222 protein-coding genes, 1 tRNA gene, 2 rRNA genes, 5 pseudogenes and 1 riboswitch (2 of these 231 running past the window's edge) are annotated in these 339366 nt (G+C 58.8%); of the genes and pseudogenes, 86 read left to right on the plus strand and 144 right to left on the minus strand.

What is annotated here, in order from left to right; translation table 11 throughout:
* A protein-coding gene (locus OIM11_07025) for a TIGR00266 family protein (protein HJJ00880.1) crosses the window boundary here: on the plus strand, positions 1–59 show its 3' end. The gene continues 616 nt to the left of window position 1, outside the view; 59 of the gene's 675 nt are visible here — the last part of the coding sequence; its start codon lies beyond the left edge, outside the window; its stop codon occupies positions 57–59.
* Between the two features lie 108 nt (positions 60–167).
* Here OIM11_07025 and OIM11_07030 read toward each other — a convergent pair whose 3' ends face one another.
* From OIM11_07030 to OIM11_07055, 6 genes and pseudogenes are all read right to left on the minus strand, one after another.
* Positions 168–353, minus strand: a complete 186-nt coding sequence (locus OIM11_07030) for a hypothetical protein (protein ID HJJ00881.1) — start codon at positions 351–353, stop codon at positions 168–170.
* Positions 354–384: 31 nt separating this feature from the next.
* Positions 385–954: a GrpB family protein gene (locus tag OIM11_07035; GenBank protein HJJ00882.1), complete on the minus strand. Its 570-nt coding sequence runs from the start codon at positions 952–954 to the stop codon at positions 385–387.
* A gap of 111 nt (positions 955–1065) precedes the next feature.
* Positions 1066–1437, minus strand: coding sequence for a GNAT family N-acetyltransferase (locus OIM11_07040; protein ID HJJ00883.1), 372 nt, complete (start codon positions 1435–1437; stop codon positions 1066–1068).
* 171 nt (positions 1438–1608) lie between these two features.
* Positions 1609–1920: pseudogene (locus OIM11_07045) on the minus strand (MGMT family protein).
* A gap of 4 nt (positions 1921–1924) precedes the next feature.
* On the minus strand, positions 1925–3067 hold the full coding sequence (locus OIM11_07050; GenBank protein HJJ00884.1) for a helix-turn-helix domain-containing protein: 1143 nt from the start codon (positions 3065–3067) through the stop codon (positions 1925–1927).
* Entirely contained in the window at positions 3064–3897 is an 834-nt protein-coding gene (locus OIM11_07055) for a hypothetical protein (GenBank protein HJJ00885.1), read from the minus strand. The genes OIM11_07050 and OIM11_07055 overlap by 4 nt, the downstream gene beginning before the upstream one ends.
* Before the next feature lie 134 nt (positions 3898–4031).
* Here OIM11_07055 and OIM11_07060 point away from each other — a divergent pair, with 134 nt between their 5' ends.
* The 5 genes from OIM11_07060 to OIM11_07080 all read left to right on the plus strand — a co-directional run bounded on the left by OIM11_07060 (position 4032) and on the right by OIM11_07080 (position 8517).
* A complete protein-coding gene (locus tag OIM11_07060) occupies positions 4032–5822 on the plus strand; it encodes a sodium:proton antiporter (GenBank protein ID HJJ00886.1) in 1791 nt (596 codons plus the stop codon).
* A 251-nt stretch (positions 5823–6073) separates the two neighbouring features.
* Positions 6074–6589 (plus strand): GNAT family N-acetyltransferase, encoded by a 516-nt coding sequence (locus OIM11_07065; protein HJJ00887.1) that lies wholly within the window; start codon positions 6074–6076, stop codon positions 6587–6589.
* 46 nt (positions 6590–6635) lie between these two features.
* Entirely contained in the window at positions 6636–7526 is an 891-nt protein-coding gene (locus OIM11_07070; GenBank protein HJJ00888.1) for an EamA family transporter, read from the plus strand.
* A 104-nt stretch (positions 7527–7630) separates the two neighbouring features.
* Positions 7631–8152, plus strand: coding sequence for an N-acetyltransferase (locus OIM11_07075; GenBank protein ID HJJ00889.1), 522 nt, complete (start codon positions 7631–7633; stop codon positions 8150–8152).
* Positions 8149–8517, plus strand: a complete 369-nt coding sequence (locus tag OIM11_07080; protein HJJ00890.1) for a DUF4180 domain-containing protein — start codon at positions 8149–8151, stop codon at positions 8515–8517. The genes OIM11_07075 and OIM11_07080 overlap by 4 nt, the downstream gene beginning before the upstream one ends.
* 54 nt (positions 8518–8571) lie before the next feature.
* Here the strand turns inward: OIM11_07080 and OIM11_07085 are convergent, their stop codons facing one another.
* Positions 8572–8931, minus strand: coding sequence for a hypothetical protein (locus tag OIM11_07085; GenBank protein ID HJJ00891.1), 360 nt, complete (start codon positions 8929–8931; stop codon positions 8572–8574).
* Between the two features lie 316 nt (positions 8932–9247).
* Here OIM11_07085 and OIM11_07090 point away from each other — a divergent pair, with 316 nt between their 5' ends.
* The 3 genes from OIM11_07090 to OIM11_07100 all read left to right on the plus strand — a co-directional run bounded on the left by OIM11_07090 (position 9248) and on the right by OIM11_07100 (position 12392).
* Positions 9248–10138: a metallophosphoesterase gene (locus OIM11_07090; GenBank protein ID HJJ00892.1), complete on the plus strand. Its 891-nt coding sequence runs from the start codon at positions 9248–9250 to the stop codon at positions 10136–10138.
* A gap of 172 nt (positions 10139–10310) precedes the next feature.
* Entirely contained in the window at positions 10311–10856 is a 546-nt protein-coding gene (locus OIM11_07095) for a gamma carbonic anhydrase family protein (protein ID HJJ00893.1), read from the plus strand.
* A gap of 348 nt (positions 10857–11204) precedes the next feature.
* A complete protein-coding gene (locus tag OIM11_07100) occupies positions 11205–12392 on the plus strand; it encodes an IS1249 family transposase (protein HJJ00894.1) in 1188 nt (395 codons plus the stop codon).
* 1616 nt (positions 12393–14008) lie between these two features.
* Here OIM11_07100 and OIM11_07105 read toward each other — a convergent pair.
* Positions 14009–14194 (minus strand): hypothetical protein, encoded by a 186-nt coding sequence (locus tag OIM11_07105; GenBank protein HJJ00895.1) that lies wholly within the window; start codon positions 14192–14194, stop codon positions 14009–14011.
* A 5-nt stretch (positions 14195–14199) separates the two neighbouring features.
* Positions 14200–14388: a hypothetical protein gene (locus OIM11_07110; protein HJJ00896.1), complete on the minus strand. Its 189-nt coding sequence runs from the start codon at positions 14386–14388 to the stop codon at positions 14200–14202.
* Between the two features lie 181 nt (positions 14389–14569).
* Here OIM11_07110 and OIM11_07115 point away from each other — a divergent pair, with 181 nt between their 5' ends.
* Positions 14570–14701 carry a hypothetical protein gene (locus OIM11_07115; protein HJJ00897.1) on the plus strand — a complete coding sequence of 44 codons (132 nt, stop codon included), beginning with the start codon at positions 14570–14572 and terminating at the stop codon, positions 14699–14701.
* A 160-nt stretch (positions 14702–14861) separates the two neighbouring features.
* On the plus strand, positions 14862–15149 hold the full coding sequence (locus OIM11_07120) for a hypothetical protein (GenBank protein HJJ00898.1): 288 nt from the start codon (positions 14862–14864) through the stop codon (positions 15147–15149).
* Positions 15150–15342: 193 nt separating this feature from the next.
* On the opposite strand, the gene OIM11_07125 is transcribed toward OIM11_07120, so the two are convergent.
* From OIM11_07125 to OIM11_07140, 4 genes are all read right to left on the minus strand, one after another.
* Positions 15343–17187: a protein kinase gene (locus tag OIM11_07125; protein HJJ00899.1), complete on the minus strand. Its 1845-nt coding sequence runs from the start codon at positions 17185–17187 to the stop codon at positions 15343–15345.
* Between the two features lie 768 nt (positions 17188–17955).
* Complete coding sequence (locus OIM11_07130; protein HJJ00900.1) at positions 17956–18780, minus strand: alpha/beta hydrolase; 825 nt, start codon at positions 18778–18780, stop codon at positions 17956–17958.
* A gap of 69 nt (positions 18781–18849) precedes the next feature.
* A complete protein-coding gene (locus OIM11_07135) occupies positions 18850–19530 on the minus strand; it encodes a DUF3800 domain-containing protein (GenBank protein HJJ00901.1) in 681 nt (226 codons plus the stop codon).
* A gap of 128 nt (positions 19531–19658) precedes the next feature.
* Positions 19659–20366: an ADP-ribosylglycohydrolase family protein gene (locus OIM11_07140; GenBank protein ID HJJ00902.1), complete on the minus strand. Its 708-nt coding sequence runs from the start codon at positions 20364–20366 to the stop codon at positions 19659–19661.
* A gap of 50 nt (positions 20367–20416) precedes the next feature.
* Here OIM11_07140 and OIM11_07145 point away from each other — a divergent pair.
* Positions 20417–20989, plus strand: a pseudogene (locus OIM11_07145) (nucleotidyl transferase AbiEii/AbiGii toxin family protein).
* 484 nt (positions 20990–21473) lie between these two features.
* Here OIM11_07145 and OIM11_07150 read toward each other — a convergent pair.
* The gene (locus OIM11_07150; GenBank protein ID HJJ00903.1) at positions 21474–22844 is read right to left on the minus strand and encodes an SEC-C metal-binding domain-containing protein; all 1371 of its coding nucleotides are present in this window, start codon (positions 22842–22844) and stop codon (positions 21474–21476) included.
* Positions 22845–23187: 343 nt separating this feature from the next.
* On the minus strand, positions 23188–24864 hold the full coding sequence (gene guaA / locus OIM11_07155; protein HJJ00904.1) for a glutamine-hydrolyzing GMP synthase: 1677 nt from the start codon (positions 24862–24864) through the stop codon (positions 23188–23190).
* Positions 24865–25000: 136 nt separating this feature from the next.
* Between guaA and OIM11_07160 the strand changes: the two genes are divergently transcribed.
* From OIM11_07160 to OIM11_07170, 3 genes are all read left to right on the plus strand, one after another.
* A complete protein-coding gene (locus tag OIM11_07160) occupies positions 25001–25543 on the plus strand; it encodes a DUF2148 domain-containing protein (protein ID HJJ00905.1) in 543 nt (180 codons plus the stop codon).
* A gap of 420 nt (positions 25544–25963) precedes the next feature.
* The gene (locus OIM11_07165; GenBank protein ID HJJ00906.1) at positions 25964–27574 is read left to right on the plus strand and encodes an amino acid permease; all 1611 of its coding nucleotides are present in this window, start codon (positions 25964–25966) and stop codon (positions 27572–27574) included.
* Positions 27575–27674: 100 nt separating this feature from the next.
* A complete protein-coding gene (locus tag OIM11_07170) occupies positions 27675–29120 on the plus strand; it encodes a glutamate decarboxylase (GenBank protein HJJ00907.1) in 1446 nt (481 codons plus the stop codon).
* A 223-nt stretch (positions 29121–29343) separates the two neighbouring features.
* Here OIM11_07170 and OIM11_07175 read toward each other — a convergent pair whose 3' ends face one another.
* Together OIM11_07175 and OIM11_07180 are read right to left on the minus strand one after the other, a co-directional pair.
* The gene (locus OIM11_07175) at positions 29344–33279 is read right to left on the minus strand and encodes an acyl-CoA dehydratase activase-related protein (GenBank protein ID HJJ00908.1); all 3936 of its coding nucleotides are present in this window, start codon (positions 33277–33279) and stop codon (positions 29344–29346) included.
* 161 nt (positions 33280–33440) lie between these two features.
* Complete coding sequence (locus tag OIM11_07180) at positions 33441–34325, minus strand: helix-turn-helix domain-containing protein (GenBank protein HJJ00909.1); 885 nt, start codon at positions 34323–34325, stop codon at positions 33441–33443.
* Between the two features lie 312 nt (positions 34326–34637).
* Here OIM11_07180 and OIM11_07185 point away from each other — a divergent pair, with 312 nt between their 5' ends.
* The 11 genes and pseudogenes from OIM11_07185 (at position 34638) to OIM11_07235 (ending at position 47622) form a co-directional block, all read left to right on the plus strand.
* Entirely contained in the window at positions 34638–35666 is a 1029-nt protein-coding gene (locus OIM11_07185) for an ABC transporter substrate-binding protein (protein ID HJJ00910.1), read from the plus strand.
* A gap of 10 nt (positions 35667–35676) precedes the next feature.
* Positions 35677–37113, plus strand: a complete 1437-nt coding sequence (locus OIM11_07190) for an ATP-binding cassette domain-containing protein (GenBank protein HJJ00911.1) — start codon at positions 35677–35679, stop codon at positions 37111–37113.
* Positions 37114–37583: 470 nt separating this feature from the next.
* On the plus strand, positions 37584–39449 hold the full coding sequence (locus OIM11_07195) for an NAD(P)-binding protein (GenBank protein ID HJJ00912.1): 1866 nt from the start codon (positions 37584–37586) through the stop codon (positions 39447–39449).
* Positions 39443–41098: pseudogene (locus OIM11_07200) on the plus strand (2Fe-2S iron-sulfur cluster-binding protein). Before OIM11_07195 ends, OIM11_07200 begins: the two are co-directional and overlap by 7 nt.
* A 39-nt stretch (positions 41099–41137) precedes the next feature.
* Positions 41138–41308, plus strand: coding sequence for an iron hydrogenase small subunit (locus OIM11_07205; protein HJJ00913.1), 171 nt, complete (start codon positions 41138–41140; stop codon positions 41306–41308).
* A 266-nt stretch (positions 41309–41574) separates the two neighbouring features.
* A riboswitch (adenosylcobalamin-variant (AdoCbl-variant) riboswitch) is annotated at positions 41575–41710 on the plus strand.
* A complete protein-coding gene (locus OIM11_07210; protein HJJ00914.1) occupies positions 41703–42152 on the plus strand; it encodes a DUF4430 domain-containing protein in 450 nt (149 codons plus the stop codon). It overlaps the preceding riboswitch by 8 nt.
* A gap of 9 nt (positions 42153–42161) precedes the next feature.
* Positions 42162–43070 carry an energy-coupling factor transporter transmembrane protein EcfT gene (locus tag OIM11_07215; GenBank protein ID HJJ00915.1) on the plus strand — a complete coding sequence of 303 codons (909 nt, stop codon included), beginning with the start codon at positions 42162–42164 and terminating at the stop codon, positions 43068–43070.
* Entirely contained in the window at positions 43043–44767 is a 1725-nt protein-coding gene (locus tag OIM11_07220) for an ATP-binding cassette domain-containing protein (protein HJJ00916.1), read from the plus strand. Before OIM11_07215 ends, OIM11_07220 begins: the two co-directional genes overlap by 28 nt.
* Before the next feature lie 38 nt (positions 44768–44805).
* Positions 44806–45507: an ECF transporter S component gene (locus OIM11_07225; protein ID HJJ00917.1), complete on the plus strand. Its 702-nt coding sequence runs from the start codon at positions 44806–44808 to the stop codon at positions 45505–45507.
* Positions 45508–45668: 161 nt separating this feature from the next.
* Positions 45669–45836, plus strand: a complete 168-nt coding sequence (locus tag OIM11_07230; GenBank protein HJJ00918.1) for a hypothetical protein — start codon at positions 45669–45671, stop codon at positions 45834–45836.
* 229 nt (positions 45837–46065) lie between these two features.
* Complete coding sequence (locus OIM11_07235; GenBank protein ID HJJ00919.1) at positions 46066–47622, plus strand: hypothetical protein; 1557 nt, start codon at positions 46066–46068, stop codon at positions 47620–47622.
* Between the two features lie 567 nt (positions 47623–48189).
* Here the strand turns inward: OIM11_07235 and OIM11_07240 are convergent.
* From OIM11_07240 to ettA, 10 genes are all read right to left on the minus strand, one after another.
* Positions 48190–48657, minus strand: a complete 468-nt coding sequence (locus tag OIM11_07240; protein HJJ00920.1) for a hypothetical protein — start codon at positions 48655–48657, stop codon at positions 48190–48192.
* 70 nt (positions 48658–48727) lie between these two features.
* The gene (gene ychF / locus OIM11_07245) at positions 48728–49792 is read right to left on the minus strand and encodes a redox-regulated ATPase YchF (GenBank protein ID HJJ00921.1); all 1065 of its coding nucleotides are present in this window, start codon (positions 49790–49792) and stop codon (positions 48728–48730) included.
* 15 nt (positions 49793–49807) lie between these two features.
* Complete coding sequence (locus tag OIM11_07250) at positions 49808–51280, minus strand: flippase-like domain-containing protein (protein HJJ00922.1); 1473 nt, start codon at positions 51278–51280, stop codon at positions 49808–49810.
* A gap of 1 nt (position 51281) precedes the next feature.
* Positions 51282–52613, minus strand: coding sequence for a CapA family protein (locus OIM11_07255; protein HJJ00923.1), 1332 nt, complete (start codon positions 52611–52613; stop codon positions 51282–51284).
* A 157-nt stretch (positions 52614–52770) separates the two neighbouring features.
* Entirely contained in the window at positions 52771–54960 is a 2190-nt protein-coding gene (locus OIM11_07260; protein ID HJJ00924.1) for a polyribonucleotide nucleotidyltransferase, read from the minus strand.
* Positions 54961–55092: 132 nt separating this feature from the next.
* Complete coding sequence (rpsO, locus tag OIM11_07265) at positions 55093–55368, minus strand: 30S ribosomal protein S15 (GenBank protein ID HJJ00925.1); 276 nt, start codon at positions 55366–55368, stop codon at positions 55093–55095.
* Positions 55369–55692: 324 nt separating this feature from the next.
* A complete protein-coding gene (locus OIM11_07270; GenBank protein ID HJJ00926.1) occupies positions 55693–56727 on the minus strand; it encodes an IS30 family transposase in 1035 nt (344 codons plus the stop codon).
* A gap of 1944 nt (positions 56728–58671) precedes the next feature.
* Positions 58672–59211, minus strand: a complete 540-nt coding sequence (locus OIM11_07275) for a TIGR00730 family Rossman fold protein (protein HJJ00927.1) — start codon at positions 59209–59211, stop codon at positions 58672–58674.
* 2 nt (positions 59212–59213) lie between these two features.
* Entirely contained in the window at positions 59214–59606 is a 393-nt protein-coding gene (locus tag OIM11_07280) for a hypothetical protein (GenBank protein ID HJJ00928.1), read from the minus strand.
* Positions 59607–61829: 2223 nt separating this feature from the next.
* Positions 61830–63509: an energy-dependent translational throttle protein EttA gene (gene ettA, locus OIM11_07285; protein ID HJJ00929.1), complete on the minus strand. Its 1680-nt coding sequence runs from the start codon at positions 63507–63509 to the stop codon at positions 61830–61832.
* 380 nt (positions 63510–63889) lie between these two features.
* Between ettA and OIM11_07290 the strand changes: the two genes are divergently transcribed.
* The 7 genes from OIM11_07290 to OIM11_07320 all read left to right on the plus strand — a co-directional run bounded on the left by OIM11_07290 (position 63890) and on the right by OIM11_07320 (position 69006).
* Positions 63890–64900, plus strand: a complete 1011-nt coding sequence (locus OIM11_07290; GenBank protein ID HJJ00930.1) for a transglutaminase-like domain-containing protein — start codon at positions 63890–63892, stop codon at positions 64898–64900.
* A gap of 70 nt (positions 64901–64970) precedes the next feature.
* Positions 64971–66023: a type II secretion system F family protein gene (locus OIM11_07295; protein HJJ00931.1), complete on the plus strand. Its 1053-nt coding sequence runs from the start codon at positions 64971–64973 to the stop codon at positions 66021–66023.
* A 7-nt stretch (positions 66024–66030) separates the two neighbouring features.
* The gene (locus OIM11_07300; GenBank protein ID HJJ00932.1) at positions 66031–66357 is read left to right on the plus strand and encodes a hypothetical protein; all 327 of its coding nucleotides are present in this window, start codon (positions 66031–66033) and stop codon (positions 66355–66357) included.
* On the plus strand, positions 66354–66869 hold the full coding sequence (locus tag OIM11_07305) for a DUF4860 domain-containing protein (protein HJJ00933.1): 516 nt from the start codon (positions 66354–66356) through the stop codon (positions 66867–66869). The genes OIM11_07300 and OIM11_07305 overlap by 4 nt, the downstream gene beginning before the upstream one ends.
* On the plus strand, positions 66869–67270 hold the full coding sequence (locus OIM11_07310; protein ID HJJ00934.1) for a hypothetical protein: 402 nt from the start codon (positions 66869–66871) through the stop codon (positions 67268–67270). The genes OIM11_07305 and OIM11_07310 overlap by 1 nt, the downstream gene beginning before the upstream one ends.
* Complete coding sequence (locus OIM11_07315) at positions 67270–67914, plus strand: hypothetical protein (protein HJJ00935.1); 645 nt, start codon at positions 67270–67272, stop codon at positions 67912–67914. Before OIM11_07310 ends, OIM11_07315 begins: the two co-directional genes overlap by 1 nt.
* 15 nt (positions 67915–67929) lie before the next feature.
* Positions 67930–69006 carry a PilT/PilU family type 4a pilus ATPase gene (locus OIM11_07320; protein HJJ00936.1) on the plus strand — a complete coding sequence of 359 codons (1077 nt, stop codon included), beginning with the start codon at positions 67930–67932 and terminating at the stop codon, positions 69004–69006.
* A 1693-nt stretch (positions 69007–70699) separates the two neighbouring features.
* Here OIM11_07320 and OIM11_07325 read toward each other — a convergent pair.
* The 5 genes from OIM11_07325 to OIM11_07345 all read right to left on the minus strand — a co-directional run bounded on the left by OIM11_07325 (position 70700) and on the right by OIM11_07345 (position 93819).
* Positions 70700–73255 carry an EAL domain-containing protein gene (locus tag OIM11_07325; GenBank protein HJJ00937.1) on the minus strand — a complete coding sequence of 852 codons (2556 nt, stop codon included), beginning with the start codon at positions 73253–73255 and terminating at the stop codon, positions 70700–70702.
* Between the two features lie 194 nt (positions 73256–73449).
* Positions 73450–76092 (minus strand): InlB B-repeat-containing protein, encoded by a 2643-nt coding sequence (locus tag OIM11_07330; GenBank protein ID HJJ00938.1) that lies wholly within the window; start codon positions 76090–76092, stop codon positions 73450–73452.
* A complete protein-coding gene (locus OIM11_07335; GenBank protein ID HJJ00939.1) occupies positions 76092–87395 on the minus strand; it encodes an InlB B-repeat-containing protein in 11304 nt (3767 codons plus the stop codon). Before OIM11_07335 ends, OIM11_07330 begins: the two co-directional genes overlap by 1 nt.
* Before the next feature lie 3721 nt (positions 87396–91116).
* Positions 91117–92433: an AAA family ATPase gene (locus OIM11_07340; GenBank protein ID HJJ00940.1), complete on the minus strand. Its 1317-nt coding sequence runs from the start codon at positions 92431–92433 to the stop codon at positions 91117–91119.
* 501 nt (positions 92434–92934) lie between these two features.
* Positions 92935–93819 carry a hypothetical protein gene (locus OIM11_07345; GenBank protein HJJ00941.1) on the minus strand — a complete coding sequence of 295 codons (885 nt, stop codon included), beginning with the start codon at positions 93817–93819 and terminating at the stop codon, positions 92935–92937.
* A 701-nt stretch (positions 93820–94520) separates the two neighbouring features.
* Between OIM11_07345 and OIM11_07350 the strand changes: the two genes are divergently transcribed.
* Positions 94521–95696, plus strand: coding sequence for an ATP-binding protein (locus tag OIM11_07350; protein ID HJJ00942.1), 1176 nt, complete (start codon positions 94521–94523; stop codon positions 95694–95696).
* Between the two features lie 43 nt (positions 95697–95739).
* Here the strand turns inward: OIM11_07350 and OIM11_07355 are convergent, their stop codons facing one another.
* A complete protein-coding gene (locus OIM11_07355) occupies positions 95740–99384 on the minus strand; it encodes a DNA polymerase III subunit alpha (protein HJJ00943.1) in 3645 nt (1214 codons plus the stop codon).
* A gap of 3 nt (positions 99385–99387) precedes the next feature.
* Complete coding sequence (locus OIM11_07360; GenBank protein HJJ00944.1) at positions 99388–99717, minus strand: YerC/YecD family TrpR-related protein; 330 nt, start codon at positions 99715–99717, stop codon at positions 99388–99390.
* A 277-nt stretch (positions 99718–99994) separates the two neighbouring features.
* Between OIM11_07360 and OIM11_07365 the strand changes: the two genes are divergently transcribed.
* Together OIM11_07365 and OIM11_07370 are read left to right on the plus strand one after the other, a co-directional pair.
* Positions 99995–101179: a pyridoxal phosphate-dependent aminotransferase gene (locus tag OIM11_07365; protein HJJ00945.1), complete on the plus strand. Its 1185-nt coding sequence runs from the start codon at positions 99995–99997 to the stop codon at positions 101177–101179.
* 145 nt (positions 101180–101324) lie between these two features.
* Entirely contained in the window at positions 101325–103283 is a 1959-nt protein-coding gene (locus tag OIM11_07370; GenBank protein ID HJJ00946.1) for an acyltransferase, read from the plus strand.
* 58 nt (positions 103284–103341) lie between these two features.
* Here the strand turns inward: OIM11_07370 and nadE are convergent, their stop codons facing one another.
* On the minus strand, positions 103342–104928 hold the full coding sequence (gene nadE, locus OIM11_07375; protein ID HJJ00947.1) for an NAD(+) synthase: 1587 nt from the start codon (positions 104926–104928) through the stop codon (positions 103342–103344).
* A gap of 197 nt (positions 104929–105125) precedes the next feature.
* On the opposite strand from nadE, the gene OIM11_07380 reads away from it, so the two are divergent.
* Positions 105126–106064, plus strand: coding sequence for a hypothetical protein (locus tag OIM11_07380; protein ID HJJ00948.1), 939 nt, complete (start codon positions 105126–105128; stop codon positions 106062–106064).
* A 72-nt stretch (positions 106065–106136) separates the two neighbouring features.
* Here OIM11_07380 and OIM11_07385 read toward each other — a convergent pair whose 3' ends face one another.
* From OIM11_07385 to OIM11_07415, 7 genes are all read right to left on the minus strand, one after another.
* On the minus strand, positions 106137–106583 hold the full coding sequence (locus OIM11_07385; GenBank protein ID HJJ00949.1) for a PIN domain-containing protein: 447 nt from the start codon (positions 106581–106583) through the stop codon (positions 106137–106139).
* On the minus strand, positions 106567–106863 hold the full coding sequence (locus OIM11_07390) for a hypothetical protein (GenBank protein ID HJJ00950.1): 297 nt from the start codon (positions 106861–106863) through the stop codon (positions 106567–106569). Before OIM11_07390 ends, OIM11_07385 begins: the two co-directional genes overlap by 17 nt.
* Before the next feature lie 89 nt (positions 106864–106952).
* Entirely contained in the window at positions 106953–107237 is a 285-nt protein-coding gene (locus OIM11_07395; GenBank protein HJJ00951.1) for a hypothetical protein, read from the minus strand.
* Between the two features lie 570 nt (positions 107238–107807).
* Positions 107808–108107 carry a BrnA antitoxin family protein gene (locus OIM11_07400; GenBank protein HJJ00952.1) on the minus strand — a complete coding sequence of 100 codons (300 nt, stop codon included), beginning with the start codon at positions 108105–108107 and terminating at the stop codon, positions 107808–107810.
* Positions 108085–108357, minus strand: coding sequence for a BrnT family toxin (locus tag OIM11_07405; GenBank protein ID HJJ00953.1), 273 nt, complete (start codon positions 108355–108357; stop codon positions 108085–108087). The genes OIM11_07400 and OIM11_07405 overlap by 23 nt, the downstream gene beginning before the upstream one ends.
* A gap of 415 nt (positions 108358–108772) precedes the next feature.
* Entirely contained in the window at positions 108773–109003 is a 231-nt protein-coding gene (locus OIM11_07410) for a BrnA antitoxin family protein (protein ID HJJ00954.1), read from the minus strand.
* A gap of 681 nt (positions 109004–109684) precedes the next feature.
* Positions 109685–152626 (minus strand): BspA family leucine-rich repeat surface protein, encoded by a 42942-nt coding sequence (locus OIM11_07415; GenBank protein ID HJJ00955.1) that lies wholly within the window; start codon positions 152624–152626, stop codon positions 109685–109687.
* Between the two features lie 2010 nt (positions 152627–154636).
* Here OIM11_07415 and OIM11_07420 point away from each other — a divergent pair.
* Positions 154637–155824: an IS1249 family transposase gene (locus OIM11_07420; GenBank protein HJJ00956.1), complete on the plus strand. Its 1188-nt coding sequence runs from the start codon at positions 154637–154639 to the stop codon at positions 155822–155824.
* Positions 155825–156080: 256 nt separating this feature from the next.
* Here OIM11_07420 and OIM11_07425 read toward each other — a convergent pair whose 3' ends face one another.
* Both OIM11_07425 and OIM11_07430 read right to left on the minus strand, forming a co-directional pair.
* Entirely contained in the window at positions 156081–156713 is a 633-nt protein-coding gene (locus OIM11_07425; GenBank protein ID HJJ00957.1) for a hypothetical protein, read from the minus strand.
* Positions 156714–156731: 18 nt separating this feature from the next.
* Entirely contained in the window at positions 156732–156989 is a 258-nt protein-coding gene (locus OIM11_07430) for a hypothetical protein (GenBank protein ID HJJ00958.1), read from the minus strand.
* A gap of 1867 nt (positions 156990–158856) precedes the next feature.
* Between OIM11_07430 and OIM11_07435 the strand changes: the two genes are divergently transcribed.
* The gene (locus tag OIM11_07435) at positions 158857–160338 is read left to right on the plus strand and encodes a DUF1846 domain-containing protein (GenBank protein ID HJJ00959.1); all 1482 of its coding nucleotides are present in this window, start codon (positions 158857–158859) and stop codon (positions 160336–160338) included.
* A 157-nt stretch (positions 160339–160495) separates the two neighbouring features.
* Here OIM11_07435 and OIM11_07440 read toward each other — a convergent pair whose 3' ends face one another.
* Positions 160496–161512, minus strand: coding sequence for a SpoVA/SpoVAEb family sporulation membrane protein (locus OIM11_07440; protein HJJ00960.1), 1017 nt, complete (start codon positions 161510–161512; stop codon positions 160496–160498).
* 218 nt (positions 161513–161730) lie between these two features.
* Here OIM11_07440 and OIM11_07445 point away from each other — a divergent pair, with 218 nt between their 5' ends.
* Complete coding sequence (locus tag OIM11_07445; GenBank protein ID HJJ00961.1) at positions 161731–163008, plus strand: radical SAM protein; 1278 nt, start codon at positions 161731–161733, stop codon at positions 163006–163008.
* Here OIM11_07445 and OIM11_07450 read toward each other — a convergent pair whose 3' ends face one another.
* From OIM11_07450 to modD, 8 genes are all read right to left on the minus strand, one after another.
* Positions 163009–163461: a MarR family transcriptional regulator gene (locus OIM11_07450; GenBank protein ID HJJ00962.1), complete on the minus strand. Its 453-nt coding sequence runs from the start codon at positions 163459–163461 to the stop codon at positions 163009–163011.
* A 170-nt stretch (positions 163462–163631) separates the two neighbouring features.
* Positions 163632–163910, minus strand: a complete 279-nt coding sequence (locus OIM11_07455) for a hypothetical protein (protein HJJ00963.1) — start codon at positions 163908–163910, stop codon at positions 163632–163634.
* 216 nt (positions 163911–164126) lie between these two features.
* Complete coding sequence (locus tag OIM11_07460; GenBank protein ID HJJ00964.1) at positions 164127–164351, minus strand: hypothetical protein; 225 nt, start codon at positions 164349–164351, stop codon at positions 164127–164129.
* 140 nt (positions 164352–164491) lie between these two features.
* Positions 164492–164668, minus strand: a complete 177-nt coding sequence (locus tag OIM11_07465) for a hypothetical protein (protein ID HJJ00965.1) — start codon at positions 164666–164668, stop codon at positions 164492–164494.
* A gap of 6 nt (positions 164669–164674) precedes the next feature.
* The gene (locus tag OIM11_07470) at positions 164675–164860 is read right to left on the minus strand and encodes a hypothetical protein (protein HJJ00966.1); all 186 of its coding nucleotides are present in this window, start codon (positions 164858–164860) and stop codon (positions 164675–164677) included.
* Between the two features lie 19 nt (positions 164861–164879).
* On the minus strand, positions 164880–165482 hold the full coding sequence (locus tag OIM11_07475) for a hypothetical protein (GenBank protein HJJ00967.1): 603 nt from the start codon (positions 165480–165482) through the stop codon (positions 164880–164882).
* A gap of 119 nt (positions 165483–165601) precedes the next feature.
* Positions 165602–166126, minus strand: coding sequence for a hypothetical protein (locus OIM11_07480; GenBank protein HJJ00968.1), 525 nt, complete (start codon positions 166124–166126; stop codon positions 165602–165604).
* A gap of 1 nt (position 166127) precedes the next feature.
* Complete coding sequence (gene modD, locus OIM11_07485) at positions 166128–166973, minus strand: ModD protein (GenBank protein HJJ00969.1); 846 nt, start codon at positions 166971–166973, stop codon at positions 166128–166130.
* 259 nt (positions 166974–167232) lie between these two features.
* On the opposite strand from modD, the gene OIM11_07490 reads away from it, so the two are divergent.
* From OIM11_07490 to OIM11_07510, 5 genes are all read left to right on the plus strand, one after another.
* Positions 167233–167772 carry a phosphatase PAP2 family protein gene (locus tag OIM11_07490; GenBank protein ID HJJ00970.1) on the plus strand — a complete coding sequence of 180 codons (540 nt, stop codon included), beginning with the start codon at positions 167233–167235 and terminating at the stop codon, positions 167770–167772.
* 293 nt (positions 167773–168065) lie between these two features.
* Complete coding sequence (locus tag OIM11_07495; protein ID HJJ00971.1) at positions 168066–168878, plus strand: hypothetical protein; 813 nt, start codon at positions 168066–168068, stop codon at positions 168876–168878.
* A 26-nt stretch (positions 168879–168904) separates the two neighbouring features.
* A complete protein-coding gene (locus tag OIM11_07500; GenBank protein HJJ00972.1) occupies positions 168905–170680 on the plus strand; it encodes a YgiQ family radical SAM protein in 1776 nt (591 codons plus the stop codon).
* Between the two features lie 155 nt (positions 170681–170835).
* Positions 170836–172158, plus strand: a complete 1323-nt coding sequence (locus OIM11_07505) for an IS1249 family transposase (GenBank protein ID HJJ00973.1) — start codon at positions 170836–170838, stop codon at positions 172156–172158.
* Entirely contained in the window at positions 172097–173284 is a 1188-nt protein-coding gene (locus tag OIM11_07510) for an IS1249 family transposase (protein HJJ00974.1), read from the plus strand. The genes OIM11_07505 and OIM11_07510 overlap by 62 nt, the downstream gene beginning before the upstream one ends.
* A gap of 160 nt (positions 173285–173444) precedes the next feature.
* Here OIM11_07510 and OIM11_07515 read toward each other — a convergent pair.
* The 6 genes from OIM11_07515 to OIM11_07540 all read right to left on the minus strand — a co-directional run bounded on the left by OIM11_07515 (position 173445) and on the right by OIM11_07540 (position 178350).
* Positions 173445–173533 (minus strand) — tRNA-Leu (locus OIM11_07515).
* Positions 173534–173553: 20 nt separating this feature from the next.
* Positions 173554–173832, minus strand: coding sequence for a preprotein translocase subunit SecG (gene secG / locus OIM11_07520; protein HJJ00975.1), 279 nt, complete (start codon positions 173830–173832; stop codon positions 173554–173556).
* A 67-nt stretch (positions 173833–173899) separates the two neighbouring features.
* The gene (gene gpmI / locus OIM11_07525) at positions 173900–175447 is read right to left on the minus strand and encodes a 2,3-bisphosphoglycerate-independent phosphoglycerate mutase (protein HJJ00976.1); all 1548 of its coding nucleotides are present in this window, start codon (positions 175445–175447) and stop codon (positions 173900–173902) included.
* A 75-nt stretch (positions 175448–175522) separates the two neighbouring features.
* On the minus strand, positions 175523–176323 hold the full coding sequence (gene tpiA / locus OIM11_07530; GenBank protein HJJ00977.1) for a triose-phosphate isomerase: 801 nt from the start codon (positions 176321–176323) through the stop codon (positions 175523–175525).
* A 23-nt stretch (positions 176324–176346) separates the two neighbouring features.
* The gene (locus OIM11_07535) at positions 176347–177546 is read right to left on the minus strand and encodes a phosphoglycerate kinase (protein ID HJJ00978.1); all 1200 of its coding nucleotides are present in this window, start codon (positions 177544–177546) and stop codon (positions 176347–176349) included.
* A 45-nt stretch (positions 177547–177591) separates the two neighbouring features.
* Complete coding sequence (locus OIM11_07540; GenBank protein ID HJJ00979.1) at positions 177592–178350, minus strand: SurA N-terminal domain-containing protein; 759 nt, start codon at positions 178348–178350, stop codon at positions 177592–177594.
* Positions 178351–178494: 144 nt separating this feature from the next.
* Between OIM11_07540 and OIM11_07545 the strand changes: the two genes are divergently transcribed.
* A complete protein-coding gene (locus tag OIM11_07545; GenBank protein HJJ00980.1) occupies positions 178495–178767 on the plus strand; it encodes a hypothetical protein in 273 nt (90 codons plus the stop codon).
* Between the two features lie 74 nt (positions 178768–178841).
* Positions 178842–179447 (plus strand): hypothetical protein, encoded by a 606-nt coding sequence (locus OIM11_07550; protein ID HJJ00981.1) that lies wholly within the window; start codon positions 178842–178844, stop codon positions 179445–179447.
* A 227-nt stretch (positions 179448–179674) separates the two neighbouring features.
* On the opposite strand, the gene uvrB is transcribed toward OIM11_07550, so the two are convergent.
* From uvrB to rpsA, 5 genes are read right to left on the minus strand one after another with little or no spacing between them, the layout of a single operon-like run.
* On the minus strand, positions 179675–181810 hold the full coding sequence (uvrB, locus tag OIM11_07555) for an excinuclease ABC subunit UvrB (protein HJJ00982.1): 2136 nt from the start codon (positions 181808–181810) through the stop codon (positions 179675–179677).
* Between the two features lie 2 nt (positions 181811–181812).
* A complete protein-coding gene (gene coaE, locus OIM11_07560; protein ID HJJ00983.1) occupies positions 181813–182436 on the minus strand; it encodes a dephospho-CoA kinase in 624 nt (207 codons plus the stop codon).
* A gap of 7 nt (positions 182437–182443) precedes the next feature.
* A complete protein-coding gene (locus tag OIM11_07565) occupies positions 182444–182650 on the minus strand; it encodes a hypothetical protein (GenBank protein ID HJJ00984.1) in 207 nt (68 codons plus the stop codon).
* A 22-nt stretch (positions 182651–182672) separates the two neighbouring features.
* Positions 182673–183779 (minus strand): 7-cyano-7-deazaguanine synthase, encoded by a 1107-nt coding sequence (locus tag OIM11_07570; protein ID HJJ00985.1) that lies wholly within the window; start codon positions 183777–183779, stop codon positions 182673–182675.
* Positions 183780–183791: 12 nt separating this feature from the next.
* On the minus strand, positions 183792–185009 hold the full coding sequence (gene rpsA, locus OIM11_07575; GenBank protein ID HJJ00986.1) for a 30S ribosomal protein S1: 1218 nt from the start codon (positions 185007–185009) through the stop codon (positions 183792–183794).
* Positions 185010–185308: 299 nt separating this feature from the next.
* Here rpsA and OIM11_07580 point away from each other — a divergent pair, with 299 nt between their 5' ends.
* Positions 185309–186874, plus strand: a complete 1566-nt coding sequence (locus tag OIM11_07580) for an InlB B-repeat-containing protein (protein HJJ00987.1) — start codon at positions 185309–185311, stop codon at positions 186872–186874.
* A gap of 95 nt (positions 186875–186969) precedes the next feature.
* On the opposite strand, the gene polA is transcribed toward OIM11_07580, so the two are convergent.
* On the minus strand, positions 186970–189603 hold the full coding sequence (polA, locus tag OIM11_07585; GenBank protein HJJ00988.1) for a DNA polymerase I: 2634 nt from the start codon (positions 189601–189603) through the stop codon (positions 186970–186972).
* Positions 189604–189693: 90 nt separating this feature from the next.
* On the opposite strand from polA, the gene OIM11_07590 reads away from it, so the two are divergent.
* Positions 189694–190122 carry a very short patch repair endonuclease gene (locus OIM11_07590; GenBank protein HJJ00989.1) on the plus strand — a complete coding sequence of 143 codons (429 nt, stop codon included), beginning with the start codon at positions 189694–189696 and terminating at the stop codon, positions 190120–190122.
* A 160-nt stretch (positions 190123–190282) separates the two neighbouring features.
* On the opposite strand, the gene OIM11_07595 is transcribed toward OIM11_07590, so the two are convergent.
* The 11 genes and pseudogenes from OIM11_07595 to OIM11_07645 all read right to left on the minus strand — a co-directional run bounded on the left by OIM11_07595 (position 190283) and on the right by OIM11_07645 (position 197678).
* Entirely contained in the window at positions 190283–190909 is a 627-nt protein-coding gene (locus OIM11_07595; GenBank protein ID HJJ00990.1) for a winged helix-turn-helix domain-containing protein, read from the minus strand.
* 57 nt (positions 190910–190966) lie between these two features.
* Positions 190967–192347 (minus strand): annotated as a pseudogene (locus OIM11_07600) (glutamine synthetase family protein).
* A 6-nt stretch (positions 192348–192353) separates the two neighbouring features.
* A complete protein-coding gene (hisI, locus tag OIM11_07605) occupies positions 192354–192716 on the minus strand; it encodes a phosphoribosyl-AMP cyclohydrolase (GenBank protein HJJ00991.1) in 363 nt (120 codons plus the stop codon).
* Positions 192717–192724: 8 nt separating this feature from the next.
* Positions 192725–193743: pseudogene (gene rfbB, locus OIM11_07610) on the minus strand (dTDP-glucose 4,6-dehydratase).
* A gap of 14 nt (positions 193744–193757) precedes the next feature.
* Positions 193758–193994, minus strand: a complete 237-nt coding sequence (locus OIM11_07615) for a dTDP-4-dehydrorhamnose 3,5-epimerase (protein HJJ00992.1) — start codon at positions 193992–193994, stop codon at positions 193758–193760.
* Positions 193995–194037: 43 nt separating this feature from the next.
* Complete coding sequence (locus OIM11_07620) at positions 194038–194325, minus strand: dTDP-4-dehydrorhamnose 3,5-epimerase family protein (GenBank protein ID HJJ00993.1); 288 nt, start codon at positions 194323–194325, stop codon at positions 194038–194040.
* Positions 194326–194531: 206 nt separating this feature from the next.
* A complete protein-coding gene (locus OIM11_07625; GenBank protein ID HJJ00994.1) occupies positions 194532–194999 on the minus strand; it encodes an NAD(P)-dependent oxidoreductase in 468 nt (155 codons plus the stop codon).
* A gap of 40 nt (positions 195000–195039) precedes the next feature.
* Positions 195040–195372, minus strand: a complete 333-nt coding sequence (locus tag OIM11_07630; protein ID HJJ00995.1) for a sugar nucleotide-binding protein — start codon at positions 195370–195372, stop codon at positions 195040–195042.
* 74 nt (positions 195373–195446) lie between these two features.
* The gene (gene rfbA / locus OIM11_07635; protein HJJ00996.1) at positions 195447–196343 is read right to left on the minus strand and encodes a glucose-1-phosphate thymidylyltransferase RfbA; all 897 of its coding nucleotides are present in this window, start codon (positions 196341–196343) and stop codon (positions 195447–195449) included.
* Between the two features lie 128 nt (positions 196344–196471).
* Positions 196472–196840 (minus strand): L,D-transpeptidase, encoded by a 369-nt coding sequence (locus OIM11_07640; protein HJJ00997.1) that lies wholly within the window; start codon positions 196838–196840, stop codon positions 196472–196474.
* On the minus strand, positions 196749–197678 hold the full coding sequence (locus tag OIM11_07645) for a hypothetical protein (GenBank protein ID HJJ00998.1): 930 nt from the start codon (positions 197676–197678) through the stop codon (positions 196749–196751). The genes OIM11_07640 and OIM11_07645 overlap by 92 nt, the downstream gene beginning before the upstream one ends.
* Before the next feature lie 65 nt (positions 197679–197743).
* Between OIM11_07645 and OIM11_07650 the strand changes: the two genes are divergently transcribed.
* Positions 197744–198412, plus strand: a complete 669-nt coding sequence (locus tag OIM11_07650; GenBank protein HJJ00999.1) for a hypothetical protein — start codon at positions 197744–197746, stop codon at positions 198410–198412.
* 231 nt (positions 198413–198643) lie between these two features.
* On the opposite strand, the gene OIM11_07655 is transcribed toward OIM11_07650, so the two are convergent.
* From OIM11_07655 to OIM11_07665, 3 genes are read right to left on the minus strand one after another with little or no spacing between them, the layout of a single operon-like run.
* Positions 198644–198937, minus strand: a complete 294-nt coding sequence (locus tag OIM11_07655; protein ID HJJ01000.1) for a hypothetical protein — start codon at positions 198935–198937, stop codon at positions 198644–198646.
* A 47-nt stretch (positions 198938–198984) separates the two neighbouring features.
* Complete coding sequence (locus OIM11_07660) at positions 198985–199209, minus strand: hypothetical protein (protein ID HJJ01001.1); 225 nt, start codon at positions 199207–199209, stop codon at positions 198985–198987.
* Positions 199175–200173 (minus strand): hypothetical protein, encoded by a 999-nt coding sequence (locus tag OIM11_07665; protein ID HJJ01002.1) that lies wholly within the window; start codon positions 200171–200173, stop codon positions 199175–199177. The genes OIM11_07660 and OIM11_07665 overlap by 35 nt, the downstream gene beginning before the upstream one ends.
* Before the next feature lie 229 nt (positions 200174–200402).
* Between OIM11_07665 and OIM11_07670 the strand changes: the two genes are divergently transcribed.
* Entirely contained in the window at positions 200403–202313 is a 1911-nt protein-coding gene (locus OIM11_07670; GenBank protein HJJ01003.1) for a glycosyltransferase, read from the plus strand.
* On the opposite strand, the gene OIM11_07675 is transcribed toward OIM11_07670, so the two are convergent.
* Both OIM11_07675 and OIM11_07680 read right to left on the minus strand, forming a co-directional pair.
* A complete protein-coding gene (locus tag OIM11_07675) occupies positions 202310–204433 on the minus strand; it encodes a glycosyltransferase family 2 protein (GenBank protein ID HJJ01004.1) in 2124 nt (707 codons plus the stop codon). The genes OIM11_07670 and OIM11_07675 overlap by 4 nt on opposite strands.
* Positions 204396–204749 (minus strand): hypothetical protein, encoded by a 354-nt coding sequence (locus OIM11_07680; GenBank protein HJJ01005.1) that lies wholly within the window; start codon positions 204747–204749, stop codon positions 204396–204398. The genes OIM11_07675 and OIM11_07680 overlap by 38 nt, the downstream gene beginning before the upstream one ends.
* 74 nt (positions 204750–204823) lie before the next feature.
* Here OIM11_07680 and OIM11_07685 point away from each other — a divergent pair, with 74 nt between their 5' ends.
* Entirely contained in the window at positions 204824–205681 is an 858-nt protein-coding gene (locus OIM11_07685; protein HJJ01006.1) for a LicD family protein, read from the plus strand.
* On the opposite strand, the gene OIM11_07690 is transcribed toward OIM11_07685, so the two are convergent.
* From OIM11_07690 to OIM11_07730, 9 genes are all read right to left on the minus strand, one after another.
* Complete coding sequence (locus OIM11_07690) at positions 205665–206540, minus strand: glycosyltransferase family 4 protein (GenBank protein HJJ01007.1); 876 nt, start codon at positions 206538–206540, stop codon at positions 205665–205667. The two genes, OIM11_07685 and OIM11_07690, sit on opposite strands and share 17 nt — an antisense overlap.
* Positions 206473–206808 (minus strand): glycosyltransferase, encoded by a 336-nt coding sequence (locus tag OIM11_07695; GenBank protein ID HJJ01008.1) that lies wholly within the window; start codon positions 206806–206808, stop codon positions 206473–206475. Before OIM11_07695 ends, OIM11_07690 begins: the two co-directional genes overlap by 68 nt.
* Positions 206809–206818: 10 nt before the next feature.
* Positions 206819–207190 (minus strand): DUF2304 domain-containing protein, encoded by a 372-nt coding sequence (locus tag OIM11_07700; protein ID HJJ01009.1) that lies wholly within the window; start codon positions 207188–207190, stop codon positions 206819–206821.
* 9 nt (positions 207191–207199) lie between these two features.
* A complete protein-coding gene (locus tag OIM11_07705; protein ID HJJ01010.1) occupies positions 207200–207883 on the minus strand; it encodes a glycosyltransferase family 2 protein in 684 nt (227 codons plus the stop codon).
* Positions 207884–207956: 73 nt separating this feature from the next.
* Positions 207957–209573 (minus strand): DUF2142 domain-containing protein, encoded by a 1617-nt coding sequence (locus tag OIM11_07710; protein HJJ01011.1) that lies wholly within the window; start codon positions 209571–209573, stop codon positions 207957–207959.
* Between the two features lie 104 nt (positions 209574–209677).
* Positions 209678–211339, minus strand: coding sequence for a hypothetical protein (locus OIM11_07715; protein ID HJJ01012.1), 1662 nt, complete (start codon positions 211337–211339; stop codon positions 209678–209680).
* 608 nt (positions 211340–211947) lie between these two features.
* A complete protein-coding gene (locus tag OIM11_07720; GenBank protein ID HJJ01013.1) occupies positions 211948–212121 on the minus strand; it encodes a hypothetical protein in 174 nt (57 codons plus the stop codon).
* 685 nt (positions 212122–212806) lie between these two features.
* Positions 212807–213436: a hypothetical protein gene (locus OIM11_07725; GenBank protein ID HJJ01014.1), complete on the minus strand. Its 630-nt coding sequence runs from the start codon at positions 213434–213436 to the stop codon at positions 212807–212809.
* Between the two features lie 84 nt (positions 213437–213520).
* Positions 213521–213709, minus strand: a complete 189-nt coding sequence (locus OIM11_07730) for a hypothetical protein (protein HJJ01015.1) — start codon at positions 213707–213709, stop codon at positions 213521–213523.
* A gap of 521 nt (positions 213710–214230) precedes the next feature.
* On the opposite strand from OIM11_07730, the gene OIM11_07735 reads away from it, so the two are divergent.
* The 4 genes from OIM11_07735 (at position 214231) to OIM11_07750 (ending at position 218962) form a co-directional block, all read left to right on the plus strand.
* Positions 214231–214821 (plus strand): hypothetical protein, encoded by a 591-nt coding sequence (locus OIM11_07735; protein HJJ01016.1) that lies wholly within the window; start codon positions 214231–214233, stop codon positions 214819–214821.
* Positions 214822–215061: 240 nt separating this feature from the next.
* The gene (locus tag OIM11_07740) at positions 215062–215451 is read left to right on the plus strand and encodes an N-acetylmuramoyl-L-alanine amidase (GenBank protein HJJ01017.1); all 390 of its coding nucleotides are present in this window, start codon (positions 215062–215064) and stop codon (positions 215449–215451) included.
* Between the two features lie 33 nt (positions 215452–215484).
* Positions 215485–216072: a hypothetical protein gene (locus tag OIM11_07745; protein HJJ01018.1), complete on the plus strand. Its 588-nt coding sequence runs from the start codon at positions 215485–215487 to the stop codon at positions 216070–216072.
* 112 nt (positions 216073–216184) lie between these two features.
* On the plus strand, positions 216185–218962 hold the full coding sequence (locus OIM11_07750; GenBank protein ID HJJ01019.1) for a CotH kinase family protein: 2778 nt from the start codon (positions 216185–216187) through the stop codon (positions 218960–218962).
* Between the two features lie 30 nt (positions 218963–218992).
* Here the strand turns inward: OIM11_07750 and OIM11_07755 are convergent, their stop codons facing one another.
* Genes OIM11_07755 through OIM11_07765 form a run of 3 tightly spaced genes read right to left on the minus strand, consistent with a single transcriptional unit; the run spans position 218993 to position 223005 of the window.
* Positions 218993–220261 carry a hypothetical protein gene (locus OIM11_07755; protein ID HJJ01020.1) on the minus strand — a complete coding sequence of 423 codons (1269 nt, stop codon included), beginning with the start codon at positions 220259–220261 and terminating at the stop codon, positions 218993–218995.
* 9 nt (positions 220262–220270) lie between these two features.
* Positions 220271–221629, minus strand: coding sequence for a glucosaminidase domain-containing protein (locus OIM11_07760; GenBank protein HJJ01021.1), 1359 nt, complete (start codon positions 221627–221629; stop codon positions 220271–220273).
* A gap of 53 nt (positions 221630–221682) precedes the next feature.
* The gene (locus OIM11_07765) at positions 221683–223005 is read right to left on the minus strand and encodes a hypothetical protein (GenBank protein ID HJJ01022.1); all 1323 of its coding nucleotides are present in this window, start codon (positions 223003–223005) and stop codon (positions 221683–221685) included.
* 1420 nt (positions 223006–224425) lie between these two features.
* On the opposite strand from OIM11_07765, the gene OIM11_07770 reads away from it, so the two are divergent.
* From OIM11_07770 to OIM11_07785, 4 genes are all read left to right on the plus strand, one after another.
* The gene (locus OIM11_07770) at positions 224426–225133 is read left to right on the plus strand and encodes a hypothetical protein (protein ID HJJ01023.1); all 708 of its coding nucleotides are present in this window, start codon (positions 224426–224428) and stop codon (positions 225131–225133) included.
* Positions 225134–225685: 552 nt separating this feature from the next.
* Entirely contained in the window at positions 225686–228943 is a 3258-nt protein-coding gene (locus OIM11_07775) for a hypothetical protein (GenBank protein ID HJJ01024.1), read from the plus strand.
* Complete coding sequence (locus tag OIM11_07780) at positions 228940–231363, plus strand: S8 family serine peptidase (protein ID HJJ01025.1); 2424 nt, start codon at positions 228940–228942, stop codon at positions 231361–231363. Before OIM11_07775 ends, OIM11_07780 begins: the two co-directional genes overlap by 4 nt.
* Before the next feature lie 157 nt (positions 231364–231520).
* Positions 231521–236104, plus strand: coding sequence for a S8 family serine peptidase (locus tag OIM11_07785; GenBank protein HJJ01026.1), 4584 nt, complete (start codon positions 231521–231523; stop codon positions 236102–236104).
* Between the two features lie 36 nt (positions 236105–236140).
* Here the strand turns inward: OIM11_07785 and OIM11_07790 are convergent, their stop codons facing one another.
* From OIM11_07790 to OIM11_07805, 4 genes are all read right to left on the minus strand, one after another.
* Entirely contained in the window at positions 236141–237097 is a 957-nt protein-coding gene (locus OIM11_07790) for a virulence RhuM family protein (protein HJJ01027.1), read from the minus strand.
* A 109-nt stretch (positions 237098–237206) separates the two neighbouring features.
* On the minus strand, positions 237207–238190 hold the full coding sequence (locus tag OIM11_07795) for a glycosyltransferase (GenBank protein ID HJJ01028.1): 984 nt from the start codon (positions 238188–238190) through the stop codon (positions 237207–237209).
* Positions 238191–238598: 408 nt separating this feature from the next.
* Positions 238599–239774 (minus strand): Abi family protein, encoded by a 1176-nt coding sequence (locus OIM11_07800; GenBank protein HJJ01029.1) that lies wholly within the window; start codon positions 239772–239774, stop codon positions 238599–238601.
* A gap of 49 nt (positions 239775–239823) precedes the next feature.
* On the minus strand, positions 239824–240948 hold the full coding sequence (locus OIM11_07805) for an IS1249 family transposase (protein ID HJJ01030.1): 1125 nt from the start codon (positions 240946–240948) through the stop codon (positions 239824–239826).
* A gap of 874 nt (positions 240949–241822) precedes the next feature.
* Between OIM11_07805 and OIM11_07810 the strand changes: the two genes are divergently transcribed.
* Both OIM11_07810 and OIM11_07815 read left to right on the plus strand, forming a co-directional pair.
* On the plus strand, positions 241823–242368 hold the full coding sequence (locus OIM11_07810; protein ID HJJ01031.1) for a hypothetical protein: 546 nt from the start codon (positions 241823–241825) through the stop codon (positions 242366–242368).
* A gap of 72 nt (positions 242369–242440) precedes the next feature.
* A complete protein-coding gene (locus tag OIM11_07815; GenBank protein ID HJJ01032.1) occupies positions 242441–243154 on the plus strand; it encodes a hypothetical protein in 714 nt (237 codons plus the stop codon).
* Here the strand turns inward: OIM11_07815 and OIM11_07820 are convergent.
* Complete coding sequence (locus OIM11_07820) at positions 243112–244536, minus strand: DUF4012 domain-containing protein (GenBank protein HJJ01033.1); 1425 nt, start codon at positions 244534–244536, stop codon at positions 243112–243114. The two genes, OIM11_07815 and OIM11_07820, sit on opposite strands and share 43 nt — an antisense overlap.
* 202 nt (positions 244537–244738) lie before the next feature.
* On the opposite strand from OIM11_07820, the gene OIM11_07825 reads away from it, so the two are divergent.
* Positions 244739–245539 carry a DUF4422 domain-containing protein gene (locus OIM11_07825; protein HJJ01034.1) on the plus strand — a complete coding sequence of 267 codons (801 nt, stop codon included), beginning with the start codon at positions 244739–244741 and terminating at the stop codon, positions 245537–245539.
* A 24-nt stretch (positions 245540–245563) separates the two neighbouring features.
* A complete protein-coding gene (locus OIM11_07830; GenBank protein ID HJJ01035.1) occupies positions 245564–246661 on the plus strand; it encodes a hypothetical protein in 1098 nt (365 codons plus the stop codon).
* A 13-nt stretch (positions 246662–246674) separates the two neighbouring features.
* Here OIM11_07830 and OIM11_07835 read toward each other — a convergent pair whose 3' ends face one another.
* From OIM11_07835 to OIM11_07845, 3 genes are read right to left on the minus strand one after another with little or no spacing between them, the layout of a single operon-like run.
* Entirely contained in the window at positions 246675–247829 is a 1155-nt protein-coding gene (locus tag OIM11_07835) for a glycosyltransferase (GenBank protein ID HJJ01036.1), read from the minus strand.
* Positions 247830–247861: 32 nt separating this feature from the next.
* A complete protein-coding gene (locus OIM11_07840) occupies positions 247862–248827 on the minus strand; it encodes a glycosyltransferase family 2 protein (GenBank protein HJJ01037.1) in 966 nt (321 codons plus the stop codon).
* Positions 248828–248849: 22 nt separating this feature from the next.
* Positions 248850–250298: a flippase gene (locus OIM11_07845; GenBank protein ID HJJ01038.1), complete on the minus strand. Its 1449-nt coding sequence runs from the start codon at positions 250296–250298 to the stop codon at positions 248850–248852.
* 98 nt (positions 250299–250396) lie between these two features.
* On the opposite strand from OIM11_07845, the gene OIM11_07850 reads away from it, so the two are divergent.
* The gene (locus OIM11_07850) at positions 250397–251641 is read left to right on the plus strand and encodes a hypothetical protein (GenBank protein HJJ01039.1); all 1245 of its coding nucleotides are present in this window, start codon (positions 250397–250399) and stop codon (positions 251639–251641) included.
* A 9-nt stretch (positions 251642–251650) separates the two neighbouring features.
* Here OIM11_07850 and OIM11_07855 read toward each other — a convergent pair whose 3' ends face one another.
* Both OIM11_07855 and OIM11_07860 read right to left on the minus strand, forming a co-directional pair.
* Positions 251651–252526 (minus strand): sugar transferase, encoded by an 876-nt coding sequence (locus OIM11_07855; GenBank protein HJJ01040.1) that lies wholly within the window; start codon positions 252524–252526, stop codon positions 251651–251653.
* Between the two features lie 93 nt (positions 252527–252619).
* Positions 252620–254530, minus strand: coding sequence for a DUF4012 domain-containing protein (locus tag OIM11_07860; protein HJJ01041.1), 1911 nt, complete (start codon positions 254528–254530; stop codon positions 252620–252622).
* A 149-nt stretch (positions 254531–254679) separates the two neighbouring features.
* Here OIM11_07860 and OIM11_07865 point away from each other — a divergent pair, with 149 nt between their 5' ends.
* Positions 254680–255420: a hypothetical protein gene (locus tag OIM11_07865; protein ID HJJ01042.1), complete on the plus strand. Its 741-nt coding sequence runs from the start codon at positions 254680–254682 to the stop codon at positions 255418–255420.
* Between the two features lie 21 nt (positions 255421–255441).
* Here OIM11_07865 and OIM11_07870 read toward each other — a convergent pair whose 3' ends face one another.
* Positions 255442–257298 carry a DUF2207 domain-containing protein gene (locus OIM11_07870; protein HJJ01043.1) on the minus strand — a complete coding sequence of 619 codons (1857 nt, stop codon included), beginning with the start codon at positions 257296–257298 and terminating at the stop codon, positions 255442–255444.
* A gap of 134 nt (positions 257299–257432) precedes the next feature.
* Positions 257433–257999, minus strand: a complete 567-nt coding sequence (locus tag OIM11_07875; GenBank protein ID HJJ01044.1) for a LemA family protein — start codon at positions 257997–257999, stop codon at positions 257433–257435.
* A gap of 191 nt (positions 258000–258190) precedes the next feature.
* Here OIM11_07875 and sufC point away from each other — a divergent pair, with 191 nt between their 5' ends.
* From sufC to OIM11_07900, 5 genes are read left to right on the plus strand one after another with little or no spacing between them, the layout of a single operon-like run.
* Entirely contained in the window at positions 258191–258949 is a 759-nt protein-coding gene (sufC, locus tag OIM11_07880; GenBank protein HJJ01045.1) for a Fe-S cluster assembly ATPase SufC, read from the plus strand.
* 9 nt (positions 258950–258958) lie between these two features.
* Positions 258959–260383 (plus strand): Fe-S cluster assembly protein SufB, encoded by a 1425-nt coding sequence (gene sufB, locus OIM11_07885; protein HJJ01046.1) that lies wholly within the window; start codon positions 258959–258961, stop codon positions 260381–260383.
* Complete coding sequence (locus tag OIM11_07890) at positions 260383–261618, plus strand: SufD family Fe-S cluster assembly protein (GenBank protein ID HJJ01047.1); 1236 nt, start codon at positions 260383–260385, stop codon at positions 261616–261618. The genes sufB and OIM11_07890 overlap by 1 nt, the downstream gene beginning before the upstream one ends.
* Positions 261615–262850, plus strand: coding sequence for a SufS family cysteine desulfurase (locus tag OIM11_07895; GenBank protein HJJ01048.1), 1236 nt, complete (start codon positions 261615–261617; stop codon positions 262848–262850). Before OIM11_07890 ends, OIM11_07895 begins: the two co-directional genes overlap by 4 nt.
* A complete protein-coding gene (locus tag OIM11_07900) occupies positions 262843–263298 on the plus strand; it encodes an SUF system NifU family Fe-S cluster assembly protein (protein HJJ01049.1) in 456 nt (151 codons plus the stop codon). The genes OIM11_07895 and OIM11_07900 overlap by 8 nt, the downstream gene beginning before the upstream one ends.
* 229 nt (positions 263299–263527) lie before the next feature.
* Here the strand turns inward: OIM11_07900 and mnmA are convergent, their stop codons facing one another.
* The 4 genes from mnmA to OIM11_07920 all read right to left on the minus strand — a co-directional run bounded on the left by mnmA (position 263528) and on the right by OIM11_07920 (position 269887).
* Entirely contained in the window at positions 263528–264595 is a 1068-nt protein-coding gene (mnmA, locus tag OIM11_07905; GenBank protein HJJ01050.1) for a tRNA 2-thiouridine(34) synthase MnmA, read from the minus strand.
* A gap of 274 nt (positions 264596–264869) precedes the next feature.
* Complete coding sequence (locus OIM11_07910; GenBank protein HJJ01051.1) at positions 264870–266039, minus strand: cysteine desulfurase; 1170 nt, start codon at positions 266037–266039, stop codon at positions 264870–264872.
* Between the two features lie 30 nt (positions 266040–266069).
* Positions 266070–269117, minus strand: coding sequence for a polyphosphate kinase 1 (gene ppk1, locus OIM11_07915; protein ID HJJ01052.1), 3048 nt, complete (start codon positions 269115–269117; stop codon positions 266070–266072).
* 38 nt (positions 269118–269155) lie between these two features.
* Positions 269156–269887 (minus strand): conjugal transfer protein TraX, encoded by a 732-nt coding sequence (locus OIM11_07920; protein HJJ01053.1) that lies wholly within the window; start codon positions 269885–269887, stop codon positions 269156–269158.
* Between the two features lie 152 nt (positions 269888–270039).
* Here OIM11_07920 and trmB point away from each other — a divergent pair, with 152 nt between their 5' ends.
* From trmB to OIM11_07940, 4 genes are all read left to right on the plus strand, one after another.
* Entirely contained in the window at positions 270040–270870 is an 831-nt protein-coding gene (trmB, locus tag OIM11_07925; GenBank protein ID HJJ01054.1) for a tRNA (guanosine(46)-N7)-methyltransferase TrmB, read from the plus strand.
* Between the two features lie 200 nt (positions 270871–271070).
* Complete coding sequence (locus OIM11_07930) at positions 271071–271934, plus strand: extracellular solute-binding protein (protein HJJ01055.1); 864 nt, start codon at positions 271071–271073, stop codon at positions 271932–271934.
* Between the two features lie 177 nt (positions 271935–272111).
* Positions 272112–273641 (plus strand): molybdate ABC transporter permease subunit, encoded by a 1530-nt coding sequence (gene modB, locus OIM11_07935; GenBank protein ID HJJ01056.1) that lies wholly within the window; start codon positions 272112–272114, stop codon positions 273639–273641.
* A complete protein-coding gene (locus OIM11_07940) occupies positions 273638–274750 on the plus strand; it encodes an ATP-binding cassette domain-containing protein (GenBank protein HJJ01057.1) in 1113 nt (370 codons plus the stop codon). The genes modB and OIM11_07940 overlap by 4 nt, the downstream gene beginning before the upstream one ends.
* Before the next feature lie 54 nt (positions 274751–274804).
* Here the strand turns inward: OIM11_07940 and OIM11_07945 are convergent, their stop codons facing one another.
* From OIM11_07945 to OIM11_07975, 7 genes are all read right to left on the minus strand, one after another.
* Positions 274805–275707 (minus strand): hypothetical protein, encoded by a 903-nt coding sequence (locus OIM11_07945; GenBank protein ID HJJ01058.1) that lies wholly within the window; start codon positions 275705–275707, stop codon positions 274805–274807.
* A 14-nt stretch (positions 275708–275721) separates the two neighbouring features.
* Positions 275722–276651 (minus strand): 4Fe-4S dicluster domain-containing protein, encoded by a 930-nt coding sequence (locus OIM11_07950; protein ID HJJ01059.1) that lies wholly within the window; start codon positions 276649–276651, stop codon positions 275722–275724.
* 2 nt (positions 276652–276653) lie between these two features.
* On the minus strand, positions 276654–279851 hold the full coding sequence (gene fdnG, locus OIM11_07955) for a formate dehydrogenase-N subunit alpha (GenBank protein ID HJJ01060.1): 3198 nt from the start codon (positions 279849–279851) through the stop codon (positions 276654–276656).
* 95 nt (positions 279852–279946) lie between these two features.
* The gene (gene narI / locus OIM11_07960) at positions 279947–280705 is read right to left on the minus strand and encodes a respiratory nitrate reductase subunit gamma (protein ID HJJ01061.1); all 759 of its coding nucleotides are present in this window, start codon (positions 280703–280705) and stop codon (positions 279947–279949) included.
* A gap of 5 nt (positions 280706–280710) precedes the next feature.
* Entirely contained in the window at positions 280711–282309 is a 1599-nt protein-coding gene (narH, locus tag OIM11_07965; protein HJJ01062.1) for a nitrate reductase subunit beta, read from the minus strand.
* A gap of 28 nt (positions 282310–282337) precedes the next feature.
* Complete coding sequence (locus OIM11_07970; GenBank protein ID HJJ01063.1) at positions 282338–286126, minus strand: nitrate reductase subunit alpha; 3789 nt, start codon at positions 286124–286126, stop codon at positions 282338–282340.
* A 100-nt stretch (positions 286127–286226) separates the two neighbouring features.
* Positions 286227–287519 (minus strand): MFS transporter, encoded by a 1293-nt coding sequence (locus tag OIM11_07975; GenBank protein ID HJJ01064.1) that lies wholly within the window; start codon positions 287517–287519, stop codon positions 286227–286229.
* A 243-nt stretch (positions 287520–287762) separates the two neighbouring features.
* Here OIM11_07975 and narJ point away from each other — a divergent pair, with 243 nt between their 5' ends.
* A complete protein-coding gene (narJ, locus tag OIM11_07980; protein HJJ01065.1) occupies positions 287763–288401 on the plus strand; it encodes a nitrate reductase molybdenum cofactor assembly chaperone in 639 nt (212 codons plus the stop codon).
* Between the two features lie 9 nt (positions 288402–288410).
* Here the strand turns inward: narJ and OIM11_07985 are convergent, their stop codons facing one another.
* Complete coding sequence (locus OIM11_07985) at positions 288411–289259, minus strand: formate/nitrite transporter family protein (GenBank protein HJJ01066.1); 849 nt, start codon at positions 289257–289259, stop codon at positions 288411–288413.
* A gap of 157 nt (positions 289260–289416) precedes the next feature.
* Here OIM11_07985 and OIM11_07990 point away from each other — a divergent pair, with 157 nt between their 5' ends.
* Entirely contained in the window at positions 289417–290436 is a 1020-nt protein-coding gene (locus tag OIM11_07990; protein ID HJJ01067.1) for an NYN domain-containing protein, read from the plus strand.
* Positions 290437–290595: 159 nt separating this feature from the next.
* Here the strand turns inward: OIM11_07990 and OIM11_07995 are convergent, their stop codons facing one another.
* The 3 genes from OIM11_07995 to OIM11_08005 all read right to left on the minus strand — a co-directional run bounded on the left by OIM11_07995 (position 290596) and on the right by OIM11_08005 (position 294949).
* Positions 290596–291630, minus strand: a complete 1035-nt coding sequence (locus OIM11_07995; protein ID HJJ01068.1) for an IS30 family transposase — start codon at positions 291628–291630, stop codon at positions 290596–290598.
* Between the two features lie 267 nt (positions 291631–291897).
* The gene (feoB, locus tag OIM11_08000; protein ID HJJ01069.1) at positions 291898–294348 is read right to left on the minus strand and encodes a ferrous iron transport protein B; all 2451 of its coding nucleotides are present in this window, start codon (positions 294346–294348) and stop codon (positions 291898–291900) included.
* Between the two features lie 52 nt (positions 294349–294400).
* Positions 294401–294949 carry a M48 family metallopeptidase gene (locus OIM11_08005; GenBank protein HJJ01070.1) on the minus strand — a complete coding sequence of 183 codons (549 nt, stop codon included), beginning with the start codon at positions 294947–294949 and terminating at the stop codon, positions 294401–294403.
* A gap of 72 nt (positions 294950–295021) precedes the next feature.
* On the opposite strand from OIM11_08005, the gene OIM11_08010 reads away from it, so the two are divergent.
* The gene (locus OIM11_08010; protein HJJ01071.1) at positions 295022–295918 is read left to right on the plus strand and encodes a patatin family protein; all 897 of its coding nucleotides are present in this window, start codon (positions 295022–295024) and stop codon (positions 295916–295918) included.
* A 3-nt stretch (positions 295919–295921) separates the two neighbouring features.
* On the opposite strand, the gene nrdG is transcribed toward OIM11_08010, so the two are convergent.
* The 3 genes from nrdG to gdhA form a co-directional block, all read right to left on the minus strand.
* Positions 295922–296470 (minus strand): anaerobic ribonucleoside-triphosphate reductase activating protein, encoded by a 549-nt coding sequence (gene nrdG / locus OIM11_08015; GenBank protein ID HJJ01072.1) that lies wholly within the window; start codon positions 296468–296470, stop codon positions 295922–295924.
* Between the two features lie 234 nt (positions 296471–296704).
* The gene (gene nrdD / locus OIM11_08020) at positions 296705–298927 is read right to left on the minus strand and encodes an anaerobic ribonucleoside-triphosphate reductase (protein ID HJJ01073.1); all 2223 of its coding nucleotides are present in this window, start codon (positions 298925–298927) and stop codon (positions 296705–296707) included.
* Between the two features lie 592 nt (positions 298928–299519).
* Complete coding sequence (gdhA, locus tag OIM11_08025) at positions 299520–300857, minus strand: NADP-specific glutamate dehydrogenase (GenBank protein ID HJJ01074.1); 1338 nt, start codon at positions 300855–300857, stop codon at positions 299520–299522.
* A 240-nt stretch (positions 300858–301097) separates the two neighbouring features.
* Between gdhA and OIM11_08030 the strand changes: the two genes are divergently transcribed.
* The 4 genes from OIM11_08030 to OIM11_08045 are packed head-to-tail and all read left to right on the plus strand — an operon-like array spanning position 301098 to position 305891.
* Positions 301098–302297 (plus strand): (Fe-S)-binding protein, encoded by a 1200-nt coding sequence (locus OIM11_08030; protein ID HJJ01075.1) that lies wholly within the window; start codon positions 301098–301100, stop codon positions 302295–302297.
* Positions 302298–302312: 15 nt separating this feature from the next.
* Positions 302313–303590, plus strand: coding sequence for an NAD(P)/FAD-dependent oxidoreductase (locus OIM11_08035; protein ID HJJ01076.1), 1278 nt, complete (start codon positions 302313–302315; stop codon positions 303588–303590).
* A gap of 47 nt (positions 303591–303637) precedes the next feature.
* Complete coding sequence (locus tag OIM11_08040; protein HJJ01077.1) at positions 303638–305074, plus strand: dicarboxylate/amino acid:cation symporter; 1437 nt, start codon at positions 303638–303640, stop codon at positions 305072–305074.
* A complete protein-coding gene (locus OIM11_08045; protein ID HJJ01078.1) occupies positions 305067–305891 on the plus strand; it encodes an alpha/beta hydrolase in 825 nt (274 codons plus the stop codon). The genes OIM11_08040 and OIM11_08045 overlap by 8 nt, the downstream gene beginning before the upstream one ends.
* A 98-nt stretch (positions 305892–305989) precedes the next feature.
* Here OIM11_08045 and OIM11_08050 read toward each other — a convergent pair whose 3' ends face one another.
* Genes OIM11_08050 through OIM11_08060 form a run of 3 tightly spaced genes read right to left on the minus strand, consistent with a single transcriptional unit; the run spans position 305990 to position 308957 of the window.
* The gene (locus OIM11_08050) at positions 305990–306727 is read right to left on the minus strand and encodes a lactate utilization protein C (GenBank protein ID HJJ01079.1); all 738 of its coding nucleotides are present in this window, start codon (positions 306725–306727) and stop codon (positions 305990–305992) included.
* Positions 306724–308211 (minus strand): LutB/LldF family L-lactate oxidation iron-sulfur protein, encoded by a 1488-nt coding sequence (locus OIM11_08055; GenBank protein HJJ01080.1) that lies wholly within the window; start codon positions 308209–308211, stop codon positions 306724–306726. Before OIM11_08055 ends, OIM11_08050 begins: the two co-directional genes overlap by 4 nt.
* A gap of 2 nt (positions 308212–308213) precedes the next feature.
* Complete coding sequence (locus OIM11_08060) at positions 308214–308957, minus strand: (Fe-S)-binding protein (protein HJJ01081.1); 744 nt, start codon at positions 308955–308957, stop codon at positions 308214–308216.
* 184 nt (positions 308958–309141) lie between these two features.
* Here OIM11_08060 and sstT point away from each other — a divergent pair, with 184 nt between their 5' ends.
* On the plus strand, positions 309142–310476 hold the full coding sequence (sstT, locus tag OIM11_08065) for a serine/threonine transporter SstT (GenBank protein ID HJJ01082.1): 1335 nt from the start codon (positions 309142–309144) through the stop codon (positions 310474–310476).
* Positions 310477–311197: 721 nt separating this feature from the next.
* A complete protein-coding gene (locus tag OIM11_08070) occupies positions 311198–312127 on the plus strand; it encodes an Rpn family recombination-promoting nuclease/putative transposase (protein HJJ01083.1) in 930 nt (309 codons plus the stop codon).
* A 118-nt stretch (positions 312128–312245) separates the two neighbouring features.
* Here the strand turns inward: OIM11_08070 and OIM11_08075 are convergent, their stop codons facing one another.
* The 4 genes from OIM11_08075 to OIM11_08090 all read right to left on the minus strand — a co-directional run bounded on the left by OIM11_08075 (position 312246) and on the right by OIM11_08090 (position 318030).
* Entirely contained in the window at positions 312246–313550 is a 1305-nt protein-coding gene (locus tag OIM11_08075; protein HJJ01084.1) for an amidohydrolase, read from the minus strand.
* 134 nt (positions 313551–313684) lie between these two features.
* On the minus strand, positions 313685–315721 hold the full coding sequence (gene arsS, locus OIM11_08080) for an arsenosugar biosynthesis radical SAM protein ArsS (protein ID HJJ01085.1): 2037 nt from the start codon (positions 315719–315721) through the stop codon (positions 313685–313687).
* A gap of 2 nt (positions 315722–315723) precedes the next feature.
* Entirely contained in the window at positions 315724–316914 is a 1191-nt protein-coding gene (locus OIM11_08085; protein HJJ01086.1) for a hypothetical protein, read from the minus strand.
* 18 nt (positions 316915–316932) lie between these two features.
* Positions 316933–318030 (minus strand): methyltransferase domain-containing protein, encoded by a 1098-nt coding sequence (locus tag OIM11_08090; GenBank protein HJJ01087.1) that lies wholly within the window; start codon positions 318028–318030, stop codon positions 316933–316935.
* A gap of 322 nt (positions 318031–318352) precedes the next feature.
* On the opposite strand from OIM11_08090, the gene OIM11_08095 reads away from it, so the two are divergent.
* Positions 318353–318796, plus strand: a complete 444-nt coding sequence (locus OIM11_08095; protein HJJ01088.1) for a PadR family transcriptional regulator — start codon at positions 318353–318355, stop codon at positions 318794–318796.
* Between the two features lie 17 nt (positions 318797–318813).
* On the opposite strand, the gene OIM11_08100 is transcribed toward OIM11_08095, so the two are convergent.
* The 5 genes from OIM11_08100 to OIM11_08120 form a co-directional block, all read right to left on the minus strand.
* On the minus strand, positions 318814–320244 hold the full coding sequence (locus tag OIM11_08100; protein HJJ01089.1) for a glutamate synthase subunit beta: 1431 nt from the start codon (positions 320242–320244) through the stop codon (positions 318814–318816).
* Position 320245: 1 nt separating this feature from the next.
* On the minus strand, positions 320246–324877 hold the full coding sequence (gene gltB, locus OIM11_08105) for a glutamate synthase large subunit (GenBank protein ID HJJ01090.1): 4632 nt from the start codon (positions 324875–324877) through the stop codon (positions 320246–320248).
* A 224-nt stretch (positions 324878–325101) separates the two neighbouring features.
* A complete protein-coding gene (xerD, locus tag OIM11_08110; protein HJJ01091.1) occupies positions 325102–326031 on the minus strand; it encodes a site-specific tyrosine recombinase XerD in 930 nt (309 codons plus the stop codon).
* Between the two features lie 26 nt (positions 326032–326057).
* Entirely contained in the window at positions 326058–327188 is a 1131-nt protein-coding gene (locus OIM11_08115; GenBank protein ID HJJ01092.1) for a M20/M25/M40 family metallo-hydrolase, read from the minus strand.
* Positions 327189–327197: 9 nt separating this feature from the next.
* A complete protein-coding gene (locus OIM11_08120) occupies positions 327198–328823 on the minus strand; it encodes a CTP synthase (GenBank protein ID HJJ01093.1) in 1626 nt (541 codons plus the stop codon).
* 230 nt (positions 328824–329053) lie between these two features.
* Between OIM11_08120 and murJ the strand changes: the two genes are divergently transcribed.
* A complete protein-coding gene (gene murJ, locus OIM11_08125) occupies positions 329054–330676 on the plus strand; it encodes a murein biosynthesis integral membrane protein MurJ (GenBank protein HJJ01094.1) in 1623 nt (540 codons plus the stop codon).
* 200 nt (positions 330677–330876) lie between these two features.
* Here murJ and OIM11_08130 read toward each other — a convergent pair whose 3' ends face one another.
* The 9 genes from OIM11_08130 to OIM11_08170 all read right to left on the minus strand — a co-directional run.
* Positions 330877–331755, minus strand: coding sequence for a DUF2064 domain-containing protein (locus OIM11_08130; GenBank protein HJJ01095.1), 879 nt, complete (start codon positions 331753–331755; stop codon positions 330877–330879).
* Between the two features lie 264 nt (positions 331756–332019).
* On the minus strand, positions 332020–332523 hold the full coding sequence (locus tag OIM11_08135; protein HJJ01096.1) for a DUF308 domain-containing protein: 504 nt from the start codon (positions 332521–332523) through the stop codon (positions 332020–332022).
* 57 nt (positions 332524–332580) lie between these two features.
* The gene (gene prmC / locus OIM11_08140; protein HJJ01097.1) at positions 332581–333444 is read right to left on the minus strand and encodes a peptide chain release factor N(5)-glutamine methyltransferase; all 864 of its coding nucleotides are present in this window, start codon (positions 333442–333444) and stop codon (positions 332581–332583) included.
* A 4-nt stretch (positions 333445–333448) separates the two neighbouring features.
* Positions 333449–334531, minus strand: a complete 1083-nt coding sequence (gene prfA, locus OIM11_08145; GenBank protein HJJ01098.1) for a peptide chain release factor 1 — start codon at positions 334529–334531, stop codon at positions 333449–333451.
* Between the two features lie 15 nt (positions 334532–334546).
* Positions 334547–335572 (minus strand): glycosyltransferase, encoded by a 1026-nt coding sequence (locus OIM11_08150; GenBank protein HJJ01099.1) that lies wholly within the window; start codon positions 335570–335572, stop codon positions 334547–334549.
* Positions 335573–335601: 29 nt separating this feature from the next.
* On the minus strand, positions 335602–336603 hold the full coding sequence (gene pta / locus OIM11_08155) for a phosphate acetyltransferase (protein ID HJJ01100.1): 1002 nt from the start codon (positions 336601–336603) through the stop codon (positions 335602–335604).
* A gap of 236 nt (positions 336604–336839) precedes the next feature.
* Positions 336840–337196 (minus strand): NifU family protein, encoded by a 357-nt coding sequence (locus OIM11_08160; GenBank protein ID HJJ01101.1) that lies wholly within the window; start codon positions 337194–337196, stop codon positions 336840–336842.
* Between the two features lie 361 nt (positions 337197–337557).
* Positions 337558–337673, minus strand: a 5S ribosomal RNA gene (rrf, locus tag OIM11_08165).
* 86 nt (positions 337674–337759) lie between these two features.
* A 23S ribosomal RNA gene (locus OIM11_08170) occupies positions 337760–339366 on the minus strand (it continues 1365 nt past the right edge of the window).

The raw sequence follows: 339366 nt of genomic DNA on the forward strand, positions 1-339366 counted from the left end.
CGATGCCGCTCGCGACGCTGGCAAACTCCATCGCCGCGCACCTGCCTGTCTCCAGCTAGCGAAGGCGGCACAGGCGCGGAGCAATTCCCGCATGCGGCTTCGAATGCAAGCTATTCCTGAAGATGAAGCGGCGAGGAGCAATCCCCGCTGCTTCTCATGGATGCGTATTACCTGCAGAGCTCCTCGAGGCGATACTGCTTGATGAGCTCATCTGCGAGCGCCTTCTTGTCCGCGGGAAGCTCTCCCGGCGCTGTCGCAGCTTCCTGCTGCGGACAGCCTTCGTGACGAGCATCTTCGGCCGTCTCCTTTAACGTGGAGTCCACGTGACCCTTTATCTGCGTACCGGCTTTCATGTCTGCTCCTTCAAGTAACCACATGTGTTGCTCAGCAGGGTAACACGTCCGTGCCAGACGAATGCTCGGCCTTGGCGAGGTCCGTGTACTTCCTGACGAAGGCGGCCTTCGCCTGCGTGTAGCCATCGCGGTCGTGCTCGAACTCCTTCCAAAGCGAGAGCTTGAGGCGCTCGTACTCTTGGGCGACATCGGGATGGGCGTTGAGATAATCGCGGAAGTAAATCTCATCATTGTCGCCGGCAATGCGCAAGTGGACGTGGAAAACCCGCTCGGCGAAGCCTTCCGGCGTGTAGCCCTTGTTGAGGTCGCGGTCGGCCATGGCCAGGTAGCCATGGGCTGCAAGCCGTGCCTTGGCGGATTCGATGGCCGCATCATCGGGTAGCTCGACGAGAATGTCGACGATGGGTTTTGCCCAGATGCCATCGATTGCCGTGCTACCGATGTGGTGGATTGCATGCGGCAGGCCCGGAGACAGGATGCCATCGAGCGCGGAGGCCTCCTCTCGATACCAGCCAGCCCAGCAATCCCGATGCTCCACGAGCTCGATGGGAAAGAGCTGCCAGAGCTCCTCAAGGGACATGTCGGTCAAGGATTTGGACACAGGTAGCGCTCCTTTGGTCGTGGCCATGGAGTCATTGTAAATACTCTTAGCCGGATTAGGACAGGCGCGAAAGGATAAGAGGAACCGCCGCACGGTAAACCCAAGCTCCATCTACAAACGCTTGCGCAGATAGACCATGTCGACAAGCCGAACACCGCCCTCGAATATGGGATGGTCGTAGTTTTCCGTGAAGAATCCTTCGACCACATGAGAGCGCTCGAAGCCGCATCGCTCGTAAAACGGCACGGTGAGCGGACTGTCGCCTGTCCCCACTTGCAGGATGTCATACTCGCCTGCATGGCGCATGGCCACGAAGTCGATGAGTATGCGCCCATAACCCTGGTGCTGGTGAGAGGGATTGACAGCGATGTTCTTGATCTCCAGCACGCCGTTGCCCACATCGTTCACAACGCACTCGCCCACCACGACGCCGTCGACCTCCAGGACGTACATCGTGCCTTCGTCGAGATAGCGATCGACCATGCTTTCCTGCTCATCGGCAAGCAGGAGCAGGGGCAGGTGGCGCCGTCTGTCGCCATGTTCCTCGCGAATGAGCATGGGTGGTTCTTTACCTTTCCTCAGCTCATCGCAGCTCTCGCAATCGTGAAGCGGCCACTGCGCCAGTTCCGCCTCCCAGCCGACGCCGCAATCATCCCACTGGCATTTCCCCATCATCACACGGCCGTCATCGTCGAAGTCCACACCCTCGGACTCGAGCATGGCATGTTGTTCCTCCGGTCCGCCAAACGCGAAGCTGCGCGCCATGGAGCCGTCCTTGAACACGACGCGATGGCAGGGAATATCCCCCGGTCCCATACCAGGGGATGGATTGTTGCGCAGGGCATAGCCAACGTAGCGCGCCGAACGCGAAGCGCCGATGATACGCGCAATCTGCCCGTACGTCGCGACACTCCCGCGCGGAATGTGCTGAACGACCGCAAACACCCGGTCCGAAAAAGCGCCCACGAAATTAGCCCTCCCCTAACTTGGCGAAGCGATACGAATAATTTCCGAACCCACTGTCTGTCCCAAGGTCGGTGCGCTGCTCGGTTAGCCTGGCATCGCTCAACGCATCCAACCAGTATGGATTCTTTAACTCGTGTATCACCGCATCTTGCATATCACTGGCCTCAAGCAGCGTAACAAACATGTTGAAATTATCTTGTCCTAAAGACGCGTACTTGCCTTTGGCGTCGATGCGATTCGCCCTCCTAACCAACTCGAAGAGCTCCTTGTTTGCATCGATAAACTTCTCGAACGCCTCTTTCAGAGTGCTCTCTAGGACAAGGAGCTGGCTCATGCAGTCTTCGAACGCAGGCCCTTCCTTTCCCAGTCCTCCGGTCGCGGAGCCAAGATCCTCGAAGCACCACGAGATAATCCGTGAATCGGCAACCGCTGAAACCGCGTCCTCGGAATACACCTCGAGCTCGTCAATCAGCCGCTTGTATACCTGGGCAAGCGATGGCGCGCATCGCTTGATGAGCCCATGCAATTCTCTGCGTTCCGCATTCCACAACGCGCGCCTAGCAAGACTCAGCATCGGCCGACTATCCCCGGAAAGCACCTCATCGATATCAGCCAGCAAGTCGAAGGTCACATTGGCCTTGCCCGCCTCAATCCGACTCAATGCCGGCTGGTCGATGCCGATGGCATCCGCAAGTTCGCGCTGGGACATGCCCAGACCCATGCGCCGTGCTTTGATCTCCTGGCCGAGCTTCTGCCGGCGCTGCATCGTTCGATCAACGCGGCCTGACTCGTAGCTTGCCTCGTCTATTTCCTCGACGACGAAACTATCCTGAGAGCTCTCCCCACGTCCTGCCCGCAGCAGCGTAAGCTCGCTGTATTCGCTGAGCCCATGGGCATCCAGAATCTCGCCCAGGTTTTGCCTTCCCGGAGGTGGCACGCGCTCACGTACCCAACGAAGGGCTAGGTCCGCACCGATATAGCGCTCCTCCTTCTCGACAAACGGAACGAAGAACGCCGGCACCTCGTCCGCGGAAACGTCTGAATCGATATCAATCTCGAAGCCCGTTTCATCGGCGTAACGCATGAACGCGCACGGCGTGGCCTTTCTGCGCGCGCCGTCCCGTATGGCAAAGTATTCGACCGTCATTGGTCACCACACTCCTTTGCTATGCCAAGGTCTACAAGATGCTGCCAGCGTATGCTGACAATCTCCCATATCTTTTCCCGAAGGCAATCAGGCATTGCATCTTCGAGTCCCCGGAAAAGGGATGCACCCCCATCAGAGAGCACGCTGCCTTGTAGCGCGCCTGACGGGACAAGTTCGAGATTGCGCTCGAGCGAACGCGATCCGATGTAGTTGTTTGCGTTTCTGTCAGCCATCGGATCGAACGTACGTATCCGCTCTTCGTCGTCGTAACACGAAAACGCGAAGGAGACGCCATGGTCGAAAAGTGGCGCAAGCTCGACCGTCCCGTCACGCAAGATAACCTCGATGTTCGCGCCATGGCGATCGCGATTGATGATGAGATAATCGAACGCCATCATCGCGTTAATCGCATCCGTCCATCCCCGTTTCGTGCAAAATTCGAGTGGCGACTCATCACCCCGGGCATTCAGGTCGATATAGGTGTCAAGGGCCTGGCGTCGCTCGTGGGGACGACGATAGTCCCTCGACTCGCTGAGCCACGTCTCGTGCGTCTGCCCCTTCACCATGACAAGTGCATGTACGAGCTTATAGGGGATATGGGAAATGCCGAGATTGTCGAGCAACCGACTCGCGATGAGCTCGTTCACGGATTCGTGTCCGTAAATACCCTGATGTCGGTCATAGCAGGAAAGCTTATAGTAGATGTTTCCCCTACTCGATTTGGTACGCGACTTGAGGAACGTGCCACCCGTGCCACTTGTGACGGCTTTCTCGTCCCACGCGAGATGCGTGTAGTCTTGTAACTTCTTTATGACATCGCGAGTACCCACTGGCAGCTCCTCAGTCTAATGTTGTTGTATGTATTATAATACATACATATTATAGAGCGCTTCTCATTATCCGTCGGCTTCCCCACTAGCTCATCGCGCTACAATGCTCTGAAAACCTACGAAGGAGGACACGGATGGAAGCGCTGCAACTCGTGCTGTTCCTGCTGGCGGCCGTGGTGGTCTCCAGCATCATCGGGCGCTTCCTGCCCGCGTTGTCGCTTCCCCTCGTGCAGATTGCGCTCGGTGCCGTCATCGCCGTCTTCGTCACGGGCTCCTTCGACACCGGGCTGGATGCCGAGCTGCTGCTCATCCTGTTCATCGCCCCGCTGCACTTCAACGAGTCGCGCCATGCCGATTCCGGCGCCCTCTGGAAGAGCCGCTGGGGCATCTTCTCGCTTGCCGTGGGACTCGTGCTCGTCACCGTCGTCGCCGTGGGCTTCGCGCTGCACGCGCTGCTTCCCGCCATCCCATTGGCCGCCGCCATCGCCTTTGGCGCCGCCATGGGATCGACCGACGCGGTGGCCGTCACGGAGCTCTCCAAGGACTTCCGCTTCGGCAAGCGCCACGAGACGCTTTTGATGGGCGAGGCGTTCTTCAACGACGTGACCGGCACGGTGGTGTTCAAGACCGCCATCGGATTTGCCCTCACGGGGGCGCTTTCCCTGGCGCACGCCGGCGAGGAGTTCGCCCTGGAGCTCTTCGGCGGACTTTTCGGAGGCGTCATCCTGGGCTTCGCGGCATGGCTGTTGCTGGAGTTCATCCGCCGTCGCGGCATAGACAGCCCCAACCTGCACGTGACCCTCGAGCTGCTCTTGCCCTTCGTGATCTACCTCATCTGCCACCAGATCCACATCGGCGCCGTCATCGCCGTGGTCATGGCGGGCATGGTCATGTCGCTTCTCCCCCATCGTCACACGCCCCAGACCGCGCGCCAGCGCATGCAGGCCAAGGGCGTCTGGGATACGCTCGGCTTCATCCTCAACGGCATCATCTTCGTCTTGCTGGGCATGCAGCTGCCCCGCTTCATCGCGCCGGCTGCCGACGGCGGCTTCGGCGATCCGTGGCTCATGTTCGGCGTCGTCATCGTCCTCACGCTGGTTCTGGAAATCGTACGCTTCTGCTGGATCGCGGGGATGGACGTCGTGCACTGCCTCGCCCGCAGGCAGCCCGTGCGCACCTTGCTCAACGGCGAGCACTTTCGCAGTGCACTGGCCACGGCCTTCGCGGGCCCCAAGGGCGGCATCACGCTCTCGCTCATCCTGACAGTGCCCGCCACGCTACCGGCATCCGGGGCGCTCCCGGTCCACACAATGCTCGCGTCCATCGCTTCCGGCGTCATCCTGTGCACGCTCTTGCTGGCGAACTTCGCCGTGCCGACGCTGGTGCCGCACAAGGCCGATTCGCGCCGCACGAAAAGGCAGGTGGATGCCGAGGCGCGGCTGCTCATGCGGGTCATCGAATCCATAAGGGTCGATGCCCACCAGACGGGATCGGTCACCGGGGAGGCATCGGCGCAGATGGCAGCCGTAAACGGCGATGTTGACGAACCGGCCACGGTCATCGTGATGAAGCGCTACGCCGACCAGCTCGCAGACATCGCCAAGCGCGCCTCCGCCGACGTGGCCGCGCAGGCCCGACAGGTGATAGCGCAATGCGACGAGCAATACGAGCGCATCGAGGAGCTCGACTCCGAGCTCAGGGAATCCGGTTTCTACGACGGTGACGAGGAGGCCGAAGACCCATCAATCCTCACCGCGCATTTTCGCGCCCTGCGTGACGTCTACGATGCGGTGGAGGACGTCCAGGCCCAAGCACTGACCCGCGAGCTCGAGTACGTGAAGGAGATGGCCCACGACGGGCAGATCGACCCCAAGCACGCCAAGGAGCTGCGCAACGACGTGTACATCCAGCAGCTCACGCTCTGAGGTGGATGGATGGCACATCGCTAGCGAGCATCCAAGGCATCGAGAGCTGGTGTATGCACCATCCCACTGTGCCAAGGATTGCAAGTTCGTGACCGCTGGATGCCATGTTTTCCCTGGTCGTGACCGCAAAATACGGTCATCAAACCGCATTCTTCGTCATCTAGCGGTCACCACTTAGTATTTCTTGGCACAAGGTGCGTCGTAGCGATCAGAGTCAATGGCAAGAGGCGCCATCTCGCCGGTGTACTATCATGATCGCGTTATTACGACATGACGAGGAGCAGATGATGGAGATCAGGAGCTACCGGCAGGATGACCTCACCGAGATGGTGGACATCTGGAACGAGGTCGTGAGAGACGGCATCGCGTTTCCCCAGGAAGAGGAGCTGGACCTCACGAGCGGCGGCACGTTCTTCGCGTCGCAGACGTACTGTGGCATCGCCGAGGAGGACGGGCACGTCATCGGGCTCTACATCCTGCATCCCAACAACGTCGGGCGCTGCGGGCACATCGCCAACGCCAGCTACGCAGTCGGTTCGGCCGTGCGCGGCAAGGGCGTGGGCCGCATGCTCGTCGAGGACTCGCTTGTCCAGGGTAAGGCGCACGGCTTTCGCGTGCTGCAGTTCAACGCCGTCGTCGCGACCAACGCCGGCGCGCGCCACCTCTACGAGAAGCTCGGCTTCGTGCAGCTCGGCACCATTCCCGGTGGCTTTCGCATGCCCGATGGCACGTATGTCGACATCTGCCCGTACTATCATGAGCTGTAGAGCTGACGAGGCGACGATAGCCAGAGGAGGATCAGGAGCGTAGGCTATGGGTTGGGTTAGCGCGGCACTGCTCGCGGCGCTCTTCGCGGGCGTAACGTCGATTCTCGCCAAATGCGGCGTACGAGAGACCGATTCCGACATCGCCACGGGCATTCGAACCGCGGTCGTGCTCGTCTTTGCCTGGATCGTCGTCTTCGTCACCGGCGCGCAAGGCGGAATAACCCGTATCGCTCCCCTCTCGTGGACGTTTCTCATCGCCTCGGGGCTCGCGACGGGCGCGTCTTGGATCTGCTACTTCAAGGCGCTTTCGCTTGGCGACGTCAACAAGGTCGTACCCGTGGACAAGTCGAGCACGATCCTGGCCGCGCTCTTCGCAATCGTCCTGTTCGGCGAGACGAGCAACCTCGTGGTCAAACTCGCCTCCATCATCGCGATCGGCGTGGGCACCTACCTCATGATCGAGCGGAAGGCGGGGCAGGACGGCAGTGACGCGCGGGATGGCAGCGGAGGCGGACATGGATGGCTGTGGTATGCCATCGGGGCCGCGGTGTTCGCGGCGCTCACCTCGATTCTCGCGAAGGTCGGCATCGAGGGCGTCGACTCGAACCTGGCGACCGCGATCCGCACCTGCGTGGTGCTGGTGATGGCGTGGGGCATCGTCGCCGGACGCGGGAAGCTGCGGGCCGTGCGCGACGTGCGGCCCGGCGAGGCGTTGTTCCTGATAGCGTCCGGCCTCGCGACCGGCGCGTCGTGGCTGTTCTTCTACTACGCCATACAGACCGGTCAGGTGAGCATCGTCGTGCAGATCGACAAGCTCTCGATCGTCGTGTCGATCGCGTTTGCCTGGCTGTTCCTGCACGAGCGGCTATCGTGGCGGGCGGGCATGGGACTCGCACTCATCGTCTGCGGCACGGCGCTCATGACGGCGTTTCCGTAGGGATGGAAGGATGCGAACGCTCTGCGGTTCTTTCGCAGCACGTGGCGCAGCCCGACATTTGCGATGGTAAAGTACGCGGTAGATGAAATGACGGAGGAATCGCCATGATGATACGGGTAGAGCGGCAAGGCGACCACGATGCGGTGCGCGAGGTGGTCAGGAGTGCCTTCGCAACCGCCGAGCACAGCGATGGAAACGAGCATGATCTGGTAGATGCCCTAAGGCAGAGTGGCGCATACGTTCCCGAACTGTCGCTAGTGTGCGAAATTGACGGCGAAATCGTCGGGCACATCATGTTCACCAAGCTGCACGTGGGCGAGCATGTCGCGCTCGCGCTTGCCCCGTTGTCCGTGGCACCGGCATGGCAAAGGCGCGGCATCGGCGCCGCCCTGGTCCGCGAGGGACACAGGATAGCCCGGGAGCTCGGGTACGATTACTCGGTCGTGCTCGGCAGCGACGAGTACTACCCACGCGTCGGCTACGTGCCGGCCGAGACGCTGGGGATTCTCCCGTGCTTCGACGTTCCGAGCGAGAACTTCATGGCTTGTAAGCTTCGCGAGAACGCCCCGACGATATCGGGCATGGTCACGTACGCGAAGGAATTCGGAGAAGGAGCGACATCATGAACTTGACGGGTATCGAGGGAAACGACGTGCTCTGCGTCCTCGTGGAGAGTGACGAGCCGGTCATCACGGACGCGCAATCGGCAATCGATCTGCTGATGAGCGCACAGTACGACGTGGGGTCGAAGAATATCGTGATTCCCAAGCAGCTCATCGCCGAGGACTTCTTCGTCCTCAGCACAGGACTGGCCGGTGAGATATTGCAGAAGTACGTCAACTACGGCGGCCGCATGGCCATCTACGGCGACTATTCGCGCTACACGAGCAAGCCACTCAAGGACTTCATGTACGAGAGCAACAAGGGCAGGGACTTCTTCTTCGTCGCCACGAAAGATGAGGCCATCGCCGCGCTCGCAAAGAGCCGCTGATAGGGGGCGCGAGGCGGGGCTTACAGTAGTCCGATTTTGTGACGATAGACTTGCCTATGCTGCCTGGGGAAAGCCGATGACGCAATACTCGATGACAGATGACTGTCTCTCTCCTATCACAACAATCTCGGCACCACTCATCGCCTCCACCTCACGACGCAACGCACGGACCTCGCGCTTGAGGCTCTCGTTCTCTTGTACGAGCCGGTCATAGCTATACGCAGAATAACCGCCGATTCCACGCCCCTCGCGCGCGTCTTCGACCAACTGCCTGAGATTCTGTTTCCTGTAAAGCGAACTTCGCGCAATCTGCGCACGATCTGCGACCTTGTAGAACGAGGGTGTCTTACCTTCTGCCAACAAAGAGACAATCGCATCACGGACGCTTTCTTCCATGGCGTTCTCTCGCTTCATGCGAAAACACCGCAGCGACGCTGATTGATGATTTCCTGTCATGTTTGGCGACACCTTCCTTCGCAGACGAGCAACTACATCACAAGAGCATTTTACAGGGCAACAGGGACATGAGATTTCTGGCAATTACATGTCGGGAATATCGAATTCGGACTATTGCGACTGTTTTTGTCTAGAGCCAGCTGCAGTACGGTACCTACAGCAACTTATTCATTGGAAGCATGCAGGTGTCACCAAATGAGCAAGAAATTCACGACATGGTTTGCGCAGGTGTTGAGGGTCGAACAAAAAGCGGGTGATCGCAATGCAAGCACCTATGACAACGGTTGAAGTCGTCGTCCCAAAGACGGCCTCCAAAGCGCCTCTGCGCTGGAAGAGGCAGCCACCTCGCATTGTGCTGCCGCGATATAGTCGAAGAAACGAAGTAATCGATTTGAAGAAAAAGGACATTGAAACGAGAAGCGGCACGCTTGTCGTTGGTGACTTGCATTGCAAGCAGGCAGAAATGCTGCCGCGAATTAGTACCGTTGCCAAGGAGCGAGGCACACAAAGCATCGTGCTCTTGGGTGATTACACTGACGAGTGGGGTTCGACGGTTGACGACGTACTCAATGCCCTGGATTTCCAAATCGGCTGGCTAAAGGAACAGACAGCTGACGGCATGAACGTGACCTGCCTTGTGGGAAACCACGATTTCGAATACCTGATTGGTCGCGGCTGCTCCGGCACGCACCACGAGGCGTTCATCGAAATCCGCGACAAGCTGCAGGAAATAGAAATGCAAGCCGCAGCATGTGTCGATGGTTTTCTCCTCACGCATGCCGGGCTCACGCAGGAATGGAGAGACGAGAACCTACCTGGATGTGACGACGCGAGAGCGTGCGCCTCGCGCATCAACGAGTTCTTCTTCGATGGCAGATCTCGCTGCCGAGAAAAGCTTTCGATGGTGGGCTGGGCCCGAGGCGGCTACGGAGTGCCGGGGCCGTTGTGGGCCGACCTCTCGGAGTTACGCGATGACGCAGCACAGGGCATCAATCAAATCGTCGGGCATACACCCGTTCCCACATGCGAAAAAATCGACGGTATCAACGAAACCATCTGGCTATGCGACACCCTCTCTCGTACGACATACAACCGGCCCATCGGGGATGGAACGGCGCTATTGCTCAGCAACGGACACGCTGAGGCGGTTCCGCTGCGTACTTAGCGTAGCAGGCTTGTCATGATGAGAAAGCCTCTTCCGAGCGGTCGCCTGTTACAATCCCGCATTGCATCACTGCATCATCATGTTGTGGCAAAACCTCGCCATAATTGGTAGTGTTCTGCCATATTGAACAACAACGCATATTCACACGCGAACGCATCCAGAGAGGATGACCATGCAGAAGCCGAGCAAAGTGCCTACCGTCTCCCCCACCGCGCACGTGGCGACCGACGCGACCGTCATCGGCGACGTCACCATCGGCGACGAGTGCTGCGTCCTGTTCAACGCGACCATCCGGGGCGACTGCGACAGCTTCGTAAAGCTGGGTGAGCGCACGAACGTGCAGGAAGGCGCATGCCTGCACGTGAGCCACGGTTCGCCCACGATCATCGGCCATGACGTGACCATCGGTCATGCCGCGGTCGTGCACGGCTGCACCATCGGCGACCATTCGCTTGTCGGCATGGGAGCCACGGTACTCGATGGCGCCGAAATCGGGAATCACTGTCTCATCGGAGCCGGAGCACTCGTGACAGGGTCGGCGCGCATCCCGGACGGCATGCTCGTTGTCGGCGCGCCCGCACGGGCGAAACGTCCCCTGACCGACGAGGAAAGGGCCAGCCTGGACGCGAACGCCGCCGAGTACGTTGAGGTGGGATACCAGCTGGCAAGCGAAGGCTGGCTGCTCACGGGCGAGGTGCCCAAGCCGCCGCTAGGGTAGTCTTAATTTGAAATATCCCCATCTTCCTCAGGATGCAATCTCCATCCTTCTTTTAAGTAATCTGCATACGAGGGATACTCACTCGCATAAATGCTTGTAATCTCTTCGCGCATTGGCTCGATGATAGCCAGAAAGGGACGCTCGGGATTCAGCATGAATCCGGATGAATCAGGAAGCCAATTCTCGAAACTCTCAAAATGGTTCGCCTGTGTTTACTCATACACGCAAGCCCAATAATCGGGCTATGTTTCAAAAAGTGTGTCCGAATAAGACCCGTTACCCCAGTTGAACACAAGCAAATCAGGTCCTTGAGTTGGAATCGCCCAACTCGAAGGTGTTTCAAAAAGTGTGTCCGCTTTCCTCTTGACGTGCCTGTTCAGGCAAGCTTTCCGAAGGGAAAAGTTGCCTAGTGGACAGGATGACGCCTTGAGTAGCCCGAGATGCGACGTTTGCGGAAGCGAGATGAAGGGGAACGGATACACGAAGGCAGGGACCAAGCGCTGGCGGTGCAAGTCGTGCGGTGCCTCCAAGACGAGAAGGATTGACAACGCCGCCAAGCTGCTCCGGGCCTTCCTTGCCTGGATCCTCTCCAAGAGGTCGATCGCCGATCTCGGATACAGCAGGTCGACCTTCTGGCGAAAGTGCGCCGGGTTCTGGGAGCTTTGGCCCATCGCCCCTTTCACCGGCGAGGTCTTCGACACGGTCTTTCTCGACGGCATCTGGTTTTCCCACGACGCCGTCGTGCTCGTCGCGCGCTCCAAGGAGCACGTGATCGCATGGCACCTGGCGCAAAGGGAGTGCTCGAGCTCCTGGGCGGCGCTGATGATGAGGATACCCGCTCCGATGCTGGTGGTGTCGGACGGATCCACCGGGCTCGCGAAGGCGGCGCGCACCGTATGGCCCGGCACCAGGATACAGCGCTGCGTCGTGCATGCCGCGCGCCAGGTCAAGCGCTACACGACCAAGAGTCCCAAGCTCGAGTGCGGCCGCGAGCTCCTGGGCATCGCGAACCGCCTGACGAGGGCCAAAGACGAGGACGCGATGAGGGAGTGGCTCGTCGACTACGCGCAGTGGTGCTCCGATTGGAGCGAGTTCCTGAAGGAGTTCACGGTGAAAGACGGCAGGAGGGTCTACACGCACGAGAGGCTGCGGCGGGCCAGGGGAAGCCTCAACCGCCTGGTGAAGGAAGGGACGCTTTTCACATTCATCGAGATGCAAAGGGAGCGCGGCGGGCGCTGGGATTCCACCAACAACCCGATCGAGAGCCTGAACGCGCAACTGAGGGAGATGCTCAGGCTGCATCGGGGATTGCCGCTGCTGCACCGCGTGAAGGCCGTCATGTGGTGGTGCTACATGCACACCGAAGAGCCCGAGAGCCCGGCGGAGATCCTGCGCCGCATGCCGAGGGACGAAGACGTCGACGGGCTTTTCGCAACCGTCTCGGGCGAGGGCCGGCATTCGGATGGAAGCCCGGAGAGGTATGGGAAGGCCATCGACTGGAACGAGTTTCACATGCCGACGAGGTACCGTCAGTGATGTCCCGCCGGACACACTTTTTGAAACATAGCCCCAATAATCTGCCAAATAGGAAATAATCTGTCCGAAATTATACGAGTGCACGCCAAATTGGCAGCGAGCGGAACTTTCCCCGCTGCTTAAGTCTATAAACTCATAATGACCCTTGAGAGGCAAATGTACGTATTCACATAATGCTCCATATAATCTGCCGACAGGCTTTATCTTTGCCTTAAGACGACCGATGGATTTCGTAGGCGAAATTTTCTCCGCTTCTTCCAAATCCTTCGCCTTGCAGGCGTTATACGCCCATGCGATTTGCTCTAGCATCAACCTACTCATAGCATGAGCCTCGATCATATGGCCTTCCCTGTATAACATTGCGGCGACATAATAAGTATTCTTCGCCCGAGTTAAGGCCGCATCTGAATATACCTCTCCCGCGTTCGGCTCAGCTTCAGGATGCATCCGCCGCATCGTGTCTTCCATGTGCTGCTTTCCCGCAAAGTACATTCTCTGAAACGCCAGATGTATATCTGGAATGTCAGGCTCACTACTAGAAACAAGATGCCTCAAAGCGTAGTCAAATGGTGTGCCCAAATTATGTGCAGCAATCGCCGCCTGAACATATTCGACCAGCTTTTTCGGTGCATTTCTTGATATATGGACAGCATGTGCCGAATAGCCAATCTGCGTGTAGTCTTCAAGGAGATCTCGACTTGCTTCAGCACGCATTTGTTCAAACGTCTCGTATGGCACCCCTTCTGCAAACGATGCGCTAATCCCCTGGTACCCCGTGTTATTTTCCGCATCATCCTCATCGCTTGTCATCATATCGATTGGATCATCCTCAGCATTGCTGTATCTGTATAGGAGCTTGCGAGATGAGGTCAAACGGTAACCGTTATCCATTAACATTTGTATCGAATCTTTACCTACGGACCTCGGGTCATATTTGGTGTTCTGTTCCTGGGAAGCGTAATACCCATCAGCAGCATCAGCCAGGTAGCAGCAAAGTTCGGGCATCACACCAATATATTGATAAACAGCATGCGGGAGCTTATCAAAGAAGTCTTGTAGATTAGCAGCTTCGTAAGCTTCTCGCGATAACTCGAGTTTATGGATGTAAAGCACATCAACATACATCCCAGAAGGACTTTCGATAAGCCCTTCGCCCTCTAAATCAGTGGCTACTTCGCATAAATCCGCATTGCAATCATCGCATTCCATAACGATATTGCGCTTATCCCTATAGGCCTGTGCGCCGAATATGAATGCACCGTCAAGATGACCAACCAAGTCCACCTTCGCATCATCACCGTAAAGGGAGATGACGGTATCCCCATCTTCTTGTTCAAGCGCGAAGTTCATTGTCAGCCATGTGATATGCGGAAACTCTTCTTCAAATAACCTAGTACTTTCGTACTCCTTCCCATTTTCAAACGGAACGGAAATAAGCAAGTCCTTGAAATTTAGCTCTGCTGACATGATGACTATCCTTAAATACGTTTAGCGATAATAAATGGCTTGTCTCGATGTTTACATTTAACTCGCGGCGGACAGAGACCGAAGAAAATATCCGTCAATCCGCAACTCTTCGAATCTCTCGAAACCACTCTGCTGCAGGAAACGAGCCGCTACATGGAACCCCCGCGATCGGCCAGCTCCCCGAATTCTTCGCTCGTCATCGTCTGCACGGAATACCCCTCGCAGGCGTAGAGGCTCTCGTGAAACGGCGCGCTGTTCTTGTGACAGCGGATGAACTGCATCGCCTTGCCCGTCGAGGCATCGAACCCGACGACCCATACGTAATCACTTGACATACCCATCACATCCCATCGTCATCGAAACCCGTGACGTCAATCGAAAACGCCACGTCGACGATTGTATGCGTGGGGTGTGACACGGTTTCACTGTTCGAGTCGCTGCGCGACGTGCCCAGCAACGAGGGGCTGAAGGGATACGAGCTGAAGGACTCGTTCATGGGCAGCGAGGGGGTCGCCCTCGTAATGCTCACCGCATCCCCATCTGCCTGTCACTGAATCTCTCGGAGGTCTACGTCCTCTTCGGCGCGCTCGCGGAATACGTCCGCGGGAAAGACGGGCAGGACTCGCACCGCAAGACCGCCAAGCGCCTCGCGGGCATGGCCAAGTCCCAGCTGAGCGATTATGCGAAGGAGAGGCTTCAAGCGCGGCAGCATGCGAGTTCATCTAGGGCATGACATCAAGCGCAAGAACAAACGGCTGCGCCCCATCGTGCGCCGTGCAGATGATGATTGCGACATCGTGCCGTTGGCAGAGGTGATTGACGTGAGGAGGGGTGCGGGGTGAAATTCTTGCAGACATTGTGAATGACGGGCTCATCTTAGTGCGGCTATAAAACTCTTCAATTCATCTGCGAATGTAACAACTCTTAAGAAAAGGTTTTCCATTTACTTATTACACCCCTTACCCGAAAATACTAAGTGAACAATGAGGAAAAGGAGAGACCGTGTCCAACAAAAAGCATCGCTGGAGTCTTGAAGAAGATACATATTGCTGTGAAACATGCGTCAAATACTATGTTGCGGAAAAATCAAACATGCCTGTCGAAGTTCTTGTCAAAGAATTGTCTGAGCATTTTCCGAATATCTCAACAACATCGCTAAGAATGAAAATCCAGAATATTAAGCAAATTCTTGAAGAAGAAGGAATAGAAAACAGTTTACGTATTGGTCCACTCTCAAATTATTCGCAGCAAAACAAGAAAGCTATGCAAAACGTATTAAGAAAGCAATGACGAAGAAGGAGCTTCTGCGAAGCTTTGGTAAAAGCGCTATCTGGGGCACAGACGCTCCATCAGACTCTAAGTCAAGAAGACGATGCCCGTGCGGCTCACGCTACCTATGAGAATCGCCATCACATTTTCGTTCCCTGAACGGTCAGCCCGGTATACCCTAGCCATTTCAGCAATCGGTACTGGATGACCCGCGCTATTCAACCTCGACTAGACCAAGCACCTTGGCTAAGGTTACGGTTACGTCAAAAACTAGGTTCCATACGTGCATGATTTTATCTTCCACTTTGAGCGGCAATCTGAACAAATCGTCAATATCAGCCTCGAAGATATAGTGACCTCGTGCAATTTCTCGTGCTTCTTTTTTAAATTCGTCGTAATGCTCTTGGTCGTCGAATATTACAATCGCCTGCTCATCTTCGATCTGACTTTCGATATTCGAATACTTTTCATTGAGAATATCGAGAATCTCTTTTGCTCTTCGGTAATAGACGGACTCCGCTTTCCTCAAGGCACGCGCAAACGCATGATTCTCTAAATATGAATTCAGGATAGGATCTTCAACATCAGATATCGAAACGTGGTCTATAAGATTGAAATCATCCAGCAATTCATCAGGCGTTGCATCAGGATAAGTGGCCGCACAGATATCAAGCGCAATTCTCCCAGCAATCCAGAAAAGCGGCTCATCTTCCCCAAAAACAAAAGGAGACTTATCGATCATGTTTACTGCGTCAATAAGCTCTTCGCAGTGATACGAACTACACGAAACAAAGTATTTTCGAACTCTAACCCCCAGAGCCTCGCTTGAGATTCTTCCGCTCAAGTAAAACGAATGCTTTTCTAGCCATTCATCAAGCTTGACCCGAGAAGCTTCGCTTGGCCCATCATCGTAGAGATTCTGTTTGCCATCTCCGGATATCGAATGATATATGTTCGATTCGTAAAGGAACTTACTCTTGCATTTTTCAAGCACTTGAGCAAAACGCGACGCGTTAATTAGGTCTTCCGATGGATTGAAACGAATGTTGCAATGATAGTTAGAATTAATCTGATCCCAATCTTCAGGTTTTAAAGATGCAACTAATTTATTGGCTAGCAGCATATCTTCGGCAGCTTGGCGATAAACAATACCCCTCGTTTTGCTGTCAATACCCTCAGCCCAACCCCCAAAGCATTCCTTATCTAATTCTCGTAGCTCCTTTTCGGCATCGTCAAGGGCGTTCACAAGCTCCTGTTGAATTCTGCCTAGCTCAAGTCTGGCATGCGAGACGGATATCCTTTTCGCAGGATCCTGATACGTCATACGCCGAACTAGATCATCTAAATCACCGAGCAACGGCTCTGCCTGAGATATTGTTTTGAAGTTGCTCCCACGAGGAATGCTCCCAGTGAATATTTCATTTGTAATGAGCCCAACAGCAAAGACATCGACAGCAGCAGTAATCTTCGTTTGATCAGCACCCTTCCCCTGCTCGGGGGCAAAATATAAACGATTCGCCAGCAAATCTTTTGTTTTGGTAACTGAAAAATCTTCAAAATGAGCAATGCCGAAATCTGCAAGAACTGGAAGATTATCCATCCCAATAAGAATGTTCTCAGGCTTTATGTCTCGATGGATGACCCCATCTGAGTGAATCACTTCTACGGCACCGTATAGTTTCAGAAGAAGATTGATCTTTTCGTTGATGCCGAGATTCACATCGTCCATCGTTTTACGCAAATCACGTTCATAGTACGGCATCACATACAGAAGGGATGTGGTTCTTTTGCCGCCCTTCCCAGTTTCCTCAATCTCTTCAGCGCCGATTATCTGAATAATGTTGTCAGAATGATAATGTCTGCAATACTCAACTTCTTTTCTAAAACGCTTATTCTTAGTCTTGTTCTTCTTCTTTTTTTCATCAAGTAACGGTACTTTCTTTATTGCATAGGTTTTATCTTCTGATATGGCACAAATTACCGTCCCCGTCCCTCCTTGCCCCAGCTGTCCCCTTTTAGAGAGTGAGTACTTAACTCCTTCAATCGATACTTCCGTCACTTGAACTCCCTTTCCAGACCTTCATCGATTTTGAGCATGCAGAGATAATCCATTTAAGTCTCCGATTTAAATAATTATTGAAAGGCCATTATATGGGGCAAACTTCCAATAACACCCCGGATACGCTGCTCAAGGAAACCGAGAACGAATAACTCAACAACAGACGATTGCACTTCCCCTATCGCGAAAACCCCAACATCGCTCACTGCCCTCATCTCGCAACACAATTTGCAAACATCGCGTCAAAACTCTCGTTCCTCGCAAAAGCTCCTCGTGCTTGCGCGCAGAATAATCACCTATTCCACGCTCTACGCGTGCATTTTCGACCATCTGCTTTAGAGTTTGCCTCCTGCAAAGCGAGTTTCGTACAATCCGCTCACGCCTCCGCAACCCTGCAGAACAAGGTATCCCCCTTCCGCCAGCAGCAAGACAATCGCATCGCTACGCTTTCCTCCATCACGTCTTTTCAACCGGCATAGAGGTGCTACAGCGTCGTCGATTGATGATTATCGATCATGCCTGACGCCCTCCCTCGAGCGTCAAAATAGGAGCATGCCGCCATGATCTTTGGCGACGCGTTGCCGATATCATAATCGAACTCAGTAATATCGGGACTTGCCCTCTCATAGGTCACGTCGTAGGTGATCCGGTTCTCCGTCATTCATGGCACTCGGTCGAATTGTTTTCATTTACTGAAAACTTATTCAGTGAATAATTTTTCAGCAAATCGCCTTACCCACCGGCTCCCTACTTGCCAGCGCTCCGCCTTCACAAAAACACGTCAGCGACCTCGTCAGCAGTGAGGGCCCGCTGCTCTTCGGGCGAAAGGCTCGCCTCGCCGTCACCATCCTGCGAGCCGTACGAGCCGAACTGGGCGTGGTTGCCGCCGGGGATGACGAGCTCGCGCGCGTCCTCGCCGAGGTTTCCCTCGTTGTCGGCGGCGGCCCGGCGGTTCAGCACCCCATCCGAATCCCCCGTGACGCTCAGCACCGTGACGCCGTCATCGGAGAGGTCGGCGGTGGAATAGGCCCCCAGCAGCACGAGGCCGTCCCACGACCGCGCGTGGCCGTCGAGGTAGCCGGCCGCCATGACGCCACCGAGCGAGTGCCCCATCAGGATCCATCTCTGCACGGCGGGAAACTGCCCCTGCACGCCGTCGGCCCCGTTCGCGTCGAGCACGGACAGGTTGAACGGCATGCAGACGATTACGCAGAGGAACCCGCGCTCGGCCAGGTCCTGCATGAGCGGCGCGTACGCCTCAGCCTGCACCTTGCCTCCGGGGTAGAAGACGATTCCGGCCCGCGGATCGTCGGGGACGAAGGCGATGTCGCCGCCCTCCAGCCGCTGCACGGCCACGGTGTCGGTCGGTTCCATGGCGGCCAGGGCCGCGTCATCCGCGTGATAGTAGTCGCCCACGTAGACGCCGAAGCCTATGATGCCGGCGACGATGATCGCGAGGACGGCCACCAGGGCGATCTTCAGCTTGCGGTGGGTCTTGCGGACCGGGGTATGCTCCACCTTGCCCGCGAGCAGCTCCTCTTCGCATGCCGGCTCGGCGGCGTTGGTGATGTCCGATTTACTCTCCAGGGTCATGGCCTGCTCCCGCTCGGGCGGATTGCAACATGCGTCTCGCGGATGCATATCGCATCCCGATTGCAGCTCCTACCGTGAAAGTCTTTTAGCTGACGTCGATTTGAGGTAGTTCTTCTTCAAATCCCTCGCACTCATGAAAAACTCTTTCTCGGAATTGCTAAGGCCTTCACACTTGAGCTTCTCTTCGAGGAGCGTGAGCGTGCAGAACATATCCGCAGCTTGGAACAGGCTGTAGTCCGACGGTGAGACCTTTCTGACGTCGGCCTCGAGGAAGGCGTTGAAGAGCGTGTTCACCAGGTTGGTGATCTCCTTCTGGCCGTTGTCATAATAGACAATGATACGGTCGAAAGACTGCAAGAAGCCCAGGTTATCGCGCAGGAAAGAGCTCACCTCGCGCGATATCCGGGAAACCATTTTGTCGTGATCGGCAAACTCCCGCTTCCTGAAGACGAAGGACTTGTAGGAGATATCGCAAAGACGCATGAACGTAAACAGCGATCGGAAGAGCTTTCGACGCGCCGTCAGGTCCATACTCACGTAATCCCTTTCGCGTCTGATGAGCGGAGCGGAGTGCACGGCATGGTCTTCGGAAAGGCCCTGCTCGACAAGATGGCGTCTCAGATGATCAATCTGGTCTGCGATGTCAGCGCTCTGATCATGAAAGACCAACGTGATGATGTAGTACGGAGCATGATGTTCGTATGGGCCAAAGTCACCCGACTCGTCTATGAACACACTGAGCTCAGCCATGGGTCTCCTGAAAATGAAATGGCGGGGAAAAAGTCCCCGCCCTTGGGTGGACCAGGGCCTTTCGGCCAGCCCAGAATATGACTAGTTTATAGCACGTTTTCATAACCCCGTCCATAGGCGCGCGCTTCCTAGAACCACCACTCGAGCGAGTCCTCGATCACGTCCTTTCCACGAAGCTGTTCGACCCACCCCTTGGGGATTGAGTCATAACCGTACATTGCACCTGCCAGAGCTCCCGCGACGCAGGCAGTCGTGTCGGAATCGTCCCCGAGGTTCACCGCGGCAAGAACGCAACTGGCGTAGTCGTCCGTGTTGAGAGCGCACCAAAGCGCGGCACCGAGCGTGTCTATGACGTAGCCTGTCGAGCGCACGTCGTCACGGCTCCACGACTCGATCTCGCGCATAAAGCCGAAGCGGGGGTCGTCGGGGATGTTGCCCTTGATCGCAGTAGTGAGGGCTTCGCCTCGCAACACCTCCCGCAGGATGCGCACGAACGCGACGCACGCCTCCTTCGAGATGACATGGGCATGGGTCACCGCCGACGCGTCCCTGATCTCGTCATCGCTTGCGGTCGTCAGCGCAAGCGGCGCGATGCGCATGAGAGAACCGTTGCCGTTCGAGCGCTCCCCATCGCAACCATGGCCGCTCCGTAGACGATGCCACGCAGCTGCCTGCCGCCTTATCAATTGCTTCTGGAGTACGGGATCGAAGAGCCTTGGAAGAAGAGAAGCAACACAAAACAAGACGCTTTCGTCAAACGGATCAACAAAGATGCCGGAGCGTTTCTCCGCAACAGCCTGATGCCTGAAATGCTGGCCTATCTCAAAGAGCAACATATCGTCGATGCGTCTTTGCGCATCGACGAGGACGCCCCCCCCCCCCAACGCTCAGATTCTTCTATCCGCAGTCCTTTTCCGATGATTCCATTTTGCAAGAAATCCGATTGGAGACAGGCGCCCTTGCGGCGTGGACGCCCACAACAGTGGCGCTCATCAGCCCGTATATTGCAGAGGCGTTCCCGGAGGCCTTTGCTCGCCTGACAACATCAGTGCTGGCAGTTTCTCCCGAAAGGACGTTCTGGGAAAAGACGACCATCCTGCACAAGGAGGCATTCCGCACGAACGGAAGGTCTCCCTCCAGATACTCTCGCCACTACTACGATCTTTACATGCTTGCGAATTCTGATGTCAAGTCGCGAGCACTAAATGATACGAACCTTCTCAAGAGTGTAGCGGATTTCAAGATGGCTTTCTGGCGGTCGAACACCGCACGACATGACCTATGCGCTCCCGGAACGCTGAAGCTCATGCCTCCAAAGGGGTCCCTCCCTTTGGTCGAAGAAGACTATGCATCCATGCGAAATATTATTTTCGGCGATGCTCCCGACTTCGGCGAACTGATATTGGGAATATCCGAGCTTGAATCTGAGATTAATAATCCCGAGCCTTCAAAAGGGTAATACTGTGCATATATCGAAGATAAGAATCCGAGAGTTTAAAGCATTACGAAAGCAGCCTCGGTCTTGCCATGAACTTAATTCAGATGGGCATAGAAAACAAAACTAGCAATGATTAGATCTTAGTTAGCACCCACAGAAGCTAGACGAGATTTCGGGATATTCCTAAAGCCCCATGCGCATCCTGACACGATGAGCAATGTTTTGCCCCAAACCTGTGAAACGCACGATCCGTGGCTCTGAGAGCCCTATGTCATAGAAGCGACAAATCATGGAATCCGCTCTAGTTTTGGCATCATCGCTATTAGACACCGATCTTGAAAGACGCGCCCGCCATGCTCATGCAGACCATTGTGGTGCTGGGAACATGAAGTATTTGAGGCAACTCTCCAACGGAAATATTCGCATACCGAGAAACTCGTCAAAGATTGAAACATAGGACATAACGTAGTCATTATGCCCCTCTCTGAAGCACCTGCCATGCAATTTAGTTCGACCACTCCATTCCAGACGCATCCTTCTTATCTATCGAAAGGTAATCCTCCTTGCATCCCCAAGTGTTAGTTTCGACCTCCAAAAGTCTTCGAAGGAATACCTGATACATTTCATCAGACTGCTCTCCGTCCAGGGTGAGAACCATAAAGCAATCACATAGATCACTTGCTAAGTTTCCGACTAAAAATAGAAGATCGGATTTTTGCTGATTAGGGGTAATTGGCAAATTTGCAATTTCCTCTAAAAGAATTGTTGCCATCGACAAAGAACAGATAGTCGCCACAGAGCTTTCGTCAAATTCCGCATACAAATCCGGCTCATAGAAGAAAGAGCGTGCAGTCAATGCATCAATATGCACGAATTGGCATGCATATCTGTAGAAAAGACCTCTTAATTCCTTGTCTGCGCAGGTTCCATTCCTCTCGCACTCAGCACCGATCTTCAGCTCGTCCTTCCTATTGCGCTTAGGGGCATCAGAGCCAAATAGCGAGTCAATCCTGAGCTTTTTGTAATTAATCACGCCATCTTTTATCTCAAACCCATATTCAGCAAATGATAGAGAGGGCAGGATCTTGCTTGTGAAGAAATCTTCGTCACAGTTGATAGATCTCATACTTATGTAGCTTTCGAATAGGCTCCTTCCCAACGCATAGATCGATGCGGGTTCGGCAATCTCACGCAACTTCGAGATTGAGTTAATCGTTTTAACAGCCCGAATTGCCATAAAAGGCACATACTCTGCGAGCGAATAAGGTGGCGCCTCGATATCGCCTCTGTCTTTATTTTGGTAGTTCAAAAAATAATTTAGTCCGCTTGTCAAAGAAGACGCGACATTGCTTATCCGCTCGTCAATGATTTCGTTTCCCATTAGAACAAGCGCAGGAATACTTACATTCAGTCCTTCCCCGCAATCTCCGGTCCTCAAACGAGCGGCTTCGTCAACTATTTCATCATACTCTTCCATATATGCAGAAAATGCGTCTAGATCGTACTGGGTCAAATATCTTTCGTTCATTGCACACGGCATGAGACCCTCTGTACGATACATTGCATATATCCAACTCTCTGACATGCCGCTTTCTCGTAGCGGTGGCATCAAGGCTTTGTAGTAGCTATTGCTATGGCGCTCTGCATCAAAGCTAATCAAGTCATCTGATCCAGGTTCTCTACCGAACAGCTTGCAGAATTTGTCACGAGAACGATGAAAAGCTTCGAGGTGTTCTTCAGGTATCAAAGCTTCATACTTTGATACAAACGAACCATCATCGTCTCTAAACCAGTTAATGCCTTTCTTCTTGCAACATTTTTTATATTTCTTTCCTCTACCGCAAGGGCACTTTTCATTCGGACTGACCTCTTTCATAAATACCTCCAATACGAAATATTTTGGATGGCATTAGAGCAAGCATCTTTCCGTCCTCAAATTCGTACACCAAAAGGAACGGGTATATGGATGCTCTCACACAAATCTAGGACAAAAAATGCTACATCTAGATTGAAAAGCAAGAGAAGATTCCGCAAATGCTGGACATGCATAGGCTATACAGAGATAAAGCATACCAATTACTACAGCACTTCCAGCACAAATTATCAAAGCAGCCAGCGCCTTCGCTATTCCTTGAAAAAAGTGATTGAATCGTTTCGAGAGTTGTTATCTTCGCCCACAAAGTATCCAATAAGCGGATATTAACTAACAAGCATCTGCGCTATTCCCACTCCACGGTACTCGGCGGCTTGGACGTGATGTCGTAGACCACGCGGTTGATCCCCGGGACCTCGGCCACGATGCGGCTGCTGATCCGCCCGAGCACGTCGTAGGGCAGCTTGGCCCAGTCCGCCGTCATCGCGTCGCTACTCTCCACCGCGCGCAGGATGATCGGGCGCGCGTAGGTGCGCTCGTCGCCCATCACGCCGACGCTGCGTATGTCGGGCAGCACCGCGAAGTACTGCCACACGGCCCGCTCGATGACGGGCCCGCCGGCGCATCCGCGCTCGACCTCGCCATTTGGCTCGCCGCTCTCCTCGGCGATCATCGCGTTGTACGCGTCGAGCTCCTCGCGCACGATCGCGTCGGCCTCCTTGAGCATTGCGAGCTTCTCGGGCGTCACGTCGCCGATGATGCGGATCGCCAAGCCCGGCCCCGGGAACGGCTGGCGCTGCACGATGTGGTCGGGCAGCCCGAGCGCCGTACCCAGCGCGCGCACCTCGTCCTTGAAGAAGTGATCGAGTGGCTCGATGAGCTCGAAGCTCACACCGTCCGGGAACGGAATCAGGTTATGGTGGCTCTTGATGGTCGAGGCCTTGCCGCCAGTCTTGCGCGCGCCGCTCTCGATGATGTCGGGATAGATCGTGCCCTGCGCCAAAAAGCGCACCGGGCGGTCGTCCTCGGCCAGTTCCTCGGCCACGGCGAAGAACTCCTTCCAGAACTGCTCGCCGATGATGCGACGCTTCTGCTCCGGGTCGGTCACGCCGGCCAGCAGCTGCGCGTAACGGTCCTCGGCGTGCACGTGCACGAAGTCGACGTCGAACTGCTTGGTGAAGACCTCCTCGACCTGCTCGGGCTCGTCCTTGCGCAGTAGCCCGTGGTTCACGAACACGCAGGTCACCTGGTCACCGATGGCCTTCGAGACGAGCGCCGCCACGACGCTCGAGTCCACGCCGCCGGAAAGCCCCAGGATCACGCGGCTGTCCCCCACCTGCTCGCGAATCGCCGCGACCGAATCCTCGATGATCGAGTCCATCGTCCAGCTCTTCTCGAGCCCGCAGATGTCGAAGAGGAAGTTGGCGAGCATCTGGTTGCCGTGAGGCGTGTGGCGCACCTCGGGATGGAACTGCGTCGCGTACAGCCCGCGCTCGGCATCCTCCATGGACGCAACCGGGCAGATGTCAGTATGCGAGGTGATGACGAAGCCGTCGGGCACCTCGGTCACGGCATCGCGGTGGCTCATCCACACGGTCTGCTCGTGCGGCGTGTCCGCGAGCAACCGCGAATCGGAACCCGCGCGCGTGATCTTGGCCGGGCCGTACTCGCCCTTGTCGGTGTGTCCCACCGCGCCGCCGAGCGCCACGGCCATGGCCTGCTGCCCGTAGCAGAAGCCGAGCACGGGAATCCCCAGCTCGAAGATGGCCGCGTCCACGCTGGGCGCGTCCTCGGCGTACACGCTTGCCGGACCGCCCGACAGGATGATCGCCGACGGCGCCAGCTCGCGCACCTCGTCGGCCGTGATGTCGCAGGGTACGATTTCGGAGTAAACCCCCAGGTCACGAACGCGCCGGGCAATGAGCTGCCCGTACTGCGCTCCAAAATCCAACACGATGACCAATTGCTGTGGGGTTGCGGACGTCGCCACGGTGCCTCCTCGAAGATGTCGAATGTATCGCATGGATTCTACACCCTCCCCCGCCGTCACCATGTTTCGCGCGCATGAAATGTCGCGACTGCGCCGTCGGTCGGCCCACCCCCACGTCACCCATGCTACGATGGTCCCGCGCATTTCACCCGCGGCGAAAGGAACCCCCATGCTTGAATCCGAACGCGACCTGCGCGACGAGCAGGCCCTCGACATCGCCAGAAAGATGCTGGTCGCAGCACGCACGGCCCCCAAGGGCAAGGGCGTCGACATCCTCGAATGCGCCGTCGTCACCGCCGAGCACGCCGAGGAGCTCGCCTGTGAGATGGAGGCCATCGCCGAGGAGCGCGGCCACAAGTTCTTCCTGCGCGACGCGGACAACGTCCGCCAAGCCCAAGCCGTCGTGCTCATCGGCACGCGTCCGCAGCTCATGGGCCTTGACTGCGGACATTGCGGCTACGCCACCTGCGCGGAAAAACCGCAGGCAATCCCCTGCGCGGTCAACTGCATCGACGTGGGCATCGCCATCGGGTCGGCCGTATCGCGCGCCGCCGACATGCGCGTCGACAACCGCGTGCTCTTCTCGGCCGGCCTTGCCGCCGAGCGCCTGGGGCTGCTGGGCGAAGGCGTCGGCCAAGTCTACGCGATTCCCATCTCCATCGGCTCGAAGAGCCCCTTCTTCGACCGCCCGAGCACCCGCCCGCAGGCATAGGACCACGAAAACGTGACAAAAGTGCCCCGGCGACTTTTGTCTGCTGTCAATGGGAGTTATCCACAAATTCTACAATTTTGACCTGCAGAGAGAATAATTTTATTCACAATTTGAAATAAAAAGGGCCGAATTCTCGCAAAAACGACCTCTCTTTTTCGCGAAATCAAGCGCTTGACCTGCGGATATCAAGTTTTCCACAAAATTAATTCTTCGAGACAGTAATAATTTCTATCTGTCAACTTATTTTTCAAATTTTTAGTGATACAATCGGTGTGCGGCAAGATTCTAACCATGAATGACAAAATGTCAGGAAATGGAAGACTGCTCGACTCCTCCATCTCGCGCTGACAGAGCTTCATTCGATGGTTGTTTTCGAACCCGAAAACGGATGAGAGTTCTATAAGGAAAGGGGTGAGGAAAATGAGTGAAGAAAAGACGGCACCGGCGGCATCCGGCAAGCAAGCGGCAAAGATGCTCGGATTCGGTGGCTTCTTCGCCATGACGGCATCGATGGTCATGACCGTGTATGCGTACCCCAACTTCGCATCATCTGGTCTGCATCTGATCTTCTTCCTCATACTGGGTGGTATCTTCTGGTTCCTCCCGGTCGCACTGGTCGCCGCCGAGATGGCGACTGTCAAAGGATGGGAAGACGGTGGCATCTATGCCTGGGTCGGCAACACCCTCGGCAAGCGCTGGGGTTTCGCGGCCCTGTTCTACCAATGGTTCCAGATCACGGTCGGCTTCGTAACCATGGCGTTTTTCGTCCTGGCCGCGATTTCGTACATCGTGGGATGGGACGCGCTCTACAATAATCCGCTCGTCATGTTCATCGGCGTGGCGATTATCGTATGGGTGCTCACGCTCACGCAGCTCGGCGGCACCAAGCTCACCGCCCGCATAGCCAAGATCGGCTTCTTCGGCGGCGTGCTGATTCCCGCCGTCGTCCTTCTGATCGGCCTGGTCGCGTACCTGGCCACGGGCGGCGTCTCACAGCTGCACTTTGACGCGGGCGGCATCGTCCCCGACTTCACGAAGGTGAGCACGCTGGTCATCTTCGCATCGTTCATCCTCGCCTTCGCGGGCGTCGAGGCTTCCGCCTCGCACGTGAACGAGCTGAAGAACCCCGGCAAGATCTACCCGATGGTCATGATCGTGCTCTGCATCCTCACCATCGTGCTCGACACGCTGGGTGGTCTCGCGGTTGCCATGACCATGACCGAGGCGCAGCTCGACGCCAACCTCTCCACCGGCGTCGTCGTGGCGTTCGCCAACATATTCGACGCGCACTTCCACTGCGGATGGCTCGTGTACGTGATCGCGTTCCTGCTGGCCGCAGGCGTCCTTGCCGAGATCTCTTCCTGGATCGTCGGCCCGTCGCGCGCGCTGCTCGAGACCGCGAACGAGGGCATCATCCCGCGTAGCTTCGCCAAGACCAACAAGCACGGCGTCTCCGTCAAGACCGTCGTGGTCCAGGGCGTCATCGTCACCATCTGGGACGCGGTGCTCTGCGGGTCCATGGCACTGGCGGGTGGCTCGGGCTCGTCGATTTCGTACCTCACGGCAGTCGGCCTGACCGTCGTCATCTACCTCGTGGGCTACGTCCTGTTCTTCCTCGCCTACTTCAAGCTGGTGTTCAAGGGCAAGGACCACACTCGCGTGTTCCAGATCTTCGGCGGCACCGCGGGCAAGTGCATCGTCGCCGGCCTCGGTCTCATACTCACAGTCTTCGCGCTGGTCGTGTCGTTCTTCCCGCCGAGCCAGCTCAATGCGTCGTCCGGCACCGTGTACGTCATCACCCTGCTGATCTGCTGGGTCATCTCGGTGGCGATCCCGTTCGTCATCTACGGCCTGCGCAAGCACTGGAACGGTGGCGTCGACCACAAGCCGCCCACGATTGCGAGCAAGAAGACCGCAGCGGCCACGGCAACGGCCGCAGACGCGCCGGCTCCCGTCGGCAAGCACTCCGTCCCCTCGCCCGCTGCCGGCACGCAAGACGCGGCCCCCGCGGACACGCCCCAGAAGGAGTGATGTGTCGACGAACCATACCAAGCACGTAAAGGCACGTAAGTTCGTTCAACGTAGGTACCAAATCCGAAGCGATTCGGATAGTGATTAGGAGGAGATTATCATGACTGTTAAAGACATCGACCTCGTTTCGACCGAGGAACTGGCAGAGATGGACGCCCAGACCTCATACACGTCCCCGATCTTCGGCAGCTATGCCTCGGACGTCGAGATGCCCGAGACCAAGCTCAACAAGATGCCCATCGAACCGCGTATCGCAAGCGAGATGATTCGCGAGTACATCGGCACCGAGGGTAACGCCCACCAGAACCTCTGCACCTTCGTCCAGACCTACATGGAGCCCGAGGCTGCGGAGCTGATGAAGGACACGCTCGAGAAGAACGCCATTGACAAGGACGAATACCCGATGACGGCCGACCTCGAGAACCGCTGCGTGAAGATCATCCAGGACCTGTGGCACGCCGATCAGGACGAGCAGCCCATGGGCACCTCGACCGTCGGCTCGTCCGAGGCCTGCATGCTGGGTGGCCTGGCCGCTCTGTTCCGCTGGAAGGCCCTGGCCAAGAAGGCTGGCATCGACATCTACAGCGATCATCGCCCCAACCTGGTCATCACCTCCGGCTACCAGATCTGCTGGGAGAAGTTCTGCCGCTACTGGGACATCGAGATGCGTCTGGTCCCCATGGACGCCGAGCACCTGTACATGACCCCGGAGTCGTGCATGCCCTTCGTCGATGACCACACCATCTGCGTCGTCGCCCTGCTCGGCATCACCTACACCGGCTGCTACGATGACGTCAAGGGCATCGACGCCGCTCTGACCGAGTACAACAAGACGGCCAAGGTGCCTGTCCGCATCCACGTCGACGGCGCGTCCGGCGCCATGGTCGCCCCGTTCATCGAGCCCGAGCTCGAGTGGGACTTCCGCCTTCCCAACGTCTGGTCCATCTCGACCTCCGGCCATAAGTACGGCCTGGTCTACCCGGGCATCGGCTGGGTCATGTGGCGTTCGAAGGAGGCCTTGCCCGAGGACCTGATCTTCTGGGTCAGCTACCTCGGCGGCGAGGAGGCCACCATGGCCATCAACTTCAGCCGCTCGGCATCGCAGATCATCGGCCAGTACTACGTCTTCATGCGCAATGGCTTCGAGGGCTACAAGGAGATCCAGAAGCGCACCCTGGACGTGGCACGTCACCTGGTCGACGAGATCAAGAAGATCGGCATCTTCGTCATGTACGAGGAGGCCTCCGAGGTCCCCATCCTGTGCTGGAGCCTTGACCCCAAGGCCGGCAAGAAGTGGACGCTGTACGACCTGGACGACCGTCTGCGCATGCATGGCTGGCAGATTCCGGCTTACCCGCTGCCCGAGAACATGCAGGACGTCACGTGCCAGCGCATCGTGGCTCGCGCGGACCTCTCGATGACCATGGCCGACAAGTTCATCAAGGACATGAAGGCAGAGATTAAGAACCTCGACAACGCGAAGGTGATCGGATCGGCCGATACCAATATCGCCCCCAAGAAGTCGTTCGACCACAGCGGCAGGTAAACGGACGGCCCTCGGAAGGGAAACGATATAGTTTTACTTTCCTCCCCCTACTCACGCCCCGCTTAAGCCGCAAAGCAGGGCAACGGCACGGTACCGGCTCTCCATTTCGATGGAGGGCCGGTACTGGTTTATGCGGGACAAATGTGGGACAAGTGGACAGGTCATTTGTCCCGCTTGCTGCCGGTAACTGCAGCAAATGAGACAACGTCTCTGAGTAACTGTCTCAGCGGGCGGCGTCGACGGCGAGGCGGATGCGGTTCTCGCGGTTGAGCGCCGAGGACTCGGGATCGTAGTCAATGACCGTGATGCGCATGTTGGCAAAGCGCTCGTGCAGCTCACGCAGGGCCCCGCGGGCGCTCACGTGCCCCTTGAGGCAGCCAAAGCTCAGAAGGTAGATGACGTCGTGGATGCCCTGCTCGGCGAATGCGGCGAGTTGGTCGAGGTAGCGCACGTCATCGCCCTCGAGAAGCGCGGGGTCGGGCATGACGGGCTCGCATCCGAGCGAATCGAGCACCTCGACGATGCAATCGTTCATGAAGGGCTCGAACACGATGAGCGGGTTGCCGACGATGCCGATGCGGGGGCGAGGATTCGAGTGAGATTTCTCGACTGCGCCGCCTTCGGCGGCTTCGCTCGAAATGACAGAGGGAGCCATGCCTTCGGCGGCTCCGCTCGAAATGACAGTGTCCCATGGCACCCAGACGTACTCGGGCGTGCGACCGCAGGCGCGCTCGACGATACGGGGCACGGCATCGGTCAGGCAGGTCTCGCAGACCTGCGGAAGCTCGACGCGCGTGATACCGGAATCGTCGCGCAGCATGCGGATGACGCGCGCCGCCATCGCGTTGGCGGTGAAGCACACGTCCTTCACGCAGCTACGCCGCGCGCACTCAAGGTCGTTGGCATCGAGAGGTCGTTTGGCGAGATCGGCGAGCAGCGAAGCGGATGAGCCGGCCCCGCTGTCATCTCGACCGGAGCGGCCGCCTGGCCGCGCAACGGAGAGATCTCGGGGCGGAGATTTCTCGACTCCGCTGCCTTCGGCAGCTTCGCTCGAAATGACAGGGGGTGCCGCTTCGTCCGCTTCGGCGGTTCCTCGCATGGCGATGGCCGCGGCAAGCGTGCGCAGGCGGATGCGGATATGCGCGAGATCGCTGATGTCGTCGACCTTGAGCGTCGTGCACGGCTTGCCCGCCGCGTCGAGCACGTCAGCTGCCTCCTCGACCGACACCGCCTCGAACCCGCAGCCAAACGACTGCAGAAACACGGCGTCGAGCTGCGGATGGCCGGCGACGAAGCGCGCGATCCCGACGAGCCGCTTGGCAGGCACCCATGGATACGCGCCATCGAGGTGCGCCTTCGCACGTGATGGGTCGGCCGCCGCGAGACCCGCCACGCCCAGCACCGCAAACCCCAACCGGGCGAGCTCGCGGTCAATGCCGTGCAGTAGCGCCTCGTCCATGTGATACGGACGTCCGGCGAGCACGATGCCGTGACGCGACGGATCCTCGGCAAGCCAGCGCAGGGCACCCTCGGACCGCTCCGCGAGCTCGGCGTTGACCTCCTCCTGGCGCTGCATCGCCATGGAAAACGCCCGGTCGAACTCGCCACGCGTGATGGCGGGCACCTCGTCGCCGGCGAGCTCGTTCATGGCGTCGAACAGCCGCTCCATCGAGGCCTCGTCGCGAACGAATCGCGCGGGACGGTAGTTGGCGAGCTCGGGCGACACGATGGGCGCGAGACCGGCACCGCTTCGGGCCGTCCCGACGTTGGCGGCAAGCGCGCTGGCGTATCCGGTCTGGACCGGGCAATGGTAGTTGCGCGTGAAGCGCGGCATGAAGACGGCATCGCAGCCGCCCTCGCACAGGCTGAAGTAGCGCACGTGCGACGTCTTGGCCGGATAGCACGCGCTCTCGGAAGGCACCGTCTCCCACGCCTCGCTCATGCGGTCGGCCTCGCAACCGGGTCGGGGCAGCATGACGCTGAAGCCGAGCTCGACGAGCAACGTGCGCCAGAAGGGTCGGTACGCGTAGAGCGCCATCGAGTCCATGAGGCCGATGCGCCGCGAACCGCGACTCCCCCGCTGCTCAATGTCGCCAAACGACGCGATCAGGCGCTGCTCGTCGGCAATGACGTTGGGAGGTGGGACTGGGACAGGGGGAGCCACCTCGTTCGCCTCTCCCCATCGGCGCCGCGGCTCGTCGAGGCCGCGTTCGCACTTGTTGTCGCTGACGAAGCAACGCGTCCTCTCGGCATCGAAGCTCACAATCGACAGCTCGCATGCGTTCGCGCAACCCGTGCACGCGACCTTCTCGCGACGAATCTCGAGACACCGAAGCTCGTCGAGGCTGATGAGACCGCTTTTCGCCGTCGTATCCGCACCCACCGCGTCGAGCGCGAAAAGCGCGCAGCCAATCGCTCCCATGAGGTGCGCCTGCGCGGGGCGCACGGCCTCGACGCCGCACAGCAGCTCGAAGGCACGCAGCACGGCGTCCGAGCGGAAGGTTCCGCCCTGGACGACCACGCGCTGCCCGGGCTGCGGGATGCGATCGTCACCGATGATGCGATGCAGGGCGTTCTTGACGACGGAGTACGCGACGCCGGCGGCGATGTCCTCGATCGGCGCACCGGTTTTCTGCGCGTGCTTGACCCGCGAGTTCATGAAGACCGTACACTTGGTGCCCAGGTCGATGGGATGGCGCGCGAGCAGGGCATCATCGGCAAACTGCCACGGCGTCGTCTTGAGCGCGGCGGCCGTGCCCTCGATGAACGCGCCGCATCCGCTCGAGCACGCCTCGTTGAGCGCCGCATCGGTCACCATGCCGTGTCGCACCCACAGTGCCTTCATGTCCTGTCCGCCTATGTCGAGCAGGAAGTCGAGGTCATCGCATAGGTGCCGCGCCGAGCGAAGGTGCGCGGCCGTCTCGACCACCCCCATGTCGACCCCGAATGCGGCGCGCAGCAGCTCCTCGCCGTAACCGGTCGCGCATGCGCGGGCAATCCACGTGCTCGACTTGGCATGGGGCAGGTACGAAGGCGGCTCGATCTTGCGATACAGCTCGTCGAGCGCCTCGCGCAGCGTCTCGATAAGGTCACCGCGAATGGGCTCGTAGACGCTGTAGACGATCTGCGCGTCGGCGTTGAGCGCGACGAGCTTGAGGGTCGTCGAACCCGCATCGATGCCGAGGAACAAGGGGCCCGTCGCTTCGTAAATGCCCTGACGCTCGAACTCGGCTTGCGCATGCCGCGCGCGAAACGCCGCGAGTTCGTCGGCGTCCTCGAACAGCGGCGGCAGAAATGCGAGGTCGCTCTTGAGCTCGCCCATGTCGGCGATGCGCCGCTCGAGCTCTGACGTGTTCATGACGACGGGAGCACACCCCAGCGAACGCGTGTCATCCGAGAGCAGCGCTGCGCCCGTGACGGTGAACAGGTGCGCGTTCTTGGGCTTGACGCCCTCATGCGCCGAAAGCCCGAGCGTCCGACGGAACGCGTGGACGAGATACGGCATGTGCTCGAGCGGACCGCCCAGGAAGACGACGTTGCCGCGGATGGGGCGCCCGCAGGCCAGCCCCGACAGCGTCTGGCGCACGACGGCGTCGAAAACGCTCGCGGCGATGTCGGCCTTGCTCGCGCCGGCGTTGAGCAGCGGGCGCACGTCGGTCTGCGCGAACACGGCACAGCGCGAGGCGATCGGATAGCTGCGGCTCGCGCCAAAGGCCAGCTGGCTCATCTGGCTGCTGCGCATGTCGAGCATGTAGGCGATGGTGTCGATGAATCCGCCGGTTCCACCCGCGCACGTCGCGTTCATGCGCTGCTCGGGGCGCTCGTCGAGGTAGATGATCTTCGCGTCCTCACCGCCGAGCTCGATGACGACATCGGCGTCTGGCTCGAGGCCGCGCACGGCATGGGTCGTGGCGACGACCTCCTGTACGAAGGGAATGCCGAGGACGCGCGCGACCTCGATTGCGGCCGATCCGGTCATGGCGATCGACGCGTCGACGGGGCCGTGGCGCCAGTTGAAGTCGTGAATTGCCTCGCCCAGCGTGCGCGCGATGTTGGCGCGATGGCGCATGTAGGTGTCGTAGACGACGGCGCCCGACTCATCGAGCACGACGAGCTTGAGCGTCTTGGAACCGGCGTCGATGCCGATGCGATACGTCATGGGCGACCTCGGGGCGACGAATGAATGAGACAAATCCAGCCCGGCGGGATTTGTCTCATTATTATACGAGGCGGGAAATAAGGTGTGAGGGCGAAAATGCAGCCCGATGCCGAGCCGTTGCCTTGGAGCAACCAGACAAAAGTCGCCGGGGCACTTTTGTCTTATTTACGGCGCTTCCTCCACCAATGCGAGAGCGCTCCGCAAAGCCAGCCCACGAGGGGAATCGTCAGGAACACCACCCACGCGGGATGCGGCTGCCCGCAGACGAACGCCATGTAGCAGAACCAGCAAATCGCGCCGACCACGTAGAGCGTGCAGAAGAACGCCGCGATGTGCTTGGCACCGAAAAGGCCGCCGAGCGCATAGTAGACGGGAATGGCGGCGATCAGGAACAGACCATAGCCCCATGCGTCGTACACGAGCCCAACTAATATATATGCGATGAGCACCACCAGCGGAAACGGAAATCGGTTCCACGCGCGCAGAAACAACGACCCCTTCTTGCCCGTGCCCATGTACGCGTTCGCATCGGCCAGGTTGTCGAACTCGCGGTCGTTGATGTGGACGCCATCCCAGCCCACGTGCACGTGGTCACCCTTCTTGCCATCGACGACGTTCACACCATCGCGCCAGTTGATGTGGACGTAGTCCTTGCCGTCCTCGACATGGATGCCATCGAAGCCTATATGGGTCGTGCCGTCGCCCTTGCGAGACGTGGCGTCGTCTTCGGCGGCGGCGTCACCATCGGCGTCGTCTTCGCCAGCACCCGCATCGAAACCGGGCTCACCGACAGCGTCCTCTTCCGCATCCTCTCCGCAAGCCGTATCAGCGTCGTTGCGTTCCACGTCCGTATACAGCAGATCGTCGAGCGAGACGTCGTAGAGGCGCGCCAGGGATATGAGGTTGTCCGTGTCGGGCGAAGACTCCGAGCACTCCCACTTGGAGACGGCCTGCCGCGAGACGCCGAGCTTCTCGGCAAGCTCCTCCTGCGTGAGGCCCGCCGCACGACGCCGGTCCGCCAGCCGCTTCGCGATATCTACATCCATGTGCGTCCTTTCTCCTGCAAGCATGATAAGCCATGTCTGTTGGGGAAGTTACGGGAGAGCAGCTGGTTGCGCCAGCGATTCTAGTTGGAACTTCGCGCAATTATCGGTTGCGCGCATGCGTCTGAGCGGGGAAATGCGTGCGTGCTACGCGAAGGGCGAGGAGAGAGATTTCTCGACTGCGCAGCCTTCGGCTGCTTCGCTCGAAATGACAGGAGAGATGTGTGCACATTTGTCACACGACGTTTACAAAAGCCGCGGGGCACCCGTGTTAGAATCACGGCCAATACGCTCGCGATGGAAGGGACGTTCATCATGAAGGCACGGCGAATCATCGTCACGACGCTGGTCACGTTGGCCCTGGGTTGCTGTGTGGTCGGCCTCGGCGCTTGCGCATCGGGAGGCACGCCGAGTAACGGCGCCAACGGCGAAGGCGGAGCCCCCCTCACGGTGGCGGCCATGAAGGGCCCGACGGCCATCGGCATGGCCCATCTCATGCAGGAGCAAGACGCCTTGGCCGATGACGGCAAGAAACCGGCTTACGAATTCACGGTCGCGGCCACGGCCGATGAGCTCGTCCCACGCGTGGCGACTGGCGAATTCGACATCGCCTGCGTGCCCGCCAATCTCGCCGCCAGGCTCTACAAGCAGACCAACGGTGACATCCGCGTCATCGGCATCAACACGCTCGGCGTGCTCTACGGCATCTCCTACGATGGCGCCGTCCAGAACCTCGACAACCTCGCCGGACGCACGGTCTACCTCACCGGCAAGGGCTCGGTTCCGGGCTATACCGTTGAGTATCTGCTGGACAAGTCCGGGCTCTCCGATCGCGTCGCGCTCGAGTACGTCTCCGAGCCTTCCGAGGCGCTCGCCCGTCTCAACGCCGACCACACGACCGTCGCCATCGTGCCCGAACCCTTCGCGACCGCCTCGCTTGCCAAGGATGCCGATCTTGTCCGCGTACTCGACATGACCGCGCTGTGGGATGAGTCCTCCGCGGGCAAGGAGGAGCATGGTCGCTTCGTCACGGGCGTTACCGTGGCGAGAAGCGAGCTCATCGACAACGATCCCGAGAGCCTCGCCCGCTTCATGGACGCGTGGGGCGCCTCGGTGCAAGCGGGACTCGCGAACCCCTCCTCCATCGCCCAGACGCTCGTGGATTTCGGAATATTAGGCAACGCGTCTATCGCTGATGCGGCCGTACCGCGCTGCAACATCGTCTGCATACTCCACGAGCAGATGAAGGAGGACCTCTCGGGCTACTTGCAGGCGCTCTACGAGGCCGAGCCCTCCTCCATCGGCGGCGAACTCCCCGACGACGGCTTCTACTACATAGGCTAGCGGGCTTCCCGTGGGCAACGACCACCAGACGCGCAATCGACGCTCCCCCGCCGCCTTCGCGAAGAGGGCTCTGGCCGTCATCGCCTGGCTCGTCATCTGGCAGCTCATCGCGGCCGCCCTCGGCAATCCCTGGCTGCTCAGCGGCCCGGTCGAGACCGCGCAGACATGGGGTCAGCTCGTGCTCACCGCGAGCTTCTGGCAGGCGGTCGCCTCCTCGATCGCGCGCATCGCGATTGGCTACGGCATCGCCTTCGTCGCCGGCTGCGTCCTGGGATACCTGGCCGCGAAGCTCCCCGGCCTGCGCATCTTCCTCAAACCCGCCATCCTCGTCGTCAAGAGCGCACCGGTCGTCTGCGTCATCGCGCTGCTGCTCGTCGCGGCGGGATCGCACGTGACCACCGCCATCGTGGTCGGACTCGTCGTCTTTCCGCAGTTCTACCATGCGGTCATGGAGGCGTCGCTTTCCCGTGACAGCGAGGTCGACAAGGTCCTGGACGTCTTTGGCGTACCGGCCATGCGGCGGGCGCTGTGCGTGGAACTCGTCGCCTTCGGCACCTCCGTACGAGCCGCGACGGCAACGGCCGCAGGTCTGGCCTGGAAGTCCGGCGTGGCTGCCGAGCTCATCGGCCTGCCGGGCATCTCGATTGGCGAGGGCGTGTACCTGGCGAAGATCTCGTTGGACAGCGCCTCGATCATCGCCTGGACGGCGACGGTCATCGTGCTGAGCTGGCTGTCCGAAAAGCTCCTGGTCAAGCTCGTGGACGCGATCGTGAAACTGCCGAGACGTTGGCTGACCGCACGGGTGCGCACGGCCATGGCCGCAAAGGGCGCCGATGCGCCGGTGGCCACGGCGCCGACGGGCCTGCGCATCGAGGGGCTCGCATGCGTCTACGACACCGAGGGCAGTACTCCCCTGTGTCTGGACTACGAGGACCTGACCATGGCCGCCGGCGCGCGCCTGTGCGTGATGGCGCCATCCGGTGCCGGCAAAACCACCCTGCTGTCCATGGTGGCCGGCATCAAGCGACCCAGCGCGGGCGCCATCGCCCATGATGACGGGCAGACACCGGCCATGGCTACGGTGCTGCAGGACTGCACGCTGCTACCCTGGGCCTCGGCCCTCGAGAACATCGCGCTCGTGGCAAAGGACGTCTCCGAGATACGCCGCGGCGCGCATCTATGCCGCACGATGCTCGACGAGGAGGCGCTGGCCAAGCCGTCACGCGCGCTTTCGGGCGGCATGCGCCGTCGCGCCGAGCTCGCCCGCGCCCTGGCCCATCCCAGCTCGCTCGTCATCCTCGACGAGCCCTTCGCCGGACTTGACGAGGCGACGAAGGAACGCTGCACGCGGGTTATCGACGATGAGCTGGATGGCCGCACCCTCATCATCGCCACGCACGACGAGAAGGACGCACGGGCACTGGGCTGCGACATCGTGAGGCTGTAGGCGCGAGAGGGCCGTCGCGCCAGGGATTCAAACCGACGCGCGTAGCCATCAGCCCGCAAAACGTGGCGCAACAGGCGATGAATGCCCAAAACTGCGCCCTCGTGGCTGCCCGGTGCCAAGTCCTGCGGTCACATGACAGCAAAACGCGGCGCAACGCCGGGGCGCGCAGCCACCCAACCGCAAAACGTGGCACGGCAGGTGATAGCTGCCCAAAATTGTGTCCCCGTGGCCGTCCGGTGCCAAGTCCTGCGGTCACATGACAGCAAAACGCGGCGAGATGCCAATGAGGTGGTGACTCTGAGTTGCTGCCTCGCTTTTCATCCTCGGGGCATGATGACCATGCACACTGTTTACGTTAGATTGAGTGCGCGTTGCGTATGTGCCTAATCCCATCTGCATTGTTAACGTAATCGTTACATTCGTACGCTAGCATTTACGCACTTGTCTATAGCTCCGGGAGGAAGAGCCTTATGACGCTAATGGAAATCGAACGCCCGACGGCAGCGCATGCCGTCATGGAGGATGTGTGCGACACGATCGCGCGCAGGGCGCAGTCCGGATCGGTGGGCACCTGCCCCGTCGAGCTCACGGACGCGTTCGTCAGCCTATCCGCCTCGCAATCTTGCGGCAAGTGCGTCCCCTGCCGCGTGGGACTTGCCCAGATGCGCAACCTCGTGGAGGCCATCCTCGACGGGCGCGCGAACGAGCGCGACATCGACGTGCTCGAACGCACCGCACGTAGCGCCTACCTGAGTGCCGACTGCGCCATCGGCTACGAGGCCGGTGCCATGGTGCTGCGGGCCGTGAAGGGCTTCCGCGACGACTTCGTCTCCCACGCCACGCAGGGTCGTTGCACGGCCGGCGCGCGCAACGCCGTGCCCTGCCGCGCGGCATGCCCCGCGCACGTCGACATTCCCGGCTACGTCGCCCTGGTCCACGCGGGCCGCTACGACGACGCCGTGCGCCTCATCCGCAAGGACAACCCATTCCCGCTTGCCTGCGGCCTCATCTGCGAGCATCCCTGCGAGCTCGCATGCAGACGCGGCGTGGTGGACGACGCCATCAACATCCGCGCCCTCAAGCGCTATGCGGTGGATAACGCGTCCGAAATGTTCGAACTCGACTCCGACGGCACACCCGCCGAGCCCTCGAAGCCCTTCCACTACCCCGCCACCGGCAAGCGCGTCGCCGTCATCGGCGGCGGCCCGGCCGGCCTCACCGCCGCGTACTACCTCGCGCTCATGGGGCACTCCCCCGTCGTGTTCGAGCAGCGCGAGCATCTGGGCGGCATGATGCGCTACGGCATTCCCGCCTATCGCTTCCCGCGTCCCGAGCTCGAGCGCGAGGTCGACTGGATCGTCTCGCAGGGCATCGAGCTGCACATGGGCACGACCGTTCCCAACGACGTGACCCTGGGCGAGCTGCGCCGCGACTTCGACGCCGTCTACATCGCCATCGGAGCGCATAACGAGAAGACGCTCGGCATCGAGGGCGAAAACGCCGAGGGCGTGCTCTCGGCCGTCGAGATGCTGCGTGCCATTGGCGACGGCTTCATGCACGACTTCGCCGGCCAGCGCATCGTCGTCGTGGGTGGCGGCAACGTGGCCATGGACGTGGCCCGCACCTCGCTACGCCTGGGCGCCGAGTCCGTCACCGTGGTCTACCGCCGGCGCATCGAGGACATGACGGCGCAGCGCGAGGAGATCGACGGCGCCATCGCCGAAGGCTGCGAGATCATGGAACTCGCCGCTCCGCTACGCGTCATCGAGAAGGATGGCTGCGTCACGGGCCTCGAGGTCCAGCCCCAGATCATCGGGCAGTTCGACCGCGGACGCCCCAAGCCCATCAAGGCCGACAAACCGCCCCAGACGATCGAATGCGACCGCGTGCTCATGGCCGTGGGCCAGGCCGTCGGCGCGTCCGAGCTGGGAAGCGAGGAGCTGCCGGTCGAATGGGGCAAGGTCGTGACCAGTCCGTTCGGCCAGGTCGAGGGCATGGAAGGCGTGTTCTGCGGAGGCGACTGCGAGAGCGGTCCGGCAACGGTCATCCGCGCCATCGCCGCCGGCAAGGCCGCCGCGCGCAACATCGACGAGTTCCTCGGCTACGACCACGTCATCGAAACCGACGTGGAGGTTCCCGACGCCCGTGCCACCGACCGCATGCCCTGCGGCCGCTCCAACACGACCGAGCGAAGCGCCGAGGCACGCCGCCGCGACTTCGCGATGATGGAACGCGGCCTCACCGACCAGGAAGCTGCCCAAGAGTCCAACCGCTGCCTGCGCTGCGACAAGTTCGGCCTAGGCGCGTTTCGTGGAGGGAGGGAGTTCTCATGGTAAACGTAACGGTCAACGGAACGCCCGTCGCGCTCCCGGAAGGTTCCAAGATCATCGAGGCGGTCTTCGCCTCGGGCAACTACGTGCCCACGCTCTGCGGGCTCGAGGGCATAAGCGACATCGGCGCGTGCCGCGTGTGCGTCGTCGAGGTCGAGGGCATCGAGCGCCTCGTGCCCGCCTGCAACACCGCGCTCGAGGAGGGCATGGTCATCCGCACCGACACCCCGCGCGTGCTCGAGGCACGCCGCGTCAACGTCTCGTTGTTGCTTTCCCAGCATGACGTGCAATGCGCGACCTGCGTGCGCAACGGCAACTGCGTGCTGCAGGACCTCGCGCAGGACCTCAACATCCTCGACGTCCCCTACGAGAAGGAACCGACCTTCACGCCCTGGGACAAGAGCTTCCCGCTCATCCGCGACAGCTCGAAGTGCGTGCGCTGCCTGCGCTGCGTGCAGGTGTGCCACAAGGTGCAGGGCTGCGACGTATGGGACATCAAGAACCGCGCGACGCGCCTGGACGTGGGCGTGCGCGACGGACTGCCCATCGAGGAGGCCGGTTGCACGCTCTGCGGCCAGTGCATCACCCACTGCCCCACCGGTGCGCTGCGTGCCCGCGACGACATCGATGCCGTGCTCGAGGCGCTCGCCGACCCGGACGTGGTATGCGCGGTGCAGGTCGCCCCGGCGGTGCGCACGTCGTGGGGCGAGACGCTCGACCTGCCAGCAGAGCTCGCGACCGAGGGACGCCTGGCGGCCACCTTCCGCGCGCTCGGCTTCGACTACGTCTTCGACACGAACTTCGGCGCCGACATGACGATCATGGAGGAGGGCAGCGAGCTGCTCGAGCGCCTGGATGGCCAGGGCACCATGCCCATGTTCACGTCATGCTGCCCGGGCTGGGTGCGCTACCTCAAGATCAAGCATCCCGACAAGCTCGCCCATCTCTCGAGCGCCAAGTCGCCGCAGCAGATGTTCGGCGCGCTGCTCAAGGAGTACGTCGGTCCCAAGCTCGGCATGGTGCCGCCCAAGGAGGGCACCCACGTGCTCGAAGGCGTACGCGAGGGTGCGGGCCTGGGCATCGGCGTGGACACCAACCCCGTCGGCACCGGCGCCAATGACGACGCATCCGTGGCGGCAGCCGGCGAGACGGGCTTCGCGACGTCGGCGCCGATGGGCACGCGCATCTTCAACGTGTCGTGCATGCCGTGCGTGGCCAAGAAGTACGAGGCCGCCGTCGAGGAGATGGTGCGCGAGACCGAACCCGACGTCGACGCGGTGCTCACCGTGCGCGAGCTCGGCAGGCTCATCCGCCTCATGCACGTCAACATCGCCGCGCTTGACGAGACGTCCTTCGACGACCCGATGAACGAGGGTTCCGGTGCCGCCGTGATCTTCGGCGCAACCGGCGGCGTCATGGAAGCCGCGCTGCGCAGCGCCTACTATCTCGTCAACGGAACCAACCCCGACCCCGATGCCTTCACCGAGGTGCGTGGCCTGGACGGTTGGAAGGAGAAGACCTTCGACCTTGGCGGCAGCGAGGTGCGCATCGCGGTGGCAAGCGGCCTGGCGAATGCCGAGAAGCTCTTGGCGGCCATCGATGCCGGCGAGGTCGAGTACGACTTCGTCGAGGTCATGGCGTGCCCGGGCGGATGCGCCGGCGGAGGCGGACAGCCCATCCACGAGGCACGCGAGATGGCAGGCGAGCGCGGCCGGACGCTCTACGCACTGGACCGCACGCGTCCGACGCGCTTTAGCCACGAGAACCCCAACGTGGCCACGTGCTACGAGGAGTTCCTGGGCGAGCCGCTCTCGCATCTGGCCCACGATCTGCTCCACACCGACCAGGAGCAGTGGACGCTGTAGAGGCTCGGAGCTCTCAAATTACGATTGCGCGCGCAAAAACCGCGGAAGTCTAGGATGCGAATACGCCACGGACGAGCCGCACGCGCAAAAACCACGGAAGTCTAGGATTTGAGCACGGGAATCCTAGACTTCCGTCATATATGCGCTCGGAGCTCCCGCGAATCCTAGACTTTCGCGAAAAGTGCGCATGGCAGGGGCGCGATGACGCGTCGGCGGGTACAATATACAGCGAATTGGCTTACGGGCCGCCTCCGATAGGCGGTGCCTCGTAGAGGCCTCGGGGAATGCGGGTGCAAATCCCGCGCTATACCAGTAACCGTAAGGCGCCGCATGCGTGCGGCCGAAGTCGGACTACCGAGCCATGACCGAAAGCCCTGGATGAAAGAGGTCTATCATGAAACGTCTTTTTGCATGCATTGCCGCCTGCGCGCTCTTCGCCTCGCTGGCACTTGCCGGTTGTGGCTCGAATGCCCCGGCATCGTCGAGCGCGGCGAGCACGCAAGGCTCCTCCGCCGCCGCGGCGGCGAGCCAACAGGCTGACCAGCCCGGTGAGCTCATCGAGACCAAGGCGACGATTACGGATGCCGACGGAAACACCACGAGCTACACCGTCCAGATACCGGCAGCCGATGCGACGGCGCTTGCCGTGCTCGAGGCAACCGATGCCGAAGTCGCCACCGAGAACAGCCAGTACGGCACGTACATCACCGCCATCAACGGCATCGCGGCCGAGGGCAATTCGGGTTGGGTCTACACGGTCAACGGCGAGCAGGTCATGGAAGCCGTCGACGTCTGTCCCGTGGCAGCCGGTGATACCGTGGAGTTCTCCTTCATCACGATGTAGCGCACGCGCATGCGCCCCGATGCCTTCTCGACACATCATCCTGCGGTGACGCTCACCTTCTTCGTGGGCGTCATCGTGTTGTGCGTGCTCGTGCAGCAACCCGTCGTGCAAGCGGCGGGCCTCATGGGTGCGGTGCTCTACTACCTGTGTCTGCGCGGGCGCGATGCCTGGCGCCTGCTTGCGGCGATGGCATTGGCGCTCGTCGTGCTTGCCACGATCAACCCCCTCTTCAACACGCTTGGCGACACCGCGCTCTTCACGTACCTGGGCGCACGCCCCTACACGCTCGAGGCGCTCGCCTACGGTGCGTCGACCGCGACCATGTTCGTGAGCGTCATGCTGTGGTTTGCCTGCTATGCGCAGGTGATGAGCACGGACAAGTTCACGTACCTCTTTGGCCGCCGGGCACCAGCGCTCACGCTCGTGCTGACGATGACGCTACGCCTCGTGCCGAGTTACGGACGCAAGGCCCGACAGATTTCGACAGCGCGGCGCTGCGTCGGCCTGTCGATGACGCAGGGCAGCGTACGCGAACGTGCGCGGGATGGGGCTTCGCTGCTCTCGGCGCTCACGAGCTGGGCGCTCGAGGGTGCCGTGACCACGGCCGACTCGATGCGTTCGCGCGGTTACGGCGCGCGGACTAGCGGCGACTCATCGACTCCGGGGCGCTACCTGCAATGCCGCTTCCGCATGCGCGATGCGCTGTTGCTCGCCCTCATGGTCGCGTGCGTTATCGTCACCTGCATCGCCCTCGCGAGCGGCGCGCTTGCCGTGAGCTACGTGCCCGCCATCGACATCCCCACGCTCTCGCCGCTTGGCATCGGCGCGCTCGTGGCGTGTACGGTGCTCGTGCTCGTGCCATCTGCCATCGATGCGAAGGAGGCGATTGCATGGCGCTCTTCGCTCTCGAACATCTGAGCTTCAGCTATCCCGATGCCACGGTGCCCGCACTCGACGAGCTTAGCCTCGAGGTCGAGCGCGGCGAGTACCTCTGCGTCTGCGGCAAGAGCGGTTGCGGCAAGACGACGTTCCTGCGCCAGCTCAAGAGCGTGCTCGCCCCCTTCGGACAGCGTTCGGGCGCCATCTTGCTCGATGGCGTTTCCCTGGACGAGGTGCCGCTTGAGACCCAGGCCCGGCGCATCGGCTTCGTCATGCAGGACCCGGATGCGCAGATCGTGACCGACAAGGTATGGCACGAGCTCGCCTTCGGACTGGAAAGCATCGGTTGCCCTTCGCCGGTGCTCCGCCTGCGCGTGGCGGAGATGGCAAGCTACTTCGGCATATCCGACTGGTTCGACCGCGACGTCTCCGAGCTCTCCGGCGGGCAGAAGCAACTCCTCAACCTGGCCGGCGTGATGGCCATGCAGCCTGACGTGCTCGTCTGCGACGAGCCGACAAGCCAGCTCGACCCCATCGCGACGGCGAGCTTCCTCGACACGCTGCGTCGACTCAATCGCGAGCTCGGCGTGACCGTCATCATCAGCGAACATCGCCTCGAGGATGTCTTCGCGCAGGCCGACCGCGCGCTCGTTCTCGACGAGGGGCGCATGATGGCTTATGGCACGCCGCGCGAAGTGGCGGCCCGCCTATACGCGACGGACGATGACATGACGCGTGCGTTGCCTTCGCCAGTGCGCGTGTTCTATGGGGTGGGACAAGGGGACAGGTCATTTGTCCCACTGGAATCCAGTGGGACAAATGACCTGTCCCCTTGTCCCACCCGATGCCCGCTCACGGTACGCGAGGGACGCACGTGGCTTGTCGAACGCGTGCTCGCCAAACCGCCCGCACGCGTGAACATCCCCGACAGCAACGACGACATGGACGCGCGCAAACCCGTCGTGGAACTCCGCGACCTGTGGTTTCGTTACGAGCGACAGGCACCCGACGTACTGCGCGGCCTGGACCTGCGCGTGCCGCAAGCCACGCTCTTCGCGCTCGTGGGCGGCAACGGCAGCGGCAAGTCGACACTGCTCAGGTGCCTTTGCGGCGTACAGCGTCCCTATCGCGGCAAGATGCGCGTGCTCGGCCACAAGCGAGGGTCGGACAAAGGCACCGGGCGGCTCCGGGAGGGCGTCGCCATGCTGCCCCAGGACCCGGCCAACCTCTTCTCGAAGAACAGCGTGCACGAGGAGCTCGCCGAGATGCTCGCAGCTCAGGGGCTTGATGCGAGCGAAAACGCACGGCGCTGCGCGGCCATGGCGCACGATTGCGGCATCGAAAGGCTACTCGATGCACACCCCCGCGATCTGTCCGGCGGCGAGCAGCAACGCGTGGCACTCGCCAAGGTGCTCCTGACCGAGCCGCGTCTGCTCCTGCTCGACGAGCCGACCAAGGGCATCGACGCCTTCTTCAAGCACGAGCTCGCCGTATTGCTGCATCGCCTAACCGAGCGCGATGTCTCCATCATCATGGTCTCGCACGACATCGAGTTCTGCGCGCGTTATGCGGACTTCGTCGGCCTGCTTTTCGACGGCAGCGTCGTGACCACGGCAACCCCGCGCCGTCTCTTCTCGGACAGCGGGTTTTACACGACGGCTGCCAATCGCATGAGCCGCAGCGTGTTTGCCGGCGCCATCACGGACGAGGACGTGATCGAGCTGTGTCTGAGCTAAACGGGAAGCGAAATAGGCAAGCAGCTGCCCGTCGGCGCATGGCCCTCGCATGGACCCTGTCGCTTGCGTGCGCAGTCGCGAGCGTCGTTATCAGCGCGCTCGTAGGCGGCAAGGCGTACGTAATCGCGAGCGTCATCGTGGTGCTTTGCACCATCGTCCCCTTCTTCGCGATCTTCGAGGCGCGGCGCCCCCAGGCGCGCGAGCTCGTCATGCTCGCGGTCATGTGTGCCCTGGCGGTGGCGGCACGCGCGGCCTTCATCTGGCTGCCGGGCTTCAAGCCAATGGCGGCCATCATCATGATCGCGGGTATCGCCTTCGGGCCGTCATCAGGCTTTCTGGTCGGTTCGCTTGCGGCGCTCACGAGCAACTTCATCTTCGGTCAAGGCCCCTGGACGCCCTGGCAGATGCTCGCCTTCGGGCTCTGCGGCCTCGTCTTCGGAGCGCTCGCCCAACGCGGCCTGATACGCCGCGAGAAGCTGAGCGTGCGGGCCCGCGTGGGGGTGGCCGCAAGCGGCGCCGTCTTCGTCGTGCTCGTCGCGGGGCCCATCCTCGACACGAGCTCACTTTTCTTCATGCTCTCGCGCATCACGCCCGAAGCCATCATCGCCGTCTATCTCGCCGGCTTCCCGATGAACTGCATCCAGGCGGCCGCGACATTCGTCACGCTGTTGCTCGTGGCAAACCCCCTGCTCGACAAGCTCACCCGCGTGCAACGCAAGTACGGTATGCTCGTGCGCTGAGCCTCATACTCGCCGTTCAGGTGCTCATACCTGGGTACTGAAATTGGAGAATCCCCACTACGAAACGCGCAAACTCGGTCGCGCCCATTTATAGGACGAGTAAAATATTCACGTGGACAGATAAGTCTGCACATGCACATCGTGAGGGAATGGAGTCCATCATGGTTGAGTTTGAGAAAGATCCCGATATCAGCACGGAGGAAGGCTACGGGACCGAGGACATCGATGTCATCGACACCGAAGTCGAGCTCGAGGAAGATCCGGATGTCAGAACGGAGGAAGGCTACGGCAACATCGACCCGAACCGGGATACGGGTATGCCAGCCTAGGCGCTAGAAGCCCATCACGACGATACACATTCGAGGGGACGGCCTTCCCGTAACATGGGAGGGCCGTCCCCTTTTCTTGGATTGGGACAGATAAATAGCTTATTTGTCCTATTTTTTTTGTGGGCAGAAAGTCTAATTCGTGATAGTATGCATGGACATTCAATCTAATTTGAATAACGATAGATTAGTCGAAGTATTTTTGGATTAGTTGTCTATTTTAGGAGCGAACGTGGCACGACCGCCGAAGAATGCAGAAGGACCGAGCGCAACCGAACGCATGGAGCTCGCATTCTGGGATTGCATGAAGGAAATGCCCTTCAGCGAAATTACGGTACGTGACATCGTGAGCCGCGCCAAGGTCAATCGTAACTCCTACTACTACCACTACGACAGCATGTGGGATCTCGCCCAGGCAAGTGTCGAACACGCGGATTTCGCGGCTGTGGCACGCATGCTCCTCGAAGGCTTCGTCGCCGATGAAGCCGCTGATGCAGACGACGTCGCAGCTCAAGCGCAGAAAGGCTTCGATCATCTACGCGTGCTGGCGAGCGAAAACGGCAACCAGCGTCTACTCGAGGATGCCAAGCGCTCCGTCGTGAACGAGTGGCTCGCCCTCTTCAAGTTGCGCGAAGACAGGCTCCCGAGCGAGACGCGCTCCTCCATCGACTTCGTGTTCGGTGGGGTCGCGGCCTTGCTAGCAGGCGGCCGACCAGGGGATTTGGACACATTCGAGACAACGATCGAGAGCTCTCCCCTCCTCACGAACACCATCGCGATGCTGCGCAGTGACCTCGACCCTGAGGAGCCTGCACAAAGCTCCTGGTCACAGAGCTTGTACACGAAGATGACCGAGGAACGGGTCGTCGTCGAACGTACGGTCGAGGAATTCGTCGTCAGAGAGGAAGAGGTCGAGGAAATCCTCGCAGAGGCAAAGAACGCCCCGGTCAATGGGGTGCTAGCACCTTCTGAGGACATCCGTCTGGAAAGCGATTCCGCGACATCCGAGCCCATTATCGAAGAGCGTGTCACGTCCACAAACCTCACCGGAAGCGAAATGGCCACTTCTTGGGATGAGAACGAGACGGCTCATAGTACCCCCGAAGTAGCAGAAGAACAGGAATCGGCAGATCTTTTGAGCGAGGATGCCACCATTCCGGAAACAACAGGTACACAAATTGAGCAGGAGCCTGCCAATATTTCTGCTCATACAAGCGAAATAGAGGAAACGGTCGAAGAGGGGATTGTTTCCGAGACCATAATCGAGGCTCACGAAGGCTTTAGTCTGGTATCTGAGCAGGTACCAGAGAATGACATACAAACGCAGCAAGAAACGGAGCACGCAAATGAGGCAATATCAGAGCAGGAACCTGTCAATGAAACGCAATCTCAAGATGATTACGTACCAACGCAGGACCTCAATGATGTTTCTGCAAATGAAGCGGAGCAAGAAAGCGAACCGACCGTCAATCTAGAACAGGAGGCTGCAGAGAATCATGAATCCGAAGCCCTCCCCGCGCGGGAAACCGCGGACGTCTCAGAAGCTGAAAGGGTTTCTGAACGAGATGCAGAAGGCCTGGGAAGCCACGAAGCCACAGACACCGATGTATCTGAACTCTCAGACGGATCCGCGTCTGACTCGCTTGATGAACAAGCGGTACCCGTCAAATCAGCTGACAATGAGCAATCAACGTCGCAAACCAAGTCCCCTACTGAACCTGAGGTAAGGTCTGAGGAACCGAGTGACTCGAACGAGGAAGACCAGCTCTCCTTCGATTTTCTCTTCTAGAGAAACTTATGCAATATATTTCCTATATGTTGCATACTGCACATGCGAAATGCCTATGACCTTGGGATAATATATAGGCAATATACTGCTTTTCTAATCAATCACAGCTCCGTGACATAGTTGCTGTGACAGATCTTCTCCCCGCGCGGCCTCAGCGCCGCATACGTCCGCCAGAACAAGAGCACTGGCAACATAATCTTCCTTTCTCGAAACCAGAGGGATCCGCTCTCATGTGCCCCTATGCCAAACATGCGGACTTTCCACTTATATAAGCGGGTACCCATTTGATTTACCGACGCTCAAAGCGATTTGCTTACCAGTCGACCCTACGATAATTATCCTGTACCTGTTATTCAAACAAAACGAAGCGAGAATATAACCGCACGCATCAGCTGACAAAACGAACGGAAGTCACGCGAAGTCACCGGCGTACAAAGCAAAGGCGTCGGCAAAGACTTTACGCAAGCTGTGCTGTCCCATTGTCATAATGCCACCCATCCTGTCGAAAAAGTAAGGGGTGCCAGATAATTCTGACACCCCTTCCGCGCGCTCTGATGACGCAGACGCTTATTGACAGTACATGCGTTTATCGGAATTTGCGAAGACGGCAACGATGATGAGCAAGACCGCTACGATGACGCTTCCGCCAAGGAAACTTAGAATGGTACCGGCTATAGCCCAACCCATGACGAGCCCGAGCTTGGGCGGATTGGCGGCATGCATCACGCCGAGGATGCCTGCAATAAGTCCACCGACGCAGCAAATGAGCAGCCAAACCGACAGGCCCCCGCCAAGCAACATCATGATGGCACTGACAAAGAATGCATCATCAGGATCGATATCGTTAAAGTACATCGAGGTGCCATCGTACTCATAGCGCATGTCATTCATGAGCTCCGGACCATCATTCATGATGATCGCACTGAGCACGCCCGAAAACACCATGAGGAGAACAGCGGCGAGTATGCCCAGGGCAGACAAAATGATGACGGCGATGCTCAGACCCTTGATTGAACTGGCGTGAGCGTTTTTCATATACATCTCCTTCAATAACTAGACTATATATCTAATACGTGTGCTGCTTCTATATATATGTGCAGTCCACTTACACGTTGAACTTGAAGTGCATGACGTCGCCATCCTGCACAACGTATTCCTTGCCTTCCTGGCGCAATTTGCCGGCAGCACGGCAACCAGCCTCTCCCCCAAGCTCGACGTAATCGTCATAACTACAGGTCTCAGCCTTGATAAAACCACGCTCAAAGTCCGTATGGATGACGCCAGCAGCCTGCGGAGCCTTGGCACCGATGGGAATAGTCCAGGCCTTGACCTCCATCTCGCCTGCGGTGAAGAAGGACTGCAGACCCAGCAGGCGATAAGCCGCCTTGGCCAGACGCGAAAGACCCGGCTCTTCTAGCCCCATATCGGCAAGAAACTCGGCTTTCTCATCCGCATCAAGCTCGGCAAGCTCCGCTTCAACCTGCGCGCAAATGGGCAGTGGCTTGATGCCGTCGATCTCGTCAAGGTCTGCATTGACCATATCTTCGTCAACATTGGCCAAGTAAAGAACAGGTTTCATGGTCAAAAGGTGCAAATCGTACAGGAGGGATTTTTCCTCGTCAGTCATGTCCAGGAGACGCGCAGGATGTCCCTCGTTGAGCCATTCTTCCACGCGTTTTGCCATCTCGTACTTGGGAAGGTTCGCCTTGTCGCGTTTGGCCTCTTTTTCGAGTCGCACGAGTGCCTTCTCGAGTGTGGCCAGATCAGCCAAGACCAGCTCAGTGCGTATGGTCTCAATGTCGGATGTCGGATCCTGGCTACTCTCATGTCGTATGACATCAGGGTCGCTGAAATAGCGGACAACCTCACAAATTGCGTCAGTTTCGCGGATATTGGCCAAGAATTGATTGCCCAGTCCCTCGCCCTCGCTCGCACCCTTCACGAGCCCCGCGATATCGACAAATTCGACCGTCGCCGGGACGATGCGTCCGGGATGGGCGATCTCGGCCAACTTCTCGAGACGCTCATCGGGTACGGGAACGATGCCTACATTAGGATCGATGGTTGCGAAGGGATAATTGGCCGCGAGACCGGTCTGATCGGTCAAAGCCGTAAATAACGTGGACTTTCCTACGTTGGGAAGCCCAACGATGCCAATTGAGAGGGCCATGCTTGTCGTACGCTCCTATTCTGTTTCCTCGTCAGTTTCTTCCTGTATGTCTAAGGTGACAGTATCTACGTCATCAATTTGGGGCTGTTCCTGGTCAGCTGTGACCCGCATAAATATCTCATTCACCGTAGTATCAGAGCCACCTTGAGGGGGAACGGGGTACTCAGAGTCATTTGCTTCCTCAGTACTCTGACCTGCGATTATTTCATCTTGGTCACGCTGGGTAACTTCGGTTTCACTCTCGTTCTTGTCGCGTGCCGTGGTGTAAGCCACGATATCATCAATCTGGAAGGCATCGACGATATCGGCCAGCTTGACCGCGTAGGTCTCGTGATGCTCACGCTCGCGCTCGCGTGTCCAGGCCGCAGGCGGCACGGGCAGCATCTCGGTCATGTCCTCGATGATAGGGGCCTCTGACGAGCTCTCGAGTTTAGCCTGAGCGGCGTTTTCGTCACCGCCCTTGACGAGCACTTCCTCGCTCCCCTGCGCGAAGACCTGCTTCTGCTGGCCGGTGATGTTGATGCAGATGGCACCGATGATGAAGGGGATCCAGAAGATGAGGCCACGGTATGCAAGCGCGATGGCCGCGGCCTGGGCGGGCGTGGCCCCATAGGCGCTCAGGACGAGCGCGAGCAGGATCTCGACAGCGCCGATGGTCTGCAGGATGAAGGTCGCGATGATGAAGCCCGCCACGTAGGAGGCCATGAGGAACGGGATGTACGTGTACCCGAAGGCAAAGCCCACGAAGATGAAGCACATGCAATCACAGGCATGCAGCAGCACCATGCGGCAGAACATGACGATGAGCTGGCGTGGTTTGTCGACGGCAATGCTCGCTGCCTCGTGAAATGACGCCGCGATGCGGCCAGCCCAAGGCTCGGCAGGCTTGCGCTTGAAGACGATGAGGGCACGATTGACAAGGTTCTCGATCCAGGCGAAGAGCTTCTGCTCCGTCTCGACATGACTATATCCGAGCCACATCACGAACCCGAAGGTAAAAATCATAAGTAGGACAGCTAGGCCACCAAGGGCAAGATACCAAACCATCTGCCCCGTGAAGATGAGGATGGCAAAGCCGATGAGCATGACGACGGCGAAGCCTCCGAAGAAGCCGATCTTCTCGAGAAAGACAACCGTAACCGACTTGCCCATGTCGAGCCCCTGCTTATGCGACCAGGCGGCGATGAGTACCGATCCGGCCGTACCTGCCGTGGGGGCACAGTCGTTCGCAAAGGTCACGGAGAAGACGAGCGGCACGATGTGCAGGTACTTCACGTCCTCGTCCACGCAGCGAAACACCGCCTTGTACGCGAAGGCATGACTGAAGTAGCGCCCGAACAGGCAGCACGCGGCAAGTGCAAAGGGAACGATGGAGACGTCCTTGATGGTCTCGACAAAGGAGCCCAGGTCGTCACGCTTGATGAAGACGATGACTGCCACGATGATGACGACCACGATGGGCAGGATGATATTCCAGCGCTTGGCCAAATCACTTCACCTGCGAATATCCGGACTCATCGAGTCGCGTGGAGAACTCGGCGCCGTCGCCCGCCAGCGTGGCCGAATAGCCGTTGAGCGCCTCGATCGCCGCCACAGCCGCATCGCCGGAAAGCGGCATGGGCTGATAGTCGTTCACGCTCGAGGAGCTGCTGACCAGACAGGGTACGACACGGGCCTGGGTACGCATGGCCTCGCCAAGCGCGATCTGACCGTTTTTGATCGGGAAGGTCTGCTGGTAGATCACGGTGCGGTAATCCATGGGATTGGTGTTGCCACCGAAGCAGAAGTTGCCAAGGCTGTAGCAGATGTAACGCTGCTTGTAGTACTCGATGCCCTGCAGCACATGGGGATGCGAGCCCAAGACAAGGTCGCATCCGGCATCGATGGCCTGATGCGCGAGCGAGACCTGCGTGGCCGTGACCTCGTACTCGCCCTCGTTGCCCCAGTGGAAGGTGCCGACGATAATCGCGCAGCCCTCCTTCTGCAAGCGCTCGATGTCCTGGAGCATGAGACTTTGCGCCTTCTCGACGCCATCGAGCTCGTTGACGCCAAAGAGGCCGATCTTGATGCCATCGACCTCGTAGGTGTTTGTGCGGTCATACCCGAAGCTCGTGATTCCGGCATCCTGAAGCGCTGCCTTCGTATCATTGTAGCCCGTAGTACCATAGTCAAACGAATGGTTATTGGCTAGGTTTACAGCCTCAACACTGCCCTGGACGAAGACGTTGGCGTATTCCGCGGGAGCCTTGAAGTTAAAGGACTTTTCCTGGATGTCGTTGCTCTCCGTGAAGGTGCCCTCGCAGTTGGCGATCGTCAGGTTATCTGCCGAAGTAAACGGCAGTACGTCTGCAAAGAAATAGGCGGGACCGTTTGCCTGGTAGAACGCGTTGAAACTCGTCGCATCCGGGAAATCCGGATCCTTGCCGAAGGTGCAGTCCCCCACTGCCGAGATGGTGACCTGCGTGTCGAGACCCTGCTGTGCCGTGCCGTTGAGACCGGCAAGTCCGGCCTTCTGACGCGCCACGTCGATGTTCTGAACGACGATGGCCAGTACGCCCGAATTGCTCTCGGTCTTCTCCTCGGCCTTGAGGAAGGGCAGGCCGCCACAGGCGAACTGCCACACGCAGGCGATGAAGATGACGACGAGGGCGGCGATGAGGGCGATGCGCGGCCAGCGCCGCGGCGTCTTGCTGTAGATGCGCATCTGGGAGCCCATGTGACGCCGACCGGTGCTGCCGAAGATGCCGCGCTTATCGCCGCCGTAGATGATGCGACCCTTGTGAGGACCGCCACCTACGTATGTCTCCCTGCGTCGTGCCACGTGATTGCTCCTGGAACTCGTAAAAGTCCCTGTATTCTACCATTTTCAGACGACGCAAAAGACGCGGGGGATGTGCGACCAGAGCGAATGGGTTTCTGAGCTCTGGCGTACATCCCCCGCGTCCTGTAGAAGTCGCGAAGAAGCGAGCGTGACGCGCTTAGTCCCTGCGGCGCGGCTTGCGCGTGTCCTTGGAACGACGGTTGTTGCGGTCGTTGCCATGGCCCTTGTCGTTGCGCGGCTTGGAGCTGCCCTCGGGAGCGTCGGGCTTGTCGAGGCGATCCAGGCTGATCTTGCCGGTCTTCTCGTCCACCTCGATGATCTTCACCTTGACGATGTCACCCTCGGAAAGCACGTCCTCGACGGCACCGACGCGACCATTGGCCACACGGCTGATGTGGAGCAAACCGTCCTTGTTCGGCGTGAGCTTGACGAAGGCGCCGAAGGACTGGATGTTGACGACCTCGCCCTCGTACTCCTCGCCCACCTCGGGCACCTTGACGATGTCCTCGACCATCTTGCGGGCAACCTCGCCGCCGGTATCGACCGATGCGATGAAGACGTTGCCGTCCTCGTGTACCTCGATGGAAGCGCCGGTCTCCTCCTGGATGCCGCGAATGACCTTGCCACCGGTGCCGATGACGTCGCGGATCTTGTCGACCGGAATCTTGATCGTGATGATGCGCGGCGCATACTCGGAGAGCTCCTCGCGCGGAGCGGGAATCTTCTCGAGCATGGCGTCGAGGATGAAGGCGCGGCCGCGCTTGGCCTGGCCGAGCGCCTCGGCGAGAATCTCGGTCGAGAGGCCCTTGGCCTTGTTGTCCATCTGCAGGGCCGTGATGCCCTCAGTCGTGCCGCAGACCTTGAAGTCCATGTCGCCGAGGAAGTCCTCGAGACCCTGGATATCGGTCAGGATGACGTGCTGGTCGCCTTCCTTGATGAGGCCCATGGCGACGCCGGAGACCGGGCGCTTGATGGGCACGCCGGCGTCCATGAGCGCGAGCGTGGAGCCGCAGGTCGATGCCATGGACGACGAGCCGTTGGACTCCATGACCTCGGAAACGACGCGGATGGTGTACGGGAACTCCTCCTCGCTGGGAATCATCGGCTCGAGCGCGCGAGACGCCAGGGCGCCATGACCGAGCTCGCGGCGCTTGGGAGCACCCATGCGGCCAACCTCGCCCGTGCAGTACGGCGGGAAGTTGTACTGGTGAATGTAGCGCTTGCCCTCGGCAGGGTCGATCGTGTCGAGGCGCTGCCACTCGTTGAGCATGCCGAGCGTGACGACCGAGAGGACCTGCGTCTGGCCGCGCTGGAACAGGCCCGAACCATGGGCGCGGGGCAGGTAATGCGGCACGATGTAGAGCGGGCGAATCTCGTCGTTGGCACGACCGTCGACGCGCTCGCCGGTCTCGATGATCATCGTGCGCATGGCGCGCTTCTCGAGGGCCTTGCAGGCAGCGGCGATCTCGCGACCCCACATGCTGCGCTCTTCCTCGGTGAAGGACGCCTTGATCTCGTCCTTGAGCTCCTCGACCTTGGCGATGCGCGACTGCTTGTCGGCATCCTTGAGGGCGGCCTCCATGGCGGCATAGAAGCCGTCGACCTTGGAGACGACCTCGGGGATGGGCTCATCGAGCTCGTAGGTCTTGGGCTCGATGGTGCATTTGTCGAGGAACTTCTGCTGCTCCTCGCAGAATGCGCCGATGGCCTCCTGGGCAAACTCGAGCGCACCGATCATGTCCTCCTCGGTGACCTCATCGGCACCGCACTCGACCATGGAGATGTACTCCTTAGTGCCGGCAACGGTGAGGTTGAGGTCGGAGGCCTCGGCCTCCTCGAAGGTCGGGTTGACGATGTAATCGACGAGACCGTCCTCGGCGATGGTACGTGCGATGCGCACGCCGGCGACCGGGCCCTCGATGGGCACGCCGCCCACCATGAGAGCGGCCGAAGCACCCATGATGGAGATGACGTCAGGCTGATTAACCTGGTCGACGGAAAGCGTGGTGATGACGATGTGGACATCGTTGCGCATGCCGTCGGGGAAGCTCGGGCGAATGGGGCGATCGACGAGACGAGCCGTGAGCGTGCCCTTCTCGCTCGGACGCGCCTCGCGCTTGAGATAGCCACCGGGAATGCGACCGACGGCGTACATCTTCTCGATGAAATCTACCGTGAGGGGGAAGAAGTCGAGATCGCGACGCTCCTTGGACACAACAGCCGTTGTGAGCAAGATAGTGTCGCCTTGGCTCACGACGACCGCGCCCGTTGCCTGCTTGGCAAGTTCGCCGGTCTCGAGCCTGTAGCTCTTCCCGTACAGTTCAAATTCGTGCGTAATCTTAGTCATGTTCTTTCCTCTACTTCAGCCCTCCCGCCCCGTGCGAAAGAGCACCTTCAGCCGTCCTGCGTGGACGGGCATTACCATGAGATGCAGGTACAAGAAGGGCCGCTGCATGCGGCCCTTCCCTGCGCTTTGCGACTAGATGTTGTCGCGGATGCCGAGCTTTGCGATGAGTTCGCGGTAGTTGTTGATGTCGCGCTCCTTGATATAAGAGAGAAGACGACGACGCTTACCGACGAGCATGAGCAGGCCACGGCGCGTGTGGTGATCCTTCTTGTGGACCTTGACGTGCTCGGTGAGCTCGCGAATGCGCTCGGTGAGAATTGCGACCTGGACCTCGGCGGAACCAGAATCGTTGGCATCCTTGCCAAACTCCTTGATGAGCTCGGCCTTGCGTTCCTTGGAGACTGCCATGTGACTAGCCACCCTTTCATGTCTGGGCACCGCGTGTGGCCGGCGCCTTTACAATACGCCCGAAGCTGAGCCGACATCCAGGGTGCCGGGTGCACAGCCAAGCTGCGGGTACACACGAGCGCCCATCATACCCTTTAGTTCGCGCGCGAGCAAGCTTTCTCCCCTCCCTCTCCATATCTTCCGCGGGGTATAGGCACTGAGGCCGTAAGGGGCGCACGCCGGGGAGGTGACAGGGGGACGGGGGTTCTGTCACGTCCATGGACGTGACAGAACCCCCGGGCGGGTTCAGGCGATCATTGCACCTTCCGCCAACACTTCCTGGGTTCAGGCGATCATTGCACCTTCCGCCAACACTTCCTGCATAGCCTCGGAAGGGAACTTCCAGCCCAGGACCTTCCTCGGACGGTTGTTGAGCAGCCACCGCACCTTGCCCACCTCTTCGTCCGACACCTCCGTGAAGTCAGTCTCTTTGGGGAAGAACTCCCTGATCAGCCCGTTCACATTCTCATTGGTGGGCCGCTGCCAAGGAGAGTGCGGATCGCAGAAATACACCTCGAAGCCAGAGGAGAGCTTGAACCTGTCCACGCATGCCATCTCCGACCCCTGATCCCAGGTGAGCGTGCGCCTGAGCTCCTCGGGGATCCCCTCGGCCATCTGCGCCATGCGCTCTGCGACCGTGTCCGCGTCATGGCAGGTCAGCCTCGACATCAAAAGGAAGCGCGACCTTCTCTCCACGAGGGTTATGAGGCAGCTCGACAGGTCGCTTCCAATGATCAGGTCCCCTTCCCAATGCCCGGGGATGGAGCGGTCACCCGCCTCCGGGGGCCTCTTGGATATATGCGCATCCTTAAGCCAGGGCCTGTTCTTTGCGGGGAGCTTGGATGCCGGTTTGCGACCGCGGCGCTTGGTGCGCAAGGCGTACTCGACGCCGAGCTCATGGCGCAGCGTCCCGTAGCCTTGTACATAAAGGGACCGGTATATCGTCTCGTGGCTTATGCGCATCCCCTCGTCATCCGGGAAGTCTTCTTCGATCCGCTTGGAGACCTGCTCGGGCGACCATCTGCTGGCAAGCATCTGCAGCACATAGGCCCTAAGGGGGCCTCGGGCATCGAGCTTGCGGGGTTTTGGCCTTTTCGCCTTCTTCCTCGCATCAAGCTGGGCGTGCCTCGGATCGTAGGGTCCTTGCACCCGAGAAAGCTCGCGAGCGACGGTCGTCCTGCTGATGTTCATTTTATCGGCAATCTCTTGGTTGGTGCGCCCGACATCGAGAAGGGCCGCGATAAAGCAGCGGTCCTCGTATGTCAGGCGCTGCTTGGGCGATGTTCTTGCGCTCGGGGTCGGGCAGCTCGCGGCGTCCATTGTAAGCACCATCCGATCCGGAGGGCGGTCCATTCGGCTCCACTTGAAAACGGCACCACGCCCGATTCCGGTCCGCCTTGCGCACTCCCTGATCGAATCACCCGCGCGAAGCCTCTCTTTGACCGCCGTCCAATCATCGATAGAGTATTTAGCCATTGCACCACATCCTTTCCATGCGTGCAATGACCGCTAGAATCCGCCCCGTCCCCCTGTCACCTCCCCGTCCCCATGTCACGAATCCTCTCAGTTCATGCTGTTAAATCTTGCTCAATCATACAATTCAATGGGTATGATTATACATGTGAGCAGGTATAACGATATTTTCGGTGCATAGAAAACAGGACAAATTATGCGCGTAGGCACGCCGCGGAAGCATTGCCGAGCGTGCGCGTTCTTCGGCTGATATTCCTCTGACCGGCATGAACGGATGCAGCATTTGCCATTTGGGTAGGATTTTCCCTGATAAACCACAATCAATGGAGGAGGAAAGTGCTCTTGCGCAAATGGTGGCCTACTGGGGCCAAGATAATCCGTATTATGGACAGCCGATGGCAAGATACTAGGTACCTCATTGCATGAAAATGCATGTGACCTTGGAATATGACGCTCTGAGCAGGTGCTTTTAAAGGCTTTTGAATAGGTAATATGATGCCTGTATATTCCTAACATAGACAATTGCTGGGGAGGATGAATTCTCCTCCCTCCCCATAGTGGCCAGGTGGGGAGAATAAGCCTGTCTTTGACCGCATTTCAGACAGATTAAGGACAAGCGCGACCAAGAAGAAATGTGATTCTACCCACGAAACGAGTAGTTTGGCTAGATTTTATGTCTAATTATAGAATCCAGGGACTGTCCCCTTCTTTCCGCTCGGGGTGCAAAATCACTCCCTGGATCCCCAAAAGGCCATTGGTTGCCCATGAGTCTTATGCGGCGAAAAGAGAGTTTTGAAGGTCTTGAAGGCAGTTGCTAGCACCTTGAGAAGGCATCTGGTTGCTATACACGTTGTCCTGGGATGATATACGCTAGCAGACGAGCATCACCGCCCTCCTGGAGCCGGTTTCTCGTCTGCGCGAAGGGGTCTCCCCCCACCTTCTTTTGTACGAGGATTTCGCGCCAAAAACACGCCGAACAACCCTCGATCCTGCATGACGACGATCTTGCGCGCGACTGCGTTGAGGCTATGTTGAGTTGTGCAGAGAACCCGTTAAATCCTCGTCACAACCTGCATGCAAGTCGCCGTCATGCAGAGTGCATCAAAATGCCTGTATTAGACACTTTTATTGCATCTGGGTAGGATAATACACTTTTTCAAGCAAAAATCAAGTGGAATTTGTATGGTATTCAAGCCCATATTATGATTTGTGGGGCAAGAGCGTATTTCTGCTCTATCATCCTGCCCAAGCGAGGAAAAGCCTGACAGGAACTAGGACAAGGGCAATATCCACAGCCCCAGAATGCCCCCGAACACGGCCACGAGCGCCCCCACGATGACATCCCTGGGGGTAATGCACTCCCCCGACAACGCGTATGATCGCCATGACCACACCGCCCACCAGCAAAGCAATACCAAGCGGTGGACAGTATGCTAGCCAGCACGTGGCAATCATGAACACTGAGAAGATGTGTCTGCTGGGAAAGGATTTGCCCTGGGTGTCCTTGTGCATGAGCGGGGTCAATCGCGAGGGCTTCATAGGGGCGTGGCGCATTGTAGAGGACGCCTGAACACGCTCAATCCGATGAAGAGCACCGCTGGAACCAGAATCTCCTTTAGCAGCAAGGATGGGTCATGCAGGGCCACGAGTATCAACAGCATAGGATAGAGGAGGTAGCAGAGCCACTTGAGTCCGTCGTTGACCAGCACCAACGCCCGCAACGCTGCGGGATTGTCACGAAATGGACGCGACAAGGGCCGTATATTGCTCGGCGTTCATGACGCGCCTCCCCTACTCCAAAGTGGCAATCATGCGCACAAGCTCGTCTGCCGAGTCTGCGACCTTGAGATACGAACGCATCTCTGGCGTCATGAAGCCATGCAGGAGCATGCGATCAAATAAGGCGATGAGCTCGTCATAGTATCCATTGCTGTTGAGTAGATACAGATAACCAGGCGGTGTGCCTAATTTAACAAGGGACATGATCTCCGATAATTCCTCGAGCGTGCCCGGGCCTCCTGGCAGAGCAATGAAAACCTCGCCGAGTTCGATCATCGTGGCCTTGCGTTGCGCCATGGTTTCGACGCGAATGAGCTGCGTCAGACGACCAGACGGCGGCTCGCGATCGGAAAGTATGTCGGGCAAGATGCCAATGACCTCGCCTCCCGCATCAAGCACGGCACCCGCAATGAGCCCCATGAGGCCGACACTCGTACCCCCATATATTAGTGTGTGATGATGCGCGCCGATCCAGGATCCAAGAGTCTGCGTCTCTCGAGCAAAGGCCTCGTCCTCGCCAAATGATGAGGCACAATAGACCGTAATGTTCACGTCTACTCCTGCTTCGTGCAGGTCATGGTCTGGCCACCTTCTTCAAAGGTGAGCGCCCCGTCTGAAAGCGTGGCAGGTATCTCTTCGTAGCCCTCGAAGTCGATAACGCAGGTATCCTCCCCCGTCGGCTTCCAAGTGCCCGAAAGCGTCGTCTGGTTGGCAAGATCGAAGCTGGCCTGATCATCCTCATCGGAAAGCGTAAGGGTGAGGTACTTCTCTGCGGAAGCAAGCTGCTCGATTGTGGAGGTGAGCTCAGCACCCGAACTATCCGTCATTGCCGTGACACGCCAAGTACCCACGAAGTTGGGCTTGTAGTCAGGGCCACAAGCGACAAGTGCAAGGCACAGAAGGGATAGGCACAGCGCACTAATAAGACAAGGTATGAGTTTTTTCATCTCGTTCACATCCTCGATGACAGGGTGAATCACGCATCGAACGACCTTAATGATACCTGAACACGCAGTAAAGACAGAAGTTTGCGTGCGAAGAACAAGGCAAAGCGCACAAGAAGGACTCATCACCGCAGGTACCTAGCACAGGTCTTGCGTTTGGGAAAGGCGATATCCCATATTTTGAGGTTTATATAGGACGGAAATATATTTGTGGGTAAGATGTGAAAATGCTGTGAATGAACAAGATTTTGGAGGAAACACAGTATGAATAGAAAGGATCAAAACACCATTTGACCTGCGCTTTTATAGAAGGCTAATTATTGTCTTAGTCTTTTATTACTAATATGTCTAAGTTATTTAAAAGCTTGCGTTTCCTGGTTATATGCGTATAATTCGTCCGTAATACGTCACGGAACTGGTTAAACATAGTAATGGGCAACCAAAACACCGGCAAACAACCAGTTCCTCCGACAGTGTTTTGATCTCACCATCAAGACACTCGGCGTATGAAAACGAAGCAAGAAATGTACCAAGAACGAGAAACAGAGCACGAACGAACGATTCACAACTGAAGAGCTATCCAGGAGGGGACTTGGTTATAGCGTTAGGCTATACGTTGCCTAGCTATGCTATTCCCTATGCTATACAAGGTCAGAGCCTGGTTTCACTGGATCGAATAGCCATTCGATAGAAGCCAGATAGTAAACCAGGTATCTTGCTTTACGGGATTTGACGCAGTGCTTTACAGCAGTGCTATCTTGCTATGCCTGTATAGCAACTTTCCTGCTATCAGGGCGATTTTTGCTAGCACTGACCATGTTACCCACTCTTAAATTTTGACTAGGATTTAAGGGCATTTTGGTCGTTTCTTAGCATATTGCGGTAATTAAGCATTAATGTGGTCATTTCGTAGGATTAATGACTAAGATTATTTTGCAAGACTTTCCCTACCTGGACATAAATTTATATTTGGGTATCATGCCTAAATAGAAATTTTCATAGATCTGCGCTGCTTCGAAGCATTTCTTTTCCTCTTCAGCTTCGGGGTTCCTGCCACAGCAGCGGTTGGTACCTGTATGAGGGGCGCTTCTGGAGTTCAAGTTGGAGCATTTTGACACCGAAATTAGGCGATATACCCGTAGAACGCAATATTTTGGCGTCTAAGGGCCGATAAGGTTTTTTGCATGCCGAGTACCACCTTAAAGGCCAGAATCGTTTTAAGAGGCACTAGAACGCGTTGTTTTTGACCTGCGATATCAGGAAAAAGTGCCTGGTTGAGCTCGGAAAAAGAAAAAACAGGAGAAATTGTGCTATACGCCCAGTTTCTCTAGAAAATAATTTGAAGATCATCCAGGGCTCAGGCTATCAACAAAACCTGCCCCTGTTGGAACCCTGTATATCTTGAAAACAGGTTCCTACGGGAAACTTAGCCATAATTCACAAGAAGGGGAACTTCGTATAGGAGCCGTGAATAAATTTCCCATTCAGTAATTTCTAACAGGGTTTCTGATGCCTCTTTTTACGAGAATCTTCTACTTGTTCCTTTGGAATTTGATTTATTTAACTGGTGCCTGTGTAAAGGAAATGCGGCCTGACCAGGACACCGGTACTGCATGTCATGCCCGTACCAGCTCAGAGAAGAGACAAGGTCACGATACGTATCTCCAGAAAGGTGGAGATAGTAATTTTCCACAGGCATAGGTAGATTACACTTGCATGGAGGCATACAGGAGGCTTGCCCCGTATGAGCAAACGCGGGCTTTCCTCTCAATTCAATATGGTGCCTGTTAATATGATGCGAGCAAATGAAAACGTGAGGCCCGCTAAATACGTGCATGCTTAACGGGTACCCCATTGTTCAGCATGACTTAGACAATAGATGAGATTGCTTTTGATAACAACCCAAAGGGCATCCTGCATAAAATCACAGCGGTACCGTCTAATAGAGGATGTAAAGCTTTGAATTGAGGGCGATGTACAAGGGGACCAGTTGTCTTTTGAGACGCTCTGCGCTATCTTAAAGTTGACGAAGCCAACACTATATACAGGTTCCGTATAGTGTGATGTTTTAAAGCGCTCTCATGATGTCTTTTCGTTATAGGTACCAGCTAAATATGTTGCTCAAATTACCTATACAGTACAAATATACAGGCAAAATAGACATTGTATGCAATATATTGCTTTTTCATGCGACCATTTTGGGTTGAATACGCAATCTATTACTTATTAGTCTCTCGTCAGTTTTCGATAGACACGATGCGGGCGAGAGGCCACTTCTCCCAAACGCTCGACACGATTCTTCTGGTACGAGTCGAAGTTACCCTCGAACCAGTGCCAGTGCCCAGGATTCTCCTCGGTTCCTTCCCAGGCAAGGATGTGCGTCGCAATCCTATCGAGGAACCAGCGGTCGTGACTTGTGATGACTGCACAGCCAGAGAACGCAAGCAGCGCTTCCTCAAGGCTCGCGAGCGTCTCGGTATCGAGATCGTTTGTTGGCTCATCGAGCAGGAGGAGATTACCTCCCTGCTTGAGTGTGAGCGCGAGGTTAAGGCGGTTGCGCTCTCCACCCGAGAGCACACCTGCAGGCTTGCTCTGGTCCTGGCCCTTGAAACCGAAGCCTGCCACGTATGCGCGACTCGGCACTTCGGTCTCGCCCACCTGAATGATATCGAGGCCGTCCGAAACAACTTCCCACAATGATTTGTCCGCATCGATACCAGCGCGGTTCTGATCCACGTAGGCAATCTTGACGGTCTCGCCGATGTCAAGCGTGCCTGCACTTGGCTCTTCAAGACCGACAATGCACTTGAAGAGCGTGGTCTTGCCCACACCGTTGGGGCCGATGATGCCCACGATACCGTTGCGCGGCAGCTCGAAGGAGAGATCGTCGATGAGCACACGGTCCCCGAAGGATTTGCTGAGGTGGTCCGCAACGAGCACCTTGTTGCCCAATCGTGGACCAGGGGGGATGTGAATATCGGTGAAGTCAACCTTCTTCATCGAGCGTGCCTCGGCATCCATCTGCTCGTAGCGCTCAAGACGGGCCTTGCTCTTGGCCTGTCGCGCCTTGGGGCTCGAGCGCACCCACTCGAGCTCGCGTTCGAGCTTCTTTGCGAGCTTGGCTTCCTGCTGGCCCTGCGCTTCTAAACGCGCGGCCTTGGTCTCGAGGTACGTGGAGTAATTGCCCTTGTATGGATATAGATGACCGCGATCAACCTCGCAGATCCACTCCGCAACGTTATCGAGGAAGTATCGGTCATGCGTCACGGCAAGCACGGCGCCCTCGTAACGTTTCAGGAACTGCTCGAGCCAGAGCACGGATTCTGCGTCAAGGTGGTTTGTCGGCTCATCGAGCAGCAATAGATCGGGAGCTTCTAGCAGGAGCCTGCAAAGTGCAACACGCCTTCGCTCGCCACCCGAGAGCACTTCAACAGGTGCCTCTGGATCAGGCAGCTGCAACGCGTCCATAGCTTGCGTTAGTTGGCTGTCGAGATCCCATCCATCGCCTGCATCAATCTCGTCCTGGAGCCGTCCCATCTCCTCCATGAGAGCATCGAAATCGGCATCGGGGTCGGCCATCTCGGCGGAAACTTCGTTGAAGCGCTCGATCTTGGCGAGCATGTCCCCGAAGGCGAGGCGCACGTTCTCGATCACGGTCTTGTCTTCCTCAAGTTCTGGCTCCTGTTGAAGTATGCCGACGGTGAAGCCGGGCGTGAGACGGGCCTCACCATTACTCACGTCCTCGAGACCCGCCATGATCTTGAGGAGGGTCGACTTGCCCATTCCGTTGGGTCCAACGACGCCTATCTTGGCCCCTGGGTAAAAACTCAAAGTCACTTCGTCCAAAATGACCTTGTTTCCATGTGCCTTGCGTGCATCGTGCATCTGGTAGATGAACTCGGGCATGAGCGTCCCTTCCTCGCGTTGACGTGCATGTAAGCTAGTTCTTCCTATTGTCTCACACCCAGCCGCAATGGCATCCGAGGGCTTGTCCCCTTATCGCCACCGCCATTGTCATCTCGACCGGAGGTGCCGCCAGGCACCGGAGTGGAGAGATCTCTGCGACTCCTGGGGGTCTGTCCCCTTATAGCCACCGGCCCACGGGAACCACCCTGACCGTTGGGCCCTGGCATATACGCCGCTTGGCGGATTCTGCACTGCAGACGCGCCAAACCCTATCTTGCTCCTCCCCCGTCAGCCGAGACGTTGCAGGCGTGTCACGGATACGTCACGCGCGTCTTTTATAATGCTCGATACGTATACGTAATTCGAGTTCGGGAGCGTCCGTGCAGCGTCAATGCGCGCATATCACAAGGGTCATCGCGGTGGGCACTGCCATGCTCGCGCTCCTCGCCCTCTTCGTGCTCGCTGCCTGCGGCTGCAGCATCCCGGACGATTCCTCCACGCCAAGCTCCTCCAAGTCCGAAGGCACGAGCAGCGCAACCCAACAGGGCGGCTCGGGCAGCGGCGAGACCGTCTCGGGTGCCGCTTTCAACCCGCCAGCTTCGGTGCAGAGCGTCTCCTTCGATAGCGGAGCCGCCGTTCAGGGGCCAAATTGCGCAATCGACGTCTCGCACGTCTCACAGGGCTACGCCGCCGCCACGGGCGTGAGCAGTGCACGCCTCAAACTGCAGGTCAAGAATGGCGGCAACAGCTACAACTACGACATGCCCAATGACGGCACACCCGTCTTCGTGCCCATGAACATGGATAACGGCACCTACACCTTGCGCGTCATGCAAAACACGAGCGGCTCCAACTACGTCGAGCTGCTCTCCGCCACCGAGAGCGTCACCTTGGACTCCCCCTTCGAGCCCTACCTGCGTCCCAACGTATTCTGCAGCTTCGACGATGGAAGCGCGGCCGTGCGCAAGGCGCGCGAGATCACGGCCGGTTGCGCCACGCAAGGCGACGCACTGCGCGCGATCTGCAACTTCATCATCGACAACGTCTCCTACGACACCGCCAAAGCCGAGCGTCTCTCGTCTTCGAGCGGCTACGTCCCCGACCCGGACGCCACGTTGTCCTCGATGAGCGGCATCTGCTTCGATTACGCCTCCCTCGGCGCGGCCATGCTGCGTAGCGTCGGCATCCCGGCGCGCATCGTCACCGGCTACGTCTCGCCCAACGACTTCTACCACGCTTGGATCATGGTCTACATCGATGGCACCTGGCACACGGTCCAGTTCTCCGTCAACCCGCGCGAATGGTCGCGCGTCGACCTCACCTTCGCCTCGACCGGCGGCGGCGACTATGTCGGCGACGGCGTGGGCTACCAAGACCGCTACGTGTATTAACCGGCTCAACGATAATTGCGAGGATGCACTAGAATGAACGTCACGCTAGACGAGGGATGCGAGGAGAACAATGGCAGCTAAACTGCTCGAAAGCGGCGCCCTATCCGCCTTCTGCGGAAGCGTCGCGACCATGCTCTCCGCGGGCATGCAGGTCGATGAGGCCGTGCACCTGCTCGCGGAAAACCGCGAAGGCTCGCGCTTCAGGCAGGTCTGCGACCAGATTTACCGCGGCATCATCGCCGGCGAGTCGCTCTCGGCCTCCATGCGCGCAACCGGCGCCTTTCCGCAGCATACCGTCGACATGGTCGAGACAGGCGAGAAATCGGGCCGTCTCGAGTCGGTGCTGCGCACCCTCGACGTCTACTACAGCGAGGAGGACCGCACCTTCCAGAAGGTCCGCAGCTCAGTGGGCTATCCCGCCGCGCTGCTCTGCATCATGGCCATCATCCTCGCCGTGACCGTCATCGTCATCCTCCCCGTCTTCACGAACGTCTACGAGAACATGGCCGGCTCGCTCACCGCCGGCTTCTCCGGCATGGGCTTTGCCTCCATCGTCATCGGCTGGGTTGCCTTCGGCATCACGGTCGTCTGTGCTCTCTTCGCCATCTACCTCGCGATCTCGAGCCGCACGCAGGCAGGCCGAGAGCGCGTCCTGCGTCTCTTCGAGCATGTCGGCTCCACGAAGCTGGCCATGTACCAACTTGCGCTCTCGCGCTTCACCTCGGCGCTCTCGACGTACCTTGCCGCCGGCATCACGGCCGAGACGGCCATGCGCCAGGCGATGCAAACGGTACGTCACAAGAAGCTCAGGGCACGTCTCGCACGCACGCTTGCGGCCATGGAGAACCTCGAGAACCCGCGTAGCCTCGCACAGGCCATCGCGGAAAACGACGTCCTCGACCCGCTCTACGCGCACATGCTCACCGTGGGCGCCCACGCCGGCAGCCTCGACGAGGTGCTCATGAGCATGTCGACCATGCTCTTCGACGACGCCACGCTTCAACTCGACCGCGCACTCGACCGCATCGAGCCGATGCTCGCCGCGCTGCTCACCATCGCAGTCGGCGCGACGCTCGTTTCGGTCATGCTCCCGCTCATCGGCATCATGACTTCGATCGGCTAGGACGCAGATGTATCACGAGCGCACACAATCGGAGATCAGGGCGCGCCGCGCGCGTGGCGTCATCGTGACGCTCGTGGCGCTCGTCCTCATCGTGGCCCTCGTGATCGGCACGATCGCCTTCCAGAAGATGTCACGCGAGCAAGGCACGGCCTCCATACGCGAGTCAATCCTATCGACGGCCATGCAGTGCTACGCGATCGAGGGCTCCTACCCCTCGTCGCTCTCGCATCTCGAGGATGCCTACGGCCTCACGGTCAACCATGACGATTACGTGATCAACTACGAATGGTTCGCCGATAACATACCCCCGAGCGTGGCGGTGAGCGTGCGATGACACAGCGAAACACCGACATTCTCAACGCTTTGACGACCATACGGGCTGAAAAGCCCGAGAAACGGCGCCGAAATTACTTCCCCGCATTGCTTATGTTGGTCTTCCTGGCCATCTTGCTCGTTGCACTCGTCACGGGCGTCACCATCTACAAGAACGTCGCCAACATCCAGCTGTCGACCGACGAGGGGCGCCTCGGCAAGCAGCTCATCGGCAACACCGTCCGCGCACGCGACGGAGTGAACGCCGTCCGCGTCGGCGTGGGCCCCGAAGGCCCCTCCCTCGTGCTCGTGGAGTACCTCGACACGGGCACCTATGAGACCCGTATCTACCTCATAAACGATGCAATTGTCGAGGAATACGCTATTTCGGGTACCCCCTATGATGCGAGTAGATCCGTCAAATTGGCGGATTCGTCCAAGTTCGACCTCTCGTACGATAGCGGCTTGCTCACCATCAAAACCGATCAGGGCACCACGGAAGTCGCCCTGCGCACGATGCAGGGAGACAACTGATGAGCACACGCGCCGCACATACGAGCGAGCGTCGCTCACCGCGTCGCACGCGCCGGGGCAGCCGCGCTTTCATCGTCGAGGCCCTCGTCCTCTTCGTCTTTCTCGTCATCACGCTCGCCATCGTCTCGCAGCTCTTCTTCGCGTCGGCCAACCAGGCGCAGAAGAGCCTCGAGCTCGAGCGCGCGATTACCGTCGCCGCCAACGCCGCCGAGCGTTTCTCGGCCAACCCCACGAGCGCCGAGATCTCCGAAGCCGGCCAGGATGGCCTGTCGGTGCGTTGCGCGATCACGCCGCAGTTCACGACGAGCGGCACGCTCTACGAGGCGACGATCACCGTCTCCAACGAGTACGAGGACATCTACACGCTGACAACGGCCCGCTACGTAAGCGAGGTGAGATGATGAACGAGTCGCAGAGTTCCGTGCGCATCGGCCCCATCTCGCTGTTCGCCCTCATCGCGGTGATCTGCCTTGCCACGCTCGCCGTTCTCTCGATTGCCACCTCCAACGCGACCTATCGCCTCACCACGCTGCAGGCCGACTCCATGGCCCAGCAGTACCAGGCCGAGACCGCCGCCCAGACCTTCGTAGCCCGCATCGACGCGGGCTACGCCGACGCGACCGTCACCGCCGAGCGCGCGGCCGCCCAGAAGGCCGCGGCCGAGAAAGCCGCCGCCGAGCTCGCGGCACGTACGGGTCAATCGGATGCCAGCCCTTCGGCTCCGGCCGCATCGCCCGCCACGGCAGGCGACCCGGCCACTGCCACGCAAGATGCCGCCACCACGAGCGCCATCACCGCCGCCGGCTCGCTCGCGAGCGCCCTGCCCGCGATCTGCGCCGAGGCAGCCGCCGCGACCGATGACGTCATCGAGGTGAGCGCCGAGCTCGACGGCTCCACCATCACCGCCCAATTCACCTGCCCGAGCGGACGCGTGCTCGATATCGAGCTCGAGCTTGGCTCGGGCGGGACGTACCGCATCACCAAATGGAACATGACAGCCAAGGTCAATAGCGCCGAGACCGATACCCTTTGGTCGGGCATGTAAAGGAGAGGAAGAATCATGTTACTTTCGGAGCTCTTGAAGCAGATGATCGACCTGAAGGCGTCGGACATCTTCGTGGTGGCCGGCCTGCCGCTCACCTACAAGGTCAACGGGCGCCAGGTGCGCATGGACGGCGAGGCACTGACCCCCGAGAGCACGCGTACGGTGGTCGAGGCCATCTACGAGATTGCCGGGCGTGACTTCAGCAACTTCGTCGAAAAGGATAATCTTGACGAGGATTTCTCGTTCGCGCTCCCCGGTATCGGCCGCTTTCGCGCCAACGTGTTCCGCCAGCGCGGCTCGCTTTCGGCTGTCATCCGCGTGATTCCCTTCGGCCTGCCCGACCCCGAAGAGCTGCACATCCCCGACAGCGTCCTCAGGCTCGCCGACCTCACGAAGGGCCTCGTGCTCGTCACCGGCCCTGCCGGCTCGGGCAAGTCCACGACGCTGGCCTGCATCATCGACCGCATCAACCACGAACGCAATCGCCATATCATCACGCTCGAAGATCCCATCGAGTACGTGCATCGTCATGAGAACTGCATCGTGACGCAGCGCGAGGTCCCGACCGATATCGCGACCTACGCCGAGGGCCTGCGCAGCGCGATGCGCGAGTCTCCGGACATCATCTTGCTCGGCGAGATGCGTGACGCCGAGACCATCGGCATCGCGATCACCGCCGCCGAGATGGCGCAGCTCATCTTCTCGACGCTGCACACCAACAGCGCGGCCGGCACCATCGACCGCATCATCGACGCCTTCCCCGCCGAGCAGCGCCACATGATCCGCATGCAGCTCTCGCTCGTGCTCCAGGCCGTCGTGAGCCAGCAGCTCGTCCCGGCCATCGACGGCACGACGCTGCCAGTGTTCGAGATCATGGTCGCCAACGCCGCCATCCGCAACCTTATCCGCGAGGAGAAGACCTACCAGATCGACTCGATCATCGCCGCTGGCGGGCGCGAGGGCATGCGCACGATGGACCAGAGCCTCTTCGAGCTCGTGAAGGAGGGCAAGATCACACCCGAGACGGCGCTGCGTCACAGCATCCATCCGACCGCGCTCGAGCGCCGCATGGAGACCGAGAAGATCGGCTAGGACGGCTGCCTGCGATACCGACGCAATATTTTGCCGTATACGGCGTTTTGCGCGCAGAAACGAAGGGAGACCCATCTTGGGTCTCCCTTTTCCGTTACGCGCCAAAATAACGCCCCGTTGGCAACAGGGGGACAGACCCTCTGCTGTCATTTCGAGCGAAGCGGAGCACAGTCGAGAAATCTGGCCCCCCTGTCATTTCCAGCGGAGCGACCGCAGGTCGCGAAGTCAAGAAATCTCTCTTCATAATTAGTGAAAATGCGTCTAACTCTTATATCTGGGGATAATTCTTGATTTACAAAATATGACTAAGATTCAGTTGTTTCGCTCGATCAAATTCGCTCTAATGCGAATCGTGGATTTTCCTCGAAGCAAAGCAAACGAGTTGTTCTTAAATTTATATGCAGTGCATTGCCTACTTTTTAAAACAACTTCAATACGTGCTTGACCTGCGAAAATGCTAACAGATTAGAAATCTACAGGTAATTCGTCAATTATTAAATTCGACAACTGGAAATGTATTGACTTAATTACTAATTTTGACGAGCTTATTTTTCAAAAAATCATTATCTTTTGTTATACATATTATTATTCCGCAAACATGCACTTCATCTACCTATATGGTCTTTTCAACCGTTGTTTATAAGCAGATTATCGTTGTCAAAGCGCCTATCTTTCCCTAAAAGGAAGATAGAGCCTCAATGAAGACCTGAAGAGCTTCGAAAGATGGGGTTTCTGAGCTTCACAGAGAAGGAGAGAAATAGGCGTCTTTCTACGCCAAAAAATGACATGAAGAGATCTGTGGAATTACGACAAACCACCCAATTATGTGAGACATTAGTCTCAGTCAATCAAATTTGAAATTTGTGGTACATGAAATAGCATCTTTAAACAGGTTACTTCTAGAAAATACCTAATGAGATATGGAGTCTATAAACCAACTCTAGTAGGTACATGTTTAATGTTAAAGAGAATTTCTTCCTAACTTGACTGCACTCGCAGGAATCACTTGATGAAATGAGTTATTATTTGCTGGTTCCAACTGAAAATAGCTTGCAAGAAGACATGCATCTTATTGCCTATAGTGTCTAGTTATGAAATATACCTTTACATTAACTGGCTCCTGCTTATTTTATATAGCCTATGCTCAGAAATCAAACAGGCTCCCACTTCTAGGGTCTTTAGAATTCGCATCATCAGTTCAAGATACATCTTGTACAAGAAGAAATATATGACACTCCTGTAGACTTCTTCTGACAAAATGGTTTCGCAGGTCTCAGTTCCTTTATCTTCTCATGGGTTCCATATGAATGTCTTTATTCAGCAAGATGTTGCATTATTATGATTCAAACTGGTATCTGCAAAACACAGGAACAAGTGGACGGACATCCATCTTGACGTTTCGCAGGCACCAGCTCATGATTTCCTCTACCCTCCACCACATGAAAGGCACCGATGCATGCCAACGCTCGTTTTTGGCAAATGGGCTTGTGAGCGCTTAGAGCGCCCTTTTCAGACGATTTGAAGTCTATGGATACAGTGAGACCAACTATGTGCTTAAAACGCCTTACAGCGGCTCTGAGGCCGTCGTTTAATCGACTCCCCTGGCCTAGCAGCAAGCAATCAATGAGTCATTAAAGAATTAACACCTTTTTGAGAACGAAACGGGCTTCAACGCGCCCAGGTGCCATAGCCTCTATGCGTTGGCACTCGGGCGGTACTGAACAGCGTTCTCGGGCGAGAGCGGCTTCGAGAAGTAGTAACCCTGGACGATGTCGCAGTTGAGATCACGACAGATCTCGATCTGCCATTTCTTCTCGACGCCCACAACGACGACCTTCTTCCCAAGACCGTGTGCCAGACGCACGAGATTCTCGAAGTTGTCGTCGTTACCGTCAACGAGGAAGGTGTCGACAAAGGCCTTGTCGATCTTCACGAGCGCGACCGGCACCGACATCACATCGGAGAAGGAACTATACCCAGCGCCGAACTTGTCGAGCGCAATCGTGACGCCGTTGTCGATGAGACGACGCAGCACCTGTTCGACCTGATCGCTGTTGGCGCTAAAGAAGCCCTCGGTAATCTCGAGCTTGATGTAGTCGGCTGGGATCTCGTTAGCCGCGAGCTCGCTGAGCAGGAAGTCCACGAAATCGTCGTTACGCGTGAGATGAGCAGTCGAAAAGTTGATCGAAATCGGACGCAGGCGCTTGTTGCGCTTCTTCCAGGTGGCGAGCTGCTCGATCGCGCGCTTGGCGACGATGCGGTCGATGTCGACGATCATGCCGTTCATCTCTGCCACGTGGATGAACTGCGCAGGCGGGTATTCGTCGTTCTTGAGGCGCACGAGCGCCTCGTAACCGGCTACGTCATTGAGACGCAGGTCGATCTGGGGTTGGTAGCAGATGACGAAGTCCTCGTTACGAATCGCGATGCGAAGCAGGGCCGTGATCTCACGTGCGTCCTCCATCGCATGCCGCATGTTGTCATCGTAGAAAACGACGCTGTGGCCGCCGCCAAACTCGCGCGCCTGGCGTATCGCATAGTCCGAACCGGCGATCATGTCATCCATCGTCATGCCAGGCTGACGGTTCGTCACAGCCATGCGCGTATCGAACTCGATGGTGTCCTCGTCGATTGTCACGGGTTGGCGCAACAAGTACTCGAGAAAGTCAATCTGATGCGACCCGTGGGGAACTTCGGTCTCGAAGCCAAGGAAGAACTGGGCGCCTGCGGAACGTACAAGGAACGCCTTCTCGAGACCCTCCATGCGCTCGGTGACGCAGCGCAGCAGTCCCTCGCTCACGGTGCGCCCAAAAGCCGCGACGATATCTTCGTAGGCAACGATCTCGACTTCGACGAGCGCGCGAATATCGTTAGCCTGGGAGCCCTGCGCAAATTCCGCAAGCCATTGCATATTATGATGGCCCGTAACCTCGTCGCGATACACACTTTGCGCGATCTGCGGTTTCTCAGGCTCAGATACCACTTCAGGCACGGTAACCGCCCGTGCAGGAACAGGCACGGGGCGCGGCTTACGAGCCGTCGCGAGACGCCCGAGACGCAATGATGCGACGAAGAAGAAAGCTGCGAGCGCTAATAAGGCAACAGGTAGCAGAACCAACATGAGCGTGTCGAAACTGAAGTAGTTGCGGTTGATGACGGAGCTGCCCGCTGGTAAGTTGGATGTCGACAGCCCATAGCCGCTCAAGACATGCTGATCGAAGACGTAACCGAGCGTACCGTCCTTCACGAGCTCGATTTCCGTAGGCCGTGTGCCGTTGAGAACATGAATCGTAAGCTGCGCCGCCCGCTGGCCATCGTTCTCCGGGTCAAGGAAGGCCGACCCCGCAACCCCTCCCCCGACACCACCGATGGTGGCACGGAAGACAGGACATGAGCAGGCACCTGTAATATATGCAACGGTGTTATCTAGTGAGTAGACGTTTCCGTAGCGATCATTGTTCGCATCGAGCAGGAACACGATGGTGTCCTTACTGGTGCCAGCAACACTACTGGCAAGCTCTTCGCGCGTGAGCTGCGATGCATTGATGTACGTCACCGTCATGCCCTCGAAAGACTTAAGAGCCTTGTCGAACTGCGCGCGATTGCCAATGCCGGCAGGTGTCTCGTCGATGATGGCGGTGAAACTCGTCGCCTCAGGCATGAGCTTCTTCGTCGCCTGCATCATCGAACCGACATAGCTTTGCTCCACCATGCCCGTCATGTACCCGCTCGAGGTCGCGTACAGCGCATGGTTGAAGTCATTGATGCCAAAGAACACGACGGGCGTGCTCGGGAACATGCTGTCGTGGTTGTTCTCCATGAAGTAGAGCGCCTCGTCATCGGCGCAGATCACGGCCGCATAGCGCCCGTGTTGCGCAACCTTTTGCCCAAGCTGGCTCACCCAGGCGTTGTAGGCATCACTGCCGAGCGGCGCATTGTACGCGTCCATGTAGACGACATCGACATTGACCGAGCTACGCTCCATCACGTCGAGCACGCCATCACGTGCCCGCGGCGTATTGGCCTCGGACTCGTCATAGCTCATGACGAGCAAAATATCCGCGACGGGTTGCGTGGTGCTCACGTACTGCACGGCTACCTGCTGGGTGCGCGAGGCAAGCCCGAAATTGAAGACAAGTAGCCAGATACCGAGTACGGCACATACGATGGCAACAGCAATGAACCCGATCCGTCTTGCACGGTACCGGTTTGACTGAACCGCTCTATGTTTGGTTTCAGCCTGTGCCATCTCCAAACTTCCTTACAAACGTAGCGTTGCCCTCAAAGCAACCTACCACGTTACCAACAGGCTCCGTTGTAACATGTAACAACTCACCCATGATGTTGTCACACATAACCAACAGGGGCCATAAAATAAAGAGGGGCCCGCAAGGGGTCTCTCTCCTTAGCCGTACCTATGCGCGTAAAGGTTACAGGAACCTTTTATTCTTCCGTGGAATCCTCGTCGTCATCCTCGGAGTCTTCTTTGCCAAAACCAAAGAATCGCGCAATCCTCTTGCGAAGACGGAAGAAGAAACCGCCTGCTCCTGCACCGGCACCTGCAGCACCTGCTCCAGCTGCGCCCGCAGCTCCAGCAGCACTGGCGGCACCTGCAGCGCTTGCTGCCCCAGCGGCACCCGCAGCGGCAGCGCCTGCAGCTCCCGCCGCAGCAGCACCCGCACTGGCACCGGCAATGGACAGGCCAACGCCAACAACGCCGGCGACTGCCGCGACACCTACGCCAACAGCGGCGACGGTGCCCACGACCCTACCGGTATCGGTGGACAGGAAGTCCGCAATGCCACCGAAAACGCCCTTGTCCTCGGCGCCAATGGTCTGGATTTCCTCGACCTCGGGCACTTCGAACATGCCCTCAGCCGCCTCGGCAATCTCGGCTGCCTCGGCAGTCGGAATGCCACCGTTACCGCTGTAGCCGCTATTGCCACCACGGCCGCCGTAGGGCGTGTATCCATTGGCGCTGCCGTTAAGGCTCGGATCAGCCGGCGGCGTGGGCCTAAGCGGATCCGTGACAGGCACGTTCGGCGTGCTCGGATCATTTGGATGCTCATTGGGGTCAGCAGCAGTGTCAAGAGTCCACATGGCATAGAGCGTGGAGGAGGCACCGTTCTTGTCAGCCAGGATACCGGCCTTGATAAGAGCGGCAAGCGTCTCGTCAGTGCCCAGCGCGATACCCGTGCCATCGGCTCTGGTGTTCCAGCCCGCAAAGAGGTAATGATCGCGCTTGAGGGCGGCTGCCTTGGTCAGGATGTCCTTGCAACCGTAGGAAACGGTCATCGGAGCAGCCTCGCCCCAGCCGCCGTTTGCGTCGTAATTGATCGTATAAGTATTAGTGGCGAAAATCGCTGTCAGAGTGATGTTGTGGAAGAGCGAGTAACCGGTCTTCTCGTCCGTGTACTTCGAGAGGCCCATAACGACCTCAGACGTCAGCTTGTCACGGTCGCGAATGGCGTCGGGCATGTCACCCAAGGTGCCGCTCGCCTTCCAGGTCACGAAGTGGTAGCCCTCGTTGGGATAGGCGGTGACGCCGGCAAGGGTCTTGTCGGAGCTGCCCTTGATGAGGCCATCGCCCGCGCTTACGGTCTGCGTCACCGTGGAGGTCTTATCACTGCTTCCGGACTGCACCTTGCCACCGTTCTCGACGGTGTAGATGATGTCCACGAAGATCTGCTTCCACTGCGCGTAAAGCTTCATGACATAGTTACTAGCGAGGACGCCAAGACCGGAGATATGCTCGCCAGCCCTATAAGCCGTGCCGCTACCATCGGGCTTGGTGTTCCAGCCATCGAAGCTATAGCCAAAACGCGTGAAGCCCGAATCGGCTATCGTGGCGCCGTGCGCAATCGTGACTTGGGTAGCGTCGGTGCTTCCATCTTCGGTGCCATTACCAAAGTAATTGATAGTCCAGTCGCGCTCGACCGCCGCATCGATGATCCAGCGCCACTCGATTCCGGGATACTCGCCATCTCCATACGGCATGCCGTGAGACGAGTTGCACACGACCGAAGTCGGCATGCCCTTGTCGTCCACGAGAATCGAGAGAGCGTCAATCTTGTAGAGATCGAAGACATAGTAATAAGTGTGATCCACGCCATCAATCGTTTCCACGTACGGGACGATGTTCCAATAGGCATCATCTACCGGGGAAAGGACAAGGCGCAGCTCGGAAGTGTTGGTACGCGCGAGATAATATTGACCAATCTGCAAAAGATAAAATCCCGCATACGAACCATCGGAAATGGACGTGAGTTGCCAAAGGATGGCCTCTTCCATTTCCGGATTGTAAAAACTGGTTATTTGATTTTCATTTTCGCCCAACCAGAAGTTGTCGTTTTTGTCCCACCGGATGAAGTACTGTCCGCTCTCCAGTGGGCGCGACACATCGTATAGCGTGCCGGGGGGTGCATTGCTATCTTGAGACGAAAGGGTGATAGCAGTGTTTGCAAAGTCGCTGCTAGATTCGTATATTTCACCCTCCTCGCCATTGTTGTCGGGAGTCACCGGAGTGGTAGCATCGCTCTCGTTTTGGACGGGAGCGGGCACCTCGTTCTTGTTCGAATCCTCGTTTTTGGAGTCGCCATTTTGCTCGCGACCGTCCTCGTCGAGGCTCGTGTTCTCATCATTTTCTACAGGGTTCTCGTCAGTCGTGTCGGTCGCGTCCGCCTCGGCGGAATCGCCCTTCTCGGCATCCTCGGAAACCTCGTCCGTGTCGAGGGCTTCGTCGCCATTCTCGGCGGCTTCAGCGTCCTCGTTCGTTTTCACGTCCGTTGAAACGTTCTCTTCGTCCTGCTCAAGGCCCTCGGAATCGTCTCCTACGGCACTCTCGAGAGCCTTTTCGTCTGTGAGCGCCGTATCCGCCTTCTCAGGGCTTGCGGCATTCAGACCCTCATCCGAACCCATCTGGGTGTCGTTCAGGGCCTCAGACGCCAAAATATCGCCTTGCTTCTGCGCATCCAGATCGGATGCGGACGCGAGCGCCGGAGCGCCCAGGGCGAGCACGCCCAGACACAGCACCAGGGCCGCAGCGAGCAGCCCCAGTTTGCGCTGTATGTTCTGAGCACGCGTCATTACTTCTCATCCTCTTCCTCGCGGCGCCTGCGCGCGATCACGAGCAGGAGCATCATGAGGGCCGCGATGCCGCAGACTGCCTCGAGCGTCAGCATCGTGAGCTCGTCACCGGTGCGCGGCGGACCATCGACCACGTAGCTGCCCTCGAAGACCGGCCTGATCTCGAGCTGGCCAAGTACCGTGAGCTCGCTCAGGTCATTGACGAAGCCCGTGGTGACCTCACCCGTGTCGGCGTTGGTCATCGTGTACTCCCAGCCGGAGAAGCTGTGGCCCCAGTCAGCCCAGGGGTTCAGGCCATCGATGAAGGACTGCGGGATCTTCTCGCCCCAGACCACATCGGTGCCGCTGACGTTGACCGAGCCGCCATCCTTGGGAGGCAGGACGTTGACGCCGTAGGAGTTGATGCCCCACTCGGCGTAGAGCTTCATGCCCTCCTCGGGCATTACCAGACCGCTCTGGCCGAGCTCGTAGTGCGTGCCCGTACCATCGGCCTTGGTGTTCCAGCCCTTGAGCGTGTGGTGGTTCATGCCGAAGTTGCTGCCACCGTCCAGGGCGAAGCTCAGGCCGTGGGCAGTCGAGAACGGATCGATGGAACCGTAGCCACCGTTGGCGTCGTAGATGACACTCGCGTCAGCGTTTCGCTCGAAGCGGGCCATGTAGGTCGCGGCGTAGAGGCGGCCGTCGTTGGCGTGCTTGTCGATGGACAGCTCGCTCTTGTCATCGCGCAGCATCTTGAGGACGTTGGCGTAGGTGTTGTTGGCCATCGCCATCATCTGCGCCTGCATCTCGGGCGTCACGAGGACCCACTCGACGAAGTGGTAGCCAGGCTTGGCGGTAGCCACGGAGTGCAGCTGCGTGCCAGCCGAGGAACCCTCGCCCACGGGCTGCAGCGTGACGGCGCTCACCTTGTCGACGAAGCGGTCGATGCTGCCATGCTCCTCGTTGGAGACGGTGTAGGTGATCTCGATCTCGAGTTCCTTCCACTGAGCATAGAGCGTGATGGTCTTCTGCTCGTGCTTCGGGTCGAGGTAGTCGGAGATCTGCTTGTAGGTCATGGTGTTGTCAATCTGCAGGCCCGTGCCGTCGGCCTTGGTGTTCCAGCCGGCAAACTCGTAGCCATTGGGAGCAGCGTCGAGCTCGTCGTCGTTGCTCTTGTCGAAGCCGCCCTCGGTCCAGCCGACGCCGTGCATGTTGAGGTTCTCGACGTCGATCGGAGTGCGGTTGTCGGGCACCACGGTCAGAACGTTGCCGTTCTTCTCGGGGTCGTTGTTCAGGTCGTAGATGACCTCGAAGTCGTTGGCGAGCACCCACTGGGCGTAGAGCGTGAGGCCCTGCTCCAGCACGGTCATGTCGTCGATGCCCTCGCCAAAGATCCACGCGGCGATCTGAGCGTAGGTGGCGTCAGCGTCGAAGCTGTGGCCGGAGCCGTCAGCCTTGGTGTTCCAGCGGGCCGGCTTGTCCAGCAGCCTGTAGCCAACGCGGGTCGGCTCGGCCGTGGCCTTGGCATCCGGCTGCTCGTTCCAGGTCAGGCCCGTGATGATCTGGGCCAGCGTGCCCTCCTCACCATAATTGGTGGCGAGGTTGAGCTTGAAGTCGCTGATGGCCTGGTACACGACCTTGAGGATGTTGCCCTCGGCCTTGGCGATGAGGCTCGGCATGGTGCCCGGGATGGTGTAGCCCATCGGGCGGTGCGCCTTGACGATGGCCTCGCTCACGGTGTAGCGGGCACCCTCGTAGACGACCTGGTCGGCCTCGGAGAAGTGAACGGTGTCGGGCAGCTTGTTCTCGACGCCGCCGTCGTTGGTGTAGAACTCGATGGTGACGGGAGCCCACTTGACCCACACGGCGTAGAGCACGATGGCGTTGGCCGAGGAGGCATCGTCACGGTCGCTGATGCCCAGGAGGGCGGCCAGCGTCTTGAGGTCGACGGTCGCGCCCGGAGCGTACTTGGTGGGCGTGGCGCCGCCGGCGGGACGGACCTCCCAGCCCATCCACTTGTAACCCGGCTTGTTGTACTTGGCGAGCGTCGCGGGATCGTCCAGCGGCACGTTGCTCGTCCAGCCGAAGTTGTTCTTCTTCGTGATCTCGACGTAGCTAGCGTCGGCGCCATTGGTGTCGTCGCCCCAGATCACGGTGTAGTTGCGGGCCTTGAGCTTGGCGTACAGCGTGATGCTCATGATGGAGTCGCGCTCGACGCCATGGATGCCCTTGACGATGTTGCCATAGGTCATGGCAGCGGTGATGTCATGGAGGTTGCCGGCCGCGTCCTTGTACTGCCAGCCGTAGCCCTCGAGCTCGTAACCGGTGATGCCGGCAGGCGAGCCTTCCATGGCCAGGTCGTTGGTGTACCAGTACACGCCGTCGCGCTTGCCGACGCCGGTCTGCTTGCCGTCAACCTCGACGACGTAGTTGACCACGTAGCCGGTCTTGGGCGCGTAGTAGATCTTGAGGACAACGGGCTCGCCGTCAGCGCCAAGACCAGCGGTGCTGTACACGCCAAACGGATCGCACAGGCCGGCAACGTAGGCCCAGCCCGGGCAGCTCGGCATCGGCAGCGTGCCAGGCAGGCTGCTGGTCTGGGTGCCGGCACCCGTGATGGTGAGGGTCGAGGCACCCGGCTTGATGGTGACGGTGCTGCCCTCGATGGTCGTGTACTTGTTGTTCCAACCCGTGGGGATGGTCTCGGTGGTCACGACAAGCTTGCCGTTCTCGTCGTAGATGAGCTTGTAGACGAGGATGGAGAATTCCATGTTCTTGGCCCAGTTCGCGGTGACCTTGACGGGCGCGAAGGGCATGGTGAAGTGTGCACCGTCGGCACCCAGGGTGGCGGTCTTCTCGCTGCCGTCGGTCGGGTCGTTCCAGGTGACGGTCCAGCCAGACAGGCTCATGCCCGCGAGCGTGGCGCCCGGAACGTTGACGGTGACGGTGCCGAAGGCCTGCGAGGGGCCGGCGTTGCCAGTCCAGGTACCGGTGGCGGAGCCGTTGGTGCCCAGATCGTAGGTGATGTCGTACGGGATGCGGTCGTAGTAGACGATCAGCTCGGTGGTGCCGTTGGCCTTGACGAAGGCGCGCAGCAACTCACCGGTGATGCCGGTGACGAACTTGTAGCCAAAGTAACGGCCGCTCGTGGTGTCGAGCAGGTGCGAGGCAGCCGGGTTGCTCGAATCCATGACGTCAGCCGTACCCTCGGACTCGATATCCGAGAACTTGATGGAGTCGAGTTTGCTGTAACCCTTGCCGTCGATGTTCTGGCCCATGTAAGTAATGGTGTACTCGGTGGCGGCGGGAGCGAACTTCGCATAGAAGGTCACGGGCGCCCAGCCGGCATCGGGACGATGCGGCTTGAGGGTGGAGGAGATGACGCTGGTGCCCTGCGTGATGTTGCTGACCCAGTCGCGGACCTCGTCGACGCCCAGCGGGATGGTGCAGTCGGCGTCGAGGTACCAACCCACGAACTTGTAACCCGGCTTGGCCGTGGCAACGGTGCCCGGGGCAACGGTCATGGACGCGTTGTTGATGGGATCGACGAAGTTGGAGAGCGTGCCACGCACGTAGGTGGAGCCATCCGGATTGGCGATGGCGTAGTTGATCTTGAGGCCATCGAAGCTCCAGACGGGCACGAAGATGACGCCATGGGCCGGCATCTTGAAGGTACCGGTGTAGGCGGTCGCGGAAAGCTCACCGGCGCTGATGACGCCGTCGTTGTTGGTGTCGGTCCAGATCTTCCAACCCTCGAGCGAGTAGTTGGGAAGCGTGATGTCGGCGCTCGTGAGCAGCGTCACGGTCTGGTCGGTGCGCGGCTTGGGCATCACGATGTAGTTACCGGTGGTGCCGGCAGCGGTGCCCGTGGGCGTCCAGGTGCCGGTGCCCTCGAGGCTGTCGATGGAGAAGATCAGGTCCTGCTCCATGGCCTCCCAGATGGCGATGAACTCGACGTTGCTGCGAACCTCGAAGTCCATGGTGCCGGCGGTGCCGAGACCAGTGGTGTCGTAACCGGCGCCACTCGGGGCAATCCAGTAGTACTTAGTGCCGTTGATGTTCCAGGTCCAGCCCACGAAACGGTAGCCGGCAGCCGCGGGAGCGTCCTGCGTGCGGTCGTTGCCGCCGATCATGAGCGGGAAGGTGTTGACGTTGGGGTTACCGGACACCTCGTCATCGACCACGATGGTGCTCGTGAAGCCGGCGCCACCATGGTTGTTGGGGCCGCTGCCGGGACCATAGCTCACGAAGAAGGTCTGGGCCCAGATCGCGGTGAAGGTGGTGTCGCAGTTGATGATGACGCTGTCGGGGTTCTGCGTCGTGTAGGTCACGCCGTCAGCGCCCACGTAGCTCCAACCCGCGAAGACGAAGTCGTAGTCGGGGGTGACGGTGATGTTGCTGGAGTTGCCAGTCGAGCTCGCGTCGGTAAGCGTCTTGCCATGGGCGACGGTGAAGGGCATCGTGGCCGGAGCCTTGACGGTGACGGTACCGCCCATGCCCGGCGTGGAGTCGGAGCGGAAGGCGACGTTGTGGCCGTTGCGCGACCAGACACCCACGATGGTGACGGGACCATCGGGCATCGTGAAGTTGGCGGCGTTGGCCAGCGTCATGGTGACCGGCGTGGTGGCGCCCGTCTCGGTGTAGCTCACGGACCAGCTGAAGGTCCAGCCGTCGGTCGCGGGCATGGTGGGCATGACGAGCGGCGCGCCGTACTTCTGCTCGGTCGTCGCGGCGGTGATGCCCGTGGTGGGATAGTTCGGGACCGGCAGGGTCTCGGGAGCGTCAGCACCCGGAGCTGCCGAGGAAACGTTCACGTTGTAGGCGTTGCGCACGTAGTAGAGCTTGAGCTTCTGGCCACCGGTCAGCGGATCGATTGTCTCGATGGAGCCGGTGACACCAGGAGTATAGGTGAAGCCCTTGATGCTCTTCTTCATGGCGTTGGTGACGACGACGGTCGAACCCTCCTCGCCGGAGCCGTTGCCGCGCGGAGCGAGGGCAAGGTCCTCGGCGTAGGTGCCGTCGAGCTGCTCGAGCCAGTACTCGATGGTGTAGTCGATCTGACCCAGCGGGGTGAAGCGAGCCTCGTAGGTGCCGGTGGTGAAGATGTCACTGCCGGCAGGCTTGGTGACGGTCAGCGTCGCACCGGAGGTGACGAGCACGCCGTCCTTGTACCAGCCGATGAACTTGTAGCCGGCGTTGGCGGTAGCCGTCACGGCATGGGGCGTACCGGACACGGCGTTGACCTTCTCGGAAGCCGAGCCGTGATTGGGCACGTTGATGACGTTGTCGGAGCTCTTGGCCGTACCACCGGTCTGCGTGGTGTAGGTGATGGTGACCTCGTTGGCCTCCCACTTGGCACGCAGCGTGATGCTGGTGACGGTGTCGTTGTTGAGCGCGATGGCGGAGAACTTGGCGCCGCTGGGCACGTCAATCCAGTTGCCCGAGGCGTTCTTGTACTGCCACACGGGCGGATAGTGGCCATCCCACACGGGGACGTCGGCACCCGTCGGCGTCAGGTTGGTGGAGTTCCAGCCAACGTTCTTGTCGGCGGGCTTGACGACGCTGGACGGAGCGGGCGCACCCGTGGAGTCCGTGCCCAGGTCGTACTTGACGGTGAACTGCTTCTCGACCCAGTAGACCACGAAGGTGACCTTGGCGCCGGAGACGACGTCAGCGGCAATCGAGGTGGTCTTGGTGTCGGAGCGGCCGGAGCCCGCGGGCCAGTTGACGATCTGGTACACGTAACCCTTGAGCAGATCGTTACGGTTGGTACCGTCAGGACGCTCGAACTCGGCGATGTAGTCATGCGTGTTGAGGTTGGTGATGTCGGCCATGGTGCCCGGCGTCATGTAACCCGTGACGGAGCCAACCTTGTGGATGCCATTGGGATCAAGGGTACCAGGCGTGTTGGCCACGAAGTCGACGGTGTTGAACTCGATCTCGAACAGGGCGTTCTTGATGAGGTCGGCCGTCAGGATGAAGGTCGCACCGTCGGCAGGCGTCGGCGTGCCGTCAAAGGCGGAGACGTTGAGCTTGCCGCTCGTCTTGAGCCAGGTCTGCTCGGTGCCACCGGCCGGCGTGTACTTCCAGCCATTGAGGAAGGCGGAGCCGTCGGTGATGATGTAGTCGAAGTAATCGATCTGGTCATTCCAGGTCAGGCCGCTCATCGGCGCGCGCAGGTCAGCGCCCTTGTCGTCGACGAAGCGGACGGTGAAGCTCTTCTGATCCCAGATGCCGTAGAGGGTGATCTCGGTCTTGGTGTTGTCGGTCGTGCCGAAGAGGCTCTGGTAGAGGGCCGAGAACACGGTGGAGTTGTTGACGGTCATGCCGGAGGCAGCCGTCGTGGAGCTCCACTTGATGAAGTCGTAACCGGGGACGGTCAGGGTCTCGAAGCCAGAGGCGAGGAGGTTGGCCTGGGTCCAGGTCACGGTCTTGTCTGCGATGGCGGGGCTGGTGCCCTCGGGGTAACGCGCGTTGTAGTGGATGGTGTAGGACTTCTCATCCCACTTGGCGTACAGCGTGAGCTCGAAGGTACCATCGTCCTTGGCGGTGATACCCGCGGCGGCCACGGCTTCGGCGTAGCTCATAGTATTAGTGAGGGCCTTGGTGAGGCCGGCATCCATGTACCAGCCGGCAAAGTTGTAGCCCTGCTTGGCAACGTTCTTGGCGTCGTTGCTCATGACGTTGTTGATGACGGCGGTGTAGGACACCTGCTGGCTCGCGGGCTGCGGCGTACCGCCGTTGACCACGTAGTTGATGGTGTTGCCCGTGCGCTCTTCCCACTTGGCCGTGAAGGTCATCGGCTTGGTGATGAGCAGGCTGGCAAGAGCGGCGTTGGAGTAGGTCTTGCCGTCGGCGTCGACCCACTGCACGAAGCCGTAGCCGGTGTTTGCCTTGGTTCCGGGCACGTTGGCAGAGCCGACGGCGGTGTTGTAGGTGACCTTGAGACCGGTCTTGTCGGCAGTGCTGCCATCGGTCCAGGTGCCATGGTCACCGATCTTGAAGGTGACGTCGTATTTCTCGGCCTCGAACTTGGCATAGTAGGTGGCATTGGCAAACACGCCACCAGTGGCCTGCGGGGTGAGCTTGTTGCTGGCATCGACCCAACCGGCAGGCACGGGAGTAGTACCGGCAGCATCGGTGAACCAGCCGATGAACTTATGACCGGTACCAGCCGTAGGAGTGGAGCCCGCGGGCGTGCCGGAGGCCATGCCAAAGTTGGAGCCCTCGTTGTTCTTGGAGAGCGTGCCCATGGAGGCAGAACCCGTGGTCGTGGTGTAGGTAATGGTGACGAGCTTCTCGCGGAAGACCGGATACAGCGTCACGCCATAGCCGTAATCAACGCCAGCCATGTTGTAGATGCTGCTCTTGGTACCCGCCGTCATGGTGAAGGTCGAGGTGTAGAGCGTGCTCGTACCACTTACGTAGGTTGCATCGGTGGTCCAGCCGAGCAGCTCGTAGGCGCTCGGATTGGTGGTCATCTTGTAAGTGGCATCCTGCGGCAGCGGCACAACCTCGCCCGTCTTGGCAGTCACGTCCGTGGCACCGGTGCCCGTGAGGCCGGAGATATTAGCCACATGGTTATCGAAGTGCAGCTGCTGGGTGGTCTCGGTGTAGACGGCCTCGAACTCGTAGGTCATGGTCACGGTGGCGGGCATGTTGTCGCCGCCCGTGCGCACGAAGACACCGGAGTTGTAGTAGCCCTCGACGTAGCCCGTCGTGCCATCGTCGCCCGTAAACTTCCAACCCGTGAACTTATAACCGGGCTTTGCCTTCGGGTTGCCGGCATTGCGGTCGCCAGCCGGGTCAAGGGCACCGCCATATTCCGGCAGATCCCAGCCACTTTGCAGGCCAACGTAACGCGTGCCAGGCGTGGTCACGACACCGCTCGACATGGCGCCATTGACTTCGGTAAAGCCACCAGTGCTCGGTGCCTGGTAGATGATGGTGAGCGTGCGGCCCCAGCGGGCAATCATGACGGCATTGCCGTTGCAGGTCCATGGCGTCGAAGACGCACCTTCGGTGCCCAGAAGGCCGGCGGTGGAGACGATGCCCATGTTGGTGCCAGTAGACTCGTTGCCAGCTGTCGTGCAGTTCTCGTAGACCTCCCAGCCAATGAAGTAGTAGCCCGTCTTGGCGGTGGTCGTCGGGACGCCCGACAGACTGTCACCGAAGTCGATGCTCTGGGTCGTCGGGGTGCCCAGGGTACCGTAGCTGGCGTTGGAGTTCTTGAAGGTGACGTTGAACTTGTTCTTGGACCAGACGCCTTGGATGACGACGGCGTTATTGGGCATGGTGAAGGAGTTGCCGGAGATGGTGACACCACCGGAGACAACCGTCCAGCCGGTAAAGGTGTAACCGGTCACGGCAGAGGGTGCCGTCAGGTTGACGGTGGCACCGTACTTGACGCTCTGGGTGGCGGGCGTGTAGACGGCGCCAGCCGGAACGTCACCGGAATAGCTCACCTGCACGTTGTTGACGTTGCGCTTGAAGTACAGCTTGATCACGTTGTCACCGGGCGTGCCGCTGATGGTGATCTTCTTGGCGGTGCCGGTCTTGGCATCGTCATAGGTGAAGCCCGTGAAGGACTTGCGCACGATGGTGATGGCATTGCCCGCGGTGCCGGCGGTGGTGCCTGCCTCGACGGTCCAGCCAAAGGGTGCAGTGTCATTCGTGGTGGCACGTGCGTCAATGGTATAGGTGGTGTCGTTCGTCGTGCTCTGGAAGTAGTACTCGACGGTGAAGGCGATGCCCTTGGGTGACACGGTCAGATAGTAGCTGTTATTAGTGTAGAGACCGCTCGTCTTGGGAACGGTCAGCACGCCGCCAGCACCCACGTTGGCAGCCGCGACGGCCGTGCCGCTGTAGCTGCCCAGGGTCCACTTGGAGCCGCTGGCAACGGAATACTCATGATTGCTGTCGATGACGGGACGGATGCCAGCCGAGATGTTCTGGCCGGTCGGCGTCGTTGCACTGGCGCTGGCATAGATGTCGCCCGTGGCGGCACCCACGTACAGGACGCTGCCATCGGCCAGGGCGTTGCCGCCAAACTGCAGGGTGGAGCTGGCATCGCTGTAGAAGCTCAGCTGTACCTTGTTCTCCTCCCACTGTGCGTAGATGGTGAGCGTGGCACCGCTGTTAACGCCGGAAAGGTTGAAGACGTCCTTGACCTTGGCGCCGCCGGCAACGTCAGTGCCACTACCGTTGGCGGCCGTGTTCCACTTCTTGAAGGTGTAACCGGCACGCGTCGGATTGCTCGGAAGCGTCAGCGCCGTCTCGGGCTGGGCGTTGGGCGTGCTCGTGTTGGGCGAGCCACCGTTGGCGTTCCAGCTGATGGTGTAGGTGAAGGCAGCCCAGGTGCCGGTCAGCGTGGCGGTACCCTTGAGGGTGCCGTCGGCAGAGCTACCGGACCAGGAGATCTTGAAGTTTGCCACGGGCGTATTGCCACTCGCGACGGTGGCCGCCGCGTTGCTCGCGTTGGTGTAGGACCACTTGTCAAAGTTGAAGCCCGTGCGCTGGTAGATGGTGCTGCCAGCTGGCACGTTGAGGTTGCTGCCGTAGTTGGCGGTCATCGTGTAGGGGTTGGGCGACACGCCAGACTTGATGGTGGCATCCGCCGCGCCCGGCTGGAAGGTGAAGGTCACCTGGGCAGCCTGCCACAGGGCGTAGAGCGTCTTGGATGCGGTCAGGTTGTTGAAGGTGGCACCAGCCTGATACCTGGTTGCCGTGGTGGAGTCCTTCGTCTCGGTCCAGCCGAGGAAGTTGTAACCCACGCGCGTGGGGTTGGTCACGGACGGGATGGTGTAGGAGCCACCATTGAGAATGTTGGCCGTGGTGGTCACACCAGTGCCGGCGCTGCCATAGGAGCCGCCGTTGGGGTTCAGGGTAAAGGTGACGCGGTCCTTCTCGGTCCACTTGGCGTAGAGCTTGATGGTGGTGGTGGACTCGTTTGCCTGGCCCGCGCCCTTGGCGGCGTTCCACAAATTGTTAAAGGTCATGGCATTGGACATCTGCGTACCGGTGCCGCTGCCGTTGGAGTCTTTCTGGAAGAACCAGCCGCCAAAGGTGTAGCCGGTCTTGGTGGGGGCAGTCGGGAGCGTCACGTTGGCGGTCCACTTGAGGCTGCCCTGCGTGTTGTAGGCCGTGCCGTCGCTGGCACCGGAAGCCTGGTCGTAGAACACGGCGCTGAAGCCCGTACGCTCGGTCCACTGCGCGTAGAAGGTGGTGGCGGTGGTGATGTTGCTCGTCGTGGCGCCGGCAGCATAGGCGGTACCAGAGCCATTGGCGGCCGTATTCCAGCCCGCAAAGGTGTAGCCCATGACGCTCGGAGTGGTGCTGGGCAGCGTATAGGGCGTGTTATAGGTAACGGTAGTATTAGAGGGCGTGCCAGTGACGTTAGTTACAGCGCCCGTGGGTTTATTCGCGTTAAAGCTGATGGCGGGGTTTGCGGCCCACTGCGCATACAGCGTGATGTTCGAGGTGATGTTGCTGATGGTGGCGCCGGCGGCATAAGCGGTACCGGAGCCATTGGCAGCCGTGTTCCAGCCCGTGAAGACGGAGCCGGTCTTGCTAAACGGATTGGCCGCGACGGTATGGCTGCCGCCCGAGGCGACGGTTGCGGAGGCCGGAGCCGAGCCGCTGGTCGAGCCATTGCCGTTGTACGAGACGGTGAACAGCTGCGTCCACTTGGCGTAGAGGGTCTTGGTCACATTGGCCGTCACGTTCGGAATGCTGATGGAGCCGCCGGCAGCGTAGACGACGGGGCCACTTGCGCTTTCGGCCCAGCCATCGAAGCGATAGCCGGCGAGCGACGGCGCAGCACCGGCAGTGCCGCTGAAGGTGGCGTTATAGTTGACTTTCTTGGTGGAGGAAGACGGCATGCCCGTAGGATTGCCAGTCGTATTCTTATTGTAGTTTATGGTGACATCGTACTGGTTGATTTCCCACACGGCATAGAGCTGCAGTGTGTCACCATTGTTTATCGTGGGATACGCCGTAGCGATCGCGCCGGCGGAATCGATAACCTTACTGCCACCTGCAGACGTAGCCCAACCCTTAAAGGTGTAGCCAGTCTTTGAAAAACCAGCTTCAGGTTTCGTTCCCGTCGCAGTACCGTTCATGGTTGCGAAAACGCCACGATCGGAGTAGGTGGCAGTCTGAGCAGAACCAGAAGTAGCACCATTGGGGTTATAGGTCACCGTAAAGGAAAGAGTTTCCTTGACCTCTTGCGGCTGGAAGATGATTGGCTTGAAAATATTTGCGTTAAACGCGCTCGTAGAATCACCATAGAACCCAAAGAGCATATTCAAGAAATCAGCAAACACGATACCCTCTTTGGGTAGAGGATGAGCTTTTGCTGTATCAACCGTTGCGTAGAAATCATAGTTTGCAGGAACAGGATTGGGTGTAGCAGGGCAGGCCTGCCATTCAATCCTTTCTGTATACTCAAGAGACTCATTCCAATACGTCAATTGACCATTAGATTGGAAGTTGTCGAATCTAACACCAACAGCACCACCCGTAGTCCAAACAGGATAGGCATGCCAATCAGAGAACTGAGTCTTCCTCATGTTAGAAGAGATGGCGCTAGCAACAGGATTGACATTCGTCCAACCACGCCAATTCTTGTTTGTATTGTCATAGGCAATTACATACCAATTTGCAATATTCGTACCATATTTCTTAAGCTTTTTGGTCTGTGCGTTGAGGTTAGCAACTGTCGTAACCTGAGTACCATTTACCAGTACACCAGCAGCAGTAGTAGTGCCACTAAAGGTAATAGTGTCACCCGCAAATGCAAAGAAGGCACCCGTGCTTAAATATACGGGATCCTTGGCATTCCAGTTATTAGATGCTGTTTCCGGAGTATCAGTTCCATAGTTAGACATATAGTTAGTAAGCTGCTCGTTCAAATGAATGGTAACGACCGGATCAGCTTGGGGCGTAAGATCACGAACAGGTCCATAAATCTCGTCAGAAGCTGATTCCAGATAGCGTACAGGACCATATATATCATCGACGCAATTGTTTACGACAGTTTCACCTCCCTCGACAACAGAGGAGCTATTCCCAGCTGCATTAGCTTGATCGCTAGTCGTCGGCTGAGTGATAGACACATCCTCGGCTACACCCGGGCTAGAGGCAGATGCATTAGCTTGGTCGCTAGTCGTCGTCTGCGTGCTATCCGGGCCTTCAGCCTTGTTGTCGTTCAGGGAGGGCTTCGCAACGTTGGCATCAACATCGCAATCCGCATTCTCACCTGCGGATTCGTCGGCGGTGTCCTGGGCGCTATCGGCGCTATCAGGATTGCTATCAGCATCGGCGGAATTTACCGTCCCCAGAATAGACGAAGACCCCGCGACCGAATCGGTGGCGGAGTCTTCGTTGGAGGCGCTATCTGCCTTGGCTGCATCCCCTGGACCTTCGGTCCCAGAGGAGCCGGGTTCATCACCCGGACTAGCTTTGCCAGACGATGTTGATGCCAAGGTCACTATTTCGACCTGACCGGCATCAATGCCATCTGAAATAGCATTTTGCGTTTCTAGCTTCACAGCGGTGTCTCCGTTGGACGTAGCGACCGCTTGCGTACTAGCAGTACACATGCTATCATTATTACTATCAGTTGACGCAAAAGCGTGCATAGGTTGAAGGAGGAAGCAGACAAAGGCAACGAGCACGGCAAAGAGGGCCGCTAATACCAGCGATCTCCTCGTCTGCGCGTGAGCAGCATGAGAGACGGCTGTCGCCAGCCCGCTTCTCTCTATGTCGTAGTGCTTCTGCACCCTGCTGCCTTTCCTTCTTGCTTCCGGCCCGCGAGTCGCCGCACAGTCTTCCCGTTTATGAAGGCTTGCGGTTCATACAATCCGCCACGCCCTCTGGGTTTGACGGTTTGCCCTAAGGCTTGCCGTCAAGTCCCCCCACTGGGTGACTTTGGCTGACTCCTCGCGAAGGGCGCAGTGCGCCCAATGCCGCTTTTGAATCATTGCGTACTCTACTCCCAGACCCCCGCGCTGTAAACCCCCAGGTCAAAGAAAGCGCGGGATTTTTGGCATTTTTGGCGCGGGATACCATGTGACCTGCGCAAACGAGGCGCGGAAGCCGTCAAATCATCTCTTATCACACCCAAAATCCCCGCGCTGTCCAAAATACAGGCGCGGAACCCAGCGCGGGAAAAGTGCCGAAATTGTCATTCGATATGCTTTGACCTGCTGTGATAAAGCGCGGAACCAAGCGCGGAAGCCTACAGAACGGCGTCACTTTGTCAGTCAGAAGCAGCAGCAGCGCCCGATGACGGCATAGAAACTTGACCAACACGAGTCCTTTCTTCGATCTCCAGCGGGTGTCTAAAATCGCCCCTTCATTGTCGTTTGCCTGCGGTTCCGCGCTACCTTCGCTCCGCCCACCTGCCTTTCCGCGCCACCCTCTCGTTGCTCATCCGCGCTTCCGCACTGAAGCATTACGTGACTGCAAACTCGCCCCAGACATCGCTGCAAATCCCTCCCAGATTTCTGCGCATCCAATATGAACGGTCGATTTTTGACAACGAGCGGCACGCCCACCCCCGTTCTCTCCATCCCCCATCCACAATTCTCGGAAGGCGGCGACCCCCCCCCTGTCATCCCGAGCGAAGCGAACGCAATGAGCGCAGTCGAGGGATCTCCCCGTTCCGCCGCCTTGCGGCAGCTCCAGTCGAGATGACAGCGAGTGCCCCGCTGACTTGTATCGCAGGGTCAGACCCCGTGACACACAGCGCCAGATGCAACACCTCGGGCGCGTGATGCGTCTACCAGGGCACATGGGTTTCTAAGCCCTGGAGACGCACCAGGCGCCCCCTCCGAAGCCAGAGCCCACGCGCCCGTTCTATATATGGGCGATACGTCGATTGAACCTGTTTGCGACTTCAGCCGATAGATTCCCGTGGTCACAATGCCAGCAAACAACACGAGGAGCGGGACGTACCCACCGGGGCGCATGGTCTTCTAAGCCCCGTGGGTACGTCCCGCTCCTCGCACCCCCACTTCGCATCCTCTTGCGCAGGCATCTCCTACCTGCAGCGCCAGATAAAACGCTTAAAGGCATGTGGTGCATCTACCAGGGCGCATGGTTTTCTAAGCCCTGGCAGGCGCTCCCCGTGCCCCCTCACGCTGAGGCAATATGCGGCGCTGAGAGGCGCTAAGGGCGTCTCTGCGCCCCTGAGACACCCCATAACCCCAGAAAACCCGTTAGAAGGCGTTCAAACGCGTCGTTTTTGCAAGGGATATCGCTCTGTTAGCCACGAGACATCGACCGATCCGCAAACCCTTGATTCCAAGCCTCGATTTGCCCTGTTTTGGCACCCGAGCTACGCGATTTTGACCCATTTTCGACTCCGATATACGAAAATCGAACCCCATTTTCGAAACCGCTATGCAATTTCGGAGTTTTGCTATTCGTACTTCGCGAAATCCTAGCTGTTCAAATTTCATAAATATCAATTGTTAGTTGAACATTCATTTTTGCTAACTATTCAGATAGCGATTTTAAAAGATTTCATTCTCTATTTGGATATACATTCTAATTGCTTAAATCACTTAAGATTGAATTACACTTAATCGTATTTATTGATTAAGAAGTAATATCAATTAGATGTTTATATCCTATTAATAACTTTTACTTATAAAGGCATTTAACCTTTAAGATGGAAAATTTATTAAAAGAATTATCAATATATAGATTATTGAAAATTAAATGATTTAATCACTTAAGATTGAATACCGTATTATTTATGTTACGAATTAATCTGTTTTCTTGTTAATCTGCATAGAACATTAATCGGATTTCAAATTAATCTGACTCTCAGACAATGCGCTACTCGCATTTATCTATATGCAAGATAATTCAATCCTCGCATTGATCAGAAACCGGATAAACCAAACTTAGAAACTGAGAAGCATCCCAATCCAAGCAGAAGAAGGCTTTCCAAGAACGCTTTCAGTCTTACCCACCTCACGTCTGTAGTTCCGCGTACGCAAAAAGCGGCCATCTCTAAGATTCGCCACAATGCATCTATAGGAACGCCGCAAAATAGATCGGGAGATACGTTATAGCGCCATTCTCTTCCAGATTGCCTGGGTGCAGCACAATGGCGCCTTCAAACTTGTAGTTTTTGACACCCATGAGCGCGTCAAGCGCTGCATGTCGATGCGAGTTCCTTCCAGACTTCACCTCAATCGGCATAACAAGGGGCGACCTGTCTTCCTCAACCAGGAAATCTACCTCCCCGACCCCCCGCTTGTTGAAATAGTAGATGCTTTCATGACCATGCGCACGAAGCTCCTGCGCAACGGCATTCTCATAGACACTGCCCAGATTCATCTTCTCGGACATCTCAAGTAAGCGTTCAACATCGACGGCAGGAAAAGTCGAGAACAGCAATCCCACGTCCGATAAATACAGCTTGAATTGGTTCACCTCTCTAGAAAACCCAAGCGGAAAAACCGGCTCCGTAGAGCGAAACACGGGTATGACGACGCCCGCATCAGCAAGCCAATCAAAATCGGATTCGATTTTCTTCGAAAAACGACCACCGTCCGTAACGCCCCGTATAACAAAGCGTCTGTTTTCTTTGTTGAGCTGTGCCGGAACTGCATCAAAGATGGTCTTTATCTGGCGAGAACGAATCTCATCTGAAACATATCGAGTAATGTCAGCACGATACGCATCGAGTATGCCTCGCTGTCGTAGTCGCATAAGCTGCGTATCATGCGTATCAACAAACGTTTGCACAGCTTGCGGCATTCCGCCAACAAGCACGTAGCGCTTCCACAGGTCGAGAAACCGTTCGTGCAAAAAGTCGGGGACAGGCTTACGCGCAGCAAAACAATCCGTAATCGTGTCCCAGAGATACCCGTCAATCCCTTGCGACCAGCAGAACTCCTCGAAATCGAGTGGAAACATCTCAACGATATCGATAGTTCCCACCGGAAGAGACCGAAAATCGTACGATTCTATTCCAAGCATCGACCCCGAATAGATGACATCAAACCTATCGTCTGCAGCCAGATAACGCATCCATGTAATGGCATCAGAACAGCGTTGTACTTCATCGAAAAACAGTAACGTGTCCCCAGGAACTATGGGATCTGTTGCCAAGGACGTGATGCGCAACATTAGGTCATCAGGGTCTTGCGCTGCACTTATAATCTCAACTGCACGAGGCTGCTCAACAAAATCTATCTTGACGATGGCAGCGTAGTGTTCTGCTCCATACGCTTCTATGCTGCTCGTTTTGCCAACCTGTCGAGCCCCTGTGATAAGGAGCCCTTGATTAGTCTTCGATGTTCGCCATGCATCGATGACAGTGTCTATCTTCCGCTTAAGCATGTATTGTCCCCTTATATCGAATGTAGTGATTCTACCAGGTGGAATGCAAAAATGTAAACTTCAAACAGGCATAATTTGCATTTTTGCAAACTTTAAAATGCTGAAAATTGCAAAAATGCAAACTTCTTTTGTCTTAGGTTTATTGCCATTCGCTCTTTAGTTGCATATTTTCCAGGGATAATTTTCTTAAAAATGCATATTTTCCAAGCATTCCCATAACCGCCCCTGTATCCGCAACCTCGCGCCTGCGACTCCCCGCGCGCAAAAATCGGCCATCTCTAGGATTCGCCGTCTCCGCATGCGCAGAAATCGCCAACCTCTAGCCTCAACATGCCCTCGACCCTAGACATCCGCCAAAAACGCGTCGCCTGGCCGCACCCGAGCCCCCGCGACCCTAGACATGCGCCGATTCTGCGTGCCCACAACGCCATCGGCTATATCCGCAGCACCTCATGACAGGACAAGGCTCGACACCTACCACAATTGCCAGTCATCTTCGTCTCACAGCTCCCCCACCCGATCGTGACATGCATGCGCAATCGCCCATGACGGCTCGAAGAGCAGGCTTTTGCGCAGCTCATACTGTGCGCTCTGATGCTCGAGGCTCCGGCGAGGCATACGCTTCCCAATAGCGCACAGCACTGCCCGCGCAAACCCCTCGAACGCGATCTGGTTATGAAGCTGCGGTTTTGTGAGCAGAAACACCCGATAGCCCATGGCCTCAAGCGCAGCGCGGCGTATCTCGTCGCGCGCCTGCTTCCTATAGCCGGTGTGATGCTGCTCGGAAGTGTACTCGACGATGCACTTCGCATCGCGCCAGAGCAAATCGCCATAGCAATCCGCATACCCCAGTGACCGCGCTATGACGGGATTTAACCTAACATGCCCGTTGAGCTCTGGCATTGGACACCCATACCCGCCGTGCATTGGTGGTAGGCACAACAAAAGTGCCGCGTCTATCTCCGGCGGCGATGCCGCACCAGCCGCAACAAACTGCAGCGCCCGGCGAGCCCGCACTACGCCCTTCATAGACCCAGCCGCCTTGATGTACCTATGTAATGTATTGGTGGAGACAATCGGATCGCAACGCTCCATCAGGCAACCGGCCTCGTCAAACGAAAACGCCGCACAAAGCAGCGAGCCCACCTTCGCAAGCTCGGGCAGCGATAGGGCGCTCGCAAGTCGCAGAAAGCAGTACTCGGGTGAGACAACGGGCAATCCCGTATCGGTAAAGGCAAAGGAATCACAAGGCAGAGACGACATGACCACGCGGCAATAGAGTCCCTTTCTGTTCACGAACGCACTCTTGCCCTCGGCAACGACATGCAGGCGCATGTCGTTGCCGTATGCCCAGCCAGGTAAATTGCCCGATTGAAACCGCTCCATGAGCGTCTCATGCGACGCACGTTTGACAGTCCCGCGCCCCGCTGCACTCGACATCCAGTATGCAAGCGCACAATCGGCATCAATGTGCAATGTCATAGAGCCTCACCGTTCCTTTCGGACAATCGAGCTGCTGCGGTGTGTTCAGGAGGCTCGGGATGTATTCGGTTGGTGGATCAAGCGGAAGCGAGTAAACGAAAAGCCGTCCTCGCGGAAACGATTTGCAAAGGGTCACATGCCCGAAATGCCTAGAATGAGAACGCCGATCAGCAGCGTCCAATATTAAGAGGAGGAGGAGTTAATGGCCTCCATGTAGTGATGCGCATTATAGCAGCGTCCGTGCGCAAAAATCCCGCAATCCTAGGATTACCCACGCTCTCTCGCACCTGCAACCTCGCGCCTGCGACTCCCCGCGCGCAAAAATCGACCATCTCTAGGATTCGCCGTCTCTACTTGCGCAGAAATCGCCAACCTCTAGCCTTCGCGCGCCCTCGACCCTAGACATCCGCCAAAAGTGCGTCATCCGACCGCGCCTGAGCCCCTCGACCCTAGACATGCGCCGTTTCTGTGCATCCGCGACATCGCACCTGCAACCCCACGTGCAGAAAACGTTTCGGTATTCATCTACTTCATTATTTTGGTAAGTCTTACTTCCTAATTTTGGTATTATCTAATTACCAATTCTGGTTTTCGAGGAGACTTGCATGCAAGGCTTCATACATAGGGCGCTTGAACCGAAGCTTAAACAGGCCGCGGGCTGGTACCCAGTCGTCTCGCTTACCGGTCCGCGTCAAAGCGGAAAGTCAACGCTCGCCAAGCACGCGTTCCCCGATTATTCGTATGTAACGTTGGAGGACCCTCAAATACGCGCAGCGGCGATCGAGGATCCGGTGAGCTTCATTCGCAATAGGCCGGAGCGTCTCATCATCGACGAGGCACAGTATGCTCCCGGCCTCTTCTCGATGATCCAAGTCGTGAGTGACGAACGCGGATCTGCCGGCCAATACGTTCTCGCTGGATCCCAGAGCTTCCTCTTGATGGAAAGCATCTCCCAGTCGCTCGCCGGACGCATCGGATTGACGACATTACTCCCCCTATCCTATCGGGAGCTTCAAGACAGCATGCAGGGAAACTACGCAGTTGATGATTTCACCTTCATGGGCGGGTATCCACGCCTTCATTCTGCGGATATCCCACCAGCAGCATACTTTCCAAGCTACGTGGAGACATATATAGAAAGAGATGTTGCGGGATTGCTTGACGTGCGAAACAAGACATCGTTTCGCAGGCTGCTCGAGATGTGCGCTTTGAACACGGGGGCGCTTCTAAACTACTCTTCACTTGCAAACGACGCGGACGTGGCCCCAAGGACTGCAAAATCGTGGCTCTCCATCCTCGAATCGAGCCACATCGTCTTCTTGCTTCAGCCTTTCCACGCGAATGCCCGGAAACGCCTGACAAAATCCCCCAAGCTGTATTTCTACGATACGGGCTTGCTTTGCCACTTGCTTCACATCACGTCAGTGGAGCAACTCGTTAATCATGAGATGTTTGGAGCCGTGTTCGAGAATCTCATCATTTCCGAAACCGCAAAGCGGCATCTCAATAACGCCACGCGTCCGGAACTATACTTCTACCGAGATGACAGCAAGCGTGAAATCGACCTCCTCGACTTCACGAACCCTGCGGACAGGCAGGCTGTGGAAATAAAATCGTCGCGTACCTACCACTCCAAATACACGCGACATTTGCTTGGCGTGGGGGACGAGCTTGACATTGCCCAGTCCAGGCGATTTGTGGTTGCTCGCGTAGAGGACAGCTACCAGACGAAAGAGTGTCGGGTACTATCGGCGAGAGATTGGCTCATGGGAGTCAGATAACCCATCTATCCACGCTGCCACCTGCGGCCCCGCCCCTACAGCGTTACCTCACCTCGACGGCACCTGCACCGACAAGATCGCCGACGCGCGTGACCATCTCCCGCGATCCGCAGTTGACGCTCACCGGCAGCTCGGCGCGGAACTTCCTGCCATCAGCCTGCTCGATGAACAGCGTGACCGGGTGCGCACCCGGATAGTTATCGAAAATCGCCGACAGCTCGTGCATCGTCTCGTTCGAGAACATCTCGGAACGCACGTGAATCGCCATCGCACTCGGCCCGCGCTTGACCGCACCCGCAGCCCCGCCATCGGCACCGTTGTCAGCCACAAGTGGCTTGACCTCATACACGATGACCTGCGAACCACGGTCGCTGCGCTCGAGCTTGCCGCGCACGTGCACGGCCGCGATCTCGCCCGTCTCGAGCTCCGATTGCAGCACCTGGCGGTACTCCTCCCAGGTCTTCGACCAGCACAGGCAGTCAACGCCGGCTTCCATGTCCTCGAGGCGCACGATCGCCATGTTCGAGCCCTTTTTGGTGGTCTTGACCTGCACGTCTGCGACCATACCCGCGAAGTCGTAGGTACGTCCGTCGTGGAAGACTTCCTCGTCATCGAGCGAACCCAGGCCCGCGTACGCCGTCTTCGCCATCACGCCGGCATATGGCGACAGCGGATGGTCGCTGACGAAGATGCCGATCGACTCCTTCTCGTAGCGCAACTTGATGCTGCGATCCCACTCGATGCCATCGGGTGCCGGAATCTCTTCCTCGATCTCGGCGTTATCGCCCGCATCCGCCTCCGCAAACAGGTCGAACATCGTGACCTGCCCGCTTTCACGGTCGCGCTGGCGCTGCGCGGCCTGCTCGAGCAGCGAGCCGCCCTCGATGAAGCCCCAGAGCTGCTTGCGCGTATAGCCCGTCGAATCGAAGGCGCCAGCCTTGACGAGCGCCTCGACCACACGCTTGTTGCAAGCCTCGCCCGGCACGCGATAGGTGTAATCGTGCAGCGACGTGAACGGCCCGTTCTTCTCGCGCTCCTCGATGATGAGCTCGACGACCTTCTCGCCGACGCCCTTGAGGCCCGCCAAGCCGAAGCGCACGCCCTCGGGCGTGGCCGTGAAGTCGCCGCGCGACTGGTTGATATCCGGCGGCAGCACGGCGATGCCGTCCTGCTTGCAGGCGTTGACGTAGTGGACGATCTTGTCGGTCTTGCCCGTGTAGCTCGACAACACGGCGGCCATGTACTCGTTGGGATAGTGCGCCTTGAGCCACGCCGTCTGCATCGTGAGGATGCCGTAGGCGGCCGAGTGCGACTTGTTGAACGCGTACTCCGCGAACTTGAGCACGTCGTCCCAGATCGTCTGCGCGATCTTGCGGTCGTAGCCGTTGCGCTCGGCACCGTTGAGCCAGTGGTCCTCCATGGTCTCGACCGTGCCGTCGGCCCACTTCTGCTCGACCTCGCGCATGAGCGCGATCTTCTTCTTGGCCACGGCCTTGCGCACCTTGTCGCTCTCGCCCGTGGTGAAGCCGCTCATGACGACCGAAATCCTCATGACCTGCTCCTGGTACACCATGGTACCGTAGGTGCTCTCGAGCACGGGCTTGAGCCGCTCGTCGTAGTACGCGATGGGCTTGCGGCCGAGCTTGCGGTCGACGAAGTCGTCGACCATGCCCGCACCCAGCGGGCCGGGGCGATACAGCGCGATGACGGCGACGATGTCGTCGTAGCAGTCCGGGCGCATCTTCTTGAGCAGCACGCGCATGCCCGGCGACTCCACCTGGAACACGCCGGCCGTGCCGCCGCGCGCGAACAGCTCGTACATCGCCGGGTCCTTCATGTCGATATTGTCGAGGTCGATGTCGATGCCGTGGTTGGCCTTGATGTTGGCCAGCGCCTTCGAGATGACGGTAAGCGTGCGCAGACCGAGGAAGTCCATCTTGAGCAGGCCCATGTTGGCGGTCATCACGCCGTCGTACTGCGTGATGATCATGCCGCCCTTGGTGTCGAGCTTGGTGGGGACGTAATCGTAGACCGGGTCGCGGCAGATGATGACGGCCGACGCGTGCACGCCCTCGCCGCGCGTGATGCCCTCGAGGCGCTTGGCCGCGTCGATGATCTTGGCGGTGTCCGGGTCGCTCTCGTACTGCTTGCGCAGGTCGGGGTTCTCCGCAAGCGCGCGCTCGAGCGTCATCTTGGGGTCGTTGGGAATCATCTTCGAGATGGCGGCGCTCATGTACACCGGATACTCGAGCACGCGCGCGGCGTCGTTGACGGCCTGCTTGGCCTTCATCTTGCCATAGGTGATGACGTGCGCGATGCGCTCCGGGCCATAGATGTCGCGGCAGTGCTGGATGACGTCCAGCCTGCGCTCGTCGTCGAAGTCCATGTCGATATCGGGCATCTCCGTGCGCTCGGGCGACAGGAAGCGCTCGAAGATGAGGTCGTTGGCAAGTGGGTCGAAGGTCGTGATGTCGAGCGCGTAGCTGATGATCGAGCCAGCTGCCGATCCACGCCCCGGCCCCACGCCAATGCCGTTCTCCTTGGCCCAGCGCGCGAACTCCTGCACGATGAGGAAGTACGCCGCGAAGCCCTTCGAGCAGATGATCTCGTACTCGTGCTCGAAACGGTCGATGACCTCCTGCGGCAGCGGATCGCCGTAGCGGCGCTTGAGGCCTTCCATCGACATGTCGCGCAGCAGCGACTCGTTTGTCTCGCCTTCCTTGAGGAAGGGGTAGCGCGGCAGGATGATGTTACCAAACTCCAAGGTCACATTGCATTTGTCTGCGATCTCGAGCGTGGTTGCCAGACACTCCGGATGCTCCTTGAGCGCCTCGGCCATCTCCTCGGGACTCTTGAGATAGAACTGGTCGTTCGAAAACTTCATGCGGTTGGTGTCGCTCACGAACTTGCCCATGCCGATGCACAGCATGAGGTCTTGCGTGTACGCGTCCTCCTGGCGCAGGTAATGCAGGTCATTCGTGCCGACGACCTTGAGGCCCATCTCGCCAGCAAGCTTGCACAGCGCGTCGTTGAGGCGCGGCTGGCTGATGCCGTTGTCGGTCACGATCTCCGGGCCCTGGTTTTGCAGCTCGATGTAGAAGTCATCCTTGCCGAAGATGTCGATGAAGGTCTGCGCCCACTCCTTGGCCACCTCGAACTCGCCGCGGTCGATGGACTTGGGGATGACGCCGGCGATGCAAGCGCTCGTGGCCAGGATGCCATCGTGGTACTGGCGCAAAGCCTCGAGCGTGACGCGCGGTTTGTAGTAGAAACCGTCCGTTGCGGCATCCGAGACGATGCGCATGAGGTTGCGATACCCGCGATTGTCCTTGGCGAGCAGGATCATGTGGTAGAGCTCCGGGCGCTTGTCGCGGCTCAGCGTGGAGTCCGGTGTGAAGTAGACCTCGCAGCCGATGATGGGCTTGATGCCGGCCTTGATGGCCGCCTGGTAGAACTCCGCGCAGCCGTACATGTAGCCGTGATCCGTGATGGCGACGGCGGGCATGCCGAGCTCCTTGGCACGCGTGCACAGCTCGCTGATGCGCGTGGCACCGTCGAGCAGGGAGTACTCGGTGTGCACGTGCAGGTGCACGAAGGTGCCGGCCTCACGGCATGAGGTGGGAATGGGGCCTTCGCCTTCGCTCGCGGCCTTGATTTGATCGAATGCGGGGATGTCTTGTTCCGCCATGCCCTACTCCTCGCCTTCCGAACCCGCGGCCTCGCCCGTGGCATCGCCTGCCGCGATGATGCGCAACGCATCCTCGTAGCCGCCGCTCCCGTAGTTGAGGCACTTCGACACGCGGCTGATCGTGGTGGCCGAGGCCCCCGTGACGTCTTGCACGTCGAGGTAGCTTTGACCGCCTGCCAGTAGGCGTGCGACCTCGAGGCGCTGCGACATCTCGGCTATTTCGCGCACGGTGCACAAATCGAGCAGGAAGTCGTAGACCTCATCGGTGCTGTCCATGCTGGCGAGCACGGTGAGCAGCTTATCGACGAGCGGAGTTCGGAGTTTGTCGGACACGTGCGCTCCCAAGGCTAATCGCGGATGATTTTGAGTATGCGGATATCCTACTACGCTCCTGCGACACGATTCGCGTAAATTCCGATTCGTACGCCTCTTGTCATTTCGAGCGAAGCGAACGGAGCCCCCTGTCATCCCGAACGAAACGAAGCGACCATTGTCATTTCGAGCGGAGCGAACGGAGTGAGCGGAGTCGAGGGATCTCTCCCCTTCCCGTCTCATTGCGCTACACTGTCACGTATCCCGTTCGCCCTCACCTCCCGCAAAAGGAGCCCTCATGATCAACGAAGAGATGTACGCCCTGGGTGCCGCGCCCAACAAGATTCGCGAAATCTTCGCCTACGGCCTCGAGCGCAAGGCCCAAATCGGCGATGACAAGGTCTTCGACCTCTCGATCGGCAACCCGAGCGTACCCTCCCCCGCCATCGTCGACGAGACCATCGCCCGTCTGGTCAACGAGGGCGAAGGCACCATGCACGCCTACACCATGTCTCCCGGCCTCGTCGAGGCCCGCGAGGCCGTCGCGCAAAACCTCAACCGCCGCTATGGCACGCACTACACGGCCGGCAACCTCTACTTCACGGCTGGCGCCTCGGCCGCCATCTGCATAGCCATCAAGGCCGTCGTCCTGCCTGGCGAGGAGGTCATCGCCATCACGCCGTACTTCCCCGAGTACAAGACCTGGGCGAGCAACGCCGGCGCGGTAACCGTCGAGGTACCCGCGCGCGCAAGCGACTTCATGCTCGACATCGACGCGATCGAGGCGGCCATCACGCCCAAGACGGCCGCCATCATCATCAACACGCCCAACAACCCCGTCGGCTCGGTCTACAGCGACGAGAACCTCATGCAGCTCGCGGACCTTCTGCGCGCCAAATCCGCCGAATACGGCCATACCATCTACCTCATCAGCGACGAGCCCTACCGCGAGCTCGTCTACGATGGCCTCACTCCCGCCTGGGTCCCGAGCCTCTACGACGCCACCTTCGTCTGCTATTCGTGGTCCAAGTCGTTCTCGCTGCCCGGCGAGCGCATCGGCTACCTGCTCGTCCCGAGCGAGATGCCCGACTTCGACCGCGTCTACAAGGCCGTATGCGGTGCTGGCCGCTCGCTCGGCTACATCTGCGACTCGGTGCTCTTCCAGCTCGCGGTCGCCGAGTGCATCGATGCTCCCATCGACGTCGAACCCTACGACCGCAACCGCAAGCTCCTCTACGACGGCCTCACCAGCATCGGCTACAACGTCATCTACCCGCAGGGCGCGTTCTACATGTGGATCGAGGCGCTCGAGCCCGATGCGCAGGCGTTCTGCGAGGTCTGCCGCCAGCACGAGCTGCTGCTCGTGCCGAGCGACGGCTTCCTCACGAAGGGCTGGACGCGCGTCGGCTACTGCTGCGACGAGGCCACGATTCGCGGCGCCCTCAAGGCCTTCGAGGACGTCTACGCCGAATACCGCGGGTAACCCCCTAAGACAGCGTGCCTGGCACGCTGTCTCATATCATCGGCTTTCTCCTAATTTTGGCCACCTTTTGAGACAGCGTGCCAGGCACACCTTGCGTCTGCCACGCGCGCGGCTTATATTGCGTGCTGTAAAGATGGAGGGGGCATTGACGGCACGACGCACGGGGCGACCAGCGCCCAAAAAGGTGAAGAAGCGCTACATCGCGTCGCTTGATGGCCTGCGTGCCCTGGCCGTCGTCGCCGTCATCGCATACCACCTCGACCTCCGCTTCGCCTGTGGCGGCCTCCTCGGCGTCACCGTCTTCTTCGTGCTCTCCGGTTACCTCATCACCGGCCTGCTCATGGCCGAGCTCGAAGAGACCGGCACCGTCAACCTCCCGCAGTTCTGGCTGCGCCGCGTGCGCCGCCTGTTTCCCGCCATCGTGCTCGTCGTGGTGGTGGTCACCGCGCTTTGCGTGCTCTTCAACCACCCGCTGCTCACCAAGTTGCGTCCCGATGTCGTGCCCTCGCTCTTCTGGTTCCAGAACTGGTGGTACGTCTTCCGCGGCCTCTCGTACTTCGACTCGCTCGGCGACCCGTCCCCGCTCACGCATTTCTGGTCGCTCGCCATCGAGGAGCAGTTCTACCTCATCTGGCCCATACTGTTGCTCGTCGTGAGCCGCCTCGGCGCGAGCAAGACCATCATCCGCCGTGGCTGCGTCGCGCTGGCTGTCATCTCCGCTGCGCTCATGTGGGTGCTCTACAACCCGCTCGAGGACCCCACGCGCGTCTACTACGGCACCGACACGCGTGCTTGCTCGCTGCTCATCGGCGCATGGCTCGCACTCTTCTGGCCCGGCCAGGCCCTCACGGAGGAGGGCACGCGCAACGTACCTTCGCGCATCATCAACCTCCTCGACGTGATCGGCGTCATCGCGCTCGTCGGCATCATCGGCATGATGGCCTTCATCGACGGCTTCTCGGGCTTCATGTACCACGGCGGCATCATCATCAACTCCGTGCTCACGGCCGTGCTCATCGCCGTGCTCGTACATCCGCGCAGCAGACTGGCGCGTTTCGCGAGCCTCAAGCCCTTCGTGTGGGTCGGCCAGCGCTCATACGGCATTTACCTGTGGCACTACCCCATCATCTTACTGATGAAGCCGCTCAATCCCGGCTCAAGCTATGCCTGGTGGTTCATCCTCGCGGTCTTCGTCATCACCTTCGTGGTGGCGGCGCTGTCCTACACCTTCGTCGAGAACCCCATCCGCCACGGTGCCATCGGACGCGCCATCGCGAGCTGGCGCGAGCGTCGCGGTAATCCTGGTCGCGGCATCACGCGCCCCCGCGTCATCGCGCCGGCGCTCGCGAGCATCCTCACCGCCGCAATCGCCATCGGAGGCTGTGCGATCATTCCCGACGAGTACCAGGTCCCCGAAGACGCCATCAAGAGCACGGGGCATTCCGCGGGCGCGGCCATGCAGCTCTACGGCGACGCACCGCCAAGCTACGATCCCGCAAACGGTGTCATCGGCAACGCAGTGGCCGCGAGCAACTACCTCAAGGGCAAACTCGACCAGGAAGCCGCCGAACTCGCCGAAGCCGAGCGCCTCGCGCGTATACGCAACCCATTGCTCATTGGTGATTCCGTGCCTGGAGATTCCGCCGACGAGTTCTACTCACACTACACGAACGCCCTGATGGACAGCTACATCGGGCGATGGTTCTGGCAGGCGCGCGATGTCTACAAGGATTATCTCGCGCAGGGCGTCGTCGGCGATGTCGTGATCTTCGCGTGCTTCTCGAACTTCATGCTCGAAGACGACGAGCTCGACAAGATGTACGAGCTCGTGGGCCCGGACAAGCAGATCTTCCTCGTCAACGTCTACAACGAGAAGGACGTGACCGACCACAACAACCCGATGCTGGCGGACTTCGCAGCCGCGCACGAGAACGTGCACCTCGTCGATTGGTACGCGGCCGTCGTCGATCACGTGGGCGAGTACCTCTGGGACGATCACGAGCATCTGCGCCCCGAGGGCGCCGTCGTCTACGAGGACCTCATCTTCGATTGCGTCAAGGGATTCCTGCCGGCAGAGGCCATACGCGAGCCGCAGCCAGCGTGATGAGGAGATCCCTCGACTCCGCTTCGCTCCGCTCGGGATGACAGGGAGCGCGGCGCCCCTAGACGATGCCTGGATCGCGCCAGCCGTTGGTAATCGGCCAGGCACGGTCCTTCGCGAACGACGTCCCGAGCACATGCGGCGCGATGGGCTCGCTGCGACGCTTGTACTCGTTGAGCTGAACCGCAGCGAGCACGCATGCCACGAGATGCGCGTCAAAGCCGGCCTCGATGGCCTCGGCCGCGCCCAGCTCGCCCTCGACATGCGCCTCGAGCAGCTCGTCAAGCTGCTCGTACGGTGGCAGGCGGTCGGTATCGCGCGCGCCGGCGTAAAGCTCGGCGCTCGGCTCCTTGTCGATGATGGCCTGCGGAATGCGCGGCTCCTGCGCGTTGCGCCATGCGGCGAGCTCGTAGACCTCGGTCTTGTAGATGTCACCGATGGGCGCAAACGCCCCGGCCGTGTCGCCGTAGAGCGTCGAGAAGCCCATCGCGGCCTCGGACTTGTTGCCGCAGTTGAGCATGAGCCAATCGTGGCTGTTGCCAATCGTCATGAGCTCGACGGTGCGCACGCGGGCCTGGAGGTTCTCGGCAGCCAGGCCATCGACGCTGCCGCCGCAGGAATGCGCGAGCACGCGCTCGAAGGCCTCGAGCGGCTCTTCGATGGGTGCGACCGCGCAGTCGATACCCAGCATGCGGGCAAGCTCCTGCGCGTCGGCAAGCGACGCATCGCTCGAATAGGGACCGGGCATCGCGACGCCATGCACGTGGGCCGCGCCAAGCGCGTCGACCGCGATCGCGGCCACGACCGAGGAGTCGATGCCACCCGACAACCCGATGATGACATCGGAAAAACCGTTCTTGTGCACGTAATCGCGCGTCGCGACGACAATCGCGCGCCAGACGATCTCGCGGATGTCAAGCTCGACGGCCGGGCGTTGCTGCACCTCGTGGACGGCACCGGGCGCGGTATCGAAGACGAAGAGGTCCTCCTCGTCGATGGGCGCGGCGTGCATCAGGCTGCCGTTGGGTGCCGTGACCGTGGAGTTTCCGGCAAACACGACCGCATCGGCCGCGCCGCACTGGTTAGCGCTCACGACATGCGCGCCGCATTCGCTCGCAAGCGCGGAGAGATGCCGCAGATCACCGCGCGCCGCCGGAGCCGCCATCGGGTCACCGAAGGCGTCGTAGTTCATCTCGACGAGCACGTCGACGTTGGAAAGCTTGCTGCCCGACTCGAAGTGCCCGTCGAAGAGCACGGCGATGTTGCTGTCCGCAAGCTCGATGACCGGGACGACGTCGCTTTCGAGCAACGCGGGCGCGCCGAGCGACTCGAGCGAGCCGGCACCGGCGAGGAAGAGCTCGGGAACGATGGCGAGCGTGTCGGCGTCGAGCTCGTTGACGCTCGCGCACGAGACGAGCGCGGGCACGGGCGACTCCTTCGCGAAGGCGCAGAGATGGTCATGCGCGTCCTCGATGAAGGCATGCGAGTCGACGAGACCGCCGATGTGCGCGCCGGTGAGCGAGCCCGCTCCGAAGACGACGAGGTCAACGTGCGCGTGCGCTGCCTGCCGCGCGTAATCGAGCATCTTGCTCATGTTGCCGGACAGATCGCCGACACGGGGGTTTACCTGTGCAACCGCAATGCGCATATGCCGCTCCCTTGGCTCGGTACGTCTGCCCCCAAGGATACCATGAGCGCAGGTGCGGCGCGGCGTGCGAACATTTCACTTCCGGCACCAAAATGAGCACATATTACCCCGCTCTCGCGGTACAATGATGGGCAATGCATTGAAGCGACGCGCCCCAGACACATGGGCGCCTCGCCAAAAACGAAAGGATTACCACGATGCCCCAGATTACCCGTGAGGACGTGCGCGTTCCCGCTGACGTCATGCCAGAGGCCGTCGAGCTCTACCTCGATAACTACATGGCCGCCACGCGCGGCACCGGCCGTCTCATGCTCTTTGCCTGCGACCAGAAGATCGAGCACCTCAACAAGGACTTCCACGGCGAGGGCATCGATCCGGCCGATGGTGACCCCGAGCATCTCTTCCAGATTGGCGACCAGGGCACGATTGGCGTGCTTGCCGGCCAGCGCGGCCTCATCGCCCAGTACGCGCGCGACTATCCCAACATCAACTACCTGGTCAAGATGAACTCCAAGACCAACCTGGTCAAGACCGCCCAGCAGGACCCCTACTCCCCGCAGCTCTACGACCTCGAGGCCGTGCTCGCGATGCGCGAGGCTGGCGTCAACATCGTCGGCCTGGGCTACACCATCTACCTGGGTAGCGAGTTCGAGGCCAACATGCTGGCCGAGGCAGGTGAGCTCATCGCCGAGGCGCATGCCGAGGGTCTGCTCGTCGTCCTGTGGATCTATCCGCGCGGCGAGGCCGTGACGGACGAGAAGGCCGCGGACCTCATCGCCGGCGCCGCGGGTGTGGCGCTGTGCCTGGGCGCGGACTTCGTCAAGGTCAACCCGCCGGCCGCTGCCGACGGTAAGACGAGTGCCGAGCTCCTGGCCATCGCAAGCCGCGCTGCCGGCCGCACGGGTCTCGTGTGCGCAGGCGGCTCCAAGGCCGATGCCCGCGAGTTCCTCTCGAGCCTCTACGACCAGATTCACGTCGGCGGTGCTGTTGGCAACGCCACCGGCCGCAACATCCACATGCGCTCGCTCGACGAGGCCGTGCGTCTTACGCAGGCCATCAGCGCCATCACGCTCGGCGATTACGATGTCGAGGAGGCCATGGACGTCTTCGAAGGCAAGGAGCACTACACGCTCTAGCGTCGTAGGCAGCGATTGGCTGCACGCACGGTACTGGCACAGGCAAGGGGTCGCTTCGGCGGCCCCTTTTGTTTATACCCCGACTCCCTCGAAACACAGAGCATGCCGCTGCTCCATAAGCGCGAGCCATTCGCTTGGCGAAACTACCGGCACGAGCGAACGGGAGAATCCCTTGGTGTCCCGCGTGACAAGATAATCAGCGCGGGCGCTCTGCGCGCATAACGCCACGAGACAATCCTCGAGATCGTCCCAGCCAAGACGCAGCGCGTTTGTATAATCGGTCGGAGACAACGCGACGGGAGTCACAACTTGCAACAGCGTCTCCAGGGCGGCCTGGACCCTACGAGGCCCTAGATATTTGCCGAGCACATAAAATGCGTCGTTTATCGTCTGGCCCGCAATCCATAGCCTTGCATCCCCGAAAAATCCGGCTGCCATCACACGCTCTGCTTCGGTGCAGAAAGGCTCTTTGCGGCCCAGATAGTCAATGACGACGCAGGTATCAAGCAAGAGATTCATAACTCGCCGCCCTTTGATCAGCAATGAGACGCTTGTAGTCGCCATCTGCAGCGTCATCGCCCCAATCGATGGCAAGCGTGCTCTGCTGCACGAACTTCTCGAAAGCCTCTTGTTTGAAAGGTTGCTCAGCTGTCGCCCCGGGCAGACGCCCCTCGGCAAGGAGGAAATCATAGGCGTTGTTCACGAGCTCTGACGCCGTGGCACCCAGCGAGGCGAGAATGGCGGCAGCAGCTTCCTTCTTTGCCTTGGGAACCCGCGCGCTTACCAGTGCGCTTTCCATTTCGCCTCCAATCTGTATGACGTATTACAGTATACAAACACACAGGTCAGAAAGCAACGAAGGCGCTAGAAGATGCCCTCGGCCTTGTCTCAGATCGCCTTTGCCAAGACAAGCGCGGCCTTCTCCAAGGCCGCATCGCGCATGAACGCGGATTTCTTCATGCCTGATGCCTTGGCGGCTTGCTCAATCATCTGCGCACCCGACTCAGGACACTTGAACGATAAATTGGCATTTGGCTCGTCAGAAAGCCTGGGCCTGCCCACACGAAGCTCGACAAGACTTCCCTTCCACGTGCCATCCTCCCATTCACGTACCCTCGACTCAATCTCCTCGTCACTTAAGACGTATCCATTTGCAAGTTTACGCTCAGTCATCGCCCGCGCCTCCTCGCCTTCTCAACCTCGACACGCGTTCGTCTGGACAGCGGCGTGTTCGCATGATAGACAAGCCATCCCGTCTCCGTCCTCGCGCCAACCATTTCAATGTCGCGCTGATGTGCATCTCTCCCAATCCACAGGTATTCCGGAAAGCTCGGGCTATCCGGTCGTACTGCCTCGTAATATACGTTGCTCCATGCGGCGACGACATCCTCTTTGGAGAGTTCAGGATGACGTGCAAACACACGAGGATGAATCTCCAAGCCGTCCATGGGTTCCTCTATTTTCTACTACTTTATTATACTACTTTATTAGATCACGAACTGAAGAAACTAACCTCTCCTACCCTACCCCTCGCTTCTAACAGAATCGCCGAGCGCGCGTGGTCGAATCTCCGGGTCTTCCCGGAGCGATCTCGGACATGAAGCCAAATGACTTCGGGGTGATATGCGGCACCACGGGCGAAGCGACCGAAGCGAATCCCCTGTCATTTCGAGCGGGGCAAAGTGGCCCCCCGTCATTTCGAGCGCAGCGAACGGAGTGAGCGGAGTCGAGAAATCTCGTCTTCTAACCGATGCCGTCATGTGCTCTGCCATTTGAGTCCGCATAGCCTCGTTCGGATACTCGCTCGGCGGCCAGGCGCTCCCCTATCCACATGTTGATGACACCCTGGCGCGTCGTGGCGAAGTGACGCGCCGTAGCGTCAAGCTCGTCGATCATCCACTCGGGCATGTTGATGTTAATCTTGCGCGCCTTATCGTCCCGGTTAGGAAACTTAACGGAGTCTTCCTCGATAAACGGGGTCATATCTCCCCCATTGTCGAAGTACTCGTCGATGCCCATGTTATTCATTGCGCTTTCTGTCATAGAACGAGACCTCCTTCCCCGTCGACCTTCTAACGGAAATAATTCTGGTGTTGTCCGGCCGTATGGTATAAATGGCCGACCAACAGCAGCCCGCATACCGCGCGATCAGCATCTTGCGAAACTCCCCCTTGCGATCGACTCGCATCGTAATCATCTCCGGGTCCTCCCAGAGCCTCTGGGCCTCCTCGAAGTTGATACCGTGTTTCTCTTCGTTTGATGCGCTCTTGGCAGGGTCGTATTCGAAGTTCATGCAGAACGCCTTTCTGATATATATTATACCTCTAATAGGTATCTATTGGAGGTATAAAAGCGGATTCGGATACCTCCACTGTCATCACTGGCATCAATTACCCTATCCCTCGCATCTAACAGAATCGCCGAGCGCGCGTGGTCGAATCTCCGGGATTTCCCGGAGCGATCTCGGACATGAAGCCAAATGATTTCGGAGTGAGATGCGGCATCTTGCCATTTCGAGCGAGACGGGTGCCTCCGTGCGAAAAACTAGAGCCAGTCCCAGCAGGACCGGCCCTTACAAAACCTTGCGGTTTTTCTACGTGCAATTATGTTCTCAAACATTCTGCATCGCGTCAATTGCCTCGCGTTTTTACCGATGAAGACAATGCGCTTGACAGGTCGAACAAGAAGGCGCTTCTTGGTTCTGTCCGTTACGAGAACGCAAGGTGCTTGCCCTCGTCGCGACACTGCGCAAGGTACATGTTGATGATGGTCTGGTAGGGCACGCCCGTACGCTGCGCCTCGGCCTTGAAGTAGTCGATGGTGTCGCTGTCGATGTTGATGGTCACCCGACGGCGTGTCTTGCCGGCATAGGGGTTCGGAAGGCTGTCCGAGAAGTCGATCTCGGCGGGCATGTCCGCATTCTCTGTCATATCACTCATTACGGTACCTCCAATACTGCCGTTCCTCGGCCGTCGTCGCCTTCCTGGCCGAAATTATCCTGACCCTCGACCCGCTATCTCTCATGCAGTGACACACCGTGAGCACGCGCGCCCTCAGGTCCATACCCATGAGAAAGAACCTCTCCTCATGGTCTAAATGTCTCGTATCCGGCACGATGCGAGCGTACGGATCCGAGAACGCATCGGAAGCCGACTCAAAGCTCACACCATGCTTGGCGAAATTCGCGTCGGCCTTGCGAGCGTCCCATTCGAAGTCAACGTAACCGTCAGTATATATGATGTGTATATTATACATATATAATGCATCCTTACCAAGGTCGTCTCCGGCGCGTCAGCCATACGCGATTGGTACCATGCGTGCCAACCGCTCCTCTCCCCCACCCTACCCCTCGCATCTAACAGAATCGCCGAGCGCGCGTGGTCGAATCTCCGGGTCTTCCCGGAGCGACTTCGGACATGAAGCAGAATGATTTCGGAGCGAGACGGGACGTGATTACGCCCCTTCGTCCCCGCCTGTCATTTCGAGCGGAGCGAACGAAGTGAGCGGAGTCGAGAAATCTCACACCGGAGATTTCTCCACTACGGCGCTGCGCGCCTCCGGTCGAAATGACAACGTGGGGCGCTACACAAGTGGGACAAATGACCTGTTCATTTGTCCCGTTACACCTCGCGGCGGGTGGTGGCGGGAACGACGGCCACGGGAGCCATGCTAGTGGCGATGGAGGTCGGGAATGCGGGGACGCTGGAGCCGCTGCACACAGTGCCGGTGAGTGAGGCGACTCCAGCGTTTGCCGCGTGGACCGAGGCAGAGATCTGATCGGCGACGGGAGTCGCGATCCTGACCTGCGATGCCTCCGTGAGAATGCTATCGGTAATGGCGGAAAGAACGCTGACCTGAGCGGTGTTCGTGCCGTAGCTGTTGTTCGTGGCCATGCGGGAGACGGTGGTCACGTTGCCCGCGCCGGTGCGCAGGGACTGGGACTCGCCGGCGACCTCGTAGACGGCTACGGTGGGAGCGGCGTAGGTGGCGACCATGGCCTCGGCGCCCATAAGCGCACGGCTGGCCTCCACGACGCCGATGGTGCTGGTGCCGGTGAGCTGCGGCAGCCTCACGCTGGAGAGCACGTCATCGACGACGAGGGAGACGTTACCTGGTAGCTCATCGGTCACGTCATCGGAACCCGTCGGGCTCATGATGGGGCCGTTGCCGCCCGTGGAGTTGGCGATGTCATCAGCGCCTTCAGCTGGTGAGCTCGAGGTGCCGGCAGAGGGAACGAAATAGGCGTAGAAAGGCAGATAGTCAGTCAACTCATCGGGAACGAGAGCGCCATAGAGCGTCCTATCAATTACCTTATCGCCCATTCCGTTAGGCTGCGTATACCATCCGACAAAATCATAACCGGGATAGTCAAAGCCCAGACTATCCGTAAGAAGCTCAATCTCTTGATCAAAGGTGACGCCGACAATCTCATTGAAAGAAGTATCGTGCTCGAAAATGAACTCTACATTGTATAGGTACGGATCCCAGTATGCGTAAATCCACACCTCCGTGACGAGGGGAGTCTTCAGCTGGTCCCTGAGCAAATCACCAAGCATCATATCGAGAGGAACATCATAGCCCTGATCATCCATATATCCATAGAAGTTATAGCCCTGCCAAGTATAGGCAACATTGATTGCGGGGTCATACCACGTTACTTGCATTAGCTCGGGATCCTCATAAAGACCGCCCGTATCGTAATACACATCAAAAATTCGAAGATCAAGCTCGGAGTAGACCTTGATATGATCTACGCCATTCCAATCGCCCTGATCGGCAACCTCCTGAATGGTCATAGTGTCGTACACGTAATCATTGTAGGCACCGTCATACCAACCCGTAACATAATAGGCAAGGTAGTCATTGTCGGTATACAGATTACCGTTTTCATCAAGGTCGCTATTCTGGTCGAAGGAAGCGTCAAAATAGTCAGTGAGCTCAACCTCAATGGATTTAAGCATGACTTCGCCGATACCAGCCTCATCTGAAGCCTCCGTCAGGCCCCAATACTCAAGTATCACCTTATTTGCCTTCCAAACACCATAGACAATGTTCGGGTTAGTCTCCTTGTTGACCATGCTGCCGTCGCCGGAACCCGACGGAATCTGGGTGACGATGGGCGGATCCAGCTCGTAGCTGTCCTTCGCAACGTAGTCGGGTTTTTCGCTGCCAGAGGCATTGGCCCAACCCACGAAGGTGTAGCCCGGGCGCACGGGAATCTCCTCGGTGATGGACGCGACGCAGTCGGTGTAGCCCAGGGTCGGCGCCGGCGGAATAACCAGCCTCTCGGCGTCATCGGGCTCGTAGATGAGCTCGACACGCTTGGGGCTCCATACGGCGTGCAGCGTGGTCTCCTCGGCCGGCATGGTCCAGTTGGTGGGAGCCTTCTCGGGAATGCCGTCGCCGTCCTCGTCGATGTAGGCCAGGCCCGGATCGGGTTGCGTGGCATCAAACTTGGTCGACCAACCGATGAGCATGTAGCCCGTGCGATAGACCATGTCAGGCGACGGCAGCGTCACGAGCTCTGCAATGTTGTGTTGCGTGCCGGGATCAAAGCCCCACTCCGGCTTCGGGTTCTTGTCCGTCGTGTTCCACTCGCCCAGGGCCTTGGCCGAATCATCCTGGGTCTCGTCAACCGTGCCATCGCTGTTGTAGTACATGTGATACAGCGAGGTCAGGGTCTTGCTGGGATCGTTCGGATCGAGAATGACGAAGCTCGGGTCGTTGATGTCGGCATAGCCGCTCGGGTCGAAGGTCAGCTTCTGCACCGACAGCGACCAGACGGCCACGAGCGTCGTGTCATGGCCCGGCATGGTGAACTGGCCGGTCATGTGCGTGGCATCGGACTTGATGAGCAAACCGGCGTCCTCGATGGCCTTGAGGTACACGAAGTTGTCGAGCTTGGCAGCCGTCTTGGCACGGTCGAGCAGCTGGCTCAGGGTCAGGTTGGCCTGGCTGCCGTCGGACAGCGTCAGGGTGAACGGTTCGGTGCGGCCATCGTCGTAGGCCCAGCCCTGCAGCGCGTAGGGGATGCCGTCGGCGATCATGCTCACGGTGCCGCCGTAGCTCTGGTCGTAGGGCAGGTCGATGATGGTGCCGGTCAGGTACGTGCCCGACGGGTCGGTTGCCGAGGTGTCGTTGCCACCCGCGTCCTGCCACGTGCCGGCACCCAGATCCAGGTTGAGGATGTAGGCGCGGGGCACGTAGTAGAGCGTGAGCGTGAGGATCTGGCCATCGACGACGCTCCAGATGCCATCGGCATCGGCCACGTCCAGGCCGCCATGGCCCAGGATCGCGCCGTTGGCGGTGGACTGCACGGTGTTGCCGCTATCGTCGAGCCAGGTCACGTTGGAGCCGTTGGGCAGCGGGTAGTACACGTCACCGTCAGCTGCGAGGAAGTAGCGGTAGCCGTCGATGGGCTTGTTGTCGGTGTTGGTGTAGGTGAAGGCATCGGTCTCGTCGCCATCCTCGGCCACGGCGATCTCGTCGGTCCAGCCGGTGTGGATGGTCACGTCATGGACGGTGCGGTTGCCGTTGCCGTCGATGACGTAGCGCACGACCTGGTACTCAACTTCCTTGGCCTCCCAGATGGCGTACAACGTCACGCCATGACCCGGCATGATGAAGGTGTCACCCGGGGCGATGTAGTCGGGCACCTTGTCCGTGCTCGAGGTCAAGCCAACCCACGTGGCCGCCGCATCCACCGACGCCTTGCCGGTGAGCAGGGCATTGCCGTTGGCCGTATCGCGCAGGGCGGCCATGTTGGTGGACCAACCCTTGAACTCGTAGCCCTCGCGCACGAGTTCGTTGGCGCCCGGCAGGTACACCTTCACGCCATCGGACACGCCGGGGTTGGTGAAGTGGTCGTAGGCCACCTGCGCACCCGTGGCCCAGGTGCCGGTCGTATTCGAGCCGTCGCCCAGGTCGAGTAGGATCTGCGAGGGCTTTGCGCTGTAGAACAGCGTGAGCTTCAGGTTGCCGTCAGCGGTGATGATGCCCGTCGGGCTCGACAGGATGGAGTAGCTGAAGGCAAACGGGCCGTAGAAGTCGGCAAAGCTCGAAGCAGCCGAGATGGAGGCGCCAGGAACCGGAATCGGCGTCATGCCAGCGCGGCCATCGATGTCATAGTCAACGGGCGTCGTGTACTGGGCCTCGTAGCCCTCGAATGCGTTCTTCCACGGCTCGAGACGGCCCTCGTAGACGCTCGGGTTGTAGGCGGCGCTGTTCGGGTCGACGATGGTCACCGTCTCGCCGGTCACGCCATGGGCCTTGAGAGACACGACGTCCTGGAGCAGGCCGTTGCCATCGACCTTATAGTACTCAACCGTGTACTCGGTCGTATTGTCGGCCTGCCACACGGCGTACAGGTAGATGGTATTCGTAATGTGACCAGCCGGAATGATGAACGGATCACACAACGTACCATTGCAACGCGTGAAGTGGTTGCCGTTAATCTGATCATCGATGTACTTCACCATGTCTGCGGCGGCGATATCGGCGGCACGCACCGAAAGCGCGCCCTCGGAGGTACCGACGTTGACCATGGTACCCTCAACATTCACCTCGGAGGTGTAGTACCAACCGCGCAGGCGGTAACCGGGACGATCGTAGGTCGTGGTGCCCGGCGGCGTGACCTCGTCATCGACGAAGTAGCGAGTACCAGATCCGGGGACAGGGCCGGTGGTGACAACATCGCCGGTGCCGCCCTCGACGAACCTCACGCGAACCGTCTCGGGATACCAGGCGGCATGAAGCACCATGTCGGTATTGCCAGCAGTCCAGAAGCCCGTGCTGGCAATGAGCAGGTCATTATCCAACAAGTAATCCATGATGTCGGCAGCAGTGCTGCCCTTGGCATCAACGACGAGGTTGCCGTCGACGGTCTTGAGCGTCGTCCAGCCATCAAGATCGTAGCCCGGACGCTCTACGCCATCAGAGTACGGAGTAAGCTGGACGCGCTGGCCGGTGAGCACCTCGATGTAGTAGCTGTCGCCCGTGATCACGGTGCCGTCGGTCAGGGTCATCTTGCCGTAAGTACCCAGGTCGAAGTAGACCTTGATCGGGTCGGCCGTGTAGAACAGCGACAGCGTGAGGCTGCTGTCGGCCTTGGCGCGGCCGCTGCGCACGTTGTGGTCCAGGGTCGTCCAGAGGTTGGGCTTGTAGGTCACGGTGGCCGCATCGTCGGCGATGGTGTAGCCGATGAACTTGTCATCCTTGGTGAACGGCTTCTTCATGGCCGTGTAGTTGTCGATCTTGACCTGGTCGCCCAGGCGGTCGATGGCGTACACGACCTCGTCGGTGATGCAGTTGATCGTCTCGGTCACGCGCTCGATGAGCTCGCCGTTGCCGTCGATGCGCCAGTGGTCGACCGTGTAGGTGGCGTAGTCGTCAAGCGCGTAGTAGACGGCGTAGACGACCACCGGGCCGGCGGGCATGACCACGTCAGCGTCACCCTTGGCCCAGTAGTAGTGGGCAGTGCCGTCGATGAGGTTCAGGTTCGGGTTCTTCTCCTTGTCGCCGAACATGTCCTTGCCGTAGCCGGTGATGGTGCGGACACCCGGATCGATGTGGTTGAACGGATCGGTCGCGTCCGTGCCGGCGATCTGCTCGGCGGCGGTGCGGTTATCGCTGCCGTAGGTGGTCGAGCCGGTACGGTCGGTGGACCAGCCCAGCACCTCGTAGCCCGGGCGCTCGGGGATGAACTGCATGACATCGATGGTCTGCTCGGTGAAGTAGTAGTAGACCTTGTTCTCCTGCGGGCTCGTGACCCACTCGCCGTTGACCCACTTGCCGGCGGGACCGGTGCGGTAGATCAGGGTGTGCAGCGAGGGGATATCCGGATCGGGGATATCGGGATCGACCGGGTACGGGTCCGGATCGTCAGGTCCCGGAGGCGTGGGCGGATCGGGCCTGTTGGGATCGGGATCGGGCACCGGGCGCGGGTTGGGATCGTCCGGATCGTTGGGATCGGGCTCGTTGGGATCGTCCGGATCGGGGTTGTCCGGATCGGGATCGGTCGGGTTGGGATCCGGGTTCGGGTTGGGATCCGGGTTGGGATCGGGATCGCCCGGCTCCACGACCTCGAACGGAGCGTAGTAGAGGTCGAGCACGAGGCTGCCATCGGCGGCGATGCGGCCCATGTAGCTGGACGTGGTGCCCGCACCGGGAACGGCGATGACCATGCCGTTGGGCAGCGTAATCGTATCGGGAATGATGCGATGGTAGCTGTAGCCCGTGATGGGACGGTCGCCGTAGACGTAGGACAGCAGGTCGGTGTTGGTCACGGGCTGGCGCAGCACGCGCTCGACGTAGTTCTGGTCGGCGATGACGGTGGCATCGGTGTAGCCCTCGAACACCTCGGTGCCGTCGAGCACGATGTCGCCGTTGCCGGTGACCTTGTAGCGGTTCACCGTGAAGGTGGTGTTGAGGTCGGCAGACCACACGGCCCACAGGACCAGGTCAGTGGCCGGGGTCACGATCTTGAGGGCGTCGTCGACGAAGAACTGGGCGGTGCCGTCGGTGAAGTCGGCGCCGGCCAGGCTCGGGTCGTTGAAGTCATGGACGTAGCCGCGCATGATGGCCGCCATGTCGACGGAGTCCTTGCCAAAGAGGTTCGAGCCGGCCATCGAGGTCGACCAGCCCACGAGCTCGTAGCCGCTGCGGAACGGGTTGGCACGCGACACGTTGTGGCGGTGCGTGCTCGGGTCGAACAGGTCGGCCGGCAGCGAGACGGTGGTGGTCTCGGTGCGGTAGGTGCGCTGCAGCGTGTACTCGTCCACGAAGGTCCAGTTGACGTCCGGCTTGAAGGTGCCGAAGGTCTCGGCATTGACGGGCTCGTGCAGCTTGAGGGTCACGGTGTGCTCATCGGCCTCGTAGTAGAGGTACAGCGTGAGCTGGCGGCTCTGGTCGCCGACGATCTTGCCATGGGCCTTGCTGTTCCAGGCGCCGTTGTAGGGGAAGGCGCTCGGGGCGTCCTGCTCGCGGTAGGTGTAGCCGGGCACGTCGGTGTCGGCGAACTGGTACTCGATGGACAGGTCGCCAGCCGAAACGCCCGCGTTTGCGGCGCCGTGGTAGTTGCCATCGGCAAAGGCCGTGTTGTCGGTGTAGCCCTGGTAGATGATCGGGTCGGTGTCGATCTGGACGCGATTGCCGTCACCGGTCACCTTGTAGCGGATGACCTTGTACTCGACGAGCTGTGCATCGTAGAAGACGAAGAGCTTGGTGGAGCCATCGGGCATGACCACGGCCTGCTCGACCATGGAGTAGTCGCCGGCCGCCAGGCGCGCGTCGCCATCCCAGTGGTAGGTGCCACCCGGGAAGAAGTGCGCGTAGCCCATCCACAGCGATTGCGTCGCCGGGCTCGTGTAGTTGAGCGTCGTGAGCGCGTTGACGCTCGTGAAGGTTCCGTTGACCACGCCGTTGACGTCCACATGGGTCTCGACGTCGGGCTGCGGGTCGGTGCCGCGGTCGGCCACCGTGGCGGTGGTGCCGGCCTTCTTCTGGTACCTGTCGACGCATGCGAGGTCCAGGGTGCCGTCATGATGCACCTTGAAGTGGTAGACCTCGTAGGCCACGGGCAGGGCCTCCCAGACGGCCGTGACGGTCACGTCGTTGCCGGGCATCACGAACAGCGGGCCGTTGCCGCCGGTGCCCAGCGGATAGGTGTTGACGCCATCGGTCCAGCCGGTGAGCTCGAAGCCCGTGCGGCTCACCTGCGTGGTGCCGGGCAGCTTGGTGCTGTGGCCCGGAGCCAGGAGCTCGGAGCGCGAGGCGGTCGAGCCGTCATCGGCAAAGACACCGCCAGCCGGGTCGATGGTGAGCGTGAAGTACTTCACCTCGTAGAAGAGGTAGAGCACCAGGCCACCGTCGTCGATCTTGCTCGGGTTCTCATGGCCGATGATGCGACCGGTGTGAATCGTCATGAAGGTGACGGCGTCAACGGAGCCCTCGGGGAGCTTGTAGTTGAAGTTCGGATTGTACTCGTAGCCGTCGATGTTGGTGACGTAGGCGTAGAGGAACGGCAGGGGCTGCGTGCCGTTGCCGGTGCCGACAAGGGCCGGATCGGCGTCGACGCGCACGTAGGAGCCGGCCGTGCCGTACTGCGTGATGGTATCGCCGGCCTTGAGCGGCGTGAGCTTCTTGCCCTGCGAGTCAACGGGCACGTACCAGTTCTGGACGAAGAAGGTCGTGCCGTTCTCGACGGCGCGGTACCAGACCTTGAGGACGAGCTTGCCGTTGGCGCTCTTCTCGGCGCTCACGTAGCCGACGCCCTCGGTGCCGGTGCGGGTCGCGTCGTAGGTGTAGCCCCACACGTTCTTGATGTCGTAGTTGTACGGGTCACCGGCCAGCGACTCGCGCGTGCCGTTGTTCGGGTTGCGCACGGCATACGGATTGGCCGGCGTGGTCACGTCGTCACCATGGACGACCTTGTCGCCCGTGATGCCCTTGGCGTTCACGTCGTACTGCGGCAGGTGGTCCTCGGTGCCGTCGCCCTGGATGACCCAGACCTCGACGGTGTACTCGGTGTCGTTGTTGGCGCGCCACACGGCGTACAGGACCGTGTCATGGTTGGCCATGCGCCACTCGCTGCCGACGGGATGGAAGAAGTCGGCCGAGATGTAGGTGTCGTGCCAGTCGCGGGCCAGGGTGCCGACGAGGTTGGAGACGGCCTCGCCATCGCCCGCCGTCGGGGCCTCGTACCAGCCCACGAGCGTGTAGCCCGGGCGTTGGGCGCTGGCGCCCACCGGCAGCGTCAGCTTGGTGCCGGTGCGGTAGTCGGCCTCGGGCTTGTCGATGAGCCACTCGGCATCCGGGTTGCCGTCCATGTCGAAGTCAACGTCGCCGATGTAGAAGTCGAGGTGCTGGATGGCCGCGCCGTAGTAGAGGCGCAGGATCAGCGGAGCATCCGGGTCGGCGCTGATGGAACCCTCGTAGATCTCGTAGACGCTCGGGTCGGCCGGGTAACGATAGTCCTTGAAGAAGTCGTAGCCGGTGAAGATGTAGTTGTTGCCGTCGTCGGTGACGAGCGGGCGCACCCAGCTGTCGGCGTTGACGATATCGCCGGTCTTGCCGCTGGAGAGCTCGCGCAGGACGTAGTCCACGCCGGCGGTGCCCTTGACGAGCTCGCCGGAGCCGTCGACCAGGTAGTGCTCGACGTAGAACTCGGTACCGTCGTTGGCCAGGAAGACGTGGACGATCCTGGGACCGACGGGGTTGGCCGTGATCTTGTTCACGCCATCGACGGCGTTGAGGTTCTCGTAGGTGACGCCCTTGATGGTGACGCTCGTCGGGTCGGCCGGGTCGGTGCCCATCAGGTGGTAGCCCAGCGGCACGGTCTCGTCGTTGCCATCGAAGCTGCCATGGGCGAAGTCACCGGTGTAGCCCGTGCGGATGACGGTGTCGATCTTGACGGCGGCGATGTTGCTGCCGACGATCTGCCAACGCTCGACCTCGTACTCGATTTCCTTGGCGCGCCACACGGCGTAGAGGGTCGCACCGATCTGCGGCACGGTGTAGCTCGCGCCCACCGGCACGAAGACGTTGTTGGCACCCGTGGTGTCGAGCTGGTGGTAGCCCATGATCTCGTTGGCGATCTCGACCGAGCGCTTGCCCTCCTCGTTGGAGCCCAGGTCGCTGATGTACCAGCCGACCAGCTCGTAGCCGGGCCTGATGGCGGCATCGGCCGTCGGCAGCGTGATGATGCTGTCGGCGAGCTTGTTGCCGGAGATGTCACGGCCGGCGTTGAGCCAGTGCGCGTCGGTGACGCCGTCGGCCGGGTCGTTGTCGGCGGTGCCGAGCTCGAGCTGCAGGTGCACGGTCTGGGCCAGGTAGTAGAGCTTGAGCACGCGCTCGCCGCTACCCAGGATCGTCGCATCGGCATCGGTCTGCACGTACTTGCCGTTGACCAGGCGATACGGGCCGTCGCTGCGCGGACGGAAGACGTAGCCGCGGAAGTCGTAGACCTTGCCTGTGGTCGGGTCGGTGTACAGCGCCTGCGAGTGCTCCTTGTCGGCCAGCACGATCATCGTGTCGGTGAGGCCCTCGAGATGCTCGACGTAAATCGGAGCGTCGCCCTTGATGGTGCCGGCACCGGTGACGAGGTAATGCTCGAGCACGTAGTCGGTGTCGGTGTTGGAGGTGTAGTAGAGCTTGAGCACCGTGGAGCCGTCGCCCAGGACCTCGGCGGTCCACACGGCCACGCCCAGGGCATCCGTGGCGTCAAAGGTGTAGCCGCGGAAGTCGTAGATCGTGCCGCCGTCGCTGAAGGTCGCGGTGGTGTCGACGATGGGGCTACCCCACAGCCTGGTGACCTCGGAAAGCGTCACCTGATCGCCCGTGGCGTACTGGTAGTTGGGATTGGTGTCGACGTAGGCCGGGTTGGCGGGCACGTTGCCGTCGATGACCTTGTAGTGCTCGATGGAGAAGTGCGAGTTCTGGGCGACCCACACGGCGTACAGCGTGATGTTGATGTCGCTGTCCGGTGTCGTGTACTCCCAGCCCGTGAGCTCGCCGCCGAACTCGCTGTCGGCGCGCAGCTGGTCGATCCTCGTGGCGAGGTCGTTGTAGAAGTCGATGGAGGCCTGGCCCTTGAGGGTGACGCCCTCGACGCCGACGTACCAGCCCTTGAGCAGGTAGCCGTCACGGCTGGCGATCGCGGTGCTCGGCAGGAAGATGTCTTCCTTGGAGCGCACGACGCGGCCGGCGATGTCGTTGGCATCGATGTTGCGCAGGAACTCCGCGCCACCACCGTTGTAGTTGAGGTTCCAATGCGCGTCGCTTGCGCCGAGCTTGAGGCTCAGGTTGAGCGTGTACTCCTTGGGCATGTAGTAGAGCTTGATGACCGTGGAGCCGTCACCGTTGACCTTCTTGTACGCGTCGCTGCGGTAGGTCATGCCACCCAGGGAGATGGTGTCGGGCGTGTACGTGTAACCCGGGATGACCATGTCAAAGGCATCGTGGGTGAGCGTGAGGATGGGTTGGCTGCCATCCGCGGCGTAGGTGAAGTAATCCAGGAAGGAGGTCGTGGTGCCCGGCATGTACTCGGCGTCGGCCTTGGCCCAGGTGCCGGCGATGCCCTCGCGGTCCGTGCGCTCGCCGTACTTGGTGGCCACGCCGGAACCGGAAACCGTCCAGTACTCGATGGTGTAGCTCACGGGGGTGGCGACGTAGTACAGGCGCAGCGTCGTGGAGCCGTCACCCATAATCGTGTCGCTCAAAAGCTCGACGATGGCCGGATCGACCTTGCTGCCGTCGGCGTGGACCAGGTCGCCGTACTGGTTGAAGCCCACGTAGTAGTTGTAGCCGATGAGGTCGGGGTAATCGGTGCCGCCGGTAAGCGGGAGCCCCGTGCCCGTGGCCTCGGTGGTGCCAATCTGCGTGGTGGTGTAGATGGGCGTATCCTCGACGTTGATGACGTGCTTGATGGTGCCGTTGGGGTTGAGCACGACGCCGACGCGATAGTGCTCGACGGTGTACTTGGTGTCGTTGCGCACCGCGTAGACCGCGTAGAGGTGCTGGTCGGGGGCGAGCGTCACGACGTAGTTGGCGGTTTCGGTACCGGCCACGTACTCGGGCGTGGTGCCGCCGGCCACGGTGGTCCAGCCGATGAGGTCATAGCCCTTGCGGTCCACGTCCTTGGCCGCCGGCACGGGAACCTTCTGGCCCGTGACGTAGTGAATCGTCGAGCTGTTGGTCGAGAACTTGTCGCTGCCGCCAAACCAGCCGCCCGGCTCGGGATGGAAGGTCAGGTTGCGCTCGACGGGCTCGTAGAACAGGTAGAGCACGAGGGTGTTGTCGCCCTGGATGGTACCGGTGGCATGGGTGCCGTAGACCGTACCGTACTTGATCGTCGTCTGCTTGATGGCGCCGTCGATGCCCAGGTAGCTGTAGATGAACGAGTCGGAGTCGGCGGACTTCTGCGAGTAGACCCAGGTCTTCGTGGCCTGGAACATATAGCCGTCGATGTTCTTGACCAGGTAGCTCAGGGAGTTGCGGCCATCGGACTCGTCGCCGTGGATGTGGCCGTTGGCATCGGCCGGGCCCACGAGGTTGCCGGAGGCATCAATGTAGGTGGGCGCGCCGTTCTTGTTGGCGTTTGCCACAAAGCCGGCGGTACCCCAGACACGCTCGGAGGGAACGGTGTTCTCGTCGAACTTGGTGGGCATGCCCTCCGGGCTCCAGTACCAGTACTCGACGACGAAGTTGGAGCCGTACTGGTTGGGCGTGTAGTAGAGCTTGAGCTTGAGGTCGCCGCTACCCTTGACGATGCCGGTGTTGATGGCCTTGGCGTACTCGGGATAGAAGGTGTAACCCGTGAAGGTCGGGGCGGTGAGCAGGCCAGCCGGTGCCGGGGAGTTCTTGTCGAAGCCCACGAGGGAGTCCGTCGGGGCCTTGAGCAGGGTCTCGCCCAACTCGTCGGCGAACAGCCACAGCTGCTCGAGGTCCTTACGGCGCTTCTCGGTGCCATCGGCCGTCACGGTGTAGACCTCGACGGTGTAGGGCACCTCGATGGCGCGCCACACGGCGTAGAGGACAACGTCGACGTCGCTTGCCGGCGTGACGTAGGTCTTGGAACCGGCAGCGGCGTTGGGATCGAAGATGCCCGCGGCGGCATCGGCGGCGCTCGTGGCCCAGCCGAGGAGCTCGTAGCCCTCGCGGGTCACGGCCGCGTTGCTCGGCAGCGTGATGACGTCCTCGGAGTGGACCTTGGCCATGTTGATGCCATCGCGGTTGAGGTCGTTGCTCGTCCAGTAGGCATCCGGCGTCATGAAGTCATAGGTGAGCGCGTAGTCCTTGGCGCGGAACATGATGACGAGCTCGCTCGTGCCGTCGCCCTTGATACGGGTCGACACGATCGGCGAGAGATCCCACACGAGCTCGAAGCCCGGCATGTTATCGGTGACGACGTAGTAGCTTGCCGTCGCGTCGAAGCCGGCATCACCCGGGCCGGGCAGCGTTGCCACGGCATGGGCCCAGGAGCCGGCGTTGGCCTTGACGGTATCGGTGGAGGCGTCGTAGACGGTGCCGTTGGAGAGCATCTTCTGGATACGCACGGTGTACTCGACCTCGGTGGCGTTGAAGAACAGGATGAGCTTGGTGCCCGTGGCGTCGATCTGCGCGGAGTAGACGCTCGATGCCGGTGCGGTCACGCCGCCGACGGTCGCCTGGCCCGGAGTGGGCGTGTAGCCGTTCTTCATGAACAGGAAGCCCGGGACGTTGATGACGAAGTCCTCGCCGAGCATGAGCTTCTCGTCGTCGTTGACGCCCCAGCTCTCGAACGGAGCCGTCGGGTCGGTGAAGTCCACGGTGTTGCCCGTGGTGCCGGTCACGCCGACGAGGTCGTAGGTGGTGTAGTGCTCGATGGAGTTGTCGCCGTTGACGACCCAGACCTCGACGTCGTAGGTGGTGGGCAGTGCGCTCCACACGGCGTAGAGGTTGATCACGGGGTCGTTGCTCGTGATGACGGTCCAGGGATCGTCGGTGATGATGAGGCCGTTGTCGGCCATGCGCTGGGCCTCGTTGATGGAGGCGGTACCCGTGGTGAGCAGGCCGTAGTTCTCAAGCGACCAGCCCTTGAACTCGTAGCCCGGACGCGAGACGCCGCCCTTGATGAGGCTGGTCTGCGTGCCGGTGGCAAGCGCCAGGTCATGGCTGTCGTCGGTGCCACCGTCGCTCCACACCGTACCGGTGCCGGTGACGTAGTGCAGGGTGCGCGGCAGCGCCTTGTAGTAGACGCGCAGGGTCGTGGAGCCGTCACCGGCGATGTGGTCGGCATGGATGACCGACTTCACGAGCACGTGGTTGCCCTCGTAGGTGACGTCCATCGTGTCCATGGTGAACTCGTAGCCCATGAGGCGCGCGTAGACGTCGGGAGCAAGCTTGGACTGGTCGGTCTCGGCATCGGCCGGATCGCCGGCGGTCTGCATGTCGAAGACGTCGGTATGGACGCGGGTGAGGTTGTTCATGCCATCGACGGTCCAGTACTCGACCGAGTAGCTGGTGCCGTTGTGCTCCGGCTTGAAGTACACGGTGAGCTCGAGGCTGCCATCGCCCTTGACGATGCCGCGCATCTGATCGATGCGGCTGTTATCCCATTCGTAGCCAGCCGGCACGATAACAGGAGCCTGATGCCCCTTGACGGCCGTCGTCTCGGGCGTGGAGCCATCAAGCAGCATCCACTCGTCGCCGATCTTGACCATGAGCGACATCTCGGTGTCGGTGATACCGCCCCAATCGTCGTGGATGACGCCATCGGGCGTGGTGCCGTGGATGTAGTCATCGTAGTCGACGATGGTGCCGTCCTCGTAGACCAGCTTGCTGTGCACGGTGAACGAGGTGGTCTCGTTTGCCGTGTAGTACAGACGCAGCACGGTGGTGCCATCGGGATTGACCTTGGCGGTCTTGATGGTGCCACCCCAGGTGAGGTCAAGCGTGAAGCCGGGCCAGTCAGGCTCGTAGGAGCCATGGTTGCCAAAGTCGGGGTTGGCAACGGTACCGTCGATGTCGCTTTCCGCCAGGACCTTGAGGTTCTCGATGATCCAGGGCTTGTTGATGCCGGTGACGAGGGTGCCGTCTTCCTTGGCGTTGACGATCTCGCCCTCGATGACACGGTAGTGCTCGATGGTCACGTCGACCTTGGTGAAGCGGAAGACCGCGAAGTAGGTCTTGCCGTCCTGGTTGTAGTAGGTGCCGTCGGCATCCTTGAACAGGCGCAGCGTCTCGGTCATGAGCTGCGTGTCCTCGGTCACGAGCGAGGGAACGATGCTGGTGCCGTCGATGAGGATGTAGTTGCCGTCCTTGTCCTCCCAGTGGTCGAAGACGTAGCCGGGGGCCGTGGTGATGTCCGGGCCGCTCGGGGCACCGGAGACGGGCGCGTAGACCTCGACTTCCTTGGAGAGCGTGCCACCCTTGCCGTCCTTGACACCGTAGTAGGTGGTCACGTCGGCGAGCTCGCGGTACACGGCGTACACGGTGTAGGCGCGGCCGACTTCCCACACGTCCAGGCCGAGGTCGGCGATGGTGGGCGCGTAGGTGAAGGTGGCGCCGTCGGTGAGGCGCGTGCCATCGGAGCGGAACCAGCCGTAGAACTCGAAGCCGGCGGGAGCGGGCTGTGCGGTGGAGCCAGTGGCCAGGGCCTCCGGGGCGACGAGCTCGTAGGTCGGGTCGGTCGCACCGTAGGCGCCGTTGCCAAACTCGGTCGTGCCGTCGTTCAGGCGGTTCTGGACCTCGTAGACGATGCGCGCGTACTGGCTGGGATGCAGCGAGTAGTACAGGCGCACCACATGCTCGCCCTCGGCGGTGGTGGTCAGGATGATGCGGCTCGTCTGGGCCGAAACCTCCGGGTCGTAGACCCAGTTGAGGGCGCCCTCGTGCAGGAACTTGTCGTCCATGAGCAGCTGCTCGCCGTCCTGCAGGCCAAAGTCAACGGCCGTCTGGATGACGTTGCCGTCGGCATCGAGCACCTGGAACAGCGAACCCTCGAGGACCTTGCCCGTGTCGGAGAGCTGGGCCAGGTGGTAACGGCCGGAGTCGTCATGCTTGACCACGGCGACAAAGCCGTTGGTCGGACCGGCGTAGTAACCCGTGGCCTCCTCGACGAACTCGAAGGTCGTGCCGCTCTCCTCCTGGCGGTAGTGCTCCACCTTGAACTTGACGGCAGGCGCGCTCTTGACCACGGCGGTGTAGACGTGGCTCACGTAGGTGTCCTGGCCCTTGTAGCCGGAGTTGTTGTACGTGTCGTAGCGCGGCGGGAAGAAGATCTTGTCGTCCGGGCCGCCCACGATGTTGCCGAGGTCGTCCTCCCAGTGGTCCAGCTCGAAGCCGGGCAGCAGGATGAGCTCGGTGCCGCGCGGGTTACCGGTGGCAGGTGCCAGCTCCTCGCTGCTCCAGCGCAGCCAGCCCTTGTCGTAGTCGCTGATGCGGTAGTAGATCTTGACGTCCTCGTCCTCGGCGAAGATCGCGTAGTACTCGGAGTTCTCCCAGACGCCCGCGGCGCTCTGCGGTGCCACGAAGGAGGACTCGTAGGAGACGATGTTGTTGTTGTGGTCGACCCAGTACAGGAAGTGATAGCCGGTACGGGCCGTGGCCTTGATGATGAGCGGGTAATCGCTCACGACGGTCTGACCATCCTCCCAGTCCACGGCCTTGCCCGTGACGCTGAGGAGCTTCTGGCTCACCGTGTCGGAGCGCACCGGGGCGATCTGCTCGCCCTGGCCGTTCAGCACGAAGCCGGGCTTGAAGGGCTCCCAGTGCAGCGAGCCGCCGTCGCCGGAGATGTAGCCGGAGCCGGTGGTGTTGGTGGCCTCGGCATGGTAGGTGACGGTGACGACCTGCTCGGCCCAGTGGGCGAGCATCGTGACGCTATGACGCGGGGCGACCATGACGCCGCCGTTGTAGGTGACCGGATAGAGCACGCCGTCGAGCATCCAGCCATCCAGCGTGTAACCGGTGCGGGTGGCGGACAGGCTGCTGGGCAGCGTGACCGCGGTGTAGGGCACGGCCGTCTTGGGAGCGAGCAGCGAGTTGCCGTACTCGTCGAGGACCGGCTCGCCCGCACCCGGGTCGAACTTGATGGTGACCTGCGCGTAGATCCAGGTCGCGGTGAGCGTGATACCCTCGCCGTCTGCCGGCTCGGTCATGAGCGCCTTGGCGGCATCGGCGATGGTCAGGAAGAAGCGGCCGTCGCTGCTCTGCCAACCATCGAAGATGTAGTTCTCGTCATTGCTCTTGGGCAGCTGGTGGTATGCCAGCTCGCCGTTGAGCGAAATCTGGTACGGCGGAGTCCACAGGCCGTTCTTGGCGCTGAACTCGGGGAAGGTGTCGGGGGTGTCGCCGGCGCGCAGGCCCTCGAAATGGGCGCCCTCGTCGGTGACGCTCCATACGCCATGCGTTCCGGGAGCGTAGGTGAGTGAGTAGGTACGCTCCCAGTTCGCATAGACCTTCACCGTGCCGTAGATGGGAAGGTCGGACAAATCGGCGACGGTGCCGTTGAAGGTCGTGCCGTCGTCGAGAGTCACCTCGAAGTCCCAGCCCTTGAACGCGTGTTTGTTGTAGGGCGTGGCCGTGATGGTATCGGTCACGGCGCCGCCGCCATAGGGCACCTTCTGCGCGATCTGGTCGGCATCGCCGGTGACCTCGCCGGAGTTGGCGTCGCCGTTGTCGATGAAGACGTCGTAGGTCGCCACGCGCCACACGGCGTAGAGCTTGATCGTCGCACCGTAGGCGATGGTGCCGTCGTCGAGGCGGCGGAACATCGACTTGTCGAGGATGAGCTCGGTGCCCCAGGCATCAAGTGCCGCGGCCACCGCGTCGTCGTCGAAGTTGGCCGGGAAGGCGGTGCCGAAGAGCAGCGCCGCGGCACCGGTGTTGAGGTCGTGGTTGACCGGCTTGGTGGACCAACCGAGGAATTCGAAGCCGTTGGCCGTGTAGCGGTTGGGGGCCAGCGCGACCTCGACGCCAAAGCTCATGCCCTGGACGTCCATCTCGCCGCCGTTCTTGAACTCGACGTCACCGTACTTGGGCTGCGTCGGGAAGTTGGGCTCGAAGTCGATGAAGTAACCGGCCGTCGCCCACACCGCGTAGTAGATGCGGTCCTCGGTGACCACGATGTCGGAGAGGTCGACCTGGCCGATCGTGAGCCACTGGCCGGTGGCATAGTCAAGGTACGTCCAACCGGCGAAGCTGTAGAGCTTGTTGTCGATGCTGCGCGGCTGGCCAAAGGTCATGCCATTATAGGCAGGCGTGGGCGAATCGGGGGCGACGTGGGCAAACAGCGTCTTGCCCTCGATGCCGTCGATGTCATGGCTGTGGTCATGGTCGCCGTAGAAGTCGCCGAAGATGCCGACGCCGATCTCTTCCCTACCCTCTTTGTACTGGATGGCAAAGCCGTCCTTCCAGATGGCGGTGAAGGTGATCTTGCCCTTGACCTCCCAGTTGGCAACCTCGTCGAGGGTGAGGTTGGTGTAGGTGTTGGTGGTCGAGACGCCATCGACGGTCACGACCTCCTCGGCGTTCCAGCCGGCCAGGTACTTCTTGTGCGCGGGCTGGATGGCGAGCTTGTCGTAGGCCACCACGTCGCCGATGTAGATGTCCTGCTCGTAGGCACCACCGATGACGCCCTCGTTGGGATCGGGCGTGGTGAAGACCACGTGCTGGGCCTCGGTACGCCAGCGGGCCGTGAAGACGACGACGGCGGTGCCGTTGAGGTCATCGGAGAAGTTCTTGTACCAGCCGGGCTCATGCGGACCGTCGACGTCCACGTACCAGCTCTGGCCACCGGTGACGTACCAGTCGACGAACTCGTAACCCGGCGCGGTGAAGCGCTGCAGGGCGTCGAACATCTCGTCCCAGGCCACCTCGAACTCGAAGTAGGGCATGTTGTTGGCGTCGTACTTGAGGAACTCGTCAAAGGCGTAGTCGGCGATGACGTTGGCCGCGGGGACCTCGCCGGGCAGGATCTGCACGGTGTAGCTGATCGGGCGCCAGTTGGGCTCGAGGGTGATCTCGTAGTTGGGCATCTCGAAGGTCGCGCCGAAGTCCACGAAGACCGGCGTGCCGTTGTCGGTGTAGTACTTCCAACCGGCGAAGTTGTAACCCTCGCGATGCGCGTTGTGCGTGTCGGTAGACTGCAGGGCGGTGACCTGATCACCGTAGATGTGCTTGATGCCGTTGAGGTTATCGTCGATGTAGCCCAGGTAATGCTCGCCGTAGAAGTCGTTCTGGTCGGTCAGCACGTAGTTGACCTTGTAGCCCGTCATGAGCCACACGGCGTACAGCGTGATGATGGACTGGCCCTTGGGCACGATCGAGGTGATCTGCGCGCCATCGACGTAATCGCGGGCTTCACGGGCCGCGTCGCCATCGACGAAGTAGTCGTGCTTCTCCTTGGACCAGCCGAGGAAGGTGAAGCCCTTGCGCTGCAGGCGCTCGTTGTTCTCAGTCAGGTAGGTGGTCTCGTCATAGCCCACGTACTGGTCGGGAATGCTGCCGGACTCGGCGCCGTTGGAGTCATAGCGGATCGTGTAGGTGTCGTAGGCGAACTTCGCGTACCAGATGGTGCCGTCGACCCAGGCCTCGTTGGCGGTCTTGGTGGGCACGAGGTTCTCGGAGGTCCACACGAGGCGACCGGAGGCGTCCACCCAGCCGATGAAGGCGTAGCTCTTGGACGGGGTGGCGATCGAGCCGGTGGGGACGCCCGTGGCCGAGTCGATGGTCTCCTCGTAGACGCTGACGGTACCGCCGACGCCCTGCCAGACGCCGTAGTGCAACGTGGCGTTCTTGGGGATCCACCAGGCGTAGACGTTCATGTCGGTGACGCGGTAATCGAAGTTCATGAGCGCGGCGAACTCGGCCACGGTCATGCCGTAGGTGCCCTTGACGCCGTTGGGGGCGCTAACAGCCGGGACACCGGTGTTGTCCTCGGAGTACCAGCCGTTGAAGGTGCGGCCGTCCCAGGTCGGGTCTTCCTCGGGAATGACGGAGGCCTCGTCCCAGTGCAGGCGCGCCGGCGAGATGTAGGTGCCGCCGTCGGTGATGTAGTGGATCTTGTAGACGAGCTCGGTCCAGACGGCGTACAGCGTGATGTCGTCGCCATCCAGCGTGATCTCCTGCTTGGTGCCGTCGTCGTTGACGCCCAGGTAGGCGATGAGGGCAAGCTCGGCCTTCTCGGGGCTCAGGGCCCAACCCTCGAAGCGCCAGCCCGGACGGAACAGGTCGTCGCCGTTGGCCAGCTCGATGGTGTTGCCGGACTCGACGGAGAGGATGACGGGGGCACCGGTACCGACGCGGTTCTCGCCGCCGTAGTTGGGGTTGGCCCAGTTCTCGATGCCGAGCTCGTTACCCTCGTCGTCAGTGCCGAGCTGGTAGGTGATCTTGATGTTGCGGGTCCACAGTGCGGTGAAGGTGACCGAGGACTCCTCGACCCTGAAGCCGGGGAACGGGAAGGGGTCGCCGGGGTTGATGTCCTTGACCAGGTAGTCGAAGACCTGGCCGGTGGGCTTGCCGTCCTTGTCCAGGGCCGCGCGACGCCAGCCGGCAAAGACCCAGTCGCCGTCGCCCAACGGATTGCCCGTGGCGATGGAGACCATGTCGGCGTCCAGCGCGATGCGGTAGGAGTCGGGAGTCGCCGTGACGGGCAGGTTGGAGAAGGTGGTCTTGCCCTGCTCGTAGGGGGTGAACAGGCCATGCTCACCCGGCAGGTAGCTGACGACGATCGGCTTGGACCACACGGCCGTGAAGGTCGTGGGGCCAAGGATGACGAGGTCGGACGGGTCGGTGATGTGGCCGGTGAGCGCCTTGGCACCCTCGACGCGCATCTCGTAATCCCAGCCGAGCAGGACGTAGCCGGGCAGGCCCTCGACGCTCAGGTTCTTCATGGAGGGCTTGGAGCCCGTGAGCACCTGCTGCGGGTTGGCCACGCCGCTGATGACACCGCTATCGCCGTTCTCGAAGACGACGGTGTTGAGCTTGGGCGTCCACTCTGCAAAGAGCATCGCCACGGCGCCGTCGGTCGGCACGAGGTCCTTGACGGCCTCCATGTTGTTGAAGTAGAAGGTCTCGCCCTCGTAGGTGTAGCGCCAACGCAGGAAGTCGTAGCCACCACGCTCGAACTTGTTGGCGGGCAGGGACACGCTCTTGCCCATCGGGGCCTTCACGTCGTCCATGACGCCCGTGGCGTCCACGAAGTCGGGTGCGAAGCGGATGGTGTAGGTGTTGGGCGCCCAGTGGACGTAGAGCGTGGTCTCGCCGCCGGCCATCCAGTACAGGGAACCGGGCGTGTAGGCAAGCTCGCCATCCGGCGTGCGTGCCCAGCCGTCCATGACGTAGCCCTGGCGCGTGAAGGTGCGGGCGTCGGGCAGGCGCGTGGAGGTGCCGGCCTTGATGAGGTACGAGATGTTGCCATTCTCGTCGAAATCCTGACCGGAATCGGCATTGGGCGTACCGTGATTTGCGTTGAGGGTGAGCATGAAGTCCTTGCCGACCCACATCGCGTACAGGCGCACCATGGCGTTGTCGAGGTTGGAGAGGTTGCGAACCTCGCCCTCGTCCTCGATCATCGTGCCCGAGCCGTCGGCGCGGGTGTTCCAGCCGATGAAGTCGTAGCCCATGCGGGCGATCTGGCCGTTGTTGGCGGGAAGCTTCTTGGTCTCGCCAAACTGGGCGCTGATCGCGTCCATGATACCGATGCCGCCGTTGGTGTTGAAGGTGATCGTGTAGGTGATGGGCGCGAAGACCGCGTAGTAGACGGCGTGCAGCTCGTCACCCCACAGCTCGCCGTGCTTCTTGGTGGGGATGAAGGCCAGCGGGTCGGTGGAGACCTGGCTGCCATCGACGCTCTGCCAACGCAGGAACTTGTAGCCAGGGTTGGCGTAGGCCGAGGCGCCCTTGGGGATGTCGAAGTCGGCGCCCACGGAATTGACCATCGGCGTCGTCATGCCGCCCGTGGTCTCGACAAACTCGCCGGTCTCAGGGTCGATGATGACCGGCTTGTAGCTGATCATGACCTCGACCTGGAGCCACTTAGCGTAGAGGTAGGCGCCCGTAGCCAGGGCCTCGGTGGCGTCCTTGCCATTTGCCTTGGCGATGACGCTGAACGGGATGTCGTTATCGACCTTGGCCAGGCCCTCCTGGATGGTGGTGTCGGGGCTGGAGTACCAGCCGGCAAAGGTGTAGCCGGGACGCGTCGGGTCGGCGACGCTGACGAGGTTCTTGCCATCCCAGGCCACGCCCGTCAGGTCGGCCACGGAGCTGCCGCCCTGGCTGTCGTAGTGCAGCGTGTAGGAGAGCTTGGACCAGATGGCCCAGATGTTCATGCCGCCGGGGCTGCCGACGACGGCGACCTTGTCGCCAGGCTGCAAGGTGGCGTCGCCGTTCTCCTCCATGGACCAGCCCTCAAAGACGTAGCCATCGCGGAAGACCGCGTTGGCCGCGGGCAGCACGACGGTGTCGCCCACGTAGAGCGTCTTGTTGGCCATCTCGGCCTCATGGCCCGGGGCGATGGAGCCCTTGTTGGGCTGGAAGCGGACGATGGTCTCGGTCGGGGTCCACTGGGCCACGAAGGTGGTGCGGAAGGTGACCTTGGTGGGCTTCTCGGCGCGGTTGTAGACCAGGCCGTCGATGGTGATGGGCGCGTCGGAGTAGTCCTGCCACCCGATGCCGTCGCCGTCAATCCAGGCCCAGCCGAGGAAGATCCAACCCATCTCGCCCTTGGGCTTGCCGACGTTGACGTAGTTGGACGTCGCGGTGTCGAAGAAGTCGGGGCTCTGGCTCGTGCCGGCGCTACCGGTGTTGGCGAACAGCGGCATGTCGGAGTTGATGGTGAGACCGGTGAAGAAGGTCTGGTCCTTGGTCTCGATGTAGCCGCCATGGCTGCCCGGGTCGTAGCGAACCGTGAAGGCGTCCTTGTCGAAGTGCGCGGTGAAGATCGTGCGGCCGGTGATGGCGATCTTGGTGATGTCCTGGGTGATGCCGACCTCGGGGCCCGTGACCTCGTGATAGGTGATGTAGGACCAGTAGGCCAGCTCGTAGGAGCCCTTGGCATCCGGGTTCTTGGTCCAGGTCGGGTTGGCCGGCGCGAAGCCGTTGATGGGCACCATGACCGGGTCGGCGTCGTGCAGCGTCACGTTGTCGACGTCGATGCCGTCAACCTCGAAGCTCACCTCGTACTCGGTGATGACGTCCCAGAGGGCGTAGACGACGATGCGCTGGCCCTCCTTGCCGGCGGTGGTGAGGTAGTAGTGCATCTTGCCATGGCTATCGGCTTCGATGCAGTCCGTCCACAGCGGCTCGCCGTTGATGCGCGTGGCCCAGCCGGCAAAGGTGTAGCCGTTGCGCTGGAAGGCGTTGTCGCGCAGCTGCTGCTTGACGCCGTAGGTGAAGACCTGGCTTTCCATGGATCCGACAGCCGTATCGGCGCCGCGGAAGAACACGATGGTGTAGTTGGTTGCCTTCCAGACCGGGGTCAGGGTGACCACGGCGTCCTGGACGGTGGAGAGGTCGAAATCGAGCAGGGCGCCATCGGCGAAGGTGTAGGTCTTGTTGCCCACGACCGTCTTCCAGCCGTCGAAGATGTAGCCCTCGCGCTGCAGCGTCGGGTCGACGGTGTCGGCCGTGAGCGAGGTGAGGCGCAGCTTGATGCCGGTGGTCTTGGTCTGGTCGGCGGGCACCGTGCCAACGGAGCCGTCGTTGGGCATCTCGTAGTGGATGGTGTAGGTGGCGGCCTTGAAGGCAGCGGTGAAGCTCGCGTTCGCGGGCCACAGGGTGCCGGTGGGCAGCACCATGGACAGGCTGCAGCTGCCATCGGAGTTCATGGTGATGGTGACGCCGTTGCCCGCGATGATTGGGTCGCCGGTCACGGTGTCGCGCCACTCGAGGAAGGCATAGCCGGGCTTCGGGCGGGCGATGACGGTGGTGATTGTCGGGGACACGCGGTCGAAGGTGAGCGTGAGACTCGGCTTGCTGTTGGTGGACTCGGGCGTCGAGACGGTACCGCCGGTCTGGGCGATGTAGGTGAAGGTGGAGGTCTGGGCCTGCCACTGGGCGGTCAGCGTGATGACGTCGTTGGCGCTCGTGAGGTCCTTGTAGGCGGTGCCGGCCTTGAGCACGCGCGGAACCTGCTCGTCGGTGAGCCAGCCCACGAAGATGTAGCCCGGCAGCGAGAAGTCGGTGCCGGCGGGAGCCTCGAACGCCGTGCCGAAGGCGGCATGCTCGTCGGGACGGGCGCCCACGGCGACCTCGCCGTGCTTGCCCTGGCCGCCGGCAAAGACGATCTCGTACTCGTTGGGCTCGAAGTGCGCCGTGAAGGTGGCGTCGACCCACAGGCCATCGCCCAGCGTATTGAAGGCGATGCGGGTGATCTCGTCGATGGGAAGCAGCGAGTCGTCCCAGCGCCAGGTCGGGTCGAAGTCCACGGTCCAATGCGAGAAGTGGTAATGACCGTCGCTAATGGGGTTGGTCTGGACGAAGTTGTGCTTGGTCGTGTCGTCGCCGGGCACCGTCTGGGTGATGGACGGGCTCGTGCCCACGCCGCCCAGGCCGTTGTAGCCGTTGCCATCGGTGGTGAAGACGAGGTCGACGTTGCCCACGACCCACTCGGCGTGCAGCGTCGTGACCACCGAGGTGTCGGCGGAGGCGGCGATGGTGCGGAACATGGTCTCGGCGGTGATCAGGTAGTTGCCCTGGTCGTCGAGGATGATCTTCTCCTCCACGCCGTTGACCAGGCGCGTGGCGTACCAGCCAGCCAGTCGATAGCCATGCTTGGTCATCTGGTCGGCGTCCGTCGGCATGAGGTTCTTGTCCTCGTAGCCCACCTCGCGCGGAGCCGGCGTGTAGGAGCCCCCTGCGGGGTCGTAGATGAGGTTGTAGCCGGTGAGCGGCGTCCAGCAGGCATAGAAGACGATCTCGGTGTTGCCGGGAGCGCCGGCGTTGGCGTCAAAGAGGCGCAGCGTGTCGCCAAAGGCGACCTTGTGCTCGGTGGTGATGACCTGCGGCTCGTCGCCTTCCTCGCCCTCGATGGTCTGGCGCGTGTAGTACACCCAGCCGGACAGCTCGTAGCCCGGACGCACGAACGGGGCCTGGATGGTGACGCCCTCCTCGACGGCGTTCTCGGCCGTGCCGTCCCAGATGAGGCGGTCGCTACCGATGAGGTCGGCGCCGGCGCTGTGGGCACGACCGGTCGAGATGGCCGCATCCGGGCCGAGCGGGTAGTTGCCCTCGCCCGTGTCGAGCACGTAGGTCATGGTCACGTAGGCATCGCGGTACCACTGCGCCCAGAAGGTGATGGACTCGGCGTACTCGGCGAGGTACTCGCTGCCGAGCTGCCACTCGTCGCCCGTGCCATCGGCCTTGGTGTTCCAGTACATGAGGTTGTAGCCGGCACGATGCCAGGTCGGGTCGCTGTCACGGGTGGGCAGCGTGTAGGTCAGGCCGCGCTCGAGGAAGATGGTCTCGAGATTGCCGGTGACCGAGTTGTCGCCGACGTTCTTCTCGAAGTAGAGCAGCGTGCCGTTCTTCCACTCCCAGGTGACCAGGCCATGGTCGTTGCCGCCGGCCGGGTAGTAGGCCTGGATCTCGGTGTTGTTGAGGAACTGGCCCACGTAGGCCGGGTTCTTGTCAGTCGGGACGGTCTCGACCGACATCGCGATCCAGCGCCCGGCGCCATGGTCGGGCAGGGTCGAGAGCACGCGCAGCGAGGAGTCGTCGTTGACGGTGAGCTCCTTGAGGCGCACGGTGTCGGTGAGCGCGTTGTCGATCTTGGCGTCATCGGCAAAGTCCCAACCGCAGAAGTTCACGGCCGCGAGCCAGTCCTGGCCGCGCATGACGTTGGTGAAGTCCTTGACCAGGGCGGTGTTGAAGCCGCTGCCGTCAAAGGTGACGTTGTTCTCGTAGAGGCCGTCCTTGTTGTAGAACCACTCGTTCAGGGTGGTGGGCGTGATCTTGCCCTTGTCACCGGCAAACGAGTAGATGTGCTCGATGATGCCGCCCTTGAGGAACTTGTACCAGGGCACCTGGTCAAAGCCGCTCACGGTGACATTGAGGGCGGCGTCCAGGTAGCCATCATCGACGCCAATGACGAGCGAATTGGGGTTCACCTTGGGTTTGTGCACGCCCTCGGGGCTGAAGCCGTCCTCGGTGTAGTACCACCAGACGCGGTCGTTGCTACCGATGCGGCTGCCCAACGCCCCGTCGTTCCACTGGTAGATGCGGTAGCCGTGGGTGTTGTGCTCGTTGGAGTAGCGGTTGATGAGGTCCTGCGTGGTACCCCACCACTTGCCGTCGAAGAGGAGGGCATCCGGATCGCAGGTCTCCCAACGGCCCATGGCGTCATAGTGGGCGTCAAGCGCCGACTCGGTGAGCAGGCACTTGTTGCCGAGCCTGATCTCGCTGAGCTTCGGGTTGGTCTTGAGCATGCGATCGGTCTTGGCATCGAGCTTCATCTCCCAGTTGGAGAAGTCGACGCTCTCGAGCTTGGGGCAATCGCGGAAGAGATGCTCGAAGCTCACGACGCGTGAGACGTCCAGACCCGTGCCGTCAAAGGTCGTGAGGTTGGGGAACGGATCGTACGGGCGCTCGAGGCCCCAGGAAGTTGCCCAGTAGCGCGGGCTGCCGTCACTGTAGTAATGGTCGTAGCCATATCCGTTGGCATTGCGATAGTTGCTCCAGTCGCCGAGCGGCGCGCTGAGCCAATGAAGTCGATTGCCGCCGTCATATCGATCGAGGATGAGATCGGGACGATTCACCGGCGAGATGAGGAGACGGTTCCAGATACCGCGGTCACCGCTGTAGTAATTATAGATGTAAACGTAACCGCCGATATGCCCCACATCGGTGATGGAGTTGCCCGTGGAGCTGCCGTAGCGCATTTCGTAGTAATGGCCATACTTCTCATCGGTGCCCATGTACTTGATGTACCAGCCGTTGTTACGAGAGCCAAGACCACCGTACCAATACTCGTAAGCAAGACCGCCACCCGAATAGTAATGGGGATCATATTGGTAATACAGATAGCCGTTGTACTGAGGGTTATCAGCATGGAACAGGTACATGCCCTCCTCGAGGGGTTGCGTGTAAGCATAGCGCGAGTTGTTGAACCAGTCGTACATGTAGTCGGGCGACAGCAGGCCGTAGGTCTTGATGTCGGTGACCTTCTCGGTGTAGGGGCCCCAGGGCCTCCAGCGCATGCCGCTGATCTCCTTGTTCTCGGCCTCGGGGCGCACGCCGATGTACATCTCGTTGGCATGAACGGTCGTATTGCCCACGACGGTGTCCTCGAGCACCACGGCCCAGGCGGCATCAGGATTATCGTGCAGCATGTTGCCAGAGCCCTTGACGAAGTAGTACACCACATGCTCGTTGAAGCGGATGGCACCGGTCTTGGCGTTGCTCGCCTCTTCGATGGTGGCACTCGGATAGTTCTTGCGCAGACGCTCAGAATTGAGGAACCACAGGGTGTCGTCCGGCGTGTGGTTGTCGCTGAAGACACCCGTGGCCCACATGCCGTCCTTGCGGTTCAGACCGCTGCCGTCGAGCTTGACGGTGTAGCGCGTCGAGAGCTCGCGGATGGAGTCGGTTCCGGTGAACATGTCGGTGACGCTCGGATCGAGTGTGGTGAGCGTGGCATCGCTTGCCTGCGCAAAGCGCGGACCGGTGACCATGACCCAGTTGGAGATGTCAACGGTCTCGAGCTTGTCGTCACCCTTGAACAGACGCTCGAAGCTGCCCGTGTCATCGACGCGCAAGCCCGTGCCGTCAAAGGTGATGAGGCTCTTGTAATCCTCGAACCAGCCCTCGAGGGACTTGGGCGCGATGCGGCCACCGTTGACGTTGTAAGTCACGACGTTCTCGACGCGGTTGGAAGCCTCGGTGTTGATGGAGCCCTTCCAGGGCAGGTCATCGCCAAACTCCTCGACCACGCAGTTGCCCAGCGGGTCGTAGACACCCATGATCAGGGTGTAGGTCTTGTTGTCGTACTTCCACCATACGTTCTCGTTCTTGAATGCGGAGTTGTACACCCAGTAGTACACGTGGGTGCCGGGGATGTCGGTAAGGCCGGCGCGATAGTGGTTGGCAAGCTCGGTTGTCAGATACTTGTTGACGCCCGGTGCGTCCACGTCGTCGGTGTCCTGGTACCAGAAGCCACGACGCGTCGGACCCACGGCCACGATATCGGTCATGCCACTGCCCTCGAGCACGGAGCTCTCGCCCAGGCCCAGCACGCGCAGGTGCTCGGTACCCAGGAACATGTCGGTGAGCTTCGGCACGACCCAGGTGTACTCGGTCTTGGTGGAGCCGTCGGGCTGCAGAGTCGTGACCTTGGCATGGTTGTAGCGCATCGCCCAGCTCTCCATGTGAATCTCGATAACCTGCGGAGATTCCTGGAACATGCCCTCGAAGGTGGCTGCGCTGCTCGTGTTCCAGTTCTCGGTGCCGCTGAAGGTGAGCAGGGACGGCGTCTTGTAGAACATGTGGTAGAAACTGTTGACGTCCTTGACATCGAGCTTGCTTCCGTCAAAGTCCTCGAGCGCCGGATACTCGGCAAACCACTCGGCCAGGCTGACGGGAGCGACCTTGCCGTTCACGTCGTTGACGGTGAAGGCGCTCACGGTCTCCTGCAGGCGCTTCCAGGGCACGTCCGCGGCCACCTCGAAGGTGTAGAGGGGCTTGGAGCGATCGATGGCGCCCAGGGTGATGGTGCCGGTCTTCTCGCCGTTGGAGAAGTTCTCCTTGGCATAGGTCCACCAGATATTGTGATTGGAGTCGAAGGTGCCGCCCAGATGCGTGGTATCCCAGGTGTAGACGGTGACGTCCACGGGGCCGGTCGCCGAGGTGGAGGCCGGGTACATGCGCACCAAATCGCCGGTGTTGCCCACGGGCACGCCGCTGCCGATACTCGTATCGTTCTTGACCCACACGCCGTAGTCGCCGGCCTGGCAACCGCTCTGGTCAAGGCCGGTGCCCTCCAGGATGACGTTGGGGCCGAGCGTGAGCTCGACGAAGTTCGAGAAGTCCATGTCCTCGGCGGTGATGGTTCCCAGAAGCATCATGTCGGTGACGGTCGGCAGCACCGAGCGATGGGTCATGCTGCGCATGTCCCAACGCGACAGGTCGAGCTTGGTGACCTTCTGGGCCCAGACGTTGCGGCCCATGTTCTTGAAGAGGGCGCTGAAGTCCGTGACGTTGGAGACATCCCAGAACGATCCGCCGGCGGCAGAGCCGGTAATGGCCATCACGTCGGAGAGCTTGAGATCGTTCTCGAGCATGTGGGCCATGGTGAACAGCGAGACGGCGCCGCCACGACCCGGCGCCCAATCCGCCAGGCCGTCGAGCGTCGTGAGCTCCTCCATGTCGGCGAAGGCGTAGTTGATGGTCTGCAGGCTGCTCGCACGCCAGTTCTCGAGGTTGACGAGCGTCGTGATGGCGTCGGCGTCGTAGAGCAGGTAGCTCATGTCGGTGACGCCCGTGACGTCCCAGCTGCCAAAGTAGGCCAGGTCATCGTTGGTAAGCTTGTCGTTGTTGTAGAGCAGGCCTGAGATGTTGGCGAGCTTGCCACCACCTAGGCCGGCAGTCCAGGTGCCAAACTCGCCATAGGTCTCGAGCGAGCTGTTGTCCTTGAGCAAGTTGGCCATGTTGGTGATGTTGGAGACATCCCAGTGCGAGATGTTCTTGATGCTGGTGAGGCTCGAGTCACCGTTCCACATGTCCTTGAAGGACGTGATGCCATTACCGATCACGAGGCCCTTGCCATCGAAGTCCTTGAGCACGCTATAGCCGCTGAACCAGCCCTCGAAGCTCTTCCCGCGGCTCTCGGCCGCAAGACCCGCAGCGTCCACCGGCGTGACCTCGGACTCGGCGATGAAGTGTACGACGTTGCCCTTGGGCACGATGGGGCCGTCAATATGCTCGTTGTAGACAAGCCAGGGCAGCAGGTTGGTCACGTTGCCGGCTTCATCGGTGGTACCGGTGTTGGTCTCGGTCACCTCGGTGCTCGGGCAACCGGGGTCAGAGCCGATGGTCAGGGTCTTGGCCGCATGGTCGCCCAGGACGTTGGGATAGAAGATCCACCAGACATGCGGATTGCTCTCGAAGCGTCCGCCCAGGCGGGTCGGGTCCCAACTGTAGGTGAAGACGTTGGTGTCCTCGTTGACGCCCTTGCCCGTGGCCGGGTACAGCTTGATGAGCGAGTTGCCGTTGCCGAACCACTCGATGGGCGTGGTTTCCTGACGCACCCACATGCCCTGGTTGGCAAGGCGCGTCGAGATGCCGTCGAGGTTGGTACCCATCAGGGTGTTGAAGCCGGAAACCTTGAGGTAGCCGGTATCGGCACCGAGGCTGCGCAGCTCCTTGAACATGTCGGTCACGGTACAGCTAGTCGTATCCCAGTAGGAGATGTCCACGGTGGCGAGCTCGTGGCTGCCGGCGAACATACCCGTGAGGTTCATGGTGCCCAGAATAGGCCAGTGCATAGTGGCGAGCTGATTGGTGATGCCCGTGTTGGCAAAGGCATAGGAGGCGTCCTCAAGGCTGTTGATCTGCCAGGAACCGATCTCGTCGAGGTTGGGCAGGCTCTTCATGCCGTCGAAGCTGTGGGCCATGGTGGTGACCTTGGTCACGTCCCAGTTGGTGAGCGCCGCGATGGACTCGAGCGAGCTCGCGCCGCTCAGGAAGTAGGACATGTCGGTCACGTTGGAGACGTTCCAATTGCCCGTGAGCGAGGTAAGCGAGCTCGTCCCCTGCAGCATGTGGGAGATGTCCGTGGCGTTGATGACGTCCATCTGCGTGCCGTCGAAGCTCTCCATGGCGGAGTAGCCGGCAAACCAGTTGGCGGGATTGTCGATGAGCAGGCCGTTGAAGCTGACGATGTTCTTGACGTCAGTCTTTGCCATAATCGTCTTGGTGACGAGCTTGGGCGTGGTGGGAAGCGAGGTGTCGGTGATGGCGGCCTCGTCGTCGGTGACCTGCAACCAGGGAAGGACGTACTCGGTGCCACCGACGGTACCGGAAAGCTCGGTTACGTTCTTGCCATAGACGGTCGTGTCGTCATCGGCGGCCACGTACTTGGTGGTGCTGTCGTGGTCGTCCACGCCCAGGGTGAGCGTACCGTAGGTATCCGACTCCGGATCGTTGTCGTAGCGCCACCAGGCGTACGGATTGCTGTCAAAGCGGCCGCCCAGCTGCTTGGGAACCCACTTGAAGACGAGGGCGTCGGCCGAATAGGGGTCGTTGGTGTAGCGTGCGGCGAGCTTGGAGGTGTCGCCAAACCAGGGGCTACGTCCGTCGGCAAAGAGCAGGCCATCCTCGATGCCGTCGCGCGTAGACGTGAGTTGCCACATGCCGTCTGTTGGGCCGTGATTGGACAGGCTGTTGTTGAACGCCGTGCCCTGCAACAGGGACGACTCGCCCACCGTGAGCTGGCCGAGACTCGAAAGCCCAGCGAGCATGTTCTCGAGGTTGACAGCATAGTACGGGCTCGTGCTCACGACACGACGCATCTGCCAGCGGGAAAGATCCATCGTGGCAAGTGCGGTGTCGTTGGCGAACATATAGCTGAAGTTGACGTTGGTGGACATGTCCCAATGGGCGATGGGCGTCTGATCCACGAGGAACTTGTTCTCGGCAAACATGTAGCTCGTGTCCAGAACGTGCGACATGTCCCAACCGGTGGGCTGGCCGGGCTGTGGCGCAGCCAGCGGGTTGAGGTCCATGATACGCGTACCATAGAACATGTGGGTCATGTTGATGGTCTTGCCTGTATCGGTATTGAGATGCCAGCCAACAAGTTCGCTAATGTCCTCGAGCGAAGCGCACATGTTGAACATGTAGCTGAAGTCGAGCACATGCGAGACATCCCAGTTCTGCACGCCCGTCAGGCTCGCGAGCTTGCCGTCGTTATTGAACATGTGGTTCATGTCCGTGGCATCGCCCATAGTCATGCCCGAGCCGTCGAAGCTCTCGAGCTTGACGTTGTTCTCGAACCAGCTATAGGGATACAGCACATTGATACCGTCATAGGTGTTGACGATCTTGACGTAGCGCGCATAGTCCTTGAAGCGGCTGCAGGGTGACCAACCAAGCTGGGACTTGAGCGCCTCATCCACGTAGAAGCGGGTCTCGGTGACGCTCTTGCCCAGAGCCGGATCAGTGTTGACCTTGCCACGGGTCACGTCGCCATCGTCGACAGCGATGACGAGCTCGTAGCTGTCATCGCGGATCTCGAGGGTCCACCAGGCGCGATCGTTGGAGTCAAAGCGCGCACCGGCCAGACCCTCGCCCCACACGTAGGTGCCGGCCATGGTTGCCTGGTACTTGTCAAAACCCTCGTTGATATTGTTCCAGGTGCCCGTCCAGTGGTCCTCCTCGCACTCCCAAATCTGAAGTTCGGGATAGACCCAGTAAACCTGCGCACTCAGACTCGACTCATAGAATCGTTGGCCGGAGCAGACGATGCGCAGATAGCGACCATCCACAAGAAGCTGCCTGTTGCTACCCGACCCATTAAGTGTCAAAACGCAAGCGCCCGTCTCATCGTAGAAATACAGATGCGCAGTGCCCGCCCAGTCAGAAGTCGCCATATACCAGCTGTGGATGTCAACGTAAAACCCGTCAGCCCAACGTGGCGCAGTAAACGTCCAGGTCCTAGTAACAAACCTCTCGTTGATAATGTTCTGGAACGGATCGACACGGGTCGGCTCCTTGATGGAAGACCAGCCCTCGCCCAGCACGCAGCGATCAAGTTCAAGGCAAAGATAGAAGGTGTTCTCGTATGCACTGTTGCGATCCACGACCCAGTTCTTGGCGTTGAACTCCTTGAGGGCGCGGTCACCCTGGAACATGGCCGTGTAGTCCATGCAGATGTCGGTGGTCCAATTGCGCACGCCGTTGGCATAGAGCAGCGAGGCGCAGTTCTCGAACATGTAGGCAAAGCTGTTGACACGGCTCGTGTTCCAGTCGAGCAGGCCATCGAGCGTGGTGATGGTGGCGCAGTTCTGGAACATGTTGGCCATACTGTAACTCGTGGCGGCGTCGGTGTTGAGCTGCCACTTGCCCGCCTGTTCGATCATGCGATTGGGCAACACGGTGCAACCCTGGAACATGGACGTGAAGTTAAGAACCTTGTTCATGTCCCAATACTCCATGCCCGTGACGGCACCAAGCATCGCGCAGCCTTTGAACATGGAAGCGGCAGTCGTGACATTGGGCATGGCGGTCCAGCGCTGGCCCTTGTTGCCCGTGTTGAGCGTCTCGAGCTTGGCATCGCCCTCGAAGAGGCTGGCGATGGAGCGGGTCTGGTTCATCTCGACACCGGCCAGGTCGGCATCCTTGAGATTGGTCAGACCGGCAAACCAGCGCGAGATATCCGTCGGCGTGATGCCGTTGCCGTTGAAGGTAACATGCTCGATGAGCGGGCGGGCCGCTTCGGGCGTGAGCTCGATGGCACCAGCAGCCGGCGTGAGCCATGGCAGGTAGTCGGCGGTCTCGGTCACGACGAAGTTGTCGACGGGCACCTTCGTGTAGCTGAAGCTCTTGTTGCCGGAGCCGTCCTTGGTGACCGTGACCTGCACCCATTCGGTGTCAACGCCGATGACGAGCGTCTTGTAGGTCTCGGACTCGGGATCGTTGTCGAAGTACCACCAGGCATACGGGTTACTCTCGAAGCGACCACCCGGCCTGCCAAACTCGAAGCGATAGGTGAGGTTCATGCCGTCGGGGCCACCAAACGGATCGAGCTCGGGGTTGTACTCCATCGGATAACGCTCCACGAGGTCGGTGGCGCTACCCCACCACGGCACGTAGCCGTTGATGGTCTGCTGGGTCCAGCGGCCATCGCGACCCTCGTGCGTGTCGGACTTCTCCAGGCCCGTGCCCGTGAGAATGGTCGTGGGCTTCACGTAGAGGAACTTGAGGGCATCCATACCCGCGAGCATGTTGATGGCCTGCAGGCGGTTAGTGCCATCGCCGTTGGGGAAGATGGCCGCGTCCGTGTTCCAGTTGGGGCTCGTGAGGTCCACCGAGACGACGGTCTTGCAGTCCTGGAACATGCCATCGAAGTTGGCGCACGACGAGGTGTCCCAGTTGACGACGGCATCGACCTTGCGCAGCTTGAGCATGCCGCGGAACATGTTCTCCATCGTCGTGACCTGCGCGGTCGTCCAGTTGTTGAGCTGCGAGATGTCATTGAGCGTGGCAGCACCCCAGAACATGCCGGCCATGTTGGTGACCGTGGAGACATCCCAGTTCTCGAGCGTCTCGAGCTCGCGCAGCAGCGTATTGTCCTTGAAGAGGTTCTCGAAGGATGTGATGATCGTGTCGTCCTTCACGAGCTGCTTGTCGGTGGGCAGCGTCTTGTTGGCCTCGTCGATGGCAGCGTCGCTGGCGGCGCCGATTTCGTTGTACCAGTCATCCAAGCCGATGACGCTCTGGAGCTTGACGTCGCCATCGAACAGGCCGGAGATGTCACCGGCCAGGTCGATACGCATGCCGGAGAGGTCGGCCGAATGCAGGTTCACGTAACCGGCAAACCAGCGCGAGGGATTGATGACGTGCACGTTGGAGACGAACTGCACGTTCTCGATCTCCTCGGGGGTGTAGATGAGGTTCTCGGTGCCGTCCTCGGAGACGAACCAGGGCAGCTCCTCGAAGGTCTCGGTAACCCAGGTGTGGTAGTTGACAAAGTCGGGGTTGTTGGCCTTCTCCTCGTCGATGCCGATGATGAGGGTCTTGGAGTCCTTCATGTACTTCCACCAGGCGTACTCGTTGCTGGGGAAGGAGTTGCCACCAGTCTGCTCGTCGGTCCAGATGTAGGTGTAGGGACCCTCGACCGTATCGCCCCAGTTGAGCGTCGGATACAGGGCCGCGACGTCGGCCGTGGAACCGAACCAGTCCTTGGAGGCGTTGAGGCGTATCCAACCACCGGCGCGGGCGTTACGCGAGGGGAACTGTTTGCCGTTCTCGTCAAGACCCAGATAGGCGCCCTTGAGCGAGGTGGTGACGCCGAAGGCCATGGATCGCAGGGCCGTGGCGTTGCAGAGCATGCGATCGATGATGGTGGGGCTACCCAGGTTCCAGCCGCGCGTGTCGATAGCAGCAAGCGCCGGTGTGTTCATGAACATCTCGGTGAGGTCACTCGTGACGTCGATACCCAGACGCCAGTCGGAGATGGCGGCCGCGTCCTCGAGCGCCGTGGCGTTCTTGAACATGCCCGTGTAGTTGGTGACCTTGGAGACGTCCCACAGTTTGAGATAGTTGGTGTTGGGGACGAAGGTATTGTTGAGGAACATGTAGCTCAGGTCCTCGGCCGAGATGGTGACCCAGTCGAGGTTAAGCGTGGCGTCCATGGACTGCATGCCCTCGAACATGCGGCTGAAGTTGACGACGTTGGAGACGTTCCACTCCTTGATGGAGTCGAGCGTCGTGAGTACCTTGGTGTTGCGGAAGGTGGCCTGCATGGTGGTGACGCGCGTGGTGTCCCAGTCATCGACGCCGATGATGTCACGCAGGAACACGGCGTTGTTGAACAGACGCTCCGTGGATGTGGTGTTAGCCGTATCCAGGCCCGAACCATCGAAGTAGGTGAACTTCGTGTACTTGGAAACTGCGAGGTCCCTTGCAGCCCAGCCGGTCAACACACCGTACTCGTCGGAGAAGATCTGGGCGTCAAAACCAACATAGTATATGCCACTCCTGCTAACAGAGAAGGTATTGGAACCATGCGTCCAGCTACCCCTGTTCGCATACATCGACACATGGGTGACGCGATGCGTACTCGTACGACGATCAAGCGTATCATAGAGTTCGAAGCTAAAGTCCGGATAGCCCCAATACCAACCGTTGTACCAATCCTCGACCCTCGTCTTGTAGTCGAGCGACATGTAGTAGGTCTCGCCAGCCTCAAGATATACGGGCGTGAAGATCTTCTCGGCAACGTTGACACGCTCGACGCCATTCTCCACCCAACCGGTCCAGTAACGCGGGTTGAACCAATAGGTCCAATCGGTCCAGTTAGTTCCGATACTGTCGCACATATTGTAGCCATCAGAGGGTTTGTAACCGTGAGCCGTGGACTCCCAGTCGAGGTTGATCCACTCCTCGCTCGCGTAGCGCTGCCACTCGTCCATGATGTTGTTGGCGTTCCATGCGGGCATGCCGAGGCTGCCGGCAATGCCGCCGTTGCGGAAGATGCAGTCCTCGTCGAACCAACCCTCGAGCGAGAGCGGAGCAACCTTGCCGTTCTTCGTGTCGACCTTGAAGCTCGAGATGGCCGCGCCAATCTTGTACCACGGGGTCATGTACTGCTCGTAGCCGTCGACGAGCTCACCATCGACGAGGTGATTGTACTCGGTCACCACGTTGCAAAGGTCCTTGTTGTGCAGGCCGATGGTGAGGTCACGCGTGTCGTGGTCAATCTTCCACCACACGTTGGCGTTACTCGCGAAGTTGCCGCCGAGCATGCCCGGGGTCCACGTGTACTTGTGGATGAGGTCAGCAGGCGGAGCCACGGTGGCAGGCGTCGTCTTCGTGGCGATGGAGGCAGCTGCGCGCTGGCCGGTCTTGTCGAGCTTGTAGCGTTCCACGAGAGCAGTCGTCGTATCCCACCACGGCGTGTCGGTGTCGCCGGTGATGGCATCGGAGTTGAGGGCATCGCCCATGACCCACACGCCGTCACCGGTGTTATGGAAAGTGCGGCCTTCCTGCTGATTCGGCAGCAGCATGGCAAGATTGGTGCCCTCGAGCACGGCGTTGGGACCAAGCGTCAGGCTGGCAAGACCCATGTGGAACGAGCCCATGCCGTGGAACATGTCCTGGGTGGTGGGCGTGTCCTGGATGTGAGCCGTGGTCATGTCCCAATCCTGGATGTCTAGGTCGAAGAGCACCTGGCAGGCGTAGAACATGCGCACGTAGCTGCGCACGGTCGAGGTCTTCCAGTGCTCCATGCCCGTGGCCTTGGCGAGCTTGGTCGCGCCATCGAACATGCCCTCGAGGCTGATGCACTCGTTGCCGGGCTTGTCCAGGATGAAGCCCTCGCCCTTGAAGGTGTCCAGACCCGTATGGGCACGCGTCGAGTTGTCAGCTGCCAGATAGGTGCCAAACCAGCCGGAGAGGTCCTTGACCGAGACGGGATAGCTACCGTCGGCGGCGGTGCGCACCTCGGTGATGGTGTTGACGTTCTTGAGCAGCTTGCGCCAGGGCAGCTGCACGGAGGTCTCGGTGATGGCGTTGTTGTCCTCGGAGTCACTGCCAATGCGCAGCAGGCCAACACGCAGGCCGACCATGCCATCGCGCACGACGCCCGTGTAGCGCCACCAGACGTTGGGGTTGCTCGGGAAGCGACCACCCAAGTTGCCCTCGTCCCAGGTGTAGGTGATCTCGGTCGAGACGACCGAACCGTTGGTGTAGAGGGCATCGGCCGCACTCGAGACGCCGGCGTTGGTGTAGTCATCGGCCAGGTCGCTCGAAGAGCCAAACCACAGGTTGTAGATCCAGGTGCCCTTGTCGGGCTCGCGATTCGTCAGCGTCTCGCTGAGGCCGGAGGCCTGCGAGAGCACGACGCCCTTGCCCACGGTGAGCTTGTAGAGCGACTGGCAGTCGCGGAACATGTCGGTGACATCGGCATCGCGGCCGGCGTCATGCATGATCCAGTTGCCGATCTTGACATAGGCGAGCTTCTTGCAACCGGCAAACAGGCCGTTGAAGTTGGTGACGTGGGAGACGTCCAGGAAGGTACCGTCAAAGCTCTCGAGGTTGACCATGTTGGAGAACCAGCCGAGCATCGTGTCCTGCGGAACCAGGGTCGAGAAGGTGCTGACATGCTTGACGGCCGCGATGTTGGGGATGCCGGCGATCAGGTCCTCGGTGATCTCGACGATGTTGTCGAGGGTGCCGGTCTTGACGACCGTAGTGCCCGGCGACAATGCCCACTGCAGGGTGGAGCCGCTGTACTCCATCTTGCCGTCCACCAAGGTGGCCGTGCCGGACTTGTGGATGTCGCGATCCTCGCTGGCATCCGACCCCATGATGAGCGTACCCTTCTTGACGTCGTTCTCCTCGTCATCGACCAGCGAGAAGATCCACCAGGCATTGGGGTTGTTGTCCACGCGGCTACCGGCGTACTTGGAGTCCCAGGTGTACAGGTGCTCGTCGTCGATGGCGACGGACAGGATCACGTCGTAGCGGCTCACGAGCTTGGCGGTGGGGCCAAACCACGGCACGTCATGGACGATGTTGTTGTCCATGACCCAACGGCCCACGTTGGCGGCGCGGGCGGCAAGCTCCTTGCCGTTCACGTCGAGGCCCAGGCCCGTGCCCTCGAGCACGACGCGCTTGATGGTGAGGCTGGAGAGCGCCGGCAGGTTAGCGAGCATGTTGGTGCGCTCCATGTCGCCATCCCATTCCCAACCGGAGAAGTTGAGGACGGCGAGGCTCGTGCAGCCCTCGAACAGCGACTCGAAGGACTGCTCGTCGGACTTCATGTTGATGTTGACGCCATCAAAGCTCTTGAGGCCCTTGTAATCCTTGAACCAGAAGGAGAGGTTGCGCGGGTTGATCTTGTAGGTGACACCGTTGTACTCGGTGGTTTGCGCCGTGACGGAGACCACGTCGGTCCAGGCGTTGAACATGCCGTCCACGCTCGAGGCCTTTTCCCAAGGCAGCTGCGAGCTGTGCTCGCCCTTGACGACCTTGCCGGTCTCGGGGTCGATGGTGTCGGCCTCGTAGATGGAGCGGTCGGTCACGACGGGCTCGACGGTGTTCTCGCTCGACCACACCTCGGGCAGGTCCATGCCAAAGGTCAGCGTGCCGCGATCATAGGACCACCAGGCGTTATCGTTCTCGCCAAAGCGGCCGCGGAACACGCCGGTCTGCCAGTAATAGTAAGCGCCATAGGTGTCGGTGTTCTTCCAGCCGTGGTCGTTGCCGGCGGGGTTCTCGTAACGGCGTACGAGGTCATCGGAGCTGCCAAACCAGGGGTCATCGGCATAGAGCACGGCGTCTGCATCCTTGGTGGCACGCATCCAGGAACCCATGGTGGCGTTGCGCGTATCGGAATCGAACAGCGCGGTGCCCTCGAGGCTGATGTACTGGCCGAGGTACAGCGAGATGATGGAATCGAGGCCCTTGAACATGTTGACGCGCGTGGCGTTGACGTTCATTTCCCAGCCGTGGACGTCGATGGAGGTGACCGATGCGCAGCCCTCGAACATCGAGTCATAGCTGAGCACGTTGTGGACGCTCCAGTTGGAGAGGCCCTCGACGACGATGAGCTTGTCATCGCCCTTGAAGAGGTTGGCGAGACTCGTGGCGCCGCTGACGTTCATGCTGGTGCCATCGAAGTGCTCGAGCGCGGTGTAGTTCTCGAACCAGCCCTCGAGGTTGTTGCCCACGAAGGTGACGCCGTTTTGCATCGTGATAGCCGAAACCCTGTTGTCGCCAAAGGCGTCGGCCCAGGGCAGCTCGGCGGCCGTCTCGGTAATGACGTGGTCGGCACCGGTGCTCGTGTCGATGAGGCCGATTATGAGGTCACCATGGGTCTTCTCGTCGTCGGTGTAGGTGAACTGCCACCAGGCGTTCTCGTTGGTGAAGCGACCACGCAGCGTGCCCTCTTCCCAGGTGTACTTGACGACGCCCAGGTCGCTTGCCGGGTCAGACACCGGGTAGCGCACCATGAGGTTCTTCGTCGTGCCAAACCACACGATGGTGAACGACTCGTCGCGACGCTCCCAGGAGCCGCGCGACGACTTGTGGTTGTCATCGATGCCCGTGTCGGCCAGGTAGGAGTTGTTGCCGACCGTGAGCTCGAGGATGGCCGGCGCGTTGGCGAGCATGCCGTTGCGGTTGGCCGTGACGTTCATGTGACCACCGGCAGCCGGGGTAAAGGCAATGTTGAGGTACTTGAGGCTCGTGGCACCGTTGAACATGTTCTCGAAGGTCGTGCCCGCCGAGACATCCCAGGTGCCGATGTTGAGGATGCTCTCGACGCCGGTGGCGTTCTCGAACATCGAGGAGAAGTCGGTGACCGCCGCGGTGTTCCAGTTCTGGGTGCCCTCGATCTGGATGGCGCTCTTGGTGTCCTTGAACATGGAGTTTACGGTGGTGACCTTGCCCGTGTCCCAGTTCTCCACGCCGGTGAAGCTGACGAGCGAGTCGCAGCCCTCGAACATGGAGGCGAGGCTGATCACGAGGTCCGTTGCCAGACCCGCGCCGTTGAAGCTCGTGAGCCCGGTGTAATAGGTGGCGAAGAGGTTCGCGAGACTCCAGGCAGACAGGCGGATGGTCGGGTTGCCGTTGAGGGCCTCGGCAACGAAGGACTTGACGTTGGCCAGGCCGTCGTACTGGTTCTCGGCCTCGTAGATGGCGTCGATGACGGGAATCCAGGCAGCCTCGGCCTCGGTCGGGTCAAGGGCGAGCTGGATGGGATTGGTGGTGTCGGTGCCCACGGTCAGCATGCCCGTGACGGCATCGTACTTCCACCAGGCCATGTCGCCGCCGTTGGCATCGCTGAAGCGGCCGGAGTAGTTGCGGGCCCTCCACTCGTAGAGGAAGTTGCTCCCGTAGTTGCGGCTGGTGACCGGATAGCGGCGCTCGAGGTCGGCCGAGGGGCCAAGCCACTTGTGGGTCACGCTGGCATTGGTGGCCGTCGAGGGATCGAAGGTGCTGGCCTGGAAGCTGCCCTTGTCCTGGGCACGGTCCGGAGCGAGCGTGGCGTCGCCCAAACCAGAATTGGTCAGGATGATCTTGTCGCCCAGGAACAGCATCTCGAGCGAGTTGAGACCGGCGAGGAAGTTCTCGCGCGAACTCGCGGTCGTCGCCTTGCTCATGTCCCAACCGGAGATGTCGAGCGTGGACAGGGAGCGGTTGTTGTAGAAGAAGTAGCTGAAATTGGTGCCCTTGGAGGTGTTCCACGCCGCGGCCTTGTCAAAGGTGCGCAGTACCGTGTTGTTGGCGAGGAAGTAGCTGAAGTCCGTCACGTTGGAAGTGTCGAAGACATCGACGCCGGCCAAGGTGGCAAACCTCGTGCCATCAAACATGTGGGCCACGGAGGTGATCCCCGTAGTATTAGTGAAGTTGCCCATACCCGAGATGGTGTGCATCGCCGTGCAGTTGGCGCAGAAGTTCGCGAGGCTCGTGGCACCCGTGAAGTCCATGCCCTTGGCAAAGCGCAGGTTCTCGAGATTGACGTAGTCCTTGAACCAGTCGGCCGGATACAGCATGTGGAGCTTGTCCTCGAAGACGATGTAGCGAATCGAGGAGCGGCCCAGGGCACGGGCGGGCTCGCCGCTGCCGGCAGCCTTGCCGATGACGAGCAGCCAAGGCTGGTCGTTCTGCACGTTGACGGGGTCGGGGCGCTCGGTGATGGTGACGTTGCCACTCGGGTTGGTGGCACCGATGCGCAGCGTTGCGGCATCGGAGTCATACTCCCACCAGATGTTGCCATTGGACTGGAAGACGTTGCGCAGCAACGTGACATCCCAGAAGTAGAGTGCGGCCTCGCCCAGGGCGGCGCCCTCGGAAGCGGCGTTGCCGTAGCGATTCAGCAAGCTGGCGGAGGTACCGATCCAGTAGTCGGTATCGGAGCCCTTGCGCACCCAGGTACCACTCGTCTGGTCATGGAGGTCGAGCTTGTCCAGACCGGAGCCGATGAGCTGCACCTTGGGGCCCAGCTTGATATTAAGCAACTTGTTGACACCCTTGAACATGTCGGCGCGATTGGCGCTCATGCTGTGGCTCATGTCAAAGGAGCTGATGTCGAGGACGCCGTTGTTGACGCCACCAAGATCGACGTCGTTCATGAACAGGCCCGTGAACCCAACGCACTGGCTCGTGTCCAGGCCGGTGCCGTCAAAGTCGAAGAGCTTCACGAAGTCCTTGAACCAGTAGGACATGTCAGCAGGCTGCGCACCGTTATAGGTCTTGATCTGCTCCACGTTGCGTATCGTGACGATGGGCTGGCCATCGACCTGCTCGAGCCACGGCATGTAACGGGTGCCGTTGGCGCTGGCGGTCTCGCTGATGAGCTTGCCCAGAGTCTCGCCATCCTCATCATCGTCGGCACCGATGGAAAGGATGTTATTGACGTTGTCGAACTTCCACCAGGTGTTGTCGTTGTCAAAACGACCGCCACGCAGGATGGTGTTGAAGCGATAGGTGGCATCGCCGTGGGCAGCGCCCAGGATGGTGCCATTGTAACGACGCTCGAGGTTGTCGGTCGTGCCAAACCAGGGGTCCTTGACCTTGCCCTTGTCGTCGTAGCGCTCCCAGACGCCGTTGGCCTTGTTCATCGACGAGATGTTGAGCAGGCCGGCACCGGCAATGCGCGTGGTATCCGAGACGGTGATAGTCTTGAGCGAGCGGCAGTCCCCGAGCATCTCGGAGATGTTTGCCGATGCGCCCATGACCCAACCCGTCATGTCGATGTTCGCGGCATTGATGCAGCCCTTGAACAGACCGCTGAAGTCCGTGACGTTGCTGACGTCGAGGCCGGAACCCCTGAAGACGCTCAGGTTAACGTAGTCGGCAAACCAGTTCGCAATCGATGCGGGTGCAACCATCTTATATGTATTAGTGCCGTCGATCGTCTCGTGGAAGGTGATGATGTTGATGAGGTCGCTCGGAACGGCACGCAGCCAGGGCAGCTGGCTGGCGGTCTCGGTGACGGCGAAGTCCGTATGAGCGATGCTCGGATCAAGCTCGATCTCGAGCGTCTTGCGATTCCAGTTGTAGGACCACTTGATCGCACTATTACTAGTGAAGTAGCCCTCGGGGAAGAAGTTGAGGGTGAAGTTCGCCTTGAGGCCGTTGTCCGCCGCACCGTTGGTACCCCAGCGCTGGATCAGCTCGGAGGGCTTGCCCTGCCAGACGTTGATCTCGCCCTGGACGACGCGCGTGGCCATCCAGTAGCCGAGGTCGTCATTGCGCGAGGAGATGCGCTCGATGCCCGTATCGGTCAGCGCGGTGTCAGGATGCAGTGTAATGGTGCGCAAGGACTTCATGCCGGCCAACATATCGAGTCTATTCTTCTCGGTACCGTCAGCAACATTGCTGCCGGAACCTGTCGCAGTATAGACTCCCGAGAGGTCGAGCGACTCGAGCTTCTCGACATTGGCAAACATGTCCTGGAACGAGATGCCGCTGTCGGTCTTCCAGGTCTCCATACCCGTGATGGTGGTGAGCACCTTCGCGTTCTGGAACATCTTGTCAAAGCTCACGGCCTTGGAAACATCCAGATTGGTCACGTCGATGGTGGTGAGCGCCGTGTAATCGGCAAACCAGCTCGTGAGGTCCAGCGGGGTGACCTTGCCACCCGAGCCGTTGGCCACGAACTTAATACTATGGATGTCGGCACGGCTGACCGCACTCGTGGTCGAGGTGAGCCACGGCAGGTTGGAGCCCGTCAGGGAAGTCGTGAGCTGCTTGTCACTGCCACCGGCAGTGATCGTCAGCACATGATTCTTGTACTCCCAGGTGATGTTCGCGTTGTCCGAGAACGTGTTGGTACCGGCTGCAGCAGGTGCCATGACCGGCGCATTTGCGGCGGATAGGTAACGTACCGGACCGTAGACCTCATCTGTCATTTCGAGCGAAGTCGAGAAATCTCCTTCCTCGGGTTCCTCGATGCCAGGCACGTCGACCTGGTCGGGAGTGGTCTCCTCCTCAGCGGTAGTGGTTTCTTCGGGGGTGGGATTCTCGACGTTCTCCGTGGCGGCGGGATCTTCGTCGGCCGTCTCCCCCTCTGTCATTTCGAGCGGAGTCGAGAAATCTCCATCTTCCGCGCCAGAAATCTGCTGGTCAGAAGCATCTTCGGAGAAGTCTTCCGCGCCATTCTCGGCAACAGCGCCCTCTCCTGCCATTTCGGGCGAAGCGAACACAGCGAGCGAAGTCGAGAAATCTCCACCTTCCGCGCCAGAAATCGCCTGGTCAACAGGAGTGCCAGCGGAATCATCCGCGCCTGCGTTTACAGCATCATCGCTCGTGGCGCTTTGGGCAACCAGGAGCGTATCGTCTGCAAAAGCGGCGGGGGTGAAAACCGTGGCGGAAATTGCCGAAATGGTGAGACTGAGGAAGATCGCTGCAACGACCATATATATAACGCGCGCACGCGCGCGTAACGCACGTGCACCGCGAAAGATATTTTCGTTGCTTTGGATCATTCGTATTACTTTCCTCACTCACCGGCATGCGCAATGTACAAAATCGCGTTTTGCCTTGCAAGCGAGAAACTTCGGCAATTGTGCCATCTACCTGCGGGTTTAGCAGCATCTACCACCCTGCAAGCATTGCATAGCTTTTACGCTACATTTGTATAGAGTGTCTATAGAACCACTGGATAAACGCGTAAATGAGACTGCTAAGGCATTTTGGTAGCATCAGGCACTGTTTTTTGGTCATTTCTAGCCATTTGCAAGCAAAACCCAAGCTCAAAACTATTTTTCGTCTTCACAATTCCTCCACATTTGGTTGGCAAGTTCTTCACGAAACCAATTGCGCATTTTTCACGCCCCCACCAGCCAAACATTCAAAATCTTTATCCTATTTTTAGATATACTCGTATGGATTTTCTTATCTTCTTTGAGTTGCCCATCTCTCTTTGTGAAAAAATGATTGACAACTCTGACGCTACTATGCATCGAAGACCATTTTCGTGATTTCGGTCCGATTTGGATCCCCCTGAAGGAGAATCGGGGCCCAGATTAGGTTCGAAACCCCTTCCGTGCAGCTCAAGTCTCATCCAAAGCTTCCAAATCAAGCCTGAGAGACATTTGGCGCATTTTAAGGCGTTTTAAGCCCTTTTATGTTCTTCTGGCACATTCGGATACCTGTCATACGGGCAAAACGCCTTAGAATCGATTCTAAGGCATCGTTTTTCGTCCTTGTTACGTAAGGAAACCAAGCCGTTCGCTCCAGAGCCAAAAATGGACCCGGGAGACATCTACGCGACCCATCCGTACCTCCACAGGTTCCTAAAAACCCAATCACGCAATCCCAAATTGCATCCTGCATATAGCGATTTGCTCAAACCCGCCCACTTCTTCCCTCACTTAAGGCGATTCGTTATAGCGGTTCAACTCAATCCGGACTTTTTCAGACGCTTCAACCGACTTATCGCAATCCCTTTGAATCCTCATCATCAGACCAAGATAGCGCCTCGAGTTCCCCTTCCCTGCTCACTTCAAGTATCTTGGTCACTTCGGTTCAGCAGCCACCCCTAAGACAATGGTACCCATGAGCCATATTCTCCACGCGCCAGCGACCAACACACCTCCGAAAACCACCAAGCACCCACACGTCCCAATCCATCCTCCGTATGCCTCGCCGCGCCTCAAAAATCGACCGCGGCGCCGCGCGGCAATTCAGCGCTCATTTCCGCGCCGGGGCGCGGAACCCACGCTCCAATAAAATCGGTTCATAAACTTGCTGGCGCGGAACCTGAAACGAAATCGCGGGAGTCTCAGCAGACTTCCGCGATCCGTCCGCGCCGCCAATTTCGCTTTTGCTCTCCACCACGAGTCGCTCAAACAGAGAGCTGATTTCGGCGTCGACACGTCATGATTTCAGACTCAAAATCAGCTCCCGATACAGCAGTCGCGACCCCATTCGCACGCCTGAACTGACCGACATTCTCATCGATATATCTGCGCTCCCGAGGCCCCATGAATAGCAAAAGCAGACACTCGAAAACCCCAAAATCGACCTATCACTATCATCGTTTTTACTCTCATTTCCCTTTCGCGCAGAACGTTTCGTTTCGCTATCACTGGTACCAGTTAATTACAGTATCGAGTCACCGACACGAGCCAAAAAGTAGCGTTCCCACATGCTTCGAGAACCCTTGCTGATGCTCGACGTGGGAGATTTCTCCACTCCGCTCGCTGCGCTCGCTTCGGTCGAAATGACAAAAACCACCCCTGTCATTTCGAGCGCAGCGAAGCCCGCCCCTTTGTCATTTCGACCGGAGGCGCGCAGCGCCGGAGTGGAGAAATCTGGGCTATGTTTCAAAAAGTGTGTCCGAATAAGACCCGTTACCCCAGTTGAACACAAGCAAATCAGGTCCTTGAGTTGGAATCGCCCAACTCGAAGGTGTTTCAAAAAGTGTGTCCGCTTTCCTCTTGACGTGCCTGTTCAGGCAAGCTTTCCGAAGGGAAAAGTTGCCTAGTGGACAGGATGACGCCTTGAGTAGCCCGAGATGCGACGTTTGCGGAAGCGAGATGAAGGGGAACGGATACACGAAGGCAGGGACCAAGCGCTGGCGGTGCAAGTCGTGCGGTGCCTCCAAGACGAGAAGGATTGACAACGCCGCCAAGCTGCTCCGGGCCTTCCTTGCCTGGATCCTCTCCAAGAGGTCGATCGCCGATCTCGGATACAGCAGGTCGACCTTCTGGCGAAAGTGCGCCGGGTTCTGGGAGCTTTGGCCCATCGCCCCTTTCACCGGCGAGGTCTTCGACACGGTCTTTCTCGACGGCATCTGGTTTTCCCACGACGCCGTCGTGCTCGTCGCGCGCTCCAAGGAGCACGTGATCGCATGGCACCTGGCGCAAAGGGAGTGCTCGAGCTCCTGGGCGGCGCTGATGATGAGGATACCCGCTCCGATGCTGGTGGTGTCGGACGGATCCACCGGGCTCGCGAAGGCGGCGCGCACCGTATGGCCCGGCACCAGGATACAGCGCTGCGTCGTGCATGCCGCGCGCCAGGTCAAGCGCTACACGACCAAGAGTCCCAAGCTCGAGTGCGGCCGCGAGCTCCTGGGCATCGCGAACCGCCTGACGAGGGCCAAAGACGAGGACGCGATGAGGGAGTGGCTCGTCGACTACGCGCAGTGGTGCTCCGATTGGAGCGAGTTCCTGAAGGAGTTCACGGTGAAAGACGGCAGGAGGGTCTACACGCACGAGAGGCTGCGGCGGGCCAGGGGAAGCCTCAACCGCCTGGTGAAGGAAGGGACGCTTTTCACATTCATCGAGATGCAAAGGGAGCGCGGCGGGCGCTGGGATTCCACCAACAACCCGATCGAGAGCCTGAACGCGCAACTGAGGGAGATGCTCAGGCTGCATCGGGGATTGCCGCTGCTGCACCGCGTGAAGGCCGTCATGTGGTGGTGCTACATGCACACCGAAGAGCCCGAGAGCCCGGCGGAGATCCTGCGCCGCATGCCGAGGGACGAAGACGTCGACGGGCTTTTCGCAACCGTCTCGGGCGAGGGCCGGCATTCGGATGGAAGCCCGGAGAGGTATGGGAAGGCCATCGACTGGAACGAGTTTCACATGCCGACGAGGTACCGTCAGTGATGTCCCGCCGGACACACTTTTTGAAACATAGCCCAGAAATCTCATGCCCCGAGCACCCACGAGGTCTCTCCGCTCCGGTGCCTTACGGCACCTCCGGTCGAGATGACACGCCGAGACAAAAATGCCTGCCGCCTTGAGCGCTTGCAGGCATAAAAACAGCGACCCCGGTAGGTGGATCCGGGGTCGCTGGAAGGTTGTAAGGGAAGTGCGGAAGTCGTGGTAAGTGGTGAAACCTGGTGTGTGTTTGATGCTTCCTTTAGGCTAAGTGAATCTTGAGGTAACGGCGGCGTTCGAAGAATCCCATGTTGGCGATACGTGCTCTTTCCTCCTTGGCCCCAGACTCACGTGCGGTTGTGACACGGTCATCGAGATATGTCATTGCGTCACGATAACCATCGTTGCGAGCCCTATTGATCATATCCTCGAGCTCTTTCTGAACAGCCGAGCGGCCTTCTTGCTCACCCACCTGGCGAGCGTCGTCGACCTGCTGCTGGAATGCACCCATGACACCGCCAAGCATGTTAAGCATGGTCAGCGCACGGGTTGAATCTTCTCCGGGTGAACCACCACCATCTATGGGTGCGACGCTCACGGTCTGAGCGGTGGCGGCCAGCTGAGCCTTGGCATTTGCCGCACCGAGCTGCTCGCTCAGAGACGTGATGCGAGCGTCACGCTCGGCAATCTGCGCCTCCTTTGCTGCGACCTCGGCTTCCTTGGCGGCAAGCGCCTTTGTCTTCTCTTCGAGGCTTGCCTCCTGCTTGGCAACCAGTGCCTTGAGGCGCTCGATCTCGTCGTCCGAAACGGAGTTGACTGCGGCAACGATGGGGGCTGCAACGCTTGCATCCGCCACCGCTTCGCGAGCCTTCGCCTCGGCGGCATCGCGAGCCAAAACGGCATCGTTCGCACGCTACTCTGCGGCCTGCGCGCGCTCCTCCGCCTGCTTCAGCTGATTCTTAAGATCGTTGAATTCCTGCTCGGAAATACCCGAGCCGGAATCAGTGACGGGCATTCCGTTGTTGCCCGAGTCGTACGATGCCTGCATGCAATCCAGGGCGCGGGTGATGACAGCCGCCTTGGTGATGTTTTCGCGATGCGCGAAATCATCAATCATCGACATGTACTCGAGGGGTAAACGGAAGTTCGCCTGTTTGACTTTTGAACTCAACTCAACCACCTAACCTACATTTTTGAGAACATTCTTGGCGAGTAACTAGACGATCTGACTCATCTAAAGTCTTTGAGATTATATACCAAGTGATATACGCAAATCTATAAAAAATACAAATTGATAGCTTGACGCTTTCTGTGGCTTCTGAGTGGTTTTCACGGCCCGATTTTCAAGACGCATAGCGAAGGGGATTCGGTAGCCGCGCTAACGCCTGATTTAGCTGTGTTATCGCCTGGTTAGCAAATTGATGATATCAGCGATTTATCAGGCAATATATACATTTTTCTATACAAAATCGATGCTTGCTTTCACGGTATATCTACAAGCGATTCTAAGCCCTTCTAAGGCCTTTGTTTTGGGGGAAGAATCCCGCGATAGCTATCGTTAAAATTTGAGCGTTTCTAGCAGATTTCTGCAAAGATTTTTTATCGTGAATGGAGAGTTTGGGTAACAGCCGATTCATGATTCGATCACAACTCGATTCCTGATTTTTCAGACAACCCTGTTAGACTTTATCGACTAATCAGATTAAGATGGGGTGCCTTTATTATTCTTAACGTAGAATTATTTAGCCTGTTTTGAAAAGAAATCTTTATCTTAATTTAAGTTAATATGCCTCTTTTTTGATTTGAAGTATCTTTATCTGTCTTAATGATAAAGTTTTGGATGAGAGCCAAAAATTCAGATTCAATCATTTTTTGAAAATCTTTATTTACAATTTAGATAATAATTTCGATCTTGGATGTCAAAAATATGACCGATTATTTTGGGCCTCAAGACGTCCTGGAAAACCGTCTCGGACTCACAGACCCAACAGAGTCTAAAACGGCTCAAAATTGATTCTCGTGCCTCAGAAGACCTCAAAATTTTTTCAACAGGATTCCAATTTGCTTCCGTTTGTATTTTCGAACTCGCGAAAACATTCAATTTCGAATTCTTTATCTCATTTATAGATATATCATTAACTGATTTTTAGATAATTCTTTTATCCTTATTTTAGATTAAATCAACGCATATTTTTTATTGGTACCTGCTTATTCTTCTCTTCCTGATTTTGATTTCCCATCCGATCTTATTATTCTTTCTTCTGATAAATCTTTATCTGATTAATAGTTAATTAACTCAAGACTCAATCTTTTACCAATCTGAATTGATTTATTCTTTATCTAGATAATGTTTTATCTCTAATTTGAATAATTTCGCTTCATTACAAATTTTGCTCGCTTTGATTTAATTTATCTCAAATTTGATAATTATATATTCTTAATATGAAATAATAGATACGGATCTCCGTATTTTTAACTGGCACCAGTTAGTAAATAAGACTTCATATGCTCTATTATTCTGTTCTCAGATAGTTCTTTATCTCAAATTTGTATATATTGATTATCTGTTTGTTGATAATCCTTTATTTCCAAATCAGATAATTCAGGCCTCTCGTCTTTTTCCACATAGATCTTTCTGCCACTCTCAAATTCTCTTATTTATGCAACTTAATAACATATCTTCAACTGGTACAAGCTAAAGATTTTGCTTTCAAATTCTCTCTTTCTGCTTCCAGATTTTGAATTTGCTCTCTCGTGCAAAATACTGGCTTCTCAGCCCCTCTGACTGCTCTTTGTGTTTCGATGCCAATCAATCTCTAAAAGTGCCATAGGCGCGCTTCTGAAGCCTCGTTTTTTGAGACTGAAAATCTTCCTTCGTTTGGTACTCTGTTGGACCCGAATTTCTGCCAAAATATCTTGGTCACTTTTCTTGTGGATTCTTGTGGAGACGCGCCAACCGATTCAACGCATCGCTCTGCTTTTCGTGTCTCGGCTGTCGTGTATGATGATGAAAAATTTCGAGTGGAAGGTTGTATGGCATGCACATCGGATTCGACAACGACATGTATATCGAAATGCAGGCCGCTCGCATCAGGGGGCGTATTGCGCAATTTGGTGGCAAGTTGTATCTCGAGTTCGGTGGCAAGCTTTTTGACGATTACCACGCTTCACGCGTGCTTCCTGGTTTCGAGCCTGATTCCAAGGTCCGCATGCTCATGACCCTGGCCGATGACGCAGAGGTCGTCATTGCGATCAATGCTAATCATATAGAGGGCAATAAGCATCGCTCGGATATCGGCATTGCCTACTCCGAGGATGTTCTGCGCCTCATGGATGTATATCGCGAGATGGGCCTGCTCGTCGGCGGCGTCGTTATCACGCAATTCACCGGCCAACCCCATGCAGAGGCGTACCAGCGCCGCTTGGAGTCCATGGGCATCAAATGCTACCGCCACTATGTCATAGACCGTTATCCGTCGGATATCGAGCATATCGTGAGCGATGATGGCTTCGGAAAAAACGATTACATCGCAACGGAGCGCCCGCTTGTCGTCGTCACGGCCCCCGGTCCGGGCTCAGGCAAGCTGGCAACGTGCCTCTCCCAGCTCTACCATGAGAACAAGCATGGGGTTACCTGCGGATATGCCAAGTTCGAGACCTTCCCGGTCTGGAACCTCCCACTCAAGCACCCGGTCAACATCGCCTATGAGGCCGCCACGGCAGATCTTGAGGACAATAACATCATCGATCCGTTCCATCTCGAGGCTTACGGGAGCATTGCCGTCAACTACAACCGTGATGTCGAGACATTCCCCGTGCTCAAGGCCATGATGGAGAGCATCCTGGGAGAGAGCCCCTACCAATCCCCCACCGATATGGGCGTTAATATGGTAGGCAATTGCATCTGTGACGACGAGGTCTGCAGCGATGCAGCCCGTAACGAGGTCGTACGCCGCTACTTCCGTGCCCGCGAACAACTCGCACGCGTCGGTACCGGCAAAGAGGAAGTCGGCAAGCTCGAGCTTCTCATGAAGGACGCGGGTGTCGATGTCGACCTTTCCCCCGCTCACCAGGCCGCGCTCGCCAAAGCGGAAGCCTCGGGCCTACCCGCTGGCGCCCTGGTACTCCCCGACGGATCGCTCGTCACCGGCAAAACTTCGGAGCTCCTCGGTGCTGCCTCATCGCTCCTGCTCAACGCCCTCAAGGTTGTGGCCGGCATCGATGACAGCACCTATATCGTGAGCGACGCGGCCCTCGAGCCCATCTGCCACCTCAAGACCGAGCATCTGCACAGCATCAATCCGCGTCTCCACTCAGATGAGACACTTATTGCCCTTTCCATCAGCTCGGCCACCGACCCTCTCGCCCAGAGGGCAATCGATGCAACCGAGGCCCTACGCGGCTGCGATGCCTATTTCTCGGTCATCATCTCCTCGACAGATGAGAAAACCTACGCAAACCTCGGCATCAACGTCTGCTGCGAGCCCGTCTTCGAGCGCCGCGCGTACTACCATCGCTAACCATCATACGCTACCTATTGCATTATTACACTGGATCCATTCTGCGTCAACTACCTGCGGCTATGTAAAAGCGTCGAGGGACCCGACAATTCCGAATGGGCTTCTGAGGAATTGCGGGCGCCCTCGACGCCAAAACCAGCTGCCTAAACGCAGCCTGTTATTTATCGATAACATCTCCAGTTACGTCAACGATGCCATCGTCATTGGCATCGACTGCACCACCCGTGCCCATGGGCGTGCCATCGGCCCCCTCGTCGAAGCCCTCCTGCTCCTCGACCTTGGCGACCTTGACCATGGAGGCGTCATAACCAAGCTCTTCGAGCGAATGCAGCGCCTTCTCGGCATGCACTTCGTTGATGGGCTTGCGGCCAAAGATGGCGTTGTAGATCCAGAAGGTGAACAGCGCCGTGAGCGCCAGGCCACACACGGCCAGCGCAAAGGAACCCAGGTGAACCAGACCGGCGATGGCATGCTCGCCACCGAGGAACAGGTCCATGCCGATGTTGTAGGTGTTGTAGCCACCGACGGTGATCATGACCGAAAAACCCTGGCCGGCGAAGTTCGCAAGCGCACCGGAAATGCCGAAGGGCGCGAGAATCGCACCCAACATCCATGCCGTCATCAGGATGTGGAGCGGCGTCGTCTTGGAAGTAATGGACTTGCAGACCAGGAATAGGATCTGGAAGAACGCGGCGAGCAAGCCGCCCACCCACAGGGCGTTGAAGAAGAGCATGCCGCCCTCGGTCTTCGCCACGCCCAGGTTTTGGCCAGGCTGGACGCCCATCATGCCGCACACGTAACCAATCACGACGCACACGAGCATGAACACGACGTTAAACCAGATGACGAACCACACGCAATTCCAGATGCACTTGCCCATCGAGGCGTTTTCCTTGGTCCATGGGCCAACGCCCTTCATACCGACGGCCATCGCGAAGCCGGAGAACGGCAACAAGGCACCAAACGTAGCCCACTCCTCGACGTACTGGTAGCACGCAAAGCCACCGAGCACGCAGCCGATGAGGCCCATGCTCACCAGCGTGGCACCACCCGTGAAGAATTCCATCGGCGTACCGGTCAGCGCAAACTGCCAGAACGACAAGATGGCCTGCGCGATAAGGGCGAGAACGCCGCCCACGCAGAAGCTGTAGAACACGGTCTTATAAGGTTTCATGTAATTCCCCCTGTTCGTGCGGGTCGGCCCTCCTGCAGACCCGCGCCTATACGAGAAAAGCCGCGTAGTGCTCGCGCGGCTTCCCGCGCCTGCCATGAGCATGGCGGGCGTCTTCGCATCCCTCCCAGGCGCGAACTCGTACAGTATATCGGCACTTTCCACGCCACGCCACCCTTCGGTGGCTCTATAATCGCCAGTGGAAAGCCGTCTATGTGGATATGGAACCTCATGAACAACCAGTCATTACGCAATGCCCTGCGTGTTTTCGAGCCGCCACCGAGGAAAACTACATCGAGGCCCTGTGTGAAAGGGGCCTGACCTTTGCCGATGCAGATGCGCGTCACGATGCGATCGACGAGTTGCGCAGACAGCTTGCCGATCGAGGCGCCGAGATGCGCAACGGCGGCGCAAGCATTCGCGTGGGTTGGCTCTCTCCCGCCTGCGTCGAATGTACCGGCGCAAACGGCAGCGAGACCTTCTCGACCACCTTCAAATGCCACCGAGATTGCTACTTCTGCTTCAACTACAACCTCGCCGACTACGACAAGTTCGTCGAGGAAGGCTGCCCGTGGGAAGAAGTTATGCAACAGGCTGCGCAATCAACCGGCGGAAAGATGGCCGTCGTTGGCCTGACCGGTGGGGAGCCCCTGCTCAACTTCGCCGATACGCTCGCCTTCCTCGCCCGCGCGCATGAGCTCTTCGGTGACGCCCACAAGCGCATGTACACCTCGGGAGACCTGCTCACGCGTGAGATGGCCGAGCAGCTGCGTGATGCCGGGCTCGACGAGATCCGCTTCTCGATCAAGCAGGATGACACCGACGAACAGCGCGAACGCGTGCTCGCCAATATGCAGATGGCCACCGAGTACATCCCATCGGTCATGGTCGAGATGCCCATCATCCCCGGCACAGACGATGCGATGCGCGATTGGATGCGGCGCTTTGACGAGGCGGGCATCGATGGCATGAACCTTCTCGAGTTCTGCTTCCCCTTCCATAGCTGGGAGGAGTTCGCCAAGCGCGGCTTCGAACTGCGCAATCCTCCCTTTGACGTCATGTATGACTACAACTACTCCGGTGGACTGGCCATCGATGGCAGCGAACAGCTCGCACTCGAGCTCATGCTATGGGCGATGGACGAGGGGCTTTCCTTCGGCATGCATTATTGCTCGCTCGACAATAAGCACCGCAGCGAGATGCGCCAGATGAACGAGGTCGGGCGCAATATGCACCCCTGCTTCAGCTTTGACGAAGAGGACTTCTTCCTCAAATCGGGCAAAGTCTTCGGCAAAGACGTCGAGATAGCCCGTAAGCGCCTTCAGGCTGCCGGATGCACCGATTACATCGAGAGCACGCACGAGCATTCGCTTGCTTTTCCGCTAGGCTTTGTGGACGCGCTCGCAGGCACGCGTTGCACGCCCGTCGTCTCCTATAACGTGCTCGAGCGTGACGATCAGGGCCGTTACCTGCGCGAAGTGGGGCTTGAAGTTCTCTAGTTACTCTTCTTCGAGTTCGTCCAGGCACTCGGTGAGCTTCTGGATTCCCTTTACGATGGACATGAGCTCGGCATCCGACACGTTTGCGAAGAGCTCGTCGATCTTGCGCTCCGCAGCAGCTCCGTTATCGGAGAAGTACGTGTATGCCTTGCGCGTAAGCTCGACGTCCAGGGCGCGACCATCGGCGCTTGAGCGACTGCACGTGACATAGCCTTTCTCCTCGAGTGCCGCGAGCATCTTCTTGACGTTCTGACGCGTCGTGCCGGTGAACTCGGCGATGTCGCGCACGTTCTTGGGCTCGTCTTCCATGCGCGAGATCATCATCATGAGGTACCACTGCTTGAAGGTGATGTCCGAATGCAGCGAATCGGCAAAGCGATTGAAGCGATTCGAGAGAATCGAGATGGCACCGATGACGAATTGCTCGTACTGTCCCCGTTCGCTGCGCTGCATGGTAATCGTCCTCCTGGATAAGGCCCGTGCCAGGGAATCGGGCCCTTGGCACATCTTGTGCAACTTATTGCGGTTATTCTAGCACGATTCCCTTGCGATGCAAGAACGGCTCCGCTCTCCATCATTGCGAGCGGGAGAGATTCCTCCGCTCCGGGGCCTCTCGCTCCCACCTATATGTTCAAATCCTCAAACCCCAGGTCAGCATGCTCGAAGGGCTCGTCAGCTGGATTCGCCTTCGCGTCCGCATTCGCCGAGTCTCCACCCGACGCGCCCTTGTGGGCGCCGAAGATCGTCCTGAGCCCCTTCACGGCCAGAATGACCGCCAAGATGATGAGCAGCAGCGCTATGAGCAGCTGCAGAATGGTCGCCGCGTCAAACGCACCGCCCGCAAGCGCCATGCATTTGGCGTACAGCGTCATGACAAGTGAAGTCAGCGTCACGATGAGCATGAACGCCCATGGGCACGTAGAACATCTTGTTGTTGCGTCCCGCATTGCCGAGCCATGCGCACACGGCGAGCAGGCCCAAGGCGGCGAGAAGCTGGTTTGCGGCACCGAACAGCGGCCATAACGAGCTGATAGCCCGTCATGCCGAGCCACAACGCCCCAGGACGACGGTGACAATCGTCGCAAACCAAGGATTGGTCACGACGCGACGCCATCCGGTCAGGTCCTTGATCTCGACACCCCTGCGGCGTAAAGAGCTCCTGGAACATGTAGCGCGCCCAGGCGGGTCGCCGTGTCGAGCGAGGTCAGGCAAAATACCGAAACGGCAAGGATGAGCAGCGCGTACGCGATGTCGGTGGCACCGGCAAGCCCCGGAATCATGCCGAGCATCTGCGAAAGGCCCGCCGCGAAGACCTGCGTGGGCGAGGTGTAGGTGCCATCCATGTACCCCCGAGAACACGAACGCCACGGCGCACAGCGAAATGACGGCGACCAGACACTCGAGCAGCATGCCACCGTACGCAATAGGTTGCGCTTGACTCTCGCGATCGAGCTGTTTGGACGTCGTACCCGAGGCCACAAGGCTATGGAAGCCCGATATGGGCGCCACAGGCGATGGTGATGAACAGTGCCGGGAAGAGGAAACCGCTCGTCGCAACCTTCGACGTGCCGGCAGCGGCGGTGAAGCCGGTGAACGCGGGAATCGACAGATCGCTCGAGCCTCCCCACGATGCCCGATCCCACGATGCCGACGAGTGCAAGCACGATCATGCCGTAAAGCAGGTAGCTTGAGAGATAATCGCGCGGCTGCAGCAAGATCCACACGGCGCGACCGAGGCGAGTAGGATGTAAACGCCAATGATGATCATCCACGTGGTATTGTCGAGCGAGATGACCGGGAAGAGGAAGCCCAGCGTGACGACAAGCACGATGATGACGATTGCCGAAATCACGTTGATGGCCGTGGGAATTTTACGCCCGCGCGTGGCCAGACCGAAGATGACCGCGGACGACGATGAACAGCATCGAAATCATGGCGGTGCGCGTGTTGGCGAGGTTCGTCATCTCGACAGTGGCAGCCTTGGCGGCGTCGGCCGGAACCGGAGTAACGGCAAACGTGCTGGCAACGATGGACGCAAAGGCCGCGACCACGAGGATGAGCGTAAGGTAGGCGAAAATGCAGAAGAGCTTCTTGGCCATGCCGTCAACGTTTTCCTGGATGACGGTCGCAAGCGTCTGGCCCTTGTGCCGAAGCGACGCGAACAGCGCGCCGAAATCGTGCATGGCACCGATGAAAATGCCGCCGATGAGTACCCACAGCAACACGGGCACCCAGCCAAAGATGGCAGCCTGGATGGGGCCGTTGATGGGGCCGGCGCCGGCAATCGACGAGAAATGGTGGCCGAGCACAACGTACGGCGGCGCAGGAACGTAATCGCGTCCGTCCTCGAACTCGTGGGCAGGCGTGGTGCGATCGGCCTTGACACCCCATTGCTTGGCGAGCCACCCGCCATAGAAGATGTAGCCCAGCACCAGGACCACTATGGAGACCAGCAGAATCAGCATTGCATTCATCGAAACTCACCTCTCGTCCATCCGCTAATGCAGGGGATTTTAGTACTTTTGACGACAGATGGAAGAAAAATTTAACCGCGGCTAATTCTTATGAGAACCAATGGAGGCAAGGGATACGTCTAGAAGGCGTTCGCCTCGAGTGTGGGCACCATATCAGCCCCCATCGCGTTGGCATGCACCGCGCCCTCGTCCAGACAGACGACGCATACGCGCAGGTCAGCCCAGCCCTTGAGGCCAAGCGCGAAGTTCTTGCGGAAGCGCGTCTTGCGCACGCGACGCGCTAGTCCCGCATCTATGGAATCAGCGATGATGACGAGCGAGAGAAACGAGTTCATGTGATCGGGCCCGAGCGAGACCTTGGCAATGGCCTCCTCTTGCATGAACGCCACGAGTTCGTCGAACGTTCCGGCATCCAAATGGCCCACGAGCTTAAAGAACAGATACTCGTGGGAAGTGGTTTCCCAGAGCTTGGCACGTTTCACCAGCACGTATTGCGAAGCGCTCGAATGCAGCTCGGCATACCCCTCAAAATCGCGTCCCGCAAACGAGTAGTTGTGCTCGACGTCAAAGTACGCCTCGTGTGCGGCAAGCAGGCGCTCGAGCACCGCATGTGCCCTCTCGGAAGCCGCGACATCCATCGACATGTCAGGCATCCGCCACCATGCGGGCGCTCATATCAAGCGGCTTGGCGAAGTGCAGGCAGGTCGTCGCAATGCCATCGACGCCGCTCGCCGCATACGCACGAGCGTTCTCCATGTTGACGCCACCAGCTGCGATAACCGTGACCTGGGGATTGATGCCCTTGAGGGTGCGCACGAGCTGCGCGAGTTCGTCTGCGGGGACCTTGTCGAGCTGGATGCCGTCAACGCCCGCCTCGACAAAGCGCACCGCATCCGACGCATCGGCTTCGACGAAGAACTTCTTCTCGCAACAACGCGCCTTGAGCTCGGGAATGTCGGCGATGAGAGCATCGATGCCGCCCTCGTAAAACGCAACATGCTGCGCAAATACGAGCACGGTCTCGGAAAGCCCCAGGCGATGCGGGAAGGAGCCGCCCACAAGCGTTGCCTTCGTGTCGAGCGGCTTGGTACCCGACATGCGTTTGCGCGTCGTCAGCACCTCGCAACGGGGATTCTCCGCATGCACTGCATCGACCATGGCGCGCGTCTTGGTCGCCAGCGCGCTGTAGTACTCGAAGATGTTAAGGCAGCACTTCCAACCCATGTGCAGGACTTCTGCCCGTCCCCAGACGCGCATGAAGACATCACCGGGCGCAAGTTGGGTGCCCGACGGCTGGATTTCGACACGCTCGGCACCCAGCATGTGATAGATGCGCTCGGCTTCCTCGGTACCGCACAGCACGCCCGCATCCCGCGTGAAGTATTCTATACAGCCGTGATGCCCGCCGATGCCCAGCACGTGCGTGGTTAGGTCGACACTCGGGACATCTTCGTTGATGAGCTCTTCGAGGTACGAATCGGCTATGTACATGGGCACTCCTAGTCTACGACGATGGATGCCGCACATACTACCACTCCCCCTCCCCTCCTCTCCATCGTGTGTCCTTTCGGAATGCGCGCATGCGGGAATCTTGGAGGATGCACGACCGGGGCGAATGGGCTTCTGAGCCCCGGTCGTGCATCCCCTACGCCTCGGCGGACATCCCCGCGCCCCGGCAGACATTTCTTCCATCGTTTCAATCACCGTGTCCATATGGCACAATGCCAGCAATCATCCCGAAAGGACCCGCATGGACTTCGCCATACTCTACGGCATCCAAAACGTGCTCGGCTGCCCGTTTCTCGATGCACTCATGCCCATCGTCACCGCATGTGGCGATCATGGCCTGATTTGGATCATAGTGGGCATCTTGTTGCTTATCTTTCCCAAGACACGCCGTTGGGGCATCACGTTGCTCGTGACCCTTGCCGTCACCTGGGCCATCTGCGAGTTTGGCATCAAAAACCTCGTCGCCCGTCCCCGTCCCTTCATCGCTGACCCCAGCTTCATGCTCCTCATCGCGGCTCCGGCCAACTTCTCGTTTCCCTCGGGCCATACGCTCTCCTCGTTCCTCGCTGCCACCGTGATCACGCGCGCGCCTATCGCCCGCGGTTGGAAGATCGCCGCCTGGGTCATGGCGGTTGCCATCGCGTTCTCGCGTCTCTACCTCTTCGTACACTTCCCCACCGACGTACTCGCCGGCGCAATCATCGGCGTCCTCGCGGCTCTCATCGGCATCGCCATCAGCAACCGCATCGCTTCGGGTAAGTCGTCAGGAATCGCCAGCTAGCGAGACATTGGCAAGAAGCATGCAACTTGGCACATGCAATGCGCCATAACTCCGATAACTCGACAATAACCGACAAAAAACGGAAGCAATGGCACTTGTGATGTACCATAACTCCATAAACGAGCCACGCCGCCAGAGTCAGCGTGCCAGGCACGGTGACTCATAAGCTCGCCATATCCCGGTAATTGGCTCATTTTTGAGACAGCGTGCCAGGCACGTTTGCCCGAATCCCCATTTACCCCAGACGCTCTTGGGGCGTAGAATAGATTTCGCTAACGCGCGAAGGAGATGAGATGCCCGCAGAGCAGCGGAAAGGTGGAAAGTACGTCCCGCCCCGGCCCGAGATGACGGCCGCCGAGCGCTACGCCTACAAGTCGCTGCCCGAGTCTCTCCGTCGCCGCAAGGAAAGCGTGGACGACACCGTCGTGCGCATCCTCGAGTTCCTTGACCTCGTCAAGGAGGTCGGTGACGAAATCTCCGTCATCGGAAACAAGCCCTACACGCCCGAAGGTTCGGGTACGTATGACCCCGAGCACGTCACCGAGCGCGAGGAATTGCTTGGCCGCCAATTTGCCGGCGAGCTCACAGCGCTCCAGGTCTTCGACCAGGTCAAACACGAGAACATCCGCCGTGAAGTCGGTCTGCTCGGCAAGGACTTCGTAAAGAAGGTCACCGCCCTCCAGCAGCTCATGGAGTCGTTCTGGGCACGTTTCACGAGCACGATGACGCCCTTCACGCGCTCCAAGGCCGCCCAGCTCGACAAGTTCGAGACCGAGCTGCGCCAGCGCCTCACCGATATAAACTACCTCACGCGCCAGCACGCGGAGCTCATGGCAGCCGCTCAAGACGCCAAGGCGGGCGATCAGGAAGAGACGAACGACGAAATCATCGCCGAGTACCAGGACGACGCCATGTCCTATGTCAAGGAATATGACGCGTTGCGCGAGGAATACGGCACGCTCGGACGGCTGGCGTTTCGCCGTCGCCGCGAGATACTCGACAAGCTCGCGACACGCGCTGACGCGATCAAGGCAATCAACAAGCGCTACGAGCAGTACGATTTCATCGACTTCATCGCCTTCGAGCTTCCTGAAGACGAAGAGTAGTCACCGTGACAAGTGGCTTTTTACCCATGACCCGCGCCGATATGCGCGAGCGCGGTTGGGATGAGCTTGACTTCGTCTACGTGAGCGGCGACGCATACGTCGACCATCCTTCCTTCGGGGCCGCCATCATCACCCGTCTGCTCGAATCCCACGGCTATCGCGTTGGCGTTATCGCGCAACCCGACTGGCGCGACCCATCCTCCGTTACCGTTCTGGGCGAGCCGCGGCTTGGCTTTCTCGTCTCGGCCGGCAACATGGACTCCATGGTCAACCACTACACGGTCGCCAAGAAGCGCCGCAGGTCAGACGCGTATTCGCCGGGTGGCGAGTCCGGCTTGCGTCCCGATCATGCCTGCGTTGTCTACGGCAATCTCATTCGCCGCACGTACAAGAAAACGCCCATCATCCTCGGTGGTATCGAGGCGAGCCTGCGCCGTCTCGTGCATTACGATTACTGGTCAGATAGCCTCAAACGCTCCGTCCTGCTCGATTCGGGAGCCGATCTCATCTCGTACGGCATGGGCGAGCGGTCCATTGTCGAGATAGCGGATGCCTTGGCCAGTGGTCTCTCGGTACATGACCTGAGCTTCATTGACGGTACCGTCTACAAAGCGCGCTCACTCGACCACCTTCCCAACGACGCAATCGTCTTGCCGAGTTTCGAGGAGATACAGCAGGACTCGAGCAAATATGCAACGAGTTTCGCGATACAGTACGAAAATCTCGATCCCTTCTCCGCGCACATTCTTGCCGAGGAATACCCGCACAATGTCTTTGTCGTGCAAAACCCACCGTCTAAGCCGCTCTCCATGCCCGAGATGGATGCCATCTACGCGCTGCCCTATGCCCGTGACGCGCATCCCTCGTACGCGCAGACAGGCGGCGTACCCGCGCTTGCCGAAGTGAAGTTCTCGATCACGAGCAATCGTGGCTGTCTCGGCGACTGCTCCTTCTGCTCGCTCAACTTCCACCAGGGCCGCATCATCCAGGCCCGGAGCCACGAGTCCATCCTCGACGAGGCGCGCCTCATGACCGAAGACCCCGCCTTCAAGGGCTACATTCACGATGTCGGCGGCCCTACGGCGAACTTCCGCGTACCCGCCTGCAACAAGCAACTCAAAACCGGCGCCTGCGTGGGCAAGCGCTGCCTATCGCCCGAGCCGTGCCCCAGCCTGCGCGTCACGCACGAGGATTATCTTGCCCTGCTGCGCAAGCTCCGTGCGCTGCCCGATGTCAAGAAGGTCTTTATACGCAGTGGGTTGCGTTTCGATTACATGATGCTCGACGATGACCCGAGCTTCCTGCGCGAGCTCGTAGAGCACCATGTGAGCGGCCAGCTTCGCGTCGCACCCGAGCATGCGTCAGATGCAGTGCTCATGACCATGGGCAAACCGCCCATCAGCGTCTTCAAGCGATTTGCCACCGCATTCAAGCGGGCAACCAAGAAAGCCGGACTCAAACAGTATCTGGTTGCCTATCTTATGTCGTCACATCCCGGCGCAACGCTCGCCGATGCCGTCGAGCTTGCCGAATTCGTACGTGACATGGGCTACAACCCCGAGCAGGTCCAAGATTTCTATCCCACGCCCTCGACGATTTCGACCTGCATGTACTACACGGGGCTCGACCCACGCACGATGGAGCCGGTCTACGTGGCAAAAACGCCGCACGAAAAGGCCATGCAACGCGCGCTCATCCAGTACCGCAACCCCAAGAACCGCAAGCTCGTGAGAGAGGCGCTTCTCAAGGCCGGACGCAACGACCTCATCGGCCCCGGACCCAAATGCCTCATCCGAAAGTGATTTTGCATCTGGTTTCGTACATACGTTCGATTCCATGCTAGAATTAGGGCTATGTTTCAAAAAGTGTGTCCGAATAAGACCCGTTACCCCAGTTGAACACAAGCAAATCAGGTCCTTGAGTTGGAATCGCCCAACTCGAAGGTGTTTCAAAAAGTGTGTCCGCTTTCCTCTTGACGTGCCTGTTCAGGCAAGCTTTCCGAAGGGAAAAGTTGCCTAGTGGACAGGATGACGCCTTGAGTAGCCCGAGATGCGACGTTTGCGGAAGCGAGATGAAGGGGAACGGATACACGAAGGCAGGGACCAAGCGCTGGCGGTGCAAGTCGTGCGGTGCCTCCAAGACGAGAAGGATTGACAACGCCGCCAAGCTGCTCCGGGCCTTCCTTGCCTGGATCCTCTCCAAGAGGTCGATCGCCGATCTCGGATACAGCAGGTCGACCTTCTGGCGAAAGTGCGCCGGGTTCTGGGAGCTTTGGCCCATCGCCCCTTTCACCGGCGAGGTCTTCGACACGGTCTTTCTCGACGGCATCTGGTTTTCCCACGACGCCGTCGTGCTCGTCGCGCGCTCCAAGGAGCACGTGATCGCATGGCACCTGGCGCAAAGGGAGTGCTCGAGCTCCTGGGCGGCGCTGATGATGAGGATACCCGCTCCGATGCTGGTGGTGTCGGACGGATCCACCGGGCTCGCGAAGGCGGCGCGCACCGTATGGCCCGGCACCAGGATACAGCGCTGCGTCGTGCATGCCGCGCGCCAGGTCAAGCGCTACACGACCAAGAGTCCCAAGCTCGAGTGCGGCCGCGAGCTCCTGGGCATCGCGAACCGCCTGACGAGGGCCAAAGACGAGGACGCGATGAGGGAGTGGCTCGTCGACTACGCGCAGTGGTGCTCCGATTGGAGCGAGTTCCTGAAGGAGTTCACGGTGAAAGACGGCAGGAGGGTCTACACGCACGAGAGGCTGCGGCGGGCCAGGGGAAGCCTCAACCGCCTGGTGAAGGAAGGGACGCTTTTCACATTCATCGAGATGCAAAGGGAGCGCGGCGGGCGCTGGGATTCCACCAACAACCCGATCGAGAGCCTGAACGCGCAACTGAGGGAGATGCTCAGGCTGCATCGGGGATTGCCGCTGCTGCACCGCGTGAAGGCCGTCATGTGGTGGTGCTACATGCACACCGAAGAGCCCGAGAGCCCGGCGGAGATCCTGCGCCGCATGCCGAGGGACGAAGACGTCGACGGGCTTTTCGCAACCGTCTCGGGCGAGGGTCGGCATTCGGATGGAAGCCCGGAGAGGTATGGGAAGGCCATCGACTGGGGGCTATGTTTCAAAAAGTGTGTCCGAATAAGACCCGTTACCCCAGTTGAACACAAGCAAATCAGGTCCTTGAGTTGGAATCGCCCAACTCGAAGGTGTTTCAAAAAGTGTGTCCGCTTTCCTCTTGACGTGCCTGTTCAGGCAAGCTTTCCGAAGGGAAAAGTTGCCTAGTGGACAGGATGACGCCTTGAGTAGCCCGAGATGCGACGTTTGCGGAAGCGAGATGAAGGGGAACGGATACACGAAGGCAGGGACCAAGCGCTGGCGGTGCAAGTCGTGCGGTGCCTCCAAGACGAGAAGGATTGACAACGCCGCCAAGCTGCTCCGGGCCTTCCTTGCCTGGATCCTCTCCAAGAGGTCGATCGCCGATCTCGGATACAGCAGGTCGACCTTCTGGCGAAAGTGCGCCGGGTTCTGGGAGCTTTGGCCCATCGCCCCTTTCACCGGCGAGGTCTTCGACACGGTCTTTCTCGACGGCATCTGGTTTTCCCATGACGCCGTCGTGCTCGTCGCGCGCTCCAAGGAGCACGTGATCGCATGGCACCTGGCGCAAAGGGAGTGCTCGAGCTCCTGGGCGGCGCTGATGATGAGGATACCCGCTCCGATGCTGGTGGTGTCGGACGGATCCACCGGGCTCGCGAAGGCGGCGCGCACCGTATGGCCCGGCACCAGGATACAGCGCTGCGTCGTGCATGCCGCGCGCCAGGTCAAGCGCTACACGACCAAGAGTCCCAAGCTCGAGTGCGGCCGCGAGCTCCTGGGCATCGCGAACCGCCTGACGAGGGCCAAAGACGAGGACGCGATGAGGGAGTGGCTCGTCGACTACGCGCAGTGGTGCTCCGATTGGAGCGAGTTCCTGAAGGAGTTCACGGTGAAAGACGGCAGGAGGGTCTACACGCACGAGAGGCTGCGGCGGGCCAGGGGAAGCCTCAACCGCCTGGTGAAGGAAGGGACGCTTTTCACATTCATCGAGATGCAAAGGGAGCGCGGCGGGCGCTGGGATTCCACCAACAACCCGATCGAGAGCCTGAACGCGCAACTGAGGGAGATGCTCAGGCTGCATCGGGGATTGCCGCTGCTGCACCGCGTGAAGGCCGTCATGTGGTGGTGCTACATGCACACCGAAGAGCCCGAGAGCCCGGCGGAGATCCTGCGCCGCATGCCGAGGGACGAAGACGTCGACGGGCTTTTCGCAACCGTCTCGGGCGAGGGCCGGCATTCGGATGGAAGCCCGGAGAGGTATGGGAAGGCCATCGACTGGAACGAGTTTCACATGCCGACGAGGTACCGTCAGTGATGTCCCGCCGGACACACTTTTTGAAACATAGCCCCACTTTTACGCACTCTCACCTGGAGAAACAGATGAAATCATCAACACGTTTTGTCCTATAACCCTTCTTTTTGTCCAAAACTCCCGCAGAAATGAAAAGACCCGCCTGAGCGGGTCTCGTTTTGCCTGGTGTCGGAGGGGGGACTTGAACCCCCACGCCCGTAATGTGGGCACTAGCACCTCAAGCTAGCGCGTCTGCCATTCCGCCACTCCGACTTTTCAAATAGCCCTGATGACTAGTGAACCGACCCCGTGGGGAAGGAAATCATCAGGAGAAGCAAGGATACCATGAACACGACCGCAAAGATAACCGTCATTCGGTCAAGATTGCGCTCGACGATACTCGATCCGGTGTCAGTGCCGTAAATGCTGCCGGCAATGACTTCGGAAACGCCCGTGCCCTTGCCCGAATGCATAAGCACAAAGATGACAAGGCCGATTGCCGAAATCGCCCATAGAACCAAGACGATATACATAAACGGCGCCGAGTGCATCACATTGAGTATCGCGTCCACGAAATGCCTTTCCTTCTTACCATCGTGACGCGCGCTACGCGTCACAGGTTAGTCATTCTAACAGTTCCTACGCGCGGGTCAACAGTGAATTTCCCGTCCACTGCTCGGGTTTTTCAAGGCCGAGCAAGTCGATGAGCGTGGGGGCGACGTCGGCCAAGCGTGCATCATCCCCGTCGACAAGGCCGAGTGACACATCGTTGCAGACAAGCACGAACGGCACACGAGCCGTCGTGTGAGCCGTGAACGGGCTCTCTCCATCGTCGGCGAGCATCTTATCGGCATTGCCGTGGTCGGCCGTAATGAGTGCGGCACCACCCTTGGCAAGAATCGCCTCGACCACATGGGAAAGGCCACGATCGACTGCCTCGACGGCAGCCGTGGCAGCCTCGATCACGCCCGTGTGTCCAACCATGTCGCAGTTGGCATAATTCACGATGTAGACATCGGCCACGTCATCGTTGATCGCCTGCTCGAGTGCCTCGGTAACGAGTGGCTCGGACATCTCGGGCTGCAAATCATAGGTCGCGACCTTGGGGCTTGCGATGAGCTTGCGCTCCTCGTCTTTCTTGGGTTGCTCGACACCGCCGTTGAAGAAGAATGTGACGTGCGCGTATTTCTCGGTCTCGGCAATATGGAACTGGCGCAGGCCTTGTGCCGCAAGCAAATCGGCCAGCGTGTTCTCCGGGAAGGCCTTGGGAAACGCAATGGGCGCATCGATGGTCGGATCGTACTCCGTCAGACAGACGAAGTTGACATCCGGCACATTGGGACGCGGAAAGCCATCGAAGTCTTTGTCCACGAAGGCGCGGGTGAGCTCACGGGCACGATCGGGCCTAAAGTTGAAGAAGATCATCGTGTCGCCATCATTGACACCGCGATGGTTGAGAACCGTTGGGATGACGAACTCATCGGTGATGTCTACCTTGTAGGAAGCCTCGACGGCGCCGACGGGACGGTTGCGCGCGAAGCCCTTGCCTGCGCCGAGTGCAATCGCATTCCAAGCCTGTTGCACGCGATCCCAGCGCTTGTCACGATCCATCGCATAGTAACGACCCGATATGGTCGCAATCTCGGCCTGGGCGCCATTGTAATCATTGAAGATATGGTCGCAGAAATCGACGATACGTTGAACATAGCCCGCGCCGCTCTTGGGATCAACATCACGGCCATCGAGAAAAGCATGGATGCGGATATCGCGAGCGCCGCGCTTGGCTGCCATTTCGATGAGCGCTTCAAGATGCTCGATATTGCTGTGCACGCCGCCATCAGAGAGCAGACCCAGAAGATGAATGGGACGATTCACGTTAATGGCTGCATCCATCGCCTCGATGAGAATCTCGTTCTCTTCGATGCTGCCGTTCTCGCATGCATCGTTAATGCGCGTGAGCTCCTGATGCACGACGCGTCCCGCGCCCATGTTCAAATGTCCGACCTCGGAATTGCCCATCTGGCCATCGGGAAGGCCGACATCACGTCCCGACGCTCCGAGCGTCGTATGGGGGCGCTGCGCCCACAGCTCGTCATAGTAGGGCTTGGATGCAAGCGAAATGGCATTTCCCGGACCGTCCTCAGCCAGACCAAAGCCATCCATAATCACCAACAGGACCGGTTTCATATCTCAGATGCTCCTCTAACGAATCGGGGCAATCACAGATCGCCCCGGTAGAACAGTTCTTTTGTTGCACGCAAACTACTTTGCCTTGAGCGCCATCTCAACGAGTGTCGAAAACGCCTTGGCATCGAGCGAGGCTCCGCCAATGAGGCCTCCGTCGACATCGGGTTGCGGCAGGAAAAGCTCGGCATTGCCCGTATTCATTGAGCCACCATAGAGAATGCGCATCTTGCTCGCCGCGTCTGCACCCGCAAAGTCGGCAACGACGCCGCGGATGTGCGCGCATGCCTCCTGCGCCTGCTCGGGCGTGGCAGCACGACCCGTACCGATTGCCCAGATGGGCTCGTAGGCGATGACCGACTTGGCGATGTCCTCTTCGCCAACGCCCTTCCAGCCAAGTCGTACTTGCTCGCCAATGAAGGCCAGCGTATCGCCCGCATCTCGCACATCAAGGTCTTCACCGCAGCACATGATGGGATGAAGTCCCTGGGCAAGCAGCGCCTTGACCTTCTTGTTGACCGTCTCGTTGGTCTCGCCAAAGTACTCGCGGCGCTCCGAATGCCCGACAATGCAGTATTCGCAGGTGAGCTCTTTGAGCATGGAGACCGAAATGGCGCCGGTATAGGCTCCGTCGGGCTCCCAATACACGTCCTGGGCACCAAGCTTGATGCTCGAGTGGTCAAAGGTGAGAACGTTGAAGACTGACTTGAGGTCGGTGAAGGGTGGGCAGATGACCACTTCGACTGCCTCCCAGGCCTTGTCAGACTCGAACGAGATCTGCTGTGAGAGCGTCACGGCCTCGACCGTCGTCTTGTTCATCTTCCAGTTGCCCGCAATCATCGGCATGCGGGCGGCGGTATCTTGCATTGCGCCAAACATACGCTGCTCCTCGTCTCGTCGTCTTACGCTTCTTTGTCCATCAACGCCATGACGCCGGGAAGTTCCTTGCCTTCGAGCAGACGCATCGAGGCACCGCCGCCAGTCGAAATGAACGTGACCTGATCAGCCAGATCAAACTTCTTGATAGCCGCGACCGAATCGCCACCGCCGATGATGCTCGTCGCGTCGGATGCGGCCACGGCCTCGGCAACGCAACGGGTCCCGAGCTCGAAGGACGGGAACTCGAAGACGCCCATGGGGCCATTCCAGAAAACGGTGCCGGCCTCGCGAATGACCTCGCGATACATGCGGCCTGTCTTGGGGCCGATATCGAGACCCATCATGTCATCGGGAATGGCGTCGACATCGACGGCCTCGGTATAGGCAAGGTCGGAGAACTGGTCGGCCATCTTGACATCAACGGGAATGACAAGATTGACGTTTTTCTCCTTGGCGGTCTCGAGCATCTGGCGAGCCGTATCGACCATGTCGGCCTCCATCTTGGACTGGCCAACCGAATATCCCTGGGCTGCCAGGAAAGTAAACATCATGGCACCGCCGATGAGTATGGTATCGGCGATGTCCATGAGGTTGCTGATGATGCCAATCTTGTCCGACACCTTCGAGCCACCCAAAATGGCAACGAAGGGACGCTTGGGATTCTCGAGCATCGAGGTGAGCGTCTCGACCTCCTTGGCGAGCAGAAGGCCACTCACAGCCGGAACAAACTCCGGCACGCCGCTGATGGAAGCATGAGCGCGATGCGCTGCGCCAAAGGCGTCGTTGACATATATATCGCAGAGCGAGGCAAGGCGGTGCACAAATTGCAGGTCACAGGATTTCTCGCCATCGTCAAAGCGCAGATTCTCGAGCATCATGATCTGGCCGTCCTTGAGCGCGAGCGAAGCCGAAAGGGCATCCTCGCCGGCAATCTTCTCGCCACCAATGACTGAAACGGGACGTCCGAGCAACTGGATGAGGCGCATGGCCACGGGCATCATCGAGAATTGACTCTCGAAATGATCCCCCTTGGGACGGCCCAGATGGCTCGCGATAATGACGCGAGCATCATGGTCGAGGAGGTAACGGATAGTCGGCAACGCCTCGCGGATGCGCGTGTCATCCACGACGGTACCTTCATACAACGGACAGTTGAAGTCCACGCGCACTAATACGCGCTTGTGGGCTACGTCGACGTCCTTGATGGTCTTCTTGGAATACATGCTTCTCCCCTGTTCTGTGAGATGTATCCGCCAACTTGGCCTTGCTTATTCGCCTTCCGGTGCACCCTCGGCACCTGAATCCTGCGCTACCTCGACAATTGCGTAGGGCAACGGCTGTGGAGCTGGATTGATTTTGGGATGGACGCTCTCATACAGCTTATCGAACCATGTGGACCATGCGGTCTTGCCGGAAATCTCCTGGCCATCGTCCGTTGTGATGGTCGAAACCTCATTTTGGAGCTTGAGCTGCTTGAGCTGTTCGCGAATCTCTTCGCGATACTCATCGAGGTCCTTGTAGCCCTGCCTCTGCAGGACGCTCTCGAAGACACCCTCCATGAGCCTCGACTCGACATAGGAACGTTGCTGCTCGACGTATGCGTCAACGTCCTCATCGCTCACCTCGAGCTTGCGGTCCTTGATCTCCTTCTCGATGAGCTGACTGCGGATGATCTGTTCGATGACGTACTCGCGCATTTCCTCGGCAGTACCCTCGGTCTGGTCTTCATCGGTCTGGCCAGCTGCGGCTGCCGCCTGCGCGGCCGCCTTCTCGACTGCCGTCTGCATGGAGCCATTTGCGCCCGTATCGTACTCGCGGCCCTTGACGAACTCGGCCCAGGCCGCGTCATCCTCGAGCTCGTAATACGTCCGCATGTTTTCAATGGTACTCGTGACTGTTTCCTCGGTGACCGATCCACCGTCGTAGGTCGCCGCAATGGGCTCACCGCATGCAGTCAGGCACGCGCAAGCAAAAAGCGTCACACCAGCGGTAACGAGTGCCAGACGAACACGCTTTAGCAAGGTCATGTGGTCCTCCTGGTCGAGAAATCATCTGCTGAGAAAGGTACCATAAAACGCGCGCCTTGGCATTCATCGCAATTTGGTGCTTTCGCGTGCATACGCCAGCGTATGCGCTACACTGTATGCCCGTGTACGACTACAGGAGGCACGATGAGCGACGAGCAGACGCAAGCACCATCAGACGGACAGGCGAAGGCCAGTCCCTCGCCCGAGGAGCCCGAGCAAGATTCCCAAAAGGTGCAGATTCCCGAGAATATGAGCTATGCAGAGTATCTCAAGCTCATTAATCCGGATAAGAGCGATGCGGAAATCGCCAAGATGATCCGCAAGGAGAATCGTTACACCTGGCTTGGGCGTTTCCAGATTCTCGCGTTTCTCGTCATCATCATCCTCATCATCGCCCTCATCGTCACCAACAACTAGGAGGTAGCTTGAAGCAGCGCGTCTCGAGGAGGAACAGACGCACAGCATCAACACAGGCACGATCAACCAGAGATTTGACGATTCTCGCCATCTCGCTCGTCATCTTCATCGGAGGCTCGACAAGTCTCGCCTGGGCATTGCACAGCCAACCCAAAGTCTCTGACGAATCAGCTCGCTCGTCATCGCGACAATCCATCGAACAATCAGATCCCCATATCGGCGCCATCATGCCCGGCATAACTCCAGACGATGCTCGTGGTCTCGACACGGCGCAACAAACGCAGCAGCCTACGCAAGCCGATGACGCGCGAAGCGAGGTACCCGATATCTCCGAAGGCACGACGAGCGCTGACACCGTGCAAGACGCGTTGCCAACGCCAGACACGGCGACAGCGACTGTCGAGCAAGCGCCAGAAACGGACATGCGGCAAGGCTACATCGTTCACCACACGGCATATCGAGAACAACCGGTCTATCGCACGGTGCACCATCAGGCTTCTACCGCCCGTGAGGTCACGGTAGCAGGTAAAACGCATATCGAATGGACGCGCTGCCCAGTTTGCAATCAACGCCACTCGAGCCCCTATAACGAGCGCGTGCTCGATCACGTCACGCCGGTGCCCTGCATCGCATGCGGCGGCAGGCACGAAACGGATTACGACGAGACCGTGTACAAGTAGGAAATGTCATTCCGACCGGAGGGGCCGCAAGGCCCCGCCTCTCACCGTCATTCCGACCGGAGGGGCCGCAAGGCCCCGGAGTGGAGGAATCTCCTCTATTGCGACAAAAGATCGAGATTTCTCGACTACGCAGCCTTCGGCTGCTCCGCTCGAAATGACAATACCCTGGCCGCACGTGGCGTACAGGCGCTACGCGAGCGGGGCGCTGAACGTCGAGATCGCCCGCCTCAGCGCCTGCGGTGCTTGCCGGAGTTCTTGCGGGTGCCCATAGTCGACCCGCGTCGTGAGGTCGCCTTGAGGCGCGCGAGCGCATCGTCTTCATCGGTGCTCTCGACCTTGGCACGCAAGCTCACCGCCTGATCGCGCAGATGGGCCGCCGTCTCGAAGTCAAGGGCTTCGGAGGCCTCGGCCATCTGCTCCTCGAGCGAGTCGATCATGCGCAGCACCTCGTCACGTCCGAGCAGCGCGATATCATCGGCGAGTGCCTTGCTCGTCGATATCTCCTGGGCGCTTTTGCCCTCGGAGAGCTCGTCCATGATGGATGATATGGCCTTGCGGATAGTCTTGGGCTCGATGCCATGCTCCTCGTTGTAAGCCATCTGGATATGACGCCTACGAGCCGTCTCGTCGATGGCGATACGCATCGAATCCGTCACGTTATCCGCATACATGATGACGCGTCCGCTTACGTTGCGTGCGGCGCGGCCGATGGTCTGGATGAGGCTTCGCTTATTGCGCAGGAAGCCCTCCTTGTCCGCATCGAGAATCGCGATGAGGCTCACTTCGGGTAGGTCGAGACCCTCACGCAAAAGGTTGATGCCAACGAGCACGTCGAAGCTGCCCATACGCAGCTCGCGCAAAATCTCGACGCGCTCAACCGTGCCGATGTCACTGTGAAGGTAATTTGCCTTCACGCCCTGATCGAGCAGGAAATCCGTGAGCTCTTCGGCCATTTTCTTGGTGAGCGTGGTCACGAGCACGCGCTCGTCACGCGAGACGACGTCCTGGATTTCTGCCAGCAAGTCATCGACCTGCGCCTTTGTGGGACGCAAGACAATCTCCGGATCGAGCAGGCCCGTCGGGCGAATGATCTGCTCGACGGTCTGCTCGCTTACGCGCTCCTCGTAATCGCCCGGCGTGGCCGAAATGAAGATGAACTGCGGGATGCGCTGCTCGAACTCATCGTATCGCAGCGGACGGTTATCGAGCGCGCTTGGCAAGCGAAAGCCGTGCTCGACGAGTGTGACCTTGCGGCTGCGATCGCCCTCGTGCATGCCGCGCACCTGCGGCACCGTCACGTGGCTCTCGTCGATGAAGGTCAAAAAGTCACTGCCGCCAAAGTAATCGAGCAATGTGTAGGGCGGCTCGCCTGCTTCGCGTCCGTCGAGATGGCGCGAATAATTCTCGATGCCCGTACAAAAGCCCATGGTCTCGAGCATCTCGAGGTCATACGAGGTGCGCTGCTCGAGGCGCTGCGCTTCCAGCAGCTTGCCATTCTTCTTGAGATCATCCAAGCGCTCGCGCAGCTCATCGGAAATGGATACGAGAGCCTTCTCGACGCTGGGACGATTGGTCACGTAATGCGATGCAGGCCAAATGGGCGTCGAGGCATAGCTCATGACCTCTTCGCCCGTGATGCGGTCGACCTCGACAATCTCCTCGACTTCATCGCCGAAGAACTCGAAGTGCAGCAGGTTGTCCATGTAAGGCGGAAACACGTCGACGCTATCACCGCGCACTCTGAACGAGCCGCGTTCGAGCTCGTAATCGTTGCGATCGTATTGCATGTCGATAAGCCGGTAGATGAACTCGTCACGATCGAGCGGTACCTCGCGGTCTACGAAAACCGCCATCTCGGCGTAGTTCTCCGGAGATCCGATGCCATAGATGCAACTTACGGACGCGACGACAATGACGTCCTTGCGTGTGAGCAGCGCCGAAGTTGCCGCATGGCGCATCTTCTCGACTTCCTCGTTGACCGACGAGTCCTTCTCGATGTAGGTATCGGTCTGCGGAACGTATGCTTCCGGTTGGTAGTAATCGTAGTAACTCACGAAGTAGTTCACGGCATTGTTGGGGAAGAACTCCTTGAGCTCGCTTGCGAGCTGAGCTGCCAGCGTCTTGTTGGGTGCGAGAACGAGCGTGGGCATCTGCAAGCGCTCGATGGTCTTGGCCATCGTGAAGGTCTTGCCCGAACCGGTGACGCCAAGCAGCGTCTGGTAGCGCATGCCACTTTGTATGCCGTTGGTAAGACGCTCGACTGCCTGCGGCTGATCGCCCGAGAGCTCATAGGGCGCGACGCACTTGAAGGGATTGCCCTGCTCGCGCCGACCGTTAATCTGTGCACTCTGCGCGCTGTCCACGTCTAGCTCTCCTGCTTCTCGAGCATCTCCATACGCTCATCGTACCAAGCATCAGCCCAATCACCGAGTTCTTCAATCGAACATATGTTCTCACATATCGTATCGGCAATCAAGGCACGCTCGGCATCGGTTGCCTGCACACGCATGCGGGCCAACACGTCAGATGCGTCCATGCCGCGCGTGACGGCACGTGCAAGACGCAGCTCGCTTGGTGCCGACACGGCAATGACCTCGTCGGCGAGCTGGGCAAACTCGGGCACCTCGGTGAGGAGCTGCACTTCGATGACAAGAATCTTGGCATTCGTACGTGGCACGCATTCGACATTGAGAATGTAATTGGTGGCCGCTTCGGTGATGTAGGGAAACGAAATGGCATTGAGATCATGCGTGGCTTGTTCGCTTGCAAACGCCAGCCGCGCAAAACGCGCCGGAACGACAGCTCCATCCTCATCGAGGATCTCCTCCCCAAAGCGTTCCGCGAGCTCGGCAATGAGCATGGTGTTGCTGGAGATGAGCCTGCGATTTATCTCATCAAGATCGATGGAAACGGCTCCGCGCTCGCACAGCAACTCGACGAGCTTCGACTTTCCCGACCCGATACCGCCTGTCACCATGACCGTGTACATGATGCTCCTACCTCCACGGATCGGCTTCGGGCTCTTCGTACGAGTTACGCGCGAGCATATCCATGTAGTCGGAATACGGGTCATACCCGTCATCATCTTCGTTTTCCGAGCGCATGCCAGCACGCGAGACGGCATCGATATCGTGCTTCTGACGTTGCTGCGCCCGAAGCGCTGCCGCACGCCCTGCTGCCGACATATGCTCGAAATCCGCCACGATACGCATCTTTCCGGCGCCACTACCCGGTAACGATTCCGCCGCCGAGAACAAGATCGTCCGAATAGAGGACGAGGGGCTGACCTGGGCGCACGCCGCCCACGCGCTCGCTGAATGCGACAACGACTCCTTCGTCGTTGCAGATGACATGAGCAGGCACGGGTTTGCGATCGTATGCTATGCGGACACGGCACGAGCGCTTGCCCTGCGGAGGGTCAATCGAAGTCCAGCACACATCGCGCAGCAGGCACATCTCGGTGCCAGCCACGGCGCGGGTTGCGGCATACACACGATGACTCCTGACATCCTTGTAGACGGCGAAGAGTTCTTCATCTTCCATGATAGACGCCGAGCTTGCGTCGTCTTCTTCGCTTACCTCGTGCGCGATGGTGTAACGGCCCAAACTCTGGTCTGGAGCAAAGCGATACTGCCCTTCGTAGCTGTCGATGATGGAATTATCGCCCAGATAGACAATATCGCCCGTATCACGCTCCAAGCCACCTTCGCCTTCGAGCCATGCGACGAACCCCTCGTCATCGTAGAAACAGGGCTCGCCTTGTCCATCGTTGACAGGGGCAATGCGCATGAGACCGGCCTGCATCGCCATGCGTCTGACGACGCCCTTGTGCAAATCCGCCAATGGAAAGACAAGCCGCGCAAGTTGATCCTGCGCGAGCGTGTAGAGCAAGAAGGTCTGATCCTTGGAAACGTCGAGGGGCTTGCGTAGCTGGTAAGGCAGCAGCTGGAAGCCCGCCTCGTCCTGCGTGATGCGAGCGTAATGCCCCGTTGCAACTTGCTCGCATCCAAAGGCAGTGGCCTGCTCGAAAAGTGCGTTCATCTTGAGCTCGCGCGTGCAGACAGTGCAAGGATTGGGAAAGCGGCCCTGCTCGAACTCGCACGCGGTGTAATCCTTGACCATGCGGGCGAACTCGTCGCGCATGTCAATGACGTGATGCTCGATGCCAAGCTTCTGGGCGCAGCCTTGTGCGCGCTCGATCGCGGCAGCCCGCTGTGGGCTGTCGTGAAAGCGAAGCGTGACGCCCACCACCTCGTGAGCGTCACGCTTCAAAATCCAGGCGGCAACAGACGAATCTATGCCGCCGCTCATGCCAAGAAGAATCTTAGACAAGCTTTGCCTTTTCTACTCTTCCGTGGGCTCTTCGGTCACGACTTCCTCGGCCACGACCTCTTCGACCTCACCAGTAGGCTCGTCATCGGACTCGGGCTTCTCGAGCTCTGCGACCTCGATCTCGACGCCAAGCGTCTCGGCGGCGGCCTTCATCGACAGGGAGATGCGGCGACGATCCATGTCGATGTCCATGACCTTGACCTGGACGGGATCGCCAACGTTGGAGACCTGACTCGGGACATCAACGTGACGGGATGCCATCTCGGAGATGTGCACCAGGCCCTCGATGCTGTCACCCAGCTCGACAAATGCGCCGAACGGCACGAGCTTGGTAACCGTACCCTCGACGATGGAGCCGACGGGATAGTTCTTGACGAGCGTGCGCCACGGATCCTCGGTGGTCTGCTTGAGACCGAGCGAGATGCGCTCGCGGCTCATGTCGACATCGAGAACCTCGACCTCGACCTCTTGGCCGACCTTGACGACCTCGGAGGGATGATTGACGTGGCTCCAGGAGAGCTCGGAGATGTGGACCAGGCCGTCGATGCCGCCCAGGTCGACGAAAGCACCGAAGTCAACGATGCTGGAGACGACGCCCTTGAGGTGCATGCCCTTGGCGAGCTTGGCAAGAACCTCGGCGCGCTCGGCCTTGCGACCCTCTTCGAGGACGACGCGACGGGAGAGCACGACGTTGTTGCGGTTGCGATCCATCTCGATGACGCGAGCCTCGAGGGTGGAGTGGATGTACGTGGAAAGATCCTTCACGCGGCGCAGGTCGACGAGAGATGCCGGCAGGAAGCCACGCAGGCCGATGTCAAGGATGAGACCGCCCTTGACGACCTCGATGACCTCGCCCTCGACGTTCTCGCCGTTGTTGAACTTCTCCTCGACGCTGATCCAGGCACGCTCGTACTCAGCGCGCTTCTTGGAGAGGATGAGACGACCGTCCTTGTCCTCCTTCTGAAGCACGAGAGCCTCGATCTGATCGCCCAGGTTGACGACCTCGGACGGGTCGACATCGCGGCGAATGGAAAGCTCGCGCACGGGAATGACGCCCTCGGACTTGAAACCGATGTCGAGCAGGACCTCGTCACGGTCGAGCTTCACGATAGTGCCGGTGACCAGGTCACCTTCCTCGAAAGGATTAATCGTACCATCGATCAGGGCATTCATCTCGTCATCGGAGATCTCGGTTGCATCGATGACGGTAGGATTCTTGATTACGCTCAAGAGGACCCCTTTCTTCGGGGCCCGCGAATAATTCGTAACGAACGTTTTTACTCGGGGCCAACAAAAACATCACGGTGCGGCCTATTCCGCACGCAAAGATGTATTGTACCCCATATATCCCTATTTCAAGCAATGACTTTGTAACAATTGCACCGCTTCATACAACGATTTATGTATTTTGAGATGTAAGAAATTTTCAGTTGAAATGCTCCCGCTATTTGAGAGAAAATACCTAAGTTCAAGTATATGTATGAACACGCTACCTAAATGCAGCTTAGATAACACACGGGGGAGCACACATGCGTTGCGCCAAATGCGGCTTCAGCAATATTCACGGAGCAAAGTTCTGCTCGGAGTGCGGGTCACCACTCCAGATGCCTGGTGCCGATAGATCCAATCGAAGCGCGAACCGCAAGGTCATCAAGCTTCCATCCGACATGAGCAACGAGCCCACGACGCCCATCGAGCGCCCCTGGGAGGTCCGTGTGCCCAAGCGCGATGGCGCAACCCCCACAACCCCGGGCTCTGCAAGCGCACCAGGAGCAGCTGCAAACTCCGATAAGGCTCCCACGCCGCGTCGCAGAACAAGCGCCGCAGCTACCACGGGCAAGATTCCCGTCATCAAGCGTCCCACAAGCGAATCCGGCAGGGTTCCAGACGAAGACCGCACGACTGCACGCACGGCCAGAACCACCACCAGCACAGGAGCGCGGTCGGCAGCAGGCACCACCACCCCGATTCTCATCGACGACTTCGCAGCAGAACCAGCGCCCACGCGATCCGCTGGCACTACGGGCGATATCCCCGGTTCTCGGACGCGCCGCAGCGTGCACCGTGACACAACGCGCACGCCTCGCAACACGACGGGCGACAGGAAGAGGTTCGTCGTCATTCTCATCGCGCTGCTTATCATCTGCTGCCTCGTGGCGTTTGGCGTCTTTCTCGCAAACTCTGGTAACAAGAGCAAAACGGTAAGCTTCGACACCGATGGCGGCACCGTTATTGGCAACCAATACATACTCGAGAACGGCAAGCTCGAGCGCCCCGCTAACCCCACGCGCCCCGGTTATACCTTTGATGGCTGGTACCTCGATGCCAACTACAATGAGGAGGCCAGCTTCCCGATTGACGTCACGCAAGATATGACGCTTTATGCCAAGTGGAAGCAAGAGAGCAGCTCCAGCGCACTTCCGGGCTCCATCTCAACGACTACGCCGGGCACGACGACGCCTGGCTCCGATGTCACCACACCCGGTGCCGCGACCGGTAACTCGACGGGTTCCAGCTCGGGTTCGACCGGCTCGACATCGACGGGTGGCAATTCCGGTAGTTCGGCAAGCAGCTCTGGCGCTGCCATTTCCGGCGGTTCGGGCGGCACCAGCTCGGGCGGCAACACGGGAGGCAACACCGGTGGCTCGAGCGGCGGCACCTCGGGTGGCAGTGCCCCGAGTGGTGGCAACACCGGCGGCGATAACCTGAATGGCCCGGGCGTGAGCAATGGTGCCGTCAACATCGCCATGGTCGCCTCCAACGGCCGCACGCTCACGGGCACGGTAAACCTGCATGATGGTTACGTCATTCCCAACTCGAGCGAGAAGGCCTATAGCATCGACGAGCTTCGCGCTCTTGGCCTCAACGATGCCGAGCTCTGCATCGCGCGAAACGAGCCATACGCACGTCAGGGCTACAGCTTCAGGAACCCCGGCCTGCAGGCGTACTTCAACGCACGCAGCTGGTACCACAACACAGGCTGGCGCGGCGAGCTTCCCGCCGATAGCGCAGGCTACATCACTGCACATAACCTGCTTGCACTTGCCGAGCAGACGCCGGGTGCCTCCCAGTGGCTGCACCTGCGCATGAGGTAACCTGCACGCGAAGCGGAGGATGATGTACGCCGGAGCTCCGAAACCCAGTCGCTCCGGTCGCGCCCCATCCTCCGCTTCAAATAAGCGTGTGCAAGTTAATGTGCAATCGCCCAGTTGGGGCCCATCTGCACATCGGCAATAAGCGGAACCTTGAGCTCGACCACGTTGTTCATGACTTCGGCGACGAGCGCAGCCATCGTGTCCGCCTCTTCGTTCGGGCACTCGAAATCGAGTTCGTCGTGCACCTGAAGCACCATACGCGCATGCAGACCCTCTTCGCGACGACGCTTGTTTACCTGAATCATCGCAAGCTTGATGATGTCTGCTGCCGTGCCCTGCATGGGATGGTTCATTGCCGTGCGCTCGCCGAAATGACGCAGGTTCACATTCGTGCTACGCAGTTCGGGGATATGACGTTTGCGACCAAACATGGTCGTCGCATACCCGTCCTTATGCGCCTGAGCGACGACGTCATCGAGATAAGCGCGGACTTTGGGATACGCATCGTAATAGCGGTCGATCATCTCCTGTGCTTCGGCCATGGGAATGTGCAGCGTCTGGCCGAGACCAAACGCCTGTTGCCCATAGACAATGCCGAAGTTGACTGCCTTGGCGCGCGAGCGCATATCGGGCGTTACCTCGTCAACCGATACGCCAAAGACATCGGAAGCCGTATGGGCATGGAAATCCTCGCCACTCAAGAATGCGTCGATGAGTCCTTCATCACCCGAAAGATGCGCGAGCAGCCTCAGCTCGATCTGCGAGTAGTCGGCCGACAGGAAGACGCCGCCTTCCGGGGCAACGAACGCCTCGCGGATGCGCCGTCCCAGTTCGGTGCGCACGGGAATGTTCTGCAGGTTGGGATCGGACGAGGAGAGCCTGCCCGTCGTCGTGACCGTCTGATTGAAGCTCGTGTGGATGCGTCCGTCGGCACGATCGACGAGCGTCGGCAGTGTATCCAGATACGTCGAACGCAACTTGGTAAGCTCGCGATACTCAACGACCTTATCGGGCAGCGGGTGGTCATCACGCAGCTTTTCGAGCACGGTGGCGTTCGTTGACCAACCCGTACGATTCTTCTTTGACTTCTTCGTATCGAGCCCGAGCACCTCGAACAGGATATGCCCGAGCTGCTTGGGCGAGTCGATGTTGAAATCCTCCCCGGCCAGTTCGATGATTTCCGCGCGCAGCTCTTCGATGTGTCCGGAAATCTCCGAGGAGATATCCTTGAGCACGTTCGTGTCGAGACCCGTACCGAAGCGTTCCATCGATAGCAGCACGGGCATGAGCTTGAGCTCGATATCGCAGTACAGATTCCAGGAATCGTCTTCTTTGAGCTTGGCGGTGAGCACATCCACCAGGCTCTCGGCAACGGCAGCCTCAAACTGGCCGTCGCTCGGAGCGTTTTGGCCCGTTGGCTTGACCAGATCCAAGTATTTCTCGGCAAGCTCGCTCGTCAGGTAGCTTCCGTTCGAATCGAGCAGGTATGCCGCAAGGCTGCAGTCAAAAAGACTGGCCGAGAATATCGTGTCGAGTTCCCGGGCGGGATGGCCCGGCGCAAACACGCCCCGCAGCATGCGCTTGATGTCGATGCCCACAAGCGTGCCCTCAGCGAGGATATGCCCGATGAGAGGTGCGGCAAGCTCGATCGTCGTCTCGGCGAGCCCCGCACCATCAGAGAAGACGACGGTGGGTTCCTGCGCAAAGAGCGACTGCTCGATGGGCTCGTCGAGCGCAACGGCAACTCGGCGCCCCGCCTTCACCGCCGCCTTGACGAAGGACTCGGCATTTTGGGATACGTGATAGCTAAGCTTGACCTTGGGCTGCGGCATGGCGGCAGCGGTCGACGCATCATCGCCCAGCAAGGAAAGCACCACGCGCAGATGGCGATTGAAGTGCAATGCCCCAAAGGCCTCGCTTACCTCCTGCGCGGAATAACTCGGAAAGTGAACATCGTCGAGTGAAAGCTCGACAGGCGCATCGCGCCTGATCGTGGCAACAGCACGGCTAATGCGCGCGTCCTCGGCGTGCTCGCGGATGCGCTCTCCCATCTTTCCCTTGATGTCATCGGCATGCTCAAGTACGTCATCGAGGGAACCCCATTGGACCAGCAGCTTGGCAGCGGTCTTTTCGCCCACGCCGGGCACACCGGGAATGTTGTCACTCGAATCACCCTTGAGACCCAGGAAATCGGGCACGAGGCTCGGGGGGATACCGTAGCGCTCCACGACCTTTTCGGGCGTGTAGATAACGACATCGGACATGCCCTTGCGAGTCGTCACGATGCTCGTGGTATCACTCGCGAGCTGGTAGGCATCCTTATCACCCGTGATGAGAAAGACACGGTCGCCATTCGCCTCGCCGCGCGCGGCCATAGTACCCAAGATGTCATCGCCCTCATACCCATCCATCGCGATGCAGGGAATGTTCATCGCCTCGAGCAAGCCTTGAATCATGGGAAACTGCACAGCGAGGTCTTCGTCCATGGGGGGACGCTGTGCCTTGTACCCCGCGAGCAGCTTCATTCGCCAATCGGGACGATGCACATCCCAGGCGCAGATGATGGCATCCGGATGGTAGTCCTCGATCATCTTCAGAAGCATCTGCATGAATCCGAAAACGGCATTGGTCGGTGCGCCATCAGGTGTGTTCATGGGAGTTTGCACGGCATGGAACGCGCGATGGAGCAGGGAGTTTCCGTCGATGACAGCAATGAGTCGTTGAGACATGGCCAGCCTTTCGGGCGGTATGGGCAAATAGTGTTCCCATAGTACCGCGAACTCGGTGCGATGCGGCCCAGTTTCATGCAGTATCATGAGATGGAAATGGTAAGCGAAGCCGTACATAACGTCATGGTCGCCAACAAGCGCGCCAACACGAAACCCGAGCTTGTCGTGCGCAAGATGCTACGTGAGATGGGTTGGCCCGGATATCGCTGCGATTGGAAGAAGTGCGCAGGGCATCCCGACATCGCGTACCCGGGCAGGAAACTCGCTTTGTTCATTAATGGCTGTTTTTGGCACGCGCATGAGGGATGCAAGTACGCAAGCAAACCCAAGAGCAACGTGGAGTTCTGGGAGCAGAAGTTCGCGCGCAACAAGGCGCGGGACAAACGCGTCAAGGAACAGCTCGAAAGCGAAGGCTGGCATGTCATCGTCATCTGGGAATGCGAGCTTAAAAAGGACCGTATCGAAGAGACTCGTCAACGCCTGCACGACGAAATCGAATACGCCTTCGTAGACGTATAGGGCAAAACCAGACAATAATCGCCGGAGCACTTTTGTCTGGTTTTTTGGCACATCACAGTAGACGCATCAGGATGGGTGAGATTGGCGTGAAGGAGGATGCGAAGCGTACGAGGTTACGCGAGCATCCTCGTGAACGACAAGATTGCCCATCCTGACGCGCCTACTCCCACATGTAGCCGACGCCACGGACCGTGCGCAGATGCGCCGCAAGATCATTACCGAGCTTGGAGCGCACACGTCGCACATGCACGTCGACCGTACGCGAACCCCCGAAATAATCGAAGCCCCAGACACGCGAAAGCAATGCATCACGCGAATACACGTGTCCCGCATGCGTTACCAAAAACGCAAGCAACGCGTACTCAAGATAGGTAAAGTCAACGGGATTGCCATCAACAAGAACCTGATAGGTCGAAAGGTTGATGACCATCGAATCGATTGCGATGAAATCGGAATTGGCCGTCTCCTCCCCTGGCCACAGAAGATGTCGCATGCGAATGAGCAGCTCATCGTCGGGGGCGTTCGAAAGGGCAAAATCGGCACGAATATGCGCAGGCAGACGCAAAAGATTGAGTGCATCGGCTTCCACCATGAGAAGCAGCCCCACATTATCGGCAAGTCGCAACTTCTGCTCGAGCGCGGCAATGCCATCGGAGCGCATATCCGTGAGAGAGCACACGACAAGGTCGGTGGGCGGAAGCGAGGAGCTGGCGGTAGCGGCGGAACAAAGCTCAAAGTCGGCATCAAGCTCTGCCGTCAGACGCGCAATGCGTCCATACGTCTGCATGCCCTCCTGTATGTATAGCACGCGTTTACGATGCATGGCACAGCACCTGGTCGCTTTCTACAGAATTGGGAAGTACCGATCGAGTTCCCATTGCGTAACCTGGGAACGATACGAACGCCACTCTTCCTTCTTGTTCTCGACGATAAAGTGATGCATCTCATCGCCAAGAATCTCGCGCATCAGTTCGGAATGCTCAAAGAGCTCGATGGCCTCGTGCAAATCCCCGGGCAGCATGCGATAACCAGCGGCAAGCGCCTCTGCCTCGCTCATGGTTGAAAGATCGTCGGTGAGGGGCGGCTCGAGTTCGAGCTCGTCTTCGATACCGCGCAAACCCGCGCCCAGGAGCACCGCGAACACGAGGTAGGGATTGCATGCCGGATCGGGGCTACGGTACTCGAAGCGAGCGGAATTAGCCTTGCCGGGCTTATAAAGCGGCACACGCACGAGCGCGTTACGATTACGATTTGCCCAGGTCACATAGAGAGGAGCCTCGAAACCGGGAATGAGGCGCTTGTAGGAGTTCACGTATTGGTTGGTGATGAGCGTCATCTCGGGGGCATATTTGAGCAGGCCCGCGATGTAATGCTTGGCCGTCTGCGACAGGCCGAAGCCAAGCGGATCGTTCTCGTCGAAGAAAGCGTTCTCGTCATCACGGAAAAGCGAGATGTGCACATGCATGCCGCTGCCATCGACATCGCGGATGGGCTTGGGCATGAAGCTCGCATGCACGCCATGCTTGAGGGCGACCTCCTTCACGACGAGACGATATGTCATGACCGCATCGGCCATGGAGAGCGCATCGCTATAGCGCAGGTCGATCTCCTGCTGCGAAGGCGCGGCCTCGTGGTGGGAGTATTCGACGGGGAATGCCCATCTGCTCAAGCGTCAAAATCGTGTCGCGGCGCAGATCAGAAGCCGTGTCATCGGCGGTCAGGTCGAAAAAGCCCGCGTAATCGATGGGGTCGGGCTCCGTGGAATTCTTGAAGTAGAAGTACTCGAGCTCGGGGCCAACGTTCATGGTGTAGCCCATGCGCGCGGCCTTGGTAAGCATGCAACGCAGCACGTAGCGCGGGTCGCCATCGAAAGGCTTGCGCTCGGGCGTGAGAATGTTGCAGAACATGCGTGCCACGCCATCGTCCTTGGGGCGCCAGGGCAGCACCTGGAACGTGCTCGCGTCGGGAAAGGCAATCATGTCGGACTCTGCGGCACGCGCGAAGCCCTCGATTGAACTGCCGTCAAAGCCCATGCCCTCGTCAAATGCGGTCTCGAGCTCGCTTGGCGTGATGGCAAAGGACTTCATCTGGCCCAGAACATCGGTGAACCACATGCGAATAAAGTGAATGTGCCGCTCTTGCACCGTTTTGAGAACATAGTCGCGATTTGCCTCGGCTGCAGCAGAACCAATCACGTCAAACTCGTCAGCACCTGTATCCGGCATTACCGCCTACTCCTCTTCTGACTGATGATGAGCATCATCGTCTTTGCGTTTTACATCCAGCGTGCGAAAGAAGCAGCTCGTGGCGCCCGTGTGGCAGGCAGGGCCCGCAGCATCGACCTTCACGAGGAGCGTATCTCCGTCGCAGTCATAATACAGCTCCTTGACCACCTGAATGTTTCCGCTCGTTAAACCTTTGTTCCAGAGCTCCTGACGCGAGCGCGACCAAAACCAGGTGGTTCCCGTCTCTCGCGTGAGCTCGAGGGACTCGGCGTTCATCCAGGCAACCATGAGGACTTCGCCCGTATCGTGCTGCTGCACGACGCACGGAATAAGGCCGTGTTCGTCAAACCGCAAATCGTCGATGCCCATGAGATACCCTATTGCCCTTGCTTCGCATACTTGGCCTCGGTCTCTTGCTTGGCACCCTCCCACCAGTCACGGTTATCTTCATACCAGGCTATGGTGTCACGCAAGCCCTCGTCAAAGTTCGTGTGCTTGGGCTGCCAGCCGAGCTCGCGGCGCAGCTTCGTGGAATCGATGGCATAGCGGCGATCATGGCCGGGGCGATCCTTGACCCAGTCGAAGTCGTCGGCATCCTTGCCCATCTCCGCGAGGATGGCGCGCAGCACGTCAATGTTGTTCTTCTCGCCATCGGCACCGATGAGGTAGGTCTCGCCTATCTCGCCCTTGGTGGATGTCCCAAACCGCACTGGAATGATCCTCGGTGTGAATCCAATCGCGAACGTTGAGACCGTCACCGTAGAGCTTGGGACGGATACCACAGAGGATGTTCGTGATCTGACGCGGAATGAACTTCTCGATGTGCTGGCGCGGGCCGTAGTTGTTCGAGCAGTTGCTGATGGTCGCACGCACGCCATAGGTGCGCACCCAGGCGCGCACGAGCATGTCGCTCGATGCCTTGGTCGAGCTATAGGGGCTGCTCGGATGATAGGGCGTCTCCTCGGTGAAGCGCGCGGGATCGTCGAGCGCGAGATCACCGTACACCTCGTCGGTCGAGATGTGATGGAAGCGCAGATCATGCTTGCGCGCCGCTTGCAAGAGCGTGAACGTGCCCTCGACGTTCGTTCTCAGAAACGGCGTCGGGTCGAGGATGGAGTTGTCATTATGGCTCTCGGCGGCAAAGTGCACGATCGCATCGGCATCTGCAGCGAGCTTGTCGACGAGCTCGGCATCGCAGATATCGCCATGCACGAAGGTCATGCGGTCTTGCGGCAAACCCGCTATGTTGTCCGGGTTACCCGCATAGGTAAGCGCATCAAGCACCGTGACATGCACGCCAGGTTGGTTTTCGATGACCCAATGCACGAAGTTGCTGCCCGATAAAGCCGGCGCCACCCGTGACGATGACATTCTTGGGGACAAACGTATCCGTCATGCTCTTGCTCCTTGCTAGTCGCGCTTGAACGCGGGATGGACCTGATCCTTGTCGCTCAGATTGATCTCGCAATCAATCTCGGGCCATTCGATGCCGAAGGCCGGATCGTCATATCGATAACCGCCCTCGTCGTTGGGATGGTACACGTCATCGCACTTGTAGCAGAACTCCGCTGTATCCGAGAGCACGAGGAAGCCATGAGCAAAGCCGCGCGGTACGAAGAACTGGCGCTTGTTCTCGGCCGAGAGGATAACGCCCTCCCACTGGCCATAGGTGGGACTTCCCTCACGCAGGTCAACGCACCACGTCGAAGACCTCGCCGCTCACGACGCGCACGAGCTTGCTTTGCGGATGCTCGATCTGGAAATGCAAGCCGCGCAGCACGCCCTTGGTGGACGAGCTCTGGTTATCCTGCACGAACTCGACGTCGATACCACCCGCAACGAAATCGGGGCGCTTGTACGTTTCCATGAAGTAGCCGCGTGCATCACCATACGCTTTGACGTCGACGATGATGACGCCTTCGATGGACGTCTGCGTGAAGGTGAAGTTGCCACTCGTGATGACTTTATCCGTTGTCATAAGTTCCTTCTATCCATATATGAATGGGAAAAGGTGTTTTACGAAGCCCGATGAGCAGAAGAGGCAGAATCGCGAAGCGGTCTTGCGAGGACTGTTTGAGCGCACGGTTTCTGTGCGCGAGTTCCGCAGCAGCTGAGCGATTCTGTCACTTCGGGTGCGAATCATTGGCGAGTAAAACACCTTTTCCCATTCTTACCTGACAGAACCTAATCTGCCAGTTCCTCGAATCTATCCATGTACGTCGCAAGAGCCTCTTGCCAAGGACGCATCTCGTCGCCAACAGTCGCTGCAAGATGCGCGTTTTCGAGACTCGAGTACGCGGGACGATCTGCCGAGAGCGGGAAGCGCTCTTTGTACTCGGCGGAGCTCAGTCCCTCCTTCTCGCACTCGATGCCGGCTGCGTCCACGATGGCGCAGGCGAAGTCAAACCAGCTGCATGTACCATTATTGGTACAGTGATACGTGCCATAATCATCGGTCGTCGCGATCTTGAGAATCTCGTAGGCAAGATCGTTGGCGCTTGTCGGGTTGCCCATCTGGTCGTTGACCACGGAAATCTTGCCGTTCTCGCGCGCAAGACGCAGCATCGTCTTCACGAAGTTCTTGCCGATGTAGCCATAGAGCCATGCCGTACGCACGATGAAGCTCTTCTCGCATGCGGCCCGGGTGAGCACCTCACCCTCCCATTTGGTCCGCCCGTAAGCGGAAATAGGCTCAACTGCATCGGTCTCGGACACGTGGTACGGAAGTGGTACCGGGAAAGACGTAATCGGTGGAAATATGAACGACCTTGCCACCACATGCCTGCGCGGCACGGGCAATGTTCTCAGCCCCCATCGCGTTGACGTGCAGGGCAGCTGCTTCGTTTTGCTCGCAGCCATCCACATTGGTGATTGACGCGCAGTTGATGGTGAGATCATAGGGGCCATGTTCGGCATACCAAGCGTCAACGGCATCGGCATCGCTGATATCAAGCATCCAATAATCGGTATAGTCGACATCCGCGTTCATATAGACAGCCGGAATGGGACCAATCTCAGCTTTCATGGTCTCAAGGCAACGCCGAAGCTCGTTTCCAAGCTGTCCGCGCCCCCCCCGTGATCAGAATCTTCATCTGCTACTTACCGCCCTTTGCATAGAAACTTGTTTTCGCTCACGCTTTTGAGGTACTTGCCGTAATTGCTTTTGCCGTACTTGGTTGCCGCCTCGATGAGCTGCTCGCGATCGATCCAACCGTTGCCATAGGCAATTTCCTCGACCACACTCACCGGGATGCCCTGGGCTTGCTCGACCGTACGCACGAAGTTCGTCGCTTCGAACAGCGACTCCATCGTACCCGTGTCGAGCCAGGCATAGCCCCGGCCGAGCACTTCGACATTGAGCGAGCCATCATTGAGATACATCTCGTTGAGATCGGTAATCTCGAGCTCTCCGCGCGCAGAAGGCTTGACTCGCTTGGCAAGCTCACACACGCGCTCGTCGTAGAAGTAGAGACCCGTGACCGCATAGTTGCTCTTGGGATGCTCCGGCTTCTCCTCGATGGAGATCGCGTTGTAGTTCTCATCGAATTCCACGACGCCAAAGCGCTCGGGGTCATCGACGTAATAACCAAAGACCGTGGAGCCCTTGCCATTCTCGGCACGCTCAACGGCGCGCCTGAGCTGATCGCGAAAGCCATTGCCATAGAAGATGTTATCACCGAGGACGAGGGCGCAGGGTTCTCCCGCGCAGAACTCCTCGCCGATGATGAATGCCTGGGCAAGGCCATCGGGCGAGGGCTGCACCCTGTAGGAAAGCTTGATTCCAAGCTGGCTTCCGTCACCCAAGAGGCGCTCGAAATTGGGGAGATCTGCAGGTGTCGAGATGATGAGTATGTCGCGGATGCCTGCCATCATGAGCGTGGCAAGCGGATAGTAAATCATTGGCTTGTCATAGATTGGCAGAAGCTGTTTGCTCGTAACGAGGGTGAGCGGATACAGGCGTGTTCCGCTACCGCCCGCCAGAATGATGCCCTTCATGTGATGCACTCCTCCGCTTGGATTCGAAATATGTCGAATCATTATAAGACACGCACGGCAAATACAAACGGGCACCTCCCAAATGAGAGGTGCCCGCACACGATGCCTATTCAAACACGCATATCGCGCTAGTACAGATGCACCGTCGATCCGTAGGGAACCGTCTGCATGTACTGGGCAAACGGCCAGTCGAGGCGAATGCAGCCATGGGAGAGATGCTGGCCAAGCTCGTCGGTGGAACTCAGAACGCTGTGGAAGAAGTAGCCACCCGTGATATTGGTGCAGTACAGGGCATTCGACCAATCCGGCAACACGGGCAGGTGATAGCCCGTAGAGTAGGTGCCCGTGATGGTCGGGGACCACGGAGCACCGCAAACGCAGGGCTCGAACCTATCGAGGTTCCAATTATCGTTGCCACCCCCTGAAGATGCCCACGCGGCACTTGTCCGTATCGACGAGGATGAGGAAGTCCGTCGGGCTGCGCATGCCCTGGGCACGCAGCATCATATCGCCTTCCTCGGGAGACTCGCTCTCGGTGAGCCAGCCATCGTTATTGGCCTTATACCAGCGATCAGCATAGACGTATTTATTGCGGTCAATGTAACCCTGCTTGGGGTCACCATAGTACTTGCCACCATCGACGTAGATCAGGCCCGTCTGAGCGCCGGAGTAGGGCGAGTTCTCCCACGTGGCAATGAGCCAGTAGCGCTGGGTGCCGCCATCGTAGATATCGGTAACAAGCCAGCCCTGGCCCGTCGCAAGCTCGCCGCTTTCGAGATTGCCGAGCAAGACGATGCCACCCCAGCTGTATTTGCCGCGAAGCACGTAGCCCTCGGCAGCAAGACCGTAGTAATTCACACCATCAACCGTAAAGAAACCGGCGTTCATGGCATGAAGGTCGGCGAGGTAATAGTAACGCTGCATGCCGCCATCGATGGAATCGGTGACGTACCAACCGTCCTGGCCATCGGGTTTGGAAACGAGACGTCCTTCCTGATCGGCGACATAGACACAGTCAAGTTCGGGGGCATAGTATTTACCGCGTACAATGGCACCATCGTTTGTGGCGTAGGCGTGGTAGCCGGTTCCCTCGTCGGGGTCGATGAGGCGACCCTTGACGATGTTGCCGTCAGCACCAATCCAGTAGCGCTCGAGGCTTCCCCAGGCGTTCGTGATGAGCCACTGGGCGTTGATCTCCAGGCTGGGGCCGTTGGTCGCGTACCAGGCCAGGCCCTCGTGGTTCCACCCGACGCCGACCAGGTGGTCGTTCTCGACCCAGGAGGTCGTGAAGTTGTGCGCGCCGGCGATGGCGTTGGGGTTGTACTGGCGCAGCACGACGACGCCGTCCTCGCCGTCGGAGTACCAGCCGATTCCCTCGTCGTCCAGCCCACGGAGATGAGGTGGGCGCGTTCGGCGTCAGAGGTGGTGTAGTGGTGGTCGCCGGCGTTGGGGTTGTAGAGGCGGTAGACCGGGTTTCCCGCCGTGGGGGCGACCCAGCCGATGCCCTCCCACTGCCAGCCGGCCGACGCGACGCTCGTGGCCTCGTAGAGGCTCATGGTGTAGAAGTGCTCGCCGGAGTTGGGATTGTAGAGGCGGTACATGTTGGCGTGGGAGTCCTCGTAGCTCACCTCGGGCTCCTCAGGAGTCTCACCGGGAGTCTCGGGGGTATCCTGGTCAGGTTTATCCTGGTCATCTGGCGTGTCACCGGCGGGTTTGTCCGCCTGGTCGCCATCGTCGCCCTCGTCCGGTGTGTCACCGGCGGGCTCGTCCGCCTGGTCGCCATCGTCCGGCGCTGCCGGCGTGTCGGGATCGGTCGGCTCGCCGGGATCGTCGGCGTCCCCCGGCGTCACGTCGTCAGGCCCGGTCACGTCCTCGCCGTCATCGGGATCGGTCGTCACGGTGCCATCGGAAACCGTCGTGTCGGTAGTCCCGGCGTTTTCTGCCGCGTAGGCGGGCGTCGCCGCCATCGCAAGCATGCATGCGAGCACGGTTGCAGCAATGACAATCCATACCCGTCCGAGCGAACGAACTTTACTCATGTTTTGATCACTTCCCTACACCAGATATAACCACGGCGCGACACTACCACGCACGCATGCTTAGTCGAGCATCGCTTCTGCCAGCGGTCGCTATATCTTTGCGAAAACCGCAGAACAGGTAACGTTTGTCCGTATCTTGGTCAGTAAATTATGCAAGTCATGTCTAGGATACTGCACAGAGATGACGCATATATAGAATAGAGAACGCCATCACAGCGGATGTAATGGCGTTCGTTAGTCAAAAGAGACTCTTCAGAAACCCTATAGCCTTATAAAGCTCTCGCCGAGGGCCTTTGCCTCGCCTTCCAGCTTGATGACGGTGCCATGACGCAACGTCACCTTGTTTCCAGAGCTGTCGACACAACTAATTGACTGCGGTGCGGAGAAGGGCTTGCTCTCACCCAGAGATGCGCTCACCTGAATGCCGGTCTGCCCATGATAGGTGGCAATCATGTCGGTGTAGAGCATGTACACGCCATCGACATTGACCATCGTAGGGCCCTCGTTGCCCGTGGCAATGTTGGTGTTGACCAGGTGCCATCCATCAGGTGACATGCTCGAATTCGCATAGATCTGATTGTTGACGCCGTCCTTCTTGGTTATCAGGTAATAGGTGTCCCCATCCTTGTAGATGAGGAGTCGATGTAATTGTCCGATGCCTCGAGACCCTGAATCTCGAACGCGGTGGAAGCGTCAAGCCTGAGCCCCTGCGGGAAGTGCTTGCCGGAACCACTCGTGGACGAGGCAAGGCCGTTGTTCGAGATATCGACCTTGACGGCATAGACCTTCATCCTATCGCTTTCGGGCTGACCATTGATAATCGCCATAGTAGCCAGCCGAGAAGATGATGTAGATGTCTCCGTTGTCATCCACGAACCACTCGGGAGCAACGACATCGAAGTCAGAGATACCGAACGGCATGGACGACAGCGAGATGCCATCGTAGCTTCCGCCGTTGATAAGACCCAGCCCCTCAGGCTGCGTCCAGTCGACAAGGTTCTCGGAATAGGAAATCATGGGATAGAAGCGCCCGTTGTTCCTGTTCCAATTGGAGAGCATGTAGAACGTCCCGTCCTTGAACATGATGCTTGGGTCGTGGAGCGGATCCGCGTTGCTCGCAAACGGGGTGCTGGCTTTGGTGAAATTGATGCCGTCACGGGTGTAGCACAGCGCAGTCTCGAAACCCGCGCCTTGGCCAGGCGTATCAATGAAGAACGACCCGAGGAACAGATCCTGCTCGCTCGTGTCATTGATGCCATACCAGCCAATGCCCTCTTCGTTCCATCCCGCCGAGACGAGACTGTCGTTTTCGACCTTGCTCAACGTGTAGTTATGGCTTCCCGAATTGTTGGTTGGGGCAGACGGCTGCACATTGGGATTGAACTGGCGGTACAGGGCGACGGACTCGTCTGCATCCGAATACCAACCGATGCCCTCATAGCTCCAGCCGACGGAAACGAGATGGTCGCGCTCGACCTCGCTCATGGTGTAGTGATGGTCGGTGCCCGAATACAGACGATAAACCGCATTACCATCTGCCGGCGCGGTCCAGCCAATGCCCTCGTAATTCCAACCGGCATCCATGAGGCTGACCTTCTCAACCGGGCTGGCGGTGTAGAAATGCTCGCCGCTGTTGGGATTGTAGAGACGATTCATCTTCACCGCGGACTCATCGGCATGGGCGGCTTTTGCCGGAGGCTGCACCATCATGACGAGCGACGCGCACATAAGCGCAAGAATCGCGACGAGCGCACATCTTTTCGCATGTCCTTTGCTTACCAAACTAATCATATGATCTCCTTTGGCGTTCTTCCTGCGTAACATGACCTGGCAGCATTTTACTAAGCGCCCGTCCGCAAAACCCGTTACATGCACGCAGCAATCCCGCAACGGAAACGACACGGTCGCCAATCCACCTTTTTACGTTCGCATGTATCCTTTTGTCTTTTTTGCGTTTCTAGCCGAAATGCTCGGATAGAATAGCCGGAAGAAACCGCGGCGATACGTGGAAGGAAACGGCATGCAGCGACATAAGCTTTCGAACGTTCTACTGGAAAACAGCTGGCAGTTCTTCCGAGCACCTGCCATGTATTGCTCCTCCAATGCCCCCGTAACATGCGGTGATTCCGCCGGAAGCGAATGGAGTCTGCAAGGGCCCGGCACCTTCGACTTCACCACCTTCTTCAATGCGCTGCCCACAGGCAAGTGGATGCGCTATACCAACGCCCGAGAGTTCTTCTTGCACCTCGAGCTTAAGAGAGCCGCCTGCACGTTCACGCAAACGCGTGCCGATACATACACATGGCATGCCGAGCGTCTCGACACGACAAGGCGCGATATCGCTGCAAGCGAAGAGTGGGTCACGCTCGATATCCCCCTCGAGCTCAACGATGACGTGCTCGTTGGCTTCCTGTTGGAAAGCCAGGGAACCGTGCAGATCCGCAACAGTTACTATTACACCGAGGTCGATGACGAGAGCATCCGCCCCGTCGAGCTTGCCCTTTGCACGACGACCTTCAAAAACGAGAACTACATTCTTCCCAATGTCGAGCTTGTCAGAAAACGCATCATCGAGACTGACGAGCCCATCTCGGAACACTTTTCCATGCATGTCGTCGACAACGGTCGCACCCTTGACGCCGAGGACGTCGAATCCGAGCGCATCTTCCTGCACCCCAATCCCAACGCGGGTGGAGCGGGCGGTTTTGCCCGAGGCATGATCGAGGCCATGGAACAGGCCCCGCGCGCTACCCACGTGCTGCTCATGGACGATGACGTGAGCATCTCGCCCGAGAGCATCATACGCACCTTCAACCTGCTCTCCATCGTAAATGACGAGTACTCGGAAGCGTTCTTGAGCGGTGCCATGATGAGCATGGACCAGCCGAATCTGCGCTACGAAGACGTCGGATTCGTGGCATGCAACGGCAAGTACTTCCCCGCCAAGAACCTTGCCTACGTCGATGTGCTGCACGACTGCGTCGCAAACGAGGCCTTTATCCACTGCAATCCCGAAGAGGCGGGGTATGATGCGGACCGCATGTCGCAGTCCTACGCTGCCTGGTGGTACTGCGTCATACCCGTATCCGTAATCGATCGCGAAGGGCTACCGCTGCCCATCTTCGTGCGTACCGACGACGTTGAGTACAGCCTGCGTGCGCATGCCAAGATCATGACCATGAACGGCATCTGCGTATGGCACGCACCGTTCAAACAGCGCTACAGCGCTGCCGTGGAGCGCTACCAAATGCCCCGCAACGTGCTCATCGGGCAGTTCACGAGCGGCATGGCCCCCCTGTCCGACTTCATAGGCGATTTGAAGATCGGCTTCGAGCTCGAACTCAAGAAGTACAACTACGATAACGCAGCACTCGTCCTCGATGCCTTCGAGGACTTTCTGAAGGGCCCGTCCTTCATCATGGAAAAGGGAGCAGCCGAGAGAAGCTACCTTGACCACCTCAAGAAGGCCGAGAAGCTGCTTCCGCTTGACGATATCAAGGAAGATGCCCTGGCTCTGGGCGTTGATCTCGATACCATCCCCGCAACGCAATTCGACCACGAGAACTACGAGAGAGACGACCATCGCTCGTTCGTCGAGCGCATACGGGACAACATGACCGTCAACGGCCATCGCATGGTCAGGGGCGATTACTACGACAAGGGATCGGTTGCCGTCATCAGCGCCGCCGGCTGGCTGTACCCCGTCGATGAGCTTCGAAAGAAGGAATACATCATCGCCATCGACGCGCCAAGCAAGAAGGGCATCATCCGCAAGATGGACAAGGAGCGCTTCAACCGGCTCTGGGACCGTTTCCACCGTGACATGGTCGAGTTTCGTGCGAACAAAGACCGCCTGCGCAAGGAGTACGAGGCAGCCCGCCCCGTCATGACGTCACTGCCGTTCTGGAAGCAGTACCTCGGTATCGACTAGGCGCGCACGTCCCAGTTGAGCGCGTAGTACGCGTTCGCATGCGCGATGTTGGTACCGTAATACGGATCGCCTTCGGCAATGAAGCGCGGCCAGCGCTTCTGGAACATCGCGAGCTCCTCGGCGTTTCGCATCTTGCTCTCGACCGTCTCGTCGAACCCACGGGACACTGACTCATAGTGGTAGAGCTCGATGTTGGGATCGATGATGACGTGACGACCCTTCTCGACGAGGCGCAGGCAGAAGTCCACGTCGTTATAGGCGACGGCATAGCGCTCGTCAAAGCCCTCGACCGACTCGAAGTCCTTTCGGCTCACCATAAGGCATGCGCCCGTAACCGCGAGCACGTCGCGAGCATTGTGGATCATGCCAAAGTAGTACACGAGGCTCGCCGGCGCCATGCACGCCACGTGCTTGGGGTCGGAGCGCGGAATCACCACGCCGTCGTGCTGGATTGTCCTGTCCGGATACAGCAAACGTGCGCCTACGACGGCGACCTCCTCGCGTTGCAGGGGGCCGAGCAGCAACTCAATCCAATCGGGCGTGATGACCTCCATATCGTTGTTGAGGAAGAGATAGTGGTCACCCACGGCATGCGTCACGCCCAAATTGCAGATGGCAGAGTAGTTGAACGAACCCTCGAAGCGCACGACGCGCAGGTTGTCGTGCTCGGCCTGCAGGCGCTCGTACAGCGCAAAGGTCTCGTCCTCGACACTATTGTTCTCGACGATGATGATCTCGAAGTTCTCGTAGGTCGTCTTCTCCCAGATGGATTCGAGGCAGCGCTCGAGCATGAAGGCCTGGTCTTTGTTGGGGATGATGATGGAGACAAGCGGCTTCTTCTCGGGTAGGTGATACACGATGCGATGCATGTTGCCGCAGAAGCCATCGAGCACATCGACGGGAATGCCGATACGCTCGTAGTGATTCCTGACCGCAATCTCGCCGGCCTTGTGCGTGTAGGGCTTGGCGTTGGCGTTACTGGCAGCCGAGTGCTCATGCGAGCGCCAATGATAGAGCACCTTGCGCACGTGGAAGATGTTGCGCGCCTTCTCCGCAACCTTCAGGGTCATATCCCAGTCCTGCGCACCCGTGACCTCGTCGCCCGAAAGCTCGATGGCATCCACGATGGACTTGCGCACCGTGAGCAGATGGCACACGTAATTGCAGGTGGCAAGCAACTCCCAGCTAAAGTCCGTCTTGAGGAAGCCATCGAAGAGCTTGCCGTCCCTGATCTTGTCCTCGTCGCAGTAGAGCAAATCCGTCTCCGGGTAGCGATTGATGGCATCGACGTACTCGAAGAGTATGCTCGGCTCGAGGATGTCGTCATGATCGAAGAAGCAGAGGAAGTCGCCTTGTGCGATGGCGATGCCCTCGTTGGTATTGCCCGCAATGCCGTAGTTCTTGTCGAGTGTCACCACCCGTACGCGATCATCGTTTGCCGCGCACGCGGCCACAGCCGCGGCAAGCTCCTTGTCCTCGGGCGTCGAGTTGACAAGGATAAGCTCGAACTTGCCATAGGTCTGCTCGAGAACGGACTGTGACATCTCCGCGAAGAAGTCGAGCGGCGTCTTGTAGAGCGGCACGATGATCGAGAACAGCGGCTCGATCTCGAAGTGCGCCCTCCGCTGCCCATCGAGCTCCATCGGTGACTTCTTTTGAGTGTGGTAGAACCAATCCTCGTAGAAGGGGCCCTGACCCGAATCATTGAACTTCCTCTGAAAACGATCGCGAACATCCTCCGTGCGCCACTTGTCCATGCAGATGAACGCAGGAGGCAGAGCGTCATCCGCAAAACGCACCCAAATGAAGAACCAATCGTTGCCATGCTCCTTGAGAAACGAGGTGTGGATGGTGCGGCGCGTGAAATCGGAGTGGGGCACGGGATGGTCAAGTTTGTCGCTCAGGACAGCGCGATCTCTGATAGGCATGCGCTTGCCCTGACGGTCAAAGACGATGACCTCGAATGGCGTTTGGTGCGTACTCGCATCGTCGCAATGAGTCGTGATGACGATATGCACGAGCTCGCTGTTTTGCGGCTCATAGCCAAAGTAACAAATGCGATCAGGCTCGATATGAGAAATATCACTGCGCGCATAGCGGTCGAAAATTGCGAATGTCATTGACGCCAGGCGCCTTGCTCAGGGTATTGTACTTCGCGGTCAATGCGCTCGAGAGGTGTCGTACCTTCTGGGACTCCTCGTCAAGAACCGCACCTTCTGCATCGAGCACGCGTACGGTGACGGCCTGCTCGACGTAAAGCAGGGGCAAGATGAGCACGTACTCGCCATGTGCGGCATCCTTGGCAGCGACGAGGGCGGGAACGGCGTCATCTCCCTGGCAATGCGACTCGGCAACAATCGACCCTCCTTGCGGACAATCCGCAGTCAGAAGTATGTAGATCTTCCTATCGCCGCGCGTTATCGTTCCTAGCTTCATATGAATAACCCCCGTCTGTGTAATTGCGAGAAGTATAATACACACACTCTGTACGCGCCGAGTTGGGAGCCACCGTGAGCACTTCGCCCTATCCGCAGGACTCGCTTCAACGATTGCAAGCCATCGAGCGTGACATCGTCGCCGTCATCGACAAGATCTGCCGGGAGAACGATATCGAATACTTCATCGATGGTGGCACCTGCTTGGGTGCCGTGCGCCATGGAGGCTTCATTCCCTGGGACGACGATGTTGATCTCGGGATGCCCAAGGCCGATTACGACCGCTTCTGCGCCATTGCCCCCGAGCTCTTACCCGCTGGCTACTCGCTCCACACATCCACGAACACCACGGGGTTTTCGGGGCTTTGGGCCAAGGTCTTCAAAGAAGGCACGCGTTTCATCGACGACAACGCGCTGGAAGCGGGCTGCGAGCAAGGAGCCTTCGTCGACATATTCCCCTACTGCCAGCTTGACGCGGACCCCAAAATTGCGCAGAGGCAGTGCAAGAAGGCTCGCGCTGCCCAACTCAAGTCATATCTCAGGCACTTCTCGCGCCCCAAACTGCCAGCATCGACCCCACTGCGCCCGCTCGTCGAGGCAGCCTGCAAGTTTGTGCACGCCACCGTCGCGCGCGGCTGGAAGCAGGAGGATTTGCAGAATACATTCGACCATGCCTTCGACACGAGCAATCCCGCACAGCGTTGGACAGATGCCGCATATCCCAATTGGGGATCATTTGACACCGAGGTGCTCTTCCCCACGACGGATATCGACTTCGACGGGTTAACACTGCGTGCACCCCATGACAGCGACGGCTTTCTCAAGACGCTCTATGGTGACTACATGCAATTGCCTCCTGAAGAGGAGCGCTATACGCACGCACCCGTCATCCTCGACTTGGGCGATGGCATCGACGTCATGAAAGAGACGTGAAGGCCGCCTCGAGTGCATCGACGGTCTTGCCCCAGCAGCATTCAGCAGCGACGAAGGCGCTCAGGTCTTCTCCTGAAGCACGCTGCGCCGTCGCCTCGCGAATAGCTTGCGCAACGTCTGCGGGTTCGCAGCTCTTAAGCATGACGCCATGGCGTACCGGATCAAAGCCCATCACCTCGTCTGTGCCTCCCACATGCGGCATGACGGGGACGCACCCCTGGGCAGCCGCTTCCAGAAGCGAGGTGCAGAAACCTTCCGAACGCGTCGGTAGGCAGAAAACATCCGCATCTCGCAGAAGAGCGGAAAGGTCCGGCTGGTCAAGCTTGCCAAGCAAGGCAACGTTGTCAAAACCTTGGCATGCGATCTGCTCACGTTGGCTACCATCGCCCGCCAATGCGCATACGAACCCATCGCCTAAGAGCGCCGCGGCCTGCGCAAACGAAAGCGCTCCCTTCTCGGGTTCGAGACGCCCGACAAAGACGATGAGCGTCTTGTCATGCGCACGCAGCTCGTCACGAAAGTTCCGTTCTGATGCAGCATCTTTGAATTGCTCGACATCGATGGAGTTGGGAATGACGGCTGCGGTCTCTATGCCAAAGTGCGTCAGCCAACCCCTGCTTGCCTGCGAAATACCCGCGAAGGCAGGCCCGAGATGCCGCATGCACCTAGTTACAGCATGCTCATAGCGCTCAACAAACCAATCGATACCGCCGCCACCAAAGGTCAGGTGCGCGGAGCCGTGGTCAAGCACGATGACAGGAGCGCCAATGCGCTTCGCGAAACGCGCGCCTTCAAGGGAATGCCGGTAGAAAACGCGTATTGACGAGCACGCGATCGATGCCGCGAGTAGCAAGCTCATCAAGCACGTGCTGATAATCGGCGTTCTTGCGCGAGATGGGCAGGCGGCCATCCAAAAGCGGCCTGCATGGCAAGCGATACACCTCGACGCCATCATCTTGCACCTCGTACGCAGGCGTATTCGCAGAGAGCTGCGAGGTCACGATGAAGACGCGGTTGCCTTGCATAGCAAGCTCGTGGGCAAGGCGCTGGGTAAACGACTCGACCCCACCTGCATGTGGCGCATACTGCGCCGAGAAGATCGCATATGCGTGAACTGGGGATGACACGGTCTCCCCGTCAGTCCTCGTCATGCTCGCCAAGATGCCTTCGCTCATAATGGTCTAGCCTGTCGATGGCTATCTGCTGGGTGAGTTCCTTCACGCGATTCTCGAGCTGGGATATACGCCGGTTCGAGAAAAAATCACGGAGAATCAATATGAAAATGAAGAAGAGGAAGACGAAGTTGACCGGTGATTGAAAGCCAATGGCGTCTGACAGAAGCGAGGGGATCTGGGGAAAGATGCTCATCAGGACAATGAGGAGGGAAAACGCCACCCAGAACATGGCATCCTCGATACTCATCTTGGATTTCTTGATGCTATGCAGCAGGAAGGCCATGAGGCCGATGGCGGCGACGATCAGTATGATTCGCAGGGCAATCGAGAACATCACATCACCTTATCTGAAGAACTGTATGAGAAGAACGGACAACGCCATACGCGCCATATACGATGTCGAGGTCCTGAAATTCAGGTAGCTCTCCCCCGCAATGCGCTCGTCCATGGAGACTTGGACCTCGGCAACGCGAGCACCTTTCTTCCTGATGAGATAGGCAAGGGTGTCGGGCTCGGGTCCGAGGTTGGGACCGTAAGCTAGCTCTCTTATCATGCGGCGGTTGTAGGCGCGCATGCCCGAAGTCGGGTCGCTGATTTTCATGCCCGTCGTGAGTTTAATCATCGCCTCGATAAGATTGTTGCCGAACATGCGCATGCTCTTGGGCTTGGGAGCATCCACAAAGCGCGAACCGATCACAATGTCGTTGTCGGCCAAAGCGGCGACCATGGGAGCAACGTACTCGGGGCGATGTTGACCGTCGGCGTCAAACTGAATCGCACAGTCATAGCCATGCTTATCCGCATACTTGAGGCCAGCCTGGAAAGCGCCGGCAAGACCAAGGTTGATGGGAAGGTCGAGAAAGCGAAAATCATGCTCACGACAGATGCTTGCCGTACCGTCCTTCGATCCATCATTTACAACGACATAGTCATACTGGGGATAATCGGACTCGAGCGTGCCGACAACACGTGCAATGTTATCTTCCTCGTTGTAAGCGGGAATTATGAGCAAGACCTCTGAATGCACGTGAATCCATTTCTCGTCTTAGAACGCCCGGGTAACGCCACGGAGCGCAAGCGTCAAAACACTAAATAGCAAATTACCCTGTCAGCGCTCTAAAAGCAATATAGGCCAAATACATGAAACTGATTCCCGAAAGCGTCATCACGAGTGGCATGGCCAGACGCGCCTTGACTTGGATGCATTTTGAACGCAACGCAAGCAGCAACAAGATGATGACGGGAATGAGATAACGACCCTGCACGCCTTGAATAACCGTATCGGTGTTTAGGGTCCAGTCAATCGCCAGCGCGAGCATAGTGGCCAGCAAAGTGATGACAAACAGGAACGCGCAGACGATACGCTGCGAAACCGGCAGGCATTCGTCATCGTCTTCGGCACGGACGCTCGAAGCGAACAGGAGGAAGACGAGGAAATACGATGCCCACATGGGAAGCGCGACACGCCCCTCGAGCCATCCGGGCACGCCGCCCACGAGCTCGGGCAGGTAATTACTCGTATTGACGAGCAGGGTATTGGCAAAGAGCAAGTAAGTCGCCCTTGGATCGCTCAGCAAACCGCCGAGCGTATAGCATTCCGCACCTTCGTACTCGGGAGACTTGCCCCCCGTACTTCCACCTGACAGATAGGGAAGCAACGCCGCAAAACGCGATGCGATCACGAAAAGAATCGGGAGGCCAAGCACGCAGAGCTTAAACATGACGCACGATGCCCGCGAGTTAAAACGGCGTGCCGGCACAAAGAGCACGAGGAAGTTGATGGTCATGTACACGACCTTGCAGGGAGCCAGAATCGATGCCACCGCAACAGTGCCTATGCACAGGCCCTTCGAAACCTTCTCCTCCCCTCCTCGCATCGCTCTGAGTAGCAGAGCCGTGAGAAGAAACGCCATGCCGATAATGGGCCCATCATATGAGTACGATCCGAGAATATGCAGGGTCATGGGCATAAGCGATGCTGCCATGAACATGTTCTTGCCAATGGGCGTGAGCCTCACGGCAAGGATGATGAGTATCGCTGCATAGAGCATGTTGAACAAGCGCCCGAGGAAGAACATGGGCACCGCACCAAGCCCAATGAGCTTCGCGAACATGATGCCAAGTGCTGCTGGAATCTTGAGTTGGGGAAGCGGCAAGTTCGTTACGACGCCAACGGGGTCATCGTCATATAGCTTGCTGTGGGTGAGCCAGTATTCATGAACAGGCGAGTTATCCGAACTGAAAATCTCGAGTTCGTCATTCGTAACCCTCCAATGCTCCGCCGTGATGAGCTTGTTTACCACCTTCTCATCGTGGATCAACTCCGCATCGCTCGCACGCATGAGGTCTGCATCTTGGAAGGTCAGAATATTCGAGTACGCATAGGTCGTCCTGAAGTGGTAGATACCATCGGGCACGGAGCCGGGCGGAAAAAAGAGCGAGAACGCCACGCCGCAGATAATGAGCACGACGGGAAAGACCTTGCGACATACTGCATCGACCGTCTGGGGAAGCACCCGACGCCATGCCCAAAGGCCAATGACGACAAGCACGGCCAAGAGCGTGCAGACGATAATCCGCGCGGAATGCACGTAGAGATAGAAGGTGACACCCTGGACAAGAAAAGCGACGAGAAGGGCGAGCGCAAGGGCATCGAACCTTCCAAAGCCCTTTTCGGTCACGAATCGCTTTATCTCGTGCGCACCTCGCATGCCCATCCAGCGTTCCTATTCCATTCCATCTAAAGCTGTTATCTCGTACAGGCGCATGTCGCCTTCGCTCAGGACCGGCCTGAAGCCGGGCGTATCGTCCATTATAGCCGTCAATCCCGTCCAGAGGGTTCCGTCATAAGATGGCGGCTTGGGTTGGTTCCTAAAGGTTTTGCCCTGGTCGAGGAGAAGCACGTAATGTGCTCCAACCTTTTCGAAAGCATCGCGCACTCTCGTATTCGTCGATGCCCAGGCCCCATATTTGCGAATAATCTTGCTCTCGCGCGTTTCAACCGGACGTGAGCCGGACCTTGAATCGCGACCACCATCATAGAAGCGATAATCGCGATAATAGGTGCGCAGCCCATCCGTCGCATAGGCAAAGACCGAGCCATCATCGGGCATGTTGAGTATGAGCTCTCCCTCGGGGACAATGCGCGCGACTCAAGCTTGATGTGATGACTGGGAATCTCGTTATGGTTGGCGCCGTAGTATTCTTCCTGGATCTTGCCGAGAGCAGTCTCGACCTTGGCATCTCCGATGGAGAACGTCGGGAGATAGAGCACGATGCAGAGCAACGCCAAAAGAACGCCTATGCAAAACCGCTTGGCTACCGTACCCGCCGGAATGTGGTCATACACCCAACGCGCGATCCAGGAGAGACCGAGCGTTGCCAAGGGTATGCCCACCAAGGCAAGGCAGGCGACGATACGATACGAATCCGCATACCAAAATCCCGCAAAGAAGTGACGTGCGAAACCACCGTTCGAAACGCATACGACATAGATCACGCAGAAGATGAGATAGGCGACGGTAATCCATAGATACTCGCGATGACGCAACGTGTAGATGATGCCAACAATCACAAGGATCGCGAGCGGATACTGCGGCGCAAACCACCCGAACGCCATCGTGATGATGTTCCAGATTCCCTGGCCAACCGTATTCGTCGGGACCCACTCCCCATTGAAGACAAGCGAGTGCATGAAGGGCGCAAACACAAGCCCCGCCCATACGACAAGCACGAAGACGGCAAAGGTAACAGCACAGATTTTGTTGGGAAGCGCACGTTTGCCTAAATGCACGGGACCGTCATGCGACCACAGGCGATATACGCAATACGGGGCAAGAAAGATAATGCAGAAGAATATGGAACTCGTCTGTGCGACGACGAGCACGAGCGTGCCCAGAAGAAAGGCGAAGATATCAACAGCCTTGATCGTATGCGTCACGAGCGAGTCAACGATACGCACGAACAGCGCGGCGACCATGGGAATAAGGGCAAAGCCAAACGCATTTGCGTACAAGGGACCCCAGTAGAGGATGAGCCAGGGAAACCCGATAAAGGCCAGCGCACAGACCGCCCCGAGGCGCACGGCGCCACGATCTTGCAAGATAGTTGCGAGCAAAAGCATGACGCCTGCCGGAAACAGCACACTCGCGACCACATAGTTCACGGCATTGAGGGCGACGGCAACGGGACAGGCAAGCACATTCACGATGAGCGCGCACATGAGATGCCAGAGCGCCGGATAGAAGCCAGCGCCCGGCAACGGTGCGATAACCTGGTCTTCTGGCGTCATATATTTGGAGACATCCAGAACGGACCATGCACCCGAATCGGCAAAGGCCCGAATCGTCTCCATGTGAAAGGCGTTGTCATATTCCTGCGAGAAGGCATCGGGCGATCCAAGTGGCGTGACGTATATGTATACACCGATGATGAGACCTGCAGCGACATAGAGACCGAGCGTCTTCCAGTCAAGGACGCTCACGTGATCATCAGAATGGCCTTCCCCGCGTTTGCGCACAAAAACAAACGACGAGAGGAACGGCACAGATTACGAGCACAGGGAGCGCGACGCTTGCCCATGAGCAGAAGACACCGAATTTGGGCAAGACGATGCCAAGAACGCAGTAGCCCGCAACACTTGCGAGCGGGGCAACAAGCAACGAGCGCAATCGGCTCATGCCCCAAACCCCTGAAGAGCAAAAAGCCCGGCAGACAAAACGCGAGCACGCATATAAGAACGGCTATGCAGAAGGTCAACCACACGGAGCGGCTCCCCTATCGCCCGAGTTTGAAGTTCGGATCTACACTGACTGCAGGCAGGATTGTAGACGGGATCACCACAGGCAAAGTACTGCGGCCAAACGCTGACGCATGATACCCGCCTCAAGCTCGGTTTGGATGGCGCGCTGGCTCGTTGACGCGGTCGCGTCCCGCGAAGCAAACTCGAGATGATAGAGCTCAGCATAGGCGTGAAGACGCAGCGCAACCCTCGTTCGCGCAGTTTCCAGCAAAAGTCGATATCGTTGTAGGTCACGGCGAGTTCCTCGGTAAAGCCGCCAACCGCATCGAAGTCACCTACGCCACGCACCATCAGACAGCGCCGAGGACGGCCGAGTATTCACGCGGGTGCACGAGACTGCCCAGATAGCCCTGGTCGCACTCCGGCGCACGATTCTGGTTCATGAAGCCCAGGCAGCCGCTCATCATGAGCGCAATGCCCGCATTCTGCACGAGACCATCCGGATAGCGCAGCATCGGACCCACGACACCCCACCTCCGGGCGCTCGAAGTATCCTGCCATGATATCGAGGAAACCATCAGTGATTACCATCGTGTCGTTGTTGAGGATGAGCACGAGCCTGCCGCTCGATTGGCTCACGCCATAATTGACGATCTTGGAGAAGTTAAATGCGCCCTCGTACGTGACAACCTTCACCGCGTGCGTCACGTTTCGCAAGCTCTTCATAGAATGCGAAGGTCTCGGGTTGCGTGCTGTTGTTCTCGACGAGGACGATCTCGAAGGGCATCATAGCCCGCCTTCTCGAGAATGGAGCTGACGCAATCATCGAGCATGGGGGCGTGATCTTTCGTCGGAATGATGATGCTCACGAGCTTTTGAGGCTCGGGGCGTCTCGTAGATGACCCTGTTATAGGCATCGTCTCGTGTGATGTGCGCGCTTATGTTTCGAGCATGCAAGCGCTCCACAAGCAGACCCCGGATCACCCTCGAGCGTGCGCAAATCGCTCTTCTCTGGTCACGTCGAATGACATAGGACCCGCGGCACATGAGCAATCGCGCCTTGTCGAACGCACAGTTCGAGTGCCGCCCGCGTATATCAACTGCTCGGCAGTTTTGATGTTCGACAGGGCAAGTTCGCCAAAAACGCTCGATCGCATCAATGCACATGAACCGATATAGTTTCCCGCGTAAAGCGCATCAATGTCGATATCAGGCTTGAGGCGCAGGGTTTCGATAGACCGCGAGGGTCCTATCGACCTGGTCATCATCTGCATATGCCAGCAATGCGTCGCCATCTTCACGCAGGCAAAGCGCAAGCTCATAGAGCGCATTGGGTTCAAGAATGTCATGCTGGTCCATAACGAGCAGGTAGTCCGTCCCAAGCAGGCCTATTGCCTGGCCTGCATCTTGGACAACCTCGACCGACCCGTAATCCTGCAGCGCCGAACGCACGCGCGTCTTTGCCCGCTTTGCCCCCGCGCCCATAAGGCAAAGACCCCACACGGGGACGCTTTGCTCTTCAAGGGCGGCCAGGCTTTGCTCAAGCGCCGACGTGTCGATTCTGTCAATGACCATGAGCACGCCAAACTGACCAATCGCGACTCGTGGCACGCTGCGCGGACAGTTGGAATACCTGGCGCGATGGCGCAAGAGCCAGTGCGAGTAGGTGGGGTCAGCATCTGCGCTCGCCATCCGTTCCCGAGTCCTGCGAGCTTCCTCTGCACGCATGGGAGCATCGACGACGAGCAGACCCGGCTGGCAACCCGGGTTCGCGAGAATCCTGCGCGAAAACGAAAGATTCCGGATCGTCACAAGCCACACGCATTGACAGGGAAACATGACGCTTCCCCCATCGTTTCCCCAGGCCGTCCTCCATGAACGATAATCTGGGAACATGATCCTTGCGCGAGCATGAAATCGGTATCAATCGCATCGTCGAGGCGAGCCATAGGGAAAGACAAGGTCAAGGCGCATGATCTGCTCATCAGCCGATGCGGAAAAGACGTCAACGAGCTCTATCAGGATACCGGTGCTCCAATAGAGCTGGTCGATATCACGCATGCGCGTGGCAAGGGATTTCCTGATGCGGTAGGCAAGGGCGTGACTGCCCATTTCATGTCAGCGTAGCTAAATCGATAGTCGTAGATTTGTCGCCCTGTAGCCCTATCGATTACCGTAACTCGCTGATCCTCATCCGTTTTGTGAGGAAAGACCGCAACCCAACGTCTAGGCTCGGCACCCAGGACTTTCTCGAGCGGGTAGACGGAACGGGAGCTCGAGCCCGCCGCAGGAAAATATCGCTCCCGGAACGATGTGAGGGCTATCTTCATCCAGCTCGAATGCCAGATAGCAGTACAAATCCCCCCCGGCACATCGCGAGTGGTTTATCTGTCAATGCAAGCCCCTTAATACATCCCGTACCGAACATGCCGAATCATAACCAGTATAGGGTGAACGGTCATGGTTTGTGAATTTTAGGTTGGATTCTCCGTAGCCCGCAGAATGCGCGTTACACTTGCCATCACTCTGAAAACTATCTACGAACGGCACATTTCAGGGGTGAACGAAAAACATGAAGACACTATCCACGAAACCTTTCGCACGCATCCGCCATTGCCGCGTTCTTCTGCACCATGCTCTTTGGTACGGGAGTCGCGTTTGCAGATGAGCAGGTTGCGGCTACCGGCTTACCGACAACAGATACCATCGCTGTCCAACAAGATGAATCTGCCACCTCAATCGATGTACAAGCCGAAGACGCCCCTGTTATCACGGTCGAGCGCCACCTCGAAGATGCAGCTGACCCCGTCGGCATCGAAAGCGAGCCCGTCGAAGAGCCCCTGCTTGCCGCGGGCACGCTCGAGACCGTCGACATGCACCGCCTCTACAACCCCAACTCCGGCGAGCACTTCTACACGGGCAGCTGGGAGGAAACGCGCGAATCTCGTAGAAGTCGGCTGGCAATACGAGGGCGTGGTTGGGTCGCTCCCGACTTCTCGCGTTCGCCCGTCTTTCGCCTCTACAACCCCAACGCGGGCGACCATCATTACACGCTGTCCGCTTTCGAGCGCGATGAGCTTGTCGATGCGGGATGGAACGACGAGGGCATCGGTTGGTATTCGGATGACACCCAGCGCATTCGCCGTGCTACGTCAGTACAATCCCAACGCCAAGACCGGCTCACACAACTTCACCCACTTCGGAGGATGAAGACGAGGCGCTAGTCGAAGCAGGCTGGGAAGCCGAGGGCGTGGGCTGGTACGCCGTTTCCGAGGGCAACACCGCGGTGGCAGCCAGCTACATTTACCTTGACGCTGCCACGGCAAGGGGCAGCTCCACAAAGGACGTCTAACGACTCCGGCGCATGCGGCAAACGGATACGAGGAGGCAAAACTCACCGCCGAGCTCGTGACTCTCACCGCAAATACGCCCGCGAGCTTTACGGTCTCAAGGTCTACTCCAACGTGGGCACAAACGTCGAGTACTGGAATCGCCAGGAAGACGCGCTTGATCGCGGATGCACCTCGCTTGTCTCCATCCACTTCAACGCGAGCGATAGCGGCGGCACCGGTTGCGAGAGCTACATCCACAGCAGGAACGCTGCCCCCGGCGCAACCAAGCTGCAATCCATCATGCACGAGTACATGCTGGAGGGCACGGGGCTACGCGACCGAGGGAAGAAGAGCGCGGCACTTGCCGTCTGCAGCGGCAAGGGCACGGACATCCCCGGCACCTTGCTCGAGATTTGCTTCATCGACAACTCCTACGACATGAAGAAATACCAGGAGCGCAAGGACATCATCGCCCGCGAGCTTGCCGCCGGCCTATATGAGGCGGCAAAGGACGGCTTCTAGACCCCACGGGTACACCGAGGAAAGTGAGCTGACATGAAACGATTTCGCACCACGCTCGTCATCACGATTTGCTGCATAGGCATCTTCGCGCTCGCGCTCTTGGTGTGTGGATGCATGCAGAGCGGCACGACCACGTCGAGCAATAGCGCCACCACCAGCTCATCCACGGCCTCGAGCAGCGCCTCGAGTTCATCTGTCGCCAGCTCGGACCTCCCCGTCATCGGTGCCGGCGATACGACCGTGCAGGTGAAGAACGAGACGGGCAGCGACATCATCGGCCTGCGCATCAAGCCAGCAGGTGATACGAGTTACACGGCAGAGAACAGCTTTGACGGATTCGTCTTCGAGAACGGCAGCAGCGTCGATCTCTCGTTCACGAAACAAGCTGGCGCACAACGCTATGACGTGGTTCTTCTCACCGCGGAGGACAGCAAGATCGCCGTACGCGATATCGACCTCGTGGACACCAAGGATATCGTGTTCCACTTCGAGGAGGGCATCGGATTCATCACCTACACCGATGCCGCAACCGGCGAATCCTTCGACAACCGCGCCGAAGCCATAGATGCCGAGGAAGACGCGCCCGCCGTTCCCCATGACCTGGAAACCCAGAAAGGCTAGCGCCGCTCCCGAACAGCTGTGTGCTACTCGCTCGATGGTTACCAAACGGTTCTGGCGCAACGTAGACAGCGCGCTAGAATGGCCTCACATCGATTGAAACGCGAGGATTCCCATGCGCTTGAAGCTGTTTTCGGCGGCCTTTGCCGCCGCTTTTGTTCTCATTACAGCCCCTGCTTACGCCGATGTCATTGGTACCGACCAGGACGCGCTCGCACCGGACAATGAGACTGCGTTTGCGGCATATGGCGAACCCGCAATTGAAACAGCCCGCGATGAGGTGGCGGACGATGCGGCCACCGCAAACCCGAACGACAAAGACGACGGCAAGGTTACGGCAAAATCCAGCGATCCCGCAAAGGATGCACCCGAAACCGTCGAGGGCAACCAGGCGGAAACGAGCACGACCGAGACGGTGACCGAAACCGTCGCCATCGACAAGCATGACATGCATCGTCTGTACAACCCCAACTCAGGCGAGCACTTCTACACCGCCAGCGAGGTCGAGCGCGACCATTTGATAGGTGTCGGTTGGAGCTACGAGGGTATCGGCTGGATGGCACCCGCCACCAGCGATGAACCCGTCTTTCGCCTCTACAACCCCAACGCGGGCGATCACCACTACACGCTTTCCGCCCACGAGCGTGATTTCCTTGTAGGCGTCGGCTGGAATGACGAGGGCATCGGCTGGTACTCCGCCCTGGGTTCCGAGGGTATTCCCGTTCACAGGCAATACAACCCCAACGCCATCGCAGGTGCCCACAACTTTACGACGAGCGACCACGAAAACGCATCGCTCATCAACGCGGGCTGGAACGGCGAGGGCGTCGCCTGGTACGCGCTTGCGTCTGACACCAAGACCGTCGAGACGACAAAGCCCAACGTAATCGAAAAGGCTCCGTACATCACCGCCACCTTCACAGCTGCCAATGGGACCGTCCCCGAGACGATCGTCTCGTACGCCAAGGGCAAGGAGACCTACCTCTTCCTCCCCTCCTATGCACCTCTCGACAACCTCTACCTGAGCGCCTATATGAGCAAGGCCAAGCAGGTCAACCTGTACCTTGGCAACGAGGACTTCTCCATAATCAACCCCGAGCACGGAATCAACTTGCTGAGTCTGGGACCAGGCAAGAACCCTGACGGCTCGCTTTCGTTCAAGTTCAAGACCAGCAATACCGCAACGCCCTTCGCGCTTACGGTCATGCGCTCCGAAAACGTTCCCGCAATCTACATCAACAGCAACGACATCTCCTCGCAGGGCCGCGACTTCATCGAAGCGAGCCCGGACCACAGTGCCAAGGCCAGCGTTGCCGTGCACATGGTCGATTCAGATGGCAGCGTCATCTACGACAAGGACGCCTTCGGCGACAAGAAGACGCTTTCTTCCATCAAGGGACGCGGCAACTCAACCTGGGGCAATGGCGTCAAGAAGCCATACCAGATCTCGCTTAGCTCCAAGGCGGACCTCATCGGCACGGACGCCCCTGCCAAGAAATGGATCCTCCTGGCCAATAGCGCTGACGCGACCCTGCTGCACAGCAGCATCGCCTTTAACCTCGCCGCCGAACTTGGCTTGGCGACGGTCGACGTACGTCCCATCGACCTCTACTACGATGGCGAATACCGCGGCAGCTACCTCCTTGCCGAGAAGATCGAAATCAAGCCCGGACGCGTGGACATCTTCGACCTGGAAGAGGCCATAGAGAATGCCAACCCCGGCACCGACCTTGACGTGCTGCCCACCAAGACGGCAACGAACAAGTACGGCAACGAGTTCCAGTACGTCGTGGGCGTCAAGGATCCCTCCAACATCGAGGGAGGCTATCTGCTCGAGCTTGACAATGGATACTACGCTGCGGAGAAATGCTGGTTCACGGCCATCTGGCCCGGAGATGGAGCCGTCGCCCACTTCGTGCTCAAAAGCCCGGAATATGCGTCGAAAAACGCCGTTGCCTACATCAGCGAGGCAATCCAGGAGGCGCTCGACAACCTCTATGCCGACAAGCTTGCCGATGGCTCCGCACTCTCCGACGGCAGCTTTGCCTTCGATCTTGATTCCTTCGCAAAGATGTACCTGCTCGAGGAATTTCTCAAGAACAACGACACCTACACGAGCTCGACCTATTTCTACCTGGACAAGGACAGCAAGGTCGTTCAATCCGGCCCGGTATGGGACTTCGACGCAGGTATGGGCACGCGCATCGACGCACACGACTCCATCCAGAGCAGCTACTGGGGTTACTACCTCACCTTGCATAACACCATCATGAGCAACCAGGTCAAGAAGCGCATTCAGGAGATATACGAAGACACGTTCCGCGATCTTGTGCAGAAGGTCGTGCTTGGCGACGAGAATGCAGTGGGCCCGGCAGGCAAGCTCCATTCCATAAGCAGCTACGCCAAGACCATTGCCGCCTCGCAGCGCATGAACGAGATTCCCTTCGGCGTCACCTCGTTCACCTTCCAGGCCGAGCCCTTCGAGACCTGGGAGCTCAACGTCGAGTTCTTCCAAAAATGGCTCGGATGGCGTTTGGATTGGTTTGACGAGAACGTCAGGCTGCTCGGCAGCGCGACTCTTGGTCAGCAGGCGCGCACGACCCGTTGGTACAACGGGTTCGATTATGGCTACGTGTTCGACTACCAATACTATCTCGAGCAAAACCCCGAGCTCAGAAAGCTCGGAATCACCACCTCGGGCAGGGCATTGGAGCACTTTGCCACGATTGGCATTCACGACGAGAAGTACAGCGGGAAAACGGCGCGCAACTTTGACGTGCGGGCCTACATGAACAACAACCCAGAGCTCAAAGAGAAGTTTGGCGATGACCTTGCCGCCTATTACAAGCATTACTGCACGGAAGGGTTCAAAAAAGGCCTTGTCTGTTGGTAATGGTGCCTAGGACGGGTGACAGCGCCGCGTCTACTCGCCAGGTGCCGTCGAGCGCTTTTTCGCGTCAAACAGCATGCATCCGAGAAAGAACAGAATCGACGCGCCGTATGCGAGCATGATGGCGAAGCTCACGCCGTTCATCTCGAACGCATGAATCATGGGGTACATGCTCATGAGAATGAGCACGAACGAGATGGCGTAACCGGCAAGATTCTCCCGATTGCGACGCATCGTGATGAGCACGTCACCCAAGAACCAAACGTAGGCGGTCATGACCGTGCAGAGCACGAGTGGCACGATCAGGTACGCATAGGGTGCGATGCTCGAGCCAAAGATGAGCACGAGCACGGGCTCGCCCACGAGCGCGAAGAGCAATCCGAAGACGAGCGCAAGCGCGAAGATGGCTATCGAGACCTTGAAGACAAGTCTCAGGAAACCACGCATGTCGCCTGCCTTGAGGTACTCGGCGAAACGCGTCAGGAGCGGTGCATAGATATATTGCGCGCACATCTGCACGATGAGCACGGGCGCAGCAACCGAGGAGTAGATGCCCAGGAACCACTCCCCCATCACGTCGTTGAGCGCCTGTCGCGGAATGGCGGGGACGGCCCAGCAGAAAAAGGACGCCACGACGAGTGGCAGGCATTTCACGAAGAGCGTGCGTATCGCCACGAAGTCGAAAGCCGGCTTAAACGGCTTGTGCGTGACCTTCAGGAAGGCCGTACCATCGAAGAGCGCGATGACGAGATAGGTGCTCACCGTCATGAGAATGAGCGCAATGTCGAGAGAGTTGAAGAACACCATGCCTGCGATGAAGGCGACAAGCAAGAGAATGCCACGCAGGATGAACGAGATGCCAATGACGTCCATGCGCGACTCGCGTTGCTCCTCGCCATGCAGAACATCCACGAACACGGGGCCGAGCGAGAAGAAGCCGTACAGGATGACCGTCAACCACGCGCTGGTTGGGCAGGTCAAGAAGCAGTAAACGAACATGACGCCGATGGCCAGGGCAACCGTGATGATCCTGAAGCCAAGGTACTGCGCAAAGGTGAATTCCTCGTCCAGATCGGAGACTTGGTAGGTGCGAATCTTGTAATAGCCGATGGGCGAGAAGATGTTCGAAACGGCCATGCCGAGAGCAAGTAAGCCCGCAGCATCATAGCCCGTTGACAAGCGCACGACGAGAACCGTGATCAGCCACTGCGCCGCCATGTAGACAAGCGAGCCCGCGGCGTTCCAAATCATGTTCGCGCGAATCGAAAGCGATTTGTCAGCACCTATATTCATCGAATGCATAGACTAGGGCTAGATGCCGTACCAGGCAATCCCCTCGTCAAGCCAACCGAGCGAGATGTTGTGATCGAACTCGTACTCGCTGGCCGTGTAGTTGTGGTTGTTTGCGTAGGCATTGGGATTGTACTGACGATACAGCGGGATGCCCTTCGCGTCATCAGAATACCAGCCGATGCCCTCGTCATTCCAACCTTCCTTGACAAGCGCGTCGCGCTCGAAAGCACTCAGGGTGTAGTGATGCTCGCCGCCGATTTCGTTGTAGAGGCGATACACGGGCGATTTGCTCGTCTTGGGCGAATTCCAGCCAACGCCCTCATAGGTCCAACCTGCGGAATCAAGGGTCTCGCGCTCGACGATGCTCGAAGTGTAGAAGTGCTCGCCGGAATTGGGGTTATACATGCGGAACATGGCGCGGGTATTGGTGTCGGGAACGCTCCACCCCTTATAGAGGGGAAGAATGTAGTTGTAGGTGGGATCGAATCCAGCATGGGTATAGGCCTGGTCCATGAGCTTGGCAATCTGCTCGTGCCACGGCGTATCATTGGATGGCAGCGTGCAGTACTGATGCCAGCAGGTGCCCTTGGCGTCTGCCTGCGCATAATCCCACTTCATGGCATAAAGCGTGGGCTGCGCGTATTGTTTGGCGTAAATGTAATGTTCGTAAATCCACTGAGCGCCCCCGAGTACAGCAGAAGTAGGCGTTGTCCAGCCCTGATTAACCGCCATGCTCAGGCCAGCGCTATCGGCAACACCGTCGTAGGCACCTATGCCGAAGAAATTATAGTAGATGGTCCCCTGATGATCCTGGCCCATGGCAAGAGTAGAGGTGCCCCAACCAGTTTCGAGAATCGCATGAGCCACGAGATACGCTGCGCTGATATGGTATGTCTGTTCTGCCTGAACAAAGGCCGAACCCATGCCGACAAGCTTGCCTTGACGTCCCTTGGCCGTCGAGAGAATGAAGGCATCAATTTGAGCAGCAGTTAGTCCAGAGGATGTCCTGAGATCTGCGAAAACGGTGAGGTCGCAGTTGTTGGGATCAAGAGCAGCCTGAAAGCGGGCATAGGAATTACCATATTGGTCATTGGCCATGCACATCCGAATCATCTGATCCAAGGTAATGCCAAGGTTGACGATATTCGAACCGCCCTGAGCCTGGGCAATCATATCTCCATCGGCAAACCCACCCTCACCTTGGGCATAGAGCGCGTCATCGTCGACATGCTCGTACGCCCGCGGGTCAGCGCGAAGCGGCCCTTCCACCCGCTCGGCAAATGCGCTTTGCACGAACAGGGCCGGAAGAGCCGCTATCAGAAGTGCTGTTACGAGCAGTAGGCGAATCGGTAGAAAGACGATGCTGCGTTTGGTCATGGTTGGTGCCTTCCCGTCTGAATGTCTACTGCATCAAATATGGAATCGCCGGGTTACTTGTCGCTTTCGTCAGCGCCGCCTTCAGCAGCAGCGTACCAGGCAATGCCCTCATCCTGCCAGCCAAGCGAGATGTTGTGATCGAACTCGTACTGGCTCGTGGTGTAGTTGTGGTTGTTGGCATATGCGTTGGGGTTGTACTGACGCAGAACCTTGACGGTCTGGGCCTCGTCGGAGTACCAACCGATGCCCTCGTCGTTCCAGCCTTCCTTGACAAGCGCGTCACGCTCGACAGCGCTCATGGTGAAGTGATGCTCGCCCGCGTTGGGGTTGTACAGACGGAAGACCGGGGCATTGGACTTCTCGGGAGCGTACCAGCCGATGTCCTCGTTCTTCCAACCAACCTCGATCAGATGGTCGCGCTCAACCGTGCTCGCGGTGTAGAAGTGCTCACCGGAGTTGGGGTTGTAGACGCGATACATGGCCTGATGCTCACCGATCTGGAACTGAGCGACCTTGGTGCCCATGAAGTTGCCCGTGCCCTTGATGATGACCGTGGCGGTGCCGACCTGGTCATTGTCGACGTACTCGAGCGTGTAGTCGGTGTCCTCAACGAGCTTGGTGCCGTTGGCCATCGTGATGGTGACCTCGGGCTTGACAGGCTCGCCCATGAAGGTCACGTTCGCGACGGTCGCGGTCGTGGCCTTGTTGATGTCGGCGGGGTCGATGACGATCTCGTAGCTCTGATCGGCGGTGCCGCCACCCTGCCAGACGTAGCCCTTGTTCAGGGTCACCTTGAGATTGTAGGCACCGGCATCGGTCGCGAGGACATTGTCCTTGTCGGTCTCAAGGTCAATCTTCTGCTTGGGAGCCTCGGGCTTGTCGCCCTCAGCCTGCGTGGCAGGGGTATCCGCACCTTCCTCGCCGGTACCGGGCTTGTTCTGATCACCCTCGGCAGGCTTGTTCTCGTCGCCAGGGTTCTGGTCGTCGCCAGGGTTCTGGTCGTCGCCAGGGTTCTGCTCTTCATCGAGCACCAGCTCGACCGTGTAGCCCTTGTTCTGCGGGAGAAGCTTCTGAGCCTCACCCGTATAGGTCAGGTTCTTTGCGGCCGTGGGAACGGCAACCTCGACAGGATCAGTGGGCTCATCGCCCTCGGTGCCGGATCCATCGCCCTCGGTGCCGGAGCCGTTCTCGTCGCCATTGCCCTCATCGGGGTTGGCAGGAGCCTCGGTCCCTGTGTTGTCAGCACCCTCAGAGCCCTCGGCAGCAATTGCCTGCACGGGGACAAGCGCCATGACAAGCGCAAAGCACGCAAGCAGGCTTGCCAGGGTGGCAAGGATGTTCTTGCGCGAACTATGACTCTTTACCATTTCGTTCATGAATCACATCTCCTTCTTCCTGAACTTAACGTCCGCCCAATATAGCACATGAAAATGGCTGCCTTTTTCCTTTCACAAATACGCAACGAGCGGTTACCAAACGGTAATCTCGCAATCATATGTCATGGCTACCATGCGCTTTCCCACTTACGTGCGCAAATACACTCATCCGGAAGCTTTTGCCGCACCATAAGCTCATCAGAAAATCGACACAAAGGGCAATGTTCGTATCATCCGATGACGCGTATACAAAGTACGAGTGCTGCTCTTCGGCAGGCCTCACTTTCGCATGCCCGTCATGCGCCCGATCATCTTTATCGCACTCCGCTCACGCCCTCCCACCGCATCGACGAGAAGCCTCCTTCGACTGGGCTGCGTCACACACATATATGTGTGTGGCGGATATGGCAGTAATTTGCATATGGCGGTAACTTGCGCTTGTGGCACATCCTCCGCACGCCCATGCCGAGAACTTGCGTTTGGGGCACGCCCTGCATGTGTGCGCGTCGAGGATTTTCGTTTGGGGCATGTTTTATACGCTCACGTGACGGAAACTTTCGTTTGGGGCACTCCATGCGCACCACAAACGAACATCTTCGGCAAAACCGACCCGTTTTCACCCAAACTGGCACATCCTGTGTGCCCCAAACGCAAGTCCTCGCCATTCATCCTCCTGAAACGTGCCCCAAACGCAAACTATCGTCATCCACTCTCCCGAAATGTGCCCCAGACGCAAATCCCCCGCCGCCTCCTCTTCCCCGAAATACAATCGGCATGTTTTTTCCGAAACACGCTCGAACATATATGTAGCGACAAACCACCCTGTCCAAAATGCTTCGACCTACGCACTCGTAAGCCACAGGCCTCGTGGAGAGCCGCCTCCATCACCATCGTACACACGCAGCTTTGAACTCTTGCGCTTCGAGAAATCCCGAAAACGGTCTGAATCGACACGGAAAACGCTCCCATCTGACTCTTGTTTTGCTCAGATTCTCGGGGTGGATGACTCCGAAGGCCTCGCACTACCATATGCATCTCTTCAGGATTCGAAAGGGAGCTTTTCATGAGAGTCTACGTTGTTGGCAGTTCATCACTACATCTTTGGCGACGAGATATACGCGGACAATCGATATTGAAGAAAGAAGTATTTGACGCGCTGACCGACTGCCCCACATCGCCTAAGGAGCTTGCCTCTCTCAGATTCTCGGATTTCGAGTTTGGGAACGCGCCTGTTCGACTCATGGTTCCATCAAAAGAGCTCAGGATATCGAGGCGTCTATATAGCTACAGCGTCCAGCCTCATGCACTTCCCGAGAACGCGTTTCATCAGCTTACGGATCACATATGCATAGCATCACCTGAGCTCTGCCTTCTCGAATCGGCAAACAAACTCTCGCTCCTCCGACTTATTGAGTTGTGCATGGAACTATGCGGCAAGTACGCGTTGGTTCCCGAAACACAGCGAGGCTATATTTCAAGAAATTACCAGCTTGCCTCGACTGAATCCATCGACCGTTTCCTCCGAGGAATCTCTCATATTCACGGTGTAAAGAAGCTCCGCCGGGCGGTCCAATTCGTGTGCGATGGCTCTCGCTCCCCCATGGAAACACGCGAATACCTGCTCACCTGTCTTCCAAAAAGACTCGGAGGTTACGGTCTTCCTCCAGCCACGCTTAATGCTCGCATTAACCTGAACTCCGCCGAGAGGCGTGTGGCAAAGCGTCAATACCTCGAATGTGACGAATGCTGGCCCGACCAGCAAGTAATTGTCGAATATGATGGACATGACGATCATGAGTCGAGAGAAAACAGGGCCAGAGATGCAGCAAAGCGCAATATCCTGATTTCGCGAGGCTATGACGTGTTTACCGTTACCGGCAAGCAAATTTGTGATGTGCATGCATTCGACAAAGTAATTCGCGACATATCATGTCGAATTGGCTTTCGTCTCAAAGATTTCCCGACAGACTGGGAACAGCGACACTCCATTCTTCGCCAAGAGCTTTTCATGTCATTGTCAAAATACGAAGGCGAGCGATTCATGCAAACGCATCCCCATCTTCTCGAAGGAAGCGAGATGGCAAAGATTACGATGGTCGATGAGCACGTGCACCGACCATGTTACTGAGGCGCTTTTCCATTTGGGGCACGTTCTCAAGGCTGCTGCGGCGGGGATTTCCGTTTGGGGTGCGTTCTCGAGGCTGCTGCGGCGGGGATTTCCGTTTGGGGTGCGTTCTCGAGGCTGCTGCGGCGGGGATTTCCGTTTGGGGTGCGTTCTCGAGGCTGCTGCGGCGAGGATTTCCGTTTGGGGCGCACGAAATGTGCCCCAAACGGACATCCTTGGCACAATCGCCCAGTTTTGCCCTACGATGACATGCCTCATGTGCCACGAACGTGATTCTTCGTCAGCAATCCTCATAATTTGTGCCACGAACGTGATTCTTCGTCAGCTATCCTCTCGTTCCGCACCACAATAGAACGTTTTCGACATCGACGAATTCATGCAGTTCACCTGTTGTTTTGAAGCCGTAACGCGATTTCGCATATCACGTACGTATACTTGCGAAAGCCGGATTACGTTTCCTTCTCATGGGAGGATGCAATGTCGACTGTCTGTCGTGATTCACGCATAACATCCCGCTTTCACGCGAGGGCCATACCCTTTTGTCTGCTTGCGTTCATGCTCTGCATCGCATTTGGCGTAGCGCAGCTAGGGTTACCGGAGCGAGCCAACGCTGACGAGAGAACGACACCTACATTCGCGCCTATCGTTAAGGACGCCAAAGCAAACGCCGCAAATCTCGTACTCATCGTCGAGTTCTCGGATAGCCCCGAAGAGGGCTTCTACAACAAAAGCTATGCCATTCCAAATAATGCGTATGGATATAGAACGAATCTCGATTACCTCATACACGACATCAATGGCGAGGCGGGCGGTCAGGCCGGAGCATACTCCTTTCATACCTACCGAAATTACTTGCGACTCATTTCAAAAGGAAAGTTCGAAATCGCCTCGTACTTCCCCCAAGCCTATGTAGACGGAACACATCTGCGCATTCGCGTTTCCATGAGTGCACAGGACTACATCAACACCAATGCAGACTCCACGCTCATTACCCAGGCAATCGAACAACTCATGAACGCCCGTCCGGATTTGAACGCTTCCATATTCGATGCGGACAAGGATGGCAATGTCGACAACCTCCTCGTCATCGCCGACCTGCCCAAATTACCAGAGAACATCAGTTTCACCCCTCATGCAAATACTGACCCTGGGGCAACCATCGTGGGATCAGGCAATAACAAGCGCACCGTGCGGGCAATCACCGTTCTTAATGGTGGAGGCATAACGAGCTTCGACCCGAGCGTTGCCGTGCACGAACGGCTGCACACCATCGGAGCTGCGGATTACTACCGTGGTGATGGACGTGAAGGAGATCCCGTCTCCTATTGGGATGTTATGGCCAAAGGAAATTCCTATTCCTGGCCACTTGCCTACACACGTGAACGGCTCGGCTGGGTGGATATCCCCGAAATCCAAATTGGCGCGGCAGGCACGTCCCTCACGCTGTACGCCCCCGGAGATTCCGATGATATTCTGGGCTCAAAACCGCAAGCGGCAAAAATCAAGCTTCCTCTCTCAACTTCGGAATACTTCGTCATCGAATACCGCAAGCAAGGGACGGGTAGGGATTACAACAATCCCATTAACAACCTTGACAGATACATTGGATCCTCAGGTCTCATCGTCTATCGAGTGAATGAGAGATACGCGAACCAGGGTAATTTCAGGGGCAATGATTTCGTCTACGTCTTTCGCCCGGGCGAGAAGAGTCTCACAGCTTCAACCGGGGAAATCAATCGCGCAGCCATTTGCACAGAACCCTACACTGTGCAGAATACACCCTTGGGTACCGTTACCCTCAATTCCTCCATTGGCTCACTCGACCCCAGTGCCGACATCACCAAAGGTGCCATCTGCTATTCCAATGGCGACAACAGTGGTCTTCTCATTACGGCAACTGGACAAACCGACAACTCCATCACGATTAGCGTCAAATCCTCCTCTAATGAAGCAAAGGACTTGTGGAAATCTGTGACCAATTTCGACGGAAGCTCGCCTTTTACGAATATTGAAAGCCCCGTAACCAAAACCACGACCGACGGCAAGAGCCTTTACGTATTGGCCGAAAACCAGAGCATAAGTGCACCGCATTGGACGGTCTACAAGCATGACGGGGCAAACTGGTCAAGCATGGGCACAAGCTCCGCAAATCTCAAATTCCTCGATCTGGCCTGGCTCAACGGATCCCTTTACGCTGTCGGGGCACGAACAAGCAGCCCGGGAATCGAAATCAAACGTTTCAATGGAAGCTCATGGGTCACATGCACAAATGTGACAAACAACGCGAGTTCCATTGAACCTCGATTAGAAGTGATAGGAGGAAAGCTCTACGTGCTTGTGGGCAATACAGCAACACTGCGCGTGTATGAACTTTCGGAATCGACGCTTCGTGCCTATGGAGACGCTTTATCTGTCGATGCACCCGCCAATCCCGTCCTTGTCGACATAGCCGGTGCGCCCGCCATCATAACGGGAAGCACGTCAAAAGGCGACTGGAAAACGAGTATGTACCGCCTCGGGGATGGAAACTGGAAAGAGACTCGCCTTATGACAGGCAATGCCGCTTCTACGATAAGTTATGCGCGTATGGGCTCCAGAACGTACGCTTTTGTCTATGGAAGTATGGAGGGTCGCCTCTTCGAATTTGACGCCGCAGGCAAACTGACAAATGACTCACTCATTTCCCAGGCAGGCGGCCTTTTGGCTGGAGCAAGGCTGAATACAAACGGGGAGCACTTATATCTCATCATTAGCACCGCCAATCAGGGTGTCATCGCCTACAAACTTGCGAATGGATTGGCAACAAACATGACGCAAATCGGCAATAAGGTGTACGCAAGCAGCCTCCCCGTCCAAAGTTGTGTCGTCGGAGACAAACTGTATGTCGCCATCGCGGACTCGGATTCTTCCACCATTGCCGTGCGCTCCCATGACATCGAAGCCTCATCGACGCCTACGCCTGATCCGCCGGTGTCCAAACAAGACATAGCAAACGCGACGGTTTCCTCAATACCGGCGCAAACCTATACGGGCAGAGCAATCACGCCGCAGCCCGTAGTAACCCTGGGTACGAAGAAACTTGTGGCAGGAACGGACTACACAATCACCTACGCCAATAACGTCAACGTGGGAACTGCCACTATCACCATCAAGGGAATGGGCAACTACACAGGCACGAAGACCGCAAGATTCACCATCGTGAAAGCGCAAGACCCCACTCCCACGCCCGATCCGAAGCCTGACCCCACGCCGACGCCGGACCCGGATCCAACGCCAACGCCAAAACCTGATCCGACTCCCACACCAACGCCCGATCCGACGCCAACCCCCAAACCCGACCCGACTCCGACACCCGATCCGACGCCGGAGCCCACGCCAGACCCGGATCCAGCCACTCCCGAAATCGCAACAACGGTCATGCACCGTCTTTACAACCCCAATAGCGGCGAGCACTTCTACACCGCCAGCGAAGTCGAGCGCGACCACCTCGTCGGCGTGGGCTGGAACTACGAAGGAGCGGGATGGATCGCCCCGACCCAATCCAGCACACCCGTATACCGGCTCTACAACGCCAACGCCGGCGACCATCACTACACCACGAGCGTCGTCGAGCGGGACTACCTGGTGAGCGTGGGCTGGAATGACGAGGGCATAGGGTGGTATTCTGACGACTCCCAACGCGTGCCCCTGTTCCGCCAGTACAATCCAAACGCAATCGCAGGGTCGCACAACTACACTACGAGCAAAGAGGAAACCGACATGCTCATCGGCATCGGATGGCATGACGAGGGAATCGGATGGTATGGAGTATGAGAAAAGCACAGCATAGCAAGAAGACCTCGAGGCGCCGCATCTGGGCACGCCTGGGAGCGATTTCCTCCACGTGCGTTGCGGCCATGCTCGTCTTTGCGTTGAGCTTCGGCACAACAATCACGGGCATGCCGGCGCATGACGCAACAGATATCGCTTCCTCATCCCAAAGCGCTGAGCAGGCCCTCGCGCCAGACGGCACCACAGCGGTATCGGATGGTGCCCCCACCAACGACACGAAGCCGGAGACAACCTACTACGCTTCCTTGCCTGAAGACGAGTACGCAGCGAACACCGTCATCGTCTCCATCGACGGTGCGCAGGACATCGAACGCATAGCGTCGCAAGTCGATGCGCTTGACTCCACGGCAAATGTCTCGGTTGACGCAAGCGATGCCGAATTCGGCTTCGTCAAGCTCACCTACGAGGGCAGTGCCAGCTCCGGCGAGGTGGCAGATCTCCTGTATGCCCAAGGCGTCGAAGCCCAGCCCAACTTCAAGTATTATGCGCTTGCCTTGGACGATGAAGAAACCGATGCTGCCACGGTAGCCGATGCAGATTCCTCGCTGACGGCCCAGGCAACGCACCTCAACGACCCAAACTCGGGCGAGCAGTGGGGGCTCAACATCATCCGCGCCTATGATGCCTGGGATATCGCGAAGGGAAGGGTCAACGCCAGCGCGCCGCGTCCCGTTGCCGTCGCGATCATCGACTCCGGTTGCATGGTCGACCATCCCGACCTCAAGAACAACATCATCGGCACCTACGACACGCGCACGGGCGGCACGAACGTTACCGACGACCAGAATCACGGCACGCCAGTCGCCGGCATTATCGCCGCAGAGGCGAATAACAACATCGGCGTTGCCGGCGTCTCGTACAACGCAGGACTCTACATTGTCAGGGCGTTGCACAAGCAGGGCAACGAGTTTGTCGCCGAATCGACCGACGTCCTCAAAGCCTACGAGAACGTCATCGCCAACAAAAAACTCGGAGACACTAAGATCCGCGTCGTGAACATGAGCCTGGGCAGCAAGCGCACGGGCAGCCTCGGCGAAAAGGACATGGCCGTCATGCGCAAAATCGACGAGGCATACACCACCCACGACATCCTCACCGTGAGTGCAGCGGGCAATCAAGACGGCACGCTTCCCTACCGCTGCTATCCGTGCGACTTCTCCGACAACGTGATCGGCGTCATAAACCTCGAGCGAAAAGATAACGGATCGATAGTTCGCAACGAGCAATCGAACTACAACACGCTCGGCGCCCAATCCAAGCAACTCTCGGCCCCGGGCACGAGGATCTACACCACCACAAACAACGGAGGCTACGGCACCAAGACCGGAACATCCATGGCCGCCCCCTGCGTATCGGGTGTCGCCGCGCTCGCCTTTGTCGCCAACCCCCAGTTGAGCGCCGCCAGCGTCAAGAACATACTCTGTTCGGCTGCCGACGACATCAACACGCCCGGCTTCGACAGCTTCACCGGATACGGAAAAATCAACGCCTATAACGCCGTCCAGCTCGCCAAGGGCGTGGCAGACGTCACGGGTCCAGACTCGGTATACATAAACAGCTCGATCAGCCTGAACTGCCCCGCGGCAAGCGGCTGGACCTCGAGCGATCCTTCTATCGCTACAGTTACCAGCAGCGGACTTGTACGAGGACTCAAGGCGGGATACACGACCATCAGCGTGAAATCGGGAGACAAGACGCTCAAAAAGACCATCGCCGTCTACGATGGCAGAATCACGGGGCCCGGCACGATCCAGTCGAACTATATTGCCCAATACAAGGTCGACTGCAGCATCGACGGCACGTGGAGCTTCGAGCTTGGCGAAAACTCCGCCGATGCGACCATCACCGCAGATGGCAAGCTGACTGCCAAGCAGGTGGGCAAGGTAACCATCGTCGCCAAGCTCGACTCCAACCCAAAGATCAGCGTACAGCTCCCCATAACCGTCCAACAGGGGCCCGTCACCGATGTCGAAGACGGGAATCCAGGAGTCCCCGGCACCAAGATCATGTTCCGCCTCTATAACCCCAATTCTGGCGAGCACTTCTACACCGCCAGCGTCGTGGAGCGCGACCACCTGATCAGCGTGGGTTGGAACGACGAGGGCACCGGCTGGACCGCTCCGGAAAACTCCAGCTCGCCGGTATACCGACTCTACAACGCCAATGCCGGTGACCACCACTACACGACGAGCGTCGTGGAGCGTGACCATCTCATCTCCGTGGGCTGGAACGACGAGGGCATCGGCTGGTACTCCGATGATGCGCAGGCCGTGCCGCTGTACCGCCAGTACAATCCCAACGCCGTCGCGGGGTCGCACAACTACACCACGAGTACGGTGGAGCGCGACCATCTAATCAGCGTCGGGTGGAACGACGAGGGTATCGGCTGGTACGGCATGTAGACCCTGTAGAGCGACTGTGAACTTTTTGTGCAAGAGAGTCGCATTGGCATCTATTGCACGCCGATAAACACGGAAAAGGTTACATTTGCCTGCCGTTTTCCCGCCAAATGTGACTCTCTTACTGCGGAAACACGACTTCCGGGGATATAATCGCACCATGAAAACCGGAGCTCACACCAACGGCACGAAGTCCCACGTGCGTAGCCGTTTACGCGCGGTTCTCTCCGCATGCCTTGCAACGGTGCTTCTATGCGCGATAGGCGGCTTCTTCTTCATCAGAGAATCAGGGCCCCAACAGGAGCCTCCCGTAGCCACCGAAGCTGTCACGGCTGATGGCCAGCAAGCATCCTCTGAAGACCAGCCGCAACCACAGGAGACTCGCAGTGACGAGGATATCGCCCGCGATATCGAGCTCGGCTATGTCCACGATGAGCTCGTGCTCTCCTTCGAACCCGGCACGAGCGCCGACAGCATCAACAAAACGCTTGCTTCCTATGACTTTGCCGCAACAAAGGACGTCTCGGACCAGGATCTCGACAACGGCTTCGTCAAGGTCGCCCTCGTCGATGGCGCTACCGTGGAAGACTCCGTCGCGACTCTCAAATCATCGGGGCTAGCAGCCCAGCCCAACTACCTCTACGAAGTTGCCGAAGGTGATTTGCCTGCGGAAGCAGAAGTAGGCGCACTGCCGAACATCGAGCCCAACGCGGCCGTCACCATCAATGACCCCGACCGCGGAAACCAATGGGCACTTGACTCTCTGGATGCCTACAAGGCTTGGGGAATCACCAAGGCAGGCGAGACCGCCGAGGGCACGGCACGCGCAAACCGCGTCTCCGTCGCCGTCATCGACACGGGATGCACGATTGGGCATATCGACCTGAAGGACAACATCCTCGCTTCCTACAACGCGAAAACCAACCAGACCGGTGCCGCCGCCGTCGCCGACACCAACAGCCACGGTACGCATGTGGCCGGAATCGTCTCTGCCAGAACGAATAACGGCGTTGGTGTTGCCGGCGTCTCATATAACGCCGGTCTCGTTATAATCAACGCCACCAACGGTGGTACGGGCGAGGACAGGCATATGTTCGAGTCAACCACCTTGGCACAGGCGTATACCTGGCTCTTCCGGCAATCGACCGTGGACAGCTCCAAAACCAATGCCGAATACTACAACGTCCGCGTCATCAACATGAGCCTCGGCGGCAAGCACAGCGCGAACTTCGTGGGCGACGACATACTGACGACGAAGATCAAGCAGGCCCGCAACGGCGTCTGGGTCGACTCCAATCGCAACGAAACCCACCACGACAGCATTCTCACCGTCACGGCGGCCGGCAATGCGGGAACCGATGCACCGGTCCCCTTCGTCGACTATCCCGGCGATTATGAGTCTTGCCTCACGGTCATCAACCTCTGGCAAACCTATGGATGGACTACCACGAATAACGTGGTCGGCCGTTATGCCGATTCGAACTATAACGTCGACAACACCCGCATCAAGAACATCAGCGCACCGGGCACGAAAATCCGCAGCACCCTGAATTCCGCCGGATCCTATGGATTCAAGAACGGGACCTCCATGGCCGCGCCCTACGTTTCGGGTATCGCCTCCCTGTTCTTCACGGAAAACCCCGACCTCACCGCTGACCAGGTAGTCGATCTCATCTACGCCACGGCCACAGACATTGACGACCCCGGCTGGGACCGTGAGACCGGCTACGGCGAGATTAACGCCTACCATGCTCTCCAGGTCGTCAGCGCCCAGCTCGGCGGCAGCGAGAACATCGAGTACAAGAACCGTCAGGCCGTCGCCATCGAATACGGAGACGGGACGGGCTGGGAAACTTACGGATCGACCGAGCAATGGGAATGGAGCATTGACAACTCCGACACCATTGAGATGACGGTCGATCCGGATACGCAGACCGTCTCGCTCGTAGGCCAGAAACCGGGTTCTGCCACGGTTACCGCAACGTTCAAGGATATAGACGGCAATCCCGTGGAGGGCATCTCCATCAGCAAAACCTACACGGTCATGCCCCTCGACATTTCGAAAGCCACCGTGACGGTTCCCGGCGAGCATGCCTATACCGGCCATGAAGTCGAGCCCAAGCCTCTGGTGTCCATGAGCGGCACCGAGCTCATAGAGGGCGTCGACTACACCGTGACCTATAGCGACAATGTCGAAATCGGCCAGGCCACGGTCACCATCACGGGCATCGGAAATGCCGCCGGCACCGCGAGCGGCACCTTCTCCATCGGCAAGGCGGACATCTTCCCGGCCACGCTCAGCTCAATAGCGCCCCTCCCCTACACCGGCGAGGCGCACGAGCCCACGCCCACCGTCACGCTCGCGGGCTTTGGCGCGCTCGTCGAGGGCACTGACTTCACCTACGAGTACGAGGACAACGTCAACGCAGGATCCGGCAAGGTGCATGTCGTCGGCATGGGCAACTTCAAGGGCTCGTCCAGTTGGCTCCTCTTCGACATCACGCCCATCGATGTTGCCGGCGCAACGATTGATGACATTCCCTCCGCAGATTACACCGGAAGCGCCGTCGCGCCCGAGCCGGGCGTCACCATCAACGGCAAGACACTCGTCAAGGGCACCGATTACACGCTTTCCTACGCCGACAACGTGAATGCCGGCACTGCCAGCATCACCGTCACGGGCATGGGCAATTACTCGGGTACGCAAACCAAGAACTTCACGATTGCGCCACTCGACATAAGCACTGCAACTGTCTCCGGCGTGGAGAGCTCCTACGCCTTCAACGGGGCCGAAATCAAACCAGCGGTTACCGTCGTGCTTGACGGCAAGACGCTGGGAACCGACGCATATGACATCGTCTATGCCGACAACCTGAATGCCGGCACCGCACGCATCACCCTCACCGGTAAGGGCAACTATACGGGCACAATCACGAAGACCTTCGACATCACGCCCATCCGGCTGGAAGATGCGACTATCGAGCCCATTGGCGAACAGCCTTGGAGGGGCGGTGCCGTCACGCCGGTTCCCGTCATCAAGGCCGGCAACATTGAGCTTGTCGTCAACCGCGACTTCACCGTCACCTACAGCGACAACACCGATACCGGCACCGCAACGGCCGTCATCACCGGCAAGGGTAATTGCACGGGCACGGTGACGCTCACGTTCACCATCGTCATGGTCATCCTGCCGGAGATGGTCTCGGCCATTCCCGACCAACCCTACACGGGAAGTGCCATCGAGCCAGGCATCACCGTGGCGAGCACTGGCGTGACGCTCGTCCGCAACGAGAACTACTCCGTCGAGTTTTCGAACAACGTAAACGCAGGCACGGCAACGGTTACCATCAAGGGCCTCAAGGGAATCCAGGGTGAGGTCACCACGAGCTTCAAGATCACGCCCGTCAGCCTCGCCTATGCCGCCATCGGGCCCGTTGACTCGTACACCTACACCGGCAACGCGGCGACGCCCACGCCCTACGTCTATCTCTACGGCTTTGGCGACCTCGAGGCCAACAGGGACTTCGTATACGAGTACCAGGGCAACGTGGATGCTGGAACGGCGCAGCTGCGCGTCGTGGGCAAGGGCAACTTTACCGGAACCACCGACTGGCGCGACTGCAGCTTCACCATCAACAGGAAAGACATCTCGTCAGCCACGGTGAGCATCGCGTCGCAGCCCTACACCGGCAAGGCCGTCACGCCGGATCCGACTGTGAAGATCGACGGAAAGACGCTCGTGAAGGGCACTGACTACCGCGTGAGCTATTACAACAACCTCTATACGGGCGATGCCACCGCCGTCATCGAGGGACGCGGCAACTACCGAGGCTCCAAGGAGGCGAGATTCGAGATCACCTCCTCCCTCGCATCCTGCTCCGTATCAGTGAGCAGCGTCGTCTATTCCGGAGCGGCGCAGACGCCAGCCGTCACCGTCCGCGACAACGGTAACGTCCTCAAGGAGGGCACGGATTACGCAATCGAGGGCTACTCGAACAACGTGAATGCCGGCACGGGCACGGTGACGCTCGCCGGCAAGGGCAAATACGCAGGCAAGACGACTGGCAGCTTCAGCATCAGACCGCGCTCGCTTGCGGACGCCACCGTGAGCATCGCAGCGCAGGCGCACACGGGTAGCGCCCTCACGCCGAGCCCGACCGTCACGCTTGGCGGCTTTGGCACGCTTGTGGAGGGACGCGATTACACGCTGAGCTACGCGAACAACGTCAACGTGGGCACGGCAAGCGTGACCGTCACAGGCACCGGCAACTACACGGGGTCGGCGAGGGCGAACTTCGCGATTACGGAGACGGCATCGAAGCCTTCGGAATCCGATGCGAGCGTATCCATGCAGCGCCTCTACAACCCCCACAGCGGCGAGCACTTCTACACGGCCAGCGAGGCCGAGCGCGACATGCTCGTAAACGCCGGTTGGAGCTACGAGGGCGCTGGCTGGACGGCACCAGAGCGCTCGAACACGCCGGTGTATCGACTCTACAACGCCAACGCTGGCGATCATCACTACACCACGAGCACGGTCGAGCGCGACGCGCTGCTCGCGGCAGGCTGGGCTGACGAAGGCATTGGTTGGTACTCGGACGACCAGCAGCGCGTGCCGCTCTACCGCCAGTACAACCCCAATGCGACCGCCGGATCGCACAACTACACGACGAGCATCGACGAGCACTGGCAGCTCGTCGGCATCGGCTGGCAGGACGAGGGCATCAGCTGGTACGGGCTGTAAGGCCGGAGGGGCGCTCTTCACTCTTAGCGATGCCACCTATCCCAGTGTGATGAAATTCATCACCAGGGAAACCATTGCCTCCTTCTCATCGGGCCGAGATTCGGCAATCATTATGGTCATCGCAACAAGCGTGCTATCATCCACGGTCTTTACTCCATCAACGAACAGAATGCCATTCCTGTCGAGAAAATAGAGAAACAGGCATGCTGCGATACGTTTATTGCCATCGTGAAATGAGTGGTTCTTGACCACGAAGTACAGCAAGTTTGCGGCCTTCTCCTGAATGGACGGGTAGAGATCCTTGCCGTCGAAGGACTGATAGATTGCGGCAATGCTGCTTCTGAACGAGTCGTCCTTCTCAACGCCGAAGATGTCGCTTTCCCTCGCGAACCTCATCGACTGAATGAGGCCCATGCACTCCTCATAATCAAGCACGTAGATGGGATGCTTCCCAACAGGACGATCAATGCGTTGATGGTCGTAGTCGTCCAGTAAATCCAGAGCTGGCGCATAGGCCTGCACGATATCGAGAATCTGCGCGCTCTCAAGCCCACCAGGCAGCCGTCTAATGACCTGAACCGCCTGGGAAAGCTGCTGTAAGCGGCGCCTGTTCTCAGCAACACCATCCATGACATAGCGACGCAGAACACCGGTCGCCCAACGGCGGAACTCAACACCACGCTGGGACTTCACGCGATACCCTACGGAAATGATTACATCGAGGTTATAGTACTCGACTTGGTACATCTTCCCATCTGTAGCAGTTGTCGCATATTTTGCGACAACTGAATCAGCGGAGTCAGAGAGCTCTTCCTTGAGGGCATTACCGATGTGCTTGCCAATAGTCTTGATATCCCGGCCGAACAACAATGACATTTGTTGACGGTTAAGCCAAACATCTTCGCTCTCAACATCAACGGTGACGTCAAGCGATACCTCACCATCAGAAGAATCAAACAAGATTATTTGGCGGTTTGGACTACTTTTACTCATGATGACACCATCCGTATCAAAGCATCGTTTATATAACCCAATTATAATCGAACATATGTTCGATGTAAATAGAAAACGAAGCCTGTCCGGTCCGGATGTGTGGAGCCTTTCACTCCCCCATCACGCGGTAGACCTCGAGCTCCCAACGGCGTCGGTTGGCGCGCGCCACGGAGTCCAGGATGGTGCCGGCGGCAAACGAGAGCGCGGCGCACAGCATGAGCGCGACGGCGAGGACCGCCGAGGGAAGCTTGGAGACGTAGCTCGTGTCGAGGTACTCGGCGATGACCGGGACGCCGGCGATGAGCCCGAGCGCGACAAAGAGCACGGACACCCAGCCGAAGAATGCCATGGGACGGTAGTCGCGGAACAGGCTCGCGATGGCGGCGAGCACGAGCATGCCGTCGGAGTAGGTGGACAGCTTGCTCTCCGATCCCTCGGGACGGTCGCGGTAGTCGACGGGCACGTCCACGACACGCCAGCGGCGGTCGACGGCCCAGACCGAGATCTCGGTCTCGACCTGGAAGCCCTCCGACATGACGGGCATGGTCTTTACGAAGGCGCGCGAGAAGGCGCGGTAGCCTGTCATGACGTCATTGGAGGAATGGCCGTAAAGCAGGCGAATGAGCCTTCGCACGAGGTTGTTACCGAACTTATGGAAGCGCCGTCCGTTCTCTGCATCGTAGGAGCCGTTGGAGATACGGTCGCCCACCGCCATGTCGGCATTACCATCGACAATGGGCGCCAGCAAACGGACGGCCACCTCGGCGGGGTAGGTGTCGTCGCCATCGACCATGATGTAGTAGTTGGCATCAACGTCGCGGAACATCGAACGCACGACGTTGCCCTTGCCCCGACGCGGCTCTCGGCGCACGACGGCGCCCGCCGCGGCGGCGATGGCGGCCGTGTCGTCGGTGGAGGCGTTGTCGTAGACGTAGATTACGGCCTCGGGCAAGGCGGCGCGGAAGTCACCCACCACCTTGGCGATGGTGGCGGCCTCGTTGTAGCAGGGGATGAGGACGGCAACGCCAGAGCCGCGGAGAGCGGGAGTAGGCTGGAGGCTATCAACAGAGCGTTGCGTAGAGCTATCGGACAAGATGCGTTACCTCACATGGACAGCTGGGAGGGGTATCAAGTGACTACAGTATACCGCGCAGACAAAGTGAAACTTGCTAAGGCTTTCTGCAGACCGCAGCTTGGGTATCCATGAATTGCTTTCACTCCAAAGCCACTCCAAAGTTATTTTGGCAAAGAGTAATACTGCGAGGGATCATTTGAGCTGTTCCCGTGTCACACGAGCAGCCTCTTTTCGACCAGGGGCTTAAGCGTTTTAGAACTAAAGACTGAGATCTGTCCCGGCTCTTCCAAATTCCATTGATTTGCCAGATAGGATACGGGTTCAAATCCGGACCAGCCGAATGGTCCAGCATATCGCCCAGACGCCCAATCCAGAAGCGAAGCCTTGCAGAGGCATGCGCCGTATCTACGTATGCCCCGCAATGCCTTACTTCAATACAAGCGGACTATCTTCGAGTCTCTCGATAAACACATTCAAAAGATCATCCAGATAAGCGAAGAAATCCCTTAGAGAGCCGGTTTTTATCAGGCCATCTTCATTTTGGAAATATTGGATGTTCTCAAAGAATCGCTCTCTCATACGCAAAAGACCTTGGCGTGCTCTTTCTCGTGATTGCCCCGAGGGCACAACGACATCGTAAACAACAAGCAGTGCGGCAAAATCAACAGCAATAGGAACACGTTTCACCGGGTTCAGGCTTGCTGAATGGACGGGGTAGTTCTGCTCGAGAATCCGTACCGTGCCTGTTCTCGATCTAGACCTATGCCTTACGTTCAGGGAGTTTAGGAGGCAATCATTATGGGCGGCAGCATTTCTTAATGTCTGCACGCTTCTCAACAAATTTTTTATATCTTTGCATGTCTTCGCTTCGTCAGCGGCACTGGAAAGCAGCCCGTCTTTCATGAAGCACATCTTATAGAAAGATATAGTTGTGCCAAAGGTGAGCAATTCTACTAAACACCAATATGGCGGAATCTTACCCTCATATTTTTCTGCCAAACCCTTTGAGTAGGGCGAATTGAGCATGTTTTTAACCGAGTCAGCGATATGATTTGGATTGATATTGTGCAACACGCCGTCTACCTGCTCTTTAATTCCATTAGCCGTTTCTACGATATCATCGATAGTCGCATCACTTGATACCATCGCACACTTTTTGGCAATTTCATCAATGTAATGAAGCGCTTCTTCAGCGGCCAGGTTTTCCTTCTGTTGCTGAATGGCCGAGCATTTTGATTTGCTTATAAACGACGCAGCAAGTTCGTATGGGTCGACTTGGCATTTCATGGCTCCACGATTTATGCGCACCTTTAGATAATGCTCGATATCTAAGGTTAAATTGAGAATTTCATCCCTGAACGCTTTGTCGAGCCTTGACAACTCAACAAGCTCACCGAAGTCAAGACTAATATAGGTACCCTTTTTACTATCAACTTTCTGGTATGTCTCGTAGTTTTTGCAAAACGCCTTGAGCTTGAAGAGAAAGACCTTATTCTCAAGAAACCGTTCGGCATCTTTTTCGTTTATCAGGTTAAATGTTATGCCCTTGTTCTTCTTGAGGAAGTCGACTTGTTGAGCGGGAGACAATAGCTTTTTATCCACGTTCTTCCTTACATTGAAAAAAGGGTTATAGGACAAAACGTGTTGATGGCTAATCCCATTCGGCGCGCCATGGGAGAGCATGCCTGAGTTCTGCCCAGACTAGCCCATCGCCCCACTCTTCAGGACCATCGGTTCTCTGAGATTCTGTCGATACTTGCCTGCACAGTTCCTCTATATCGTCATCCGTAGGCATGGTTTTCAGAATCTCAGCTGCCGGAAGCGGGACTTCCGTATGAACATAGCACCACCAAAAGATAGCCTTCGCCCTTCTCATCAAACTCAGCCCTCGATGGTCTCTCAGCATGCGTCTGAGCTGTGCGTTGATTCCTCCCTCGATCTTGTTGTTCATGCTCGGGATTGGCCCGTCGCAGGTAAGCTCTGGATCCAGGAAGGTGAACAGCAGGTTCTTGCTCACGAGCCTGTTCAAGCCGTTCCTCGCCGTTACCAGCCTCTCATGCGTCCAGCGCATCCGTCCGCTTTCCTCATCGAGGGTCCTTTCGGCGAGGAAACCCTCCCACCTGGAACACCATGCGCTATAGGCTTCAAGCCAGGCCAATGCTGAAGCCACCTCCTTGATCGCGAGCAGCTCCTTGGCCAATCCGTAGAGTTCGACTCCGGCTTGCAGCTTGGGACGTGACGTCGTCTGCGCCCTGACTTGGCAAAAAGCATGGAAGGTGCAGCGTTGGACGCGGGTTGTCGGCCATACCCTCTTGCGCGCTTTCTCGAATCCCGTGCCGCCATCGCAGACCACGACATCCGGCGGGGGTATCTTGCCCATGAGGGCAGCCCATGACCTCGAGTTCTCCGAACGCGCGAGATACCAGCCGATCACATGCTCTTGGGTGCAGGCGATCAAGACGACGACGTTGCGGGCCAGATAGATGCCATCTGCGAAGACGACATGGTGGACCTCCCCTGTGATCGGAGCCAGCGGCCAGATGCTCCAGAACTTTGAACACTTGCGTCTGAACGTACGGCCGCCACCGGCCATGTCTGCCTGGCGCTCGTTCGAGAGAAGCCATTTGAGGAAGGTCTTTAGCTGCTTTGCGGTGTTATCTAGTTTGTGCGTGGTGGTCGCCCTGCAAGACTTGCAAAGCCAACGCTGCGATCCTGCAGCAGTCTTGCCGTTCCGTACCATCTTGCCCCCGCACACAGGGCATTTGATGTTGTTCATGCCCGTAATTCAAACACGGGCAACTTTCAGAGGGATTTTATGGCACCTGATCTGGGGATATGCTTGAATCTATCAACACGTTTTGTCCACCCTCATAATTGGACGCAGACAACTTTGAAGGCACTTTTACGCACTCTCACCTGGAGAAACAGATGAAATCATCAACACGTTTTGTCCTATAACCCTGAAAAAACGCCCTGACACGCGGGCGCATCAAGGCGTTAAAAGCGCGAAGCGCTTTTTGGTTCGAGCATAGAATAGCATACGGTGATTTATAAGATGTTGTGGATAAGTGGAGTATTCCGACGAAATGCCATTCTTTCCTACAAAACGACATCGCATAGTTGGATTTATTCGAATAAATATTTAAACGGAATCTCGTAGTTATCCACATATTTTGTGAATAGTGACAACAGGTATACAAGATATGGGATAGGAGGATGTAAGCAGGGTGCTTTGACACGTATCTTTGAAACACTTGATATTGCTCGTGAACGAATCTCGATGGCTAAGAGCATTTAACGCGTCTCTGCGTTTTAGTTTCCTGTTTCGATAGATCAGAGGATGCGGACAAATAGAACTTGTCGATTTCAGATGCTCAGCTCTAAGGCGTCTTAAGGATGTCGCATGCGCTATGCGACTCAAAAAGTCCATTCTTGTCTGTGACCTAATTCCCAACCTAACCATCCTTAACTTCTGCAAATACGAGGAGTCTCTCGCGTGAGACATTCGATGAACGTAAAACGAGACACACTCTGGAGTAGAATAAAGGTCAGAAAATCCCGAAAGCTCACTACCGGGAAAGTGACCATCCGCCATTTATTTTGCCAGCGCCCCAAAGCTCGCAAGAGCTAATAGCGTTCGGAGTGCAACTATGACATTTCATGAAACATTTAGTGCTGAACAGCTATTCCTTATGAAGGCAAAATCCGTATTAGAAAGCGAGGAGGACGCAATCCATCCCGAAAGAAGTTTGGCTGATAGGACTCTTGCAATTATTGCATGTGCTTTTGCTTTAGAGGCAATTTTGAATCTGCTATTCAGGCAGAGCAATCGAGTTAAACGCTTCGATGGCATGAGTGTGAGAGCAAAGATGGAAGTACTAGGAGCATTCGGGAATGTTGACATTCGCTTTGACTCAGATCCATGGAAGGCACTAAATGAGCTAATCAAAACCCGAGACTGGCTCGTTCATTTCAAAGAGCCCACAATTGGGTTGCTTGGTAGTTATGGATATATCACGAGTGTTGATACCAAAATACCTAAGTTGGCACCCTATAAGAGTCTCTCAATAGATAACCTATCAATTTACTATGAGAGTGTTCTTCGTGCCTGCAAGCTGCTCGCTCAAGGTCTAGGTCTAAGAGAGCACTTTGACTATCTGTGGACCCAACAATATGAGCCGTGGATGATAGGCTGAAAATCGCTGTTAACCTAAAAACGATAAACCTTGGAATCAAAATGCGAAGGTGATGATGCGAAAGAAGAGGATATGGATTCGTTGGAAATACTGGATGCAGTAGAAGCACAAGACTGGTTAATACAGCATATCGACGAAGGGCACTACTTCGAGCTGGACTCACATCCCGAACTTGGACATTGGATGGATCTCACTAGATTGGTCAATGACATGCAGCAGTTGCATGAGGTCTTTCTTTGGAATCACGCCCAGCTCATAAATGGTGTTCAAATCTATATGAATGACACTCTTCAGAAGATAATCGATAACGGATCGTCCCAAGCAGAAAACATAATTATCAATGGATATGCAATGAATTACTTTTCGAGTGGGATCAACCTCATCAGCTTCTTACAGTCAATTTCAAACCACGAGAAGAAAAGAGGGTTCAAAAATCATCAGGCGTTTGACGCTCTTAGACGCAAGGCATTTGATGAGGATTTTAACTATGCGCTCTCTTACACATTACGTAATTATTCACAGCACGGACAATTAATTGCATCGATATACCTTAATGCGAAACACGAAAAAGCCATCTGTTTTGACCTTTTCCAAATTCTGAATTCTGCTCTTGTCGACACAAACGCAAAAGCAAAGAAGAGATTTGAGAAGATATATTGCAAACTGATGGATTACGGGGGAAATCCAGTTCGCATATCGTTTGCAGGACTAACCGATGCTTATTTCGTCTCCATCTGCGAGCTTTACGAGAAATTCTTGCTAGCAAGTGAGTCGCCGAACATCTGAGCCGCATCTAAAAGATTTATTGAAGACATTTTTTTAAAAAATGCATCCAAAGCAAGTGAAGCAACCTCACTAAAAAAAGCATTTTGCGCCTCGCCCGCAAGCAAAGACGCCGTCGTATAATCCCCAACGCTTTCCATAAAAGATTCTATGTTGTATTTCAAATATGCGTCCTTCAAAAGAATCTCGGCCGCATTCGTTCCATCCACTATGGTTCCATCGGATGTTGTAACAGCTCCTGTCAAGCTTAATACAGACTGCAAGAAAACAGGATCTACGGCGATGATACCGTCAATCGGCTGCCTGTCATTCGCATCCCAGACGGCCTTCATAATCTCTGCTGCGCGCGGAAAATGAGGAATGTACCCTGCATCATAAAAATACCTTCCAACCCTTGTACCGAAAATCGTTTTCTCCTCTTCAGTTGTTGGAAGATAATCGCTTCCCTCCGGGGCAAAAGGCAATTGTGGCGCACCCATTTCGCTTACGCTTAGCTTGCCATTGTCTACAGTTAAGACTCCCGTAGATCCAGGAAAACCACCTGTTGACCTTAACTCGGACTCACCAAAAGCCACAAGAAGATACGTTCGAGCCCCATCTGCGCCCAAAAGCCCCGGTAGCGCATTAGATAAATCTGTCGCGTATCCAGATATTTCATCCAGTGTGCCCATAAGGCCCTTTACAGTCATGACTGGTTCGATAAGCTGCGATACGTGCGTATCCCCCAGCGCATTCACCTGTTTAGCACACTCTTGAATAGTCTGTGACGCAGAACCGATCGGGTTCAAAAGCGACTGCAGCAGCGGGATATTAAAGCCCCCATTCACAAAGAGAGACGCGCTGCCGTCAGCTGGTAATCCTTGGGTGATAGGGATAAGCACTTGCTCCGAAAGCCTGTTGGCAACATTGGCCAACGTACGCACCTGCTTCACGTCTTCGCCGTACACGGGAACAAACGTAAGCGGTGTCCATAATATACTGTTCACATTTCCATCTAGCTCTTGAGCAATAGAATTAAGATTGGTCGCGGTTCGCTGTGCACCTTGGACATCGCCCGATTGAATCTGATTCACCAGCGCCGACCCCTGACTCATAAGAATTCGTGCATCGTTCAAGGCGTTCTTAGCGCTTGCCGCAAGCGTCACACCCGGAATAACCAATAGCAGAACTACAGCCACCACAACGGCAATGATGATGGGTTTACGCCTGACATGCCGCCGCCTTGCCTTTACACCATGATTCATATAGTTAGCAGTACTATACTGAGCAAGTTCGTTTCTCGAAGGACGAGGCGTGGGCTGGCGGTGCGGTTGATTTGCGGCGCTCATCCGGCCGCCAACCGGCTGCTGCATTCCGTTACCGTAACCATTCTCCCGATTGTCCATCTCTCTCCACAATTCATACGGTCGCGACACGCATGCGTCGCGGTATCTCGATGACATACGTGTTGATGAATGATACGCCATCTGCCCATTTCACGCGCCTCGCTTCATATATTCTTCGCGCCATTGGGCACTTCCCTACGTACGAACGGGTGAAATGCTATAGAATCACCCGGAGCAAGCAAACCTTGACCTAAAGAGACTAATGACCCTTGACGCCGATGACATACGTATCGCAGTAGCAACGCATAAGCCATACCATATGCCACAAGAGCCGATTTACATGCCGATACAAGTCGGCAAGTCGCTTCATCCAGACATTGACCTAGGGTTTGCTGTTGACAACATGGGTGACAACATTAGCAACCTCAATGATGAATTCTCCGAGCTAACCGCTGTTTATTGGCTTTGGAAAAACTGCGATGCACCATACAAGGGCATTGTTCACTATCGTAGGCATTTCAGAAATCCCCGTGCACGCGACCGTGATCGCTTCAAGAAGATTGCGACCGAAGGTGATTTTTGTAACGCATTCGAACATGTTGACATCGTTGTTCCCAGGAAACGCAACTACTATATTGAGACGATCTATAGCCATTACGCGCACACGTTTCCCGGCGAGCAGCTCGACGAGCTTAGACAGGTCTTGCTCGATATGGAACCTGACTATGTCAACGCCTTCGACAACCTCATGCAGCGCAAAAAAGCGCATATGTTCAACATGTTTGTCATGAGCAGAGAAAAGTTCGACGAATACTGCGCCTGGCTCTTTCCCATTCTATTTGAGTTGACCAAACGCATCGATCCGCAGAAATATAATGACGCGTTCCAGGCACGTTACCCAGGACGCGTAAGTGAGCGTCTGCTTGATGTATGGATTAACACCAATGGCTATGAGTACGCTGAACTGCCTGTTATAAGCCCCGAACCCATAAACTGGTTCAAAAAAGCCGGCTCATTCCTCCTGGCAAAACTCGGTGCAAAAAAATATACGAAGAGTTTCTAGTTGCCGCATATATGGGAGACACAAATGATTAATCAAGTGTTCTACATAGACGAGGTTAGTGATAGCGCCAACGAGAACCACGCAGGCAGCAAAGCGCGCGCCGACATCTCACAGATACTGAACAGCATGGGCCTTACACGTTTGGTAGTCCGCTATGATAGGGTAGAGCGTCTCAGCGGAAACATCAAAAGCCGCCTGCTTGCCCACATTAAAGCTGTTGACGAATGGAATAAAGGACTTGCGCCCATTCAAAAAAACGATTGCGTTATCGTCCAATTCCCTCTCGACAATCATTCGATATTCGCAAAAAACGTCTTTGCCAAGCTTGACAAACGAGGAGCTCATCTCATATTGCTCATTCATGATCTTGATTTCATTCGTTTTCAAAGCAGCCAAACCACCTCGCAAATAAGCCGGATTCGCATAAACGCAGAAGAGCTTTCACTGCTCAAACTTGCCTCCATCATCATCGTTCACAACGAACGTATGAAAAAGATGCTCATCGAAAGCTGCAATATCCCAGAAGACAAAATAGTCTCTCTCAATATCTTTGACTATCTCCTTCCCACAAATACGCCAACTGCAAACGTACAGGGTCCATCCGCCGCTGTTGTGATTGCCGGAAACCTCCAACGAGAAAAAACAGGGTATGTCTACGCTCTTCCAATCAATACAGAGTTCAGGCTCTACGGCCCAAACTATGAAGGCGCTGATTCTGATACAGTTTTATATTGTGGACAAGCAAAAGCAGAGAAACTCCCAGCAAAGCTGCAGGGCAGTTTTGGATTAGTGTGGGATGGCAGCAGTGCCCAGTCATGCAAAGGCCCCTACGGCGAATACCTACGAGTAAATAATCCTCATAAAACATCTCTGTACATCGCCTCTGGACTGCCCGTTATTATCTGGAATCAAGCGGCGCTGGCCCCGTTCATCCTCGAGAATGAACTCGGCATCGCCGTTTCCAGTTTGGAGGATATAGAGGAAAAGACAAAGTCGCTCAGTTCTGAGCAATATGAAAGAATCGTACAGAAAGTTTTGGCTCTTTCGAAAGAGCTGCGAGAAGGTCAGTTCACCAAACGAGCCATCCACACCGCCCTCGCCAAGCTGCAAAAGCGCTCGTAGCGCCCTCCGATACTCATTCCATATGCTCATCAGCTATTTCAAAGTATAGTTCTCGCAACCGTCGAGCTGTATCTTTGACATCATATCCAGCTGCTTTAATTTCTTGCGTCCCAAGCGGATTTCTTTTGCCCTTGAAGGACTTAACGGCATCCGCCCAGTTACGCCTCTTTTCCGTTAGAGAAAGGCGTTTAATAAAAGGCCTAGCGATATCGGCCTCTTCGGCAACATTATTCGACACGACACAGGGAAGACCGGATGCCTGGGCCTCGATCAAAGAAATTCCCAACCCTTCCCAAACCGAGGGGAACAGGAAAACATCCATGCCAGACAGCAGCTGAGGAATATTATCGCGCGCACCTAAAAAATGAATGTTCTCATGAGACTTGAGTTCCTCGCTTTTCTGAAGCAAGTGGTCTCTAAGGGGACCATCACCCACGATCCAAAGTGCGCAATTCTCGTCTGATCCGCAAACTTCATCGAAGACCTTTATGATGAACTCGTGATTCTTCTCCTCTGCGAGACGTCCCACATTGCCAATCACGAATGCGTCCTCCGTTGCGCCTAAACTATCGCGGATTTCCTTTCGCGCTTCAGATGAAAAACGAAAACGTTCCACAGCAATGCCATTCTTCAGAATCACGATTTTTTTGGAGGGACCGGGCAAAAACTTACTTTTTCCCGCCTCAGTTGAGCACGCGCAGAACAAATCGATGTTTTTGTTCATGAGAACAGCACTGATGCGTCGAATCACGCGTTTCTTTATATTCATCGTCTCAACAGATGAGTGCGAGTGCGCGATTACAAAAGGAGCGCCGCATCTTTTTGCAGCTTGTGAGCCAAATCTAAACACCGAGATGCTCCCCGAATGGATATGCACGATGTCATAATTATGCTCATTGAAGAACTCCGTCAAGGGCTCCAAAATGCCCTTTCTGCTATGACCAGGATTAAACGGGAGCCCCAGCTCAAATACGTTGCCCCCTTTTTCTTCGATTAGCTGCTTATATGACTGATTGCCTACCCAATATGGCGTTAAAACATCAAGAACAAGCCCTTCGAGATTCATATTCAAATAATTGGAGATGATATAGGACTCTTGTCCGCCTCGTTCAAAAGGCTCTCCGAGCAAATTAAGAATCCGCAATGGTTTGGTATCTGAGCAACCCATGACATCCATACCTCCATTGTCATACGCGACGATTACGCATCGTTATCAGCGGGGAATTCGATGACGGGGTTAAACGAAAACCCATCGATAGTTCCTTTCGCTATCATTTTTAAACGCGCTCCCTTATTGTCCTTGGATCTAAGCAGGACCCTGACAGCATGCCCCACCAGACGAGCCGCCTCATACAAAAAACCCTTCATACCTTCTCTGCGATAAAGATAAACGTCGTTTCGGTAAAGATAATTGTACCTGTCAAGCCGATCAGTACTATCTACTGCGATATTTGCACCATGGTTGGATGCGCATTTATGAACCACTATGCTTGAGGAAACCAGATAGCATTTGTGTTGCAGGGAAATCCGACGGGTAAACTCCCAATCATCTGTCCAAATGAAGAATTCCTTTATTGGAAGGCCTGCTTCTTTAATCACAGAAACTGGAACGAATAAGGAGACAAAACTCGCCATTACAACAGGACGGAGACCCCGTGCCGAATCGGAGATGTTTTTAGTGAGAGTCTCACGTTGCCTGTTCATTTCGCATATGGAGCCATCTTTCCATAACACTTTGCTCGACAAAAAGCCCCAATCTGAGTCGATCTCACTCGTTGCCTCCAGCAAGCGTTCGAGAGCGTCAGGATGAGGGATGGTGTCGTCATCCATCACCCAAATATATTCGTACTGAGCCTCCGCAGCAATCCTCATCCCCAACTGAAAGCCACCCGCGCCACCAAGGTTCTCTCCCGTGTTGTGATAAACGAGCGCATCTTTTTCAATATAAGGCGCTAAAGCAGCTTCCGTGCCATCGGAACTGTCGTTATCAATAACGATAACGTCCATTTCATCTTTAGCCGTCTGGGCAAGCAATTGCTCAACGCATTCCACCAGCAAGTCTTTGCGATTGTACGTGACGACGACGGCAGCAACCGTCTTTTGACGAAAAGCCGGGGCCATTCGAATACCCCCATTTTCATTAGATGCACAGTTCATACCCAACATGTGTTTTCTCACTTCGTAGTGACTAGCCCTTGTTTTTCCCGACTATTCGCCAGAAATACTGGTTCTTTGTAATAAGGCAGTATATGAAGGAAAGTAGACAAAAGACTAGCACGCCAACAAGGATTTCGATAACGAGCAAAAGTACGGACATCCCTAAAGCTGGCATAAGCAAGCTTACGATGAAACGGATAAAAACAGCCATCACGATGCCGATAAGAAAAAACGGGAACGTGTTTTTCACATAGCGAGCTAAGGGAAGTTCTCCGCGCACGAAAAACACCTGTACCGTCAAAACGACAAACTCCGCAGCAACGACGCCCAAAGCTGCCCCCAGTGCGCCGAGCTCGCTAATTAAAAGCAGACAGAGGACAACGTTGATCACGGCACCCGCGCAGACAGAAATGGTGTAGTGATTGTCTCTGTACAGGGGCAACAAGTATTGTGCGCCAATCACATTTGTAGCGCAGATGAGCGGAACAATCCAGGCAAGCGCGGTCATCACGGCAGCGCATGGTTCGTATCCGGGGCCAAAGAAAACGACGACGAATTCCGGTGCGATTCCCGTAATCCCAAAAGCCATTGCAAGACCACCAGCCAACATGAGCCACATGGAAGTATCGAGCAAGTCGAGCCCTTCTTCGGTTTTTCCGGCGGCAAACATGTTTGACATACGCGGAAGCATGACTGTACCCAGGGCCGTGATAACTGCCAGAGGCATTCGCGCCATTTTATTCGAATAATCGAAATAGCCGGTTTGCTCCATGGTCGACATGGCTCCAAGCAAGATGGAGTTGAGCGTCGTGTAGAGGCTGATTGCGATAACGGGAATGAAGAGCTTCAGGTTGGGGAGAAAATGCACCTTAACCTCAGCCCATGTGGGCTTGGAAAACTTAACGTATTTATGAAGAAACGGTAAAAGCAGTGCAAAGCCAAGCAAGAAGCAGAGAGAGTCGATTCCGCAGTATATGTACACGTCCTGAGCAGAGTGTATGAGCGTGAAAATACCGACAAGTTCGAGAACCTTCGTCGCGATGTTGATGATGGTCGCTTTGGCAAAGTCCTCCATTCCAAAAAAAAGCCAGGAAACGTTAATCACGCTTGAAAAGACGTACATTGCCCAAAGCAATGATATGACCATACCTCCCTGCGGAAACAGAATTGCGTAAACGAGATAGAAAACGAACACGGGAATAGCGACGACAAGCTGCGAGGCAAAGACTGAGCTGAACGTTTTGTTGCGCTGCGCGGGATTATCCGCAACCGCCGCCATGGCACGGACGCCATAATTCGACATGCCCAAAGTCGCAAACATCACGAAATAGACAGCAATTGCATAGGTATAAGAATACAGTCCGACCCCTGACGCCTCGAGAACTCGTGACAGATAGGGTGTGGTAACAAGCGGCGTGATAATCTGGAATATCTGATACGCCGAGTTATAGACAAAGTTTTTCTTTACAGAGTGTGACATGGTCACAACTATACCGTAACGAACAAACACTCGAAGCTACGCCATGTATGGTATTCTCTAAGCAGCACTCAACATAAATAATAATGAGTTTGATAGTTATGACAAATAAAATCAAAGCCAGACTTTTCCAGATTAGACACGCCCCAACTTTCGCAATGATTCTATATTGTATTTATCTTGTATGGAAAATTAGCCAGAGCACTCTATTGGCTTTTATTACAGATGGATTGCCCAACACGATTATTCACTTTTCAATCTTAGCGTTGCTGACGATTAGCGACGTCTACACCCATCGTGACCAATACTTTCGGCGTCCCTTTGACAAAAAGCTAATTCCCGTCATTTGTTTCTTTATTCTCGGCTGTATCGTCTGGATAGTCTCGCGCCGTGTTGAGATTATTGATTTGGTCATACTTGTATGGTGCTGTAGAAACGTCGACTTCAAAAAGATCGCAATTACCTCGATTGGGATTATTTCCATATTCTCTTTAATCGTTGTTGTTCTCTCCTTGTTTGGCGTTATTAATGACTACGTATGGGATCCTGGAACAAGAAATAGGCATGGTTTTGGATTTCTCTATTGCACCACATTAAGCCACCTGTTTCTTACGGTATCTTTACTTTGGATTTTTCTCCGCCGCAGCGCTCTCACGTTTGTAGAAATACTTGGTATTCTTGCAATAGACATTCTTATCTTTATCTTCACCGACGCAAAGAACTCTTTTATTTTGGTTATTTTGGCACTTGTGCTTTGGTTTTTTCTCAAAGTATCCAAAGGCAAATTTGCAGGAAAAAAAATATTGTCTATATCCGGCGCTTGGATATTTCCAATACTCGCGGTTTTAAGCCTGATATGTTTCCTTGCTTTTAATCCTTCATTTGAATTTTGGAATATCATTAACAAAGCTTTGGCAAACAGACTTGCTCAAACGCAAGCTACCTTATTCACTTATGGTGTCTTGCCATTTGGACAAGAAATAGAGCTTGTTGGAAATTGGCTAACACCCGAAGGTGTCATGGAAATAAGCACTGGATCATTTGATACAAATTTTGTTGACAATTCCTACATGCATATCTTGATATATATGGGATGGGTTGCACTTGCTGCTGTCGTGTTCACTCTTTTTCAACTTGGCAGATGGGCAGCCAACACCAACAACAAGTACCTAACACTCTGCCTATGTGTTATTGCTCTTCATGCCGTACTTGATACGCAACTTATTGAGCCCGTATACAACACATTTCTTTTCTTGACTCCTTGTCTTCTTGCACAAGAAGTCCCTCTTGCCTCATGGCAAAAACCATTGTGGAAACCCGCTTGTTTAAAAGAGAAAAACAGGTAACAAAGTTACCTACTTTCCGCTCGCGTTCTTGCCGAACATGGCGCTAAAGGTCTCGAAAAACACCTTTAGGTCAATCTTCGCACTGCGGTTGCGCACATAAAAAAGCTCAAGGCTCTGGCGTTCGCCATCCTCGTACTTCGCATCGTTGCGCGATACCGTCTGCCACCAACCCGTGATGCCAGGCGTCACCGAGAGAAACTCCACAACCGAATCGTCGTAGGCTGCAAGCTCGTCAGGCTCGACGGGGCGCGGGCCGATGACGCTCATCTCGCCCGTAAGCACGTTCCAGAACTGAGGCAGCTCGTCGAGCGAAGTCTTGCGCAAAAACTTGCCGATTTTCGTAATACGCGGATCGTTGTCGACCTTGTGCTCGGCTTCCCACTGCTTGAGCTGGTCGGGCGTGAGGTGCTTTTCGACATCATCGGCCCCCGGCACCATCGAGCGCAATTTGTAGATATTCATGGGCACGCCATAGCGCCCGACGCGCTTGTGCTTGTATATGGGCGATCCGGGATTATCGAGCCATATAAGACCACAGACCGCAAGAGTGGGGATGAAGCAGGCAACGGATGCACAGGCGGAAAACACCACATCGAAGCCGCGCTTCACCACGTGGTACCGATAGGTATCGTCTATACCCGGAATAGGCTGACGCTGCACGGGATTGAGCACGATGTCGGTTCCGCGCGTCGCCTTGTCAAGCACGTTTTGTGCCTGGACACTTGTGACATCAATGATTTCATCGGGTGTTGGTTTGCCCTTGCGATCGCGCTTCCACGCGACGATCTGGCCCGCAGCGGCAACGGCAACCGATGCGCCCGCGAACACAGCGGCGCCCGTTTTGAGGACCTTGCCCCAACCCCCCCTATGCGCATTACGAGTCATGCGTCTCCCGAATATCGAATGAAAGCATCTGCTGCATGGTACAGCAGAAAGCGGCCCTTTGGCACGTCGGACTGTTACATGTACCCCAGCGGCCTAGAGAGCCTCGTTTGCCAAAGGCGTCATGTCGATTTGCAGAGAGGTTTCTGCCTTGGGCGACGTCGTCAGCGTATAGCTGATGGTCGTGCTCTCCCCGCCATTGATGCCCGTGATGCCGTACCAGACCTCATTGCCGTTATAGCTGGCCTTGGTCATCTCGTCAGGACCGGGCGTGGTATACCACTCGCCACCAAAGTAGCTCGAATCGAAGAAGTAGCCATTCGTCTGCATGTTCGAGATGCTGCCACCTGCCGGCGCATAGAGGTATACGTCCAGATGCATGTCGCTCGCGCTGCGCTTAATGGCTGCCTCGCCTGTGATGTACCAGGACATGTCAGAGGCAGCAGCATCGCTGAGCGTGTTGCTGAAGGTGACGGTGACGTCATAACTCATTGAGCCGTCAGCATTCTTACGGCCTTCGCTTACCTGCGCATCCGCATCGAGGTACCAGAAGCTCTTCGCACCTGACGCGGCCCCAAAGTAGATACCCGCAACGGGTTCGGTTTCGCTCACGGAAGTCAAGCCGGCTGCGCCGAGCTTGGTGACGATGGCCTCCTCCTCGGGATTGGCCATCCAGATGTAGAAGCGGCGGTCATCAAGCGAGTTATTGACGACTTCGAGGAGCTTCGCCAAGTCGACCTCGCCCAAATTGCCGAGCACCTGGTCAAGCGCCGCACTGGCGACCTCGGCAAAGAACGCGTCCTGAATCTCGTTCTCATCGCCGTAGCGCAAGTAGACTTCGTTCATGAGAATCTGCGCGGCATTGGTACCATCGACAACCGTGCCATTGCTCGTGGTCACGCCTCCGGTGAGCGCGAGGATGCGCTGCAGAAAGACCGGATCGAGCATGACGATGCCATCGACCTCCGTGTTGCCACTCGACTCCCAGATGGCCTTCTGAAGCTCGGCCACGCGCGGGAAGTTGGGAATGTAGCCAACGTCACGCATGTCCATACCCACGCGCTTGCCAAAAATCAGGAGTTCCTCATCGGTGAGGGGCAAGGCCGCCTCTCCGGTATCGGGGCGCGGGGCAGTCTCGCTCCCCACGAAATCGCCCATGCTCATCTTACCGTCCTCGACGGTCATGATGCCAAAGGACCCCGCCATGCCGCCGGTGGAGCGCGGCTCGGCATTGTTCGCGGCGATCACGAGGTAGTGGGCGGGCTCGCCATCGGCACCGAGCATGCCGGGCAGCAGATGCGAGAGCTCGCTTGCGTACTCGGAGACGGTATCGAGCGTGCCGACCAGCCCCTTGACGGTCTGGACGGGTTCCTTGAGCTGGTCAAGATGCGAATCGCCCATCTTGGCGACCTGCTCGGCGCAATCGTGAATCGTGGGATACTCGGCACCGAGCGGCGCGAGCATGTCCTCCACCGCTTCCACGTTGACACCGCCGTCAACGACGATGCCCGAAAGTCCCTCTGCGGGAAGCGCATTGATAAGAGGCGTAACCGCCTTGGCACACAGCGTGTCCGCCACACTCGCGATCGTGCGCACCTGGGCGATATCGCTACCATAGACAGGGATGAGCGTGGCAGCGGCCCACAGAGGGCTGCCCACGGTATCGTTGAGCTTCTTGGCGGTTGCCGAGAGTTCCGTCGCCGTTTTTCCAGCGCCGGTCTTGTCGCCCTCCTTGAGCTGTGTGACGAGCGTCTTTCCCTGATCCATGAGGACCTCGGCATCTGCCTTGGCATCCTTGGCGCTCATGGCAAGGGCCACGCCCGAACAGCCCAGGATAAGGATGACCGCCACGACGACCACGATGATGATGTTGCGGCGCTTGTGGTTCTTGGGGCGCCGCGCGCTGTGCCCGACGTAGTTGCTCGCGTTGTACGCTGCCATATCCGACCGCAAGACGGGCTGCTGCCCACTGCGGCTGTGGTTACCGTGAGCGGAATACCTGACCATGATGCTCCCCATGTTCGAAATCACTGGTTATCGTGAGTTTTCATGACAAATGTTTGCTCATGATACCGCAAGAGCCCCAAAGGCACGGTTTCTCCACGCATTCTATGCGATACTAGGTTTACCAATCACCCGCGAGAGAAGGACGCACCATGAGTGCCCAGCTACCCAACGACGAAGAGGTCCTGCAATACATAGAGTCCATCCCCAACCTGCGCACGGAATGGGGCATCACGGGCTCAAAGAAGATGGCGACCATCACCTTCGTCTTGCTCAACATACTCCTCGCCGTGGTCATCATCGGGACGATCGCCTACTTCATGCTCGATGGGCAGCAGGCAAGTCATAACGTATCCGGCTTTCTCATCGTGCTCGTCCTCGCATATGCCGTAAGCGGCTTGCGTCACTTCCAGCTACGCGCCGAGCGCGCGGAGTTACCCAAGTACCGCAAGGCCCTCGCACGGGAGCTTACCGGCAACCCCGAGACGGACTCCGAGGCGCAGGCGCGCGTCGAGCGGAGCTTCAAATGGGAGTCCATGCGCTACCGCTATATTGCGCGCATGCTCGGTATCGCGGGACTCGTCATCATCATGATCAACACGTATCAGGGCGCGACATACGACTTCGCGCGCATTCTCATCTTCGATGGCGCGATTCTCATCTACCTCACGGGCTCGCTCTGGAACAACTACGCCCTCAAGGCCGACATCCTCGAAATCACCCTCGAGGAGCGCTGTCGCGCCACCATCCGTTGGCAGACGGAGCATCCAGGCGAAGCGCAGGAGGATGCAGAGGACGAGACGCCGCAGACTCCCGCACGCGAAGCGCCCAAAGAGTCTCCCGCACGCGATGACGCGCACGGCAAGACCGGCAACGGCACGTTTTCGGAGTAATGGCGAGTCGCGCGTGAGGCCCTAGCGCGAGAAGCCGCCGCCTCCGCCGCCGAAACCGCCGCCTCCACCCATCGAAAAGCCGCCTCCACCGCCGAAGCTCCCGCCGCCGCCACCCTTGGCAGCGGCAATGATGCTCTGCGCCGAAGACATCGTGTTCTCGAACGCGTTGCCAAAGAAGTCCGTGCTCGCCGCACCGGCATGCATCGAAACGTAGGGGTTGTAGTACCACAGCATGCTGCCGACGAACACGTCGCTAGTCCAAATATCAGGCGCGACGCGGTTGAGGTCATTCACAACCTGATCGGCAACACCAAACAGATACGCATAGACAAGCAGCTCGCCCCATACCTTGGCATCCGTGGGCACGGCCTCGTCAAGTGCGGTGAAGTCCTTGAACCAGCGCTTGAGCGCCGTGCAGCGCGCGTAGATATCGACGGCCTCCTGGGAGCGTCGCGTCATGAAGAACGAGAACGCGAGCAGAATCACGGCACCGGGAAGCAAGCCGATAACCGGCATGAAGTTCTCGATCGTGATGCTCGCGAAGGCACCGAGCACGATGAGCCCGATTGACGCAATCTGAAACGCGCGCTTGCAACGCTCGCCCGTCCTCTCGAAAAAACCGCGCCTGTCCACCTCGGCGCTGATGGTGCCCTGCCACAACTGCATGGAGTTCACGTAGCTCTCGGCGTGGTCCTTGGCATACGCCTCGATATCCTCAAGCGTGACGCTGCCGTACTGCACGCCGATCCTGTCGAAGACCAAGTCGAGCGCCTTGGTGTCAATGGCGTCGTGATTCACATGGAGGCGCTTCTCGGGATTGAGCCCGAGCCTATAGGTCACGTGCTCCTTGTCGCCCAGGATCTTGCGTTCCTCGATGCTCGTCTCGCGCGAGATGCTCACCACGCCGAGGTTGGAGAGATGCATGAGGACGGCAGTCAGATCATTGGCGTCGGGTTTGTTCCAGCGCCATAGACGCGCGATGACGGCGGGATTTGTCTCCTTCTCGGGCACGTCGCGCCAATACTCGTCCGTGAAGTTAGGTTTATGCTCGCGGCCGTAGCGGAAGAACAGAACGAGCGCGACGATGAGGCATGCGAGCGAGATGCACAGGGGGATGACGAGCAGCAACACATCGATAATGCGACGAGCCTGTGCCTCGCGCTCCCATGCCCGCTCCTCCTCGAGCACCTGGGGAAGCCCGTCGTAGGCATGCGTTTGCTCGGCCGAGACCAACGGCGTCCAGCTTGCCGGGAAGGCGACGCGCATCTCGGCGAAGTCGCCCTCTTTCACGCGCGGGACAACGAACTCGATGACGCCGGTGTCCTCGAAGCTCACCGAGCCGTTGATGTTGCCGTGAGCGAAGGCGTAGACGTTTTCGCCACCCGTGACGCTCTGGCCTGCAGGCACGGGCAGGCGCACGAACGCGTGCACGTCCTCGGTATCGACATCCCAGTTAGGAGCGACGAATTGCCAATACAGCACGCTCACGTCGTCATAGCGATTGACGGCGCCCGTGTAGGTGTAATCGAAGACGAAGGTCTTCCTTTCGTCTTCGGTCGTCGAGAACGCATAGACCGTGCGTTCGGCCACATCGATAGAGTAGTAGCCGCTCGGAGGGCCGCCCGCCGTACGCCATGAACCCTGGAACGGTACTTCGACGAGCTGCGTGGTGACACCGTTCTCGTCGATGACCGACACGCCGTTGACGATGCCCGTGCCGCCGGGCGGCGGATCGAGCACCGCAGCCGTAAGCGTGTAGCGGCCGTCGAACTCATAGGTTCGCGCATCGACGACATGTAGCGAGCCATCCTCGTTAACGGTCGCGTTGATGGTGTCGCTCGCGCACGCGTGGCTCTTGGCGTGGGCACTCGTAGGCATGATGCACGCGCACGCGACAAGCCAAAGCACGCACGCGATGACCAGCACGCAACTGGGACAAATGGACAGGGCAAATGTCCCACTAAGGCTAGTGGGACATTTGCCCTGTCCATTTGTCCCAGTTCGCGTCCGCATTACGAGAAGCTCACCTGCGGAGCAGTGGCTGCGGGAGCGGCCGCTTCGAAGAGCTCGCGCTCCTTGAAACCGAACATGCCGGCGAAGATGACAGCCGGGAAGGTCTGGATACCGTTGTTGTACTTCATGACAGTGTCGTTGTAGCTCTGACGCATGTAGCTGATCTTGTCCTCGGTCTCCGAGAGCTGCGCCTGAAGGTCGAGGAAGTTGGAGGAAGCCTTGAGGTCGGGGTAAGCCTCGCTCACAGCAAAGAGTGTCTTGAGGGCACCCGTGAGCATGTTCTCGGCTTCGGCGCGCGCCTCGGGCGTCGCGGCGTTCATCGCCGCATTACGCGCCTGCGTCACGGCCTCGAGCGTGCCGCTCTCGTGTGCCGCATAGCCCTTGACGGTCTCGACGAGGTTGGGGATGAGGTCGAGCCTGCGCTGGAGCTGTACGTCGATCTGCGCCCAAGCGTTATCGACGCGGTTGCGCATGCGCACAAGGTTGTTGTACATCCCGATGAGCGCGATGGCGAGAATGACGACGATTGCGACGATGACGATGAGGGCAATGGTAAGTCCGCTCATGGGGGCACCTTTCAACGGAAACGTTTCGTGCATTGTACCCAAAAGTTACCTTTGCATGTCGAAGCGGCGAGTTTTCTTGACATTGAACATGCACCATTTACATTGAGCAGAAAAAGTTCCGCGAGCCTTCGCGTACGTGGAACCGCAGCGAGGAAACATGAGAGGACCTCGCAGGAGAGATGGGAACACCTATGAGCGATGCACTATTGTCTGTCCGTGACCTGTCAGCTGGTGTTGACGGCAAGGAGATACTCCATTCGGTTGACCTCGATGTCGAGGAAGGCGGCGTTCACGTTCTGATGGGCCCCAACGGCGCGGGCAAGTCGACGCTGGGCCACGTCATCATGGGCGAGCCGACCTACGACGTCACGGGCGGCACCATCATGTTCGGTGGCGAAGACGTCACCGATCTCTCCCCCGACAAGCGCAGCCTCGCGGGCATGTTCCTCTCGTTCCAGGCTCCCGTCGAGATTCCCGGTGTGCCGCTGTCGAGCTTCCTGCGTGCCATCGCCTCGGCGCGCCCCGAACTCGACATGAAGCGCAAGGAGTTCCGCAAGCGCGTACGCGAGCTCGCCGATGAGCTCGACATGGATCGCGCCTACCTCGACCGCGAGCTTGGCGTGGGCTTCTCGGGCGGCGAGAAGAAGAAGGTCGAGATGCTACAGTTGCTGCTGCTCAAGCCGCGTCTCGCCATCCTCGACGAGGCCGACTCCGGCCTAGACGTCGATGCGCTCTCCGTCGTCAGCCGGGGCATGGAGCTCTATCGCCGCGAATGCAACGGCACGCTACTCGTCATCACCCACAACACGCGCATCCTCGAGCACCTCGATGTCGACAAGGTGCATGTCATGGTGCGCGGCCGCATGGTCGCCGAAGGCGACGCGAGCATGATCGCCGACATCGACACCAACGGATTCGAGCAGTTCGAGTCCCTCGCGCAGGCACGATAAGGGGCCGCCATGACCGGACCAAGCGAAAAGAAGCGCACGCAGGTCGATGACATCGACCGCAGCATGTACGACTTCGTCAAGGACGAAAGCAACCAGGAGCATCTTGAGGCGGGCCTCACCCCCGAGATCGTACGCGAGATCTCCGAGAAGAAGGACGAGCCCGATTGGATGCTCGACCTACGCCTCAAGTCACTCGACATCTACAACGGCTTTCCCATCCCCACCTGGGGCCCGTCAATTGACGGCCTCGACATGGACCACATCGTCACCTACGTGAAGCCCGAGACCGACCAGCAGGCGAGCTGGGATGACGTCCCCGAGGATATCAAGGACACCTTCGACCGCCTGGGCATCCCAGAGGCCGAGCGCAGCTATCTTGCCGGCGTGGGCGCACAGTACGACTCGGAGCTCGTGTACCACTCCATGCAGGAGTCCGCCTCCAAGATGGGCATCGTCTACTCGGGCATCGAGGAGGCGCTGCAAGACCCCAAGTGGGAGGGCATTATCCACGACCACTTCATGAAGCTCATCCCGCCCACCGACCACAAGTTCGCGGCCCTGCACGGTGCCGTGTGGTCGGGCGGCTCGTTCGTCTACGTGCCGGCCGGCGTGCAGCTCGACTATCCGCTGCAGAGCTACTTCCGCCTCAACGCACGCGGCGCGGGCCAGTTCGAGCACACGCTCATCATCGTCGAAGATGACGCGAGCCTGCACTTCATCGAAGGCTGCTCGGCGCCCAAGTACAACGTCGCCAACCTGCACGCGGGCGCCGTCGAGCTCTTCGTGGGCGAGCGCGCCCACCTGCGCTATTCGACCATCGAGAACTGGTCGAAGAACATGTACAACCTCAACACCAAACGCGCCATCTGCAAGGAGGGCGGCGACATCGAGTGGATCTCGGGCTCCTTTGGCAGCCACGTGGGCTACCTCTACCCCATGTCCATCCTCAACGGACGCGGCGCCAAGTCGAGCTTTACTGGCATCACCTTCGCGGGTGCGGGCCAGAACCTCGACACGGGCTGCAAGGTCGTGCTCAACGCACCCAAGACCAAGGCGAGCGTCGAGACCAAGTCCATTTCCAAGGACGGTGGCGTCTCCACCTTTCGCTCGAGCGTGGTGGCGACCAAGAACGCCGAGGACTCCGCCGCGACGGTGAGCTGCCAGTCGCTCATGCTCGACGATCGCAGCCGCAGCGACACGATTCCGGCCATGGACATCAAGTGCAAGAACGTCGATATCGGACACGAGGCCACCATCGGCCGCATCGGCGATGACAAGGTCTTCTACCTGATGAGCCGCGGTCTCTCCGAAGAAGAGGCGCGCACGATGATCGTCAACGGCTTTGCCGAGCCGGTGAGCAAGGAACTCCCGCTCGAATACGCCGTCGAAATGAACAACCTCATCAAACTCGAGATGGAAGGAGCGATCGGCTAATGGAAGCACGTATCTTCGAGCACGCAAGTGCGATGCCAGCTCCGACCTGGTACTTCCTCCACATGAATGACGCGACCATCGAAATCCCCGCGCAGCTTTCCTGCGAAGCCGATGCCGTCATCGAAACCGATGCCACGCTCGGTGACGCCACGGCCTTCGTCGAGGCCATGGAGGCGGCGCAAGCTGCCTGGGACAAGGTCTATGGCGACAAGCCCGTACTGACCAACGCCGTCGACGAACAGGCCGAGGAACTCGGCGGTCTGGCGCTGTCCGCGTACCAGAAGAAGGCCGACGCGATGGAGCAGGCCAAGAGCCTGGCCGCGTCCTTCGAGCAGGGCATGGGCGAGGAAGTCAGCGACTGGATCCGCGAGATGGCCTGCCAGACGCGTTCCATCATCGCGCCAGCTGGCTCAAACCACACGGCATGCATCCAGATAAGCGGCGTCGACGGGGGTGCCAACATGGCCGCCATCGACCTCGTCGCCCACGAGGGCGCGACTCTCGACGTCGCCGTCATCGTGGACTCCCCCGCTTTCGGCACGGGCGTCACCGGCAGCTCCATCCGCATCTTTGCCGCCGAGGGCGCACACGTCGCGCTGCGTCGCGTCCAGACGCTCGATGACACCTGGACCGACCTCGATGACATGGGGTTGTTCGCTGCGGACAACGCAACCATCGACGTACATCAGACCGTGCTCGGCGCGGGCAAATCGTACACGGGCCTTGCAGGCGACCTACGCGGCCACAACTCCACCATCAACGTCTACACGCACTACCTGGGCCATGGCGAGCAGGAACTCGACTTCAACTACATCCTGCGACACCACGGCACCAAGTCAACCTGCAACCTCTACGCCAACGGCGTGCTTGCCGGCACAAGCAAGAAGACGCTGCGCGGCACCATCGACCTCATTCGCGGGGCCAAGGGCGCCGTGGGCCACGAGGTCGACAACGTGCTGCTCGTCGACGAGGGCGTGAGCAACAAGACCGTCCCCAACATCCTCTGCAACGAGGACGACGTCATGGGCAACCATGGGGCGACCATCGGCCACATCAAGGCCGACCAGCTCTTCTACCTGGAAAGCCGCGGTCTGTCGCCCGAGCAGGCCGAGCAGATGTTCATCACCGCGACGCTCGAGGACGCTTGGCTCAACGCCGCCAACGACGTGACCAAGCAAGCCGTCGCGCGCCTCGGCAACACGATCGTGGAGAACTTCGAGGAGGTTTACCTGTGAGTTCGATCGACATCATAGCCAATCCGTACAAGAAGGATTTCCCGCTTCTCGCATCCATGCCAGACCTGGCGTTTCTCGATAGCGCGGCCACCGCACAGCGCCCCGCATGCGTCATCGAGGCAGTGGACCACTTCTACAAGACCATGAACGCCAATCCGCTGCGAGGTCTCTACGAGCTTTCCATCGAGGCGACCGAAGCCATCGAGAATACGCGCAAGCTCATCGCGCGCTTCATCGGCATTGGCGAGGAAAACGCACGTGACATAGTCTTCAACCGCAACGCCTCCGAGGCACTCAACATCGTCGCGCAGTCCTTCGGCCCCACCGTGGTCGAGGAAGGCGATGAGGTATGCATCACCATCATGGAGCATCACAGCAACCTCATTCCCTGGCAGCAACTCTGCAAGAAGACCGGAGCAAAGCTTGTCTACATGTACTGCGACAAGGACGGCTTCATCTCCGAAGAGGAGATGCTCGCCAAGATCGGCCCCAAGACCAAGATCGTCGCGGCGGCGCACGTCTCGAACGTCCTTGGCGTCACCAACCCCATCGCCCGTATGGCGCAGCTCGCGCACGAGAACGGCGCGTACATGGTGGTCGATGGCGCACAGTCCGTACCGCACATGCCCGTCGACGTCACCAAGCTCGGTTGTGATTTCTTCGCCTTCTCCGGCCATAAGGTCTTCGGGCCCTTTGGCGTGGGCGTTCTCTGGGGCAAGCACGAGTTGCTCGAGAGCATGCCACCGTTCCTCACGGGCGGCGAGATGATCGACTACGTAAGCGAGCAGGACGCCGTCTGGTCCCCCGTCCCCGAGAAGTTCGAGGCGGGCACGCAAGACGCCGCCGGCATCTACGCGACGGGCGTGGCAATCGAGTACGCCAATGGCATCGGTATCGAGGCCATGGAAGAGCGCGAGAAGGCGCTCATGCGCTACTTGGCCGAGCGCATGGAGGCGCTCAAGTTCATCGAGGTCGTGGGCCCTGCAGACCCGGATGCGCGCAGCGGCGCCTTCAGCTTCAACGTCACCGGCGTGCACCCGCATGATGTCTCAGGCATTCTGAGCGGCGAGAACATCGCGATTCGCGCCGGTCATCACTGCGCCCAGCCTCTACTGCTCTTCCTCGGCATGCACACGTGCTGCCGTGCGAGCGTGGCGTTCTACAACGACGCGCATGATATCGATAGGCTCATCGACGGGCTCGAGCTCGTGGGAAGGATGTTCAATGTCTAATGGCTCTACCAGCAGCATTTACTCTGCTGCGCTGATGGATCACAACGCCCATCCCGACTATCGATACGAGCTCGAGGACGCAACGCACAGCCACGACGGCATCAACGCAAGCTGCGGTGACGAGCTCACGCTCTACCTCAAGATCGATGATGCGAACGACATCATCGAGGAGGCCTCGTTCACGGGGCACGGCTGCGCCATCAGCCAGGCATCCGCCGACATGATGGCCGGTCTCATCGAGGGGGAATCCGTTGACGAGGCAAAGCGCTTGCTCGGGCTCTTCATCGGCATGATCCAAGGCAACGAGCTCTCCGAGGACGACATCGAGGACCTCGACGAGGCCGCCGAGCTTCAGTCAATCTCGCGCATGCCCGCGCGCGTCAAGTGCGCCGAGCTTGCCTGGCGCACCCTCAACGGCATCCTCACCGAGCGCGAGGCCGAGAAATAAAGGGCGAGTACGCTAATCCGCGGCTCACTTGCAAGAAATTTTCGAAAGTGTGAGACCTTCAACAGTGCTATGTAGATTTTTGCCGTAAATGTGAGACTTTTGACAGTGTCATGTAAAAAATCACGAGAATGTGAGGCCTTTTCGCTGTCTGCTCTCACACTTTCGAAAAAAATCGACATGGAATGAAAGCAAGCCTCACACTTTCGAAAAAAAATGACAGGCGCATGTCCTATATGACGATGCCGCCGCCGAGGCACTCCTCGTCACGGTAGATGGTGACCGACTGACCAGCCGCCACAGCGGGTACGCGTTCGTCGAAAGTGATGCGCGCCGCGTCCTCCCCCATCTCGACATGCGCCTCGACGAGCGGACGGGTATGCCGCGTACGCACCAGATAGCGCCCTGGTGCGGGCGCATCACCCGAAACCCAACGCACGTCGCCGAGCGCGAGCTCATCGGTCCATAGCGCATCGCAGTCGTGGTCCGCACTCACGTACACGACGTTCTCGGCCGTGTCCGTCTTGACCACGTAGCGTGCCGGGCCACCCCCAAGGTCGAGCCCCTTACGCTGACCGAGCGTGTAGAGGAACGCGCCCTCGTGCTGACCGAGCACGTCTCCCGTCTCGTATTCGATGATGTCACCCGCCTTGCGTTCGAGCTGCGAGAGCAGGAACTGCTGGATCGAAACCGGCCCTATGAAGCAGATGCCGTCGGAATCATGCTTGGTCGCGACCTCGAGCCCGCGCTGCGCGGCCATCTCCCGCACGACCGCCTTGCTCTCGATCTCGCCGATGGGAAATAGCGTACGAGCCAGCACCGTCCCCGGCACACGCCATAAAAAGTAGGTCTGGTCCTTGTGCTCGTCGAGCGCGCGAAGCAAGTGGCCGGACTTCGCGCCCGGGTCGTCGAGAAGCACGCGTGCGTAATGCCCCGTTGCGATGTAGTCTGCGCCGTGCTCGAAGGCCTCGCGTGCGAAGACGCCGAACTTCACCTTCTCGTTGCACATGACGTCCGGATTGGGCGTGAGGCCACGCGCATAGCAATCGACCAGGTAGTCGACCACATCGCGTTTGTATTCCTCCTCGTAATCCCAAACCTCGAGGTCGATGCCCAGCTGCACGGCCACGCGCTCGGCATCGGCAAGGTCCTCGGCCCAGGGGCATTTGAATCCCGGCAAATCGACCGACCAGTTGCGCATGTACACGCCCGTGACGTCGAAGCCCCATTCCACAAGCAGCGCCGCAGCCAGCGAGGAATCCACTCCCCCGCTCATGCCGACGATGACCTTCTGCGCCATGTACGTCCTCTCCACTCACGGCTTTCAACAAAAATGAAGATACCACGTATTTCGAACGGAGCGGCTCCCCCTCCTGTCATTTCGAGCGAAGCGACCGTAAGGTCGCTCAGTCGAGAAATCTCTTGCCAAGATCTCTCCGTTCCGCGGTCTGACGACCGCTCCAGTCGAGATGACAACGAAATGGCGAGATTTCTCCACTCCGGCGCTGCGCGCCTCCGGTCGAAATGACAATGGGGAGCACTGCGCGCCTGCGGTCGAAATGACAAGGCGCGAGTTAGCCCACACGTTTCATTTCGGCACGAACGACCTCAATGATGATCTGCGCCGCCCGCTCGACCTGCTCGCGCGTCGTATCGTGCCCAAGCGTGATGCGCACGCTGCCTTCGGCGACTTCCGGCGACACGCCGATCGCCTCGAGCACGGGCGAAACCGTCATCTTGCTCGCGGCGCACGCCGAACCCGTCCCGACATAGACACCGCGCTGATCGAGCGAGATGACAAGACGACGAGCAAGCAAGCCCGGAAAGGAGATGTGCAAGAGGTTATCGAGACGCTGGGCGTCACGCGTCGGCCCTGCAACGACGGCATCGGCAAACGCGACCGTCAGCGTAGCTTGTAGCCAATCGCGCAGCTCGCGCAGGCGCCTTGCCTCGTCCTCGCGCCGCTCGCGGGCAAGCTCGAAGGCGCGCGCGAAACCGATGATGCCCGGAACGTTTTCCGTCCCGCTGCGCAAGCCCGCCTCCTGGCCACCACCGCACACGAGCGGGCGTAGCTCGATGCCACTGCGCACCCAAAGCAAGCCCATCTGCTTGGGACCATACATCTTGGCAGCGGATACGGTGACAAGGTCCGCCCCGAGCGAGGAAACGTTGAGCGTCTTGAGCGCCGCCGCCTGCGAGGCATCCGTGTGCAGGTAAATGGGGCGCATATCACCAGCCGCAAGACGGCGCGCACGCTCGTCGCCCACGACCTGCGCAAGCTCGCGCAGCGGTTGGATCGTCCCAATCTCGCCATTAGCGAGGGCGATGCTGACGAGCTCCGTATCGGGGAGAATCGTTGCCTTCAAGGCATCGGGACTCACGAAGCCCTGCGCATCAACAGGCACGAGCGATCCATTCTCGCGCGCTAACACGCAGCTGCGCATGCTCGCATGCTCAATGGCGCTCGCGATAACGTGCGCGCCGGGCGCGGCGGCGGTAAGCGCGAGGTTGTTTGCCTCGGTCGCCCCCGCCGTGAAGACGATGTTGGCGGCCTTGCCCCCCATGAGGTGCGCGATGCGTGCACGGGCATCCTCCACGCTCGCATGCACTTGACGCGCAGGCGTATACGATGCCGAGGGGTTCGCAAAGTCCTGCGAGAAGTAGGGCAACATCGCCTCGAGCACCTGCTCGTCGACAGGCGTTGCCGCCGCATAATCTAGATATATCCCCTCGTCAACGCTCATGTTCGATGTATCTACCCAGCCGCTGCGACCTTAGCTAAACAGACTCCTGAACCAGCCCTTTTTCTTGGGCGCCTCATGCTGCGCCTCATGCTGTGCTTCGTGCTCTTGCACCTCATCCGGTTCCTCGACCTTGGGTGTCGTATGGGGGAAATCGCTCATGTACGAGCGCTCGCGCGCAAGACGCTGCTCGGTGCTTTCCGCACTCACCGGGACATCCGCTGTCACGGGCCTGGGAGCCTCAGCCGACTTCTTCGAGGGCTTGAAGTGCTTGCCGAGCGGCTGGTCATCCATGTTGACGTTTTCGTCCAGCATGGCAGAGGCGTTGAATCCGGCACTATGCGCCGGCTTGGTCGTGATGAACGGCAGGTCCAGGTCAACCTTCTCCTTGCCCTTTTTCTCGGACTTCTTCTCGGATTTCTTTTCGACCTTCTTCTCGGGCTTGTCCTTTTTCTCGGACTTGTCCTTCTCCTTCTTGCCGCTCTTTTCCTTGTCCTTGTCCTTGTTCTTCTTGCCCGGCTTCTTGTCCGTAGGATCCTCGGCATTCTCCTCCGAGTTTGGAGTGCTTGGCAGGTCCTCGACCTCGGCCCCTGTCGAGAGCAGCTCGATGTCGGCCTCCTCCAACGCCTCGGGTTGCTCGTCTTCCTGCAACGAAGCAGGTTCAAGTTCAAATGCGGGTTCAGAATCAAGAACCGGTTCAGATTCGAGTTCAAGTTCAGATTCGACCTCTTGCTCAGGCTCAGGCTCAGGCTCCGGCTCCGGCTCAGGCTCCGGTTCAAGAACACGCTTGGACTCCTGCTTCGGTTCCACGGGCAGCGGAGCGACGCGCTTCACGCCCTGCATCGGATGGTCGATGCACCAGGCCTGCATGCTGAACTCCTCGTCACACGGACACATGTCCTTGTCGCGGCTTTCGGCGACCATCTTGTATTCGCCATTGGCCTCGAGCGTGCGGGCCTTGACGTTGTCCTCGAAGATCTTGTCGAGGAAGAGCATGATTGCCTCGCGGGCGCGATGCGTGGTGATGGGCACAGCCACCTCGACGCGATGCACGAGGTTGCGCGTCATGAGATCGGCCGAGCCAACATACATGCGCATGTCGTCGCCTTCACCGAAGACGAAGATGCGGCTGTGCTCGAGGAACTGACCGACGATGCTGCGCACGTGCACGTTCTCGGTCTTGCCCTCGATGCCGGGCACCATGCAGCAGATGCCGCGAATGTTCATGCGCACCTGCACGCCCGCCTGCGACGCCTTGGCCAGGCGGTCGATGATATCGCGCTCGGTAAGCGAGTTGCACTTGAGCGTGATGCGTCCGGCGGGACCCTTGGCGATCTCGCGGTCGATGAGCTTGAGGATGGTGCGCTTGATGGCCACCGGGGCGACGAGCAACCTGCGATAGTAGCCGTTCAGGTTGCCGATGAGCATGTTCTGGAAGAACGTGACGGCATCGCGGCCGATTTCGGCATCGGAGGTCATGAGGCTCAGGTCGGTGTAGAGGCGCGCCGTCTTCTCGTTGTAATTGCCCGTGCCTATCTGCGTGATGTAGGTTACGCCATCAGCGGAGCGCTTGGTGATCAGGCATACCTTGGAGTGGCACTTGTAGTTTTCCATGCCGTAGATGATGTTGCATCCGGCCTCCTCGAGACGTCCCGACCAGTCGATGTTGTTCGCCTCGTCAAAACGCGCACGCAGCTCCATGAGGACGGTGACTTCCTTGCCGTTCTCGGCCGCCTCGGCAAGGTGTTGCGCCACGCGCGACTCGCTCGCCAGACGATACACCGTGATCTTGATGGAGAGCACGTCCAGATCGATGGCCGCCTCTTGCAGCATGCGCAGGAAGGGATCGATGGAATCGTAGGGGAAGAACAGGAGGCGATCGCGCTCTTCGACCTGCGCTATGATCGAGCGGCCAAGATCGAACTCAGCCGACGCGCGCGGCACGAAGGGCGCGTAGCTGAGCTTGCCCCTCTTGTCGGCATCGACACGACGCTCCAGGCCAAAGACCCAGTCGAGGTTGATGGGGGCGCTGTACGTGTACATCTGGTTCTTCGTGAGCTTGAGACGCTTGAGCAAACCGGCGAGAAGCAGCTTCTCCGGCTTGCCCTCGACCTCGAGGCGCACGGGGTTGAGACGGTTGCGCTTCTTGAGCAGACGCGACACATGCAGGCGATAATCGCCCTCGTCATCGGCGAACTTCTCCTCGTCGAAGCTGATGTCGGCATTGCGCGTGACCGAGACGATGCACGGCTCGGATGTCTCGTAGATGTCGAAGATCTTCTTGACATGATGGGCGATGAGCTTCTCGGCACGCACGAAGTGAAGCGGTTCTTCCGGATCGCAGATGATGGGCGCGATGTTCTCCGGGACGGGCACGATGCCAAGGTGCTGACTGCCATCCTCCTCGCTCAGCAGCGTCGCGATGTAGAGCTCCTTGTTGCGCAGGTGCGGAAACGGATGACGCTCGTCGACGACCTGCGGCGAGAGCACGGGGCGTATGTACTCGCGATAATAATCGCGGGCAAAGCGACGCTCCTTCTTGGAGAGATTGTCGAGGTCGAGCTCCTTGAACCCATAGGGCTCGAGGTCGGCAACGACCTGGGCGTAAATCTCGTCGCGCTCCTCGACGAGCGGCCTCACGGCAGCGAAGACGGCTTCGAGCTGCTCGCGTGGCGTCATGTTGGTCTTATTCTCGCGAATATCGGGCGCGATGATGGAAAGGTCCATGAGACTGCCGACGCGTACCATGAAGAACTCGTCGAGATTCGTGCAGAAGATGCTGATGAATTTCAGACGTTCGAAAAGGGGCACGCTCGGGTCGAGCGCCTCCTCGAGAACGCGACGATCGAACTGCAACCAGGACAGTTCGCGATTTTGCGTGTACGAATAATCGAGTTCCTTGCGCTTGGCAGGCGCTTCCTCGAGACCTTCCTCGGGATTGCCATCCTGCACGACTTCGACTTCGGGCTCCTCCGAACTCTCGATGTCTTCTATGGTCTCGATGACCGCTTCTTCTGGAGTGACAACCTCGCCGATTTCTTCGAACTTTTCAGATGCATTCTCGGACATGGTCTCTTGCATGCCAACTCCCCTCTTATCAGCCTAGCCTTTTGATATTACTACATTGCCGAGAAGTATCCGAGCAGTTCGGCAACACCCCAAATGGCCACGAGATGCGCAGGGTAGTAGATATAGAAGAGATACTTGAGATGCCAAGTGCCACGTTTGCCGTTATAGCTGGCCAGAGGCACAATCGCGAGAAGCGAGAACCATTGGATGCCACCGAGCCAATCGTTCATCTGCACGCAAACCAGGATGATGCCAAGACATGCGAACGCGAGCATGATTCGCAGGCGCTTCTTGTCAAGCGCCTTTTTGAAGAAAATGCGCGGCATATAGCAAAAGACGGGAAGCATGATTCCCCAGAAGCCGTAATCGACCGAGAAATCGGTTCCGGCGAGGAGGACGGGTAAGACGAGCGCCACGAAGGCATCGAGCGCAAGTGCGCCGACGACTGCCAGGACTCCTGCAAGGTCCCTACGATCATCGGCGAGTTGGACGGCGTAGATCGTGATGATGGCGAGCACGAAGCTCGTAAGTATGCTCTGCTCGAGGCTGCCCATCGCGAGAAAGAACCCAATCTGGCATACGAAGCCGAGCGCGAAGATGCCCCCGAGGTAACGTTTCCTGCTATGCGTATAGAAGCAACCCTCGGCGATCATGTACGCAAAAATGGGATACGTGAGACGGCCGATGATCCGCAAGATCAGGTATTGGGGCAGCAGAACGACGCCGATATGGTCAATCGTCATCGTTATCAAGGCGAGTATTTTAAGCTGGTTTCCCGTCATCACGAAGGGTATTCTATCGTTTCGGGTGACGGGGGAGCGTGACGGGGGAGCGTGACGGGGGGGGTCTGTCACGCGAACTCCAGCGTGACAGACCCCCCCCCGTCACGCTCCCCCGTCACCCGAGCAACCGTCTCGTCCGTCGAAGGGGTGCCTTGGAACTTCGCAAACGACATAAGGCGCATGCACGTCCGCTCAAGAATCTCGAGGAGCGCTATGAGTGGTACGCGCGTGCCATCGAGCTGGAAGCATCCGCTCGCTCAGGCACATGGATAGAGATGTACTTTCCCTCAGCACGCGAGCTTCATCTCGACCTAGGTTGCGGCAAGGGACAATTTGTCGTCGAGCAGGCACGGCGGTATCCCGACGTATTGTTTGTCGGTCTTGACTATGACCGGATCTGCATCGCGCTTGCCGCGCAGAAGGCTTGCGAACTGGGTCTCGAGAATTGCGTTTTCGCGCTTGCCGACGGAGAAGACGTCGGCAAGTACTTCGGCCCAGGGGAGCTTTCTCGCATCTACCTCAACTTCTCGACACCGCACCCGCGCAAGAAACACGCGTCCGAGCGCCTCACGCACGTCGACCAGCTCATCTCCTACCGCGACCTGCTCGCACCGGGTGCCAGTATCGAAATGAAAACCGATAGCCCGCCCTTCTACGAGTTCTCGCTCGTGCAGTTCGACCTGGCGGGATATGACGTCGTCTGGAAGACGACCGACTTGCATGCGCTCGACGCGCTTGATGAGATTAGCCCCGTGACCGAATACGAGGAGCGGCTCCGCGCCCTTGGAGCCAAGGTGCATGCCTGCCGCGCGGTCAAGGCCGACCGTCCCTTCACCAATGAGCAGACAGCCGAACTTTCGCTCTTCGAGTACCTGCCCGATGACCTGGACACCCTCGAATACGTGCCTTACGGCATGGAGGGCTACGTCTTCAACATGCGCAACCGCCGCGCCAAGGAGCAAGCCCGCCTTTTGTGCGAATGAGACACATTGGACAGGTACATCTGTCTCATTGCATGCAATGAGACAGATGTACCTGTCCAATGTGTCTCATTCGCCATCGGCCCGTCACCGAAAAGTTTATTCATCAGAAAAAATAATAATTGCCAAATTTATATCCTGTTGTAAATATAATCTCATTACAGAACAGTTATCTGTTCGTGAAGCACAGCAAGGAGGATTTCATGAGAAAAAGCAAACTCGCCAAGGTGCTGACATGCGGCGTGGTAACCGCGGGCCTTATCGCCACCCTGGGCCTCACGGCTTGCGGCGGTTCGAACGCGAGCTCGTCGGCGGGCTCGAATGTGGAGTTGCAGGTCTTTGCAGCTAACTCGCTTTCCAAGGCCATGGACGAAGCCCAGGAGCTCTACACGCAGCAGACAGGCGTGACCTTCGCCGACACGCAGTACAAGGCATCCGGCGAGCTCAACGAGATGCTCAAAGCTGGCTCCTATGCCGACCTCGAGATTACCGCTTCCAAGGGCACCATGGATACGGCAGTGCAGGAAGGCTACGTGGATGAGTCCACGCGTACCGACATGTTCACCAACGAACTCGTCATCGTCGCCAAGGAAGACTCCGCCCTTCAAGATGTCACCCTTCAGCAAATCGCCAGCGGCGATCTCACCGTCTGCGTAGGCGATGACTCCGTTCCGGCCGGCAACTATGCCGCCCAGGCCCTTTCCACCGTTGGCGCCTACCAGCCGCCCGCAGCTGACGCCGGCAAAAGTGGCAAGGACATCTCTGGCAAGGGCGGTCGGTACGTGGGCATCACCCCCATCCTGCAGACCTCGGTCGGCAACGTATGCAAGCAGGCGGAAAACGGCGACGTTGACGTCGCCATCGTCTACAGCTCCGACGTATACCGCTTTGGCGGCGTGAAGGTTGTCGGCATCATCCCCGATGACACCCACAAGGCCATCGTCTATCCCGGTGCCGTGTGCAAGGACTCCAAGAACGCGCAGGCTGCCAACGACTTCATGCAGTGGTGCATCACCGATCCCGATGCCCAGAAGATCTTCCAGAAGTGGGGCTTTGACCTCTCCTAATCCATAGGAATCATTGCTGCGGCGCGGATGACCCATCGGTTATCCGCGCCGCTTGCGTATAACCTCGTTTCAGATTATTTGCAAAGGCATATAATCCTGTTATCCCATCAGGAGAAAGATTGGCAGTCGCACGGAGACGCCCTGTCAATCCCTTCGAGACGACAAGGACTGGCACCCATGGTTCTGGGGAGTTTCATACAACGTGGGCTTGGTTTCATGCTTGCCCTTGTGCTTGCGATCACCGCGCTCTCGTGCGTCATGCCGTGCCCGGCAGCCGCCACCGATGACGAGCTCGGCAGCGTGGACAGCCCTGCCGTCGACAACGCAGGCGAACAGCAGACCGTCAACGGGGTCACCGTCTCCGCCGAGGGGGACAGCGCCCTCATCGAAGGATGCAGCTTCGGCATCAACGATTTCTACCGTGCCCAGGCCGGCTCCAACAAGGCGGTCGGCGACAGGTACTGGGGCTATAACTACTACATCGGCACTCAACCCGACAATCTCTCGGTCATATCAACCGGCGATTACGCCGTGGTCTACATTCCCAAAGCAACCCAGGACGCCTTCGGCTTCCTCTACGATAACCACAACGACCAGGATTACATCAAGCGTTACTTCACCGCCTTGGACGACGCGAACGCGAAGGGTTCCTCGCGACTCTCCAACGTCTCCAAATGGTATTTCACCGAACAGCAGTCCTTCGAGGTGAATGGCGTCGTCTTCAACTTCGATCAGGAACTCGACGAAGGGCGCTACTACGCCTACATCATTGGCTCTGATGGAAGCGACGTGACCAGCAAGGCGAGCAGCAACCAGGTCAGGCTCGACTTTGCCGACTTCGCTCGAGCCGTGCCGCCCTCGGACGTGCAGATCGTCCAGGCGAGCACAGGCCTTGCATGGCTTGCAAACTTCCTCGTGACCATGGACTACAGTCCGCTATGGGTTACCTTGCGCACGACGCTCATCGCCATTGTGTTCATCTTCATCCTGGGTCTCGCAGCCGCCTACTTCACGATGCGCATCTCGCCGCGCGCTCAGTCCATCTTCGACGCGATCTTCACCATCCCCATGGTGTTGCCACCCACGGTATGCGGCTTCTTGCTGCTCCTTGCCTTCGGTCGTTCCACGCCCGTGGGCCAGTGGTTCATCGACGTGGGATTCCCCCTCGTCTTCAGCTGGCAGGCAACGGTCATCGCAGCAGTCGTTGTAGCCTTTCCGCTCATGTACCGCAGCTCACGCGGCGCCTTCGAGAACCTCGATCCCAACATGCTCGATGCGGCGCGTACGCTCGGCTGGTCCAACATCCGCATCTTCTTCAAGCTCATGCTGCCGCTTGCCTGGTCCTCCATCGCCGCGGCTACGGTGCTCGCCTATGCGCGTGCATTGGGCGAGTTTGGCGCGACGCTGTTCCTCGCGGGCAATTACGCAGGTGTCACACGCACCATCCCCATCGCCATCTACTTCGAGTGGATGAACGGCAACACGGACATCGCCATCTTCTGGACCATCGTCATCATCATCTTCAGCTTCATCGTCATCATGTTCATCAACTTGTGGTCGAGTAGAACGACAAAGTACCGTCGCAGGCAGACAAGCAAGAAGAAACACGGTGCAGAGCACGGCACGCACACGCCACACCTGGAAGGCGGCCTGGAGTCCGCCATCGCGACCGAAGACGCCGGACTGCCCGAGGGGGCGCGCTCATGAGCCTGCAAATGGACTTCAGAAAATCCCTTGGCGATTTCTCCCTCGACGTGAGCGTCGAAGCCGGTATGGAGACGCTCGGCTTCCTCGGTGCCTCGGGTTGCGGCAAGAGCCTCACGATGCGCTGTATCGCGGGTATCGAAACGCCTGACGAGGGACGTATCGTCGTGAACGACACCGTCTACTTCGACTCCGCCGCAAAGGTCAACCTGAGTCCCCAGCAGCGCAAAACGGCTTTGCTCTTCCAGAACTACATGCTCTTTCCCAACATGACCATCGAGCAGAACGTAGCAGCAGGCATACCCAAGACGGTGAGCAAGGGTGATCGTGACGCCATCGTCACGACCGAACTCAGGCGCTTCAGCCTCGAGGGCTTTAGCAAGCGCTACCCCGCCCAGCTCTCCGGTGGCCAGCAGCAGCGCGTGGCTCTTGCACGCATGCTCGCGGCACGGCCCGGCATTCTCATGCTCGACGAGCCGTTCTCCGCGCTTGACTCGCATCTCAAGAGTGTGCTCGAGCAAAACCTCGTTGACCTCTTCGAGGCCTTTGAGGGGACCATCCTCTACGTGAGCCACGACATAGACGAAGCGCTGCGCTTCTGCGACCGCATCGCCGTAGTCGATGACGGTCACATACTCGAGATCGATTCGAACGACGAGCTCGTGAACAACCCGCAATCGGAAGCCGCGCTCAAGCTCTCGGGCTGCAAGAACACCACGCCCGTCATCAAGGCCGACGAGCACGCCGTGTGGGCGCCCAAGTGGGGCGTGCGCATCGAGTGCGAGCGGGAAGTGCCCGACGACGTGCGATTCCTGGGCGTGCGCGCATTCTACCTCGAGCGCGCGAGCGGGCCGGGCACCAACAACTACCGCGTGCGCGTCGACCGCATCAGCGACTCGCGCTTCGAGCGAAGCGCGCTACTCGGCTTCCTCGACCGCGACAGCTCGTTTGCACCGGCTGTCGAGCGCAGCGATGACGAGATGAGGTTCCTGCACCAGCACCTGTTCTGGCGCATCGACAAGCTCAAGGACGGCCCGGAGGTGTGGCCCGAAATGGGCGAGGAGCTCTGGGTGCACCTTCCGCAGGAGAAGATCTACCTGGTGAGCAGATAGAACGTGCCAGGAATCAGACCCTGGCACGTCAATACCCTGCGTATTTCGCCGGCTCTAGTGCGGGTGCGCCACGAAGATGATCCAGTAGCGCTCCCAGACTCCCGCAAGCAGGCAAATCGCCCCAGCGGCGGCAACTCCGATGGGCCCGAAGAAGCAGGCCGCGATGGCGCAGATGCCCGCGATGCCGTAGACGATCACCGCATTGAGCGCGAGGCGGGCCTTGGAATACATCAGCGAGGCACGCTCGTGGATGTTCATCCACACCAGCGCATAGGTGAAGCAACGGAACACGATGAGCACGACGAACGGGATGACGAGCGCCTCGACGGGGGCGAGCTGCCCGAGAACGAACGAGAGCACGATCAAGAGGCCCATTCCGATCGTGAGGGCATCGCATACCACCCAGCAGGTGAGCCAGCGGGCTCGCTTCACGCCCGGCTGCGACGTGCAGCTGAAGGCGACGCCCTTGTAGCAGATCACGGCGCACGAGGCGATGAGCGCCAGGACGGCGAAGAGGCGGAAGAGCACGCCGAGGACGGCGGCGACCTCGAGCGGCAATCCTATGGTTGCCAGCAGCGCAAAGGTCACCCAGTAGATGACGAGCGCGATGAACAACATGATCGAGTAGAAGATCAGTCCCACCACGCCGACCGACAGAGGAGCCGTCGGGTGCATGACGCGCATGGCGTGCAGGAACCGGAAGTGATCACCGAGGTCGGTGACGAGCAGCATCAAATCGAAGATGACGATGAGAAACGCGAGCGTCAGCGCGATGGGCAGCACGGGACCGAAGATATCCGGGGCGATGAGCCAGGTGATCATCGTCACGAACATGAACCCCGAGGTGAGGTTATTGAAGAAGAGGTCCCATACGATGATGTTCTTCCAGTCGGGAAAATGAACTATATCGTGCTGTTGATAGGCAGATGGCTGGCCTTTGACCCATGTTCTATCCATGTCTGTCTCCCCTCCTACAGCAAGCAAACGATAATCGCGATCGTCGCGATCAAGAGCGTTCCGATGGCGTTGGCGTAATCCCCCACCATGAACCGCACGGGCAATTTCGGCTGATTGGGCAAGCCGTAGACCGCGGGCTCGTCCATCAGCAGGTAGAACGAATTGAGCGGCTTGTAATCCTGGAACGGGTCGACGCCGTAGAGATTGGCCTTCTCGAAGCCCTGCTCGTGGAGGGTGGCGAGACGCGCACGCGCCTTCTCGACCATCTCCTCGCGCGGCCCGAACTGGATCGCGGTCGTGGTGCATGCCGTGGCGCAGGCGGGCTTCAGCCCGTCACGCAGGCGGTCGTAGCATCCCGCGCACTTCATGGAATGCCCGGTCTCCTCGCTCACCTCGGGAACGCCAAACGGGCACGCGGCCACGCACATGCGGCAACCCATGCAGATGTCGGTCTGGTAGTAGATGCCGCCAAACTCGTTGCGGATGATCGCACCGGTAGGGCATGCTTCCTGGCAGGGCGACTCCTGACAATGCTTGCAATGGTCGGACATGAAGAGCCACTCGCCTTGCTTCGGCTCGTTGAGCAGGTCGTCCATCGCCTTGGGGGCGGGCTTGTCCGTCTCGTTGACCTCCGAGAAGCGCTCGATGAACTTGACGTGACGCCAGCTCTCCGACGAGAGCACGCGCGTGTTGTCATAGCTGTTCTTCGACCACTGGATATCCGTGGTCTTCAGCATGTTCCATTGCTTGCATGCGACCTCGCAGGCCTTGCATCCAGAGCAGACGGAGGTGTCGGTGAAGAAGGCCATCTCGGTTTGCGCCGCACGCGGCTCGTGGCGCTTGAACAGGGCGTAGATGACGTCGATGCGATGGTTCTTGTGCGGTTCCTTCGCATCGTACTTCCTGTCGGAAAGCTTGAGGATGTTCAGCGGATTCAGATTCATGGCTAATTCCTCGCTTCCGGTTGGGCCGGCCACGGTGTCTCGGGTATCGGCTTGTCGAATATGGGGTCGTACTTGAGCGGATGGGGATCCAGCTTCTTGAGGTCTGAGGGGTCGCCCTTGGTGATGCGCACCGTGAAGCCCTTCGATGCCGGAATCAATCCGTCAGGTGCCATGATGGCGGGGCTCAGGTCATTGGTGATGTCGCTGACCATGAGGCCCTTGTATCCCGATGCGACGAAGGTGCCCGCGATGGTCGCCTTCTTCCCGTAGACATCGCCGATGCGCAGGCGCGGCGTCACCAGGACGGGAATCTGCAGCTTGGCTCGCGCGCTTTCGACTGTGACGTAATCGCCCGTTTCCACGCCGATGCTCTCGGCCTGCTCGGGTGACAGCTCCACGAAGCGCACCGGTTGCAACCCGACGAGCCAGGGGATGTTGCGCGTCTGCGCACCCGACAGCCAGTGCTCGGTCACGTGGTAGGTGGTCATGATCGTCGGGTAATCCAAATCCCCCGAAGGAGCGATGGGATTCTCGACGTCGTCGACGATGTGCAAGCCGGGGTCGCGCGTCTGCTCCCAGAGCTTGTTATCGTAGGGAGACTCGGTGGTCTCGTAGTAGATGGGCATGGGCCCTTCCTTGATGCTGTAGGGCACGAAGAGCCACGCCTTGCCATCCGAATGGGCACCGAAGGGGCAGTCGCCGGCAAGCGCCATGTCGCCGGTGGCACCGGGCTCTGGCTTGTAGCTCGGCGGCTTCCTCGCGTTGAACTGCGGCTTGTCGTAGCCCACCCACTGCTCGAGCTCCTCGTCCCACCAGACGAGCTTCTTGCGCTCGGACCAGGGCTTGCCCTCGGGGTCTGCCGAGCAGCGGTTGTATAGGATGCGGGAGTTCTCCGGCCAGGTCACGCGATAATCCGAGAAGATCGAGCCGTTGTAGACCTCGCCCGTCTCGACGCGGTTCATCAGGTTCTCGCCGTCGGGACCGAGTATTCCCGATAGCAGGCGGCACCCGCACACGGTGGACCCGTCGTCCTTGAGGGTTCCCGCGCCTTGGCAGACGGAGCCATCCTCGACGTTGAACCCGTTCATCTCCTTGACGATCTTCATCATGTCCGGATCGCCCTCGACGCTGGTCAGCTCGAACTCCTGATCGGTCTTCGTGGCGGCGTAGACCGGATCGTAATCCCAGTACAGCGCACGCATGCCCGCATCGCGCTCCTTATCGGACGCGTTTGCCTTGGCCTGCAGCCTCTTGCCCAGCTGGTAGATGTACCAGGCATCCGAGTGGGCATCGCCGGGTGCCTCCTGGAGGCGCTCGTGCCATTGCAGCAGGCGCTCGGTGTTCGTGACCGAGCCGGTCTTCTCGAGGCAGGTGCATACGGGCAGGTAGAACACCTCCGTGAGGCAATCCTCGGGTGCGGGACCGTCTGGGTCGGCGTACCAGACCGAAGCGCTCTCGTTCTCGAAGAGGTCGCACACCACGAGCCACTTGAGGTTGCGCATGGCATCGCGACTCCAGCCGGTGTTGGGGTTCGTCACCGCGATGTTCTGGCCGAACACCACCATGCCGTCCATGCCGCCGCGCAGCGCCTTTTCCATCGAGACGGTCAGCGACTCGTTGTCGCTGAGCTTCGGAAGCCACTGGTAGCCGTATTCGTTATCCTTCGTGGCGTTCTCGCCGTAGTATGCCTTGAGCAGGCTGATCATGTAGTTTGGCAGAGCCGCCCACGATCCGCGCTCCGTTTCCAGCTTCCACATGCCATCGCTCGTCTTGTCGAGCGCCCCGCTGAAGCCATGCCCGTTGGCGAGATAATCGGCCAAGGTGGCGTTTCCGGGATGGGCTTCCGGCTGGGGGATGTAGTTGGGCAGGACGTTGAACAGCGTCGGGACGTCGGTGGCGCCCTGTACGTTGGAGTGCCCGCGCAGCGCCAGGATGCCGCCGCCCGGACGCCCGATGTTGCCGAGGAGCAGCTGCAGGATCGCCGCGGTGCGGATGATCTGGGTGCCGCTGGAATGCTGCGTGAAGCCGGTCGCGTAGCAGAACGCCGTCGTGCGATCGCGGCCCGAGTTGCGGCCGATGAGCTCGCCGACCTTCACGATGTCTTCGGGGCGGCATCCGCAGATCTCGGCCACGACCTCTGGCGTGTAGTAGCTGAACTGCTTCTTGATGAGCTGGAACACGCAGTGGGGGTCTTGCAGCGTCGGGTCTTGCTTGGGTTGCCCGTAGCTGCCGTCGGGGTTCATCTCGTACTGGTAGTCCCAGGTCGTCCCCGCCTTGGCATACGATTCGGTCTCCGGGTCCCAGCCGTTGAAGAAGCCGGTCACGTCATCGAAGTTGAAGCCCGGGTCGATGAGGGTGGCCGCGTTGGTGTAGTGGATCACGTACTCCTTGAACCAGTAGTCATGCTCGAGGATGTAGTTGATGAGACCGCCGATGAACGCGATGTCGGCACCGGGGCGGGTGTGGACGTAGTGGTCGCATACGGCAGACGTGCGCGTGAAGCGCGGGTCCACGTGGATGGTGACGGCGCCGCGGCGCTTTGCCTCCATCGGCCAGTGAAACGCCACCGGATGTGCCTCGCCCATGTTGGAGCCCATGATCAGGATGCAATCGCTGTGGATGAGGTCGCGCGGCGGATTGGTGCAGGCGCCGAACCCGAACGTCGGCGAGAGCGCCGTGACGGTCGTCGAATGGCAGTAGCGAGCGGAGTTCTCCGTGGGCAGTATGCCCAGACCTCCCGTGAAGAGCTTTCGGATGAGGTAGCATTCCTCGTTGTCGTTGGCGGAGCCGCCGATGAAGCCGACGTTCGTGGCGCAGTTGACCGTCATGCCGTTTTCGTCCTTCTCGACGAACCCGTTGTTGCGGGTCTCCCAGATGCGCTCGGCGATGGTATCGAGCATCCAGTCGAGGCTCTTCTCCTCCCACGCCGCAGAGCCCGGCGCGCGATAGAGCGCGCGCGTCTCCCTGTAGGGATTGCGGTTCAGCATGAACGTCGACATGCCCTTCGGACACTGGCGCCCGGCGTTGATGGGAGAACGGGGGTCGCCTTCGACCTCGATGAGCTCCTTGTCCTTGTAGAAGGCCAATTGGGAGCATCCCACCGCGCAGAACTGGCATACCGTCGTGCCCCGCTTCGCTTCGCGCAGCCTGGTGCACTTGTGGACCGTGCGGTCACTTAGAACGTCATTCACGTGAGCCATGGTCGTACCCCTTTGCTCTATCAACCGAGGCGGGCTGCCCGACTCGCAAGCGCGAGCCGTTGCTCCCGAAAGCCGCAGGCACGGCTATCGCGAGCTCAGTCCGCGCTCCTCTCCATCGTACGTGCCGGGAGGTCATCCCCCATCGGCGCACCGTTCATGCGCATCTTCTGCATGTTTCGCAGCAGGTAGATCGGCGATGCGTAGCCACTCCAGATGTGTATGAGCCTCGTGAAGGGAACCACGAGGAAGATGCAAAGCCCGATGAAGATGTGAATCTTCTGGGGTGTCGCCGCATCGATCAGGTAGGTGTATGCGTCGGGCTGGAGCGTGACCAGGGCAATGGCCCAGTTCACGAAATCGAAGAGCCCCTCACCCGACTGGTCGAAGAGCATCGCGTTGATCACGCACGTCGCGCCCATGATCAGCACGCCGGCGATCAGGACCAACACGAGCCAATCGCTCGGACGCGAGGTCTTGCGGATACGGGGGTTGGTGATGCGACGATGGATCATCAGCGCGATGCCGACCAGACAGAGCACTGCGCAGGCACCGCCCGCGACGATCTCGATCATCTGGTTCATGTGCGGCGTGATCCCGACATCCGCGAGAAACTGCTTGGGAACGAACAACCCGAACAGGTGGCCGAAGAGCAGGAATATGACGCCCACATGAAAGAGGCGGGCGCCCCAGTTGATCTCCTTCTTGCCTCCGAGGAGCTCCGAGCTCTGGCTCTTGACCGTATAGGGATGCGTGAGGAAGCGAATGAAGCTTCCCACGAGCCAAACGGTAATGACCACGTAGGGAAACACCTGGTAGACGATGAAATAGAGGAGATGCGTGAGATTGGGATCCATGATCATCACCTTTGCTTCCTGGGCTTGTCGACTACCTCGTAGTCCTCGAACACGGGAGCGACCTTCCGATCCATCGGACCGCCGAAGATGCGCGATGCGCGATAGCGCTGGTCACGACCGCCGCCCATGTTCATGCCCTGCTCGCCTTGGGTAAGGACGCTTGCCTCATGATTGCGATTGGCCGTGGGCACCACGAAACGATCCTCGTAGTTCGCGATGGCGAGCAACGAGTGCATTTCGCAGATGTCCTCGGGAAGGAGCCCAAGCTCATGGAGCCGCTCGGCCCCCGGAGCCTGCTTGACCGCATCGAGCGGCAGCTCGCTTCTCAGGTACTGCGCGAGCCCCGCGGAATCGCTGTAGTTTCTCACGATGGTGCGCATGAGCAGCATCCTGGACAGCGCGTCTTGGACGACCTTCGTATTGCCGCCGGCAAGCAGGTTGGCGAGGTACTGGATCGGGATCCTGAGCTCGTCTGCCTTCGGCAACACGCCGTCCATCGACACCTTGCCCGCATCGACGGCATCGGCGACGGGCGAAAGTGGCGGGACGTACCAGACCATCGGAAGCGTGCGGTATTCGGGGTGCATCGGGAATGCGAGCCCCCATTCGATGAGCTTGCGCACGGGGGACTTCTGGGCGGCCTCTATCCACTCGTCCGATATGCCGGCCGCACGAGCGCCCTCGATGACGTCGAGGTTGAACGGGTCGAGGAAGACGCTTCGCTGCGCCTCGTAGAGGTCCTCGTCGTTCTCGACGCTCGCAAGCGCCTTGATCTTGTCGGCATCGTAGAGGACGACTCCGATATAGCGGATGCGCCCCGTGCACGCCTCGGAGCATACGGTCGGACAACCGCTCTCGATGCGGGGGTAGCAGAAGATGCACTTCTCGGCCTTGCCGCTCGACCAGTTGTAATAGACCTTCTTGTACGGGCAGCCGGTCATGCACATGCGCCAGCCGCGGCACTTGTTCTGGTCGACCAAGACGATGCCGTCTTCCTCGCGCTTGTAGATGGAGCCCGACGGACAGCTTGCCACGCAGCCGGGATTGAGGCAGTGGTTGCACAGGCGCGGCAGGTAGAACATGAAGGTCTGGGCGTATTGGGAGTAGATCTCGCGCTGGACGCCATCGAGGTTGGTATCCTTCACCGTCTCGATGTCGACGCCACCGAGGTCGTCTTCCCACGCGGCGCTTCCCTCGACCTTGTCCATGACCTCGCCGGTTATGGAGCTGATGGGACGTGCCGTCGGCGACGTCTTCATGAGGGGTGCCTTTTGCAGCTTCTGGTAGTCGAAGGTGTAGGGCTCGTAGTACTCGTCGATGGTGGGCAGCAACCCGTTGCTGAAGATGCCGGCCAGCAGCCAGGGGCGATTGCCGCGCTTCAGCCGCAGCTTGCCGCCGTCTATCTGCCAACCGCCCTTCCACTTGTCCTGGTCTTCCCATTGCTTCGGGTAACCCGTACCCGGCTTCGTCTCGACGTTGTTGAACCAGATGTACTCCGTGCCGGGCCTGTTCGTCCACACGTTCTTGCAGGTGACCGAACAGGTGTGGCACCCGATGCACTTGTCGAGGTTCAGGACCATCGTTATTTGGGCGCGTATCTTCATGGTATCGGCTCCCTCTCAGAATCGTCGGCTAACAGTCTTTCTCGACGATGCGCTTGGTCAATACATCAGCTTCGCTGCGGGCCTCTTCGTCGAGCCAATCGACGGAATCGACCTTGTGAAGCCAGATGAAGTCATCGCGATTCGGGCAGATGGTCCCGTAGTAGTTCAAGTGGAACGAGAGCTGCGCATAGCCGCCGATCATGTGCGTCGGGTTGATCACGACGCGCGTCGGCGAGTTATGGTCGCCACCTCGGATGCCCGTGACCTTCGAAGCGGGCGTGTTCACGATCTTCTCGGTCGCGTGCTGGAGAATCGAGAGGCCCTGGGGCATGCGCGAGGTCAGAATGGCTCGGGCCACCATCGCGCCGTTGGCATTCCAGAACTCGACCCAGTCGTTATCCTCGATATCGGCCGCTTTCGCATCCTTGTCGTTGAGCCAGATCGTGGGGCCGCCTCGCGAGAGGGACAACATGCGCTCGTTGTCGTAATACGTCGAGTGGATTGCCCACTTCTGGTGGATCGTCGTGAAGTTGAGCATGATGGTCGGGTGACCGCTATCGGCCGCGTGCTGGTAGCCGGCAAGTGCTCGCTGGTCTGCGGGTGGGCGGTACTGCGGGAACTCCTGGCCAAAGGCGCGCATCCACTCGTGGTCCTGGTAGAAGTGCTGCCTGCCGGTGAGCGTGCGCCACGGTAGGTTGAGGTTGACGTTTTGCCAGAACGCGACGTAGGGAATCTCGTCGTTCTCGATGCCGGACCAATCGGGGCCCGTGAAGGTCTTGCGCGATTGGACTTGCAGATCGAAGAAGGTGAGCTTGTCGCCGCGATGCTCCTCGGAAAGCTGCTTGCAGGGAACGCCGCTTTGCTTCTCGACGAAGTCCCAGCTGTGGTAGGCGAGGCTGCCGTTGGTCTCTGGCGAGACGCGCATGATCATGTTGGCCGCCGCGATGTCGGAATCCATCTTCGGGCGACCCTCGGCGACGCCGTCGGCAACCGTGCCGTTCATGTCGGCCAGCTCGTCGATCTCCTGGGAGAGGTCCCACTTGATGCCGCGATTGCCGCCACCATGCTCCGAGAGCCTCGGGCCGACCGAGCAGTACATGTCGTGGATGTTGCCGTAGTTGCGCTCGATCTCGACGATGTGCGGGGCGGTCTTGCCCGGTATGAGGTCGCACTCGCCCTCGTACCAGCGCTTCACGTCGAGCGGCTGCCCGAGCTCCGAGGCCGTGTCATGACCGAGCGGCATGAGCAGGACGTCTTTCACCGCGGAGAAGCGCTCGGGATAGGCACCGCCCATCTGCGAGATGCGCTTGGACAGTAGCTCGAAGATCTCCCAGTCGCTCTTGGCCTCCCAAGGGCACGAGACGGCCTTCACGAAGGGATGGATGAAGCTGTGCATGTCCGTCGTGTTGATGTCGTTCTTCTCGTAGAACGTCGCCGCCGGAAGCACGATGTCTGCGTAGAGGCCCGTGGTCGAGATGCGGAAATCCAGGTTGACCAGGAGGTCGAGCTTGCCGATGGGCGCCTTTCGCCACTTGACGAGCTCGGGCTTGAGGTCTTCCTCGTCTGCCGACAGCTCCTCGCCGACGATGCCATCTTGCGCACCCATGAGATGCTTGAGGAAGTACTCCTGGCCCTTGCCCGACGAGCCCAGGATGTTCGAGCGCCAGACGAAGAGGTTTCGCGGCCAGTTGAACGGCTCGTCGAGGTCCTCGAGGCTGAAGTGAACCTTGCCGCTCTTGAGGGCATCGACCAGGTACTCCTCGGTCTCCATGCCCTGCTTCTTGGCCGCACTGGCAATGCCGGTGGGGTTGGTGTCGAGCTGCGGAACCGTCGGCAGCCAGCCCATCTTCGCGCTCTGGAGGTTGCAGTCGATGTAGGTGCCACTGTAGCGCTTGGCGTCTGCCAGCGGGGATCGCATGTACGACAGGGGCATGCGCTCGTAGCGCCACTGATCCGTATGCTCGTAGAAGAAGCTCGTCGCGTTCATCTGGCGCGAGGCGGGAACCCAGTCCTGCGCGAACGAGAACTCGGCCCATCCGGCCTCGGGACGAATCTTCTCCTGGCCGACGTAATGGCACCAGCCACCTCCGGTGACGCCCACCGTTCCGCAGAGCATGAGGATGTTCATGATGCCGCGATAGGCGTTGTCGGTCTGGTACCACTGGTTGAGACCAGCGCCCATGAGCACGCAGGCCCTGCCCTTGGTGTTAGAGGCGGCCGTCGCGAACTCGCGTGCCAGGCGTATCACGTCATCGGCGCGAACGCCGGTGATGTCTTCCTGCCAGCGCGGCGTGAAGGGGACGTTGTCCCGCTCGTTGGCCGCCACCTGACCGCCTATGCCACGGTCTATGCCGAGAAACGCGCCGAAGAGGTCGAAGACCGTCGCGACGAGGACTTCGCCGTCGGTCGTCTTGATCCTCTTGACCGGCACGGCGCGTTGCAACACCGGGCCGTCGTCATCGTTGCCTTGGAACAGCGGGATGCTCTCGTCGCCGAAGTACGGGACGTTCAAGGTGACCACGTCGTCCGAGGAGTCGATGAGGCTCAGGCGCGGATGGATGTCCTTGCCGGTCTCGCCATCGACCTCGAGGGTGTTCCATTTGCCCTCGTCGCCGTTTTCCTCCTGCTCCCATCGGTATCCGATGGAGCCACGGGGAACGGCGGGCGCATCGCTCGTGTCATCCCACACGACCGTTTTCCACTCGCCGTTGCCGGCGCTGGCGTACTGCGCAAGGTCGCTCGCGCGTAGCGTGCGCCCCGCGACGTAGACATCCTTGCCCTCGCGCTCGTCTAAGCGCACCAGTATGGGAAGGTCGGTGAACCTTCTCACGTAGTCGGTGAAGTAGGGATCGGGATTGTCGAGGTGGAACTCCTTGAATATGACGAAGTTCATCGCGAGCGCCAGGGCGGCATCCGTGCCCTGTTTGGGGTGCACCCACCAGTCGGCGTCCTTCGTGCTCTCGCAGTAATCGGGGCAGACGTTGACGAGCTTCGTGCCGTTGTAGCGTGCCTCGATCATGAAGTGGGCGTCGGGGGTACGCGTCATCGAGATGTTCGTGCCCCAGCAGATGATGTAGTTGGAGTAATACCATGCCTCGGACTCGGGTACGTCGGTCTGCTCGCCGAAGGTCTGGGGAGACGACGGCGGAAGGTCGCAATACCAGTCGTAGAACGAAAGGGGCGCGCCGCCTATCAGGGAGAGATAGCGAACGCCCGCGCCGTAGGACACCATGGAATAGCCGGGGATCGGGGAAAAGCCCGCGATGCGGTCGGGGCCGTACTTCTCGATCGTGTAGAGGTTGGCGGCGGCGATGATCTCCGTCGCCTCGTCCCACGTCGTGCGCACGAGATCGCCCAACCCGCGAACCTTCACGTAGCTGTCGCGGGTCTCTGGGTCCTCGACGATGCGCCGCCAGGCTTCCAGCGGCTCGTTGTGGACGCGCTCCCTGCGCCATGCGTCACGGAGCTGGGCGCGGATCAGGGGATGCTTGACGCGTGCCGCGCTGTAGAGATACCACGAGTAGCTCGCGCCACGGGGGCAGCCACGAGGCTCGTGATTGGGGACGCCGCACGGCGTGCGCGGATAGTCCGTCTGCTGGGTCTCCCACGTGACGATGCCATCCTTCACGAAGATCTTCCAGCTACATGACCCCGTGCAGTTGACGCCGTGGGTGGACCGCACGACCTTGTCATGCGCCCAGCGATCGCGATATGCATCTTCCCAATTGCGGTTCTCGTCGGTTACCTCGCCCCATCCATCGGCGTAGCTTCCGACGCGCTTCTTGAAGAACAGCGAACCTTCTGAGAACTTCGACATGTGAACCCCTAACCATCATGACTGCGCATGGCAGAACTGCTCGGACACGATGAGCCCACCCTCCGACGTTACGAAGACGCCGGGCTCTAAAACACGCTTCCTAACAACGATTCGGAGCGTTCTTCCTGTCGTAGAAGACGACGTTGATCACCAGAATGGCCACGAACACGACGACGGACACGGCAAACATCACGGTGGCGTTGGTCGATGCCAGCAGCACGCCAATGGTGAACGGACCATAAGCGCCGATAGCCGAAGTCCATCCGACGACCGCGCCGCCTTGGACCGGCGGGAAGAGCACGGCCATTTGCTGCGTGGTCGACGCGTTGCCGCAACCCGTCCAGAAGAACACCCAGAACATGGCGATCATCCAGATCCAGCAGCCCGTCACGGAATCGGGCTTGTAGACGATCAGGAAGACGAGACCGACGATGATGGCGGCGGCCATGATGGTGGTCACGCGGCCACCACGAATCTTGTCGGATACCTTGCCGGCAATGACGCGGGAAATCGCGCCGATGGCCGGACCAACCCACGCGAAGGCGATCGCCGAAGGCGCGCCTGCGACATTGGCAAAGACGCTATCGCCCATCAGGGCAAAGTGGGCGCCCAGACCGGCGAACGTAGCGAACGTGCCGTAGTAGAACAGCGTCATGAACCAGGTGTGCTTGCTCTTGAAGATGGAGAGCTGCGTCTTGAAGTTGGACGTGACGGGAACCGACCGGAGCAAGACGATGGCGAGGATGGCGAGGATTATGACAAGCGGAACCCACACCCAGCCGGCGTTTTGCAGCCAGACGTCTCTCACGTGACCGTCCACGACCTCATGCTGCGGGGAGCCGAGGATACCGAACACGGAAAACGTGATGACGATTGGCGTGACAAACTGGACGAGCGAAGTGCCGAAGTCGGACAGACCGCCCTGGACGCCGAGCGCGAAGCCGCGCTTGGACTTGGGGAAGTAATAGTTGGTCGACGCCATGAGACCCGAGAAGGTACCGCCGCCAATGCCGGCGAGGAATGCGAACAGCATCAGCACCTCGAACGGAAGCCCCGGATTGGTCACCGCGTAGATCCAGCATGCAAGCGGGATGAGCAGCAGGGCCGTGGACATGAAGACCAACTTGCGCGTGCCCATGATGGGCGGAAGGAACGTCCAGACGATGCGCAACGTGCCGGCCGACAGACCGACCATGGCCACGAGCCAGTAAAGCTGTTGCGAGTCGAGGTGGAATCCGACGGCGTTGAGATGTGGCGCCAGTGACGGCACCAAGTACCATGCGCAGAAACCAAATGTCAGAGAGAACGTGGATATCCAAACGGTGGTCCAGGCCAGACGCTTGTCCCACTTTTTCGAATCTTCGGGATCCCATTCCTTGATGTCAGCCTTCATAGTTCTCCGCCTCCATCCCTATGACGACACAACATTCTTAGGTTTTCCTTTATTCTAATACGAGACTATAACCCAACACGGACTAAATTTGTACGTCTATCGGAAATTTTCTTGACATTTTCTTTTATATAAGATGCAAATTTCTTTCTGTCAGGCTATCCGCGATCCTATATTGCCTATAATGGACCGGACGTCATTGCCGGCGCGGACGCATGCGCTCGTGGCCAATCCGAAGGGAACGAGATGATTTGGGAACTGAAAGCCCTCGCCTGCCTGCTGCTCTATCCGGACGAAGAGCTCCTGAAGAGCCTTCCGGAAATCGAATCTACGCTACGGGAAAGCGCCGAGCTCGACGCGAGTTCGAAGGGGCAATTGAAAGGGCTCATCGAGTGGATTCGCGAAACGGACATGTCGTCTCTGCAGGCCGCATACGTCTCGACCTTCGACATCGGAAAGCACGGAAGCCTGAACCTCTTCGAGCACACGCAGGGCGATTCGCGTGACAGGGGACATGTCATGGTGGAGCTGAACAGGCTCTACAAGGAGCACGGGCTCGAGCTGACGACAACGGAGCTACCCGATCACCTGCCGGTGTTCCTCGAGTTCCTCGCGGGCCTCAAGCGCGAGGATGCCCAGCTCTGGCTCGAGAGCGTCATCGGCCCCATCAAGAAGATCGACCACGAGCTCCAGCTCGATGCAAGCCCCTGGGAGGCGGTGACCGCAGCGCTTCTGGACTTCGCAGGTGCCGAGCGCGAAGTCGTCTCGGAGCGCACGCCCGACGAGATGATCCCGACACTCGACGCGGAATACTACGAGGCCCCCGTCACCTTCGGCGGCTCCGTCGACCCGGTTTCGTCCCAGCCGTCTTCTTCCATGTTCTAGATCGGCGCGTTACGCCTGCTTCTTGCGGTAGCCGAACCAGTAGACGAAGCCGACGAAGACGCAGCCGCCCACGATGTTACCCAGCGTGGCAAGGCCGATGTTGTAGAAGGCGCCACCCCAGGTGCACAGCGCCATCTGCGTCTCGGTGCCAAAGCCGCACGCTGCGGCGACGACGCCCATGGGCAGCAGGAACATGTTGGCTACGCAGTGCTCGAAGCCCATGGCGACAAAGGCCATGACGGGAAAGATCGTCGTGAAGATCTTGTCAATGACCGTACGCCCGGCAAAGCCCATCCACACCGCAAGGCAGACGAGGAAGTTGCACATGATGCCGCGGAAGATGATCTGCATGGGATCAAGGCCGATCTTTCCCGATGCGACCGTGACCATCTGGGCGCCGATGGTATTGTCCCCCGCCTTGATGGCCATGATGGAGCAGCCGAAGACGATGCCGACGAGCACGAGCGATCCCGCGAAGTTGCCAAGCCAGACGACGACCCAGTTCTTCAGAACCTTGGTCCAGGCAAAGCGCTTGCTCGCCGCACCCATGACCATGAGGCAGTTACCCGTGAAGAGCTCGGCACCCGCGACGATGACACAAATGAGGCCGAGCGAGAAGCAAAAGCCGCCGAGGATGTTGGATGCGGCAAAGCCGAGCGTTGGGTCTGCCTTCACGCAGGTCATGAACAACGCGCCGCTACCGATGAGCATACCGGCCATGAGCGCGAGCACGATGGTGCGGCCAACCTCCATCTGGGTCTTCGCGAGGCCAACGGCCTCGGCCTTCTGCTCGAGTGCCGTACCTGACAGGCAATCCGGCTTGATTGCGTTTATCTCCTCGGGCTGTAACTCGGCCATGCGCCTCTCCTCCTGCTTCGTCTTGCGCCCCGTACCCACGAGGCAGTTGACGAGTTGTACTCATTTCCTGTCGGTTTACAGAACAGGATTTTACATGAGCTATCATGAGCGAGATTAATTACGTCACTATGTATACGCATACGGAAACGGACACACCATGCACGACGAAGTAAACGATGAGCCGCGTCTCGCGCTCCTCATCGACGCGGACAACATCTCCGCCAAATACCTCCCCGTCATCCTCAACGAGATTCCACGCTACGGTGTGGCGACCTATCGCCGCATCTACGGAGACTTCACCGACCCGCAGGCGGCCAAGTGGCGCCCCAAGTTGCTCGATAACTCCATCACACCCGTCCAGCAGTTCAGCAACGTCAAGAGCCACAAGCCGGGCGAAAAAGCGGGCAAGAACGCGACCGACTCCACGCTCATCATCGACGCGATGGACATCCTGTACGCCGGCAAGGTCGATGGTTTCGTCATCGTCTCCTCCGACAGCGACTTCACGCGCCTGGCCGCCCGCCTACGCGAGAGCAACATGATCGTGGTCGGTATGGGGCGCAACCAGACCGCAGTGTCGTTCAGACACGCCTGCACCAAGTTCGTGAACATCGAATACCTCTACAAACTGCAGCGCAGCAAGAACGGCGATGACGCGGACATCGAGACCGACGACGTCGAGGAAATCGAGGAGCAATCCCCCATCGATGCGGAGAACATCGAGACCACGGTCTCGCTGCGTGACGTGGGTGCCGTCATGGGTGGCATCATCCACACGAACGACAACCGCGGCAGGACGACCTCGCTCGCGGAGGTGGGCGCCGCTCTCAACAACAAGTTCCCCGACTTCGACGTGCGCAATTTCGGCTATAGCCAGCTCTCCAAGCTCATCGAGGACTTCGACCGCTTCGAGCTCGTGAAGACTAACGTGGGCTACGACGTGCGCATCGCCGACACACGCGATGACATCAAGCAGGTCGAGCAGTTCATGGTTCTCGAAATCGGCCGCCACAAGAACAAGTCGATGAGCATCACGTCACTTGCCTCGAAGGTGCATGACACGTTCCCGCAGTTCAACGTCAAGGACACGGGGTATTCGCAGTTCTACAAGTTCGTCGACAGTATCAAGGGCATTCACGTCACCGGCGGCAAACGCAAGTACGCGCATCTGGATTAGAACGGCCATTTCGAGCGAAGCGGCCGCAAGCCCTCCCATCGTCATTTCGACCGAAGCGGCCGGGTGACGCAGGACGGGGATAATGTCATCTTAATAAGGTGACATTATCCCCGGGCGGGTTCAGGCGATCATTGCACCTTCCGCCAACACTTCCTGGGTTCAGGCGATCATTGCACCTTCCGCCAACACTTCCTGCATAGCCTCGGAAGGGAACTTCCAGCCCAGGACCTTCCTCGGACGGTTGTTGAGCAGCCACCGCACCTTGCCCACCTCTTCGTCCGACACCTCCGTGAAGTCAGTCTCTTTGGGGAAGAACTCCCTGATCAGCCCGTTCACATTCTCATTGGTGGGCCGCTGCCAAGGAGAGTGCGGATCGCAGAAATACACCTCGAAGCCAGAGGAGAGCTTGAACCTGTCCACGCATGCCATCTCCGACCCCTGATCCCAGGTGAGCGTGCGCCTGAGCTCCTCGGGGATCCCCTCGGCCATCTGCGCCATGCGCTCTGCGACCGTGTCCGCGTCATGGCAGGTCAGCCTCGACATCAAAAGGAAGCGCGACCTTCTCTCCACGAGGGTTATGAGGCAGCTCGACAGGTCGCTTCCAATGATCAGGTCCCCTTCCCAATGCCCGGGGATGGAGCGGTCACCCGCCTCCGGGGGCCTCTTGGATATATGCGCATCCTTAAGCCAGGGCCTGTTCTTTGCGGGGAGCTTGGATGCCGGTTTGCGACCGCGGCGCTTGGTGCGCAAGGCGTACTCGACGCCGAGCTCATGGCGCAGCGTCCCGTAGCCTTGTACATAAAGGGACCGGTATATCGTCTCGTGGCTTATGCGCATCCCCTCGTCATCCGGGAAGTCTTCTTCGATCCGCTTGGAGACCTGCTCGGGCGACCATCTGCTGGCAAGCATCTGCAGCACATAGGCCCTAAGGGGGCCTCGGGCATCGAGCTTGCGGGGTTTTGGCCTTTTCGCCTTCTTCCTCGCATCAAGCTGGGCGTGCCTCGGATCGTAGGGTCCTTGCACCCGAGAAAGCTCGCGAGCGACGGTCGTCCTGCTGATGTTCATTTTATCGGCAATCTCTTGGTTGGTGCGCCCGACATCGAGAAGGGCCGCGATAAAGCAGCGGTCCTCGTATGTCAGGCGCTGCTTGGGCGATGTTCTTGCGCTCGGGGTCGGGCAGCTCGCGGCGTCCATTGTAAGCACCATCCGATCCGGAGGGCGGTCCATTCGGCTCCACTTGAAAACGGCACCACGCCCGATTCCGGTCCGCCTTGCGCACTCCCTGATCGAATCACCCGCGCGAAGCCTCTCTTTGACCGCCGTCCAATCATCGATAGAGTATTTAGCCATTGCACCACATCCTTTCCATGCGTGCAATGACCGCTAGAATCCGCCCGGGGATAATGTCATCAGATGACATTATCCCCGTCCTGCGTCACCACGTCACCCGGCAAACGGCCGCTAGCCCAGTCCCAACAACAACCCGATGCCATACACGATGAAAGCGACGATCCAGGCAACGGCACACTGCATCACGACGATAACCGCCGCATACTTGCCACCGAGCTCGTTTCTCACCGTGATAATCGCCATCACGCACGGTGTGTACAGCAACACGAACACGAGAAACGTGTAGGCAGCTAGCGGGGTAAACAGCGTCGTGAGAAGCGCCAGATTGCCACCGACAAGCTGCGTGATGGTCGAGATGACATTCTCCTTGGCCATGAAGCCCGTGAGCACGGCCGTCGCCGCACGCCAGTCCCCGAAACCGAGTGGCTCGAAGATGGGAGCGAATATCGCGCCGATACCCGCGAGCATGCTCTGCGACTGGTCGGCGACCACGTTGAAGCGCGCGTCGAAGGTCTGCAGGAACCAGATGATGAGCGTCGCGATGAACACGACCGTGAACGCCTTTTTCGCAAACTCCTTCGCCTTGTCCCAGGCAAGTCGACACACGGTGCCCAGACTCGGCAGCCGATAGTTGGGAAGCTCCATCACGAAGGGAACGGGCTCGCCACGAAACACCGTGCGGCTCAAGACGAACGCCGCGATGATGCCGACAACGATGCCGAGCAGGTACAACGACAGCATCGCGAGCGCGGCGTACTGGGCGAAGAAGAAACCGCAAAGCAATGCGTAGACCGGCAATTTCGCCGAACAGCTCATGAAGGGCACGAGCATGATGGTCATGCGACGGTCATGCTCGGAGGGAAGCGTACGTGTTGCCATGATCGCGGGAACGCTGCATCCGAATCCCATGATGAGCGGCACGAAACTACGTCCCGACAAGCCGAGCTTGCGCAGGAGCTTGTCCATGAAAAATGCGACACGCGCCATGTAGCCCGTATCCTCGAGCGCCGAAAGCAGCAGAAACAACACGACGATGATGGGCAGGAACGAGAGGACCGTGCCCACACCGGGAAACACGCCATCGCAGACGAGCGAGACGACGAGCGGGTTGATCTCGAGCGATTCGAGCCCGTCGCGCACGGCCTGCGTGAGCCACTCGATGCCCTCGCCCAATAGATCCGAAAGCGGCTGCCCAACCACGTTGAAAGTCAGCCAGAAGACGACGGCCATGATGAGAATGAACATGGGGATGGCCGTGTACTTGCCCGTCAGGATGCGGTCGGCCTTGAGGGAACGCTTGTGTTCGCGCGATTCGCGCGGACGCCAGACGCACTTCGCGCACGCTTTCTCGATAAAGGTAAAGCGCATGTCGCTGATAGCCGCCACGCGGTCAATGCCGGCCTCTTGCTCCATCTGCGCAACGATATGCTCGACGGCATCCAGCTCGTTGGCATCGAGGTCAAGCGCCTCTGTGACGAGCGAATCGCCCTCGATGAGCTTGGTTGCGGCAAAGCGCAACGGCAAATCAGCGCGATGGGCGTGGTCTTCGATGAGATGCATGACGCCGTGTATGCAGCGATGCACCGCCCCGTTATCGGGTCCGTCGGGTTCGCAGAAGTCGACGCGGCCGGGACGCAGCTGCTTGCGGGCGACGACGAGCGCATGCTCGACGAGCTCGTCGATGCCTTGATCGTTTGCCGCCGAGATGGGCACGACGGGGACGCCAAGCTCGGCCTCGAGTACGTTGACGTCGATGCTGCCCCCACTCGCGGTAACCTCGTCCATCATGTTGAGCGCGATGACGAGCGGCACGTCAAGTTCCATGAGCTGCAGGGTAAGGTAGAGATTGCGCTCGATGTTCGTACCATCGACGATGTCGATAATGGCGTTGGGCTTCTCGTCGAGCACGAACTGGCGCGAGACGATTTCCTCGCTCGTATAGGGCGAGAGCGAGTAGATGCCCGGCAAATCCGTCACCGTGACCTTGGAATGATTGCGTATCTCGCCGTCCTTGCGATCGACCGTCACGCCCGGAAAGTTACCGACATGCTGGTTCGATCCGGTCAACGCGTTGAAGAGCGTCGTCTTGCCCGCATTCTGATTACCGACGAGAGCGAAGTTGATGGGCCTTCCCGCCGCGATCACATGCCCGGTGGGACGCGGACGGTAACGCTCGTTTGCGCCATCCTTGAGAGCGCCATCGATATCCTCCTCGCCAAAGGAGGGATATAGTGTCTCCGATGCCATGACAGGGTCGGAGGTGTTTTCCTTGGCGATGGGCTCCTCGCGGTCGGCAGGATTCTCGTCAATATCGCCAATGGAGATTTGCGCGGCATCGGCTTTGCGAATCGTGAGCTCGTAGCCACGCAGGCAAAGCTGGATGGGATCCCCAAGCGGCGCTTCCTTGTGCGCCGTGACACGCACGCCAGGCGTGAGCCCCATGTCGAAGATATGCTGGCGCAGCTGGTTTGACTCGCAATCGACACTCGTGATGACGGCCGATGCGCCTATGGGCAGCTCGTCGAGCGTACGCGACGGATCGCGCCCGGCCGGGTCAATCATCGAATATGAGGTCTGTTCGTCTGTCAACTTTTATCTCTCCGAGGTATCAAGTTCATGATAGCAGCTTGCGGCGCTCACGCCAGTCGGGCAGAAAGCCGTCCATGAGCTCGTGGAAACGGGCGTTGTGGCTCGGCTCGAGCATGTGCACGAGTTCGTGGACCACCACGTATTCCAGACAACGCGGCGGATACAACGCCAGACGCGTATTGATGCACACGCGTCCCGTCGCCGGTTGGCATGAACCCCAGCGGCTCTTCATGTTTCGGAAGGCGAGCTTTTTTACGCGCACACCAATGATGGGCTCCCAGACCTCGAGCAGCACGGGAACCGCCGCCTCGACGAGCACGCGCCAGGTACGCTTGTCCTCATCGCTCGCATAGGCGGCTTGGGCCATGGGGGACTCGGCGAGCCGGGCACGCTGGCGCTCGATCCAGGCGGCATGGCGTTCCACGGCATCACGCATCTCATCCATTGTCGCCGATAGCGGTGCGGAAACGACGAGCGTGCCGTCGCCCTCAACGCGCAGCCGGATGTTGCGCATGCGCGCGCGGCGCCTGATGCGCACATGGTATCCCGCCAGCTCCGTAATCTTCTCGTCCATGCGCCCATGATAAGGCAAAAGTGCCCCGGCAAGTTTTGTCTCATTCGCCAATTGCAGCGCTACAATAGCCTCATGCAACAGGAACTCACAAGCAACGTGTTCGATACCGCCCTCATCTTCGAAGGTGGCGGCATGCGCGCGAGCTACACGAGCGCACTGGCAAACGTGCTACTCGAAAACGGCATCTTCTTCGACAACGTTTACGGGCTATCCGCCGGGGCGAGCAATACGGTCAACTATGCCTCGCGTGATATCGACCGTACGAAGCGCTCTTTCGTCGACTTCGTAGAGGACCCCGATTTTGGCGGCATCAACACCTTGCTGCAACACAAGGGCTTCTTCCACGCCGAGCACATCTACGAAGAAGCCGGTCTACCCGACGGCTTTCTCCCCTTCGATTTTGCCACCTTCACGGCCAATCCCGCGAAGGTCACCATCGAGTCATTCGACCGCGACACGGGCCAGAGCGTGTACTGGACCAAGGATGATATGCAGACCATCGAGGACTTGATGGTGCGCGTACGCGCCTCATCGACGCTTCCGCTCGTCATGCCCTCCCCCAAGATCGGTGACAGCCACTACTACGACGGTGGCCTGGGCGAAGGAGCGGGCTTTTTGCTTCCCCGCGCACAGCGAGATGGCTTCACGCGCTTCCTTATCGTGCGCACGCGTCCGCGTGAATACCGCAAGGCCCCGCCCCTGGGCCTGGGCGATAAAATCACCAACGCCATGCTTTGGGGTCGTCCCTACGTGATAAACGCACTCGAAAACCGCTGGTGGAAGTACAATCGCATGTGCGATGAAATCGAACGGCTCGAGACCGCCGGCAATGCTTATGTCTTCTACGCCGAGGGCATGGCCGTCAGCAGCGGCGAGACCGACCTGGGCAAGCTCCAGGCGAGTTATGACGCCGGCTATGCGCAGGCAATGCGCGAGCTACCTGCAATCAAGGAGTTCTTGGGAGTGTAGCCCCTACATCGTATGCGTGGCATAGACAGGATCGTCTGACCACATGACGACCTCGCCGGCAGCGAGCGTCGCGGGCATGTCAATGATGCGCTGATTGGACGAGCCGCGAAAACGCAGCGAGATATCGTGAAGCTCCTTAACGTAGGGACCGTCCACGAGCACGTCAATGCAGGCGAGCATGCGATCGGTGACCTCGGTACGCCGCAGGTTCATCTCGTCGAGCAGGTCCTCGAGCAAATCGCCCGTAAAGCACCAGATGGTCTTGTTCGGAAGCTCGGCCTTCACGCGCTCGAGAAAGACCACGAGCCCGCGCTGGTTGTCCGGCTCCATGGGCTCACCACCCAAAAGCGTGAGCCCACGTATGTACGAGGGTTTCATGCTCTCGATGAGCTCGTCTTCCACCTCGCGCGTGAACGGCTCGCCAAAGTCGAAGCTCCAGGTCTGGGGCTGAAAGCACTCCGCGCAATGATGCGTGCAGCCACTCACGAACAGCGTCGTGCGCGTGCCAGAGCCATTGGCGATGTCACAGTATTTGATCTCGGCGTAGTTCATGATTACTTCTACCTATGAAATTGCGTGATGCGCATCTATGGTCGCAAAGGTTCGTGCTTGGCGCACCGAGCTCAGCCCCGATTTCAGAGCTGTGATAAATCGCGAGGCGGTCTTGCGAGGACTGTTTGAGAAGGGCAACCACACTGTGGTTGCCCTTCGAGTCCCGCAGCAGCCGAGCGATTTACGCAGCTCGGGTGAAATCGACTGGCGAGCGAAGTGCGCCAGGCTCGTTTCCTAAAGGTGCATGACGCGATCTCGAATTTCTTCCGTTCTCCCCTGGTTCCAGTATTGCGTGCCGATGTAGCCGCAGGTGCGACGCGCGACGTTCATCGTGGCCTGATCGCGGTTGCCGCAGTTGGGGCACTCCCACTCGAGCTTGCCGTCCTCCTCGACGATCTGGATCTCTCCGTCGTAGCCGCAAATCTGGCAGAAGTCGCTCTTGGTGTTGAGCTCCGCGTACATGATGTTGTCGTAGATGTAGCGCATGACATCGATGACGGCCTCGAGGTTGTCCTGCATGTTGGGTACCTCGACGTAGCTGATGGCGCCACCCGGGGAGAGACGCTGGAACTCGCTCTCGAACTTGAGCTTGGTGTAGGCGTCGATTTCCTCGGAGACGTGCACGTGATAGCTATTGGTGATGTAGCCCTTGTCCGTGATGCCCTTGATGATGCCGAAGCGCTTCTGCAATGCCTTGGCGAACTTGTAGGTGGTGGACTCGAGCGGCGTGCCGTACAGCGAGTAGTCGATGTCCTCGGCAGCCTTCCACTCGAAGCACTTGTCGTTCATGCGCTGCATGACCGCGAGCGCAAACGGCGTGGCCTCATCGTCGGTATGGCTGTGACCCGTCATGTACTTGACGCACTCGTAGAGACCGGCATAGCCGAGCGAGATGGTGGAGTAACCGCCGTAGAGCAGCTTGTCGATGGTCTCGCCCTTCTTGAGGCGGGCGAGCGCGCCGTACTGCCACAGGATGGGCGCGGCATCCGAAAGCGTGCCCTTGAGGCGGTCGTGGCGGCAGCGCAGGGCACGATGGCACAGCTCGAGGCGCTCCTCGAAGATGCTCCAGAACTTCTCCTCGTCACCGCCGCTGGACAGCGCCACGTCGACCAGGTTGATGGTCACGACGCCCTGGTTGAAGCGACCGTAGAACTTGGGCTTGGTGGGATCGTAGTTACCGGCGTTGGCCACGTTGCCATACCCATTGCCAGAGCGATCCGGCGTGAGGAAGCTGCGGCAACCCATGCAGGTATAGCAATCGCCCTCGCCTTCTACCTGACCGGCGGAAAGCTTGTACTCCTTCATCTTCTTCTCGGAGATGTAATCGGGGACCATGCGCTTGGCCGTGCATTTGGCGGCAAGCTGCGTGAGGTAGAAATACGGGGAGCCCTCGTCAACGTTGTCATCCTCGAGCACGTAGATGAGCTTGGGGAACGCCGGGGTGATCCAGACGCCCTCCTCGTTCTTGACACCTTGATAGCGCTGACGCAGCGTCTCCTCGATGATCATGGCGAGGTCGTGCTTCTCGGCCTCGTCGCGTGCCTCGTTGAGATACATGAAGACGGTGATGAAGGGAGCCTGGCCATTGGTGGTCATGAGCGTGACGACCTGGTACTGGATGGTCTGGACGCCGCGCTTGATCTCCTCGCGCAGACGACGCTCGACGACCTGCTCGATCTGCTCCTTGTCGGCCTCGATGCCGAGCATCTCGAACTCAGCATAAGTCTCGCGGCGAATCTTCTTGCGGGAGACGTCGACGAAAGGCGCGAGATGCGTGAGCGAGATGGATTGGCCGCCGTACTGGCAGCTCGCCACCTGGGCGATGATCTGCGTGGCGATGTTGCACGCGGTGGAGAACATGTGCGGACGCTCGATGAGGGTACCCGAGATGACCGTGCCGTTCTGGAGCATGTCCTCGAGGTTGACGAGGTCGCAGTTGTGCATGTGCTGCGCGAAATAGTCGGAATCATGGAAGTGAATGATGCCGTTGTTGTGGGCTTCGACGACCTCGCGGGGCAGGAGCATGCGCATGGTGAGGTCCTTGGAAACCTCGCCCGCCATGTAATCGCGCTGCACGGAGTTGACAGCAGGGTTCTTGTTGGAGTTCTCCTGCTTGACTTCCTCGTTGTTGCACTCGATAAGCGTGAGGATCTTGTCATCGGTCGTGTTGCTCTGACGCTTGAGGTTCTGGAGATAGCGATAGATGATGTACTTGCGCGCGACTTCGAACTTGTCGAGCGCCATGATCTCATCCTCGACCATATCCTGGATTTCCTCGACCGAGACCGTGTGCCCGGCAGCCTTGCAGGCGTCCTCGACATTGAGGGCCGCATACTCGATCTGACGCGCTGTCAGACGCTCGTCTTCGGGAACTTCCCCGTTTGCTGCTTCGATTGCGTTGGCGATCTTCGAAAGATCGAAGACTGCCTCCGAGCCGTTTCGTTTGATGATTTTCATGTTTCCCTCATGTCCCTCGTGTTCGAGTTTTTGTATGCAACGTTTTTGCGTGTGCAAGTGTGATTGCTCGATTCAGAATAGACCATATCTTGTGTTTGGGACGCCTGAAAATCCACAATATCTTGTGGATAAATTAGCTTGACATCACAAGATTTGGTATTTTCACAGGTAAAACGTATCAGGGAAGTAGATAAGCAACCTGTAACAGCTTGAAAAAAATTTCGGCGAAATCCACCAACGGAAGCTCGAGTATCTTGGTCATTTACGGCGAAATAATAAGTTCCACAACTGACTAAGATATTTGGACGTTTGAAGAATCTTGTTCGCTGTCGTAGATAGCTCATATTTTGCACGAGGCGAATCACGTAGAAAATCCGCAAGCTCGCGGTCAGAACACATCCTACCCGTGTGACCAACTTATAGAGCCCTAAAAAGGAGGGAAGACAATTGTCGCCGGAGCAGTTTTGTCTTGAGAATGAGGCAGTTGCTCTGAGCAACTGCCTCATTCTCGCCCCGGAACATTTCCCGTTTCAAAAGGAAGGGGAGATGACACACGCATCTCCCCTTCCCGCAAATCTCTATGGTGTCGTGACTAGACGATACCCTGGGCCATCATCGCGTCGGCAACCTTGAGGAAGCCCGCGATGTTCGCACCCATGACGTAGTTGCCCTCGTGGCCGTACTCGCGTGCGGCATCGTCAGCGGCGTGGAAGATGCCCTGCATGATGCCCTTGAGCTTCGCATCGACCTCTTCGAAGGTCCAGGAGAGACGCTCGGAGTTCTGGCTCATCTCCAGGCCGCTTGTGGCAACGCCACCAGCATTGGCGGCCTTGCCCGGGAAGAACGCGACGCCGTTTTGCTGCAGGTACTGAGTCGCCTCGAGCGTAGTCGGCATGTTCGCGCCCTCGGTGAGAATCTTGCAACCGTTGGCGACAAGGTTCTTGGCATCCTCGATGTGTACCTCGTTCTGTGTCGCACACGGCATGGCGATATCGCAAGGGGTAACCCACACGCCAGCACCCTCGTGATACTCGACGGTCTTGTGATCGCAGCGCTTCGCGTACTCGCTCAGGCGACCGCGCTCGACTTCCTTGATCTGCTTGACAAGGTCAAGGTCGATGCCGGACGGGTCGTAGACCCAGCCCGTGGAATCGGACATGGTGACGACGGTCGCGCCGAGCTGCGTAGCCTTCTCGCAGGCGTAGATGGCAACGTTGCCCGAACCGGACAGGCACACCGTCTTGCCCTTGTAGGAATCGTTGTTGCAGTTGAGGTACTCCTCGGTGAAGTACACGGCACCATAGCCGGTTGCCTCGGTGCGGGCCAGCGAACCACCGTAGGAGAGGCCCTTGCCCGTGAGCACGCCAGTCCACTCGTTGCGGATGCGCTTGTACTGGCCGAACATGAAGCCAATCTCGCGCGCACCCGTGCCAATGTCACCAGCCGGGACATCGGTATCGGCACCGATGTGACGCTGCAGCTCGGTCATGAAGGACTGGCAGAAGCGCATGACCTCACCATCGCTGCGACCCTTGGGATCGAAATCGCAGCCACCCTTGCCGCCGCCCATCGGCAGCGTGGTGAGGCTGTTCTTGAAGACCTGCTCGAAGCCGAGGAACTTGAGGATGGAGAGGTTCACGCTCGGATGCAGGCGCAGGCCACCCTTGTAGGGGCCGATGGCGCTGTTGAACTGCACGCGGAAGGCGCGATTGACCTGAACTTTGCCAGCATCATCCACCCACGGCACACGGAAGGTGATGATGCGCTCGGGCTCGACGATGCGCTCGAGCAGACCGGCCTCCTCGTACTCGGGATGAGCTTCGATGACGGGCTCGAGAGACTCGAGAACCTCGGTCACGGCCTGGATGAACTCGGGCTGGTCGGCATCCTTTGCCTTGACCTGTTCGATAATGCGCTGTACGTAACTCACGGTTTTCTCCTTGTCTATGACGGGACGCGTGCATTATAGGTTTTGAAGTTCCCATAACGTTGCCGAATTAATGAAATCGAAACATTCGCGAACACGAGGGCGGGCAGTGGGGACGGGGACAAGGGGACAGGTCATTTGTCCCACGAACCCCAGTGGGACAAATGACCTGTCCCCTTGTCCCCGTCCCCGAGCGTTATCCACCGTGGTAAAGTAGCAGAACATACGTTTTGGGGAGGAACCATGAGCCTGCTTCAATCTAGCGACGAATACTGGGAGTTCCTGGGGCAGTGCACGCAGTGCGGGCATTGCACGCAGGCCTGCGAGTCGCTCACCATGGCCGACATGACGCTCGGCGACATCGCCAAGGGCCTACTCGACGCCCAGCGCAATACCAGCTCAGCTGAGGAACTTGCCATCGAGCTCGCCAGCAATCCACAGCTTACCCAGGCGGTGCGCGGTTGCTTCTTCTGTACGAGCTGCAAGAACACCTGCTTCGCGCACAACAACGTCTCCAATCTCATATATCACGCGCGCGATGATTACCAGAAGCTCGGCCTCATCCCCCGTGACACCTACTCGAGCGTCGAGGTCGATCGTGAATGGGACATCTTCACCGCCTATCGCGCCATCTACGGTATCGACCTTACCGATCTCACGCGTCACATCGAGACCGCGACCCATGGCGCCGCGACGGATTGCGAAATCGCGTTCTTCCCCGGCTGCTCGCTTGCAGCCTACGCGCCCGAACTCACGCGCGAGATCTTCGAGACGCTCGACGAGTTGGGCGGCAAGGCGACGATGATCGACCACTGCTGCGGATCGCCCCTCAAGAGCGCCGGCTTCTTTGACCGCGCCGAAGCCCTCTGCGACCGCAGCTGCGCCGAAATCGCCTCTTCGGGAGCCCACACGCTCGTCTGCGTATGTCCCGGCTGCAAGAACGCCATGCAGGCCGCCCTCGACCGCAATGGCATGGATGTGCGTGCCGTGAGCCTCTCGGCGTTCCTCCTCGAGCGCGGCTTCACGCCCAAGCATCCGCTTCCCGAGGGGAATTACTGCATGTCCAAGGCATGCCAAGACCGTGATGGCAGCTGCTTGGATGTCACCCTGGAGGTGCTCGGCCTCGACGAGGACACGGTCGAAATCTTCCACGGCTGCTGCGGCGCCGGCGGTGCAGTCAACTCGTTTGAGCCCGACCGCGTGGACGGCCAGACCGAGCTGAAGCTCTCCTTCGCGCCCGAGGGTTCGACCGTCGTGACCATGTGTCCCACTTGCACCTACACCTATGCCTTCTACCTGATGAACCACCCGCGCGAGCTCGGCAACAAGCACTATGCCGAGCTGCTCTTCGACACCCAAATAGATTGGGACCTCGTCTACGCGCAACTCTCGGGCATGTGGACGGGCGAGTACGGTCCGTGGCTTTCGCAGGTCTTCGCATAGAAGGGGATGATGAGCATGAACGCACATGAGATGACAGACGCGGCTCCCGTTGCCATCATCGGCTTTGGCGCCGCCGGCTTCAACGCCGCCGTCGGCTTGCGGACGAACGGATACACGGGCCCCATACGCGTGTTTTCAGACATCGAAACGCTTCCCTACAGCCCCATACTCACTTCCTACTACGCGGGCGGAGAGCTCGATTACGAGGAGTGCTTCCCGTGGAGCCAAGCCGAGATCGACGAACTCGGCCTCGACATCGTGCAGGAAGGTCCCGTCATCAAACTCGATACCAAGGACCATCTCGTATATACGAGCCAAAACTCCTATCCGTACTCCAAGTGCGTCATCGCGTCGGGCTCCGTCCCCACGCCCGTCGGCTTTCCGCGTGACTGCGGTTATGCCCCGCTCATGCTCAGGACCATGGACGATGCCGAACGCCTCAAGGTCGCTATCACCAATCCCGGCTGCAAGCGTATGCTCGTGAGCGGTACTTCCATGGTCTCTCTCAAGACGGTCGAGGCGTGCCTCAACCGCGGCGTGGAGGTCACGCTTGTCGGTATCATGGACCACGTGCTCGACATGAACGCACTGCCCCAGGCAGCCGAGCGTTTCGAGCGGGGCCTCGTCGCGCAGGGCGTTACCCTCAAGCTTGCCAACCCCATCAAAGAGGTCGAGGTCATCGATGATGCCACCCACCCCCTCGGCCGTCGCCTCGAGGTCACGTTTGCCGATGGAGATGTCGAGAGCTTTGACGAAATCTTCGTCGCCCACGGCATGCGCAACAACCTCGGCTTCGTCGAGGAAGGGTCCCTCGCGATGGATCGCGGCATCATAGTCGACGAGTTCATGCGCTCGAGCGACCCGGACGTCTATGCCGCCGGTGACGTCGTGCAGGCGACCGAGCTCATCAGCGGCGAGAAGCGTATCGTCGGCATCTGGAAGAACGCTGCGCTTCAAGGCGCATGCGCAGGCCGGGCAATTGCCGCCGAGCTTGCCGGCGACGAGCCTTCACGGCCTTGCCCCGAATCGCTCGCGATGAACACCATCTGCGTGCGCGAGACGCTTTTCATCTCGGCCGGCACCATCATGCTCGATGACAATAGCCGCGTGGAGACGGAAGTCGACGACACCATGACCGTCGTGCGCATCTTCGAGACCTCCTCCGATGGCACGGAGAGACTCGTAGGCTTCAACATCGCATGCGATACGGACGAGCCGGGCGGGGATGCTTACGACCTGGGCGCCATGCTCACCATGCGCATACGCAAGGACTGCACCCGAGCGGAAAAATGAGACACTTGCTCAGAGCAACTGTCTCATTTTGCAAAGAAGGATGAGAGATGACCGATAAGAAAGCCCGTCGCTTTAACCTGACCACGTGGATACTCATATCGCTTGTCGCGGGCATCATCGTGGGCCTCGCGTGCAGCTATCTCATTCCGGCTGGCTCACCCGCCGATGACATCTTCATCGAGGGCATCTGCTATGTCTGCGGCCAATGGTTCGTGCGCCTCATGCAGATGCTCGTCGTTCCGCTTGTCTTCTGCTCGATCGTCTGCGGCGCGGCGTCCATGAGCGACCCCAAGATGCTCGGCAAGGTCGGCATCGGCACCATCGCAATCTACTTGCTCACCACGGCGCTTGCCGTCGTCATCGCCATCATGCTTGCCGAGGTCTGCAAGCCGGGCATGGGGCTTGACATGGCAGCCATCGTCGCCGTCGAGCCAACCGTGACAACAACCGAGCAAACCTTCGCCGAGATGCTCATCAACATCATCCCCAAGAACGTCGTGACGGCGATGAACAACGGCGACATGCTTCCCATCATCTTCTTCGCCCTCATGCTCGGCTTCATCTTGGGACGTCTTGGCAAGAAGGTCGCCACGGTCAATCGCTTCTTCACGCAGTTCAACGCCATCATGATGAAGATGATCGGCGTCATCCTGCGCGTCGCCCCCATTGGCATCTTCTGCCTCATCACGCGCACCTTCTGCAATTTGGGCATCTCGGGCGTGCTGCCCATGGTCAAGTTCATCGGCACCGTGTACCTCGGACTTGCCGTACAACTGCTCGTCGTCTACATGCTCATCCTCTTCATCGGCACGCGCCTCAACCCCTTCCACTTCCTGCACAAGTTCTGGCCGGTCATGGCATTCGCGTTCTCCACGAGCTCGAGCAACGCCACCATCCCGCTCAACATGGAGACGCTCGAGAAGAAGATGGGTGTCGACAATCGCGTCGCCTCCTTCACCATCCCGCTGGGTGCCACCATCAACATGGACGGCACCGCCATCATGCAGGGTGCTGCCGTCGTCTTCATCGCCCAGGCATTTGGCATTGACCTTACGTTCGCCGCACTCGTCACCGTCGTGCTCACGGCCGTGACCGCCTCCATTGGCACGGCCGGCGTACCCGGCGTGGGCACCATCATGCTCGCCATGGTCTTCGATTCCATCGGGCTTCCTGCCGAGGGCGTTGCGATGATCATGGGCATCGACCGCCTCCTCGACATGGGTCGCACCGCCATCAACATCACGGGCGATGCTGTCGTCACGACCGTCATGGCGAACTTTGTCGGGTTGCTCGACAAGGACGTATACCGCAACAAGGACTACGGTGCGATCAGCGAGTCGGAACTCGACGCACCGACCGATCCCGTCGATTATGATGAGTTTACCGAGCATGGCGATCCCACCGAAGTTGGCGAGCAGGGAGAGCCGGATCGATTCAAGGACATGGACTACCCAACCGTCGGCAAGGGAGCAGACAATGAGTAACTACCAAGTTGAGGACCTGATTCTCGAGCATGACGAGAAGAGCATCTTCGGCCGCATCTACCTTCCTGACGAAGCCGCGAACGGCAAGCGCGTGCCGCTCGTGATCTGCGCCCATGGCTTCGGCGGCAACAACGAGTCCTGCGAAGCCTACGCACGCGAGTTCGCAAAACGCGGCTATGCAGCCTACTGCCTCGATTTCTGTGGTGCGGCCAATTCCAAATCGAGTGGCGACACGAGCGAGATGACCATCTTCACCGAGCAGGCTGATATGGAGGATGCCTATACGGAGCTTGCAGAGCTCAGCTACGTCGACCTCAATAACGTCTTCCTCTTTGGCATGAGCATGGGCGGTGCCGTTGCCGCACTTGCCGCCGCGAACAAGAGCAGCCTCATCAAGGGGCTCATCCTGCTCTATCCCGCTTTCAGCATTCCCGGCGACGTACGACGCGCGTGGCCCAACCGCGATGAGTTTCCCGAGAGCTTTGGCATCTTCAACGCCGAGGTCGGTCGCGCCTTCATCGAGGCAATCTATGACTTCGACTTTTACGAACACATCGCCAAATACACCGGCCCCGTACTTATCCTGCACGGCATGAGTGACGACATCGTCGCATCGGGCTATTCCGTACGCGCCGTCAACATCTACCCGCGCGCAGACCTCGAACTCATCGGAGAGGTCGGTCACGGCTTTACGGGCGGTGCCTTCAAGTACGCCGTACGCAAGATTGTCGGCTTCCTCGATGAGGAGGCTGACCTCCCCGACGAGTCAGGCCTTAACGGCGACCTGAACTTCAAGGGCGGCGGGATGTTCGGCTAAGCGCAACGCGGTGGGACAAGGGGACAGGTCATTTGCCCCACGAACCCCAGTGGGACAAATGACCTGTCCCCTTGTCCCACTTGTCCGCCCGAATATGCTTAGGCCTGACTGTGCAGGCCGCGCCCCTCGATGACGATGTAGTGAACCGCCATCGGACCGTGAACGCCCTCGACGCGCACGAGCTCGATGTCCGCCGTCGCCGACGGACCGCTGATGAAGCAGATCTGCGAGGGTAGGTTCTCGCCCGCCGGTGCGCCTTCCTCGTCAAGCGCCGCAAGCCAGTCACCCATCGTCGCCTTCACATCGGCCGCGTTGACGATGGCGATGTGGACGGTTGGCAGCAGGCTGATGGAGCGACCGCATTTCTCGCTGCACGGTTGAACAATGGTCGCGGTCTCTGCGATGCCACTCTGGGCAAACGTAATGCCGTAGCGTGCGACATTGCATGCATCGACCATGGCATCACGACCGGCCGTTGCGTCCCAACGCGTAAGGCCCGTGACTGCGTCGCACTTCTCGAGCGCAGCGGGGATGTGCATTTTCTCGATGCGGTGGTCGTCTGCATAGACGACCGAACCGGCCTCGTCATCTGCCTTGATGATATCGACAATCGTCTGGGCGACCTCCGTCGACTTGCAACGGTGCACGCCCACTTGCACCTTCTGCGCCTCGTCGACGAACATATCGACGAGTTGCGGATGATCGAGGCCATCGGTGAGACGTGCAGGAGGGTTCTTCTCGTAGTCGAGCGGCTGCACGTCCTGCGGAACAGCCTCGTGCCCCAATTGCCGGGAGATGGGAGCCAGGAAGCTCTCGAGTGTTGCGCGCTCCATCATGCACCGCCCTTCTGGTCTTGGTCGTCATGCGTCTTCGCACGCTCCTCGGCGCGGGCGGCATTATGCTCGGCCAACCAGGTGCGGAAGCGATACGGCGCGATGACGTCGAAATCACGTGACGAGGTCCAGCTGCCGAGGACGGGAATCCAGGCGCTGCGCTCGTCGAGTGATGATTTGCCACGAGTGAGGATGTTCATGACGGGACGCCCGAGGCGCATGAGCGCCATGTACAGCGGACTGCTCGACCACATGGCTTGCATGGCCTTGAAGATGGGTACCTCGACCTTGTTGTTCTTGCCCTCATCGACAATCGCGATGCGGTGATCGCGCACGAGGTCGTGTATGGGAATGCGCACCGGGCAATGCTCGGTGCAGGCACCGCAGAGGGTACAGGCAAAGGTCATCGCCTTGGCGTTGGCATCGTCGTAACCCACGAGCTCGGGCGTGAGTACGAGACCCATGGGGCCGGGGTAGATGGACCCGTAACCATGCCCGCTGATATGGCGATACACGGGGCAAATGTTGAGGCAGGCGCCACAGCGGATGCAGCGCATCATGGGCTCGAACTCGGTATCGAGCAGCTTGTGGCGCCCGTTATCCATGATGATGTAGTGGACCTCGGCCGGTCCGTCCAGTTCGCCCTCATGGCGCGCACCGGTATCCACGCTGAAATATGCCGTCATCTTGGAACCCACGGCGCTCTTGGGCAGCAGGGCCATGAAGATGTCGAGGGACTCGAGCGTGGGGACGATGCGGTCGATGCCGACGAAGACAATCTGCACCGGTGGGAAGCTGTCGACCATGCGACCGTTGCCCTCGTTAGTGACAAGCGTGACCGAGCCGGTCTCCGCCACCGCAAAGTTGCAGCCGCGTATGCCCACTTGGGCACTCAGGAACTCGGGGCGCAGCATCTTGCGTAGGAAGTGCGTGATGTGCTCGGGGACGTTGTCGCCATCGTATCCGCACTCCTTGCGGTAGAGCTCGGCGATATCATCGCGCGTATGATGGAGCGCAGGCACGACGATGTGCGAGGGCATGTCGCAAGCCGTTTGCAGGATGTTCTCGGCGCAATCGGTCTCGATGACCTCGACACCCGCCTCCTCGAGCACGTGATTGAGACCGATCTCCTCGGTCATCATGCTCTTGGACTTGACGGCCTTGAAGGCGCCGTGATTCTCGAAAATGTCGAGCGCCTCCCAAAGTGCCTGGTTGCCCGTCGACGCAAAGTGCACGTTCACGCCATGGTCGCTCGCGTTCTGCGCGAACTGCTTCACGTAGTAGTCGAGGTTCTTGGTGACGTGATCGCGTATGTCCATTGCCGTCGTGCGCAGGCCCTGCCAATCCGGCTCTGCCTCGACGAGCGCGGCGCGCTTTTGGTAGAAAGTCTCCTGCGCCGTCTGGATTGCCTGATGCTTGAAGTCATCCTCGATGCACTTGGCAGCGCGCTCGCGCAGAGACGCTTCGGTGTCATATAGAATCGCCATGGTTACTCCCTCGCATCCAGAATCTGCGCGATATGCATGACGCGGATATCACGGTCGAGCGCTCCTTGCGTGCGCAAGCGCGCAAGCGCGCCCTTGATGTTCATGAGGCAGGGTGCGTCAGCACCGCATACGACATCGGCGCCCGTCTCGATGATGGTCGCGCACTTCTCCTTGACGATCTCCGCCGAAATCTCCGGTTCCTTGAAGGAGAAGGTTCCGCCAAAGCCACAGCAGCGCTCGGCATGCACCATCTCGATGTATTCGAGCCCCTCAACGGCCTTGAGCAGCTGCAGGGGCTGTTCCTCGATGCCGAGAAATCGCGTGACATGGCAGCTCTTGTGATAGGTGACCTTGTGATGGAAGCTCGCGCCCACATCGGTCGTATGCAGCTGGTTGACGATGAAGTCCGTGAACTCGAACATGCGCGGCCTGATGCGCTCGAGTTTGTGCAGGTACTCCACGTCCTCGAGCACCGTGGGGTAATCATTGATGATGGCGTTCATGCACGAGCCCGTGAGCGAAACGATCGTCTCGTATTGATCGAGGTCATACGCGTCGAGTATGTTCTTGGCGACGGGTATGGTCTCCTTAGCGTATCCCGAGTTGAGAAGCCCCTGCCCGCAGCAGACCTGCTCTTCGGGCATCTCGACCTCACAACCGAGACGCTCGAGCACGTTGACCGCGGCAATGCCGATTTCGGGATAGAACATGTCGACCATGCAACCGGGGAAAAACGCAACCTTCATGCGATTCGTACTCCCTCCAGAAATTCTCGCGGAATTTTGTCCCTCCCATTGTATTCGTTTTGAAGGAGGATTTGCGCGTACTGCACACGCCGTAGACGCAATTGTCGTGCACGGGTATCCGCCGATGCCCTCTGATTTGCGGTATTATGCGGAAAGTTATATGTGAATTATGTTGGGAGAAATCATGGAGCTCTTGAGAAAGTGGAATTCGATCAGCCTCATCTGGCGCATCGTCATAGGCCTGGTCATCGGCGCGGTCCTGGGCGTGTGCTCCCAGGCGTTCGCATGGGACCAGATCATGATCATCGACCTGCTGGGTACGCTATTCGTCAGCGCATTGAAGGCTGTCGCCCCCATCCTCGTCTTCTTCCTGGTCCTGAGCGCGCTTGCCAACGCCAAGACCGCCGGTTCCATGAAGACCGTCATCCTGCTCTACATCGTGTCGACGATTCTCTCGGCGTTCATCGCCGTGCTCGTGAGCTTTGTCTTCCCCGTCGACATCACGCTGGCCAATCCGCCCGAAGACGTCGCCGCCTCCCCCGAGGGCATCGGCGCCGTGCTTCTCACGCTCGTGACCAACATCTTCTCCAACCCCGTCGATGCGCTCATGAAGGGCAACTTCATCGGCATCCTGGCATGGGCGATCGTCCTCGGCATCGCGCTGCGTAACGCCAGGCAGTCCACCAAGACCGTCTTCGAGAACATCTCCGAGGCGATCACGCGCGTCGTGCGTTGGATCATCAACCTTGCGCCGTTCGGCATCCTCGGCCTTGTCTACACGTCCGTATCCACGAGCGGCCTCGAGATCTTCACCTCCTACGGCGCTATCATCCTGCTGCTCGTCGGCTGCATGCTGCTCATCGCCCTCGTGGTCAATCCCATCATCGTCTTCGTCTGCATCCGCAAGAACCCCTACCCGCTCGTCCTGCGTTGCCTCAAGGACTCGGGCATCACGGCGTTCTTCACCCGTAGCTCGGCGGCAAACATCCCCGTCAACATGGAGCTTTGCCAGAACCTCGGCCTGAACAAGGACAACTACTCCGTCTCCATCCCGCTCGGCGCGACCATCAACATGGCGGGCGCGGCCGTCACCATCTCGATCATGACGATGGCGACCGTGCACCTGCTCGGTATCCAGGTCGACTTCCCCACGGCAGTCGTCCTGAGCATCCTATCCGCCGTTGGTGCCTGTGGCGCATCGGGCGTTGCCGGTGGCTCGCTGCTGCTCATCCCGCTTGCCTGCTCGCTGTTTGGCATCGGTCAGGACATCGCCATGCAGGTCGTCGCCGTTGGCCTCATCATCGGCGTCATCCAGGATTCCTGCGAGACCGCGCTCAACTCCTCCTCCGACGTGCTGTTCACGGCATCCGCCGAGTACATGGCGCGTCGCAAGAAGGGCATCGAGTTCTTCCCCGGCAAGGACGCACCGCTGCCCGTCGAGGAGATCGAGGAGGACAAGCTCGACGAGGCGCAGCTCGAGGGCACCGAGGACACCTGGGCCGCCAAGGAGATCGGGTAGAGGTTTCCTCGCTGTCGCATATTCGTGAAACGTACGGGGCGGTCGCACATGCAGCCGCCCCGTTTTTTGTTCAAGAGCTTGTCGATGTAACTGAGATTGAGATGCTGCCCGGCACTGCGCACCTGTGACAGCATTACCGGGCCGGCTGCCCGGTAATGCGCGTCTGCGGTCGTTTTCGACGCCTATCTGCCAAATTATGTGCCCATCTGTCCACACCACTGGGCAATGTGCAGCCACCAGAGCACACCATTGGGCGCTCTTCGACGATGTAGCCACCAGAGCACATCGCTGGGCACTATGATGGCGTTTACTTCGCGAGAGTAGACGGTGCCTGTCATCCTTGAGTCTTCCCGCCAAGAACCGTGAATTGCCGGCCGCAGCCCGTGCCTCTCTGCCAAGGACTCCCGGCCGTTGACCGTCAGATGACTCGTCTTTCCATGCGGGTTTCCGTCACGGCAAGTCTAAACCCCGACACAGTGTCAGGGTCAATAGCTGCGTAATGAGAAATGTGCTCGGAATGAATTTCTTATCAGACCGTCTAGTGAGCAACGAGAAACAATCCTATGCACTCGTGCGCTGCACTTGTCCGAGTTTTGCCGCAAGATGCTCCGATTCTGCTCTGGTTTCGCTCCGATTCCGTGCAGATTCTGGGGGTGGATGGCTCGAATGATGTTTTCATACCATGATCGCGATCTGCGTTGCGCCTGCGATTGGAGAGAAGATGGAAGACAGGAGCGCCAACGAGAAGAGGAAAGACGGCAGCGGTCGGCGGTCCGAGGTTTGTGGCATGAGGCATGCCCCCGTTTTCCCCGGTGAGTTCAAGTTCACCAACGACGGCATGTTCAAGAAGGTCATGCAGGACGAGTCCATCTGCAGAAGGCTACTTGAGCGCATCCTGAACGTCGAGGTGGGACGCATCGTCTATCGCGACGAGGAGATGGAGGTCGATTCTGGCATCTTCTCGAAGAAGGTCCGCTTCGACGCCTACATCAAAGGTGAGGATGCGGTCTACGAGGTGGAGATGCAAAGCGCACGCGAGTACTTTCTGGGAAGGCGTTTCAGGTTCTACCAGGGAAAGGTCGACTCCACGCTTCTGCAACCCGGAGACGAGTACGCCGATCTTGCCGAGAGCTACATGATCTTCATCTGCAGGGACGACCCGTTCAGATGCGGAGACCCGGTCTATTGCTTCGAGACATTGAGCAGGAAGCGCCTAGAACTCGACCCGAAAAGCGGAATGCATTGGGTGGCATTGAACGCGTCTGCTTGGGGAAAAGAGGACAATCCGGGCATGCGCGACTTACTCGACTACGTGTACAATGGCACCGTGGCCAAAGGGGATGAGCTCGTCGAGGACATCGAGCGGGCCGTCTATGAAGCCAATCATGACGAGGATTGGGTGGACGCCATGTGGGCAGGCATCAGCATCGAGGAAAACGCGGAGCGCAGGGTGCGCTTGGCGGCTCGCGCAGCCGCAGAGGAGGCCCGCGAAGTGGCGCTAGCCGAAGGCGAGGCGATCGGCAAAGCCGAAACTCGCGCGCAATACAACGTCCTTGTCGCCAAACTTGCATCCGAAGGGCGCATCGATGAGCTTGCCGCCGCAGTCGATGATCCCGCGAAGCTCGACGCCCTGTTCGCCGAGCTCTCGTGAGGCGTGTCCGGCGACTTTTTGATGCGGGTTTCCGCCACGCAAGTCAAAACACCGATACAGCGCCAGAGCCAACTGCTTAACGAATAATGTTAGTGACGTAACGAGTTAGTCACTCTCCCTACAGCGCTGCGAGCACCTCGTCGACGCTGCGCTTGACCTCGGCCTTGGCCTTCTCGACGTCGATGGTCTCGTACTCCCCGTCCCTGTAGAGCACCCGGCCGTCGCACATGGTGAGCACCACGTCCGCGCCATTGGCGCTGTAGACGAGGTTGGTCGCGATGTCGTGCACGGGCGTCATCCACGGCGTGTCGATGTCCATGACGACGAGGTCAGCACGCTTGCCCTGCGCTAGCACGCCGCAATCATGGCGACGTTGGGAACGCGCGCCGTTGACCGTGAGCATGCGCAGAATCTCCTTGGGCGTGATGATGGCGGGATCGAGCGCGTTGCCCTTCTGGGCGCAAGCGAGCAGGTACGCGCTCTGCAGGATGTTGTGGGTGTTGTTCGACGCCATGCCGTCCGTGCCGATCGAGCAATGCACGCCGGCATCGATCATGGCCTGCACCGGCGCAAAGCCGCTCGCGAGCTTCATGTTGCTCGCGGGGTTCAGGCTCACGTTCACGCCCTTGGCCGCCATGAGCTCGATATCGGAGGGCTCGACCCACACGCAATGCGCCGCGGTGACGGGAATGTCGAAGGCTCCCAGGTGATCGAACCAGGCCGCCGGGGTCATGCCGTCGTGGCGCTCCTTGCACTCGTCGCACTCGAGCTTGGTCTCGGCCAGATGGATGTGCAGACCCGTGTCGTGCGCCTTGGCTTCGGCCACGCAACGCTCGATCATGCCCTGAGGCGTGGTGTACTCGCCGTGCACGCACATGTCGATCTTCACGCGGCCGTCACCGGCGTTCTGGTACTCGGCAAAGAGCTGCTCGTTCACCGCGGCCACGGGTAGCGTGTCGTAGTCGGTCTCGACAAAGCACATCGTGCCGCCATCGCAGTGATTGGCCTTCATGCCCGCCTCGAGGGTGGCCTTGCAGCGGTCGATGGTGGCGAAGTACATGTCGGTGTAGCCCACCACGCCATAGCGCAGCATCTCGGCCTGGCTGAGCATGCAGCCCCAGTAATGGTGCTTCTTCTCCATGTCCATCTTGCCCTCGAAGGGCCAGACCGTGTCGTTGAGCCACTGCTGGAGAGGCTGGTTCTCGGCATAGCCGCGCAGCAGCGTCATGGGCGTGTGTGCGTGCGTGTTGTAGAACGCGCTCATGAGCAGCTTGCCCGTGCCGTCGTAGCGCTCGCCAAAGCGCGCAGCATCTGTGGGCTCCTCGGCACCCACGTAGGTGATGTGACTGCCCTCGGTGCCCACGAACATGCCGCGCTTGTGGTCGAGGTTCTCGTCGAGGATGTCGATGTTGGCAAAGAGCATGGCGTGTCCTTTCAAGTATCCATGGGCAGGATAGGCGGGACTGGGACAGGGGGACAGGTCATTTGTCCCACTGGGGTTCGTGGGACAAATGACCTGTCCCCCTGTCCCAGTCCCGCCTCATCGTTCACATTATCTCACTTCGCGTACTTTTCGAGCAGGCTGCCACCGCAGCTGGAACCACAGCCCGCGGCGCACGAATAGCAGATGGGGCTCGTCCTGATGCGACGCCTCGGCAGTGGCGTATCAACAATATCGCGCACGTTAGCCGGCCCGTCCAGCGGCAGGCCCAGGACGTGGTTGACCTCGCAGTCATAGAGGCCGCCATCATAATCGACGTTGAGCTGCGTGCGGCACATGATGTGGGCGACGGTCGCGCCGTTGTAGTTGTCCGCGAGCAGCTTGTTGTACGCGTCGTAAGTGCGCGCGGCGAGCAGCTTGCCGGCAAAGCGTCCCATGTTCCAGTTGTTCATCGCGTACAGCCCGTTGAACTTCACGCCCTCGGCATGCTCGAGCTCGTAGCGATAGAAGTCCTCCAGGTCGGCTTGGTCGGGCGGCAGGAAGGGCCCGTCGACGTTGTAGGCCAGGTCTATCTGCAGCTCGGGATCGATCCCGTAGCCAAGTGCGTTTATGTCGCGCAGAACCTTCATGATGCTCGCGAAGCTTCCCGCTCCACGTTGCTCATCCACACCCGCTGCGTCGAAGTAGGGCATCGAGGTAACGAGCTTGACCTTGTTTTTGACGTAGACGTCCTTGAAATGCGCGTACTTTGGATCGTCGAGGATGCAGAGGTTCGAGCGTACGATGACCTGCTCGGCAATCTTGCCTGCCTCTTCGATGAGCCACTCGAGATCCGGATTCATCTCGGGAGAGCCACCCGTAATGTCCAAGACCTTGAAACCGCCGGTCTTGAATGCGGCAAGAACCGCCTCCATGGTCTCGCGACTCATGCTCTCCTCGTTCTTGGGCGAGCAGGACAGGTAGCAATGATTGCACGCGAGGTTGCAACGATAGGTGACGTTGACCTGCATGGTGTCGAGCATCGCGGTCTCGAGCAGGCCCTTGTCATGAATGCGCTTCTCGAAGGGCTCGATTTCGAGGCGCGAGCACGAGTCCTCGATCCAATCGAGGTCGACCGTGCGCTTGCCACGCGTAACGGCAAGTGCAGCGTTGGCCACCTCGTAGTCGAAGGGGCCTACGTGATTGCGACGCGGCGTGACCTTGAAGTGCTTGGCATAGCGGCTGTTCTCGAGGAATGTCGCCATGTTACCGCTGATGGCAACGGGCCTATCCTTGATGAAGCGCACCTCGCTGTCGAGGTCGAAGTAGCGCTTGTTCTCGGGCATGGTGCCCAGGTAGGTCGCCGTCTGCTGATAGTCCTCCTCGCGGTCCTCGAACTTATCGCACTTGATGGCGCGCATGGTGCGCGACGCGAAGCCGATGCTGCCGAGCTTGGTCGCGATCTGGAAGTCCCCGACTTCGAGCGGCTCGTGGGCGACGTCATAGCAGACCTGCGTGCCGCACCGCACCAGCATGCGGCGGAAGTCCTCGACGTACATGGCGCCGGACAGGCACTCGCCGCGCAGGATGGGATCGTCGTAGAAGCCCTCCGGCACGCGGCGGTCGGAGAATATGTCCGAGAAGTACAGCTCTCCCCCGGGCTTGAGCACGCGGAATATCTCCTCGAAGAGCTCCTGCTTGAAGGGCGAGAGATTGATCACGCAGTTGGAGATGACGACATCGACGCTTTCGCTGGGAATCGCGGACATGTCCTCGATGTAGCTCTCGATGAACTCAACGTTGCTTTGGGGCAAACCCAGCCGCTCAATCTGCGCGGCCTCGTGACTGCGCGCGAACTCGAGCTGGCTCGGCGTCATGTCGACGCCGATGACGTGGCCTTCCGGTCCCACGAGTTTGGCGGCGATGAAGACGTCGCGGCCCGTGCCACAACCCAGGTCGAGCACCGTGGCGCCTTCGAGCGCTGGTGGCAGGGGGCTTCCGCAGCCGTAGAAGTGCTCGATGATCTCCGGGTCGAGCTCCGGGAAGATGTCAAGCACGTATTTGGGAGGAGCGGTCGTTGCGCACGTGCATGCGGTGGTGCGCAGGTCATCGCTATCCGTAAGCGTCTCGCCGTAGTACTCGCGCACCATGGCGCGGATGTCGACCTCTGCCATGCCTATCTTCCCTCGTCGCCCATGTTGAAGCACTCGGTGAAGAACACCTGCGCATCCAGGTTGTACTTGTCGCAGACGAAGTCCACGGCGTCATCGACGATGCGCGCGAAGGGACGCGACTCGCACACCGCACGGGCATTGATGATCATCGACATCTTCTTGTGCTTGCGCAGGAACGGCTGCGTGTGCTCGATGTCGTAGTCGATGCCCAGAAGCGAGCACTTGTTGAAATCACCGGCACCAGCCGTGGCGAAGGTCTTGAGATGTGGGACGTTGCGCTTCTTCTCGATGAGGCCCATGCGAATCTCCTCGATGAGGTCGTCGATGACGGCGTTGCAGTCAATCTTCTCGTCATCGAGTTGCTTGAAGAAGAGACGGCGGTTGTACCACGTAAGGGTCTTTTCGGCCTCCTGGAACTTCTCGTTATCACGTACCGAGAAGTTCTTGAGAAGGCTCTCGTGGGTTTCCAGATATTCGGCAAGCTCGGGGATGCCATCGCCGCGCAAAGCCGAGATGGTCATGACCGGGATATTCGGGCACGCCTCGCGCAGGAAGGCGACGTCGCGCTCGACCTCCTCGGGCGTCATGACGTCAATCTTGTTGAGGACGATCAGATCGGCCTCCTCGAGCTGGAGCTGCATGAGGTACTTGATCTCCTCGGGCAGGTTGATGTCCTCGCCCTCGGGCAGCAGCAGCTTGATGCGCTCGGGATCGACGAGCACCGTGAACGGCGACAGCGTGATCCAATCTGCGCAGTCGTCCACGAGACGATGGTAGACGTGGTCGAGCGCACCGACCCCCAGGCCGGGGATGTCGCTCATGACGAAGATGGCGCCATCGCGGTCGCGCAGGCGACGAATCTTGTCGATGGTGTTGTCCATCTGGTAGCAGATGCACCCGCTCGCGATTTCCTCGACCGTGCATCCGCTCGTTTGCGTGAGGTTGGTGTCGACGAGGTTCGCGCCCAGGTCGTTGGCGATGATGCCAACCTTGCCATAGGTCTTGTTCATGTGCTCGCCCAGGGCGATCATCGTCGTGGTCTTGCCCGCGCCCAGAAACCCGCTCATGACCATGAAGCGAATCTTGCGATCAGACCCCCCGCTTTGGCCCTCGCTCGGTGCGGCCTTGGTCGTCGCCGTGTCCTCGTGCATGGCGGCAGCACCGCCATAGGTATTGAAGGTATCGTACGGCATATGCGTGCCCTCCCGTGACTAACAGCAACTGGCGTTAATCGGCTGGTCATCCTCATCGTAGACGCCCTCGTAATCGGGTGCGGTCTTGATGATGTGATCGCCATGTGTGTCGCCAACATGCTGATCGCGATTGCCCGTGTACTCAAATGCCGCACTATAGCGCGAGTGAGCCGCTATTGCGGAAACGTTGCCGCAAACGGGGCAGGTCTTGCCCGTGGGGAACTTGATGTTGAAGTCGAAGAGGAACATGTCCGGATAGTCGGGAAGGTTGCCCTTGTAGGTCACCGTCTCGCCATAGGATTCGCAGACATCCTCGGCCCACCCCGATTTCATCACGCGCGCGGTGATGGTCGCGAACGCGATGTCGGGAAACAGCGCCTGCTCGCTTGCGCTCAGAGGCGTCTTGAAGGTCATGGGATAGCGCGGATCGAGCAGCTCAAAGTGCTGCACGAGCCTGCGAAAGTCGTTGATGTACATCGCACCGGCCAGACGCAGGGCACGAAGCTTGAGGTCGCGAACCTTTTCGAGCGGAATGCGACGATCGGTGAAGACATCGGTGAAGTACCACTCGCCGCCCTCCCTGAGGACGCGCTTGACCTCCTCGACATAGGCGTTCTTGTTCGGAGAAAGGTTGAAGGTGCAATTCGAGATGACGACGTCCACCGATCCATCGTCAATCATGGAAAGATCCTCGGGCACGCCGTTGATGAACTCGACATTGCAGGCGTCATAGCCAAACTGGGCAATCTCCTGGTCGAGATACTTCTGCGCCTTGGCAAGACGCACGGGATCCGGATCGATGCCAATGACCTTGCCGCTTTCGCCTACAAGCTGTGCGGCGAGATAGGTATCACGGCCCGAACCGCAGCCAAGATCGACGACCGTGCAGCCTTCCAGCAACGGCGGCATGGGGGTGCCGAACTCGTGGAAGTAGTTCTTGATCTCAGCCGAGATATTGAAGAGCTTCTCGCGAACGGAGGGAGGAATGGTGTCGTCGGTGTCCCGCGTACGAGCAGTTGCCTGCGGGTCAGCATCCTGCAGCTTCGCAATCTCCTCGTAGTACTCCTTGGGATCCACATCCAACGTGTACCAATTGCGATAAGCTTCGTAATCCATGTCGCGCCCTTTCTCGTTCGACTCAAAACCCAGGTTATAGACGCCGCCGTCATATGGAATGACGGCAATTCTGGCGTCACGCTATTTTTTACTTGCACTAGTAGCAGACTATATCCTATACTGGTTTATGTCAACTCGCGTCGCAGCTTAGCAACTGGTTTCCTCTTTCGTTGCGGGCAGATGCTTGGGGCGCGCTTCTAGGCCGGCGGGTCCCAAGCATCTCGCGAGGCAATTCACTGCCATAGACCAAGTCTTTGCCCCTGGGGCTCATTTTGGCGTATTATGGACTCTCCATTCATCTCACACGTAAGGGAGCCTGTCTATGTGGTCTGCCTGCCATCCCAAGTCCGAGAAGGAGCTCAGCGAGTGCGGTCAGCTCGGCAAGAGCCTGAGCCGTCTCACCCAGCCCTCGATTCTCTCCGTGCTTGCAAAGGCAGATAAGCCCGTACACGGCTATCTCATCATCCAGGAAATGTCGAGCGGTCCGATGTTCAATGGAAACGCCCCCGATCCGACGGGTATCTACCGCATCCTCAAGCAGATGGAGAACAACGGCCTCGTCGTAAGCGAGTGGGACACTTCCGAATCCGGTCCCGCCAAGCGTTGCTATAACCTGACTGACGAGGGCAGGGCCTGCCTTCGTCGCTGGGTCGATGCGCTGGCATGCTATGCGGCAAGCATCCAGGACCTGCGCATCCTCGCATGCGATGCCCTTGACATCGCCGTTCCCGAGCAACCAACCTGTATGAAGGAACTTGAGGTCTAGGACCGCACGGAACGCTCCTACACGAGCGCGGCGCACACCTCATCGGCACACGCGAGCGCGTCAGCAATCGCCGTTGCGACAAGCGTCGACCCCATGCGCACGTCACCGGCGGCAAAAACGGGCGCGGTTCCGTCAGCACCCGCGCGCAGCAGATGCACCTGATCTCCACGTAAAGGCTGCTCGACACCAAATGCATCGAACAGGCTGTCTTGCGCCCCGAGGAAACCTTTGGCGATGAGCACGAGCTGCGCAGGGATGTCACGCTCCGTGCCTTCGAGAAGATGCCGTCCATCCTCGTATGAGAAATCCTGAATGCGTACGGCCTCAACCGCGTCGTCTCCGACAAAACCAATCGTATCGGTCGCCCAGAGACGCGGATCTTCGCCGAAGAGCTCCTCGGCCTCGCAATGCCCATAGCCCTGCTCGTAGGTCTTGCGCGGCGCTGGCCAGCACTCAAAGGCCTCGCAACTCGCCGGCGGGCGTTGCGCGCGAATGACCTGGGCCACGCTTTTGGCTCCTTGCCGCAACGCGCAGGCAACACAGTCAACGCCCGTGTCGCCGCCGCCGATGACCACAACATCCTTACCGTTGGCATCGATGCTTGCCTCGCGTTCCTCAAGCTGGGAACGCGTGACCTCGCCCAGGTATTCGAGCGCGAAATGGATGCCCGTAAGGTTTCGACCCGCAATGCCGATGTCGCGCGGAACATTGGCACCGGCGGCCAAGATGACCGCATCGGACTCGGCAAGCAACTTGTCTGCATGCTCGGTCGCGTCCGCGTTGCAGATGAACTCGATGCCGCTTTGCTCCATAAGCTCGATACGTTGCCGCACGATCTGCTTGGGAAGCTTCATGCTGGGGATACCGTAGCTGAGCAAGCCGCCGGGACGTTCGTCCTTCTCGTATACGCGCACGCGCAGGCCATGCCGCGTGAGTTCCCAGGCAAGGGCAAGCCCCGCGGGACCAGAGCCGACGACACTCACGAGGGGCGCCGCACTGTCTGCGGGCACGAGCGGCTGCATGCCATGCTCCCATACGTAATCGGCAAGCAGGCGCTCGTTATCGTGAATGGTAACCGCATCGTCATGCAGTCCGAGGTTACAGGCGGTTTCGCACGGTGCCGGGCACACACGCCCCGTAAACTCCGGGAACGGATTCGTGAGCTTGAGACGCTCGTATGCCTCGTCAAGACGTCCGCGATATAGCAGATCGTTGACCTCGGGAATGAGATTGCGCAACGGACAGCCCGTCATGGCGGCTATGTCATCGAAAAGGCCGCCGCTCTGGCAAAACGCCACGCCACAATTCATGCAGCGGCTCGCTTGCTCGCGCTGCTCGTCAGCGGAAAGCGGCACCGTGAACTCCTCGTAATCCGCCACGGCCTCGTCTGCGGAACGCACGCCATGCTCTTTGCGTGCGACCTGAAGGTATGCTCCCGTGCGTCCCATGCTACGCCCCCGCTCTCAACAACTCGAAGGCACGCTCCTGTGCCTCCTCATGAGCGCAGCCCTCTTCCTCGAACTGCGTCGTCATGGCAAGCATCTTGCGATACTCGTCCGGTATGACCTTCTTGAAATGATGCGCGATGTCGTCGAAACGATAGAGCATCATCACGCCAAGCGGACTCATCGTCACGCGTACATGCGCCTCGATAAGCTCGCGTATTGCCGCAAGCTCGCTGCGATCGGGCTCGAGGATATCGACAAGGTCCCGGTTGCAATGGGACTCGAGCGTATGCGCCGCATCGTAGACATAGGCGACGCCGCCGTTCATGCCCGCCGCGAAGTTGATGCCCACCTCGCCCAGAACGAGCACGAGCCCACCGGTCATGTACTCGCAGCCGTTGTCACCGATGCCCTCGACGACGAGCGAGGCGCCCGAATTACGCGCGGCGAATCGCTGCCCCGCAAGGCCGTTCACGAACCCCGTCCCCGACGTCGCGCCATAGAAGGCGACGTTGCCGACGATGACGTTTTCCTCGGGTCTGAAGTTCGCCCGGCTCGAGGGCGCAACCGCCACCGTGCCTCCCGAAAGCCCCTTGCCAAAGTAATCGTTTGCCTCGCCGGCAATCGTGAGCATGATGCCTTTGGGCAAGAACGCACCAAAGCTCATGCCGCCCGAACCGCTGCAATTGACCCTGATGAAGTCGTAGGGCAGCCCTTCCGGGTGCTGTGCCGTCACCGCCGAGCCGAGCATGGTGCCCACGCAGCGATTGACGTTCGTTATGTCCACATGAAACTCGATGGGCTCAAGCCTTTCACGCGCGAAGCTCGTATAGGGAATGAGCAGCGTCGCATCGAGCGTCTCGGGAAGCGTGTTAGGTGCTTGGGCGCTCTCGAGGAAGTGGGGGCAATGCGCATCGGGAATCGCCCGCCCAAAGTCGACGTGCGGCTTGGCGAGCAGGGGCGAAAGGTCGAGCAAACGCGCCTTCCACGATCGCACGGCGCGTGTCTGTCGCAGGCACTCGACGTGTCCGACCATCTCGTCAATCGTGGCAAAGCCAAGGCTCGCCATGATCTGCCGCAGCTGCTCGGCAACGAACATCATGTAATTGACCACGTACTCGGGCTTGCCCGTGAAGCGCTTGCGCAGGCGGCAATCCTGCGTGGCGATGCCCACCGGACAGGTGTCCTTCTGGCAATCGCGCTGCATGAGACAGCCCATCGCGATGAGCGGCATGGTCGCAAAGCCGAACTCCTCGGCTCCGAGCAGGCAGGCGATGGCGACATCACGGCCGTCCATGAGCTTGCCGTCCGACTCGAGGACCACCCGCGAGCGCAAGCCGTTCTGCATGAGCGTCTGCTGCGTCTCGGCCAGTCCCATTTCGAGGGGCAAACCTGCGTGATGGATGGAATCGCGCGGTGCGGCGCCGGTACCGCCATTGGCACCCGAAACCAGAATCTTGTGCGCGCCACCCTTGGCAACGCCCGTCGCGATGGTCCCGACACCGGCCTCGGAAACGAGCTTGACCGAAATGCGCGCCTGCGGATTGGCGTTCTTCAGGTCGAAGATGAGCTCGGCGAGGTCCTCGATGGAGTAGATGTCGTGATGCGGCGGCGGCGAGATGAGGCTGATGCCCGGCGTGGAACGGCGCGTGCGGGCGATCCACGGCCAGACCTTCTCACCGGGAAGATGGCCGCCCTCACCCGGCTTGGCGCCCTGCGCCATCTTGATCTGCAGCTCGCGTGCGCTCATGAGGTAGCGGCTCGTCACGCCAAAGCGCCCCGAGGCAATCTGCTTGATCGCCGAGCGCTTGCTGTCACCGTTGGCAAGCAGTGGTTCGCGTGCGGGATCCTCGCCGCCCTCGCCGGAGTTGGAACGACCTCCGAGGCGGTTCATGGCGATGGCGAGGCATTCGTGTGCCTCTTGCGAGATGGAACCGTAGCTCATGGCGCCCGTGTTGAAGCGCTTGACGATCTCGCTCGCCGGCTCGACCTGCTCGAGGGGGATTGCGGGCCGCTGCGCATCAAAGTCGAGCAAGTCGCGCAGGACGATGGCACGTCCCTGCTGATGCACGGCCTCGCTGTACTGCTCGAAGAGCTCCGGGTCATCCTCGCGTACGGCGCGTTGCAAGAGCCTGATGACCTGCGGCGTGATGAGATGCTCTTCGCCCCGCGGACGCCATGACGTAATACCTGCGCTGGGAAGCTGCCCGGGCGAAGGAGATTGGGCCTGGGCAAGCGCCAGCGCATAACGCTCGTCGCACTCGCGCTGCACGTCATCGAGTGCGAGCCCACCGATGCGGCTCACCGTGCCCGTAAAATGACGATCGACGAGATCGGAGGACAGGCCCACCGCCTCGAATACCTGGGCGGCATGATAGCCCTGCATGGTCGAGATGCCCATCTTCGACATGATCGAGACGATACCCGAGACAACGGCCTTGTTATAGCGCGCAATGGCCTCATCGGGGTCGCCGTCGATGACGCGGCGAGCACACAGCGAGCGAATCGTATCGTGCGCGAGGTACGGATAGATGCCTGACGCCGAGTAGCCCACGAGCGTCGCGAAATCGTGCGGTGTCACCGCATCACCGCACTCGACGATCAAATCGACCTGCGTGCGTATCCCGCAGCGCAGCAGGTGATTATGCACGCTCGCGACCGATAGAAGCGATGGCACCGGCACGAGGCCACGTCCGGCGCGATCCGAGAGCACCAGAATGTTCACGCCCGAGCGGACAAGCTCCTCGGCTTGCTTGCCCAGCTTCTCGACGGCGTCGGCAAGAGCATGCTCGCCGTCATCGGGACTGTAGGCAGCCACGATTCTGGCAGCCTTGAAGCCCTTCTGCCCAATCGTCGCAAGCGCGGCGAACTGAGCCTCGTTCAGCAGCGGTGTTTCGAGCCTCACGAGGCGGCAGTTGGCGCGTGCGTCTTCGAGCAGGTTGCCATGGTTGCCCAGGTAGAGCAGCGTCGAGGTGATATAGGATTCGCGCAATGCGTCGATAGGCGGGTTCGTCACCTGCGAGAACAGCTGGTTGAAGTAATGGTAGAAGCGACGGGGGCGTTCCGACAGGCACGCGAGCGGCGTATCCTCGCCCATGGACGCGAGCGGCACGGCGCCGATGTCGGCCATGGGGATGATGGCCTCCTCGATGTCCTCGAAGCAGAACCCGTGCACCGCCTGACGCTCCGTCAGGGATAGGTCCTCGTCATCAACCGTAAGCGTGCTGGCCTCGGCACCCTCGATCAACGACGAGAGCGCGAGCGTCTCGGACTTGATCCACTCGCGATACGGCTTCTCGTTGGCGAGCTCGTCCCTGATTTCATCATCGTAGAGAACGCGTCCTTGCTCGGGGTCGACCATGAGCATTTGCCCTGGCCCCAAACTGCCGGATACGAGAATCTTGGCCGGATCGATATCGAGCGCCCCCGCCTCGCTCGACAGGATGAGACGATCGTCGGAGGTCACGCAGTACCGAGCGGGGCGCAAGCCGTTGCGGTCGATGACGGCGCCCAGCATGGTGCCGTCCGAAAACGCGATCGCAGCCGGCCCCTCCCACGCCTCGGTGAGCATGGACTGGTATTGGTCCCAGGCGCTGCGCTTGCTCGTCAGGACCTCGTTCTTATCCCAGGGCTCGGGCAGGAGCATCGATACGGCGCGCATGAGGGAGCGACCGTTCATGGAGATGAACTCGAGCATGTTGTCGAGCATCGCCGAGTCGGAGCCCTCGCCATTGAAGACGGGCAGGACCTTCTCGAGAGCCGCGTCCATGACGGGCGAGTACAGATGCGGCTCGCGTGCGCGGGCCCAGTTCACGTTGCAGCGCAGCGTGTTTATCTCGCCGTTATGAACGATATAGCGCTGGGGATGGGCACGTTCCCACGATGGCGTCGTATTCGTCGAGTAGCGCGAGTGCACGAGCGCAATCGCGGAGTCGGTCATCGCGTCGTCGAGGTCGCAGAAGAAGCCGCGCATTTGCGTGGAGACGAGCATGCCCTTGTAGACGATCGTCCGTGCGCTCATCGAGCATACATAGAAGACCTTGCCGGCAAGCGCGGGTGTCATCTGCGCTTGCTTCTCGATGGTGCGCCTGCAAACGTAGAGCGCGCGTTCGAAGTCCTCGCCGGGATTGACGTGCGAGGGGCGCCCCACAAAGGCCTGTTTGATGACGGGCATGCATTCGAGTGCCGTCGTTCCCAGATCGTGACAATCGACGGGAACATCGCGCCAGAACAAGAGCGGAATGCCCTCGGCAGCACAACCGTCCTCGAAGATGCGCATGCCGGCGGTCATGCCCTCCTCGTCCGTGGGTAGAAAAAGCATGGCGACGCCGTACTCGCCCTCGTCGGGAAGTATGCTGCCGCACTTCTGCGCCTCCTTGCGAAAGAAGCGATGCGGCACCTGGATGAGTATGCCCGCGCCATCGCCCGTGTTGGGCTCGAGGCCAACACCACCACGATGCTCGAGATTGACGAGAACCGAAAGCGCGTCGTCGATGATCTGATGCGAGCGCACGCCCTTGAGGTGTGCCAGCGCTCCGATGCCGCACGCATCATGCTCGAACTCGCTGCGGTACAGCGTCGGATCTGCACACGGGCGCCTCCCGGCCCGATCTGTCATCTCGGCCTGCATGCTCATACCTCTTCTTAACGGTAACTGGTTCCCATAACTGCTGAGTAGGATAAGCGGGGCACGTTACGCCCATGTTTCGAATGCGAGTTTTTTTGGATGAGACAAATGTCGCCGGGGCACTTTTGTCTTGTTTCGTGACGGAATGAGACAGTTGCTCAGAGACGTTGTCTCATTTGCAGCAAATGAGACAACGTCTCTGAGCAACTGTCTCATTCCCCCGGTCCACGTTCCTATCGCAGCCTTGCCCGCGGATGCGTCGAGAGATACTCCTCGCGAATGTGGCTCCTGTCAACGTGTGTGTAGATCTGCGTCGTCGATATGTCGCTATGGCCGAGCATCTCTTGCAAGACACGCAGGTCGGCCCCTCCCTCGAGCATGTGCGTCGCGAAGCTGTGGCGCAAAGTATGCGGATGCAGGCCCTCGATGCCCACGTTGCGCCCGTATCTCTCGACGAGCTTGCAGACGCTGCGCCGCGAGAGCCGGCCGCCACGCGTGTTGACGAAGATGGCCTCCGGGTCTTGCGCGGCCGCACTGCCCTTGGCATGCAGGTGCGGGCGACCATCGCGCAGATACTCGTCAAGAGCCTGGCGCGCAGAGCCCAAAAGCGGGACCAGACGCTCCTTGCTCCCCTTGCCACGCACGCGCACAAGCTCATCGTCGAGCAGAAGGTTGCCAAACCCCAGGGAGGTAAGCTCGCTCACGCGCAAACCGCAACCGTAGAGTATCTCGAGAATCGCCCGGTCGCGAAGGCCGGCAGGTGTCTCGGAAAAGGGTTGGTCAAGCAATGCGGCGATTTGCCCGATGGAGATGGCCTGTGGCAAACGCTCGGCTTTCTTGGGTAGCGGGACTGATGCGGCAAGATCGGTCTGGGCAAGCCCCTCGCGCACGCAAAAGCGATGAAAGCCCTTAAGGGCCGCGACATGGCGCTCCATGCTACTCGAAGCATAATCTCGCTTGTGGAGGTCTTCGATGTAATCGGTGATGTCGTCACGCTCAATGCCATCGAGCGAGTCAATGCCCGCGGCGTGCATGAAGGCGAGATAATCGCGTAGGTCACGTTCGTACGCTTCGACACTTGCCGTAGAAAGTCCCCGCTCGACGGTAAGACAGGTGAGATACTCGTCAAGGACGTCTCCGTACGCACCGATATCGGCGTGCATGTTTGCTTTTATGACGCGAGGCGCCATTACGAGCACCGCGCCCTCTCGCGTACGAGCGCACAGGCAAGACGTGCCGTGTTCTCGAGGTCCGCGACCTTGAGGCATTCGTCCACCGAGTGGAACTTGGTCATGCCCGTCGAAACGACGAGTGGATCGACACCGAGCTTTACGTACTGGTTGGCATCCGTTCCGCCCGTCGACATGAAGGTGCGCGGCTTGAAACCTGCAGCCCGAGCGGCGCGACAGAACATCTGGACAATGGGTGCATCCTCGGCAATCTTGAAGCCCGGATATTCGAGCTCCCATTCCACATCGACCTGGGCGCCAAGTTGCGCGGCCGCACCACGCATGGCATCGTCCATGGCCGCACGGACACGCTCGACGTCTGCCGCATCGACCGCGCGGCACTCCCCCGTCACCTCGCAGCTCGGCGCCACGACGTTGTTGGCGCTGCCACCGGAAATGGTGCCGATATTCGATGCGCAGTACTCTCCGACAGCCCCGAGGACGCCGGCACGGCGCATGGTCTCGACCGCAAGACTTGCCGCCTCGATTGCGCTGATGCCCTCTTGGGGGGCAACACCGGCATGACTTGCCTTGCCCGTGAACTGCGCCCTGAAGGTGTAGTGGTAGGGAGCGGCCAGGCACGCACCACCCACATCACCTGCATCATCGAAGACGAAGCAGGGCTCGCCAGTCTCAAAGTGCGCCGCGCTGAAGTTTGCCGCGCCGCGACAACCGGTTTCCTCCTGAACGCTGAAGATGACCTTGACGATGGGATAGGCCCCGCCTTCCTCGACAAGCGTGCGAACGGCCTCGATGATGGCCGCCACACCGACCTTGTCGTCTCCACCCAAGACGGTCGTGCCATCGCTGTAAATCACGCCATCAACGATCTGCGGATTGACGCCTTCGCAGGGCTGCACGCAATCGAGATGGGCCGTGAGAATAATCGTGCCGTTAACGGTGCCCGCGAGCTCGGCATAGAGATTGCCGGTATCGGAGCCGATCTTATCCCCCGCATCGTCGATCGTCACCGTGCAGCCACAGCCCTCGAAGGCGTCCTTGCAGTATGCGGCAGCACGTGCCTCACGCCCCGATGGGCACGGAAGGCGCACGAGGTCAAGGAAGGTATCGAGAAGGCGCTGCTCGTTCACGAGGACTCCTTACGCGTTGGAAGCTGCTGCGTGGGCATCGGCCTGCGCGATTGCAGCGCGGACGAGCCCGAGGAAGAGCGGATGCGGACGGGTGGGGCGCGACTTGAACTCGGGGTGCCCCTGACTCGCGATGAAGTAGGGATGATCGGGAAGCTCGATGATCTCGACCAGGCGCTCGTCCGGAGAGGTGCCGCTCACCACCAGACCCGCATCGATGAGCTGCTGGCGATAATCGTTGTTCACCTCGTAGCGGTGACGGTGGCGTTCGCTGATGAGCTCCTCGCCATACACGCGCGCGGCAAGGGTGCCGGGCTCTACCTTGCAGGGATACGAGCCGAGGCGCTGCGTGCCGCCCTTGGCATCGACGTTTGCCTGGTCGGGCATGAGGTCAATGACGGGATACGCGAGCTCCGCGTCGAACTCGGCCGAAGACGCCTTGGGCATGTTGGCCACATTACGCGCAAACTCGCACACGGCAGCCTGCAAGCCAAGGCAAATGCCCAGGTAGGGAATCTGATGTGTACGGGCGTAGTGTGCGGCGGCGATCTTGCCCTCGAAGGCGCGCACGCCAAAGCCACCGGGAACGAGAATGCCATCCATATCGCCGAGAATGTCATCGACCGTTGACTCGTCGAGCTCCTCGCCGTCTATGAGGTGCACCTGGACATCGCGCTCAAGCGCGACGCCGGCATGATGCAGGGCCTCGATGACGGAGAGATAGGCATCGGGAAGATCGGTGTACTTGCCGACGATCGCGATGTTGCACTCCCCGTGCGCAGCGTCTTTCTTGGCAAGATACTCGTTCCAACTGCTCATGTCGGCATTGCATTGCTTGAGCCCGAGGCGATCGAGCACTTCGACGTCAAAGCCCTGGTCAAAGAGCGAACGTGGAATCTCGTAGATGCTCGGGGCGTCCTCGCACGCGAAGACATGGTCGAACTCGACATCGCAGAACATCGCGATCTTCTCGCGCAGCTTGGAGCTGATCTCGTGATCGCTTCTGAGCACGAGGAAATCCGGCTGGATGCCGAGTGACTGAAGCTCCTTGACCGAGTGCTGGGTGGGCTTGGTCTTGAGCTCGTGCGCGGCAGCAATATAGGGAACGAGGGTCACGTGGACGAAGCACACGTTCTTGGCACCTTGCTCGCCACGCCACTGACGCACGGCCTCGATGAAGGGTTGGGACTCGATATCGCCAACCGTGCCGCCGATCTCGGTGATGACGATGTCTGCCTGCGTGCTGTCTGCCAGGCTGCGGATACGATCTTTGATGGCATTGGTGACATGCGGGATGACTTGCACGGTACCGCCGAGGAAGTCGCCCCTGCGCTCCTTGGCGATAAGGCTCTGGTAGATGGAACCCTGCGTAACGTTTGAGTCGTGCGTGAGGTTCTCGTCGATGAAGCGCTCGTAATGGCCAAGGTCCAGATCACTTTCGAGGCCATCGTCGGTGACGAAGACCTCTCCATGCTGGAAGGGGCTCATCGTGCCGGGATCGACATTGAGGTACGGATCCATCTTCTGCATGGTGACTTTGTAGCCACGGGCCTTGAGCAGCGTGCCAAGCGAGGCAGCGGTAATGCCCTTTCCGAGTGACGAGACAACACCGCCGGTCACAAAGACGAACTTGGTCATGTGCAACGCGCCTCCTTGGCATGCCGGGCTTCAAACGCGATTCATTGTACGGCAGCCCTGTGACATAGGTTCTCGTAATCTCCGTGATTTAACGGACTCGAAATACGACGCCGCCGGGCCGGGATGAGACACATTGGACAGGTACATCTGTCTCATTGGCGTAGCCCAGTGAGACAGATGTACCTATCCAATGTGTCTCATCGTGCCTCGATACCCCGTTTTGCGCTACCATGACCATCATGAAAAACGCGGACACCACAAAGTCAATCGCCCGCTCGACCGCCATGATGTCGGCACTCACGCTCATCTCGCGCGTGACCGGCTTCATTCGTACCTGGGCCATGGCTTTCGCGCTGGGAAACACCATCCTCGCCGCATCTTTCTCGCTCGCCAACAACCTCCCCAACATGATTTACGAGCTCGTCGCAGGCGGTGTGCTTTCGACGGCCTTTCTCCCCATCTACCTGCAGCAGCGTAATACCCGCTCACGCGAGGAGGGCAATCGCTACGCATCTAACCTGCTCTCGCTTGCCCTCATCTTCCTCGGCGTCATCGCATTGCTTGCCTCGATCTTCTCGCCGCAGGTCATGCTCACGCAGACGCTTTTCAGTTCGAGCTCGAGCGAGACCGTCGAGAACGCCGTCTGGCTCTTCCGTTTCTTCGCATTTCAGATCGTCTTCTACGGCGTGAGCGCCATCTTCGGCGGCCTCCTCAACGCAGAGCGCGAGTACTTCTGGCCGGCAATCAGCTCGGTCTTCATGAACCTCATCATCATCGTGACCTTCTTCGCGTACCCCTTCGTGAGCTCGCTGAGCGGCCAGGCGGGCTTGCTCCTGCTCGCCATCGGCACGACGCTCTCCATCGCCGTCATGGCTTGCGTGCAGATACCCGCCCTCGTGAAGGCCGGCTTCCGCTTCCGTTTCCACATCGACCTGCATGACGAGGGACTGCACGAGACGGTGCGTCTCGCGCTTCCGGCCATCCTATGCACGGCCATCAACCTCGTCTCGCTCTCGTTCATGAACTCCTGTGCATTGCATGTCGCGCCCAACGGCCCGGCGTCCGTAAGCTACGCATGGATGTGGTATCAGTTCCCCTATGGCGTACTCGGCGTCGCGCTCTCCACGGCATTGTTCACGGAGATGAGCGATCGCATGTCCCGCGGGGACGTCTATGGCTTCAAGCAACACCTCAACATGGGCCTGCGCACGACCTGCCTGCTCATCATCCCCATGGCCGCCATGCTCTTCGTGTGCTCCGACGAGCTCATCGGCCTCTACACAGCCGGCAAGTTCACGGCTTCCGATATCGCGCCCATCGCCGACCTGCTACGCGGCTGGGCATTCGCGCTACCCCTCTACGCATGCTACATGTTCGTCTATCGCGCCTACTCGTCCCTTAAGAACCTCAAGACCGTCGCCATCTGCAATCTCGTGTTCACCTGCGTGCAGGTCATGCTCTATATGCTCTTCACCGGCGTCATTGCCGTGCCTGGCTTTGGTTCGCTCGGGCTCGTGGGCATCGCGTGCGGTGACATCGTCTTCTACGGTCTCATGCTCGTTGTGCTTCTCGCCATCTTGGTCAGGCGCAGGGGCGGCTTCGGCCTTGGCAAGCTCGTGATTGCCTGTCTCAAGGTCACCATCGCGACCCTCATCGGCGGCGTTGTTGCCGAGCTCGCATCCTGGGGCATCGCAAGCGTCATCGACATCTCGAACATTTTCGGCAGCTTCATCGCGCTCGTGATTACGGGCATCATCGGCCTGAGCATCATCTTCGTGATGTGCCGCATCCTCGGCGTAAGCGAGGTCACGGATTTCGCGCATCGTCTTGTCCGCCGCCTTGGTCGCAAGTAAGAAAACTGCGATTTTGTGAAGCAGGGTAGAATCGCATGCATGCTTTTTTCGATTATGTGTGACAAGGCAGAGCCGCATGCAGGTTTTTTGCGATTATGTGAGACCGAGAAGCTGGAAAGTCTCACATAATCGAAAAAAACGTGCACGAGTTCGCTATACGCCACACATAATCGAAAAAAACGTGCATGCGGCCCCGAGTCTTATCTATCGATCTCGCTGCGGTCGTCACGCAGCTCGTTGGGCATGATGCGGATATCCGTGTACCCCATGTCGCGCAGGGCGGCAGCCGTGCGGTACGGCGGCGTGATGTCGTCCTGGAATCGCGCGCAGTACTCGAGTGCCTGCACGAGCGTCACGTTGTGGTTGAGGTCGGCGATCGTATCGACATCGGGAACATCGGGCAGATAGAGCGCGGGAAGACCCAGGCGGTCAGCCTTCTGGATGTAGGCAGGCAGCACGGTCAGGCCATCGGCGTTGTAGAAGACGCCCGTGTGATCGAAGTTCGTCTCACGCGTCCAGCCCACCACTGAGACGCCCATCTCCTGATCGGGGGCAAGCACGATGCCGCCGCCAGGGCGGTCGCACAGCTCGTGCAAGCGCTCGAAACCCTCGATGATGATGTTGCGTCTCAACGCGGGCATATCGCAGCCCATGGACAGAATGGTCTCGTACCCGAGGTCCCAGACCTGATCGAAGGCGCTGTTGTAGTGCGCGTCGAAGCTCTCGCCATCATCGTGAATAAAGACGATATTGCGTGGCCAGGTGCCGCTTTCTGCAAAGAGCGCACGCATCTTCTCTTCCTGCTCGATGCCGGGCGAGGAGATGAATAGCATGTATGTATCGCGCAGGGGCTGGTACTCGCAGGTGCTCTCGAGCGCGTGTCGCTCGGCATCGGCGCACTCGAGGTCACGCAACGCGTCGCAACAGCACTCGGTGACGTCAAAGAGCATGCAGTGATAGAGCGCGCTTGCCACCTCGGGGTCAAAAAACCCGTCCTTGATCGGCGTGAGTCGCGTCTTGACCTTTCCCGCTTCGGGGGCCTTGCTGAAAAGCAGCAGTGCGTTTTTTCTCGTATCCATGCCCCTATTGTAACTGACCATAGATATGCAAAAAGCCGGCGCTTCAAGCGACCGGCCCTTTGCAACAAGAAGGGAGGGAGAGGAGAAGGATGGGGTATCCTTACGCTCCCTATCATACAGAGCACTCATGGCAACGGGGTTTCACGCACGTTGCGGTCTGGTGGCAAAGATAACGATATGGTACGAAACGGTTTCGAATTGGCAACGCGGCCGCATGCGTCGAGGGGTCTGACCCCCTGACATACGAGCCGCGTAATCCCGTCCTTACGCCTTGGGCGCGATGAGCGACATGACGATGACGGTGATGCCCTCGATGAGCAGCGAGGCCCCGATGAACTGCATGACGAACGGGGGCCAGATCAAGGCCAGGATGCCGCAGATCACCACGATCAGACTGCCGAGAACGCCCACGAAACGGCCATTGATATCACGGGTCGTGATGAGGCTGATGATCTGGGCGATGCCAAAGACGATGACGGCAATGGCGACAAACCAGATAACGGCCTCGGCAAAGGCGAGAGGAAACAGCAGGCAGAGCAAACCGAAGATGATACTTAGTATGCCCGTAGCCAAGACGCCAGAACCCATACCCGTGCCACGCAAGGTGCTGAACCAAGTGTATGTCGCGTTGATGCCCACGACGAGAATGCCAAAGCCGACGAGCATGGCGAAGACCATCGTGGACAACGTGGGAAACGCAAAGAGAATGATGCCGATGATGGCAAGGATGATGCCCGAACCCAGGCCCATACCGCGAAACGAATTCATGGCGAACCTCCTTGGTCGATTACCTCAGGATGGTTCCATTATTCCCTTTCGAGCATATTATTGCAAATCACGACAAACACCGCTCACGATGCGATCGCGACCCACGAGGTCCTTCGTCACCTTGACGTCAACGCAACCCGCCTCGCGCAGGCGACGTGCCGCCTCCTCCAGACAGGTCTCGTGTAACTCGCAGGCAAACAGGCCGCCGTCTTTCACGAGGGGCAGTGCCTCGGTGATGAGCCGGTCGAAGAATGCGAGGCCATCGGAGCCGCCATCAAGTGCAAGACGTGGCTCGAAGCCCGCGACCTCATGCGGAAGCTCGGCGAGCTCGGCTGTGGGAATATAGGGCGGATTGCTCACGAGGCAATCGAAGCTTCCCGCAATCTCGGCGACACAATCGCATTCCACGACCTCCACGAGCTCCTCAAGGCCCAACATCTCGACGTTTGCCTGGGCACACGCCACGGCCTCGGGCGAGATATCCGTCGCAAGCACCTGCGCGCCAGCCTCCTTGGCAAGCGAGCACGCAATGCAGCCCGTGCCGCAGCCCACCTCGAGCACGCACGGGGCGTCAGCGCCTGCGAGCCCGTCGAGCACAACATCGACAAGAACTTCGGTCTCGGGACGCGGGATGAGCACGCCTCGACTCGTCTTGACGACGATGTGCCGGAAGGCTGCCTCTCCGGAAATGTATTGGAGCGGCTCGCCGGCGCCGCGCCGTTTGAGGGTCTCGCGCAGCACGTCGCGCTCTTCCATCGTGAGCGGACGGTCGAAGTGCATGTAGAGCTCGATGCGCGTGAGTCCCGTGGCGGCGGCGAGCAGCCACTCGGCCGAGAGTTTGGGATTCTCGTCATCATGATGCACGAGGTACTCGCGGCACCACGCGAGCGTGTCGCCGATGGTCCAGACTTGTTGGCCCATGGGACTATTCGGCTGCCGAGGCGGTCGCCTGCTCAAGGCGCTCGGCGCGGTCGGCCGCGGCGAGGTTCTCGATGAGCGCGGGAAGGCCGTCGCCCTCGAGTATGCCGGCATAGCTGCCGTTGTAGCCGATGCGGTGGTCGGTCACGCGATCCTGCGGGCCGTTGTAGGTGCGAATCTTCTCGGCACGGTCGCCATGCCCGATCTGCCCGCGCCGCTCGGCGCCGAGAGCCTCCTGCTGCTCCTGGAGCATCTTGTCGTAGAGGCGGGCACGCAAAACCTGCAGGGCGGCCTCGCGGTTCTGGATCTGGGACTTCTGGTCCTGCGACTGCACGACGAGTCCCGTGGGAAGGTGCGTGATGCGCACGGCAGAGTCGGTCGTATTGACGCATTGACCACCGGGGCCACCAGCGCGATACACGTCGATGCGCAGGTCCTCGGGTTTGATGTCGACCTCGACCTCGTCGGCCTCGGGCAGCACGGCAACAGTCGCCGTCGAAGTGTGGATGCGGCCCTGGCTCTCGGTCTTGGGGACGCGTTGCACGCGATGCACGCCGCTTTCGAACTTCATGGAGCTGTAAACGCGGTCGCCCAGCATCTTGAACGAAATCTCCTTGAAACCGCCCATGTCGGACGGCGATGCGTCGATGACCTCGACCTTCCACTTCTTACCCTCGGCGAAACGCTCATACATGCGGAAAAGATCGCCCGCGAAGATGTTTGCCTCGTCGCCACCGGCACCACCGCGAATCTCGACGATGATGTCCTTTTCGTCGTTGGGGTCGGCCGGCAGGAGCATGAACTTGATGTCTTCCTCGAGCTGAGGCAACTTGCCCTCGATGTCCGAGATCTCCTCCTGCGCGAGCTCCTTGAGTTCCGGGTCGCTCTCGTTCTTGAGCTCCTCTTTGGCCGCGACGAGCTGATCGGACAGCGAGATGTACTCACGCGCGGCGGTCGCGAGCTCGCCCTGGCGCGCATGTTCTTTGGCAAGGCGCGTGTACTCCTTCTGGTCGGCGAGCACGGCTGGGTCGCCGAGCTTCGTCTCGAGCTCCTCGTAGGCAGCGATTATCTTCGTAAGCTTGTCGTACATCTCTTTATCTCCGCGTCAGTTGAACTTGAATACCTTCTGGGCGATATGGTAAGCGCTGAGCAAAACCCTGTCGCCGGCCTTGCCGGGCAGATGGGTGCCGACACCCATAACCGAGCGCCTGATCTTGACATAGGTCTCGTGATCATGCTCTCGCAAGTACTTCCATATGTCAGCCCTCATTTGCTCCTTGTCGGGGCGATCGCTCATCATCGAGAACACCGTGCAAATCACCATCATCATCGTGAGGTAATTGCGCATGTAGGAGCGCAAACGTGAACTCTTGACGTCGCGTTCCAGCAAGAACGAGTCGATCATAATGCGCGTGACGCGCAGCTGCTGGTCGATGCGGCCGATCATCACGGTTTCGTTGACGCTCTGGTCCTCGCGCCCGATGAAATAGCGGTACAGGTCGACGTCCATATAGTAGATGCGCTTGCATTCGGGAAGCGGCACGTACACGAAGATGTTGTCAACGTAGAAGGTATGACGCGGCAAGGTGAGGCCGCAGTCACGCAGCATCTGCGTGCGATAGATGACCGAGTGCATGAGTATGTACTTGGTCAGGCCAAAATGCCCGCAGTCATCCCAGGTGAAGAGCTGCTCAACCGGCAACATGCGCGTGTACTTCATGACCTCCTGCGTGTTGTCGGCCGTGTGCTCGTACACGTAGTTGACGAGCATCAGGTCAATCGGCTCGTCGAACGACGCGAGCTTGTCGAGCATCGCAACGTTGGCATCGTTGTCGAGCCAGTCATCGCTGTCCACGACCTTGAAATAGAGGCCACGCGCATTCTCGAGCCCCGTCATGACCGCTGCACCATGACCACCGTTTTCCTGGTGGATGGCACGCACAACGCCTGGGTTGGTAGACTCCCACACCTGGGCCTTCTCAAGGGTGTTGTCCTTGGTCGACCCGTCATCGACGATGATAATCTCGATATCGTCCGGACGGTTGCACGCGAGAATCGACTCGATGCAGGCATCCATGTACTCCGCCGAGTTGTAGCAGGGAATCGCGTATGTGATGAGCTTCGTATCCATAGCCGCCTATTGTATACCAGCAAGCGCTTCTAGGCTTGCGCTTTGCGCGCCTGGGACTGCACGCAGGTCACCGCGACGGTGCCAACGATATCCTGGGCCGAGCAGCCACGAGAAAGGTCATTGACCGGCTTGGCCACACCCTGCAGGATGGGACCGAAGGCATCGGCCTTGGCGAGGCGCTGCACGAGCTTATAGGCGATGTTGCCCGCATCGATGTTGGGAAAGATGAGGACGTTTGCCTTGCCTGCGACCGGGGAGTCAGGCGCCTTGAGCGCCGCGACCGTATCGACAATAGCGGCATCGACTTGCAACTCGCCATCGAGCTGAAGCTGTGGCGCGCGCTCCTTGGCGATGCGCGTGGCCTCGGCCATCTTCTCGGCGCTCTCGCCCTTGCCGGAGCCATAGCTCGAATACGACAGCATCGCGACGCGCGGTTCGCCACCGCAGAGCTGCTCGAAGCTGTTGGCGGATGCTATGGCGATCTCGGCGAGCTCCTCGGCCGTGGGATAGATGTTGAGAGCGCAATCGGCAAAGACGAAGAGACCATCGTCGCCGTAGGAACAATCGGGCACGTCCTCGACAAAGAACGAGCTCACGAGCTCGGTGCCCGGAGCGGTCTTGAGAATCTGCAACGCGGGACGCAACGTGTCGGCCGTGGAGTGGCAGGCACCGGAGACCATGCCGTCGGCATCATCCATGTAGACCATCATCACGCCGAAGTAGCTCTCGTCCTTCATCTGCTCACGGGCCTCGTTGATGGTGACACCCTTCTTCTTGCGCAGCTCGGCGAACTTCTGCGCGTACGGCTCGAGCAATTCACTCGTACGCGGGTCAATGACGATGGCATCACTCACATCGATGCCGTGCGCCGTGACCTCACTCTCGGAACCGAGAATGATGACGTCGGCAATACCGGCGTCCATGATTTCGCGTGCGGCCTGCACGGTGCGGATGTCGCTTCCCTCGGGCAAGACGATCTTCTGCTTGTCGGTCTTGGCTCGCTCGATAATCTTGTCCAGAAACTTGCTCATCACGCACATCCTCTCAAGTGGCTCGTGCAAATACAGTTCCCAATAGCTTATCGGATATGGGCAGCATGAACTAGCCGGATTGCGGGAACGTAAGAAATCTATCTGGGATGTTCCATTTGGACGCCGGCAGACCCGTCACATGGGTCCGCGTGAGGTCATCTGGGCACTTCCGTCCCATTTGGACGTTGGCAGACCCGTTACGTGGGTCCGCGCGAGGCCATTATGACATGAGGAAGTTACTGCCCAGCAGGCATGGAGCTTTCCTCGATAACATTACCGTCATCATCGAGGCGAATTACATGCACCGAGTTCTCGAAGGTCTGGTCCTCGCCAGTCTCGTTGTTATGGATGAGCGTCTTTTGCATATCGGGCAGGACCTTTTGGACACCGGGGACATGCTCGACGAGCACGCGCTCGACACCCTCAGACAGGGTAAGCGCGGATAACGGGCAATCGACGCAGGCACCGCGAAGCGCCACGTAGACAATACCCTTCTCGTCATCGATTTCCGTAACGTCGAGATCACCGCCATCAGCCTGAATCTGGGGCCGGATACGGCTTATGACGTAATCAAGCATGCCTCTATCGATCATCGAGCGACCTTTCACATACAACGAATCATCCGCATTGCAGACTACCACTCGAAAGTACGGATGGAAACAACAGCAAGTTTACGATTGATAAAAGCGTGAATCGCAACGCGGCATCAGTTGCCACTGCGTGTTTAGGTGGGCGAGATTGACGTGAAGCGGCGGGCGTGAGGAATATGCGATCTTGCGTGTCTAGGTAGGCGAGATTGACGTGAAGCGACGGGCGTAGCATACATCAGTTGCCCCTGCGCTTCTGGACGTGCGAGATTGGCGCGAAATGGTGGGCGAAGCGTATCCAAACATACGTGAGCCCAGCAGTGAGCGCCAAGATCGTGTGTCCAGAAGCGCAGGAAGCCCCTGGAGAGCTCAGCATCGTCCTAGTCTCCCACGGCCTTCCGCCGTAGTACCTTCGGCGATGGAGGGCTTAACTGCCGGGTTCGGAATGGGACCGGGTGTACCCCCTCCTCCATAAACACTGAGCTCACCAGGGGCTTCCTGATGGAGCACCCTGAAGGTCGCATAGCGCGTAGATCGAAGCGTTCTATCGATGCAGCGAATGAATGATTAATAAGAAGAGCTCGGCCAATTAGTACTGCTCGCCTGAAATGCTCACACACCTTACAGCTGCAGCCTATCAACCTCGTAGTCTACAAGGGGCCTTACCACAAAGAGAACTCATCTTGGAGCCGACTTCCCGCTTAGATGCTTTCAGCGGTTATCCGATCCGAACGTAGCTAACCAGCGGTGCTGTTGGTCAACAACTGGTACACCAGAGGTTCGTCCACCCCGGTCCTCTCGTACTAGGGGCAGATCTCCTCAATTCTCTTACGCCCACGGAGGATAGGGACCGAACTGTCTCACGACGTTCTGAACCCAGCTCGCGTACCGCTTTAAATGGCGAACAGCCATACCCTTGGGACCTGCTCCAGCCCCAGGATGCGATGAGCCGACATCGAGGTGCCAAACCTTCCCGTCGATGTGGACTCTTGGGGAAGATCAGCCTGTTATCCCCGGAGTACCTTTTATCCGTTGAGCGACGGCCATTCCACTCTGAGCCGCCGGATCACTAGAACCGTGTTTCCACTCTGCTCGACTTGTAGGTCTCGCAGTCAAGCCCGCTTATGCTCTTGCACTCAAAAGGTTGATTGCCAACCAACCTGAGCGAACCTTACGTGCGCCTCCGTTACATTTTAGGAGGCGACCGCCCCAGTCAAACTACCCACCTGACACGGTCCCCACGCCGGATAACGGTCGCAGGTTAGATCACCAATACGCCGAGGGTGGTATTCCAAGGGTGACTCCGCCCAGGCTGGCGCCCAGGTTTCATAGTCTCCCACCTATCCTCTACACGACGAACCGGTGAACAATGTCAAGCTGTAGTAAAGGTTCACGGGGTCTTTCCGTCCTTCCGTGGGTAATTCGCATCTTCACGAATAATACAATTTCACCGGGTCTATGGTTGAGACAGCGCCCAAATCGTTACGCCATTCGTGCAGGTCGGAACTTACCCGACAAGGAATTTCGCTACCTTAGGACCGTTATAGTTACGGCCGCCGTTTACTGGGGCTTAGTTTCAAAGCTTCGCCAAAAGGCTAACCTCTCCACGTGACCTTCCAGCACCGGGCAGGCGTCAGACCCTATACGTCGTCTTACGACTTAGCAGAGTCCTGTGTTTTTGATAAACAGTCGCTTGGGCCGTTTCACTGCGACCCCCATTAGCTCACGAAGCAAGTTCGGTCACCGACAGGGGCACTCCTTCTCCCGAAGTTACGGAGTCAGTATGCCGAGTTCCTTAACCATAGTTCTCCCGATCGCCTTGGTATGCTCTACCCGTCCACCTGTGTCGGTTTTGGTACGGGCACCTGAGATTCTTCCTAGAGGTTTTTATATGAAGCATGGAATCACTGACTTCACGCATTCGCTTCGTCGTCACGCCTCATCCTTAAAGGTAGAGCGGATTTGCCTACTCTACCGGACTACGCGCTTTCACGGGGACGTCCAGAACCCCGCCCAGCTATCCTTCTCCGTCGCCCCATTGGTATAACGAGTCTCAGATGGTACAGGAATATCTACCTGTTGTGCATCGACTACGCCTTACGGCCTCGCCTTAGCTCCCGACTGACCCTGGGGGGATTAGCCTTGCCCAGGAAACCTTGGACTTACGGCGGAGACG

The organism is Coriobacteriaceae bacterium (genome assembly GCA_025992705.1).
Classification (GTDB): Bacteria; Actinomycetota; Coriobacteriia; order Coriobacteriales; family QAMH01; genus QAMH01.

Coding starts and splice junctions, on each gene's coding strand:
- OIM11_07675 (HJJ01004.1), bottom strand. CDS start 204,433: ATGACATTCGCAATTTTCGACCGCTATGCGCGCAGTGATATTTCTCAT.
- OIM11_07085 (HJJ00891.1), bottom strand. CDS start 8,931: ATGAAGCGAGAGAACGCCATGGAAGAAAGCGTCCGTGATGCGATTGTC.
- OIM11_07400 (HJJ00952.1), bottom strand. CDS start 108,107: ATGACAGAAAGCGCAATGAATAACATGGGCATCGACGAGTACTTCGAC.
- arsS (HJJ01085.1), bottom strand. CDS start 315,721: ATGGCAGAGGTCGACATCCGCGCCATGGTGCGCGAGTACTACGGCGAG.
- tpiA (HJJ00977.1), bottom strand. CDS start 176,323: ATGTTTGGCGCAATGCAAGATACCGCCGCCCGCATGCCGATGATTGCG.
- OIM11_07220 (HJJ00916.1), top strand. CDS start 43,043: ATGGCGCTCTTCGCTCTCGAACATCTGAGCTTCAGCTATCCCGATGCC.
- OIM11_07545 (HJJ00980.1), top strand. CDS start 178,495: ATGAGCGACGAGCAGACGCAAGCACCATCAGACGGACAGGCGAAGGCC.
- OIM11_07310 (HJJ00934.1), top strand. CDS start 66,869: ATGAGCACACGCGCCGCACATACGAGCGAGCGTCGCTCACCGCGTCGC.
- OIM11_07825 (HJJ01034.1), top strand. CDS start 244,739: ATGACCCTTGACGCCGATGACATACGTATCGCAGTAGCAACGCATAAG.
- OIM11_07495 (HJJ00971.1), top strand. CDS start 168,066: ATGCCCGCAGAGCAGCGGAAAGGTGGAAAGTACGTCCCGCCCCGGCCC.
- OIM11_07780 (HJJ01025.1), top strand. CDS start 228,940: ATGAGAAAAGCACAGCATAGCAAGAAGACCTCGAGGCGCCGCATCTGG.
- OIM11_07260 (HJJ00924.1), bottom strand. CDS start 54,960: ATGACTAAGATTACGCACGAATTTGAACTGTACGGGAAGAGCTACAGG.
- OIM11_07215 (HJJ00915.1), top strand. CDS start 42,162: ATGCGCCCCGATGCCTTCTCGACACATCATCCTGCGGTGACGCTCACC.
- OIM11_07595 (HJJ00990.1), bottom strand. CDS start 190,909: ATGCAGACGTATGGACGCATTGCGCGTCTGACGGCAGAGCTTGATGCC.
- OIM11_07345 (HJJ00941.1), bottom strand. CDS start 93,819: ATGGAGCGGTTTCAATCGGGCAATTTACCTGGCTGGGCATACGGCAAC.
- OIM11_07805 (HJJ01030.1), bottom strand. CDS start 240,948: ATGAACAACATCAAATGCCCTGTGTGCGGGGGCAAGATGGTACGGAAC.
- coaE (HJJ00983.1), bottom strand. CDS start 182,436: ATGTACACGGTCATGGTGACAGGCGGTATCGGGTCGGGAAAGTCGAAG.
- OIM11_07750 (HJJ01019.1), top strand. CDS start 216,185: ATGCGCTTGAAGCTGTTTTCGGCGGCCTTTGCCGCCGCTTTTGTTCTC.
- sufC (HJJ01045.1), top strand. CDS start 258,191: ATGAGCGATGCACTATTGTCTGTCCGTGACCTGTCAGCTGGTGTTGAC.
- OIM11_07785 (HJJ01026.1), top strand. CDS start 231,521: ATGAAAACCGGAGCTCACACCAACGGCACGAAGTCCCACGTGCGTAGC.
- OIM11_07725 (HJJ01014.1), bottom strand. CDS start 213,436: ATGTTTCCCTGTCAATGCGTGTGGCTTGTGACGATCCGGAATCTTTCG.
- OIM11_07415 (HJJ00955.1), bottom strand. CDS start 152,626: ATGGTCGTTGCAGCGATCTTCCTCAGTCTCACCATTTCGGCAATTTCC.
- OIM11_07070 (HJJ00888.1), top strand. CDS start 6,636: ATGGGTTGGGTTAGCGCGGCACTGCTCGCGGCGCTCTTCGCGGGCGTA.
- OIM11_07060 (HJJ00886.1), top strand. CDS start 4,032: ATGGAAGCGCTGCAACTCGTGCTGTTCCTGCTGGCGGCCGTGGTGGTC.
- OIM11_07630 (HJJ00995.1), bottom strand. CDS start 195,372: ATGAAAGCTGAGATTGGTCCCATTCCGGCTGTCTATATGAACGCGGAT.
- OIM11_07790 (HJJ01027.1), bottom strand. CDS start 237,097: ATGAGTAAAAGTAGTCCAAACCGCCAAATAATCTTGTTTGATTCTTCT.
- OIM11_07660 (HJJ01001.1), bottom strand. CDS start 199,209: ATGGCGATTATCAATGGTCAGCCCGAAAGCGATAGGATGAAGGTCTAT.
- OIM11_07920 (HJJ01053.1), bottom strand. CDS start 269,887: ATGACGGGAAACCAGCTTAAAATACTCGCCTTGATAACGATGACGATT.
- OIM11_08090 (HJJ01087.1), bottom strand. CDS start 318,030: ATGGATTACGAAGCTTATCGCAATTGGTACACGTTGGATGTGGATCCC.
- OIM11_08030 (HJJ01075.1), top strand. CDS start 301,098: ATGAGCCTGCTTCAATCTAGCGACGAATACTGGGAGTTCCTGGGGCAG.
- ettA (HJJ00929.1), bottom strand. CDS start 63,509: ATGCCCGAGTTCATCTACCAGATGCACGATGCACGCAAGGCACATGGA.
- OIM11_07340 (HJJ00940.1), bottom strand. CDS start 92,433: ATGCTTAAGCGGAAGATAGACACTGTCATCGATGCATGGCGAACATCG.
- OIM11_08085 (HJJ01086.1), bottom strand. CDS start 316,914: ATGCCGTACGATACCTTCAATACCTATGGCGGTGCTGCCGCCATGCAC.
- OIM11_08150 (HJJ01099.1), bottom strand. CDS start 335,572: ATGGATACGAAGCTCATCACATACGCGATTCCCTGCTACAACTCGGCG.
- OIM11_07995 (HJJ01068.1), bottom strand. CDS start 291,630: ATGGACGCCGCGAGCTGCCCGACCCCGAGCGCAAGAACATCGCCCAAG.
- OIM11_07205 (HJJ00913.1), top strand. CDS start 41,138: ATGGCAGGCGAGCGCGGCCGGACGCTCTACGCACTGGACCGCACGCGT.
- OIM11_07910 (HJJ01051.1), bottom strand. CDS start 266,039: ATGAGCGTTGACGAGGGGATATATCTAGATTATGCGGCGGCAACGCCT.
- OIM11_07440 (HJJ00960.1), bottom strand. CDS start 161,512: ATGAAACCTTATAAGACCGTGTTCTACAGCTTCTGCGTGGGCGGCGTT.
- OIM11_07280 (HJJ00928.1), bottom strand. CDS start 59,606: ATGAAAAAACTCATACCTTGTCTTATTAGTGCGCTGTGCCTATCCCTT.
- OIM11_07835 (HJJ01036.1), bottom strand. CDS start 247,829: ATGGGTTGCTCAGATACCAAACCATTGCGGATTCTTAATTTGCTCGGA.
- OIM11_07080 (HJJ00890.1), top strand. CDS start 8,149: ATGAACTTGACGGGTATCGAGGGAAACGACGTGCTCTGCGTCCTCGTG.
- OIM11_07665 (HJJ01002.1), bottom strand. CDS start 200,173: ATGATTAGTTTGGTAAGCAAAGGACATGCGAAAAGATGTGCGCTCGTC.
- OIM11_07210 (HJJ00914.1), top strand. CDS start 41,703: ATGAAACGTCTTTTTGCATGCATTGCCGCCTGCGCGCTCTTCGCCTCG.
- OIM11_08070 (HJJ01083.1), top strand. CDS start 311,198: ATGGAAGACAGGAGCGCCAACGAGAAGAGGAAAGACGGCAGCGGTCGG.
- OIM11_07810 (HJJ01031.1), top strand. CDS start 241,823: ATGACATTTCATGAAACATTTAGTGCTGAACAGCTATTCCTTATGAAG.
- OIM11_08120 (HJJ01093.1), bottom strand. CDS start 328,823: ATGACCAAGTTCGTCTTTGTGACCGGCGGTGTTGTCTCGTCACTCGGA.
- OIM11_07710 (HJJ01011.1), bottom strand. CDS start 209,573: ATGGGCATGCGAGGTGCGCACGAGATAAAGCGATTCGTGACCGAAAAG.
- OIM11_07745 (HJJ01018.1), top strand. CDS start 215,485: ATGAAACGATTTCGCACCACGCTCGTCATCACGATTTGCTGCATAGGC.
- OIM11_07735 (HJJ01016.1), top strand. CDS start 214,231: ATGCTCTTTGGTACGGGAGTCGCGTTTGCAGATGAGCAGGTTGCGGCT.
- OIM11_07455 (HJJ00963.1), bottom strand. CDS start 163,910: ATGCTCATCGTGACGCTGACTTCACTTGTCATGACGCTGTACGCCAAA.
- OIM11_07330 (HJJ00938.1), bottom strand. CDS start 76,092: ATGACGCGTGCTCAGAACATACAGCGCAAACTGGGGCTGCTCGCTGCG.
- OIM11_07970 (HJJ01063.1), bottom strand. CDS start 286,126: ATGTCGAAGTTCTCAGAAGGTTCGCTGTTCTTCAAGAAGCGCGTCGGA.
- OIM11_07500 (HJJ00972.1), top strand. CDS start 168,905: ATGACCCGCGCCGATATGCGCGAGCGCGGTTGGGATGAGCTTGACTTC.
- OIM11_08160 (HJJ01101.1), bottom strand. CDS start 337,196: ATGATCGATAGAGGCATGCTTGATTACGTCATAAGCCGTATCCGGCCC.
- OIM11_07230 (HJJ00918.1), top strand. CDS start 45,669: ATGGTTGAGTTTGAGAAAGATCCCGATATCAGCACGGAGGAAGGCTAC.
- OIM11_07130 (HJJ00900.1), bottom strand. CDS start 18,780: ATGACCCTGGAGAGTAAATCGGACATCACCAACGCCGCCGAGCCGGCA.
- OIM11_07845 (HJJ01038.1), bottom strand. CDS start 250,298: ATGTCACACTCTGTAAAGAAAAACTTTGTCTATAACTCGGCGTATCAG.
- OIM11_07580 (HJJ00987.1), top strand. CDS start 185,309: ATGCGTTGCGCCAAATGCGGCTTCAGCAATATTCACGGAGCAAAGTTC.
- OIM11_07770 (HJJ01023.1), top strand. CDS start 224,426: ATGGAACTATGCGGCAAGTACGCGTTGGTTCCCGAAACACAGCGAGGC.
- OIM11_07115 (HJJ00897.1), top strand. CDS start 14,570: ATGCGAGTTCATCTAGGGCATGACATCAAGCGCAAGAACAAACGGCTG.
- OIM11_07390 (HJJ00950.1), bottom strand. CDS start 106,863: ATGGAAAGCGCACTGGTAAGCGCGCGGGTTCCCAAGGCAAAGAAGGAA.
- OIM11_07175 (HJJ00908.1), bottom strand. CDS start 33,279: ATGACGTATCGCATCGGCATCGACGCCGGTTCCAAGACGCTCAAGCTC.
- OIM11_07050 (HJJ00884.1), bottom strand. CDS start 3,067: ATGACGGTCGAATACTTTGCCATACGGGACGGCGCGCGCAGAAAGGCC.
- OIM11_07095 (HJJ00893.1), top strand. CDS start 10,311: ATGCAGAAGCCGAGCAAAGTGCCTACCGTCTCCCCCACCGCGCACGTG.
- OIM11_07840 (HJJ01037.1), bottom strand. CDS start 248,827: ATGTTGGGTATGAACTGTGCATCTAATGAAAATGGGGGTATTCGAATG.
- OIM11_07295 (HJJ00931.1), top strand. CDS start 64,971: ATGGCAGCTAAACTGCTCGAAAGCGGCGCCCTATCCGCCTTCTGCGGA.
- OIM11_08100 (HJJ01089.1), bottom strand. CDS start 320,244: ATGGGACGCACGGGAGCATACCTTCAGGTCGCACGCAAAGAGCATGGC.
- OIM11_07090 (HJJ00892.1), top strand. CDS start 9,248: ATGACAACGGTTGAAGTCGTCGTCCCAAAGACGGCCTCCAAAGCGCCT.
- OIM11_07655 (HJJ01000.1), bottom strand. CDS start 198,937: ATGTCACCTGATGGATGGCACCTGGTCAACACCAACATTGCCACGGGC.
- OIM11_07620 (HJJ00993.1), bottom strand. CDS start 194,325: ATGACAACGGATAAAGTCATCACGAGTGGCAACTTCACCTTCACGCAG.
- OIM11_07325 (HJJ00937.1), bottom strand. CDS start 73,255: ATGGCACAGGCTGAAACCAAACATAGAGCGGTTCAGTCAAACCGGTAC.
- OIM11_07975 (HJJ01064.1), bottom strand. CDS start 287,519: ATGAAGGCTGACATCAAGGAATGGGATCCCGAAGATTCGAAAAAGTGG.
- OIM11_07775 (HJJ01024.1), top strand. CDS start 225,686: ATGCTCTGCATCGCATTTGGCGTAGCGCAGCTAGGGTTACCGGAGCGA.
- OIM11_07950 (HJJ01059.1), bottom strand. CDS start 276,651: ATGAATCTGAATCCGCTGAACATCCTCAAGCTTTCCGACAGGAAGTAC.
- OIM11_07300 (HJJ00932.1), top strand. CDS start 66,031: ATGTATCACGAGCGCACACAATCGGAGATCAGGGCGCGCCGCGCGCGT.
- OIM11_08055 (HJJ01080.1), bottom strand. CDS start 308,211: ATGGCGATTCTATATGACACCGAAGCGTCTCTGCGCGAGCGCGCTGCC.
- murJ (HJJ01094.1), top strand. CDS start 329,054: ATGACCATCATGAAAAACGCGGACACCACAAAGTCAATCGCCCGCTCG.
- OIM11_07140 (HJJ00902.1), bottom strand. CDS start 20,366: ATGTTGCTCTTTGAGATAGGCCAGCATTTCAGGCATCAGGCTGTTGCG.
- OIM11_07990 (HJJ01067.1), top strand. CDS start 289,417: ATGCACGACGAAGTAAACGATGAGCCGCGTCTCGCGCTCCTCATCGAC.
- OIM11_07105 (HJJ00895.1), bottom strand. CDS start 14,194: ATGTCAAGTGATTACGTATGGGTCGTCGGGTTCGATGCCTCGACGGGC.
- OIM11_07135 (HJJ00901.1), bottom strand. CDS start 19,530: ATGGCTGAGCTCAGTGTGTTCATAGACGAGTCGGGTGACTTTGGCCCA.
- nrdG (HJJ01072.1), bottom strand. CDS start 296,470: ATGAACTACGCCGAGATCAAATACTGTGACATCGCCAATGGCTCTGGC.
- OIM11_07030 (HJJ00881.1), bottom strand. CDS start 353: ATGAAAGCCGGTACGCAGATAAAGGGTCACGTGGACTCCACGTTAAAG.
- OIM11_07680 (HJJ01005.1), bottom strand. CDS start 204,749: ATGAAGCTAGGAACGATAACGCGCGGCGATAGGAAGATCTACATACTT.
- OIM11_07075 (HJJ00889.1), top strand. CDS start 7,631: ATGATGATACGGGTAGAGCGGCAAGGCGACCACGATGCGGTGCGCGAG.
- modB (HJJ01056.1), top strand. CDS start 272,112: ATGGTTCTGGGGAGTTTCATACAACGTGGGCTTGGTTTCATGCTTGCC.
- OIM11_08035 (HJJ01076.1), top strand. CDS start 302,313: ATGAACGCACATGAGATGACAGACGCGGCTCCCGTTGCCATCATCGGC.
- OIM11_07690 (HJJ01007.1), bottom strand. CDS start 206,540: ATGAGCTTGCTACTCGCGGCATCGATCGCGTGCTCGTCAATACGCGTT.
- prfA (HJJ01098.1), bottom strand. CDS start 334,531: ATGTACGACAAGCTTACGAAGATAATCGCTGCCTACGAGGAGCTCGAG.
- OIM11_07540 (HJJ00979.1), bottom strand. CDS start 178,350: ATGACCTTGCTAAAGCGTGTTCGTCTGGCACTCGTTACCGCTGGTGTG.
- OIM11_08130 (HJJ01095.1), bottom strand. CDS start 331,755: ATGGATACGAGAAAAAACGCACTGCTGCTTTTCAGCAAGGCCCCCGAA.
- feoB (HJJ01069.1), bottom strand. CDS start 294,348: ATGATTGACCCGGCCGGGCGCGATCCGTCGCGTACGCTCGACGAGCTG.
- rfbA (HJJ00996.1), bottom strand. CDS start 196,343: ATGAAGGGCATCATTCTGGCGGGCGGTAGCGGAACACGCCTGTATCCG.
- narJ (HJJ01065.1), top strand. CDS start 287,763: ATGATTTGGGAACTGAAAGCCCTCGCCTGCCTGCTGCTCTATCCGGAC.
- OIM11_07225 (HJJ00917.1), top strand. CDS start 44,806: ATGGCCCTCGCATGGACCCTGTCGCTTGCGTGCGCAGTCGCGAGCGTC.
- OIM11_07865 (HJJ01042.1), top strand. CDS start 254,680: ATGAGTGCCCAGCTACCCAACGACGAAGAGGTCCTGCAATACATAGAG.
- nadE (HJJ00947.1), bottom strand. CDS start 104,928: ATGCGCATTGCGGTTGCACAGGTAAACCCCCGTGTCGGCGATCTGTCC.
- OIM11_07150 (HJJ00903.1), bottom strand. CDS start 22,844: ATGAAAGAGGTCAGTCCGAATGAAAAGTGCCCTTGCGGTAGAGGAAAG.
- OIM11_07040 (HJJ00883.1), bottom strand. CDS start 1,437: ATGGTCGATCGCTATCTCGACGAAGGCACGATGTACGTCCTGGAGGTC.
- OIM11_07460 (HJJ00964.1), bottom strand. CDS start 164,351: ATGGATGGCACCTACACCTCGCCCACGCAGGTCTTCGCGGCGGGCCTT.
- OIM11_07350 (HJJ00942.1), top strand. CDS start 94,521: ATGCAAGGCTTCATACATAGGGCGCTTGAACCGAAGCTTAAACAGGCC.
- hisI (HJJ00991.1), bottom strand. CDS start 192,716: ATGGGCATCGACGATTTGCGGTTTGACGAACACGGCCTTATTCCGTGC.
- OIM11_07160 (HJJ00905.1), top strand. CDS start 25,001: ATGCTTGAATCCGAACGCGACCTGCGCGACGAGCAGGCCCTCGACATC.
- OIM11_07480 (HJJ00968.1), bottom strand. CDS start 166,126: ATGTCGATGGATGTCGCGGCTTCCGAGAGGGCACATGCGGTGCTCGAG.
- OIM11_07760 (HJJ01021.1), bottom strand. CDS start 221,629: ATGACCAAACGCAGCATCGTCTTTCTACCGATTCGCCTACTGCTCGTA.
- OIM11_08075 (HJJ01084.1), bottom strand. CDS start 313,550: ATGCTCTTTGCCAACATCGACATCCTCGACGAGAACCTCGACCACAAG.
- OIM11_07860 (HJJ01041.1), bottom strand. CDS start 254,530: ATGGTCAGGTATTCCGCTCACGGTAACCACAGCCGCAGTGGGCAGCAG.
- OIM11_07445 (HJJ00961.1), top strand. CDS start 161,731: ATGGAACCTCATGAACAACCAGTCATTACGCAATGCCCTGCGTGTTTT.
- OIM11_07385 (HJJ00949.1), bottom strand. CDS start 106,583: ATGAATCTCTTGCTTGATACCTGCGTCGTCATTGACTATCTGGGCCGC.
- OIM11_07890 (HJJ01047.1), top strand. CDS start 260,383: ATGGAAGCACGTATCTTCGAGCACGCAAGTGCGATGCCAGCTCCGACC.
- OIM11_07305 (HJJ00933.1), top strand. CDS start 66,354: ATGACACAGCGAAACACCGACATTCTCAACGCTTTGACGACCATACGG.
- polA (HJJ00988.1), bottom strand. CDS start 189,603: ATGTCTCAACGACTCATTGCTGTCATCGACGGAAACTCCCTGCTCCAT.
- ppk1 (HJJ01052.1), bottom strand. CDS start 269,117: ATGCAAGAGACCATGTCCGAGAATGCATCTGAAAAGTTCGAAGAAATC.
- fdnG (HJJ01060.1), bottom strand. CDS start 279,851: ATGGCTCACGTGAATGACGTTCTAAGTGACCGCACGGTCCACAAGTGC.
- OIM11_07985 (HJJ01066.1), bottom strand. CDS start 289,259: ATGGCCGAGTTACAGCCCGAGGAGATAAACGCAATCAAGCCGGATTGC.
- OIM11_07670 (HJJ01003.1), top strand. CDS start 200,403: ATGCAGCGACATAAGCTTTCGAACGTTCTACTGGAAAACAGCTGGCAG.
- modD (HJJ00969.1), bottom strand. CDS start 166,973: ATGTACATAGCCGATTCGTACCTCGAAGAGCTCATCAACGAAGATGTC.
- nrdD (HJJ01073.1), bottom strand. CDS start 298,927: ATGAAAATCATCAAACGAAACGGCTCGGAGGCAGTCTTCGATCTTTCG.
- OIM11_07855 (HJJ01040.1), bottom strand. CDS start 252,526: ATGACTCGTAATGCGCATAGGGGGGGTTGGGGCAAGGTCCTCAAAACG.
- OIM11_07815 (HJJ01032.1), top strand. CDS start 242,441: ATGGATTCGTTGGAAATACTGGATGCAGTAGAAGCACAAGACTGGTTA.
- sufB (HJJ01046.1), top strand. CDS start 258,959: ATGACCGGACCAAGCGAAAAGAAGCGCACGCAGGTCGATGACATCGAC.
- OIM11_07850 (HJJ01039.1), top strand. CDS start 250,397: ATGACAAATAAAATCAAAGCCAGACTTTTCCAGATTAGACACGCCCCA.
- OIM11_07590 (HJJ00989.1), top strand. CDS start 189,694: ATGGAAATGGTAAGCGAAGCCGTACATAACGTCATGGTCGCCAACAAG.
- OIM11_07945 (HJJ01058.1), bottom strand. CDS start 275,707: ATGGATAGAACATGGGTCAAAGGCCAGCCATCTGCCTATCAACAGCAC.
- OIM11_07410 (HJJ00954.1), bottom strand. CDS start 109,003: ATGAGTGATATGACAGAGAATGCGGACATGCCCGCCGAGATCGACTTC.
- OIM11_07180 (HJJ00909.1), bottom strand. CDS start 34,325: ATGGATGTAGATATCGCGAAGCGGCTGGCGGACCGGCGTCGTGCGGCG.
- OIM11_07270 (HJJ00926.1), bottom strand. CDS start 56,727: ATGGACGCCGCGAGCTGCCCGACCCCGAGCGCAAGAACATCGCCCAAG.
- OIM11_07450 (HJJ00962.1), bottom strand. CDS start 163,461: ATGCAGCGCAGCGAACGGGGACAGTACGAGCAATTCGTCATCGGTGCC.
- OIM11_08095 (HJJ01088.1), top strand. CDS start 318,353: ATGTGGTCTGCCTGCCATCCCAAGTCCGAGAAGGAGCTCAGCGAGTGC.
- OIM11_07940 (HJJ01057.1), top strand. CDS start 273,638: ATGAGCCTGCAAATGGACTTCAGAAAATCCCTTGGCGATTTCTCCCTC.
- OIM11_07900 (HJJ01049.1), top strand. CDS start 262,843: ATGTCTAATGGCTCTACCAGCAGCATTTACTCTGCTGCGCTGATGGAT.
- OIM11_07700 (HJJ01009.1), bottom strand. CDS start 207,190: ATGTTCTCGATTGCCCTGCGAATCATACTGATCGTCGCCGCCATCGGC.
- OIM11_07380 (HJJ00948.1), top strand. CDS start 105,126: ATGCCCCAGATTACCCGTGAGGACGTGCGCGTTCCCGCTGACGTCATG.
- OIM11_07870 (HJJ01043.1), bottom strand. CDS start 257,298: ATGCCTACGAGTGCCCACGCCAAGAGCCACGCGTGCGCGAGCGACACC.
- narH (HJJ01062.1), bottom strand. CDS start 282,309: ATGAAGATACGCGCCCAAATAACGATGGTCCTGAACCTCGACAAGTGC.
- OIM11_08050 (HJJ01079.1), bottom strand. CDS start 306,727: ATGATGGAGCGCGCAACACTCGAGAGCTTCCTGGCTCCCATCTCCCGG.
- OIM11_07930 (HJJ01055.1), top strand. CDS start 271,071: ATGAGAAAAAGCAAACTCGCCAAGGTGCTGACATGCGGCGTGGTAACC.
- xerD (HJJ01091.1), bottom strand. CDS start 326,031: ATGCACGCCGATATCGGTGCGTACGGAGACGTCCTTGACGAGTATCTC.
- OIM11_07535 (HJJ00978.1), bottom strand. CDS start 177,546: ATGTATTCCAAGAAGACCATCAAGGACGTCGACGTAGCCCACAAGCGC.
- OIM11_07820 (HJJ01033.1), bottom strand. CDS start 244,536: ATGGACAATCGGGAGAATGGTTACGGTAACGGAATGCAGCAGCCGGTT.
- OIM11_07475 (HJJ00967.1), bottom strand. CDS start 165,482: ATGAATGCAATGCTGATTCTGCTGGTCTCCATAGTGGTCCTGGTGCTG.
- OIM11_07165 (HJJ00906.1), top strand. CDS start 25,964: ATGAGTGAAGAAAAGACGGCACCGGCGGCATCCGGCAAGCAAGCGGCA.
- OIM11_07755 (HJJ01020.1), bottom strand. CDS start 220,261: ATGCATTCGATGAATATAGGTGCTGACAAATCGCTTTCGATTCGCGCG.
- OIM11_07730 (HJJ01015.1), bottom strand. CDS start 213,709: ATGGGCAGTCACGCCCTTGCCTACCGCATCAGGAAATCCCTTGCCACG.
- OIM11_07355 (HJJ00943.1), bottom strand. CDS start 99,384: ATGGCGGAACAAGACATCCCCGCATTCGATCAAATCAAGGCCGCGAGC.
- OIM11_08060 (HJJ01081.1), bottom strand. CDS start 308,957: ATGAAGGTTGCGTTTTTCCCCGGTTGCATGGTCGACATGTTCTATCCC.
- sstT (HJJ01082.1), top strand. CDS start 309,142: ATGGAGCTCTTGAGAAAGTGGAATTCGATCAGCCTCATCTGGCGCATC.
- OIM11_07830 (HJJ01035.1), top strand. CDS start 245,564: ATGATTAATCAAGTGTTCTACATAGACGAGGTTAGTGATAGCGCCAAC.
- OIM11_07240 (HJJ00920.1), bottom strand. CDS start 48,657: ATGAAAAACGCTCACGCCAGTTCAATCAAGGGTCTGAGCATCGCCGTC.
- OIM11_07765 (HJJ01022.1), bottom strand. CDS start 223,005: ATGAACGAAATGGTAAAGAGTCATAGTTCGCGCAAGAACATCCTTGCC.
- OIM11_07195 (HJJ00912.1), top strand. CDS start 37,584: ATGACGCTAATGGAAATCGAACGCCCGACGGCAGCGCATGCCGTCATG.
- OIM11_07875 (HJJ01044.1), bottom strand. CDS start 257,999: ATGAGCGGACTTACCATTGCCCTCATCGTCATCGTCGCAATCGTCGTC.
- rpsO (HJJ00925.1), bottom strand. CDS start 55,368: ATGGCAGTCTCCAAGGAACGCAAGGCCGAGCTCATCAAGGAGTTTGGC.
- OIM11_07185 (HJJ00910.1), top strand. CDS start 34,638: ATGAAGGCACGGCGAATCATCGTCACGACGCTGGTCACGTTGGCCCTG.
- OIM11_07490 (HJJ00970.1), top strand. CDS start 167,233: ATGGACTTCGCCATACTCTACGGCATCCAAAACGTGCTCGGCTGCCCG.
- gltB (HJJ01090.1), bottom strand. CDS start 324,877: ATGAGCATGCAGGCCGAGATGACAGATCGGGCCGGGAGGCGCCCGTGT.
- OIM11_07315 (HJJ00935.1), top strand. CDS start 67,270: ATGAACGAGTCGCAGAGTTCCGTGCGCATCGGCCCCATCTCGCTGTTC.
- ychF (HJJ00921.1), bottom strand. CDS start 49,792: ATGGCCCTCTCAATTGGCATCGTTGGGCTTCCCAACGTAGGAAAGTCC.
- OIM11_08010 (HJJ01071.1), top strand. CDS start 295,022: ATGCAACAGGAACTCACAAGCAACGTGTTCGATACCGCCCTCATCTTC.
- OIM11_08045 (HJJ01078.1), top strand. CDS start 305,067: ATGAGTAACTACCAAGTTGAGGACCTGATTCTCGAGCATGACGAGAAG.
- OIM11_07395 (HJJ00951.1), bottom strand. CDS start 107,237: ATGACTGAGCGTAAACTTGCAAATGGATACGTCTTAAGTGACGAGGAG.
- OIM11_07065 (HJJ00887.1), top strand. CDS start 6,074: ATGATCGCGTTATTACGACATGACGAGGAGCAGATGATGGAGATCAGG.
- prmC (HJJ01097.1), bottom strand. CDS start 333,444: ATGGGCCAACAAGTCTGGACCATCGGCGACACGCTCGCGTGGTGCCGC.
- OIM11_07320 (HJJ00936.1), top strand. CDS start 67,930: ATGTTACTTTCGGAGCTCTTGAAGCAGATGATCGACCTGAAGGCGTCG.
- guaA (HJJ00904.1), bottom strand. CDS start 24,864: ATGCGATACATTCGACATCTTCGAGGAGGCACCGTGGCGACGTCCGCA.
- OIM11_07170 (HJJ00907.1), top strand. CDS start 27,675: ATGACTGTTAAAGACATCGACCTCGTTTCGACCGAGGAACTGGCAGAG.
- pta (HJJ01100.1), bottom strand. CDS start 336,603: ATGAGCAAGTTTCTGGACAAGATTATCGAGCGAGCCAAGACCGACAAG.
- OIM11_08040 (HJJ01077.1), top strand. CDS start 303,638: ATGACCGATAAGAAAGCCCGTCGCTTTAACCTGACCACGTGGATACTC.
- gpmI (HJJ00976.1), bottom strand. CDS start 175,447: ATGAAACCGGTCCTGTTGGTGATTATGGATGGCTTTGGTCTGGCTGAG.
- OIM11_08135 (HJJ01096.1), bottom strand. CDS start 332,523: ATGAATTCGTTTCGCGGTATGGGCCTGGGTTCGGGCATCATCCTTGCC.
- OIM11_07435 (HJJ00959.1), top strand. CDS start 158,857: ATGCACATCGGATTCGACAACGACATGTATATCGAAATGCAGGCCGCT.
- mnmA (HJJ01050.1), bottom strand. CDS start 264,595: ATGGCGCAGAAGGTCATCGTCGGCATGAGCGGGGGAGTGGATTCCTCG.
- OIM11_08005 (HJJ01070.1), bottom strand. CDS start 294,949: ATGGACGAGAAGATTACGGAGCTGGCGGGATACCATGTGCGCATCAGG.
- OIM11_07405 (HJJ00953.1), bottom strand. CDS start 108,357: ATGAACTTCGAATACGACCCTGCCAAGAGCGCATCAAACGAAGAGAAA.
- narI (HJJ01061.1), bottom strand. CDS start 280,705: ATGGATCCCAATCTCACGCATCTCCTCTATTTCATCGTCTACCAGGTG.
- OIM11_07365 (HJJ00945.1), top strand. CDS start 99,995: ATGATCAACGAAGAGATGTACGCCCTGGGTGCCGCGCCCAACAAGATT.